Below are 461373 nucleotides of genomic sequence, written 5' to 3' on the forward strand. Positions count from 1 at the left end.
AGGAGGATGTCAAGGTACCCACCGTCTCACCGTCGCTCGCCGGTCGAAACGACGTCATCCGCGAACGGTGATGCCACCCGTTCGAATCGAAATCGCCGATAGGTCTCCGTTCGTCGGGACAGTGACGGTCGTCGGTTCGACCGTGATGACGACGTGACCGCCACCGAAATTCGGGACGCTCGCCACGCCCGTCCCCGCAACCGTCACCGTCGTGTCTCCCTCTACGACCGTCACGTCGCCGGTGACTCCAGTGCCCGCCGGAACGACGGGTGTAACCGGCGCGTTCGCTGGTTGGTCGGCGACGAGCGAGCCGAGCCAAATCCCTCCCAAAAGGACGGCCAGTATCACCAGTATCGCCATCAAGGCGACCGCGATGGTCCCGAGAACGATGCCCAAGGCTCCTCGCCGATTCGACCGTCGGGTTCGATGCTGTGCCCGTTCGTACCCCTCGTCGTAGCCGCGGTCGTATTCGGACTGTACTTCTTGTTTCTTGTTCGTCATCTCCGCCACCCCCTCTATCGAGTAGGAATGCGTGGAATCCGCCGCAGAACTGCGAGACGGAATACGAAAGTCGATGGGAAACCTCGGACGTCGGATGTCCGGCGGGTCGTTCACCGATTTTCGGCTCTCACCGACGGTCCCCGACTGTACTACTGCTGTACTCCGATAGAAGTCCCCCCTCGTCCTTCTCCGACTACATATAGGATATACAACAACATAAGGATTTGTACCAATACGGTAGCGTTCGAACGGGATAGAACGACCCGTCGACTCGGGAACCGGTGTGCACGCGGCCGTTCTACCCGTGGATTGACGGGGCTTCGTTCCGTTTACCGGACGATGGAAAACCCCGAATTCGAGGAACTGCAAGAACGAGCGGCCGATGCCGTTGCCGGAGAGGGACTCGAATCCGTGTACGTCGGACTCGTTCACCACGGCGGCGAACAGGAGTACTACTTCGGAAACGACGTCGAGGAAAACGAAGAGCTACAGGAGATGACCGTCTCCCAATTGGCAATGTTGCTTCGCGTCCTCGCGGATCGATCCGACGCCACCGCCGACGAAATCGCCGACCTCGCGGCCGAACACGCGGATCAAATGCAACTTCAGTGACCGCCGCTTGAACCCCTACCGGTCGGACAGCGACCCCGGGTTCCACGACCCGTCGAAGTCCTCGTGGGTGAACGGCTTCGCGTCCGCCCCGGCGTAGGTTCCGACGACCTGTCCGTCGCCTTCGAGGTAGTACTGGTAGGTCGTCAGACCTTCGAGGCCGACCGGTCCCCTCGCGTGTATCTTTCCCGTGCTGATTCCGACCTCGGCCCCCAAGCCGAACCGATAGCCGTCGCTGAACCGGGTCGAGGCGTTGTGGAACACGCTCGCCGAATCGAGGCCGCGCATGAAGCGACGCGCGCGCTCGGCGTCCTCGGTCACGATGGACTCCGTGTGCTTCGAACTGTACGCGCTGATGTGGTCGATGGCATCGACGAGCGAGTCCACGACTTTGACGGCGATAATCAAATCGCCGTACTCGGTCGACCAGTCGTCTTCCCCTGCCGCTTCCATCGCGACTATTTCGCGGGACGCTTCGTCCCCTCGCATCTCGACGTTCGCGTCCTCGTAGCGCTCGGCTATCTCCGGGAGGAACTCCTCGGCCACGCTCTCGTGGACGAGCAGCGTTTCCACCGCGTTACAGACGGCGGGATACTGCACTTTCGCGTCGTACGCGATGTCCGTCGCCATCGAGAGGTCCGCCGCGTCGTCGACGTAGACGTGACAGATCCCCTCGGTGTGTCCGAGGACGGCGATGCTCGTGTTGTCCTGTATGTAGCTGACGAACTCCGAACTGCCCCGCGGCATGAGGAGGTCGATTGCGTCGTCCATTCCGAGCAGCGCATCCACGTCCGCCCGCGCCTCGATGAGTTGCGACCACCCGTCGGGCATCTCGGACGTCGCTTCCCGAATGATTTCGAAGAGTACCCTGTTCGAATTGCTCGCCTCGCTCCCGCCCTTCAGTATCACCGCGTTCCCCGACTTGAGTCCCAGGGCGGCGATTTGGACGAGCGCGTCGGGCCGCGATTCGAAGATGGTTCCGATAACGCCGATGGGAACGGTACACTTGTACAGTTCGAGATTCTCGTCGAGTTCGCGCGCCGTTTGGGTCTTCCCCAACGGGTCGTCCTGGTCGGCGACGCTCCGAACCATCTCTGCGATGCCGTCGAGTTTCGACGGCGAGAGTTCGAGTCGGTCCACGAGGGCCTGACTGTACTCCCCCGCCGCGAGGAGTTCTTCCGCGTCGCCAACGTCCCGCTCGTTGGCGTCGAGTATCTCGTCGCTTCGCTCGATGATCGCGTCCGCAATCGCGTTCAACGCCGCCGACCGCTCGTCGTCGGATCGCTTGGCGAGTTCCAGCGCGGCGCTCTCTGCCTCTTCGACTTTCGTTTCCGTGGGTTTCTCAGTCATCGGTGGTGTCCTCCGGGACGAATATCGTTCCGACCGCCTCCTCGTCGACGATTCGCTCGACGACGTCCTCCTTCGTGGATCGCGCGATGATGGCCGGGATTCCCCGCTCGCTCACCGAATGGGCACCGGCCACCTTCGTCTGGATGCCGCCGAACTTCGCGGTAGCGCTCTCGTCGACGATCTCCTGTACGTCCCCGTAGTTGTACCCTACCGCTTCGATACGTTCCGCGTCGGGATTTTCCTTCGGGTTGCTGGTGTAGACGCCGCCGACGTCCGTGAGCGTGACGAGCAGTCCTGCGTCCACGCCGACCGCCACCGACGACGAGAGCATGTCGTTGTCGCCGATCTGAATCTCCTCGGTCGCCACCGCGTCGTTCTCGTTGATTATCGGGACGATTCCCCACTCCAGCAGCGTTTCGATGGTGTTCTTGAAGTTGGTGAATCGTTCGGCGCTGTCGAGGTCGTTTTGCGTGACCAGTATCTGTGCGATCTTCTGGTCGTAGCGCTCGAAGCTCTCCGTGTACCGTCGCATGAGGTGGGACTGACCGACCGTCGAGAGGGCCTGTGCTTCCTCGATGGTCCCGTTCGGGTACCCGATCCGGCCCTTCCCGGCACCGATGGCCCCGGACGAGACGAAGAGGACGTCCCGCCCGCGCTCTCGCAGTTTCATCACGTCGTCCACGAGTTTGTCGAGTTTTTCGTCGTCGAGCTTCGACGTCTCGTCCGTCAGCGAGTTCGTTCCCGCCTTGATGACGACTCTGTCGGCCGTCGCCGCCTTCTTCCGCGCCCGTTTCAGCGCCCGCGTTTCGCTCGCCTCATTCATCGTCATAGTCGGGTGCCAACTCCTTGGAGCGATCCTCCGCCGCTTTCACTGCTCCCCCGATGGTCTCCTCCACGGAACTGTCGCGAAGGACTTCCATTCCCGCTATCGTCGTCCCCTTCGGGGAACACACCGCCTCTATCAGGTCGTCGATGCTCTCGTCGGACCGGAGTACCGTCTCGGCGGCACCTTTGAACGTCTGTGCGGCGAGCATCCTCGCATCCTCCGGACTCAAACCGCCCCTTACACCGGCCTGCTGTACCGCGTTGAGTAGGTAGAAGACGAACGCGGGTCCGCTGCCGTTGACGGCGGTTGCGACGTCCATCTGCGCTTCGTCTATTTCGACGAAGATGCCCACGTCTTCGAGGAGCGACTCGACGTCGTCCGTGACTTCCGCCCCGGCGACCGCCGCCGCCATCGTCCCCGATTCCGCCGCGAGGTTCGGCATCACCCGAACGACCGCCGCGTCGGTCCTCGCTTCGAGCATCGCCGTCGGGACGCCCGCGGCGATGGTGATCAGCGTCTGCTCCGGGCCGAGTTCGAGTTCCGCGACGACGTCCCCGACCAAGTCGGGCTTGACCGCGACGAACACGATTTCCGGTTCGGTCGCGGCGTCGACGTCCATCGTCGTCTCCGAGCAATACTCCGAAACCGCATCGAGGGCCTCCGGGTCCACGTCGTATGCAACTACGGTGTGGTTTCCCGTTCTGGAGAGCCCCTTTACGAGGGCACCTCCCATGTTTCCACACCCGATAACGCTAGCCTGTACCATCGTATACTGGTCCGTCGTAGGGACGGAGACTAAATAACGTTGGTAACGGCAGGGACTGCCATTCGATCGAAAAAAGTCGCGCCCCTCTCAGGCGTCGGTCGTTACGCTTCGGTCGATGTTGGATACCCCGCCGAGTTCGTTTACGACGGACTCGGCGTTTGGACGTGTGAGATATATCCCGTGAGGTCCGTCGTCGTGATCATCCCGATGACGCCTTCGGTCTCGTCGACGACCGGCATGTGGTGAAATCCGCGTTCGACCATGTGGTCGGAGACGTCCCGAATCGAATCTTGTGCCGTCGCGGTGGCCACATCGGTACTCATGTATGTGGAGACGGGCGTTTCGTCCTTGGGTTGGCGTTCGGCGACTATCCTGACGAAGTCCGTCGTCGTCAGGATCCCTTCGAGGTGGTTTTGGTCGTCGATGACGATTACCGACCCCACCTCGTTGGCAAGCATCTTCTGTGCCGCCTCCTCGACGAGCGTGTCGGGCGTGACCGTCTGAAGCGTGGTAGACATGAGCCGTCCCACCAGAACGTCTTCCATATTCTCTACTCTTCACGAATATGGATAAAGGTTCCCGCTGTTACAATTTCGAAGCCTACTCCTCACATCCGACCGGCGTAGCATCGATCCGTCTCGTTTATCGAACGGTTCCGGTTCGAGGTCCGAAACCACGGAGACGGGAGCGAACGGGGAATATCCACGATAGCTTTCATAGCTACCTATCGTACCTATTTTACAATCGGTGACTATTCTAATCGTTCTCCCTCCCGGTTTCGACGTTCGATACGCACCATCGTACGGACGATAGCCGCCGGTACCGTCGCATTCGATCCACGAGGTGGGCTGTCGGCCTTATTATTGTTGCGTTCAAACAACAATATCTGCCAGACTCACTCACCTTATATGGTTGTGGGTACCACACACGACTGGATATCATGACCAGGGATCGATTTATTCGGGGACCTCCCCGAACAAACTCCACCTTCAGATTCTGACGTACAGTTCCTCGATACCACGCTCCGCGATGGCGAACAAGCGCCCGGCATCTCGCTCACGCCGACCGACAAGGCCGACATCGCACGAAAACTCGATGCGACCGGCGTTAGTTTCATCGAAGCGGGCAGCGCTTGCACGGGAGCGGGCGAGAGAGAGACGATTTCGCGCGTCGCCGACCTCGGCCTCGACGCGACGGTGACGAGTTTCGCCCGCGGCATCAAGGGCGACATCGACTTGGCGCTCGACTGCGGGGTCAACGGCGTCAACCTCGTGGTCCCGGCGAGCGACCGCCACATCGAGGGAAAGGTCGGGACGACGCATGACGAGGTGGTCGAGACGACCGTTCGGCTCACCGAATACGCCAAGGACCACGGCCTGTGGGTCGAAGTCCTCGGTGAGGACGGGTCGCGCGCGGACCTCGACTTCCTCGAACGACTGATGCGTGCGGGCCTCGACGCCGGTGCCGACCGCATCTGCTACTGCGATACGGTCGGCCACGCGACGCCGGACCACACGGCGGACGTCATCTCCCGATTGGCACCGCTCGGTCCCACGGGTACTCACACCCACGACGACCTCGGGTTGGCGTTGACGAACGCGCTGGTGAGCATCGCGGCCGGGGCCGACCTCGTTCACGCCACCGTGAACGGCATCGGCGAACGCGCTGGCAACGTCGCGCTGGAAGAGGTCGCGGTCGCGCTCGACCACGGCTACGACGTCGAGACGGTCTCGTCCGAAAAGTTGTACGACCTCGCACAGACGGTCGCGACGGCGACGGACGTTCCGCTCGCGCCGAACAAAGCCGTCATCGGCGAGAACGCGTTCACACACGAGTCGGGAATCCACACCGACGGGACGCTCAAGGACGATGCGATGTACGAGCCGTACTCCCCGAGCACCGTCGGCCGCGAGAGACGACTCGTCCTCGGAAAGCACGCCGGACGTGCGGGCGTCCGTGCGGCACTCGACGAACACGACGTCGACGTAACCGGGGAGGAACTGAACGCGATAGTCGAGCAGGTGAAGGAGATCGGCGAACGCGGAAAACGCATCACCGACACCGACCTGCTCGCCATCGCGGACGAAGTACAGGGCCGCCAACGCGACCAGCGCGTGGAACTACTGGACCTCACCGCGACGAGCGGCGGTGCGACACCGACCGCGAGCGTTCGGCTATCCGTCGACGGCGAAGAGCAGGTGGCGAGCGGCGTCGGGAGCGGTCCCGTCGATGCCGCCATCACCGCGACCCGACGGGCGCTCGATATCGACGCGACGCTCGAATCGTATCACGTGGATGCGATTACCGGCGGGACGGACGCGCTCGTCACCGTCGAAGTCGAGGTGTCGCTCGGCGACCATTCGGTGACGGTGAACGCGAGCGATTCGGACATCACTCGCGCCAGCGTTACGGTCATGCTCGACGCGTTCAACCGACTCCTCGAACGGAGTCCGAAGCCCGCTGTGGCCGATGATTGACGACCCGTAAGTCGGCCACACGAAGCGGATTTTTATGGAAATCACGCACCGACAGTGGCGTATCGTTCCACGCGCTATCGGCTCGGGGAATGTACCACAACACTCACTGTTCACCGTACCGATAGAGGGTTCATGGCTGGGGGGTCAGGAGAGAAATCGATCACTCGGAGGGGCTTTCTCCTCGGGGCCGGTGGCGTGGTAGCGACCGCTGCGTCCGAACCGACGGCGGCGCAGGAAGGCGGGTCGGGAGGGAACGATAGCTCCGGAAACGGGAGTTCGGGCGGCGGTGGTGGCACGACACAGACGGTACAAGTCGGTCCCGGTGGCGACCTCATATTCGACCCGGACTCGGTGACGATAACGCCCGGAACGACGTTGGAGTTTGTTTGGGACTCGGACGGTCACAACATCTTCGTCGAAAATCAGCCCGACGGCGGGAACTGGGACGGAACGCCGGGCGGCCAGAGCAAGTTGTACGACACCGGCTACACTTACTCGCACACGTTCAACACCAACGGTGAGTACGAGTACTACTGTGTCCCTCACCGAAGCGCCGGTATGACTGGAACCGTCACCGTCGGCGCTTCGAGTGGCTCGTCCCAACCGGCGATTCCGAGCAAGGCAAAGACGTTGGGATTGGCCGCTACCGGTGCGCTCGCGTTCGTCTTGGGGATCGGGTACTTCCTCCTGCGATACGGTGGAGACTACGGGGAGTCCTGACCGGTGAACTGGGGAAATTCTTTCCTACCGGATGGTTCGCGACGGAGGTGAACGGGACGATTCGACCGCTCGGACGTTCGATCCGAGGACCGAGCCGTCGCTATCCTCCCATGTCCTCCGTTTCAGTCCCACTGTATCCGCTCGTGGATGAGGATGGTACCGTTACTACGAACGGTGACGAGATGGTCGTCGATCGTGAACCGCACTTCGATGCCGCTCTCTTTCTCCTCGCTCGCCTCGATGAGGTCCTCCAGTGCCTCCGGATTGACGTACTCGTACAAGCTGAGTGAGGCTTGTCTTTCCGGCGGTTCCAGCGTATCGACGAGTGCTTCGACGAGACTCACTGTCAGGGATTCATCGGCGTCAACGGAACGTGTCCGTTGCAAGACGTACTGGGGTGGGACGCTCGGACCCGGACGATTGTCTTCGAACCAAGTCGCCTCAGTGGCACTTGCCTTGCTCGGCATACCTTCTATTTTTCCGCTATCCACTTCAGTAATCGCCCCTTACTCGGGAATTTGATAAAACTTCGGTGAAATAATCGGGTATGAACTCGACGATTACGCTTATTCGGGATGCGCTCTTCCATCGAGTCTCGTTCAGTACCCGTCCGATCCCGGCGAATCACCGATCACTAGTCACCGATATAGTTCCAATAATGGATACTACAATCAAATTTTGTGCTTCAGGTAGTTACTTTTCCTCCTCGGTCCATGATTCGATCGCACTCACACGGCATAACAGAGACACGGTCCAGCGCCATCACTCGGACACAGCCACTTTCGCCGACTGCCTGTGAGCGCACGGTTCGCACTCCGTCTTTTTCCATCGACTGCGTACCTGACGAGAGCGGGGAAGGTGTCCACGTGGCGACCCAACGGACCCGCGTTCGCTTGGTACGCTCCGCACCTGTCTAATAGCAACAGTTATGTGTGATACTCTCTAACATGATATTGTCGTCGTACAGCTCTACAACCAAGGTAGTTCAGGAATGATTGCCTGTCGTCCACGCCACAGGGTAGGCGTCACACGACGTCTGCTTTCGATGCGTCACTCTCCTCATAGCGATGCGACGCGGTATCGAGATGGAAGAACGATGACCGTTCCATCCTAGTTATTTGGTAGCTCATACCGTACCTCCGTAGTATGGCACAGCAAGAAGTCCAACAGGAACTCACGGTCGACCGATTTACCCTCGGTCTGGTCGGTCCGGAACAGGAGTGGGCCGGTACCGTCGCCGATGGCGGCACCATCGAGACGCACACACCGCCGGCGTGCTGGGGACCGATGATAACGCCCGAATTCCGGGGTGGACACGAAGTGACCCGTCCGATTCGGGTCGAGAACGCCGAGGTGGGCGATGCGATCGCGCTCACAATCAATTCCATCGACGTGACGAGCATCGCGACGAGCACCGGAAGCATGCGGGAGCGCGACGGCGCGTTCGGTGACGACCCGTTCGTCGACCACAAGTGCCCGAACTGTGGGACGAAGTGGCCGGAGAGCCTCGTCGAGGGGACCGGTGAGGAGGCGATCAAATGCGCGGAGTGCGGTGCGAACGCCTCTTCGTTCGGCTTCGAATACGGATACACGGTCGCGTTCGACGACGAGCGCACGGTCGGATTGACCGTCAACGAAGCGGGTGCCGACGAGTTGGCGAACCGGGCGGACGAGGCGATGGCGCTCCCCGAGAATTCGCGTCAGCATCCGATTCTCCTCTACAAACCGTCGGAGATGCCGGGCACGCTGGGTCATCTCAGGCCGTTTATCGGAAACGTCGGGACGACCCCGCCAATCGAAATCCCCGACTCCCACAACGCCGGGGACTTCGGCCAGTTCCTGATCGGCGCGGACCACGACTGGGGGCTTCCGGACGAGGACGCGCTCGCACGACGAACCGACGGCCACATGGATATCAACGCCGTCCGCGAAGGGGCGGTCCTCGTCTGTCCCGTCAAAATCGACGGCGGCGGCGTTTACGTCGGCGACATGCACGCCAACCAAGGCGACGGAGAACTCTCGCTCCACACCACCGACGTGAGCGGCCGTGCGACGTTCGACGTTACGGTGATCAAGGGGCTCGACATCGACGGTCCGCTGCTCCTCCCGAACGAGGAGGACCTCCCGTACATCGGCAAACCCTACTCGGCGCAGGAACGCGAGCGCGGCCGACAGCTCGCGGCCGAGTACGACGTCGACGACGTCGCCGAGATGGGACCGCTACAGGTCGTCGGGAGCGGCGCGACGATAAACGACGCGACGGACAACGCCTTCGAACGCGCGGGAACCCTCCTCGATATGTCCGAAGGGGAGGTGCGCGCCCGGTGTACGTTCACCGGCGGCGTCGAAATCGGACGCCTCCCCGGCGTCGTGCAACTCACGATGCTCGCGCCGATGGAGCGCCTCGAAGAACGCGGAATCGCAGACCTCGTTCGCGAACAGTACGACCTGTAGGTCGGCCGCTCGTTCGATTTCGGTTATCGTCCGTCTTCGCAACCGCCCCGAACCGGCGGAAACACCGTCAGTTCCGCATCGCTCGGGCACGCATCGTTCTCGCCGACCCGTTCGCCGTTCACGGAGATGCGCGCACTGCCCTGTAGGCGACCGTCGTCGCCGTACAACTGGGTCTTCGCTCTTGGATATTGTTCGACGAAGGCGGCAAGCGCCTCCTTCACGGACCCGCCATCGAATCGCACCGATACCGTTTTCTCGCCTGTCGCACTTCGAAGCGGACCGTACACCGTAACTCGCATGTGGTCTGCTATGCGATATGGACGGAAATGCGCTCGGCGTATTTTCGCACCGAACACCGCCCTCTCATCTCACGGTGAGGTCATATCGAACGGCGGTTCGGTTTCCGGCGGGAGCGGAGTCTCGTAGCCCCGTTCTCCGGTTTCGTCCTCGAACTCCTCGTTCGCTTCCGCGACGACGGCGGGATTTTCGATGAGCGCGTACGCGGTTCCGCCGAGAACTTTCGCGGCGTAGACGGCCCCTTTCTTCCCGAAGTCGCCGTTCGCCGCGGTTGCCTGCCACGTGTGGCCGGGCGTCCCGACCGCCCACGTCGCCGCGCGGAACTGACCGGTCGGCGTTATCCAACTCACGTCCCCCACGTCGGTCGAACCTCCGCCGACTTTTCCTTCCGCGTGCGGTGGAACCGGTTCGTCGTAGAGGGCCGCGTCGCGTATCTCCTCGGCGTACTCCTCGGGGACGTCTTCGAGACTCGCCTCGATTCGGTCGTCGGGGATGGTCCCCTTGAGTTCGCCTGCGAACGCCCGGTCCTCGTCGGAATATCCGACCTTCCCGAGCTCCCGCATGGTCTCCCAGATGACGTCGGAGACGGTTCGGTTGGGAAGGTAGTCCCAGCAGCCGGTGACGAATCGGCGTTCCACGTCCGTTTGCGTCATCGTGGCCGCACCGTCGGCGATGTCCGTCAACCAGTCGCTGATCCGTTCGACTTCGGACCGCGTCGGTGCGCGGACGTAGTACCACACAGTCGCCGTCGCGGGAACCACGTTCGGCGCGTCCCCACCGTCCGTGATGACGTAGTGGACGCGGGCCTTCTCGGGGATGTGTTCCCGCATGTATTCGACGCCGGTGTTGAGAAGTTCGACGGCGTCGAGCGCGCTGCGACCTGATTCCGGTGACGCGGCGGCGTGGGCGGAGACGCCTTCGAACGTGAACTGAATCGAGTCCATCGCTAGCGAGCGGCCCAGCGTGGGCGTACTGAGGGTCGAGGGATGCCACGTGATGGCCGCATCGAGGTCGTCGAAGGCACCGTCGCGGGCCATGAACACCTTCCCGACGAGCGTCTCCTCCGCCGGACAGCCGTAGAATTCGACCGTTCCGTCGATGTCGCCGCGTTCGATGGCGCGCTTGACCCCGATGGCTCCGCCGACCCCGGCGACGCCGAAGAGGTTGTGCCCGCAGCCGTGTCCCGGCGCGCCCGGTTCGACCGGGTCGTGATCCGCCGTCACCGTCTGTGAGAGGTCCGGAAGCGCGTCGTACTCCCCGAGAATACCGACCGTCGGGTCGCCGCTTCCGTACGAGGCCGTGAACGCCGTCGGCATTCCGCCGATTCCGACCTCGACGTCGAACCCTTCCTCGTCCAACCGGTCGATAAGGACCTGTGCGGATTCCTCCTCGTGGAGACCGAGTTCCGGCGTCTCCCAGATGCGTTGGGCCATCGTCACCAATCGTTCCCGCTCGCTTTCGATTTCCTCGAACACGTTCGCTCTCGTCATGACTCTCGGCTCGTATGCCGCGACCATCAACGTTCGGCTCCCTGTCCGCCTTCACCGGTATTCTTCGGCGCTGTCGAGTTCACGTCGCATCTGTCCGACCGTGTGTCATCGAAATCCCCCTACTGTACCATCCTGAGACGACGTAAATCGTTGGAATAGGTGGGATAGGTGACTGAGTTACGGTAGTTGAAATAGGATTGGGGCACATATCGACGATCGGTTTAATAAAGCGTTCCGCCGAGGGGAACCGATTCCTCGGGGGTGACGAGGACCGGATTTCCGTCGTCGCCCGGGACGCCAACGGTCAGCGCCTCCGATTCGAATCCGGCGATTCGAACCGACCCCAAATTCGTCGCACAGAGCACTTGCATTCCGACGAGGTCGTCGGCGTCATGATGGTATCCCACCTGCGCCGCCGACCGGAGCGACTCGTCACCGAGGTCCAATCGGAGTTTGACCATTTCGGGCTTCTCGGCTTCGGGAAACGGTTCCGCGTCTCGCACCTCGGCGACGCGAATGCTCGCGTCGAACGGGCTGTCGGTCATACGGATTCCACTACTTCACAACGGTAAGTGGTACCGCCCGGTTTCGTCGTTGGTCGACGACGTGGCGCGGCGGAGACGACGACTACTTCGACCGCAGTCGCTCGATGATGCCGGCGGTCTTGTCGAGCGATTCGATATCGGTAATCGAATCGCCGACACCGATCCGTCCGGATTCGACCACGTCCGCACAGATTCCGCCGCGGCCGTTTTTGAGCGCTCGCGCGACGCCGTCCTGCTCGTTGAGTTGTTCGACGTGCGCACAGGGAGGCCGCGGTCTCGTCCCCTCCAACAGCGCGTCGCCGACCCTGAATCGATGGTCCAGTAGGTCGTGCACGTCGATACCTTCGGTGACGATGTTGCGCCGATGCTCGCCGGCCGTCAGGTCGAGTCCGAACTCCCGATTTATCTCCTCGATGGCTTCCCGGGCCAGCAGCGTGACCTGACAGACGTCGAACGGCGAGTAGTAGCCCGTTCCGTTGAAGTATCGGTCGCCTCGCAGTCCCCCGTCGGCGACTGCGTGCACTTCCGTGACCGACTGCATCGGTTCGGACCCGCCCTCCGCGATGAAGAGATCCGTGACGTGGGCCATGCTACCCATTTCGCTCCGAACGTAGATAACGACTCACATCGCTCACCTCGATTCGATGAATTGGCGGACGAAACGATTCGTTTCACGGGTAGTCCGTGTTGTCTGGCGGGGTGTAACGAGTTCGGTCGTAGGGGAGAGGAGCGGCCGAAAACTGGTCGCCCAAATTACCGCTTGAATATGCAACCACACCGAGTATAATGCTCAACTACCACATCCGGTTAGAAGGTACTACTATGAGACGCCACTGCTCGCAGGACGATGTCGATTTCGGTGAAACGCCCGTATCGTTGCGACTCCTCTCTCTCGATTGTACGATCGAATCGAATTCCGATAACGAGTGCCCATCTGCTTCGGCCGACTCCGGCACGGGTAGCGTCATCTCCCCATAGAAATGGTCGAGCACACCCGGACACTCGGATTCAAGGTCGCGTTCGCGCTCGGCCTCGGGACGATGATCGCCGCCGGTATCTTCTCGCTCTCCGGAACGGCGGTGGCGGCGGTGGGAAGCAGCGCGATCATCTCGTTCGTTATCGCAGCGGTTATCGCGAGCATCACGGCTTACACGTACTCGGAGTTCGCCTCCATCTACAGCGAAAACGGCGGCGGGTACCTCTTTTCCTCGCGCACGTTCGAGGAGGACCGATTGCTGTTCGCCATCGGGTCGTCGCTGTTCCTCGGCTACTGTGCGACCACGGCGTTCTACCTCGCAACCATGGGCGAATGGTTCCACCAGTTCATCATTCCCCACGGCATTCCGATTCCACACGGCGCTATCGCCGTTCTCACCACAGTTCTCCTCGGCTACCTCAATTCGAAGGGAACCGAGGAGAGCGGCACCTTTCAGGTACTCGTAACGAGCGCGAAGGTGGCCGTTCTGGTAGTGTTCATCGGCGGTGCCTTCGCATTCGCCGGGCCGACGCACGCGGTCGGGAAGTTCGCGACCAATTTCCAGACCGACGCTGGCGGCATCGTCTCCGTCGCCGCAGTGGCGTTCATCACGTTCTTCGGGTTCTCCGCCATCGCCGCCAGTGCGGGCGAGATAATCGAGCCACGGAAGACGGTTCCCAAGGCCATCGCCGCGAGCATCCTCACGGTAACGGTGCTCTACATCTTCGTCATCGTCGCCATGGTCAACTCGCCGATTCCGGCGGAGGTCGTCGCGAAGCAGGGCGAAACCGCAATGGGGAAGGTCGCCGCGGCGTTCTTGGGTTCGTTTGGAAAGTGGCTCATCGTCGCCGGTGCCATCTTCAGCATGGTGTCGGCGTCGAACGCCTCCATTCTGGCGGCGTCGGGTATCGGTTCCCTGATGGGAAAACAGGGGCAAGCGCCACGACGGTTCAGCCGGATTCATCCGACGTACGCCACCCCGTTCTGGAGCGTCATCGCGACGACGGGGGTCATTTCAGCCCTCATCGTCGGCTTCATCGCGCTGTTCCCCGCCGAAGGTGGGATCGTCCCGCTTCACCTCGGTCTCAACGCGTTGACCGGTTTCGCGAACCTGAACCTGCTCGCGCCGTTGGCGGTCGTCAACGTCGCGCTCATCGCCTCCCGTCGTCGGTTCCCCGACCTCGAACGCCCCATCAGGGTTCCGTTCTCGCCGTGGTTGCCCGTGTTGGGAATCGTCGCCAACCTCGCGCTCATCGCCAAGTTGCCGCCAACGGGAATCGTCGTCGGCGTCGCCGTCGAACTACTGTTCGTCAGCGGGTACCTCGTATGGGGCGGCGCGCCCAACGTGGACGAACTGGTCAGACACGCCGTCGAACAGCAGACGCAACCGCTCGGAACGACCGGGGATGGGCAAGCCGGAGCGGAGACGCTATCGGAACCGGATACCGACGTGGGGGCGGAAGAAGGGGGGACCGAAGACCGCTACCGCGTACTGGTGCCGATGGCGCGCATCAACCGCGCACCCGAGTACGTGAAACTGGCCGCGGCGCTGGCGAACGCCCGCGCCGAAAACCCCATCATTCACGTCCTCAACGTCACTCACATTCCCGACCAGACGCCGTACGAGATGGTACAGGACACCGCCGAAAAACGCGCCGACCGACTCATGGAGCGTCTCGACACCGTGGACGTCGGCGCCGAGTATACCGTCGGCGGGCACATCTCGCGGGACGTCGGGTTCGACATCAACGAAACCGCCCGCGATACGGGAGTGGACCTCATCCTGATGGGGTACCCCGAAGAACACTACGAAATCGCGGAGTCGGTCGAATACAACGCCCCCTGCGACGTGCTGTTCGCGCAGAACTTCGAAACGGGGGATTCGGAGGAACTCGACGCCATCAACGTCGGCGTGGGCGGCGGTCCGCACCACGAATCCATGCTCTCGCTCGCCGGTACCCTCGGTAAAACGGGCGCGACGGTCCACGTCATCAACGTCACCCCGACCAGCGACAACGGGACGACGGAGGATATGCAGGACACCCTCGACGAACTGCCGTCGGATATCGCCATCGAGCGCCACGAGGTCACGGCCGAAAGCGTCGCCGACGGATTGGTCGACGTCGCCGCCGAGAACGGGGGACCGTTGTTCATCGGCGCATCCCGAACGCGATTGCTCAAACGATGGATCCTCGGGTCGACGCCCGATCAAGTCATCCGAAAGGCCGACGCCGTCGGCGTTCCGGTCGTCGTCTACGCGACACCGACCGGCATCGCCGGCCGTCTCGGTGAGGCGTTGACCCCTCTCGGTCGGCTCACTCGACGGGTGTTCGGACGAGACCAGCGACCGGATTCGGCCAGCCCCGTTCGTTCGGACTGATCGACACTAACGCCGCACGGGACGGTCCGACTGGGACTCGTCGGTGTCGCGGTCTTCACCGGACCGTTTTCCCTACTCTTCGACTTTCCACTCACCGGCCTCTTCGCCGTGGAACGCCCCTTTCGCTTCGCGCCGGGTCGGCCAAAAAGTCACGATCGCCATCGACAGGTAGAACAGCAGTACGCCACCGATGACGACGGCACCGGGTATTCCCGGAACTTCGGCGGTTGCAAGCGGACTCTCGTTCGGAACGAAGACGGAGATGCGGAAGAGCCACGCCACGAGGAGAACCGTGAGCAGGGGAAAATATATCCGTTTCAGTCGGCGAGAGAGGGCCTCTCGAAGCGACACTTTCACCGTCGGTTTGCGCAGATCCGAACCGATCTTTTCACGCCAGTCGCGATGAATCGCGCCCTCCGGGTTGAACACGTTCGCGAAGACGTTCTCCTCTATCATCCGCACCCGCGAACGTGTCGCATCGTAGGTGCGATACCGCCGAACATCGAACAGCAGGAACATGACCATCGCGAACATCCCGATAAGCAGGAAGTACGGCGGACTGTCCACGCTTTCGAACGACAGCGCGAGCATCGCCACGATGACGGCTATCGCCCAGTCTATCGTGAGGTCCAACCGGTCCAACCGCGTGGCCATCTGTGAGACTTCGCCGCGATAGTAATGCGGCATCAGCGAGAGGAATTCGGAATCCTCCTCCGCAGCCTTCGTTGCCACGTCGCGGGCGCTCCGCTGCTCCGGATCGAACTCCTCGTCTTCCCGTTCCCCCATACGAGTGAATTGAACGTGCGGGGATAACTACCGCTCGGTGGAACTGTCGTCGTCGGCCCTCTCTTTTCGCCGTCACTGATAGAACTCGTCGAAGTCGGCATCGAATCGCCGTAGACCGAAGGGTCGTTCGACGAGAGTTCGGTCCGTGTCACCCAGCGATGGAGTCCGGGACGTCCTCCGGATACCGGTCACGATTCTCCCGATAGTATGTGGCCACGTAACCGACGAACAGGAACTTCATCGCCATCGCCGCCGCAGTAAAGAAAACGGTTTTGAGGGGCCGTTTCCGGTACGCCGAATGGACGGCGTATGCCGTTACGAGTCCGTTCGCGTAGTTGAGAAGCTCGATGGGTCGTCGCTTTCCGCGATGTCGATAGTACATCCGTTCGCCGAGGACGACCCGCGTCATCCACGCGTCGTCGTTCGTTGGCGGGGAGAAGAGAACGGGATTGATGACGCTGAAACCGATTGCCCCCGCGACGACGCGCGGTCGCCGAAAGTAAATTCCGCACATGAGAAGGGGGAGGACGAGCACGCGTGACCAGCCACTACGTGGATTCGCGTGCCGCATCCAGAGCGTATCCTTGACGCGACGCCAGTACCCCGACAGAGAATCGAGCGAGTGTTCGTTCGATTTGGGTTCTTCCATCCGTACGTATGGTATCTCCCGAGTGGCTAAAGAATTCCAACTCCGTCGAACGTGGACGTACAACGAATCGCGAGACCGTCTAGATGGCAGGAAAACGCGTCCGCGAAACCAGTGATTCGTCCGTTGAAAAGGTCCTACGCACCGAGTTCGGACACTGTGACGGATCGGTCAGAATGAATCGTAACGGAGTATCCTACGTACTCGAAGCGGATTTCCGGCGACCCACGCCGATAGAGGTCCTCGAGTGCATCCGGGTTGATAGCTTCGTAAAGGGGGGTTGCAGGCTTCCTATCTTTCGCTTCGGTCACCGCCCTCACCACGGTAGCAGTGAGCGATTCGGTAGTCTCGGATTCGACACGTATCGATGGCTCTGCTTTCGATGGCGGCGAGTCGTGCATGCCCTGCGCTGAGGCATGTCGTGCTATTAGGTTTACTGGGCGACGAGGTAACATGTACCAAAATATTCGGCCAGTCCGGTGACTCGACAGCCGATTTATACACAAGTTTCGTATTCTACGTACACAAAAAACTTAAACAGCTATTCCCCGACTGTGTAGATGTGTATCGCTACCATGCCACGAGCAATCTTCGACGATAGCGAGTACGAGCGGCGTTTAGAGCGGACGAAAGAGCGACTGCGCGAGGAGGAACTCGACGCGCTCGTCGTCGCCGACCCCGCGAACATGAACTACCTCTCGGGGTACGACGGCTGGTCGTTTTACGTCCATCAGGCTGTCGTAGTCACGCAGGAACGCGACGAACCGGTGTGGGTGGGTCGCGGTATGGACGCCAACGGCGCACGCGCCACCACGTGGCTCGGCGAGGAGAGCATCCGCGCGTACAGCGACGACTACGTCCACTCGCCGTACGACCTCCATCCGATGGACTACCTGAGCGAAGTGTTGGAGGACCTCGACGTGGAGGACGGCGACATCGGCTTGGAGATGGACGCTTACTACTTCAGCGCGAAATCCTACACGCGCCTCCAGAAGAACCTTCCGGAAGCCGGTTTCGAGGACGCCACGCTCCTCGTCAACTGGCTCAGAATCAAGAAGAGCGAGCGGGAACTCGATTATATGCGCGAGGCGGCCCGTATCTCGGAGGAAGCGATGCTGGCCGGACTCGACGCCATCGAGGAAGGCGTTCCCGAGTACGAGGCGGCGGCGGCAATCTACGACGGCCTCATCCGCGGTACCGACGACTTCGGCGGCGACTACCCGTCCATCGTTCCACTGATGCCCTCGGGGGACCACACGGGGACGCCGCACCTCACGTGGACCGACCGGGAGTTCGAGGACGGCGACCCGGTCATCATCGAACTCTCCGGCTGTCGGCACCGCTATCACTCGCCGCTCGCCCGCACGACGTTCGTCGGCGACCCGCCGGACGCGATTCAGCGGACGGCCGACGTGGTCGTGGAGGGACTGGAGGCCGCGATCGACGCCGTCGGACCCGGCGTCACCTGCGAATCGGTCGAGAAGGTCTGGCGGGACACCATTGCCCAGTACGACCTCGAAAAGGAGGACCGCATCGCCTACGCGATGGGACTGGGCTATCCCCCGGACTGGGGCGAACACACCGCCAGCATGCGGCCCGGTGACGAAACGAGATTGGAAGAGGACATGACGTTCCACATGATTCCGGGCCTCTGGTTCGACGATTTCGGCGTCGAGTTGAGCGAGACGTTCCGCGTCACGTCGAACGGTGCCGAAGTGCTGGCGGACTTCCCGCGTCGCCTCTTCACGGCGTAGGGGAGGAATCACGGAGGCCAATGAAACCCATCGAAGAATCGGGTGAGAGGGCCGTTAGCGGGGGAAAAGAACCCTCAGTTAGTCTCCGGCGCGCGAACCTGATTGTCCAGCGTCTCGCCCGATTCGAGGCGTTCCAGGTTCTCCGCCACGATGTCGGCGAGTCTGTCCCAGTGCAGCGGCGTGTGGCCGCCGGTGTGCGGTGTGATGAGGCAGTTCTCCAAATCCCAGAGCGGGTGGTCGGCCGGGAGGGGTTCGGGGTCGGTCACGTCCAGTGCCGCCCCCCGAATCTTGTTCGATTGGAGCGCGGCGACGAGCGCGTCGGTATCGACGATCGGACCGCGAGCGGTGTTGACGAGGACGGCGTCCGTCGGCATCGTCGCGAACTCCGACGTTCCGATGAGGCCGCGCGTCGCCTCAGTGAGCGGGCAGGCGACGACGACGTAGCGACTGCGCGAAAGCGCATCGTGGATGGCGTCCTCGTCGAAGCCGACCACCTCGTCCGTCGGTCCGCCCTTTTCCGGGGTGTATCGGACGCCGACGGTTTCGACGTCGAACCCCTGAAGGCGCTGTGTGACGGCCTGTCCGATGGACCCGAGACCGATGACCGTCACGGTGCTGCCGGTGAGTTCGCCGGACTGGAAGTGCCGCCACTCGGAGCGCTGCTTGCGTCGCCATCCCTCGTGGAGGCGGCGGGCGAAGACGAGCATGTTTCCGACAGCCTGCTCGGCGATGCCGGGTGCGTGGATGCCGCCCGCGTTCGTCACCGCGACGCCGCGCTCCGCGAGGGCGTCCATGGGGACGTGATCGGTGCCCGCGAAGGTACACGCGAACAGTTCGAGTTTGTCGGCGCGGGCGAGCAGGGATTCGTCCACGGTGATGCCGGTGACGACCCGCGCGTCGGCGACGAGTTCGCGTTCCTCTTTCGGCGTTCGGGCGTGGACGACGGTTCGGTCGGGGAGGCGGTCGCACAACGCCTCTGCGTACGATTCCATCGACAGTCCTTCGGTCCCCTCGCGGAGGACGACGATATCCGGGTTTTCACTCATGATGCACCGCCGCGTCGATTGACGCGAATCGATGGCCGAACGATTGTGGGGGTCCAACTTAGTCCTTTTGTGTAGTCGCTGTCAACGGATTGCGTTTACAATTAAGTGATTGGGGCGTGTCAGTACCACACATGGCAGAGTCAATACGTGACCGACTCGTCGACGTGCGACGCGAGTTCCATCGGTACCCGGAACCGGCGTGGCGCGAGTTCTACACGACACACCGACTCGTCGAGGAGATTCGGGGGATCGGCGTCGACGAACTCGCCGTCGGCACCGAGGTGTACGACAGCGACGACAGGATGGCCGTCCCCGACGCCGAGGACATCGAGGAGTGGTCCGAACGCGCCCGCGAACGCGGTGCCGACCCGGACCTCCTCGACAGCATGGAAGGGGGAAACACCGGGATCGTCGCGGTCCTGAACCGAGGTTCGGGACCCACGGTCGGCCTTCGGGTGGACATCGACGGCCTCTTCATCGAGGAATCGACGGACGACGACCACGTGCCCGTCGCCGAGGGATTCAGGTCCGAAGGGGACGGGACGATGCACGCCTGCGGTCACGATTCACACATGACGTGGGGGTTGGCGACGCTCGAAGCCATCGCGGAGAGCGACTTCGACGGAACGCTCGTCGTCTTCTTCCAACCCGCAGAGGAGGTGTCCGGCGGCGGCCACCCGATGGCGGAAAGCCGATTCGCCGACGACCTCGATTACCTCTTCGCCGTCCACGTCGGTCTGGACCACCCGACCGGCGAGGTGGTCGCCGGAATCGAGCGACCGCTCGCCATGTGCCACGTCGACGTGACGTTCGAGGGAACCTCCGCACACGCCGGGAAAGCGCCGCAGGACGGCGACAACGCGATGCAGGCGCTCGGTACTGCCATCCAGAACGCCTACGGGATTCCGCGGCACGAGGACGGGATGACCCGCGTCAACCTCGGGTGGGCGGAGGCGGGGACGTCGAGCAACGTCATCGCCGACTTCGCACACGTCGAAGCGGAGGCGCGCGGCGAGACGACCGAACTCATGGAGTACATGCAATCGCGATTGGACAGGACGCTCGAAACCGCCGCCGAGATGCACGGCTGTGACGTGGACATCGACGTGCGGAGCAAATCCCCTCGCGCCGACAGCGACCCCGAACTCGCCGACGTCGTGGCGGGCGTCGCCCGCGAGACGGCGGGCGTCGAATCGGTCCTCCCGGCCGCGGACTTCGGCGCGAGCGAGGACGCGACGTTTTTGATGCGGCGGGTACAGGAAAACGGTGGCCTCGCGACGTACCTCATCGTCGGCACCGACCACCCGACCAGCCATCACACGCCGACGTTCGACGTGGACGAGCGAAGCCTCGAAATCGGCGTGGACGTGCTGGTCGAATCCATCCGTTCCGTCTCGGGGACCGAAGCGTGAACTCCGAACGGACGGACGGCGGGAAACGCACCGCCGACGATATCGTCACTGTCACCGACGTGAACGCAGCGCGGGATCGCCTCGACGGCGTGGTTCACCGGACGCCGCTGGACCGGTCCACGACGTTCGCGGAGCGAAGCGGGGCGGCCTCCGTCGGCCTTAAACTGGAGAACATGCAGCGGACGGGGTCGTTCAAGAGTCGCGGCGCGTACAACACGATGGCGGGGTTGTCCCCGGCGGAACGCGAACGCGGCGTCGTCGCGTCGAGCGCGGGGAATCACGCACAGGGCGTCGCGTTCGCGGGTGGACTGCTCGACATCGACACGACCATCGTCGTTCCCGAAGTGACCCCCTCGGCGAAGATAGAAGCGACGCGCGGGTACGGTGCGGACGTCGTCGTCGAAGGCGACATCTACGAACGCTCCTACGAGCACGCCCTCGAACTCGCGGACGAGGAGGGGTTGCAGTTCGTCCACCCGTTCAACGACGAGGAGATAATCGCGGGACAGGGAACCGTCGGCCTCGAACTCCTCGACCAGTATCCCGAGATAGATACCGTCCTCGTCTCCATCGGCGGCGGCGGGTTGATTTCGGGCATCGGGACGGTTCTCAAAGCGCACGACCCGGATATTCGCGTCGTCGGCGTCCAACCCGAGGGGGCGTTCCACGCCAAACCGTCGCTCGAACGCGGCGAAATTCACGAACTGCCGGACGTAGACACCGTGGCGGAAGGCATCGCCGACACCCGGCTGCTCGGCAAGACGTTCGCCGTCATTCGCGAACGGGTGGACGACGTGGTGAGCGTCAGCGACCGCGAGATGCGTGTCGCCGTCACGCTCCTTGCGGAGCGTGCCAAAACCGTGGCCGAAACGGCGGGGGCAGCGCCGCTCGCGGCGCTGCTCTCCGGCGCGGTGGACGTGGAGGACGAACACGTCGCGGTCGTCGTCTCCGGCGGCAACGTGAACCTCTCGGAACACGCCGATTGCACCCGAACCGGTCTGATGCGACTCGGCCGATACGCGGAGGCCCGTCTCTCCGTCGCCGACTGGCCGACCGGACTCGGCGCACTGACCGAAACCCTCGACCGCCACGGCGCGGAACTTGAGGAAGTAGAGCGGGCACGACGAATCGACGCGGACGACCCGAACCGAACGCCGGTGACGGTCGGCGTGGCAGGAGGCGGACGGGAGCACCTCTCATCGGTGTTGGACGCGTTGAACGACCGGGACGGAATCGAGGTAGAAAACAGCACGCTGGACGGGTGACGCGAACCGAAACCGTCGTCACCGGGTTTCGTTCACGCGTTTCTCAGGCCGGTTTCGCCGACGGCGTCCCCGCCGCCTCGATGGCCTCGTTCAGGATGCCGACGCCCATCTCGATTTCGCGTTCCGTCGAATCGAGCGGCGGAAGGAGGCGGATGGTCTTCTTCCCGCATCCGAGGGTGAGGAGGCCGCGTTTCAGCGCCTCGTGAACGACTTCGTCCCGGCGGTCCGCGGTGTCGAACTCCACGGCGAGCATGAGTCCTTTGCCACGCACGTCGACGACGTGTCCCGGCGCGGCGTCGCGGAGCAGTTCCTTTGCTTGCCGTCCGCGTTCCGTCGCGTTTCCGAGCAGGTCGTACTCCTCGATGGCGTCGAGCGTGAGCGCGCCCTGCATCGACGCGAGGAGGTCGCCGCCGCCGAACGTCGACCCCAACCGGTTCTTCTCGGACGGGAAGAGGTCGGACCGTGAGATGGTCGCACCGGTCCGAAGCGCCTTCGCGCTGGCGATGACGTCGGGTTCGATGGGGTAGTGGTCCGACGCCCACATCTCTCCCGTGCGACCCACGCCGGACTGGATTTCGTCGACGACGAGCGGGATGTCGTAGGTTTCACAGACATCGCCGACTTCGGCCATGAACTCGGGGTTCGGAAACCGATAGCCGCCGACGCCCTGAACCGGTTCGATGGTGACGAACGCGACTTCGTCGGGGTTGACGTGACCGCCTTCCGGTTGGAGCGCGTTCCGTAACTGTGAGCCGTTTCCGGTGAAAAAGCCGCAGTCACAAGCGCCGTCGCTGTCGTCAGTGTCGCCCGTCGCATCGCAGAACGGGACCGTACGGATTCCCGCGATTTCCGGGTAGTGACGCGTGTACACCTCGTTCGAACGGGTCAACGAGAGGGTCCCGAGCGTTCGTCCGTGAAAGCTCCCGTCGAACGTGAAGGCGTACTTGGCGGCGGGTTTGTGGTCGTGGGTTATCTTCATGGCGTTCTCCATTGCCTCGGCCCCGGAGTTCGAGAGGAAGACGGTGTCCATGCCGTACTGGCTGGAGACGTCGACGAGTTTTTCGACGAGGTGGCTCGACGCGGGGAACTCCGCCGTCTCCGGGTCCGGACCCGCGCCGAAGTACATGTCCTGTCCGGCGATTTTCATCGGTTCGACCAGCGAGAACTCGCGCAGTTTGCCGAGTATCTTCTCGTTGTTGTACCCGAGCGGTGCCGCGCCGATGTGGCAGGTAAAATCGAGCAACACGTTGCCGTCGACGTCGGTGACGAACGGGCCGTCCGCCTCGCCCGTCACGTCCCAGACGAACTCGTGTGAGAACTCGCTCGGCGCGGAGTGTTCGTGATGAAAATCGATCCACTTCTGTGCGTTCGGACCGGGCAGCGTGACCACGTCGGGATTCGCCGTGTCCCTATCCATACACAATGTTCGTATATCCCGTTATTAAAACTTGTTGTCGTTACGGAACGGACGACCGTCGCTGGTAGGTGGCCGGTCAGTCGTCGTCTTGCCCGGCCACCTTCGCCCCGTCCGTCGATTCCTCCCGTACTGTCGGCGCACCGATGAGTCTCGTGCGGTCCTGGAGGAGGATGCCACCGGATTCCTCCTGAAACGTTTTCACGAGTCCGAGCATGGCGAGGAGACAGACCACGGCGAAGGGTGCCCCCGTGATGATGGAGGCGGATTGGAGCGCATCCACGCCGCCGACCACCATGAGGATGGACGCGACGGTTCCCTGAAGCACCGCCCAGAAGATGCGGTTGATGGACGAGGGGTGTTCCTTCCCGCCGGTCGTTATCATCGACACCGCCAGCGTCGAGGAGTCGGCGGACGTGACGAAGAACGTCGTCACGAGGATGAGGAACGCGGCGAGGAGAAGCGGCCCGATGATTGGAACTGCGTTGAACAGGACGAACCCAGCGACCGACTCGTCGTACTGGGCGATGGGGCCGAGGATTTGTGCGACACCCGTGTTCTGCATCGTGACGGCCGTTCCACCGACGATGACGAACCACGGGACGGTGGCCATCGACGTCGCCCCGATTCCGGCGAACGCGACTTCGCGGACGCTCCGGCCGCGCGAGATACGGGCGATGAACAACCCTGCGAATGGCGACCACGCGAGGGGCCACAACCAGTAGAAGACGGTCCAGTTGTTCACCCACTTGTCCGCGGCGTGGTTTGTCGATTGGGTGTACAGACTCATCTTGAAGAAATCGGTGATGAACCGGCCGAATGCCTGTGTCCCGAGTTCAAGGATGCGAACCGTCGGGCCGAAGACGAGGGTGGCGACCATCACGAGGAAGAACAGGACCATGTTGAAGTTCGAGAGCCACCTGATGCCCTTGTTGACTCCGAGGACGAGCGAGGCGGTGAAGATGACCGTCATGCTGGTGATGACGAGGACGGTCCCGATGTCGCCGAGTTCGATGCCCCACTGGAAGCTAAGGCCCGTGATGAACTGGCTTCCGACGAACCCCAACGACGTGGCGACGCCACCCAACGTCGCGAACACCGCGAGGATGTCGATTGCTTTCCCTATCGGTCCGTCGACGCTGTCGGCACCGAGTATCGGCGTCAACACTGCCGACACCCTGAGCGGGGCATCGTAATTGTAGACGAAGTAACCGATGCCGAGTCCCATCACGGTGAAACACGACCACTGGGTGAGACTCCAGTGGAAGATCGCGTACTGCACCGCAACGGGCATCGCGGCCGCCGACTGGTCGGGAGCGTTGTAAAGCGGCGGAACGCTCCCGAAGTGAGTGAGCGCCTCGGCCGGTCCCCAGAAGACGATTCCCGCCGCGAGTCCGGCCGAATACATCATGGCGAAGTACGAGAGATAGCTGTACTCCGGGTCTTCGTCGCCCAACCGGAGTTTTCCCCACGGCCCGAAGATGAGAAACGCGAGAAAGAGGACGAAGGCCAACATCACGATGAGGAAGAACCAGTTGAAGCGTTCCAAAATCCAGTACTGTATGCCTTCGACGTACTTGTACGAGCCGTTCGGATTCAGCACGAAAGCGGCGACGAAGACGAGCGTTACCGCCGCCCCCGCCCCGAAAATCGTCGGTTCGATTTCCTCGCGGAACTCGGCGATTGCACCCTGGTCGTCGGAGTTGCTCATACGGACCCACCCCCCATCCCTCGGGTGGGAGACTGCGCCCCCGACCATCTATCCCCCGTCAATGAAAATCGAATGGCTCGGTAGTCTGTTGTCGATTCCTCCTGTCCGTAACGGGCGTGTGATTTCTGTCTCATGACTGATAAGTGATGGCATTAGCCATGGTGTATGGTGGCATACATAGCATGCATCGTGAATGATGCTGATAAATATTACGGATATTGTTGTTATAGGCTACAGTATGTGTTTATAAGTTCGTCGGGAGAACGTAATCTGTGTACGACTACAACGGTCGCTAACAACGACATAGTATAACACACCACATGATATATGGTTGTCGACCGTTCTGCGTGATGGAATTCCACAATGGTTTCATTCCCTATGGCAGTATCTCGCGGTGAAGGCTCTATGCCGGTTACTTTCGTACTAATCGACGGGTAGAGCTCCCCTACTCCCTAATTAGAATCGAAGACTCGAAAATCCGTCCGTTCGTAACCCTTAATCATTGTCGTACACAATTTCCGTTTATGAGTGACGAATCAGGCGAGCGCGAACCGAGATACGACCTCGCCTACTCCGCAGATCGGGAACGGGGCATCCTCACGCCGAGCGACAGGGAGTTCCTCATCGGGCGAAAGTCCGACTACACCGAACACTCGAAAAAGCAGAAGCGAAACCGGATTCGCCGCCGCCTTCGAAACGCCATTCTCGATTTCACCCTCATCTTCGAACACCTCGAAGACCGTGACCGCGAGACGGTGTTCAACCCCGACGACGACGCGAGGGACGCCTACACGCAGGGAATCACCGACATGCTCGCGTTCCTCCACCTCGGGACGATGGGCTACTACACCCCGTTCAAGGACATGCTCGCACAGGGCGTCAACGAGGCCGAACAGGAACTGGCAGGGTCGGATTACCGCATGGTAACGGTCGATTTCAACGTCGAACCGGTCGGACAAATCGACGTGGACGAGGTCATCGACAAACTCGAATTCGGCGACTTCGAGGAGATTACCGACGAGGAACTGCGCGCGTTCATCCGCCTCCTCACCGAATCCGAGGAGTTCTCCGCCACGTCGATGCGCTCCGAGATGAAAGAGCAGATGCACACGTACATCGAGAAGGTGAACGCCGCGGCGGAACAGCGCGACCAGCGCGTCAGGGAACTGAACGACTGACGGGAATTACCCCAGATACGCGATGGCGTCCATCTCGACCCGCACGTCCCCCGGAAGCCGCGCCACTTCGACGCAGACCCGCGCCGGTGGCGTGTCGCCGACCGTCGCGCCGTAGGTGTCGTTGACCGCGTCGTACTCGTCGAGGTCGGTCAAATAGACGGTCACTTTCACGACGTCGTCGAGGCCGTCGCCGCCCGCTTCGTCCACGACGGCGGCGATGTTGTCCAACACGCGCTCGGTTTGTGTCCGGATGTCGCCCTCGACGTCGTCGCCCGTTTCCGGGTCGACGGGGCCGTAGCCCGACACGTACAGCGTGTCGCCGGCGTGAACCCCCTGCGAGTACGGGTTGTCGTTGCGCGGTGCGTCGTCCGTGATGATTCGGTCGGTATCACTCATGCTGTTTCGAAATCGCTTGAAAATTTGAAAGTTCGTTCTACGCGGTCGCCTGCCGCTCCGAGGTCACTTCCCGAATGGCTTCGCCGATGACGTCCATCGCGACTTCGGCCAGTTCCTCCGTGAGAACTAACGGCGGGAGGAGACGGAGGACGTTTCCGTGGCGTCCCGCCTTCCAAACGAGAACGCCGTGTTCGTAGCAGTACTGTTGAATCGCGTCGACGGTGTCACCGTCCGGGTTCCCGTTTTCGTCTACGAACTCGGCCCCGACGAACAGCCCTTTTCCGCGGACTTCGCCGATACTGCCGGTTTCAGTCGCCGCCTCGCGGAGCCGACTTCGGATGTACTCGCCGAGTTCGCGCCCGTGAGCCAGCAGGTCGTGATCCTGGATGTACTCGATGGCCCGCGTTCCGGCGCGCATCGCGACGACGTGCCCGCGGTAGGTTCCCGCGTGGTCGCCCGACCCCCACGTATCGAGGTCCTCGTGGTACATCGTCCCGGAGAGCGGGAATCCGACGCCGCCGAGCGCCTTGGCCGTCGTCATTACGTCCGGCGTGACGTCGTACCACTCGCTCGCCCACCACTGACCGGTGCGGCCGAGGCCGCTCTGAATCTCGTCGAAGACGAGGACGACGTCGTTGTCGTCGGCGATCTCCCGAAGGCCGGTGAGGAACCCTTCCGGTGGCGTGATGATGCCGCCTTCGCCCTGAATCGGTTCCACGAAGATACCCGCCGGGTTCGCCAGTCCGCCGTACGGGTCTTCGAGGATAGCTCGGACCTCTTCGAGCGCATGGTCGACCGCTTCCTCCGACGTCTTGTCCTGCCCGAACGGGTGTGGATACGGCGCGTGGACGACGTCCGAGAGGAGCGGCGTGTAGTGATCCTTGAACCCCTTGTTTCCGGTGAGACTCATCGCGCCGCTGGTCGCGCCGTGATACGCCCCCCGAAACGCGATGAGGCCGTCGCCGCCCGTGTTGTACTTGGCGAGCTTTATCGCGGCCTCGATGGCGTCGCTCCCGGTCGGGCCGCCGAAGACGAACTTGTTGTTGCCCTGCAAGTCTCCGGGAGCGATTTCGTCGAGTTTCTCGATGAGTTCCAGACGCGCTTCGGTCGGGAAATCGACCGTGTGGACGAGTTTGTCCGCCTGTTCGTGTACCGCGTCGAGAACGTACGGGTTGGCGTGCCCGACGTTCAACACGCCGATTCCGGCGAACATGTCGATGTACGTGTTCCCGTCCGCGTCGCGCACCGTCGCCCCCTTCCCCGACTCGAAGGCTATCGGAATGTCCTCCGGATACGAAACCGCGCTGCTGTCGATGTCGCGCTGTTTGTCCAGCAGTTCCCGCGTGTTCGGTCCCGGAACGGTGCCGACGTCCGGTGCGTCCTCGAAGTGGAGTTCGTCTATCGGTGGACTCGCCGTCATATGGGATACCATGTGAAAGAATTATAAATAAGTTGTCCACGATTTCTATATGCGGCATAAACGAAATTCGAACCCGGATAGTCGTACACGATTTCCGCATGGCGAGCCGATAGTAACGAGGCATTGTCAATTACGAACGGAAACATCCACCGTAGAAGGTGCACGAGCCGAAGAAACGGCTCCCTTCGTCCGTTCATCCCGAAAGCGGAAACGACCGTTCGAGCGACGATTCGTCGGGAAAGAAGGACCGCCTATTCGACCCAGATGGTCTTCCGGTTGACGAACTCCTGAATGCCGATTTCGGAGAGTTCGCGCCCGTAGCCGGACTCCTCGACGCCGCCGAACGGAACCCGCGGGTCGGATTTCACGAGTTGGTTGACGTACACGCAGCCCGCATCGATCTCGTGGGTGAGCCGCTCGCCGCGTTCCCGGTCTTCGGTCCAGATGCTCGCGCCGAGACCGAACTCGGTGTCGTTCGCCTTCGCGATCGCGTCCTCCTCGTCGGCGGCGCGGTACACCGATGCCACGGGTCCGAACAGTTCTTCCGTGTCGGCGGGACAGCCCTCGGGAACGTCCGTGAGCATCGTCGGCGGATAGAACGCGCCTTCGCGGTCGAGGGGTTCGCCGCCGATTTCGACGGTCGCACCCGCGTCGACGCTTTCGGAGACCTGCTCGTGGAGCTCTTCCATGAGGTCCTCGCGGGCCTGCGGGCCGATGTCGGTGTCCTCGTCCATCGGGTCGCCGACGGTCAGCGAGTCGAACTCGTCGACGAGGCGGTCCACGAACTCGTCGTATATCTCGTCGTGGACGATGAACCGCTTGGCCGCGATGCACGACTGGCCGCTGTTCTGGTTTCGCGCCCACGCGCCGGTTTCGGCCGCCGCGTCCAGATCCGCGTCGTCGAGGACGACGAAGGGGTCGCTGCCCCCGAGTTCGAGGACGGTCTTCTTGAGGCGTTCCCCGGCCGTCGACGCGATGGCTCGGCCCGCGGGGCCGCTCCCGGTGAGGGTCGCCGCCTTAACCCGGTCGTCGGCGAGCAGGTCCTCGACGGACGACGACGGGAGGAGCAGGGACTGGAAGACTCCTTCGGGATACCCGGCGTCGCGGAATATCTCCTCGATGGCCAGCGCGCATCCCGGCACGTTCGAGGCGTGCTTGAGAATCCCGACGTTTCCCGCGGTGAGGTACGGGGCCGCGAAGCGGAACACCTGCCAGAACGGGAAATTCCACGGCATCACCGCGAGAACCGTTCCCAACGGCTCGTACGACGTTTTCACGGCGGAACCGGCGGGACTCGGGTGGAACTCGTCCGCGAGGTACGCGTCCGCGTGTTCCGCGTAGTGATTACAGAGCCACTCGCACTTTTCGATCTCCCCTTTCGCCTGCGAGACGGGTTTCCCCATCTCCCGCGTCATCAGCTCCGCGTACTTCTGTTTTCGCTCGCCGAGGATGTCCGCGACGTCCGAGAGGAGTTCCTCGCGTTCCCGAAGCGGACGGGCGCGCCACGAATCGAACGCGTCCGTCGCGGTGTCGAGCGCTTCCTTAGCCTCGGTGATGTCCTCGTCTTCGTACGTGTCTATCTGGTCTCCGGTTGCGGGATTTATGACGTTCATAGTCATTATTTCGTTGATGCCGTCCACAGATACTGTGTCTGTAACTGGCATAAAGCTACCGCCGAAAACGACGAGGATTGGTACACTGGTGTCCGTTTCCGCTATAAACGTCGGTCGCAGGTAGTCAGAGATTGGCCACGATGATGAACCCTTGTACTCCGAGGAGGAACGTCAGCAGTCCGAACGCGGCGAGTGCGTACTGAATACTCGATTCACGGTCGGACTGGGTCGCCGTCCCTCAAAACGACACCGTCATCGAAACGGTACCGAGTCGGTTTCGTACTCCCGTTCGGTGAGTTCTTCCAGCACGCTCGAACCGGAACCAGGTTTCGAGTCCCACTCCCACTCTTCGTGAAGGCGCAAACGATCGTCGTCCAACTGCTCGATTCGGTCCACGGAGCGGCCGGTTGCAGTCTCGCCATCGACGGTCACGTGGGTGTAGCGAAAGTCGAGGGTGTCTCCGAGATGGAGGCCGACGAGATAGCCCAATCTCACCGCCCCACCCTCGTACCGGGCGTGAATCAGATCGTCGGTCTGTTCGAACCGAAAGTACGTGTCACCGCCGACGTCTCCGTCGGCATCGTTCGCCGTCGATTTGAACATACGACCGTCGACCGAACACTCATCTATCGTTTCACTCATCACGGTACGTTCTGCTTTCCAAGTATATATTATCCGGTGGTAAAACGTCGAAACACCGACCTTCGCTTTCGAACCGGCCCTCCCTTTCGCGCCGCAAGCTAAGCCTCGATAAGGACATCGAACCGAGCTAGTACGTGAGCTGAGACCTCCGCGTGAAAGTGTCTCGACTACCGTTCTACAGCCTGAAATCGCGAGCCTTGAGGCACGATGAGATCACTTTCACTCCGGGTAAGGCTCTCGATTATGCCGCGTGAAGTCGATTCGAAGTATATGGCTCAGTCCCCCCCGACGGTCGCCGTCGAATCGCTTTCGAACACGGGTACCATCGATGACAGTTCGCGAAACGTATTGGTCCATCTCACCGGAACCGACGCCGACCAGCGACTCGTCCGCGAAGCGGGGCGATACGCGACGGGATCGGGCGGCAAACTCGTTCTAGTGAGTGTTCTGTCTTCGAGCGAGTTCGTGGATCGACAGCGATCGTACGCTTCCCTCTCCGCTCTTCCGACCTACACGTTGAACCAAGCCAAGGAATCGCGTCGTCAGCGGGCACACCGAACCGGTCGCCGCGCGCTCGAATCGCTCGGAATCGACTACACCGCAGTCGGAATGGTCGGCGACGAAACGGATAGTTTGCTCACCGCCGCGCGGAGACACGACTGCGGACATCTTTTTCTGGTCGAACGACGACGCTCACTGCTTCGTCGAGTCCTCGTTCGAAACCTCGGTCCCACGATCGCTCGCAAGTTCGACGGACTCGTCACGGTGTTGCAGGCGGACTGCGCAGAGACGACCGACGGCAAACGACGCCTGATGGCGGGTGTGTGAGAAACGGTAACGGACTTCCCTCTCGTAGAAATCACCGAACCGTGAGCCGAAAAGATGATATGAACGGTTCGCTCTACCTGTTGTATGGACCGTTCACTCGTCCGGAGAGTCCTCTTTGGGTTTCTTCTGACCCTTCCCGTGTTCGGGCTCCTGTTCTGGTTCGTCGATATCGGACCGGTTCTCGCCGCGCTCCAGCAGGCACAGCGAACGATTCTCGCGCTCGTCCTCCTGACGACGATTTGCTGGTTGTTCGCGTGGAGTCAATCGCTTCGGACCGTCCTTCGAACGCTCGACGTCTCGGTGTCCGTTCCGCGGTCGTTTTTCCTGTTTTCAGGTGCCACCTTCTCGAACAACGTCACGCCGTTCGGGCAGGCGGGCGGCGAACCCATCACCGCGTATCTGATTTCCCGAACGTCGAACACGAAATACGAGACCGGCTTGGCGGCGATCGCGAGCGTCGATACGCTCAACTTCGTCCCGTCGTTCCTGTTCGCCGTCATCGGAATCGGGTACTACGCCGTCGTGCTGACGTTCACCTCGCGCATGAAGTATGCGGCCGTGGTTCTCGGCGGACTCGGCGTGATCATCTTCGGCGGCGGGTACTACCTCTGGCGGTCCCGCACGGCCGCACAGCGACGCCTCTCGTCCGGGGTCGCTGCCGTTCTGAGCCGGATGGCCAGCGTCATCCCTCGCTTCTCCGCGCCGAGTCAGGCGGCGATTCGTGATCGCATCGCGCACTTCGTTCGGACGATAGAGCGCATCGCCACGAACCCGGCGCGACTCGCCGTCGCGCTCGGGTTTTCGGGTGCCGGGTGGTTGTTCCAAGCGGGCGCACTGTGGCTCGCCTTCTACGCGATAGGGACGACGGTACCCTTCTCGGTCGTGTTGTTCGCGATTCCGATCAGCGCGATCGCCGGCGTCACTCCGCTGCCCGGCGGTGCGGGGGGAATCGAAACCGTCCTCGTCGCGCTCCTCACGTCCACGACGAGCGTCGAGTCCGCCCTCATCGTGGCCGCGGTCATCATCTTCCGCGGCCTCATCTACTGGGTCCCGACCGTTATCGGCGGCAGCGTTCTCGCGGTGCTGACCGCGAAGCGAGTCGCCTGATTAGGAGCCGTTCGAGCCGGAAAGACGCGCGACGAACGGTACCAACACCTCGGTGATGCGGTCGGCGTGCTGGATCAACACCGTCCCGATGATGCTCATCAACAGCACGTAGCCGACGGTGAACGCGGGTATCACGGACTGGAACGCGACGCCGCTCACACCCCCGGCGAGCGCCGCGATGACGAGCGAGAACTCGCCCCTCGGAACCATTCCCAACCCGACTCGAAGGGACCGTTTCGGGCCGAGACCGTAGATACGACCGGAAACCGCGCCGCTGAACAGTTTGCCGACGACGGACAGCACGATGGCGACGACGAGCAGCCCGACGACGTCCGCGAGGACGGTGACGTCCGTCGTCAATCCGATGGAGAGGAAGAAGACCGCCGCGAAGAGGTCGCGCGCGGGCGAGACGACCCGCTCGACGCGCTCCAAGTGGTCCGTCTGGCTGAACGCCGTTCCGACGAAGAACGCGGCGACGGCCTCGCTCACGCCGCTCGCCAGCGCGGCACCGGCGATGAGAACCGTCACGCCGAGCACGCGGAGGAGGAACTGTTCATCCGACTCCGTCCTGAACAACCGCTCCACGACTCCGGTACCGTACCACGCAAGGGCGGTCAGTGCGCCGAGGAAGACGAAGGCGGTTCCGACCGAAACCGCGGCACTAGAGAGGTCTCCTCCGCCGAGGGTCACCGCCGAGAGTATCGCGAGATAGATGGCGATCAGGATGTCCTCGAAGACGAGCGTTCCCAGGATAGGGCTGCTCTCCGGGTTCGCGATCCACCCGTTTTCGAGCAACGATTTCGTGATGACTGCACTCGACGAGATGTAGATGATTCCGGCGAGGAACAGGGTTTCGAGCAGCGACCACCCGAACAGCGTTCCGAGAACGACTCCAAGTCCGAAGTTGACGGCGAAGTCCACGAGTCCGACCTTCCCAATTTGGGTTCGTGCGTCCAGAAGCTGGTCGATACTGAACTCCAGTCCCAGGAAGAACAGCAGAAAGACGATACCAAGTTCCGCGAGCAGGTCGATGACCTCTCCGTTGTCGACGAGTTGCAACGAAACGCCGGCTATCGACGTGGGTTCGTGCGGCCCGATGAGGATTCCGACGATGATGTACGCCGGAATCACGGACAAGCTGATTCGGTTCGCGAGCGCACCCGCCACGGCGATGGCAGTGAGGGCGATTCCGATTTCGACGAGGAGTACGTCGGCCATTAGGTGCCGTCCCGGTCGCTCTCCTCGCCGTCGAACCGTTCGGCTCCGATGAGGTCGGAGAGGGACGACTGTTCGTCCCGCGTTCCGATGGTCACCAGAATATCGTCCGCCCGAATCGTCTCCTCCGGGTCCGGGTTCGGAACGGTCTCCTCCCCCCGCTGAATGGCGATGATGGAGACACCCGTCCGATTTCGGAGTTCGAGCGACCGTAGCGTTCGACCGACGATTTCCGACGTTGCCGGAACGTCAAGCCATTCTATCAACGCGTCGCCGAGCGGAACGGTCACGTCGTCCAAATCGACGGGTTGGAAGTACGCCCCCTCCAGAATCGACCCGACCTGACGTGCCTGTTTTCCGGTGAGCGAAAACAGTTTTTCGCTGTCCGCATCGTCGCTCGGACGGCGATACACTTCCCGACGTCCGTCGTGGTGGAGTAGAATCACTAATCGGATTCCATCGCCGGTATCGACCTCGTACTTCTTTCCGACGCCCGGAACGTCGGTTTCGTAGACCGTCATTGGTTGGAAGTATCGGCTCGAAGAAGATAAATTTCGGCGTAGACGAGGTTCGCCGTGAGGCGTTGTCGAAAAGCCACCAGTCCTTCCCGGTCGAACCGGGTGGCTGTATCGGAGGGACGAAAGGATACGGTCAAGGCGGGTGCCTCCCAAGGGTGGGATTACCATGACGACTCGCTACGAATACAAGGTCATCAAAGCACCGACCAAGTGGCTCGGAATGGCGACGGATAGACGGGAGATGGAACGCCGTCTCAACTATCTCGCACAAGACGGCTGGGAACTCGACCAAGCGGAGATCAACTGGGGCGGCAGTACCGACCTGATTTTGCGCCGCCCTCGGTGACGGTTCCCGATAGCTCACGCCGTGTTTACCAACCCGCCGTCAACGATGACCGATTCCGCGGTCACGTAACTCGCGAGGTCGCTCGCCAGATACAGCGCCGTCTTGGCGACGTCCTCGGGCGTTCCGAACCGCCCGAGCGGTATCGATTGACGCATCTGCTCTCCCGACTCCGTGCCGACTATCGGAACGTCGCCGGTGGTCATCGCCGTCTCGATGACGCCCGGATGGATGGCGTTGACTCGAATTCCGTCTCCGCCGAGTTCCGCTGCGAGCGAGTACGTGAGCAGTCGGATCCCTCCCTTCGAGACGCAGTACGGCGCGAGGTCGCTGTATCCTCTGATACCCGCGATACTGGAGACGTTCACGATGCTTCCCCCGTCGTTCTCCTGCATGCGTCGCGCCGCCGTTTGCGACCCGAAGAAAACGCCGTTGAGGTTGATATCGAGGAGTCGTTGATACTCCGCCGGGTCGATGTCCGTCACCGGACCGTTCGGGCCGACGATACCCGCGTTGTTCACCATCACGTCGATGCTCCCGAACTCGTCCGCGGCCGTCTCGACGATCGCTTCCACCGCCGCCGGATCGGAAACGTCACACGGCGCGAACACCGCGCGTGCGTCGGTTTCCTCGTTGATTCGTTCGTGCGTCGTCGCCCCGTCCTCGCGAGGGTCTTCGCGAACGTCCGCGATGACGACGTTCGCCCCCTGTTCGGCGAATCGGTGTGCTATCGCCCGACCGATTCCGCTTGCGGCCCCCGTCACGACTGCCGTTTTATCCTCCAGTAACCCATCCATACACTCATATATGGTGTCAGGAGACGTTATTGTTTCCACGGATCGAGTGTCGTGGTCGGTGATTTGTTTACTTGGAGAACGCATAAACGGGACTCGGTAATCGTTGAGAGTGATACTAGAAATACTTTTTATCCTTGATTCATAATATGTTTGTATGACGGTGAATATTAATTAATGCTCGATACCGGTCGATTCGACATCGACGGCGACGTCACCTCGCCGACGTTCTCGAAATCTACAAACTCTCGAAAGGCGAGTAACACTCCCCCTATCGCGGGGGCTACCGTCCTTCGTTATCCATACCCACACGGCAGTAGAAACGTATTTGTGGGCCGTTTTCGAGGGTTTCGCTATGCAACGCGCACTCGTCGTCGTGGAGCCGACGGATGGCTCGAAAACGCTCGTCGAAGAGGCCGGAAAACTCGCTTCGGGCGTCGGGGCCGAACTCGTCCTTCTCCACGTCACGACCGTGGAGGAGTGGGAGTCCAATCGGGAACAGCTCTCGAACATCACCGATTTCGAGAACCAGTACGGAATCGAGCAGACCCGCCAAGGAGCACGTCAGTTCGCCGAGAACGTCGGACACGACGTACTCGACGGGATGAACGTCGACGTTTCTACCGTCGGTGCCATCGGCGACCGGAAGGATCAGATTTTGAAGACGGCGGAACAGGAAGCGTGCGACCACGTGTTCATGTCGGGCAAGAAGCGCTCGCCGACCGGAAAAGCCGTCTTCGGCGACGTGACACAGTCGGTAATCCTGAACTTCTCGGGAATCGTCTCGGTAATCACCACGGAAGACCGGTAAGGCGCGCGGGAAGCCCCGATATCCCCGTTACCGGTCCCAGTTGGCTTCGAACACCCGGAGGAAGTTTTCGCCGAGGATTTTCCGAATCTCCGGTTCCGAATAGCCGCGGGCAACGAGGCCGCCGGTCAAGTTCGGAAGTTCGGTGTGTCGGTGAAGGCCCCGCGGAAACGGTTCGTACTCCTCGATGGGACCGCGACCGTAGACGTCGGAGAACTCCGGGCGGAAGTTCCGATATGCCGCGTACGGTGGGGTGACACCGTCGTCGAGCGCCTTATCGTTCATGTCGCTGCCGAACCCGACGTGGTCGATACCCGCGACGTCGACGACGTGGTCGATGTGGTCGAGAACGTCGTGGATGGTCGCCGCCTGCACCCCGTGCGTTTCCGGGTCCGTTTTCACCGTGGGCGGAAAGACGCTCACGCCGACGACGCCGCCGTTGTCGGCGATCGCCCGCAACTGTTCGTCCGTCTTGTTCCGCGTGACGTTGCTGAGCGCTCTCGCACCGGCGTGCGAGATGGCGACCGGTTTCTCCGAGCGTTCGATGGCCTCCATCGTCGTCCGGTCGCCGCAGTGGGACAGGTCGATACAGACGCCGAGTCGGTTCATCTCCGCCACGACCGCTCGTCCGAAGTTCGACAGGCCCGGATCGGTTCGTTCACAACACCCCGCACCGACGTAGTTCATCGAGTTGTAGGTGAGTTGGACGACGCGAACCCCCATGTCGTGAAACGCGTGGAGGAACTCGAACCCGCCGTCGACCTGCATTCGCTCGCTCGGTTCGATGGGCATCGTGTCCTGAAACCCGAGGATCACGCCGATTTTTCCGGAATCGTTCGCATCGCGAATATCGTCGGCGGTTTCGACCACCGTGAACGCGTCTTCGTTGGCCGCGACGAGGCTTCGACATCGCTGGACCCGTTCGGTCGCGTCCGCGAAGCGCGACCGACTGGCGACGGTGACGTTCCCGGCGGTGACGCCACCTCGTTCGAGGTGGGTTCGGTACTCCGGGTCGGCGATGTACGCGGTAGTCGGGACGAGTCCGTCGATAACGGTTGCATCCGCGTGCAGTCGCCCGGCGGCACGGGCCTCTTCTTCTGACAAGTCTAAAGAAGTATCTCTAGTCATGTTGTTCATTCAACGTCATTCGATATAAGGCTACGTCTCGATGAAAGAGTTGCCGGGGTGTTCACGGCGGGGAAACACCGACACGAGCGTGAAACCGCGCGACCTATCGATTTATTACGGATGGTTGTCTGACTCCTCCTATGCAGCCGCGTTCATCGTTAGCAAACCGCCTCTTAGAGGAGGAGTTAGCCGTCGGAACCGTCCTGAGTAGCGTGTCCCCGAACGTCGCCGAAGCGCTGGGGTACACGCCGCTCGATTTCCTGTTCGTGGACCGCCAACACGGATCGCCAACCACGGAGGGATTGGAGACCCTCGTTCGAAGCGCCGACTTGAGCGACACGCCGATCATCGTTCGCGTCCCACGGAACGGGACGGACATGATAACGTATCTGTTCGATTTCGGCGTCCGTGGAGTGATGCTCCCGCAGGTCGAGAACGCGGCGACCGTCCGGGAGGCGAGTACGCACGTTCGCTACGAGGACGGACGAAGCCTCGGGTCGACCACTCGGGCGGCGAAGTTCGGCAACGTTCCCAAAGGGGAGTACGCGGAGTACGTGAACGACGAACTCGCGTTGCTCCCCATGATAGAGACGGTGGCGGGGTTGGAGTCGGTGGACGAAATCGCGCGACTGGACGCGGTCACCGCCATCGCCATCGGGCCGGGCGACCTCGCGTGGTCGCTCGACGTACCCTTCGGGAGCGAGGCACACCAGGACGCCATCGACCACGTGTTCGACGTCGCGGCGGAGAACGACTGTGCCGTCGGCATCTTCGTCGGGTCGGCGGAGGACATCGAACGGTATCGGGACCGCGCCGCGTTCGTCGTGTACGGTTCCGACGTGGGAATCGTGACGAGTCACTTCGAGAGCGTCCTCGGCGAGGAGTAATTACCGCCGACCGATTTTCGCCTCGTTCGCCTCCTTTTCACGCCAGTCATATTTTTCGCGTCGCTCGCATCTCACATAATCGTCACTCCCGCGGGAAGGAGCGACAGCGTTCGACGGCCGCGAGTTGCTCGTCTGACCGGCCGAGTTCGCGGTACAGGTCGTACAGTGCGTCCGGGTCGTAGTAGAGGAACGGGTCGGCAGTTGCGACCATCTCGGCGAGGGGGTCGGTTCCGCCGCCGTCCGCCGCGTCGGTGTCGACCATCCGCGCCTGCCACGCCGCCATCTTCGCGCGGAGGTCGCTGACGACGTCCGGACGCTCTTCCGCGAGGTTGGTCTCGGTCGGAGCCTCCCGGTTCCGGTCGTGAAGCAGTTCGAGTCCCCCTTCGGGCATCTCGGGGTCGTTGTAGAGTCCGGGGTGGGAGAACGCGCCGGGGTGAAGGAGGCGGATGTAGACCCAGTCGTCGGTGTACAGCGCCCGACCGAACGTGTAGATTCCGTGTCCGCAGACGACGTACTCGCGACCCTCGAACGCCTCGCCGAGGAGCGCCGGGGTGAACGCCTCCGCGTCCCAGCGTTCCGGAACGGGCACGTCACGGAGTTCGCATATCGTCGGCACGAGGTCGAACTGGTGGACGAACTCGTCCACGACACCTGCGTTCCCGTCCGTCACGCCCGGCCACGAAACGACGAGCGGAACGCGCTGACACGCCGTGTGCGCCATCGCGTGTTCGACGTAGATTCCGTGTTCGCCGAACGCCTCGCCGTGGTCGCCCGTGACGATGATCGCCGTCTCCTCGCGGATTCCCTCCCGTTCGAGGACGGCGAGCAGTTTCGCGACTTCGGCGTCGACCTTCCGGATACCCGCATCGTAGCCGTCGAGGAGGTGTTGGACCGTCTCCCGGTCCGGGATGTCGTCGGGAAACCACCAGTCCTCGTAGAGCGGGTCGAACGTCGGGTTGTCGTACGCCTCGGGTGTCGGCCACAGGTCGGCGGTTCGAGGACCGGTGACTCCCCGCTGTGCGTCGATGGCGTCTTGGTCGGGCCACGATGCCGGTGGACCGGACTCCCGTACCGCGTCGACGAACGGTCCGATTCCCGAATACGGGTGGTGGGCGTCCCAGTAGTTGACGTGCAACAGCCAATCGTCCTCGTCCGCGTGCCGTTCGAGCCAATCGACCGCGACGGGAGTCACGTCGTCGGCGTCCTCGTCCGCGACGAGGCCGCTCATCGCGGACGGTTGGACGTGTTCCTGAAACGACCCGGTGAAGTGATACGCGAGGTGGCGCTGAGCGAAACTCGTGATGGTGGCCGTGTGAATTCCGTGTTCCAACAACTGCCGGAAGGCGAGATTTCGCTCCGGGTCCGGGTCGTGACCGTCGCCGGGGTCGTCGTAGTGCTGCCCGTCCCCGAAGTGCGTGACGACGCCCGTTTTCGCCCCGAACCGGCACGTCGCGAGTGCCGTCCGACTGGGGAGGCAGGGCGTATCGGAGGCATAACACTCCTCGAAGCGAACGCCCGCGTCCGCGACGGCGTCGATGGTCGGGGAAGTGTCGCGCTCGTAGCCGTAACAGCCGAGGTGGTCGGGGCGGAGGGAGTCGATATCTACGATAAGGATTCGCATGGGCGTAGTCGAATGGAACGGGTAATAGCTGTATCGACGCGTCAGGCGGACTCGTCGTGAATCTGGCGCAGTATCGCTTCGAGTTCATCGCCCAACAGGCCGTAGATTTCCTCGCCCTTCTCGGCGCTTGCGAGGGTCGGGTCCCCGATGGCTCCCGAATCAGAATACTCGTCGAACGAGCGGTACACCGAAAGCGGACCCCCTTGGAACATGTCGTCCAAACTCCGGTCGTATGGTTCCTCGTGGGGAGTCCCCGCGAACCGCTCCTCGTGAACGAGGTCCGGGCGGAGGTGGAGCATGAGTGACGTCTCGAACTCGCCGCCGTGGGACATGCCGCCCACGTCGCTCTCCCGAACGTCGTCGATGAACGGCGCGGCGAGTTGGAAGTAGGTGACGCCGAGGAGGGACCGGTCGGGATGGTCCACGCCGATGGTACTCACGGCGCTGCTGATGAGCGAGGCGTTGCCGCCGTGGCCGTTGACGAGCAGGAGGGCGTCGAAGCCGTTTTCGAGCGCCGAATCGGCGATGTCCTCCAGCGTGTGGAGGAGGTCGTCGTACTCCAGCGTGATGGTGCCGCCGAACGGGAGGTGGTGTGGCGAGTAGCCCGACCAGACGGGCGGCGTGACCAGGAGCGGAACATCGTCGTGGACGCGCTCCGCCCCGAGTTGCGTGACCGCGTCCACGAGAACCGTGTCGGTCGAAACCGGGAGATGGTCGCCGTGCTGTTCGATGCTACCGACGGGGACGACGAGGATGGAGCCATCTCGGTCAGCGATGTCCCGAATCTCGGGTGCCGTCCGTCCCGCCCACGACCACGGTGATGAGCCGATGGTTTCGTATACCATAGCACACAAACCGAAGGGCGCGGGTTTAGTTGTTTCCGTGGCGATGGGTGCGGTCGCGGCCGTGCCGGGAAACCTATTTACTACCGGTCTCCCTCGCTCGGAGTATGCCCGCACTCTGGACGTATCCGTGGAACCTCGCCGCGGAGGGACCCGACGAGACGTGCGAAGCCATCGTCGCGCGCGGTATCGACGCGATAAACCTCGCGAGCCACTACCACTCGGTTCGGTCGATGAACCCCCGCACTCCCGAAAACCTGTTCGAACGGCATTCCGGCGGTTGTTACTTCGACCCCGACGAATCGGCGTTCGACGACACTCCGATCGACCCCCGACCGATTGCAGTGGACGGAATGGACGACCCGCTTGCGGAACTGGTCGGAACGGCGGCCGAACACGGCCTCGACGTGAACGCGTGGACGGTGTGTCTCCACAACACCGCGCTCGGCGCGGCACACCCCGAGTACCGCATCGAGAGCGCGTTCGGCGACGCCCACGATCACGCGTTCTGTCCGTCGAATCCCGAGGTACGGAACTACTTCGCCGACGTCGTTGCCGCGATATCGAACCGCGGCGTCGCCGAAATCCAACTGGAGTCGGTCGGGTTCCAGAGCGCGTTCCACGAACACGGGGCGGAGTTCGGCCACGACAAACGCCAGACCATCACGACCACGACGGAGGAAGTGTTGCTCTCCCAGTGTTTCTGCGACGGCTGTCGAAATGCCGCACGCGACCATCCGGTCGACATGGAAGCGGCACGCGAGCGCGTCCAGGGAATGGTGCAGCACTCGTTCGACCGTCCCGACGAGGAACCGCCCTCGCTCGATTCGCTCGTGGACGAAACCGAAACGCTCCGCGAACTGTTCGACTTCCGCGCCGAGGTCGTCACCGAGTTCGTCGGAGGACTAGCCGCGGCGTCCGAAGTGCCGCTCAACTACTACGCGATGGAGGCCCACACCGGCGTCGAACCGGGGAGCGGATGGCCCGCGGGGGTCGAACTCTCCCGTCTCGAACCCTCGCTCGACCGTATCACCGCCATCTGTTACGTCGCCGATCCGTCCGTCGCGCGGGAGCGGATCCGAGCCTTCCAGCGAACCGTGGGCCTTCCCGTCGATGTGGGCGTCACGCTCGACCCGTCGCTCATCGAGAGCCAAGCGCAACTGCACGACCTCGTGAGCGCGATTCGGGACGAACCCGACGGCGAGGTGTTCGTCTACCACCACGGTCTCATGACCGAGGCGCAACTGGAGTGGGTCGAAGCCGCGTTCTCCCGCTGACCTCGACAAATCCTCGGTGCAGTTATTACGGATGGCTGTGAGGGGGGACCATGATACGCAGAGACATCGTGCGTCCCAGCGACGACCAACTCTCGACGCTGTCGAACATCTCGCCGAACGACCTCGGTCACTACGTCGATTTCGGCCACGCCTTCGGTTTGGATTACATGGGAATGTCGGACGAGGTGACGCTCGTCGGGTCCGCGCTGACCGTTCGCATCCCGCCGGAGGACGCCACGATGGTTCACAAGGCGACGGAAATCGCGAAACCGGGCGACGTACTGGTCATCGACATGCAGGGGCACGGAACGAACGCGTGCTGGGGCGAACTGACGACCCACGCCGCCATCGCGAGCGGCGTCGCGGGCGTGGTCATCGACGGGAGCGTGACGGACACGCGCGACATCGCGGCGCTCGACTTTCCGGTGTACGCACGGGAGCGAAGTACGCGAACGTGTCGAATCCTCGGGCTGGGCGGCGAGATAAACGGCCGCGTTCAGATCGGGAGCGCCGTCGTGAATCCGGGCGACGCCCTCGTCGGTAACGAGGACGGCGTCCTCGTGTTACCGCAGGACCGAATCGACGAGGCAATCGACCTCTGTGGGGACAAAAAGGACCGGGAGGCGGAGCGTATCGAACGGATGAAATCCGGCGAGTCGTTGGCCGACCAGTCCGGCGCGAACGACCTCATCGAGGAACGCGATTTGGCGTAGTCGTCGGAAACAATCCCGCTTTTTTTGACATCATTCACAGTCACGCGGTGGAAGGAGTGGACTGCCGTCGACGGCCTCGTACGCCCGCGTTCGAATGCGGTCTTCGAGGGAGAACATGGGTTCGAGGCCGAACTCGCGTTCGAGGTCGGCCACCGTCACCGAATCGTCGATACATTCGACCACGATGGTAGCGACGTCGGGGAGTTCGTGAAACACCACCGACCCGCCGTGGTGCGCCCGGATTTCGTCCATCCGCGTTCGATTCTGGAAACTCCCGTACGACCCGCAGTCGGTGTTCACCGAAGCGAACGAGACGCGAGCGGTGGCTCCGTCGCCGAGGTCCATGGACGGGTTCCCAGCGTTCGGAGACGTCGCCGCCACTTTTCCACTGGACGGCGTGATGGTCGTCGCACGGTGTTTGTCACAGACGACGACGTGGTAGCCGTAGTAGGCCGCCCACGTCTCGAACCGACGGGTTGCCCGCGACGTCGTGGGATGAAACAGCAGATCGACGCCCCGTCGTGCGAACTGAACGCCGAGTTCCGGATAGCGCTCGTCCCAGCAGACGAGCGCCCCGACGCGTCCGAACGACGTGTCCCAGACGTCGATCGCGGTTCCCGGTCGGACGCCGTCATCCAACTCGCCGAGCGTGGGAACGAACTTTCGGGTCTTCCCTCGTATCTCACCGTCCGGGCCGATGAGAACGACCGAGTTGGCGCACGTCTCGCCGTCGCGTTCCAGCATCGGCAACCAGACGTGGCTATCGAGGGCGGCCGCCTTCTCGGTGACGGCGTCGGTCTCCGGTGACGGAACCGGTCGCGCGACCGAGTCCCGCGATTCGCCGTCGCCCGCGTACCGCAACTGGAGGGCGAACTCGGGAAAGCAGACGAAGTCCGGGTCGTACGCCTCCGCTTCGTCGAGCAGTTCGAGGAGGTATCGAAGATTGGTTTCCACCCGGTCGGTCGCCTCCATCGGCGGGTCGAACGCGAACGAAAGCACTCGTGTTTCACGCATCGTTCACCCTCTTGGCCGAGCCACGATAAACCTCTCCGAAGGCGAGCGGTGCGGTTGCCCCGAGAGAAACGGCTATACAGTTGCAGTGATGACGCTCGACATGGCCGAAATCGGCATTCAGCTGTTCACGCTCAGGGACCTCCACGAACGACCGAGCGAACTCGTTCGGCGCGTCGGGGACACCGCATTCCGGGGGGTCGAACTGTACGACCCGCAGTTCGATACCCTCGTGGACGACGCGGAACAGTGTCGGAACGCCCTCGACGAGACGGGAATCGAGGCGGTCGGCGGACACGTTCGTATCGAACGCCTCGAAACCGAGTTGGGGGAGACGCTATCGACGTGTCGAACGCTCGATGTCGGCCGTCTCGTGATTCCGACATACGCGCAAACCGCGTTCGCCTCGAAAGAAGGCATCGAGGAGGCCGCGACACGGCTGGCGACGCTCTCGGACGAACTGGCGACGGAGAACGTCGAACTGCTGTACCACAACCACACCTTCGAGTTCGACGCGGTGGACGGGCGACCGGCGATCGAGTCGTTCGCGGAAGAGGCGGGCGATTCGTTCCGGTTCGAACCGGATACCGGCCTCGCGCGACACGCGGGCTACGACCCGCTCACCCTGCTCGAACGGGTGGGGGAGCGTGCGCCGCTCGTCCATCTCACCGATACGAGGTTGGACGGGGACGAGACGCTTCACGTGGACCCGGGTAGGGGTATCGTCGACCTCGAAGCGTGCGTGGACCTCGCAAAGCAGAACGGTGCCGAGTGGCTCATCTACGAAAACGGGAGGACCGAGACGCCCGTCGAATCGCTCGACTACAGCACGAAGCGGTTCGCCGCGTTCGTCGAGTGATTCGGGTTGGGTATCTCGGTGGGGGATGTCGGTGATCTGGAGAGGGTTTGTCAGCGGGGCAGTATCGTTCAGCGATGGCGACGACGTCGCTGACGATTACGGCGGTTGCTATGACGGCGATGGCGTTCAGTCGGCCGCGGACAGGCACCGTGCGTTCGGAGGTGTCGGGTCTCCACGTCGCTGTTTTCGGCGACGAGGGGGTCGCCGGTGACGTTCACCGTCGTGTTGCGGACCCAACCGCTCGCGTCCTCGAACGTGATCCCGTCCCGGTCCTCGCCGGTCTGGTGAATACAGCAGTTTCTGAAGGTGGCTTCGCGGTCGGCCACCTTCACCGTCGTGTTACCGGGGGCGCTCCCCGTAATGGAGACGTTTTTGAACTCCAGCGGTTCGCCCTCGGCGCGCGCCCAGATACCCCAGAGGAAGACGGGTTCGCCGGTGTACTCGTCGCTGCTCGGCGCGTCCGCGTCGATCTTGATTCGGGTGTTCTTCACCGTCGCCGACTCGCCCGCGTTGTCCTTTTCGTACCAGAGGATGCCGCTCCCCTTCGGATGGTCGATGACGATGTCGCAGTTCTCGATGCTCCCGTCGAAGTCGTACCAGAGCCAGACAGCGCGGGCGTTGACGATGCCACCCGGGGCGAGGTCCGGATAGAGCGCCGGCGGCCCGCCGTCCGCGTCGTCGATGACGACCGTACAGTTCTTCGCGTAACTTCCCGGCGACCCGAGGCGTATCGAGGAGATGTTGTTGTTGTGGAAGTAGCAGTGTTCGACCTTGACCGCGCCGTGTTGGCCGCCGTGGTCGTCGTTGGAGACGCCCGACGCGTAGATGGCGTTGTCCGAGAACCGCTCGAACGAGCAGTGTCGGAACAGGAGTTCGCCCGCGTGTGCGTTCGGAACCCACGTTCCGCCCTGTCGAACCAGGTTCTTCACGCCGTCGGGACAGTGGACGTTTTCGACGAGGCCGCTGCCGTCCGGATCGGTTACCGTGGTGTAGAAACAGTGATTCATTCCCGCGCGAACGTCCCTGACTCCGCGGAACAGCACGTCCCTGAGGAGCAATCCGTCGTCGCAGGTGAGGAGGAGGCTCGCTTTGGTCTCCGGCTTGCGATAGTCGAACACGAACCCGCGAACGGTGACGTCCGTCCCGGTGAGGATGAACGTGTGGCCGACGTATCCCTCGGTCGGGACGATGCTTACGTCCCCGTGGCCCACCAGCGATACCGAATCGAGGTCGCCGTAGGCGAGCGTCCCGTCGACCCAGTACGTTCCTGACGGGAAAATCACCCTGACGTTCGACGCACCGTCACCGAGCGCCGCGTCCATCGCGTCGTTTATCGGCTCCTCGCCGGTGGGGTCGGCACCGTAATCGGTGACGATGTTCACCACGTCGACGTCGTGTTCGCTCGCGCTCGCCCCTCCGCTTGCCAGCGCGAGGCCCGTCGTCGTCACACCTGCCGCCTGTAGGAACCTGCGACGTTCCATCGGTGTCCCGTCCCGCGTGGTCGTTCTCGACGACTCGTCCGAGCCGTCGGCTGTTTCTGTACTGTTGCTTGCTAACGTATACCTCATTGACGTACGTATTTTCGAACTAACGCACAGTATTTAACTCTTTCTTGCGATCGTTTTACGATATCGTTACAACATTTTTTAATTTGAGATTCGAAACCATCCTCAGTCGTAATCGGTCGTGTCGAAGGGAGTGGGGCGTCTCCCGACAGCAGTTACAGTGGCCATCTCGAAGGATGTCGGGAGAACGAGGGCCGTGAAAGCGAGCACAGGTTCCGAATCCGGCGATTCCACTCCTCGATCGATACGGGTGGCAAAACTCGAAACGGTAGGCTATCGACTCCCGTTTTCGGGAGGATATCCGTCGTCTACGGTCGGGAAATTACTCGCGCACGCCTTTGATGAGTCCGCGGCGGAGCATCTTGTAGTAGCCGCCGAACTTCTGGTAGTACGCGGACTCGCTCTTCTCGGGCATCTTGAAGTCCTTCGTGTCGGCCCAGAACGACAGCGTGTACGGGTACGTGTCGATGAGCGGGAGGTCGTAGTTGAAGTACCACGACAGCGTCTTCACGATCTCCTCCGTCCGGTCCTCCGACTGGGCCGTTTTCAACTCGTTGATGATCTCGTAGAGGTTGACCTCCTTCCCGCTCCCGCTGACCGTCGTCGCCCCCACCGAGTTGGGGACCGTGGCGATGATGGGCCGACCGTTGAGCTGCGAGTTCGTCTCCCCGTCGTCCAACCAGCCTTTTATCTGCCCACTGGTACCGATGCGCATCTTGTAGTGGTTGTCGTAGTTGAAGAAGTTGAGCGGTTCGTTCGACTCCCATCCGTGACCGAACGTGGTCACGTCCCACTTGTCCACGTTGAGGAAGTCCTTGTACCAGGTGACGTTGTCCATGGTCTGCATCTCCATGTCGAAGCCGAACCCGTTCAACTGTTGCTGGATTTCCTTTCCGAACGCCGCGAACGCCGAGGCGGTTTGCGTGGTGTACGTGAACTTCACCGTGTCGCCGTCCTCGTCCTTCCACTTTCCGCCTTCTTTCTTGTAGCCTTCTTCCCGCATGAACTCCGCCGCTTGGTCCGTGTCGGCTTTCATCGAGTACGGGATGAGTGAATCGACGTAATCGTTGCCGAGCCACTTGTTCTCCAGACCTTGGGGGAGACCGGACTGGTGTTTCTTGACGAACTTCGCGTCGAGGTGACGCTTGCCCATCGCGGGGAAGTCGAGCGCCGCGGTGATGGCGCGGCGAACGCCCCGACGACCGACGTGCTTGTTCTTGTAGTTGAAGACCATGGTTCGCGACTGAATCGCCCGCGAGTTGATGACGGTCTTCAGGTAGTCCGGGGCGACGCCCTTCAGATCCGGCGGGAAGATGCCCGCGCCGAAATCGATTTTGTCGTTCTTCAACAACTGATTGGTCGAACCGCCCTTCGAGACGATGAAGTTGAGTTCGTCGAACTCGACGTCTTTGGCATGCGGGTGTTTGTCGAACTTCTCGAAGACGTACTCCTGTTCGTTCCAGTCCTTTAGCTTCCACACGGAGTTCGAGAGCCCCTTATCGGCGAACTCTTTGATACCGATTTTGGATTCGATGAGTTCGCTGGTGACGCTCTTTCGTTTGTCGTCGCTGGATGCGTCCTGAAACTTTTCGAGCCACTCCCGGTTCTGGTCGCGTCGCGTCCAGAGTCGCCCCTCCTCGACGTTGACGAGGACCGGATTGAGCGCCTTCTTCCGCTTCGACACCATCGTGAAGTCGTCTTCGAGTACGTGCTTCTCGATGTCGCTCGCCCCGGGATCCATGAGGCGGGCGATCTCCTGCTGGTTGTAGTAGTCCTCCGCCGTGACCTGCGTGCCGTCCTGCCAGTAGAAGTCCTCCTTGAACTTGTACGTCATCTCCAAGGAGTTCGGGTCGTAACTGAAATCCTCGAGCAACCAGTTGTAGGTCTCGTTGGTGTAGTAGTTCGACTGCAGGTAGTCCCACTGCCAGTTCGAGAACTCGATGTTCTGTGCGTAGCGGTTGAAGTTGATTTCGTCGGGGAGTTTAGTGACAGTGTGCGTCGGCGACGCGTCCACCAGCGCACCCGAACCCGACGTCGTACCGTTCGTCGTCTCCCCGTTCGTTTCGCTCGTACTGGTGGCGTCGTTCGTCGACGTACCCTTCGAGTCGTTGCCCGAGCATCCGGCGAGGCCGACCGCGATACCGGAGCTAGCTGCTAAGATTTGTCGTCGGGAGAGAGACAGACTCTTCCCCGAACCATCGGGTTTGTTTGACATCCTCAGTCATGGATAATGTTCCTCATTAATAAGGTTTTCCCAATCCATCCACCATGTCTCACCGAGATCCCGATCGAGAAATGTAATTTCCGGAAAATATGTATCAACGGTTCGATCACTGAAAATCGAGTGTGGAGCGATCCTCGTACAGTTGGGCGAGCCAAAACCCGGCGAAGACGAGGATGCTCGCCGCGATAGCCGTGGCACCCCAAATCCCGAACATACCCGCGAGGATACCGTTGTGGAATAGTTGCTCTACTGCCACGCCGATGAGCAGCAAGAAGACGCCGAACGCCGATACGATGACCAAGTTGTTCATGCTACACCGAATCAACCGAGTTAGTACTTATAAACGTTTCTCACCCCGTGGAAACACTTCCACCGAGCGTGCACCTCCCGTGAGGACCGCAAGACTGTGTGTGATCCGGTCGATCGCGGTTCGATCGGCATCCAGCGGAACACAAAGTTAATGTGCTATCATACCACGATACCCGTATGAATCGACGGAGGTTACTCGCTGCGACAGCGCTCGCGTTCCCGCTCTCCGGTTGCGTCGGCCGAAGCCTCGACGAAGTCGGGACGACGACGGAGACGGTAGACGAGGACGTGCCACAGCAGAGGGGCGGCGAGGAGACGGTCGAAATTCAAGCCGAAGCGTTCTCCCCCGGAAGAATCGAGGTGAACGTCGAGGGGACGGTTCACTGGAAGAACACGAGCGATTCCGCACACCAAATCGAGAGCACCACGTACACCGAAGACGCGAAGGACTGGTCGTTCAGCGAGGAGGTGCCGAGCGGCGAAACCGTCTCGAAGACGTTCGACAAGCGGGGCGTGTACCAGTATTACGACCTCAATGCGGGGCAGTACGCCATGTGCGGCGTGGTCCTGGTCGGCGGCGCGGAATCCGACTGGGAAGCGCCGTGCATCAGTCAGTCGTAGCCGGTTCGATTTCACCCGTTTTCGATTTTCGTTCCGACCGCGCCGCGAAAGACTGTGAGCCCCACTGCTACATTCGCTTACAGAGGAGAGCCATCCCGCCGAACAGCGCCGAGAATACGAGCAGCGCCGCGATGTTCAACAAGGTGACGGCGTACGTCGCGGTTCCCGGCCGGACGACCAGCAGAGAGACGGCGGACAGGGCGAGGAAGACGAGACAGATTCCCAACAGCATGACGAACTGCGGTCGATACTCACAGAGATGGAAGAGAAAGCTGTCGTCCTCCTCGCCATCGAAGAACTCGTCGGCGCTATCGTCCGTCGTCACGTTCGTCGCCTCCCGCTGGTCACGCGGCGTGACGAAGGGCCGGAGATGGCGGCGGGTCGGAAGGTGACTGCGGCGAACATACCAACGGATACCCGGTCACGTACCGAAAATCCGTCGGTTTGGTGAGGAGAACGGGTCGGTTCGAAGGGGGAACCGCTAGGGCGCGATGCTACGCGGTTCGTCCCCCTCATCCTCCGCCGACGATTTGGACGAGTGACGTGCCCGGAGACGCGGGTTGAACACCCGATCCATCCCCTGCGAGAACAGGATGAGCCCTATCGAGAGCACCAGGAGCGTGAGCATCGGGAACCACAACCAGTGGCCGCGGAGGTGCCAGTTGGTCACCGCGTAGTTCTCGTACGCCATGTTCATCATGACGCCCCAGTTTATCGTCGTGAACGGGAGGACGCCGAGGTAGTACAACCCGACTGACTCGAAGATGACGGCGCGGGACGCGTTCGCGCTGTTGATGGTGATGTACGGCATCAGTTGGGGGACGATGTCGCCCCGGAGGATGTCCTTCGAGGAGAACCCCATCGTCCGTGACGCCTCGACATAGGACTCCTCGCGGATGGTCAGCACTTGGGAGCGGAGTTTCCGTGCGAGTCCCGGCCAGTTGTCGATGGCGAGGATGAACCCGACCGTGAACGGGTTTTTCGGCTGGTAGATGGCCGCGATGATGATTATCAGCGGAAGACCCGGCATCGTCAACACGATGTCGGTGAACGTCATCAGGACGGTATCGACCTTCCCACCCTTGTAGCCCGCCGTGGTACCGATGAGGACGCCGATTCCGGTGGCGATCACCGCTCCACTCAACGCCATCTTCAACATCGCGGGCGTCGCGTAAACGATTTGAGCGCCGATAGGTTGACCGAGACCGTCCGTCCCGAGTATGAATTTCGTACTTTGGAACGGCCCGATATCTCGGGGATACATGCCGATCGCGGGCTTGGTCACCAACAGCGGGCCGATGGTCCCCATCAGGATGATGGCGAGGATGAGCGTCAGTCCGATGACCGTTCGGACGTCGCTGAGGACGATCTTCCCGGTGACGACGACGTAGTCGTAGAACATGCGAGAGGCGCGTTCCTTGACCGTCGGCGGTTCCGTTTTCTTCTCGGCCATCAGTTCGAATATCGCGTTGTCGCTCGCCTCGCCGCCGTCGCATCGAATCTCCGGTTTCTCGGTCATCGTTCAGTAACTCTCCTTTCCTTTTTCGGTCGCACGGGGGTCCACGTACCCGTAGGTGAAGTCGGCCATGAGAATCCCGATGATGGTGATGGTGGTGAAGAAGATAAACGCCCCCATCAACAGCGGGTAATCCCGGTTCATCAGCGCATCGAACGTGTACCACCCGACGCCGGGGTATCGGAAGATGGTCTCCATGATGATGGAGCTCCCGAAGATGCTCGCGATACTCATCATGAACCCGGTGTACATGGGCAAGAGCGCGTTCCGACCGACGTAGCGCGTCGCGATTCGGCTGTTACTGATGCCGCGGAGCTGTGCGACGCGGACGAAGTCCTCGCCGATGATGCGGATGCTGTTGCCGCGCATGCCGAGCGCACCGCCCCCGAACCCGAGGATGAACCCCGTGAGTATCGGGAGCGCGCCGTGATGGACGACGCCGAGCATGAACGGGACGTTCATCCCGGGCGTCGTCGCCGGGTTCATCCGCCCGCCGGTCGGGAACCACCCGAGGTCGTACGCCAAAAACGACAGCATGAGGATGGCACCGACGTAGTACGGAATCGAGTGCATGACGATGATGACCGTGGTCATCGTCTTGTCGAAGCGCCCGCCCTCCTTGTACGCCATCAGCGCGCCGATGATGATGGTCATCGTGATACCCGACAGCAACCCGTACACGCTGACGAACACGGACCACGGCATCGCCCGAAAGAGGACGTCGAAGACGGGTTCGTTGAGGAAGATGGAACGCCCGAAGTCCAAGTGGAAGAGTATCGATTCCAGGTATTGCACGTATGCCACGTAAATCGGGACGTCCGGTTCGACGTTCGTGTAAATCTGGACGAGTCGATTCACTTCTTCGATACTGCGGGAAGATTTCTCCAAACCGAGACCCCCACCGGACATGAGTTTTGCCTGCATCACGTCCACCGGCCCTCCGGGGAGGATCCGGTACATCACGAACGTGACGGTTATCACGGTGATGAGGGTGAGAAGCGCTTGTCCGATACGACGAGCGTAATAGTTCATGAATCCGGTGAGAGATACTCACAAACGCATTAATATGTTTTTTGTGCGCTTATCCGACATAAATCGTCAAACGAACCCACCGATGTGTAACCCTCGGTGGTCAGAGGGTCGAACCGACTCAGTCCTCTTCGCCGGTTCGTTGGCGGAGCGTCGCCCCCACCGGCGACCCGTTTAGGCGCGACGCCACGTCGTTCGCATCGATGGCGTCGGCCAGCGTCGTCAACGCCGCCTCGTACACCGACAGCGTCTCCTCGATGTCCTCATCGGCGTGGCTGTAGCAGGGAAGGTGGCTGCCCGCGAAGAGAACGCCGCGTTCGTGACACTCCTGCATGAAGAGGCTCTTTCCCATCGTGTCCGGGTCGCCGTTCTCGTCGGCGAACGCGATAGTCGAGTGGGGCGCGAATCCGGGGACCGAAACGCGCGAGTCGAGGCCGAGCGACGCCACCATTTCGTCGATTCCGTTCCGTATCTTCTCGCCCTGCTTCCAGAGGTGTTCGTGGACGGGTTCCGACCGTTGAACCGTGATAGCCGCCTTCGCCGCGGCGAGAGAGAGGGCTTCCCCGGCGTACGTCGTCGAGAACATGAAGTCGTCGTCGCCCAGCGTCGTCATCACGTCCTCCCGCCCCGCGAGCGCGGCGACGGGATAGCCGTTCGCCATTCCCTTGGCGAAGCAGGCGAGGTCCGGGGTGACGCCGAAGTACTCCTGTGCGCCGCCGAGCGAGAACCGGAACCCCGTCAGAACCTCGTCGTAGACGAGTATCGTATCGTGTTCGTCACACAGTTCCCGAACCCGTTTCAGAAAGTCATCGCGCGGCGCTTCGAGGTGCGCCGCGACCATCACGACGGCCGCCACGTCGCCGGGGTGCGCGTCGAAAATCCGCTCTAAACTGGCGATATCGTTGTACTCGAACCGCTCCGTGTACTCGCCGACGGCGTCGGGAATTCCCCTGTCGAGGTTCGAATGGCTCGACATCCAGACGTCCGGCCAACCGTGGTAGCCGAACGTCGCGACGACGTTCCGCCCCGTGTGCGCCCGAGCAAGTTTCGCAGCGAGGGTGGTCACGTCGTTCCCGTTCTTCGCGAACTGAACCATCTCGGCACACGGGACGACTTCGGTGAACAACTCCGCGACTTCCACGTGGAGGGGATGTTCGAGCGTGAACATCGTCCCGTCGGTCAACTGACGCTCGACGGCGCGCGTCACTTCGGGGTAATCGTGGCCGAGCGTCACCGGCCCGAGCGACATCGTGTGGTCGATGTACTCGTTTCCGTCCACGTCCCAGACGCGACAGCCCTTCCCGCGTTCGAGATGGGTCGGCGAGACGCCGTGGACGAACTGTGTCGGACTCTTACTCCCGGTTTGTGAACCACCGGGAACGACCCGATTGGCCCGCTCCTGCAGTTCCCGCGACCGTTCTATCGACCGAGTACCCGGCGCTACCGAGGGATCTCCGGACATTAGTAGGTGGGTTGCCGGTTCCGTGATGATAAGTGCTTCGTTCACATTGAACACAGAACCTGCTCGCTAGAAACGCTGAATCCGCACGCCGAATTCTATTCCCGACGTGCGCCGACGCGTTGGGCCAGCGCGCAGGCGTGTTCCACGACGCGCTCCTCGACGGACGGGTCGAAATCGCCCGGGTTGCCCCACGCTCGATTTGCCTCGTACCCGCCTTCGTGCAGGACGCGGACCGTCGGCACGTACCCGAAGCCGTCGTTCGCGTACGCCGAGACCCAGACGTCCCCCGACAGTTCGTCCGCGACGAGGTGGGAGTAGCCGACGACCGCCTCCCCGGCGAGCGCCACCAACGTCAGATCCGACCCGAATCCGACGGCCTGAACCGGATAGGGTTTCGTCGCCACCGTTTCATCCCCGCCGTTCCCCCCTCCCGACGGAGAGATGAACGACAGCGTGGTCTCCTCCAAACAGCGTTCGAGCGGTCCGCCGACCGGTTTCCGCGGCGCGTCGAGGACCGCGCTTACGGCGTTCGCCATCGTTCGGCCGTGCTGTTTCGTGAGGGTGAGCGACCCCTGCGGGTACGCCTTTTGGTCGCCAGCACACCCGATGAGGAAGACGGCCGTCGCGTCGGGATGGTCCGATTCGAGGAACTCCATCGCGTACCCCGGCCAGTCGCCGGTGACGCGGTTGTGGACGTTCACGGACGTCGGATGGCAGGCGTAGCCAAAGACGATGGCCTTCAAGCCGTCGTCCGTTTCGGCGGCGAGAACGGGGACTTCGTGGTTCGTCGGGCCGTCGGGATAGGGCGAGAAGGCGATGCCGTCCTCCGTCGGCCGACGGCGACTCATGGCGATGGAACACCGACCGCGGGTGTGGGAGAGTTCGGCCGGTTCGAGATCCGAGAGCGCTCGTTCCACCGCGGAAAAGAGCGCCGTTTCGAGTTCGGCACGATACGCGGCGATTCGTCGCGACTCCTCGTCAACGTCTTCGAGCGATTCGTTGCCCGCGTCCTCGACCAACTCGTCCTCCCGAACGCCGTACGCGGGTGCGTAGTGCGTGTGGGTCACGGTCAGGAGCAGCGATTCCGGCGGGAGGTCGAACTCCTCGGCACATCGCTCGGCCAACCAACGACGGAGCGACGGCCGCACCGAGAGTATCTCCACGCTCACCATCAGTTGTCGCGTTCCCGCCGCATCCTCGATGGCGACGGCCTTCGCGTGGACGTCCTGGTCGATTCCCTCCATCGGGCCGTCGCGGGCGGCGAACCCCGCAAGCGGCAACGATTCGTCGTCGGGCGTGATGGTCGCCGTCGCGGTTCCGACCCGCCACGGGTGACTGTTCGTCTCGCTCGCCGCACCGCTGTCTGCATGAGTCATGCTCGTCAGCGTACCGTGACGGGCATGGATAATAAACGTGCGTCCCGGAACTCGGCGCGTCCGGAAACTCAGTCCAGCAACGAGCGGAGGTTGCCACTCCGAACGGCGTCGGCGGCATCGTCGTCCACGGGCAAATACGGGACGACGTAACCGGATTCGAAGACGGTCAACGGAACACCCGGTCCGCTGACGAGGTGGTCGGTCCCGATTTCGTTCACGACCTTCTCCAACTGGCCGGGATGGTCGATGAACAGGTCGCCGAGAACGAACAGCAGGTCGCCGGACTTGCCGTCCGCGACCATCGCGCGCCGCTCGTGGAGCGTCTCGGTCTTGATTCGATAGGCATCCTGCCACGCGTCCGTGACGACGACGTCGGTTCGGGGACACGCGAGGAGGAACGACACGACGGCGTCCACCTGTTCGTCGCGCCACCGTGCGGGTTTGCCGCGGAAGTCCTCGAATCCCCGGAGTTCGAATCGAGGATGGCGACCCCGCTGGTCTTCGAGCGTCGCCACGAGCATCACCGGCACGCCGAGGTCCGCACAGCGACGGCCGAGTTCGACGGCCGCCGGGTCGTCGAGGTCGTAGTCGTGGTAGTTCGGCAGCAGTTTCACCCCCTGCATTCCCAGTTCCTCCACACACTCCTCCAAATCCTCCTCCCACGCAGCGTACCGCGGGTTGACCGTCGCGAATGGGACGAATCTGTCCTCGTGGCCGTCTATCGCCGCCGCCAACGTCCGGTTTCCGGGGTGAACGTCGCGGTAACAGACGCTCTCCAACGACGAAACGACCGCCGTGTCGATTCCCGTCTCGTCCATCGTTTCGAGCACGCCGTCGGCCGAAGCGTCGAGTTCGCGGAACGGCCAGTGGCCGAGATACGCGTTCGCGTCCACGACGTCGCCACTCGCCCGTTTGCGGTCCGACTCGCGGAACCGTTCGACCGCCTTCTCCCGCAGGTCGGCCAGTTCCTCGTCGGAATAGCCGTACGGGTCGTCGCCGCGGAGGAGCGACGCCATGTTGTACGCGATTGTCCCTCTTTCTTCGGGGGTCAGGTCGCTGCCGTGGAGTTTCCCCACGCAACTGTAGAGCGAGTTGTCCGTGCCGAATACGAGGCGGTCGGTTCCGAGGTACTCGGCGGCCATCTCGACCATTCCGGCGTCACAGACGCTCCCGCTGATGTCGAGGAAGACGTTCTCCTGATGCTGGATGTTCTTTATTCGGTACTCCCAGTCGCCGCCCCCGCCGATGTGGCTGGCGAGTATCTTCAGGTCCGGGTACTCCTCTGCCAGCGCCAACACCTCGTCGCTGAACGATTCGTTCGGCAGTTCCTCGCGCCGTTCGACGCGCTGCATCGTGTGAATCTTGACGGGGACGTCCATATCGATGGCCGCCTCGGCCAGCGGGAACACCCGCGGGTCGTCGCATTTCACCTCGTAGGTGAGTTTCAGTCCGAGGAGGCCGTCCTCCTCGATAGCGCGGCGAAACTCCCTCGTGGCGTCTTCCCATTCCGGATTCACCCGCGCCCACCCGTGTAGCAAATCCGGGTTTTCGCGGACGAGCGCCGCCATCGTCCGGTTCGATTTCCGGCAGGTTTCGACGTCGGTTCCCATGGTCTGCATGATGGCGCAGAACCGGTCGATTCCGAGCGTCGGCGCGAGTTCCCGAAGCCAGTCGGCGAACCGGTCGCGGTCCTCCCGCGGACTGGTCGGCGTCAGCGTAACGGGGCTCAACCCCGTGTGTATGTGACAGTCAAACATCGTCAGTACGGGGTACTCAGCCGGGGCTAAAAGAAGCTCTCGGTCGCGGCGACCACGGGTTTTAAGACCTTCATCACTCATTCGGAACCATGGAAATCACCGGTGTGGAGGCGTTCGCCGTGAACGTTCCGCTCGTGGACCTCGAAGACGGTGGCATCGCCCCATACGTGACGAACCACAACGAACTGACCGACATGGACCGCATCCTCGTCCGCGTCGATACGGACGAGGGAATCTCGGGGTGGGGCGAGATGCGCGTGTTCCTCTCCCCGGAGGCGACCATCTCCGTCCTCGAAGACGGCATCGCGCCCATGGTCGAAGGTCACTCGCCGTTCGAAACCGAATCGCTCCGCCGTCTCCTGTTCATCGAGTACACGAACGTCGACCTGTTTTTCACTCCCATCGAACTCGCTTGCTGGGACATCGTCGGAAAATCGCTCGGAAAGCCGGTCTACGAACTGCTCGGCGGATGGACGGCCCCCGACTCGGCCTCGCGGAAGCATCGAAACCACGTGAGTGAGTACGAGAGCGCCGGAAAAGTCGAGTTCGCCTACTGTCTCGGCATCCTCTCTCCGGAGGAGTCGAGGGTGAAAGCGGCCCAAGTGCTGGACGAGGGATACAGCGTCCTGAAGACGAAGGCCGGACGGGACTGGAATCAGGACGTGGCGCGAATCGAGGCGATGCACGACGAGGTGGACGGCGAACTGGAGTTCCGACTCGACCCCAATCAGGGGTGGACGCTCGACCAAGCGGTGCGCGTCGGCGCGGCGCTGTCGGACGCCGGAATCTACCTCCAGTACATGGAACAGCCGATTCGCGTCGATTCGCACACCTCACTCGCGCGACTGCGCGAACGCATCGACCAGCCAATCGGCCCGAACGAGGACACATACATCCCGCACAACCTCCGCGGGTTGATAGAGGCCGGTGCGGTGGACGTGGCCGTCCTCGACATGACGCCGTTGGGCGGAATCGCGGGACTGCGACAGGCCGCGAGTATCGCGGAGGACGCCGGACTGCCGTACACCCACCACTGCGCGTTCGACCTCGGGGTCCGCACCGCGGCGATTCTCCACGCGGTGTACGGCATTCCCGGGTTTTCGCTCCCGCCGGACACGGTTTACTACGGGTGGGAGGACGACGTCATCGAGGACCCGTTCGTCATCGAGGATGGTTCGATGACAGTCCCCGACGCGCCGGGACTCGGCGTCGAAATCGACCCCGACAAACTCGACGCGTACCGTATCTGAGGCACGGTTCGTTTTTCGTCCGGGGGTGCGAAACGGTTATTACGCCGCTCCTGTCTGTATCAGATGGTAATCATGAGCGACAACGAGCTTGCGGGTGAAACCGCAGTGATCACGGGGGCGTCGAAAGGTATCGGACGGGAGATAGCGGAACACTTCGCCGTGGCGGGCGCGGACGTCGTCATCTGCTCGCGCGAACAGGGGGACATCGACGAGGTGGCGGCGGAAATCTCCGACGGAGGCGGCGGCGACGCCCTCGGCATCGAATGCGACGTGACGGATTCGGCGGCGGTCGAGGCGATGGTCGACGCCGCTCTGGACGAGTTCGGCACCGTCGACGTTCTCGTGAACAACGCGGGGGGCATGATCCGGGACGACAACCTCCACCGAATCGACGAGGACGTTTTCGACCGAAACATCGAGGTGAACCTGAAGGGACAGTACCTCGTCGCGAGCGAACTCCTTCCGGTGATGGTCGAGAACGGCGGCGGGTCGATGGTCCACATGGGGTCGGTGAATGGTATCTTCGGCATCGGCCTCACAGCGTACTCCGCGGCCAAGAGCGGGATTCTGTCGCTGTCGCGGAACATCGCGACGCAATACGGGCGGTACGGGATTCGGTCGAACATCGTTTCGCCGGGCACCATCGAGACACAAAACCGGGAGGACGAGATGACCGAGACGGAGGAGAGACAGGGAGGGGGAAAGACGGCGCGCGAGGAGTGGATAGACCAGTACCCGCTCGGGCGGTTCGGGCGACCGAGGGAGATTGCGGAAGCCACGCTGTTTCTGGCGTCGGACCGTGGGGGGTTCGTCTCCGGGACGAACCTCGTGGTCGACGGCGGACTGACCGCCGGATTGGATTCGACGTTCCAGACGGCCATCTACGACGCTGACGACCGTCCGGTCAGAGACTGATTCTTTCTTTCGGCCGTGGTATTCGAACCCATCACAAGGTACATTAGCGATGGGTTCCTCGGGGGAGTCGAACGGCATGCACATCTGTAGCTTCCGGCACACAGCTGCGTCGGCTACGCAGTTGGGTGTGGTAGACGACGGAATCGTCAGCACGATAGAAACCGAATCGACGTCGCTCGACGCGGCCCTCGCAGACGGCGACAATTGGGATTCGCTCCTCGAACGGGCGACCGGAGCGGAGTTCTCGGTGGACGAAATCACGCTCGAATCGCCCGTCGAACGGCCGACGAACCTCGTGGGCATCGGCTTGAACTACGTCGGCCACGCCGAGGAGGGCGGGTTCGACGTGCCGGAGGAACCGGTCTTCTTCGCCAAGTCGCCCACCAGCATCACCGCCCCCGAATCGACCGTGGTCAAACACCCGGCGGTCGAAAACCTCCACTACGAGGGCGAGTTCGGCGTCGTCGTCGGCGACGCCCTCTCCCGCGCGAGTCCCGAGGAAGCCCGAGACGGAATCTTCGGATTCACGGCCGGAAATGACGTGACGGCGCGGGACGTTCAGTACGACGACCTCGACGCCGCGAACCCGTGGTATCGGTCGAAGAGCATGGCGACGTTCACGCCGCTCGGTCCGCGGGTGACGCCGGTCGGCGAGGGTGTGGACCCCGACAACGCGAGCATCGAGACGCGGCTGAACGGAAGCGTCGTCCAGTCGTCGAACACCGACGACCTCGTGTTCGACGTGGGCGAGGCCCTGTCGTACGTCTCGCACTTCGTGACGCTCGCGCCAGGAGACGTGGTTCTCACCGGCACGCCCGCCGGGGTCGGCGAGATGGTTCCGGGCGACACGGTGGAAGTCGAAGTCGAGGGCGTCGGTACCCTCACGAATACGGTGGAGTCGCCATGAAGTTCGGCGTCTTCCTCAACCAGTACTACACGCCGGATAGCGATTTCGAGGCGGCAGACCTCTACGAACAGGCCGAACTGATGGAGGACGTCGGGTTCGACGGCGCGTCGCTCGGGGAGCGACACATCCACCAGGAGGGGTTCGTGGAACCCATCACGGCGCTGTCGGCGCTCGCGGCGCGCACCGAGTCGCTCGAACTGTCCACGATGGCGATGTTGCCCGCGCTCTACAACCCGATTCACCTCGCGGAGTACGTCGCCATGATCGACGAACTGTCCGGCGGTCGGATGCGCTTCGGTGCCGCCATCGGCTACCGCGAGCGCGAACTCGAACCGTTCGGCGTTCCGACGAAGGGGCGGAGCAAGGTCTTCATCGAGGCGCTCCATCTGCTGAAACGCCTCTGGTCGGAGGGGAGCGTCACTCACGACGGGACACACTGGTCGTTCGACGACGTGTTCATCAGCCCCCGACCCGAGAACGGCATCCCGCTCTGGATCGGCGGGCACGCCGACATCGCCATCAAACGCGCCGCCTACCGCGGCGACGGGTGGATCGCAAGCGCCTCCTCTACGACCGAGGATCTGAAACACCAGATCGGCGTGTACGAGGACGCGTTGGACGAGTTCGGGATGGACCGCTCGGAGAACGACGTGATACTCATGCGGGACTGCTTCATTGGCGACTCCGTCGGGGAAGCGCGCGACACCATCGAACCGTACCTGCTGACGCTCTACCGGATGTACGCCCGCTGGGGCCAGACGTACATGGACGAACACGAAGTCGAGGTCGATTACGACGAACTGGAGGAGAAGTTCGTCATCGGAACGCCCGACGACTGCGTCGAGAAGCTCCGAACGTACGAGGACCTCGGCGTGGACCAGGTGTACATCCGATGTCAGTTCCCCGGCCAGCCACAGGACCTCACCCTCGACTGCCTCGAACGGTTCGGCGAGGAGGTCATCCCGCCGTTCGCATGAGCGTCGAAACCGTCGGTTACATCGGGTTGAACCACCACCACTGCGAACCCTACCTCGCGACGCTCGAAACCCTTCCCGTCGACGTGACGTGCGCGTGCGAATCGGACTCGACGTTCGACCCGGCGAGCGTGGTCGGACTGGAGAATGTCCCCGTCTACGACGACCCCGAGACGCTGCTCGCCGAGGAGGACGTTGACGCCGTCGTCATTAGCCTCTCGAACCGGAAGACACCGAGGGTCATCGAATTGGCCGTCGAGGCAGGGGTGCACGTCTATACCGAGAAACCGGTCGCGCGCACCGCCGCCGAACTCGAACCGCTCGTCGGGTACGTCGCGGACGCGGACGTGACGGTCGGCGTCTCCTACACGTGGCAGGGACACCCCATCACGGAGCAATTGAACGAACTCCTCGAAACCGGGTTCTACGGGGACCTCAGGGCGTTCGAGGCGCGTTTCATGGCGTCGAAACTGGACTACCGCGACACGTCGCACTTCATCTTCGACGTTGACGCGAGTCGCGGCGGAATCCTCCAGTGGCTCGGAATCCACTGGATACAGCTTCTCACGTGGCTCCTCGAAGAGCCGATCGTCCGGGTGGACGCGCGAACGTCACACGGGACGCCCAACGTCTCGGTGGAGGACGGCGCGGTCGTCCAACTCGAATCCGCGTCCGGCGCGCTCGGCACGCTCCAGTGTGGCTACTACCTCGGCGAGGAACTGTACGACACGCAACTGAACCTCTACGGAACCCGCGGGCGGAGCATCTGGGACCCGATGGGCCGCGAGTTCGGCTTCGACGGCGAGACGACGGTCGAACTCGACTCGTTCGGCGACGAGTGGGGAAGCACGCCCCACCGAACCATCGTCCACGATTACGACCCGGCACCCGGATACGGCGGCCGCCCCGGACGGGAGTTCATGGAGGCGTTCTTCGACGCCTGCGAGTCGGGCGACGAACCGCCCGTCGGCCTCGACGCCGCACTGGACGTCCTGAAAATCCTCGACGCCGCCTACGAGTCCGCCGAGACGAACGAATGGGTCGCCGTCGAGTGACGAGATATTCGCGATACAGCGACGGAACGTATTTTTAAGGTGTCTTCGAACGCGACGGTATGAAACGACGGACCCTACTCGCATCGGCCGCCGGAACATCCGTTGCTATCACGGGCTGTGTCTCGAATCTGGGTCGGAAATCGAAGAACCGCGGCGTCGTGCTGACGAAGTTGTCCATCGAGAACGATAGCAGGGTTTCACGTACAGTGGCTGTAAAAGTGATTCACGACGATACGACAATTCTATCGAGTGAATACGAGGCCGGTCCGCGACGCGGTGACGTTCTCGGGGGTCAAGTTATCGAGGCCGACTTCCCGACCGAACCCGGCGACGTCGCGATTCGTGCGGAAATGGGTACCGAACGGGCAGCGGTAGACCTTGCCGACGAAACGGGAAACGGATGCTCGAACGTCCAAATCTGGATAGAATCGAACGGGACTCTCGCCATCTTCACGAGCAACGAGGGAACCGCGTGCTTCGAGACGTGACCGACCGAGACGAGCCAACTCGTGGCGTCGATGAGGATACCCGTCCTAGAGCAGTTTTCACACCGTAACTGACCGCTTAGAGCCCGAACGGAAACAGCACCGGTTTGTTTTCGTCCGTCAACTGGCCGCCGTACTCGCAGTGTTCGAACGCCTCCGCGTACTGAACCTCCCGTCCTCGCTCCTCTCCGTACTGTTCGACGAGCAGGTCGCGGTAGCGGTCCGCGACTGCGGCGAACTCGGGCAGGTAGCGGTTCCGCAACCACTCGCGGCGTCTGTCCTCGTCGTTCGGCACCTCGTCCGCCTTTCCGATGTTGTACGGGAGCCACTCGTACATCTGTGACTCGTGGCAGTGGAGCATTTCCATTTTCTCGTCGATGACGTCGTCGATGGGGACGACGACGTCCGGGTCGAACGGCGTCGGTTTCTGGAAATCGTCGGGAAGGTGAGCGATGACGGGGTTGTACGTGAGGTGCGGCGTCCCGGTGCAGATGTTCGGGACGGTGACCATGTAGGCCGCGTCCTGCACCAAATCCGCGGTGTAGCGATGGTCCGGGTGGTAGTCGTTTGGGCGGTGGGTGACGACCAAATCGGGTTCGTACTCCCGAATCAGTCGAATCACCTTGTTTCGGTTCTCGATGGACGGCGTTAGTTCGCCCTCGTGGATGTCGTAGGTGACGTACTCGACGCCGATGACGTCGGCTGACTGCTGCGCCTCGGCCCGTCGGCGTCGGGTGAGTTCGATGCCGCCGATTTCGTGGTGGCCCGCCTCGCCGTTGGTGAGCGAGACGAACAACACGTCGTGGCCGAGTGCGCTGTACTTCGCCGCCGTGCCGCCGGCGCGCAGGTCGGGGTCGTCCATGTGCGCGCCGATAATCAGAATACGGAGTCGGTCCTCGGGGACCGAAACGTCGAACGTCGGAACTGATACGTCGAATTCGGGCATCGAATCTACCTCTCGCGGAGGGGTACAAAACCGTTTCCGAGGAAATCTTTATCGTCTTGCCCTTTGAGGTCCATCTGTCCGATGTCAGAGCTAGCGCGTAACGGTGGGCCGAGAGCGGCCGAACCGTTGCAGATTCCGGAGTGGCCACAGATAACCGACGCGTGCAGGGAGTACGTCAACGACGCGCTCGAAAGCGGGAACTGGTGCCGAAACGGCGGCGGGACGTACTGCGACCGGTTGGAAGCCGAGTTCGCGGACTATCACGACGCCGAACACGCCATCGCGGTGAGCAACGGAACCATCGCCATCGAATTGGCCCTCCGCGCGTGCGGCGTCCAACCCGGCGACGAAGTCATCGTCCCGTCCTACTCGTTCATCGCCAGCGCGAGCGCGGTGCCCTACGTCGGTGCCGTCCCGCGGTTCGTCGATACCGATCCGGAGACGTACAACATCGACCCCGAGTCGCTGGCGGACGTCATTACCGAGGAAACGGTGGGCGTCGTCGGCGTCCACTTCGCCGGCTATCCCATGGATTTCGACGAAATCCTCCCGATAATCGAGGACAACGACCTCTTCCTGATCGAGGACGCTGCACACGCACAGGGGAGCGAGTGGAAGGGGCGGAAAGTCGGTGCCATCGGCGATGTAGGCACCTTCTCCTTCCAGGAGAGCAAATCCTTGCCGAGCGGCGAGGGCGGTATCGTCGTCACCGACGACGACGTCATCGCCGACCGCATTCGCCTGATGCACAACATCGGCCGCTTGCAGGGCGAGACGCGATATCACCACCGAACGCTCTCCTCGAACGGTCGTCTCTCGGAGTTGGCGGCGGCGCTCGCGCTCGCCCAACTCGAAACGCTCCCCGAGGAGAACGAGATTCGGGAGCGAAACGAATCCGTACTGCGTGAGGAACTCGACGGCATCGGCGGCATCACTACCAAGCCGCGGGACGAGCGAATCACGGCCCGAGGATACTGTCTGTTCAACTTCCGATACGACGAGGACGCCTTCGGCGGGCTGAGCCGCGACGCGTTCATCGAGGCGATGAACGCGGAAGGCGTCCCCGTTGGCGACGGCTACGAGATGCCGATTTATCGACAACCGGCGTTCTACCGCGAACAGGTTCGGGCGCTGTTGCCCTCAGATACCACGCTTCCGAACTACCGAACGCTTCACCTTCCCGGCGCGGAGCGACTCTGCCGGGAGAACGTCGCCTTCTCGCACAAAGTCCTCCTCGCCGACGAGACGGGTATTCGCTCCATCGCGGACGCGATTCGCAAGATCCAGGCGAACGCCGACGAACTGCGGTCGCGGAACTGATCTTTCGATGACGTTTCGTGCCGGAAGCGCGACGCGCGATACCACGCCGGATTCACCGGTCCCGATGAGCGGCTACGGGGCCAGAGACGGTCTCTCGACGGGAGTTCACGACCCGCTGTCGGCGAAAGCGTTGGTCCTGTCCGACGGCGCGACGACGGTCTGTATCGTCGCCGCCGACCTCCTCAACGTCTCCCGCGAACTCTCGGTTCGCGTTCGGCGACGACTGTCCGTCGCCGGAATCCACCTCGACGAACTCGTTTTGACCGCGACCCACACCCACGCCGGACCGTACGTTCCAGCGCCGGTCATCGACCGTGACCCGCTGCTCGCGGTCGAAGCGGACGTTTCGGAAACCGTCCGGGAAATCGAGAACGGCATCGTCGGGAGCGTGACGGACGCCCACGGTGCGCTGGAACCCGCCACCATGTCCGTCGGGCGAGCAGAAAACGCGGACGTGCCGATAAACCGCCGCGCCACCGGTGGCGTCAGTGGGAACGTTCGGATGCCGCACGGACCCGTCGACCCGACGGTCACGGCGCTCGCGGTGACGACCGAATCGGGAATCGAAACGGTACTGTTCAACTTCGCCTGCCATCCCGTCTGCACGACGCCGGGAGAGACGCTGCTCTCGGCGGATTGGCCGGGCTACGCCTGCGCCCACGTCGCCGCGGAGACGGGGGCTCGGGTGCTGTTCGTCAACGGCGCAGCGGGCGACATCAACCCGCGAGACTCGTCCGAACCGCGAGAGGGGGAGGAGGTGTACTCCTACATGGAGGAGGTCGGTACCTCGGTCGGGGAAACCCTCTTGCGCGCACGCGCGCAAGCAAGGAAGTCGGATGCCATCGCCACCCCGCAACTCCTCGCCGACCGTCGGGAACTCCGCCTCCCACTGAAGTCGGTCCCGCCGCGCGAGGAAATCGTTGCCCGACTCGCCGACCTCGAATCGGAAATCGAGCGGCTCGAAGCAGACGGGAACGACGACGCCATCGCGAGTCGACGGTGGAACCTCCGATACGTACAGTCCCTGCTCGGCATCGCGGACTGGGACGCGAAACGGCTTCCGGCCAGTGTGGGATACGTCGAAATTGGTCCGGTCGGAATCTTGGGAATGCCGGGGGAGATTCTCCTCGAACACGGCCGTCGCTTCGCTTCGCGTGCGACCGCCGAAACGCTCGTGTTGGCCGGATACGCGGACGGCTACGTCGGCTACGTGCCGACGCTCGCCGAGTTGGAAAACATCGGGTACGAGGTTCGGATGGCGAAAATCGCCCCGGAAGCGATACTCGAATTCCGCGACGCGGGATTCGATTTAGTCTCCTGATCAGTTTATCCACTCGTCTTCCATCGTCTCCGGTGCGACGGTCTGCAGTTCGTCGTTTTTCACGAACCCTTCGGGACGCCCCCGAAGCTGTTCGACCATCCGTTCACGCCACTCCTCGACCAGCGACTCGTCGTCCGGGTCAGCGCTCAAATCGACCGTCTCGCCGGGGTCCGTCGTGAGGTCGAAGAGCAGTTCGTCGCCCGTCACGGGATAGTAAATGTACTTCATCCCCTCGTCCACGATGAACTGGTTCGCGTTCTCCACGTCGTAGGTTCCGGGCGTGTGTTCGCCGTGGTACCACTCCCGCCAGTCGGTTCGGTCCGGATTTTCCACGAGTTCGAGCAGGTTGCGGCCCTCGATCGAATCGGGGACGTCCGCGCCCGCCACTGACAACAGCGTGGGCATGATGTCCTCCAATCCGGTCGGCCGGTCGATGACCTGCTCGCGGTCGGCCTCCATCGACTCGTGGAACTTCATCAGCATCGGCACGCGGGCCGACCCCTCGTAGCCGTACGATTTCCGCCAGAGGTAGTGGTCGCCCAGCATCTCACCGTGGTCTGCGCACATGAGGATGAACGTGTTATCGAGTTCATCCCGAATCCGCAGTTTGTCGAGGACACGTTTTATCTGCTGGTCGATGTGGGTGATGAGGCCGTAGTACCCCGCTCGCGCCCGGTGTTCGATGGTGGGGGAGAGGTCGGCGACCCACGCTTGGGCCATCGGATACGTCGGGATTTTCTCGCCGTAGAACTCGTCGGCCCAGTCGCCCCGGTACGGACCGGGAATGTCGCGATCGACGTACATGTCCCAGTACGGTTGCGGCGGGTCGAACGGCGTGTGCGGACGGACGTAGGAGAGGTTGAGGAAGAACGGACGGGTCGGGTCGCGCTCGTCTAAGAAATCGAGGGCGCGGTTCGTCGTCCAGTTCGTCGGGTGATAGTGTTCGGGAAGGTGCCACGGGCGGGGGTCCCATGAGTTTCGCCCCAATCCGTGGGACGTCTCGTCGAACTTCCCGTCGCTCTCGCGTTCCATCCACTTCGTGTAATCGTCGTCGGGGAAGTCAAACAACCCCTCGTGTTGCTCGATGTCCTGAAAGCCACAGTGGTTGCGGTTCGGGATGGAGTGGAGTTTGCCGGTGAGTTTCGTCTGATACCCCGCCTTCGACAGTTCGCCGGGCAGCGTTGTCTCGAACGTCCATGGGGTCGTCTTCCACCCGGGACAGCCGTTTCCGTACGCCGTTTGCCCGGTCAGAAGGCTTCGACGCGCCGGGATGGACGACGGCGACGGGGAGTAGTTGCGCGTGAACATCGCGCCGTCGCCGACGAAACTGTCGAGGTTCGGGGTGTGAATGAGCGGTCTGCCATCGCCGTCGACCGGACTCGCGGGGTCGGCACCGATGGAGTCGCCTCGGTGCTGGTCGGTCATGATGAACAGGATGTTCGGTCGGTTGGCCATGTGGACACTGTGCACGGCGCGGATAAATAGATGTAGGCGAGGGGGTCGAACGGCGTCACGAGGAAGGATCAGAACTTATCCAGCGTCGACCAGAACCAGTCCGGGCGGGCGATCCGACCCGCCAGTTCATCCGTCGAATCGACTCGCCCACCGTCGAGCGAACACCCGTTGTGGAGGCGGACCATGGGGGCCTCGCCGGTGGCATCGAGCATCGTTTCCTCGGAGAGCGACACATCGGCGTCGGCAAGCGAGTCCGCGAGCGTGCCGAGCGGGGGTTCCAAAACGATGCGTTCCCGATCGCGCTCCGAAAGCGCGTTCCAGCAGTCGATACGGAACCGCTCTTCTTCCCCGCCGAGATATCCGGTTTCGTGACAGACGGCGGTCTCTTCGGTCACGGAGTAGGCGAGGTAGCCGCGGACCTCGCCACCTTCCTCGTACAGGAGAACGTCGTCTCGATCCACCAGTTCGCGGAGTATCCATCCGCTCCAGAGCGCGGACGGACGGGCGAACGTCCCGTCCCGTCGGCCGAACGACCGTCGGTACAGGTCGACGAGCTCGTCGAGGTGCCGGTCGGCGTCGAACGGAATCCATTTCGAGCCATTGCCGGAGCGAGACGGAAGGGTCGGCGGGTCGGCGACGACGCGCTTCGTGGACGGAAGCCGTCGCCACCCGAGGCGCGAGTAGAATCCCGGGTCGCCGATGAGGAACGAGACTGAGACACCGCGTTCGACGAGGAAGGAGACGGCCGACCGCAGAAGCGTGCTGGCGTGTCCTTCCCCGCGATGCTCCGGGAGCGTCATCACGTTGCCGATGGCCCCCACGTGTTCGAGCCGTCCGCCGAGGAAACACTGGCGCTGGTAGATTTGGAGCGAACTGGCTATTTCGCCGTCGATCAGCAACAGCAGGGTGTTTTCGAGGGGTAACGACGGCGCGTCCATCGTGCGCCGTCGGAAGAGTTCGAACGTTTCGTCGGGGAACGCGCGTCCGGCACGGGCGGCGGTTTCCCCCACCTCGTCCCAGTCACTCGCCGAGCGAATTTCCGGTGATTCTGTCATTGGAGTACGTGGGAAACCGCATCATTTAGCACTTCGTACTCTTCTGATGACACGAACGGGAAACCAATCTTTAGGACCGGTCCGTGCGTGGAAATGCCATGGGTACCTGCACCCGAATTCACGACCGTTTGGAATCGAACGACGCCGCCCTCGGCGCGCGCGCGACTGCAATCTCGCCGACGTTGGCCGAAGTGTATGGACGGTTGGGGTTCGACTTCGTGTGGGTCGACCTCGAACACACCGGCCCGAGCGCGGACGACGCGACGGCGCTCGAACACCTCGTGCGCGCCGCCGACCTCGCCGGAACCGAGTTGCTCGTCCGGATTCCGGGACGGGAGCCACACACCGTCCGCAAGGTCCTCGACGCGGGCGTTCGAACCGTCCTCGTCCCGCGGGTCGAAACGGCAGCGGAGGTCCGCACCGTCGTCCGAGCGGGACGGTTCGCGTACGACGGCGGATCGGGGGACCGCGGCGCGGCAGCCGGGTATTCGTCCCGGTGGGGGAACCCGCCGGACGGATATCCGGCGCGGGAGGACGAAACCGTCCGTATCGGCGTCATGCTGGAGAACGAGACGGCCGTCGGGAACGTGGACGACATCCTCGCGGTGCCGGACCTCGGCTTCGTCTTCGTCGGGCCGAGCGACCTGTCCATCTCGCTCGGCCACCCGTTCGAGACGACCCACCCGACCGTACTCGACGCGATAGAGACGGTTCGGGCGGCCGCTGTCGCCGAAAACGTCCCACTGGGCGGCATCAGAAACGGGATCGAAGAGGCGCGGAATGCCATCGAAGACGGCTATCGTATACTTCGGATCGGCGACGAGGTTTCCGCGGTGCGGTCGGTGTTAGGGCCGCGATTGGACGAGATCAGGACGGACGGCTGAGCGTCGTTCGAATATTGGCTGGACGACAGACCGTCATTCGAGCAGCGACCGGACGTTTTCGCTCCGAACCAAGTCGGTTTCCGCCTCGCTCAAGGGCAGGTGTTCGACGTAGTTGTAGTAGGAGTCGAAAATCCGGAGCGGGAGTTTCGGCCCCACGACGAGGTGGTCCGGGCCGACCGTCTCCGCGATTTCGGCCACCTGATGGGTGAAGTAGAGGAAGAGGTCGTCGATGGTAAACAGCGTCCGACCGGTTCGAACCGAGTTCTTCAGTCGAACGCCCTCCTTTTGCTTCGTGCAGGTCTCGCGGTGAACCCGTTCGACGTTCGCCCAGAGGTCTGCCACGATGACGTCCGTCTCGGGACACGACATGAGCAAGTCGATGAGGGAATCGATGTGGTCGTCCGTGAAGTACCTCGATCCGCCGTCCTCGTACCCGCGCAACAGGACTCGCGGATGGCGGCCGCGCTGGTCTTCGAGGACGGCGGTGATGATGACGGGGACGTCCAGTTCGGCACAGCGGTCCAACAGTGCCTTCGCCTCCGGGTCGTCGAGGTCGTAGTCGTGGTAGTTCGGCAGCAGTTTCACGGCGCGCATCCCGAAGTCGTTGACGCACTCGGCCAAGTCCTGTCGCCAAGCGGTGTAGTCGGGGTTGATGGTCGCGACGGGAATCAGTCGGTCCTCGTAGCCACGAAGCGACTCCGCGAGTTCGCGGTTCCCCTCGTGGCAGTTGCGGTAGAGGACGCTTTCGAACGAGGAAACGAGCGACTGATCCACCCCTTTTCGGTCCATCAGCGAGACGAGGTCGTCGGGCGAGGAATCGAGGGAGCGGAACGGCCAGTGGCCGACGCCGGAGTTCACCGTGACGATGGTCTCCTCGCGTGGTTGGGCGCGCTCCTCGAACCGGATTCGTGCCTGTTCACGTCGCTCTTCCAGTTCGGCCTCGTCGTATTTGTTCGGAACCGTGTCGGGAAGCAGGTCCTCCATGTTGTACGCGATGGTCGTCTTCTCCTCGGGGGTCAGGTCGATACCGTCGAGTTTCCCGACGCCGGGGAGGAGCCACGTGTCGGTCCCGTGGACGAGGCGGTCGACGCCGACGTACTCGGCGGCCATCTCTATCATGTCCGTCTCGCAGTTGCTGCCCGAGATATCGAGGATGACGTTGTCCTGATGTTCGACGTTCTTGATCCGGTACTCCGCGTCGCCGCCGGCGACGATGTGGGCGGAGATGAGTTTCAGGTCGGGATACCGCCGTGCGAGCGCCATCACGTCCTCGGTGTGCGCCTCGCTCTCGTCCCAGTTCTCCTTGTCCACGTCGAGGCGTTGCATCACGTGGGCGATGATGGGGACGTCCATGTCCACCGCGGCCTCGGCGAGCGGGAAGAACGCCGGGTCGGAAATCGAGGTGGTCGTCGGCATGAAGTGATGTTTCAGGCCGAGGAGGCCGTCCTCCTCGACTGCCCGACGAAACTCCCGTACCGCCTCCTCGCCGAGTTCCGGGTCCACCCGCGCCCATCCGTAGAACAGGTCCGGGTACTCCTCGACGTACTTCGCGACGATTCGGTTGGACTCGTAACACTCCTCGATGGTCGTTCCGACGTTCCCTATCAAACAGATCTTGTCCACGCCGAGGGCGTCCATCTCGCCGCGTATCTGTTCCGCCCGTTCCGCCCGTTTCTCGGGCGTAGACTCGTCCTGCGTCCACAGGTGAAAGTGGCTGTCTATCATCGACGAACGAATACCCACACCCGATCGGATTAAACCTTCTGTCGGCCGCAAGGGAGGTAGGAGAAGGCTTATTCGCCGGTCGTGTCATTGCACCCCATGGAATCGGACGCAGTCGTTCGACGAGTGGAACAGCAACGCGGCTTTCTGACCGACCTTTCGATGGACCTGTGGAACCGACCTGAACTCGGGTTGGCGGAACACGAATCGTCCGACCGACTCCGCGAGGCGCTTCGGGCCGAAGGATTCGAAGTCACCACCGACATCGGCGGGATGCCGACGGCCTTCGTCGCTCGCTACGGTGACGGTGGACCGACGGTGGGAATCCTCGGGGAGTTCGACGCCCTCCCCGGACTGTCACAGGAGGTGGCCGCGGAGCAGAAACCGATAGAAGAAGGGAAACCGGGACACGGATGCGGTCACAACCTGCTAGGCGTCGCGGGCGTCGGCGCGGCGATCGCGCTTAAAGACGCCATCGACGACGGCGAACTCGACGGGTCCGTCGCGTACTACGGCTGTCCGGCGGAGGAGACGCTCGTCGGAAAGGTGTTCATGGCCCGCGAGGGCGTCTTCGATGACCTCGATGCGGCCCTGACGTGGCATCCGGGTCGATACAACTCCCCCTTCATGTCGAGCACGCTCTCGCTCAACTCGGTCCGATACGAGTTCAGCGGCGAATCGGCACACGCCGCGGCGTCCCCCGAATCGGGTCGGAGCGCCCTCGACGCGGTCCAGTTGTGTAACACCGGCGTGGAGTACATGCGCGAACACGTCCCGGACGACGCGCGGATACACTATTCGATAGTCGATGGCGGGGACGCGCCGAACGTCGTTCCCGCGAACGCGACGGTCTGGTACTTCGTCCGCGCTCCGGAGCGGGAGACGGTCGAGGACATCCAGACGTGGCTGGACGACATCGCGGAGTCCGCGGCGACGATGACGCGAACCGACGTGGAGCGCGAGTTCCTCACCGGATGTCACGGCGTCCTCCCGAACGAGACCATCGGCGAGGTCATGTCCGAGCGGATGGAGGGACTCGACGCGATTCCGTACACGGACGACGACCGCGCGTTCGCCGCCGACCTCAAGGAGTCGCTCTCGCGGGAGACGATAGACGGCCAACTCGCTGACCTCCCCTCGGACGTGTTCGAGGAGGTGGATTCACACGCGTTATACACCGAACCCCTCCCCGCGTACGACGCCGGGACGACGCGCTCGGGATCCACGGACGTCGGCGACGTCAGCCGAATCGTTCCGCTGGGGCAGTTCTGGGGGGCGACGTGGCCCGTCGGAACGAACGCTCACTCGTGGCAGGCGGTCGCCGCCAACGGGAGTTTCGCGTCCAAAGGGATGGTCTACGCCGCGAAGGTCCTCGCGGGAACGGCCGCGGAACTCCTCTCGGACCCCGAAACGCTCCGCGCGGTGCGCGAGGAGTTCGAGGAGAACGGCGGGGGCGGGTACGAGACGCCGCTCCCGGAATCGGTAGCGTCGCCACCGGAGCCCTCCGACTGAACGGCGTCCCGTCGGAAGCTATAACTCGTTTTCGCGGGATCGGAAACCATGCGAACCGCACGCATCCTTTCGGTCGCGCTCGAAGTGCCGACCGACGATGAACTCGGGGAACCGCCGGAAGACAGGGTCGAATACAATTTGAACAACGTTTTGGAAAGTCTCGATAAGGCCGCACGCTGGGACCCGGACTTCGTCAGCTTCCCGGAACAGATGCTCCACCGACGAACCGTCGGCGAGGGGCGAATCGAGGCGGCACAGACGATTCCGGGTCCCGCCACAGACGCCGTCGCGGCGAAAGCCGCGGATCTCGGGAGCTACGTCCTGCTGCCGATGACGGAGCGGGACGGCGACGACTACTACAACTCAGTGGCGCTCATCACCCCGGACGGGAAGGTCGGTGGCCGCTACCGAAAACTCCGACCGACCGTCGGCGAGATGGGATACGGACTGCGCCCCGGACGGGAGGCGGCGGTCTGGGAGACGGAGTTCGGGCGCGTCGGCGCGGCGGTCTGTTTCGACCTCATGTACCCGGAAGTGGGTATCGAATACGCCCGAAACCGCACGGACCTCCTCTTTTTCTGTAGCCACCTCCGCGGCGAGGAGCGCCTCCGCCACTGGGGACGCGATTACGGCTACCACATCGTGAAGGCGTTTCCGAGCGCGGCGGAAGTCGTTCGTCCGACCGGAGCGGTCGCCGCCCGAAACGTCGGGCTTTGGGAGGGACAGGAACCGCTCGCGGAGTTGGAGAACGGCGGAACGGCCCGCTTCGCGTTCGCCGAACTCAACACCGACTGGAAGACGTTCACGCGGATTCCCACGAATCGCCGGGCGGTCGAGGAGATTCAGGCGCGCTATCCCGACGTGATCTACCACGACTCGCGGGGAAACGAGACGTTCGCCCTCGAATCCCGCTCGGAGGACGTGACGGTCGCCAACCTTGAATCGGAGTTCGGGATGGTCACGTACCGGGACTACCTCGACTGGACCGGCCGCGCGTGTATGGACGAAGCGCCCGAAGCGCGACTCGGGATGGAGGAGTTCCCCGAGGTCGAGTGGGAGCCGTAACCGAACGGAACCGAACCGGGAAAGAGAAGTGGGATAATCGGGGGGACGAGTTCAGTCGTCCGCCGTTTTCGCGTCGCTCGACGGCTCTACGTCGTCGAGCGACGGGCTGTTCCAGTATTCGTGGGTCGTCTCCTCGCGGAAGCAGGCGGCCCGGTGTTCGCCGTTGACGACCTTCGACTCGGGCGACGACTGCTTGCAGGCCTCGCGGGCCTCGGGACAACGCGTATGGAACCGACAGCCGGACGGGGGATTCACCGGGTCCGGGATGTCGATGTTACGGAGCGGAACCTCGCCGTCGTCGCCGGGCAACAGGTCGGGCGTCGCCCACCGCAGCGCCTTCGTGTAGGGGTGGCGTGGGTCCTTGAGTATCTGTTCAGCGGGACCGATTTCCACGAGTTCGCCGAGGTACATGACGCCGATGAGTCCGTCCGACTTCTCGGTCAGGTAGCGGGCGTTCGAGAGGTCGTGGGAGATGAAGACGAACGAGGTGTCGAACACGTCCTGCAGTTCGAGCAGCAGTTCCATCATCTCGATGCGCAGCGACACGTCCAGCGCGCTGATGGCCTCGTCGGCGAGGATGAGGTCCGGGTTCATCAGGAGTGCGCGAATCAACACGACGCGTTGTTTCTCGCCGCCGGACAGTTGGTGCGGGTAGCGGTTCGCGTAGTCCTCCGGCGGCGACATGCCGACCCTGTTGAGCATGCCGTAGATGCGCGCCTGCCGATCCTCGCGGGTGAGTCCCGGTTGCCACTTCTTCAGCGGCGCGGCGAGCGATTTGACGATTTTTTGGTTCGGGTTGAGCGAACTGCCGGGGTCCTGATGGATTATCTGGAGCGACCGCCGGATGTCCCGGTACGGAACCTCGACGTCGCTCCCACCGTCGCGTGCTTCCCAGATGTCCTGCCCGCGAAACTTGACGCTCCCGCTCGTCGGGCGCTGGAGGCCGATCGCCGTCTTGCCGAGCGTCGTCTTCCCGCACCCGGACTCGCCGACGAGGGCGACGACTTTCTTTTCGGGAATTTCGAGCGAGACGCCGTTGACGGCGTTGACCACGTCGGGTTTCGAGAAGGCCCCAAGCAGGCCGTTGTCGCTCTCGAAATCGACCTGCACGTTTTCGAGCGAAATCACGGGGTCGGGGCTCATCGTCCGCCCTCCACGTCCTCGAGCGAAAAGGGAATCTCGTCGGCCGCTTCCTGCCAGTGGAAACATGCCGCGTGGTGGTCGTCATCGACGTGATGGAAGTCGGGAGACGCCTCTTCGCACAACCCATCCGCGAGGGGACAGCGCGGGTTGTACGAACAGCCGACGGGGGTATCGACCGGGTCGGGAGCCGACCCCGAAATCGGGTTCATGTTGTCGAGCGGCGTCGCCAGGTTCGGCGTCGCGTTCAGCAGTGACCGCGTGTACGGATGGGCGGCGTCCCGGAGTATCGCGTCGGTCGGGCCGAACTCGATGAACTCGAAGGCGTACATGACGGCGAGTCGGTCGGCGAGTTCGGCGACCAGCGGCAGGTCGTGGGTGATGAACACCATCGCGATCTCGTACTTTTGCTGTACCTCCTTCAGGAGCCGAAGAATCGACCGCTGCATGAGGAGGTCGAGCGCGGCGGTCGGTTCGTCCATCACGAGCACCTTCGGTTCCAACACCATGCTCAGCGCGATGAGTGTCCGCTGTTGCATCCCGCCGGAGAGTTCGTGCGGGTACGAATCGAGGACGCGTTCGGAATCGAGATAGAGGTCCGACAGCAGTTCGCGGGCGCGGTCCAACCCCACGTCGACGTCCGTGCTGTGTGCTTTCAGCGTCTCGACGAAGTGCGTCCGAATGTCCATCGTCGGGTTGAACGAACTCATCGCACCTTGGAACACCATCGAAATCTCCTCCCACCGAACCTTCCGGAGTTCGCGTTTGCTGAGGTTCAGCAGGTCTATCGGATTGTCGGGCGTGGGATAGTACGTTATCTCGCCGCTAAGTTCTCCGGGAGAGACGACGGCGTCGAGGAGCGCCGAGGCGAACATCGATTTGCCCGACCCGCTTTCGCCGACGACGCCCAGTATCTCCTCGCGCTCGATGTCGAAGCTCACGTCGTCGAGGACGCGGGATTCGCCCCGCTCCATGTCGAACCTGACGGTCGCGTCGCGCACTTCCAGAATCGGGTCCGAACTCCTGTACACCCTGCTTTCGGTTTCGCTCACTGTCATCGATTGGTCTCCATCGTCGAACCGCGTGGTCATGGCCGACCACCCACCCCCGCCGAGCGGACGGGACACGAATCGGTCGCGGTCGAGGCCGCCGCCGGGTCGTGGTCACTGCATCGCGCGTCGAACGGGGGAAATAGGTGGTTGGACTGGGGGTCGAGAACCATGATATAGGTAGAAGGGTAGTGGCACCGTGTTATATCTTTTGGTGTGTGGGGACATACCACTATTTTCTCCCGACGACCTCGGTACGAAACGAGACGTTCCAAGCGGGGGCCGATTCGGTGTCTCGGTTTCTCGTCCGTCTCCGTCCCCGTTCTCACGCGTAGGGTGCGTAGTCCGCGAGGAACTCGTCGCTTTCCACGTGCATCTCCGCGAGTTGCGCGTGGGACGGGGTGATCACCTGATTCGTTCGGAGCGCGGTCTGGACCGCGAGGAGGAGGGAGGCGGAGTTCAGGATTCTGGTGTTGGCGTGGCGCTCGCCGCGAACCGAGTCGAGGAACGCCGCGAGGAAGTCGCCGTACATCTGTTGATACTCGTCAGCCCCCGAACCGATACGGGCGGTTCGCGTCCGATCGTGAACGTCTAGAATCCCGAACGCGGGGTTTTCGTTCGGTCCTTCCAGTTGCAGCGTCACGTGCGAGTCGTTCTCGAACTCGATATCGACGACCGACCCGGGGCGGTTCTTCGGCGTCACTCGCGTCCACGTATCCCGCACGAGCATGCCGACCGTGTCCGTCAGGTGAACGCCGTAGTAGAAGGGATCGTTGTACCCCGTGCAGTACACCGTCCGGTTCGGCTGTGCCGTTGGAAACGCCGTGAGACGCGGATGGAAGGGAATGGCGGACCCGCCGAAGAGGGGAGTGTCACCGGCCGCGGCGGCGATGGCGTCGATGTCCTCGTGTCGGCCCGCGATGGGTTTGTCGATGAACGTCGGCACGTCCGCTTCGAGAAAGGGAACGGCGAGCGGACGGTGCGTGTTCCAGTTCACCGTGAGAATCATCACGGCATCGACCGTTCCGAGCATACCCGTGGGGTTTCGGTAGCGTGTCGCGTCGTACTGTGCGCAGAACTGCTTCACATACTCGTCGTCCCGAACCGCGCCGCCGTCCCAGACGGCGGCGACCGTCGCGTCGTCGCGTTGATCGATCAACCGTGCGAACGCCTCGGGATGACTCGTGTCTAAGCCTACGAGTCCGATATCTAACATCGATACACAGCATGTACAGCGGTAGGTCTTAATTGTTACTCCGATACTGTCCGCGAACGGTGAGGAAACAACGTTTATACTGGATGCCGCGAGTTACGAACCATGACACGGATAGGCATCCTCGGGAGCGGCTTCATGGCACAGGTGCACGCGATTCGGTACGACGACATCAACGGCGCGAACGTCGTCGGCGTCTGCTCACCCAGTTATCCGGAAGCGTTCGCGGCCGAGTTCGCACCCGACGCCGCCGTCCACGACGACCCGGAAGACCTGTTCGACGAGGAACTCGACGCCGTCGACATCTGTACCCCGACGGCGACGCACCGACCGCTCGTGGAAGCGGCCGCCGAGCGCGGACTCGACGTCCTCTGCGAGAAACCCGTCGAGCGAACGATGGAGGACGCGGTCGCCATCGAGGAGGCGGTATCGGACGCGGGAATCACGTTCCTGCCCGGTCACGTCCTCCGATTCTTCCCGGAGTACGTCGCGGCGAAAGAGCAGGTGGACGCCGGTGCCATCGGCACGCCGGGGACGGTCAGCGCGCTCCGTCAATCGCCCGTTGCCGCGACCCATCCGTGGTTTCACGACTTCGACGCGAGCGGCGGCGTGTTGCTCGATCTCGCGATTCACGACTTCGATTTCCTGCGCTGGACGATCGGAGCGGTCGAAAGCGTGTTCACCCGCCGACGAACGTGGGACGAAAACGAGTACACCACGACGATGCTTCGCTTCGAGGACGGAACGATAGGAACGGTGGACGCCCGCTGGCCGACGACCGACGAGGTTCCGTTCGTCACCGAGTTGGAAATCGCGGGCGACGACGGACTGATCGAGTTCGACAGCGAGACGGTGGATCCGCTTCGAGTGCACGCGGAAACGAACGAACCCCCGGCGAGCGACCCCGTCGACGTCCCCCTGACGAAGGACCCGTACCGGCTCGAACTGGAACATTTCCTCGCGTGCGTCCGAGGCGAGGAGACGCCATGCGTCTCGGTCGAGGACGGCATCGAGGCGATGTGCATCTCGCTTTCGGCTATCGAATCCGCGGAGCGAGGAATTCCCGTGTCCGTGAACCGAAACTAGTCCGCTACCGGTCGGACCTCTATGTCGCCGTCGCTCGAAATGCGTATCACGTGGCTTTCCATTCGGAACTCGACGCGTCCTCCTCGTCGACACCGACCGTTTTCACTGGGTTTGAACAGGTCGTTGAGGGCGTCGGGATCGATGTAGTCGTAGAGAGGGGTGATCTCCGCCGTATCGGTTCCCATCGTTTCGACCACCGCGTCGATGACCTGAACACACATCGAATCGGGATGGGTCCAACCGTGGCCTCGATCGTCGGCCGCCGTCGCCGTCTCGCCCCCTTCATACCGTTCGTGATCGCTCATCCCTCTGCCTCCTCCGGTCGCCGAACCACGTACACCATTCGATGGATACGTCGTGTGTTCTCGGGCATCATGGTACGATATGTCGAAGCTTTCGGACTTAACAGTTCGTGAATGTATTCTATCAAAATCGTGCTACTCGATAATCAGAACGGGAAGACGGTTCCCGTGCAACGATTTAATACAACCGGGTACTTCGGCGGTAGCAGAACCATGTTAGACATCGGGTTCGTCGGCGGCGGAAACATCGCCCGTTTCCACGCCAAGCGACTGGTGGAACTGGGAGAGAACGTCAGAGCGGTCGCCGACATCGACGCCGTCGCTGGGGAAGCGTTCGCCGACGCGTTCGGGGCGACGGAAACGTACGAAAGCTACCACCGAATGATGGACGAATCCGACCTCGACGTCGTGGTCGTCGCCGTTCCGAACGCGTTGCACGCGGACTGTGCGATTGCCGCACTCGAAGCGGACCTCGACGTGTTCGTCGAAAAACCGCTCGCTGACACGTACGCCGCCGCGGAGGAGGTCGCCACAGCGGCAAACCGGAGCAACGGACGGGTCATGGTCGGGTTCGTCAAGGCGTTCAGCGCGGAGTTCGAGGACGCAAAGGAGCGGGTCGCCGACGGCGAACTCGGAACGGTGTACGACGTGGAGGCGAAATACGTCCGCCGGCGGGGAATCCCGCAGTTGGGCGGGTGGTTCACCCGGAAGGAAATCGCGGGCGGCGGCGTCCTCATCGACACCGGCGTCCACGTCCTTCACCTCGCACTTTCCATCCTCGGCTTTCCGGAAATCGAGACGGTGAGCGCATCGACCGATTCGAAATTCGGCACGAAGGACGAGTACACGTATCTGAGCATGTGGGGAGGGAGCCTCCGCGACGACGGGGTGTTTGACGTCGAAGACCACGCCCGAGCGTTCATCCGAACGGCGGACGGGACGACCATCGACCTGCACGCAGCGTGGGCCTGCAACGACGAATCCGAGCAGCGACTCGCGTTCCGGGGTGACGACGCCGGCCTCGTAACCACCATCGACGGCGGGGAAACCGACGTACGACTGTACTCGACGGACAGGGACGCGCTCTCCGACGTCGACCTCGGTTTTCCCGATGACGACGGGTTCGTGAAGGAGTGGGCGTACTTCACCGACGTGGTACGCGGCGCTCGGGAGCACACGCGCAACACGCTCGAAGAAGGACTCGCCGTGCAGCGACTCGTCGAATCGATTTACGAGAGCGCAGAAACGGGACGGGAAGTCAGCGTCGAGGCGATTACGCCGACGCGATAACCTCTATTTCGACGCCGATGTCTATCGGCAGGTCGGCTACTTCGACGGCGCTTCGCGCCGGAAACGGTTCGGTCATGTAGTCGCCGTACACCTCGTTGATGTCCGCGTAGTCGTCCATCTCCCGAACGAAGACGGTCGCCTTGACCACGTCGTCGAGCGACGATCCCGCCGCTTCGAGGACGGCGGCGACGTTCTCCAGCGTCCGTTCAGTTTGGGTTCGGATGTCGTTGCCAACGATGTCGCCGGATTCGGGGTCGACCGGACCTTGGCCCGAGACGTAGATCCGGTCGCCGTCCTTGATTCCCTGTGAATACGGGCCGATACTCGCCGGTGCGTCGTCAGTACTGATTTCCTCCATACCAACGGCGGGGACTCGATGGGGCATAAAAGTACTGTCCCGAACGCGACCGTCAGGTCGTTAGCCGGACGTCGGATACGATACCGAAACGGGGTCGCCCGACTCGGCGGATTCGTAGGCCGCTTCGACGACGGCGACCGCGTCCACCGCGTCGTCGGGCGATATCTCGGGCCGGCGGTCGGTTCCCACGGCGTCGACGAAATCGCGGATGAGGCCCACGTTCGGGTCGGATCCCCAGTAGACGGACGCGATACCCGGTTTAGGGCCGCCATCGCGGGTGAGTTTGAACGTCTGGTCGAAACAGTCCACGTCGATACTTCCTTTCGTGCCGACCAGTTCGAGCGTGGCGTCCCCCCAGAAGTCCCACTCGTCCGGACGGCTCCACGAACCGTCGAGGGTGAACGCCGACCCGTCGGTGAGTTCCATCGAAAGGACGTTCACGTCCTCCACGCCGAGGGGTTCGAAGCGGGTGTCGTGCTGGGCGTACACTTCGGCGACGCGTTCGCCGGTCAGCCAACGGACGAGGTCGACGATGTGGACGGTATGATCCATCGCCGCGCCGCCGCCGCTCTTCGCCGGGTCGGCGAACCAGCTGCCGGGGCGCTGCCCGCGATTCGTGCCCGCGAGCAACCGAAGGGACCCGATTCGTCCGTTTTCGAGCTGTTTTTTGGCCCGTCTCGCCGGTTCCGAGAATCGGAGCGGCATCGCCACGCCGATGTGGACGCTCGCATCGAGACACACGTCCCGAATCCCGACGGCGTCGTCGACGGTCGTCGCGAGCGGCTTTTCACAGAGCACGTCGACGTCCGCCGCCGCGGCCCGTTCGACCCACTCGGAGTGAGCTGTGTTCTCCGAGCAAACGATGGCCCCGTCGGTGGAGGCGAGCAGTTCGTCAGTTTTGCGGAACTCGGCGTCGTGTTCTTCGGCGAACGTCCGTCCGCGGTCGGCATCGTCGTCGGCGACGCCGACGAATTCGACGTCGTCCGCCTCGCTCGCGATAGCAGCGTACGCGGCGGTGTGGACGTGCGCCGTGGAGAGAATTCCGATTCGTACCGCGCTCATTTCGTGACCACCGCTGGAGTTCGACAGTTCATAGCTCTCACTTCGTCTTACACCATATGAACGTTTGGCAGGTCGTTCCGAAATCTCGGTGAGCATATCGTCGACTTCGAATGCTGTCTATCTGTGCCGAACGGCGAGAGGGGAAAACCCCGAACGGTGACACTGAAAGTAGACGCGTTAGCCGATGAAACGAATGGGAAAACGGGCGAAATCACGAGAGTGACTCACTGAAAGAGCGGAACACGGTGTCATAACACGTGGTAACACGAGGAACACCTCTGTTAAGCAGGGCTGAACAGTTAAGTAGATAGTGTTCGTACACATCCTATGGAAAACAACACGCCAAAAAACACCGTGAATGCGGTGCAGACGTCGCTGACGATACTCGAAGCGCTCGGGGAGTTGGATGGAGCGGGCGTCACCGAACTCGCGGAGCACATCGGTGCCACGAAGGCGACGGTTTACAATCACCTCTCGACGCTCAAGGGAAGCCGATACGTCGTCAAGGAGGACGACGACACCTACCGTCTCGGACTTCGGTTCCTCGACATCGCACACCACGCCCGAAACCGCGTTCGGATTTTCGACCTCGTCCGACAGGAGGTCGATGCGCTGGCCGAGGAAACCGGGGAAATGGTGCTTTTCACCGTCGAGGAACACGGCGTCGGAATCTGCCTCTACCGAGCCTACGGGGAGCAGGCGATTCGAACACCGCTGTACGTCGGACATCAGTCGGGTCTTCATCACACGGCGGTCGGTAAGGCGATACTCGCCCATTTGCCCGAAGAGCGACGGCGGGAAATCCTCGACCAGCAGGCCTTGGACGAAGTCACGAGCAACACGATAACGGATCGGGAGGAGCTCCTCGAGGAACTGGACGGCATCCGCGAAACGGGTATCGCTACGAGTAGCGAGGAGACGATACAGGGATTGATCGGGGTCGGCGCACCGATCATCGACCAGAACCGTGCCGTCGTGGGAGCCATCAGCATCATCGGACCGCGGAGTAGAATGAAGGGGGACCGATTACAAGAAGAGTTACCCGACCAGATACAACGAAGCGTCAATATCATTGAAATCAATATGACATCGATCTGATCGCGTCGGTTCCACACGATTTTACCCTTTCTCCCGTCAACCGTTGCTTTGAACGGTTTCCTTGTGTTAGTCGTGTGGAGCGTTCAGCTGGATAAAACGGGGTCGTGTCGGACAGCGTTACTTCGAGAAAGGCGTTTAGCACGCATAAGAGGTAGGAGATGGAGTCCTGAGTGGGATGGTGCACGCGACGGTGGAGAAACGAAGTCAGAACCCATGACAGCAGTAGTACTGTAATGCATATCCTTCGAGCAGTGCAGCATCGTTATTCCATTCATGACGAGTTTCAACGGTAATGCGTCGATACGGGGCGAATGAAAACGACGGTTCGCCGGATGGGATGCGGACGTCGTGGTCGCAAAATCGAGCGCTTCGGATTGATGTTACAATTTTAGTTCTGTAATGGAAGCCGTGGAGCGCGTTCAAAACGCAAACTTCGATGTTCGTGCACCGTCGGGATCGCGGCGTTCCAGCGGCGAACCGACTCGGAAGTTTGTCCGTAGAACCACCGCGCGAGGTGGAGCGCTTTCCATTCGCGCCGTACTCGGTAGCGTCGTACTTCGTGCGGCAAAATCGGTTTCAGTACCGTTCGCGCATGGATGAAGCGGGGGGTATCGGGGACAGATCACTTCCGATTATGGATTTATTGTCAAGTAGCTTAGTAGAGTTTGTTCGAAAAATAGCGAGTTTGTCTCAAAATACGTTACTCGATCTGAGCAAGTAATCTTTAGGTACTCGCGCGCGAATACGTGACATCGAACTCCTCGTTCAACAGGCGTTGCACAAGTGGAATGTTCCATTCTGCAGCATCGTAGCCAGCATTTGCAGGTGACTCACACAGAAGTTGGGAGAGTTCCCTCTGTTCTTCGCGATCCAGTTTCGGTGGGCGTCCCGGTCGAGCCTTATTCCGAGCTGCTTCACGAGCCGGTTCTTCCTCGAATCGTTGAAGCCAGTTATAAATCGTCTTCCGTGAGAGCCCATACCACTCGGCTAAGTCCGTCTGCGAAACGCCCTGTTTGTAGGCGATCGCAACCATGAGACGTTTCGTCGCGTAGACGTCGTCCACATCCTCGAGTGCTTTCTGAAGTTCAGAAGTCGAGACGTTCACTAGGTGTGGCATTACAGATGAAGACGAGCGAACAGTGTAAATAATTTTGGGACAGTAAATGACTCACAAACTCTCTTTTCAAATATCTATCTAAGAGAACGAGTCGCAGGAGAGAATTTAATCGTCCGTCCGACGTATTGATACAAAATAGAGTCTCGAGAGGAATTTCAAATTCACCAAGCAACATATCGAGTTCCGAAACGACATCCTCCGGTTCTTTGCTTGGTTGTGTACCAAATAGTACCGGTTCACTCAATTCGTGATCTTCAAGGATACAAAGTAAATAGCGAATCCGATGAGTTTCATAGTCGGGCACTGTCTAGTTTAGTTCCTCTTCGACAGGTGTTCGATTGTCGAGCAATTGGTGCGGTCCTTGATTGTTATAGTAATGCACAAACTGTTCAAGACACTGCTGGACGCTCGGCCGACTGCCCACCTACGACTTATGAAAGCGGTCGATGCGCTGATTGAGCGTGTGAAACCACTTTCGATCAGGTTTCGCTCGGTGTAGTTGAGCTGACCGCTCAACCCAATTCGAAAGAGGGCAGTCCGATACCCGTAGCCATCAACGAGAAACACAGCGTTGACGAGACGTGGAGCGTCTCGTCCGCCAACCAGAAATCTTTGATTTCTGGTGACGTCCGAGAGATCGTGTTTCTCGACCAATCCAGACAGAAATGAAGCCGCTTGATCGGTCCCATGCTAATCAAACACTTCGATACCGAGTAGCAGTTTTGTTTCGGTGTCTATTGCAGCGTACACCCACAACCACTCGCCGTTAATTTTGACAGCGGTTTCGTCCACCGCGACCCGCGTCGGCTGCGCCGACAGCGGGTCGGAAAAGCTGTCATCGAGACAATGTACGCACTGAAAATTGCCTGTTGTGAGCGCTTTACGCCGAATCGTCGAAGAATTGCTTTTGTTTTCTGAATGAACAACCGGTCGCATGGAGGCGGACGGCGAACGCCCTGACGGGCGTCACCAGAACGCGTCGCGTTCTGGTTGGCGAACGAGACGCTCCGCGTCTCGTCAACGTCGCCATCCGCTCATTCTCCCAATATTCAAGATTTGCCGTCTCTAACGTTTCACTGAGCAGTTCTTGGGTGAGCATAGACACTAAAACCACGGAACTGCTCGCTTCTTAAACTGGCCTAACTAGACAGTACCCCCAAGACTATAATGTAATTTGATAGCATCCTGAGGAGAGTAGTGGGAGATCGATTGCCCACACCTCGACTAAATGGCCATGAGGCCACATTGACAAACGTATCTGTCCTTTGCAGGACGCTAATTCATACATGTTCGCCTAACATGAATCAATTGATGTGACAGTGGTCACTGTTTAATTCATCTTCTACATAGTCGATCTGTGCACTGTGTAACAGTGAGTACAACGAACTACTCTTTCTCGACCGATTGGTAGTACTACAGGTGCCAAGCGCACGCTACGGCAAGCGCTTACAATGGGAGCATGCTTTCAGACCAGTCGACTCAAACGAGACTTGGAATGATAAACACCGGGTGAGAGTTATCTATGAGTGGATTGCGCTTGAGTTTCCCGTCACATTCATGACAAACGATGTATGTCGTTGCCGCGGAGGCTATTTTACCACAGCGGACGCATTCATACAGCAGATCTCCTACCTCCGACGTGCGATATCGTTTGGTGAGTGTGTCGAGTAGGGATATTTTTTGTTCCTCAGGCAAGGGGGTTCGGGACGAAGTCCATGATAATTATTGACTACTTACTGATGGAAGTAATTATCCGATCACTGTCTTGTATCGATCCGAATCGAATCTACTGGTTAGTATAATATACTATCTTTTTGCGATACACCGTACACGAACGCTTACCGGAGGTACCCACTCTGTGAGGCTACGTTTCGTTTCACTTCCGCACCGGTTGGCTGACTTCTTTATCAATCACCTTCGAAGAGGAATCTGCAGTCAGCGTAACCCAGTCAACGGCGTGGCTCCTGTGCCCCTACCCATCCTTCCACGCCGTGTACTTCCCTTGTATTCAATCACCAACGAGGCGAGTGTCATTTTGTCCCAAGGCTTTACGTCGGTAGTTCCTGTCTTTGATTATATCGATGATTTCGAATCGGCGATCACCACTCACACCACTTGCGCAAGAATCGCTCGAGACACTCGCAAACGCACTGCCGAGTGAGGGAGAACTCACGTACGAGCAAGCGTATGCAACCCTTAAAGATCGTGAGGAGCTCGAGCAGCCTGCTGCCGAAGATATCATCGAACGACTCTACATGCGAGGCCACATCTACGAAGTCGAAGGAAAGATTCGGCTGACGGATTATCGACCTGAATAGCAAGACGGCCTCGGTGATACAGCCACAGTCGGCCCTCGGATTTGACGGCTCCAACCTCACTCACATCTCTATTCAATTACCTCGATAATTGTCGCCGCCGTCCTACGGATTCGTCCAAGCCGATCTTGAATCGCGTCCGAATCATCGTTCTGCCATGCTGCGAGGTAGAATGCTGAGCCACTCGTGTCCAATCCAACGTATCGACCAACGATGTACGCGACGGCTTCTGCTTCGACTTCACGCTTCGATCGCTCACACGCATCATCAACATCGAAGTGCAGCAGTGCGTGAGCGTATTCGTGGATCAGCGTCACAGCGAGATCCGCCTGATTTGCCCGTGCTTTCACCTCCACGATTGGCTGGAGATCGTACAGACTCCGCTGTTTGCAGACGCCCTTCGCCTTGCCGTGTTCCCAGTCGTTAGCATCGACGATACGAACCGTCACACCGAGCTCATCGGCTGCATCTTGAAGAGTAGGAACGAGATTTTCAGCATTGCCCGTTGCTTCGGTCTCCAATTCGGGAAGTGGTTCACCCTCGGTCTGAGACACATCGAACACAGCCGTGGGTTTGAATCCGACCAGTCCTTTCGACCACGCTTCTGGTGGTGTCTCGTCGTATTCACACTCACTTTGCTCGTGGTAGCTGGGTGAGTTCTCGCACTCCGGACATTGCTTCGTGATGATCGGCGCCCAGATCCAGATTCCGTTCTCACCTTCCTGGACGTGACGATCGAACTCGCTTCGCCAGGTGTTGTATCCTGCAACCTTCGTCGCATTTGGACATTGAAGCGTGATCAAGAGCGTGTTCCGATGGGAGTAATCGTGGAATTTCGACTGGACATCTAGCCACTCTTGGAACTGCTGACTCACTCTCGCCTCGTCAGTCAAGGCAGTGAGGTCGTCGATCCAGTGTTCGATCGTGTTGTGCATTTCGTCACGTCGGGTGTCATACTCGTCGAACGACACCGCAGGGGTAGTACTCTGACCCATTGATTTTGGACACGGACGCTTCTATCGAGCGCCCCGCACCCCCTGGGGGCTGAAAAAATCTTTTTTCGTTGCTTGAGTTCAGGCTTGGTATGGTGCCCAGCTTAACCAACACGGCTTGCACTACAGGCACTATGTTGGTTAATTACTGAACAAGGGAAATTCACCAGTAGATGTTTTCTTAATAGTGGACATCCGCCGGAATGATCCACAGCTGCTCGTCGGTCTCGAGTACATGATCGAGATGTTCACGATTACGAATCGCGTCGCCGAACTCGGTGTATAAGTAGAGCGACGGGCCACGATACGCGCCCAGATTGTAACAAGCGTGGCGGGCAAGGTCTTTGTCGTGCATGAGTTCGTCATCACTGAACTCGGTGACCGCAGTTCTTACCCGCTCGAGATTTCGTTCGAACTCCTGTCTGGTTGCTTCCCAGCCACGCTCGAGGAGTTTTTCGCCGTCGTCGGAGTCGACTGGTGCGATGACTGGGAGTTCGCCCCATCGGGCCTTCCCTGCGACGGACGACCGCTCGTCATCGAACATCACATAGTAATCAAAGATGGCAGCATTGTCGGGGCCAGCTCCGACCAGCCGATCGAACGCTGCTTTTGCGCATGCAAGTGCCGTCTCTTCAGTCGATGCTTCCACGAGTGCGTAAATTACCTGGTGCATTTTAGTCACCTCGCCGACGCATTGGTTCGACACGACTCTATCACACAACACCTCGTTTGTGCACCGGCACCCATCGCCGGCGCCAATAAAATCCTCCTGCGAAAAGCGCCGATTCACACGAGATTTGCACTACTCTTCCGGGAGATCGCGACGCCCGGATCGCACACAGGGTCAACACGGAAAGCCACCCAATCCATCACAGTCACAGTCCGCTGGCTGATCCGTGTCACTGTCGTTTACATGGGTTTCAGATTCAGTCTCAATTTGTGTCCCGCCGTCTGCGACGAGAGAATGATCAGTCGCCGCTTGCAGGAGTGGCGTTCGAATTGCGACGCCAACCCGATGTTTGCATGCACCGTCGTACCGTGCATCCGCTGGACACTCACAGACGATGGGGATCCCATTGCGAACTGTGACGAGATATTCATGGTCGGCCGGATTCGCGTGACTCGTATTGCGAACGAGGACACCCTTCGTTGTGAGTGAAAATTCGAGGGCTTCGTACTGGGCGCGCTTTGCAACTCGCTTCGTGAACGTCAGTTGAGATAGGACGTTTGTACTGGACATACTCGCTCCACGAGGCACGCAGTGTGCCCCGCACCCCTCGGGGGCAACAAAAACACGTTTTCGACGTGTGCAGAACCGAATCTCTCGTAGTAATGGTTGAAAGGAAATTAGGTCGGTCAATCGAATCGGTAAATCGCGATCCCGTCATGGCCACAGTCTGGACACTCGCTCGTTTCGACCTTGACCGTGGTTCCACACTGTCGGCACTCAGCGATGACAGTGCTGCGCGACCGACTAGTGAGCTGCATCAGGAGGTCTTTCATGCCAACTCTGTCCCGTGGTTGGTCCGTTGGTCGCAGATGTTGAAGCCACAGTCCTCACAGACCGTTTCAATCACGTTGGTGGTGACCAAGCCGCCGCATTCAGGACATTGGGTAGTTGATTCGTTCGGTACGTCTTCATCGAAGCCCGTTGCGTAGCTGCCGCTGAGTCTCATCGAAATCACTCTTTGTGGAGACGCTCGTAGTGGAACGCCCCGCACCCCTCCGGGGGCGAAAAAACGCCTGCGGTCAGGTCACACTGTCAATTAACAAGCACGCTTGACACGATTCACTGCCGATATCTTGTTTCTGTGGTTAGTATATTATACTAACTCAGTCCCGTTCGATGCCTTGCCCGTCGAGAACCGGACTTTCGGAAATCCAAATCGGAAACGGATGGAGCGGTGTCGGATTCCACCGCCCTTGCCGAACGTTCTGATCCTGATCGACCACGGTAGAGTCGCGTCCAACTGCGACAGCCGAAGCGGAATCGAGCTATCGACACCTTGGTTCCAGCAGTCCGTCGGACCGGTGTGGAACTCATCACAAATGTATCGGCCAATTCGTTCGACATCAGCGCGTCCTCATCGAGATTTGGTGCACAAAATGTGGGACTCTGCGTGGCCGAATGGTCAGAGACAGCGTGAGTTTCCGGTTGGGTTTCTATGGGTGATATGACTCCGTCTCCACCACCAATGGAGAGCGAGTGTTCCACCCTTTGCTGCGCTGCCCAGCACGGTAGTCACTCGGACTGGTCGATGTTGATACGTTCTGTATTGGAATATTCGGAAGCGACCCTGGCTTGCCTAAGGGGATCTTGGTAGTCGTGTTTACCTGCAATGAGCCAAACCAGCCATATTGAAGCAGGATGGGACGCGTATCGACGAGCGCTTCGACCGACTGATCAAGCAGTCTTTGATCGACTCTTCGAGTATGCCCAGCTACATACCGATCCCAGCACGGTTCACAAACCCCTGTTCGTCGAGACGCCGATCCTCATCTCGATTCTGATCGAACAGCAGCAACAACTCGACGACTTGGCGGATCGACTCGATCACGTCGAGGACGATTTGAACGATTAGGGATGAGACGATGGTGTACAAAATCGACTACGTCGACGGCGACGTGCACACCTGGTCGGTGACCGAGACGGGGGTGAATTGCGAAGTCGATGAATCGTATACGCCGACGATCTACGTGTCGGTGCATGGTGACGGCGATTTTTCGACGGCACGTGCGGCACTCCGTGACCATCCTGCCGTTGTGCAGGTTACTGTCGTCGATGAACGCGTAAGCTTTCGGCACGACCCCGAGCAAGTACTCCAAGTGGATGTGATCGACCTCAAGGCAGTGAATTCAGTGGCACGAATGGTAAGTAAGTGGGGCTCCCCTGGTGAGTATCGGTGTTACAACATCGATTTCTCGCGGGAGTTCCGCTACTGTCTCGAAGAAGGGATTGACCCACTGCCGAACCATGAACTCTCGCAGATGCAGATTGCCGTCTCGGAGACGGAACTCGTGAGTGAGCGGGTTACAGAACTCACGATTGACGATGAGACGGTGACTGGGAGTGGGGAGGACGTGCTAACCACACTGTCGGCTCGTGTTGAGCGTGTTGACCCCGACGTTCTGTTCTTAAATACCAGTGACCTCATTCCCGTTCTGTTCCAGCAGGCCGATCGGCTCGATGTGGAGTTTCACCTCGGACGACAGCCCGGATGGCAGCAGTTGGCGAGCGAATCGACCTACGAAAGCTACGGACAAGTCGGGCACTCCCCGGCACGGTATAATTTGCCCGGTCGGGTGATTATCGACGGTTCGAATACGTTCATGTGGAATCAGACGAATCTCGATGGCTGTCTGTATCTCGTGGAGAAATCAGGAAAACCACTGCAGGAGTTGGCGTGGTCATCAATCGGGACCATTCTGACCGGGATTCAGATACAGGAGGCACGGGAGCGAGACGTGCTTGTGCCGTGGCGTTCGTGGCGACATGAGAAGTTCAAAACAATGCGCCAGCTGCACGATGCCGACCGGGGTGGGTTCACCTTTGCGCCGGACGTCGGCCTGCACGAAGACGTTCACGAACTCGATTTCTCCTCGTTGTATCCGAATATCATTGTCACGCGGAACGTGAGTCCGGAAAAGATCCGCTGTGAGTGCCATGCTGGGCGGGAGGACGTACCGGGCATTGGCTACTCGATTTGTGATGAGCGAGGCTATCTCCCGGACGTGCTTGAGCCGTTGCTCGAGGATCGGGATGCGATCAAAGCCGAGATTCGTGAGACTGAGGACGAAGAGCGTCGCGAGGAGTTGGAAGGGCAATCGAGCGCGATCAAGTGGATTCTAGTCTCGTGTTTCGGCTATCAGGGCTTTTCGAACGCAAAATTCGGACGCATTGAGTGCCACGAAGCGATCAACGCGTATGCACGGGAGATTCTGTTGGAAACGAAAACGGTGCTCGAGGAGCATGGGTGGCGCATTGTGCATGGCATCGTTGATAGTGTATGGGTGACACCGATCGACGGGGAGGAACAGACGTCGTTATCTGCGCTTGCATCGGAGATTTCCGAGCAGGTGGAGATTCGGCTTGAACACGAAGCCCATTACGACTGGATATCGTTTGTGCCGTTGCGTGATTCGGACGCTGGTGCCTTGACGAAGTACTTCGGGAAGGTCGCTGGCAAAGATGAGTACAAGTACCGGGGCATCGAGTGTCGGCAACGAAGTACGCCGTCGTATATCGACGATGCGCAGAAGGAGTTGATTCGAGCGGTCGATGAGTACCGCGATCCAGAAATGGTTTGTGAGGAATTGCGGTCATGGGTTGATCGGCTCGAACGTGGGGCGGTCGATCCGAGTGCGTTAGTGATTACGAATCGGATTTCGAAACAACGGGAGGACTACACGCAATCGACGCGGAGTGTGGCGGCATTAGAGCGGGCGGCTGAGTTGGGGTTGACGCGTGCACCTGGTCAGAGTGTGTCGTATGTGGTGGTTGATGATGCGAAGGACTCGCGAGAGCGGGTGATGTTGGCGAGTGAAGAGTTAAACGGATATGATATTGGATTTTATCGGGAATTGTTGGTTCGTGCGGCAGCGAGCGTGTTATCGCCGCTTGGGTGGCGAGAATCAGAGATTGAGCAGGAATTGGGGCAGTATACCGAGTCGAGTTTGGCATCGTTTAGGTAACATTTGTATACTGCCATCAATCCTGATCCAAGAGGTCGATAGCGAAGATCAAATAACTTGCTCAAAGAGTCTCACTGCCACTATTGCAAGCGTGATGCCGGTTGCACTTGCTGCCATTCGAATCGCTCCTCGTTTAATCCGGGCATTCAGATCCTGTCCATCAGGCACATAGCCGAATCGTTTAACAAAAAAGTTCGCTGCGATTCCGGATACCATCAGAAATGCTCCACCATATAGTGATGGATCAATTGGTACCAACACTGGAAATACAAGCGGAATCCCGATCACAACGATAGCTGTCCATCCGACCATGAAGTGACGAATCCATCGAGTGCGACGATGAGAGGCGTCATACAATGCAGTGACTGCTGGGAGAGACAAACCATATTGTGTGAGTTCCGAGCGGACCCGCTCATAGTCCTCATATGGTATAACAAAGCTATCTGGGTCGGTATAATTCGTGTTGTGGTATACCACGTCCACGACTACATGGCCGGGGATCGGATACGGACGAAGTCGCTCCACTTCTCCGAGTTCAATTCCCGGATTGTCGCCGACAATCGCGGCGGCTACTGCATTCTGCTCGTAGTCGACATTTGGGAGGGTGATTGCAATGCGCTCCTGGTCGTGGTTCAGTGAATAGTGCGTCGCGCTTTCCCCACCTGCTCGAAACCAGACCATGAGGAAGTAAATAAATGCGAGGAAAAGGAAGGCATACAGGGCTGGTTTACCGACGAACGGGTATGCTGCGAGAGCGAGACCAGACGGGGCACCGATCAACAGTACCCAGTGCCACGACTTCATACTGACAATCGTGCACCAGCATCGGAGTGGAAGGTATCTGAGCTGCTCGAGAGTGAGCTGCCACTGCAGGTGATTGCCGCGGGTGTCCTCCCATGCAGACATATGTACTAAATCCAGTCGAATTGATATAATGGTTCGGTGTGGCAGTTCGCACTTTACTACAGTAGTTAGGCGATGTTGATTGAACCGATTGAGATTAGGATGCCCTGCTGCTTTCTATCTCGAGAATAGTCTGAACCGCAGAGAGGAGTGTCGTACCGAACGAATTTCTATATTGTGCCAAGAGAAACACTGATTTGGCGTACTTTCTTTGTGTACATCTATGCCGCTATCTTCAGTTGACAGCGCACGGTGCCCCGAGTGTGATCAGACGATAACAACTGATGACGATGTGGGGTTTCTTCAGACGAGTGAAAGTAAGCGAGGATCTTCGGGACTGGTTGTTTGTCCTCATTGCGAACGGGTACTGGGTGGCGTTGCGACGGCTTCATACGATAGCATACTCTTCTAAAACGAGTTCTCGAACCACGGTGATAGCGCTACTCTCCACAGCAAATTGGCCGCTTGAGATTTAAGAGGCTGAACAACAACAGATATCCTTAGTAACCGAGTGCAGCATTTACTAGTGACTGTTCTCCTTTTCGAAGCAAGGTCGAAGCACTACTTTCCGAGCAATCGAGAGCTGCAGCGACATCTGCAAGGGAAGTCTTGCGTGGCACCGTATAATAGCCGAGATTTTGCGCAACTGCTATGGCTTCGAATTGACGGTGGGTAAGCCGACCCGCGAGTGATCCAGTCAAGTGTTGATGTTCACCAACCCGTGTAACGTCGATATCAACTTCGTTGGGGAAGCTACTGACTGCCCGGCTGAGGGCATCTTCTTCTCCTAAAATCGTTATCTGAATCGTCCCCGTGTCAGTATATACGATCGGCGGAACAGGAACAATTCCATGATGATCCAACGCAGCCCACAGTGCATAATCAGATGGACGAAGATCTATCTCAGCATAGAGGTAGAACGTATTCTCATCTACCATCGTAAAATCTACCTGCTGAACGACTTTGAGACTGGCGACTGTTGTGCGAATCGTCTCAATCTCTCCAACCACTAATGAGAGAAAACAAACAACGTTCGTTTCCTCACGAACCTGCCATGAGAGTAATTCTTCCCGAACGAAAGCGTCCGTCGAAAGTGACTCCGGAATTGGCAGCTGCATCGATTCAGGAATGTCGACAGTGAGATCGATCGACTGCATAGTACGAAAACACCAACCCTGTATTAAAAAGGTTCAGTGCTTCGCGGCAATCGCAACATCTGACTATCAGCAATAAACACATGATGTCAGACCTGAACGCTAATGAAGCCCATGCGGATGAAGAGTCGACGCGGATTTCGAACGGTGTCGAAGGAGAATTAGGCAAATCTCAACAGAGTGGTGAAATCCCACCCGGCCCTTGTGGGCTTCCATTGGTAGGAAGCACACTTACGCTTGCTCGCCATGGGTTGACGTTTTCGGAACAACTTCACGAATATGGTGACGTGGTCGCATACACTGCCTTTGGTGAGGATTTTGTTGCCATCTATGATCCCGAGTTAATCGAATCAATACTCGTCTCCCGCAATGATGAGTTTTGGAAGGGTGATTTTGAGATGGCATTTGGTGATTTATTTGCGCCCAATGGTCTTGCGTTCACGGAGGGGGAACAATGGCGTCGTCAACGATCTGCTCTCCAACCTGCATTTACACCGCAACAAATCCAAACACACGCTGATTCAATCGTAGAGAAGACCTCGATCAGTGCTACTCACTGGAGTACACATCGTGAGATTGATCTTCGTAATGCTTGTTCAAAGCTCACGCTTTCGATTCTGGTAGACTCTCTGTTTGATATCGATCTAGATAGCAATCGTGGTGCAGTCATTCGCAATGCGGCTTCTGCTGTTGGAGACCTCGTTGATGCGAGTGGTCCGGCAATGCTTCTTCCTGAATGGGCTCCTCGCACTCCAACTGAACGGCGATACGATCGTGTAATGGCACAGTTTGATGACCTCATTAGCGATCTCATAGCCGAGAGACGCGAAGCAGTTAGTGAGTATGACGATCTCCTCACAATGTTATTAGACGTTGAATTTGCTGATGGTTCACGGATGGATGAATCCACAGTACGCGATCAGCTTATTACATTTTTCTTTGCTGGTCATGAAACAACTTCCGTTGCACTCACCTATGCGATTTGGTTGCTTTCGGGAAATCCGAGCGTTCATTCCCGTCTCAATGCAGAATTAGAGGCCGTTAGTGACGGATCCGGTCTCACATTTGCTGACCTTCCTGCGCTCGAAACGACTGAATGCATCATCAAAGAAGCGCTCCGGCTCTATCCTCCTATCTCCTCGTTCTACCGCCAACCACGGCAGGATCTCATGCTTGGAAACTATCAAATTTCTAGCGACACAACGCTTCAGCTTGCCACGTATAACATTCACCGCGATCCACGGTGGTGGGATAATCCCGACGCTTTTGCTCCCGAACGGTGGGAAAAAGAGAATGCGTCTCGTCCTGAATATGCCTATCTCCCATTTGGTGGTGGTCCACGGCACTGTATCGGCATGCGATTTGCGATGATCGAGTTGAAACTGGCGCTTGCAACACTTGCTCAGCAGATGGAATTTGACCGCATCACTGACACCATCAGCCCAGCAGCAAAGGGAGTGCTCGACCCAGGATGTGTGAAAATGAGAGCTCACCCCATCAGCGATCTTTAGACGATTCAACGGCCATCCAGAGCCATCGAAATGGGCACAGATATCACCGGTCCTTTTGGACTAGAGTGAATACCGACCACCCTCGTCCCGTTCACGCCAAACCCTACCCGCGCGTTCGTCTGGATCACGATTGATTACGGACACGAAAGTTTTGTCGTCATGGCGAACAAATCGAGATTCCATCGAGAGCTGACTCTGGTTGCGCACTCTCATTTCTGGAAACATTGTTGGTTAGTATTGAATACTAACGTCTACGCGTTTTCAAGTGGAGATTCGGCTTGAGCATGAAGCCCACTACGACTAAATTGCATTCGTGCCATTGCGTGGTTCGGATGCTGGTGCATTGACGAAGTACTTCGACAGAAGTTGTGACTGGCGCGCTCAATGCATATGAGCATGAGCGGGTAGAATAAGCTGCCGCATCGTTTGCTGGTGTTGTAAGATAGAAAGCGTGCGTCTAACAGGGACGGACAGTCACTTAAGACGTTACGGCTTCGTACGCGAGTGCCAAAACAGCCATCAGAACAAGCGTAGCAAGTACGTTTCCAACAAGACCGGCCCCAAGATATTCTGACACGGCAATTCCGATAACAACAGATACGGTTGCCACCGTCCATGCTACGCTTGAGGGAAGACGCCCTGTTGTGGTGGCTGTGTTCATGTTGTCAATAACTCAATCACCGTACAATAACTTTCCGTGCTGGCTCTTCGAACTCGTCAATTACAACGTTGTAATAGAGGGGGATCGCGAGAGCGACCCCCTCCGTTTCGCAGAAATAGACGCAGAAAAAGACGCACTCCACCGTAACCAACCGACTAGTACCACCATGTGTCACCGGCAACGCGGTGTGAATCTCTTGTGGTGGTGCCGCCACAGAGGGGGTTCACAGAACCCCCGTGATTACAACGCTATAATCAGCGCCCTCCGTTTCGTTCCGTGTTAGCTTCGTGGGCGCGCATCCACCCGGCGAGGTCGGGGTGAGCGAACGTGATTTCGATGTGATGGCCACCGACACCCATGGCGTCGTCTACGCACAGCGTTCGAGATTCCTTGTAGGTCACACCAGGAACGCGCTCGGCCATCTCTTCCATCACCCGATAGCCATCGTTCTTGTACGCACAGCCGTAGTGGGTCGCAACTTCCCGATAACCCAGTCGAGCAACCATCACGTCGTTCGTCTTGGCAACGTTCTTCGCGTGCTCGAGGACGTCGAGGTACTTGTCTTCGACCTGCTGACTCTCGGCACGTTTCTTGCGGAAGGTGACTAACTCGGTATTCTGTTCCGAGCGCTGCACGGTCTCGAAGAGCTGACGGCTTGCATTGGTTGCTTCCGCGGCGAGGTGCGGCGAGTCATCGTCAACGCTCTCCTCGGTCCCGTAATTCCAATCGTAAGCAGGTATCCTCAAGCCGCTTATCAGTTGAGAAGACTCTCGATGAAGCGGAAGGCATTCACGAAGGTTACTGCATCACCATAGCCATACGATGCAAGTACAGTTTCGGCACCTTCCCCTGCAGCGATGTCGGTCGTGTAAATGTATGCCTGTGAAGCCGCTCCTGTACTGAGATGCTGTGCTGCGAGTGCGGCAAGCGCAGCATCTGCTCGTTCAACTTCATCAGCGGGTCGATCATCAGCATTTGCAATGTACCGCTGGACGCCATCCATTGCTTGCGATACGACTGAAATCGTATAATCGAGTGGATCGGCAATCTGTGCCCATCCCTCTTCGATTGCCGTCTCAATTAGTGGTCTCTTGGTTTCGCCGGTCGTTCCTGCAATCTCCTCATAGACTCGTTCCGGGAGAAGAAACACGATATCATTCTTGCGGACAAATGCTCTCACATGCTGATAGCGACTGTTTGTCGGTTGACCGAGAGCAATGAACATCCCCGAATCGGCGATATGGATGTTGCTCACGTCTCGTCGGATGTCTCCGCAGTTTGCTCGTCGTCCAGCCCAAGATCAGGTCCTACTGCACCGGATTCTTCGATGTCGATGTAATCGTGAACGACTGGTCGGAGTGCCTGGAGAATGATCTCTGCAGCGAGGGGCGAGATATCTAAGTCGCGGGCCATCAGCCGGTGGGTTACCTCACCGCGCTCACGTGCAACCGTATATGTGAGTGCTGTTGCAAGACCCGCAATGCCGTGGCGAGCGATGTATGTCTCGATATCGTCGTTAGTCGATTGGCGGCTCACCGCGTCAACCAGCATTGGGGTGATCGTATACTCACGTGTTCCATCTCCAGCCGAGACCGTGAGGTCGATCGGGTGAGCAACATATGTTCGCGGTTGCTCGTCGCCCGTTGCTTCGATAACGCCCGCATCAGCCAGCCGCTTCACGTACGTATAGGCCGTTCCTTGCGGGAGATCAAGGGCATCCATGAGTTCTTGAACGGTTGCTGGACCTTGGCGAGAGAAATATGCGTAAAGTTGAGCTAATCGTGGCTCTTCGAGGAGGTCTGCAATTGAGAGGAAATCTCGGATGACATCGCCATTAGCGTGGGATGCAGTGTGTGACATTGGTATTGGTGCTATTTACAGCTTACAGATAATCAGTAAAGAGTGTTTGGATTGTCGCGATCGTCAGTCAAGAACATTCTCTGGGATCAGCTACTGAACGCATATCGGCGGGACGGGGTCACCTCGTAGCATGCGTTTCGGCACGAGAAGTTCGAACCCATGCATTGATTTGATCACGCATCCCGACCACAGACACGGTGGCCGGTACAACCTCTCCCCCTCCTGCTGGCTTCGAGCCGATAGACGCCGATACAACTACCGTACTTACGAGTAGCCGTACGGCGTCTGTCCCGAACTGTGTCAATTCGGGACGTCCACAACCGCGTTTGTGTGGGTGTTTGCGTTAGATTTGTGTCCCTCTCGGGCGTGTTTTCGTCCCAGCCACGCTACTCTCCGGCAACCCCGTCTATGGTCGGACTATCGTTTGTGTTCGGGCTCGAAACTTCACCAGGTAGCTCCACATCGGCTTTCAGGACGAGACGTGTTTCTTTGTAGCTCAATCCGTCTTTGGATTGCTGGCGTTTGATTTTCCCGAGACGTCCGTTCGAGAGCTCATGCATCGCGTCCATTGTCCGGCGAGCGAGTTCTTGACTGTACTTCTTGCTCACGCCGGACTCCTTGAGTCGAATCCACTAGAAATTCAACGACTGTTCCCAGGTCATGTCAACCCATCGTGAGATGAAATCCCTTGAGTTCGCCACCCTGTTCATTGACAACTTCTTTGAATGAGTCGAGTCGTGCCGGACTCTCCTCGATGTTCTGGATTCCTTGCTCAGTATATTCGAACAGGCAGATGGATATTGGCATCGTTCCACCCCCTCCTCTCAGTTGACTAAGACACACTAACTACGATCGGCAGGAGGTTAATTATTGCCTCGACGATACCGCCATCCCTTCCTGTGTCACCACTAGTTGGTGAATTTTTCACTCGAATACACATCCGAAGTCAGAACGTTGCAGGAGCAGTATGTTACTCTGAGCGAGTTGGCACATCAGGTCCGTTGGGCGTCTCGAATTATTTTCTCCTATCCGTCTCGTAGTGAAGTATCACGATCCCGGTCCCAGTTGTCTTCGTGTCCACGAGTTGTAGATTGGTTTTCTTGCTCCCATCTCTGAAGAACCGCTTGCCCCCGCCGAGAACGAGCGGGTGAATCATGAGCTGATATTCGTCGACGAGATCGTGCTCCACGAGTGTCTGAACGAACTCGCCACTGCCGATGACCCGAATGTCCTGGCCGGACTGTTGTTTCAGTTCGGCGACCGCCTCGGCAACGTCTCCCTCGAGCAGCGTCGAATTCTGCCATTCCACCGCGTCCAAAGTTCTCGAGGCGACCTATTTGTCGATGCTGTTCATCACGTCGGCGAAGTCGGTGCTGACCTCTTCATCCGTCGCTGTCGGCCAGTACGCGGCGAAAATCTCGTAGGTCTTCCGTCCAAGTAAGAGGGCGTCCGATGTGGAGATCCCGTCGGAGACTGTGTCTACAGAGACCCCATCGAAGTATTGCATCTGCCAACCGCCATGCTCGAACCCACCGTTGCGGTCCTCGTCAGGACCACCTGGTGCCTGCATCACACCATCAACCGACAGAAACTCGCTTACGATTACCTTTCTCTGCCTATCAACAGTCCGGTTGATGTCGTCAGTTATCGTCTCGTTCTCACTCATCCGTGTCACCTCGATTTCCGCAGTATAGATAGATTGTCACTGTCTTAACCAGAGTGGCCTGGATCCACGCCACTAGTGACATTGTTTTCGCTGTGACAGGTTACGCAGCGGAGGTCACGAATACTGAATTCGGTATGTGTATTGGCGGCGAGCAGATCGAGGATATCGCTCTTTACTGCATGCCGGAAGAGTCCGCCGCTTGCACCCGGAAACGACAGCTCCATCGTCCTCCCTGCGGAGTGGTCGCTCTGGGCGACCGAACGGATCGTGATTTCCTTTTGAACCGATTGCAACCACTTCCCCCAGGCCTGCCTTGATTTCGTGGCTTCAGAGAAAGAGGCAAGAAGAGAGAATGCTATCGAAGACGAATAGTCACGTCACTCCAGTACTTGTGCGTCGGCCCAATCGGCGTGGTCATAGTTGATGTTGTCGCCGCCGTCGGTCACGACGAGCGTAAGCTTGTCGACGCTCGATACGTCAACGGACAGTGAGACAGGGTCATCACCGTTGGTTAGAACATCCGTCTCGGTGAGCGTCTCCCCATCGCCGACGATGCTGAAGCGGACTGTCCCTTTTCCGGTGACCTCGTCATCCACACCGACGTCTGCTACGAACTGGGACATGGTTCCGTCGAGCCAGTAGGTGATCTCGGATTCGGCGTGGGTGCCAATCCCCTTCTCGTAGGTAGCCTCACCGATCGTCAGCACATTGCCATTGACACTTTCGTCGAGGCCTATCGATCCCCAGCCGATCGTCGCATCGACCCACTCGTGGTCGCTAAGATACGTCTCGCCCGTCGGTGGTGCCGGTAGCGTTTCGAGTTCCCACACTGTCGACGTTGACGCAGTCTTTGCGCCGTCGTCCCACGTGTAGGAGGCATGGAGAGTGAACTCGTACTCCCCCTGATCGATCTGTTCCGGAGCAGTCACCTCCCAGCTCGTCTCGATGGATTTCCCCGGTGCAGCGTTGTCAAACGTCACGGCTGACTGTGGTGACACGTTCCAGCCGTCCGGTGCGTCGAGGTTCAATTCGATATCCTCGACCGCCGTCCGTCCATCGTTCGTCAACGAGACGGTCACCGACCGCGTTTCGCCACGCTCAATACTGTCGCTTCCACCGTCGACATCGAAGGTAACTGCAGACGGTGCATCGTCAGGCGTTCCCTGGCGAACGCGGAAGAGGGTGACGCCGTGGGAGGGTACCGAATCCTTGATCGGGCCGCGTGTAAATCGCGTCTCCTTCGTCCAGAGGTCGTCAACGACGAACCCGGAGCTATTGCCCGCGCTATCTTCGAGGTCCAGCGCTTCGGCGGTGGTGCCAAAGGTCTTAGTTGAGTCGCCGCGGTTGAACAGGGCGACTGCGACGTCGCCGTTTGCAAGGGGTTTCTTCCAGACTTCCTGCTTGCCATCGACCGTAAGTCGGTACCCTTGGACGCCTGCAGGATCCTGATTGAGTGCGATGACGTCCTCGTTCGTCAGGATTTTCTGCGTTGTCTCGTCCATGTCCCGTATGTCGTTGCCTGCCAGTAGCGGCGCCGCCATGAACGCCCACATGCTAAAGTGGGCTCTGGCCTCTCGGTCGGACAACCCTGGATACCCCTCTACCTCGACACCGACCTCGAGCATGTCGGGGTCGTTCCAGTGTCCTGGCCCCGCATACTGTGCAAGCGGTTCATTTAGGTCGATGATGTCGACGATCCCTTCGTACCATGCGCTGTCGTTCGCATTCCAGACGGGTTTGATATCGCCAGTGGTGCGCCAGAGATTACCGCCAACGTCAGCGCCCCATTTGTAGATGTCGTACTTTCCCCAGCAACAGATGCTGTAGACGATATCGCGATCGGTCTTGCGGAGTGCCTTGCCCATTGCCGCGTAGCGATCTCTTGGATCGACACCCTGATTGTAACAGTTGTCGTACTTGAGGTAGTCGACGCCCCACTCAGCGTAGCTTCGAGCGTCCTGCTCCTCGTAGCCCAGACTCGCTGGGAGTCCCTGACACGTTCGAGTGCCAGCTGACGAGTAGATGCCGAGCTTGAGTCCTTTGTCGTGAACGTACTCAGCGACCCCTTCGATACCATTCGGGAACCGTTCTGGATGTGGCTGGAGGTTTCCATCGTCGTCACGCTCGGACGCCATCCAGCAGTCGTCAATATTGATATACTCGTATCCAGCTTCCCGCATCCCCGACTCGACCATCGCATCGGCAGTCTCCTTGATCAGTTCGGCACTGATGTCACAGGCGAACTGATTCCAACTGTTCCAGCCCATCGGCGGCGTCTGGGCGAGATGGTCGTTAGTTTCGTATGCGCTAACCTGGTCGAACTCGTTTGTTATGACGCTAACGGCGCCGAATGCACCAATGCCTTTCAGTATCGTCCGGCGCGTCTCAGACAGCATTGTCGACGATTCTGCCTCTTCCGTAGGATCGTGGTCTGTCATGGGTTTTCTTAGGGGGATAGTGGTTTACAGTCAGTACCGACAGCATCGGCAACTGTTCTACCTCTCCTCCATGAATTAATATTATAACGTAGAATAAAAAGCTAGTCTATATTTTGGATTATTTTACTATACCATATATGAGTCTAAGTAGGTTGTCGTCGGATTCCTCCCACAGCTCTAGCCGTGGGCTTCCTCTTTACACCGCTGTGATATCGGTGACCGAGTGACCGTCGTCACGAGTACAAGCGACCCCTGACGGCGTGCAGTCACCGAAGAACCGAGGTGGAGGTCCCGTCCTCGAACGTGAGCGTCAGCGGACGGTAAGGAACGGTAGTTGACATCTCCGAAGGAATACGCCAAGAGAATTTTTCTTTCTCGTCATGTCCTCGATGCCGAACATACGAAGAAGATACGTCTGAATGGCAAGTGACATCCTCCCTGCCGTAAACGGCGGGATTCTTTCGTTGTTTAACTGCCGCAATTGAGGGTGGTCCATTACAATGTTGTAATAGAGGGGGATCGCGAGAGCGACCCCCTCCATTTCGCAGAAAAAGACGCAGAAAAAGACGCACTCCACCGTAACCAACCGACTAGTACCACCATGTGTCACCGGCAACGCGGTGTGAATCTCGGGTGGTGGTGCCGCCCGAGTGGGGGTTCGTTGAACCCCGTGATTACAACGCTCTAATCAGCGTCTTCTGTTCGTCGCGTTAGCTTCGTGTGCTCGCATCCACCCGGCGAGGTCGGGGTGGGCGAACGTGATTTCGATATGATGGCCACCAACGCCCATTGCGTCGTCCACACACAGCGTTCGTGATTCTTTGTAGGTCACGCCGGGCACACGCTCGGCCATTTCTTCCATCACCCGATAGCCATCGTTCTTGTATACACACAGCCGTAATGCGTCGCCACCTCCCGATAGCCCAACCGTGCGACCATCACGTCGTTCGTCTTTGCGACGTTCTTTGCATGCTCGAGGACGTCGAGGTACTTATCTTCGACCTGCTGACTCTCAGTGCGCTTTTCGCGGAAGTTCACGAGTTCAGTGTTCTGTTCCGAACGCTGAATCGTCTCGGAGAGCTGGCGACCAGCATCCAAGGCCTATGATTGAGTCACTTTCTCAGTATCAGTACTGGTGTCATGGTTCGGGAACCATACATTAAGGTGACCTATTATAAAGAAAAAATACCCCGGACTACTGCTATTTTGGTGCTGATGTCGAACAATAGTGATCAAAAGAAAAGTAGCATTAATCGACGAATAGCCATAAAATCACTCGGAGCGGCTGCCATTGGTGGCGTCTCATTTGCGACGCTCAATCCCGAAATCGTAACAGGAATTACACCGCAATCAACTGATGGCAAAGCTGTCGACTGGGAAGGCGGCAAGAAGAGTAAAACGATGTTCCCGCTCTCCGTGATGAGTGGCGGTCCCACGTCATCAGGAGTTATTCTCTGGACGCAACTCTCTGCGGATAGCTGCCAGTCTTCGTCACCGGTTCATGTACAAGTAGCAACCGATGACTCGTTCTCGGATCCTGTATACGAAGGGAAGGTCACAGCAGAGAAAGTTTCTCCCGACCATAATAACATCGTCAAGATAGATCTTGATGGAAAACTTCCCGCTAATAGTCATCTCTTCTATCGATTCCACCATGCTGGTGTGACGAGCCAGATTGGACGGGCTCGCACACTCCCGAAAGAAGATGCGAGCCCCGAAGCAGTTCGCCTTGCGGTCGTCACGTGTCAATCGTATCAACAAGGGTATTATCCCGCCTACAGTCACATCGCTCAGGAAGATCTCGACTATATTGTTCATCTTGGCGATCAAATCTACGAATACGCAGGTAAGTCTGATCTCGAGGGGCGTTCAGTATCGCTGCCGAGTGGCCATGATGTCGCTTGGACGGTTGAGGATTTCCGACATCTCTGGGAGACTTACCGCGGTGACCGGTTCTTCCAAGATGCACTGGAACAACATACATTCATTCCGACGTGGGACGACCACGAGATCGTCAATAATCGGTATTGGGACTATGAAAACGATCGTCCATGGTCGAAGGATCATCCACTCAACGACGACCCTGAGGCGATTACCAAGCTGTTCGCAGACGGTATCCAAGCGTGGTGGGAGTACAACCCTGCACGAGTGACGTACAATCCTGATGCGGAGTCACTGCTTGAGCAGTTCCAGATGTGGCGCAGCATTCGGTTCGGTGATTTGCTGGAAATGCCGGTCACCGACGAACGGCTGTTCAGTTCGCTTCCACCAGGTGGCGACGCAGCTGGACAACGACAGTGGGGGATTCCACCGAACGCACCCGAAGCTGATGATGCTGATCGGACACGCCTCGGTTTCGAACAGCGTGAATGGCTGCTTGATACACTCAAGGAGACCAACGCAACCTGGAAGGCGTGGACGAATGAACTCGCCATCTCACCACTGTGGCTCTCATTTAGTGACAATATGCAGATTTCGAAGAACTATGATGCGTGGGACGGCTACCAGCATGAACGAAACGAAATCATGGGCCAACTCACTCACTACGACGTCGATAATTTCGTCGCGTTCACGGGTGATATGCACACATACATGGTGTCGTATCTGATGAACGATTGGGAACGAACCGAGAGCCGGACACCGGTTCCACCGAAAGAGGAACTAGTTGGTGTTGAACTTCTCACGCCAGGAATTTCAAGCAATTCGGGAACCTCAGACTTCTGGAATCCAGGCGAAGAAGTGACAGAGGAGTCAGCTTCGAAGTCGCTTACTAACGAAGAAATGGTCGAGACGGTACTTGAGGAGAACCCATGGGTTGAGTTCTTCAACGCGAAGTACAACGGCTATTCAGTTGCCGAATTTACGCCTGATGCGTGTATGTGGACGACGTATGCAGTTGATGATACGGTTAATAAAACGGATGCAGCTCGTGAAGTCCTCCGGAAGTACGAAATTCCGGAAGGCGCTGTCGAACTCAACGAACTCGAATCGAATGATTTGAAAAACGGATTTGCCGCACAAGATTCGTAGACGTCTTTCTAAAGATTCTACTCTATTCTAATATTAGGTTTCTTGAATAGTACGCCCGTCAAGGGAACAGTCCACTACTGGATAGACTTGACATCTGCCCCCCTTCAGGGCGAGGTTTTGCACCTGTCACTTCCGTACTCATGGATCGGGTTTCGAAGCAACACGAGGACTACACGCAATCGACGTGGAGTGTGGCAGCACTGGAACGGGCGGCGAATCTAGGGTTGGCGCGTGCGCTGACCGTCTCGAAGAGCGGTCGCCCTGCATTGGCTGTTTCCGCGGCGAGATTCGGCGACTCGTCGTCTACACTCTCTTCGGTCTCGTAATCCCGCACGAAATTGATCAGTTGGGACACTGATGCTCGCATACGACTGTTATTCTCTTCTGCGTCGACGAGTAGAAATCGTGGTTTATAGTGAATCTCACCTTCGGCTTCACTATATTCTATTCATAAGTTATACAATGGTGTTACAATGGCTTCAAAATAGCTACCCAGATTATCTAGTTAGCCTCTAGAAAAAATTCTTAAATAATAGAAAGACCACATAGAGACGCAATGATCACAGAACCAGCATACAATATAGAGGAGAAAATCCAATGATTAGTGCTTTACTTGGTATTGGACTGCTCGTTTCTGCGTTTGCGGGAATCAACACGGGTGGATCATCTATCGGTGAATCCTTTGGCCCGTCGGTTGGGAGCGGTGTCCTCTCTCCGCGAAAGGCAGCGACACTCATGTCGATCTTCGTCGTTCTCGGTGGATTCCTCGTCGGACGGCACGTCGTCGATACACTCGGACACGGGTTCGTCCCAAGTCAGTACTTCACACTTCCTGCAGCGATTGGTGTTCTCTTGTTCACAGGCTTCGGTATCTTGCTTGGAAATCTGAGAGAAGTATCCGTGAGTACGAGCGAGACAGCCGTTGGTGCAGTTGCTGGTATGGGTGCAGCATTTGGGGTTCTCAATTGGCATACCGTTTCGAGCGTCGTGACGTGGTGGCTCATCTCCCCAGTCGTCGCCTTCTGGGTTGCTGCCGTGATCGGACGATACTTTTACCGCCAGATAGAGGAACAGCTCAACCTTGAGGGCGAAGGCGGTCGGTCTGTTATCGGAAAGGTACTCGTCATCGGGATTGCCTGTTATATGGGATTCTCGGCAGGTGCCTCAAACGTTGCAAATGCGATTGCGCCACTCGTCGGTGCAGGCGTTCTTGAGATGACTCCCGGTATCATCTTGGGTGCGGGGACGATGGCTGTCGGGGCGTTTCTCATCGGCCCTCGAACGATGGAGACCATCGGAAACGAACTGACTGTTCTCTCGTTGGAGGGTGCACTAATCGTCGAGATCATCGCTGCCACGATCATTACACTCCTCAGTTGGGTTGGTATTCCAGCTAGTCTGGCGATTACGGCGATTACATGTGTGATTGGACTTGGTTGGGGTCGCGCCTCTCGACACGTTGAGATTTCTCGGCACCTTCGAGTCACGAATCAGACCCAATCGGACGGTGGCGGTAGCTCGAAATATGAACATCCCGGTGATCTCTTCAGCGAAGAGATGACCCGACACGTCGTGGCGACGTGGTTTCTCTCACCGCTTGTTGCATCGGTTCTTTCCTTTGTTTGCTTTAAGGTCGCAGTGATGACTGGATTGATCTCTTTCTGAGTCGGTGGAGAGCGTTTCCTTTGCTGTGAATACGAGATTTTGAAACCTGTTATCGGACGACTGTTACCGGGACTGGCGACCGGCGGAAGACCTTCTGGGCAACATTTCCAACAAACAGATGATCGGCAAGTGTCCCACTATGGCTTCCAATGACTACTGTATCAAAGTCTTCAGCTTGGTTGAGAATTTGTCGTACAGGGTGACCAGTTTTGACGATGGTGTCGAGTTCGACACCGTATTCTGCGGCGATTTCATGAGCACGATCGATGACCGGCTGTGCATGCTCCTCTGCAGTCTTTTCGGGATCATCTGCCATTGCAATCGTTGTCGCTCGTCCCATGAAGACCGATGGTTCACCGACTACAGCCAATATAGTAATCTCCGCGTCTGCATGGACGTCGAGCGTATATCGAAGCGCTTTCTCTGCCATCTCGGAGTCATCCATCGCAACCAGGACACGTGAGACCATCCCCTATCTACGGCGGGATGGTGAATAACCTCCGTGGTGGAGAGCGAAGTCTGGTGTTTTCGGTCGACGATGCAAAGCGCTCGGGGGGAGCGAGTGCGGTTGGCAAGTGAGCAGGTAAATGGGTATGACGTCTGGTATTATCGAGTGTTGTTGATTGGTGTGGCAGCGAGTGTGTTGTCGCCGTTTGGGTGGCGTGAGAAACGTATTGAGCAATTCTAGCGGATCACGATGCGATGCGCCTGCATTCGTTTTTCTGATGACTACAAGTTCCGAAGATCGTTTTGTCGCACACAAGAATATTATTGACGCAAAAATTTTTGTCTTGTTAAGATTCACTCGGTGATGGATCTCAACGGTTGTGTTGAGTATCGGTCGTGGAGTTAGCACGCTCTGAAACTCATTCTCAAGGAAGCGTACTCGGCATGGGAATACTGCGACTGTATGGGTTACCGTCAGTGCAGATGATTCTGATAGTTTTTAGAAGGGATTGCGGTAGGACTCGTGGGAGGTGGTGATACCATCACCTGGGCCACGTGGTGACAGATGATCGAATTCCTTTGTCGGAATAGTGCCGTCAGTCCAGGCCATCCGGCCTTCAGTTTTGATATCGAGCCCTTCGTACGCACCGAATCGATCGGATTCTGATTCGATGTACTCTGACAGTTCGCCGCTCTCAGCCGTCTCGGTGTCTGGGTAAGTGTTTGCCCATGTAAGGTGGGTTGTCTTGGTTCCGAATTGCCACGATTTGAGCTGTCCCGTGATGATGTCTTTTCGGAAGCCACGCGACGTCGACCCGTCCATCGCCTCCGGGTAGCACCAGAGTGCATGGGGGTCGTCAACGACTCCGAGCATCGCCGCCACGTACTCGTTACCGTCAACGTACTGGCTCGTCTCTGTCGCTCGCGTGTCGATGATAGCTTTCGTGTTCTCGACTGCGTCCCCCTCGTGCATCGGAGATACCGCCATCAGGGCATTCTCCGAAACAGCGTAGACAAGGTCCGTGCCGTAGAGGTCGAACCCCTTGTAGCGTTCTGGCTCTGACCAGGTTGTCCGCGTTGCTGTTGTAGGTGTCTGCGTCGACGCTGTTGTGGACGACTGCCTGTCATTGATGAGTTGCTCGCCGACTGCCCCTGGATCGAACGATCCGAGGGCCAACTGTATGGCAAAATCAATCTCTACTGTGGCATCGATGGCTGTTACGTCGATGTACTCGCTGGGAACAGGAAGCCGTATCTGATTTTCGAGTCGGGAGTAGGCGTTTTCGTGGATGGCGTCTTGGTGAGCACGGATGTCTGCGATGTTGAAATACTGGAACCCGTAGCCATCTCGCAGCGGGGTTGTCGTTGGATCCGGGAGCCACTGTGTGAAATCCGGCGGTGAAGCTTCGTCTGACTGGTTCGATGTGGTTGGTTCAGTTGGACTACTATTGCCACTGGCCGATGAGTCGCTGAGGCACCCAGCAATCGACGCGAGCATCCCGCTGCTGAGTGTGAGACTTGTCGTCTTGAGAAACGTTCGTCGTGAGGGCGACATTCACGTGTATTTATAGGACTGATGGCATAAGTTTTCTCCCTTCTTTATTATAATAAATATCTGAGTGTGAGGCCGGGTGAAATCTCAACCCCATTTAGACCGAGTGAGGCACATCACTTCAAGAGGTTCTCATTTCTGTCGTCTTGGGTTGTCACTGGTGAAGATAGTCCATTATACCGTTGTAATAGAAAGGGATCGCGACAGCGATCTCCACCTTTCGCAGAAATAGACGCACCCCACCGTAACCAACCTATTACTACCACCATGTGCCACTGGCAGTGCGGTGTGAATCTCCTGTGGCGACTTGTCCGAGCGGGGGTTCTTCGAGCTCCCGTGATTACAATGCTATAATCAGTGCCCTCCCTTGGCTATCTCCACGTGGGCTATATGTACTCGCATCCATCCCACAAATTGAAATGGACCTACTTTTGCTTAGGTGAGAGGGATTTACCAACGTCATTTTATTGCGGATTGTACTTCCTGTTGGACCATGAGCCAAAAAACGTACGAGATTATACTGGCAATCAGGAACCTAGTAGGCGAGGGAAGTGATCAAGATGGCTGGACGAATCAAACGCATTGCACGGGGAATCGACAGCATTACCAACGCGGTCTGGGATGAGTCGGGGGTATTCATGAAACTCATTGTATTAGTGATTCTGATAGTGACGGCTGCTGCAATCCCTATTATTCCGATTGCAATCATTGCCCGCTACATCGCGAACCGGTAACCAATTCTGACTGTGATGATTTATCGCGGAGGGGGAGGGACCTGATAGAATCCTGACGAATTGACACGAGATGCCGAAAGTACGGTTTCGTAGACTTGCTGGAGACGGTCGCCCATCTGTGAGCGACTCACGGCGCGGGCAGCGTGGCGCCCGTTTGATTCTTGAGAGGTAGCCAACACATTGACGAGCCCATTTACGAGCTCAGTGTCTGTTTGACCGACGTATGAGGGTGATACGCCAGTTATACGGTCACGTATGTCACCAACATCTGCCGCGACGATCGGCAGATTGCAGGCAAGGGCTTCTTTCACTGAATTTGGAGACCCTTCCCACCGTGAGGTGACGAGGAGGACATCCGCTGCATTCATGTACAACGGCATCCGGGCGTGAGGTTCTCCAGAAACCGTATGAAGAGTAATCGGTTGGTTGAGACGGTTACGTGCAGCGTCCACGACTTGCTTGGCACGCGGATAATTTTTCACTGTGTGCGAGGGTGAATAGGGAAAAAAGACGTGCAAATGGGTTGGATCCCAGCCGACAGCCGCTTGAGCATCGGGTTGTGGTATCGGTCGAAACTGCTCGGTATCAACACCATGGGGAACAACATAGCAATCCTGGTCGAGTTCGTCTGCCATTGCGGTGGACATGACGATAACTGCGTCGCACCGGCGTGCACAGAGCTTACTCAGCCAGCCATAGGGACCGAATAGATCCGACCCCCACAGGGAAAGAACGACTGGAAGGTGTGATTGGGCGAGGGCGAACGGGGCTGTCAATCCATAGTTGGCATGGAGGAGGTCGTATGATCCAGACGATTCCCTGAGGACTTGGGGCAAATACCGGAGATAATTTGCTACTGAGCGGCTCCCTCCTGTGTTTTCATGTGTATGATTGCCAGGTGGCGTGAGCGTTGTACATTGGATCCCGTTGGCCTCAAGGGCACGAATCTGATGGCTGTAAAAACTATCGTTTGCACCAGTCACTAATTGCAAGACCTTCATTTGCAGTCGGAATCCTTTATTTTGTGGACGTGATCTACAAGTGACTCAGCCATAGTCTCCATACTTCGTCTAGGTGTTTTGTTCCGTCTTCCTTAGCACTGTTAACGTGAGTATACTCTCTCCATGTCCCGTCGTGCCTCTTCTCACCCTTTTCAAATATGCCTGCCAAACCGGAGCTGCCTGCCACTCTCTTATTGTCTCTCGAACTCTCTGCATAACTAGAGCAAGAGTCGGCGCAGCTGAGTACTGCGTGTTTACTAGCTCCGTTCAAGACTCTTTACCGCCCCCGGCCGAGACACAGTCGGTTGCCTTCGTAAATCATCTGATGATCGGTTATGACGAGGATACCGTCGCCGTTAGGCTGTCGTAAATCGAAAATCGAGCGGAATCGAGATAGTATCTTAAATTCGGGTTACAGCCATTCTGTTGAGTAGGATTCTCTGAGTATGATTGCTTAGACGACTCAAAATCTACACTCGGTCCATTTATACAAGATACATTAATCGCCGGCTTCAGATTCGCCACTCTCGCCGAAATGCTCCAAGACTTGTGCCAGATTGTCAAGCACACGGTCAAGTTGGTGCAGTAGATCCGCAATGGTATCAAGCCACCCTTGCAAACTCATCGGCTGTTCTGTCTGAAGGGATGCCTGACTACTGGGCGTACCAACAGCAGGTGTGACTGCCGTACTGATGACGCAGAGCATGAAGAGTGCCGTAAGGATTGTTCGGAACATGAATACTCGACAAGTAGATCACTCTGGGAGGAGCTTGTTAATCTTCAGGCCAATAGTTAGAAGAATATCATAGGAGATGTGAACCAAATATCCAATTAGATTTGTACTTTGGCGAAGTGAGTTCTTGTGAGTCTTTCTTGCTCACACCAGACTCTTTCAGGCGAATCCAATCAGCTAGCTCTGACGCATCGAGGTAGGCGCGGATCTCCCCACTGCCCCTCGACCAGAGTGAATAACGACTGGCCTCATCGCGCTCGCGCCACGCCTTGCTTGCGAGTTCGTCGGGCTTCCGGTTGGTCGTGGATGCAAGCATCTCATCGTCATAAATGGCGAATCGCTGGATTGGGAGGAGATCCGCCGTCGAATGGGCGACGGCGCTACCGCGGCCGAGCGTGTCTTCTTCACCGGGGAGTCGGAGTAGGTGTTACCGTCGTCTTTCGTGATGCGCTCGAGTTTGTTACTCTAATTGTTTGGGGAGTTGGGTGACATACGGACTATTCTCCCAGCTTCGATGCGAGCTAATTGCACAGATGAGGTCTTGTGCTTCATCTTGTGTCATGTGGCCTCCACGAGCGTAATCACAGATGAGACGTGGTGTCGGAACGATGCGAGGTCCCCTCAATGCCGCATGAACGAGTGCGAAATTCGTGCCACTGAACTCGTCAGTGAGAAAGCCGTCGACGGAGAGTGCATTCGCGAGCAGTATACCATCTGTTTCGCCATCATCAAGCCCAAACGTCGGTCGTGAATCCGATGTTTCATCTCGTTGGCATGGATCTGTGACGGTGTAATGACCTTGTGCCGCCAGGACGTTGTGAGCTGCCGCACCATGGATATCGTGTTATTGTGCGATATCATTGAGTTCCGAGACGACTTCAGGAGGAACAGCGACGTCACATGAGGTGAGCAGATATTGAAGTGGATCGGGTGCCGAACCTGTATCGTAATCGCTGGCAGCACGCGGGACCCTGAGGCTCACCAGTGCGCTTGTGTCCGCAATGACCCTCCGCAATCGTGGCTGGCCGCTCATCGTTCGTCGGTGTCATTTAGTGTGCGTTCCGAATCGATAGTCTCCGCATCTCCATCGTAGATGTCGGTATCGTCAGGTGCAGCGAGGTCGAATGGCTCTCTTTCTAAATCTGCTTTGAGCAGTCGGAGTCGCTGGGCGGTTTCGGCACCGACCAGTTGCTTTGCCGTCTCGAATTCCAGTTGGTCATCATAGTACTTCGTCGCAACCAATTCTTGGAACGTTTCACTTTCTGCAGTCTTTTCGATATACTCGCGAATTGCATCCACGAGGAGGTCAGTTCGTTCCTTATCGAAGAGGTTGGCGATTGCATCCAGTCGATCGACCAGATACTCTGGGGATTGAAAGTGGACACGTCGGGGGTCATCCCTCGCGCTCATTATATGTGCATGTTCTGCACATAGACAGATAACGATTTCGTTCTGTGTGCAAGCTATGCACACGAAGATGTTATCCCGTTCTTTACCACCTCCATCCTGATACCATCGTATATCGACGATGCGCAGAAAGCGTTGATTCAAGCGGTCGATGAGTACCGTGATCCAGAGGCGGTGTGTGAGGAACTGCGGTCGTAGGTTGATCGGCTTGAGCGAGGGGCGGTCGATCCGGGTGAGCTAGTGATCACAAATCGAGTATCGAAGAAGCGGGAGGACTACACGCAGTCGACACGGAGTGTGGCGGCACTAAAGCGGGCGGCGGATTTGGGATTGGCGCGTGCGCCTGGACAGAGTGTGTCGTATGTTGTGGTCGACGATGAGAAGGACTCACGGGAGCGGGTGGTGTTGGCAAGTGAGGAGGTGGACGAGTACGATGTCGGGTTTTATCGGGAGTTGTTGGTTCGTGCTGCGGCGAGTGTATTGTCACCGCTGGGGTGGCGTGAGAAACGCGTTGAGCAATTTCTCTCGAGTCATGACGAAATCAGCCTCAAATCGTTTCTCTAACGCTTACTCTATGGGGGGATGAATTTGTTGCACATCCGTTCCTCCATAGAACCAAAAATCGGGACTATATTGAACTTCTCAATCAGTGACGGACTCTTATTGCCGTGCTAAATACAGGGCATATAGCTAATCTCAAATGTGGTTAACACCATCTCACTCAAATCGCTCATACAGGGGAATACTCACCAGTAGCTGGTATAACGGTTCATATCGGGCATCATGTGTCAATAGAAGTCGATTATCTTTTTCCGTGGCGAAACCTCCCCTCTCACAATGAAATACCGTACCGTGCGCTTCCCAGAAGAGGAGAGCTTCCTCCCGTTCCTTCTCCTATTACTCGCCGGTTCGGTTGCGCACTTTTTTATCAGTCCTGATTCGGTCCTCGCCGATATCCCCGAAGTCATCATTCCTCTAGGGATTTCAACTATCCTCCTTGGGTTCATGTATCGAGCCTCACGCAATGGGTACGACGAGAGCCAGCTCAAGCAGATTATCCGATTCGGCTGGATTGGGGCACTCGGAGCGGCGAGTACAGGGACTGTGTGGGTGATTCTCAACCTCTCTCGGCAGCTGCCCATTATCAGCCTGAATGATGAGATGATGACCGGCATCAGCATTGGAACCGCAGGGGGAATTCTCGTCGGCTGGTACTCTCTCCAGACTATTCAACGGGCTGGGTCTGTAGAAGTCTTCGAACCAAGACACGAACAGATGGTGACCGAATCGACATGGACACACCAGCCTCACCCGAATCCTATCCTCGCTGAGATTGTCACACAGATCGCGGACCTCAACGATGCTGACCCTCTGTCAATAACTCCTATCTCGGAATATATCGATCCGGACGTGCTTGCGAAATTGACCGAGGAAACCGAAACGGAGTGGCAGATAGCATTCCAGATCGAAAACTACGAGGTTCATGTAAGCAGTCACGGGACCGTCACAGTGTACGAGACTGATTACAGAGGAGGTAGGGCTGGAGAGGTTTCCCCCCCCTCGCGATACGCTATGACCAGCATAGACCATCCTATCCGTCAACGGATCCTCTCCATCCTCTCTGAGAACAGTGAACACACTCGGTCGGAGCTCGCTGAACGGCTCGCAACTGATTCAGACATACCGACATGTGATACCCATCATCTTGAGATCGTTCTTCACCACAATCATCTTCCCCGACTTGACGATAAACAGTATATCGAGTATGACCCACGGTCGGGCGATCTCAGGCGCTGGAAGGATCCCGAAGTAATTCGGGCTCACCTTGACGAGTGAACAATCATATCCAGGGGTTCGATCGGTCATCAACAGACCTGTTCCCTATCCTTCTGATTAACTATGGAGAGAACACGATCGAGTTGGGAGGTTTGCCTATCTACTCAACGGAAAGTTCACTGCAAAGAAATTGGATGAAACGATAGCAGATTGCTGCATCATCCTCTCTATCTGGCACACCATCCCGAACAGATCATTGGTGGGTAATGTTCAACCGCTGGCTCGTCAGTTCGAAACACTTTGCCACGTTCTCAACCAAGCCGTCCTCGACTGTCGCTAGCGGGAGTCGTCGATTACACCGTTGTAATAAGGGGGGTTGGCCGAGTCAACCTCCCTCGTTTCGCAGAAATAGACGCACTCCACCGTAGCCAACACACTACTACCACCATGTTTTCACCGGCAATGCGGTGTGAATCTCGTGTGGTGGCGTGGTTCGAGCGGGGGTTCGCAGAACCCCCGTGATTACAACGCTCTAATCAGCGTCCTCCGTTCCCTCCCGCGTTCGCTTCGTGTGCTCGCATCCACCCGGCGAGGTTGGGATGGGCGAACGTGACCTCAATGTGATGACCACCGACACCCATGGCGTCGTCGATCGACAGCGTTCGTGACTCTTTGTAGGTCACACCGGGCACACGTTCGGCCATCTCCTCCATGACGCGATAGCCATCGTTCTTGTACGCACAACCGTAGTGAGTCGCGACTTCTCGATAACCCAATCGTGCAACCATCACATCGTTTGTCTTGGCGACGTTCTTCGCGTGCTCAAGCACATCGAGGTACTTGTCTTCAACCTGCTGGCTCTCGGCACGTTTCTCGCGGAAGTTCACGAGCTCAGTATTCTGTTCCGAACGCTGCACACTCTCGAAGAGCTGACGACCTGCATTGGATGTACCCGTGACGAGATTGAGTGACTCATCATCAACGTTCCCGTCTCCCGGTTGAATGATCTATACCCACCTCCCTGTCGCCGCCCTGGATGGGTCCATCATTTACACTCGTCTCTGTTGGTTTATATCGCTCCGTCGTTCCAAACAGGAATATGCCTGCGCATTGGGCCCGAAGCAGACTATGATGATTCTCGATCTAAAAATTTATTGACCAAATATCTAGTAATGTTCGATTCAAATCACCAGACAAATCCGACTCTATTGGGTTGTACAATTGAGTTGCCAATTTTGGCATATGTAATTAAACGGCCGTAGATAATTCGAAATTATTATGTTTAGTAATATAGGATAAACACAAAATTTATTTATTTTATCTTATTCTAGCTCGATATTTGCTGTCGTTGGTGATTTTACGCCATTATTCGACGTTTAACGCTGCACTGTGATCGGCCGATACATTCATATCTTCATCGTGTTTGAACTCATCGAACTCATGAGCACATCCCCCAAGCTGGCTGACTCCGCTGGTGACGCTACCTCGTCCCCCCAAGACACGGCGCCGTCCCAACCACTGTCGAAGGATACGATTTTTCATATCTTGCAGGTACAACGCCGTCGTTTGACCTTGCAGTACCTCCACGGGCGAACAGGCTCCGTTTCGTTACGCGATCTTGCCGAGCAGGTAGCAGCCTGGGAGAACGAGATGTCGGTCGTGGAGCTAACGTCGAAAGAACGCCAACGCGCCTATATTTCACTGTACCAAACTCACCTTCCGACACTCGATACGGAGGGTATCATCGAGTACAACAAGGATCGCGGAACAATCAAACGAACGCCTCGTGCTGACCAATTTGATCCATACCTGTTCGACGCGGTTCCACAGGACTCATCCGAATCTTCGACGGACAATGCGTTGAATCACCGATGGGAACGATATTATCTCGGCGGGACGCTTTTCAGCACGAGTCTGTTGGGTGCTAAATTGCTTCAGCTTCCACTTGTGTCACAAGTGGCGTCTCAACTAATCATCCCAATCATTTTGTTCGTTTTCTCCATCCTTACGGCGGGCCACTACTATACTCGGGCTGTACTCTCAGAGTCCATTTCGAGTGAGAAGGTTACCCAGTTATTCTCTCTCCGGGACTGAAGTAACTAGTCCAATAGAGGTGTTTGTCTCGTACAACGGAGTTATCGTGTGTGAAGAGCTGACGGTGATCTTTCAACGACTGTTCGAAACGGATGGGTTTGCGCTTGTCGCGGTGGTACCTGGATTGGTTCAGGTGGTGACTCACACGGAGTGGACGTTTCGGAGACGATCAGAATCGGAATGAGGCGAAAATCGTCCGTTTAGTGCTGGCACGCGACTGAACGGGATTTGTCGAAGGTGTAGATAGGGAAATGCCAGTAGTGTGCATCCACCTTCAACGATAGAACCTATGTAAGATGGTTAGCTAAGACGATTGCATGAATTTGCAAGGGAGTATACTTCTCGGATCACATGTTGACGATCGTTTGCTATGTGAGATTCACGATTTATGGCAGTCGAACTGTTACAAAACACTATCCGGAGAGAGAGGCTTCCGCGGCGAGGTTCGGCGAGTCATCATCAACGCTCTCTTCGGTCTCGTAATCCCGAACGAGATTGATCAACCGCGACACCGATGCTCGCACCCGACTGTTCTTCTCTTCTGCGTCAGTGAGATCGTCGATGTCCGCTTGCATGCTCTCGGCCGTCTCTTCGAGACTACCGAGCTTTTGTCGGTCCTGAGCACGCTCTTTCGTCGCCTCCTCGCGATAGTCTTCGAGCTCATTGACCCACTCGTCGCAGGTCTGTGTTTCGCGAGCGATTGCCGTTCGCCTCGCTCTCGTGTTTGGCCACATCTCTGACACTCACAAACACATCGTTATCAGCGTTTCACCCCTATCCTCTAACATTGATAGTTTGTGATTTTTGTGGGTTTTTGTCTTCTGTGACAAGCTACTCTGTTACCCGTATCTCTCTGCACCTCGCACCTACCCTTTACTTTGGACGATTTTGGAGGTGCAGGTGGCAAAATGACGGCGTTAGATTTGCATATAATAACGTAGGGCTATTCTCTGGAGGCTATTTGTTATATGCAAATGCTTTCGGACTCTCCGAGAGATATATGCACCGAGTTAACCCCTCTTGCTGCCGAATATCGCATTTACTGCTAATCGACTGAATCTTGTTACTCATGCTATATGAAAATGGTTGGATGTGCTATATGAAAATAGACGGCGAAAATCGGCTTAGACGTCTGAATTCGTTGCACAGAATAACTCTCTCGTATTTGCAAACCGGCTAATACAGCTAGGCCGAAACACAGGCGATAAAGTAAGTGCTCAATGTGATAGGATGAGATAGGCCGGTTTTCCAATTCAAGCTACTATAATAGATATGACTGTTCACATGGGTCCAACAACCGAATTCGATAACGTCGAATAACGTAGCTTGAACTAACGTAGCTTGAACTAACGTAGCTTGAACTAACGTAGTCCTATCTACACAATCGTGCCCTTTATGTTGCCATCGAATCTACAGGCGAACAATGCCACCATTTGTTAACAGAACAAACGAGCTCGATCGACTCACGAAGCTCTACACTAGCAACTCTCCAAATTTGAGTGTGATATACGGTCGTCGGCGAATGGGAAAAACAGCGCTTGTCGTAAAGTCTATCGAAAACCGCGAGGACGCCGTCTATCACCAAGCAGCACATGGGACTCCCGAGCAACAGCTCGATTCGTTCATTGCCGATGCGACGACAGCCTTTCCTGGGATCAATCGGATTCGAAAGGATTGGGAAAATGTTCTCACATACCTTGCTGAACAAGACGCAATCGTCATTCTCGATGAATTTCCCTATCTTGTCGACGAAAACGAAGCTCTTCCATCAATTATTCAGCGTCTCTGGGATCACGAAGTTGAAGAGACAGCAGCAACCTTTGTCTTGACTGGCTCTGCTATTGGGATGATCCACAACATCGCCCTTGATGGTAGTTCACCATTGTACGGCCGCATCTCGAAGCGACCGAATGGGAAGCTCAACATCGGCCCGCTCCCATTTGGAGCGGCGATGACCTTCTTTCCCGACTACGATCCTGCAGAACAGGTCGTGGCGTACGGCGTTTTTGGAGGGACACCGGACTATCTTCGCGCTGTTGATGACAGTCAATCACTCAAGGAGAACATCACAGAAACGTTGCTCCTTCGAGATGGTGGTCTCCATGAAGAACCTGAAAATGTTCTGTACCGGGAATTGGACGAGGTGGATCGATACTTTGCCGTGCTGAAGGCGATGGCCGAAGGGAACCGCCAGCGAAACGAGATTGTGCAGGCCGCAAGCATCAACGCCAACAGTGCTGGCTATTACCTCTCCCGTTTGCGAGAGCTCCAGATAATCGAGCAAGAGTATCCGGTCACGGTTGACCCATCACGAAGTCGAAACAGTCGCTACCGAATTTTGGATCAGCTCTTCGCGTTCTGGTTCCGGTTCGTCCATGGACGATCATCTCGGTACGAAGTCTTTGGGCCAGATGCGTACGATGAACTCGTCGAACCGTACCTTTCGGACTTTGTCAGTGGCACATTCGAGCAGCTGTGTCAACGGGCAATTCTCTTCGAATACGGTGATGAGTATACGTTCACAGAAGAACCAGACACATGGTGGGACACCAATGGGCGTGAAATCGACATCGTTGCACCAACGAATAGTGACACGTTGGTTGTGGGCGAAGTGAAATTCACTCAACAGCGACTGGGATACGATGTCTTTGCCCAACTCCGGCAAGAGGCACCGCATATTGATTGGGTACCAAACGGTGGTGAAGAGCCAGACTATGAGTATGCGCTCTTCAGCCGGAGTGGATTTGCATCGTCCCTGGAGGAGACCCGTGATGAACGTGATGATCTTCGTCTTTATACTGTTGGAGACGTGGTTGAGACGATCACGGAGTAGAGGTTTTGGGATCGCTTTTCAGAGTACATGATTGTGGAGGTGTTGCCAATATTTTGAAGGGCTGTATACCGGCTTGAACACGAAGCCCACTACGACTGGATAGCGTTTGTGCCGTTGCGTGATTCGGACGCTGGTGCCTTGACGAAGTACTTCGGGAAGGTCGCTGGCAAAGATGAGTACAAGTACGGGGGCATCGAGTGTCGGCAGCGAAGCACGCCCCCGTATATCGATGAGGCGCAGAAAGCATTGATTCGAGCGGTCGATGCGTATCGCGATCCGGAAATGGTTTGTGAGGAACTGCGATCGTGGGTTGATCGACTAGAGCGAAGAGCGGTCGATTCGAATGAGTTGGTGATCACGAATCGGGTTTCGAAGAAGAAGGAGGACTACACGCAATCGACGCGGAGTGTCGCGGCACTGGAGCGGGCGGCTGAGTTGGGACTGGCGCGTGCACCTGGACAGAGTGTATCGTATGTGGTGGTCGACGATGCAAAGCAGTCGCGAGAGCGGGTGCTGCTGGCAAGTGAGGACTTGAACGAGTATGATGTTGGGTTCTATCGAGAGTTGTTGGTTCGAGCGGCAGCAAGTGTGTTGTCACCGCTTGGGTGGCGTGAATCGGATATTGAGCAAGAGCTAGGGCAGTATATCGAGTCGAGTTTGCAGTCGTTCGGTTGATTGCAAGATCGTCCCCTAACGTGTCTGTTCAGTCAAGTGTTGAAACCGTCTGTGGCGAATAGCTGCATTCGCAATTATATCTATATATGAGGCATAAGAATAAAAATCGGCGACTGTTTTTATTTTATCGAGGCTTATCGGATGCCAGTATTCCCCGACCAAACAGTCCCATAAATAACACTGGAGATACTGCGATCCCATTCCCCTCCCCTTAGGTGAATTCGATGCCAACCGATGCTACACACTCACCGACGTCGGAACCATCATTCGACGCATTGTTTACGATCCTCGCGGATCAACACTCCTGGATTGACCTCCCGATCTTCGAGGGCGACGATCCGATGGAGCCGAACCACTATCGGGGCGTCGTGGCAGACGAACCGGGATTGTATTTTGTCGGGCTGTTGTTCCTATACGCTGCATCGTCCGAAATCCTCTGTGGAGTTGGTCGGGACGCGAAACACGTAGTTGAACACCTATCTTCCAGAGCAGACGGCAGTTCGGCTATTGCTCACTCTAAAACAGGAACGACTGTTTCATCATAGACGGGTTGCAGCATACGAGAGTAGTCTGTTGAATATGTTCTCTCTTCAACTCACCATTCATAACAAACGACTGAAAAACGCTCTCTGGGTGCGTCTACACTGTGCCATGGGATCAAACAATGAGTATCAGTGGACGTTACTCACTTCGTCATCCGGTCTATACCACTCTAGGCATCGAAGTTCACACGTATGGGGTTCCCTTATAAACAACTCGCCATCAGTCATTCAATTGTGACTCCGTCCCAGTCACTTCGCTGCCAAAGAAATCTTTATAGAAATCTAGGATGTTACTCGTTGCCATGGAGACGAGCGTAGTGGTCAACGATTTGCCTGAGACTGAGGCCGTCGATCGGTGCAGGGTCGTCTCGTATTTTCTCGACAGAGCGGTCGTGACTTGGCCATGCCGGCGCTAAGATGGTGTGGTTGCGGTCGGTGAGGTATTCTTCAAAACGTTCCCAACAGAGGGGAGTCAGCCATGCACCATGGATGAGAACAAAGGTTGTCATCCTTCACCCCTCTCGGGTTGGCGGCTCTCTTCGACGATGGCAAAACTGCTCTTCGTTTGCATTTCACCGATACGACACGCCATACTCGAATTTACGATTTCGGTGTTACTACGCAGTCACCAATCCACTGTTTTCTCACACAGAGATATAAATGTAAACAACTTATCCGCAACTCGTGCTGCTGCCGAGACAGCACAGAACAGCGCACAAGCCGAATACTCGGGCTTAGACAGTTGTTTTCGATACGAGGGGGCAAGCTAGTTGCTTACTCAAGCATCGGCGTCCAGCGTACCGTTCTGGACCATGCGATAAGAGTTAGTCTCTATGACTCGATACTCATCATATGACGCCGGCAGGTACAGAGCTCATATATTTGTCTGTTGATATATGGCACCCAGACTGCTGGACCCTTCATGCCACGAAGGGGGTCGATGCAGGTTTACTGGGATATGAGATGACACTACAGAACGGTGAATTTGCCGACCGATTTAGGCTGTATCGTGCGTATGGCGACTCACGGGACGCCGTGGAGCAACTCATTGAAGCGATCGACAAAACGGACCTGACCAAGGACGTGATTGTTTTATCGCCGTCGACTTCCCCTGATTCTAGGGCCTTCGGCCCTATCACGCAGGATATTTTAGTTGAATTTGATCCAGTTCCTGGTATGCGGGATGCCTTCACCGACCGAGGATTCATGCACTATGGTCCATCACAGCATGAAGATGGTCGAGAGCGTCGATCTCTTCTCACGATCTCCGACCGAAACACGGTATATCAAGCACTTGAAGATATAGAGGAATCTTACGACGCTGATCTCAATATTGAACGATTCACCACTACTCACACTCCAAGTGGGCTACAAGACCTCCCAAGCGACGGACTGTCACCTCGGCAGCGAGAAGCCTTTCAACTAGCACGGGCGCGTGGTTACTACGAATATCCACGAGGCATTACCGCACAAGAGCTTGCGGATGAGTTTGGAGTTTCACGAACTACGTTTCTCGAACACCTTCGCAAGGCGGAACGTGAACTCCTTACCGGAATCGAGTTCCAGTGATCTCAGGAGAAATCACCGTCGGTTTCAACTTACGTCAGCTGGTGTTGGTCTCAGAATAGGCCCGTCATAGTGAGGTAACTACCTCATGATTCTACATCATCTACTAACAGATAACGATGGAATCTACCGACCAACAGTCGAGTCCGTCTCATCCCACGGATTCAACTGTTCTGAACCATCAACCGAGTGAAGCTCGCTCACAGACAAGCACTGCTCTCGACTACGAATGCGTCTCTACTCCGGTGCTGATTATCGGAGCTGGGGCGGCAGGTGCTAGGACTGCCATCGAATTGGCCAAGCACAACGTGGTACCGTTAGTAGTTGGAAAGCGGGACCATGGCGATGCTCACACGACGTTGGCTGCCGGTGGAATCAACGCTGCCCTCGGGAACCGTGACCCCGAAGACGATTGGCAGATACATGCCGCGGATACGCTGAAAGAAGGTCATTTCATCAACGACCCAGACGGCGTCGAAACAATCACGAGCGCAATGCCCGATCGGATTCGAGAACTCGACGAGTGGGGAATGTCGTTCAACCGAACTGAGGACGGGGAGATCGAACAACGATATTTCGGTGCCCAGTCGTTCCGTCGGACGTGTTTCGTCGGTGACCGGACTGGCGAGGCCATGCTTGAGACACTGGTCTCGAAAGCCCAGGAACTGGAAATCCCCTACCGGGAGAACGTGATGATCACGAAGCTCCTCTCGGATGGTGAGCGCGTCTATGGTGCCGTCGGCTACGACATGGACGATGGTCACTTTCTCCGATTCGAGGCGCACGCGGTTGTCCTTGCAGCAGGTGGCTATTCGGGGCTCTACAACCGCCACTCTTCGCGTGCCGACGAGAACAACGGCGACGGCGCAGCGCTCGCGTACGATGCCGGTGCGCGCTTGATGGATATCGAATTCGTCCAGTTCCATCCAACCGGTATGATCGGAGATCGTTACGGCGAAGATTGGGACGGTCGGCTCGTCACCGAAGCAGTTCGTGGCGAAGGCGGACGGCTATTCAACGGCGAGGGCGAACGGTTCATGGAAAAATACTCGCCAGACCAGATGGAACTCGACGCTCGTGACGTGGTGGCTCGAGCGATCGCTCAAGAGATCCGCGAAGGCAGAGGCACCGAAAATGGTGGCGTCTACCTCGATATTTCCCACAAAGACCGGGAATTTCTCCAGGAACGACTGCCCCGGATGTACGAGCGCTTTGCAGAGCTAGACGTCGACATGGCAGACACACCGGTAGAAGTCGCGCCAACAGCTCACTACTCGATGGGTGGGGTCGAAGTCGACTTCGAGACTGGCGCGACCTCCGTCGAGAATTTGTATGCCGTCGGCGAGACCATTGCGGGGATCCACGGAGCGAACCGCCTTGGGGGCAACTCGCTCGCGGAAACCGTTGTACTGGGAACGGTCGTTGGAGATCATCTTGCGAGTGAATCGTACATTGGTACCCCAACACTGCCGGAGTCACAGCAACGCGTAGCCGACAAACACTTCCGAGCTCTCGAATCACTCAGCGGCAAAGGGAGCGAGGACCCCCGAGAGGTTCTTCAGGCGCTCGGTGATGTCGTGGAAGAGACTGCGGGCATCATCCGAACCGAAGAAGATACGGCCGAGGGTCTCGAGTATCTCGAAGCGCTGAGCGAGATGGTGAACGACCTCATCGTCGGCGGGCGGACCAGCCGTTCGTTTGAGTACGCGATCGACCTTGGGTTCTCGCTGACTGTTGCCGAGATGGTTATCAGGGGTGCCCGTGAGCGCACCGAATCGCGCGGTGCTCACTTCCGAGCGGACTATCCGGAGAAAAAAGAGGCTTGGTGCAAGAACATCACTTACAGACGGACTGAGAACGGTATGATGATCGACACGGTGACTCCGGGAAAGCCTTCAGAAGCGGTCCGTCGAGCGCTCGATGCAGGTTACGAATTGGACTATCATCAACTCGAGTAGCAGCTGACTACGTTTGTTGTGGTGGAAATCAACAGCCGTTGCCGTACGGGGTTGATGGCGGTAACCGCTTGGAAGAGAATACGGTCGGATTCAGATACTGCAGAACATCGGGTGGAAGAGTATCTACGACGAAATCGGAAATTCCCTTCAGTATAACCTGATAGGGACCGTCTCAGTACTATGACCCGAGAAAGCGTGACGGTCGAACGAGCCGAGGATTGGAAAACACTCCAACGACTTCTGTACCGAGATTCGTGGGACGAAGATATCAATCGTCATCGCTCGTCAAACGTGTTCCGCGGTCACTCGAGCCGGGAGTACACACTCACGACGTCGCTCCAGCGGTTCGTGGGCGACTCTGGTCAGTGGGATCTCGAGCTTCGGCTTCTGCGCAACTTCAACAAATATGCCCAACAGTACATCGATGAGCCAGAATCCTTCTACCATCTTTGGTCACTCGCGCAGCACCACGGGCTGCCGACACAGTTGCTCGACTGGACGTATTCACCGATGGTGGCAACGTTCTTCGCGACCGGCGGTGCTCGCGATGTTGACGGTGAAATACTCGTCGTCGATTACGCAGCAGCTCACCAACTAATTCCGAATGTCTACCGAACAGTGCTCGAGCAGGCAGGCACCGAGATATTCGATGTTGACCTCGCTGAATCGGGGACTAACCAACTTCTTCAGGAATCTCACGAGAGTGAACACAACGGTCGCATCCGGGCGGGATCGCTGGATCTCTTCGAACTTTTCGAGCTGTATATGGAGATGACTGATCACCACTCCGAGCCATACGTTTGGTTTTTCGAGCCGCCACCAATCGACCAACGAATAGCGAACCAGTCCGGAGTTCTCGCGGGATGGTTTCCAACTGATCCGCGACAACCCATGGATGAATGGCTCGAAACTCATCCAGAATTCTTCAGGAGAATCGTGATCCCTGCCGAACGAAAACAGGAGTTCCGTGACAAACTTGACCGCGCAAACATTAATGACCGGACGCTCTTTCCTGGTCTGGATGGCTTAGCCATGTGGCTAACTGAATATTATAGACCCACTGGGAAGAGCACCTTGTAGTCGGTGCTCTGAAGCTCATCGTTTGCACGGTACTTCTCGTGTTTTGTACCTGTCTAGTTTAGCGCCTCCTCGACCGGTGTTCGTCTGTCTCGATATTCGGTGAAGTCACTCGTTCGTGGCATTGATGGTGTCGTATTTGGCAAAGGAAACGGGCACAACATGTGCCCGCCGTTCCCTCTAATTAGCGAAGTGGTCTGAATGCTGCTTGGACCTCGGACACGAATACCTCTGGCACTTCCCAGGCCGCAAAATGCCCGCCTTCGTCGAGTCTATTGTAATGGATGAGGTCGTGATACGCCTGCTCCGTCCAGCTCCGCGGGGCTGGATGAATTTCGTCAGGGAAGATGCTCACGGCAGCCGGGATGGAGACGTCGACAGCATCAAAGAAGCGTCCCTCTCCTTCGTACAGAGTATCCCAATAGAGACGAGCCGAAGAAACTCCCGTGTTCGTCAGCCAGTAGAGCGTGATGTTGTCGAGGATGTCGTCTCGAGTGATGGCGCCGAACGGTTGGCCGTTGAAGAGGCCTGCGATTCGCTCGTAACTGCGAATGTCGTGGTCGAGCATCCACGCTGCCAGGTCGACGGGCGAATCCGACAGTCCGTAGAGCGTCTGTGGACGCGTCCCCATCTCGATTGCATAGCCTATGTCCTTCGTAAAGAACTCGTTCAGCCGCTCGTACGCCCGGCGTTCGTCATCTGAGAGGTCGGAGGGTGCCGGATCGCCGCGCACAAGCGCCTTCGACACGTCGGGTGGAACAGTAGACGGCATATTGGAGTGAATGCCGAGTAATTCCGGCGGTTCCTGCATCGCCATCACATCGCAGATAGCCGCCCCCCAATCGCCGCCTTGCGCCACGAACTGCTCGTATCCCAGTCGTTTCATCAGCTCAACCCAGGCACGCGCGATGCGACCAGGATCCCAGCCGGTTTCGGTCGGCTTGTCTGAAAACCCGTACCCCGGCAACGATGGAATCACGACGTCGAACGCGTCCGATGCACTAGCGCCGTGTTCCGTGGGATTGGTAAGTGGATCGATGATCTTTAGCTGCTCAATAATTGAGCCTGGCCATCCATGCGTGACGACGAGCGGCAGCGCATCCTCGTGTTCTGAACGAACGTGAATGAAATGAATATCGAGCCCGTCGATCTCGGTCTTGAATTGCGGGAGGTCGTTCAGTTTATCCTCGCATTTGCGCCAATCGTACTCTGTCTCCCAATAGCGTGCGAGTTCCTGCATCGTCTCAAGCTGAACGCCTTGAGATTGGTCCCTGACCACTTCCACGTCGGGCCATCGCGTAGCAGCGATACGTTGGCGGAGGTCGTCAAGTGACTCTTCGGGAACGTCGATGCTGAACGGTTCGATTTCTGTTACAGTTGACATGGGTCTTACTCCTCGGGTCGGGAGATGCGACGGGAAAAGGAGTGGACCATGTCGGCTTCGGCCGAACGTCGGTTTTCCTAATCACCGCCGAATCTCCGTCACGTTCTTTGCTTGGGGTGAGGCGACGTTTGGCCAGGTCGATGCCACTGCGAATTGGAGGGGTGGCCCTTGGGAATCGTAATATGGTTGATGTGGTATGACAGTACCCGTTTTTCAGCTATCTGACTTCACCTCTCCCACGAAAGTACTACGTCGGACAGGGCAATAGATGTGGGTGAAAATTAAATTTCAACTGTATTATGACACAGCCGGTGATTCGAATCGGGACACGATTTGCAAATCATGTTCTCTGCCGGCAACGGGATAGTATACACGGGTATGGGAACAGTCAGGTGGCCTAGCAAGCCACTCAATCCGCCTTGTTCTTCGGTCTCACCTATCTCGTCAGCGGCATACGAGACACGTTATTCCGAGGATCGGCTGAGCGTTCGCATGGAGACCCGCGAGTAATTCGTGAGGAGGAAAGACGGATTCGTTACACCCCATAGTAACCGAGTGATAATTTCGAATCAGAACGGACGCAATTTGCTCCGTTCCTCATCTCAGCGGGCAGTGTGAAGCGATGGTGTCACACCCGTCCGTGGGAGGACGTTACGACAGCGTGACGCCTTCAGTGTCTGTGATGTCTTTCGGCACCTCGACCGTGGTGTCCAGTGTTCGCGCCATTGGAGCGGCGTCCTCGGCTGTGACCGATTTCAACCGATAGTCTTGTCAAGGGCGCTTCTTATCCTCGAGATGCTCGCTGACGTGACATATATACGGTTTCCACTCGTCTTGATTCGCGACGAGCATGAGTTTCGCCACGAATTTCATCGTCCGGCGCACAATGTTGCGATTGGTCACTGATGCGAATATTTCGTCGTCATGGCCGACCAGCCGGTGGATCGGTAAGAGGTCTCCTGTCGAATGCGCGAATGCGCTACCACGAGCGAGCATATCCTCTCACCGAGAAGTCGGAAATATGTCTTGCCGTCGCCTCTGGTGAGTTGTCCACGAAGAGGCGAGCTGTCCTTTAATTCAGGTTTGTACTGTTCCAAACGGGATTAATATTGTCGCCATTTATTCACTATTATATACTACAAACCGGATAACCTATTATTGATGTGTGTGTTTCACTACCATGGACTCTTCGCTCGATGACATCGAATTTCTCGCTCGTTCGGGACACCGCATAGCGGTACTTGATGCGCTAGCCGAGTGTCCCTGTGACCGGAACGAGCTCCGTTCGACGACAGGTGCCTCCTCACCAACTATGGGCCGGATACTATCCGATTTCGAAGACCGTCAGTGGATCGTCCGGAATAGCCAAGAGTACGAACTGACTTTGCTTGGTGAGTTTGTGGCTATACGGTTCTCGGACCTTTGTGATGCGATGACAACGGAGCGTAAACTCCGTGACGTCTGGCGGTGGCTTCCGCGTGAGATGGAGGAGTTCTCCGTCGAACTGTTTGCTGATGCAGTCGTCTCGTATCCCGGTTCCGGTTACCCATACGAGCCGGTAGAACGTGTTAGTCAACTCATCGAAGAGACCACTGCGATGCGTGGATTTGGGACGACCGTCTTCAAGTCGATCAACAACGAAACTGTCTGTCATTCTGTCGTGAATGGGATGGACTATGAGTACATCTACTCAACCGAGGTTCTTGAAGCGACGATTCGGTGGAATCCAGAAGCGGTCGCCGAAGCTGCTGCGTGTGAAAATTGCAGTATTCTCCTACACGACGATCTCCCGGATGAAAACCGGTGTGGGCTCGGTATTTTCGACGATAGAATCGGTATCTGTTGTCACGACGCTGAGACAGGTATGCTCGAAGCCGTTGTCGACACTGATAGCCCCGAAGCCCGCAAGTGGGCCATCTCCGTTTTTGAACGACACCGCGTTGATGCTCGATCGATCGGTGCTGAAGAGGAAGCCACACTCTTTCCGCCGGAACTTACCGTTTGAGGGATCTTTCCACGCATACTGTCGTCCCCTTGATTTAAACGTTCAGTCGGCGACTGTAACGGGCGTCCTTCGACGTGGCTGCTTTCACGAGATGAAATATTTCACTAGGTATTTACATTTGTTTCACCTGAGTAGATCAATGAGAAGGTGAATCAGCGTGACAACTCCCCCATCCGGTAACACAGTATCAGAAGAAGAAAGGACCGAACTTGGCCAGCAAATCCGTGGTACCGTACTTCTCCCTGGAGAAGACGGATACGATGAAGCACGCGAGATTTGGAATACGATGATCGACCGTCACCCTGCTATAATTGTTCGACCATTAGGCACCGCGGATGTGATGGCTGCGGTCAACTTTGCCCGAAAACACGAACTCGAACTCGCGATCAAAGGCGGTGGACATAACGTTGCAGGCAACGCCGTCTGTGATCAAGGACTGATGCTCGATCTCTCGCAGATGAAATCAGTACACGTCGATCCGGACGAGAAGACTGCACGGGTCGAACCCGGTGCCATCCTCCACGATTTCGATGTTGAAGCTCAAGCACACGGCCTTGCAACACCAGCCGGGTTCGTATCGACTACCGGCGTAGCTGGCTTGACGCTTGGAGGAGGTATCGGCTACCTCTCGCGGAAACATGGATTGACGGTCGACAACCTTCGATCGATCGACATCGTGACTGCGAACGGGGAGTTCGTCCAGGCAAGTGAGAACGAGCATCCGGAATTATTTTGGGCACTCCGCGGTGGTGGCGGTAACTTCGGTGTCGTTACTTCGTTCGAATTCGAGTTGCATGAACTGGGTCCGACCGTACTGGCAGGCCCAGTCGTGTGGTCATTTGACGATGCACCAACTGTCTTGCGTAAAGTGGCATCATTCATTCGAAACGCACCTGACGAAGTGGCGTGTCTCCCGGTGCTCAGACACGCACCGCCTGCACCGTTTCTTCCGGAGGATGTTCATGGTGAGATGGTGCTAGTAGTCGCGATGATCTATGCAGGTAGTCTCGACGAGGGGGAAGCTGCACTTGCCCCTTTGCGTAGCATCAACAGCCCCATCGCAGACGCGGTCGATCCGAAGCCGTACGTCGCGTTCCAGTCCATGTTCGATGCGACATCCGGACCGGGAGCGCGCAACTATTGGAAGTCGCATTACTTGGCCGATTTAGATGGTGACGCTATCGATACCCTCTGTGAGTACGCATCGCGAATGACCTCGCCCGAATCAGCTATCGGAATGCTCTCACTCGGTGGTGCCGTTGCACGGACCCCTCCCGACGCGACGGCGTATCCGCATCGAGATGCGATGTGGGTACTCAATATTCAATCCCGGTGGCACGATACCGAGAACGAAGATCGCCACGTTCAGTGGACACGGGACCTGTTCGATGCCATGACCCCATACTCAACCGGTGGCGTATATGTCAATTTCATCAGCAGGGACGAAAACCATGATCGCGTTCGTGCGGCCTACGGTGCTGATTTCTACGATCGGTTAGCCACAGTCAAATCTGAATGGGACCCTGAGAACGTATTCCATTTGAATCAAAACATCAAGCCATCAACTGCTCCGAAGGGCTCCTAGTACTGTCGACAGCGATGTCATACCGTGAGTACATAGTTCGGTTTCGGTGTGCTCGTACTCATCGTAGTAGCTTATACAAGCGGTACAGTTCATTTGAAGGCGTCGCGACGTATAGGACGTGTTGCCCGATTCGGGATCGCGACAGGAGAGTTGAGCTTACGTCATTAGGCGTGCTATGTCAAATCATGACAAGTGATGGAGACCGCGAAGATGACACTACCCTAACTCCAGACGATGCGTTTACACTTTTGGGAAACGCAACTCGAATCGGTATTCTACAGGCATTGTGGGAGAACTACACCCCATACGCAGCAGATAATGCGGTTCCATTCTCCGATCTCTATGACCAAGTCGGGATTAACGATACTGGAAATTTCAATTACCATCTGGGAAAATTGACAGGAAATTTCATTCAACAAACTGACAGCGGTTACAAGCTTGCTGCACCTGGATTCGATATCGTACAGTCAGTCATTGCCGGAGTAACCATTCGGAATCCGATATTAGAACCGACTGTCATAGATGCAACCTGTGGGCGTTGTAATAGCTCAATCGAGATAGTCTACGAAGATGGAACGATCTGGGCACAATGCACAGAATGCACTGGGTATTGGCCCCAGAAAGAAGGAGGAATCCTCGGATTCAGCATTCCCCCCGAAGGACTCCGAAACCGCACCCCCGGTCAGATATTTGGTGCCACTATCGCATATTCGATCCACCGATTCGGAGCGATGAGTGACGGTGTCTGTCCCGAATGTAGCGGTGGGGTCGATGCATCACTCACGGTCTGTGAGGGTCACGACGCGAGCGATGGATTCTGCGGTGGGTGTGGGTTCTACTATCAAGGAATTCTCGAGTTTATCTGCAATTCCTGTAAATTTGCTTGGCGGAGTCCGAGTTGGGCACCGGTACATCACTGTCCTGCCCTCGTCTCGTTCTATTACGATCACGGTGTCGAACATGATCCGAGTTCTTGGGAAGCGATCAAGCGGAGTCTCGAATGGCGTGAGGAACTTCTCTCTACTGATCCAGTACGACTCCAAATCATCGTACCATCTGGGAACGATGAACTACTCGTTGTGCTCGATGAGACTGGTACGGTCATTGATAGTACAAATAGCCGTGCTTATCGGTGACTCACGAAATCTCACAGGTCACCCGGTCCGCGGGACTTTCCCTATATGTCCATAGACCATCATGGGTGCCGTGCTCGGTCCCCGTCAGTTGTTAGAATACCTACAGCATATACGTACAGACAATGAAGTTACAGTAATTTCATACTGATTACAATTATTCCCTTCAACGAGGTAGACGCAAACGGATCACGATGACAATCCGAAATCGAACCAAATCGACTGCAAGGAGAATTCGTCGGTACCTGCAGGGAGTACTATTTCCATGACGTTAGCAACCGTCTCACAGTACGACAGCGCCGCCGTTTCGACGCGGACCGATCGGGCAATCGTGCTCGGAGCGAGCATGGCCGGTCTCTGTGCTGCTCGTGTTCTTATGGATGGATTCGGAGAGGTCACAGTTATCGAACGAGATTCCCTGCCCGACGAACCAGTCGTGCGCCAGAGTGTACCACAGGGATCTCAACCACATATCCTCTGGGAGGCTGGGCGCTCCACATTGGAGGACTTATTCCCTGGCTACAGCGATGAGTTACTGGCGGCGGGTGGGGTGTTGATCGATGGCCGTAGTGATTTTCGAAACTATAGTCGGGGAGCGTTTCTCGCCCCTGGCATGGACGATTTTTCGCTATACTCGGCCACTCGGCCACTGTACGAACACCTCGTTCGACGGAGGGTTTCCAACCTGAACGATATCGAAATACGGGACAACTGCCAGTTCATAGATTATCTCGTTGATGACACATCTAATACAATAGAAGGCGTATCGATTCGAACCCGTGGCGGTAAGCGGGAAGAACTCACTGCGGAGTTGGTTGTGGATGCCACCGGCCGGACGAGTCGAACACCAGTTTGGTTAGAGAAGCACGGGTACCGGTCTCCTGCTCTCGACGAGCTGTGTATCAACGTGGCATACAGCACTACTTTCGTTGAACGACCAGCCGGCGATCACCGGACGATCGGTATACTGGCAGAGGCACCTCGTACCCGTGGTGGTCTCGCAGCCCCCGTCGAGGGTGGTCGCTGGTTGATGAATTTGCATGGTGTTCACGGAGATCATCCTCCGACGGATACGGGGGGCTTTGTAGACTTCGCGGCGAGTCTCCCAACTCCCGAAATAAAACAGCTTCTAGAAGAATATCAACTGGTTGATGGAGATATCAGCCATTATCCTTTTTCCGCCAATCGTCGATATCGATATGAGGATCTCGATCGGTTTCCGAATGGCCTTCTCGTCGTTGGCGATGCGATTGCGAGCTTTAATCCGATCTACGGACAGGGGATGTCGGTAGCTGCGCTTGAGTCCCTCGAACTTCACCATACGCTTGTGAAGGGTGCCCGCGAGGGAATCGCGCCACGATTTTTCAACCGTGCCGGAACGATAGTCGATACGGCATGGATGATGGCGACCGGTGCCGATTTTAGCTATCCTGAAACGGACGGTACCAAGCCACGCGGTACTACCTTTTTCAACTGGTATCTGGCACGTCTGTTTCGCAACGCACACACTGATGGCAGGCTGACGGATGCATTCAATCGCGTCCTCTCCATGCAACAGCCACCCACCTCACTACTGCACCCGACTGTACTGTGGCGCGTGTTCAAACCGATCAGAGGATGAACGGGCGCGTTTAGCCGCTTCTGTTGGCCTCACCGATCGAACTGCCCGTATTTATCCGCCATTTTTTCCGTGTCATCGTTAGGGCTTGGCTTCAAGTATCAAGTTGAACGGCGTCTCCGTGGCTCGCCGGAAGTGATCGAAGCCCCCCGCGGTGATAACTTCGCGCAGACGCGCCTCGCCAGCCTGTGCCCCCAACGCCGGATCCGCTCCTTGGTCAATCGAGTTGGGTGTACAGAACATCGTCGAGAAACCGTAAAACACCCGACCCACTGGGTTCAGGTTGTCCTCGACCCGATCGTTGGCGAACGGTTCGACCAGCATCCACGTGCCGTTGTCGGCGAGCGTCTCGTTGACGTGCGCGGCGACGCCGACTGGATCCCCCATGTCGTGGAAGCAGTCGAACGTCGTCACCAGGTCGTATCCGCCTCCGTCGTACTTCTTGGCCGTCGTCGCTTCAAACCTGACCCGATCGGCGACGCCCGCCTCGGTGGCTCGCTCGTGCGCCACTTCGATCGAGTCTTCGTGGTAGTCGATTCCAACGAACGTCGAATCGGGATACGCCTCAGCCATGATGATCGTCGATGCCCCGTGGCCACACCCGACGTCGGCGACGCGCGCACCGTCTTGGAGCGTCGCGTCCACACCGTCGAGAGCGGGGATCCACTCGCTCACCAGACTGGTCGCGTAGCTGGGTTTGTAGAAGCGTTCCGTGGCAGTGAACAACTCCGGATGATGCTCGTGCCACCCGACCCCGTCGCCGGTGCGGAAGGCTGCCTCGATTTCGTCTTTGACGTCCGCGATGATGGTGTTGGTTCCCTGGAAACCTCCGAGCATGAACGCTGGACTGTTTTCGTCGGCTAGTACGAGTGTCTGCTCGGGTGAGAGACTGTAGCGGTCCGTCTCGGGATCGTACGTCACGTACCCACCGGCGGCTTGTGTGCGTAGCCACTCGTGGATGTAGCGTTCGTGCGTATCGGTGTGATCGGCCAGGTCCGCTGCGTTCAGCGGCCCTTCGTCGGCCAGCGTTGCATAGAGCCCGAATTTGTCGCCGATGTCGGCCAGCGCGGTGTGGAACGTCGCTCCAAGGTCGTTCACGGCTGTCCCGATTAGTTCGTTCAACTGTTCCTCATCGATGGTCGGTTCGTCGTTGATAGACATCTCTATTTTCCGTTGGATTGATTTTCACTCTTGGTGTTGATCCGATCTGTTCCGTATTGCCGCAGAAATCGCTACGAGGGGAACAAGAATGTAAATTCCTAGTGAAAATATTTCACGGCGTGAAATCGGCCATCGGTTCTGACGTCGGCTTCTCGTAGTAGGTCAGGCGACGAGGAGATCGGTTTCATCGAGTAGTCGCGCTTCGTTCCGATATTGCTCGTAGACCGATTCAGCCCATTTGAGTGCCTCGGACGAATCGGTGTCGACGACAGCTTGGAGCATCCCCGTTTCGGCGTCGTGACAACAGATGCCCACGCGGTCGTCGTAAATGCCGAGCCCGCACCACTCGCTATCCGGGAGAGATCCGTGCACGAGCGAGGTGCAGTTATCGCAGGCCGCCGCCTCGGTTACTCTCGCGGGATTCCAAGCTACGATCGTCTCCAGGACGCCCGGCGTGTAGATGAACTCGAACTCCATCCCTTCGATGATAGCCTGACACGCTGCTTCCAGATTGCTCGATTTCACGATGGTCGTCCCGAACCCGCGCATCTCGTCGGTTCCCTCGATGAGTTGGGTGACCCGTTCGACGGGTTCGTATGGATACCCCGGTCCGGGATAGGAAACCACTGGATCGGTAAACAGACCGACGGAGAACCCTTCCATCTCGCGTGGAAGCCACGGGAGAACGTCGCGCAGTTTCCGCTCCGTTGCCATCGCGTCGCGGAGGTTCGAGAATCGATCGGCGACGAACTCACCGAGTCGCGTCAGCTCGTACGTCCTGCCGGTTCGGACGACCCATCGTCGGTCTTCGAAGTCGGAGAGGATCCGCCCCATCGTCGGCGAGGACGCACTCGTCGCGGAGCGCAGGTCGGTTCGGTCGCAGGGGCATTCGGCCAGCGCGTCCAGCACCCCGACGCGATGGTCCGAACGTGCGAGAAACTCGATGTCGTCGATCGGCGCGTTCATACTCGTGCTACGACCTACCACACAAAACGCTTGTCGTGCAGTTCGCCATCGCCACGAAATCAGTCTCAAATCATTTCTCTAATGATCAAATTTAAGATAATATTTTCATTCTCGTGATAAATAAAATAAAACCCGATTTGGGAACACTCCTCAATTGATTTCGAACTCGGTGGTCGTGCTAGTTACAGGGCGCAAATCGGTCACCGATGATGTATCTCCGCGAGCCGATAGTATCCGGTGTCTACTTACCTGTAAGAGGCCTCTAGCAGGTCATGCCGGTCGTCCAGTGCAATGGAGCTGATCTGTACTACGAGGAGCGGGGTGAGGGACCGACGATCCTGTTTCTCCATGGGGCGTTTGCTGGCCTCCGGTATTTCGAACCTCAGTTGGCCGGTCTCAGCGAGGATTTTCATACGGTGGCGCTCGATTTCCGAGGACACGGGAGATCGGAGAAGACAGAGATTGGCCACACGCTATCGCAGCATGCCCGCGATCTTCGGGTTTTTCTCAAACAGCTTGATCTGACGGATGTCGTGATCGTCGGGTGGTCAATGGGCGTCCTCGTCTCATGGGAGTATGTCGATCAGTTCGGCACTGAATGGGTACGTGCACTGGTCGATATCGATATGGAACCTTCGACATACCAGCAGGAGGATTACGAATTCGGGACGTACACTCTAGACGGAATGCGAGAGACCCTTGGGAGGATGCAAACGAACCCACTGGAACTGACCGAAGAATCGATAGAGGCATTGCTCAAAGAGCCCCCTTCGAAGGAACTTCGGAATATGATGTTCGACGAGGGAACCCGAACTCCACCGTCGGTTCAGGGCGCAATGCTTCTCGACCTGATGTGCGATTACCGAGACGTGCTTTCCGAGATCGATGTCCCGACCCTCGTTTGTGCCGGGGCGGACGAGAAATGGCGGGGCGTCGCCAATGTTGAATACACAACTGAACTCATTCCGGATGCTCGATTCGAACTTTTCGAACAGAGTGGGCACTGTATAACCGTTGAGGAACCCGAACGTTTCAATCGAGTCCTGAGTGAGTTTCTCGGCTCGATCTGAAAACTGCTTTGGTGAGATCTTCGATGCCTGATTCTATAGATTCGGTCATGTCTTCGAGACTACCGAGCTGCTGGCGGTCTTGAGCACGCTCTTTCGTCGCCTCCTCGCGATAGTCCTCGAGTTGATTGACTCGCAAAATTTGCTGATACAGCGATCAACTGTCACATTAGTCGTTTGCTGTCGTTGGTCTATATGAACGACTAATTCGCTTCCAGTGACCCCCATCGAAGCGATAATACGTTACAATCGCTGGAATGACGGTTTGCACGATTAACGTGAGTGACAGGGCAATAAGCCCGACGGAGGTCGTTGCCCCCAGGTACGCGACAGGAAGGGCGAAGAGATACAGCCCCACTGTCTGTCCATAGAATGGCCACCGGGTGTCGCCGCCGGCACGGAGTGGGCCAGTCGCACTTCCGATCACTCCATAGAAAACGACGCTCACACAGGTCGCATAGATCAAGTTCTTCACAATTGGGAGAACGGCTGGATCACTGACAAACACTCGGCTGATAGGATGGGAGAACAAAGCAACAACGATTGCAATGAGAACGTACACAGCCACTGTGAATCGGAATACGTCTCTCGCATAGCCCTCAGCTTTTTGTTCGGCACCTGTTCCAAGTGCTTGTCCAACGAGACTGCTTGAGGCAAGACTCAACCCCCAGCTAGGTGTATCCATAAGCGCTCGAATCCGAAGCGCGATGACGAATGCAGCAACAACGTTCGGGCCGAAGAGCCCAACAATGGCGATCAAGGGAAGCCGCCCTCCAGTTCGAGCAAGGTTCGTCAGAACGAGTGGTGTTCCAATCTCCGTAATTTGGTGCATGAGCGGCTGATCGACATGCGGACCGTTGAGAGTAATCGTCACAGGGAACGCTCCGACCAGGGGAAGGCTTCCAGCTATGAATCCACAAGCAAAGAGAATCGTCACGAGGACCGTGCTAACCACCGTTCCAATCGCTGCACCAAGAACTCCGAAGCCAAGACCAAAGATGAGAACTGCATTAATACTAATATTTACCACTGCACCTCCAGCCCGGAGGAGCATTGGTATTCGTGCGTTATCAGCTCCAACGAGCGTTCGGCTTCCAATCAAATTCACTGCTGCGAAGGGAATCCCAATAGCGACGACTTGGAGATAGTTAGCCCCGTATCTGATTGCGAGGCTATCGGAGCCAACAAGTGAAATCAGGGTATGCGGGAGGAACCAAAGCAGGAGTGCCAGCGGTATCGTTACGGCAACCGCTAAAACCGTGCTCGTTTTGACGATACGGTTGAGTTCGTCATATCGGTCCGTACTAAACCGCTGTGAGATCAGTCCGATCGTGCCGTCTGCGATCCCACCACCAAATGAAAATGCGAGCCCCCAGAACGGGGATGCAAAGCCGATACCTGCAATTGCCGCAGGACCCACAGCTAGCCCAACCATGGCAATATCTGCTGCTGATTTCGACATCCGGGCGACCCCGGTGATAATTCGCGGCCATGCAAGTCGCGTGGTATGGTAGACCCGGTGCTTATCGATCAGGTTCAGTGCGACCAGCAGATGGCCAACCTGTAGGAGAGCAATTCTCACGGGGTTGTATGATTTGAGTTCCACTGAAGTACTGCGACGTATGACTGTTGCATATAAATTACTTGCGCGACATTGAGAAACAATCTAACAAACGTTCGTGATTGAGAAGAGATCTCAATACACATCCGTCTTCTGAGAGTAGCCTACAAGAGAGTTGTACTTGCGCAAATCAACGAGCGTCGGAGAATCACTCGATTGCGGATACGAAGAACTGAAGAGGTGGGCGACATGTGAAGCACTACGAGACGTCGATCTCTGCCCAGACGATATCGGCGGTTCGCGGTCGGCTCGCTGGACGTTTTCGAGCTGTGACTAATATATTTACGTTGGTCCACCACTGTTATCTGAACACGTGGGTGCCGTTGCAGTCGTTGTCACATATCGGTGACGGGGTCTAAGGGCAGTTAGTCGCCCTCGTACTACCTCACGAATAGAATCCACAAATATCGTCGTTTGTTTCCATTCTGTTCCACTGAGGATAGCTATCTTGGACGATTCAGATGCAGTTCTGACCACAGACGCGGTGGCCGGTACCACCTCTCCCCCTCCCGCTGGCTTGTAGCCGATAGATGCCGATACAACTACCGTACTTACGAGTAGCCGTCCGGCGTCTGTCCCGAACTGTGTCAATTCGGGACGTCCATGACCGCGTTCGTGATGGTGTTCGTGTTAGATTCGTGTCCCTCTCGGGCGTGATGTGGTCCCGGCCACGCTACTCTCCGGTAACCGCGTCTGTGGTCGGGTTTTCGTTCGTGTTCTGGCTTGTAACTTCTCCAGGTAGCTCGACGTCGGCTTTCAGGACGAGACGTGTCTCCTGATAGCTCAATCCGTCCTTGGATTGCAGGTGCTTGATCTTCCTAAGAGTCTGTTCGAGAGTTCATGCATCGCGTTAATGATCTCTCGGGCGAGTTCTTGTGAGTATTTCTTGCTCAAGCTCGACTGTCTCGAAGAGTTGGCGACCTGCATTCGATGCTTCCGCGGTGAGGTTTGGCGAATCGTCTACACCCTCTTTAGTCTCGTAATTAATACCCTGTCAATAACGAATTCCAGGGCGCCGGCGACAGATACTGTTTCGATTGGAGCTTTCTTTTAGCACGGAGACAGCAATGCCCATCGTGACCCGGCCAAAGAAGCCAGTATAGCGGACAACTTAGTATTGATACCGGCCTCCTCTAATGACACGCTACGGCTATGCAGCAATGAACATCACACTTCGGGAAAAAGGTGTGCGGACGAACCGTGGAATGCGAAAAGCGACGTTTGAAGAACGTGGTCTCGCGTATGCCGGCAAACTCGCCGAGCAAAATTGCCGAGATCTTAAACGCATCATTGAATGGAATATTGATCACGACATCTACTTCTATCGAATCTCATCCGATCTTCTCCCCTGGTTCAGCCAATACGATCTTGAAGACTTACCCAACGCCATAACAGTCCGTTCGCTCCTTGCAGAGATCGGCAACCGTGCTCTTGAACAAGATATCCGTCTTACGTTCCACCCAGATCATTTTGTGAAGTTAGCAAGCGATGACGATGCTGTCGTCAACCGATCGATAACAGATTTAGAAAATCACGGTACTATTCTTGATACGATGGGACTGCCACAAACCCCCTACAATGCTATTAACATCCATATTGGCGCTCACTATGGTGACAAAGAACGAACCAGCAAACGATTCTGTGAACACTTCAGGCGACTCTCCCCGGCAGTTCGAAAGCGACTAACTGTTGAAAACGACGATACCGAATCCCTGTGGAGTGTTCCCGAGCTGGTTGACGCAGTTTATGACTGTATAGAAATTCCGATTACGTACGACGATCTCCATCATCAGTTCACGAGCCGTGGATTGACGCGCCGTGAAGCGTTCACTTGTGCCACTGACACGTGGGAGACGACGCCAATCATCCACTATAGTGAATCTCGTCAACTCCATGAGGCAGATCCATCGATTCGATCACAGAATCACAGCGATTACGTTGAAGGACCAATTCGCACGTACGGTACAGGTGCTGACGTTATGATCGAAGCAAAGCAAAAAGAATTGGCGGTGCTCCGATATCAAGAAGCCACACGGACGGCGTAGTTAAACTCTATTCTCAAAATTTAGTCCTACGATGAGGACCAACAGATTTGGACTATGATGTGGACTGTCTGATTGCTCACGTCATCTTGTTTTCGTTGATGACAATATCACGCTTTTGCAGCTCGTCGATGAACTGTTCGGGATTTAGCAGTTGTTCAGGTGGTTTTGCTCCTGTCTGGAGTGCTTCGCCACGGCCGACTAGCTCTGCTGCGATACCCATCGGTACACCGGTCCACACTGCGGTGGCTTTCAGCCCCCAATCGTCGAGACGTGACTCTACGACCACGGAATACTGATATTGAGCATCTTCGCCGTTTTCTTTGCCAGTGACATCTACCCGGAACGATTTCCACTCTTCGACTGCGCCGGGTTTCGGTTGTTGGTCAAGATGCCAGTCGAGAAATTCCCGAGGTGTGAACGTCGTATTCTTGAATTCGATTTCCTTCTCACTCGTGAGATTTAACCCGATAAGCACATCACAAATGTTCACCAAATCAGGAGAAAACGCGACACGGAAATCGACGGTTTCGACCCCGTCAAAAGTGTAGGGCATCGTCGCTAACTCCGAGTGTATACTGTGAAATCCTTCGACTTCGCCGACAGGGTCTGGCATGGTGTACGTCTCTCGCCCTGAGAGCGGTTCGAGTTCCACGAAGTCGCCATCTTCGAAGACGATTGGATTCATTGTGAGCTCGTCCAAGATCGTCTTCGCGGAATATGCGAATCCTTCACCACCACCCTTCGCACCAGTTCGGATATGAACTTCATCGACTTGATCGAGATGACTTGCACCCATTGCAGCAGCAACGTTCGTTAATCCTGGGCTGGCGCCAATACCGAGAACTGCAGTGAGCTCCGCTTCATCGAATGCCTCGTCGAGTTCGAGTTGCTCTTGAGTTTTGTGATAGAGTCCACCGAGGTCAAGATAATGTGCGTCCGCTTCTAAACATGCTTCCATCACATCAATATTGAATGCATACGGAAGCGCATTCGCGACGACATTTGCCTCGGACAGGACATCAACGAGGTGGTTGTGATCAGTCACATCGACTTTCTCGGTTTCGACTTCTCCAGGAAGATCTGCAGCGAGTTCCCTTGCAGTGTCGATATCCGCGTCTGCGATCGTCAGTTCGGTGTCTGTTCTCCCTGCGAGCTCGTAGGATGTCGCCCTTCCCATCGCACCGCAGCCGCCGAGTGTTATGATATTCATGTTAATAATCCTTGTAGTTCATCATGACTGCTTTCGTTTGCGTCATCGATTCGAGGTGCCACTTGCTCCCATATCGACCACCGGAGCCGCTATTTCCGTACCCGCCGAACGGAAGCAACCGCTCCCAATAATTATTGGTTTCATTGATGAACACGCCCCCGGCTTTCAGCCGATTCGCGGCATCGTGGGCGCGTTCAAGCGAATCGGTGAAGATCGCGGCTTGGAGACCGTACGGTGAACGATTGGCGACCGCGATAGCTTCCTCGTAGTCATCGACGCGAATAACGGGTGAAACAGGACCGAACGTTTCCTCTGTGGCGATATCCATCTCCTCGGTAACGTCGTCCAACACTGTCGGAGTGTAGAACAGCCCGTCGGTGTCGCCACCAGCTAGAAGTTGGGCACCTTGGTTCACCGCACCATCGACGTGGTCTTTGACCTTCTGTTGAATTCGCTCGCTCACCATCGGTCCCACGTCTGTCCCCTCCTCGAAGGGGTCGCCTAACGAGAGTGCCTCCGTTTTCTCTACGACGGCTTCGACCAACGCATCGTGAATGCCTTCGGTCGTGATGACACGCTCGGTTCCACAGCACACCTGCCCTGCATTCCAGTTGCTCCCCATGACGATACTTTCGGCAGCGTGATCCACATCGGCGTCGTCGAGGACAAGGATTGGATCCTTTCCACCCATCTCCAGCAGACACTGGGCGTTGCGTTCTGCAGCCGTCTTTGCGATTTGTTGTCCGACTTCAGTACTACCAGTAAATGCAATGAGTCGAATGTCTTGGTGACTGACCAGCTCTGCACCGGTTTCGCCTGCTCCCGTGATGAGATTGAACGCACCATCGGGAAGGCTCGACTGGTCGAACGCCTCTGCGATGTGGTAGGCGGTCAGCGGTGTTTCCTCGGCGGGCTTAAACACGACCGGATTCGCGGTGGCGATGGCCGAATAGATGCTTCCACCGGGGACTTCGAGGGGGAAGTTCCACGGGCTGATGACCGCACACGGACCGTACGGTTCACGTTGCGTGTATGCAAATCGCCCCCTGAATTCTGACGGGACGACGTCGCCGAACAACCGGATCGCATCATGTCCGTAATCGTCACTCGATTCAATGACGTACTCAGTTTCCTCGTAGGATTCGTGGAGCGGTTTACCTTCCTCGCGCGTAATGAGTTCGGCGATTTCGTCTTCGTGCTCCTCGAAGTAATCGGTTACCTCGTCGAGCACTGCCGCGCGTTCAAACGCCGTCATCTCTTCGAGTTCGCGTTGTGCACGGCGGGCGGCATCGACTGCCGTTCGCACATCTCGTGCGGACGCATCGGGGACGGTATCGATGACCTCCCCCGTTACTGGCGAATCGACGTCAATGCCATCGCTGGAATTGGCGTCGACCCACTCTCCATCAATGTATAACTGTTTCATGTGTGGGTCACTCTATCAAATGACTACGTGCCCCAAAAATCTTTCCGACTATTCGTCCTCGAGACAGAAAGATTTCGGAATGATGGACACACTTTCGAATTCATTTCTTTGTAGAAGGACCATCCCGTTCCTTGGGAGATCACGAAGACGCGGGAAAAATCGCTAAAAGGATTACAGTATCGGGTCTTCGAGAGCAAAATGAACGGATTTACTTTGTGAGTACTCTGTGAGCGCCTCTTTTCCGCACTCCCGACCGATACCGGATTGTTTGAAGCCGCCGAATGGCGTTCCGGGGACGGTACCGAAGTATTGATTCACCCAGATGCTCCCCGCCGCGATGTCTGCAGCTGCTCGATGTGCACGCGAGGCGTTCTGCGTAAACACTCCCGCGGTGAGACCATAGGTCACATCGTTTGCGACTTCGATGGCTTCCTCATATGTCGAGAACTCCATCACGAATTGAACCGGTCCAAATACCTCTTCTTGTGCGATTCGCATCTCCGGGTCGACGTCCCCAAAGACGGTCGGTTCGAAGTAATAGCCGTCATTGAGTTCATCGTTTTCCGGGCGGTTCCCTCCGGTGAGGATCGTCGCTCCCTCCTCTCGACCAAGTTCAACGTATTTTTCTACCTTCTCTCGATGGTCCGCATAGCAGAGTGGTCCTTGATTCGCACCTTGGAGGGGATCGCCGATGGTCCGAGCCTCAACCGCATCGAGATAGTGTTCGAGGAACTCCTCTTTTAAGTCTTGATGGACGAGGAGACGGGTCCCTGAGTCACACGATTGGCCGTTGTTATAGAGCCCCGCAACGGCTGCAGTTCGTGCAGCCGCTTCCACATCGGCGTCGGGGAACACGACGAATGGATTTTTCCCGCCCAATTCGAGCGTGACGGGTGTGATGTCGGCCGAGGCTGCCCGCATGATTTCTTGCCCGACAGGCACCGAACCTGTGAACGACACTTTTTGAATGCCATCGTGGCTGGCGACCGAAGCTCCGGCTTCGTCCCCGAATCCTGGGACCACGTTTAATACACCATCCGGAAGAATACCCTGTGCAAGCTGAGCTGCTCGGATCACTGCGAGCGGTGCTTGCTCTGCGGGTTTCGTCACCGACGTGTTCCCTGCTGCGAGGGCGGCACCAACCTTCCAACCCATCAATAGTATGGGATAGTTCCAGGGGAGGATTTGTCCCGTTACGCCGTAGGGCTCACGATTGACGTACGCGAATGAGTCGTCGTCAACAGGCGGCACCGATCCTTCCTCTCCGACGGCTGCAGCAGCATAGTACTCAAAGAAGTCGAGTCCGGTCTCGATGTCCGCACGGGCGGCTGAAAGCGGTTTCCCAACCTCGAGCGTTTCAAGGAGTGCGAGGTCATCAAGATGGTCGCGAAGGACTGCTGTCCATTCTCGGATGATGTCGCCACGCTCCATCGGTGTTGTCTCACCCCATTCACCCTCGTATGCCGCAGTGGCAGCCTCCACCGCCGCATCGACATCAGCCTCTCGACCACGTGCCACGTCCGTAATTGGCATCGCTATTGCGGGATCGGTTGGCTGAAAGGCATCTTTGGCCGCTGCTTGGTCCGTCTCGCCGTCGATAACGATGCCGAACGTAACGTCTTCAGTTGCATTTTCGATAGCCGATTCATGATTTGCTTTCAGTGAGTCGGTGTATTCTGTCATTGGATATTGGCCTCCTCTCTCCGATGATTATTCGACGATTGGTGTGTTACTTCGTCAGCACGACGGCATTGTCCCTCGACCACCCGATCGTCACGGTCTGATCGGTCGAGAGATACCTACTTCGGTCGGTTATTTGCATGTCCACGGTGAACTCTTGACCGTTCGAAAGTTCTACGACGAATTTGCCGAGGTTACCTTTGTAGATCTCTTCATTCACTTCTCCTTCGAAGGAATTGTCCAGCCCCTGAGCATCTTTCCCGAGACGGATCTTTTCCGGCCGAATCGCGAATGAAACAGTCTCCTCGGCGTCGGGATTACGGGGCACTTTGAATGAAAGTCCGTTCCGCTCGATTACTGCGCCGTCCGGTGTCTCTTCATAGGTTCCCCTAATGAGGTTCGTCTCGCCGATGAAGTCCGCGACGAACTCCGTTTTCGGTTCCTCGTAGATCTCTGTTGCAGACCCCAACTGTTCGAGACGCCCATCGTTCATGACTGCGATTTCATCGCTCATCGTTAGTGCTTCTTCTTGATCGTGTGTCACATAAACGAACGTCGTGTCCAGCTCTTCCTGGAGGTTCTTTAACTCGACTTGCATGTTCTTTCGGAGCTTCAGATCGAGCGCACCGAGCGGTTCGTCGAGAAGCAAGACCGTTGGTCGGGTAATTAATGCACGAGCGAGGGCTACACGCTGTTGTTGCCCACCGGACAGTTCACTTATTTTCCGATCCTGAAATTCCGGGAGTTCGACCAGTTCGAGTGCTTCGGCAACCCGTGCGTCGATCTCCTCGCTTCCGGTTCGTTTTAGAAGCCGTTTGAAAGACGCGCTGAGACCGCTATTTGATGTGGTTCCGCCGTCCGTTGCTCGAGTATCGTTCGATGGTAGTCCCTGCATCTCGAGCCCGAACGCGACGTTCTCCCCGACCGTCATATGTGGGAATAAGGCGTATGATTGGAACACCATACTCGTATCGCGTTCAAACGGTGGAATGTCGTTGACTCGTTGCCCGCGAATATACACGTCACCCTCCGTGGGAGTCTCGAATCCATCGATACATCGTAACAACGTCGTCTTTCCACATCCCGATGGTCCAAGGAGGGTAAGAAACTTCCCTGATTCGATGTCGAGACTTACGTCGTCGACGGCGACGACCTCATCGAAACGCTTGGTGATCCCATCGAGACGAACATCGTAGTCCGTCATGTTATGCGTTCTTGATTTCGGTCCAGGCCTCGTTGTATATCGTTGTTGCCTGACCGATATTTCGAATATATTCGAGTTTATCCATCGTTTTTGTGTCGGGATAGATGCTTTTGTTATTCAAAATGTCTTTGTTGATGTACTCTACAGCCGCTTTGTTCGGGCTCCCATAGTAGGTGTAGTTCGTGATTCGTGCGCCGACCTTCGCGTTGAGGTAGTAATTCATGAACGCATACGCCGCGTTCGGATGTTTCGCCTCTTTGGTGACCGCTCCATTGTCGACCCAGATGACTCCTCCCTCGTCCGGTACCGTGTACCCGATGGGCGACGATCCATTCTTGTAGGTCTCCCAATATGCCTGGAATACCCCACCGGACCAACCGTGTACTGGACTCGCCTGCTTATTGATCAGATTGGTCGTGAAGTTCGACGAATCGTATGTTTTGAGCAAGCTCTTCTGCTTGATCAAGGTCTCTTTTGCTTCGTTGATTTTCTGCTCGTCTTTTGTGTTCAACGAGTAGCCGAGACGTTTCAGGGCAGCGCCGATAGTCTCGCGCATATCGTTGAGCATCGTCATTTGTCCCTTCCATTTCTGGTTCCACATTGCATCCCACGATGTGATTTTCACGTCACCACCGAGCATCTGTTTGTTGTATCCAATTCCTGAAGTTCCCCACTGATAGGGGGCAGAATAAGTTCCGGGATTCGGATCGTACGGTGTGTCTGTGAACTTCTTATCGAGGTTGCTGTAATTGGGAATCTTCTGTTTGTTCAATTTCTGTATCATCCCCTGCTTTACCAGGACATTGATCATGTAGTCACTCGGGAAAATGAGATCGTACTGACTGGTTCCACCAGCCTTGAGTTTATTGAACATCTCCTCGTTGGAGGCGTAATTTGAGACGTTGACGCTGACACCGTACGCCTTCTCGAAATCCTGTACAGTGCCATCAGGCCAATAGTCTCCCCACTGGAAGATATTAAGTTGATCTTCGACTTTGTAATCGAGTTCCTTCAACCCGTATTTCTGTCGAGGATTGGCGCTTCCAGCGTTTGTTCCCGTCGACGATGTGGTGGTCGTATTGTTGGACTGGTTGTTATTCTGGCTGTTCCCACCTGAACATCCGGCGAGCCCGGTGACACCAATTGTTGCTAGTGATCCCGTCGTTTTTAGAAATCGCCGTCTGCCATTTCGCGGTTTACTATGCTTGTCCATGTGTATCACACCGATTCTTTTTGGTAAAATGGGTCTCTATGACATAAAGATTGGGGAATTAAGAGCGTTCTACCGAATCTTTTTCTACCAAATCGGCCCCTCGAACCATTGGGCAACCGCCACCACTGCCATCGTGACGATAATGATGAGCGCTGCCACGACGTTAACCCCTGGCGTTATCCCCTGTCGAACCATCGAGAAGAAGAAAATCGGGAGGGTGTTCTGATTACCAATAATGAAGAAGGTGACCACGAAGTCGTCGAAACTCATGGCGAACGCGAGTAGCGAACCAGCCAAGATACCAGGTTTCAGGAGTGGTAGGGTGATATACCGCAGCGTCTCTAACTCGTTCGCTCCGAGATCCTTGGCCGCCTCTTCCAACGTGTGGTCGAAACTCTGCAGTCGAGCAAGCACAACGATAGCAACGAAGCTGATATCGAACGCTACGTGTCCGATAATTGCCGTGTGAAGCCCAAGTGTAATCCCGATGATATTGAAGAATAGGAGCAGTGAGATACCCATCACAATGCTGGGAATGATGATTGGCATATAGACGAGACCCGTAAATAGCCTCTTTCCAGGGAACTGGTGTCGATCGAGAGCGAACGCTAGCATCGTCCCAAATATGGTGCTAACGACGACTGTGACGAGTGCGATCTCGACCGAATGGACGAGGGCTGTGAACGCAGCATTTGGATCAACGCGAGCGACGGTCTGCCCTGCAAGCAGAGCCTTATACCATTTTGTCGTGAATCCCTGCCACACCAACGCATATCGCGAGTTGTTGAACGACAGGGAGATGAGCACAGCGATCGGGACGTAGAGAAAGAGGTAGAACAGCAACGTTTCTACGGCGAGTATCGTCCCACCGTTTCGAAAGAGCCGCGTCCGAATTCGGGAGAACCACGAACGCTGTGGTGTTTCTGTACTCATACGAGATCAGCGCTCCCGTATCGCTGGTAGATAGCTATCGCAACCAGCATGATCCCCATTAGCGTGAACGACCCGGCAGCTCCGAGCGGCCAGTTACCTGCTGCGCCGAATTGTTCCGCGATGAAGTTTCCGATCATTTGGCTATCTGTCCCACCGAGCAGGTCAGGGATGACGTACGCGCCCGTACTTGGAATGAACACTAACAAGCTCCCGGCGATTACACCTGGCATCGATAGTGGGAAGACGACCCGCCGAAATGCTTGGAATCGATTTGCCCCGAGATCCATAGCAGCCTCTCGAAGGGTAAAATCAATTTCTTCGAGACTCGCATACACTGGCAGGATCATGAATGGGATCCAAATGTACACCAATCCTACCATAACCGCAAATCGTGAGTTCATTAGCGACTGTCCAGGGGCGACGAAGGGAAGGAGCCCCAATGCATTCGTCAGAACACTATTCCCCGATAAGAGTATTTGAATCGCGTAGATTCGAACGAGGAATGACGCCCAAAACGGGAGGATAATCAACACTAACAACAGGTCTTGATACCTTTCAGGTGCCAAACGGCCGACGTAGTAGGCGACAGGGTATCCAATGATGAACGATATTACCGTTGCGATTACTCCAAAACCGATACTCTTCAACGTCAATTGAACGTACGGTGTCGGTTCCCCTGAAGCGAGATGGATACTGAATGGGATAATCGCGTTAATTACCCACGCAATGGTATACCAGACTGCGTCAACGATGGAAGCCCCATCAGGAATGAAGAATAGGGTGTATTGTTGAAGGCCGAGATAGTTCGGTCCGATGAGCACTTCACCAAATGCCCCCCGTTGGCCAAAGCTATAGTAGAACATCACAGCCAAAGGAATGAGGAAGAATGTGATTAGCCAGAACGTGCTTGGGAGAATGTTCACAACCAACCCAGTCCATCGATTCTTCCGCAACTGACGGAGGAGCCCTGACTGTGTCTTGACTTCTTGATCCCGTGTTGGTGTTTCACTTGCCATGCGCTTACGTGTCACACCATCACGGTCAAACAAAATAAGTTTTGTTCTATTGTGGTATTCACCGATCATTTCTCGTGTCGATCGACGAATTCCGGATAAAGTTTTTGTCTCTCTGTTCCATAGCTCAGTAAGCAAATGGAGATCAGCGAGACGTTTGACATCGCATTATGTCAGTACGAACTTTGCGGTGTGAAGTCGTTACGCGTACTTTTTGAGGACATCGAGTCATACTTCGATCGAGCGGGGCCTGCCGATCTGTACGTGCTTCCGGAATTGTTTATGAGTGACTATCTCGAAGCGACGGAATCGGGCGATTCGGTCGCATATCTTGATTCCGAAGACGAAGATCGCTTTCACGAATTTTTGGCGACTGCTGCAAATCGTTATCAGGGAGTGATCGTGGGCGGATCGTACAACGTCCTCGACGATGGGTTCGTCTACAACCGATGTCCGATTGTGACACCCGATTCGACCATTCACACCTATGAGAAGACCCATCTCATTCCAGAGGAACGCCAGCGTGGGAAACAAGCTGGTGAGAAACATCCTCCGGTCATCGAACACGACGGTGTCGGTATTGGTATCGTGGTCTGTTACGACGTTGAGTTTCCGAGCCTTGTACGAAATCTCGCAAATAGAGGCGCAGAAATCATCGCTGTCCCGTCGTGGACGGCTAACGAAGCGGGCTATCAACGCGTTCGTCGCTGTGCAGCCGCCCGTGCGGTGGAGAATCAATCGTACCTCGCACACGTCAGCACTGTCGGCACACGATCAGACGGTGAGCTAACCGGTACTGGACGTTCGACGGTGTACGCCCCGTGTGACGACGTCGTTGGATCACACGGAACACGGCTCTCACTGCCACGTGACGTGGGTGCATCGGCAACGTGCTCGGTCGATATCACCGACCTCCGTGAATCACGTACGGATGCTGAAGTCAGACCATATACAGATTCGGATCGGTGGAAGAGTAACACTACGAATGACGAAACAGAACGAATAGGAGATAGCAATCAAAAATGACTGGCATGAACCTCGACGATGTTGACATAAAAATCCTCAAGATCCTCCAAGCGGATGGGCGAACGGCACTTTCCGAAATCGCACGTCGACTCGATATGGGAACGGCGACTATACACGAACGAGTGAATTCGCTCGAAGAGGACGGATATATTCGAGACTATCGAGCGGTACTCGACCCGGAGCTGCTCAAATTGGATCACGTTGCATTCATCCGCGTCAATACCGAAGCTGGACACTTTTCTGAGGTTGCGGAACGTCTCGCCGAAGAGACCGCTATCCAGGAGATCCACGAACTCACTGGCGATGCCGATTTACTCTTGAAAGTGCGAGTCGGTGATCGGTCAGAGTTGACTGATCTGTTGAGTCGTATCGGGAAATACGACGCAGTGCGCTCGACAGCGACCGATGTGGCACTTCGAAACGTGAAAGAAGAACAGCGGCTCAACATCTCGAACGATGGCTAACTGGGATCTCTCACCGTCTGTTCGAACTGAAGTTGGCTCCCTTGAGAGCGTGCTCGTTCACGAACCTGGGCCGGAATTCAACACCGTGGTCGACCCTGACGAGTGGGAATGGAATGGGTTGCCCCGACAAGAGGGTGCAGCGAGTGAACACAAAGCCTTGATAGAGGAACTGAAAAATCGGAATGTAACTATACACCATCTCGGTGATCCTGGTGATGGTCTCGCTGAGTCGCTGTTCGTTCGTGACGTGGGATTCACTATCGAAGGTGGCTTTATCCTCGGCAAAATGGTCGAAGAGACTCGGCATGGCGAAGAACGCCGTATGACCGAGCGTGCTGTCGAACTTGGCATACCAATCTATCACTCGGTCCATGGAACAGGGGGATTCGAAGCTGGGAACATGGTGTGGATCGATTCAGAAACGGTTGCTATCGGCCGTTCGAGAACGACCAACGACGAGGGAATTCGGCAAGTCCAAAATGTATTCGAATCGTACGATATCACCGTTGTAGAGGTTCCCATCTTCGGAAGTACCGAAAGCACTGGACAAACACATCTTGCACTTGTGTTCGGTATGGTCGCGTCCGATCTTGCCCTCGTTTACCCACAAGCTGTCCCCAATGACTTCCTTGAGTTACTAGATAACCGCGGTATCGAGATTATCGAGGTGCCGATGCGTGAACAACGAAACCGGGTGACCAGTACCATCGTAGTCGAACCCGGCGAAGTATTCTTGCCGTCCGGAAATCCATTCGTTCGTGACACGCTTCACAACCGCGGTATCGACGTCGTCGAACTGGACGTTCGGGAGATCCGCAAAACAGGTGGCGGTTTGAAAGGGCTGATTCTCCCTCTTTCCCGACGCCTGTAACCGTACCATTTCTATTCTCGAGGGGCACACCCCAGACCATTTTCGGTTTATCGAACGTCTAGCCAAAGATTTATTGGCCATTCGTCCGTCGTCTGGTACGATGAGTCTTGGTGACAAAGAACAAGAGGACGACCACACAGAACGGTACCGCAAGATAACGACTTCTAGCGAACGATTTCACGAACGAGCATCGGATATCACGCCCCTCGGGGTCGAGTCGAACGTTCGCTCGTTCGACCCGTATCCATTTTACGTTGAGGAATCCGAAGGATCGTATTTATACGACACTGACGGGAACGAGTACCTCGATTTCCTCCTCGCACTTGGCCCGATTATCCTCGGTCATGGCCATCCGGAAGTGCGCGATGCGGTCAAAGAGCAGGTCGATACGAGCGACCTGACCGCTACGCCGCAACCGGTCGCAATCGAGTTCATGGAAAAAGTCGAGGAGATGACACCCAGCATCGAAAAAGTCCGACTGGCGAACAGCGGGAGCGAAGCGACCATGCATGCGATGCGAGTCGCTCGTTCGTATACGGGGAAAGATAAAATCGCCAAGCCCGAAGGCGGGTACGCCGGCGCACACGACTATGCACTCCAGAGTGTCTATGCCAGCGAAGAAGCACTCGGACCGGCTGATGCTCCCAACACCGTTTCGTATGGAACAGGTATTCCTGATGCCATCAGTGATACCGTCGTCGCATTCCCTTACAATGACAAGGAAGCGACCGAGCGTATCCTCCGTGAACAGGCCGACGATCTTGCAGCGGTCATCATCGAACCAGTCATGTTCTCTTGTGGCTGTCTCCTGCCGCGTGACGGCTTCCACGAATTCCTTCGAGATCTCACTGACGAACTGGGAATCGTGCTAATCTGGGATGAAGTCATGACGGGCTTCCGACTCGGCCCACAGAGTGCACAGGGACGGTTCGACATTATGCCCGACATGACGACATTTGCCAAAGCTGCCGGTGGCGGCTACCAGATTGCTGGGTTCGGTGGCAAATCCGAAATCATGGACGAAATCATCCCTCCTCGAAAGAAGGAAGCATCGAAGTGGAACACCTCGACGTTCCACGGTGGGACCTACAACGGACATCCGGTTTCAGCCGCAGCCGGACTCAAGACGCTTGAAATCCTCGACGAACGAGATGTGTATGAGCACATTGATCGCCTCGGCAATCGTCTGTTCTCCGGTCTCCAAGAAGTAGCCGACGACGTCGGTGTTGATGCTAACGTTCAACACATCGGCTCAATGGGACAGGTGTATATGACTGACCATGACATCCATCGGTATCGTGATACATGGCATGCCAATGAGGACCAGTTCGCCGATTGGTGGCTCGAAGCCGCCGCCAGCGGCGTCTTATTTGGTAATCCAATGCAAGGTGAGCGTTTCTTCACCACTTACTCTCACACGGAGGAGCAAATTGACCACGCACTCGAAGTCGCAGAAGAAGCGTTTCGTGCCGTAGACCACAAATACGAATAGACCATGTATTTACGGGATTACTGGTCGGGTTGGAAATCAGCGATCCATCCGCTGTCCGTCATGGTGAGGAGCGATCGGTGATACGATGACGGGTGAGTCTGATGATGTCATCGTTATCGGTGGTGGCGTCATCGGGTGTGCTATCGCTCGTACCTTAGCGAGTGAGTTTGATGTGGTCGTCCTGGAGCGGGGGCAAATCGCAGGGGAGGCATCGGCGCTCGCTGCAGGTGAAATCACGATGGCACCATCATATTCCGATATCCCCGCGATCGCCGACCACGCTATCGAATTTTTCCGACGATATGATGGAACTGGACAATTTAGCTTTACCGAGTGTCCAAGTCTCGAACTCGTCACCCCAGGTCGTGAAGGTGAGTCTCGAAGACGCGTGAAACGCCTTGCCTCCCAGGGAATTGACGTCTCGTTTGTCGAAGCAGACCAGGTTGAAGCGGCCTCTCCTCGGTTCGACCTTTCCGAGTACGTCGGTGCAATCAAGTACGGCGACACTGGTTTTGTCGACCCCTATACGTTCGCGATGACACTCAAAGAGGACGCAGAGTCGAGAGGAGCGACATTTGAGACTGAAACGACGGTGACGGATATTCGAACTACTGGCGAACAGGTACGGGGCGTCGAAACAACCTTAGGTGCCTACTCTGCTCCAAACGTTGTTGTCGCTGCAGGTTGGCGGAGTGAGCGTTTTCTTCGCGACCATCTCCAACTTCCTCTCCAACCGTATCGAACGCAGTGTGTCGTCCTTACGCCCGAAAATGATCTGGGGACAGATGTTCCAATGGGGTGGGTTCCAGGTGAACACGTCTACTTCCGTCCGGAGCAGAACGGAGATTTACTCGTCGGTGGCTGGTCGTTTGCCGAAAGCGCTCCCGAAGATGCAAGTACCAAAGATGACGAGGCGTTTCGAAATCACGTTGCCGGTCTTCTCCCGAAATTCATGCACGGGTTCGAACATGCCCGGTTCGTCAACGGGTGGGCTGGGATTGATGGAGCAACGCCCGATACGAGGCCGATAATCGATGTACCCGATGACGGCCCCGCGGGGCTGGTGGTAGCGACTGGATTCCACGGTCGGGGTGTGATGAGCGCGCCTGTTGCGGCAACGGTAGTTCAAACGCTCGTTACGGGCATTCACTGCCCGTTTTCACATGATGAATTCGCTCTCGATCGATTCGAATCCCTGTCACCAGATTTCGAATTCCAGAGTATCAGTGCGGGAGATTGATCCTCTCTCGTTTAGTCGATAATCGAGTCCATAACGTCAGCGGACATGTTCCCGACGATCTGTCGTCCGTTTTCGATTTCCTGCATGACAAACTTGGACGATGTTTCATCGATCTCCTCGATCGCCACCATCCTATCGATCAGATCGTTCATTTGATCCCGATCTTGGACCCGGCTAATGACGACGAAATCCGTGTCACCCATTGTATAGTAGACTTGTTCGACACCGTCGATCATCGCGAGTTGCTCGCCAATCGTTTCGGAGTATCCTTGCTTGTGAGTAACCGACACATCGGTGATAGCCACCATCTCGAGATCGAAAGCGAGCGGGTTCAATTGTGCGGTCACTCCTTCGATGACACCGCTGTCTTTCAGTTTATTCAGCCGGTAGTGAACCGCTGATTTCGAAAGACTGAGTTCTCCGGCAAGCTCCTCTAAACTGACGTCGAAATCGGTTTCGACTCGTTCCAAGAGGGCGAGGTCTATCTCATCTAATTTGACTGACTGTTCAGTCCTCTCACTCATGAGTACCGCTTGACGAGGGATACTAAAAAATATTCTTCATCTTCGCAGTAATTTGGAAAATTTCCTATACACTGCACTCCCGACAGGACAGTATTGGAAACGATCTTTTGACCGACCATCGGCACGCGATGGATACTCACTTTGAGTTGATTAATCTTTGGCCAATTAGATAGATCCTGAGACAAAATACCGATTCCTGACTCAATTCAAGATATTGTTCTTGTATCTTTCATCCTCATTGAAACTGGTGAGGAAGGATTATGCGGGGTGAGATATATGAACACACGTAGCATGACACTCGGAACTTCAATCGAGGACAATGATGTACAAAACTTCATCGGTGGGTCTTGGTGTTCTCCATCTGGTAGTGATGGCCAAGAGATCGTCAATCCGGCAACTGGCGATGCGTTTTCCCAGGTGACGTTTAGTTCACGGTCCGACATCGACGACGCAGTACAGCAGGGTCAGCAAGCGTTCGAGGAATGGCGCGAGACTCCTGTAGAAGAACGTATACAGCCACTGTTTCGCTTGAAGCAGCTTCTCGATGAGCATCAAGACGAGATAGCGAAACTCCTCGTTAAAGAGCATGGAAAGACGTTCAAAGAAGCCAAAGGTGAACTTCGACGTGGCATCGAAAACGTCGAAGTCGCATGTGGTATCCCATCCATGATGCAAGCCGGGCATCTTCCCAATGCTGCCCCGGACATCGACGAAACTGCTGTCCGAAAACCACTGGGTGTCTTTGCAGCGATTACTCCATTCAATTTCCCGGGAATGATTCCCCTGTGGTTTCTCCCCTATGCTGTCGCGACTGGCAACGCATTTATCCTCAAACCGAGCGAACGAGATCCACTAACCGCTCAGTACATATTCGATCTCATCGAAGAGGCGGGATTTCCGGATGGAATCGTTCAATTAGTGAACGGTGGTCCGGATACGGTCAATACGCTCCTTGAACACGAGGGAATCGCCGGCATTTCGTTCGTTGGGAGTACACCAGTTGCCAAGCACGTCTATGAGACGGCTGCAGCGAACGGGAAGCGTGTCCAAGCACAGGGAGGCGCGAAGAATCACATCGTCGTTGCCGAATCCGCCGATCTCGATTTCGCGGCTAAGCAAACCGTTAGCTCGGCATTCGCGAATTCCGGCCAGCGATGTCTCGCCAATCCAGTCGCCGTCGTCGTCGATGAGATTTATGATGAATTTGCCGAGCGAGTCACTGACATCGCCTCTAATCTTACTGTAACGAATGGCTTAGATGAGGACGCAGAAATGGGACCACTGATCACCGCCGAGCACCAAACCCGTGTTGAACAATATATCCAAGAGGGTATCGATGACGGTGCGACGCCGCTCTTAGATGGTCGTACACTTGAGACTCCTGAAGCTGGAAACTTCCTCCGGCCAACGATATTCGGGGATGTCGATCCGAGTATGAGTATTGCTCAGGAAGAAATATTTGGTCCAGTGTTGGCGCTGGTCCGCGCTGAAGAATTCGAGGACGCACTTACTATCGTCAACGAAAGCCGCTTCGGCAATGCTGCGAGCTTGTTCACGGATCGAGGGAGCGATGCTCGCAAATTCCGTCATACGGTGGAGGCTGGTAACCTTGGCGTGAATACCGGCACTGCGGCGCCAATGGCGTTTTTCCATTTCGGTGGCTGGAAAGACTCATTCTTCGGCGATCTCCACGCACAGGGAGAGGATATGATTCACTTCTACACCGACAAGGCAGTCTATATCGAACGCTGGCCAGACGTGTGAATCGCCTCGGGGTATTCGTCTCGACCGCTGATAAGTTCCCCGTTCTGCAGGCTACTGGTATCGTCACTACTCAAAGATGGTGGTGATCGATTCGTCGAGAACGTCCAGAGCTTGTTCTAACTCATTCTGATCAGCAATAAGCGGTGGCGCGATGATTATCTGAAATCCCGGCCGGCCACTGCCAAACAAGACCCCTCGCTCACTCGTTGCTTGAAGGAGGTTTGCGACTGGATTCTCCTCATCACTGACGCGTGGGTCATTGAATGGCTCGCCTGTTTCGGGGTCTGCAAATTCGACTGCCCAGAGGAATCCACGGCCGCGAATATCGTTGACAACCGGATGATTCGCTTCTATTGCTTGCAATTTGGATTGAATCGTCGCTTCTAACTCGGCCACGTTTTCAATGACACCATCTGCATATTCATCAATTGCAGCACTCCCAGCAGCACAGCCGACTGGATGACCACCGAAGGTTTGTCCGATATCGAATCCGTTCGTTTGGACGAATGACGCTATCTCTGGAGTCGTCATGACACCAGCAAGCGGTGTATAGGCGCTTGTGATTCCTTTCGCGAAGGTAATCATGTCTGGAGAAACGTTCTCCGTTTGTATTCCAAACCAATCCCCACAGCGCCCAAAGCCTGTGATGACCTCATCAGCGATCAGAAGGATATCGTACTCATCACAGAGATCTCGAACGTGCTGGAAATAGCCTGGTGGGGCGGGGAAGGCCCCACTCGTACCAGCAACCGGTTCCATTAGTATCGCAGCGATCGAATCGGGGTCTTCGTTTCGAATCACGAATTCGAGGTGCTCACCGGCTCGATGAGCGAGCTCAGCCGGATCGTTTGTATCGAACGCTTTGGGAATCGGTGGGAGAAACTTTGTCGCACCGGAAGTCGCCGCATGCCGCTCGATCGTTGTTCTCGTGTCAGGATCACCCGTCAAGGCACCAGCACCATACGTCCCCCCGTGATAAGAGCGCCATCGAGTGAGCACTGTCGGTGCATCTTGGTACTCGCGAGCGAATTGGACTGCAATCTCATTTGCTTCGCTCCCGGAGATCGAAAAGAACGTATTTGAGAGCCCTTCTGGTGCGACTTGGGCAAGTTTTGTTGCAAGCTCCTCACGAACTGGTGTGCGTTTTGCGGACGAAACATACGGAATCGTGCGTGCCTGCTCATCCATTGCATCGAGTACTGCTTCGTTGCTATGACCGAGATTCGTGCAGTACAATTGTGAGCAGAAATCGAGGTACTCGTTGCCGTCCTCATCCCAAACCGTGACGCCGTCACTCCCTGTAATACTCATTGGAGTACTGTGTGGATCATACCAGTGATGAATCGATGCTGCAGTGTCTACGCTTGTCTCCTGCTGAGCCATACTTCATGATTTTTCTCCGGCATAATGAAATCTTCCCTGGAAAATATTCGAATCACATAAATACAGGTATACTCAGTTCACCAAAGCATGTGGCTCACCCACGACTGTCCAACTGCTTGCGATTGTTGTCTCTGACTTCCACGTGCAAACAATTACACACCTCTCGGAAGTAAACCACATTGCGGTGCCATTCGGTGTGATACACGGGGGTGGTGAACCAGTCCACCCACCTGCCGTGTGCAACTTAGCAGATGAACGAGTTCGCCTTCTTCCCGGGAAATCGGAACGGTTGCTCGTCGCACCAAATCGGGAAAGAATCCGTTGAGGGATTCAAACCTTCGTACTGATTGTCACTGGGTAGAGGTTGAATCCTCAGTCGTCGTTCCAGACGTTGAGGTCAATGCAGAGACACGTCCTGTGGCGTTCTCGTAGTTGTTTTCGAATAATAACGCCTACCGGAGGCTGTTACTCACACTTGTTGGCGTTCGATAAATTCGACTTCAACAGTTATCTTGTGATCTGTTCTTTCTGATATGCGTTTCTTGAGGTGATTCCCCACGGTGGGAAAGTTTTGATCGGGTGGCCGACTAACAACCACAGTCACTTTCTGTGGCTGCTCAGATAACATTTTGTTGTCGAATTCCGTTTGAACATCCATAAGCGCTAAACTCTGGTATTGTTGTTGATCAAGTGTCTCACCAACAGCCTGATTAACTGATTGTTCAAACGTCACATGTGTCGCCACAGCTCCACCAGCGGTAGCAAATAGAACTGCCAGAGCAATTGCAACTACGGCTGATGGGCCTATCCGACTGAGCGAGAGATTCGGCCGTATAGCACCAGATTCCCACCCATCTGGTCTATATCCAAGATACCAGAGTACAAGCACGCCGGTGACGTGAATCGATGCCGCGTTCACGATAAGTAGGATGAGTGATCCAAGTGCAATTGCTGGAATATTCCACGCAATACCGATTCCGACTGCGGCGGCAGCAGGAATGAGTGCTGCAGCGATCATCACACCAACGAGTGCCGCCGAAATCCCAGTTGCAAGACCCGCTGCACCTGCAGCACCAGCACAAACACCGATGATAAGCGATAGCAATCCTGGTGAGATACGTTGTGCGATTTGATTGATCGCTCCCGGATGGAGTGATGGAGAAAGAAAATGCCCGTTTTTGAGGGCGAGACTAAAGACGATTGCACCGATAATCGCAATCCCGAGCCCATATATCTGTGTAGTAAACCCGTCGACGATCATCTTCCGGTTACTTAGTACCGTTCCGACACTCGCAGTTAGCGCAGAGCCCACAAGCGGCGCGATGACCATCGATCCTACGACGAGTGCTGGAGAATCCAAGAGAAGTCCAGCGGTTGCAACCACAGCACTCAGAAAGGTTAAGAGGACATACGTGAATGCATTCGGCAGTAGTTCGAGCGCTTGTGATCGGAGTTCTTCGCTTGCAATACTATCATCTTCTTCCTCCCCAACAATAAATCGCTCTTCCATCTCGCCTATATTTGATGAGAGAGCAGATTTCACATCGGCGACGACCGTGTAGCGATGGTCGTTGTGACCAGCACCCTGGAATTTATCAAGTACGACCTCAAGGGCCTGCTCAGGAACTGGAAACTCCACGATGACCATCTCTCCACGGTCACTCACCTCGTTTGAGACAATGTAGTCGATATCTTCGTCATTGAGGACCTGAAGAACGGCTTCCTTGTCTTCGTCCTTGATGAGTGTTCGGACGAGTCGCATGTGCCTCTCACTTTATTAGGTGAGTTTATAAATGGTGGTGTATAGTGTATAAATACTACAATTATATAATTACAATCCTTCATATGATAGAATTACTAACTATCTTAACCTTAGCCGGTGTTTTTGTGATCGATTTTACTCGTCGGTAGTGTGGAGTTCTAATGGCTTCTCTGGAATCGTCTTCTGTGTATACCAATACTGGGCAGCTGCCACCATTCCGAATGCAGTCATGATACCAAGCATCGCTACAAACCAGGGTAGAACAGCCACCGGATAGACGTGAATCCAAATCCCCACGAAGAGGAGTAGACTCCCTAGTGTGAGTCCACAGTAATAGCGGTCCCATGGGAGCACTGGTCTGGTGAACGCGTTTAGATAGTTGTCAAATGCTCGTATGTGGCTTGTCGGCTGGATTTCCCCGGTCTCTGGGTCATAGTCGATGATCCCAGCATCGGCAAGTGCCGGAATGTGGGTCTGATACAGCGAAACATAGACGCGTTTTCGCTGTTCGCTGAGAAGATCTGCTGGAGTGGTATTGCATTCCCACGCAGCGACGTGGTCAGTCACATCGGAAAAGTCGACAGTACAATTTTCGCGTCGCAGATAATGAACTGCATATCGCCGCCGCATGTTTTTCAACACTTCGAACACCTGATCCTGTGATAGTTTTGTTTGATTCATTGAATCGTTCAGCTGTTCAGTGAATGCCTTCATGTCACTATTCCTGATGGGTAACAATCGAGTTCAACAATACGGAGAACACCATTTGATGTCCTAATCGCTCTTCTTCGGCATTGTTATCTTGCTGCTGTTTCCGGTTAGCAACCCTGTATCGTCACTGTCATCGGAGAATAATTACCACTCCTTGCTGAGTAAGTATTGAACGATGGTTTTAGCACTGCTGTTCACCTTCCTCGATTCATTGATCAGGGCCTTCGCCCACTGAAGGTACTCGGTACCGTTTCGAAGGAACCTCCTGTTCGAGATAATGTTGCGTCTACCTCTAATCGGGTTCACGAATCAGTGACGCTTTGACTTTCGGCCGACTCGCTCTCCTGATTTTCACCGTGGTGATAGAGGGGGCTCGCGAACGCAACCCCTTCACTTTCGCAGAAAATGACGCACCCCACCGTACATCACGCTAGTACCACCATCTCTTCCATCACTCGATACCCATCGTTCTTGTAAGAGTGGGATCAGTGGGCCAGAACTAGCCTAAATCAAACTAGAGCGGCCAAAGGTGAGAACTAACACTCGCATGTGAAGGGCGGTGTTGGAACCTGAACTGGTCCTAGGCTCTGTACACAGTGATTCTATTCCCTGTGTATGCTTTCTGGCTTGTATTTCTGAGTACCCATTTGTTATAGAATTGCAGGCGAGAAAACCCACGAGCTTTAGTCGTGGGATGAATCGCCGTTTTCATCTGTTCAAGTGCTGTTAACGAAAGTCTTAGGCGCTCTCCATGTGTATCTCTCGGTGTTGATTCGATGGTGCCCCATCGGACTTTGACAGTCCGACAACTAGCAGTTGACTCGGTGTTTGCCGCATCAAAAAGTAAGCCCACGGACGGCGAACCGACGCAAAACAACCACGTAACTCCGAGTCTCGTCCGGGAAACAGACGAAATCGGAGTACCGGCTCCGTGGCAGAGCCAGCACCTCGTCAGGGTACGAACCCGAAGAGAACACAGAACCGCCCATTGGTGGGCGTGGGAAGCCCACAACGTTAGTCGTTGGATGTCACGCACACAAGAACGCTATCCTGTTCTCTCCACCACAATCTAGATATCGTCGTCCATCTGTATAGAGCAGAAAGGGACGTTGAATCGGCAGGATTGCAGACGCTTCGAAATCTTCGATTTGGTAGCTTTTTGCTCGGTAGTCACCCTTGTGATTGTGCTTCCCACTGCTCAGTGACTCGCTGTTCAATGGCAGCAAGAACCGTCGAGAGCACATCTAACGGATGCACTGATTCGAGTGAAATGTCCTCAACGTTGTTCCCGTCTGGTGGCTGGTGAAAGTGGAGACGGTTATTATGCGAATTGGGGTGACGGTCCCACCGGCATTCCCAGTGGTGGTCATTCTCTCGTGATTCGATGTAGTGGATCGCGAAGTCACCAGTCGTAAACCACCGAATATCTAGCCGAGCAGCGTTGACCGTCGATGGATAGCGACCAGCATCAAGTAGTGCTCGAAGTGATCGCGGTTCGTAGGTATCTGGCGCGAACTCTGTTGCTGCGACGGTCGGTTCGTCAGTCAGAATCCGTTCGAGGAGCCGGAGTGTCTGTCGATCTGGCGGCCCTGTTGTCTCACCGCCGTCATCAGTCGGTGGTGGACTCATGCTGGGACGAGATGGCCGTCATTCTGTGCTAGCTGCCGGGCAAGCTCGTAGAGACGAATATCGCGCTCGACAGCATGCCACTCGCTTACCGCCTCCATCTGTTCGTGAATCGATTCGTGATCGTTCTGTGCAAAGACCTCAACCGAGGATGGATCTGTTGTTTCGAATCTGTCTTCGAACTCCTCACGGTGGGCTTCCAGTCGCTGGACTCGCTCGATGATAGCATCGACTGTGAGATCGGCTGCGATGCGGCTCGCTTCCTGCCACTCGAGATAGCCCTCGTTGCGCTCGTACCGAGCCGGGCGACTTTCACGGTTAGTACGGGCGATACCCATCTCGACGAGTCGGTCGAGATGCTTTTTGGCAGCGTTCGGTGAACACTCTGCGGTCTCTGCGATGTCAGCATAGGGTGTCGGCGTCGTGATCCCAAGGATCGTATCGTACACACGCCCGAATGTGTCGGTATTTTCCTGCCACCGCTGTCGGACGGTATCAATAGCATCTGGGTCGGGAGTGGGATCGAACTCGGTCATTGATAGTGTTACGTGCTATATCGCAATATATGTTTGGCACTCACAAATATCTGTGATAGCGAGGAGAAATGGATAGAATACGATCACCGAGCGTTCACTGTGACGTTTGTAGTCGTCGGCTGTACGTTCCCAATTCAGGTGATATCACAATCAGCCGATTTCTCGTCGTTCGAGTTTCTCCTCCACTCGTCTCGGGGTAGGAACGAAATCGACGAAAAGAGACGGCACTTGTTCAACAACACGGGAGAAACACCACGAAAACTAGCAACTAAACAAAATTAAATCGCTTACAATTAGGGATAATTTTAAGTACCTATGTACTCTAAAAGTCCGTAGGAGAGCTTTTGTGGTGACGGACGACTCGTGGTCGTCCGGAACGGCGTGATTCGTCGGTGGGTTGTGTTTCTTCGCGATTCGGTGTTTTCGTGTTGCTGTCCACCGTGAGAACGTCTTTGGTTTCATCGACCGGTCGGATTTGGTGGAATCGTGTGAACGAAAAGAAGACCGACGATTGTGATATCACTCTGTTCAAGGCGAGCTAGCGGTCTCGAAACCGATGATTTCCGAAGAATTGGTGGTTACGTCTGAACGACGGTTCAGCGAGTGATATCACTCGTGTAACGCTGTCGGTATCTCAGTTGGGCGTAGAAGCGGATGCGTTACTCTCCTTTCTGTTCGACGACCTCAGCGAAGGCGACAGTGGGTCTGACGCTGTCGATCTCGATGGTGACACGGTCGTGTTTTTCTGTGTCTGGCACAATGATTACATAGCCCCGTTCGACACGGGCAATCCCATCGCCTTGTTCACCGATATCCTCGATTTCGACCGTTCGGTGCTCCCCCTCTTCGACAGGCGGTGTTGGATTGCTTGTGTTGTGTTGTGAGTTCTGTTCGTCGTGTGTCGTCTGTGATGCTGGTTCTTGTTTAGTGCTGGCCGCTGGCGACGGCTGGTTCAGTATTGCCACACGATAGGCGGTATCTGGCTGGATATCGCCGTCTCTGATCTCTCGATGTGGAATTGTGAACGTATATGAGCCATCCTCTGCTTCGAGTTTACCACTGAAAAGACAGCGCAGTTGGTCGGGGATATCCATCTGTCTGTTTTTTCTCACGAAAATACAAGAATCTGTGCTTGTATCTTTCACAAGAAGCGGCAGTACGGGTGTGAATCGGCTCGGGGCTTGGCCTGATCCAGCTGTAGAAGGTGACTCGACATTGATCTCCTCCCGCGCCTCAAGTCGTCCCTAGAACGCTTCGCGTTCTGGTGTGCGAACGAGACACAACGCGTCTCGTCAACGCGGGAATCCCACCAGGGGATTTCAGGCCGTCCGAGACGACCCGGGGTCTGATTCACCATCGAGAGTGGGTTTTATCGGGAATGACGTGTCTTGATCAGCGGGTTTCTCGCGAAGTGACATCGCTTCTAGTGCGTTCCTGACCTGCTCTCTCTCATAGAAAGGGACAGTACTCGTCTATTCGACAATCCCGAAAAATTGGACTACAACGCCAGTTCTCCCTTTTATGGTTGGTCGTCCATTTCCATTGCGGCAACGAGCTCATCCGGAAGCGCGCCGATCTGCATGAGCATGCCGAGGATGTTGACTTCCTGCCACGTTTCGGCGAGTTTCCCATCCTCAAATCTGTTAATGTCGATTCCCGTGACGGTCACTTCTTCATGTGTTGGTTCGATCCCCATCATCTCCCCAACGAATTCACCCGTCTGTGACCAGCGTCCGATCACGTAATCGTCGGTAGAGATGAGTTGTTCGGTGACAAGCGGTCCATCTATGATACCAGCACCCATTTCGGCCATTTCTCGGTAGACCTCACGCCCACGCATCGGTTCTGGCATGGATTGGTCGTGTAAAACGTAGTCTTCGGCCACTAACTCATCGATCACATCGAAGTTGTGTCGCTCCCAGACCTCCTCGTTGAGGCGTTGTGTAAGATGCTCGTTTTCTTCGGTTGTAGTGCTCATAATAGTCTTCTCCTCGTGTCCGCACAACTCCGACGCTATCTTTTTGCTTAGTTATGAACTGGAGTAGCGAGAACCGTATCGACATACCGGTCTCTACTCGGACGTTACTCCATCAGATCCGTACTGTCGTGCTCCTGCAGTGTCGTTGTGACGTCTCAGAGAGACATCTACACTCACTCTGTCTATGATGAGAACGTGTCGTTCCGAGTAGTGTGTCGCTTCTAATTACTCGTCTGAGATGAGTCTATGGCAATTCTCCATTGACTCTCATACTCACCACCTCGTGTATTTCCACCGATCCTTCGACTACGTTTGGATCACTACCGCCTAGCTGCCATCTGAATTCGAGCGCTGTCGCTACTTCCTCTGCGGCGTTTCAGGCTCGTGTGTGGTTAGTCGCTAATAACGGCGAGCAGTCTATCGTCGAGGCTCTCGTTAATATCGACCCTTACCTCTGCCGGGAGAGTATCGAACGCCTCGAGTGCATCGTGAATATTCGCATGCAAACTGTCGAAAGCTGTTTCAGTCCCGCCATCCGCATTGTTGTCGGTGTCGCGGCGGAGTTCTGTGACATAGGTGCGTCCAGCGTGTTTTGCCCGAGCGATGTCCTCAAGCCACGTTATGAGGTCTGAATACCACTGATCGTGAAGGATCTCATCGTTGGTGGTGCCATCCTGTGTCTGTTGCCACACCTCGAAGTCAGTGACCGTCTCGGCGCGGTCCGTAACATCTTCGGCCGTTTCGATCTCTGCCTGCAGTCTAGCCTGGAGATGGGGTTTTGTCGCGTAGTAGGAGTTCGCAACTGGTGATGGGTTCTCGTACAACTGATCGGTGATGAGACCCGTATACGTCTCGTAAATGTACCCCTCTCCACGTTCTTGTTCGGTATCTGTAAGTCGATTCGTGAGATGCAGACAGTAGTTCTCAACAAGATCCTCGATCATGGCGTGGGGCACGACTCCATTCTTGTAGGCTTGTGAGCGAGCAACGCCGGTGAGGATGCGGGCGGCTGGTCGGTGACTGGCTTTCAGCGTCTCCTCGCCAACTCGGCTTTCGTGGATTTCGAGCTCGTCGTTCCAGTAGCCGCCGTCTTCTGGATTTTTCGTGGCATCACGGAGCGTCTCCCAATCGAGTACAGGGCCAGGTTCAGCGAGGTCATCCGGAGTGACTGTGAGATAGTACGAGTCTGATTCGTATTCTGTGACGGTCTCGGCTGTGTCGGTCGTTAGGTCCAGGTCATCGACGGTGAGTTCGTCGTTCGCGAGTGCCTGGAGATCCTCGATGGACACTCGACCTTGTTCGATATGGTGGGGATCGAGGTCGCTGAACTGCTCGGTGAATGCTTCGTCGATGAGTGACCGAAGGAGTGCACCCTGCGAACAGTCGTTGAGTGCAGCAAGTGCATCGAGTTGGGCGTTACCAGGACTGTCCGTCCAGAAAGTCTTCTGGACGTTTTTCGGGGTGGGCTGGGACTGTTGTGGCTGCGTAACTGATCTAGTGGATGCTGCCATCTATCGGTCACCTCCTGAAATCGAATCGCCTGTTTCTGGTGGTTTGAGGGCGGTTTCCTCGGTGAATTCAGTGGAAATAGTGGGGTCTTCAGTGGCGTGGCGCTTCATTGGAACTGCGGTGTCCTCCGGTGGCATGGAGAGACGCGGGAGGTGGGCGACGGTAGTGAGCGTGCCGATACAACGAGACGTCGTCTGGTTCGGTGTGTGGAGATACTCGAGAACAGTCATGGCAGAACCAGCGTCGGACTGACTGAAGCAGTGGAATGTGGCTTGCTGTAGGCCGTTTTGTGCGTTCGTTGTGATTGGTGGGGTCGTCAGGACGAGCTGTGGACCCTCGTGTGACGGCGGGCTCGTTGCTTTGACCGTACAGATCGTTCGCGGGAGCTCAGTTGTCGTAATCCGAACGCAGTCACTCGGTGTGAGGTGTGTGACGAGCGCGTCAGAATCACGGGGATTCAACGGCTTGGGCACGTCGGTCACGCCTGCTCACCTCCCGTCGGATCGACGATTTCCTCAACCATCGCATACGTGCGTAACCAGGCGTACTTGCCTGCGGGTGTACGGCCGTACCGATCGAGGTCGGCCTCGGTATGCTCGATTTCGTCGTAGTAGCGGTACTGTACTCGGTAGAGGTCGTTGGTCGGCGTAGCGACGTACAGAACGTGCTCACCGGGCTCTGGCCCGCGACAGGAGAGTTCTGGCTCGGAGTGTTCACACTGATAGACGATACCCGTGAGTGTGCGTTGTTGGGTGTGGATTTGGATTGGATCCGTGCACCCGAGGGCAAGGATCGTCTCCTGGTCGGTCATTGCTCGGCCTCCTGTTTTTCGCGAATGCGTTCACAGCGCTGGCAGGGGGCGAGGAATTGCTCGTGGGCGTGCGTGCGAGTACGCGTGAGAAACGACTGGTCGGCACCGAGCGAACAGAGCGGTGTGTCGTCGCTATCGGGTTCGTGGTAGGCGTACGTGTCGTACCGTTTGTGTTCGCGGATGAGCACCGGATCGTCGTCGGGGAAAGGGCTTGCTTCAATGCGACGGCGGATTTCCGGCTCGTCTGCATGGGGCTGGTAGTCGGCTGGGATACAGGAGTGTGACCCATTGCACTGAACGATATACGTGCCACAATGGGGGCACCGCTCGAACGTGGCTTCGATCTCGTCGGTGGTAATCTCGTCGTCTGGCGACCACGATCCATTTTTGGTGGACGTGGCGGGGGGCGTGTTGCAGTTGTGGTCGCCCATCAGCACCACCTCCGATCGTGCCGGCAGGTGTGCTGGATTGTAGTCCGGGCGGTGTTGTGTTCGGTGGCGCGGTCGCAGCAGCTGTAGTAACGTCTTGGGGTAGGGTTCCGGGTTGTGTGTTTCATAGGATGGAACCAGGTGGTTTGGGGTGGGTGCTTGCATGCGGTACTGGAGGATACCAGGTCAGGGCCTCGTCTTTGGATCGACGAGGAGGCCCGGTGGGTTACGTGGAGGTCATGCCATACAGGCACACCCAGAGAGGGGGAGATAATTAATTTAACGCACACAACATCGTTAATTTGAAACAACATATTCTGCCGCCTGAATGTGCATCCGTCGTGATCTACTAGCCTGCCGACAGCTAGCGCTCTTCGGGAAGGGCGTTCGGTGTGGGACATCTACGCGTGCACCTCGGTTGTAGTGGTGTGGGTAGTGGCGTCGAGGTCGTAGCACCGTTTGAGGATGCGCTGGTAGTGTGTGCGGGTTTCCTGTGGGGTTTCTTCTGGTGGTGTCGAGGGGAGGTTCGGATTGCCCGTTTTGGTGGTGGCAACCGAGCGGTAGGTGTCGGTATCCTCGGGAATCTGGAAGCCCTCTACGCCATAGTCGATCGGGATGCGACGTTCGAAGAAGTGCTGGCAGTCCGGCGTGGCGTAGATGCAGTACAGGTAGGGCGCTTGGTCGGTGGTCTTAGTTCGGGTTTGAAAGCCCACGCGGAGTTCGACGAGGTACGCGCGAGTGATTGGCTCGTCGGTAGTGGGTGTGGGTTGGTCTGGATCCTGAGCGGCGGTGTCGGGGGTGGGTTCGAGGCGTTTGACGGGGTGGAAGGTTTTTGTGCCGAATTGGGCCTCGAGGGAGAGCAGCCCGCCGTTGGGTTTCTCGTCGAAGGACGCCATTAGTCCTGTCCTCCGATACAAAGTGGTTGATAGTCGATGCGTTTTTCAATAATAGGCGTGTTTTCAGTCATGCTTCTGTGACCTCAGAAGCGCGGTCGGTGTCTCAGCACCGGCCTTTCTGCAAGGCATTCCGCGCTTCCACTTGGTAGTCTATTCTGTTCTCACTTAATTATTGCTATTAGCAAAACTATTAGCTTGGATTATAGCGGAGCATTTAGTAACAAGAAGGCGATAGCTATTAGCAACGCCATGAGCAAAAGAAAATCACACACTATGCCGCTATCGACTGATGAGATTGATGACCTGGATATTGCCATTCTCGATTATTTTCTAGAAGGCCGTGAGACTGGCGATCCTTGGGGAAAAGCAACTCCTTCGGAGATTTATCGTGCTCTCGATGAACGTGGCACTCTTGATCAACTGGATAATCCGGTCCGGCAAACCGTTCAGCACCGGATCCAACGTCTAGCACTGGCCTCTCATCTGAAAAATAAGTACGACTCTGGAAGCTATGAGTTCGTTAGTGATCCTCGAACTAGCCAATCTCGTGAATAGTCGGATAGATCTACGAGGAATCTCGACGTCCTGAAGTACAATTCGCTACAGAAATGGGTGGGGGTTGTAGAACGTGAAAAACGAATCCCCGAAATTGCACACATCTATTGCGAGTTCCGTGTGCAAATCGAGTCAATCGTGAGTGAATGGACACTGCTTCGATGAGACTGGTCGAACGATTCTCGAAGTTCTTTATATATGATCGCTGTTTCAGTTACCCGATAAAACTAGGTTTCCAGGGGACGTGTGCAAAAATATGCGCCTGCGAATGACCGATTCACGGGAACTGCGAATGGAATTCCTCCTCGAGGCGACCGGCGAGAAGACAAAAAGTAAGGCACTCGACTGTGCCGCCGAATTCTATCTCCAAATGCGAGGTGACACTGCGGCTGTTCCCAATGGTGCGTTCGTCGAGTTGATGGAGAAAGCTGAACAGCAGGGGAGTGTGACGGCTATAGAAATCGCAAATCTCCTGGATACAGAGGAGTTGCCTGTCGAAGCGCAAACGAGCTGGTCCGTGGGCAGATCTGGTTAACAGTACGAACCCCACAGAAAGACGTGGAGTCAGAAGTTGGCTATGTTTTCGTTGTGGTACTCGAGGAACTCGTCCTTGACTTGATGGTCGTCGTGAATCCAGAGTTTCCCACCGGATATGCCCTCGTCGTATGCATGAGTCATTTCGAGCGTTTCTGGATCCACTTTGATCATTCCATAGTCGAAGTCTGCGTGATGGTTTGGACACAGGACCAAGAGGTTTTGCTCGTGATCTGGACCAGCAGGCGAGTTACCCAATGGATGAAGATGATGACCCTCGGCATACTTTGCATCCAGTTTTCGTCTTCGCTGCTCACTGCAGACTTGGCATCGATAGTCGTACTTCTTTTTCAGACGCTTGACGATGGTCGTGTTACGGACAATGCGACTAACTGCTGATTCGACTCGCCGTGGTGGACGTAGATCGCTAACCCCTTCCTCTTGATCAACTCGAGCGCGGCGTGAGCGAGCGTCCGATTCGTCTGTCTCCTCACTATGTGGCTCTGATTGCGAACTCCAGTATTTTTCTTCCAAATATTCTCGGACGTTCTCGTAATCCGCGGTGAGTTGTTCGACGTCTTTCGGCTTTGCTCGCCGGAAGTCCATTAGGAAATCGTCTTTGTATCCAAGGTCGTCATGCAACTCTCGACTACGAATGTGGACGCGCTCTACATCGGCAAGGTAGAGAATATATGGCCATGGACGTGACGAATTGTCACGTCTCAGTGTCCCGCTATAGGCTGTCCAGATTGCCTCTGATAATTCTGGATTCGTTTCAGTCATGGTGATCGTCGCCATGTAACTATACTCTCTAATACCGGTATCCGAATTTTCGCCAGAGTAGAAGAGGATTACATCGCCCGAGCGGAATTTGTCACCGTACTTCTTCCAGTTGCCGCTGGATATCCCCCATAATGGAGTGGGATTGCCGAAGTCCCCGTTTGTGTATTGTTCGTAGAGATCTTGCGGAACTCCCTCGAGTACCGTCTTCTGAAGATGGTCCTGCGCATGCTCGTTTGCAACGGCTGCAAGGAATATTTGAGTATCTTGGCCCATTCTGTTGCTCTAATTAACCATCTCTAGAAGATCAAGGTGTCGGGGAGTTCGCTTAATTCCATTATGAACTTGGGTCCTGGCCGATTTGGGCAACTAAATCATCGATTCACGCTCGTGAACACGACTCGTCTTTCCTAAGATTCTCTGGTTACTGTAACGTAGATTGTCTTTAACAGGGGTGTGGTGAGTGGTGTGATCGGCGCGGTCGAGAGAAAGATCGTGAAGATGGATGTAAAGTTATGAACACGAGTTGGGACCGGTTCGTGTTCATATATAGTATGAGCTGGACTTGCTACGCAAAATCCCTGGGGAAAGTACAACTGCTAAATTTACTAATGGCGACAGACTGGAATGGAATCACAAATGAATAGAGAACGGTTACTCAAGTAGCTCTTCGATCTCTCCTGAAGACGGCTTGTCTTCTTTCCCGAAGGGAGAGTCAACTTCTTCGAACTTTACATCCTGTTCACCGGTCAAACGCTCGAGAAGCTGATTCTTCTCCTCGTCAGAGAGCCGCTTTTTCGTACGTTCTGATCCGATTTTTGGCTCATCTTTTGAGAGCCGATTGGAATCCTTATTATTGAGTATCATTCTCTAGTCTCCATTCTATCGTCTCTTCCTTTAGTATGCTCTGCTTAACCTCTTCCTGCTCATACGCAATATCTTTTTGCCTCTCCATAAGATTATCGATTGTTTCATCTCCAACATCGTTAGTAATATGTCTATTTACAACAGAAATATCCACATTACCGCCTACACCACTAGCTTGTTTAGCCCGATGGTTGGCTGCAGCGACAGTGGCGAGAGCGGAATCAAACGTTTCGTTTTTACCATATCCACTCTTAATAAACTCCGACTGAGCAGGTTGTGTCCCGCTCCCGATTGTTGCGTATCCCATGTCATTATGGCCATTTACGTCGTTATTCCCAATCTGGTATATGTGACCTCCCATATCGTCTACTCCTCCTAGCAACATTACCAAATTTTGTGTAATCTGATTCTCGATTGATTCTATTTCTGCTAATACATTGTTGAAAAAACTATCTTTAAACTGATGTTGCTTACTAAGATCATCCATCTCTAACCCATAAGTAGATAGAACGACGTTCTCAATTTTCTCTTGGACAAAATATCTATATTGGCTCGCAGAAATTTTAGCAAAATCTCGGACGGTGAGCTGCTGATTGTTCTGGTTTTTGATATTGAAAATGGCACTTTCAATATTCTTTTTCAGTTCTTCTGCAAGAGATACAGAGCCAGCAAACACAGTAAGGAGTTCAGCATCAGAAATCTGTGGAGTGAGAGGACTGATTTTCGTTCCGGGATGCTCATGCTCAATCCTAGACTGCTGTTGAGTAGTGAGCATTCGGTCGGCGGCCACGATAACTTTTGGGTCATTCGTACCAGCATCGGCTATTACTGCTATCCCGACAGTCATATCTGTCTGAATTAACTGTAAATTTATAAAATTTGTTATGCTGTGTTTATATGTTGTGTATTCTATATTCGATTTGTTTTATACGGTACCACTGGTTCATTCGCTTAGGACAGGGATTTAGTCGCGCTAGTCCCACCAGTCGTCACGCCGATCGTCATAGTCCGCATCCTGGAACGGCGGCGCTAAATCCTCGGGAACTCCTTCGAATGCGTAGCCGAGCCAATAACCAACGTGCCAGCCAATCGCGTCCTCGTCGATTCCAGCGACGTTGATGTACCCTTGAGTGTAGAACTCCAATTCATCATCTGCATCAGGACTGATTCCCCAGAAGGAACCACACGAACCTTCGGAGGAATCACCGCACTGCACTGAATCCGGAAAGTCGATGACGATGTCCGCCGCCGATCTGTTCTCCGTTGTCTGGAAGGACACAGCTTTCGGGACGGTACCGTCCGCCCCTTCATCGTAGTAATTGAGTGTGTGCTGGATCTGCTCTTTGTAGTCGTCGCGGTAGAAATTTGAGACGTTGCTATAGTCGACGAACACTGACAGCTGCTCGGATTGCCATGGGAGATCGCGCTCGTCTACGTTCGGCATCGGGAGATCATCGACCTCCCCGCTTGCGTTCATGAGCGGCATCGGTTCGTCACCATGCTCGAGCCCGTGTGTGTGACCGAACTCGTGTTTCAGCGTTTGAAGGGTCGAATGATTGGTGTATCCGACTTCGATCTGAACAGTCTCCATGGAGTAAACGCGATTAGTCCCATTGATCAGCGGTGCACAGCCGAGGACACCAAAACTATCCCCACAAATCGGAATATCTTGGACAAATTCCACTGTAATATCTGGGTCACGACTATCGGTCGTAACTGTGTAGTTGATCTCGTAGTCACCGTAGCGGCTATCGTTTTCCTCCCAGTAGTCTAGTGCTTTCCTGACGAGCGGTTTGAAATTCCGGTTGTTCTGTTGGTTTTTGACCTGGACAACTATCTCCTCTTTCTCCCAGGGGTTGTCCGGAACTGAAGCGGCAGTCGTGGTTGCTAAAGTCGTGGTTATCTCGGAGGTTGTGGTTCGGTCTATCGTCGAGGATGTTGTCGTGGGCGATGGTGATGGCGTCGACAGTGTCGATTCTATGATCTCCGTCGAACTCGTTTGTGTAGTCGGTTTCTCTTCGAGTTTTCCTGCGCACCCAGCGGTGAGGATGAGGAAAATAAGGACGAATGATAGCTTTGATTGAGGCACATATTATTATCTAATATTTTATCTAATAAATATGTCTATTTTTGGTGGATTACCATCTATGTGATTCTGTGTTCTGTCTCCTGTACTGCACATATCTGAATGTGACGTGGACATGCCGCTCATAGAGTGGTAGCGACTTGACGCGTGCTTGGTCGCTGCTCGTAGTGTGACGGATGGGTGGCTGTTGGGAATTATCTCTACAAACGGCTACAGAAGACTTAATAGAATTCTGCTGCCGACAAAGAAATTGATTGGAAAATGTCTGGGAATAGCTTACTTTGAGGTTTAGAATACGAATACAGAAGGGTTGATATTGGTTGGATAGATATAACATAATCACCAATGTCAGTATACACCCATTCAGTCATTTGGGACGTTCTTGGTGGTGGGCGATATACCATCAAACTCCCTAGTGGGAATTTTATCGAAGCCGATATCGCTGACGATCTCAATATTGGCGATTCGATAAAATTGGACACTGATGATTTGACCTATGAAGGGACTGCACGCTCATCATTTACGCGACAGAATGATCTAGGTACCGCTAAAAGGGTAATTGAAGATTACGTTATTGTCGAGATTGGCAGTATAACCCAGAAAGTATGGAATCCAAATGATCTCTCAATTAAGCCAGGTGATGCAGTAGAAATAGGCCAAGCTGATAATATCATCGCTGTCCATCCCGATGTGGATCTTTCCCTATCTCTATTTGGTCCCGACAATGACTCGATAATATCGTCGTTTAAAGAAGATACTGAAGACGACGATGATAGTGATACTATCTCTTTCGAAAACTTTGGAGGTATCACAACACAACAGAATCAATTTAGAGAACGTGTTGAGTTATTTCTAAGAGAATCAGAGAAACTCACCAATATTGGCACTGAACCACGAATGGGTGCCCTCTTTCACGGGCCACCGGGCACCGGTAAGACACATTTTGCTCGTATACTGTCCAAGTCACTTGAAGCTCAATTCTACCGAATTAGAGGTCCAGAAATCATAAGTAAAGGCGTAGGTGACACTGAAAGGCTAATACGGGAGATTTTTGATGATGCGCAAGAAGAAAGTCCGTCAATAATATTCTTTGATGAAATAGATAGTATCGCTGTGGATCGAGGTGGGGGAGAAACACGAGATTTTAGTCAACGAATTGTTGCTCAATTACTCTCAGTCATTGATGGATTCGATGGTGCCCAAGAGAACGTATTCATTATTGCTGCAACTAATCAGATAGACGAGATAGATAAAGCACTACTTCGACCAGGACGGTTCGACTGGCTTGTTCACTTCCCTGAGCCTGAGAAAGAAAATCGAATGAATATTTTTGAAACTCTCCGAGAAGATTATCAAATCCCCAATAGTGTCTCCGAGAAGAATGTTGACCAAGTCATGAACCGAACAACAGGATGGACTGGCGCAGATCTACGAGCGTTGTTGAATGAGGCAGGAATACTAGCTGTAGGTGCTGACCGTGATGAAATACGGATTGCTGATTTATTGAAAGCTCATGAGCGTTTAACTGAGCAAGAAAACAATGATAGGGGTGCGTAATATGGGGGTTATTCAAATAATATACCGACTCTTGATCTATCTTATCCGGATTCCGTTTCGCGTCATTGATTGGGTTAAAGTCAAATTAGGATATGTTTCTGTGCCTCCTCTTCGAGAATTTGTCTATCTCGATGAAACTTCGGTGGTTAGTTTAATTGCCTCTACTACTGGTGGGGTCACAGAGCAAAAGAGCACTGTGAAACGCCGACAAATATCAGGAAGTATTAAAGGTGGATTAGGAGGTAAGAACCCATTATTAAACGGGAATATTGGAGGTACTCGAGAGCGGAGTTCTGAAGCGGTTCGTCGATATGTAATTCAATCTAATTTTAAGGAACTTTATGAGATGAGAGCGGAAGATATGGTAATCGCGGATGAATATGATCCAAAACTATCTATTCCAAAAAGAATTTGGAATAGAATCCTCGGGAAAAGTAACGAAAGAACATTCGATAGTGAGGTTGATTTTGTGAGAGGAAGCCTTGCTGAAGTAAACATAAATCTCGGTTCTCATGAGGTCTATGACTTCTATACTGCAATGGCATCAATCGCAGAGATGTTTGATACTTTTCCAAAAATAGAAGAATTGGAGGGAAACATAGAAGACCAAGAGTTATCCTTGGAAAAACTGGAAGCTTTTTCAGATCTTATCGAACATTTGATGGCAGGATTGGTACCAATTGTTGGGGAAGTGGTGGATTACGGTGTGCTTGTAAGGGATGAATCAGCTGAGATTGTTTCAAAGGAATACGCAGAAGAAAATAATATCGAATTAGATCGATTAAATATTGTTGGCTTCGTTGACTCAGATAAGTTCTGGCAGGAAGAAACGAGATTCTTGTTTGATGATGATGAATATACTGTATACTGTCGATTGGACAGTGAAGAGGTCTCTGACGACTGGATGCCAATAAAGCTAATAGCTGTTGTTGATTCAATCCTCTCCGGAACGGGGGAATCATTAGAAGATATTCCAGATATGTTTGAAAAAGATGAAAATGACACAGTAATAAGTAATAAAACTGATCTGGATCTCCGATCCCGGCTCGAAGATTATCTTGAAGTATTAGAAACAGAAGCCAATCTCGAGATAGAATCTGGCACAGCAGAGGAAGTATTAGAAATAACTCTCCAAGATGTAGGGGGTACTACCCAGAGATTAGAAGGTGTTGAAGAGTCTATTGAAAGACTCGAAAAAGAACTTGAGAGCAAAAACATTGACTATAACCTGAGTGATGATACTCGTGCAGACACGATTGATAATCTTCTGAGCAGGGATTTTGATACCATCACCAAACATGAGAAAAGGGACTGGTATCTTGAAGTGAGCTTCACAGCAATTTACTGGTGAGGTTAAGTTCGCTAAATAGGAGCGATGCATTCTATCCATCGTGAACCGAATTGTCTATTCCAAGAATGTGGAGTCACCCTACGTCTTCGAAGGCTTGATCGCGATCCCTTGACGTGGCCGCATTTACTCCCCATCTCTGTTGGTGAATATATTAATGTCATCAAGTGTGGGGTACTCCTCCCGAAGATCCTCCAACTCTTGGAAACTCTGTTCATTTTCATCGCGTGCTGTCTTTATCCGTTCAATAGCATGGTTACCAGCGTTTTGGTAGTGCTGCACGCCACGCTCAATCAAATCTATGTAGTTTTCGTCAACATCCCCGAACCAGTGATTAAACCCATGTCTGTAATCAAAATCTCGGAGGTCATTGAGATCAATGAGAATATCAACAACACGATCTGCGGTTCCGGTATTTTGTCGGATACGAAGTGGAGCGACCATCCGATGTTGTGTATAGTGTCGAAGACCTAACAGTGCTTTGTTATCTTCATTATACTGTTTTTGGAGACGGTCACTCTCGGCATCTGATGCAATGATTGAAGCAATCGTATTCTCTACAAATTGGTGGTGACTGTAGACGCTAGAGAGGTAATTATGAACATCTGTATGGAGGTCAATCCATCTACTGTCTCGTCCTAAATTCACTACGAGATCATTTTCAAAATGATTGTCGAGATCGGCGAGCGAGGTTCTAGAAACTTGTTCGAAAAATTCTGGAAAGGACTCTCCCCATATAAAGAGTCGGTTAAGATTTTGATAGACGATGTCCAGAGATGTTTCGAGAAAATGGATCTGGTTGAATTGTTGCTCACTTGACTGTCCATGCGCAGCAAGTTGTGCAAGTGGCTTTCGGTTGTTGCTAATTAGTTCACCGTCTGTGCTTTGAACTGTGACAAGTGCGGTTGAAGACTGGATAGAGATTGTGTACTGAGTTGTAGTGTCGCAGTGTGGACAAGTGTAGGTTGTACTGTATCTATCGCCACTACTCCGGGAGAGACGAGCATAGGACTGGTCGAGTTTGTATCGGCAGCTGGGGCATTGTTCATTAAGCAAAGCGCGATAGGCAGTCCGCCGAGTGTCCATGTATGAGATAACGTGTACATTTATAAAAATCTGATTCTGGCATTTATATAAGAATTTTATCTATTCACAGTAATTCAAGAATTAGATTCTCCGCGCGAGCAACTCAGTCTACTTGCGGGCACATAGCTACTCTTCGAGTTCGTCTGCATCGAGGTCGCCCGCGAGAAACTGCCTCCCTTTCTCCGACAACTCGTATACTCCATTACTCTTTTGAGATAAAATCCCCTTTTCAGTAAGCGTTCGACATCGTTTACTGGTGTACTGTCTGTTGTAGTCGATATTAAGTGCCAAAACCTTCGGTGAGACGAGAATGTCGTGTTCTTCGAAGAACAGTAAAATCTCGTAGTCGATTGGCGACATCCATCTCACTCGCTCGACCATCTCTTTTTTAGAGTGAGTAACCATACACGAAAAATCAGACTGGTTTAGTATCATTCTATCGATGCATGTAGTCATTGTATATCTACGTACGTCGTTAAAGTTATTATATATGAGTCTAAACCGACTTGTTACGGACGCTCATCGCGAACCCGTCGCTCCATGATGGGTTCAGCTTGAAAACGATGCGAACCCCGATGCTGGTGACATCAGGTTCGCGTGAGCCTTCGTAGAGAAGTACGAAAGCCATGTACGAAGATGACTCACGGGGTCTTGAAAGCCCCGACTGTACGAACGAATCGATTGCCAACTGCCCCTACTGTGACAAACCGATCCTCGCGGTCATTACGCGCGGCCCCTCGACGCACATTCTCTCGCCGTGCGGCTGTCCGGTAGACCTGCTCACCGCACGCGACCTCGCAACCAGTTCTGAGGGTAAAACGCCTGAAACCCCCGACTCAGCTGAGGACGACGACGATTTCACTTTCACTGGACGTAAGGCGGGGCTTGATAACGTAGATACTCAAAGAAACATATCGGAGTGCGCTCATGACAAAACCTCGGTGGTGAAGCACCGAGACCGCACTTCCCTTGCGAGAGAAGCATGCAGACAGATACACGACACATACCTAAGAGTTGCTACCGAATCGAAAGTGAATCTCAGTTCTCGGGTGGGTGGTGATTCCCGATGAGCCGATTCGACACGCCCCAAGACGCCCGGCGCTGGCTAAAGGAGAATCAGGATACGCTGGTGAGTATCCTTCGTCACTGTGACGACGAGTTCGCACGGGCCTGTGCCCTTACGGCACTCATGCACTGCGGGAGTGATCCCGACATCGAGCAGGTTAAACACGAACTAGAACTCGCTCAGGAGGTGATGGGCTGATGTCTACCGAGAAACTGCTCGCCTCGCATGCGCGGTCAGTTGAACGCGAGAACGAGTTCCGCTGTTCGATCTGCCGAGCTCGCTGTACCCGCACCCCCGAGGGCCTCGAAGTGGGTCACCGATACGGTTGTCCCGAGCGTCCGGATCACCTTCCGAACGGTGGCGCATCTGGTGGGGCGTACTACTCGGAGGACGACCGATGACGGATCGAGGCCGAAATCGGGTGCTGACTTATACTATTAAAGTGGGATTCGGAACCTCGTGTTCCGTGCCCTCCCCGGGTGCTTATTCGAGCAATTCAGACCTTCGGTCTCAAGCTGGTACTGAAGTTGGTATAGTATACTATATTCGAACGTACTCATGTATATCAGGAAAACGATCAAAGAACAGTATATGATTCTTGTGAAAGAAGTGAAATCGCCATTTTGGACGATGAAGTGGCCGTAATCTCGGAGAAAGAAAATGAGTTACTACAAGATGATCGGAAGCTATACAGTAACTGTAAAGACTCGTTATTCAGAATCTTACTTATATAGGTTCGTTTGATTACAGTATAAAAATAGATATTGCTAAAGAGTAAATTAGCAAACCAAACAAAAGAAATGTCGCAAGCGCTGCGGAAGTATATATCCTTGACAGATATTCTCTGTTTGTATTGATTATGGCTTCATTTCCTTTTACGCATCCAATATGATAATCAATTATTTCACCTTCTATATCTTCTACTGATTTCAGCTTCTTAGCTTTGTCTGAATCTAATCCAGTTCTTAGGGTAACTCTATCTTCAAAAATCCCATTGTATTCTTCATCAATCCGATTTCTAACATACGTACCACTGCTTCCGATAAAAGGTATTTCCATTAGAGTTCTGAGGATTGTAGTATCGGCTGTATCCGGAGATAGAACAGCTAAGGCAGGTATGAATAATCGTATTATTAAAAATAAAAACATAAAAAATGACACTTCTCCGATCACTATATATCCGATCGGAACTTCTTTTCGCAGGCCAAAAATGTCTATAACACTCACAGTCATTAAGTTACTAATATTTGAAAGATTAATGATATCTGATGAGACGGCAATTGATACGAGAGTAAGAGCCAGGCCAGCAGTAGTTAAACCAACCCGTATTACCTTTGTCGCCTGAGCCTGCTGTTCCTGAATTATTTGCATCTGCTCCCCAAGAACACGATCTAATTCAGTCCTCAACGGATTTGGTTCTACAATTTCTTTGGTTTGAGCAGACACGTTTATCAGTGTATTCAGAATATCAAATCAAATTATCGGTTTTTCATTCACCTGTCTCAAAACCGACGGTGTGTGATCGGCAAGAAAATAGACATCAACGGCAAGTGGGCCTTGACCCTTCTCCGATCAACTATTCCACCGGAATCCACCAGATCACAACCCGCGGACTCAATTTCCCGCGTTCTAACTCACCTCGCTCATGCAATTCCTCGAGCCGTTAATGTACTGGCCGTCGTTTCATCCCAACCGTATCTGTAATCCAGCGAGCGACCCCTACCAACCGGGCGACGACGTACAGGTCTACCTGTCCAAGACTGATCCCGACAGTGAACATCACGGGAAAGAAGGCACCATCACAGATGTCTTGCAGGACACTCTCGGCGACGAGACTGGGCGCGAATTAGACTCCTATAGCTACCGCATCGAAAGCGATACTGAGGAAATCGATGTCTGGTTCCGACATCGAGACTTGGTCCCGGTATCACAGTAACCAATTACCGATACTCCACTGCAATGGCCAATAACGAACGCAAACCAACGTGGCCACAGATCCGAGATGCATTCGAAGTCAACGAGGATCGCCCTTGCAGTACATGGCTCACGGAACGTTTTGTGAACCCGACCGAGGAAATCACCAACGAGAGAGCGATGTCGATGTTGTCCTCGCATTCGAGAGCTTCGATGCTATAGATGAATTCGACTATGATGGACGCTTTCCGGAGACAATCGAGATCGGTGGCATTACCCGAGAGTTCGATCTCATCATCGATGGTCCTGCGAGCGAGTACGATGATGGTGAGAGCGAAGTGCTCTATGCGCGTCCCAACGACGATTTCGAATAACATCGCTAAATCGAGAGCGTACGCAGATCACGTTCTGAATGGCTTCTTTGTTTGTGAGTGCTACCTCGCATCAGATCGTGACCCTCCATACTAACGTACGATTGCTATTCTGTTTGAATCCAGATCACACGACGCGATTCGGGCTTCTTCTTGTGAATCTCACCATCGTCGGTACGACCGTTCAACATCTCATACGCCGACCGTCGTGACCATCCAAGTTCGTCCGCAATCTCACTCGTCATGTAGGGTTCGAGCGGTTCCATAACCTCGAGGCTATTCGCTGGCTTCTGTTCCCGAACAAAGCACGTGAGAATCATCTTGTCGATCACTCCCCAAGAGATTGTAAAATTGTAAAAGTATAAATGGGCAGGAGCACTAGACTATAGCAAGTGGCGCGGGAGGCGATGATCCCTCACTGAAGGGGCACGAGGCTCCCGTGGCTGCGTTCTATCGCGCAACCCGAAGATTGTGGAGTAGCGACACTGCGCCTGCACAATCACCTTTTCGCAAATTGCGCCCCCACGAGTACGACGCCAGATCGGCAAATTGGATCCCTGGAACCGCCTGACTATTTGCAGTGGCAAATTCAAATCGCGGGTCGTCGATGAACTGGTCGATGTGATTTCCGACGGTCGTCCATGTTGTCGCATCGAAAAAGACCCTGATGCGATCAATTCCGTCTAATTCCATGATTCCATCCTGGAAGACCGGGTTCAACACTGAAGAAACTGCAGAGATCTGCATGAGTTCGAGTTCCGAAAAGCGACCATTGTAATCACTGAATGCCGATCTGAACAACCCACTCTCCATCGTATGTACTGTAAATCCGGCGGGATAGCTCATTGACCACGGCAATCGATTTTGAACGATAGAGTTGTCCTCATAGATGTGTCCTTGGAACTCGCCGAGTAGTGCCTCTATCTGCTCGGGGTGCATTGAGGCCTCCTTGAGTTCTTTTTTCTGTTTTTGAGCATCAGTCATTTCGCGTAGGCTGTTCAGGAGCTTGTCTTTGGTTGCTGCGAGAACATTCTGGGGCTCGGTTCGATCAGAGACATACCAACATCCGGCCACCACATAGCAATCATCCTGGGAATGATTCCCGCTTTCGTCGATACCTACATAGAGCGACCGCATTGCTTTAGAAAGGGAACGGTTGCTACTTGAAATGCTGGTATTATGTGACGAGTGTACTAACTACACATTATTTAATAGAGAATATAATTCGTATTGATATACACCCACTGCTCTCATGGCAATCCCGTCCTTGTACATTCACTTTCTTCGCTCCTGTACCCCCTATTACTTTGGACGAATTTGGAGGTACAGATCGGCATTTGACGGCTTTAAAATTGCATAGGATCACTTAGGGCTGGTTTCCGGCCATAGAATCCAGCCTTAGGATTCTAAGGCTGGACCGAAATCATACATGCAGCCTTTCACGGCTTCAAACGACTGAAAACTGGATTTCACCATGTCATTCCCATTCCTGTTACTAATCCAACCTTAGAAGCTCTTATTCCTGTTACTATTCCAACCTTAGGTTTGCGGGTCGATATGGGCTCACACAGGTAGTATCGCGGAATAGAACGTCTATATCTAGCCTTAGTTCCAAGCTATTAATATTCTACAAATAATACCGCATATAATTGTGGCTTTGGAGACATACCCGCCAACCCGGTCGTCGATTCAGGACATCGCTTGCGTTCCCAAAGTAGTTGGTACAGGAACCCGTTGAGGAATAAAATGAGTCCTGGCTTCACTCAATGTCCTGACTGTGGATGGACCGGGAAGACAAGTGATCGCGTGATCGATGAACTCGAACGAAAGTGCCCTGTCTGCGACTATGTCTTTTGACGTAATTCGTGAACTGAGAAGTCTATTCACTCTTTCTCCGGAATCCACCAGATGGCATCTTGTTGACTCAATTTTCTTCGCTTTACCACTCCATCTTCATGTAACTCCTGACCCGTCTATGGGCAGACGGTCGCTCCATTGCAACCGTATCTGCAACCCACCGAGCGGTCACCGCCGGAAACTCGACACCTAGGGGAACTGACTCCCCGTTATCCGAGTTCCGCAAATCGCCCTACGGCATAATACGGAAGAGACAAACACAATTTACTTGCTTGTCTTGCAGGTGAACGGGAAGGACAGCGGTGTAGAGTCCGGACGGTGATTTGCTGTCAAACACATCTAAAGCAGTCCCTAGGCCCGTCCAACTCACATACTTATTTGGTGCCAGTGTCACTCTATCTGGTGACTGATTGTTCTCTTCATTTTCATCAAACCGCTCCCAGTCGCTGCCACTCTCCGTCCAGACTTGCCACCGAGTCGCATCAAGAGCCAACTTCGCTTGGCTCTTGTTTTTGATTTCAATCCTGAAGTCGTCGATTGCTGATTGATCACTAATCGTACTCGGAGAGACACGCACTGCAACACCATGCGCCGGGGTGTCCGAGTGAGAACACGAAACAGGCGACTGAACGAATTTACCGGGTGGGCAAGATTGATTCTCGATCTTTGGAGGAGTGGAGGTAAGGCGGGCACATCCAGTCAGTCCACTAGTAGAGACGCTCGCGAATGCAACGAGTATCTGTCGTCTAGAGGGCATTAATTGGTATTTCATCCATATTTATAAGTATCTTCCTTCACACAAGTTAGTGAAATCAGGTAATCCAAGCAGAGGCACCCCTCTTCACTGGTTCTACTAGATTCTGGGTTGGCACGAAGTTAGTACTCTATACTAACTTCTCCGACCATCTATTCCTCGGGAATCCACCAGATAACTACCAGGGGACTCAATTTTCCGCGTTCTAACTCACCTCGCTCATGCAACTCCTCGAGCCGCTGATGCACTGGCCGCCGTTTCATTCCAATCGTATCCGCAACCCACCGAGCAGTCACTGCTGGAAACTCCGACTCACGTATCGCCGTCAGAATATCATCATCCGTTCCATCTTCGACATAAATCTTATACTCTGAGTTGTGTTAGCGTATACCGAGTCTGTGATGAACAATGACTAACGTAAGTACAGAGGTTGCAAAATCGATCCTCGCAGCTGCCGAAGAGAAAGCGACAGAGATTGAGGTACCAATGTGTATCGCCGTCTTCGATGAAGGCGCTAACATGGTTGCCTTTCGTAGAATGGATGATGCTCTCTTAGCGAGCATCGATATTGCCCAGAATAAAGCGTACTCGGCGGTGAGTCTAAAAATGCCGACCCATGAACTAGCGGATGCTGGTCAACCAAATGAGTCTCTCTTTGGGATTCATTCGACGAATGATGACCGCATTGTTATCTTTGGAGGTGGATATCCCCTTCGTGCTAACGGCAATGTCGTTGGTGCTGTCGGAGTGAGTGGCGGGGCGGTTGAAGAAGATCGAACCGTTGCTGAAGCCGGTGTTGAAGCATTTGATTCGTAGGCTCTCTATTCGAGAATCCGCTTCAACGGAGTTCGTTTTGCTAATCGAGCGCTGTTTGCTCCAAGAAGTCGAGCTTGCGCAAGTGTTGGTGACGGCAAATCGAATAACGGTTGCTTTGCGGGAAGCCGTTCATGTTGGAGAATAATTCGACTGGGATTTCCGTCTCCAATTGCAACCCCTATTCCGAGTCGTGAATCATCCGCAGCCACATGTGCAACCATGAGAAGGTCGTCTCGCTGCATGCTCTCGACGTACCAGGGAACTCCTTCCTCCTCAATACCATATTCCACGAAATCGAGTATATCGGATCGCTCACCATGGTAGTAGACTTGAATCTGTGGTCGCGTAGATGGTGCAGAATTACTCATCTGTCGCCACCTTCTCGGTAATCGATGTCGAAAGCTCGTCTGGAAGTTCGAAATCAAGGAAAGAATCGCCATCGATATGCGACAGTACAAGCCCAGTGGCAACGGCATTTCTCGGACCCTGTTCTTCTCGAATATTGCCACTGCCACAAACGATGCCATATTCAGCTAAGGTATCCGATATCATCTCGGGGATCTCGAAATCGAGTGCCGACCGACCAACCATCACAACAAACGGTAAATGGCGAATATTTAGCGACGGGGTGATTTGGCGAAGCGCCCGTTCACTATTCGTCACGAACACTTTTTCTTTTGCCTCTCGACGTGTCGTCCGGATCTCTTCCAGCGAATGATCTGTATTGATCGGTTCCATCTCGCCATCGTCCTTTAATAGTACGACTTTTCCAAAGAGCTCAGGGTCAACAGCCGTTTCCAGAAAATCAACAGTCCCGTCTTCATGCCTGATGCTGAAGAGGGTCTCTACTTTCGCAGCTGGATGCTTCTTTATCTCTTCAGCAGTTTTCCGATCCTCTAACCCGAGTTCCGAATCAATGAGCATAGTGACGAGATCACCTGCCCCGGCGAGGTGGATTGATTCAATCTCTTTGTGCTCGTTCATGTATGCCGCATCGGTGGAACCACCTCCGATATCGAGGATTGCAATAGGGAAATCCGTTCCCGGTGTCGTCAATGATCCAAGCACTGCCATTGATGCCTCTATCCCTTGGATGTGAACGTCAACTGCAAGCTCTTGTTCCAGTTCTTCTGCGATCTGTTCCATCGGTAGCCGGTTCGTCTTGACCATTGAGGCAAGCGCAACAGCGTTTTCCATCCGATATTCGCCAGCGACTGCCCCCTTGACTGCCTGAGGAACGATTGTATCCACCGCAAGGATATCGCGAATCTGAATCGAGTTTGGGTCTTGATTCGTGATTTCACTCATTTCAGTACGGGCTCGGTTCAGCATCCCTCCGATGTTGGTGCCGGATTCTCCAACGACATCCTTGAGTGGTCGTAGGTTACTGACCGCTTCTCGAATCACGTGTGCTCCATCCTCAGTATCGACGGTACTCTTCGACCCGTCCTCACCAATTACTGTAAGTGACCCTGCTGGGATGCTCCGTTCTTCGACATCTCCTTCCGGTGTTTTGATCACGACGCCTGATTTGTTCCCAACCAATGCCCGTGCAACCGGGATGATTTTCTGTGTTTCTTCTGCTGTTAACTCGAATAAAGTCGCAATGCCGTAGGGATTCGAGAGGGTGTCGATCGTCTGTCCTGATGAAGCGACTTCGATGGCAGCGGGTTGACCGAGCGGTACTTCATCGATTTCAGTCACCTCGTCTACAATCGGGATATCGATCTCACAGCGGTTGGAAACGAGTACGGCGTCATCCTTCTGGAGTATTGCCCCTTGGATGTCGAATCCTTGCTCGACCCAATCGTTGATAATGGCCGCCGCATCAGCGAAATCAACCTCATTCGGGATACGGAAAATGATATCCTCGCCTTTCGAATGAGTTTGTTGTGACTCCATGATATCGACGATGGTTCCAGTTCCGATTCCAACGCCACCGGGTGTCGATGGATCGTGGCCAATCATCGTCGATTCGGTGATGATCGTTTCAGTAATCGTCTCCATAGCAACATCACCGATTACCGGTGCTGCTTCATTCAACAAAAGCAGATCAAGTTCGTCCACCGCTATTCCGGCGTTTTCTACTCCACGTTCTAGTGCTCGGATAATCCCTGGAATGTTTTCAGTCGTCCCTTTGAGACCGGTCGTCTGAAAGAGACTGCTGGCGACGAATTGCCACGACTCCTGATCATGTCGAATAATTCCAACCTCAGTGCTGGAATTCCCGATATCGATTCCTGCGATGTATTTCATCTGTAGTATCGTGTTCTGTAGCGAAAGGCGGACAAACGTCTGTAACCAATTACCGTACGGATCCTTCAGTAAAGTCCACGTGTTTCGTAGACTTCTGCAGCTTCACGGACGAGTTCTGCGTTGATCTGTGCATCATATTCGTCCTCAAGTTCATCAGCAATATCCAACAGTTTCTCTTTCTCTGCTCCACTTGGCCGAAGTGCATTATAGATCTCTAAGATGCGCTCATCCGGTATCTCAGTCAATTCTGCCGCTCGTTGGAAATTTTGTTTCATCTGCGAACGACCCGCAGATTCTGCGACCGTCGCCTGTTTTTCGAGTGTTTCTGCAGAAATGCGGATGTCAGCTGCATCGACATCGCCGTCTGCTAAGCTCTCGAGCGTTACATCGGACATTGTTTTCCCGGTCGGAGTTTCGACCTGGTCTGGATTCTTGCCGAGCGGATACTCGCTTGGATCGTCTGCGTTGTTATTGTTGGACATGGATCGGTATGGTAATTATTCGAAGTGGGCTTCGAGTTCGACTGGTTCTTGAGTCTCGTCAATTGATTTCGACTCTTTGATGTGGAGCACTGCAGCGAGTGCTTGATATTTCGGCCTGGCCATCGGATCGTTCTCGACCGTGACTGGTGACGGATTCTCCCCTTTTGCGTACTTTGCTGCATTTTTCCCGATGGCTCTAAATTTCTCGCGATCTAAAAGCGGTGCCTGCGGGAATAATTCGAGATTACTAAGTGGAAGCAAATCTGCCTGATGAATCAATGCGGTTCCCTTCGACTGGATACCGACACTGATCCCTGACCCGCTCAACTTTGCGCCTCGATTCCCGAGATTCCCCAGATCGGCAGTATCGACAAACCGAACGAGTCGTGATTTGAGACCTTCCTCTTCGATTCCGGCCATCGTCTCACGAAGCACATCTGCAAGCGGAATATCCACGATCGTTGAGGTTTGTGTTTCGCCGAATGCTGGACTGATCGCGATTACGACTTCGTCACTTTCACTTCCCTTTTCGGCAATTCCTTTCTCTTCAAGTCGAAGCTTTCGTCGACTGGTTTTGGTTTCAGTACTCATTGTTACAATAATCAGATTTCTTCCGGATCGAACGCATGTCGAATGTCTTTAATTTCCTCCCAGCGGTCCTCACTCATGCGATAGCCGGTTCCAGGGCCCTGATAATCATTTCTGTCGTTTACACCGCTAGTTACGTTGAACTCCCCATCGATGACCGCAGAAGTATGGAGATAATCCCCAGAGATCCGCTGCTTAAGCATATTTAACATATTTTCCGCCAACTCGTCAAAACCATGATCGGCAAGGATTTCTACGATATCTAAGCCTGTGATATCTCCTTCCATCAATTCTTCTGCAGCTTTCAGATCCGCAGCTTGGTCTCTGTCCGGCATATCATCACTCCCGTCTCCATACGTCGCAGCCTCAACTTCTTTGTCGGTGATTTGTGGGAAGCCCAGTTCTCGGAATACCACTTGAATAGCTCGTGCGGCAGTATTCCGTACTGCAATCGCATCCTCTTCTGCGATCGGCTTCAGTCCCCCATCAACCTTGAGGTCCCGTTGCACAACGTTGTAGTCATCATAGTCGTATGAGTCGAAGTTCGATCCGGCGAACATATCGTCATAGTTCGGCATGGTGCTATATCCAGAAAAGATGAGGTCCGTTCCAGCGACTAATTGTGGGAATGTCCGTGCCATCTGGCGTTTATGCGAATGAGAGAACGTCTGGTCATTCCCTGATGCGACCTCTAAGTCTACCATCGTCGTAATCAAGTTCTCTGCAAGGACGCCCCGGATTCCCGATGGCACAGCCGATGGGATTGCGATACAGCTAATTCCACCGTTTTGCAATCCTTGGACGCCACATCCTTTGGTCACGAGAACGCAGCGTGACTCCAGATACACCATCGATTTTCCCTCCGCTTGCCCCATATTCACTTCCGAACCGGAACCGGAGGTAAACCGCATCTTCAATCCACGAGAAGCATATCCCGAGGCGAGAAACGCTTTCGACCATGGAGTGTCATCACCGTCCTTGAAGACCGATTCCGTCCCATAGACAGAGACTGTTTCAGCGTACGTCGTCAGGCCTTTCATCCCTAATTCCAGTTCGGTCGCCTCCTCAACAGCACACTGAGTGAGTACTCCCCCGCGCCCAGCTTGGCTTCCGAGCTGCTGAGCGAGTGCGTTAAACGGTGCATATCGAGCAACTCCTACCGTGGTTTCAATTTCGTCAAATCCTCGGAGAGCTGCCTCGGCAGCGTCAGCTGCGATTTGCACGGGATGATCTTTTACACTCGTACAGTGGCCTTGATTGCCTGGCGTTTTTCGAGCACGCATTTTCTGCAATGCCATCATCATCTCCAGTGTGTTCATCTGGTTCACTACTTCAGCCAGTTTTGCTGGAGTCATTGCAGTCGTAAGTTCAATGATGTCTTCACGTGGGATGTTAATATCCACGAGTCGCTGAGCAAACTCAACTGAATCAATAGCGAGTGCTTCCTCGGCTTTCTCCACGTTGATGGAATAGTCGGCAATGAAGAAATCGATAAAATCGAAGTCTTCTCGCTGCTTTCCATCCATCTCGACGATCTCTCCCTCTTCAACAGTCACACTAGGGTCTGGATCATTGGGACTATCCATTGCGATTAGTCCCTCTTCTGGCCACTCTTTTGCGAACCCGTCTTGATTCACCGGCTTTTCGTCAAGTGATTTGAACCGATTCGATCTTTTGTGCTGATTTGTGTCTGCAATTTCGACTTCACCTTCCTCTCTCTCATTCATGCTTTGAAACAGCATACCATGTGACTGGCTCCCACATAGATTTTTCCTATTTTATCATTAAATAAACCAAGTTTGTTTTCAAAACAACAAATTTAGTTGGATTATAACAATAAATATTATAGGTTCTATTGTATATTCGTTTACATTTATATCTCCCGCCATCCTTTTCGAAGTACGAGATGTGATGCTCCGATGTTAGCCAAACCAGTTGAAAGTGCGAAGATAATGTGTTAAATCATTAGACAGAGTACTGAAAGAATTGTTTGAGGCTAGGAGGATTCAATAGTTTCCCTACCCCGTTGGAATCCACCAGATAACAACCCGCGGACTCAATTTCCCACGCTCTACCTTCCCACCCTCATGCAACGCTTCAAGCCGTCAATGAGCGGACGGTCGTTCAATCTCAAGCGTATCCGCCACACCGAGCGGTTACAGCTGGTAGCTCTGATCTCTTGGTTGCTGCGAGTATATCGTCATCACTCACCTTCGCAACATCTCGCTCCTCCTTGCTTAAAGAGACGGAGTTAATATCGATTAATTCGAATCAAGACGTAAGCTATGCCTGGTTCTCTTGTGTATCAACATCATCCTGCGAATAAGCATTACTCACTTGAGGATGTCAAAACAGACCCTCGAAAGTTCGATGTCGACCAGAATGATGATACGAAGATTATCGGCTATCCACTGTCTGGCGGTTTAGTCTATGTTCTATATACGCCTGGTGTTGCAGGAACTGCCGATGATCTCGATCAAGAGGTCGATCCGGAATCTCTTACCGAAATTCTTGAGCCAATGGACCCGGATGACCGCGTCGTCACAATTTGGTTGCTCCGATTCTTCACAGAGATGCACGAGGAAGAATTAGATGGTGGTGACGGGTTACCCATTTACAAGGAAATCGAAATAGACCGTGTTCCTGATGCACTTGAGCAGGTGACTTGGGAGGGAACTGTTACGGAGGTCGCTGGACAACTTATGTCCAATCTCATCCTCAAACATTCTTTACCCAATGCGAATCATCGAACAGGGATTACGATAGCAGAGACGTATCTAGAAGCAGCAGGTGCAGAAATAGAGCTACCTAATACACACACGCCAGATTATGAATGGCAGCAGTGGGTTAACCCATACATCGAGCAGTCGAAGATCATTTTGACGGTGCGTCGGCACAATCTCTATTTTCGCACACTTGAAGAGCATGGCTGTGAAATTGTTCGCCGAAAAGGTGGGATCGACATTCCCCTTGCAGAATATGAGTTAGATATGCCGTATTACGAGGCTTGGGAGATTTATGCTGAACATCACGAAGAAGTCTGCATCAACTTTGTTGAAGAGTTGATTGCGCAGAGTGGAGACTCAACACTACAAGAACAACCAGCACTGGCGAAGGACGAATTCATTGAATTCCTCAATACAGAAAACCAATCAAGTTAGTCTAAAGGATAACGGAAAACGATTAATCTCGAAGCTGGGCGTTCGCTCGCGCAAGCTCCCGGAGATGCTCGTTGTCCGGGACGTTGTATTGCTCACCGGCAGCACGAACGGCTTCTTGGAGCGTCATATAACACAATATGTGATATGGGCTATTAAACTCTTTTACTTTTTTACTCTCTTTTTCGCCTCATTAGAGCACAGGGAACTACCCCTAAAAATGTAGTCAGACGAATTGTTCCTCCGAGCGTGCCGCCCACTCAGTGTCCAGTTCATCTATCTTCATGAGGGGTACATTGTCTTCAAGAACACTGACAGTCAATCATCCGATCTCTCCGGTTGGACAATCACCGACAAGGCTATCACGACTACCTCGTCCTGTTTGAGGCAGCAGTACTACCAGGTAAGACGGCGGCACTCTATACCGGAAATGGGTAAAATTCACTCTCCAAGCTATACTAGAGTTCAGGAAGTGCTGTCTGGAACAACGGTGGTGATACGATCATCACCACGAACGCAGATGGGACAGTGGTACTTGAAAAGGAATATACCAGCCAGAGCGAACCCGCTTACTGTTCCGTTGGAATCCACCAGATCACCACCCGCGGACTCAATTTCCCACGTTCTAATTCACCGCGTTCATGCAACTTCTCGAGCCGCTGATGTACTGGCCGCCGTTCCATTGCAACTGTATCTGCAACCCATCGAGCGATCACCGCTGGAAACTCGGACTCACGAATCACTCGAAGAATATCGTCATCGTGGTCATGAATTACTGGTCCTATCTCGACTATTTTACCGCTGTCTTTTTGTAGTATTCTACCGTCTGGACGCTTGTATGGCTGATTTGATTGTCAAATCTGCAGTGAAAGAACAGCTCGAAGGACAGAATGTGGCTAGCGACTTCTACGATGCACTCGATGAGGAAGTTGCTTCAGTCCTCGACAACGCTGCTCGTCGAGCCGAAGAGAACGACCGCAAAACCGTCCAAGCGCGCGATTTGTAGCTGCTCACTGACTCCTATTTTTGGTGACCGGATGATCAATATCTTCTCTCCGAGCGTTGGCTATGCGAAACGCTTAGGCATATACGAATATTTCGTATATTCGTGAATCCCGTATGAGCGTCACAGACGATACACCCATATCACGAAAACGCCTCCAAACCGTGTTTGAACAACTGGCAAACGACCGAAAACTCGACATCCTCAGCTACGCGGCCGACCACGAGCAGTTCACCGTAACGGCCCTCAAAGACGACCTCGGAATTCCACATACGACAGCACACGACTATTGCCGTGAATTGCACCAGGCAGGCCTTCTGCATCGCGAGCAAATGAAGCCTGCAACCTACAGCGCAGTTGATTTCGACATTCAACTGTCACTCGATGCCATTGCGACAGCTGTCGAGACCGAGTCTGAAACAATCGACTACATGCTTGCGACGTATGGTGACAGTATCATCGACGAACTCCTCGATATCTGGGGGCGTGTCGAAGCAGGTGAACTCACGTACCGCGAGGCGAGTGGTACGCTTGACATGCAGCATGCTGACTTCCTTCGGCTGGCGGCTGAACTCGAGTTGTTCAACCGATGAGTGTCGTTGTACTGGATGCAAACGCAGTTATCATGCATGGTCGAGCGTTTCCGGATCGCGTTCGTACCGCCGTTGAAAAAGGGTCTACTCTCATCCTCCCGCGGTCGGTCAAGCAAGAACTCGTTGACGATGTCCTTGCGAATGACGATGCACCAGTCAATCATCGTGCCTCAGCACGGGCAATCCAAGACCTCGTCGACGAAGGGTTCCTCGTGCTTCGGACACCGGATTTCGAAACGTACAGCGGTATCATTGATGAAGCGCGTCGACGCATTGCAGACGATACGCTCCCGGAACATACCGTCAAGGCCGATCAATACATTCCAGCCCTCGTCTGTGGTCTCGCTACTGACAATACCGTCCACCTGGTAACCGCCGATACAAAACTTCGTACTATCGTCCAAGACATTGCTGCTCGGAACGGGGTAACAGAGAACGTTATTTTGCGTGATCCGTTGACGGTGCTGTAGTAATCAAGATCTGTTTTCCATCCTCTTGGTCATTCTTTGGGAATCCACCAAATAACTACCCGTGGACTCAATTTCCCACGTTCTAACGCACCTCGATCATGCAGCTCCTCAAGCCGCTGATGCACTGGCCGCCGTTCCATCTCCACCGTATCTGCAACCCACCGAGCGGTCACTGCCGGAAACTCGGACTCACGAATCACTCGAAGAATATCGTCATCACTCGCTTTCTCCGCAAATTATCCTGTTCGTCGCATTCACTCTTGTCCTCGGTCAGAGCGCGTACTGAGACTATCACGGAATCCCGATATGCCGATGCCGAAAGTACAGATAGAGGCATGCAATTGGGACATTGAGTAGCGGAATGACCATGAGATAATAGAGAATGGTTGGCTTTTACTCGGAGTGCTTCTGGACATATTGGCGGTCAGAATACACGGCAGGCAGGGAGAGAAGCGCCGCTGCATAACTAGCGAGGATGATCCCCCCAGCAAGATACGTCGTCAAATACCCAGAGACATTGAGCGGAACAAATCTGGCGATACCCATTGTAAAGATCGTCACAACGAACCAGAGAGCGAATAGAACAGGAATTGCGAGGATTACCAGCCACCATCCTCTGGAGTGAAGATATCGCCTGAACAAAGCTCTTGAAAACAGTTCTGTAGTAACCATAGATGGTGTATCGCTTCCTGCCGATAAATCCATTTCTGGAGAGAGATGAATTACTTGAATCTGTTAACCGATCCAAAAAACATTGAAAGAGCGATTGCATGGGAAACACGATTCCAAGCACTCCAAAGAGCTGCATGAGTCGTCGATACGGAGCCAACCGTTCTACGGAATCACCAGACGTTAACTAATTGCCGGGCAATTGGACGCCACTCCAACGGCCTACATCACATTGATCGTGTTCATTATCACCCGCAGCAACCACCGTCCCGTCCGATTTGAGACCAAGAGTATGAGCACACCCTGCTGCAACCGCCACAATATCGTTCCAACCGCTTACATCGCATTGGCCATGCTCATTCCACCCCACGGCTGCCACAGTACTGTCCGATTTGAGGCCGATGGTATGCTCGCTACCCACCGCTATTGCCACAATATCGCTCCAACCACTCACATTGCATTGGCCTTCCATATTCTGACCTACAGCAACCACTGTGCCATCCGATTTCGACCCGACGGTATGAAGATAACCCGCCGCCACCGAAACCATATTACTCCAGTCGCTCACATCGCATTGACCATATCGACTATTTCCTACAGCCGTCACCCTGCCGTTTGATTTCAGCCCGACGGTATGCCAGTCACCCGCTGCTACCGCCACAATATTACTCCAGTCACTCACATTGCATTGGCCTTCTTTATTCCGACCCACAGCAACCGCCGTCCCGTCCAATTGAACCCCGATGGTACGACGCCAACCCGCCGCAACCGTCACAATATCGCGCCAGTCGCTTACATTACATTGATCATGCTTATTCCAACCCACAGCGGTCACCGTGCCGTCCGATCGAAGCCCGACGGTATGGGCGTTCCCCGTATTCGTCGCCATATGGACATTACCAGCCGCGACTGCCACAATATCGCGCCAGCTGCTTACGTCACATTGGCCAAATTTGTTATCACCCACAGCGACCACGGCGCCATCGGATTTCACCCCAACAGTATGACGATGACCTGCCGCAATGGTATCTTTAGGTCTTGAAGCGTCCTTCGACATACTGCAATAGAAAGCTCACCACACAATACATATGTGTCTATTCTGCCTCTACATCCCACGTTCCAACTCACCACGCTCATACAGCTCTTCAAGCCGCTGAGGCACTGGCCGCTGTTCTATCCCAACCGTATTTGCACTCCAGTGAGCAGTCACTGCCGGAAATTCGGACTCACGAATCATCCGAAGAATATCGTTATCAATGACAGAACATACTGGTCCTTCCTTGACTATTCTGCCACTGCTCTTTTGTAGTATTCTACCGTCTGGGCGCTTGTATGGCTGATTTGATTGTCAAATCCGCAGTAAAAGAACAGCTCGAAGGACAGAATGTGGCGAGTGACTTCTACGACGCGCTCGATGAGGAAGTCGCAGAAGTCCTCGACAACGCTGCTCGACGAGCCGAAGAAAACGATCGCAAAACCGTCCAAGCGCGCGATTTGTAGCTGCTCATCGCCTCACTGTAACATCAACCTATTTTTAGGTCGGCGCTACACAAGACTCATTTCCCTAACGACGGACCGCTATTCCGGTCGAGTCCAGATCACCCGACGAGCTTCGGGCTTCTTCTTTCGGATCTCGTCACTCTCATGAAGTCGAGTGAGAACATTATAGGCCGATCGTCGCGACCATCCAAGCTCGTCCGCAATCTCACTCGTCATGTAGGGTTCGAGTGGCTGCATGACCTCTAAGACGGCCACTTCAGTGTGTTCTTGGACATATTCCCCGTTCTCATTACGCGCCCTCTCATCGTTCTTTGTCATACCTACTCTTTCATTTCCGCATGATATAATCTTATTCCTTATAGGGAATACGGTGGTTTTATTACCTATGCCTTACAAGGAATAAGTAGGAAGAACGGTGCCCTCGGGCGTGTAGAAACGCGCCGGGCGTACCAGCACCCGGCACCGGTCTTCCGAATTGGACTGAAAGACCATGTCAACGAAATCGCCTAGTGAACTTGAAGCTGACGAGACGGCACAGAAACGCGCGCAGTGGGAACAGTTCTCCTACGACGTTGAAGCTCTCGAACAGGTCGAAGTGACCAACGAGAGTCATGAGAACCTCGATGACCACCAATACGTCGTGGCGCTGGACGACGTGACGGGCGACGCAATGGCGTGTACCTGCCCGCATCACGCCCACCGGAGCGCGTTCTGCAAGCACATGACTGCCGTCGAGAATGCGACTGATAACGGGACGCTCACGGCGTTCCCATCGGACGAGGAGACGGACGAAGACGACACTGAATCGGCAGAGTGCGACTGCGACGGTCTCGGTGACTTCCCGTGCTGGCCGTGCGTTCGTACGGGTCGCAAAGAACTGCCGAACTAACCACCGCTTCAGCATTTTTTATTCATGTCTCACTAAATGATGGTCTCAGAGATCACCGACCAGCGAACGCTCACAGAAAGTGCGGATGCACGGCTAACAGATACGACGTAATTCAGACGACGAAGACAGTACTACTTGAGATAGTCAAGTACAGTTAGTGCGTGACTAAGGTCATCCACTACGCGTTACAAATCTTGGGAGACCAATGCCAACAACAAGCAGTACGAAAAACGAGATCATGAAGGCCGTATCTTGAGCGATGCCGTTTGATTTCAGTAAGAATTCGACTGCGTATGCTGCGGGGAGGGCTACGACGATAAAGGCAATCGTTATCCAATTTTCACGGCTTACCATCAGTATTTTCGGATAAACATTCTCTCCTGAAATAATTTGTGTGTAGTAACGATCACGCCGCAGAACTGTTTCTTGCCGATTCTACTCAGAGCAACTGTGGAGTAATAAGGTTGCACCAAAAATTCCTGGTAGTACTACGAATTCGGCGACGCAAATCACAGCACAATGTTAACCTATGGACGGATATGTTCGACACTTCACAGTACTGCAAACGGTTCACTTCGCCGAACTGGTGGATGATTTGCGAGGAGAGCAGTGGATAGTCTCCGCGATAGAGAATTAGACACGAGCAAGATTATTGCGAACTATCGTTTTTGTTCGAGTCATTTCTATCGTGTTTGCATCGGAATTTAGATGGAGTTTGGTTAGTAGTCAATACTAACTTCAGACACCCACGATGAAACTTCTCACCTACTATAGCCAACCAAAACTCGTTGAAAAGCCTCGGGAGAGATTTGAACTCTCGACCGACTCCTTACAAAGGAGTTGCTCTGCCAGCCTGAGCTACCAAGGCGCCTCAATATCACAAATCTCTCAATAAAGGCTTTCCCTTTTCTTTGCCCCTTGCCATTGTAATTGATCCCATGTCCTCCTTCTAACTGGTGGATCATGTAACTAGTTGACGCACAAGAACTTTGATCAAATACAAATGACTATCAAAAAATGTTCCAGCGTGCGGTAGAGCGGACTCTCTTTGATCTTGCGTGTGGAATTTATACTAGCATTCTTGCAACAGTGGTCGTTACACTCCTTACGAGCACTCACTACTTCTCACGCATTTCACTCATTACAGTATGCTTCGGCTTCTTGTGTGGTGTTTTTCTTGCAGTTGTTCGAGACGATCTCGCTGAATTGCTTGTTCGCACTCGTCTCTATCTCATACTCTTGATCGGACCATTCTTTGTGTATCTGATCAGTGATGTTGTTACCGTAGTTAGCACGAACCCAGATTTAACTGTGCTACAGAATTGGATCGCTGGAGCTCTCCTTCTCACAATTGCCGGATTTTTCCTCTCTATCACAACGATGAACTACTATACTGTGATCCTCCGCCGTCATGAAGAAGTTCTCACAGAGTGGTTTGGACGACCTGATTCCTCGTATCTCCGTTTCGTTCGACTACTATCGATCGTGGGTGGTCTCATCTTCCTTGTGGGCGGATTCATACTCCACATCTCGATAGAATCACTCCAAGGTTTGTTCCCCTCGATTGGAGGTGTTCTCCTTGGCAATGCAATTGTCATAGGAAAAACAAAGCACTACACGTTGGTTGAGAGCGGCCTCCTCGTAAAACGGAGTGGAACATTTAACAACCGGTTTATTCCACGCCACCAGCTACGCTCGGTCGAATGCAATGGGGATGTTCTCACGATTCATCGAGGATTCCCATGGCCACTGCCATTTCGATGTCGACTCGCACTGATTCCAGATTCTGAATCAGTAGTCCACTCACTTCAGAAGTATGTAGACGAAAATTAGAACAAAGATTCCTACCGAAAGAGGACACGGCGAATCGGGGTCTGAATGAGATACAATGCGATTGTGGCGCCAAGGAATGGCGTGAGAGCATCACTGACTGTGTGAATATTGTTGATGAGGAGATTGACGAGTACAGCAATGATTCCAATGAGAACAGAAAACGCCAGACGCTGCCTGTCAAATAAGAGTTCTCGAGAGGAGGGAGATAAGCGATCGGAGTTTGCGGTCATACAAATACATTGGATAGTGTTCTGAATAAACATTACGAGTGGATCGAAATTAGCGTATCTCTATCTTTTCAAGAATCACTCAACACCCACTCGGTTATCGCACCGAGGAATGGCTCTCGCTTCTTTCCCTAGTTGCCCTTCGATATGGCTCTCATTTAGTAGCGAACAGCACCTGATCACGAGGCTGCCATCTCGATAATCACTGAAACAGTCGAACTCGTTATAATAACTATTTGACGTTGTGCACTCTCATAGAGACTACAGTATGGTTACAGAGCAAACTCGAGCCCGTATGGAGTTTATCGGAAGTATCGCTAGCCTACTGGCAATCTTGCTGTTTCGGAGACGCTCTGATGAGTCTGAACCCCTCTCTCGTCGCTGGATGATTGCTGGCATTGTTAGTATGATCCCGTATCAGTGGGCGTACGATCGTGATTGGTATTCACTCAAGAGTTCTACTCGACGACGGGGAATCGCGACGATGGGGTGGTCAGCTATTCAGCAATTCATCCTGCCAGAAAATGAGTCCGTCAAGTATAGTTTCTCAATCGGAATGCTCGCTGGTGGCATTGTATACCGCCTTTGGTATGGTATGCTTCAGCCTCTCCCCACCATCGATAACGAGTAGACCAGAACTGCCAGAGATCACCGGTTCAACATCTGGATGATCAACCAATAGTGATTCGTCTCTCTCACTCTCAAGGATCAGCCGTAATTCTCACTCACCATCACTGATTTCGATACCAAGAATGTGGATGTTGTCGGCTTGCTCAGTGTCAATTTTAGGCGCTGAACTGGGTGACAGAGACATGACTGGATCACTTGAATATCCCTGCTCGGGCACACTATGGCACGCGTTCGAGCAGGAAGGAGGGGGTGGCGAGGGAGAGGACGTGTGGATCGGGAGTGATGGCGCCAGACCCACGCGAGACCCATTCAGGGTGTCAGAGGCAACCGCGCCACACCTGGTCCTTTGGGGGGTTCGGTAAATGCTTTGTGCTATTCTTAAAAAAGAAGACAATCAGACAAGCAAACGTTATCTTAAGTAGATCCGTTAGCCACCGGGTTGTTACCGCGAGAAACTGCGACTCACGTATCGGCGCCAAAATATCGTCGTCAGCTGTGTCTACTTACTTCGACAGCTGTGCATTTCCGTCAGTGTTAGTGACTACCCGAGTAACGTCGTACAATTAGAAACCAAGAGCGATCTTACTTCACCGGAAACCGAAGTAGTGCCCCAACGCCACTAAAGGCAGTCACGAATTGCGATCCACGTTCGGTATCACTGTTTATCACATATCCGTTGCCACCCTGCTGTTCGACAGCTGTTTCCAACTCTTCTCGTTGGTCTCGCGGTACTGTCGATGCGATGAGTACGGACTCAACCGCCCCAAACTCGGTCGCTCGCTCTACCTCTTCGGCACCATATGCAACCAGAACACCATCTCGAAGCCGCGAGTAAAATTCATCGAGCATCTTACGTCCTTCTCGCTGTTCGGCATCAAGCAGTTGCTCGCCTGCTTTTTCAACAAGCTGGTCCAACCCTTGCACGGTCGCATACTCAACCGAGTACGTTCCGAGCAGTCGATTGCGCAACCGATGGTCAAGATAGCCGTCCGAGACGAACTGCTTTGCAGTCGCGAGCGTTCCTCCAACGACGAGCCCGGTAACCGTTCCTTCGTCACCAGTGAATGCACCGGTGGCGATATTACCGACCTGCTGAAAGAACTCGTGGACTTGCCGTTCGCGGTCGCGCTCGAACCGCTGGGCAGATTGCCCACCGGCTCTGGATTTCCCCATCACTTGGCTTTCGAACGTCCGAATCGGGATGATGCGCTCTCCAACGAGTCGTCCAACAGCAGCGCCACCGCGTTCGATGACGATGAGTCCAAAGGTTTCGTTCGGCGTAACCGCTTCAACCAAGGGAGTAAGATCGAAGTGATCGTCGCATCGGTACGTTGACTCCGTAACTGGAGCGGGTAAGTCGTCGAAAGCAGTCGAGATCAACTCACCCTCAACGATACCAGCATAGACCACGAGTCCCGTCTCTGGTGTCTTTTCGTATCGACGGAGGATCCGCTGGACACGCTTGAGTGCTTGTTGAACGTGGTCCCGTGTCTGATCGGATTTGATATTCTCGGCACTGGCGTATTCCTGGGCAATTCGTTCTCGAATCGATCCCAACGACTTACTGTTGGGAACAGTAACGGTGACGAGTTCAGTACCGTCTCCTGTGAGTGATTCGAGGTGCTCGATCTGGTCGCGAAGGTCGTATGTTTGTGACATTGTATACTGGTAGCTTGTGAGTAGTCGATTGGCGATGCCGTGAGGCCGACCTAACGACCCCTGCCACCAGCTATGAAAACAGAGAGATACCGCTCATCGACTGCACGACCGTATTGATGCACGAATGTGAGCGGTGCATATCATAACACAGGAACCGCTCAGCTAAAAGAATTCTGGAGAATTATGCTTCTGTATTGACTGGAACCTGCTCGAATCCCATCGTCGAAAAGTCACTGTCGAAGGCGAATAGATGCTCTATCTCGTGCTCTCGAGCAAGCACTGCACTCGTCTGATCCACGAATGAAATCTGCTGGTCGTCGAAACGCTCGAACTCTTCACACGCTTCGTCGAACGTCTGCTTACCCACTGGTAGGATATTGAACGTCTGGGACTGTCGAACCGTCGAAAGCGCCTCAACAGCTGCTGTGTGTCCAATCTGGTACAGCATGAGTGTCGTAAACTCTGAAAGCACATACCGACTGGTGAACACCGGTCCATACTCGCCTGCTTCCATCCCATCGAAGACCACATTTGCTGCGTCGTGATTCACATCCTCCTCGTCGAAGGCAGCGTACAATCCACCAGTATCGACGAACAGCGGCAGTGGACGACTCATTTCGACCGATTCCCATAGAGGATATCATCTACGTGCTCGGAGGCATCAGTGGACTCTCCAGAGCTGTAGGTCGTCCGTGAAAAGATCGGATCACTCGGATCGACCTCATGCACTGAATCCTCATCGACAAGCCACCAGACGACTCGTCCAGCAGTCTGACGACTCTTCACGTGGCCCTGGTCCTTGAGTTGCCCAAGTTTTCGCCGAGCAGTCTCTCGTGAACACTCAAGCGCATCAGCGACATCACCAGAGGTCACTACTGGTCCCTCTACTTCCTCGAAGATAGCGAGTACGTCGGCGAGCGTTACTGTCTCGACGTACTGCCCAGAATCACCGCGGTCTTTGGACATACTCCACAGTACACACTACCGAAGTATATCCCTGTTGGTGTATGCCATGTGGTGAATGCCAATCTTTATGGCCATGTGGCGAATACAATATGGTAGGAAGAAGGGTGCTCTCGGGCGTGTGTAGAAACGTGCCGGGTGGTGGAACACCCGGCACCGGTCTTCCGAAATCCAAGCCAGAAGACCATGTCAACGAAATCGCCTAGTGAACTTGAAGCTGACGAGACGGCACAGAACCGCGCACAGGCCGAACACTTCTCCTTCGACGTCGATGCCCTCGGAATGGTCGAAGTCACCAACGAGAGCCACGACAAGCCCGCAGACCACCAGTATACCGTCTCCATCGACGACGTGACGCACGAACTGATGGCCTGCACCTGCCCGCATCACGGCCACCGCAATGCCTTCTGTAAACACATGGCCGCCGTCGAAAACGCGACCGACGACCGTACGCTCGACACATTCCCGGCCGAGGACGACCGTATTAGTGGCCCGTACACGGGCTACGACAAGTACGGCAACGTTGATCACACCTACTGGCAGTGTGAGGACTGTGTGCGGAAGTCACGCGGAAAGGCGCTCTCACTGACTGCTGCTAACCTATCCATTTTTCCATTTATGTCACGCCAAACAACGCTTTCCGATGGTGCCCGGCGAATGCTCGCGAAAGAGCGGATGCAACAACTGACAATATTTTCGAGATACAGTTAATTCCACTTGACCCAGTGCTGACTTACGTGCGAAGAATTCGATCCCTGGCTTCAGGTACAACGTGAGAGACGACGGTTTTTGCTAGTTGTGCAGACCCTCACGTTGACGAGGTTGCAGCTCCCCTCGACACATGCAAATGCGGATAGCAAGTTAGTAACGACATTGTTTGAGTATGCAACTCAATGATAACAATTGTAAAACCATCACTCGTCTACTAACCGAGTTGTTTAGCAGATGTCCTTTTCACTGCCCGCAACCTATTAGCGGCCATGAATGGGGAAGAAGAGGATGAGTCTATGGTGGGACGAATGGACGAGTCCCGAGTCAGATTCTGGTTTCTACTCGATGGAGATCGATGGCTGATTACGAGCATGCTGACTATTGGTCTGTTCATTATTCTCGTCGTTTTTGGGACGATCGGTCCCTCATCGTTCCGTTCGGTCATGAGCAGCACAAATCAAGTTGGGATCGCCTTTCAGGCGTTTATCGCTTCGCTCGTTACTGGTGTGACGCTCGTCGTCACAATCGGCCAATTAGTTCTTTCACAAGAACTCGGATCGCTAAAAACAAAGCGTAAACGAATGGAGGATGCTGTTGAGTTCCGCCGTGATGTTGACAGTATTTTCGGTACAATTGGACCACCGGATCCCGAAACCTTTCTCCGCAATCTTGTTCAGAAGAGCAAAGAACGTGCCGAAACCCTCGAAGAAACTCTTACAGACAACAGTAATAACGAGCTTTGTGAACAGGTCAATGAATTTGTTACCGCCCTCGTCGAGAACGCTAACGAGGTCGAAGATCAATTAGCGGATGCTGAATTTGGCGAGTTCAATCTGCTCCGTACCGCCATGAACTATAACCATTCCTGGAAGCTGTATGGTGCCCTGTGGCTGAAATCTGAGTACGAAGATAGTCTTAATGATGAGGAGCAACATGCATTCGATGAGTTAATTGACGTGCTCATGATTTTCGGCCCGCTGCGAGAGCATTTCAAATCGCTCTACTTCCAATGGGAACTCGTGCGTCTTATTCGGTCGATCTTGCTTACTGCATTTCCTGCATTAGCCGTTGCTATTGCGACACTCCTTTTTCTGGCTCCGACCTCGTTTCCTGGTGTGACCTTCGGCGTCGCGAATATCATCTGGGTCGTTAGCGCGTCTTCGGCGATCACTATCGTCCCATTTTTTGTACTTACCTCTATTGTCTTGCGAATTGCAACGATTGCGAAGCGAACGAGTGCAATCGGTCCGTTTATTCTCCATGAATCGGACCGTGGTGACGACCTCGATTTAGAGGTAGAGAATTAACTCTCGTATTCGAAGATATTCCAAAACGCGTAGATGACACGGTATCACGTCTCCTTAATATAAATTTCGGTCGTAATGATCCTCGGTGGCGTCAATTAATGTATACCGTAAGTGAGGACACAGCAAGTTGACCCTTATCTCCTCTTTCAGTGGCCCACAGAATGGAGAGGGATGTATTCGAACCGAATGATTAGCGAATCCACCGAACTACCCGGAGAAACACCGAAACAGGGGTTCCAATACCAGGTATTTTTGAAGAGAGAGCTGCTGCACCGAGAAGTAACAAGCCACTCTTTCGGCGTCCACGATCGAATGCGATTGCTGCATCGATTACTGTCGAGACAATATTCATCCGATTCACCGATTTTGAGTCAAATTTGGACATTGTTGCGGTCTACTATTAGAGAAGCATCAGAGTACAATAAAGACACTTGGTGATACAGATCCGCTCTATCTACTATTGTTACCTCGTTGAAGTCACTTCTTTTTGCAATATTGTTCATGTTATTTAACCGGATTGTTATTGTTCAGTTGTTGAAGCTCTTCAGGGGTGAGCCCAGTTGATTTTGTCTCTTCACTCGCAACACCGCTCGTCACGATCGTTCGAAACGCTTCTTCCAAGCTCATATCAATATCGTGTACTCGGTCTGGTGCGACATAGATAACAAACCCACCCATCACTGGATTTGGAGCCATTGGTAAAAAGAGAGTATTCATTTCCTGTTGCTGAGCCGATTCTAATACGGAATCAGGTGCTTGTGCAGTTTTGAACGCGATCGTGTATGAGCCACTAGTTGGATATTCAACTAATTTAACATCCCTGAAATTGTCTGCCTCATCGTCAACCATTACGTCACTCATTCGCCGAAAGCTTACATAGATCGTTCCGAGCCCTGGGATTCGACCAATCATTCCATCGAAATAGTCAATCATCCGCTCACCATTCTGAGAACGGGCAATAGATCCAATAAGAATGATAAGCGCAAAAACGATGGCTGCTACAAACAATCCGAGAAGTAGAAGTGAATTATACGGGAAAACGCCAAGAAGTGGATTAAGTATACGGGCCACGAACTGGAGAAGAACAACAAGGATGTAGAGAGTAACAAGTAACGGAATGATAACTGCAACACCAGTTAAAATCGTTTCACGGAATGTTATATAGAGTGGTGAATTTTCGCTTTCTATGAGGGGACTTTTCTTTGAGTTCTGCGTAGGCATTTCACAAATTTAGTTTCGCATTCTTATGAGAATACTGGCTGAAAACGCACGGCAGTTATATTATATTCAAATGAATTGAAACAATTTGATGGACTTTTCACATTGAAATCTCACATTAATTCGCATCTTGCTGATTAAGACTCAGCTGGGAGCTGACGACTCGCACGACTGGGAGCAATTCAGTTCAACGGTACGCCAGGAGCTTGATAATAAGCGCTAGTCATGCTTCTACTGGCTGCAAGTGAACCTCAAGGACATGGTTGTTAGATCGAGCGTGAGTCACTTCATAGAGTTGCCATGGAAAGAAATCTACCAGCCCTACACCAATTTCCATTTCCTCTACGTCGGTCTCCCCCAATTGCAACTTTATAGTATCCAACAGATATGCAATATACAGACCAATATCTCATTTTGCCTTTGGGCGCAAGCCAAATACTCTTCATCGTTGGACGGATAACTTAGGCATGGCTGATCCCGGACAATTACTACTTCTCATTGTTGCAAGTGGTGCAAGCTTTGTTATGGCGTGGACGATCGGCGCAGGCTCCTCGGGATCAACTCCATTTGCTCCTGCAGTCGGAGCTCGTGCTATTTCGGTGATGCGAGCTGGATTTATTGTCGGTATCTTAGGAATCGCTGGTGCCGTGCTTCAAGGCGCAAATGTCGCAGATGCGGTTGGGACTGGCCTCGTCGGTGGTGTTTCGCTCACTGCACCCGCGGCAACAGTTCTTCTCTTACTCGCAGCAGGCCTCGTGGTGATTGGTATTTTTACAGGCTATCCGATTGCAACAGCATTCACGGTCACTGGTGCTGTTATTGGCGTTGGATTAGCTCTTGGTGGAACCCCTGTCTGGTCTGCGTATATCGAGATTGCAACGTTATGGGTTCTTATTCCGTTTGTCGGTGGAGGCATCGCATACCTCACAGCTCGACTATTGCGACATGAGAATATCCCGGAGCGCTCTAGCATTCCCGTCCTCGGTGGCATTGTCGGTCTAGTTCTAGCAAATATTCCTTTCACCCTTCTCGGATCGGCTCCCGGTGGCACGTCGATTGCCGCTACTATTGCAATGCGAATTCCAGTGACACCGGCTATCGGAACTGTTGTTGTATCCGTTCTATTTGTTCTCTTTCTCGCAGGTCTTCTTCGGTGGGATCTCAATTCTGACGTCGAAGAAGCCCAGCAACATTTTCTCTTAGCACTCGGCGGGCTTGTTGCGTTCTCGGCGGGAGGAAGCCAAGTTGGACTGGCTGTTGGTCCCTTACTTGCAGCATTCAACGGTGCATCGCTCTCAATCACGATGCCACTACTAGCACTTCTGATATTCGGCGGTATTGGATTGTTAGCAGGCTCGTGGATGGGTGCTCCTCGAATGATTAAAGCAATCGCACAGGATTACTCCTCACTGGGTCCACGTCGGTCGATTGCTGCGTTGATTCCCTCGTTTGCAATTGCTCAGACAGCAGTCTTATTCGGAATACCAGTGTCGTTTAACGAGGTCATTGTCAGCGCCGTTGTGGGCAGTGGATTTGTGGTTGGGGGTGCAGGTATGAGCACGCAGAAAATGCTCTATACTGTGCTGGCGTGGCTCGGTTCACTAGTGCTTGCAATTGGTCTTGGGTATGGAACTATGTGGGTGGTTCAAGTAGTCCTTTGAATGGAAATATAAATTTCATCAGTCTGCTTCTTTCCACGCGTCTGATGCTTGCCCATGGAACTCCCCTTTCGCTTTCCGCTCACGCGGCCAAAATGTCATCACGAATAATATTAAATAAAACACTCCGACGATACTGACGACGATTTCACCGGGAATACCAGGGATTGCTGCTGTTTCGTTCCATGTCTCATCAGGGACAAAGATAGTGATACGGAAGAGCCAGGCGAGACCAAGTAATACCAACAATGGAAGATAAATCCGTTTGAGGCGACGAGCTAGTGTCTCAATATATGATACTTTATACGTGGGATGTTTAAGATCGTTAGCGATTTCTTCGCGTCAATTAGAGAGTGGTACCCCCTCCGGGTCGAATGCGTTCGCAAGGACGTTTTCTTCGATAAGACGAACTCGTGCCCGATAGGCATCGTACATCCGATATCGGCGGCAACGACAGGCGTCACGAAGAATCGCCAAAATGGACATCGATGCCGACACAAACAGGTGGAGACCCTATAATTGAGATAATCAACTAATCAGATTTCGGCCGTGGTAGTGATACACTTTCTCAGGGGTTCAAATCTAATGAACAATCATCTGCTTTCATCAACCGCCAGAACAAGTTTATAACTACCATCCTTAGCAATGTTGGAGTGCTCATGGGGGTTGTACTTGCGGAGGGATATTCCTCCAGTGAGTGCCCAGATGTGAGAGACAATGGGAGAGAGCACTGACAACACACCTAACGATAATCAGCGTACAGCAACAGAACCATCGATCGCATTCCTCATTCTCGAGGCAATTACGGCACGAGAAGAGATCAATCCAGATGACTGCCCACCATTATATGATGTCATCGATCCAGATGCCCTTGACAACTTGTTCATACCAACGCAAGCAGGGAGTAAACGCTACGGAAAAGTAACTTTTCAGTACTGTGGCTACCGCGTTACTGTCACCGGTGATAGAACAATTTCTCTTGATCCTCTTCCTGTAGATGAGTCCTGATTTCGACGGCGTCTCCGTCAGTCCGTCCGTGTTTTTTGGTTTGGTTCCGTGAGTGTTGTTTCGGGAGGTTCTGTTGTTTTACTTGTACTCAGCAGATGATCGACGAGAGTACCATGACCACGCCGTAGTCGCTCGGAGAGCGCTTGGTGGCTTACGCCAAGGGCTTCCGCGAGTTCCTCGGCCGTGCTCTCCCGTGGAACTGAGTAGTACCCCTGATCAGCAGCAAGGTGGAGTGCATTTTGCTGAGTCTCGGTGAGCCCAAATCGAGCGCTCCGTTGGTCGTTGAATTCCTGGATATTCTCAATGTCAAATTCGATACCGTGTTCCTGACAGTAGTCATGAGTCCGTGTGACTGAATCGCGATTAACAAACAATAGTCGCAAGTGCCACGTTTTTTCTTGTCCTCTCGCAGCAAGGACTGTCGCTTTTTCAGTCACGAGAATTCGAATGAGATGCTCAATATGGTCGACCCATTCGAGTTGATACAAATATTCTGTCTCGAAGTCAGCAATCAACTGAAACTCGGCCACACTTTCATCGGCAGTAAAGGCTTCTTCGAGTGTGGTTTGATCTGACGTGGTGATCCAGATGAATGGCATCAAGCTGTCTGAATTAGTTGCAACTATTTGCTCGACTTCGAAGGTCACTGTCTCAAGCGTGTTGAGTGTGTGTTCGAGTGCAAATTGCTCAGCGGGGAATGTCACCTCGACAATCGTTCCAGCCATTAATATGGGTATATCCTGTCAGTCAATATCTATTTTTTCTAAGCTCGCACGATCTATCTTGTTTGTACTTTGTCGGCTAACTGCCGTCTTTAGCCTGGTCGCGAACCAGAACGAAAACACGTCTCTTGTCCCAGAGATACCGTTTTTAGGATATCGACCGAAGGCTAATATGATAAAAACTCGAAGAGTAGACTGATGTGTGCCCAAAACGCTACTCAATGGGAGTACTACAGTCTCAGACCACCACGTGAAGAAACACAGAAAGAAGCGAGTGATCCAACGGACAAACTCAACGAACTTGGAGCCGATGGGTGGGAGTTCGTCAGTACCATCGAGTACGAAGGTGGAGGCACGAAATACCTCGTTTTGAAACGACCCGTAGAAGACGAACTGGAGGACTGAATGAGTCACAACGAAAGCGACATCGGAACTGCGAATACGATGCGAGGACGGTCCGAGGAGAGTCGACTCAAAATCTGGGTTCTCTTTCGGATGAATCGGTTCCTTCTGACTGGATTGCTTGCTCTTCTTGTCTTTCTCTCATTTCTCGTCTTCAGTCTCACTCTGGATCCGTCCTTTCCAAGCGAAATCAAGTCAACCGACACAATTGAAACGATCTTCTCTGCGATGATCGGTGTCATCGTCACCGGAACAACACTCGTCGTCACTATCAGCCAGCTTGTTCTCTCACAAGAAAACGGGCCATTAGGTGACCAACGGAAGCGGATGAGTGATGCAATGGACTTTCGCACCTATACGAAAGACTTGTTCAACTCTGTCGTCCCAGCCGATCCTTCAGCATTTCTTGGAGAACTCGTGAATGAAACTGAACGGCGAGCAGAGGTTCTTGATCGCCTAGTCGGAGAGAGTGATAATGAGGAACTAACCCGCCAAGTATCCGAGTTCGCCGATAGTCTTCACGGAAACGCGAAAGAAGTCCAAGACGAGCTCGAAGGGTCCCAGTTTGGAACGTTTGATGTTCTATTTTCGGCATTGAACTTCAACTATGGGTGGAAGATCTACCAAGTTGAACGGATGACCGACGAATTTTCTGATTCGCTGACTGATGACCAACGAATGGCCTTTGATGATTTAGAGACAGCGTTGGCCATGTTTGGACCTGCTCGTGAGCATATTAAGACGCTGTACTTTCAGTGGGCACTCGTGGATCTCTCTCAATTTATCCTCTATGCAGCTGTTCCAGCACTCATCGTTTCCGGTGGTATGTTGACCTTCGTTGGAGCGGAAACATTCAGCGGTACACTTCTTGCCATTCCTACGGTGACATGGGTTGTAAGTGGAGCGTTTACAGTGACACTCATTCCCTTCCTCCTGTTTACCTCCTACATCCTTCGCATCGCACCCGTTGCCAAGCGAACGCTTGCTATCGGTCCACTCATTCTTCGTGAGTCTCAACGATAAGGATCATTCCATAACGGTACCTCAAATCAACAGTATTCTTGGTAGCTGGTGATCTAAAGTCTCCAATAAGCGCCACGACAAGCCCACTGACCACCAATATTCCGTCTCCATTGACGACGTGACTGACAAACTGATGGCCTGCACGTGCCCGCATCACGTCCACCGGAACGCCTTCTGTAAACACATGGCTGCCGTCGAAAGCGCAATCGACGACGGGACGCTTGAGGCCTTCCCGTCAGAGGGCGACGATACCGAACCAGCGGAGTGCGACTGCGACGGTCTCAGTGGCTTCCCGTGCTGGCCGTGCGTAAGGATGGGACGAAAAGAACTGCCAAACTAACCCGCACTCCGCTTTTTCAATCTCTGGCACAGCGATTGATGTTCCTGTTACCTCCGTTTCTTCTCGTGTGGAATCTGTATCTCGTGTTCGTATTCACAGTAGCAGAAAAAGAAGCAGCCTCGAGTACTATGCTCAAAACCATTCCCATACCGATGGTATGATCTCTAGGGTTGCTAATCCCAGATAGAGGCCGAAAACAATGGCAGCAATCCCTGCCACGAGTCCAGCAAGTGAGGTTCTAGACAAGGCAATGATTATGCCAGTCCATACCAGAACTACAGCAACTCCAACTAAGAGGAGCGTCCCAACCATCCCTAAAATGGCGTCTTCAACTGCTCTGTAAACCAGTTCATATAGCTCCTGTTCTTCAAGTTCATTTACGGTGACAGTCTCTGATGAGTCCATGCTTTCAATGCTGTAGTACGTTCGAAAAAATTTGCGACTCAGAAAATTAAAACCTCGGGAGTACGGGACTACCGAACTAAAGCAAACTACCGTCTAAGGACTCAACGACATATGGTGGTTGGGAACAACGGGTCACTTGGGGACAAACCGGACAATAAAACCTCTCATGACGTTACTGTGGATCACAAAAGGGATGTAGAGTATCCCCCGAGACAAACGAATCCCGTTTTGGACTGGACGGATTGCCACCGTCCGATTGTATCCTATTACTCATTGATGATAAATCTACCGAGAATTTTCAAAATTCGATAGAATTGTTGAGGAGGACCGAAACGAAGGGGGGTGGGTGGTAACCCTTCTTGACGAGGTTTTCTCTCGTCTCGCGCGGTCACGAACGAAACCGCACCTAATATTAATTCTGTATGACTTTATTCTTACTCTGTCTCTATCTAGATAAGGAAAACCAAGCGACAGCGGTACAATTGACGGAGTTTTACGCACTGCTCGAAAGTAACTGATTCTTGGGATTGAGATCGGCTGCACCGTAAGAAGACTGAATTTGATTACTTCACCGAAAAAATAGTCATGGTAACACGAGGTGGTTCGTCAGCCACTCACGTTAGAGATCTTGAAACGACACTCTATAATAGAATCGCTAAACTAGACCGTGCCTCTATTGACGACGTACCAAGAAATCGATGCTCGAAACACAACAAGTGAAGGAGGGAAAGTGATGACCTACTCGATTCCCACGTAGTCAGTCTGTTTCAACTACCCTTGGAGCGACGTACTGAGCAGGTTGAGTTCGCTGCTGAAGATGGACGCATTACCGCTGAAGCGCCGCGTGTCGCCCTGGCTCAGAGACTGGCCACCTCGGCTGAACATGAAGGTGGTGATCTGACCCTGCCCACCACCGCCGCCACCAAGGAGGTAGCGGATGATGTAGCCGTTGTAGTCGTCCGGCTGGCTAATCTCCGGCACGTTGCCCCCACCGGGTCGTTCGAGAAGTCGAACCGTCGTCGCTGCTTCCAACGAGTTCACGACCCGGAACTCGACGTCTGGGTGGTAGTCGTAGGTGTACACCAGGACGTTCTGGTTCTGCGCCGCAGCGGTGCCGGCACTCCCCAATCCCAATGCGAGCGCACCCGTCGCGAGCGCGCCTTTCTTCATGAACGAGCGTCGATCATTCGATTCGATGTTGGGCTCGTCTCTTGGTGTCTCTTCTGACATTCTCTGATTCCCCAGTCATGACTATGCTCATCACCAGTATAAAGCAGCCATAATGTTCAGTGTACCAACACACCCCTACTGTAAGCCCACTGTTGGTAGTGGGGATTTCTAGTGTGGTATCGAGGGTTACTAGCCTCCATTTCTCCTCCCAAACAGCGGGAATCATCAGGGGTGAGTAACGGACGGTGTAGACGAGTCCGATATTCCTAGGGACGTGACGTTTACCAATGAAGGGTTCGCAGAGATCGCGAGCGAGCTCGAGACACTTTTACTCTCGATATTCGCGGAGGCAGGGTTCATTGCCTGGGATCAAGGGTCGGGGGAGATCCGCCATGGGCCGAATTTTGAGGTGCTACGCCCGTTACTTGGGTTAATCGTGGCCCATCAGGACGACCTGCCCGATGGGCGGTTATAACGAACAAATAGGTAGTTTAGTGCATGCTACTCGTAAGCAATGAGAATTCACTGAACTCTGACAGTGGTGACGAAACACCCGAAGGAATCCAGAACCAGTACAAATAGTTCTCGATAGAAGCAAGCACTGCTGTCGTCAAAAACGCGACCGACGACGGGACGCTCAACGCATTTCCGTCGAGGAGAGTGAAGACAATGCCGACCCCGAAGACAGTGACTGCGACGGTCTCAACAGTTTCCCGTGTTAGCCATGCGTGCAAACGGGACGAAAGAACCTGCCGAACTAACCCCTTCAGCTGTTTTTCTCCATGGCACGCCAAGTGACGGTCTTGGATATCACCGACTAGCAAGCGCTGATGGAAAGCACGTATGAAATAACCGATAATATTCTCGAGACACAGACACTCCTACTCGACCCAGTGCTGACTCAGGCGCGGAGAATTCGATCCCTGGTTTCAGATACAATGTGAGAGACGACGGTTTTTGCTAGTGTTGCAGACCCTCACGTTGTCGAGGTTGCGGTTCCCCCCGACACGTGTAACTGCGGATAGCAGGTCAGTATCGACCTGTTTGAGTATGCAACGATCTAGCGATTAACCCTGATCGTACCACTCAATCATTCAGTACCCCGTCTAAAGAATGCTCACGTGTTATTAGTAACAATAAGATTATATAAAGTACCTCCGATAGCATTCTGACTTCATGCTATCTCTAGTAGACGGCTCTTACACACGACTAAGTGGGAAAGATAAAATCGAGGGAGGGTCGTTTTCATGGTTGGGTTGATCGGTATTCTTGGTGACTATTCTGGTTCTACTTCGAAAATTACGAATTCATTACACGGATCGAAAGAATCGACCACCTCTACCTACAGAACCACGTCCGCTACTGTTCATATGGCGTTTCACTCACAGGCAAACGATAGTCAACCAGTTTGGTGCCGCGATGGCGAAGTCCAAATGTGGCTCCTGGGTGAAGCGTACGGTTTCCAGGACAAATCCGGATATACTTCCCGTCCATCCTCAATGGCAAGCGTTGAGTTTTGCGCATCGCTCTACGAACGACTCGGCTGGGAATTCCTTACTGGTCTCAACGGTAATTTCGTCGGTATCGTCTACGATCACGTTAGTGAGACCGTCTCAATTTTTCTCGACCGATTCGGGACTCATCCCGTTTTTTACGCCCGAGTTGATGGAACGCTTGTGTTTTCGACACAAATCCAACTACTTCCTTCCTTCTCACAGATCAGCCGTCGATTTGATCACGAATATCTCTTCGAATATCTTACGCTTCGCAGAGTTTTCGGGACTAAGACACCACTTCGTGATATCGAAAAACTTCCTCCGGCATCTGTCACGGCATACGACCTCTCCACTCACGAAGTTACGTCGGAGATCTACTGGACCCCTCACTATCAACCGGAGGACAAACCGTTCGAGCACTTCGTCGAAACGTTCATCGACGTTTTCCAGGACGTCATCGACGAGCGTTTGGACTCGGATCGTGAGCCCGGTCTCATGTTGAGTGGTGGAAGCGACTCACGGTTGATTTTAGCTGCCGCAAATCGTCAACTTACTGCCTTTCATCTCGCTGAGTGGAACAATCGGGAGGCACGAATCGCCGAACAGGTCGCCGAAATCGGCAACGCAGACCTTCGAATCCTTCACCGAACGGATACCACGTATCTGGAAACGTTACCGAAGAACGCGTCGCTTTCCAATTTCGATGGCTACTACTTCCAAGGCTATCTCACCCCCTTCGCGGACGAAATCACCGAGTCGGTTGATTCGCTCTTCACCGGCCTCTATGCTGATACGCTGTTCAAACGTTATCCTATTCCAACCCGTTCACAATCGCTCGGATCATTGGGAACGCTCACGTTACCGGTCGGCGTCAAGATGAGCTCACTGACGGATATTCTCGAGTACTGGATTTCTTCGGCCGGGACGGCGCTCGCTTCGCCGCCGGAATACCTCACCACGTCTCACGACCTCCATGAAATCCTGTCCGCGAACGTCGGTTGGGATGATGGGAAAATCGACCACCACGGCATACGCTACGATTCATTGGACGACTTGCTCGTCTGTAGCACGTACTATCCCCTCTCGAACGATTCCGAGTTAATCAATCTACATAGCCTCCGACAGCTGTGTCCGTCTCACATTCCCTTCTTGGATAACCGGCTCGTAGATTTACACCTTCGAATACCCAAAAGATACCGCCTCCGACGCGATCTCATCAATCGGGCCGTCCAACGGCTTGCTCCCGAACTCGCGGCTATCCCACATCCATCATCGGATGTCCCGATCGCGCGGTCTTATCCAGTGCAGTATCTCGGGCGACAAGTGGCCAGCTTCCGACGCAAACACTTACCGAGACACCAACCACCGAAATATCACCTCAATCAAGATTCGTGGCGGGATCACGCGAGGTTTGCTCGCCACGAAGACTTCGTAATCGATGCCATCCGCAAGCACAAGCCTACGATCCAGACACTTCCATTCTTGGATTGGAAGGGGGTAAAAACGGTCTATCGAAAGCATCAGAACGGAGAAAACAGGACTGCGGAACTGTACACGCTTCTTACCCTGTTGGAGATGCCGATGATAAAGCAGGCGACGATGATGAATCAAATGCACTCCTTTTCGCCCGGTGCAGCGGAAGAAAGTGCATAGCCCGATACTACGTCATTCGCCGTCGGATCCCCTGGGAAATTTCGGATCGTGCTATACGGACCGTTGGGAGTGGATCGTCTACGTGGCAGTAATCGAAGTTCGGCATCTCATAACACGAAAGCAGAACCTCCTTTATAGCTGCAGAAAGCGGTGGACGACCGACGATTGATGAATCGTCGCGGACGATGCTCGTGAGATATTCCAACTCACCGGTCATGTAATGCGTTCCGACACCGACCTCGTAGCCCGGTTCGATCGAGTCGGTGTTGCCGATCACCTGAAGCCAGTACCAGTACGGGAAATCCGCACCTGCAGCCGTCGCACATGTAAGTGATTGCCACATTCGAGGATTGATTTCGACGAGTTTGAATTCACCAGTTGTCGCATCTTTAATGTATTCGATACACGCGAGTCCATGCCATTCGAGTTCATCGAGGATCGCTCGACCCGCTGTTTCTAAGCTCGGAATCTCGACGGATTCACGGTATACACCACCACCACCGGTATACGAATCCCCGCGAATCTGTCGATGCTGAAACGTCGCGAGCGGTTTACCGTGGTCGTAGAGCGCACCGAATACGTACTCGTCCGTTCCATCGATGTACTCTTGAACGATCGGGACATGGTCCATTGCTTCGCACGTTGTCGCGATATCGAGTGACTCGTTCGACGGGACGTGCTGTACCGACTTGACGATCGACGACTCGGATGGCTCATACGAGTCGATGTACTCGTCGACGAGCAGGTTGTATCGCGATTTGACGACCCGATCGACCTCCCATTCGGTGGCTTCGTCCAGTAGACGTGTCTCCGGCACTGGTACCCCTGTGCGCTCTGCAATATCCATCAACTGCTTTCGATCATGGACTCTCTTCAATGTCTCAAGTGGCGGGACGACGAGGCTAACGTACCGATCGAATTCGTCGTGATACTTCGAGAGGACGTATGTATCCTGTGGACGATGTGGAATAATCGTGTGCACATCCGGACGGGCAGCGATTCCTAGAAGTGCGTCCTTGTACGCCAGTATTTCGTACGAGGGCGGAACTCGTACGACTTCTTCGCAAAATCGGGATGCGGCAACCGGAAGGTGTTCATCTGCTACTGCGACGATTGTTCGTATGTTTGCCCGGGTAAGTGACCGTACCGATGCATACCCATGTGGATACCGTGAAGCGGGTATCACAACCCCATTTGGTTCGTCTCTATTCACCCCTTCGTTAGTCGTTCTCATGCTATTCCTCCGGTATAGGAGAAGATAGGCTCTCCAATTTGTCTTTTGTCCCCTGGACGAATTCTTGAGGGCATCGTCAAATGGCTGGTAGATGTATCCCTCTACTCAAAGACGACGAAAACCATGGGCAGATAATTGAGATTGCACCCTCGCTCAACACGAATCGACTATCCACGAACTCACAGCGATCGAAAAATCTTACCTCCAAAGCGTTACTCCAGGGATGCGAACTAACTACGATCTGATTGAACTGGCTTCCAACAGGATGACGGAGTAACCCCAACTGAGTGAGGTGCTTATCAATTATCTCGGAGTTAAGTACTCAAGCTATTCAACCAGCTCCAGTCATGACCTCCCTACCACTGCAGGCCGAAAACGCCCGTGACCATTTCGATAAGTGTGACAATGACTGATAGCGCATACTCTCCTCGCTAGTTGGAAGGTGAATGTTGAAGACAGGGTACGTGCTTACTCGCTCAAAATGTGTGGACCTTGAAGTATAGACGAAGGAGGAGAGAGGCGGAAGACAGTGGATGTCTGCAGATTGGTCAAAATCATGTCCACTGCAAGCACGGGACTGGCGTCGAAATCGTAACGAAAGACGGCCCCTTGATGTGTTCCCGTCGAAAGAGAACACCGATGAGACGGACGACGACGAGTGTGAGACAACAGAGTGCTCTTGTGATTGCCTGAATGGCGTTCCACGCTGGCCGTGCATACGTGCAGGTCGCAAGGAACTACCGAACTAACCACCGCTTCAGCTGTTTTTATCCATGGCACGCCAAGTGACGGTCTCCGATATCACTGACCAGCGAACGCTCACCGAAAGCGCGAATGCTGCGACCGACGATACTCTCGAGTCACCGACGGCCCTCCTCGACCGAGCACAGCAACACGCAACGAACGTCGCCGCCGAGCACTTCCCGGATCTGCCGGTCAAAACGATCAACTGGGAGGTTTCACACCAAGCCCAACGACAGGCGAGGGTCACGAGGTACGACCCTGCAACAGAGGCAATCACGATTGCACTGACCTGGACGGTCGACGAACACCACGGCTGGGAGCAATTCAGTGGAACCGTCCGGCACGAACTCATCCACGCCTGGCAGTACCACGAGTTCGGTGAGGCAGATCACGGCGCAACATTCACTCGCTGGACGGACCGCCTCGATACTTCGCAACACTGCGAACGCTTCACCACGCCCAAGTGGTGGCTCGTCTGCAAGGACTGCGGTGGTCGGATTCCACGGTATCGACGCTCGAAAACCGTCCCCAACCCGGAGCAGTACAGCTGTAGCAAGTGCTGTGGTTCACTCCGTTGTAAGTCGAGCAACTGCACGGTCGATATCGATGTCCATGAGCGAAACGACAGCCCACGGAGAGACAAACGACTCTCGATTCAGTGTGCCCGCCTCGAATTCGTTCGCTAGTGAGAGCCCTTCGGGATACTCCTTCGTCGTAATCCCAAGCGCGATGTACTGTTGCCCGGCAAACGGATGGTCCTGCCCGCTGATAATCAAATACGGCCGTCGAGGTGTATTTCCAAACGGATCAGAAGCAACGACTACGGCACCACGGTCATACATCACTCCTCCCCCGTCGAAGAGCTCTCTTGTTCCTGCTCGTCAAGATCCGGAAGATCATCGTCCCAGTCTGGATTCTCGTCGTAGTAGTCGCCCTCGAACTGCATCGCAACCGTCTCTAATCCGATGAGGCTTGCCGTGTGAGCATCGTACGCTTCAGGGTTGATTGCCCAGTACTCACCCTTATGCCGGACGAGTCCCCGCGTCTCGAGTCGACTCAGTGTCGTTCCAACACTCCCACGGGGGATATCGAGTTCCTTGGCTAATTCACCAGCACGGTATCCCAGCTCTGGATCCTCGGCAAGGAACTCGAGGATGTACCGTCCATTCGTGTTTTCATTCGGTAGCTCTGTTGGGTGGTAGCTCTCGAAGTCGACGGGCATGTGTAATAGTATGTAATCAGACGTAATAAGACTGCTGTAGTGGACACCACAGGCACGAAACGATACACCAATCACAGTCACCATTGACGACATGACCGGGGAGCTAATGGCCTGTACCTGTCCACATCACGTCCACCACAACGGCTTCTGCAAACACATGGCCGCCGTCGCAATACCGATGAGACACTCAAGACATAATAGTAGCTCTGGTGCTCTCGATCACTTATAAAAGTACCTTACTGCCATGGAACCCAGAACATAGAAGATGATTCCATTAGAGACTGCTAGTTAGGTTCTTTATCGTCCTAAGATGTACCCCCAATCGTTACCCTCTCACCTCAAAAGAAATATTTCGAGAGAATGGTTCATTGAGTATCTATGGATAGCTCCCGCCCTGTTCGTTGCAACCCTGACGTATTGTAGTTATTTAGCTACGCACCAATATCCGGCATTCGGTGGTGGTTTATTCCTTTCAATGGCAGAGCAGATTGCAAAGCACGGATACCAATTCCCTCGAATAGTGCCTCAGTACACAGCAAACGGAGTCCCGTTTGCTTATCCACCGTTGATGTTCTATTGTCTTGCCGTTCTTCATGGCATCTTCCATGTAGATCTCTTCACACTGACGCGCTATCTTCCAGGAGTAATTACTATCGCGAGTTTATTCCCGTTTTACCTGTTTAGCAAAGAGTTGCTTCAATCTCCTCAACGGGCAGGAATTGCGAGTTTTATCCTTGCGACTACACCTGTGTTCATTCGATGGCACTTTTCGGCTGGCGGTGTTGTTCGAGCGCCCGCTTTCCTGTTCTCACTCGCTGGATTATATACAGCATTGCGTCTGTGTAAAACGACATCGTGGCGATGGATCTCACCAACTGTCGTATGGTTCACATTAACTGCACTTACTCATCCAGAGTACACCCTCTTTCTGAGCGTGAGCATTATTGTCTTTACTAGCGTATATGCTCGGACAATTCGTGGATTCACATACAGTCTTCTCGTTGCAATTTGTGGGTTCTTTCTAACCATTCCTTGGTGGGGGAGGATTATTTCGATCTATAGTATCGATAATATCGTCTCGGCATCGAGTACCCATGGTGGCCTTGGTGGTGGGATTACTGTCCTGACTGATTTCGTTCTCACTTCGTCTCATTCTTCCGCAGCTGTCACAACACAGCCGCACTCCTACGGCATCATACTGACCACCTTGTGGTACGCTATTCCGATCATAGGTATTGTTTATCTCATCAGCTCTCGTCGCCTTTTTCTCCCGGGATGGCTCCTTTTTGTCGGTATAATCACTGGAGAACTTCGATTTATTTTCACAGTCGGATCATTAGTGACAGCTGTATTCGTACTTGATGGAGCCATTCCATGGATCACACGGCAATTACAACCGTCACTGTCACGTCAACATGCTCTTACCGCGGTATTATTGATTCTCGCTATTCTCGGAGGGAATATCATGACACTGTATGCTTCCGGCGCCGTTACGGAGTATGGGGGTAGTAATTCGATGCCATCGTTCGTCGACGAACAGGACTACGCGGCGATGCAATGGACACAGCGGAACATCGACCAGTCCTCGGAATTTATTGTCATCGGCGATGCTGCGGAGTGGTTTCCATATTTGGCAAATCGGACGAACGTCGTCGGACCATGGGGGGTAGAGTGGGAACGGAGTCCAGTAGCGTATCAATGGCAATATACGGCCTATCAACGGCTTTCAACGACAACATCTGTGACAGATTTAAACCAGAAAATCGCCCTGACCTCCACGACTCCGGACTATATCTACGTACCAAGGGGGACATACACCGTATACGGACGGAAATATCATCAACAGCGGTCCTTCATGACGGAATTGTATCGTTCGGACGAGTATCGCCGTGTATACCGAAATCGAGGAGTCGTAATTTTCGAACGGACGACGAATTCGTCCACGTAGACGGTGATTCCGATTTTTCCTATTCGATATACGCCATAGTCGACGAGAAAATGCAGAGACACCTCATTGCTCGATCGGTCAGTGGTGTTAGTCGAATATTCGCATAAGATACTGGGTCGTTTGATCGATATCCCATGTGGAGGTAAACCTTTTAATCGCATTCGTTAGTTTTGCCCACGCTTCTGGAGCGATCGCTAGCCCATGACTCATTGATGGAATGTTCGTTTCAGTACCGCGAAACCGAGCGACTTGCTGACGGAACAATGGATCGAACGCTTCTTTTGACACGTCTTTTCTCGCTGGGATGGCGCCCCGAGCCTGTGTGAATTTCTTTTGGGCGTCATGGGATCCAATATATCGTAAAAATTTGGACGTACCCCTATGCGATTGACTGACTTTCGGATACGGAAACAAGATCACACTTAGTAGGAAGTGATCCTGGGTACCAGGGAATACCATATGGCCCCAATCTGTCCCGAAGTGGAACTCATCGTCGGTGATGAATCTCTTGGCGGTCCAGTCTCCCTGATAGAAAAACGCAATGTCTCCATTTCGAAACCGTTTCGCTGCTTGGTGCCAGCTGAGGGGCATAACTGTATCGGAGGATTGTTTGCAATACTGCTTGACTGATTCGAGTGAACTCCTTACCGCATCCTCGTTAGATCGCACATTCCCCCCCACAATGGATCGATGAGTTTGGACTCCGAACTCGCCTAATAGCATCGATTCCCATAGTTCCAAGGTTGACCAGAGAGTTTTCGTCGCGTGCACGATACCGTCTGCCTCGCTATCCTCTTCGATAGTTTCTACAGCGTCCAGCAGCGTTTGTGGATCGTCTACTAATTTTGGATCGATCCCATTGGTTTCCAAAACTTCAATGTTGTAAAATAGGTTGTTGAGCCGGTGAATACTGAATGGGATAGCAACGTACGATCGATCTACTTTCGACAGTTGCCTTACGATCGGTGAAAACGACTCCCATCCCGTTTTGCCAGACCAAAAATCTTCACGAATCTGTGTAAGTGTCCCTGCATCGACATACGTCTGGAGGTTTTTACCACCCCATGTCTGCCACGAGCTGGGAAAGTCGTCGTCGATGATTTGCTTTTTAACTGTCGTTTGCAAATCGCCACCTACTCGTCCACTAATAGTCTGGTCATCCACCTTCAGATCCGAGTGACGTTGCTGAAAGTCATCGAAAAGAACCTGAGCAGCATCCTTTTCAATAGAGGTTGACCATGAGTGTAAAATGTCAAGTGACGTCGGTTGAGTTTGTTGTTCTTCTGTAAAAGTTGGTGTCCGATTTTGTTCTCGAACACTAGAGCAACCCGCAAGACTACTCACTCCTACACCAGTAAAAATCGATTTAAGATAGAAACGACGTGATTGCATAGTTGCTATGTTGTCGTAACTTTTCCTCCATCATATATCGTCTCATCTCTGGATCGGTACTCTGTTGCACTTGGTTGTTGTCGGAAACGACCGCGCTATAAGACCCTCGAACGTACTCAGTAGTGCTTTCTCACTCACTGGCTTAGGTAGCTCTTTGAGTCATTAATGTGTAATCTAAATAAAATTACTGAATCACAATGACACCAATCAGACATCATCAACTGTAATTGTGACTCTTTCGGATTCTTAGGCAAAAATTCTGACTTAGGATGCCTAGTCTGCAAGCATGGCAGCTAGTCTATGCACACGCAGAGGGGTTGGAAGTAGTGGCGATGAGATAGCTATATGGTGTTCTCGTAGCCGATGGTGAACCGATTTCGCAGTTCACCATCCGTCGAAGGATGGTGTGCCTCTGACTTTATTTCGACAGGTCTAGTGATCGGGTTCCCTCGAGCCACGTCAACCAATGAACATTCCAAAAAGACATTTGACCAGCCTCTTATGATCATCTACTCGACTTTGTGCTCCTCTCCACCACCCCTAAGTAACCAACAAACAGAGACCCTCGTCAGATTCTGAACCGACTCAACGTTGGTCATTCGTCAACTAAGGCTTGTGAGACTAAACGAACGAATCACCACATCACGTCTACGAGACGGAACAGAAACACGCCCAGACCGAACAATTTTCCTTCGACATCGATACCCCCGGAATGGTCGAAGTCACCAACGAGAGCCACGAGAACCCCGCAGAGCACCAATACGTCGTCACACTGGACGACGTGACTGAGGAACTGATGGCCTGCACGTGCCCGCATCACGTCCACCGGAACGCCTTTTGCAAGCACATGGCCGCCGTCGAAACCGCAACCAAGGACAGAACACTCGACGCCTTCCCGTCCGAGGACGACGAGTCCGAACTCGAAGACTGCGACTGTGAGGGCCTCGGTGACTTCCCGTGCTGGCCATGCGTGCGAACGGGTCACAAAGAACTGCCGAACTAACCCCGTCTCCTTTTTTCAGTTCTGTCACGCCAAACAACGCTGTCCGATGGCACCCAGCGAACGCTGACCGAGTGTGCGGATACGACTGAACGCGACGACGCACCAACGACTGAGTAGGACCTGCTCGACCGAGTGCACACGCACGCGGCGAACATCGCCGCTGCGCATTTCCCCTCCCTACCTGTTGAAGCGATTGAATGGGAGGTGTTCCACCGGGTGAAACGGCAAGCAGGTGTATAACGGATTAGTCGTCCGAGGGTGTCGCCACCTGCTCCGATTGATGGTTCGTAACATCGATGCCACCAACGAGTTCTCGATATGGATACGGTAGCTCGATTGCCTCGGCATCACAACGTTCTTTCACGGCCTGGACGAATTCCGAGCGAACCTTCGTGAAGTTAGCACGGCTCGGGTTCGCAATCCAAAAGCGTGTTTGGAGCCCCACGTAGAAATCGGCGAGTTCGGTTACCCGAATACTCGTTTCGGGATCGTCCATAATCTCTGGATTCTTATCAGCCTCATCGAGAATCACTTCTTTGGCATGATCAATATCATCGTCATACCCAATACCGAAGACGAATTGCTGGCGGAGTTTATTGTAGGCGACTGGATTTTTTAATGCGTTATTCGCGAGTTCGCTATTTGGAACAGTGATCCGTTCGTTATCGAACGTTCGGATCCGAGAAACGCGCAGGTCGATGTCTTCAACAATACCGACAATGCCGTTGACCTCAATCCAATCACCGACGTCGAACGGTTCATCCTTGAGAATGAAAATTCCCGCCACAAAGTTACTCAAAAGGTCTTGTGAGGCAAACCCGACTGCAAGAGCGATTGCACCAGCGAACACACCGAATGCAGCAATAACGTTGCCAAAGCCAGCAATGGTGAATGCAATCGCAAACGCTAGAATGAGATTGACGACACCCGTGAGACTTTCAGCCAGACTCTTTACGCTTGGATCATGACCTTGCCTGTCTAGTAGTCGTTTAATAAATGGAATGAGAATCGTTTTGCCGAGTAGCCAAGCAACAATGAAGGTGCCAATAAAGAGTACTGTGGGGATGGCGTATTCGGAGACGAGTTGCTGTGTTTCTGGAAGTACCTGATCTGCTTGTCCCTGTAAGAGGATGGTAGTCAGTGCTAGTATCTTCAACCACATGTGTATCTAATTATTAGGATAATCCCATTTCAGCTCAATGGCCGCCGTCGAGAACACGATAAACGACGGGACGCTCGAGGCCTTCTCCTCCAAGGACGACAACAATGCGGAACTGGAAGACTACGACTGTGAGGGCCTCAACGGGTTCCCGTGCTGGCCGTGCGTACGAACGGGATGGACAGAACTGCCGAACTAACCCCTGCCCCACCTTGATACTATTTCTGCGACCGCGATTTGTGGTCGCCTCATAATCGGGACCAGATTCGTTGAGACTACTCTTTTCCCTTTGTAGCTTGTTTCTACCTCGTATGAGCAAAGTCTGTACGTACTGTGGGAGTGACGTGCATGCACATGAGCCCGTCTATGTCGACGAAGAACGAGAGGGAGAACGAACCGCTGTCGGACAGTTCTGTAATTATACGTGTCTCGCCCGGTGCATCGAGGAGAACGAACTCGAGACTGGCGCATGCTGCCAACTCGATCTCGCCTAACCACTGATGCTGTATCTCTTCTCAGAAACCGATAACACTCCTCGGCACCGATGAGCCTGCTCGACCAGGTATGAATACATACTCCAGGAAAGCAGATTCGTTCATTTTATTTCACAATTTTATATTGTGGCCAAAAGCTATCTAACGCCACCGCTGGTAGCCTCCGTCTCGCCCATGACTGACCAACCTCGCTCCAGCCGACGAACCGCACTCAAACTCACCGGTAGTGCCCTCACAGCAACGACTCTCGCTGGTTGTACTAGCAGTCTACCAGGCAGTGGTGAGAGCAAGCAAGAAGGCGAGTCGAAGGAGAAGAGCAACAGTAGAAACAAGCAAAAAGGCAAAGAGATCCGTCTCGGTGCAAAACAAAGCGGGTGGCAAGGACGCGCTCCTAAGTCCATCAAGGGCAAGAAAAACCCGACACTCACACTCCAACCTGGCCAGAAGTACACCCTCACCTGGGAGAATCTCGACGGCAAAGAACACGAACTCTACATCGTCAATAACAAGGACAACCCGGTTATTAAAAGCGAAGACGCTGAAGAAAAAGGCAAGACCGTGAGCACAACCTTTACCGCTTCGAAAAAGATGGTTCAGTACTACTGTGAGTATCACCCGCAATCAATGCGAGGCAATATCAAACTTCAGCAAAAACAGTAGCCGTAGTTGCTCCCATCAAGTCCACCGCAATCCTTTTTGTATTCACCCATGAGTTGTCTCATATGTTCGAATTCATACGAGACAACACGTCGGAACTGCGGCGGATCACTTCGTTTGGCACTGTCTAGATAAGGACGAGCAGGTTGAAGAGTTAGTGATTCATGCTACTCTCAAACCTGCTCAAAAAGAGTTTAGAGACGGCTACGCTTGAATGTTGGGAGCGTGAGCGGACGGCGACGCCCGTTAGGGCGTTCGCCGTCCGGCTTCACGCGACCGGTTGTTCGCTCAGGGAAACAAAATCGATTCTTGCGCTCCTCGGCGTAAAACGTTCGCATCAAGCGATTTTTCAATGGGTTCATCGGGTATCTGACAGCGTTTCCGACCCGCCGTCGGCGCTGCCGACGGCGGGTCGCGGTCGACGAAACCGCTGTCAAAATCAGTGGCGAATGGTCTTGGGTGTACGCTGCAATAGACACTGAAACAAAACTGCTGCTCGGTATCGATGTATTTGATCAGCATGGCACTGATCAAGCGGCTGCGTTTCTGTCTGGATTGGCCGAGAAACACGATCTCTCGGACGCCGTGTTTCTCGTTGATGGCTATGGATATCGGACTGCCCTCTTTCGGATCGGGTTGAGCGGTCGGCTCGACGACACCGAGCGAAACCTGATCGAAAAGTGGTTTCACACGCTCAAGCAGCGGATCGACCGCTTCCATACGTCGTGGGTGGGCAGTCGGCCGAGCGTCCAGCGGTGGCTTGAACAGTTTGTGCATTACTATAACCATCAGCGACCGCATCAATCGCTCAACAACCGAACGCCTGTCGAAGAGGAGCTAAACTAGACAGTGCCCTTCGTTTCTTTTCATCACGCTCGCATTCGGTTTGCTTGCCTACGACTACTGGGCGGCACACGGCTTAGGCGATGCGATGCTTGTCTTTGTAGCAGGTTGTGGGTTTCTAGCCCTGCTCGTTTCCCTCCCTGTCATAGTTCGGTCTTTTTCTTCGCTCTCTGCCAACAAGCAGTAACTTAAACCTCACTTAGAAGCGATACACGACAGACGACCCCGATGATGACGAGTTGAGCGGTGATTCCTCGGATGACACTGAATTGGACGAGAGCGAAAGCTCGGGAAGCGATGACTCTGGATATTCTGATTCCATCAACTCATCCACCGAAGAGGATTCCCAAGAGGACTGCTGACACAGCCAGTCGATACCCCTCTTTTCATGACCGACAGATCACGGCGACGGTTTCTTACATCGGCCATCACGAGTTTCGGTCTGCTTGCTGAATAATCCTATTATACGAGAAACCAGAACCGACATGACAACTCCCACCTCCACTGAATCTATGTCAAAAACCGTCAACGAACTCCGCAACGAAATTCGACAGGCTGTCGGGAGACACGAACGGATTGAATCGACGTCTTTCACCAAAGAAGCCCTTGCAGCAATTTGTGCGGCTGTCAACTACGATATCGACACAAACAATCTCCCATCCAAACCCCAGATGCGGGCTGGAATCCTCTGGAAAATCGGCGAACTGGACGACGATAACCCAGACCAAACGTCAAACGCGTTCCGAAAGGCAGAGCTCGAAGCGATTGCAGCTGCGCTACAAGACAACGAGTGACTTCGAACTTCCTCACGCCAATAACAGTAGTATAGACAGTTCAATCCACCAGATCTGCTAACCAGAATTCGTATTCACCGTCGGTAGTGCCATTTGCATTCTCTCGGATGGGAATCCCGGCCCGTAAGATGGACCTCAAAGGCATGACAGCGGGATCATGCCCCCGTGTGGGCCGGAATTCGTGATGTTGCGGATTGGATGATAGTTGGGTAGCCGCTGTGAACTGCGTTTACAGCTACCCTGTCGAGAGATCGTGTCTCTAACTTCACTTCGTCAGGTGTAGTGGCCGAGTTTCCTCGAGCCAACCCAATCGATGAACTCACCGGAAAAAGACATTCTGACCAGTCTCTCAAAACCAAACTCCAACAGTAATTTCTACGGTACTAATCGATCAAGGTCTCATCGGCTAACCGACGTTCTCATTCAAGCTCTTTCGCACTCTCACTCGACACAAGAATTTCATTGACTACCCTCTGCACATCGCCATTGCTTAGCGCTCTCCCACAAGTAGTAACTCATTTATTCAAACCGAAATAATCACTTGACGAGCGAGGGTTGCCAAGCTAGGCCAACGGCGGTGGGCTTAAGACCCGCTCGTGTAGACGTCCATGGGTTCGAATCCCATCCCTCGCATCCATCTTCACACTTAACCCGAGATATCCCTGGGAGCCCAGGTCACCTTGACAGACGCCTCTGCCATATCAACGGTGTCTTGAGTTACTAGTCACTTGTGACGCCCAATGCAACAGGGTGCACAAATGCCAGACGACACAGATGATCCAGAAACAACCCCACCGACTGACGCGCTAACCGAGCTTCCACCAAGTGCGAAATTGGTTGTCAAGGTGCTCGAATATAATGACGATGGACTTACACAGGGTGAGCTCACCGATAAAACCTTACTCTCACCCCGGACAGTTCGCTATGCGCTCACGCGACTCGAAGATCACGATCTTGTCGACTCACGTTTCTTTTTTGCTGATGCGCGAAAACGCTGTTATTCTCTTTCCTTCGAGTAAGGACGGATATCCGACGTGAAAGTAACAGTTCTACGCAATCAACTAGGCTAGACCCCATTTCTCATTGTCGAACTCCAAATTATCCCGATTAACACAATTGACTCTTTTGAAATTGATCGCCTCGAAGGAAGTGGAGTGGAGCGAGGGGGTGGATCAGGGTGATGGCGCCAAATCCGGTGATGTCAAAGCACCCTCGCTACATGTTATCATTCAACATGGATTGTTAAATGCTTTGTGGCGCGGTTAAAATGAGCTAAAATTCCCACAAACTGAACTAGGGCTACCCCTCCAGCAACGATGAACTCACCACGAAGCGCTACAAGAGGCCTGTCGGCAGTCAATTACGGTGCCAAGCCAGAAAACTGCGACTATCTTGATTGTTCATCTTGCTTGAAGTGCGCGTTTGGAGGGAGTCGGATTAGCCCACACTGCATTCACAAGAGCGCTAATTCAAACGCTACACGGTGGAGTTTTCGCATAATTAACTATCTTGGTGAACAAAGGTCTCGTATGGATGACGAAGCCCACATTGAGGCGTGTACAGTCTGTGGCAATGAAACTATGCACACGGTCTCTATTGAAATAATTGAGGAAGGTGAAGATGATGGGAATGGGTCTTCACGACAACCATATCATATCGCAGAATGTGTCGAATGTGGAACTAAAACACAGCAACGGGTGAACAAGGCCTAACAAAGTGAGTATATCGTAGCTACTGCTGTCATTTGCCCAAGCCGACCGCTCCACTACACTTAGATCAAGAAACCAAGATCGGCTTTATTTATATCAATTCTGACGTTAGTTCATCTCAGGCGCCAAACCCTATCAAACAACACCGCAAGGAATCGCTCGTCTATTATAGAACGTGGAAGGAAGGCATCTCGTGATTGCTCGTGCCATCTCCCTCCACGGTCGGGTATGAGATGATGCAGGTCCCCGACAAAGGCAGATAGATCGAGATGTGAATAGCCGTTGTGGCTATTATTCGCAAGTATCCATCAGCCAGTACTAGACTCTCTCGGTGATGTATCGCTCCCCCGGGGTTAGAGAGTAGTATAGAAACCGCTCAGACAGCGCATATTTGGTTAAAGTATACCCGTGGGGGGTAGTCTTCCAAACTTCCACACAAGATGACAAGTATAAAAAGAAGATTCTCATCGATACATTGTCTGATGCTTGTGATAACGAGAACTAGTTGAAACCGAACCAATTGCACATATCTTGATAGAAGTGCTGGAATTCGTTATGATGAAATCCATCGATGAAATCGATGGGATATTTTCTCCATTGAATCAGAAGAGACTGAATCCATTCATTCGCTGTCGTCGCAATCGGCATCACCATCTGCGTCAACCATCTTGAACCCACCCATGCCGATACGGATACCCTCTGGGTCCCCGCCGGTAATCGCGGCGATTTCTTCTGGGGTCCAGGGTGTGTGCTCTTGGGCGGGCATCTTATACGTATAATTAGACGCCGGACAAATAAAACTACTCTGTGGAGAACTAATCCACGCCTGGCAGGATCACGAGTTCGGCGACGCGGATCATGGAGCCACGTCACCCGCTGGACGGATCGCCTCGACATAACCCAGCATACGAGCGCTTTACTGCACCCAAGTGGTGGCCGGTGTGCGAGGACTGCGGCGGTCGAACTCCCCGCTACTGACGCTCGAAAACGGTTCGTAACTCAAAGCAGTACTGCTGTAGCAAGTGCGGTGGGTCACTCCACGTCGAAGAGAGCGATACTCACTGATCAAATTCTGTTTAAGTAGTTCTCGCGACAAGCAGTAGATACGAGGAAGATTTTCGCGGGATGCTGCTTTCCATGAGAGCCATTTCATCACCATTGCTTCATAGAATACGCTCTAGTTAGTATTTTGTACTAACGACAATTAACTCCTTGAACTTCTCTTTTACTCATCCGTGCAAAGAACGTAATAGGACAGGAAGCAAGGTAGTGCGCTAGATTCTGTCTTCTCAGTGCTCAAGTCGAACTACAGGTTAGCATACTATCTTAATCCCGAACTGAGAACACTCTTCTCGGTCACTACTGTATCGGATAGAACGAGGTTACTACCAGTTTTTGTGATTGTCTGACGCCAGTAGCGCTCTACGAATCCAGGTCCACAACTGAAACGGTGCGATCAGAATGAATCGTAACCTGATATCCAATATACTCAAAGCTCACTTCGGGTGAGCCATGCTGATAGAGCGCTTCGAGGGCATCAGGATCAATCGCTGCATAGAGAGGTGTCGCAGGTTCCGCCTCATTCGCTTCAGTTACTGCCGTCACCACAGCAGCAGTGATTGACTCAGTATTTGGATGTGCCGTTCGTATTGATGGCGTTTGCTGCGACGATGAGGCGCTTTCCATACACTCTGCTCAGGGAGGGTGTGCTAATAGGTTTTAGGGAGCCATTTGATAACATATCGCGCAATTATTACACACTCTCAACGTACTGAATACCCTCCTTCCCCGAAAACCGCCCTCGTTCCCATCTACCACCAGCCCACTAGCCAATCCACCTCACAACTTCTCGCACCTTCTGGACAGTCGGTCGACAGAAACAGCGCTCATCCTGACGTTACACACCCCGTTTTTCAAGTGAAATTCACCATCACAGACAGTGACTTTTGCCAGCTTGATAGTCCACGATTACCACACCACATTTCCGGAGTAAATCCACCAAATACTACTGGGAGACGCCTTCTCCTTCCATAATCACTCTTGCTCTTACAGACAATCCTATTGGCTCACTTCCAGTAACAGTGGTGCTACTGGTTCTCGGAAAACACTCTGTTGGTCTAATTTGCCCACTTCACAAGAATACGTCCCGTTAGCGCCATCAGGGCGATGGCGCTAGATCCACTGTCCGCATTGTCTGCGGGGGGACGATGATGGTGGCTGGATCGCGAGTTAGTCTGAACCCGTGCTGGCAGCGTCTCACTGCTCCAGATGCAAAATGCTTGCAATGGACGATTTGTATCCACCGCGCCTTGATATGGGGGGATAGACTTCCTCGTTGACTCTCACTGACTTCCGCAAACGTGTTCGGCCCTCTCTCATTCGTTTTCTGGCGCTACAGGCGCTAGTATGGGTCTGTATAATATACTAACCCAGGCGTTTCCATTTCCGGTTTGGCTGGCGATTGGTACAATACATTCTAGCGAACTGTCTGTCTATGTCTCGTGAGATTGAACAATCGTTGATTTGATCCATCACCAATAATATCATAACAACTAAGTATTATGCTACCGCTTTCTCTGTGAACAAATAGCATAGATCTCCTCCGGATTATTTGTTGATTTCGTCTACGCCCTCCCGGAGTGTCATGTTGCAGCAACCACGCGCGCTCCACAAACGGACCCCCTACCCATGTGTGTACCACCGAATTCCGACGACCCATTGACGCCAGAGCTCTCGCTCAGTACCGCCAGCAAATTGCTCACAAAACCCACCCGACGGGCTGTCATCCAGCATTTCAGTGCCAGAAAGACGCCAACAGCCGAGCTCTCCGAATTGGTTGACTACGTCCACGAAACAGTCGAGACGGTCACGAACCCTAAACAAGCACGGATCACGCTTGTCCACCAGCACTTGCCGAAACTCGCCGAGCATGAGGTCATTGACTATGATGAGCGCAGTGAGACCATTCGCTATCGGGATGAAAAACACCTCGAACACCTCCTCGAAATTATTGACTCGTGCGAGTCTGGAAACTAAGTAATCGCTTGTCTGAGTATCGACAATGGAAGTGAGCGCAGTCACTTTTGCTTTCACGCCCGATTAGTCGTCAATTTCTGAGTCAGATTGATACACCGTGATCTGCCCAGTGCTGTCGACTCTTACCGAATATGCATCGTACTCAAATCGGAGAGCTGCATTAGTATGACGCTGGAGTCCACTAGCTTTTGGTCCGAAGAGTGCATTGAGCGCTTCGGGATCAACAACCTCCGAGAGGAGTGGGAGGTCAGTGGGTTCGGCGTTGTTGAGTGTCGTAACCACTCTGATTACTATTTCACTGACGCTATTCATTGTCGGATCGAACTCTGTCTGGTAGACAATTGTATCGCCCTGCTCGTCCTTATCGTCGGACGGTGGTGTGCGCTCGGTCATGACATAGGGCGAGAAGATTTGACTGTAGAATGTACCCTATTCACGGCATGTGAACCAGTCAATCGGCGTCTGGTCGGGTTGGTTCTGTTGCTTAGAAACAGATACACAGTGTGTCTTTTCCGCTATGTCATCTGTTAGCATGCTGTTTATATAAAATTGTGGCTGGAAACTAGATGTCTAATTGTGATTTGTTGTCAACTCTCTCCATTTCCGCGATCATTACATGCTTCTGAAATCTATTGGGAGTGAAGGACGTAATGTGGAGCTCTGCCTCCGTGTAAGTTCGATTAGACGGATCGTCATAGAACACTCTGTAGGCTAGAGACGCTTACAGTGGCCAAACAGATCGGTACTATCCACGCTGTATCATTGATAGTGGTAGTCGATAGCCTGTCTCGATTACGCAATTATCGACTATCATCGGAACAATCGTAACTCGGCAAACGCCCAATAACTCTTGAATGCGTAGAGACAATCGTGACTAATCATGCCAGATCAACCAGCCAGCAAGGAGTATGAGGTTGTTGTCGTAGGCGGTGGACCAACTGGAATGACTGCTGCTCTCTACCTTACTCGGCTTGGCCATCTCACGGCACTCGTCAATCGAGGTGGTGGACGTGCTGCGATGATGCAAGATGTCCACAATGTGCTCGGTGTTACGGAAGAGACCAGCGGTCACGAATATCTCGGAATCGGAGAAGAGCAATTGGATGAATACGGCTGTGACTTGTTTCGGGACACAATCTCATCCTGTAGCAGTGATGAAAACGGTTTGATCCAGCTCTGCGGTAGTGAGACTGATTATTTAGCTGAATACGTTGTACTCGCGACCGGATTCAATGATATCCGCCCAGAGCCACCACTGCCACGAACCGGCCGCGGCCTCCACTACTGTCTGCACTGCGATGCACATATGTTTATAGACCAGTCGGTGTATGTGATAGGGTATTCAGAGAGTGCTGCACACGTCGCAGCAATCATGCTCAACTTTACCGACGAAGTCGATCTACTCACCCGTGGCGACGTTCCCGAGTGGAGCGAGGAAACCGCTGAGATGCTAGCAAACCATCCTATCGACGTAATCCACGGGGATATCACAGGCATTCAAAATGGTGAGAATGGTTGGCTCAAAGCCTTAGAGTTCGAAGATGGAACTATCCGCGAGTACAAAGGCGGCTTCGCAATGTACGGCGCTGACTACAATAATGGGCTAGCACGTGAACTCGGCTGTGACATCACTGACGATGGTACTGTCGCTGTCGATGAGCATGGTCAGACATCAGTCGAAGAAGTGTACGCTGTTGGTGATCTGACTCCTGGACATAATCAAGTCCCAATCGCCCTCGGTGAGGGTGCACAAGCTGGAATCTCGCTTCACTTCAAACTCCGCGACTTTCCGAGAGATCCGGAAGCCATCCAAGAAGCGGGCCCTGTACAGTCTGAAGAAGTACCAGGTATCCCGGACGAACTTCTCAAACAGGCAGTTGATTTTCACACGTATGACTGATCCCGCACCCAGACCTTTGGGTCGCTAACCCGGCAACGTAATTTCGTGTATACGCTACTGTTTCTATCCTCGACACGACTGAGTTGTCTTCTAACAATTAGGATAATCACGAGTACGATGCATCCACGAAACGCGATGCGAGCCATGCTTCGGCCCGTTGCAATCGGTACTGTAGTGTTGAACGCGGGACACCAACACCGTCAGCAATTTCGGCGACCGACGTCTCTCTCGGTGTTTCGTAGTAGCCGTGCTCGACGGCAGCCGTAAGTGCCTCTCGTTGTTCGTGTGGCAGATCTGCAATGGTGACCGCCTCTTCACTCCAGTAACCGGGCGTTCCGAGCTGGTTGAGTTCGATTCGAACGCCGTCATGGAGATTCTGTTGGATTGTATCATAAAGTTCGCCGACTGCGGCCTCATCACGCATGAGGACGCGCCACTCGTACTGGGATCCGTAACGTATCGTCTGGAAGAGCAGTCCATCACCGAGCTGTTGTGCTGCGCGATAGGGAATTGAATGACAGTTTTCGATTTCAGGGCGGTATGTATAGATCGTCCGCTGTCTAGCCTCTCGGTCTAACACCGAATATTCACTAGGCGTATGGCAGTTCTCCGTCCCGAGACACTCATTGCAGTGTTGCGGATCGAGATACACTGTATCTAATTCATCTAATGCGTTTTCCGAGCCCGTGATCCGGTCAACTCGCCACATGCTCCGGGTGGTCACACAGCAGGCCATGGAGGCTGCCATAGTCGATGGATAGTCGATGAACACATCCGTAATCGGGTCGACCCCCGAATCGTACTCAATCGTGAATATGAACTCGCGCATAGCCTGTATTGGCTCATACCAAAGTAATAAACTTCGGATTCGAGAGATGGAATTCTGGTAGAAATACACGACGTAGCCCATTCATACGGGTGTAATTCATAGTGTCTAATCTGATGGGATAGAAATTTTGGCTCATACCAACTAAAGGCTGATATTCGTGGCACTCGTAGTACTGAGTACAGGAAAGTGACTCGGGCCATCCTCCCGGTCACCCAACACCCTGTCCAACGGATACCAGCACGACTACGCAATTCACCACCAAACCGACCGTATCGACCGAGAACGAACGGGAACGTGAGGAAGCAACAACATCGACCGAGAAGCAACGCGTCTGTCCGGAGTGTGGCGGATCGCTTACTCATGATACCGCTCACGGTGAGACCGTTTGTGGGGAATGTGGTCTTGTTGTTGACGAGGCTGAAATCGACCACGGTCCAGACTGGCGGGCATTCAATAGCGAAGAACGCGATCAGAAGGCACGCGTTGGGGCACCAACAACGAAGCTAATGCACGATAAGGGACTGTCAACCAAGATTGGGTGGCAGAACCGTGATACCCACGGCAAATCGCTCTCATCGTGCCAGCGTCAGAAGATGCAGCGTTTGCGGACATGGGACGAACGCTTCCGGACGCGCAACTCCAAAGAACGCAATCTGAAGCAAGCGCTCGGCGAAATCGAACGGATGGGATCTGCCCTTGGCGTGCCGAAGACTACTCGTGAAACGGCGAGCGTGATCTATCGTCGCGCACTAAAGGAGGATCTCCTCCCTGGACGTTCTATCGAGGGTGTCGCGACTGCCGCGATCTATGCAGCCGTGCGCCAGGCAGCCCTTCCCCGGTCGATCGATGAGGTTGCCACTGTGAGTCGGGTCGACAAAATGGAGTTCAAGCGTGCCTACCGGTATCTTGGTCAGCAACTTGGTCTCGAAATCCAACCGCCAGACCCGGAAGATTACATTGCGAAATATGCCTCCACACTCGACGTCAGCGACGAACTCGAGGCACGCGCTCACGAACTTCTCCAGACGGCGAAATTGGCGAACGTCCATAGTGGAAAAAGTCCGATCGGTCTCGCTGGAGCTGCACTTTACGCTGCTGGAGTGCTCACCAATGAAAAGATAACGCAGAGCGAGATCTCCGAGGTAACGGATGTGAGCGAAGTCACGATTCGAAATCGCTACCAAGAGCTGTTGGAGACCGCAGACCAGAAGTCCAGAGGTGTCACACCGAACTGATGACGACAAAACCACTCGCGTGCCGAGACTGTCACATCGTCTTTGACGCGGCGATCCAACAGTGCCGAGTGTGCGGTTCGTCCAGACTTACAGAAGACTGGGAGGGATATGTGACAATTGCACACCCGGAACAGAGTGAACTCGCCCACTCATCGAACATCTTCGATTCTGGTCGATACGCGCTCAAGGTTCGGTAACCTACCGCTGCTGACCAGCTATAATATATCGAACGTACACTCACTAGCAATACATGAATTCAATCAAGTACTCCTGTATACGCTGTCACAGATATGTTGTACCGAGCGAGAACGGTGTCCGCTGCCAGTATTGCGGTCATCGAGCGCTTCGAAAGGAGCGATCACGCGCCGTCCATAGCCTCAGTCACGCTAACCCAAGTAGTTCAGAATAACTATAGCCATTCATCCGACCAAGCTTCGATTTCATCGAAGACAGGGCAAAGCGATTGTCCCTTTTCGGTAAGTGTGTAGTACGTGGCGATCGGTGCGTCTTCTTCAACCCGGCGTGTGACGAACTCGGTTTCCTGGAGATAGTCGAGGACACGAGAGAGGGTTCGTGAACTTGCCTCAGTCGAGCGTTTAAGCTCGTTAAAGCGTTTCTCACCATCTTGGAGGTCATGGAGGACAATGAGCCGCCATTGAGAGCCGATTTGGTCCAGTGAATCGATCACTGAGCATGCTCCCTTGTCGTACTGTTCTTCAGCTTCTGACAGTCTGTTTGCTTGGTCCATTGATCTGCGCTTGGTCATGCATATGTGGTCGATACCCTAATAGGTTCGCTTCCGAACCTAGTATCGTTATGAAACCTGAAGTGACACCGCCGTTACCGGCTAACACCGACTCCACCTAATATCACTAGTGTCAGATAAGCCATAAGTGAGTTCTAGAACGTACTAACTAACGTCGTGATACCAGCTACAATAACACAACTGCTTGCACCACACACTAACCATATACAGACGCAGGGGGTGAGCCGATAATGGCTATCGATGTTGGTCCCGGCGCGATCGGGTTTCTCGTCGCGCGGGTTCTCTTCGGCGGCCTGCTTGCGTTCCAGGGACTCAACCACTTCCAGAACGCTGACGCGATGAGCGGGTATGCCCAATCGAAGGGCGTTCCCGCAGCTCGAGCGAGCGTTCTGCTTTCCGGCGGCATGCTCATCCTCGGTGGACTCGGTATCGTACTCGGAGTGTTCCCTGCGATTGCCGCCGGGGCGGTCGCTGTCTTCCTCCTCATCACGACGCCGATGATGCACAACTTCTGGGCCGTGCCTGAAGACCAGCAGCAGGCCGAGATGACCAACTTCATCAAGAACGTCGAGCTCCTCGGCGCGGCGCTGGTCTTCCTCGCCCTCAGCAGTGACTCCTGGGCGTACGCGGTGGGTGTCGGTCTCGGGCTCTAATTGTTCTTGGAACACTCACCCTTCGAGAATAGATTTTCGAACACAAACACTCAACCAATACATGACTATCAAAACATCCGGACTGCACCACGTAACGTCCATCTCGAGTAATCCACAGCGGAACGTGGACTTCTACACCGAAGTCCTCGGACTGCGCCTCATCAAGCGAACCGTCAACTTCGATGACAAATACACGTATCACCTCTACTACGGTGATGAAGTCGGTACCCCAGGCACCGTGCTGACGTTCTTCCCGTTCGAAGGTACTCGGCAGGGCCGCGTTGGCCGTGGGCAAACGAGCGCGACCGCGTTCGTTATTCCTGAAGGCTCTGTCGACTATTGGATCGACCGGCTCGAATCGAAGGAAATCGACGTCAATGCGCCACATACTCGGTTCGACGAAACTGTCATTCCGTTCCTCGATCACGACGGGCAGCCGTTGGAACTCGTGACTGGCACGAGTAACATCGAACCGTGGGCCGATGGGCCGATTCCTACAGACAAGGCTATCCGTGGGCTCCACAGTGTAACACTGGATTCTCTCAACCCTGAGCAGACGAGCACAGTGCTTGAAACGTTAGGATACGAATCCACAACACAAGATGGAGACCGGACGCGATACGAGACAGCCGGTTCTCGCGCATCGGTCATCGACGTTCTCGATCGGCCGGATGCTCCACAAGGCCAACCTGGCGTCGGCACCGTTCACCACGTCGCGTTTTGGACGCCCGATACGCAGACCCAAGAGGAATGGCGCGAGCCACTCTCGGAAATCGGGCTCCGGGTGACGCCCCAGAAGGATCGCCAGTATTTCAAGTCGATCTACTTCCGAGAACCGGGTGGCATTCTGTTCGAGATCGCGACCGAGGGACCGGGCTTCACTCGCGACGAGTCCGTCTCGGAGCTGGGGACGGAGCTAAAGTTGCCGCCGTGGTTAGAGAGTGATAGGACGATGCTCAAAGAACGGCTTCCCGAGATTGAAACCGCCATTACGACGGGAGCGGACTAAGATGAATGGACCACACCAAGACCAACCCCTCGTGACGGCCGGGGCACCTCTCGATGTCGCTGAAGCCGCGCTCGTTCTTGTTCACGGACGCGGTGCGACCGCACAGAGCATCGTTCAGATGGCCGATGAGTTCCACCAGCATGGGGTCGCGTATTTCGCGCCACAGGCCGCTCGAAACACATGGTATCCGAACGCGTTCACCGCCCCCGTCGAGTCGAACGAACCCGGTCGGAGTTCTGGCTTACAGGCCATCGACGATGCCGTGAGCAAAGCCAACGAGGCGGGTATCCAGACGAACCGCGTCATGGTGCTCGGATTCTCTCAGGGTGCGTGTCTCGCCAGCGAGTTCGTCGCTCGTAACCCAACACGCTACGGTGGACTTGCCGTGTTGAGCGGTGGGCTCATCGGCGAAACTGTTGGTCCTGATGACTACGACGGTGACCTCGAAGAAACGCCAGTATTCCTCGGCTGCAGCGACGTCGATCCGCACATTCCCCGAGAACGGGTTCACGAATCGGCGAGCATCTTCGAACAGCTACATGGTGACGTGACCAAGCGCCTCCATGAGGGGATGAGCCATGGCATCAACCAAGACGAAGTCGACCACGTCTCTACGATGGTTGCGGAACTCGTCGAGTAGGACGACCGCTTTCTTCAGAACGAGTTGTCATGTCTCCGGGTTTCTGTCCCCCGTCCAGTAGTTTCCTTGGACCCAACGCACTAGACGAATGGCTACGCTTTGTCTGCACTCCTGACTCACATCAGTACGCGGCCTCCAACACACCCTCGATCTCCTCCGTCGTCGGATCTAGTCCACGTGGCACGTTCGCTATGATGGGATCGGTACGAATCGCTTCTGCCACCTCGGGGAATTCAGCCGGGTCAGAACCGTCGATATCCCTAAGTTGCGCAGGGAGCCCGAGTGCATCACGAACCTGCTCTACGGACTCGACGATCGCAGCTGCTGTATCAGGACGGTCATCGACAGCGAACGCCTCAGCAAGTAACTCTCGCCGGCCATCGACGTTTTCGAAGAGATATTCGAGTATATGTGGGGCGACGATACCGTGTGCGGTCCCCTGCTGGACATCGTAGGTGCGAGTCAGCCCGTGTCCGAACGCGTGGATGATCGAGAGTGTTGATTCTTCAGGTCTCGAAATGCCGTACTGAACCAAGAGAGTCCCTTCCACGACCGGTTCGAGGACTTCTTCGGTCACGGTCTGGTTACCGAGTTGGCGGAGGCCCTTATCGAGCAGTCGGAGTCCTCGGATGGCTGTTGCGTCCGTTATCGGCGTCGCGTTCCGAGCGTACACTGTCTCAAGTCCCTTATCGAATCCGTTCATCGCGGACGCCGCGAGAATCCGTTTGGGCGTCGTAGCGAACATCTCCGGGTCGTAGAAGACGGATTTCGGCATCAGTTGGGGATCAAAAATCCCTCCCCTCGTCGACGAGTCTACGAGCCCGGACGTCGATGCGGCAGTCACACCGGCCCCGATAGACAAATCTGCACCCGCTAGAGTTGTCGGGATTGCGATGATTGGTGGTAACGGATCTGACGGGATAGAAATCGTCCCGGTCTCGGCGAGTTCTCGGCCGACATCTTGGGGTTCGCGGTCATCAGCAGCGAGGACGCTGATAACCTTCGCGATGTCGAGACTGCTCCCACCGCCGAGGCTAACGAGAACATCAGCGTCGTGGGCCTCCATAGCTTCGAGACCATCGTATGCGGTTTCGAGTCGCTTTTCCGGTGTTGTCTCGGCGAACACGCCCGCCAGCTTCTCTCCCAGACCGTCCCTCACTGGATTGATTACTTTGGGTGTGGATCCGACCGTGGATCCACACACGACGAGTGCCCGGTTGGACCCCTGGGTATCGAGTTCTGCTGCGAGATTGTCGACACAGCCGGTCCCATATCTGAGCACACTCGGAGTGTACTCGAAGCGGAACCGCTTTTGACCCTTCATTAGAGGTTCTCCTGTTCGAGAGTCGCAGCGTTGTACTGTTGTATACCTAATATCATAGTCGGCCAACTCTCATTAGTGTGTGTTAATGCCATAGTATGCGATACTACGATTCTAACAACGTATGGGTTCTACGGGCACAAATGCTACGACGTGGCGTCCGTGATATCACATATCACCGATGCCAGCAAACTGTTTTGTGTTCTCGTGAGGACGCTCTCACATGAGCTGTCCGTATTTGGAATATCGCCAAGCCTCAAATGATCAGTAGTTCGATGAACGACAAGCGTACTATACGGTTGCCGAACGGTTCGTCCAACCAAACGCCCACGCAGGCGAGAGACATCCTTGGCCGTTAAACGCAGCCTCCCAGACACTGGCGCTCAGCCAGTATTTTCCAACTCACTCCGTATTCGTTGCTCGGGTTGGCCCCTGACACTTACTACTTCCAGGAGAGGCCCTGAGCATTCGTGGGTGTCGCTAGCGGACTCGACGGGAGATTACCACTTGGGTCTAGGTCGTTGTACGCTTTCGGAGCGACGTCGTTCGGTGCATCTGGGTAGAACAGCGATGCAACCGCATGAATGTGCTCTCGGCCGATATCGAGTTCGAACTGCCCCCCTCCAAACATCTGGATCTCGTGATCTTGACAGTAGTCGATCGTATCGAACAGCGACTGCACTGATCCAAACCGAGACGGTTTGATGTTGAGCCATTCAGGATCCCACGGCAGTTCCTCAACTGTCTCCACGCTGCGGATCGGATAGTCCCACGTCACGCGTCCTTCCTGTCCCTCGAACAGCGGCCGTGTTTCATCGTTCAGTTCTGGATCTTCGATGAGCGCGTCCGGGAAGCCCTTGACGACCCGTTCATAGAGGGCGGGGTCAGCCGGTTGATCAACAGTCGTCCCGTGGTACTGGCCTTTCAGATCGAGCGTCAGAACGGCATCAGTTGCGGCCAACCGATCGACGACGTCGTCGGTCCAGTCAGATGTGGGATCAAGTTTGAACTCTAGCTCGGGGTTCCGGTCGAGCCAATCGATGATACGGTCACCAGTTGGTGGGTCGTCGAGTCGCGTACTCACGACGAATCGAACTGGATTATATTCGTGGTCGAGTTGGGTAGCGAGATTAGTGTCGGCCTGTTTCAGTGCGAGGTCCAGCGCTGCACTTTCAAATGCCCACTGACGATAATTTTGGAAAATCGATTGGTTTGGATCGTTTCCGAGGAAGAAATCGATTTCGGAAAGTTGTGTCGAGAACTCATCGAGCGTGTATTCCCCCGCGAGAGGGAATTCCTCGGAAGACTCGTGCAGTGTGTCATGGGCATCGTTGTCGTACGTAACGTCTTCACCCCGCCCGGTCTCACCATCGCCGTGCAACGAGACGACAGTTGTCGCCCAAACGAACCCGCTAGACGTGTCTCGCTCGTGTTGTTCGAGGTCATACTCATCGATCTGGAGATCGAGATCGGCGACATTGTCGTATAGCATCGTCGAGCACACTATGACTTCGGCTCATTAAAATGTAAGACGGACAGTTGCCGAACCTGATAACATGCATGCCATCTACTTGTTTTCAGGTCTCCAGTACGCCAAAGAGTTTCGGCACTCAACCACTATTCCATGTCCACATGCTCTCTCGTGGATGGTCTGCTCACATCCACTGATCATAATTCGATATTCACGGGGTGACCCATGCTGTACTTTGCGAGAAGGCATAGGCACTCGTGGATCATAGTATCGCTATTGTAGAGAGAACACTTGATTAGAAAGGGGCTTACCAGAACTCGGTCAATGAGGTCGATGTAATGTTTGTTGTCACAAACATCGTAATCCAGTGGTGTCCACGCATGGCGTGCGACCGTTGTTCGAGCAGAAGATGAATATAACAGCTGTACGCTCGAGAAGTGGTTCCGAGGGGGATTCTAATTTTCGGAGTCAATACCGATGGATGGGTTGTCGAACGACGGAAGTCGAGATTCGATCTCGTTTCGTTCATCCTCCAACCACTCCGGAAGCGCAAGCTTCCACGACGCAGAGGTGGCCTATGTTATCGGCGGAGCTGGAATTTACCATCTCTTCCAACCGTATCTCGACCGAATGATTCTGAGTCGAATCCCTGGCGAATACGAGGGGGATGCATTCTATCCAGAGTGGAACCCGGACAAATGGTCACTTGATGCCGAAACTGAATACGACGAGTTCGTACTAGAGTGGGTTCGGAATCCGGGAGCGTGATACGCCCTGAAGGCATCACTGACCCATTCCGAACCGTGGGAAAATCGCGTTCGAAGATTACGGGACCTTGATGTATCGATACTTCTCCTCTTGTAACCTAGTAAGTACTCCAACTGAGGTGGGGGCGGTGTCGACAGCATCAAGAATATCGTCGGGCGTCAGCCCAGCTGCCTCCATCGATTTCTCACATGCAATGAATTGAACGTCCTCTTCCGAGAGTGTACTAATCTCATCGGCATAAGTCGAATTCGTCTGGACGAGTTCGATTCCCGATGCGTTCGCAACCACCGCAACAGCGTCGATATCGACGGAATGGTCCTCAAAGATCCCGCCTGCATATCGGATCGCTGCGTCCTGGATTGCGTCTGCTCCGTCGCTAACGTGGAAAACGGTTTTCACAATCTATCGATGAGAAACTACTAAGTAAAAATTTTCTATCAGAAAACTGCCTACGGAGACTGATCATCGCTCGAAAACCCAATCTTGCTGTGAGTTCCATCACAGAATGGTTTATTGGCCGATTCTCCACACCGACAGAGAGCAGTAGATGAATCTCGAACCGTGGCCGTATCGTCTGCATACCGCATCTCGAATTGACCCTGTACTTGGACAGGCCCATCCGGGATCGGAATGATTGTTAGCTTTCCGTTAGCGTCTTCGGCTTGGGTAACCGACTCGACGTCCACCCTGGTTCCATCTGCCTCGAAATTCACATCGACGTGACTGTTATCACAGAGTGGTTTGTTTTCCGACGCACCACACCGGCACAGCGCAACACGTGTGTCCTCGAGCAACGTCGTGTTGTCTGGAGTCTCAATCTCGATATCACCGCGGAGATAGAGCGGCCCGTTAGGAACGACGGCGACGATGTTCTTATCTGGTACCGGTTCGTCGGGCCCGTCATCTGTTCGCTCGAAGTGTAACGCGCCAGTTGGACACTCCATAATGACATCTGAGAGGTCGTCAACCTCAGCATTCCCGGGGTCAATCCACGGTCGTTTATCAGGGTCGAACACATCTGGAAGCCCACGAACACACTCTCTGGCGTGAATGCACCGATTCACGTCGTAGCTCACCTCGACCGTTTCCCCGGAATAGTAGTGGATATCTTCCTCCATGTTGAGCCTCCCGTCGATTCTGTCTATCTGTAGTATTGGAGTCGATGTCAATCTTGGTGTCGATCACACCGAATTAGATGTCTGAGGAGATCACTCGCCGAGGCACAGTCTAGGACCGTCGGACTCAACTAAGCCTTCTATTACCTCGGAACTAATTCGTTTTACGACGGCACACGAACTACTCATCATCCATGCTCACAGATACGCCCGGAATTCATCATATCACAGGCATCGTTCGTAACGCACGAGACAATCTCACCTTCTACAGAGACGTGCTTGGTCTTCGCTTTATCAAGCAAACGGTGAATTTCAATGAGAAGTTCACGCGCCATCTGTTCTATGGTGACGAAACCGGATCACCCGGCACTGCATTAACGTTCTTTCCCTATCCGGCTGAAGACGACGGGCGGATTGGAAAGCCACAAATTAGCACCGCTGCGCTGGTGGTCCCACCGGATTCGATATCCTACTGGCACGACAGACTCACGGCTCACGATATCCCCGTCGAGGAACCCGCCGAGCGATTCAACGAAACAGTCCTTCGATTTTCAGACCCGGACGGGACACACTTGGAACTAGTCACCGGCGAGTCGTCCGTTGAGCCATGGGGGGATGGCCCAGTCCCATCACACCACGCCATTCGAGGCATTTACGGTGTAACACTGCTCTCGGCGAACGTCTTTGTCACCGCAAGCGTTCTTGATACACTCGGGTTCGAGCTTGTCGACCAAGAGGGAGACCGAGTCCGATATCGTGCATCGGGTGACCGTGCAACGGTCGTTGACCTTCTTGATCGGGACGCTGCGTTCGGCCGTGAGGGCGCAGGGTCCATACATCACGTCGCTATGCGTGTCCCTAACGAGGATCAACTCTACAAGTGGCACGACCTCTTTCGGGAGCGTGGATACGACGTGTCACGGGTAAAGGACCGTCACTTCTTCCACTCGCTGTATGTCCGCGAACCTGGTGGGATCCTATTCGAGCTCGCAACGGACCAGCCAGGGCTTACCGCTGATGTCGATCTCGACACCCTCGGCCAGTCGCTGTTTCTCCCACCATGGCTTGAGGAGGACCGTGAAATGATCGAGAGTCAATTCCAGCCACTCGATTTGTCCCCTGTTTCCGAGACGAACTGAGGGCACGCCGAGCTTCTGTGGTGTCGCAATGAGGAATCAAATGTTGCTGCTGATCGGATTCGTGAACCGGTGTGCGTGTTTGAATAGCCCGATGATATCCTCACCAGTCGGCGTGATGAGGATTTGAGACACGCGATCAACGACAACGACGACGAAATTCAAACATTACCATACACAGGGACAGCAGCACCGCTGGTGACACTCGCAGCATCACTGCAAAGAAACAAGATCATGTTAGCAATTTCGCTCGGTGTTGGCCAGTCGTCGTGGTTTGCATCCAGCAGCATTTCCCGATTTTCGGGTGTATTAATGATACTGGGCATGATTGCGTTGGCACGCACGCTTCCACGATTTTCCTCCGCTATTGTTTCGGTCAGAAGGCGGACGCCGGCCTTCGCTGCTCGATACGGCCCATCTCCCTCACCGCCTTCTAACGAGGAACGGGCACTCACGCTTACGAGATTCCCGTTGGAATCGCGCAAATGGGGGACAGCGTGCTTCGAGGCCAGAAAGACGGTATCGGGTTTTGTCTCGGTCTTGGTGGTGTCGTGATTCTCTCACAACCAACAGTTGGCACCGCATCTCTTTCGTCGACAGCACTCGGCGTTGGACTGGTCTTTCTCGGAACGACGTTGTTCGCAGTTGGCTCTGTAACATTCCAGTTATTCGATGACAGTGCAGAACTGCCGGCTGAAGTCCTTCAAGGATGGGCGATGCTCGTTGGAGCAGCACTCCTATTCTGCGGCGGTATTCTTCGCGGTGAATCGATTCCAAACGTTCAGTCTCTCTCCCCAATCGCGCTCGCCTCGTTGCTGTATATTACACTAATCGCTGGTGCGGGTGGCTATCTCCTCTACTTTCGGTTGGTACGTCAAGTTGGAGCGACAGAAACAACACTTGTGGCGTATCTGGAACCGGTTGCAGCAACAGTCGTATCGGTGCTACTTTTGAACCAGACAATTGATACGACGACTATTGTTGGATTCCTCGGTGTCGCTGCAGGGTTTACACTCGTTAGTCGGGATACAATGCGCCGAGTGGTAACCCGATTCCGCACGACAGATTCAACCACAAGTTCGATGAGCAAATAACATCTCTCTGAAGCGGTCCCTATTCACAGCTACTAAACGTATTTATGAGCGAATGGTGGTTCCATTTTTCCGTTCTCCTTGAATCGATGTCTCTAGCGCTCAGCGAGTTCCGATGGCGTTCCTGGCTCCTCGTTGATCGTCACGAGAAGGTTGCGAGCCATCGCAGACGAGAGTGTCTCAAAGACTGCATCTGTATCTTGCTCATCAATACCAAGTATTTGGATATTGCCAGCTTGCTCAATGTCGATCTCGGGTGTTGAACTGGGTGACAGAGACATGACTGAATCTTTCGTATATCCCTGCTCGGAGGCACGCTATGGCACGTGTGCGAGCAGGAAGGAGGGGTGGCGGGCGCAGGGGGAAGTATGGATCGGGAGTGATGGCGCTAGACCCACGCGAGACCTATTCAGGGTGTCAGAGGCAACCGCGCCACACCTGGTCCTTTGGGGGTTCGGTAAATGCTTTGTGCTACTCTTAAAATTAATGCAGTTAGTTGCATGACAATTCTCTTAACTGTATCTACTGCTCACCGAGCAATCACAGCCAGAACTTTGACTCGCTCATCGCTGCAAAAGTTGTGTCGCTAGTCGTGTCTTCTGTTCATTAGCTATGTGTGATGTGTGGGATGCTACCCGAGGAAATACATGAGTAGAAAAAAGATGACGAGAATGCCGAGAAGCACTACCATTGCTTTGACTGAATCGGACTTGAGGACTGGAGTCCCAGAGCCTGTCGGGTCTCCATCCATCCTGTCCATTCCATCTCCACCAGTTGCGTCCATACATTTACGACTCATTTTCTACTAATAAGCTTTCTCCAACAAGTATCTATAATTTTTCACGCTGTCAGTTGTATCTCTTCCACCGGGTGGACTCTATCACACTGATTCGATCTGCGAACAAATCTGCTGAACGATTCTCCTGCTGCCAAGATGGCACAGAAACGCGCACAGGCCGACCAATTCGTCTTCGACTCGACGCCCCGGACTCATCGAAGTCACCAACGAGAGCCACGAGAACCCCAAAGCCCACCAATACGTGGTCTCCATTGACGACGTGACCGAGGAGCTGATGGCCTGCACCTGCCCGCATCACGTCCACCGCAACGCATACTGCAAACACATGACCGCCGTCGAAAACGCAACTGACGACGGAACGCTCAACGCCTTCCCGTCCGAGGACGACAACGATACCGAACCAGACAACTGCGACTGTGAGGGCCTCGGTGACTTCCCGTGCTGGCCATGCGTGAGAACGGGACGAAAAGAACTGCCGAACTAACCACCGTTTCTGTCTTTGTTATCCATGGCACAACAAGTGACGATCTCGGCTATCACCGACCAATGAATGCTTATCGAGAGTACCATTGCAGTGATTTCCGGATATCTGCGAAAGTCGAAAGATGACGATTTGCTACCCTCTGAAACGGGAACTGATCTCTTGAGTCTCGAGTAGGTTCGGTGTCTCGGAATTGAGTGCCACGTGGAGTGCACTCCGAGCAACTTGTTCGACACCGAGCGGTCGTCCGTCACCGAAACGACGAGCAAGCCACTCGTGGTCGTCGACAGTTTCCAAGAAGCGATTAACCGGTCGTGGGAAATGACCTTGATTCGTCCCTTTGCCATAGATCGCTCCAGGTCGGAGGACACTCGTGCGAAGGTCCAGGTCATTGAGTGCTCGTTCAGCACGTCGTTTCGCGGCTTCATACCGCTCGCTGACAAATGGGGGTGTTCCGATTGCCGACAGAAAGACGAACGCATTAACATTCGCCCGCTCGGCTTCAAGTCCCGCAATGATCGCCGCATCACCGTTCAATCGTTCGAGCGTCACTCCCTGTTTTGGTGAATCACGAATGGCAGCAATCGTATGGATAACGGCGTCACAGCCATCAATTCGGTCTCGCCAGCGTTGAGGTTCGAATACATCGGCTGCATACCAGTCACCCGCATCAACCCACGGATCCGCAATCTCCGGCCGCCCACTTCGGGCGATACTCCGTACCCTATGACCATCGTCGACAGCAAGTCGAGCAATTTCACGACCAACGAACCCGTTCCCACCGGTGATGAGTATACAGCTCATACGAAAGATCCCGTGCCGTAAGTGTGACTGAAATTTGAAGTGATACTGATCCAGTCTCGACTGGGAATCGGAGGCACTGGTGCCAGAACCAACGATCTGAGATAGACAACTCCTGAACTATCATCGGACCCCTTGGCCCTTTGTTTTCTCAATGTAGATAGCATACCGTGGACGGTCTCAGGACGATCTCGCCGACCGACACCTCGGGGTGTCTGCGTATCTGATTTCACACGCTACTCAAAGATAGAAGCGTGAATCAGCTATCCCCCACATATTTTGGGGTTTAATAAGTATCTGCGTAGTAAAAGTGTTCGATGAGATGCGCCTGTGCTCGATGGAGCCGTTCAGCAAGCGAAGAGCGGGAGATGTCGAGAATCTCCGCGATATCATCCAGCGATGTTTGTTGTGGGACAGCGAAATACCCTTTCTCGTACGCTGTAAGCAACGCCTCACGCTGTTTATTAGATAGACCAATTAGCTCGGAGTCGGGGGTTTGTGCGTTGTAGAGCCGATCAAGATGAAACGAAAAGCCGATCGAACACCAGAACTCCCGATATGCGGTAAATTCGTCTCGATTAGTGAATTGTTGTTTGACCCGCCACCCGTCAGGGGAGATCACTACGCTCTCGGGAAACGTTTTCTGGAACCATAGCGTATCGAGGAACGCAGGCCGAGGACTATCCGAGATGATCTGATACATCCGGATTGAGCTGATCTCACTGATTAGAACAGACTCTCTGACGGATGCGGATTCGTCGAGTGCAGTCTCAACTCCGTTGAATGACGATCCCGTGACCCGAATGAAGAATACGACCGGTCCAGATCGAGGTTGTTCAGCACTTTCGAGTTGAAATCTGAGATCAGGCGCAGTGGCAGCCACGTCGGTCAGTGGTAGTTGTGGTGATTGAAGCTTGAATTCAGCAGTGAGACTCATGTGCCTCTCTGACGATGAGCACAAATAAGATTCTCTTGATTGTGTCTGTTCAGAGATCGCTGCATGTGAGACTGGAATGTGTGCACTGGTCACAAAGACATACCAGCTTAATCCCGTCTCCCGCTTCTCAGTGATGTCTCGCCAATCGACGCTCTCCGATATGGCCGCCCAGGAAACGCTCACCGAGTGCCGGATGTACCGATCGAGAGTGACGAGATACCGACGACAGCGGCCGGCAGGAGCGACAAAATACGACCCGGCGAACGGCGAGATAACGATCTCGCTCGCATGGGATTCGTTCGAGCAACACGGCTGGGAGCAATTCAGTTCGATAGTGCGCCATGAACTGATTTACGCCTGGCGGTACCACGAGTTCGGCGACGCTGATTCGGGGTGACGTTTACCCACTGAACGGACAACCTCCAGTCCATGTGGTCCGAGCGATTTACTGCGCCACAGGGTAACTTGCTTGCGAGGAAGTGGATACTGCTCATCGGCATATTCTTATTGCTGGTAGTATTGTCATCTCCTGGCTCAGTTCATTTCAGACATTTAAACTTTCCAAGGTTATTATTTAGACAATACTTATCCTCTTATCCGCTGTCGAGAGTGGGTATGGAAACATTGACGGGATTTGACATTGTCGGGGTCGCTGGACCCCAATGGACTGAATCAGAGCTTCAATCGCTCTCAGAGGAGCTAAAATCCCACGTCGATGGGGATTTCACCTCCGCTGTTATCGGGGCCGAGATGCTCATGCGGGTGTTCGGTGCGGATGACCCACGTCAACTGCTTGAACTTGGCCTTACAAACCTCAATGAATCCGATATTGAACTCCCAAGTTCGCCAGAGTCGACATCGATTCCATTAGACCCAGGATTTGTCCCCCCTGACCTAATTCCATGGATCACGGGGTGGGGAGCGGCACTATTGCTCCAACCGACGGAATCCACATCGCCTTTCACTGAAACCATCGTCCAAGCACTCAACGATCTGTACGCCACGAGGGAACGATGGGGGTCAGAACCAGTAGTCATTACCGTTCACTACCCTAGCGAGGCCGATAATCCCTCATTTTACCGCTCAGATGGGTCCAAGACGAATTAATCAAGTAGGTAATGTACTGCGTGTCGCCATCAGTTACCGCAAACGCTCAGCTGTCGGTAGAATCACTGGAACTCCGGTCGACGCACTGAAATCGGTACCCGGTGAGGGATACTTCTGATTAGAATCAAATCGCTCATCGCTAGCTGAAGGTGCTTAATTGACCATCGAACGCTTGTAGAGCGTATGCAGGTCGTATGAAACCCCCGATTGGATCAGTCAATAATTTTTCAATTGTGAGCAATTGTTCGTTTCTCGTTTCCTAAATTGGGTTGTGACCTACGGAACAGTCGAGCTTTCTCGCATGCTCCACCCTCGGTCTAACTATTCACTCCTAATCACTATCTTAATTTATTTACTTTCTATTTTATAACAATCGAATGACACACAACTAGGCTCATTCTCCGTTACTCATTTGCCGTCGCGATTTAGGCAGCCAAGAACAAATTGTCTGCACTCTCTTTTTTCTGCTGAGCCACGTGACAGTGTGGAGGAGATTAATACGATGACACAACATGACATCTTCACGAGTACCGTCCTACAAATCAGCGGCGTTCCCGGATGGCTGCAAGATCCTATTTCAGGATTCATCGCACTGCTTCCACGACTTATTGGTGCACTTGCTATTCTGATCATTGGCTGGGTGATCGGACGCGCCGTGGCAGCCGTAGTCCGGCGAATTTCCGACCGAATCAAACTCGATCGAATGGTACTTAATACGCCGCTCGGGCGAATGCTGGGCGGCACCGAAAGTGCAGTGTCGGGTGCATTCGGCAAACTCGCTGCGTGGTTCGTCTATGCACTCGCGATCCTGGCAGCAGCAAACGTTCTCGCAATTTCAACACTTTCGCAGTGGGTGGCGACAGCCGTCTCGTACCTCCCAGCACTAATCGCTGGTTTGTTGGTCATCATTCTCGGATTCGTGGTGGCGGATTTCATCGGCGATGCCATCATGCGGACACGAGCAGCAACGCACACTGCCTACACCAATTGGTTCGCGACGGGGACTCGCCTCTTCTTGTACTTCACTGCCATTGTCATCGGTCTCGATACGATGGGCATCGATGTGGGTATTCTGTACGTCTTCGGTCGTGCTCTTGCATGGGGATTCGCAGCCGCCATCGCCATTGGCGTGGGTGTCGCGTTTGGATGGGGTGGACGTGACTATGTCGCTGAACACATTGACGGCTGGATGAGCAGTGCGAGTCAGGGAACCCCGAGTCCGCAACCGAGCGATGATGATTAAGAGGTACTTTGTGGACGACTTTCCACAAAACTCCTAGCGTTTTTTGCAGGGGATCTGATTTGAGAGAGCTGGAGTAGCTCACAGAAATTAGTTCGTCAAAACCTGCGACAGTTCGACTAAGGGCGACAGAGCAGATTATTTCCAAGACGAAACTTTGACCTAAGAAAGATAGACAATATTTAAATCATTCCCATTCCATTGAACCCTTGTGTCGAATTACAGGTATATGGAATCTATGGTGAGAAGAGGGAGTTGGTATTGATTGACCATGTTGGACGAGCAACACAATATTATCACTGGGATGCCTGTAGACAGAGAATACGATTTCGCGGAATACTATCAGACGGACGTTCCAAAATATATCCAAAATGATGATGAACTCGATCGCATTCAAGCGGACATACGCATGCGGAAAATAACCGGGAAACTTCCCCGGTTCTTGCTTGGCGGACCGACGGGATGCGGTAAGACGCACTGTGCACGTTACTTGGCCTCTCACTTGGACGCCCCGCTCATTACTATTCAGGGGAAGTACAGCCTTCACGAGGGCGATTTGCTTGGTTCACCGGCTCTCGTCGACGATCAAACGGTGTGGAACGACGGACCACTCACCAAAGCGTTGCTTGCGAGTCGAGAGGACCTGGTCGTTCTACTGATCGACGAAGTGAATCGGATCCGACCCGAATCCAAAGGTGTTCTCTTCAGTGCCCTCGATGACCGGGGATGCGTGGAACTCGATAGTAGAGGCGGAGAAATCGTTCAAGGAGATCCACAGAACCTCATTGTGATTGCGACGGTCAACGAAGGACCAGAATACGTCACAGAGCGTCTCGACAGGGCTGAGCGACGGCGGTTCGGTAATAAATTTTCGATCACTTATCTTGGATTGATCGATGTTGAGAAAGAGGCGCGTCTGGTCTCTGATCAGACCCCTATATCGTTGCCGTTAGCTGTCGAGATCGTCAAGACAGCGAATGATATCCGCATGCAAGCCTGTAACGAAGATCGGTCAGCGATAACCGCTGGCGTTCCCACCGCGATGGTTCTCTCTTGGGCGCGCTCCGCCTTTGCGTATCACGATGCGGGTCTTGACGATCCAGCGGTCGAAGCAGCACGTGATGCCGTTCTCCGGCCGTTTTACGACGAGAATCGCGCTGCACAGGAACAGGCCATGCAAATAGTGAAGGATCGACTCTCCGGGATTCCCGTCGGAAAAGAGGCAGTCCAATCCTGGCTTGGCGACGAGCGAAGAATAGTGAAGGGGAACGAGTACGCGTAACTCCCGTTCAAACACGAACTCGAGACAACCACAATGGTGTTACAGGAAAACGACGTACTCCGAAATCTCCTCCAAACGCTCTCAAGCGTCCACACCGATGGCAAACGCCTTGACGTCGTGTTCGCCAACCGCTCATTTGTCGTCGATGAGGACACAGTTGCTGTTTCGACTGAAATCGACACTGACGTGGAACTGTGCGAGGCTGACGAATTACGGTTTGTCGTCGACGCGCTCAGTCATCAGGCCTGGCAGATACGTCTCGGCGTACACTCCGAGTTCGAGGAATTCGTGCGCGACTATCCGACCGTTCCCCACGTAGCCAGCTTCGTGCGGAATCTAGTCGAAGACATGTACGTTGGCGAACAGCGGACAAATGAGTTCAAGGGACTGCGACAAACTGTTGCGTTTAAAGCCGACATCATCATGTCCGACGACGACCGACATCCGCCGCTAGATACGCTTCCCCGAGAAGCAGCGCTGGTTGAGGGAGTCTATCAACTCGCATTGGCTGGGCACGTAAAAGGCATCGCGACAATAAACGACGACGATCGTTCGTTCCTCGGTCAAACCCGCCGCCACTTCATAGAAGCTAGATGCGAACACGACGCGACGCGACGACGGGAGCGAGCGCGTCGCGTGACCGACGCACTTCTATCACGGGTCGCCGTCCCGAAGTTCGCCGATGAGTACGCGGAGGACACAACGTTTCCCGCCGACCTCACTCCCGACGTTCGTAGTGCCCCTCATGGCGCAGTCAAACCGATAACTGCGCGTGCAGTTCTGGGTGACGCGCTGAAAGACGTTTCTTCAACTCTTGTCGCTGTCAGCATCCTGTTTGCCAGCGGCCTTCTTGGCGCGATACATCGGCTACTTGAGAAGATCCGAATAGTCGCTCTCCTGAGATGGGCAGGCAAAAAGTCCGGAATACTCGGAGCGTGGCGCTGGCTACTCCGCACGTTCACTCCTGGACTCATTAGCCGTCCCAGCGAGGAGGAACAATACAAGGCGACTGCAGCTGCGCTGTACCGTCGACTCACCGCGGCGGGACACTCTGCGGAGGGTTTCTTGACTGCTAATGGGACCCTTCCGCAGGACATTGACCCCGAGACAGTTCAACCGGAACATATTGACGTCGACGCACTCCGCACAGTTTCGCCAGAGGCCCTCGGGACGCTGAACCACTCCGACCTCTCTAAAGTAGACTTCTCTTCTCCGGATGGAAACAAACTCGAGGCGGATGACGGCGCAGAGCAGGAGACCGCGGCAATGGTAAATGCGATGGCGAGCATGGCGGACAAAGGCACGGCTGCTGAATGGTACCGGTGTAGTCACCATTCAGACGGCCAGCTGGACGTGAATAACACGCATCGAGGGAAGGACCTGCTGCGGACGGAACGACTCGCAGAGAACGACATCACAGCGCGGAGAGCCGCTCGTGACGCGCGGGCATCGACGCAGAGCAACGCATCAGACGTCAGGACTGAACTTGACAGACGGGGACTCACCCAACAGATTGAGGAGGCGTTCTCCGCGTTCGACACACGCGCCGTCGAGCGGAGAGGGTGGCGTGGCGGGCGTCTCGACGTTCGAGCAGCCGTACGCCAGCGTGCTGGCGCACTGCACCAACAGAATGTGTTTCGTCATCGACGGCAAACCGACGCCAGTGATCGAACAGTCGGCGTCGCGATCGACCTGAGCAGAAGCATGGATGTTTTTGAGGCGAAAGTCGCCCTGGGTGCGCTCTTCAGAGCCACCTCCGTTATCGGCGATGATATTGTTGCCAGTGGATTCGGAACCAATAGAAAGAATGGGAACCAGATTAAAATACCGCTCGTAACAGCCCCAAATGAGGAGTTTCAGTGGCATCATCTGAATGCTATTAGCGAGATGGATGATACGCCGACTGCTTCGGGAATTGCGGACGTCCGTGATCTCCTCAAATACAAGAACAGCCGGGAGCAGATACTCATTGTAATCACGGACGGGAAACCGAACATTCCGCTTGATGGAACGATGCCTAATCGTGAAGAGGCGGTGACGGACGCGAAAGAACAGGTTCGGCAGGCGCGTCGCCATCATGACATCGCTGTTATCGGCATTGGAATTGGCGACGAAATAGACGGGGGAACCCTTCGGGAAATGTTCGGAGAGAGGGGATACGCGCTGGTCGACCGATCGAACCTCACCGAGCGACTCGTCGATGTGTATCGTAGCCAAGTCGAGACCGCTCGCCACAGTGATGAGATCTGATGTCTCTTGGACCCTTATTTTGTTTACTATCTCCAGAAATTAAAATGATGATAGAAATTTCTAGAATTTTTGGAGATCACGTGTTTCTACAAATTTTTTCTAAAGATTCGTCTCGGTTCAAGCTGCTCGAAGCTTCTGCCGTGAGTTTTTGCTTTGAACCGCTGAGTCGCGTTACGTCTGTACGAAATTTCTACTGTGATATCGGCACACAGGACTAAGGAAGTCACAGCATGAGTAACAACGTGCAGACAGACGTGTAAAACGTGCAGCACTGAAGCCTTGAATTACTCGCCGAGCCTGAAGCTGACGAGACGGCACCAAAACGCGTACAGACCGAACAGTTTTCCTTCGACGTCGGTGCTCCCGGAATGGTCGAAGTCACCAACGAGAGCCACGAGAACCCCGCTGAGCACCAATACGTCGTCACACTGGACGACGTGACCGAAGGTCTGATGGCCTGCACGTGCCCGCATCACGTCCACCGGAACGCCTTTTGCAAGCACATGGCCGCCGTCGAAAACGTGACGCTCGATGCGTTCCCGTCCGAGGATGAAGACAATATCGAACCCGAAGACTGCGACTGTGACGGCCTCGGTGGCTTCCCGTGCTGACCGTGCGTGAGAACAGGACGGAAGGAACTGCCGAACTAACTCGCACATTCACTACCCATATCTAGCCTAGTACTCCTCAATGAACCCCATTCCAGACGATTAATGAAAAACTGGGAGTGTGGACAGGACATAGCCAGCTTTGGAATTTACTCTAACAGGGTAACAATTCCGTTTGTTCCATCGACCCGAACTCGTTGACCAGTTTCGATACGACGAGTTGCTTCAGGAACTGAAACGACTGCTGGAAGACCATATTCACGTGCAACAAGTGCGCCATGGCTCATCTGACCACCCACTTCCACAACCATCCCAGATGCATTCAGAAATAGGGGTGTCCAGCCGGGATCAGAGGATGGTGCGATGAGAATTTCGCCCTTTTCAATCGTCTCTTCTGTGGGATACCGGACGACCCGAGCTACTCCTTCGACAATACCCCCCGAAACACCGGTTCCAACGAGTGCACCATCGGGCACATCCGTGTGCTCGATATGTCCGCTAGGTGCTTCGCCTTCGCTCGTCAACACCGGTGGTGCATCCATCGATGCATAGCGCTCAAACTCAGCACGTCGGTTCTCAATATCAACGTCTATTGAATCACCCTCAAGCGCAGCGAACAGTTCTTCTTTTCGAAGAAACCAGATATCGTCCGAATCAGCTAGTTTGCCTTCTGAGGCGAATTGGTCGCCAACATCACACAGAGTGTTGCGCCACGAAGTAAACATATACGCGGAACCCTGTTTTGGATACTCACGAGTCTGAATGTAGCCACGATAGGTTCGAATAAGTTGGCGAATCAGTCGTTTCCGAACCGGACCAAGAAGTCCATGATTCGCTTGTTGTTCAAGCCGTTTTGCTGCCGTCGCAGCTTCATATTCCAATTCTTGGATGTGCTCACGATGTTCTCCTCTCTCCCCGTGTTCGAGATTTGCTCGAATCGTCGCCAGCAATCCAGACGGATCTTCACGCCAGCGTGGACGACTGATATCGATTTCACCGGTCGCACGATGACCGAAATTGTCAAGATACTCATCAAATGCGGCTATGAAATCCTCTCCCCCTTCTACAGATTTGATTTCTTCTAGAGATGCATCTTGTCGCAATGCATCGGCAACAGGTGGATTCTCGCGAGCTACGTCTGCGAGATCACCGAGTCCAAGATTGATCCGCGTCACCACTTCGTGGGGAAAGCCTCTCCCGATAGCATTGACATCCTCAGCGTCCTTCGGGAACCTGTTTTCCAACCAAACTCCTGCTGTTATTGCAGCTAACAGCGGCCCAGTCGATGGGAATTTGATTGCCTCATCAAGAAGATTGAAGATAGAATGAGAGCGCTCTGCAAGGCTGTTGGGAGCACGCACCTGTGTGGCGATATTCATTCCCCATGCCTTCCATTTGGCTTCCTCACTCTCTGGTGGAGCTGGTGCACCAATGAAGGCCCCAAGGAAGCCACTTGCCATCGCTACGAGGAGCGGTCGACTCGCTTTCGTTCCCGTCCACGCTGCAGTAGCGAGTTCGGGAATCGCAGCTAATTTCTCGGTAGTCGACCGCTTGGTGAGAAACTCGTCGCCACGTCGATGGACAATATCTTCGAGCGCTGCCCCCATTGGTTCACTAGTTGCAGCCAATTGCTTCGGGAAGAGATCTTGAAGCGCTCTAATCTGTAGTAATTTCGTGATATCCATGTAAACCCGGCCACCTGCCTCTGCTGCCCACTGCGTGTCGCCTCCAAATCCAAACTCCTCGAACGTCGTTTGCGTATATGCCATCCAGACATCCCGAACGAGAGGGGGCATCGCTTCGGCGAATGCCTGTGCATGCCCTAAACTGATATAGACATGGAGCTGATCGTCCTCCGATTTGGGCAACGGAACAGGAAATAACGAGGTGATCGGTCGGGATTGGACGATGTATACCTTGCCGTCTTCGAGGCACCATTCGATGTCTTGTGGCGACTCGAACAGATCATTGATCTCGTTTCCTAGTGCTGCTAGCGTTCGAATCTGTTCATCAGTGAGTAAGCGGGTAGTTCGTTTAGATGGTGGCAGTTCTATTGTCTCTGTTCCGCCCTCTGACTGTGGATATATAGCGATTTGCTGATCACCTGTTTCGTAATCAAGGATCTCTTCAGTTAGTGTATCTACACGAATCGAATCGGTGGTTGCCTCACCCGAGACAAATGCTTCACCAAGACCGAGTCCAGCCTCGATAGCAGTAGTATAACGATTTCCGGTCATTGGGTCAGCGGTGAAGAGGATGCCGGATACTTCGGGATTGATCATCCGCTGAACGACGACTGCGAGGGCAACATCATCATGTGGAATCTGATTTTTGGCTCGGTACGCAATTGCACGATCAGTAAATAGGCTCGCCATACAAGATCGGATACTGTTGACGATATCCTCGGCTCCTTGAACGTTTAGAAAGGTTTCTTGCTGACCAGCGAAAGACGCGTCTGGAAGATCTTCGGCTGTCGCACTCGAACGGACAGCGTAGGGAATTCCAGATCCGTCTCCGATTTTACTGAGGGCACTCTCTATTTCTTTCCGAATTTCTGTGGAGATGTCGAGTTCTTCGATTCGATGACGAAGGGTGGCCCCTATGTCAGAAATCGCCGCGCTATCTTCCAAATCGAGTTTCGAAACCTCATCGATCAGCTCTCTCGTTTGCTCATCGTCGGTAAGCTCTTGAAAGACTTGAGTCGACACAAAGAATCCCTCTGGGACCGGAACCCCCGCTGCAACGAGTTGCGCAAGATTCGCTCCTTTGCCCCCGACAAGGTCACGCATAGTCGCTTCTGGATCAGTGAATGAAATAATATACAGAGCATTGGAGTGAATTTCCCCAAGGTTACTCATTGGAATCTTCCGTCATGTCACTGTCGCGTGTTAGTCCCGCAGCGACGGCAGCGATAAGGGTGTCTCGAACCTGGGGATATCGTTCCTCTCCAATTTGCTCTTTTTGATGAACAATGCGAGCAACCGCTCGGATTGAATGCACAATACTTTCAGGGTCTGTCCCCACAACTTTCCCTTCGTCGTACCAGTGTTCAATGTATGGGAGGAAGACTTCTATTGTACTATTTCTCTTCTCTGAGATTTCCTCATCCGAAATCTGGTTACGTATGTAACTCACTTCGTCCTCGATAATGATTCGCTTGAGAAGTGGATTCGATTCAAACTCGTCTAGAGTCTCTTCGAGTAATGCTGTTATGGCCATCTCTGGGTCATCATAGGCCTCAACGGAATTTTGGAGTAACCGTGGAATTAGTTCCTTGTTGTACTCTTCGAGGATGTCTACGTATAGTTCTTCTTTGGAGTCATAGTATTGGTAGAAAGTCCCAGTGCCAATTCCTGCGGCTTCTGTAAGCTCCGAAATCGTTGTCTTCCGTACACCATACTGAGCAAACAACTCATGTCCTGTGTTACGAAGCGATTCACGGACTTGTTTTTTCTTTTCTTCGGTAAATGTGGGCATGGATGGGTGTTGTTCGCGCCTGTACCTCACTTGCCCAGCCGTCTGGAGTGTGCCATTTAGCGCCTTTTCGCTGACCAACTCACTACGGAGCGAATTGTAGGTACAATCACGTTCTCGTATGAAGCCATTCGCTATATGAATATTTGAATATTTCGTTCAAACGTTCTATCCTCCGGTGAATCGCTCCAGCTAGCAATGTCCACTGCGAGTCTCGATTAATTCTTTTTGGGAACACCCTCGACGACTCACACGATACTCTTTCCAGTTTTCCAGTGTTTGAGGCTCACTGCTGGCCGGCATAGCTAACCAAACGAATCCCTATCCTCTCTTGTCGGGAGAGTCAAAAGCGATAACACACGCCGATAGCACTGACGTACCCGACGGACGTGGGAGACGAAATCGACGGCGGGTCAGGTCACGAGATATTATTCTCCCACGTTTCACAGACGGACGTAGCGATCATGGTTTGGAGATCCTTTCCCCTTTAGCAAGTGGATCAAATATCCTTATTGACTGTTGAAAACGTATGAGCGATAAAGAATATCCATCGACAACTGATGCTTATCCAGACGTGAAGATTATGTGCTTAGCTGGCGTATATCCATCTTATGGCAATCTTAGAACTCGCAATTGGATTTTTTGTTCTCGCGATCATCGCCGGAGTACTTGGAGCCAGAGGTGTCGCAGGGCTCTCTATGGAAGTCGCAAAATGGCTGATCATCGTTTTTGTCATCCTTGCCATCGTCTCGTTACTATTCTAACGGATTGCTAATCAAATTCTATAGTCGGAATCCGAAGAATGCCCCATCAGTGATCTCGTTATTTGAGAGACTGGCCAAAAGAATGGGGGACGTTCTTACTAGTGACTATACGAGGAATCCAATATGAGTGACGACCCTCTACGAATGATGCAGCTACAGACTGATGATCGTCCACTCAGTGATGCGATTCTCGCCGCAATTACGGAACAGACAGGAATGGAGCTTCTCGCCGAACACCTGCTTTTCAAGAATTTTAATCCGAATGCACTTGATGACCTGTTTCGTTCATCAGCTACACAACCAAGTATCATTCTCAGTACTCCTGAACTATCGATTATTATTTCTGGAAATAGACGAGTCTACATACAGGTTGACGATAGCAAACTTCCATCAGCGTAGCCTGAAACAGCTGATAACTACCTCTTAGTCGAGTGTATCACCAGAGACTAAAACTGTGATTGCAACGGTCTCGGTAGCTTCCCGTGCTGGCTGTGCGTGAGAACGGGACGGAAAGACCTGCCGAATTAACCACTGCTTCAGCCCTTTTTATCCATATCACATCAAATAACCGTATCGACTGGCATCGAGTAACGAACGCCCGTGAAGATGCACAGAAATTTCTATTCGGACCGCTCTTTTCCAGCACCGTCCCCGATGATGAGTGTATTTTTGATTAGGTTGGAATACCCACGTCGCAATCGTTCCGAAACTGCTTGGTGCGAAATGCCGAGATCCGCAGCTAGTTTTTCTGCATTTGCCTCCCGTGGAATATCGAAATAGCCTGCCTCGAACGCAAATATGAGTGTGTCTTGTTGCTCTTCTGTCAGTCCCAACCGACCCTCACGCCCTTCTTCAAACTGGTAAATATTCAAGACGTCCAGTGTTAAGCCGTGGGTTTCACAGTAATCAAACGTACGGGAGAGCGCGTCTCGGTCTGCGAACAAAATCCGAAGATTCCACCCTGCTTGCGTACCGGCTGCAGAGAGGATTGTTCCCTTCTCCTCAACAAGAATGTGGATGAGGGTCTGTATTTCAGCGATCCATTCCATCCGATAGAGCCACTCTTCGTCTAAATCGGCAATCAGCTCAAACTGTTCGAGGCTTGGATCGTCACCAAGAGCTGATTCAAACGCCTCACGGGTGATTTCATCGCTCTGTGCCCAGATGAATGGCATCACCCGATCAGCATCGTGAGCGACAGCTCGCTCGATCTCAAAGTCAATGGATGGGATCTCAGAGATCGTTTGTCGGAGCGCAAACTCATCAATAGGGATCTCTACTTCGACAACTGTGCCCGCCATAGCCACCTCTTCGTTAGCCAACGGGATAAACTCGGTGAGCATCTACTGGTACGCAATATCGGCATTCGAAATCTGTGCCAGAGTACGATTGCGCTCACGAGTTTGGTAAAGGGAATCACGGTGCAACGTTTAGTCACTGGACGAACACTCTTGACACTTCGTACCACTGTGAGAACTGCTACGGTCGGAGTGCTTTGTTTCAATGCTTGAAACCCGTTTTGCAACCCACCTATGTTTCGGGTGTCTTCTGCTCCCAATTGCACGTTGAATGTAGAGAATAGCCGAAAGAGAGTTGCTACTTCCACTCCTGAGATGACCAATTATAGGGGAGAGTATACATACAGCTACGCGCGAAACGCTTGCCCGGTTACCATCGGGCACGAAAATCGAAACCCTGGTTCACACGTACACAGGCCCCGAGGACGGCCCATCGGTCTATCTCCAAGCGGCACAACATGGCCGCGAAGTCAAACTATCTCAGCGGCATGTTCGCTTCCATCAACTGGGAAGAGAATTCTCTCGTACATGGTTGCTACTGGCAGCTACGACGAACGGTCACTAAGCAGTTCCCACGGACCGTTGGGGATGTGTCCTGAAAGAGACGTAGCCGAGACGCATCTGGAGATCGAGACGACAGCAGCCGCCCCTTACAAGAGCCCCACACGCCTATGAGCATGTAATGGTTGATTTGATCTCCGTAGGTGGGTTGCTTCTCGCTATCTTCCTCGTCATCATGAACGGGGTGTTTGTGGCCGCCGAATTCGCGTTCGTAAAAATCCGCCCGACCCGGGTGAACGCGCTCGTCGACCGCGGGAAGCCTGGCGCAGGCCTGGTACAGGACGCCATCGAGAATTTGGACAGCTATCTCGCAGTCAGTCAGCTCGGGATTACGCTCTCCTCACTCGGCCTCGGGTGGATCGGCGAACCGGCTGTGGCAGCACTCATTGAACCGGTTCTCGGTGAACTCCTGCCTGCGGGAACGATTCATCTTGTCGCGTTCGCGCTGGGATTCGGCTTCATCACGTTCCTCCACGTCGTATTCGGTGAACTCGCGCCAAAGACGTTCGCCATCCAGGAGGCCGAGCGAGTAGCGTTGCTCGTTGCTCCACTCATGAAGTTCTTTTATTACGTGTTCGTCCCGGGTATTATCGTCTTCAACGGCACTGCCAACTACTTCACGAGCTTGTTTGGGGTCTCGCCAGCGGCAGAAGGCGAAGAGACACACTCCGAGGAAGAAATTCTGATGATTCTCAGTCGCTCCGAAGAAACCGGAGAGATCGATCTCGACGAGGTCGAGATGATTGAGAGTGTTTTCGAGCTTGGCGATACGATCGCCCGCGAAATCATGGTTCCACGTCCCGATGTAGAAACCGTATCCGCCTCGATGGCACTTTCAGAACTTCGTGCGGTTGCTGCCAGTGGAACCTACACGCGATATATCGTGCTTGACGAGGACGGGGAGCAGCCGATTGGATTCGTCCACGCAAAGGACATTCTGAAGGCGAGTGAAACCGACGATCACGACGGCCCGATCACTGCACGTGACCTCGCACGCGACGTACTCGTCGTTCCGGAAACGCGCCGGATCGACGCAATTCTCGCCGAGTTTCAGACACACGGTGGTGGACAGATCGCAGTTGTCATCGACGAATGGGGCGCTTTCGAGGGGATCGTCACTATCGAGGACATCCTCGAGGAGATCGTCGGTGACATTCGAGACGAATTCGACACGGCACCCCAGGGCCCCGCTATCGAGCAGCGAGACGACAGAACGTACATCGTCGACGGCGGCGTCCCAGTCCGAGACGTGAACGAACGGCTTGGCGCCACGTTCGAAACCGACGAGGTCGAGACAATCGGTGGGTTGGTCTTTAGTCAACTCGGGCGAGAACCTGAAGTCGGTGACCAAATCGAACGGGAGGGATACATCCTTCGCGTCGATGCTATCGACAACGCACGAATCGAACGTCTCGTGATCCAACCGACAGAGCACTCCCAGAAAGAGGCCCCTGAGGAATAACGAGTCCTCTGGTAGTGGTGTCTGTATTGGGGTCCAAGAGGTTGACCCGACTCAACAACACGCAACGAACGTCGCCGCCGAGCACTCCCCTGACCTGCCGGTCGAAACGATTGAGTGGGAGGTGTCCCACCGAGCCCAACGACAGGCAGGCGTCACGAAGTACGACCCGGCAACAGAAGCAATCACGATTGTGCTGACCTGGAGGGCCTACGAACAACACGGGTGGGAACAATTCAGTGCGACCGTCCGCCACGAACTCATTCACGCATGGCAGTATCACGAGTTCGGGGAAGCGGACCACGGGCAAACGTTCGAGCGGTGGACGGATGCGCTCGACACAACCCAGCATTGCAAGCGGTTCAAAGCTCCGAACTGGTGGGTGACCTGCGAGGAGTGCGGTGGACAACTCCCGCGCTTCCAGCGCTCGAAGGTCGTCAAACACCCCGAGCAGTACAGCTGTGGCGACTGCGGCGGGTCGCTGCGCGTCGAGGAGGCCACCGAATGACGTGCAAGTACCGCTGTCCGCGCTGTCTGCGGCTTGTTGGGACCATGACGGTGGCGGGTCCGTCGCGGGTTCATGTGAGTCCGTGTGGCCATCATCTCGCGGCACCGGATGCGGTGCTTGCAATGGGCGATCTACACCCACCGTGCCCTGATGTATGGGTGACGAATTTCCTCGCTGACTCTCACTAATTCCCGCGAACGCTTTCGGCCCTCCCTTATTCACTTATTCGTTCGTTTTTCGGCGATACAGGTGATAACAGAGGTTAGTATATTATGCTAACTTTGGCGTATTCGCTTGCGGTCTGGTTGGCGATAAACCCGCTAAACAAGTTGATTTAGATCGGCGACAGCGAGTGTGGAAATTGGTGGCAGTAATCGCTACCAAGTTAGAAGTGCCATTCGATAGTCCACTCAATACGATTGACAATGTCCCCACCGACGAGGCCAAACAAATAGACTGAACCTGATTTTTTGCCGGTTAAATCCATAAGCGGAAGTGGAATCACCCCGGGGCCCCTGAATCGATCTGTGCGAAAACGCTATCACCAAATTCGGGAAAAAACAAAGCGACTTTGTTAGCAGTCCTGTTCGTCTGCGCTCGATTCCTCAACGTCCGAACTCCCGGAGTCAGAGCCCAACTTCCGACGGCATCTGACGACGTATTCGAATCCTTCGACCCAGAGGTCATTTCGTCCGACGATCCACCAGAATCGGAGTCAGAACCTGCTCCCGAATCCTCCTTCTGGCATCCCTTCGGTTCTGTTGGGTACGAGACAGTTCCAGTCTCGATACGATCCTCACACTCATTGGGACGATCTTTCTCCTCGCCGTTTTCGAGGGTCTTATCGGAGTCGAGTTGGACGAGAAGAACACCGGTTCCGTCATCAAGCATCCGTATGTGATCCAGTGCTCTCCGTCTCACTGCCGGGTCGTCGGCAAACACTTATACGATGGGATAAAATGCAGGCTCTGTTGGCGTGAGAAGTTTTGTCACAAATCTCATGTTGAAGAGACTGATTTATAGCAGCAAATGGTTTTATGAGGCCAATGCGCCTCGATTGTGTCTCCGATCCCGTGGTATTTGATGTTCTGGTAAATGTCCGTATCCAACCAAGCTCGGAAATCAGTTCTCTCCATTATCGTTTGCTAATCGTTTTGTGTGGGAACAACTATGCTACATCAATTGGCATTACATAACTGTGACACTTTCAACAAAAGATATAATATATCAGTCGGTGTCCCTATCAGGATCTGGGTTCAGAGCCGGCTCACCGCGTGACGTTAAGTGGCGGGCTGAGGTTTGTCGGTCCAGGATCGCTGTGACGAGTCGGACAACAATGTAAGGGACAACAACTGGTGCAGAGACGATCCCAGCTATCGCGGCGATAACCCCAGCGAGACCTGGGGTGACGTACAGCATGATGCCGAGCAGCGCGAGCAAGGGAAGGTCAAGGACAATCGTTGCGATGAACCATGCGTGTCTATGGATCTGCCCTGTACCGCTGGTGGAGTGAGATGTTTGTTTAAGTGACAATTGTCTTTTGTGCGATGATTGTCGCATTATGGATGTTCGTGTATAGGTGAGGAATGTAGTGTGCGGACGATGCAGTGTCGTCTATCGTTGCAAATTGTGCCATACCCATACTGACTCGGGAGATGTCTCGGCTTTGCGCGTGAACCAGTACAGCAGTTTAAATAGTATCCATCTTTCTAGCACAATATCGCAGCCTGTCGAAGAATGAACATAGCACCATGTTAGAGGACATTGTGGTGCACGCTACCAGAGGATTCTACCCATTTTAGATCGTTGTTTGCTTCGCTTCAGGGAGTGCGTCCTCGATAATGCGTCCTTCAGCTCGCCGGGACGTTCCACATGCCGCTGATTTATTCACCATTTGATATCTCTGCTAACACGGCACTATCTAGTTTAGCTCCTCCTCGACAGGCGTTCGATTGTTGAGCGATTGAAGCGGTCGTTGATGATAGTAATGCATAAACTGTTCAAGCCACTGCTGGACGCTTGGCCGACTGCCCACCCATGATGTATGTAAGCGCGCGACAAATGATAGATAGCTAACTGATCAATATCCTGTCCATTCGTTGAGAGAGATTCGGACCACAGCGAGGTCTTGGTTCGCCTGTACAAGTCCATCAGACGGGGGTTCGGGAGTGCTACCCAACCCGAGCGCCCGCCCCACTATCCCGTAGGTATCGAAGTACTCGACGAGCATCGCGTTACGCTCTTTGCCAGTGATCACCTCCCCGGCTGCGGAACGCTCCGTTCCATGGAGCCAGATAGTGCATCGCTGGCGATCCTGAAAGTTCCTCCACCAATTGCTATCTTCCATCGGGGTGACGACAACAATCTCTTCCGCTAACCGCTTGTACGCCACCGGAAATATAAACCGCTGACTGGATCGGTGTCCTGTATATGAGAGAAGCATCAGCCAGTTACTTACTAGCCAGTAGAGAGGGGATTGCAGGAGCGAACGGAAAAGTGGATTGGCAACCCGTTCTTCGATAACGCGCTGAAGAGACGAGACCCGTGATTGGGAAGCATTAGTCTCTCCCGTCATGCTGCTGTACCTCCTTTCACACAATATAATATCCTGATCATGGATTCATTCCGTCGTTTGCCTTGGCGACGTTCTTTGCGTGCTCGGGGAAAACGAGGCATTTATTCTCGATCTATTAATCCGCCGAGACGATCTTTTTAACGAATGATGCGATATCCAAGACGACCTGTTCAGCAACGTGATTTTGCTTTCTATATTCTTCGGGACCGGATTTGCCAGTACCTGGCATGAACAAATGGTTGAGCTTCGGATATTGCTCGAAACTCACATTCGACTTCCCACCAAGTATCGCATGCCAATGCCTAAAGTCGTCTTCAATAGTAACTTGGTAGTCACGCTCTCCTTGGAGAAGTAACTGTGGAATAGGAAGACACTTTGCAGTCTCGAGAGCCTCATATCTCTGCAAACTACTCCAGTACTCATCGCCGCCAAGGTAGACTACCTTATCATCGGGGAAGTTGAGTGAACGAATCTGTTTCGTGATTTGATCAACTAGTTTGAGTTGCTGTTCTTCGGCTTCGGTTACTACCCCATCTCGAGTCGCTAAATATTGGGTCTGATCATCGATTGCATCAGCTGCCGAACGAGCTAACGGTGCTAGCATGCCTGTTCCAGCAAGATTGCCGTCTCGGGTTGCAATACGAGGTGCTAACGTTGCCCCAATGCTATGTCCGACCACAAATATACTATTATCTGCCACGTTTGGTGATTTGCGAAGTGTCTCAATCGCTGCCAGCGCATCGTCGGTCACTGCTTCATTGATAGTGATCTCTGCAAGATTTGGGTTGCAGACTTGTGTCCGCTTATCGTACCGCAATACCGCGATTCCACGAGAGGCAAGCCCCCACGCGAGATCCTTATATGGTTTGTTTGGTCCAACCGTCCCATCACGATCACTTGGTCCCTGACCATGGACGAGGACAATTCCTGGAGCTTGGGTAGTGTTGTACGGAACCGTCACTGTCCCATCAAGGGAACACGTGTCGGTTGCCTGTATAGTAATATTCTGTTCAGTAAAGGTGGATTCATTCACATATGATGGCCCTGACCATTTCGGACCCAATTGGTGGACTTGAAAGCCAATAATGGTCTTGTCCCTAAACGCTGTAATAATCTCCGCCCTCCCGTGTTCGAGCGTAATCTGTCCCGTAACTATGTCGGTTCCCTTTTGAGTACGAACTTTCAGTTTTGATATTGATTGGAATTCTCCGTTCTGATCTTCTACACCGTTCCATACCTGTTCTAGTTGCGCTGGGCTGACCTGCTGCTTTAACTCGGATCCAAATTGCGCGTGAGCTTTTTCATATGATCCTTCGTCGATAAGATTGATGAGGATTCGAACCCGTCGCTTTAGAACACCTGACTTTCTGGCTATCTTGGTCGATATTGTCATCTCAGTATTAGCTGATGCTAGATTCCTCGATTCGGGTTGACTGGATACACATCCTGTCAATAGACCAGTTAGGCCGGATCCTGTAAGAGTGAGGAGTGTCCGTCGATCAAGGTCTCTCATTTGTTGATCGCCATCCCGGATGCAAATTGTGCCATACATAGATTGGCTCGGGAGATATCTCGGCTTTACGCGTGAACCAGTACGGGAATTTAAATAGTACTCTTCTTCTACGGCTCGATCGAACACTATCGACAACAGATCCTACCTCTCCGCGAGCAAACTTCAAACCGTAGTTTATACGTTCCTCAGTGCACGTGCTTGATAGTACTAATACCTACCAGACTGGATTATTCTCGACGGGATACATGGACTTGGACTTGCTGAAACTACACCAATACTATATATTCATTATGGTAGTTGCGTTAATTATATATACCCAACACCTCGAATTATCACCCCTACTTGGGTAACCACTCTACAATAGATGATACATTTTCCTGGTACTTTTCATAGCAACGACTAGGAACGGCCACTGAAAGGTCTGATTACCAGATACGGTCTGCCGGAATTATCGTATTGCTTCGCAAACGAGGGACCGGTAAATCAGTGGCGTCTCATCTGGAGAGTACCCACCGCGGCTCCGATCAAAATGCCGTAGACAATCCCAAGTCCTACATCACCCATCACCGCGCCGATTGCGACGCCAATTGCCACCCCGGTTCCCATCCATACTCCCATCGACTTCATGTCTGTCTCGTCGTCTCTGTCTGCGGGCCCGTCTCCGTCATTCTCCGAGTAGGGCGTCATGATACGCCGTCGATTGCTGATGATAAAAGATTATTGTACCTATCAACTATAACTAGATATACCACACTGATTCCTTCTATGAATCCGATATTTCTCACTCAATCACAAAGATAAAAAATTGTGTATACGATAGAGTACCTCTTCAAAACTGAGTTGGACCTCCATGATGTTGTATCGAGGTCGACAACGGCTCTGTAACAATAGGTGTTACCATGCTAAATAGTGTCCTCACAAGAGTAGCGGCACGAGTAATATTTCGACGTTGAATCGTCTGCTGTACTCGTTGACATCCTCTCGCCTGAAAAATGCAGATACGTACGTAGATATTCGCTCGGAATGTACGTTCCAATACGATGGCTCGTATACAGCTCAAGATCAATGCTGCGGCGTCACAGGACCAGCTGGCCGCTATCTCTACGAAGTTCCCGAACGAGGAATTCAAAATATTGGTGAGTCACAAAATTAACGATCGACTGATTGGTGTCATAGATGTTCGAACGATGAACGGAGACACCATCGCTCGATATTTCGAAGAAGCTGTGGATGTACACTCGTCCGAGGTGATTTTTGCCGATGAGCGATCTCTTCTACTCCAATATGAGATTCCGGTTCCTGAACCATTTCGCGTCGCTCGTGAATCAGGTAATCTCACGCTTTTTCCGATTACTATGCACGACGGATGGTTGTTTGTGGAACGAAGTGCTTCTGTCGAACAATTGTCAGAATATAGGAACCACCTAGATCATGCTGGACTTCAGTATCAGATTCTCTCAATACAGCAATCACATGACCCGGTTGATCTACTCACAGACCGACAACGACAGTTCATTAGCGAAGCGGTTGCACGCGGGTATTACGAAACGCCTCGCCAATGTACGCTTACGGAGTTAGCGAAAACATTTGAAGTGAATAAATCAGCGGCGAGTGGAACGCTCCGACGGGCTGAAGGCCGAATTGTCAAGAACTTATTTCCTGAAACGAACAAATGATAATCTGTAATGGGATCGCCCGGGGAACTACAGCCTAAAGCTTTCTCGCGGAGGGTATGGGATCACTTGTTGATCATGCCCGGTAGAGCGGTAGAAGATGTGCGCTATTTAAAGAGATGAACTGGTTCACGCGCAAAGCCGAGGTAGTTCCCGACCCAATATGGGTATGGCACAATTAGTATCGACAGGCAACATAAATTCCCGTACACAACCTGACATTCACCGGTTCGCGAAATATGGTTTATTGGCTGTTCTCATCAGTATAATCGTCAATGCAATCATCCGTGTAATCGCATACCAATTCATTGCTATTCCTGCCGATTTTTGGCCGTTAGGATGGGGGGCAGTGATCACAAGTACGGCTGTCACGACTATTGGAGCAACTGTTGTCTACTGGGCAAGTACTCGCTTTTCACAGCGACCAAACCGAACATTTGTGATCATTTCAGTCCTTGTATTACTGCTCTCGTTCGTGTCGTTCATAATGCCGCCACCGGTCTTGGAAGAGGCGGCAACGTCAGTACACCTGGTCTTAGCAGGAATGCACATGAGTGTCGCAGTCATCTGTGTTAGCGTCTTGACTCGGATCACGGATACCACAGTAGTGCCCGACATCCATGATACCGATACTTCGTCAGAGTAGAATGAACCACTTGAATAGACAAGCGCGCCTCGTCCCGGCTGTCGCCCTTTTCTTTGTAGCTCCTCTCATCGGAGAATTCCTTCTCGGTAATCTACCGATCACATGGCTGTGGGCTTTGCTGGCGCTTGCTCCGCTCTATGGCGGAGGTGCACTATTAATTCGTGAAACAGTCCGTCGCTTTCAGCTTGGATGGCCGAGCATGGTGCTTCTTGGTCTCACATATGCTATCGTAGAAGAGGCATTCGTAACTCAATCATTGTTCAATCCCAACTTCCTCGGACTACGGCTCCTTGACTACGGGTATATCGACAGTCTCGGAATCAGCATCTGGTGGACTGTTTTTGTTCTGGGAATCCATACTATCTGGAGTACTGCCGTACCGATTGCGTTGGTTGAGACCCTCGTCCCCGAGATTCGCCACACTCCTTGGTTGCGGCCAGTCGGACTGCTTGGGACGGCGATTATCTTTCTGCTGGGTTGTGCGGTAACGTTTATAATTCAGCAACAGGATCCGTTCATGGCGTCACACGCCCAGTTATTCGGTAGTGGAGTAATTGCCGAATCTCTGATAATTATTGCTTTGAGTCTTGGTCGATTCAAACTGAATATCCATCCCAGTGCACAATCAGTACCTCAGGCTCGCATAGTCGGTGTGATTGCTTTTCTGCTTGGCTCTGCGTTTATGATGCTTGCAGTAATTCACAATGCAATCCCTGTAACTCTGAATGTAGTAGGAATGGTCTTGATAGTGGTGTTTGGAGGAGCACTTTTTCTCCGATGGTCGAAACACTCCGGATGGTCAGTATACCATAGTTTGGCAGTTTCCAGTGGCTTGGTGCTTACCTATGCGTGGTATGGATTTGTTCAGATCCCATCAACAGGTTACACGAATCCGTTAATCGATACCAGTGGGAACGCGATCTTCGTCGGCTGTGCAGTGGTTCTACTCATCACCGCTAAAAACCGGCTAGATGAGAACTCCCGAAACAATATAGAAACATTATCAAGCGATTCAACATGGTACAACTAAGAGACATTGGTTTGTTTCTCCTAATCCAAATTCTATTTGGAAGCACATTCCCCGCTGTCAAAGCCGGCCTCGAGTTTCTGCCGCCTTTGTTCTTCGCAGCGGTACGGTTCGTCACCGCCGGATGTTTACTGGTCGGATACATGCGTGTGACTGGCCAAGAATGGCGTCCTCGAGTTCGTGATGACTGGACTGCAGTGCTTACCAGTGGAATACTTTTCTTTGGGGTATCTGGCCTTCTCTATATCGGACAACAGTTCACGACCAGTGGTGTCGCTGGGATCATCTATAGTATGATACCGATAATGACGGTGGTTGTCGCATGGTTGATTTTACCCAATGAGCGACTCTCTGTACGTGGGATGGTAGGGGTTCTCGTTAGTTTTGTCGGCGTCGCTATCGTCGTTCTTCCCAATCCGTCGAATTTCGGGACGACACTGGTAGGAGAAGGCTTAGTGCTTCTTGCTGCAATAAGCGCCACCCTCGGTACCGTCTTCCTCCGTAAGATCGCAGCGTCGATGTCAAATGTTACGCTTACAGGATGGTCAATGCTGATCGGGGGTGGTATCCAATATGGATTCAGCGTTCTCCAAGGTGAGTCGCTCGCAATAGCCGCCTTCACTCCCACTGCCTTCGTCCTCCTCTGCTATCTTGTGGTATTGCCTAGTGCCGTCGGGTACGTGATTTACTTCGACCTCATTGCACGGTTTGGACCCGTTGAAATCAATCTTAGTAGCTATCTTGTGCCGGTAGTCGCAGTGGTTCTCGGATGGGTTTTTCTCGATGAACAGGTTACGAGCCTCACTTTCGTTGGGTTTCTAGTTATCGTTACTGGGTTCATTTTGATCAAATATCGAGAACTCACTGCCGAACTTGCTCACTTCCGAGTGTTCGGTAGTTGAGAGACCGAGGCTCTAACCAGACGGCATCAAACTGTACACGGGCCGAATACTTTTTCTTCGCCATTGGTGCCCCTAGACCCGTCCAAGTTACTGACAACGGCACTCTGACGCTGTTTCCATCGGACGACGATGAGTTGATTGAGACGGCAGAGTTCGTTGTAGTAGTCTCGACGGCTTCCTATGCTGACCGTATACGAGATCTCTTCTATGCATAGGACTGTCAAACTACCTCCTACTTTGTTATATCAACAGATGCTGACAGAAGTGATTGAACGATGTATACTCACCACCCGCCATCTCATTTTGACATTTTCTCCGCGATAGCACAGACGCCTATCTCTCGTTCCTCAACTCGAATATCATCAAACCCGACCATTTCAAGAAGTGGCCGTAGTTCATCCTGAGATTGACCGGCAATCGGTGTGAATGCGATAGCAATTCGGCCGCCGAGTTTCAACACACGACGCATCTCTCTGAGACCGGCAGCAGCATCGGGCCACACTTGCATCGAGTTGATAGAGAAAATCTTATCAAATACTGCATCTTCGGAGGGAATCTCGTCAGCGGAACCATATCGAAGATCGACGTGACCAGCGTCAACGGCTACAGCATTCCGTTTCCGTGCCATCTCAACCATTTCATGTGAGTAATCAATACCAGCGACGAATCCGTCCGGCGTCGCAGCCGACGCAACCTCTATACCAAGACCTGGACCGAAGCCAACTTCCAAGACACGGTCAGTCGACTCAACAGCCATTTCCGAGAGAGCCCACTCAGCCATCGCACGCTTATCTTTTCCCATCATTAACCGTCCGCCGATGCGCCCAGCTATTCCACGTGGCTGTCCGAACATGCGACGCAAGAGCATGCGTATCGGATTCATTCAGATGAGCCTAATTTTGTCTGTGATTGATTCGCTTGTCCTTCGTAGGCTGTCTCTTGATGACTTTTTCTATGAACACCGAACTGGACCCTGATATACCACACTACGGTCCCGAAAATAAGGAATAGAATGGCGTTGATCGTCGTCGCATATATTGGTGCCGGACTCGCAATGTAAACTCCGACGTATGTACCGTAGACAATGGTGAGTGCAAGGACCGTCTTTTCCACAGTGAACTGCATATCCGCCCGGATGGAGCGTAGTTCAATAGAATCGCTGCCAGAGATATTCGGCGGGTTCTTAATGCCGGGTAGCTTGGACATTCGAACAATCTATCTCGATACTTTCCCAATATCGAGCCTTGATGGTTCGATATCACTTGTAACCTTCATTGAACAATTTGCGAGAACACGTTCGCCTCGATCTTTTGAAGATGTTCACCAACAGTCGCTCGGCTAAGATCTATCGCTGCTGCGATATCTTCGATCGTGGCTTGTCTCGGAACCTGATAGTATCCCTGTCGAACCGCGATTGTTAGTATCTCGTGTTGTCGATTCGTCAGTGTACCTCTGAGATCCGGTATGTCCGGTCGATATTCTCCAGTCTTTTCGAGGTATATATCAACGATTTCGGAGATAGCTTGCAGTGCGTCCCCCACCGCGGATTCCTCACCAACTAACGTTGTCCTGATTGTTTGCTCGTTCGTGAACTCTAAGGGCATCTTGAGGACGACCTCGAATTGATGCAGCGTGGAAATAATCGACTTGACCGGATCAGTGAGTTCACAGTGTATATACGCAAACCCTCCACAGTCTCTATGATCAACGAGATCATAGTTGAGCACGTTTGGTGCTGCAGTGAGTGCTGTGCTAACCCGTTCGAGGTTTCCTCGGAAGTGATAGAGCATAACAATCGTCCCGTCGTCGATCAAATTGAAGTGATGTAGCTGTTTCCGTATTTCAACTGGTCTGTCTAAGGTGACCGTATCAGAAGGAGCATCCTCGTTATCCAACTTTAACAGGACAGTCGCATATCTTGTCTTCTGAGATTGGTGATCATTTTCGGAGTCATCTCTATGTTGATTTCGTCGTTTGTTCGTATGGTTTACCATTGTCTGATTTTCTTATCAAATTGAGATCCATGGGGGAAGAGGGCAGTTATTTACTATCCATTCGAACCGAATATCTGCGATGGCATCAAGATACACTAACGTTAGTTCTATTGTCTTTATTCATTTGGTAGTGCAAATGGTAGCTCGTCTGAATTCGTTGGGGAGATGATTATTGAGGTCAGTTCTTACTACAATACGTTTCGATCCGTTCTATGAACTGCTCGATAAATGTCGGCACTTCACTACACTCTTTAATCTCCCTGCTAGAAAACCAGTGAACTGCCGCAACTTCATCGGAAGCGCGAGGATACGCTTCCCCAGCCACCAGTTCACACAATGTGACGACATTGATACAAGGCGTCCCATTATCAGTCTCAAACGTTGTACTGAAAACGTATTCAACATCTCCGATTTCGATACCAACTTCCTCGTACAGTTCGCGAGTGGCTGTCGTTTCAATCGTGTCTTCGCCACCGGGCTGTTGTTCTACTTTACCACCTGGAAAGGTTAACAGACCGCTTGCATGCGCTTCGTTTGATCCGCGTTCAATGAGTAGATATTTGTCGTTTTGAATGACGACGCCATCTACATTCACAACATAGCTATATTCTTCCATCATAATACTTAGTATAACATCAGGTCACATCTCTACCGACGGAGGAATGTGAATTCAATGGGTCATTTGTAGACATGCTTCGGTTGAACTTGGGGAAATAATGAGCTTTCGGTGAACGAGTGCAGACACTTAAGTAGTAATGTGCGCGGAAACGATGATATCATGTGATTTCTCGTATAAGAAAACTGAGCCTAGTCGAATTCGAACTACAGCTGGTCATGCTCTATTCCGATATGATTCGATAACTATAGTAGGTGAGAGGTTTTGGTCACAGCATAAATCTATTTTCTGATGTTTGAATCTGTAAGTGGAAGTAGCCTGTCTGGGACCACATCGAGATCCAGGCGTCCGCTCTACTGAATTTGATATACTGAGGTCGCCCATACGGAACGGCTCTCCGGTCGCTCACTACTCCCTACTCAGATACCTCTGCGTAAATGGCGATTTCACCATCATTGGCAACCTCAATACGATAGTCGCTGAAGCGAAATGCAATGATCCCAATGCCACCTCGATTTGGTAAATCAGCCGACTCGTGAACTCGCCACACGGCGCAACAAGACAACGGCGATTCCACCGAGCATGAGGTCAAGCACACCGAGCACCACCACCGCTGGCACGATGGTGTTCCAGATGCCGGAGAATGCCGTCACGTCTATCACCGTGAGGACGTCCTGGCCGAGCATCAGTGCCCGGGCGGCATCGACGCCGTACGTGATCGGATTAACCGTCGCCACGACCTGCATCCACTCCGGCAGGACGCTGAGCGGCAAGAAGGCACTCGACATGAACACTAGGGGATACGGCAGCAGATTCACCAAGACGGTGGTCGATTCTGAGTCCTGTGTCACGAGCGCGACGATGTTCGAAAACGCCGTAAACATTAGTGAAAACACGAGGATGATGGCGATGATCCCGATCACGCCGACAAAGCCCGTCTGGATGTACGTCCCGACCGACCCACCGGAATCGATCCATAACACCACGTATCCGAGCCCGAGCGTCATCACCGTCTGGACGATCATCAGTACCATATCCGAGAGAGCTTTCCCGAGGAAGATCGCTCCACGATGGGTCGGTGAGGCCAGTATTTTCTCGAACATGCCGCTTTCCATGTCATCGACCAGACCTATTCCAGAGTTGCCCGCTGCCTCCATGGCCATCAGGATGATGACAGCTGGCGTGAGGTAGGTGACATAGGAGACATCCGTGCCGATCGCTCTCCCGAGAGCGTCTCCGGTAATCTGCCCGAACAGCTGAGAGAACAACACGAGCAAGATAATGGGTGTCATCAACGCACCGAATATCACAAACGGATTCCGACGGGTTTTCCGCAGCCAGCGCTTGAGCGTGGCCCACACATCGACAGGGAAGCTGTTGTTAGTCGCCCTCTGCTCGACCGCCCTCTCAGTTTCAGTTGTATTCATCGTTTCACCTCCGATTGGACGGGATCGTCTGGCTGTTCTTCGTTCGGTGTCTCATCGCTCGTTGTCTCGCCGGTGATGGCGAGAAAGACGTCGTCAAGTGTTGGCGAGTGAACGTCGAACCCCGTCACAGTGAAGCCCGCTTCCCGTAGCGCAACCAGGAGGTCAGTACCTGCCCGACGCGCGTGTTCGGACGCGATAGCGATGCCTTTGTCGGTGGATTCGATCGTATTTCCCTCGAACAGTCCCGACTTGCGGGCAACTTCTCGGGCCTGCGTTCGCTGCTCATCAGCCGGATCCTCAAGCGTGATTTCGAGGATGTCGCCGCCGACCTGTGATTTGAGCGCGTCTGGCGAATCAGTAGCGACGAGTTTGCCATCCTGAATAACCGACAGGCGGTCGCAAAGTTCGTCGGCCTCCTCTAGATACTGGGTCGTCAGAAACACTGTCGTTCCCTGTTGATTGATCTCCCGGAAGTACTCCCAAAGGCGATTGCGCGCCCTGGGATCAAGCCCCGTCGTCGGTTCATCGAGAAAGACGAGCGGTGGCTCGTGAACCAGGGCGGTCGCCACGTCAAGGCGCTTTTTCATCCCACCGGAGAACTCTTGGGCCTGCTTGTCGGCCACATCCGCAAGGTCGACAAGGGTTAATAGCTCATCAATCCGCTTGGCACGCTCGCTCCGGGGGACGCCATATGTCTCGCAGGCAAAGCGAATGTTCTCGCGGGCGGTAAGTTCTCCGTCTACGCTCGTCTCTTGGGCCATGTAGCCGATGGATGAGCGGACTGCACGTGCTTCGTCAACGACGTCGAATCCGTTTACCATTACCGACCCGGAAGTAGGCTGTAGCAGCGTCACGAACGTCTTGATCGCGGTGGTCTTCCCGGCGCCGTTCGGCCCGAGGAACCCGAAAAACTCACCCTGAGGGATGTCAAGGTCAATACCGCGTACCGCTCGGGTACCGTCCGAGTACGTAAGTTCGACGTTTCTCACTGTGATCGCATTTGAAGAAGCCTTCTGTGTCTCGGTTAGTCGGGTGGACATGGTCACATTCCCTCTATTGCTTCTTCCGGAACCGAGTCTTGGATCTCGTTCAAACGGACAGTGAGGAAGTTTGCCCGAGTCGTTTTCCACGACAATAGATTGGTTATCCGGTACTCTTCGCCCTCGCGCAATTCGGCCGAACCGCTGCCGATCACAGCCGAATCGTCGTTTGGTCGCAGAGTGACTCCATTCGGAGCGTCAGTGCATTCTGTGTTAATTTCTTGCTTTTGCAGCCTTTGCATCACGTAGATAGAGACGCCGTTTGTCCTCGGGCGTTACCCCGATTATAAATGGAGTCTTTATAGCCTCCGTGCTCTCAGCCTCTTGTATGAGATGGTCAATTCCTCATCTAGAGCACGATTCGGGAGAGAACGAATAGTACGACAGAGTACGTAAAAATCGACTATAATGAGATACATAACCGTTGTCTTCGGCCCAACCGATGAATACCTTCGATCGAGAGGCCACCAGCAGATGCTGGATGATGGTACTGATCCAAGAGAGATCTGGATTGATGATACGCTCATCGCGACCCAAGAAGCGACACACTACGTCAATCTGCTCGATGATGGGACCGCCGTTGCGATCGTGCAATTTCGAGGTGATGCTGATCGGCTCGCCACGATCGAAGACGAAGATTCAGAGATTATCTCGTGCACCGTGACGGGTGGTGAGACGTGGCTAGCGTATATGCACTACGAGCCTGACGAGGTTGAAAGAACCCTTTACGAACTGATCGATACCGAAGTGATCAGTATCGACTGGCCGGTGAGAGATACTGCCGACGGGGTGCAAGTCACCCTTTTCGGTGAGGATGCAGCCCTTCAGCAGATGATTGCTAGCGTCCCTGACAAAATGGAGGTGCGTCTTGAACGGGCAGGAGAGTATTTGCCAGATATGGCTGACCCGGCGGCGCAGCTCACCGACCGTCAAAAAGAGATCGTGCGGGCAGCGATCGTGGCGGGATATTACGACATCCCGCGGCGTGCAACGCAACAGGACTTGGCGGCCGAGCTCGAGCTGTCGCAAGGGACAATCGGAGAACACCTCCGGCGAGCAGAAGCGAAGATTATCCAGTCCGTGGTTGTCTGAATGTAGATAAGTGCTTTTATCATGGGGAACGTGACGAAATCACCCATGGCTGTCAAATACTGATGAATGTACGTCTTCTCTTGCAGGAAAAGAGTGCTTCTGAATATAGTCTCCCTACCCTATATCCTCGTGTGTTATGCTTTCTAAGACACTCGGTATCAGAACAGTTTATCTCCCTCGAAAAGCGATACCCAGCATGACTAGGACGACTGAGCAAGATGATGCGCCGAGTGTTTCACCGGAGCATGCATTCGCACTGCTCGGCAATGAGACCCGAATAGACATTATCCAAGCACTCGGTGAAATATCTGATAAGTCACTGTCGTTCTCCGAACTTCGAAACCAAGTTGACGTCGCTGATAGTGGCCAGTTCAACTACCATCTTAAGAAGCTAACCGGCAGTTTCATTCACCAAACTGATCAGAGAAAGTATAAGCTGACCTACGCTGGCGATCAGGTGATTGGAGCAATTTTTTCTGGGACATTCGATCAGCGAAATAACTCTCGCGTTATCGATCTTGACTCGACTTGCACCACCTGTGGATCGGGGTTGATAGCCGAATATAAATCTGAACTCGTTTCGATCCGATGTACGACCTGTGATGACCAGAAATCAACATTTGGCTTTCCGCCAGGGGCGTTCGAGAACCGCACCAATGCTGAGCTCGAGGGGGCATTTGATACGTGGATTCGATTATATCTTTCAGCGTTGCAAGGAGAATACTGTCTCAATTGTTCTGGTCGGATACGTGGTTCGATAATCGATAATTCCGAGTATTTAGATGAGCACGAGGTCGGTATCGAACACGCTTGTGAGCGGTGTACGAACAGGTCTGTAAATTCAGTCGGCGCATATCTCCTCTATCAACCCATCGTCGTTGCGTTTCACTACGATCATGACATCAACCTTGATGAAATACCATTGTGGCAACTAGAGTGGCTTCATGAAGAAGAGACGACAATCCTTTCGCTCGATCCATGGCGGATTCAGTTCAGCAGCTCAATCAATGGTAATCGTCTCGAAGTTGAGCTTGACGAGAATTTGTTCGTCTCGGTTATCTAATAGTAGAAGCAGAAGCTCGCTTCAGCTGGTTCAATGGCAGAAATATCATCCTACTAACATTTTTGGCGAGATAACCTGCTATTTTCGGTCTGGATCCACGTATCCAGAAACATGCCGAGGTACTTGTTGATCATTCAGTAAATATCGAAACTGGCGATAATGTTCTAATTCAGGCACCACTAATCGCTGAAGACCTCATTGTTGCCCTTCACGAACAAATCGGTAAACGGGGTGCGAACCCGATGATTAGCATGCACAGCACTCGCGCTCGACAGGCCTTTATCAACTCATGTAATCTCGTGGATTTCGAGGTTCCTGATCACAAAATAGCTTGCTTTGAGGAGGCCGATGGCATCATTGTCGTCAGCGGTGAATTGAATACTTATAATCCAGTAATATGGACATTGAAAAGAATGCTGCCTATAGAATAACCCTGAACCCTCTTCAGGAAATAATGACGGAGAAGCAATGGGTTGGCACATAATTCCCTGCGCCGGGCAACGCCCAAGCCGCGGAGATGAGTACCGAGGCCTACGAGGTTTTCGTGGATCAGGCGATCAACAAGGAATGGAAAACTCAACGTAAATACCAACAACAGCTTGTCGAACGCCTTGATCCTGCAAGCGAAATTCGAATTCGAAGTGGCGAGACAAATGATCTGCGGATGAGTATCGATGGGATGATCTCGGTGAACCGGACGGGAAAGCACAAACTGATCTTACTCGACATGTAGAAAATGTGGCCTCCTCGACCGGAGCACATCGATCACCGACTAATATTAACGGAGGGATGATGGTCTGATCCAAGGCATCGTCGGTGAAGATCAGATGCTAAGAGATGCCATAGACGTCCTTGATTCCGCCGTACTGATCGCTGAATGGGAATGAATCGGTTGTCATCAGCAATTTCCCATCACGCTATACTTCCGCTCAAAGCTTATTTGCCTCCTCATTCGTGAGACGCTGAAGATGGATGATTTGTCTTGATGGTCGTCGGTGGACTTACTTCCTATTCGCTCGCCGTGTCAGTTTTTGACTCGAAATCGAAGGTGCGTCATATCGGGTGATTCCACCACCCTCGTTCGTTCCAGTTCGATCGGCCCGTCGTCGAGGTGCTCGAACAGCCGAATGCCGTCGCCGAGTAGCACGGGCACGAGCTGAAGCTGTATCTCGTCAATCAGTCCTGCCTCTATGTATTGGCAGACGACATCTGCACCGCCCGCGATCCGAACGTCTCGGTCGCCAGCCGCCGCCTCGGCCTGCTCCAAGGTCGGTTCGATCCCGTCCGTGACGAAGTGGAACGTCGTCCCGCCATCCATCTCGAGCGGTTCGCGAGGGTGGTGCGTGAGGACGAACACTGGGCCGTGAAAGGGTGGGGTCTCGCCCCAGTAACCCTCGAAAGGTTCGTCTCCCCACGGCCCATCATCGTTGTCGAACATCCGTCGGCCCATCACGTGGGCACCGATGCGCTCGATGGACTCGGCCACGATTTCGTCGTCCGGGGTGGTCTTCCCACCGTCGAGTCCCTGCTGCTCGCGCCAGCTTGCCAGATCGAACACCCACTCGTGGAGTCGCTCGCCCCCCTCGCCCAGAGGATTCTCCCGATTGTCGTTTGGCCCAGCGGTGAACCCATCAAGCGACATTGACATGTCTACGAAAACGGCGCTCATGCTACTTCGAACCCCCGATTCCGTCGTTCGCCAGGAACCCTGCGAGACAGTCCAGGGTCTGTTTCGCCGCTTCGACGCCGTCGAATTTTTCCAATGTCTTACGATCTGAAGCGGAATCGAAATCCATCCGGAACGTCAGATCCGTCCCGCCGTCGACTCTCTCGTCGAAAGTCACTGTCACCTGAAACCGCAGAAAGTTATTCGCTTCGTTAGGGGGGTGAGTGTAGACCAGACGCTCGGTTTCTACGATCTTGTCGTAGACGAACTCGTTATGAATATCTGCACCGTCGGGGCTGTGCATGACGAACCGCCAGACGCCGCCCGGCCGCACGTTCATCTCGTGGACCGTGTTGGTGAACCCGTTCGGGCCCCACCACTTCGCCACTTGCTCTGGATCAGTCCACGCATTCCAGATGCGCGCTCGCGGAGCGTCGATCGTCCGCGTGATTCTCAGTTCGGTAGTCTCTTCTTCGATCGGTTGGTCGTCGAGTTCGTTATCAGTCATTGTCCCTCTCGATTATTCGCTAGGTGGTTGGCAAGCCGGTCTAGGGTCTGTCTAGCGCCTTCGTCCGCCCCATGCTCAAGGGCTTCGTCAAGATCTACCGCTGATGAGAAGCGCATCTCCATGGCGAGCTCGGTCTCGGTGTCCCCGACATCGTTGAGGGTGATCGTCACTCGGAACTGCTCAGGATCGTCGGGCGAGCCGTGAGTGTAAGCCAGGCGCTCCGGTTCCGCGATCTCGTTGTAGACAATCTGGTTCGGGTACTCCTGGCCGTCGGCGCCGGTCATCAGAAATCGCCAGACTCCGCCAGGTTGTACATCCATTTCGTCCGTCGTGGTAGTGAACTCGTTCGGACCCCACCACTGGTCAACCTCTTCCGGGTTGGTCAGTGCTGTCCAGACACGCTCGCGTGCGGCGTCGAACGTTCGCCGAATCGTCAGACTCGTCTCGTTGGTTTCGATCATCTTACGCCCCCTCGACCAGTTCCGCAAGGTTCCCAAGCGAATCGTTCCATCCTTCGTTGGCGTCCTTGGGCGGGATGTTTTTGGGGATTCCTGCTTGGTGAGCAGTGACTTCGGTCCCGTCGGAGACCTTCTCGAAGGTGACCGTGGTCGTCATCTCGCCGCCCATTCCCGGGTCGTCGGACTCGAATTCTTCGGTGTAGACGAGCCGCTCGCCAGGGGACAACTCCTCGTACGTTCCGTGGAATGTGTGGGCGTATGGCTCCAATTCCTCGATGTCGGCAGTGAACGACATGCGGAAGGTGCCGCCCTCCGTGGCGTCGAACTCGTGAACCTCGGCGGAGAAGCCCTCTGGCGGGAGCCACGTGGCGAGTTCGTCCGGATCGACAAAGGCTTCATAGACCCTCTCTGGTGAAGCTTCGATCACTCGATTAACGGTGATACTTCGGTCTTCATTCGTAGTGGTTTCGTCCATCGATTTGTTCCTGTTATCAATATTGTCTGTCATCGGTCTTCTTGCTCCAGATGGTCGGACAGTGCGTCGAAACGATCCTCCCAAAGTACGCGATACCGGGTCAGCCATCCGAAGGCTTCACTCAGCGGCGCGGCATCAAGGTGACATCGTCGAACCCGGCCGTCCTTCTCGATATCAAGCAAACCCGCACCTTCCAACACATGCAAGTGCTTGGAGACTGCCGCCAGTGAGACATCGTGTGGTTCGGCCAATTCACCGACGCTTTCGGGGCTATCGGCGAGTTGTTCGAGGATCTCTCGGCGGATCGGATGGGCTAGTGCCTTGAAGATCGCATCGAGATCTAGGTCGTTCGACTGTTGTTCAACCATCCGGTTGAATATACAGTGTTCTCTATATTAAACCTATAGGTTAAACAAAATGCCTTCGACGATTCAGGCGGAGAGAGCAGCTCTCCACAAAAATAAACGGAATTACGATCTTTTTATACAGTATGGAGCGTATCTTCTGACGCCTAAAATCGTAAACAATAGTAGTCCCTCAGGGACCCTCGAGTCGATCACTGTGTATTTCGTGGTACATATTTAGCCTGCCAACTGGCGGTGATTCCAGCGATCGGATTCGGCAGCTCCGAACAATCGGGGAAAAGTAGTCTGTTTACTGGTATTTTGGCGCGTTTGGCACTGTCTAGTTAAGCCAGCTTGAGGAATGAGCAGGTTGTTGAGTAACTTGCCTAGAGATGCTCGCAAACCTGCTCGAAGAAGGCTTAGACGCGGATTTAGAAGAAACTTGGGAGAACGAACGGACGGCGACGCCCGTCAGGGCGTTCGCCGTCCGTCTCCATGCGACTGGTTGTTCACTCAGGGAGACAAAAGCAATTTTAGCACTGTTCGACGTTAAACGGTCACATCAAGCGATTTTTCAGTGGGTACATCGGCTGGCTGACAGCGTCTCCGACCCGCCGTCGGCGACGCCGACGCGGGTCGCGGTGGACGAAACCGCTGTCAAAATTAACGGTGAATGGTCTTGGGTGTACGCTGCAATAGACACCGAAACAAAGCTGCTGCTTGGTATCGAAGTGTTTGATCGGCATGGCACTGATTCGGCGGCTGCGTTTCTGTCTGGATTGGCCGAGAAACACGATCTCTCGGGCACCGTGTTTCTCGTTGATGGCTACGGGTATCGGACTGCCCTCTTTCGAATTGGGTTGAGCGGTCGGCTCGACTACACGGAGCGAAACCTGATCGAAAAGTGGTTTCACACGCTCAAACAGCGCGTCGACCGCTTCCATACGTCGTGGGTGGGCAGTCGGCCAAGCGTCCAGCAGTGGCTTGAACAGTTTGTGCATTACTATAACCATCAGCGACCGCATCAATCGCTCAACAACCGAACGCCTGTCGAGGAGGAGCTAAACTAGACAGTGCCTTCTCAGCCATACTGCCAAAGAAAAGGTCATCTAATTCGCTTTCACCAGGTAATCCACCGCTTTGAAGCGACCGATACAGATAGAAGATATACAATACCATGAGTAGAACACCGATCCCAAGTGTCGTTGTGCGATCGTCGGTCAGCGCAGCAAGGAATGCTAGCGTAAATCCAACAAGAAAGCATGACAAGTCTCGACGAGTTGATTCTGGACTGAAATGCATCTCTCGGCCAGATGTACGACGCTTACTAAAGTAAAGGACACTTGAGCCCACGAGGAACATCGCGATGGTCGCCAACATAAATGGGGCACCAAGAATCGCGCCAATCCCGATGCCTTCTGTAGCCTCAGTACTGCCGCTGGTACTGCCGAAAATAGCGATGAGTGGGATCACGGTTTCTGGCAGTGCAGTGCCGACTGCAGCAAGTATACTCCCTGTGGCACTCTCGCTTACACCAAGGCGATAGCCAAGCCACTCGACCGAATTAGTGAATACCTCAGCACCTGCTAAGAGGAACAAGAATGATACAGCAAGGAGCAACACGTGTTCCAATGAAGATGAGGGGATCACGAGCAGGACTGTTGCTCCGTTGCTCATTTGAAGCTTCCCGGTTTGAGTTGCAACGTAAACCATCTTGACTAACTTTCGGAGATACTTAGATGGTCCGCTGGGGGTCTCTGTGAGAGATATAATCCCTCTCGTTGGTATCCACTGCACACTCGTGAAAATTCATCCATGAAGGCAGTTACCGTATTTCGGCTTCTTCGTCACACTGAGACATCGATTGAAGTCGTACGCGGATGACTTCGTATCCGGTGAGGGTGATGTCCCGTTCGATACTGATACCGACGGATGGAAACGAAGCAACCAAGCCAGCAATCGAACACGGGCTTCGGATCGCTGCAAATCGCGACGCGACAGTTCACGCACTCTACGTTGTCGATATTCCACCAGTTGGAGGAGAACGTGCAGAAGAGAGTCTCGAGCCGTTGGTAAGCAAACTAGAGGCAGAGGGCAAAGAAGCAACTGGGAATATTGCTGTTCAAGCCCACGATAAGGGATTGGACGTGAAGAAAACGGTCAAAAGAGGAATCCCGTTCCAAGCGATATTGGACTATACGGACGCTCATGATATCGAATGTATCGCTATGGGGACCGGCGAACGAGATAATCCCAAATCGTACTTCCTTGGGAGTACTGCCCGGAAAATAACACGTCTCTCTCGAGTCCCTGTTCTGACGGTTCGAGCATCGAAAGACCAAGTTTCTGTAGACTATCGATCGATTCTCTTACCAGTCGATGGGACACAAGGGTCACAACGTGCTATCGAGACATGTACGCGACTAGCGTCTGATTTCGATGCGATCGTTCACATCTTGTACGTCATTGATTCACGTATTGCCCGTGCGGGGTCGTTAGTAGATCTCATGGAGATGCAAGGGGAGCAAGCATGTTACGATGCTGCCTCCCGGATGAAAATTGTCGGCGTCGATTCTACCGATGAACTCCTCCATGGCCGACCAGCAGAACAAATCCTCTCGTATGCGGACAATCACGATATCGGCTGTATCGTGATTGGGACGCATGGTCGAACCGGAATCGACCGATTTGTAATGGGTAGTGTCGCTGAAAAAGTGGTTCGGCGCGCACCGATGCCTGTGCTGACTGTTCGTGACCTCGGTCGCGAATGAGCTACCCATTGATGCAGAGGACTCTCTAAGTAAGTGGATAGCGTATATCTCCTCCCATGCCTCGTGACCGCGCTATCGAATTCTCAATTGATTACGTTCAGGTATTGGACTCGGACGGATCGGTAGACACCGACCTCGAACCGAATCTCGATGAAGATCACTTGCTCGCGATGTATCGAACGATGAAACTCTCGCGTCGCCTTGACGAACGCGCAATCGCCTTACAGCGGCGCGGGCAACTCGGCACCTATGCCCCGGCAATCGGGCAAGAAGCCGCACAGGTCGGAAGTGCGATGGCACTTACGGATATCGATTGGATGGTGACGTCGTTCCGGGAACAACCCGCATATCTGGCCCGGGATATACCGCCGCACATGTTGCTCTGGTACGCGATGGGAATGGAAGAGGGTGCAGCGGTTTCCCGAAGCAACCGTACAATGGCACCGTCCGTCCCAGTCGGCTCACAGGCACTGCACGCAGCAGGACTCGGGTGGGCCCAAGAGATCGCTGAGGAAGATGCCGCGACGCTCTGTTACTTCGGTGATGGTGCAACCTCCGAAGGTGATGTCTACGAAGCGTGCAACCTTGGGGGCGTGTTTGACTCACACACTGTCTTTCTCTGCCAAAACAATCAGTACGCGATTTCGGTTCCACGAGCGCACCAGACCCGTGCAGAAACGCTGGCACAGAAGGCGATTGCGGCAGGTATCGAGGGAATACAGGTCGATGGAAATGATGTTCTAGGTACATACGCTGTTGTCAATGATGCACTAGAGAGTGCCCGTAATGGCGACCCGGTTTTCGTCGAGGCGATAACCTACCGTCGCTCGGTTCACACGACCGCGGATGACCCAACCGTCTACCGAAAAGAGACCGAGGAAGAAGAGTGGGCGACGCGTGATCCGATCACTCGCTTCGAGACGTACCTGCGTGAGCGAGACGTACTAGACGACGAACGCGTCGAGAACATCGAGGAGACCATCGAAGCTGACCTCGCTGAAGCGATTGAAAGGGCGCAGAAAGGCGCGGAGACAGTAGATTCGGAGGACATGTTTGAGTACACGTTCTCGTCGTTGACGCCCGAACTCGAACGTCAACGTGCGGATTTCCGGGGTGATTCTGATGGCCACTAAACAGAGATTGGTCGAAGCCATCCGTACCACACTCTTCGAGGAGATGGCACGCGACGACTCCATCGTGGTGTACGGAGAAGATGTCGGTGTCGACGGTGGAGTGTTCCGTGCGACGGAGGGGCTAATCGACGAGTATCCAAACCGGGTGTACGACACACCAGTGACTGAGGCAGGTATCATTGGTCTTGGTGTCGGACTTGGAGCATACGGATTCACACCGGTGCCAGAAATCGAATTCTCAGGGTTCATGGTTCAGGGATTTCATCAAATTCAACAGCACGTCTCCCGCCTTCGTAGTCGAACTCGGGGTGGGCTCAACTGTCCGATGACAATTCGTGCTCCCTATGGGGGAGGAATCCGCGCCCTTGAACACCACTCCGAGAGCTTCGAGGCAGGGTATGCACAGATTCCAGGACTGAAAATCGTCGTTCCCTCGACGCCCGCCGATGCAAAGGGGTTACTCACGACGTCGCTCCGTGATCCCGACCCGGTGATTTTCTTCGAGCCGACGCGTCTCTACCGTTCGTTCCGTGAAGACGTGCCTGACGGTGAGTATCATATCCCATTTGGTGAAGCGGAGATGGTTCGGGAGGGTACGGACGCAACTGTCGTGGCGTGGGGTGCGATGCGCCAGCAGGCTGTCGAAGCTGCTGATGCAGTCGATGGGAGCATCGAGGTAATCGACCCACGGAGTATCGTTCCGTTCGACACGGAGACGGTTCTCGATTCGGTGCAAAAGACCGGGCGCTGTGTTGTGGTTCACGAGGCACCACAAACCGCGGGAATGGCAGCAGAAATCATCGCTCGGATCAATGAGCGAGCCCTCTATTACCTCGAAGCGCCCGTTCAGCGGATCACTGGATATGACGTCCCGTATCCGCTATTCGCCCGCGAGGACGACTATCTCCCGGACAGACACCGTATTCAAGATGGTATCGAACAGGTCTTAGCAGAATAACTGTTGTCAACGACGTGGTAGTATATTACTCTGCATCACTATTTTGTTCCATATACTCGAACGCTACTGAGAGTACTTGATCGAGATTGGTGGGAGTGTGTGTCAATTGTACTTGCGTGGGTGCTCCGAGTTCACTACGGGGTTGTGAGTAGGCTATCCATTCGTCGTTACCTTCGCGGGTACAGACAAGTCGCTCTGCAGGACCAACCCACGAATGAATTTCATCGCTTCTCGTTTCGGTTACCCATCCCGACGGTGCTTCCTCATCGTGGTGGTTGGAAGACGGGGCCATCGTAACAGTATCAGACGGGATAGACTGGCATAGATGTTTGTCATTGTGGGATTCCTTCGTTTGTCATGTGTACGGTTGGGACGCAGAAACAACCCCGCGAACGAAATGAATTAGAGAATCGGTGAGCTAGCGAGTTCAGGCATAGCCCAAATCCCTGAGCTGCTTTTTCACAGCATCCGTAATCTCTGGGGTACTTCCCTCAGACTCACGGATATCAAGCGTTCGTTTGAGTTCTTGGAGGGATTTTCGTGGTTCCGTGACGCCGGGGCTACCATCTTCTTTCCATCCGTCTCGTGTTTCATAGCCATAATACGAATCCGGTAGCGCGATTCCCATGAGCGGTTCATCGAACGACTCGATAAGTGCATCAGCGTACCCTGTCTCGTGCATGGCCCTGATCCGTGTGGACCGAAGACCCTCGTATTCCACTAATCGAGGTTGCGCCGTGATCTCCCCCAGTAGGTGCTGTCCTCGGGACGGGCCATCCACGTTCGCCAATTCGAGGACCGTTCGATGAACGTCAAGAATGCTCGTCGTCTTCGTACAGGTCCCACTACAGGTTGGACCTGAAATAACGAGAGGTATGTGGGTTAGTTCCGGGTAGACTCCGTGTAAGTGACGCCAACTACCATGTTCACCGAATAGTTCTCCGTGGTCACCGAGCGTGATAATGTAGTCGAACTCCGATTCCAGCTCGGCGAATATTCGTCGATACTGAGTTGCGAGGTAATGAACCGCTTCGTCATATGCTTCGCGGACGAGTGCTCCGTTCGGTTCATCGTCGGTGAGTGTGGCGGCGACTTCATTGTACGACGAATCGTCTATCGTTCCAGTCGGCGGCGTGTACGGCGCGTGAGCTTCCATGAGATTTACGAACAGAAACTCATCGTCCCCGAACTCGTGTTCGCGAACGTATCGCAGTAATTCCATCGCGCCATCGTCGAGGGGTTGTGAACGCGCCCCGACAGTTCGCTTTCGCAGCCCTCGTTTGATGGAGGCCCGTAGCCGGTACTGACCGTCGATTGTTCGCCGTAACACGTCGGAATATCGTCGCCACCCAGTGACATTCTGATTGCTTTCGAGAACCTCTTTCCACCCTCTGAGACTTTTCCCGTTGACGTTTATTCGCCACGTCCCTTCGAACGTCTCGAAGCCACGATCGAATCCAAAGACGGGCGACACTATGAGGTTGGCACTGAACGCATGCGTCGTATACCCCGCTTGATGCAACCGTTCCGCCAACGATGGCTCTGGGCAATCGAATCCCTCGGATTTCGCATGGACGCCGACCTCACTCGCATATTTTCCTGTGAACAGGGATGCATGGGCGGGCATCGTCCATTTGGCAGTCGACCACGCGTTGTCGAATCGCTTTCCCGGAAGCCACTGAAATTCCGCGTCGAAGGCATCCTTGCGGAGCGTATCCAACACGACGAGGGCGATGTTCGTCATCTCTGCTCTAGTGGCTACCGGTAGTGCTAACGCTTCCACTTGCAAGTTCAAGGAGCAGGAATATCATCAGTGCGAGATTTCAAGTACGGCAATGGCATTTGGCTCATAGGGTGGGTAAAGTAAATGGTAAGTGTCCTTCTGGGACTTGGATTACTAGTCGCAGTATTTGTCGGCTACAACATCGGGGGCTCCTCGACCGGTGTCGCCTTCGGCCCTGCCGTTGGGAGTCGGATTACCGGAAAAGCGGTTGCTGCCGGATTGTTCACTGCCTTTGCGCTGTGGGGCGGGTGGACGGTCGGTCGGCACGTCATCGAGACGATGAGTGAAGGAATTGTCCCTCAAAGCCAGTTCACGCTGACTGCGAGTTTTATCGTCCTCTTTTTCGCTGGCTTCTCACTGTTGATCTCGAATTTCTTCGGCGTCCCATCATCCACGTCGATGACCGCCGTCGGCGCGATCGTCGGGCTCGGACTTGCAACGAATACGTTAAACGAACAGATCATGTTCGGTATCGTCTCGGCGTGGATCGTTGCACCCCTGACTGCATTCTGGCTTGGCGTTCTGATCGGTCGATACCTCTATCCCCATCTCGACGCTCGTATCTCGTTTACTCGATTTGAAGGCGGACTCGTACACCTCGATTACTCGGGCACACTCCCGTTTCCAAAATTAAATGAAAACGCGACGGTTCGAGATGTGCTCGGTGCACTCATCGTCATCGCAATCTCATGCTATAACGCCTTTTCTGCCGGGGCATCGAACGCTGCGAATGCGATTGCACCACTCGTCGGAAACGGTGCGATTACCGCCAGCCAGGGCATCTTACTGGCAATTGCTGCGATCGGACTTGGTGGATTCACGATTGCTCGCCGGACACTCGATACGATTGGTGAAGGGCTCACTGACTTGCCGATTCTCGCGGCGATGATTGTTTCTCTCGTCGGTGCAACCATCATCACGATCCTCTCGAATCTCGGTGTTCCTGCCAGTTTGGCGGTGAGTATGACCTCCTGCATCATTGGGCTTGGATGGGGTCGCGCCAGCCGTACCGTCACCGTTGCGGAAGCGACGGAAATGGCTATCGAACGGGAGGAACTTCCCGATCTTTCGGCGGGTGCACTAATCGCTGATGATACCGTCTCGGAAACTAATGCGGTGACACCGGATCCCGGACCCACTGTCGGAGAGCTTGCAGCCGGTGAATACACCGAAGATGATGCAGCGATGGACTCCGATGAGGCAGTCGAAGTTCCACACATCGGAGAAGAAGATCCCGAAACAATAGCAGAGGCTCCATTGTTATTCGATCGTGCAGCGACGAGTCGTGTTGTGTTCCTCTGGGTCCTTACGCCGACGATCTCTACCGTTGGCTCGTATCTGGTCTTTATACTCATAAAAATAGTATCAAGTTAAATAGAGTTATTGCTATTTCATAATAACCATGACAATCAACTATATAGCTATTGAAAGATGAGTATGGTTGGGTTGGGGACGCTTATCTTGGCTACCGTTGCGGGAGTGGCGAGCTTGTTCATGGCGTGGACGATTGGAGCGGGTTCGAGTGGTTCAACTCCATTTGCACCTGCGGTCAGCGCACAGGCGCTTTCGACGATGCGAGCTGCCTTTCTTGTCGGTCTGTTTGCATTCCTGGGAGCAGTCGTTCAAGGGACAAGCGTCGCTGAAGCGATGGCTGCAGGGTTGATCCATGATGTGAGTCTGACGCCGGTTGCTGTCGTTATTGCCCTTTTTGTGGCAGCAGCGCTTGTCGCGATCGGCGTATTCACTGGCTATCCGATCGCAACATCGTTTACTGCAACAGGGGCAGTGATCGGCGTTGGGTTAGCACTTGGTGGTGGTCCGGCATGGTCGAAATATCAACAAATCGGCCTCCTGTGGCTGTTGACTCCTTTCCTTGGAGGTGGGGCTGCATATCTGACGACACGATTATTGCGAAAAGAGACGGTTCCCAACGAGTACAGTATTCCTATTCTGGGAGGCATCATCACGGGGATTATCGTAAATATCCCGTTCACCTTCTTGGGTTCTTCCGCTGAGGGTGCGTCAGTAGTGGGTTGGCTCACAAGGAACGTCTCGCTAGCTCCACTGTTCGGGATAAGTCTGTTCTCAGCCGTTTTCATCGTTCTTTCAGCGGGATGGTTGTATCTCGCACTTCGTGAGGACTCGGCCAATGCCCAGCGGAAATTCTTGTTCATCCTTGGTGCGATTGTCGCATTCTCCGCTGGTGGAAGTCAAGTAGGACTCGCCATCGGTCCGGTTCTGCCGTTGTATACCTCACTCACAATCCCCGCGGTGGCAGTGCTTATTGGCGGTGGTCTCGGGCTTCTGTTGGGATCATGGATGGGTGCACCACGAATGATAAAGGCCATCCCACGGGACTACGCCGCGCTTGGGCCACGTCGGGCGATGGCTGCTCTCATTCCGTCGTTCGCAATCGCACAAGTGGCGATTCTTTATGGTATTCCCATGTCGTTCAATGAAATCGTCGTGAGTGCTGTGATCGGAAGCGGATTCGCCGCCGGGGAGGCACGAGTCAATCGAGGGAAATTGATCTATACTGCCCTCGCATGGGTTGGGTCTCTTGTTCTCTCCCTGGTAGTGTCGTACGCCGTTTTCTCCGTTCTTGGGTGATCTGACGACTATACAATGTCGTCTTCTCTGTCGAATACCGCAGTAGATGACTCGAGGATAACCACAAAATCAAACAGACATCCTGATCGAGACTACCAGATCCGTAGCAAATGCGACGAGAAGACCGATCGTGATTGCACCGAACATTGTCGTATCCGAGAGATCGGGTCGACGAATCTGGAAGAGTTCATAGATCACGTACACGAGTGCGCCACCGGCGAGAGAGACAAAAAACGGACGCTACCGCCGAGGTCCATAGCTGACCGAGGAGCGCACCGATGACCGTCGGACCACCGGCAATGCGGTGTGAATCTCGTGTGGTGGCGTGGTTCGAAAGGGGGTTCGTAGAACCCCCGTGAGTACAACGCTCTAATCAGCGTCCTCCGTTCGCCGCGTTTGCTTCGTGGGCTCGCAGACCTCCGCGAGGAGATGGGTAACGAGTACGCCGTCATGTTTGAGTGGTTCAACGAACACGGCTACGAGACCGACATCGAGGAACTCCGCGCGAATCACGACGTAGCGTTCACGGAGCTAGAAGAGTATCTCCACGAGCACGGTTGGGTCTAACGGCGATAACGACGGAGTGTGACGGGTTCGACGGAGTCGCTCAAAAGTGAGGGTGCCGCAATAGAACTCGAAGTAGGATCGAACAACTGCGCAGCATAGCTATATTGTCACTGGGTATGCTGCTACTCATCGTTCATTTCATTAGCTCAAACTCGATGCTAACTATCCCTTTCGCTAGTTCTTTTGTCTTCTTCATTCGCATCATCTGATATCGCTTGCCTGCTTCAATCATATCCCCTTTCCGTGGGAAGCAGAGTACCCGTTCGTTTGTATTCTCATATCGTATTATTCTCGTTTCGTACTTGCTCCAGTACATCTCTGACAGAAATGACTCACCTTCTTGCACCCGGACTGTCGGTTTATACGCAAGCGGTTTTGAGGCCACTTGGAAGGTTGCATCTGGATAATAATCGAAAACATAGATCCGTGCACGGAGAACTGGTGATTCATTAGTGGGTGGCATGATCCAGTAGCGGTGATTGAAGTTCGTTTTAGGGATTCGGTTATTGTCCAGGCGGGACCAGCTTGAGCACTACGCCGGTGTTCCCCTTTGGTGCTCCACGTTTGTTGGCAAGAACGTACAGCTCTCCGTTGGAATCTCGCCCAAACATCCGGACGAAGTAGTTAAACTGCCCATTGACTTGCAGTTCTTCCATCTTCCAGAGCGATTGTCGTGGGATTGTGTCCTTTGACGGGCTGAGATTCTTCGTTTGATTCTCTCCGATATCTTGTGGGGGGGTAGCTGTGAGAAGCCGACCTGCCGGTTTCGCACGCGCTGGATCCTCTGTCCAGACTCCGTATACATATTTGCCTTGTAGTCCAGAGATGGTGTTATTTTCATATCGATGACCACCAACAATGGTGATCCCGACAGAGGTGTTCTGGTACGTGTGAGGGAATTCAAGAATGGGATTGTGAAATGACTCTCCGCCGCGCACGTTCTTTGGTGTTCCACTCGGACACTGCGTTGGGGGACTCGTTGCACTCTTCGTGCTGAAACAGTGTGTTCCCTCCTTCACGTTCCATCCATAATTTCCACCCTTTTCTACGATACTCGCCTCTTCGTAGAGGTCTTGCCCAGCGTCTGCGACAAAGAGGTTGTTTTGTGAGTCAAAGGAGATTCCAAATGGATTGCGAAAGCCCCATGCGTAGATCTCGTCTCGACCTTCTTTTCCAACAAGTGGGTTGTCATTCGGAATCGCATATGGTTTTCCATCTTGCCGACTATCAACATCGATTCGGAGAATATTCCCTAAGAGATTTTGTGAGACATCTTGCCCATTTCCTCCCTTATTTTGCTTATACCAATCAGAAACGTGGCCATACATATCGTCATTCGCACCGCCGCCATCACCCATCGGAACATATAGATATCCATCCGAACCGAACGCCATTGGTCCAGCATCGTGATTATACTGCGGCTTTTCAATTTGCAGCAATTTGCGCTCGGAGTTTGGGTCCCCGCTGCTGAGATCTTTTGTTGCTTTGAATTCTGAGACGACTTCGATATGATCCCAGTTTTTCGGCATATCATTGGTACGCGGAGCACTATAGTGGACGTAGAATTTCCGATTGTTCTGGAAGTTAGGATGGAATTCTAACCCGAGTAGTCCCCGTTCGTCGTAACTTTGGTTTGGATCTGCATATGTATCTGCAAACTTCCCAAGTGTCACCATCCGATCGCTCACATCTAAGAACGGCTTTTGCTGCCGCCCATTCGGTCCGATCACCCAAATCTCGCCGGTCTGGTCTGTAACGAACCGGCGATTTTTCTGTTCGTCTGCGACGGCAAAATCCGTTGGTGCAGTCATTCCACCTGCTACTTTCTGAATCCCTACCTTCGTACCCTGCTTGAAAAATGATGCTTGCTGTTGGTTTTGTTGGTTTTGATTGCCCGTTTGTTTTCCAACCTGCATCTGTCCCACCATCGTTGTTGGGTGTACTGTGCAAATGTACTGGGCCATCTTCTTTGTCGCAGTAAACGTCAGTGACCGAGTCGCTCCTTGTTGTGAGACAATGGGTGTTTTCTTGATTGTGTTTCCGTTGGAATCTTGGATGGTGAAATCGTGTGGTTGACCATCGAGGTTTTCCCAAACTACTTTGTATTTCTTCCCAGGTTGGAGGTTCAACGTCGGGTTTTTCTTTCCCTTGATCCGTTGTGGTGCCCTCCCTTGCCATCCTTGTACTCGCCCTCCGAACCGGAGCGTTGTCTGTTGGGCCTGTACAGTCGTCGAGAAGCCACTCAATCCGATGGCTCCGACGGCAGCGGTTCTCCGGAGGAAGCTCCTGCGTGGCGATCTTTTTCTTGATTCTGGTTCTCGTGTCATAGAGTACCAAAGAGGTGGCAGTGCCTACATCAATAAATATATCGGCAGATAAATAAATTCAATATGTGGTTATTAGGTTAATCCTATAATATTCGTAATATTAGGCTGCATAGATAAGCAAAGATGTTTTCCCCGTTCATTTCTGATAGGAAATCGGCATTAGATACCATCTCAGGCCGTAGTGTCTTCGCAGGTGTCTCCGGCAAAGCGGTATGAATCTCGGGTGGTGCCACCCGAGTGAGGGTTCTGCGAACTCCCGTGAGTATAACCTCTAATCAGCGCCCTCCGTTCGCCGCGTTGGCTTCGTGGGCTCGCATCCACCCGGTGAGGTCGGGATGGGCGAACGTGATCTCGATATGATGCCTCCCAACGCCCATTGTGTTGTCCACCGACAACGTCCGTGACTCTTTGTAGGTCTCTCCGGGAACCCGTTCGGCCATCTCCTCCATGACGCGATAGCCGTCGTTCTTGTACGCACACCCGTAGTGCGTTGCGACTTCTCGATAGCCTAGTCGAGCAACCATCACGTCGTTCGTCTTGGCGACGTTCTTTGCGTGCTCGAGGACATTCAGGTATTTGTCCTCGACTTGCTGACTCTCGGCACGCTTCTCACGGAAGTTCACGAGTTCGGTGTTCTGTTCCGAACGCTGAATCGTCTCGAAGAGCTAACGACCTGCATTGGCTGCTTTTGTGGCGAAAATGCTGACTAAAGAGGAAGACGCTATTTTGTTAGTTCAAGCGCAAACACACACATCCCCCCAAGTACGGTAGAAAACCAATAGGTGCCGAATCGATAGATGAGTGCTGCTCCGAGAGCGACCTCTTCTGAGATTCCCATCGGAAGCAGGAGAAGCGTGATAGCTATTTCGACGCCCCCTGTTCCTCCGGGGAGTGGTGTAACACTAGCAATTGTTGCTAGCGGAACAATGATGAGTACGATGAAAAGTGGTACTTCCGGGCTTTTCATTAGCGTTTGTACTGACACATACATAATCAGGCTCATCAGGACCCATCCAGCCGTTGCAAAGACAAGTGCAGTGATTAGATCTCGTGGATTAGTGCCAATCCGTTTAATAGCGCGAAAATAGCCATCAACTCGTTTGCTAATCACCTTTCGACTAGGGGGATGATACGAAGGAATTACTTTAGAACCGTATTGCAAAATGAGCATAAAAAAATCAGTGAGTTGGTTACTGATTTTTGCAGAGTAGTGCCACGATGTATAACCGATGATTGGAAGACCCATTATGGCACCTCCAGTGACAGCCAGAATTAGTATTATATGCCGTCCGACAGTATACCGAACAGCATAATAACTCAGTCCGATCGCGGCCAGCGTAATTGATGGAATGAGGTTGAGCGCGTCAAAACTGGTTATTGAAGCAAGACCAGTCTCGTAGGCTGTTTCTGTCCTCTTTGAAATCAACAGTGCAGTAAAGGGTCCACCACCGGCTTGACCAAACGGGGTGATATTATCTGCGAATGCTGAACTTGCAAATAGCAGGAATGCAGACCAAAGAGATGTTTCAGTACCCACAGCGTTCAATATTCGATGAAGAGCGAGCGACCATGAAAGCATCCACGCTAATGCCAATCCACATATCAGAATCAGTGATTGTAGTGTAAGTCGAGCGAAGGTAGTCTTGATTTTCTCGATGCCTACGAACCAGAGTAAGAGACTGAGAACGATTCCAGCACCAATGAATCCAATCCAAATATTACGAGAATTAGTCCTCATCTATTCTATCTGACGATACTATACTCCTGTAGGTCTTTCCGTTTGGATGTAATCTTGAAAACAACAGATGGTTTCTGAGAGGCTGATACAGCACTTGATCAGTTTCAACGCTATACACTGCTACTCGAATAGAGTGTGTCTATTCCCAGCTATTCATATTCCAAGATCCAGAAGCGTTGTCTCCAGACGATAGCACAACCGAGAATGCAAAGTCCAATCCCAAGGAGTGACACCATCGGGTATGCAACTAGATGGTCAATTCCAGAAGTCACGATACGAAGTGTCGCATCAAATACTACCGAGTAGAGCGATTGCTCTTTCCCATAGTAGACAACCAGCCCAACTCCGACATTGAAGAGAAAGGCCCCGATGAATGAATATGCCGTGAATCGACTTCGATTCATCTCCGTGAATCCTGCTGGGATCGATATAATCGAACGAAGTACGGGGAGGAGTCGTCCCCACAAAACTGAGCTCTCGCCCCATCGACGGAACCATCGTCGACTGCGGTCGATCTCATCCTGAGAGACATGGACGTATTCACCGTATCGCTCAGCTACTGTTGCACCCGCTGTGCCAAACACATGGTATGCAAAGAGGCTCCCGATCGTTGCGCCGGTGGCGGCAACTAATGCAAATGCAACGAGCGTCGGACCGCTTGTAACTAACAGTCCGGCAGCGAATGGGACAACGAGTTCACTCGGGAGAAATGGGAACACCATCGATGTTTCGAGGAACATGAAAATGAATAGTCCGAGATAGCCATACTGCGTTAGCAAATCGAGGACAGTTTGAGTGAGTGTCATATATTTGGTCGTTTACCAAGCAACGCAATCGATGTGGTTTACTATCTTGTCTGGGGCGTTACTCGCGATTCGAACGGTATCTTTCTTAGGTCTCCTCAACTACCCGTTGTCGCTCACGTCTCGCACGAACTTCATCGATCGAGTCATTCGAGACGAGGCGATCGACTTTCTGCTCGAACTCTCGCTCTGTGATGTCGCCATTCACGTATTGTTGTTTCAGGTTCGCAAGAGCTCGTTCAGTCTGTTCTTCTGCTGATGGTTCGGGTGGTGTGAGTGTGTCCGATAGTCCCGTTGGCCCGAGTGGTGAGTATTTGCGCTCGAGATGCTCAACGAGTTTACCGAGTCGAGTGCTGCGTGGGAGGGATGCATTCTGAGCGATCGTCCAGAGAGCACCAACACTGGAGAGTGTGAATATTACAACAAGGACTGCGACGGTAATGATTGTCGGAACTGCGATATTGAGGAGGCTATCGACGATCGGGGTTCCGCTCACCATTCCCATATAGACGACGAGCGCGAGGTACCCGACAACGACGAGCAACAGACCTCCTGAGAGGAGCAAACCCAACATGGACACCCACAACCACTTGTTTTTGTGAAGGGCCATTGTGTAGTCAGTAGTGGGCATACAGCGTTGTATATCTGCTGTTCTCATTTCTTTATGCCGACTGTTCCTGAACGACTCATTCTTTTGGTAGACTATCTGATGGAGTTTTCTCGTCGCGATTCGCGTAAAAGTGATGTTACTCCTCTTCAGGTCGGGGAAGTGCCACGAACGACTTTTTGACAATTTGGAATGGATCATAAATCGACTGATGGCACGGACAATAGATTAAATTTGACGCTCCGAACTTCTTCGCCCCTGCGATTCCCTTGAATGAAGGTATACAGCAAAAATGAGTACATTTGTTGAGATTAGCGATGAACCCATTTTGTGTACTCTCCTGTAACCAGTTGTTGTTGTGAGCCTGTTCTTCAACGTGTGTACTGCGGATGATCTGTGCGGTCATCGTCTCGCTTGACGGGACATCTTGTGAACGCCAAGTAACCAGAGCAGGCTTGCCGACACCGGCTTTCCCGATATCGTTCCCCCATGTTTTGTAGTCACTAAAATCGTCGATATGAACCTTATTGCCTGCACTTACCTCCTGGCTTTGCCATTCGTATTTGGCTCCTTCCTTATATCGAAAGTAGTCATCTTGGTCCGCTTTCGGATCAACCCCTGCATATGTCTGAACGCCACAGTACTGGAACCATTCGCTCGAATAAGTGATTCCCCCGATTTGTTTCTCGGCGACGGTGATCGTACGTCCTTGAACTTTCTTCTCCTCTGGTTCCGGAAAAACACCTTTTACAAATCCTTCATCGTCTATTTCGATGGGAATCTGTGGCATCCCCCGAGGAGCGGGACCATCGATATTTTTCATCGCCATGTACTCTGTACTTCCCCCTCCTTCACCTGACGGCGACGTTGATGATTTGAGCATAGCAGCACCAGCTGTTCCGACTGATGTCAGTGCCGCACTCCCAACGACACCCTTTACAAATCGCCTTCTTCTACTGCTTTCTGGATACTTATCACTCATTGTTTCAGCTCATCGGTTGTCAGAAACTCATTCAGAAGATCACTCTTGTGATTCGGATAAATCATCCTCCCTCGAGTATAGGGTCTCTCTCGAGATTAATCGGTAATCACAGTTTCACCGACTGTAGTTGAGCCAAAGCTTTATTGGGTTATATTATCTCCTAAAAACGACCTTTCCACGCGACTAGTCGATTTCGCCATACCTATACGTCTGTCTTTCAGTAATTCTCTTGTTATTGGGAGTATTTGTTATAAATGTGCATTAATCCCAGGGACTATTCACGCCAAATGATTGCGAGCAAGTCAACGATATCTGCTCCGAGCATTCCAACGATCCAAATGAGAGAAACCCGCGACACAGAAACTCCAGTTGAACCGAGTGAGATTATCGATCTCGTCTCACCAGAGGTTGCTCGTCGTATTCTTGCAACTGCAACTGAACGAGAATGCACCGCTGAAGAACTCGCTGAAGAGTGTGATGTTTCAGTACCGACAATCTATCGTCATGTAAATGAATTACAAGAACACGGATTCTTAGACGAATCACTTCGAATTGAACAATCCGGTAATCACCGAAAAGCGTACGAAACTACTCTTGAGCGTGTCTGCCTTACGTTCGCGGATGGACTCGTCAGCGCAGATATCCACATCCAAAAAGATTTCATCGACAAATTCAGCGAATTTTGGAATGACCTGAACTTCTCGAGGGTGGAATTGAGATCATGAATTGTTTCGTTCCTCTCTCCAGTACGTCCGAGATTTGGACCTTGACAGTTGTTCGTATCTTGCTGGTTGGATTCGCGGGAGGGTTCACTGTCATTAGTTATCTCGCCTATCGGCGTGAGGGGACGTCCTCTCTGTTCGGAGCTATCTTTGGCTTCCTTCTGATCACATTCGGATTAATTGTCGAACTCTTCTATGAAGTCGGCATCAAAGGGAGCTTCTTTTTGACCGAAGTGGAAGTCATTCGTCTCCAGCTCGTCGAAGGTCTCATTCTCATTGCTGGCTTCGTCATTTTACTTTACTCAATCAGCAAGAACTGATCTTTTCTCGTTGTAGTATTCTCCCTTTATGCGCAGAAATACATCATATGATGATACTGTTTGGCTTGTTCTCTAATGTGCCACTGATTTGTTACGTTCGCTTTTTGCTATAGTTACTCTCCTACGCTTGATTGGAATGGAGTTCTGAATCTTCTTTCATCTATTAAATGTTTGGGTCAGCTACAGCGGATAAGGCTCTGCTTGCATACTATTCCTGATCCGGGTACTCTAGTGAGAGAAGATGAACCGACGAACAATCATACGAAAGACCGGTGTCGTTACAGCAGGTCTCTCGCTATCCGGTTGCCTTGGTAATTCATCAAGTGGTTCAAATGAGGAAAACGCCGGAGTAGAGTCTACCAATACAAAAACAACCGAGAGCAAATCTTCGACAACGAACAAAGTCCGTACGCTTCAGATGGGTGCGACAGCAAAACTTCGAAATGGTGTTCAGTTCGCGGTAACCGGTGTCGAACTCAAAAACCAAATCGTCCGACAAGGAACCTCGGTAGAACCAGCACCAAAGAAACAGTTTGCTATCGTCTCAATTGAGAGTCGAAACAAGGGTGATGAGAAACAGCAGTTACCAAGGGCGATAACGATGACCCTCAAGGCGAACGGGAAGAGGTACTCAGCGACTAGTTATACTGGAAGTGAATACACACAGTATCGGTACAGAGGAGGCGAAAGCGATCCTGGCGCGATTCGTGACGGTGAACTCCGTTTCGAGATTCCAGAGTCCGTTTCAAAATCGGGTCTCACTGTTCTGTGGACGTACGAAGGGTTGAAACACCCAATCACTATTCGGTGGCAAACGTAGTGAACCTTTTCCTTTTGAAAGGTTAGATAGCCAATTGTAACGCCGCTACGTTACGATTCTGTCTCTTAGTTGCTCGTCAAATCAGAGCATAAATACCGGCCGTTTCACCCTGGATACGGAACATACGAGATCACGTTCGAGATGCAGCCATCCTATATTTGCACACTGGGCTTCCGCCGTTGTTCGACGCTATTGTTCGATGGGTGACTACCAAGTGTGAGTTTTTTCGTCTTCTTCTCCCCGTCCTCCAAGAAAGAAACTGTAATCGTCTCTCCGGGACTTTTCTTGAGTATTAGATACTGTAGCACATCTTGTGGTGAGGACATCTTCTTCCCGTCGATACGAAGAATGATATCTCCACCTGTCGGGACAGAAATACCGTTTACAGTGGTTTGTCCGGTATTTCCGTCAAGGGCGCTAGCTGCGGGACCATTGGTTTGAACACTAGTGACCAATACACCACGTGGCGAGGAAAGATCATATGCGGTCGCCACTGCACCGGTTACGTCAACGAGCTGTGCGCCTAGGTATGGATGGTGATATTCACCGTTCTTGATAAGCCCAGGAACGACCCGATTAACCAAATTGGCTGGAATCGCGAACGCTACATTATCACCACCACCTGAATTGATAACACCGACCACTTTTTTATCGAGGGTCATCAATGGGCCACCACTATTCCCAGGATTAACAGCCGCATCTGTCTGGATTGCGTTGGGTATCGTAAGTGGACTCCCTGGGCTAGGAATAAATCGGTTGACTCCACTGACGATTCCTTCGGAGAGCGATCCTTCAAGGCCGTAGGGACTCCCGATGGCAGCTACTTTTCGCCCAACTGCAGGTTCATGGTTCAAGAAGGGGAGTTTTTCGGCATACTTCGGTCGGTTGGGAACAGATACGACCGCGAGATCACTGTACGGGTCCTTCCCAACGACGGTTCCAACCCGCGATCCTCCTTGTGTGAATTGCACGTCTACCGTTTCTACATCCTTGACGACGTGATAGTTCGTGATGATGTGCGTATCGTCAAAGACGAATCCGGAGCCTAATCCCTTCTTTTGTCCAGCTGAGACCCGAAGCAAAACGACTGATCCTATTGTTTCCCGATAAACCTGCGTATAAATGCTTGAATTTCCATTTCTTCCGGTTTGCGATCGATTTGTTGCTTTCTTCGTTCCCTTTCCTGCCGTTTCAGTGGTTGATTCGGGAGTAGTGGAAGTATTTTGGGAACCGAAGGATGCACAGCCTGCAGCTCCTGCTGTAAGGGCTGTTCCGAATAACTGGAGGTACTGTCGTCGGTTTAGCTGTTTCCGTCCCATGTATCTCAATTGTTCTTTTCCAGCCAATTATATTGCAGAGAGCAGGTAAATCGGATGCAGTTGAAGAAAACATTTAAACAAGCTGAATACGCGAGATGTATGCTGTCATTCTATTTCTGAAGATCTCTTTGCCGTATGCGGGAGGTTGATATTCCACCACATCGGTCTATTTGGTCCCTGAAGTGGAGATGATGCCAAGACTTCTACCGAATAGATGTCTATTGTTTAACTCAGTGTTCAACCATAGAGTTAACCCAAGTGTCCAAATAAATCGTAACTCATGCGTGAACAGTAATATTAGCGATTTATGTCAAACTTAAGCCTATCTTAGTCGGAACTTTCCGGGTTCTTTGGTCCTGTACCCATTGCGTTACGGATGTTCAAAGTAGTGCGGTCGATAAGCTCTCGCACGCTGTCGTGACGTTTGATGAACAACCCGACTCCTGCCACGATGTAGATCACAGTATAGACGTATAGAATGAGAATACTAAGGTTTGCAGTTGCGGGCTCCGTGGTGGTTTGAATCACGTAGAATTCCGCAACGACCTGCGAAACGAACAGCAAGAGCAATGCTACTGCCTCACGAGTACTAATCTCGAAGTTCGCCAGGATAGCGAGTGCGAAAAGACTTTGTGCGGCAGTGATCCAAATCTCGGCGGCCTGTTTCTGATCGAAGACAAGCGTGCCAATGTGGCCAGCAGCAATGGAATACACGACTGCAAGCGTGCCGATAAGGAGCGTCCATTGATTGAGCTTCGAGGAGATCAACGCATTGAATCCAGCAGTTGATCGGGCTTTGTTCACGAGATAGGCGACAACGATGAGTTCGGGGCTCTCGCTTGCGAGCGGAGCGAGCCATTGTATCATGAAGAAAGGTGGAACCCCGAGAGACGTTCCGAGTTCCTCAAGACCCGATGCAAATGGATGCACCGCTTCGAAGATAATTAGTCCGGAGTACGCGAACAAAAAGAGGACGACAGCAATACGTCGACCCTTAGGATACTTTTGGAAGTATGCTGGAACACCAACGTGCGCTTCGTTTTCTTCGACATCACCACGAATGACGATGCCGATGTAGAGGATATAGAGACCCACGAGGAATAGAGTATCAACAATACCAATACCACCACCAAACGGGACGAAAAATGCGTACGCTGTCGCCGCGAGTAGGAACGTGATTTCGAGGGAGATGTCACGATCGATTTTGACTGCGTCTTTAAGCAACCCAGCACGTTGATCGACCGCTGAGTCGCCAGATCGCTTTGCCCGATAGATCGTAAACAAAGCAATACCTGACCACCCAATACCAATGAGGATTCGGTTCGCTCCGGTCATGTTTGCGATTGCAAGGTTAGCTGCTTCGCTCGGGCCGGGGTTGGCCCCCGCTTGCCAGGCATACAGGGCGTCGACAGCGTATTCAGGTGCGACGGCAAGCACTGCTAACACGGCAATCGCGAACGCGGTTGGAACGTCTTTTTCAGCGGTTTCAGCGGCCCAGGCAAGCAGAAATGCAGCACCGAGAATGGCAAGACCACCAACGAGAACTGCTAATGCGGGAGTAATATTTGTATGTGGATTCTCCGGGGTGGATGCTGGATCGAGGTGAAAGCCGTTCAGTACGAATAACCCGACGAAGGGCATTGTCAGGAGCAACGCGGCAGCGACGGCAGCAAGCGGATGACTCAGGTAGTTACGCATTAGTCTGATAATTAAAGCGAACTCATCTACCTTTTGTGGCATCATTTAGGTTCGTGTACAACGTGCGATACAGAACCTCGTTTTACCTATGTACGTCTCGACGACGTTCTTCGGGGAGGTCGCTAGCAAAAACAGGTACAAATTGATCCTGCTATTCCGCTTCCTGAGAGACATCACCCTGTATCGAAATCGTTCGTTTTAGTCGAGTGTTCTGTTTCTTCGTCTCAGTTATACCCATCTCCATCTGACAAGGCTGTCGTTCGCTGGTTTGTCTTTTTGTACAATCCTCGGTACCGGTTGAGCTTCCGATAGAGCAAATAGCCGAAAAAACCATCGTACACGATTACGAACCCAATGTACGCCATCATGTGTGGGACAGCAGGAACGACAGTGGAAATTAGTCCTGGCACGAAGCCGACGAGTGTATTGTATGTAGCATGGATGAACGCCGCAATGAGTAGTCCCTTCACGATGATTGGCCCTGCATTTTCACGGTTGAACTTCGCCAGTCCGAGATAGTACCCTGCGAACGCAGAATAAATGACATGGCCTGGTCCAGCGAACAGCCGAACAACTGCAGTTTCCCCAGCTTGTAACAAGATATCGGGACTTGAAGACTTGAGAACTTCTTGGCTAATGTAGATGGCGTTCTCGATAGTCGCAAACCCAAGCCCAGCCATCGCACCGTATACTGCTCCGTCGATTACGGCGTCGAATTTGTCGCTTCTGTAGGCAAATAGTCGAACAGCCAACCACTTTACCGTCTCTTCAACGGGAGCAACGATGAGATAGAAGAAAATTACCATTCCGATGACTGGGATCTGGCTGAAGATTGGTTCCGAATAGGAGTTGAATATCGCTGCAAATCCAGCGAACAGCAAGCCGAGGAGGAATGTACCAACAAGAATCGGAAGTGGCTCTGCCATTGTTACGTCTGCGTACCAGAGATAGACCGCAAAAGCGAATGCGGGGACGATTGAGAGGATAGCGAACAGTCCAATCCATGGATTCGTTAACGCAGCTAACCCACCTAACGCAACCTGTACAAGGAGAATAGCCAAAGCGAGTAGGATTACAACTGCTCGCCCAGTTGTGACAATTGCTCCATACAGCTTCGTAGCAACCCAGTCTAAGCGCGATCGTTGCTCCCACGTCGAGATACCGTAGAGATCGACTGAGTCATCTGTCTTTCGACTTACTGGATCACTCTTCTTCTTCATACTATCTATTCTCTCATAGATAGGGGATAAAATAGTTCGGGTAGAGAATATAACATTTAGAACAACGATCTTTTTGGCGTATAAAATACATAAATGCCACACATTTCGTCAGTATCGAGATCAAACAAGTGGCTGTGGGACTTTCTAGTACTCTCCTCGCGATCGATGTGGAGCTCACGGTATAATTACCGCCATATTGTCCCTTTCTTGATCTTGATTCCGAAGAAATTAGTCGCTATTTCGAGTGTTTTACTGGTGTCTCGCTAACCGTCTTCGTCTCCGATCTGTGAAGTTCTATCCGTCCTCACCGTTCTCACCTCCTTCGCCGTTTTCTTCTCCGCCTCCATCTCCACTATTTTCCTCTCCTTGTCCTCCTTCACCATTTTCGCCTCCTTCTCCATCTTCACTGCCTCCGCCAAATCGCGCACAGCCAGAGAGGCTGCCAATGAGCAGTCCGGTTGCACTAAGCAGTTGACGTCGAGTGGTCATATCTAGCGCTATGCGTGTGATCGTAGTAAGTCAGACGGCATGACCGCAAAAATACCAACCCAACACAGTCTTTTGAGTGAAATGGGAACTCCCATTCTTGGCTACTATCTAGCTATTCTCTGTTTGGCGGACACGTGGAATGCCCGGTGCCCCATCGACTATCCAGAGCAGGAATGCCAGAAGGTAGGGAATCGAGTAAATCGCAAGAAAAATAAAATGTTCTGGAGTGAGCATCTCATCGAAGAACTCAGTAAAGACCCGATTAACTCGCCCGAACAGTGATGTTTCATACCCGTATGGTGGAAGAGTGACGATCGGCCAGAGTAGTCGATCGCTTGGTGTGACGCCAGACTTTGGAACGGCCAAGATCGCATCCCCGAGAAGATGTGACCAGTAGCCAACAGTGAACGCAACGCCTAGCTTGAATCGGCTTTTAATAGCCGCTACTCCGAGAACAAGAAGTCCAATCGGTATTGCAACCAAGATTGAATGGGCGACTGAATATCCCTGCGGAAAAAGGTGCAGTCCCCACGACAATGTTTTATCCACAAGATCCGGTAATTGAGTGCCAAACAATACTGCGAGGACTATTCCAAGCCCTGCTGGTGGCTTGCGTGTCACAAGTCGGTGCCCAAGCGAATACAAGACGTATCCAAACGCGGCATGCCCCCACGGCATCATGGGTTGGTCACCATCTGAAGCCCACAGGAATCCTGTAATCGATCGGTGCTGAAAGCGACTACGGAATTGGTATTATTTGGAGGGCTCATCACGAGCGAGTAGCAATTCAAGCCCTAAAAGCCCATGCTATTCATCCGACCTGCCTTATCTGGCTGAATATCCTTCCAACCTCTAAGACCTTTTTCATTCTATGGGTGAGCAGAATGAGTACTTCGGGGATGGTCCATATTAATGACGACCATGCCTGTCATAAGGAATCATCAATGAATAATATAGTGACCGTCATAAACATCAGCTGCAGGTTCACTGACCATCAATCATAGAGACCGTATAGGAGCCAATCATTCTATCGTCTTCGAAAGCTGGTCACGAACCCCGATCCGGCAACCTTGAACTCGTTAAGTCTTGTGCATGACTACAACAGATAAAACCACACTTGATGGTTAATCCCGATTCGGATCTTGTGCTTTGGTGCAGCATGAACCGACGAAAACTCCTACAAACGACAGGCGCAGTCGCAGCAGGTATCTCACTTGCTGGATGCACTGGCGGAATAACTGGCAACTCGAATGAACAGGACAAGGGCGATGAACCAGTTAATACCGAAAATCCCGGATGGTTCGATATCGACTCGAATATTCTGGAAGAGAAGATGGGCCAAGAGGTGATGATCACTCAGTCTTCGCTTCTTAGAACCTCTGACAATTTCGGTGTCTTTTTCACTGTAAAAAACAAGTACGGGGCACCACTGAGTAATGTGACTGCTCACGCCCGACTAAAAGATCAGAATGACGAGATCATTGATGACTTCGAGACGACTCTTGCCGAGATTGAATCCATTGACGACCTCGCCCCGAACGAAACCTGGCGTGGTGAAATTATCTTCGAAGACACTAATCCAGACATCTTTTTCAATGAGGTCGTTGCGTATGACATCTGGGCAACTGCACAAGCCGAGCAAACAGTAGCCAATTCTTCTGGCAACCAATCTGCTGGCAACACAACGGAGGGTAATAACAAAACCGACGGCGGAAATAGCTCCTCATCATAACTTACCCTGTGGGAAAGTCATCAAAATTCCTTTTATTCAGCCAAATTGCTGTGACACTGTCCAGATAACGTTAACTTATTAGCTACTATTGAAGAGATAGGTTCTTCAATAACGCCCAGAGGAGAATGGATGAGAGAGTATCTCCTCCAGGGAAACAAAGTCGTAAAAGTGCCGTAATCGGTGTATAACAAACTACTGAACTACTGACTGTTCTGTAGCGATCTTAATGGCACCAAGCTATATCTCAAATCAACGCACAGAAAAAGTAGCACTCCTTATTGGATTTCTATCGCTTACAATATCGGCGCTTATAGCACATAGGAACCCGGCGAAGTCATACGAACTCTCGATCTATCAGGCTACTCCAGTAGCGTTTTGGATTGGTGTTAGTATTGCGATTTTCATTGCTGTTATCCTAGCGTTCCGGACGATTGGATCTCTACGGCCCCTTGCACTAGTCCTCTCTGGAACCTGTATTCTGACGGTTGTAAGCCTTCCAATTATTCGAGGATATTACTTTTTTGGCCATGGAGATGCATTGACCCATCTCGGATGGGCACGTGAAATCAGCGCTGGGTCTATGGACCCTACCGAGTTACTCTATCCAGGGATTCATACAATCTCTGTCATCATCAGTACTGCTACCGGTGTTCCTCTCAATAGAGCCTTGTTGTTAACCGTTGTCTCATTTGTTCTTCTTTATCTTCTATTTCTTCCACTCTGTACACGAGCGCTCGACTCTCATAAATACTCAATAGTGTTCGGAGCGCTAGCTGCGTGCCTATTGTTACCAATCAATGGAATCAGCCTTTTTGTGCAGCCACACCCCGCATCACAAGCAGTACTCTTCTTTCCTCTTGTTCTCTTCCTTGTCGTCCGGTATCTCACCGGTAACGAGAAAAGCAAAATTCCCTTCGTTAAAACTCCATTTGGAGTATTACTTGCGCTCTCCTCTATTGCAATTCTACTCGTGCACCCCCAACAGACGGCTAACGTATTAATCGTGTATGGCTCTATTGTCGGCATTCAGTGGCTCTATTCTTTTTTCCGTTCCAATCACGCTATCGCTGGACGGCATCGGTCATTGTTCGGCCAGACTGTGTTTCTTGGTGTTTTGTTCCTGATATGGATGCCAACGCATCAGCGTGCCAGTGGCTCAGCGAGATATCTTGTCCGTCAGCTTCTCTTTCGATCGAATACTGCTGCAAAAGATATCACCCAACATGCTGGTGGTCTTACACAGATCGGTGGAAGTCTTGAGTCAATGTTTCTCAAATTGTTCTTAATCAGTTTTATTTTCTGCGTGATAACCGCCCTAACGTTGCTTGCCGGTGTGAGCAACCGTCTTTCCACATCGCGAGTTAATCGGTTTAGCAACTATTTCTTCGTCGCCTATATCCCCTTGTTTACACTTTTTGGAGCCTATCTCATCACAAGCACCGGAAAATTCCATTTTCGCCAACTTGGGTTTATTATGGTGATTACTACAATCTTCGGTGCGATTGGATTGACACACTTTACTGACTATCTTAATCACCGTGTAAAACGGACGGAGTTGGTGAAATCCCCTCTCACAGTATTTTTCATCGCACTACTGGTTCTTTCTGGAGCGACTCTGTTTCATTCACCGTATGTTTTCCAGCCATCGGAGCATGTAACCGAGGGAGAAGTAACTGGCTATGAAACCGCATTTGCTAACAGGGGAAACTCGTCATTCATCGGGTTACGTGCGCCCGGAACGCGGTACGCTGATGCATTATATGGAGTTCGGGAAAGAAATCCTCGAGAGTTCCTCGGTGACAGCCTCTATGCTGATACGCCTGCAACTGGGAAGAACTTTACTGGGTCATACTTAGTGAACTATTATAACTCAAGTCACTACTTGCCAATTACCGCTACTGGTCGACAGCGTGAAATTCGTGTATATAATGGACTTCGGTTCCCTCAACGAGGGTTCCGGTCATTAGAGAGCCGTCCGGGGATCGCTCGGGTGCAGTCTAGTGATGGATTCCAATTATATTATCTTCGCACATCAGAATAGCATTTGTGCCACAAAGCTGTTTTTGTTCCTTGATTGGCTATCGATATGCTATTTATTCTCTCACAGATGGGGACTAAGATAGTTCGGAGGGCAGGTTGGAAAAACTTACCCTGAATGTCCTTTTTGACTTATAATAAACATCAAGAACGCACATTTAGTTGGAATTGTGCCGATGGTCCGCGCTGTGAATCAAAGTGCATCTATGAGATGTCATAGTTGTAGATGTTTTGGCTTGCTCACTGCGCTCTGGTTGAGAATCAAATTCCATAATCTTGAGTACTGTCTTCCTCAATAATCTTCATAACTTATGGGATGGATTTACAAAGGTATTAAGATGGTTGAGTGTATCTAACCCGTATGGTATTTACTATGGCTTTAGCGCAAGCGGGAGGGATTCCACCAATTACAATTAGCATGGTAGTTGTATTCGGAATCGTCTTCCTCGCGCTTGTTCTCTTTGTGACAGAGTTACTGCCAATTGATGTCACTGCAATTCTGATAATGGTCCTTCTTATGTTTCTTGAACCATGGACCAAAGTCTCTGTTTCAGAAGGGCTTTCAGGATTTTCGAATACAGCGACCGTTGCTGTCCTCGCGATGCTCATCCTCTCTACAGGGATCAGTAGAACGGGACTAGTTCAAATCATTGGTCGAAAGATGGCTGCGTTTGCGGGTAACAACCCGACAAAGCAACTTATCGCGACGATCAGTGTTACTGGCCCCGTCTCTGGGTTCATCAATAACACCCCAGTAGTTGCCATTCTCGTGCCAGTTATTTCTGATCTTGCTCATGAGGGAAACACGTCTCCCTCGAAACTTCTCATCCCACTTTCGTATGCCTCGATGTTTGGTGGGATGCTCACACTTATTGGAACCTCGACGAACTTACTCGCCTCGAGCGTTTCTGACCGACTGATCGGCCAACCGTTTTCGATGTTTACGTTCACCGGACTCGGCGTCATTGTGCTTGTTACTGGCACTATATACTTGCTGACTATCGGTCACAGACTCATTCCTGAACGTGTTCCAGCACGGGAGGATTACATTGAGGAGTATGATCTGCAGGGCTACGTGTTCGAGGTCATTGTTCGCGAAGAATCATCGATTGTTGGGAAAACCGTCCAATCTGCGATCGATGAGTCACAATTTGATGCAGACATCGTCCAACTGATTCGCGACGGCGAACAGTTTTTCGAGGGTATCGCGAGCAAGCGCATTCGTCCTGATGACATCCTCACTGTACGTACAGATCGGAAGACGCTTGAAAATCTCCGCGAACAGGAAGGCCTCGACCTCGTTGGGACACAACCAACTGACTCAGAACTCGAACCGGAGGAGAACGGAACACAAACGCTCGTTGAGATCGTTATCCAATCTGGATCGTCACTGCTCGGTGAGACGATTTCTACCTCGTCGTTTCGTGAGCGATATGACGCAAGTGTCCTTGCCTTTCGATCCGGTGGAAAGACGATACGTAGTCGGCTCAATAATATCGAACTACAAGTCGGTGACACACTTCTTGTCCAAGCGCCGAGTGATAGTATTGACCGACTCAGTCGCAACCCGGAATTCATTGTCGCTCACGAATCTGACTCGCCTGATTACCGGACAGAGAAAATCCCATGGGCAGTGGGTATTCTCATTGGTGTTGTCGGTCTCGTTGGAATGCCGTGGGGGCTATTGGCTTCAGTGACTGGTATCGAGGCGCTTGCTGGTCTCGAATTCAATATCGTTCAGACAGCACTTGCAGGTGTTGTGTTGATGATCGTCGCTGATGTAATCAAACCTGGTGAGATATACGAAGGCGTCGACTGGAGTGTTATTTTTCTCCTTGCAGGTGTCATTCCTCTTGGCGTTGCCTTGGAACAGACGGGTGCGGCAAACCTCCTTGGATCGCTTGTCGCTGCAACCGCGAATTTCCTGCCGCTGATCGGTGTCCTTTGGGTGTTCTACATCGCAACGGGGATTATCACGAGTATTATCAGCAACAATGCGAGTGTGGTCTTGATGATTCCCGTTGCTGTTGAAGCAGCTCGAGATATTGGTGGCTATCCGTTCGCATTTATTCTTGCAGTCACCTTTGCTGCGTCAACGGCATTCATTACGCCTGTTGGATACCAAACGAACCTGTTTGTCTATGGCCCGGGTGGATACAAATTCACAGACTATACGAGAGTTGGAGCTCCGCTTCAGCTTCTACTCTCTGTTGTGACAATCCTTGGAATTGCGTTCTTTTGGGGAGTTAGTGCACCTGTCTAACGAAGTTAGACGAGTATGACGCTGGATTCGATCAGGAATTATTGATTTGTGCGGCAGTGAGTGGCTATCGTCGCTTGGGTGGTGTGAGCCAGATACCACAGCATTTGGGCAAAGGCAAGTCGATCAGTCCTCTTCGAACATGCGCTTGAGTCCCACCCCGGTGATGCCTGCGAGACCGGCGAGAACGCCGAATCCGGGTTGACCGGCGGTATTTTCGCTGCTATCATTCGTATCACTGGATCCTCCCGACCCGGGATTCTCCTCGTCCGTTCCGGCCACGGTCGCACCCATCGGCTGCCCGTTTGCGGCGTACGTCGGTATCGACTGTGCTTCGAGGCCGACGTAGTTACCGGAACAGGTCTTGGTGTTGTTGATGATGAACGGCTGTCCGATTTCGATCTGCTCTTTGTTTCCGTTCATGTAGAGGTCCGTTCGTACCGACTGCTGTGACGTGCTCTCTTTACCGAGGTTGTCGATGAAAACGCCGTTGTAGACCCACGTCTCGTTCGCATTCCAGTTCGGGAACTCGCACGTCGAAATAACGTCGGGATTCGCCTGTTTTCGCTTCACGTCGGCGACGATGACGAACTGTCCGGCGTAGTTGTTCTCGAACAGTTTCGACTGTCGAGCGACCATCTGTCGCGTCGTTCTGTTCTGTGCTGTGTCGGTCGTGGTTCCGTCCTGTGCTGCTACTGTCGTCGATGCGAGGGTCGCACCGACAACACTACTCGCTCCCGCGAGGAACGTCCGCCGTGTGTGTGCTGTCTTATCAGTCATGGTTTACTGGCTCACGCTTGGTTAGAAACTTATTCGAGAGTGCATCCAGAAGACCGCTCTTCTGGTTCGGATAAATCATTCTCTCCTGAGTATACTGACTCGTTCAACGTTAATCGGCAGCCACAGTATTAGCGATTGCAGTTGAACCAAAGATTTATTGGGTCCTATTCCTCACCCAGCGATGATCTTTTCATGTGACTACTCGATTTCGCCGCAGCGATACAGCTCTCTTTCGAAATTTTTATTTTCTACCACATTGTGAAATAATTAGGTTCAGTCTGGGTGATTTATCGTAGGGGAGAAGTCTGATAGACATCCGACGAGCTGACACGAGATGCCGAAAGTACGGTCTCATAGACCTGTTGGAGACGGTCTCCCATCTGCGAACGACTCACGGTGCGGGCAGCGTGGCGCCCGTTTGATTCTTGAGGGGTGGCCAACACATTGACGAGCCCATTTACAAGCTTCTGAGGCATCCAGATAGGCACTGATCTCATCACTTTCATTCGACCAGAGTGAGTAGCGACCGGCATCATCGCGTTCGCGCCATACCTTCCCTGCAAGTTGGTCAGGTTTGCGATTGATGACGGAAGCAAGCATCTCATCGTCATAGCGGGCAGCCGAGACTACACCGTGAGATTGCCCTGGTCGCAGAATCATATTCCTCAAAATGCCGTTGGTTAGTATTAAATACTAACGACGATGCAAAGCAGTCGCGAGAGCGACTGCTGTTTGCGAGTGAGTATGATGTCAGGTTTTATCAGGAGTGTCGGTTTGTGCGGCAACGAGTATGCTGTCACCGCTTGGATGGCGAGGAACGGATATTGAGCAGGAATTAGGACGGTATACCGAATCGAGTTTGGCGTCGTTCGGTTAAGGAGCGGCAGAAATGTCGAATGGGGATAGCTTACGATTGGTCGTTAATTTTCTTCTTGGAGTTGATCAACAAGCTCATCCATTCGCTCGACGAACGCTTCTGTTCGAGCACGAAGTGCACTCAAATCGAGATCAAGTGGTTCGTAGCCGTAGTCGGCTTGCTCACGGTAGTCCCATAGTTCAGACAGAAATCGCCCGTCGTCTCGTGGAACATTCCCTTCGAGGACGACCTCTTTGCCAAAGAGCGTTGAAACACCACGGTGAGAGGTGGGGTCGAAGCCTTTTGCGTAGAGGACTGCTTGCGCCGCATGAAAACACGCATAGTACAGCCGATTTACGACGGCTGTATCCGATCCGCGTCCTTCCTGGAGAATTTTTGCGTCGGCAAGAGCTGTTTGGGCTTGTTCGAGTTCTTCGCCGACGTACTCATCCTCAGGCATACGAACGTCCTTCGGAGAGTACACGCTTGATGAATGGATGATTCTTCCGTTCGGCAAATCGTACTGTCGTTTGGACGTGGACGGATACAACTACGGAGTAGTCGAGTTGCACGTCGTACGCGAGATCCCGGAGGTCGTCGACAATTGACTCGTCAGTAACAATCACGAAGATATCGACATCGGAGTCAATTCCACGGGTTTCTCCGCGGACAGTGCTGCCGAAGACGATGAGATCCTCAATCCGATCGCCGAACTCGTCGTGAGCAGCTGCTGCAAACGCCTCTGCAGCTTGCTCATGCGGTGACGGATCTACATCGGTCATATATCTAGCTACGTGGGCGAGACATGCTAAATGTTCGCCTCTTTGCGGCCGGGAACCATGATTTGTGAGGAACAAATCGCCGATAGCGTGTCGGTGCGACCGATAGAAGCGGATGAACAGATGTCACTCTCTGCGCTTGCGACTCGGGTTTTCGAATGGGTAGAGGTTCAACTCAGAACACGTCGATATATACTCACCCCGTGCGCGACTGACGCCTAATGTGAGTCGCGGATTACACCGTTGTAATAGAGGGGGATCGCGAGAGCGACCCCCTCCATTTCGCAGAAATAACGCAGAAATAGACGCACTCCACCGTAACCAACCGACTACTACCACCATGTTTCACCGGCAATGCGGTGTGAATCTCGTGTGGTGGCTTAGTTCGAGAGGGGGTTCTGCGAACCCCCGTGATTACAACGCTATAATTAGCGTCCTCCGTTCTCTCCCGCGTTGGCTTCGTGGGCTCGCATCCATCCGGCTACGTCGGGATGCGCGAACGTGATCTCGATGTGATGTCCACCGACGCCCATCGCGTCGTCTACATACAGCGTCCGTGACTCTTTGTAGGTTACGCCGGGCACACGTTCGGCCATCTCTTCCATGACGCGATAGACGTCGTTCTTGTACGCACAGCCATAGTGGGTCGCGACCTCCCGATAGCCTAACCGTGCAACCATTGCATCATTCGTCTTGGCGACGTTCTTCGCGTGCTCAAGCACATCGAGGTACTTGTCTTCAACCTGCTGACTCTCGGCGCGCTTTTCACGGAAGTTGAGCAGTTCTGTGTTCTGTTCCGATCGTTGGACTGTCTCGAAGAGCTGGCGACCTGCATTCGATGTTTCCAGTAGTTCGTGATGTCAGTAGTCCCCTGAATCGAAGCGACGTGGTGAGCGCTACCTCCATATGCAACGAGAGCAGCAGTTTCAACTTCTGCATACTCTGCAAAGACGGTATGTACGTGCCGTGATGCTACTACTAGTTTAGGATGTTCGCTGTCGTATAGAGGGTCAAAATGACTACTAGTACCACCGAACGATCGGCTCAGACCGACACGCGAATGACAGCTGTCGTGGCCACGAAATACGGATCCCCAGATGTTCTCCACGTTACAGAGCTTTCAAAACCGACACCCAAGAATAACGAAGTACTGATCCGGATCATTGCAACGACGATTGGACCGTCGGATTCTGCCTTTCGCCAAGGCAAGCCGTTTGTCGTGCGATTTTTTAGCGGCCTCAGGAAGCCGAATTCCATTCTGGGAGATGTGTTAGCCGGAGAAATTGAGGCAGTGGGTAGCGACGTCACACGATTTGCCGAAGGCGATCGGGTGTTTGGAACCGCTGCTCCCGATGGTGGCGCGCATGCTGAGTACATTTGTCTCCCCGAAGACGGCGCACTAGCAGTAACACCGTCGAATATGAGCGATGGCGAAGCTGCCGCTATTTGTGATGGAGCACTCACGGCGATGGGATTCCTTCGAGATACAGCAGATATTCAGCGTGGTCAGTCAATCCTCATCAACGGCGCGTCCGGATCGATCGGAACCTTTGCTGTTCAGCTTGCCAAGTACTTCGGGACAGAGGTCACTGGTGTCTGCAGTACAACAAACATTGACCTAGTAAAATCGCTCGGTGCCGATACGATCATCGACTATACCCAAGCGGATTTCACCACACTCGGCAAGAAATATGATCTCATATTCGATGCCGTGGGCAAGAGTTCGTATTCGCGGTGCAAAGACTCGCTTACCCGAGACGGGGTGTACATGACGACAATTCCGTCACCGGTAATCCTATTGCAGATAGGATGGACAAAACTATTCGGCAGTAAGAAGGCTGTCTTCAGTGCCACCGGGTTGAAATCATCTGAAGAAAAGGCCGCTCACCTCCGGTTCCTGAGGAAACTCATCGAGGCAGGAGAACTCCACTCGGTGATTGACAGACAGTATCCACTGAACGAGATTGCCGAGGCTCACAGGTATGTCGATACAGGGCACAAAAAAGGAAACGTTGTCATCACGGTCGAGAAGGAGGAAGCGTTGTAACCCGGCTTTCGGTGCCTCGGCATTCCAATCTACGCTTTGCACTGTCCTTAATTTGCTACCGATTGCTGCTCTTGCTGGTTAGTTTGTAGTCGATTTCCTCGATACTTGCTCGCCAGTAGGCTACGTCTCTATTCGGTAAGTTCCATTCCACCTCGGCGTCAACCGGGATACGTAGCCCGTTTCGAACCTGATAATTGTCAAAGTATCCAGTCGAAGAAGGAGGACTACACGCAGTCGACACGGAGTGTGGCGGCATTGGAGCGTGCGGCGGATTTGGGGTTGGGGCGTGCGCCTGGTCAGTTGGTTCGTGCTGCGGCAAGTGTGTTATCACCGTTTGGGTGGCGTGAATCGGATATCGAAGAGGAACTGGAGCAGTATAGCGAATCTAGCTTGGCGTCATCCGGGTAATGTTCAATCTAAGTGTTGTGCGTTCTTTGCGTGCGCGTGGCAATCAGGGCCAACGTGTTTGCATATTGTAAAGAACGGTTGTTCTGTTGTTAGGATACTGCCTATGATGTTACGTTGTATCTCTTTATTATTATATCTCTAAAGGGATCACCTGTTCCGAGATGGTGTGATTTAGTTGGACACAAAACAATAATATTGATTCCCTTCTAACTGAGTTCTATGGACGATAAGGATCTTCGAATTCTCAAAGCGATCGGGATACTCGAATCGGGGAGCCCTGACAAAATAGCCGACGAGACTAGAATTCCGAAATCAACCGTTCACTATCGTCTCGAGAAGTTACAAGAGGAGGGGATCATCAAGAACGAAATCTTCGATATCGACTTTGAACAGGCAGGATTAAATCTCACCCTCATCACGGAAGTCTGGGCCGAATACGACTCTGGGTACCACAGACAAGTCGGTGACAAACTCGGTAACGTAAATGGCGTTAACCAAGTGTATTTCACCCTCGGTGACACTGACTTCATTCTGGTTTCGCACCTTGCATCTCGTGGAATGGTCGAAGATCTCATCTCGGAATTCGAAGAAGTAGACGAAATCTCGAGGACGAGTTCGAAGTTCGTTATCACGACAATCAAGGACGAGTCAAACCCACTCAACGACTACGACATAGAGAGCCTAAAAGACGCGCTTCTTCCGGACCTCTCATAACGAGGACGTACCTCAAAGGCCACTGAAGAAAGCTGAATTCGACGGGACGCTACTCGTCTAAGTCGGGAACGCTCATGTGGGCATCTGCTTCCCTTTGCGTAGGAAGCCCCCCAGCGATCGTGAGTAGAACAGCGCCGAGTAGACACCATATGGCTACAATAGCCCATTCATAGGGCCACGTGAGTGCCGAGGGTGACCCAGGAAGGTAGAGACCGATAAAGAAGACGGTCAACACCAAACCCAGTCCACCGGCAACGTATCCACCTGGGAGCTTGAAGGGTCTGTCGAGTTCGGGGTCGCGATATCGAAGGATCAGGAAGGAGACGACGACGAGGAACCACGCCGTTACCATCCCGAGCCCACCCGCGTTCACGATCCACACCAGCATCTGCTCGCCGAACAGCGGTGCGAGTGCAGCGAGCACTCCGACGAGAACGATTGCCGTCGATGGGGTGCTGTGTTCGGAGTGGATCGTCCCAAGAGATTCAGGCAACATGTTCGACTCGGCGAGCGCATAAATCGCTCTGCTAGCACCGAGCACGAAGCCGTTCCAACTCGTGAGGATACCAGCAAGACCGGCGAGTGCCATGATCCGTCCGATGATTTTGCTGTTGAAGGCGATTTCCATCGCGGTTGCAGCAGGGAGTGAGCTCTCGACGAGCGTCGTCCCTGAAGCAACCTGTCCTGCTGCCCAAATCACTGCAATGTAGAACGTGGCTGCACAGGCTACAGAGAGGACGATAAGTCCCCCGAGCGTTTTCGGGGAAACGTCGGCTTCGCCCGCCGCCTGCGGGATCACGTCGAATCCAACGAACATGAATGGCGTCATTATTGCCACGGTAAACACGCCCTCAAGTCCGGCATTTGCGAAGGGTGGTGACGATGGTGAGCCCCCGTTGAACAGCGCTCCGAGTAAGAGCGTTACACCGGAAAGCGTAATTATGAGCGCGAGAATCGCTTGGAACTGCGCCGCTGGGCGGACGCCCCGATAGTTGAGGTAAGTAACGACTATCGAGCCAACAACCCCCGTGAGAACCCATGTTGCGTAGACGGGTTGACCAGCGACCGTCCACAGTTGGAAGACATTGAACCCGGGGACGATGTACGCAAGTGCGCTCGGGAGTGCAACTGCTTCGAATGCGACGACGCTAACGTAGCCGAAAATAATCGCCCACGTGCAGGCAAACGAGCCTGCTGGTCCTAAGGCACGCATGCTATAGGCGTGTTCTCCGCCGACAACAGGCATCGCCGATGCGAGTTCTCCATAGATGAGTGAAACGACACCCACCATGAACCCGCCAAGAACGAATGCCGATATCGCTCCATTGACACCGCTTTTGTCGATGAAATAGCCTGTCTGAACGATCCAACCCCATCCGATCATTGCGCCAAGTGCGAGTACGAACACATCGCGTTTCGAGAGGACGCGTGAAAGTTCATTTGTCATGGTTATGTGCGACACTCTCATAGTCAAACTTTCCCACTATATATCTTTCTGTGTTCAATTTTCGTTCAAATTCATAAACACAGTCCAATATTATTTCCTTCTAGGGAACCTTAGTCAACTGAACCTCTCGATGTCTGTGGATTTTCTCTCGATGCAGTGGACTAAAACAGGCGATTGGAAGAACGGATTTCAATACCTAGACGCTGTCTGACGCCTTGTCGACCCAGATCGTTTTTTTCGTGACGAATTCCTGGATTCCATGGTGGGAGAGTTCTGTTCCGTAGCCCGAAGCTTTCGTACCACTGAATGGAACTCGTGGATCCGATGCGACGACTTGGTTGACAAAGACGTTGCCAGCGGTGATCTTCTGGGTGAGTGCTTCGCCGCGCTCGGTATCTCTCGTCCAGATACTTGCACCGAGTCCGTATGGGGTATCGTTCGCCACACGAATTGCCTCCTGTTCGGTTTCGACTTTGAGGACGGTGGCAACCGGGCCGAACAGTTCCTCGGTCACTGCTGGTGAATCATCCGGAACATCGGTGAGGATCGTTGGTGGATAATAGTAACCGGGCTGATCGAGCGGTTTACCTCCGAGGTGAAGTGTTGCACCAGACTCGACGGACTGTGTAACTTGTTCATGGAGCGACTCTAACAGATCCGCTCGTGCTTGAGGCCCGATATCAGTTTGCGCTTTCGATGGATCTCCAACCGTAAGTGTTCTCATCTCCTCGGTAAACCGTTCGAGGAACTCATCGTAGACTGCTTCGTGTACCAGAAACCGTTTGGCAGCAATACAGGACTGTCCATTGTTCTGTGTTCGAGCTTTGGTCCCTTGTTTGGCAGCACGTTCAATCGGCGCGTCATCGAGCACGATGAATGGGTCGCTCCCCCCGAGTTCGAGTACGGTCGGTTTGAGTTCGTGGCCGCTCGTCTCCGCAACCGCCCGCCCCGCCCGCGTACTGCCTGTCAGGCTCACCCCCTTGATTCGGTCGTCTTCGATGAGAGTCGACACTCGTTCGGCAGGAATTTGAAGAGAAGTGAAAACACCGCTGGGGTATCCAGCACGTTCGAAGACTGATTCGATGGCTTGTGCACAGCCAAAGACGTTCGGTGCATGTTTGAGTACTGCAACATTTCCTGCAGTGATGTGGGGCGCAGCGAACCTTAACACCTGCCAAAATGGATAGTTCCACGGCATTACTGCGAGGACTGGCCCGATCGGCTCATACGAAACGTACGTTTTTGAGCCTGGGACGGTACCGATCTGATCGTTCTGCAGGAACTCTGCAGCGTGTTCAGCGTAATACTCACAGACCCACGCACACTTTTTGACCTCGGCAACTGCCTGTTCGATGGGTTTCCCCATTTCGGTGGTCATCCGAGTCGCGTACTCGTCGGCGTTCTCGCGCAGCACGTCAGCCACATCCGCCAGCAGCGCTTCGCGACGTTCTATCGGCTTGGTCTGCCACGATTCGAATTCCTTCCACGCCTTGTCCAATCGGGCGCTGACCGTTGGCCCGTCGTGTTCGTCGTACGTTTCGATGATATCTTCGGTTGCTGGGTTGATCGATCTCATTTTCGTCTGATTGGGGTGGACGGGCTGTGACTCCCGTATAGCCCAACGGTCTCGCCACCTACTGATAAGTGTTCCACTTTTCGGAGAATAGTGAAACTGAATTCCATCTTTGATCAAATTTTGGGACTTGGTCTGGTTTAGAATCGCAGTGAGAATTGTCGAGGATACCAATTGATTCGTTCTGCTTTATTCCAGATTCGAAGATTCGCAGCACTATTTGCCTATTGTTTATGGACCAGTAATAGCTGTGATTTCTGGACTGTATCTCATTAGGAATAATTTATTAGGATTCAGTCTCGATTATCATATAATGCAGAAACAGAAGACAAATCGGTCGATCGAATCGTCTTACGACGACCACGTCATGCCCATCTGGAAGTCGCTGAACGTCCCGGTCAAGCGAGCATCTGGCTGTACCCTCGAAGACTTCGATGGGAACGAGTATCTCGACGTGTTTTCGGGTATCTCGGTGACAAACGTCGGCCATGGAAACGAAGTTGTCGTCGAGGCTGCGAAAACCCAGCTTGAAGAGTTTATCCACGGTTGTTCGTACGTACACCCGAATGAACCGGTCGCTGACCTCGCCGAAACGATCGCTGACATCACACCGGGGGACTTGGAGAAGAGCTTCTTCTGTAACTCCGGGACGGAAGCAGTCGAAGGAGCGATCAAACTCGCGCGAAAGTACACCGGTTCCAAGGAGATCATCGCACTCGAGATGGGGTTCCATGGGCGCACGCTTGGAAGCCTTGCACTCACGGGAAACAAGGCGTACAAACAGGATATGGCCCCAACGATCAACGATGTCTCTCATACTGCGCCACCGTACGCGTACCGATGTCCCCGTTGTAACGGCGCCCAGTGTGACGCTAGCTGTGCCGACCAGCTCGAACGAGTAATTGGTTCACACACGAGCGGCGACCTTGCGGCAGTTGTCGTCGAACCTGTTATGGGTGAAGCCGGTATTATCGTTCCCTCGGATGCATGGCTCAAACGTGTCCAAGAGATCGCTCACGACCACGGTGCACTTCTCATTGCAGATGAGGTCCAGACCGGCTACGGGCGTACCGGAAAATTATTTGCAAGCAATCATTTCGATATCGAGCCGGATATCTTGACACAGGCGAAAGGAATCGCAAACGGACTCCCACTTGGTGCGTTTACCGCATCGAAAGAGGTTGCAGACGCATTCGAGGCTGGTGACCATCTTTCGACATTCGGCGGTAACCCTGTCGCATGCGCAGCCGCGCTGGCTACTATCGATGAACTGCAGGACGGCATCATTACGAAAGCACACCAAAACGGCGAGTGGCTCGCATCGAAGCTTGAAACGCTCGAAGCTGACTACGATGTGGTTGGTGAAACGCGTGGTCTCGGGTTGATGCAGGGCATCGAACTCGTCGAACCCGGGACGATGGGGCCGCAGAATATCGCCCCTCGGCCGGACAGTGAACTTGCTTCCGCTACTAGTGAATTCCTTCGGGAAGAGTCGAATGTCGTTATGGGTGTCGGTGGATATTACAAAAACGTCATGCGTTTTCAGCCACCGCTGACAATTTCGCGCGATCAACTTGGAGACGCAGTCGAAGCGCTTCGAAAGGCACTTGAAAACGTTGCCTGAAATCAACGGTGATACATTCAACAACCCAATAGTTGTTGGCCACTTATCGAGTGAGGGCAGCGGCAGATGGGCAATCGCGTCTGGATGACTCCGATCGAAGACGAAGAACAGACATCGCAGTCCGAGCTTGTGTCGGAGATTTCCGAGCAGGTAGAGATTCGGCTCGAACACGAAGCCCACTCCGACTGGATTGCGTTTGTTCCCCTACGTGACTCGGATGCTGGTGCCTTGACGAAGTACTTTGCAGAAGTTGAGACTGGCACGCTCAATGCATGAGCACGAGCGGGCAGAATCAGCTGCCGCATCGTTTGCTGGTTTTGTGATTGATAGAACGCGCGTCAACAGGGACGGACAGTCACTTAAGACGCTACGACTTCGTACGCGAGTGCCAAAACAGCCATCAAAACAAGTGTAGCAAGTACGTTTCCAGCAAGACCGGCCCCAAGATATTCTGACACGGCAATTCCGATAACGACAGACACGGTTGCCACCGTCCATGCTACCCTTGACGGAAGACGCCCTGTTGTGGTGTCTGCGTTCATGTTGTCAATAACTCAACCACCGTACAATAACTTTCCATGCTGGCCCTTCGAACTTGTCAATTACACCGTTGTAATAGAGGGGGATCGCGAATGCGACCCCCTCCGTTCCGCAGAAACAGACGCACTCCACCGTAACCAACACACTAGTACCACCATGTTTCACCGGCAATGCGGTGTGAATCTCGTGTGGTGGCTTAGTTCGAGAGGGGGTTCTGCGAACCCCCGTGATTACAACGCTCTAATCAGCGCCCTCCGTTCTCCGCATTCGCTTCGTGGGCACGCATCCACCCGGCAAGGTCGGGATGGGCGAACGTGATCTCGATGTGGTGACCACCGACACCCATCGCATCGTCCACCGACAGCGTTCGCGATTCTTTGTAGGTTACGCCGGGCACACGTTCGGCCATCTCCTCCATCACCCGATAGCCATCGTTCTTGTACGCACAGCCGTAGTGGGTCGCGACTTCGCGATATCCGAGTTGTGCGACCATCACCTCGTTCGTCTTGGCGACGTTCTTCACATGCGCAAGGACGTCGAGGTACTTATCTTCGACTTGCTGATTCTCGGCGCGCTTCTCGCGGAAGTTCACGAGTTCGGTGTTCGAAGATAGAGGGATTGAAAAATAACCTGCTATTTGCTACCTGATCTCTTTATTCGATTGAACGAACAACTAATGGGCCAACCTGGGAATTGCGTGGCTGTATCACTGGTTGGGTCTTCGTCTCGTGGCCAACACTCTATGAGACACTGATTCTCGGAGTGATCGACTCGAACGAGTCCATACCCTTCACGTTTCAAATCTCGATCCCTGATTGCTTGTCCACGCTCATGTCGGTTGTCACGATACGTATTGAAGTCGATTTTAGGGTTAGCGACGGCTAAGACGCGTACTTTGTTACCAAAAATATCTGTAAAGTCGCCAGTATTTGGCTGGTTTCTTCCGTTTCGGAGCGACCATTTCGGATTGAACCACCGCTGGTAAATTGCTGCACAGGCAGGAGCACTGAACTCCAGCATCCCATCTATATGGCGATCGACTCCATGGCGAACGAGTGAAGCAAGGTGACGATCACCAGAGAGAACCAATGCACCTGCCTTTTGTAAAATATTTACGGCATCATCTCGCTGGCGTGGCGGATATCCATTTGAATCCAAATCTATCGCCGGAAGACCGTCGGGGGTGGTCTCAACGCATCCATAGAGACTTTGGCTTAGACAGATTGGCACTGCGTTGTCGTCGAGTTTTGCTATCCATTCGTGTAAAAATTGCTTTTGACGCTCACCGAGAAGAACACCATCGAAATCTAACTGCTTGAGAACATTTCCCTTCGGTGGATTGGTCTTGAACTTTCGATCTTCGACGAGAGCAAAATCCACCCCGCCATATAGGAATGAGGTGTAGTAGACATCGATTCCTCGTTTGACTGGAGTTGGATCGAATGGATCAGGATTATGGTTGCACTGTGTTCGCTGAACAAGGTTGATGAAGTCTCCTTTCCCAACGTACCCTCCTTTACGAGCGTTATTTTGAGGAGCTTGTTTTCCTCTTTCCCCCCACAGATTTTGTTGATAAACGTCGTGATCATCAACTAACACTACGGATGGAATATCCCGAACGAGATCTCGAAATGCCCATATCCAGAGATACCACTTGTATAAGTAATCTAACGTTGGATTCTCTTTACCGGTTACTTCTGTGGGGTTGTCTTGGTAAATTTGGTCACCGGAAAACACTAAAAAGTCCGCGTTCTGTGACTGAGCGTTTTGAACTAGCTGATTGTACGGGAAATAGATATATTCGTTCGTGTATCGTCCCACTTGGTCGGCAAAGAAATCCCTATTCTTCCGGTGAACTTCCAACCCTTGAGCGGTAGGTGCAGCACAGCTGAACAACCCGATTCTGAAGTCGTCTGCGTTCGGACCGGGATCCTTTTGGATCCGACCAGAGAATGTCGATGCTGTATCTTTGTCTGGTTCATAGACTATTCGATATTCCCATTCATGTGACGAATCCCAGTTGTCTATACGGAACAGCGCCGTGTATCCTGATTGTAATTCCGTGTTCGCGCTCCGCATCCACTTTTGATCCGTGCTAATAGGCCGGTATTCCAGGAAAAGATCAAAATCATGGCCACTCCCGATGGGTAAAAATTGTGCTGAAAGTCGTAGTACCTTCTGTTCACTATCGACGGAATACTGAGTTCCAGCGATCGGACCGAATGATCGATCTGGGTAGGCAGCAACCTTTTCACCACCGGTCTGCAGATCTTGGAACCACCAGCGGGTACCTGATTGATTCGGTTCTGGCGAGGAAACGAGGGAGATACCCCCGAGAAGGCGAGAATCAGGTACATGGTGCATAATCGCCTTTCCGAGGAACGCTTCGGTGAACGCATCGTGGGCGATGAGTTGGACTGTAAAAAAGCCGGACTCTTCGGGTATTATATCGAGGGACAATTGGATCTCATCGTGGGATCCGACCACTATAGGCGACGACTCTGAATATTCTTTTGTTGTTTGTAATTCGGCGAATTCAAGGGGTTTCGATTCGTTTGTATGCTCTCGGAAACTAAGCTTACCAGATCGATCTAGCGTACAAAGAATGCCACCACCAACTCCGGATCCGTGCTGGGCCAACGCTGCAGCTCGGTAGTCCAACTGCCCATTTCCGATACCCAGTAAGAATCCACAAAACCCCTTTTGATTCTCATTCCCGGCGATACCAATTGTAGCCTGAATATGACCAGGGAGGTGTCCTGCGACGATCTCCCGAGTGAGTACGTTTACAGTTCGGATTTCGTACCCCTTTTTTCCGCACAAACATTCGACACGACCATCATGAAGTCTCCAATCTTGAAGGCGATTAGCCCAAAACGAAGGTCCAATCCATTGTCTGGTCGCGTCTCGAGGAAGAGACCCAACAGGATATAATCGTGACTTGCGAAGCGTATCCCACGAAACGGGACTTTCTATTTTTGAAGACCTGCCAGAAAGGCTCGTCATCCCTGCCCCAATGGCCATCGATGATTTCAAAATACTCCGTCGGTTCAGCAGCTTTCCGTCACTGTTTTCCGGTGATTCTCTATTCTTACTCATGAGCGAACCCCATACTCCATCACCCTCAGATATGCATATCTGATCTCCCAAGGGCTATTCGCCAAAGATGAATCAATGGTGTTTTACAAAAGTGTTATTGCCCATTCTGTTCTCGATCTTATGTGAAAGTAGAACAGGTCGCTTTCCAAGAGTGAAAATCCCTTGAGCGAGGATTTTCCATAAAAGAAACGGCACATTAAGGGGAGGACAAGACCGTTACTACCGATAGTACCAAGTACATAGCAATATTGAACAGTAGCACACTCGGGTGGGGAAGGTGAAACTATGGAGTCATACAACCTCGGCTAAATCAGGAGTTTTACTCATAATAGTCGGAACAGTAATACTTGGAATAACGCTTGGTGTGAGCTGGGCGACCGCTCCGGACACGACTAAAATTTCACAAACTACCAATACAAGTGTTCTTGTCGGTGTCCAGGGACCTGGTTGGGGTGGAAGCGTTACAGCGCTTGAGAATAACGGAAATAGGCGATGGAGTGTCGGAAACGCCATTAGTTATCAAGGTGTTTCATATCTGAAAAACGGATCTGTATTAGCGACTTTTGCCGATGGACCTTACCAGCAGTGTGGTCAATTTGACTCCCCGTGTAAACGGACGGGTGTTCGATTCATTGATCCAAAGTCAGGAAAGAAAATCGATGACCAGTGGAGCTACCCGGTGCGGACTCGAAAAGACAGTGAAGTACACGATGCTGAAATGCTTCCGTCCGGCGAATTGCTGGTAGCCGATATGGAGTACGAGAGTATTTATAGCTATAATCTATCCACAGGAAAACAAACCTGGGTCTGGAATGCGAGTCAGTATTATACTGCACCACCAGATCCAACGACAACTGACTGGCTTCATATCAACGATGTTGATCGTATTGGACCTGGCCGATACCTCGTCTCGGTGCGAAACACGAATCAGCTGATTATCATAGAACGAGGGAAGGGGGTTGTCGAAGTAATCAACAAGAATCGAGATCCGACAGTACTCAATAAGCAACACAATCCCCATTGGCTTGGGGACGGAGCTGTTCTCGTTGCTGACTCGGAAAACAACCGAGTTGTTGAACTTCATCGTAATGAATCAACGGGCCAATGGGAGGAAGTGTGGGAAGTCTACGAGGCGAGTGGAATCAGCCTCGATTGGCCACGAGACGCTGACCGGTTGCCGAACGGGAACACGTTGATTACTGACAGCCGAAACAATCGTGTAGTCGAAATTGCCCGAAATGGAAGTGTCGTCAGTAGCTATCAGGTCCCTGCATTACCATATGAAGCTGATCGTGTTCCATACGATGAATCATTCGGTCAGCCGTATCAGTTCGGAGACACGGGTAGCGTGTTCGGCGATCATAGCACCAATATCCCAATTCTCTCTCCTTTACTTACTGGTGTTCAACATGTGATTCCAACTCCGTTTTGGGTCACAGAAGTGCACATATTCTCCGCACTTCTAGCGATCACCTTCTGGGTACTGGGTGGAATATTGATAGTTAAATCGTGGTGGTCGTCACTGTCACATCTAACCCGCCATAATTAATGGAGCTTTCTGCAAAGGATATCTCATCGTCGGAGTTTGCAGGACTGAAACGCCGCAAGCGTCGGCTGTCCCGGTTCAACAATCGATATCAGCGAATTGCTTTGATACTGCTAGTAACGTCCCACCAAAACATGAGTTGCTCGTATTACCTCTCTGTAATGTGAGTGGGTGACTTGAACGATCCTCACGGCTGAATACGATTGCAGTCGATTGGACATGTGAATAAGCAATGAATCCTGATCGAAGACAGTTCTTACAAGGAGTTGTCGGTAGTGGAGTAGGTGTTTTGACTTCTTTCCGACTGATCGGTTCTACTTCTGGTCAGAATTCATACGATTCTCAGATCTCTCCATCGTCAGAAGGTCAAACTACGGAGTCATTTCCCACATCACTTGGCCTCCACACAGTAGTCACCGGTATGCAAACGCCACTAGATATAGCATTTGCACCTGATGCCAATCGCCGCTATATCGCTGATCAGGTCGGTGTTGTCTATACTCACGAGGTGAATGGTCTCCGTGAAGAACCGTTTCTGGATCTGCAAGATGAGATCGTCTATGGAACGGAAAGAGGAGTATTGGGTATCACTCTACACCCAAACTTTGCCACTGATCGTCGAGTATTTATTCGATATAGTGCTCCTCGACGACCCGGGACTCCCGCAGATTATAGCCATACATTCGTTCTTGCAGAATTCAGGGCCTCTAAGGATGGGACACATGTGCTCCGTGGTTCTGAACGAACGATCCTAGAAATCCCGGAACCAAATCATCACCACAATGGCGGGGGGATCAAGTTTGGACCTGACGGATATCTTTATGTCTCCGTTGGCGATGGTGGGGGAAACGGTGGTGGTTCAGGCAGCAAGAGCAACGGACAGGACGTGAACCATAACCTCCTTGGAAGCATTCTTCGTCTCGATATCGATCGACAGGAAGACGGACGGAACTACGCGATCCCCGATGACAACCCTCTCGTTGGCGAGAGTGGACTTGATGAACACTATGCTTGGGGGTTTCGAAATCCGTGGCGAATGTCCTTTGACGGGACTGATCTCTTCGTCGGAGACGTTGGAGATACACGCTATGAAGAAGTGGACTTGGTCAAGAAGGGTGGAAACTACGGATGGAAAATCAAGGAGGGAAATCATTGCATCGGTGCTGCCAGTTGTCCAGATGCGGTAACGACGGGAAATGGCACGGCCGAACCCCTCATTGATCCTATTATTGAATACCCGCACTCTACTGCACCTATCAGTGGTGTTTCGGTGATTGGAGGATATGTATATCGTGGTTCAGCACTGCCGAAATTGAATGGGGTCTATGTCTTTGGTGATTTGGTGCCAAATGGTCGCCTATTTGTCGCGACGCCATCCGAAAATGGCCGACAATGGACTCCACAAGTACTCGAAATTGCCAACACTGACAGGTCAAAACTGGACCAACTATTTTCATTCTCTATGGATGATCGCGGAGAGATGTATGCTCTTGGGTTCGGAAACGATGATGGTGGTCTCTATCGCCTTATTCCTGCTGATTAGTCAGACACCTCTTTACTACTTTTACTAGTGATCCTCTCGCGTTGAGGGAATAACCTCGGTGATGGAGAGGCGACAGTCGCTATTTTCTGTTGACGGTGTAGAGAGGGAATTCATTCGAGCAGTGAATGAGTATCGTTATCTGCGCGCAATGATGCCTGTGCTGACTGTTCGTGATATTGGTAGCGAATGAGTTGCTCACTGACGCGGAGGACTCTAAGTAGGTGGCTAGTCTATCTTCCATGCCTCGTGACCACGCCATCGAATTCACAATTGATTTCGTTCAGGTATTAGCATCGACGAGTCGGTAGATAGCGACCTCAAACCGGATCTCGATGATGTCTATTCCGTACTGTCGCCAGCCACCGGTGGAATGATAAAGTCTCTATCGATCGAAGAGTGGGTATGCTCCTAATTGGTACGAACGATGGAGTTTATTGAGCTCCAATAGACGAACTCGACAACAGCACACATGTCCTCGAGAGTGAGCACGTCCTTCGAATTCACCAATTTGATGAAGCGGTCTATGCAGCCACACGCTCGGGGCTGTTCCGATCAATAGACGCAGGAGAGACATGGACCAACCTCAGTGTCCCTCGGCGTGAGGTCTACTCTGTCCTCCGAAGTCCATCTGGTGACCGACAGAATATCCAATCTCCTTGCATCGAAGAGTGGAATCTATACCACTTTGTCTCCATCGACCACGTAACTACGGAACTGATGGTCTGCATGTGTCCAAATCACGTCTGCCCAAGTTCACGCATTGAATATTTGTATCTATATCCAGTATTAGCTATACGTATCCACTCATGTGACGTCGTGAGGAACAGGAACTCCGGGCCAATCTCAACGATCTCAAATGAGCATACTTGACGATAAAAACGTACGAACTGCTCTCATCATCGGAGTAGCACTCATTATCACACCAACAATAACTATCGTTGCTGCTCTGTGTCTTGCGATTTTATTTGACAACCCTCCACTAACTGGTTCCGAGCTCTTATTCTTTGAAATAGAAGTCTGGTTAGTGCTAATTGGTGTTGTTGCGGTTAGTCTCTTCATCTACTACCGAATACAATGACGATGGGCTCCATCGATCTCGTAATATGATCGAAATCACACCAAGTTCTCGATGAATACTCTTCATAGCTACTCACTATCTATGCATCCCCTCGATTTGAGAGCATTTTCATGACCGGTGTGGCAGTGATTCCATGAACGATAATAGAAACTAGAACAACAAATCCGATAAGGGCCCAGAGGAGGCGTGACGCCGGAAACTGCGCTTCATTCAAATCATACGAAAGATAGTAGAATGATCCGACACCGCGAATACCAAAGAACGCGATCGTAGCACGCTGGTCACTCTCGATTGAAGCTCCAATAAGGCCGATGAATCCTGCAACTGGTCGCAGGATAAAAATGATTACCAACCCTACGATGACCGTTTCCCACGCGAGTGGATTAAGGAGCCCAGTGACAAGTGTTCCGCCGAAAAGAACGAGCAGGAGAGCCATTGCCAACCGTTCTGTCATTTCCGAAAAATCATGAAGGGCTTGATTGTACTCGTGGGACCGCTCTTGATGTCTGATTACTAACGCAGCGACGAAGACCGCGATGAAACCATATCCTTGGAGAAGTTCTGTCAAACCATATACCAACAAAGTCCCGCCAAGTGCTTCAGCTCCTTCTACTGCTTGGGCAAGTCGTGTCGTGGGTGAAAAGCGAAACAGTAGTTCTGCGAGCAAGTATCCAAGGAAGAGCCCGGCGAGCGTACCTATTATTATTTTATATCCAACATACGTGAGAATCCATTTTCCAAACCAATCAGTACCAGCGATTCCGGATCCAGCGATGAGGATAGCGGCGTACGTGAATGGAAACGCTAATCCATCATTGAGACCGGCTTCCGATGTGAGAGCGAATCGGACTTCATGTTCGTGTTCTCGCCCGCTGTATTGATCGTCTACAACATTCTCACCTTCGCCTGGTGGCCCAACTTGAACATCCGAAGCTAACACGGGATCTGTCGGTGCGACGACGGCCCCAAGAAGAACGGCAGTCGCTGGAACGATTCCAAGTGCCCACCATCCAAGAAAAACTGCACCACCAATCGTGAGCGGCATCGTCACGGCTAACAAGCGCCACGTTGTTGACCAGGTTTGAAATGAAAACGGTCGGTCCAGTTTGAGCCCTGCTCCCATCAAGGAAACAATTACGATGAATTCAGTGACCTTCTCAGCGATGGCTCCATTTGCTATTGGATCCGGATTTGGAAGTCCAAGTGGAAGCGAGAACGCCACTGCTCCGATTACGAGATACAAGAGAGGAATCGAAACGGCACGATCGGCGAGCAACTCTGGCAAAATCGAAGCAGCAAGAATAACGAAGCCAGCCAATACTACACCTACAACGTAGATTTCCACCATTACTTTTTGACAGCTACGACCCGTCAAAATCAATGTGGCAGTCCATCCCTTCGACCGACACTAAAGGGGGAGTCGTTCAGCGATCCGTCTAAAAGCGCCAGCACGCTGTGACTGGTATGGATAGACGCTCACTACAGTGCAACCAATGTCACTATACGAATGATGCGTGTGGCGCTGCAGTAACTGTTTACTCCCGCCTTGGCGAATTACAAGGTCAACCTCGACAGGCTTGCTACCACCATCAGTTCGGAATAGGTGCGTACGAACTGGTCTCGAGAGGAGATTCCCGATCTCCGTTTGGTACTCTTGAACCGTATCTCGACGCTGGTCCGACCGATTTTCAGCTATCGGAAAGTGAAGGGTAACAGTGCCCCCCGTTTCGCCAGCGATTGTATTAGCGACACCAACCGAAATGGGGTTATATGGAGTTCCATCGCTTGCGAGGAGAATCGACCGGGGTCGGTCATATCCTCTATTTTCGACCAACAGAACATCGCATGGAGCATGCCGAACAACCCAGTCGATGGGATCACCAAGAAACCGAGAGCGGAGCCGAAGACGCTCATGTTCGGTGATGATGGTGTTCACATCGTGATGGGTGGCATAATTGACGATCGCATGTTTCGTGTCATGGCTGACAATTTCACCGTATTCAACATCTACGTCGAACCCAGCAGCAAGTTCGGTGGATTGTTCCTCAAATCGGATATCGGCAGCAGATTGAACCTCGGCCGCATAGTCAAGCGGCGCTTGATCTGGAACTTCGTCAAACCGAATGATGAGTATTCGCCCATCGTGTGGTCGAACGAGATCGGCAGCTAACCATAACAGGGCGTGTTCTCGATCACTACTCGTCTCTCGTGTAAGTGCAACTAACACTTGATCTGAACTCTTATCTCCGGAACCTGTTTGCTCGGGGCCATCGCCCTCTACGAGGCTCTCAGTTTCCTCAAGGATTTCATCACCAATTCGACGGCGAATTACGTCCATGGCGGCACCCTCACGCTGGACACGTGGTCGGGCGTATCCGATGTACCAGATAGCACTGCAAAGAGTGATGCTGATTGCTCCAAGAAGGGGTACGAACCCCATCTGTGTGAGCAACACGATTCCGCTAAGAACACCGAATCCCTGTATCCATGGATATAGTGGCGACCGAAACACTGGCGAATATTCGATTTCACTCTCTCGAAATGCGATAACGGCGAGATTCACTAGAATGAACACCAGAATCTGGAATGCACTCGCAAGTTTGGCTATCTCGAGGATCGGAACGAAGGCGATAAGGACGAGAATCACAACTCCTGTTAGTGTAATCGCTCGAACTGGGGTGCCGAATCGGTCGCTAACGGTCGTAAACGATGAGGGAATTAGCTGGTCACGGCTCATCGCAAACGGATATCTGGACGACGAGAGGACACCGGCGTTGGCTGTTGACACGAGTGCTAGTACTGCCGCGACGACAACTACAAGCACTCCAACAGTTCCAATGGTTGCCTCGGCAGCAACAGCCACTGGGGTTAGTGACCCGGCCACGGCTCCTGCTTCCGTTACCCCGACGATCACCGCAACGATAGCGACATACAACAAGGTCGTAAAGGTGAGAGAGCCCAGAATTCCAAGTGGAATATTTTTACCGGGGTTCTTGACTTCCTCGGCAACACTCGCAATCTTTGTAACGCCCGCATAGGAAACGAAGACAAGGCCAGTCGCTGCAAGCAACCCTTCCCACCCACCAATAAAGAATGGAGTATAGTGGCTTTGTTGAACACTCCCTACACTGCCCGCCACAAACCACCCCAATGCGGCGAGCATTATCACCACGATTGCAACTTGGAGCCTTCCTGTCTGTTTCGCTCCAATCAGGTTCACGAGGACGAGAAATGCCGCAAGACCGAGCGCGACCGGTTTCACGGGGAGATCGAACAACAACACCAAGTATGGAACTCCACCAACGAGAGCGAGTGCACTTTTGAATGCGAGAGAAAACCATGTTCCCATTCCAGCGACTGTTCCAAGCAGTGGTCCCATTCCCCGTTCAATGTAGATGTACGTCCCACCTGCCTCTGGCATCGCGGTTGCCATTTCGGATTTAGAGAGTGCAGCGGGAACGACCAACAATCCCGCAAGCAAATATGCCGCAATTACAGCGGGTCCAGCGATTTTTAGTGCTAACGCCGGGAGGATAAAGATGCCACTCCCGATCATCGCTCCCACACTGATGGCGAACACTGCACCGAGGCCGAGATCTCGTTCGAGCTTCTTCATGATCGGATTGGGATGGGTCGATCTGATACACTTGGTCTCGTTCGAATGATGGTGAACGCAGATGTAGCGCGCATCTTACCACCGATCAATGATTGTCTGGCTAATGGTTGCCGGACCATCGACAACTTCGATACCAAGATCGGTAAACGCAATTGTCCGACGCGGATCATTTACGCGGGCAATGATACGATCGACGTCAAACCGAGTTCGAACTAATTGTGCGAGGAAAAGGTTCATGCTGTCCTCCGGGCCAACCGCTAGAACGGTTGTTTCTTCATTGATATTTGCGTCAATTAGTGCGTTTGCGTCGAGTGATGCCACTTCGTGAACTTGCAGGCCGGGAGGCGGATCGACCGGTGGTGAGGGATCAACGAGTGTTACTGGCACACCAATTGCGGATAGCCTAGTTGCGACAGAATGTCCAACGTGACCTTCACTGACGATGCATGCCTTTCGACCTCTTATCGGGGGTCCAGTAGTTGCCCCAGTGTAGTTTTGTGTACTCATGATATCATCTCTCCCGTAGTACTACCCTTGCTCCCCCACGGGTGGTACCTATCCGCCAGTAGTAGTCGTGACAGCATAAAACAACCGGTTATTTTGACAGAGCGCCAAAATTGACGCCCTAATTTTCCCAGATCGTTTTAACCTAGTATCTCAAAGAAGATGTCTTTGGTCACAAAATTCATACTGGGGTAGGTAATGTTATGACACACTGATTTTATATTATTTTAATAAGATAATTGGATGAAAGTCCCGCCTATATCTTGACTGGCTTATTGCGAAAGTAGCTACTCTCACCGAACAATCGTTCGAAATCAGTTTTATAGCTCGGCCGCTCTGCTAGCAATACCGATCAAGTGGCCCATTGGAATTTCAAGGAAGAAAAGCTCAGTTACAAGTCATAAGAGCACTCTATGATTCTTGCTCCTATATCAAAATACTGTAGTTCGGCATCGGATCTTATTGAGATTCAATCTCAGAAGCCTCATCTTGTGTGGACTCTCCTTTCGAATTGAACTTGTGGAATGAATGTGAATACTCAGAGTGAATGAGTTCCTCGTCAACAACAATTAGACCAAGCTCCGCCAGATCCCGACCAATCCCGCTCAGATCGTCTTTGTCCACTCCGATAGCCCCGATATATACGTTCTGTTCACCAGTCATTACCTCCCGAACTTTGACAACACCCGGTATCTTTCTGGCTTTACGAGCTAGTTCCTCACGCTCGGGAATCGGAGCTGTACAAACAAACTGTGAATATAGATTATATCCTGCTTTCTCATAGTCAATGTTGATTTCATACCCACGAATAATACCAGCTTTCTCAAGTAGATTGATCCGGTTACGGACAGTGCTTGACGCGACATCCATTGCCTCGGCAATATCCCCTGATGAGGTATGACGAGAATCCTCCTGTAATGCAAATAAAATGTATTTGTCGAGCGTATCCAGTTCGCCCTTTTTCATGTTGTATATTTTCTTGGGGAGTAGAAAGAAGCTTTTGATGAGATTCCACTTTCTCCTGAGCTCGCAATATCTCACTTATAGACATTTCTGCAGATGAATCACATGCAATCATATGCAGTAATTTAGGGAATTTCCCCTAAAAAGGAACAAGAACTACCCATCGACTCAGATCCTACTAAGGCGGCACAGAAACGCGCACAGGCCGAACAATTCGCCTTCGACGTCGATGCTCCCGAACTCGTCGACATCACCACCGAGAGCCACGAGAACTCCGCAGTCCACCAGTACACCGTCTCAATCGATGACGCGACTGAGGAACTGATGGCCTGCACGTGCCCGCATCACGTCCACCGCTATGCCTCCTGAGATTTAAAACTGGTTGAGTCACTCGAATTCCAGAGAACGATTCAACCGCGTTAATATCGAAAATATTGGCTACCGCTACATTAGAGGATGGAGCGAGGATCTTCATCTTCACTTACGTACACCTCTTCATTGAGAATTGCATGGCAACTTGAATACGGGACAAACCCGATGAACTCGTCATTCTGGGTATAGAGTTCAACACCATTCTCGGTGGTTTCATACCGATTGCAGGTGATCTCACCTTCGGCAAGGATAACTCGGTACATGGCTCTAGTATGTGGATCATTTTTTATCAAGATTGTTGCCGACCCAAATCGTGTCTATCCCCTTGAACATACCAGCTCATAAAGCAGCACAATGCCATGAACTCGCGTTTCCGAGTCCTCTGAGGGGACTGCGACTGTGATGGACTCAGTGGTTTCCCATGCTGGCCATGCGTGCAAACGGGACGAAAAGAGCTGCCGAACTAACCACTGCTTCAGCTGTTTTCTAAAATACCACCGAGTTTTGTAGTGATACTGACCAACAACACGTCCAATACGTTGACTCCACTATCTCTACTGTATGGCACAAAATGACACAGAGATAGCGAAACGACTCGGCATTTACGTGTTCGATGGCGTCGAAGTCGTCGACTTCACCGCTCCCGTCGGCGTTTTTGCCGTTGCCCAGCGAATGGATCCTGAGCTGGACGTCTTTCTGATAGGGGACAGTGCAAGCCTGATTAAGACGACGGCGAACATGCGTGTCACACCACGCTATTCTCTCGATCAGAACCCGACGATGGATGCATTCCTCATTCCGGGTGGGATCGGTACTCGACGGGAGATCCACAACAAGCGCCTCCATGAGTTCATCCAATCTCTTTCGGACGAGACGCTTCTCGTGAGCGTCTGCACCGGCTCATGGATCTATGGCCAAATCGGGCTGCTCGATGACCGGAAAGCTACCAATCGAAAACACGGCGATCCGAGCGAAGAAACAGTCCCTATCGAACGACTCGCCGAAATCGCTCCAGATACCGATATCGATGAGCACCGAGTCGTCGACACTGGTCGAATTATGACTGCAGGGGGCATCTCGTCCGGGATTGAGATGGGCTTTCATCTCCTATCTCGATTCGGATACGACGAGGAGTTCATCACGGAGGTTGCCTACATCATGGAGTACGATCAGCAGTGGGAACTCATGAAAGACGACCTACTCGTGGTTGATGATTCGTAGTCATCGCTTACAAACAGCTGTTCACAGATTCGATTCACCTCTGAACCCGCGTTTCATACTTGTAGAGGTGATGCCGGAAGCTCGAAATTCAAATGCACAAGACAACGCCTACTGCCCTTGTCACCAATCGGTCTACGACCCATTCTGCATCAAAACAAGTCACTCTTCTTTGGGTTGAACTCGAACTTCGAGAACCCCGTTATTGAACCAAGCGTGCCTTACATCAGGCGACTCCCATGGAATCTCGACTCTCCCAACAACGGCATTGTGTCTGGCAATAACGAGTTTATTCGTACTTTGGTCGATACCAACTGAAATATCGTCCTCGGTCGCACTTGGGATGTCAGCGACGATGACTAATATATCATCATCGACGCGGGCGTCAATCCGACATTGTTTCGGTGCAGATATCCGGTCCTGATCGTTCTGTTTACGGTGTTGATCAGCTTCGGTAGGGTATCGTCCTTTCTTACCCTCTTCATTCGTTATCCGGTCAGATGTGTCCTCCGGGGGCGGCAATTCGCTCACATTTACCTCTATTAAACTGCCAAGCAAATCTGATAGCGGTTGTAGCCCCAGATCCAGACGGAATCCATGTGACCGATCCCCCTTTAGCACCTTTACGTCTACCTCGTCGCCTTTATTGTTGTCTTCGCCACTCATGGATTTTCACTGTTATTGAAAAGTCGTCTATTACGCTATGCGATAGCATCCAGCATTAAATAAAGCCATTGGCTAGGACCTCTACTTTACGTTCTCAGGTTTTCAGCTGTACCTCTGAGTCAGTGACAGCACTAACTCGGTGGGACTCGATGGCTTGGGTACCCTCCGAGTCGCCAAACCCTAATTTCTGTTTCATTTCGTCCGTGAAACTTGGATCAAAGTCGACGTACAAGGTGTCGCCTTTCACGTCAGCAACGATGCCGACTTGGTTGCCGTCTGCATCTGTCACGTCCTTTCCTTTCTCCTCGTCGGTGAATTTCACCATTATGAATACCTCACTTGAAAAGGCACCGAACAAGTCAATAATGATTGTGGCCTTGAGCGAAGAGAGTGGAATCGCTTATAGAGTAGCACTATCTACTCTGTTAGATACTCAACTGTTGAGTTCCACGAAACCTTGGAATCTCCTAACGGAATTTTTGTATCCAGTGGCCCCATAGGAGCTCTCATTCTCTTATGTCCCGTCTACAATGTTTGCGTCATCGTAGCCCGCGTACTCAAAGAACCGTCGTTCGATGAGATCTTCGGTGGTATTGAGAAGCTCTTGTTCGCTCCCACCGTTGCAGGCGTCAGCATAGAGTCCCATCGGAATCTTCGCCGCCGCCATGTCCTCGTATCCATCTGCTTCACCGAGGTCATCGAGCACGTCTTCCAGAAACATGGCCGCCGTCGAAAACGCAACCGACGACGGGACACTTGAGGCCTTCCCCTCGGAGGACGACAATGAGTCCGAACCCGAAGGTTGTGACTGCGACGATCTCGGTGACTTCCCATGTTGGCCGTGCGTGAGGACGGGGCGCAAGGAACTGCCGAACTATCCACCGCTTCAGTCTTTTTGATTTATGTCACGCTAATTGACGTACTCGGATATCACCAACCAGCGAACGCTGACGGAAAGCGCGGATGCTGCGACCGACGATACACCGGAGACACCGACGGCCCTCCTCGACCGAGCACAGCAACACGCAACGAACGTCGCCGCCGAACACTTCCCAGATCTGCCAGTTGAAGAGCTCGATTGGGAGATTTCACACCGAGCACAGCGACAGGCAGGCGTCACGAAGTATGACCCTGCAACGGGCGAAATCACGATTGCGCTGACCTGGACGGCCTACGAACAACACGGCTGGGAGCAATTCAGTGAAACCGTCCGGCACGAACTCATCCACGCCTGGCAGTACCACGAGTTCGGTGACGCGGACCACGGCGCAACCTTCACCCGTTGGAAGGATCGCCTCGATACTTCGCAACACTGCGAGCGGTTCACATCGCCGAAGTGGTGGCTCGTATGCGAGGACTGCGGCGGTCGGATTGCTCGGTATTGACGCTCGAAAACAGTACGCAACCCGGAGCAGTACAGCTGTAGCAAGTGCAGCGGGTCGTTCCGCGTCGAGGAGGGCGACGGCCCCTAACTAATTCTCGTTTAAGTAGTTCTCGCGACAAGGAGCAGATACGAGGAAGATTTTCGCGGAGTACTGGTTCTTGATTGAGGTACTACTGTCTCTTTTCTACAGAACTATTGAGACGCCCTGGACTATCTGTTATCGGCTGTTCTCCTGTGACAGTCGGTTCCGATCGGGAAGAGTTAGCTAATCACTTCCTGCCTTTGCTATGGCGATTGGTTGATGAAGTCGCGGTAGTCGTCATAGCAATTTTCGCAAACCAGATGTTCGTCATCGAGGAGCTCATATCCCAAATTTACTCCCTGAATTGTTAACCAGACATGCGGATCATCGTCCGCAATCCGAGTCCCACACCGAGCACACGTTTCTTCTGTAGAGGGCATATTGAATCGGTGAATACACACAGCATGTGAATTACCCTCAATCTTCGGGTGATACCAACGATTATTCGGATGACTCGAACTGCTCGATCTTTTCCTGCAGATGCTGGTAATTCAGCTGCTGGGAATGCAGGTATTCGCCTTGGATGTACAGTGCCGCTTCAAGCAGTTCACGAGACCACACCGACAGCTGGTCGTGCTCGGGATGCTCGTCTACCCAGCGATTAATGCATTGAACGGTGTCCAGCAGCTGTGTCGTCGCGGTCTCCATGTCCGAGATCTCCGATGCCGTCATAATTTGTCGCTCGACATCATCTGCATTCCAGTCAATGTCGTTCATGATTTTTGCTATGGAATAGTCTTCAATAGAGCTATGGATTCCTCGAAATACTGTCCTCTGTTTTTATCGAGAGTCAGTCGGTCTCAAGGAAAACGAATACAGATTCGAGACTGCTGAACGAGCGGTGCAAACACCGATCTCACTACACCAATTGTAGGTTCCAACGAGCATGGGAAAGCCAAGATACCTTCGCCAACCACTGATTTTCCTCGGTCGGTAAATCGTTGAGCCAGTGAGCGTAAGCTACCTAGTACCAAACCTCTGCATGTCGAGCGTAAACAAGTTACTCACAAAAATCGGTGTCAGCTCGACAAACGTGGGGGAAAATAGATTTCCTGCGGGCTGCTGTCACTCCACGTTTTAGAACTGGGTCGCCAACACGCTCATTAGAAAGAAGACACAGAACTAGTATGCCGAGTGCTAGCCAATGGGTTAGTGTTTAGCGAAGCGGAGGAAGGATCCGGAACTACGTAACAAGCCATATACTGACTTCCCTCTTCCTGCGTTTCAGCACACAGCACGACAGCTAGTCGCTTTTCACCAAGCGGTCGCTGTCCTATTCTGACCTCGGCTGGTGAACCGTGATCTGTCCACTGTTATCGACCTGAACGAGGTAGGCATCGTACTCAAACGAAACCTTCCCAGAATCGGCCAGCGACTGGAATCCGCCGGCGGCCGTGTCGACATCGACTTGCTTGGCGACATCGTCCGACACCGCCCCGTCCTCGAGACACTCTTGCTTGAGGGACCACTCGACCGTCGGGAGATCGAAGAGCGCTTGGACGTTTCGCAAGCGACCAGCCATCGGTTCACACGCTGGCTCGATGAGCAGGGCTTCGCCGAGAAAACCGATGGTCGATTCCAACTGACCGGCAGCGGTGAAGCAACAACCGTGTACCTCCTTCGGTTCGAAGCGAACGTCCAGACATCGGATCGACTAACGCCGCTGCTTGACGTCATTTGTGAGGACCATCAGGAGTTCGTCGTCGAACCGTTCCTCGACGCGACAGTCGTTGTTGCGGAACCCGACGATCCGTACCGGCCGGTCGAGCGATTCATTTCGCTACTCCGTGAGTCGGACTCGTTTCGCGGGTTCAACACGACCCATATGGCTCCGTTGGTTTTAGGGAAGTTCCACAAGCAAGTGTTCGAGGAAACTGATACCGAGATAATCTACCTCCCGTCCATCGTCGAGAAGCTTTTCGAGACGTACCCAGAACAGGCGACCGAGGCAATCGAACGCGGGCATCTGACCCTTCGGACGCGCGGGAATTTGCCGTACGGACTTGCCATTTTCGACGACCACGTCGGGATCGGCGGATACGACGAGGATACAGGATTGATGCAGGTGTTCGTCGACACTGATGCACCCATCGCACGTGAGTGGACCGAACGTGTCTATGCGTCTGTCAGAGCGGATTCTGAACCACTCGATGAGCATGCTGGTCCGGTAGGCTGAGCGTTCTCTGTCTGTTCAGTGAATCGTTTGGTTCACCTCCTAAAGTATGCCCAAACTGTGGAGAAGAGCAATGATCACTACCGTGCAGAAACGAACCATATTCCCAGTGTATCCTCACTGCATAGCGGCAGCGACGATACAGGTCTCGCTCTGAAAGACGATTCTTATATCGAATTTCCACTCTCAAATCTCCTTACCATTGTCTGGAATCAGAACGTCATAATTCAGACATTGGTTCTCTGTACTCACCAGTGACTGTCAGAAACGTCGTGTGAAATTCAGGGCACAAATCCGTCACAAACGCCCTGTTTTGTTAGTGAATTGTGAATGGTTAACGTGGTCCATACCTTACAACGACCCATCAGAGTTCGCTCCGGTACTCCTTTCCGAGGAAGATATCGAACACTGAGCGCTCTGACTGGAGGGACCAATGGCATCAACAGACACAATGGACACAGTCACGTCAGCAGATGGAACCCCCATCGCTTTCGCACGGACGGGCAGCGGGCCACCGCTTGTGCTCGTCCCCGGGGGCGGTGCGAACGATCACACACGGTGGGACGCAGGCGGGGTGCGTCCCGCCTTTGCTGAACACTGTACCGTCTATGCGATCGACGGGCGTGGGCTGGGCGAAAGTGGCGACACCGACGAGTATGAACTGGAATGCGAGTTTGAAGACGTGGCAGCCGTCGTCGAGTCAATCGACGAACCAGCTGTCTTGCTCGGGCATTCGAGTGGTGCGCTAGTAGCGTTGGAAGCAGCGCTCCGAACCGATAACCTCCGTAAACTCATTCTGTACGAACCGCCACTTCAGGTCGGTGATCACAATATCGATGTTGAAGAGGAGGTCACTGAAATGGAGGCGCTACTGGACGAGGGACAGCACGAGCAAGTGCTCGTTCTATTCCTGCGAGAGGTCGCTGACATCCCACCGGATGAAATTGACGCGCTTCGTGAAGCACCGAACTGGCAGCATCGAGTGGAGGGGGCCTATACAATTCCCCGTGCGATTGAAGGAGTAAGCGAGTACGAGTTCGAGCCTACTAGGTTTGCAGGCTTGACTACGCCGACGTTGCTGTTAGAAGGTAGTGAGAGCCCAACATTCCTCCACGCTGCCATGGAGGTGCTCAATGAAGCGCTTCCGAACAGCCGGATCGTTACGTTTGCAGGGCACGGACACGTCGCGATGCTCACCGCGACAGAACAGTTCATCGACGAGGTGTTCACATTCATCCGTGAATCAAACTAACTAGACGCCAATTTTTCCAATAGTTATATCATATGTTCGATGTGGGAATTCGTAAACAGTTGATTCAATAGAGGTGTCCTGAACGGATGAAACCCTCGTGCTAAGTTGTGCTTCTGTAGTCAGCACAGGACACCAGATAACAGCTCGGTAGTTCGTTAAGCTATTACTGCATACACAGTGCATATAGGTCACCGGTGATGTATTGTCCGCAAGTCGACAGTATCCGGAGCCGACTTACCTGTAAGAGATCTCTAGCAGGGTATGCCAATCGTCCAGTGCAATGGAGCCGATCTATACTACGAAGAGCAGGGTGAGGGACCGACGATTCTATTTCTCCACGGCGCGTTTGCTGGCCTCCGATATTTCGAACCTCAGTTGGCCGGTCTCAGTGAGGATTTTCACACGGTGGCACTCGATTTTCGAGGACACGGGAGATCGGAGAAGACAGAGACGGGTCACACGCTTTCTCAGCATGCCCGTGACCTTCGGGTTTTTCTCGAACAGCTTGATCTGACGGATGTCGTGATCGTCGGTTGGTCAATGGGTGTCCTGGTCTCATGGGAGTATGTTGATCAGTTCGGCACGGGATGGGTACGTGCATTAGTTGATATCGATATGGAACCCTCGACATACCAGCAGGAGGATTACGAATTCGGGACGTACACTTTAGACGGAATGCGAGAGACCCTCGGGAGGATGCAAACGAACCCACTGGAACTGACTGAGGAATCGATAGAGGCATTGCTCAAAGAGCCCCCTTCGAAGGAACTTCGGAATATGATGTTCGACGAGGGAACTCGGACTCCACCTTCGGTTCAGAGCGCAATGCTTCTCGACCTGATGTGCGATTACCGAAACGTGCTTTCCAAGATCGATGTCCCGTCCCTCGTTTGTGCCGGGGCGGACGAGAAATGGCGGGGCGTCGCCAATGTTAAATACACAACCGAACTCATTCCGGATGCTCGATTCGAACTCTTCGAACAGAGTGGGCACTGTATAACCGTCGAGGAACCCGAGCGTTTCAATCGAGTCCTGCGCGAGTTTCTCGGCTCGATCTGATAATCGGCTTTGATAGAATCAGAGTACTGAATTTAGACAGTCGCCGGTGATGCGCGATTTCATAGCAGAGAAAATCGCTCATCCATGCTTTTTTACCTACATTCGAATGAAATAATCAGGATTAAGTCACCGGTCGAGGCACACCAGTAAGGGCCCAGGAATGCGCACAGGCCGAACAGTTCTCTTTCGACGTCGATGCCCCCGGACTCGTTGACGTCACCAACGAGAGCCACGAGAAACCCGCAGCCCACCAATACGTGGTCTCCATCGACGACGTGACCGAGGAACCGATGGCCTGCACGTGTCCGCATCACGTCCACCGCAACGCTTACTGCAAACACATGGCCGCCGTCGAGAACGCAACCGACGACGGGACGCTCGACGCCTTCCCGTCCGAGGACGACGAGACCGAACCCGAAGACTGCGACTGCGCTGGTCTTGGTGACTTCCCGTGCTGGCCGTGCGTGAGAACGGGACGAAAAGAACTACCGAACTAACCCTCGTTTTAGCTCAAGTGAGGAACTAGGAGTTGACGAGGTGCAGTTGTATGTTCAGAATACGTGACACTCGACTTCGGTAATATCTTCGAAGTCAGAATCACCGGTACAGAGCAGATCGCAACCTGCTACTTCTTCAGCGGTTGCAAGATGAATCATATCTGCATAGGATGGGGTTCTCTCATCGGCTTGGGAATAATATTTCCGTCGAAGCTGTGCACCACGAATGGCAATTGAGGGTGTAACTGGGAGAATGTCAAGATGGTCGAAGCCACTGATCATTTCCATTGTCTTCTCAGCGGTGGCTGTTCCCTTTTCACGGTCGAGAATGTAGTATACCTCGGCCAGGACTGTTGTTGCGACAATCATCCCTTCTTCTTCTCCACGCTTGATCACCTCGCGTGCTTGCGCTTCGTTTTCACCCTCGAGTAAGCTCCAACCAGGCCCATGAATCGACAAAAAGCATCTAGTCGTATTTGCTCCAGGCACGTTTGGATTCCGAAAGAAGTTCTGAAACGCTCTTATCGGTCTTCCGTGGCGTCTGTTGGATTTCTTTGAGTAACTCCCAAGAGTCTTTCTCTGGCGAGACGGTTACTGTGCCATCGCTGTGAATTTCAAAGGTGACCGTTGTTCCTTCGTCGATACCGAGCCGTTCTCGAATTGGCTTTGGGATTGTAACTTGCCCTTTGCTTGTTACCCGAGCTGATTTTTCAACTGACATGCTCTCTCAACCTCTGACTACGTGATTCTTACTAATATCTCTTTCTTACATCTCTTCCTAAGTAAGGAGAGTACTGATAACGGTACAATATCGACTGGCAGGATCGAGATGAGTGAGCAGTCTACACGGAGAGGGCACACCTGGCCTAGTCGAAGTCACCAACGAGAGCCACGAGAACCCCGCAGCCCACCAGTACACCGTCTCCATCGACGACGTAACCGAGAAGCTGATGGCCTGCACGTGCCCGCATCACGTCCATCGCAACGTCTTCTGCAAGCACATGGCCGCCGTCGAAACCGCAACCAACGACGGGACGCTCGATGCCTTCCCGTCCGAGGACGACGAGACCGAACCCGAAGACTGCGACTGCGCCGGTCTCGGTGGTTTCCCGTGTTGGCCGTGCGTGCAAACGGGACGGAAGGAACTGCCGAGCTAGCTCACAATCCGATTTTTAATCTGTAGCACAGCGATTGATGTTCCTAATGTCTGCTTCTCTTCTCGTGTAGAAGCTGTATCCCGTGTTCGTACGAACCGCTGTAGAAAAAGGAGGGGCTTTGAGTACTTTGCTCAAAACCATTCCCTTACCGATGGTATAATCTCTAACGTTGCGAATCCCAGATAGAGGCCGAAAACAATGGCAGCAACCCCTGCCACGAGCCCAACAAGTGAGGTTCCAGACAAGGCACTGATTATGCCAGTCCATACCAGAACCACAGCAACTCCAACTAAGAGGAGCGTCCCGACCATCCCTAAAATGGCGTCTTCAACTGCTCTGTGAACCAGTTCATATAGCTCCTGTTCTTCAAGTTCATTCACTGCAGCAGTCTCTGATGAGTCCATGGTTTCAATGCTGCAGTAGGTTCGAAAAAACCTGCGACTCAGCAATTTCAAATCATAGGACTGCGGGAACTGCCGACCTAAAGCAAACCACCGTCTAAGGACTCAACGACATATGTGAGATTACCATATTTTTCGATGCGAATGATGGTGAGTTTTCCGTGCGAACCGGAAAATGGATTCACAGAAAACTGTATTGGGTCACTGTTTTCGTATTGTGCTCGAATTCTGTAGGTCCCGCTTGTAGTGAACAACTTCTCGTATGTTTTCTCACTCTCTGGTTCAATCGAAACAACCCCATCAAGCCCAGATTGGGCTTCGACCGCGTTTTGAGGCCCATCGAGAAGATCGATTTCAACGAGATGAGGAAATGAATTACGGTTTTGAATACTCAGCGATCCTGCTGGTGGGTCTGTTTTGAGGAGCGTACAGCCTGATATGAGTCCGATTCCAGCAGTGATTCCAGAAGACAACACAGCCCGGCGCGAATATTTTCCCATCAGTTATAGCTTGACCCACGTCCGAAGTGCTATTAACATAGATGATTCGAACGAAATGATCTACTCGATTGCCGTCGATAACGTAACCGAAGAGAAAACGCTCGACATCTTCCTCTCTGAAGACGAAGCCGATACCGAACCAGACAACTGCAACTGCGACGGCCTCGGTGGCTTCCCTTGCTGGCCATGCGTGCGAACGGGACGAAAGGAACTGCCGAATTAACCACCACTTCAGTCGAATTCATTGATTATTCGATAGTGCTGATTTTGACTATCAGCAGCTACTGAACGCTTGTAACCGAGTCTGGAGGCAGCGATAGACAGTATTTCTCTGCTCTTAGTCCACTATTTCCTAGTCGCAGCCCGAAAGAAACGACGGTAGCTTTAATCTGATATCCATAGATGGTACTTCGGGGATCGGGGAATGTCAACAGACACGAATGAAGAGACCGTCCGCAACTTTGTCACAGACTGCTTCTTCAACGGCGATCCAGACGCTGTTGATGAATATGTCACTGATAACTTTGTCCGGCATGGTCCGACTACCGGTGAAGTTCACGGAGCAGACGAGTATAAACAGTTTGTCACGGAAATCGACACCGCATTTCCGGAATTTGATGGAACAATTGATGCGATGCTGGGCAAAGGAGATGAAGTAATGTATCGGTGGCGAGCGGATGCGACTCAAAAGGGTGAATTCATGGGGATTGATCCAACCGATAAAACGGTCACTATGACTGGGATGGATCAGGTCCGACTCGAAGATGACCACATAGCCGAGATCTGGGGCGTTTTTGACGTTCACAGCCTGCTCGAACAACTAGAAGAGTAATCTCCTAGTAAGCGTACGTAGAACAGGGTCACAAAGGACACCGAATTGGCCTACCTATTCACTTTTTATCCATCTCACGCCAAGTGACGGTCTCGGATAGCACCGACCAGCGAACGCTCACCGAAAGCACGAACACAGAGACCAACGATACTCCCAAGACACCAACAGCACTACTCGACCGAGCACGACAGCACGCAACGAACGTCGCCGCTGAACACTTCCTGGAGCTGCCGGTCGAAACCATCGACTGGGAGGTTTCACATCAAGCCCAACGACAGGCGGGCGTTACGAAGTACGACCCTGCAACGGGCGAACTCACGATTGCGCTGACCTGGAAGGCTTACGAGAAGCACGGATGGGAGCAATTCAGTTCGACGGTCCGCCACGAACTCATTCACGCCTGGCAGTACCACGAGTTCGGTGATGCGGACCACGGGCGAACGTTCACCCGCTGGACGGACCGCCTTGACACCTCGCAGCATTGCGAACGCTTCACCACCCCGAAGTGGTGGCTTATCTGCGAGGACTGCGGCGGTCGGATTGCTCGGTATCGACGCTCGAAGACGGTACATAACTCCGAACAGTACAGTTGTGGTGAGTGCGGTGGGTCACTACACGTCGAGAGGGGAGACGGTCACTGACCGAATTCTCGTTTAAGTAGTTTTCGCGATAAGAAGTATATACGAGGAAGATTTTCGCGGCTCACTGCTTTCTGCCTGAGTTCTTGCTATCGCTCCTAGTTCACGTAAGAGCCTGCGCTGGTTAGTAGCTCATACTAGCTCTTGGCTCTAACCTGCAGAGGGGCTGCTCAAGTGAAATTCATTGAATGACTTCAGCTGTGGTATTGATACGCTCTCCTCGCACAGCTATATAATGATCATTCGCATGTTTTCATCAACCGCCAGAGAATGTTTATAACTACCGTCCGTAGCACAGATGAAGTTCTCACGAGGGGGTTCGAATGTGGGGGCTTCAGAACGAGCGTGAGACACAATGGGAGAGAGCAATGCCAATACACCAGGCGGCGACCAAAATAGAGCAACAGGGTCATCCATCACTGTTCGTATTCAGGAAGCGATTGCGGCACGAAAACAGTCTGAATGGAGTGGTTGCCCGCCGCTGTACGGCGTTATTGACCCAGATGCACTCGAGAGATTGTTTGCACCCACACAAACAGGAACCAGACGCCATGGAACTGTGACCTTCCAGTACTGTGGTTATCAGGTAACGGTCAACAGCGACAGAACAGTGGATCTCGATCCAATCAGCGCAGATGAGAGCTGATCTGCTATCGCCATTCCTTAGCCGACAGATAGTTTTTGCTCCTGTTGAATTGTCCGGATTTTAGCGCACTAGTGCCACTACAGATCAACGGTCCTATGTGAAGAACGCGATCTTCCATCGAGGGAATTGTGAGCTCCGTGCCCAAGTTACTAAGATGGTATGGAGAGATTGTCTTTGAGTATATGGCGGTCATTGTTGAGCTGTCTCTTCCCTCGGAGAACTTCCCGTTAGGGACGGTGCTAACCGCTGGAACAGACCTCCATATCGAGTTCGAACGCATCGTCCCGGTTGGTGCTGACGTCGTCCCCATTTTCTGGGCATGGGATGGCGAGTGGCGGGATTCACCCGAAGCGGACCTTGGCACCCAAGCGAATGCATTCCGACTTGGCGAAGCGAGCGAATTTCGGATGTTCCCGCCGTGTGATGGTTCAATACCTGCATCCCCTGGTTCTTCCCGCGCCAATCGAGCGTGAACCCGCCAAAGACGAATTTACCTTGATGCGGATCGTCAGGAATCCCGATCTTGAAGTGTTGGGCAGGACCGTGGAACTCGCCTGCCGAGACGTCGAAGCCTTTGATCGCGTCGACGCGGCCGTGAGCGAGCGTCGCATTCTGGCCGATAATCCCGATGTTTCGAAGCCCGACGCGGCGAACCTGACTATTCATCTTGTAGCGTCCCGGCGGGAAGTAGAGCAGTGTATCACTCCCGATTTCGCGCTGGATTATGGGCGAGACGTCTTCCTCACCGGTTGGATCCGCCCCGTCCTTCGCCATATTCACGATGCTCTGGAACTCTCCACGCCACTGCTTGGGGTCGATTGATCTGAAATTACCGTTTGTGGCGTTCGTACTGTTGTTTGTCGGCCCAGCGGACGGAACACTTCCCCCTCCTGAACCTGCCGGGAGGAGACAGCCCGACAAAGCTGTCACTCCAGCACTTGCGCCTGTCGCGAGAAAATCCCGTCTACTGTGCGATTCACAGTTATCTGTATCAGCGGATGGAGATGGTGTCATAGAGGAGGATCACTCGTGGTTCAGTGCGGGCGTTGTTTCTAGAATACGGTATTACACCCATCTAGATAAGTTTTCTGCGGTCGCTAGTAGTCTTTTTATAGGTTTGAATACCTGAAAATCAATGTCAACCCATTATAATTCCTCATAGAAACGTATTCAGAAGCCAGTGCAGGCAGAGGGATGACAGCAACCTACTCTCCCCCGCTCTTGCGAGCAAGGGTTTTCAGGCAGACGTTTGTAGCCTGTTCCACACCTCCGCGTCATCGGGGACCAACTCATCTCCGCTACCCCCGTGAGCGTTACATGGGTAGGAGGGGAGCGTTTCGAGTCTGGCGAGGGCGTAGTGGCCCGCAAAGTGCCGCTTATTCCGGTTGTCCCAGTCATCGGCGCGGGCAAGCTCTGTGCGACCGTGGTTCTCGACGGAGAAACGCCGTCGATCTGGTCAATGTCAGACCAGTGGTCGGGAGAGCAAGCCGGTGGCCGTCTTGCTTGCCACAGTAACGTACCAGTTGTGAGTTGTTATAGGTCTTTTTCTCATCCCCATCGTATTGAAAATTGACAGTGAATCACCACTTACGATCGTAGAGCGTAAGATCACGAGTCGTGCTTCGCATCCTTTGCTCCACGAACCGTCTCTTCGACTGCCCCGACACCAACGTCATGGAGTACATCCCCGACAATGACCGTATCAGCGACACTTTCCATCTCGTAGGGCGAATCATAGTCGTGAATGCTGCCCCCATAGAAGAGCTGTGCTGACGAGAGTGAATCGCGTGCGGCAGCCACAATAGCTGGATCGCCAAGCATGCCAGAATACTCGAGATAGACGATCTGCTGACCGAGGATCTGTTCGGCGAGTTCAGCATAGGCAACGACGTCATCGATATCAAGGTCACAGTCCGCTTGTGTGAGCGTAGCAACTGATGACGTTGGATTCAGGACAATATAGGCTTCTGGGTGGACGTAATCCCACTCAAGATCCGAAGAGCGAACCCATTCGTGGTGCGCTCCTGTGATCCACAGTGGGTCATTGGCATTCAGAACGATCGGAAGCAAATAGCCAGAGAGTCCCTCGGTATGAGATGACGACGGGCGGTAAGTCGGCTCGATGAAGATGGGAATCTCGGTAGAAGCGAGTGCATCGAGAATTGACTGAACGCCGGATTCAGTGACGTTCGTAGTTCCTCCAACAATGATTGCATCTGTTCCTGTGTCCGCGATGCCAGCGTAGGTATCCCCGTCGTGGAGTGCTTTGTCTGGGTCGATTTTGGTCACGTGTTCCCAGTTCGCCCACGAAGTCACCATAGCTCACCGTAATGCAATCATAGTCAAACCGCTTTCTTTCGGTGAATCCCAATTTGTGGAGCAGTTGGCCCACCGGAAGTCGCTATCAACGGATAAATCAGAACATACAGGCCGTATCATCCCCAAGTAGTCAGCCGAAGTTCGCGGTGGATTCACATTCAGGGAACGTACCACCATATGACCGGAATGAATCGTATAAAGCTCCATTTCTATGGATTCGTTGAAATGAGTGTTTAATTCTCGAGGTCGATATCATCGCCACGGTCCGATTCGTGCAGAATGAACGGCCCAATCGCACTCGTCCGCTTCGCAATCGTCGCGATTCGCAGGACGATCGAGGTCAGCACAAAAAATGGGACGATAGTGATCGCCGAGGACGCACTAACGACCCAGATGATGTTTGCTACGCCGAAGGTCACGCCTGGAAACGAGGTTGGTGCTAGATAGAGTAGTGTCGCAATCGCGACGGCAAGTGCAAGAAGGGCAGTAATCAGAATCGACCGGATGAGGCGGACGAGTTCCCACTGAAAGTAGAGTGCTTTGAAATGCTCGCGCGTCGGGCCGAAAAACATGAGCACGTCGATCAATTCATCGAACGCATTTCGTTCTTCATCGTTGAGGCCGTCTTCATACTCCGATCGGAGCCATAGGGCACCGTACAGCTTCCACGAATGGTTATAGTTCATGGCTGTGCGTAATAAGTTGAATTCACCGAACTCGGCGTCGTCTAGCTGCTCTTCGACCTCGTTAGCGTTTTCGATGAGAGCGATAACGAATTGATCGACTTGGTCGCGTAATTCATCATCGTTGTTCTCTGCAAGAACGTCTTCGAGTACCTCGGCACGATCTTTGCTTGTCAGAATAAGTTGGCGGAGAAATGCCGCGGGATCGGGCAGCCCGATGGTCCCGATCAAACTATCGACATCTTGGCGAAACTCTACGGTGGCCTTCATTCGTTCCCGTTGATTTTTTAGCGACCCGAGTTCCTGTGAAAGGACTAGCTGACCGATGGTGACGACGAGCGTCACACCGGTGATGAGCGACGCAATGAATGCCTGGAATGCGATACCAACTTGATTTGTGTTGCTCATGACCGAGCGAAACGATGAGGGGCCGACTGTCCCAGCAACGACGAGAATAACGAACAAACCGAGCGTGAGCATGCCAGTAATCACCCACCGATCCCCATCGAGGAGAAACCAAAATCGAATTCGGGACTCATCCATCCGCCCGACCATTGACTCGTCCTCATCTGCGTCGCCCATGATGGCACATATGTCACCGACAGTGAAAAAGACGGCTGCTGAAACACTTACCCTCTTGAGAGGTCTGGTTTCGTGCTTTCTTGAGGGCGGCAACCCGGCTGAATCGACTGCGGATTAGAGATTCAGAGGAAAGTAAATTTGGTCCACTTGCACATAAAGAGTGACTTGGTTGGGATCCATTTGTCTCACTGCCTCATGTTGCACTAAGCAGACGTGGGCACCCCTGACCTCATCAGGTATTGGAGAACTAACGCCGCTCTAAAATGAAGAGTACGCCTACATCAAACCGTAGAGCAACCAATTAGCCGAAAAGTGCCGGAATCGTGTTTCGGAAGATATTGAGCGAGATGATGAATAGAAATACGACGACAAACCAATTGAACTTCTGTTCGTCTACCTCTAACTCTACCCGAAAGAATGCAAACCGACACTACCAGTGGTGAGGACGAGTTTGAGTTGGTTGATTTAATTGATGAAGTGCCTACACCATTGTTGTGTGCGCTACTGTTACGGTGGGATCATCCAGCAAGCACACCGAGAATTGTTGTGATTATTACTGATGTGAAAAACCGTCGCCGTGATCTGCCAGCCAGAAATAAGGATGTGAACTAACAGCCATTTTGCAAATCGTCCGAGTCGTCTTCGGTGGTCGGCTCGTCCTCGGTGGGATAGGTTAATCAGAAGACCAATAAGTGTCAAAAAGCAGGTAACGCCTCGTGGCACTCGTCGTCGTACATACTATGGCAAGTAAGGTCTTCGTTGATAGGACGGTGACCCAGTCACAACATAGTAAAAGATTCCCCAATCGAAAAACATCGAGTTAATCGGCTCTTTTCCTATTTTTAGGATATACTTTCAAGTAGCAATGAGAGTAGAACAATGGGGGGCGTCGCGTCGAAGAGGGTATATTCGCAAGTACACCTGCCTTAGACCAGGAGTTCGCTGAAACGATCGACTCGTTATCCCGAGACGCGGACTCGATACTCATCGTCAATCCCGAACCTGACGTATTCAAAATAACGATGCTGACGGCAGTATCGTTTGATGGTAAACTACCCGACATCCAAGTGCTTGCTTCCGTAGATGTGCTGAAAGCATCACTGGAGGATTTCATCCTTGCGAGTCAGGTGGCGGTTTTCTTTGCTGAGTGGACTGCCGTTGTACTGAGGGAGTGCCTGATATGCGAACATTTTTATTCCTTATTGTCTTCTTTGAAAAGGAATACCAGCGCTTTCCGAAGAGTGGCAGGCTACGAGAGATAACTATAAGAGCACGATGACAAATATTGCAATAGTCGTTCTTGATACGCTCAGAAAGGACGCATTCGATAGGCACTTTGATTGGCTTCCTGGCAAACGCTTCGAAGACGCTTGGAGTACGAGCCATTGGACTGTTCCTGCCCATGGTTCGTTGTTCACAGGTAGATATGCGAGTGAGGTCGGTGTTTATAGACATGCAGAAATGCTCAACTGTGATGACCGTGTTCTCGCAGAAATCCTGCGCGATGCAGGATACACAACACGAGCATTTAGTGGCAACCCAAACATTTCACGACAATTTGATTTTCACCGTGGATTCGACCAGTTCAAAGGAAGTTGGCGGCTTCGCACTATTGATCGAGATCTATTCGACTGGGACCAGTTTATTGCAAAAACCGAAGATATGGGCCCTCAGCGGTATCCTCTTGCTCTTTGGAAATGTATTAGCGGTGATTGCCAGACACTAGCATCATTCCGGCGTGGACTATGGTTGAAGCTTCGAGATTTAGGATATGAAAATCGAGCTAACGACGACGGTGCACGTTCTGCATTGTCCTTTATCCAGGAGAGCAACTTTGGTGATCAAGAATTCTTATTCCTGAATTTGATGGAGGCGCACTCTCCATATATTGCTCCAGACGAATATCAAAGCGTGACGCCGCCGACCATTAGTGGATTGCATGCGACGATGAGTGCCCCAGAAGATGATCCAGAGCAGATACGACGAGCGTATGATGACGAAGTGAGGTATCTGTCAGACATGTATAGGAGAATGTTTGATGAGCTAAAGGACGAATTCTCCCTCATCATTACTCTTAGTGATCACGGAGAACTACTGGGAGAGCACAATGCCTGGGAGCATATGTATGGAATTTATCCAGAGTTAACGCACGTCCCCCTTAATGTCTATTCCGGCGATGAGACAACAACCAAATGCACTGAAACAAGGAGTATTCTCGATGTGTATCAAACAGTTTTAAACGCGGCTGATATTGAATCAGAGGGTCGAGGTCACGATCTTCGGTCATCGGGGGGAGCAAGGGATGTTCTTACTGAATATCATGGTATTTCTAACCGTCATTATCATGCTCTGAAAAACAGTGACGTTGAAAATATTGATCATCTGCAAACGGAGTTGCGTGGTTTTGCATTTGACGGCTATTATGGTCATGAAACCTTCGACGGATTTAAAAAGTACGGAGAGAGAGTGTACGACGATCCAGAAAGACAACTAGAGACTCTGCTGGCAGGGATTGATATAGTGGAGACAGAGGATGATATCGATCTATCTGACTCAGTGAAAAAACAGTTAGAGGATCTCGGTTACGCCTGATGTATGTGAGGATTTAAGCATGCCAACAGAGGCTTCCGAGATCAATTTTGGCGGTGAAACAGTAAAAGCGACAGTAGCTAAGATTGCAATGGCGATAAGTGGGTTCGTGGGAACTGTCCTCTTTGCGCGGCTATTGGATCCGGCGCTGCTCGGAGGATTCTATTTGCTTTTCGGATTAGTGAAGATAGCAGACAGACCAATTTATGGATGGGCGATTGCAACGAAAAAGCGCTTCTCCGAGCCTTCGATTCGTGATAGTTCGATACTGGGAGCGCAAATCATCTTCATCCTTATTTGGCTCACCTTGGTTGCAGTCGTCTCGTATTTCTTGTCTGGTTGGCTACGTGCATACACAAAATTATCGGCTGCACCGATGTTGTTCATCGTTCTTTTGATTTCTGAGCCGGTGTACGAACCATTGGAAAAACTTCTTCAAGGCCGTGGGCAGATCAGTATAGCAACGTGGTCTGATACCTTTCGTTCGTATCTCACACTTCCACTCCAGCTCATGTTTGTTCTTGCTGGATTTGGTGCAGCGGGACTAGTATATGGATTAGCATCGGCTACTGTCTTGTCGGTGCCGCTAGTACTGTATTTCTTGCGGACACCGCCGGCTCTTCCCTCAGTGTCTCTCCTTCAGAGTCTCTGGCAGTACGCTCAATACAGCATCCCATCTGGATTCTTCGGCACAATATATGATCGATTTGACGTGCTGCTCCTTGGAGTGTTGGCGACACCGGCCGCTGCAGGCTACTACGAAATTGCGGCTAAGCTGACGCTTCCGGCAGTGTTCATCAGTAGCGCTGCTGCTAGCGGATTGATGGCTCGCGTCAGTAATCTTCAAAGTAAACAACAGGATGTGGCTAGCGATATAACAAATACGCTCGCATTTTCCAGTATTCTTGCTATTCCGATATTCTTTGGTGCACTTGCGCTCCCAAAGGCTCTTATTATTACGTTTTACGGTGCAGAGTACGCGCCGGCAGCAACGTTGCTAGTAGCTATTGCCGCATATCGCGTTACAAAATCACAAAATGCTCCTCTCACACAGACGGTAAACGGGCTTGATAGGCCAGATATGACGATGCGTATTTCTGCGGTAACGCTTGCGATTAATGTTGTTCTAGGAGTGCTATTGGTGCGTCAGATCGGGCCAGTCGGTGTTGCTATCGCAACACTACTCGCCGAAGTCATCCGATATCTTCTCCTCTCTATCATTGTCAATAAATACACTACTGGAGTGAAACTACTGCCGGAAGCGCTTCTCAAGCAGTTTGGTGCTGGAATACTGATGTTTGCTGTCGTCTCTCTATTCCGCCATACCCTTTCAGTAAAATCCTATCTCGGTCTACTACTTCTTCTTACAATCGGAGCAATCACTTACGGGACAACCTTTCTCATCAGTAGCAATCAATCACGCCAGCTCATTAGAGACAGCCTTGAGGACTCTATGATTGAAGAGTTGTTCCCGAACCAGATTTCAAATCGGTAAAGAGCCTGTCTAACGCACGCCGGGCAACCAGCTGCCGCCCTTACCGAACGCGTAAAAGGTAAAGATACTACCGACGACTGCATCGCCAACCAAAGCAACCCCAAACACAATACTAATTCAGTATTGGCCTCCTCGCATGGCTCCAACTGTGGGCTTTCGATTCGAACTTCTGTAATGACGACCCCGGTAGCAAACGTGATCACCACCTCTCTCCGGAGGAGTGCAAACCCCATCGTTTTCCGGAAATAGGGAACTAAAGACGGCAAGACAGCCAGATTCCCGCCGAAAATCGCCGGCAAGCACTCTAGCTGGTTAGCGAAGATGGAGCTGATGCCCAAGGGATGGTTCGATCTGTCGGCAGTAGTGATAAAATTCATACCCTGTTTCAGTCTGGCGAACGAAGTACTCACAAAGTTTCGTTAGATGATAATTGAACCGACCAGTATCACGGATATCAACCCGCTCACGAAGTTCTGTAAACGAAATCGGACTCTCAGCATCGGCAAGTTCTCGCAGAATCGAGATCCTAACATCGTTTCCTAATACTTCGAGTGCGTCAGTTGGGTCCCCCGTGTGGAAGGTCATATGGGCCAATTTGCTATCTCTATGCATTAATTTCCCCCACATGACAATTTTGGTATAGAACTGTGGTTCACCGAACCATGATTACCATACGGAAAGGACAACTGATTATGACAAATGATGATAAAACGGTCCCATCAACCACACGGCGTAACGAAAGTGGAAATTGGAAAATGGGTCCCAAGGACAAAACAAATACCAGCGACACCACTGAGACAGATCCCTCCGAAGAAATACCCATCCCAGACCGGTTGGTTGATCACGTCATCGGCCAGGACGTGGCTCGGGACATAATCCTGAAGGCAGCGAAACAGCGTCGCCACGTCATGATGATCGGGTCACCGGGGACCGGGAAATCGATGCTGGCGAAGGCGATGAGTAAGCTCCTCCCCAAAGAGGATCTACAAGACGTCCTCGTCTATCACAACCCCGACGACGGGAACGAACCGAAGGTTCGGACGGTCCCCGCTGGAAAGGGTGAACAAATCATCGACGCGCACAAAGAGGAAGCCCGAAAGCGCAATCAGATGCGCTCGTTTTTGATGTGGGTCATCATCGCCGTCGTGGTGGGCTACGCACTCCTCCTCGCGTCAAAACCACTTCTCGGGATCCTTGCAGCCGGTGTCATCTACCTCGCGTTCCGTGACAGTTCTCGTGGCTCTGACGCCATGATTCCGAACCTGCTGGTCAACAATAGCGATGTCACCACCGCCCCCTTCGAGGATACGACGGGTGCCCACGCGGGTGCCCTGCTCGGTGACGTGCGTCACGACCCGTTCCAGTCCGGAGGAATGGAGACGCCGAGCCACGATCGCGTCGAACCCGGTGCCATCCACAGGGCGAACAAAGGTGTGTTGTTCGTGGACGAGATCAACACGCTCGACATCCGCAGTCAACAGAAGCTGATGACAGCGATTCAGGAAGGCGAGTTCTCCATCACCGGCCAGTCAGAACGTTAGAGAACTAATCAGCCATCTCAAAACGAGTCGAAATGGCACAAATCAGACTTCTTTTTCATACGGAGGTCTCACATCTCCCGGATAAAATAGGTGGGCAAACCAAGCGTCGCCGACAGAATAGGGTTCATCAGATGATATTAACGAATTCCGAGATACGTAGCAAGGAGTTCTTCCTCCTCCGCGAGGTCGGACGGGACCCCTTCGAACTGTGTCCGACCTTGTGCGAGGATATGGACATAATCAGCGATTCGAAGAGCGGAGCGGATGTTCTGCTCGATAAGTGTGTATCGCTGTTATAATGTCGACTTCTCGCTGGAGTTTCGATACTGTCTCGAAGAAGGGGTTGACCCACTGCCGACCCACGAACTCTCGCAGATGCAGATAGCCATTTCGGAGACAGAGCTTACAAGTGAGAGGGTTACCGAACTCACGATTGACGATGCGCATAAGGAGTTGATTCGAGCAGTCGATAGGTATCGCGACTCGGGGGCGGTTTGTGGGGGGAATTGCGGTCGTGGATCGATCGGCTTGCGCGTGGAGCGGTCGATCCGAATGGGTTGGCGACTACGGTTGGCAGCTCACAATGTTGTCAACGATCTCGGCAAGCTTTCCCTTAATACGTTCACATAATATTCCAGATTTCATTTAGGAATGCATGAGCGACGATCCTACTGGTAGTTCATTCGCTACTGACTCACTGCACGCCGGTCAAGACCCTGATCCTGTGACTGGGGCACGAGCGCCACCACTCTACCAAACCATTTCCTACGTTTTCGAAGACGCCGAAGATGCAGCAGCCCAGTTTGCGCTCGAAAAGCCCGGCTATATTTATTCTCGATTGATGAATCCGACTCTTGAGACGCTACAAGATCGACTTGCCGCTCTTGAAGGCGGTGTCGGGGGTGTCGTCACTGCATCTGGGATGGCTGCGCTGAACCTCGCAACGTTCCTACTGGCGGAGGCTGGCGACAATATCGTCACAGCCTCCTCATTATACGGAGGCACATACACGTACTTCACCCATTCAATCGAACGCCGAGGTGTCACAGCCAAATTCGTGGACACACTCGACTATCAGGCATACGATGAAGCCATCGACGACGATACTGCCTATGTCCATCTTGAGACGATCGGGAACCCAGCCCTCGACACACCTGATATCCAGCAGATCGCCGATATCGCTCACGACCACGGCGTTCCCTTACTCGTCGATAATACCTTCGCGACACCCTACCTCTGTCGTCCACTCGAACATGGCGCGGACCTCGTCTGGAACTCGACCACAAAATGGCTTCACGGCTCCGGTACTACCATTGGTGGCGTGATTGTTGATGGTGGCTCATTCCCTTGGGGCGATTACCCAGAGAAATATAGTGAGATTGCTCAAGATAACCCTGCATATCATGGTGTCAACTTCGCGGAAACATTTGGGGATGAGGCGTTCACATACGCTGCGATTGCCCGCGGACTCCGCGATCTTGGAAACCAGCAAGCGCCTTTCGACGCTTGGCAAACTCTACAGGGACTCGAAACGCTTTCCCTTCGGATGGACCGTCACTGCGAGAATGCAATGGCAGTAGCCGAATATCTCCGAGATCATGAGGATGTTGCGTGGGTGAACTACCCGGGTCTCTCTTCCCACAAAACTCACGATACGGCTACCGAATATCTCGAAGGCGGCTACGGTGGCATGATCACTTTCGGTCTTGCGGATGGATACGACGCTGCGCGAAAAACCGTTGAATCGACAGAGTTGGCGAGTTTGCTTGCTAATGTTGGTGATGCAAAGACACTCATTATTCACCCAGCTAGTACGACCCATCAACAGCTTACAGACGCTGAACAGGCTGCTTCCGGCGTCACTGATGATCTCGTTCGCCTTTCTGTAGGTATTGAAGATCCCGGACAGATCATTGCTGATCTTGAGAACGCTATTGACGCCGCCACATAGACGGCTCTTGTCGTTTCGATACCGAGCCGATAATCAGAAGGGATCGACAAAATGGTTTGATATCGATGATACACAGAAAGCGTTGATTCGAACGGTGGATGCGTATCGTGATCCAGAGGCGGTTTGTGAGGAACTGCGGTCGTAGGTTGATCGACTTGAGCGAGGGGCAGTCAATTCAGATGAGTTGGTGATCACGAATTGGGTTTCGAAAAAGAAGGAAGACTACACGCAGTCAACGTGGAGTGTGGCGGCGTTGGAGCGAGGCTGAGTTGGGGTTAATACGTGCCCCTGGTCAAAGCGTGTCGTATGCGCCGTCGCCGCACTCTCTCCACGTAGTACGACTATTGGATTGAACAACGCGTCGCGAATTTCGTATCACGACACGACATGTTTTCCTCTTTCTCCGAAAGCTGATCATGTGACTATCAGGATGAAGATCTGCAACCAACCGAGCGGTCATCGCCGGAAACTCGGACTCATGAATCACTTGAAGAAACATGTTTTCCTCTTTCTCCGAAAGCTGATCATGTGACTATCAGGATGAAGATCTGCAACCAACCGAGCGGTCATCGCCGGAAACTCGGACTCATGAATCACTTGAAGAATATCCTCATCATTCGCTTTCTTCGCAAATCGTCCCTGATTGTCGCGTTCACTCTCGTTCTCAGTCATAGCGCGTACTAGAGCTATCACGGGATTCCGGTGTGCCGATGCCGAAAGAACAGATAGAGGCATGCAATCGGGACATTGAGTAGCGGAATGACCATGAGATAATAGAGAAGGGTTGGCTTCCACGCAGGGTGATTCCGAACATATTGCTGATCAAAATACACAGCCACCAGTGACAGAAGTGCACCTGCGTAACTCACGAGGATGATCCCGCCAGCCGATTAGAACATCACTGAGAGGGCGATCGCACCGAGAAACACGATTCCAAGCGCTCCAAAGAGCTGCATGAGCCGCCGATACGGAGTCGGTCGTTCCAACGAATCACCAGTCGTTGCCCCAATTGCCCACACGAGACACCCGAGACAGACTGCGGTGAATGCTCCAACTGTCGCGATAGCGCCACCACTCTGCCAATCGATCCCGCTCGTTCAAATCACAAAAAGCGACCAAATGGCCCATGCTCCAACGAGTAGGCCAAGCGGGGTTCGCCGTGATCGGTATTCGAAGTTCGTCATTGACCACAAACAGATGCTCTATGATAATAATAGTTCTTACTACTATTGGTAGGTAATTACCCCTCAGTTCGTCTATCCCTATTCAATGGGGCTCACTCTGGGGGACGAAGTCACAAATGCTGCCCACATCGGATACGACCATCTACCACTTCGTCGGCTTCATCACAGACGATCTCCCGGAGTTCTTCGAGTTTGTCGGGTCAATGCTCGGCAAGCACAGCAATGTCTTCCGGGAATCGCTCAGAAAATAGTTACGTCGTTTCTACGTAACAGAGACGGTTATAGGGAATATATCCAACGAGATCTTTCTCCTCGTCACGAAGTTGTAAACCGTTGTCTCCTTCTCTTATATCGTGACATTCTATTTCCTTGTTATCCGTCGTTATTGCTACTAACTTTCCCATGGCCTAAGAGGTGGGTTCAGAACTAATGAAGGTTTCCAGCATGCAGTATTTGGCTACGCGATGGTTCATGTCCAGTTTCAATACCAGCTAGTGACGAACGTATCTCACAACGGAGACGATAAACCCGAATACACCCAGTAACAAGAATGGAACACCGATGGTAGATGATTCAGCACCCATCTCTGGAGAGAGTATGTAATAGACTCCCAGAAGAGTAAATGTGGCTGCAAGCACCACGTTCCACCGTTGGTTTGGGAATATTGTCGTTTCCTCGGACGTGGAATCTGGCGAAGACATACTCTTCTACCGTTTTGAATACGGAAAGCTATTTCTGTAATATAGACTCTCACCTCCATTGTTGAAAGTCACTATCGAAGACAAACAGATGCTCTATCTCGTGCTCTCGAGAAGCACCGCACTCGTGTGATCGACAAATGAAATCTGATGGCCGTCAAAACGCTCGAATCAGAAATATTGGCCTGTTCGATGAACGATCCCGGTGGTGTGAACGATTCTGTTTCTTCAAGTCGCGTATCCAATTCCACATTATTCCGGGTATTATCATCACCAATCATGTTCTATTTGATTTCCTCCCCCGATAGTAAAGGTCCCTATACCGTGAACATTTTCTTTTGAATAGCAATAAAAAATTCAGTAATGTCGTCGATAGGTCACCTACCGAACCCTGTTACGATATGGCTTCGTCGATCACATCTCCCGAAATGGTGAGTGCTTAGAGCGTCTTCCAGGACCTGAGGGCGCGACTCCAAGTCGTGACACTAGCGATCCAGCGTGCAGCGACCATCTTTTTCAATATTTGTGCCGGATAGGAGCCAAACGTCTCAATAGGGGAAACTGGTACACTATGTGCAACAGCGGATTCACCGATCGAAATTACAGTTCCTTTATCCGAATAATTCCACGCTTCAAGTGGTTTCTCGTCGATTGACCGCTCAATATTTTTGGCTACGGTATTAGCAGCTTGCCAAGCAGCTTGTGCAGTTGGCGGAATAACGCCATCTCCATCGTTGATGAGCCCTGCGTCGCCAATTACGAATACGGAGTCGTCACTCGTCTTGAAGGTTGTGTCTGCCTGCACTCGATTGTGTTCTTTCGCGACCGAGACGGATTCCATGGTATCCCGCCCTGTAATCCCTCCTGTCCAAATAAAGAGATCAAAGTTAACGGAATTGCCACTCGCAAACTCGATCTCAGTTGCTTTTGCTTCGGTAATTGGGTCATCAGTAAGGATATCAATGTTCGCCTGTTCTAATTCCCTCCGAACGGATCGCTGGAGGTCAGATGAATGACCCGGCATAATTGACTCCATTGCTTCAACGAGAGTGACCGAAATTGGGAGCCCTTCTTCATCAGCTAACGCGGCAATTTCACCTGCAGTTTGGATACCGGAGAGACCTGCACCACCAACAACGACGTGTGCTGGATTCTCTTCTGAAGCGGTATTCGCTTGATCTCTCAACTGATCGTGGATGGTTAGTGCATCATCAAGTGACTTTACTGTATGTGCATTATCCGACAGTCCGGAGATTCCATAATAGGCGGTCTGGCTCCCAAGAGCAATGAGAACGTAATCATATGATATCTCAGTGCCATCATCAAGACTGATAACTTGTTGATCAGTCTCGATAGTTTCGACCCGACCCCGGATGAAGTTCGTTGATGATTCCTTAATCTCATTGATCGGAATTGTAATTTCGTGTTTTGCATCTGGATTTCGAATTACTCTGTGTACCTCATGCAGCACTAAGTGATAATCATGGAGGTCAACCCATGTTATATTACAATCTCTATGCTGAAAACGCTGTTCTAAGCTTTGCACTGCACTTGTTCCCGCGTACCCTGCGCCTAGTACGACAATATCATGGCTCATACGGGTTAATGGATTACAAATAATACTAAATATTCGATTAGTGCAAATATTACACTGCCAAATGGACCTATATCATGTAAACTTTGTATGGCTTCGCCGTTGCAGAGGTTGATTAATATAGAGGATACATCGAGAAGTAAATCCTGCAGCAGCTAGCAGTTGAGAAGAGGAAACTGATTACCGGAAATTTTTACTCAAACCCGACATTAATGCTCTTGGTTTGGGTATACTCTTCTAAGGTTTCAAACGCAGTCTCGCGACCGGTTCCAGATTGTTTGTACCCACCAAATGGCTGGCCGGCTTGAAATTCATTGTAGGTGTTGATCCAGATATTACCCGCTTCGATATCGCGTGCTGTCCTATAGGCAGAATCCAAATCGTCCGTGATGATTCCTGCTGCCAAACCGAACTGAGTGTCATTCGCCAGTTCGATCATCGTATCATAAGAGGACCACCGAAACACTGCTTCGACGGGACCGAAGATTTCCTCTTGTGCAACCCTGCTTTCGTGGTCGAGGTCTGAAATCACGGTTGGTGCGACAAAATTTCCATCAGTAAGCGCTTCATCATCAGGAGGCCCTCCACCAGTTAGAATTTCCGCATCCGCCTCCTGTGCCCATCCAATATATCGCATCGTTCTATCCAACTCGGCCTGTGATACTTTCGGACCTAGTTCTGTTTCGTCTAGGAGTGGATCTCCAACTGTCAGACTCCCAACTTCCTCCATATATGCCGGGAGGAACTGGTCGTAAATATCCTCATGGATTAGCAACCGAGTCCCAGCACAGCAGCACTCTCCTGCGTTGAAAAATAACGCTTTAGTTGTGACTGTTACTGCTTTCTCTATATCAGCATCCGGGAATACGATTACAGGACTTTTTCCACCGAGCTCTAACGTAAGATCAGTGATCGTGTTCGCAGTGTTCTTCATCACTCCATGGCCGACTTCAGTTGATCCTGTAAAAGCGATTTTTCGCACATCGTCATGGCTTACAAGGGGTGCACCTGCTTCGGCACCATATCCGGTGATAAGGTTGACAACACCGGGCGGTAAAACATCTTCAGTTTCGCGGATGAATTCAATTATCGATAGAGGAGTCTGCTCAGCTGGCTTCAACACAGTTGTATTACCGGCGGCAAGAGCCGGTGCCAATTTCCATGAAGCCATCAGCAACGGGAAATTCCAGGGAGTGATTTGTCCAACCACTCCATAGGGCTCTTTAATTGTCTGGATATGGTTATTACTATCTGTAGGAATGGTTTTTCCTTCCAAGAAACGGGCAGCACCAGCGAAGTATCGAAAGTGATCGATTACTAGATCAATATCGTCACGGGATTCAGTAATCGGTTTGCCGTTATCAAGCGATTCAAGTTTTGCAAACTTTTCTCTTCGAGTCTCGATACGATCTGCGATTTTGGTTAATATTCGTTGGCGGTCTGCTGTCGAATATGCGGCCCAACAATCATCATATGCTTCCCAGGCAGCATCAACCGCACGATCGATGTCAGCTTCGTTCCCGGCTTGCACTTCAGCGAGGACTTCTCCCGTTGTTGGGTCGCGTGTTTGGAGTGTCTGTCCGGAGGCACTGTCGACCCAATTGCCTCCTATGTAGAGTTGAGCAGTATAGTACGGGAGGAGGTCATTCGCGACTTCTCTGTGTCGTTGTTTGATGATCTGCTTTCGATTCGAAGATGTATTAGAATGTGTTGACATTGCTCGAAGTGCTAGTCAATATATCTTTAGTGGTTCTACATAACTATTTGGTGCGGTTGTGGGAGACGTTACGATTGGAAACTACTATCTCGTGCATCGTGCCCGCCCTTCTCTGATCCGCCCAGACCGATCTCGATAGAGGCCGACACGGAAAACAAAGCACAACCCTATATGTACGAATTCGAGCCAAATTCAGTCATTTGCCCCACCATCTGTGGCGACTACCCGCTCTGTCTCATCGTCGAGATCTTCTTCACGGTCCTCTTTTTCCCCGTCGTTGTTTTTTACGAACTTCTCCCCTTCTTCTGTTTCGTGGAGGATTTGCTCAAGTACTTCCGTATCGTTGCGGAATTTGTGTATCTCTGGTAGGGAACTCGAATCAAACTGCGCGATTAAATCGCCATGTTTCTTGAAAAATTCGTGTTTCCAAGTTTCGCTTTTCTCGTGCTTTCGGAAGCGGGCGATAAACTGCCAGTGATGATAATCGTCTGCATTGAAGAACATTAAGACGTGGGGATCATTCATCAAATCGTCATAGCATTCTTCCCACCGATCCTCGAAGTTAGGATAATGAAATGCGATTTGGAAAAGGTGGTACTCAAAAAAGCTCTCATTTAATAGGGAAACTTGTCGAAACACGTCCTTGTCGCTCAACTCACGAAGAATATCGTTTACACGATTGTGCGACAGAGAAATCCCATACTCATCCTCTAATCGTTCCTTTAGCACTCGCACCGAAGCAGTTGGATGCTCGATACGGGCCTTCAGAATAGCGATATCCCGAGCAGAAATATCGTCGATCTCATCGATGGCAGAAGGCATGGTCTTATTGTGTCTATGGGGTTTCCAGATTAAAGGTCTTTTCACTTTTTACGTTCGTTTGGCCTTCTCTGACGGGGTCTCTACGTTATACCGGGTTGTATTCTAGAAACAACGTGTGGATATTACCCGGGCCAAAGTGATCAATGGCTATCCGATGGCGAGGACTGACATGGGGAGGCCAGGAGCCAACGATCTCTATTCGAGAGCGATATTGAGCGTCTTTGTCTGTGTGTAGTGTTCTATGGCTTCAAATGCAGTCTCGCGACCGATACCGGATTGTTTGTACCCGCCAAACGGTTGTCCAGCAGGGAATTCGTTATAGGTATTCACCCAGATATTCCCAGCTTCGATGTCTTCTGCAGCCCTATAGGCCTGGTTCAAATCGTTGGTGATCACACCTGCCGCAAGTCCATAGTCAACGTCATTAGCCAGTTCAATCATCTCGTCATACGATGACCACTCGAAGACTGTTTCGACGGGGCCGAAAATTTCCTCTTGGACGGGACGGCTCTCGTGATCGATGTTCGTGAGTACAGTTGGCGAAACGAAACACCCATCACTGAGTGCCTCATCATCGGGAGCATCCCCGCCCGTTGCGATATCTGCTCCAGTCTTGCGTGCCTCTTTGATGTAATCTAGTGTCCGATTGACCTGATCCCGGGTGACCTTGGGGCCAAGAGTCGTTTCCTCGAGGAGGGGATCTCCCATGGTCAAATTCTCTACCTCCTGGACGAACGCATCGAGGAATTCACTTCTGACATCCTCATGGACGAGAAGCCGTGTTCCCGCACAACAACACTCGCCCGTATTGTGGAACATCCCGATTCGGGCGACCTGGGCCGCCTTTTCGATGTCTGCATCCGGAAACACGACTACAGGGCTCTTGCCACCCAGTTCTAGGGTGACGTCCGTGATATTCTCTGCAGCGTTTTTCATCACACCTCGACCGACCTCTGTCGACCCAGTGAATGCGAGTTTGTAAATGCCGTCGTGACGCGACAGCGGTTCACCCGCTTCGGAACCGAAGCCAGTAACCACGTTAACGACACCATCGGGAAGAACGTCGTCAATTTCACGCATGAGTTCTAAGATCGAGAGTGGAGTCTGCTCAGCGGGCTTTAGGACAACAGCGTTCCCAGCCGCGAGGGCGGGTGCCAACTTCCATGCGGCCATCAGTAGCGGGAAGTTCCAGGGAATGATCTGCCCAACCACTCCGTACGGTTCCCGAAGCGTCTGGATCTGATGATCACCGTCACTGGGAATGGTTTTTCCACTGTTTATCCGTGCGGCACCTCCGAAATATCGGAAGTGATCGATAACGAGATCGAGATCGATTCGAGCCTCCGAAATCGGTTTTCCGTTGTCAAGTGATTCGATCGTCGCGAAGTCTTCTTTCCGGGCTTCGATTCTATCTGCAATTTTACTGAGGACTTGCTGACGATCTGCTGCCGAGTATGCAGACCAGCAAGTATCGTAGGCTTCCCAAGCGGCATTGACTGCATTGTCGATGTCAGCCGCGTTGCCAGCTTGCACTTCTGCGAGAACCGCGCCCGTTGTTGGATCGTGAGTTTGGAGCGTTTGACCGGATTCACTATCGAGCCATTCGCCTCCGATGTAGAGTTGGCCTGGTTGAGTTGGGATTTGTTTTTCTGCTGTCTCGTTATGACGCTGTTTAATCGCTGTTTTCGTGTCGGTTGATCGTTGGGAGTCGGTCGACATTACGACAGTGATTCTGTAGCCATCATTAATAACAATTTCTGTTCGACAGTTACATATAAATCTGATATCGGTTATTGCCATTACAATCCACACTAATTATGCCCCAATCCAGTAAATATTTATAACATAGTGATAGACAATGACGTGCAATGCGAGCTGTAGTACTCGAGGAATTCCAAGAACCGCTGCAAGTACAGGACGTCGAACGACCGGAGCCAGAGTCACATGGTATCGTCGCAGAAGTCAACGGCTGTGGTGTGTGCCGAAGTGACTGGCATTGCTGGCAAGGAGATTGGGATTGGTTCGGCTACCGACCAGACCCGCCACACATCCTCGGCCACGAGCCTTGTGGCACAGTCGTAGCCGTGGGCGAAGATGTTGAGAGCGTCTCGGAAGGGGACCACATCGCAATCCCTTTCAATTTCGCCTGTGGAAAATGTGACCTTTGTCGAAATGGGCACGAGAACATCTGTGAGAACCACGTCGGCCTCGGCTTCATGAACGAAGCTCCGGGTGCGTTCGCCGAAGAGGTTCATGTTCCACACGCGGATATCAACGCGGTCCCACTGCCCGATAGCATCCATCCCGATACGGCCGCCGGAATCGGCTGTCGGTTCATGACGTCCTATCACGCGATGGCGCATCGTGGTGATGTCGGCAATGGCGAGGACGTCGTTGTTCATGGTCTCGGTGGTATCGGCCTTTCTGCCGTTCACATCGCGAACGCGCTCGGTGCGAACGTTATCGGAGTCGACCTCTTCGATGAAAAACTCGACAAAGCAGAAAGCCTCGGCGCAGTTGAAACCGTGAATGCGAGCGAAGTTGACGATGCTGCAAAGGAAGTCCAGGACATCACGAACGGTGGTGCCGACTGCTCGGTTGATGCACTGGGTATCAAAACCACCTGTCTAAACGCTGTGAACTCACTCAAAAACGGCGGACGACACGTTCAGGTTGGACTGACAACTTCCGAGGAAGCGGGGCAAGTGCCGCTGCCGACCGACGAATTCGTAGCCAAAGAGATCGATTTCCGTGGCTCGCTTGGTCTCCAACCATCTCGGTACTCCGAGATGTTGGATATGATCAAGACGGGTAAGCTCGACCCGACCGAACTCGTGTCGGAAACCATCTCGATCGATGAAGTTCCGGATACGCTTGCGGCAATGAGCGACTACGATACGATGGGTATCCCCGTCTGCAGTGATTTCAGCTAGATATCCATCTAGCTAATGATTTTTATGGCGAAGAAGAACGGTGGCGATATCTGTGCTGTGATGATATCTATTTAGGCAGCTCCATAGAACTGTTCTCTCCCAACCGGAGTAGAGATCCGCAAAATCATGGTATTCTTGGTCGCTTGAAAAATCGACAGTTTCCATTCCTTTGTATGATTCCATCGACTGTGGCATGTCGAAGCGTTGTCCTCGACGGTTTATCGCGAACGACACGGACCGACCTGAGGATACAATCGAAAAGACGGATACTGCGCTTATCGGACTCGCAGCCCAGCTTTTCGATACCTGTAGAACAAGCTCCGTTGTTCCGGTGACCATGGACAAACCAGCGGGACGGGCTGCAGAATCACCGCTTCCAAGCCATGGGTTCACAAACGACGTTGCATATCGGTATGCCAGTGTCGAATCCCTCGAGACGATAACTGCCGCCGAGTTCAACGACTAAGGAACACCTTCTCCTCGATACAGAACGATTCGAGACGGCACAGCAACGCGCACAGGTCGAACAACTTGCAATACAACCGACGACGGGATGCTCAACGCGTTCCCGCCCGGGGATGAAGACGATGCCTAATTAGACGACCGTGATTGTGAGAGGCTTGGTGGTTCCCGTGCTGACCGGGCGTACGAACGGGACGGAAAGACCTGCCGAACGAGATATTCGAAACGATTACAGTCCCACCGAGTAGATCCATTACATGGATTTGCGCCATTCTGGAGCGGTACCGTGAGGGCTTCAGTCTCAGCACCTGAACGACCGCTCACCCATGTCTACGACGCGGCATATACAGGCGTCCCGAATTGGGATATCGGTCGACCGCAGCGTGCATTCGTTCGTCTCGCCGAAACTGGACGCTTCGAAGGGCCGATATTAGAAGTGGGCTGTGGAACCGGTGAATTATCGCTGTTTCTCGCCCGTCAGGGGTACGACGTACTCGGCATCGATCTCTCGTCGGTGGCGATCTCGCAAGCTAATGAAAAAGCTCGTTGGCGTCGAGTTTCTGCACAGTTTCTCGTCTGGGATGCACTGGATCTCCAAGGACTAAAGAATGCAGAATTTTCGTTTCGTACGGTCGTCGATTCAGCGATGTTCCATATTCTCGGCGATCGGGAGCGCGATCGATTCATCGCTGAACTCGGGAAAATCGTGCGAAAACGTGGACTCTACTGTGTATTGGGAGATGCACGACACGATAACGCGAACATCTACGGACTCGCTCCTCAAGAACTCCAGTCCCGTTTTGACGCTGCTGGGGGATGGGAGGTCGAATTTTCCCTTAAAACCACGTTCGAGCGGCGATGGAGTGAAAACCCAGCGTGGCTCGTCGGCGTTCGCCGTCTCTGAACGGATGAGTCGTGCTCACGTGGATGGCCTACGAACAACACGGGTGAGAGCAATTCAGTTCCACAGTCCGGCACGAACTCATCCATGCGTGGCAGTACCACGAGCTCGGTGACAGATCACGGGCAAACGTTCACCCAGTGGACGGTCACCTTCGATACTTCGCAACACTGTGAACGCTTAACTGAACCCAAGTGGTGGCTCGTCTGCGAGGACTGCGGCGGTCGGATTACCCGCTGTTGACGCTCAAAGACGGTACGAACCCCGAACAGTACAGTTGTAGCAAGCGCGGCGGTGCAATTCGTGTCGAAGAGGGCGACGGCCACTGACCGACTTTCGTTTAAATGGTTCTCGCGACAAGGAGGATATACGAAGACACTGTCTAGTTTAGCTCCTCCTCGACAGGTGTTCGGTCGTTGAGCGACTGGTACGGTCTCTGATGGTTATAGTAATGTACAAAATATTCAAGACACCACTGGACGCTTGGCTGACTGCCCCCCACGACGTCTGGAAGCGGTCGATCCGCTGTTCGAGCGTGTGAAACCACTTTTCGATCAGGTTTCGCTCCGTATAGTCGAGCCGACCGCTCAATCCAATTCGAAAGATGGCAGTCCGATAGCCGTAACCATCGACGAGAAACACAGTGCCTGAAAGATCGTGTTTCTCGGCCAACTCGGCCGGAAACGCTGCCGCCGCATCAGTCCCCTGCTGAGCAAATACGTCGATACCGAACAGCAACTTTGTTTCGGTTTTATTGTGGAGTGAACCCAAGACCACTCATCATTGATTTTGACAGCGGTTCCGTCCACCGCGACCCGCGTCGGCGCAACCGATGGCGGCCGGAAATGTTATCAGAAGAATGACTATTGCATTGAAAGATCGCTTGATGTGACCGTTTCACCCCGTGGATCGAAAGAATTGCCTTTGTTTCTCCAAGCGAATACCCGGTCGCGTGGAGGCGGATGGCGAACGCTCCCAACAGTCAAGCGTAGCCGTGTCTAAACTCTCTTTGAGTAGGTTTGAGAGTGCATGAATCGATAGCTCTTCGACCTTCTCGTTCCTTATCTAGATAGCGCCATCTGACGCTATCTGTCTATTCAACACAGCAACTTCGTCCGCTTCTCAACGATGGTCGATGTCGCTGAGACGAGGAACAGTGGTCGAGTTGTGACGTACCCAGGTCGGTCAGACGTTGTCGCCTGGCCAGTCGTCGTAGGCCTCCGTCGGGTTTTCGATGATCTCCTCAGGTTTGTAGATCGAAAGCCCGGCGTCGACGATCCTTCCGTCTGGAAGGTGGTACAGGTTCCCGTCGGTTGTCTCGGGAATGTCGAGCTTCATGACGTTACGGCGGAACTCCTGAACGTCCTCGTCCCCGTTGCCTGAAACAAGGACGTGGTGCTCCTGGGCCGATCTCTCGTCCACGCGACGTTTCTCGGCGGCCGCCTCGAAGTCCAACGTCTCGTCGACGTAGGTCCGGAGTCGTTCGAGTACCTCCGCCTCGTCGACACTCGGATCCAGCGACAGGTTCTCCGTCTCAAGCGGATCGGTCTCAATGTCGAACAACAGTTCCTGATAGTCGCCCCGGAATCCGACGTACTTGTAGCGACCGTCCCGGACCATCCGGAACTCGGTCCCCTCGCCCCACCGATCGGTGAGGATGTCGCAAACTACCGGGCCGCGCTCTGGTTCCGCGCCGTCACGGACGGCCCGCGACAGGTCGACACCGTCTATCTCTCCTATCGTGTCGACGTCACAGAGCCCACACAGCGTCGGATAGAGGTCGACCAGCCCGACTGGAGTATCGAGTCGGGCCGCGTCCCGGTCCCCAGCGCGGTGTTCGGGGGTCTGGATCATGAGTGGCACTCGCGTGGAGGCTTCATGCCAGGTATGTTTCCACCAGAGGCCGTGTTCCCCGGCCAGCTCGCCATGATCAGACGCGTACACGACGATCGTGTCCTCCAGATGCCCGGATCGATCCATGAGCGTGAGGAAGTCGCCGATCAGCTCGTCAATGAAATCTATGCAGGCCAGGTAAGCGGCGCGCGCTTTTAGCGCCTCCTCCTCGCCGATTTCGTCGACCTCGAACCCCTGAGCGACCAGTTCCGTCACCGAATGGTCTGCGGTATCGCCCTCACGTCCGATCTTCGGCTTCGTCACGCCCTCGGGCCAGTATCGATCCAAATACCGCTCCGGCACGGTCAACGGGAAGTGGGGTCGCGAGAAGGACGCACAGAGGAACCACGGACGGTCGGGGTTCGTATGTTCGTGCTCACGGACCCACGCGAGGCTCTCGGTGAGAACGTTACGTTCCTGGAGCTGACTCTCGGGAATCTCGGTGACACCGGCGTCGGCAGTTCGCGTTTTGAACGGTGGCCCCAGGCCTAGATTGTCCTCTAGCGGTTTGATCGGGTCCGGTTGGTGGCCCACTTCCCCCGTCAGATCCCCGTAGGGACGATCCTCGAAGCCGCAGAACTGGCGATTCCCGCCGAAGTGCATCTTGCCGACGAGTGACGTCGCGTACCCGGCCTCGCTGAACGCCTCGGGCATCGTCCGCCTGTTGGGCAACAGCGTGCTCCAGTTGTCCCAGGCGCCCGCACCGGGCACTTCCCGTCCGGTGAGCATGGACAACCGGGACGGAGTACACAACGGCATTTGGCAGTACGCTTGGTCGAATACGGCGCTCGAAGTGGCCATCTCGTCGAGTGTCGGCGTGGTCACTGGCTCCCCGCGGCCGTCGTCGTCGAGGTGCCCGAGCCCACGGAACGTGTGCTCGTCGGTAAGTAAGAACAGGACGTTTGGTCTATCGGTCATAGTAGGTTTTGAGTCATGTCACTCGGAGCCACGATGCGTCGTCCGGTGGCCCTTAGGACATCAGTGTCGATGTCAACAACGATATTAAAATTATGGTTCTCCTCGTCGGTTTCGGTGGGCTGAGTCGCCATCCTGCTCGCCGTTGCGCCGGATTCTGTCGGCGGGTTTGCTTACGGATGTGGCGATTACGGTCCTTGTACGATTACACTTCAGTCAGGGATGTTTCGTCTCCTCCTCGGTGATGTCCGAGCTCTCCCAGTAAGGGTGATCCTCGTAATCCCGGAAACAGGCCGCCTGATACCTGTCCTTTTCCGTGTCGATGGAGAGGTCGGGGTGCTCCCGAGTACACACCTCACGAGCCTCGGGGCACCGAGTGTGGAACCGACAGCCGCTTGGGGGGTTGACCGCGTCCGGGATGTCGATACTCTGGATCGGTATTTCTTCACTGCTTTCGTTGAACGTACTGAGTTCGGGTGTCGCCCATTTGAGCGCCTTCGTGTACGGGTGGTTGGGGTTTTCGATAACTTCAGAGGCGGGGCCGAACTCGACGATTTCCCCCAAATACATGATTCCGATGAAGCCGCCGGTTTTCTCGGCCATATACCGGGCGTTCGAGAGGTCGTGGGAGATCATGAGATACGACGTGCCGATGAGGTCCTGCAGTTCGATCATCAGGTCCATCATCTCGATCCGAAGCGACACGTCGAGGGCGCTGATCGCCTCGTCGGCCAGGATGAGGTCGGGATTCATGATCAGCGCGCGAACGAGTGCGACGCGCTGTTTTTCCCCGCCGCTCAGCTGGTGGGGATACCGGTCCGCGTAGTCCTGTGCGGGCGACATTCCCACCCGTTCGATCATCGAGAGGACGCGGGCGCGTTTGTCTTCGGGCTCCAAGTCAGGGTACCACCGTCGGAGCGGCTCCAGGAGGCTCGCCATGATCGTCCGATTCGGATTGAGAGAGCTCCCCGGATCCTGATGGATGATCTGCAGGGAGCGCCGGATCTCTTGGTATGGCATCTCACCCTTTCCCTTCTTTGCGGCCCAGATATCGTGACCTCGGTATTTGACGGTTCCGGCGGTCGGTTCCTGCAGGCCGATCGTCGTCTTCCCGAGCGTGGTTTTTCCGCACCCGCTCTCGCCGACTAGCACCACAACCTGGTTCTCCGGGATCTCGAGCGACACGCCGTCGACGGCCTTCACGACTTTCTTTTCGGAGAATAGATTGAACGCCCCTGAGTTCTTCGCGAACTCGACGCTCACGTTGTCGAGGGTCACGACCGAACGGTTGGATGTGTCACTCATCGTCACTCCCTCCCTGACTAGCCATCGGAATCTCCCCCACCGCTCGCTCCCAGTAGAAGCAGGCGGCGTCGTGGTTCTCCGACACCGATTGGAACGGGGGAGCTTCGGCCTCACATCTCCCGTCGGCGAGCGGACAACGTGGGTGGTACGAACAGCCGGACGGGGGGGTGACCGGATCGGGGGCCGACCCTTCCACCGGGTTCATCTGATTAATCGGCGCGCTGATGTCGGGTGTCGCGTTCAGAAGTTCCCGCGTGTAGGGATGTGACGGCTCGGTGAGGATCTCCTCCGTCGTCCCGGTTTCTACGAACTCGAAGGCGTACATGACTGCGAGACGATCCGCGAGCCGGGCCACGAGCGGCAGGTCGTGGGTGATGAACACCATCGTCAGGTTGTACTTGTCCCTGATCTCTCGGAGCAGTCTGATGATCGACCGCTGCATCAACAGGTCGAGCGCGGCGGTGGGTTCATCCATGACCAGCACATCGGGTTCGAGCAGGAGACTCAGGGCGATCAGCGCCCGCTGTTTCATCCCACCGCTCAATTCGTGGGGGTGGGAATCGAGCACACGATCCGGATCGAGATACAGGTCACTGAGGAGCTGTCGCGCCCGCTCCATCCCCTTGGTCTTGTCGACGTTGTGTGCGCTCAACGTCTCCTTAAAGTGGGATCCGATTCGGATTGTTGGGTTGAAAGCGCTCAGCGCGCCCTGGAACACCATCGATATGTCGTTCCACCGGAATTCTCGGAGCGCCTCCCCTTCGAGACCGAGCAGGTCGACTGACTCCCCGTTCTCCCGCGTATAATGGATCTCACCGCTCGCGACGCCGGGGTCGACGACTGCGTTCAACAGCGCGTCCGCGAACATCGACTTCCCGCTCCCGCTCTCGCCGACGATGCCGACGATCTCCCCGTCGTAGATGTCCATGTCGACGCCGTTCAGCACGCGGGACGTCCCCCGATCCATTTCGAACGTCACGGTGACGTCACGCGCACTGATGATTTTCCGTCGCTCTTCCTTCGTCGGGTCGTGGTTAGTTTGGAGACTCATTGTTCGATTGGTTAGTTACGGGTTGTTGGCTGCGCGTGGCTCTCTTTGCGGGATTGATTCCCTTGTATCTGCTGTTGCTTCTTGTGCTTGGCCCTGATACGTGGGTTTAGGAGTCGGTCGGTCCCCTGTGCAAACAGGATGAACCCGTAGTTCAGGAAAACGATCGCGAACATGGGGATGAACAGCCAATAGGCCAGATCGGGCGTGAGGAGTGCGCCACCCTCGTACGCGATCTGCATGATCACGCCCCAGTGCAGGAGCGTGTAGGGGAGCACCCCAAGGAAGTACAGCCCCACCGACGCGAAGACGACGCGTCGGGCGCTTCCGACGAACTTGATCATGATGAACGAGAGGATGTTCGGCAGAACCTCCTTGTAGAGGATTCGAGTCGAAGAGACTCCCATCACCTGGGAGGCTTCGACGTAGTGGTGTTTCCGAATGGCGATCGTCTCCGAGCGGATCTGCCGGGCGATGCCACCCCAAGCGTTGACGGTTAGGAGCAGCCCGATGACGGCCGGTTCCGTGGGTTGGAAGAGGACCGCGAGCACGATGGCGAGCGGGATTCCTGGGATCGAGAGCGTCACGTCCGAGAGTGTCATCAGGATCCGATCAATCATCCCTCCCGCGTAGCCGGCGGTGATTCCGATAAGCGATGCGACCGTCGTCGCGAAGAAGGCACCGACGAGAATCATCTCGAGCATCGGTCTCGTGGCGTAAACGATGAGCGAGAGGAGGTCTCGTCCCGCCTGATCCGTTCCGAAGGGATGAGCCATCGACTGAAACGCTTGGAGCGCCCTCGGAGCCTGCCCAGACTCGGGGGCGGAGAGTATGAGCGGGCCAAAGATTCCCACGACCACGTAGAGGAGGATGATTCCGAGTCCGACCCTGGTGCGCCAGTCCTCCCAAATGATCCGGAGCGGAACGACGAAGTACTGGTAGAGGCCGTTTTGGCTGGACTCGGTGGCCGTGGTCGTCGAGCCGGCGACCGTACCGAATTGCGTCTCCGCCAACTTCGCACGTTTGTCGGAGAATGCGGAGCGTTCCTCCCCGCTCGAGTCCTCCCCGGTGGCACGCCGACGCTGGTTGATGAACCAGGATTTGAGCCGATCCCAGAGGCTGCCCACCGTGACGTTCGGGGTTTCGCTCCGCGTATCGGCCCTCGGATCGATCAGCCGATAGGTGAGATCAGCGATGTACACGCCGAGCACGACCGTGACGGTAATCACGATAAAACAGCCCATCATAAGGGGGTAGTCCCGGGCGTTTATCGCCTGTAACATGTAGTAGCCGATCCCGCGGTATCTGAAGATCTTTTCGACGATCACGGTCGCCCCCAGCAGCCGTCCAATCGAGATCAGGAGACCGGTGTACAGCGGAAGGATTGCGTTCCGACCGACGTACTGGAGCGCGATGTGCCTCCCGGGGAGCCCCCGCAACTGCGCGACGCGAACGAACTCCTCCCCTAGGACGCTGATGCTGTTCCCGCGCATCGTGAGCGCTCGGAACCCGAACGCGGTGAGGACGAACGCCGTCACGGGTAACGTGAGATGTTCCAGTACCCCGGCGATGAACGGCCAGTTGAGCCCAACGTGGGTGGCGTCGTTCATCCGCCCGCCGATGGGAAAGAGTCGCCAGCGATATCCGAGGAAATACAGGAAGATCACGCCCGCCACATAAGACGGGATCGAGTTCAGAAGGATCGCGACCGTCGACATCACGCTGTCGAACCGACTCCCTTCACTGTAGGCCATGAACGCGCCACTGGTGATCCCGATGAGGTAAATAAGGGAGAGCGAGACCGCCACGAGAAGCAAACTCCATGGCAGTGCCTGAAGGATGATCGAGCTCACCGACTGATCGTACCAGATCGAACGCCCGAAGTCACCTTGGAGAACGGATGTGACGTACTGGACGTACTGGACCGGGATGGATTCGTTCGGCGTGATGTTCGTGTACGCTTCGACCTGGCTCTGTAGGGTCGAACTATCGATATTTTGCTGTACGAGCTGTGCCTTGAGGTAATCCATCGGGCCACCCGGAAGCAACCGGACGAGGCCGAACGTGAACGTGAGGACGAACCAGATGCTGAACAGCGCCTGAACGATCCGTCCCACGTGCTTCTTCAATGAACTGTTAATCATTATTTTGATGTATGAATTTCGTCTGTACACTTAAATTACACAATGAGCGATCCGGTCGGTAGCAGGCGACATCCGGTTACTGCTTGGCTTGGATCTGGCCCTTGTGCATCATGAACGCGACTGGATAGGACACGTCGCCGGTTTGCGCGTCACTCGGAGCGCTCCAGTTGCTCGAGTTGAGGAAACTGAACCCCCGACTCGAGAACACGACGTAGGTCGGCATGGTCTGATTGTAGACCCAGGAGAGCTGTTTGATCAGCTTCTGGCTCTCCTCGCCCGACGTCGATGTAATCTGGGCGATCAGATCCTTCACGTTTACCGTCTCCGTGGATCCGGACGGGTTGGCGACCGGCATCGGGACCGAGAACTTCTCGGGAGTGCCGATGTCCGGTTGGAAACTGGAGTATCCGTAGAACGCAGTTTGAAGGTCAGGAAGCGGATGCAGGATCTTTTCCCCGACGAAGGATGCACCGATGTCGAAATCGCCATTCGGAAGGGTCTTGGCGAGGTACGTACTGACCTCGATTGGAGCGAACTCGGCCTTGATCCCGAACTCTTTCAACTGACGCGTCGCCTCGTTTGTGCCGACTCGCCACGCGCTGAACCCGGACGCGGCTTTGAGCGTCAGCTTGAACGGGTCGCCGCCGGGTTTGATCCATTGGCCCCCCTCCTTGGAGAACCCCGCATCCTTCAGTAGCGAGGTAGCTTTCTGCGTGTCGTTGTACATGGTGAACTGATCCAAGTCGTCGCCGATGTACCGCCGCTGCTTTTCCTCCTTACCGTGGAACCCTGTATCATATTTCAGCGGTTCGGGTCCGACAACGCTCGTATTCTTGACCATGGGGTTCCGGTCGAGCACGTGAGAGAGGGCCTTTCGAACCCGTACGTCCTGGAATTCCTCCCGGTTCTGGTTGAAGTGCAGGGCGAACCCGAGCCCACGCAGGAAATCCCACTCCTGGAACTGGTCAGGGAGCTGGTCGTACACCGACTTCGTTGGGATCATCCCTCCACCGCTCATCCGTTCGGCGAGGTACGCCTGCATCTTCTGTTGTTTGTTCTCGACGTACCTGTACGCAAGGGTCCCGAAATTGACCTTGTCCGCATTGGGGTGGTCCTCGAACTTCGTCAGTTCGATCTGCTGGCCGCTTCGTTGACTGTACTTGAACGGTCCCCAGCCGACCGGTTCGTCCCAACTGAACTGCACGATCTCTTCTTGCACGCTCGAATAATCCCCGTCGTCGTATTTGACGTCAGCCACGTACTCCCCGAACACGCTCTTCGGGGTGTCCATCATCAACGTCAGCAAGTTGTGGTACAGGAGATTTTGGTTCGTCTCGCTCTTGAGTTCGATGGTGACCGTCGTCTCGTCCGGTACTTTTACCTCCTCGACAAAGTTGGACGTCGTACCCTCCATGGCATGTTCGACGCGGAGTTTCGTCTCCACGTCCTTGGCGGTGACCGGGTCGCCATTATGCCAGACAAATCTATCGTCAAGGTTCAAGGTAATCGATGTCCCGGAGAAACTCCAATCCTTCATTAGGTGAGGGATCCACTCGCCGCTCGACTGTGCGTAGCGAGCGAACCACCCGAAGAGCGCGTAGGCGGGGAAATTCGCGTACGACGTAGGATTGTAACTATTGAACTGCGCTTTGTCTGGCAGAGCCCAGGTCGCGTTGTAAAACGTCCTGTCAACTATGTTCTCCCCAGAATCTTGGTTCCCGGGTTCGGGTGTCTCACCGGAGCAGCCGGCCAGCAGTGTTGCCGACCCCGCTCCTAAAACCCGAAGCCAATCTCGTCGGGACGATCGGCTGTTGTCTTTGTCAACCATTGGCGTCTATAATCGCTATAGTAGAGGGTATATTTATAATTATCCTTTAGATCAATATTCGTGATACCCCTTCAGCCGCCTACCGATATGATTCTCCCGTTCGATACGGTAGCGGACAGCGGTCCGGATCAGTGGTCCGGATTTCGTTCGACAGCCTCGAAATCAAACTCTGCGATCAACGGGTGGGCGTTGATACTCTGCGTCGTCACGAAACCTTTCGTAGTATGTCGACAGGGACGGTGGAAAATTGGTGAAGTTGCACGGCACACCACAACGCTCGTACTCGAATCCGTGCGAGAGTAATACCAGTCTTACCGGTATATCCGGACAGGTCGTTCACAACGGACCTGTTCGGGTCATCTTATCCGTCTCCCGCTGGTCGTTTCAACGACATGTCTTCGTTAGCTCCGCGATTACTGACGGTGAGGGGCGAGAAGGAGAAAGAACTAATGTAGCGCGTAAATACGACTGGAATATGGATACGGACACTCCACCGAACATCCTCTGGATTTCTCTCGAAGATACGAGCCCGCGATTCGGTTGCTACGGAGACGAACTCGTCGAGACACCGAATATCGACAGAATTGCGGACGAAGGGCGCGTCTACACGGACGCATGTGCAACCGCCGGTGTCTGTGCGCCGTCCCGAGCTTCGATAATTACGGGATGCTATCAAACGTCGATCGGGGCGCACCATATGCGTACGAAACATGTGAACGACTCGACTCCCGAACTTCCAACGCCGTATTCCTCCGTCCCACCCCATTACGTCACGGCGTTTCCGGAGTACTTGCGAGCGGCCGGATATTTCTGTACAAACAATCAAAAGACGGACTACCAGTTCGACAATCTCGGTGAGGGTAAATTCGATTTTGTCCCACCAGTGTCGATCTGGAATGAAAATCACGATACCGCACACTGGCGAAATCGCCCCGACGACGAGCAGCCGTTTTTCTCGGTGTTCAATCCGATACGCACACACGAGAGCGGAATGTGGGAAAACGGGATGACCGGCGTACAGGGAGAACCAGAAACCGACCCCGCCGCTGTGGATATCCCACCGTATTTACCGGACACTGAAGGCGTGAGAAAGGCAATCGCACGCCAGTACGACAATATCGAGCGTTCAGACGACGAGATCGGTCGACTACTGCATCAGTTACGGGAGGACGGGCTTTCGGAGAATACTGTCGTGTTTATCTGGAGCGACCACGGGGAAGGTCTCCCTCGTGCCAAACGGACGTTGTACGAATCCGGGCTAAACGTTCCCCTGATCGTTCGATGGCCGGGGAAAATAGACGGCGGTGAACGGAGCCGCCGTTTAGTCAGCCTTCTCGATCTTGGACCGACAGTGCTGTCGCTTGCCGGTGTCGATGTCCCGACGTGGATGCACGGACGGCCATTCCTCGGGTCCAAAGCCGACGAACCCCGGGAATATTTGATGGCGGCTCGGGATCGGATCGACGAAAGCTACGACATGGTCCGCTCGATACGAGGTGAGCGGTTCAAGTACATACGAAATTACGATCCGTCCAACCCGCCGTTGGTGTGGGTGCCATTTCGAGCTCGTGGCGCGGCGATGCAGGACCTCCTTCGACTGCACGCAGAAGGAACGCTCGAAAATCCCGCAGCACGGTTATTATCCGGTGGACGACCGACCGAGGAGCTCTACGACCTCGAGACGGACCCGCACGAGATAGAGAACCTCGCGGACGATCCGGCTCATTCGGAAATCCTCGCGGAGTTACGAACGGCGATGGACGACTGGTTGGCGGAGATTGACGACCGAGGCCACGTGGACGAGACACAAATGGTCAACCGGATGTGGCCGGATGGGGACCAACCAACGACGGCGACGCCGACGTTCGTCCCGAATGCTCCTGAGAACAGGATGACCGAAGCGACACCAGACGGCGGCGACTTCACAGTCCCGGCGACCGTCACGATCCACTGCGATACTCAAGGAGCGTCTATCGTGTACACCACGGAACAGACCGAAGATCCGCACTGGCAGCTATATACTGGACCCCTCAAATTGGAAGAGGGGGGAACTACGATCAGAACGAAAGCGATCAGATACGGATACGAGGAAAGCGGCATTCAAGAGGCGGAGTTCGTGATCGGAGGATGATCCTCGGCGGACGTCCCGCATGAAAACGTCACACGTTCAAGTGGAATAGTCGAAGGAATCATTCCTCCGGATGACGGTTCCTCGGGTACAGCTATCGGCTCTTCAGACTGGATTCTGCGGTACCGATGGTTCAGTCGTTGCTCCCTTTCGCTCCCTCCGCTGTGGAAAAACCAACTTCGGGCTCCGTCTCCCACTCTACCGTGTCTCCGCCTATACTGGTCCACCACACCTCCAATTCGGCGTCGAGATCCGCGACGATATCGGCGCAGTCGGATTCAGAGTAGAGATTCGTCATCTCATAGGGGTCCGTCGTGAGATTGTACAGTTCGGCTGTGTCGTCCTTCGGGTATTCGACGTATTTCCACTCCTCAGTACGGATGCCTCGATACGGGTGATGCCCCCAGTACGCGAAGTTGTGTTCGAAGAACACGCGCTGGTTCGATGATGGTTCTGAACGTCGCATCGCGGGAATCAGACTTCCCCCTTCGAACTTCTCGGAGCCTAATCCATTCGCCACGTCGACGATCGTTCCCGGAACAGCAGCATTCGAGACGAGATCCGGTATCGTATTCCGGACCACCTCCAGCTCGGGGTGCCTGACGATGAGCGGAACGCGCAGGATTTCTTCGTAGGCAACTACGCCTTTCTTGTTGAGACGGTGTGCACCCTGCATGTCGCCGTGATCGGCGGTGAAGATGACCACTGTATCTTCGTATAAGCCTTCGTCACGGAGTGTATCGAGGATATCACCAATATACGAATCAACCCGTGACGTCATCGTTCGGTAGCGATAGCGAATCTCACGTACCTCGTCCTCTGTGAGTTGACACTCTGAATGGTTTGCCCGTTCCCTATGGAACGGTGGCTTCCCGGAAAGATCATCGTCAAAACTCGTGGGAATCGAGATGTTGTTGCGGTCGTAGTACTCGCTGAATTCTTCATCCTCGAAATAAACCGGGTGTGGTAGATTGAACGATGCAGTAACGAAGAACGGGTTCGTGCTGTCGTCTCCCTTTAGATACCGTTGTACTTCAGTAGCAGTAGTCCGATCGCGTTTGAGGGCCTCGTCACCTTGTGATCCCGTCAAATCGACATTTCGAGTGAATTCCCACCCGAGTTCGGTTATATTCTCGGCGCCAAGATCCCATCGGCCCGCCCACATAGTTTCGTATCCCACATCTTGGAGCGTCCTGCCGACGCTGTTGGATTCCGGGTCCAATTCATAGGGACCCCAGTTCGAAAGCGTCCTCACACCCGTTTGGTGAGGATATCGACCCGTCACCAGCGATGATCTCGAAGGTGAACACTGAGGGTGCGTACAGTAGGCGTTCGAAAATAGCGCTCCATCCGCTGCGAGGGAATCGAGTGCTGGGGTGTGAAATTCTTCGTTTACAGCGCCGAGGGCTCGCGCTTGATGCTGATCGGTAAGTAGTAACAACACGTTCGGCTGATTCTCGGACATCGTTTGCGTATACGCTCAACCACTTATAACTGTTTTCGATAGCCTCCCCGTAGTCATCGTCGGGACACCTCGGAACGAACGATCGGGGACGGACCGATCGTTGTATCAATTTACCTTTCGAAACCCGTTTCCGTGGTTCACTCGGTTCGATGAGAACCTCCTCTCATCGACGACGATCGATTTCAGCGCTGCTAAAGAACGGAAATACAGGTCACAACTGGAACCGCATATAAATCGAAGGCGGCCATCGGTGACTATCAGACCGAAACGAACCGCTCAGGGGAGGTATTCGCTGTAGTTTTGGTTCACGATTCCATCGCGTTCCTCGATCTTTTCGGCGCACTCCTCACGTCCGGTTTCGCGAAGCCGCGCGGTGTAGGTGTCCATGTTCCCCCGAAGATAGAACGAACCACCGTCACGTATCACCTCGAATATCGGATCGGTCAGCGATCGAGGTGCCTCGGAATTTCCGCCGTTGTCACCGATCGCAGCGTCGATACCGCGTTGACCGCGCCAGAGGTTCAACAGCGCCATCCCATGCTCTGCGATCGCCGGATGGTCTTTGGCGACGTTTTCGGTCTCATGGGGATCGGAGGAGAGATTATACAGTTCGACGGGAGCGAAGTCCCGCCAGCCATCGTGGTAGGTTCGAAGGAGGAGCCAATCGTCCCATCGAACACCGCGTTGACATGCCCATGCGCCCTGTCCGGTGACCAAGAATTCACGTCCTTCAGATTTTCCGTCGGTGAGGGATCCCAAGAACGACTGCCCATCCCACCCTTCTGGGATGTCTCCGGCGACGAGATCAACGAGCGTGGCGGAGAAATCGAGGTGGTAGTGCAAATCATCGTCCACTCCTGATTTGATGCCGGGGCCCTTGATGATCAGCGGGACGCGACAGGTTGTATCATCAGCTGTCTGGTGGTCGCCGTAGACGTTGAGTTCGCCCAAATTCTCCCCGTGATCGGCCGAAACGACGATCACGGTTTCGTCGTAGACCCCCTGATCTTTCAGCAGCTCCACCATCCGACCGATATATTCATCCATATAGCGGATTCCGACATCGTAGCCGTCGACCCAACGGTCGAAATCCCTTCGGTCTCGAATCTCGTCCGGTGTCCGCTCCAACTCATCTGGGCCATCGCCGCTCAAATAGCCATGGTGAAGGTCATGAGCGCTGTGTGGTCCATAACTTTCGTACTGCTCTCGAATGTGTTCGTCCGTCAGCCACTTTGGGGCAGGATCGTCGGCGAAGGGATTCCCAAACTCCGACGGTGTGTCATAGGGAGTGTGTGGATCCCAGAAATTGACGTGGAGGTACCAATCTTCATTGCAGGCGTTCTCCCGAAGCCACTCCTCGGCGTGTGGATAGACCACATCAGCGCGCTCTACACCAAATCCGCCCGTATCGATCCACTCCTCGAAGCCATCGATGGCGTGCCAGGCTCCGTGACGCTGCGGAAACGGACTGATGAACGTAGTTTGATGTCCTTCCATCCGAAGCGCGGACGGTAACGTTCGGTATTTACCGCGATTCGTATGCCCGCGCATGTCTCCGCGGTGTCGAATATCTGCATTGATTCCGGCGTGACCGATTACGCCAGTGTGGATGCCGAAACGTCCCGAAAAATACGCCGTCCGCGATGGTAGGCAGGGCGCATCCGAGACGTAGTAGTTCGTGAACAGACGCGCTTCGTCCGCGATTCTGTCGATGTTCGGCGAGGTATCGCGTTCGTATCCGTAACAACCCAAGTGGTCGGGACGGAGCGAGTCAGCGTCTATGTATAAGACTCTCATTCCATCCCCAGCTATTTCACAGAGGTAAAAAAGCGTATCTACTCCCGATAGACAGGATTGGAAAACCGGGTAGAGGGAATGATCTGCTACGACCATCCCAACTGTGGATTGCTATCCGCAGGAACGAATTCTTCGCTGTTCAGTTACAACGTTACCTCCAGTCTGGTATCCGTTGCTGAACGGGCGATTTCGATCGTGAAGGGCCCTTCGAGAGCGGTCCAACCATCCGTCTCGTCATACCGAGTAAAGGCCAAATCGTCGAGATCGACATCGACGGTTACCGTCTCGCCGGCGGGAATAGTCACCGGTTCGAAACCGGCGAGTTCCCGAACTGGCCGGTCTTCCTCGACGACCGACGGCTGAGCGTACGCTTGTACAACCTCACGGCCGTCACGCTCGGATGTGTTTTCTACAGTGACTCGCAGTTGCCGGTCGTCCACGACCTCTCCCGAGTGATACACGAACTCGGCATAGGATAGCCCGTGACCGAATGGATAAATCGGGTCAATATCAGACGCATCGAAATGACGGTATCCGACGAACAGCCCTTCGGAATACTGTACCTCACCATCTTCTCCGGGGAACGTCTTCTTTGGAGATATCGGATACTCTTCTTCATTCGCGAATGTGACTGGAAGGCGGCCGCTCGCATCGATGTCTCCGAATAGCACCGCTGCGAGCGCGTCTCCATCGGATTGTCCCGGATACCACGACTCCAGCACTGCCCCGACGTCGGTTCGCCACGGCAGTTCGATGGGCCCGCTCGACTGCACTACCACGACCGTGGTATCGTTGACCGCTGCAACTTCCTCGATGAGTTCCTCCTGCCGTCCCGGAAGTCGCAGGTCTTCGCGGTCTACCGCTTCGGCTGCAGAATCTTGAACGACGACGATAGCGACGTCCGCGTCCGCTGCAGCCTCGATTGCGTCGTCGAAATTCGGTTCTGGACCTCGATCGTCGTCGTCCTCACTACCGCCAAAGAACGAGATTTGTTCGACCTCGGGAAGACCACGTTCGACGGTAACAGTACCGTCTGCTCGGTTCTGGATTCCCTCGGCAGTCGGAACTTCATGGAGGGCGTCCATCTCGGACGAACCACCGCCGGTCGTTATCTCTCGGACACCTGGCCCCACCACTGCGATATCCGTATCATCCGCCAGTGGGAGGACATCGTCGTTCTTCAGAAGTACAGTACCACGCGCTGCGATCGATTCTGAAACCGATCGATGTCCACGCTTCTCGGTCTCCCCCTCGCTCTCGTCGTCGTCGAAGGATCCGATTCGTTCCATCTGACGCAGGATTCTCGTCACCATGTCGTTTATTCGTTCCTCGGGGACCTCGCCAGTTTGAACCGCTTCAACGAGCGGATCAGCGAACAGATTCGTATTCGACATATCCGGCATTCCATCCGATACGTCGTCCGTTTCGCCAAATACCGACTCACTGTCACCGTCGTTAGGTTCGAGTCCGAACGCCTTCCACATCTCCTCACGAGTGATTCCGGGCATTTCGAGATCGAGTCCTCCATTGGCCGAACTAACGGTATTTACAGTTCCGAACCAATCCGAGACGACGTACCCCTCGAACCCCCATTCGTCCTTCAATACGTCGGTAACCAGCTGTCGGTTTTCGCTCATAGACGCCCCATTGACGCTGTTGTAGGCTGTCATCACAGACCCAGCACCGGCCTCGACTGCCGCTTTGAAACCGGGAAGATAACATTCCCTGAGCGCACGGTCGCTGACGTCGACGTCGACCGATGCTCGGTTGGTCTCTTGGTTGTTGGCGACGTAGTGCTTCGGGGTCGCAACGACATCCTCGGATTGAATACCCTCGACGCTAGCACGTGCGAACGCTGCTGTCAGGACTGGATCCTCGGAATAGTACTCGAAATTTCGTCCACAGTGTGGAACACGAATCAGATTGACTCCCGGACCGAGCAACGCATCTTGGTTGCGTGCCTTTGCTTCACGACCCATGATGACGCCCTGTCTCCGTGCAAGAGTCGGATCGAACGTCGCAGCGAGGGCGATCGATGCCGGGAATAGGGTTGCGGGTTGCCCATTGGTTCGGACTCCCAATGGTCCATCGGCGAGTCGGAACTCCGGAATTCCGAGTCGTTCTACACCCGGGAGATATCCCGTGGCCAACCCGGCCGGGTCTGCTGCTCCATGGACGAGTTGTACCTTCTCTTCGAGGGTTAGCTCTTCTACAAGCTTCGTAACGCTAGCGTCTGCTATCGCCATCTGTACTCCTCCATCCCACCTAGTCTTGATAAACATAGTGGGTGCTATGACCGGTATTACGGGTAATTCCGGAGAACTGCGAAGCATATCTCCGCATCAATCCACTCCAATATCGATCGGGATGGTGAACCTGCAATACTCCTCTTTGGAATCTAATTCTCCACGTTCGACCCCTGGAATCGATGGTAGTATTCCTAGTAATACTAGTTTTACTCCTGTGCTCATTCGTAATCCACCAGCGCTGACTATGCATTCCATTACAATACTACCACTGTCACAACCCGTTACGGTACTAAAACTGTAACACCATTGACTACGGTTTCAGTACCAACGCCATTCTGTGATATTCGGTAACAATACCGCTCGATGAACAGCCCATCGAGAGATAGTAATACTCGTATTACTCAATGGTCAGTACCTTACTCAGGTTGTCGACGTAGAGTTCGAACTGGCCCGATTCTATCGAACGGGTACCGTCCGGTCCGATGACAGCGAGATCGGTAGCGGAGAGGGTGAACTGAACCGTCTTCGTCTCACCGCTGGATAGGTTTGCCTGTGCAAACCCTTTCAACTCACGAACAGGTGTCACGACGGAACTGCGAAGATGCTGTCCGAACAACTGAACCGTTTCGATTCCATCCCGATCGCCGCTATTCGTCACAGTTACTTCCACCGTGACTTCCTCGCCGTCAGAAATTCGCTCCTCCGAAAGTTCGATCGATTCGTATGTAAATTCGGTATAACTCAGCCCGAATCCGAACTCGAACAGCGGATCGTAAGAGGGGAGATGTGCCCCGCTTCCTATCGGGCTCGGGTGAGGGAGCCAGTCGTGTCTAACCGGGAGGTCGCCAATGGATCGCGGAACCGAAATGGGAAGACGACCAGATGGATTACAGTCGCCCAGAAGGACGTCTGCAATAGCCCTGCCACCCTCTATGCCGGGGAAGAACGCCATAATAACCCCGTCAGCGTGATCGATCGCCTCGGTCAGTATCAGCGGACGACCCGTAACGACGACGAGAATCGTCGTTGTATCTGGCGTGTCGACCGCCTCTAAGAGATTCCGTTGGCTGTTGGGCAGTCCGAGCTGATTTCTTCGCGGAAAACCGTCCGTTGCGTCGTTCATCCAGCTCAGTCCGAACTCGTGAAGGTACCAGGGCTCGCCGAGAACGACGACGGTTACGTCGGCGTTTCTTGCTTTGGCGGAAACTTTCGCTGGATCCGACAACTCTCCGGATCGAATTCCCGGCTCGTACGCCACATTCGTTTCCGAATCGACAGCCTCTTCCAGTCCTTTCCTGACGGTCGGCCCGTACGATTCGTCGAATCCAAGTACCGTCCATCCGCCAAGGAGATTGTCAAGGGAATCCGCGTTCGGTCCCGTGATGAACAACTCGTTGGCGCTGGTCATTGGAAGTGCTTCATCGCGATTTTGAAGCAGGATAATCGAGCGTTGTGCGGCTTCACGCGCGACCTGTCGGTGAGCATCGGATCCGACGCTCTTGATGGCGAACTCGGGCGAGACGTAGGGGTCCTCGAACAACCCTAATTCGAATTTCAAGCGAAGGATTCGTCGAACGCTCCGGTCGATGAGAGATTCGTGAATGATTCCAGACTTGACTAGATCGAACAACATTTCGGCGTGTTGAGGACCGCCAACGGATGCGATGTCGAGTCCGGCGGTCGTGACCTGCTCAATCGCATCTGTGAGCGAATCGGCCGTACGGTGTCGTTCCGTTAGCATCCATACACCGAGCCAGTCGGAGCACACTACACCATCGAACCCGAGTTGGGATCTGAGCATCTCGGTTAGGTAAAACTCCGAAGCGTGTGCAGGCTCGTTCCCGATCGCATTGTACATCGGCATTAGCGCCGCCACGTCTTCATCGATCGCTCGTTCGAAGGGGGGGAGAAAGACACGTCGGAGGGTACCCATCGAGATGTCGACAGGGGCTGTATCTTCTCCCCGAGTGGGATCGCTGCTTGCCGGGTAGTGTTTCACCGTTGCGGCCACCGCTGTATGCTCGGTCAGGTCCTCACCTTGTAGTCCACGTATCTCCGCTGCTACTAACTCGCCAACCAGATGCGGAGATTCCCCGTACGTTTCATACGTTCGCCCCCATCGCGGTTCCCGGGCGATATCAGCAGTTGGCGAATAGTTCTGGTTCGCCCCAGTCGCAGACATTTCTATTGCGGTAACACGTGCTGCACGATTGATGAGATCAGCATTCCACGTCGAAGCCATGCCGAGATTGTGTGGGAATACAGTGCTTCCTTCGATGTTCGCGTGGCCGTGGATCGCATCGACCGGAATCAGTAGTGGAATACCGAGTCGCGTTTCGTTTACCGCTACTCGCTGCAGCCGATTCGCGACCTGCCCCGCTACAGCGACCGTGTTGTACGGTGCGAATCCCGTCCCAAACGGCGTCGTCGATCCGATAGTATGGTTTCGAATGGCTTCTTCGACGTCCTCCAATGTGGTTTCCCGAGGGTCCTTCCGCTGCGTGTCGCTGAATGACCCAACATGCATTCCGACCATTTGCCCGACTTTCTCTCGGAGCGTCATCCGATCAAGTAGATCCGTTACCCGATCCTCGGTCGATGTGCTCGAATCAAAGTAAACGGGATCATTGTTCATACTGAATATCGACGAGAGAAGCATATTAAAGTACCCATTCAAACAATAGCAAACTATTTGAGACAGGAGTTGTACCAGTAATACAGGTAATACAAAATGGCAATCGAATCAACCGTTGGCTATCGATCCAAGCACGACATCATATACTCGCCCCACTACCTATGAGTGAAGATTCGTCGGATAGCTCGGACTTGAGCGCATTAGAACACGAAGAATCGGATACCAATATCGCGAAACAGTGGACGAACAAGTCCAAAGAGAACACGCCACTTCCGATCGATGACGTGGACGTGAAGTCCGAGTGGGTCGGGATAACGATCTATCTCCCTGAACAACTACGTGAAGAGTTGGAACTGGTCTTCCGTGAACACAGTTTAGAGTCGAAACGCTCTACAGATTTGGATCTGAAAAAACTCCGTCACTATTACCCGCTCGTGGTCGCACTCGGATTGAAACTGCTCGAGGACACCGACACCAAGGAAATTGGACCGCTCTTTTCTTATATCACGAGTGAGTACGAGTGATATCATACACCATATATCATATTAGATATCAATAGTGTATTTGGTGGTGCATGATCACACCAGCTCTGATTCAGCAGACGACTGGAAATCACAAGATGAGTGAGATTTATTGAAACGGACTGATTTTACGCAGAGACAGGCAGGAGTATTCGGATGGTGTCATATACAGTAACAGGAGTGTGAGTTTCGGCGAGCGAGCGATGGATCTGACAGTTACATGCTTTGTTCCTGCACAACATTTTTGTGACCGAGTGCGTATTCCGAATCATGACTGATCCAGATTCCGCATGCTGTTCCGGGTCAAGAAAGATGATAGGAGCAGTTACGGATGACCCCGAGCCAGCATCTACAGTGTCAGTCTCGTCTGGCGATGCAGAAAAGCGGACGAAGCGGATGGTTCAGATAGGCGGTGATATGTTCACGATGGGGACAAATTCGGAGGTTGGTTTTCCCCAGGATGGTGAAGGACCTCCTCGGGAAGTAACAGTGGACCCGTTCTACATCGACAAATTCGCTGTCACGAACGCGGAGTTCCTCAAATTTGTGAGGGACACCGAGTACGTTACGGACGCGGAACGCTTCGGCTGGTCCTTTGTTTTCGAGGATTTTGTCGCTCCTGCGGACCGAGATGAGATCATACAAAACGTTCCCGCTGCTCCGTGGTGGGTCGCCGTCCGTGGGGCGTACTGGGTTCGACCGGAAGGACCGAGTTCGAACGCACTGAAGTCGCGACTCGCCCATCCTGTGACCCAGGTATCCTGGCGTGATGCTGCGGCGTATGCAAAGTGGGCAGGGAAACGACTGCCGACCGAAGCGGAGTGGGAATACGCCGCACGCGGCGGCCTCGAAGGAAAACGATTCCCCTGGGGGGATGAGTTACGACCGGATGGCGAGCATCGGTGCAACATCTGGCAAGGGGAGTTCCCGGACAACAACACCGGCGACGATGGCTACACCAAGACGGCACCCGTGAACGAATTTTCCCCGAACGGCTATGGCTTGTACAACGTCTCAGGCAACGTCTGGGAATGGTGTCAGGACTGGTTTAACACGGACTACCACACGACCGATGCGTTCGACGATACGAATCCGAGCGGACCCTCAAACGGAGATCAGCGAGTCATGCGCGGCGGATCGTATCTCTGCCACCGATCATGGTGTAACCGGTATCGAGTCGCGGCACGATCCAAGAACACGCCGGACAGTTCGACAGGGAACATCGGTTTCCGCTGCGTCGTTGACGCGGAGTGAGCCATCAATCCGTGACGCTAGCACAGAAGGGATCCGATGTATTCAGTATCAGTACTTGCTTGGTTCGGATGCAACCAGGAGCATGGGTAGCGGATCTGTGTTCCAGGAGGATCCACATGCCGGTAAGTACGCTTCAGAGTCCCGGACCTAGATCAACTGTCGTTACGTTCAAATGCCGATATTATGTTTGATGGTCTCGAAAAGTCGAGCAGCGATTTCTGGGTGTGAATCCGAGACATCTTCGCGTTCGTTTCGTTCGAGGTCGAAGAGGACATGCTGGCAGGTCGAGAGATCCGTCGGTGTCGACGTGAAACGTCGAGCGTAGGATTTAATCGCCTCTTCGGGACTTTCGGGATCGTATCCGGTGACTAGCTTGTATCGACCGTCGAACGCCATTCGCCACGACTGGAAGCCGGCGTAGACCGCATCACGGTGGCTGTCCGTCTCGGCATCGAGTAGGGGGCGGAGGGATCGGCTGTCGACGTCGCCCGGATCGACACCGGCATAGTCAAGGAACGTGGCGTGTAGATCGAGCAGGCTCGTGGGTTCGTCCGTTACATAGTTCTCCCGAATGCCAGGACCGGCAACGATGAGCGGAATACCGACCGAGCCCTGATACGGGTGCTGTTTCTGCCAGAGCCCATGGTCACCCAGCATCTCCCCGTGGTCGCTCGTGAAAACGACGATGGTGTTTGTCAGTTCACCACGGGACGTGAGTTCCTCCATATAGCGCCCGACCCATCGGTCGATGTTCTCTATCATCGCTGCGTAGTTCCGACGGATCTCTTGATGGGTCTCCTCGTCCAAGTCACCAGCGGGATTCGTCGGGTGGGGGAATTTGACGTCGGGATCTCGATACCAGCCGTACATCTCCTCGCTGACGTCCATCGGTTCATGTGGTCCGGCGAAGTTGACTACCGCGTGCCATGGACGATCCTGAGGGACTTTATCGAGGAGGTGCATTCCGTTACGCCCGATGTAGTTGTCGATGTAAGCCTCGTGCGGGAGCGGCGTCGGCGACGTGTTCTCGTATGCCTTATCCGCATATATTCGATGCCGCTCATATAGTAGATCCTGGACGTGTGCTTGAGCGAGTCCCATACTGTCAAGGTACGTCATGTAAGGATCTTCCAGTCCGTCGTCCCAGCTGATGACGGCATCACCTTTTCCGGCACTATCTATCCCAGCCGAGAAGCCCCACTCTTCGAGGAGAAAATCTCCTTCGTCTCCCCAGACGTACTCCGGCTTATGCAAGTCGAACTTTCCGCACCCAGAAACGTGATATTCGGCATCGTCGCGGAGCCGTTCGTAATACGTCGATCGTCCAGGCGAAAAGCTCGTCTGGTTACTCGGGACGCCGCAGCGGTCGTACTCGTAACCGGACGCCAGACAGGCCCGTGAAGGGCCACAGGTGGGGACCGGACAGACCGTATTTGTGAACCGGACCCCGCGCTCGGCAAGTTCGTCGAGATGTGGTGTTCGCACCGGAACGTTCGAGTTCGTTCCAAGCCAATCGAATCGATGCTGATCGCTTATCAGTAGCAGGATATTGGGCTGTCTTGTACCAGGCACGACTGTGAACCCAACTACAATTCATATATTTCTTTCTATGTTACGGAGTGGATTGCAGTGTACTATCCGACGAGAAAGACCCAGACTCAGAGATGGGTTCAATGCACCAGTGGTAACCGCACCGGTGTACCCGGGAGAAATTCCGAAAGGCACATCTACGATGGATAACACGTTTGCGCGTGGATGTGATGGGTGCAAGAGATCGACCCATGGCCACCGAGAACAGGGAGTATCGATATCGTTCGACTTCTAGTAACTACACTTGATTGGCGTAGTAGGGTTTTATGGTATCCCTTTCAGTAGTAATCGAATAGATATGACGGACCAGAATCGTCCGAACGTGTTGTTCATCCTCTGCGATCAGATGCGGCGACAAGCGATGAGCTGTGCCGGGGATCCGAACGTCTCAACGCCAAATCTCGACCGACTCGCCGAGAATGGCGTTCGGTTTACGAACGCAAATTCAACTGCCCCGATTTGTGTTCCAGCACGGTTGTCTCTCGTAACCGGACAACACCCACACACCCGGAACGCCCACCACCACTGGCGGATGTCTCCTGCAGAGCGGACGTACGGCCACGAATTTACAGAGAGCGGCTATCAAACCGGATACATCGGTAAGTGGCATCTCGCTGACGTAGGGCGAAGTCGACCGGTTCCGAAACAGTATCGGGGTGGATTCGAGTACTGGCGCGGGTTCGAGCTCAAAAACGACCCGTTCGATACGGCCTACTACAAAGATAACGAGCCAAAACCACACCCGATCGAAGGGTATCAAACCGACGGCCTATTCGATCTCGGCGTTGAATTCCTCGACGACGGTGGAATCGAAGACGAGCCGTTTTGTCTCACGATCTCAGTTGAGCCACCGCATCCCCCGTTCATCGCACCGAAATCGTATCTTGAGGACTGGGAAGACCGGTCGCTGGAACTCCGGCCGAACGTACCGTTTCCCCACTCTGAACCACCGCTGAACATCCTTGGCAAGCCGTATTCTCAATGGGGAGATATAGAAAGTACCACCGAGGAACTGTACAAACAGTATCCGTACCACGGTGAGATATTCTTCGAGGAGATGCGGAAGTACTACGCGATGATCGAGAATCTCGATGACAACGTGGGGAAATTAATCGAAGAACTCGAACGGCGCGGGATCCGCGATGAGACGGCGATCGTGTTCACCTCGGATCACGGGGAGTTACTGGGTTCACACGGATACATGGCGAAGCAGCATCCGTACGAAGAGTCCGTCGGCGTCCCGTTGATTGTTTCGTATCCGAACGGCGGTATCGACACAGGCTCAACTATCGATACCCCGACGTGTACAGAAGATATAGTTCCAACGTTCCTCGGGTTGGCGAGTATCGAAAGCGAGCGAGAATTCCCGGGTGTTGACCTCACTCCGCTGATGCAGGGCGAGGAAGGAACACTCGATCGGGACGGGGTTCTGTTAGAGTTCGTTCGTGAGGTCAGACCCCAACTGCCGTATCACGAAGAGACGTGGCGTGGATTCCGGACGGTACGGTACAAATACACCGTCAAAGGGTACGATAACATGAGCCCCGGTTCGTTCACGGAATGGGGCGAACCTTGGCAGCTATTCGATCTCGAGGAAGACCCCTACGAACAAAAAAATCTCATTGACGATCCCAATCATCGGGATGTCGCCCAGCAGATGCACGGCCGACTTCGTGATGCCCTTATCGAATACGATGATCAGTACGCGCTTGGCCCTGCCTTCGGCTACGATAGCCTGAACACGCCGGATATATGAAGTCGGACACGCTGTTTTGGACAGGATAAGTCGAATGGGAAAGATTGACCGTGACCTTGATCTCCGCACAAGCGAGATTTGTGTGTAGAATGTGGTTGCAATATTTCCCTACTAGAATAAATCTCATCACTCCGTCAAGTGGAAGTAGACAAGACACCACTACTTCCAGTGTAGATCAAGGCTTCAAGCCCTCTATCGTACGGTAGTAGTCGTTTAGACATCTATAAATCGTATATCGCTACATAGAATACTCGCTGGGGAAGTTGCAGAGAGTTTCGGAGGATAGTTCTGGAAGCTGGCGTTTTGAGTCAGAACTGAGCAGGGAGATTGCTACACACAGATGTGGCTGATATCGCTGTAGGGCCGTCAGAGGACAATCGGTAGGTGAAACGCACGCCTATTACCCGCGTATCATGGCAGACGAAGAAGCGACAGACCGAACGTCGGCCGGAATTCGATCTTTGACCGGCTCAACCGGTTCGTTGGGGAATGGGAACTGGAGGTGCCGCTGGACGGGCAATCGATCAGAGGTGGACGCGTTACGTTCGATTGGTTCGAGGACAGAGCCTTCCTCGTTCAACGAGCAGAGGTAGGGGATCTTTCGGATGCGCCTACTGAATGGGTCAAGAACGCGCCGCACTCTTCAGTCTCAATCATCGGGTTGGACGATGCGAGCGAACAGTTCACGATGCTCTATGCCGACTCGCGCGATGTCTTCCGCGTGTACCAGATGAGTCTGAACGATGACGTCTGGAAACTGTGGAGGGACGCACCGGGGTTCTCACAACGCTTCACGGGCACTTTCCGCGACGACGACACGATCGAGGGGACATGGGAACGCTCAGACGACGGGACTGAGTGGGAGGTAGATTTAGACCAGGTTTACACGAAGGTCGAGGAGTAGAGCGAACGATGAGATTGGTGGCACGTTAGAGTGAACGTTACATAAGCGGTTTGTAATATCGTCTGATTCAGCCACCACCGAGCGGTAACTACAGGTGGAGTAGGTATCGCTGCAAGTCCATAAGGGGATCAGTGTTAAATGAAACGCTCGCCAACATCTGCTGAGCCATGCACGGGAGGCACATCATGACCACTGCCACAGACAACGTAGCGGTTGTAGAATCCGCCCGAAAAAGCATAGGCATCCCCGTGTCAAATCGTCGAGGGAAAAATGGGGGAGGGAAAGTGACGTGGGAGAGATTCTCGTTGACGAGTTCCTGTCGCTCGATGGCGTCATGCAAGCTCGGGCCGACCCGGACGAGAACGGTGATGGAGGGTTTCCGTATGATGGCTGGCACCGTCCGGACTTCGACGACGTGTATGCGGACGTGCTCTCGGAGAGCCTTTCCTCCTCAGACGCCCTCTGATCGGTCAGAAGACCTACGAGATCTTCGCCGCATACTGGCCGACGGCGGAGAAGGAGAGACCGCCGACTTGATGAACAGCATCGACAAGTTCGTCGCCTCGAGGACCTTGGACGAAGTGAAATAGCAGAATTCTACATTGCTCAAAGGGGATGCGGCAGAGGCCGTCCCCGAGCTGAAACGACAGATCAGCGGTGACCTCCGGGTCATGGGCAGCGGCGAACTCGTCCAGACGCTCATGCAACACGATCTCGTCGACCAGTACCAGCTCAAGATCCATCCAAAAATCCTCGGGAGTGGGAAGAGACTCTTCAGGGAGGGAAGCAAGCGAACCGATTTAGAACTTCTCGACAGGAAAATGACCGGGACAGGCGTAGTAATTCTCAAGTACCGGATTGAAAAATAGGAATAGACGGAAGAGGCAGGATCGGGGTTCGAGTTCTGAGCTCGCGTAAATCAGGTGACCCGGACGCTCTCTAAGCAGACCCACCGATCAGCCGGTTCACACCCTTATTACACTGCAAATAAATCACGCATCAAATCCATCCTCCGAGGTTGTGAAGATGAGACTACACGGGCAATAGCGTGCCCAGGATGCATGATTCGGGACAGCAGTCGAAACTTTTGACGCCAGTTGACAGTTCGACCCAGAGCTGTGGCTCATCGACTGGCATTCATTGTATTGTACCGCAGTTCTAGCCACTTCTTGTCTGCTTCAGCAGCGTGAGAACCATGGTTTCCGTTATAAGTTTCTTTAACCTTCGTTGACCATTAAATAGTGTCGGACAATAATGCTGTGTATGGAGTACCGCACACGGTCGCGTATCCGTATCCTTATCGGTCTTGTTGTAGCTCTCCCTATTTTTACCAATTATTGGTTTGGTTGGCCAGAGATCAAACCATATCTCGAAATGGCAGTAGTAACGATAGCTGCTTTACTTTTAGTTTTAGGATGGGCGTACTACGATTTCTTCACCCAGAGAAACTCGCAAAACACGTAGTTTGCGTCCCCCACATCGTGAATGAATGCGTTGAAAACACCAATTCCAACTATTGTTCAAGGTGCATTTTTGTTCCCAATAATCTCGGCTTCATGGTCAGTACGGTCGCCGGTGAACGAATTGTCCTCCGTCAAATCAATCGCGACGATCCCAGCGTTCCGGTCATACGAGGACCCCGGAGTTAATATATGTCTGAATATTGGTTGTTATAGTATGGTTGAAGAACGGACACGGCGACTAAGTGGCTTCGTCACCCGATATGGAATCTTCTACCCGGGTATTGCGACTGGGTGTTCCTACCTCGCAAGCACGATTCTCGCGGCAAGTTTCGAAATCATCCTATTCACTGTATTCGCGATAGCCGCCGTTCTGACCGGATTCAGTGCGATGAGTGGCCCCTCGTCGAACGATCCAGTTCATGCTCAAGGCGGGTTCTTCGGCACGGTTGACGCTGGGGAAAATTGGGGAATTACTGCTATTGTCAAACTGATCCTATTTGACATAGGAATGGCGATGGTGCTCACCATCTACACTTTTGCATGAGCTAAGCCTCGGGTGAGTACTGTCGTGAGATCCTCCTCTCAACGTATTCTATGCATTGAGAGCTATTGACGCAACTCTTGCAATTCATCTACTAATTGCTCCAGGTTACATATATTCCGTAGATGAGGCCAACAACTGCGCCTTCCGTCACACTACTGGGAAGGATTATAAAAGGCGTGTTACCACTAGTTGCTGGCAACGAGTCATGGTGAACGAGTATATCCGCGGTGAGGATAGCTGTACCGACGAGCGTGAGACAAATGGCTCCGGCAACACTCCAAACGGTGATGGCAACAGCCTGTTCGCCCCGATAGTCGCCTGTCGCTAACCAGTATCCGGCGTAGAATAGCACTACTGAAAGACAAAGCGGGAATACGACACCGGAGACAACCGGCATCGTGTGTAAATTTTCGAGAAGATGGTCAATGTGCATCAATCCAGTTATCATTCCGATACTGCTGATAACGCCCCCACTAAGCCTGCGCTGAGACACTGGGGTTCCGATTAGTGGCCTACCCATCCTTCTAGATTTTCTCGAAGACGCTGGTTTTGATCATCGAACAAACGATACAGTCACTATTTCATACGTGTACGGATATATCTTGATACACGAGAGCAAATTATTTATCACTGAGCGTTTAAACTTGATATAATGAGTACAAACGTCTCTTCCATCCTCGTTGGCCGCAACCAGCACCGCTCTCGACAGTTTTCGGTTCTGGGGGGCGCTTTTGGTCTGGGGAGTGCTTTAGCATACACCGCGATAGTGCTCGGTGGGCTTCCGGATACCTTCCCGTTCATGATCGGGCCTGTGGCAGTAGTGCTTGGTGTCGCGACGATTAGCGCATTTCTCAACGACGGGCTTCTCGTAAGTGGGTTGATTACAGGTATGTTCGCACTTGGAGGAGTCGTTGCGATGCATATCGATGCCAGTCTTGGTCCGGTTAGCTATCCGGTTTCTCTAGCAACGGACATCCGTATCATTGCGATTTTCGTCGGGCTCGGAATCGGAGGGTTCGTCATCGGTGCTGTCACACGACGCGCGATAACGCATATTAGATGAGAATCGAGAGGAGAAGTGGATACTGCGTGATGACCTTGGTAATGCTCCCCAGTAGTGAACTCAAATTGTAGAGAATAGATAATAAACGTCGATGTTTGCAGGCGATAATAAAAATCTAACCCAGATATGCATTTAAAAATCAAGTCTCGACTTTTGACATCGAATTCTCACAACATTGGAGGATCAAAAGTTGGGAAGTTGGTTGGATCAAAGGCTGGGGAGTTAGCTCAAGAAAAGGTACTGCGTATCGATCACAATTAACTCTATTTTAGAGCTTATAATATAGCTATACAATACAGAAACAATGATTTCACAACGAAGAAGAGCCCGAATTAGATTTATTAGTGCCCTCTACCGGACGATTCAAAAGGGTACTCAGATACTGGGCAATCAAGAGAACGAATCAAGCCACTTGGATATTCGGTACTTTGTGTTCGGGTTTACGTACCAAATCGTGCACGGCTGGACGCGTGACCGCGATTACTGGAAAATCCGCACAAGCTACTGGCGTCGTTTTGCGACCTTTGTCGCACTTGTTGCTGTGTTCCTGAGACTGATAGGTCGATCACAAACTCTGAACGTGAGAGTCTTGCGCTGGGGAGCGCGATTGGAACAGTACTTTACAGGTGCTGGTACGGAGTTCTCTACCCGCTTCCCAGCATAAACGAGTAGACGAACACGCTCCTCCTATGTGAAGAAGGGACTATAACGGCTAGAGAGAGTCTCAAGGTAGTCCGGCGTAATTCACGAGTCTCAGCTACGTCGAGAGGCTGGCTACGGTACATCAAAGAACTCGTCTACCTGATTATACAGGCGACGGAGAGAACGACAAAAGACACATTCAGAGCGGAAAATTATTGTTTACTTGTACTTCAGTTTTGGTATGGTCTCCCGCAAAGCACGCCTCCGATACGTTCCATACGGATTGATAATCATTGGTTTCATAGCCATGTGGTACGGTTACTTTGAGCGTCTTCCATTCCTTCTCATCGGAGTCGCCGCCATCCTTGGAGCAGGGTCTGTCCTCGTTCGTGGATATACCGCGGCAAATATTGCAATCATGTTTGGAGTAATGGCACTAAGCGGCTTGCTTGGAGTTATCTATGCAATTAGCGTCAATGGGGCCACAATATGGGCTGTCGCCTATCTTGCAGTCGGAATTGTGGCAGGCATACGAGCAAGACAATACTGGCAGGCCCGTCCGTGGAAACCAGAAGATAATGCCTGGTAGACCAGTGAGATTAGTGCTCCAATAGAGTACCTGAATCAGCTACGGTTCCCCTCAACGTAACATAGGGTAGCTCACCGTCTGCATTGAGAACAGCAGTCTCAACTACCAGTGGAGCGGAAGATACGACTACAACGGGGCCCCACCGTAGGGAGGCCACTCGTGGTATGAGGTCGCAGCGATCTGCGGAAGGCCTGGCGTCGGGATGGTCTGTTGGTAGCATTCTCTCTTCACTGTCTACAGACACGAGTCACCCTGATTGATAGTCATCCCTTCGTTTACACACGAGTCACTCATATCCTGCCAGCCCTCCAGCCCGCTCAGAGGCCGTAAGAATGCGCCGACTGCTCACTTCTGTCGCATTGAAGCAGCTCGCCACGTGTCAACCAGTACGATTGCGAGTCCTATACCTAACAAAACTAGAAAGGAGACATGGGTTATCTGCCAGAGAGCTATTAAACCGACCGCTGTTGCACCAATTGTTAGAGGCAGCGAACGATTTTCAGGCCATTCAAACGAATTCATACCCGAACTTCTTGCCGCTCGACCTTCATTTTTACCCTGTCAGTAGACGCTTGGTTGCTCACAGGCCCCCTCGATAGCCAAGAATTACCGTCATGCGCTAGCGAAACGTACAGGGAGCGCTTCTGCGTCGGCGTGAATCAGCTCCACGTTTCCGAGGTCTGTCTCACTCATTGTCTTCTGGAGGTAGCGAAGGGCGTCGTGATTTCTCTCGATGGCGTACACGACACCCAACGGTCCGACTCGTCGGGCCACGCGGAGCGCTGTGCGACCGGGACCACTCCCGGCCTCGACAACCGCGTCACCGGTTTCGACTGAGACTTCGTCGAGCCACCTGGAAACGTACTCGTCGCGTGTAACCGACCGATCGTACACTTCGTCCCAGGTGAGGTGGCTCAGATCTCTGTGGTAGTCGTCGGTTATGCTCGTCCGTATCGACCATTGAATCTACACGCAATCATCCTGTCTTTTCGCTCCCACAAGAACCGGGTGGACTACCTCTCCGGTGGTACCAAGTTATCCGCCAGCCATCCAGCGAGTCTCTCTGTGTCGTGGGTACGGGGTCGACTCGACGCGCGTCAGATCGTGTAGAAATGAAATCCGCAGGCGTCAATTTGAATCGGTGTCGATGGGAAGGTGACTCTAAGTGCGTTACGAACGTAACTCGGAGACGTCAAAGACTGGTTTGCAAGTCTGTCCGCCAACGAATGATTCGAAAGCTTCGTCAGCGTTCAATAGCGAAAAGCGGTCGTCGATGAATGTCTCAGCATCAACGTCGCCGCTATCAATCAGCCGAAGCGCGTTCTCAAAGTCCCCATACATCGAAGCGTAAGAGCATTGGAGATCGATCTCGGCGCGAACGAGCGGCGAGTATTCCATGGTAGTCTCACCAGTCTGCCCAATGAGGACTATCTGGCCGCCCTTCCGTACTTCCTCAACTGCGGAAGAAAGACCGGAGGGGTGACCGGTTGTGTCGAAAACGACGTCGTATCCGATATTATCGGTAAACTCCTCGCGACACAGATTGAGGTCATCCGTTGCGATGTTAATCGTCTCGAATCCAAGCTCTTCGGCAAGCGGGAGACGGTAGTCAGCGTCCTGTCCAACTCCGGAGACGACCACGTCACCGCCCTGAGCGCGTGCTATCTGGGCCGTCAATAGGCCGATTGGTCCTGGACCTTCGATCAAGATCCGATCACCGGCACTGACCCGTGAGTTCTGGATGACGGCACGGGCGCCGATGCTCGTTGGTTCGACCATAGCGGCGTGTTGTTGTTCGACGCCGTCGGGGACCTGGTGAAGCGCTTTCTCGGGGACAGCGATGAATGGCTCGTAGGCGCCATCATGGTCGACGCCCGTGATGACGGAGTTCTGGCAGACGTTCGATTCGCCGATCTCGCACTGGTAGCAGTCACCACAACCTCGAATCGGTCGCTCGACCACTCGGTCACCCACGTCGAACTTCGTGACCGCGTCGCCGATCTCCACGATATGGCCAGAATACTCGTGACCGATGACAGTCGGAAGTTTCATCCGCTCGAAGGCAGACTCAAACTCGTAAATGCCGGCATCGCTACCGCAGAGACCGGCGTAGTCGACTTCGACGAGAGCCTCGTGAGGACTCGGTTTCGGTCGCTTACGGGAGATAATGTCCATCGCACCTGGGGTACGGTCGATTTTCGCTAGTCCTCGCATAAGGGAGAAATCTCGCGTCGGGGTAAATAAAGTGTGAGGTCGATACAAAAGCTTGCCTCTCTCCGAAACAGTAATGGAGTCATCTGACACGATACAGCTATGGATTCCTACGAGCACACTCCGGTGTCTGTCAACGAGAAGCGTGCGGTCGTCGTCGGCGGTACGAGCGGTATCGGACAGGTGATTGCCCTCGGATTCGCGAGCGAGGGCGCGGACGTTATCGCGACAAGTCGTGGCCAAGAGAAGGTCACTGAGACTGCCGACGCCATCGAAAACTACGGCGCCAACACTGCCCGGATTACATGCGATGTCACTGATCAGGATTCGCTAGATGCAGTGTGTGAGACTGCGATTGAGGAGTTTGGCGGCCTTGACGTCGTGGTCGCCTCACAGGGAGCCATCTCCCGCGAGACGGTGCTGAGCATTGGTGATGACGACTGGGACTTTGTAACCGATGTGGCACTGAACGGCGTTCGAAAGGTAACCCAGGCAATGGCGCCAGCGATGGACGAGGGGGGGTCGATAATCAATATTTCTTCAATGGCTGCCCGTCTCGCGATGGCGAACCTGCCGGCGTACTCCGCGGCCAAAGGCGGCGTCGAGGCCTTCACTAGGTCATCGGCAAAGGAACTCGCCCCTGAAATCAGGGTCAATGCTATCGCGCCAGGCTTCGTCATCACGCCGCAGAACGCCGAGACGTACGCCGAGGGGACCGACAAGCGCACCGAAATTAACGAGCGGACCCCCCTCGGCCGGGTAGCCGACCGCGAGGAAATCGTCGGCGCGGCAGTGTACCTCGCTAGCGATGCCGCCTCCTACGTGACTGGCGAGGTACTCACTGTTGACGGCGGCTTCGGCGACAGCGCATTCTGAGGGGAATATTCGAGCCCGAAATCCGTTTCTCATAGCCAAGATAAACCGGGAAGCAAAACCGTTGAACGGTATCTCAATGCCGTTGCTGCCGAGAATACTGCTGGATACACTAGTTGTGTGAATCTCACCGAAGTTCGGTATACGCTCGCCCGAAAATACGACCGAGCGACTGCTGACGAATATCTAGAGTGGCTCGACTATCTTGGCATCAAGCCTGTCGATGTCGAGCAGGTGTGGATGGACGCTTCCGACTATATTCTCGAATATAATCCTGCTCTGGGCGATTCGTTCGCACGTGCGACCGCAACCCATCTCGACGCAACGCTCCTTGTTGGTGGGGATGACGATTATGATGAGATCTCCTCGGAACCCATTGAGCGCTTTCGCGACGGGTCTGCGTAGCTATCCTTTCGAGCGGCGGTCGGAACTTCGTATCTGTGGAATAGGCTGTTCAGACTTGCTCACGCCGAATCGTTACGATATCTGCAGCCACTCGTTCAGATCCTTCGGCTGCAATCACGAGCAGATTCGGCGCTGGTGTACAGGGCGCTCGATCACCAACGTGAAATCCTGCATCTGCAGCACCGGGGAGTTGGACCTAATAGCCATTCCCTGCGATTTGCAGTGAAGCGTTTGCAACTCGGTGGATCGAGACGGTGTCGAGCGCGGCTGACGTTGCGAGTTCGACCATATTCTCGTCATTGATGCGGCCGAGGTCGACGACGAGCAGGAGACCATCGAATGCAAACACGCGGATGTTGGCAAGACGGGTGGGGTCGTCGGTCTCTTCGACGAGTCCAGCGGCTCGGGCGGGCTTTGTGACCTGGAGAGCGAGGCCATCGCCGGAGCGTTTGATTGTGTTGGGCATTATCGGTAGTATGCTATACTAACCGATGAGTGTTTGCCTTGTCGTCCCGTTCTCGGCGCAGTAGTGATGCTGAGAATGGTAGAACCATGTTTGCAGCGGGTACATTCAGTTTCACTTTCGCTGTGGTTGGCTGAAGACTTTATCCGTCGGGTACCAAGTATAGATTGCAGTTAGCAACCCAGCAGCCGATGTGGGTTCTCGTACTCATCCCAACCCATTCCTACATCGGCTGCTTATTCCCCTTACTACGCCCACTCAGTAGTGGCACGAACAAACTCCGTCCGAGGGTTTACCTGTGTGGTAGATGAATTGGAGGGTACGAATGGGTCCAAACGAGACGTCGCCACTCTCCCTACTCGCCCAAGACGCGCTTGATGCGCTCGCGAGAGCGGGTGCTGTTGGCGAGTGAGGAGTTGAACGAGTATGATATCGGGTTTTATCGGGAGTTGTTGATTCGTGCGGCAGCGAGTGTGTTGTCGCCTTTGGGATGGCGTGAGAAACGCGTTGGTCAATTTCTCTCGAGTCATGACGAAATCAGCCTCAAATCGTATCTCTAACGATACTCATTTCGAGGATAAGTTGGAGATACTAGTATGAACATTTCGACTAGCGGGCTAGTGAAATTTCTCCTGATTTTCAGTCTCGTCGGGAGCATTGTCAACGAGCAGAGGATAGGCGCGTTGATCAGCCTCACCCTCCTCGTCCTCTGGTACGAGTGGCGAGAACACAGGCAAAAGAATGGTCAAAACGGATCCCAGAACAATCTCGAAGACGAGGGAGAACCGACTACGGACTCAGTTTGACCGCGATTAGATTGGACAACGAGAAATTGTAGTCCATCGATCTTTTATGTTCAATTCCCCCGCGTAATTTACAGGTGAAGGTGATCCGTTCCGTTGATCTGACTGGGGGGTCTATCCCGCTGCCTGGTTAGGGAGTCGGTTTGGTCATCGGAGGCTGTAGTCGACGAGGACGGAGTCGTCCCCGAAACGCCGTGTCGTGTTGAGAGCGAGGTCGACTCGCGCTGCGTCGGGGAGGGCTCGGGTTCCCCCACCGACAATCGTCGGGATCAAGCGCAGTACATACCGGTCGACCAGACCTGCGCGGATGGCCTCGGACGCGAGACCGGGGCCACCGATGGACAGGTCGCGGTCGGCTTGGTCTTTCCTGGCCTGTACCACTTCGGGGTCGAACGCCTGCTCCAGGCGGGTCCGCGGTTCCGGCACGGTGTCCAGGGTGGTTGAATAGACGACCTTGTCGGTATCCCGCCACGCTTCGGCGAACTCGCGTTGTACCTCGGGTAGGTCGTCGAGGAGAAAGGTGTCCCACACCCGCATCGTCTCGTACATGCGACGGCCGATAAGGGAGGTGCCGACCGATCGTTGGTGGTCGTTGAAGAAGGCATGCGCGTCCTCGGATGGCTCTGCCCAGTCGAAGTTGCCATTCTCGTCGGCGATGTAGCCGTCGAGTGATGCGTTAATGACGTAGATTAGGTTGCCCATGGTATCCTCTTGATCGTCGCGCCTATTCAATATAGACGACAGAAGGACCGAAACCTGATCAGACGGTATGTATCTACGTCGCGCACCTGCTCGAAGCCAGCCACGAGGCCGGATGGGACCGCCGCTATGTGAACCCGGTCTATTTCACCTGTCGATAACACTCTCCTGCATGCATCCTCTGTATTCAGCACGGCGTTTGTGACAGCAACTCGGCAACTCGTTGAACCGCTGCTGCAGACACAGCGTGTTTGCATCACTCAAGAGAGACTTCCAATGGAGTTAACAGTAGAGTGTGTGATGGATCGGTATGACATTCTCTTCGTTCGGTATTTTGAGTGACGAGGGAATTGCATGGGAAAAGGTTGCTGCCAGGACAGAACCTCCCAAACCCTTCTCCGTGGAGACGAGTTTTGGGACGACCCGTACATCTCCGAGCAGTTGCTCGAGGCCCACCTCGACCGGGATCGAGACGCAGCGAGTCGACCGCACGACCGCATCGACGCGGAAGTCGAGTGGCTCATCTCCGCACTCTCCCTCGAAGCAGGGGACGCGATTCTCGACTTGGGGTGCCGGCCGGGACTATACTGTGAACGACTATACGACCACGGGATGAACGTGACAGGCGTGGACGTTTCGCAGACGGCACTAGACCACGCGAGAACGCGAGCTGAGAACACGGGACGGGACATCACGTATCGTCGCAAGGACTACCGAACGCTCGACGACGATGCGGCGTTCGACGCCGTCCTCGTCAACTTCGACTTTGGAACGTTCGCCGACGGGGACCGAAACGAAATTCTCCGAGGCGTCCACGACGCCCTCATTCCGGATGGACGGTTTGCGATTCGTGACAGAGGCAAGCATCTCATCGTCATAGCAGGCCAATCGTTGTAGTGGAAGCAGGTCTGCTATTGAGTGGGCAACGCTGCCACTGAGATCGAGTATATCTTCCTCGCCCCGGGTCGCTGCGGTACTTTCATCTAATCAGCGCCATGTATTCCATCAAGTGCCAACCGTTCGTACCAACGACATCGAAACCTACTACGAGAGGCGTGGTGACGGACCCCCGGTCGTCTTCATTCACGGCATGATCATGACCGCCACCATGTGGGAGTCCCAGCTGGGTGCGCTTGATGATGCGTTCACGACCATCGCCTACGACGTCCGTGGTCACGGACGTACCGGTGGCGCAGACAGAAATCCGTATTCCATCGACCTCTTCGCATCAGATCTTGCTGTGCTCTTGGACGAACTTGATATTGACCGGACGGTCGTCTGTGGCCTCTCGATGGGTGGGGCCATCGCACAGGCATTCGCTGCTGCTCATCCCGAGAGGGTAGCGGGACTCGTCCTTGCTGATACGTTTCCTCCCGGTCCGTTGCCCCTGACCGGGCGACTCGCGTTGGCGAACATTCGATTCCTCGCACGGCTCGACCGGCTGATCAACTACAAAACCCTCAATCGGTGGCAACTTCGGGTCGGAAACTTGCTCCTTCCCGGAGTCTCAGGTGACGAGGTGACCATTCAACGGATCGTCGACGAGTCACCGACGATTCCCCATGCCGAGTTCGTCAAAATTGCTGATGCGACTGCACGGTTTCCGAAGGACAGTATCGATCTCTCGCGGGTCACTGCGCCGACGCTTATTCTCCATGGCGAGCATCTCCCGATGGCCAACGAGGAAATCACCGGACAACTGGTCAGGCAACTCACGAGCACCGACCCCACGGTTCACGTCGTCCCGGGAAGTGGGCATGCATCGAACCTCGACAACCCCGAATTCTTCACCGCGAGACTGCAGGAATTCCTCACTGGGTGTGTCTACAGTGCCAGACCCGAGGATAACGATGATCCAAGTGACGCCGGAGAATCGCCTTGATGACTCTACGAGATCAGCGACGACGTAGTCGGCGACCTCTTGCTGAAATAGAGGCTCGATTACACCGTTATACTTTTGATCCAAGTGGGGGTTCTGCGAACCCCCGTGATTACAATGCTGTAATCAGCGCCCTCCGTTCTCCCGCGTTTGTTTCGTATGCTCGAGGACGTTCAGATATTTGTCCTCTATCCGACGGTTGCTGATCGATCTCCCCAGTAGTGGTGTCCAAGCGACCGTTCCCGGTGCGCCCTGTTCGAGGGGTGAAAACGGAGCGGCTATACGAGGCTTTAGCTGTCCCGATTTGGTATCTCTCCAGCAGGCACGATTTCGCATTCCGGGAGATCGGCCAAGACGTCTTCTGGACCGGGTGGTGAGTACACCGCCAGTAATTGGAGCGGTTTCCAACCGGTGTTTATCGTTCCGTGCTCGGTTCCAGCAGGGACGAATATCATTTCGCCGGGTCCGACCTCGCGCGTTTCGTCCTCGACAGTCTGTTCTCCTTCCCCGCTGATGACGTACAGTATCTCATCGCTACCCGGATGTGTATGTAATTCGTGGCCTCTTCCGGGCGCGAGTTGAACGACACCGGCGCTGAATCGCTCGGAGCCGTTAACGTCGGGTGTGGCCATCCATTTGAGCGTTCCCCAATCAAACAGCTGAGTCGATACGTCTTCGCTGCTAACGAAATTCTCGTCTGCCATTGTCCCACGAATCCCTCGACGTATACGATCATAGTTGTATCGCGGATCTCGGTCGGAAAGCAGGTCGACGGACCCATCGGTGCGACGAATCGGGGGGATTGCGACTGAGAGTGACTCGTGTCGAGCTAGTTACACTCCGTTGTGAATATTGATTATGGTTCTCGCTGTAGATGGATGCGGTACATGAAATATACACGTGAGGAGTCGCTCGCGCGACTCGAAGAAACGATAGCCAGCGGCGAACCTATCATCGGAGCCGGTGCGGGAACCGGTATCTCGGCGAAGTTCGCGGAGCGAGGCGGCGTCGATATGCTCATCATCTACAACTCGGGGCGGTACCGGATGAACGGCCGAGGCTCCCTCGCTGGATTGCTCCCGTACGGCGACGCCAATGAAATCGTCGTCGAGATGGGACACGAAGTCTTGCCGGTCGTCGAAGACACGCCAGTCCTTGCAGGGGTCAACGGAACCGACCCATTCCGCCAAATGGACGTCTTCATCGACGATCTGAAACGCCGTGGGTTCTCTGGCGTCCAAAACTTCCCGACGGTTGGGCTTATCGACGAAGGAAGTCAATTCCGGCAGAACATAGAGGAAACGGGGATGGGCTACGACAAGGAGGTAGACATGATCCAAGAGGCGGCCGAACAGGAGATGCTGACATGCCCGTACGTGTTCACCGAAGAGCACGCTCGCGAGATGACCGAGGTAGGTGCCGACGTCATCGTGTCGCACATGGGGCTCACTACTTCCGGCGACATCGGTGCGGAGACGGCACTGGATTTGGACGATGCGGCGGAGCGTGTGCAGGCCCATCACGATGCTGCAAAAGCGGTCAACGATGATGTCATGGTCATCTGTCACGGCGGTCCGATAGCGTGGCCGGACGACGCCGAGTACGTGCTCAACAATACAGACGGCGTCGTCGGCTTCTTCGGTGCCTCGAGCCTCGAGCGCTTGCCGACGGAAGAAGCGATTCAGAACCAAGCTCGGGACTTCAAAGAGATCCAGTTCTAGTATGGCAGTCGTACTCATCGGGACGCTAGACACCAAAGGGGAAGAACTGGATTTCGCCCGAGAAATCATCGAAGCACACGATATCGATGTCCACCTGATCGACGTTGGGGTAATAAACGACCCCGACATCGAACCGGATACGTCGGCACACGATGTTGCCGAGGCGGGTGGTACCAGCCTCGAACGACTTCGTGAGGAAGCCGACCGTGGGAGCGCCATGGAGACGATGGGCGACGGCAGCGCCGTCGTTGCGTCTCGACTTCACGACGAGGGCGTTCTTGATGGTATCGTGGGACTCGGCGGGTCAGGCAACACTTCTATCGTGACCACAGCGATGCGCGCACTGCCCGTCGGGGTTCCGAAACTGATGGTCTCGACGATGGCCTCCGGTGACACGGAACCATATGTCGGCGCGAAAGACGTGATGATGCTGTACTCGGTCGCCGACATCGAAGGACTCAATCAGCTCTCCCGCCGCGTCATCTCCAACGCGGCGCTCGCGATGGTCGGTATGGTAGCCAACGAACCCGATATCTCGATCACGGAAAAGCCGACGATCGCCATCACGATGTTCGGGGTGACGACTCCCTGCGTGCATGCGGCACGCGAGTATCTGGAATCAAACGGATACGAGACGATAGTCTTCCACGCGACCGGAACCGGTGGCCGCGCGATGGAACAGCTCGTCAGGCAGGGCGTCGTCGACGGTGTGCTCGACGTTACGACAACCGAATGGGCCGACGAACTCGTCGGCGGTGTGCTGAGTGCTGGGGAAACACGGCTCGATGCGGCCGCGGAGATGGGAATTCCACAAGTCGTCTCGCCGGGTGCGCTCGATATGGTCAACTTCGGTCCGCGGGAGTCCGTGCCGGAGAGGTTCGAGGGGCGGACGTTCCACATTCACAATCCACAGGTGACGTTGATGCGAACGACACCCGAGGAGAACGCCGAGCTCGGCGAAATCATCGCGAAGAAACTGAACGCGTCCACGGGGCCGACCGCGCTGTTTCTCCCGCTCGGTGGAGTCTCGCTCATCGACGTCGAGGGTGAAGATTTCCACGACCCGGAGGCGGATTCGAAGTTGTTCGACGCCCTGCGAGAACACCTCGGGGAGGACGTGGAGTTGGTCGAAGTCGATGCCGCCATCAACGACGAGGAGTTCGCGACGGCGATCGCGGAAAGGCTCGACGAGTATCTGCGCGCGACCGATAGCAGTCAGTAAGGAATAGTGAGTGTGTAGGTTGGTAACATCTATTACTATACGCGGCATTAGTATTGTCGAAATGTCCACAGACACAGACAGCTCACGGAAGGGTTACGCGCTCTTTCTGGAGGAAATTACCGACTGGGAGAGCTACCTGAACGACTATCTTCCGGTCGCAGCCGAAACGATCGAGGACCACGACGGAGAGGTGATCGTCGGTCATCCTGACCCTGCGGTCATCGAGGGAGAATGGGACCACGGCATGAGCGTCGTCATAGAGTTCCCATCGCTCGAAGACGCTCTAGCGTGGTACGACGATCCCGCGTATCAGGAGGTCAAACCGATTCGGGTTGAGGCATGCGAGTCCGCGCACGCGATAATCTGCCCGTCGTTTTCCCCGGAGGATCTGCCGAGCTGAGCGACCGTATCGTGTCGAATTCGTCCACGCTTGATAAGATATGTCGTTTGATTGGAGTCATATGAACGTTCGCTGCCTTCGACCAAAAGCGGTCGACCTCCAAACCACCTGATTTCAGCGCGAACAATACACGTTCGCTGATCGGAGAACATCCGTTGAATACACCCTCTATATCCGGCACACCAGTCCTGACAGACATTTTTCAGGAGACATCTGACTGCTGGCTCGAACTCTTGAATCACTTCGGCACGATGCCTCGTTCGGACCATCACTGGTACCATGCGATTAGGCGTCGGCGAAGGAACGATTCGAGGCGCTATTGCACTGGTGTTCTTCGGTCGGTCCGACGAAGCAGTGGCAGTCGAGCGAGCCTACGAAGTTACAAACGACTTTCGCAGCGTTAGTGAAACGGCACGGATAGCGGGACGTGTCGGACTCGATAACCTCGAAATCCGGGTTATTTGCTTAAACCTGATAGCACGTCTCGCTGGTGCCCGCTGGGGAGACGAGGAAATGGTTTCACCACCGGGGCTTTCGTACGCATCGAGGCATCGTCCGTACTCACAACGTACAAAAAACGGTGGAATGGCTTGTCGTATATCGAACAAGGTACTACAGATAGTCTACAAGCTTAATTCGCTCGAGTTTCCCTCCACACTCCGGACAGACGATATACGAATTTTCCGCTGAAGTTATTTCACCACAGAGAACACATTTATAGAGAAGTTCACCTGTCGCCGACGTCTGGTACTGCTTGATCGGCGATTCAAACGTGACCATTTTCGTTCCTCCAGAGTAGAGGGTTCGAGACACAATTCATAATAATTATTGGCTAGTGATTGGCTGGCTGTAATTACTTAATTGCTGTCTTGATGGCGGGTTAATGGGGACAGAGTGGGTGTGCGAGGATTTGAACCCCGGGCTGCCCGGTTCTACGATACGTCGCTTGGGTACTACCATGGTTTCACGTTTTCCCACTACTGAGCACACACCGTGCGTTCTGCCAGACTGAACTACACACCCAATTCGATACCTGTAGGCATCCTACAAACGTGTTGTTTTTATCAGTACCGATAGCGACCCCATATTGGCTATCTGGATGCAAATGAATCTCGTAAGTCCGATGCAATCGCTGCAAGTGCGTCTGATGCGGCGTCAATGTCGTCGATTAAATTGATGAAGCCATGAATTTGACGCTCGTATTCACGATGCATAACGGAAACTCCAGCGGTTTCTAATCGGTCAGCGTATGCTACGCCTTCGTCGTGGAGTGGATCAAATCCACATGTAAGGACCGTTGCAGATGGCAACTCGGTAAAGTCGTCGGCAAGCAGTGGTGCTGCATACTCGTTGCGAGCGTCGGTGAAATGGGACAGGTACTGGTCGTAGTACCACTGCATACTCTCGTGTTCGAGAAAGTAACCGTGACCGTTTTCCTCGTAACTGTCGAAGGTGTGTACGAGTGGAGACGCGACAGCAGGATAAATGAGCACTTGGTGGTCGAGTTCGAGCCCTGTATCTGGATTTCCAGAACCACCTATAAAACCAGCGCCTTCGTCTCGTGCAAGTAATGTCACGGATGCAGTGAGTTGCCCTCCGGCGCTATCACCTCCGACTGCGATATGATCGGTATCGACGCCGATTTCTGCGCCGTGGTGCATGACCCATTTTGCGGCTGCGTAGGCATCCTCGACCGCAGCTGGGAACGGTGATTCGGGAGCGCGCCGGTAATCGACCGAAACGACGATGCAATCGGCACTATTGCAAAGTGTTCGACAGACGTTATCATGTGTGTCGAGCGACCCACGCACCCATCCCCCACCGTGATAATACAGCAGTGCAGGATGAGGACCGTCGCTATCGGGGACGTAGACTCGTAGTGGAATATCAGACGCAGGACCGGGAACACTGAACTCGCTGATCGTTCCGACCGGTTCGATTTCCTCCGTAGTAAAGAACTCTTCGAGGGATGTGCGCCCGCTTTCGACAGAGAGTCCCGGTGTAGACGGAAGGACGCTCTCATCGACGCGTTCGAGGACAGCTTTTGCTTGTGGATCAAGTTCTGCCATATTGTACGTATCAGTGCCCGTGCTACAAATTATCTCTTACGCTCGTGTTCGTCAGCATTTTACTCGTTACGTAGTGTGCAAGCGGGATAGCGTTCTTCTATTGCGTGATTCGGACGCTGGTGTGTTGACGAATCCCTTCCGAAAAGTCGCTATTTACTCGGTAGTCTCCCTTGTGACTGTGCTTCCCGCTGCTTCGCTCGAAGCGACTTCGCCGGCCTCGATCAGGGCCTCGACCGCCTCACGAGTCGCTTCGAGCGAGGTGTATCGCGGTTCGTATCCGAGTTTCTCGCGTGCCTTCTCGATGCTCACGTTCGGGCTATAGCGGATGTGTTCCTCGGTCATCTCGACGTCTTCTCCGCTGTATTCAGATCGGTCGGCCCATTCGTCGAACGGCAGGTACGTGAGGTCGGCATTTCGTCCGAACCACCCGGCGACGGCCTCGGCGTAGCCCCTGAGGGTGAGCGCCCTCGGCGAGACGACGTGGAAGCTTTCGCCAACGGCCGCTGACCAGTTCTCTAGGGCACGCTGGAAGCCCTGTGCGACGTCATCGGCGTGGACGTGATGGACGGTTTCGAGCCCGAAGTTAGGGAGCGCGACTTCTTCACCTCGCGCGAGTCGCGAGAACACGTCAGTGTCGAAGTTGCCCGCCGGATTGACGGGCTCCCAGCCGGGACCCACGATGTGTCCGGGGTGGAGGACGGTCGCCGGGAAATCGTTCCGGCGCGCCTCATCAAGCAGGTACGCCTCGATCTCGGCTTTCTTTCGTCCGTACTCACCGAGCGGCCGGCGCGTGCGCGGGGCGTCCTCGATCGTGGGAACGACGTCGCTGGGACCGTGGACCCAGACCGTCCCACAGTGCAGCAGGTGTTGGACTTCCCCACGTAACGACGCGACGAGCGCTTCGGCGCTCTCCGGTTCAAAACAGATCAGGTCGACAACGGCATCCGGGTCGGTGGCCGCGATCGCCTCGCCGAACTCGCCGCGTTCCTCGGCGTTTTCGCGGTCAAGCTCGACTGATTCGACGTCGGCCCACGCGCTATCGTCTTGGTAAGGATCACGCTCTCCCCGGCTGACTGCGACGACTTCGTGGCCGGCCCGCACCAGTCGCGGCACCAGGTAGGTGCCGATATGTCCGGTGGCTCCGATGATAGTGACTCGCATGGTTAGCGCAATCGCTAGTCCTCACGAAAAGAATTTGGATACCGGACTGATTCGGCTCTTGTCTGCGCGATCCGCATGTCACATCCAAGGTGCTAGATGTACAGTCGGTGCGCTCGTCATTGATAATTAGCACGTGGACACCGTGGATATCATCGGCCGGATTCTCGATGCGGTGGCCGAGCACGAGCAGGGATTCCGATAGCTCTTCCTTCAAAGGTTTTTCATACTACCCAAATCAGCACAGAATACTAAAACCCCAGATAGATGGGAGACAACTGCATCCATCCTCATTCAAATATCAACGTAGTTGTGAAAAACCAGAATCATTCGAAAAGGAATAGCAGTTATGTTGATATATTGTTGTATATCTGATCAGCGGATCGAGTATCATCTGTATCCCGAAATCGCTGGCAAGAAGAACGGAAAACAGATCGACACGACAATCGAGAGGATATCGGAACAACTAGAGTTGGACAACGCAAAAACACTAGATTTGGGTCGTCATCCTGGTCTCTATACCGAAAATCTCGCTCTCTTCAGTGATAATGGCTTTGGGATTGATTTCCCAGTATTTTTATAATTCGGGCGAGAAAGATAGCGACAGGAAAAGGCGTTTATATCGATTGCTTCCCCAATAACTATCTAGACACTGATTATGAAAATGAGTATGATCTTATATTAGTGATCTACTGTGATTTTGGTGCCCTATCTCCCGATGAGCAGGAGGCACTGTCGAGCAATAATCGAGTCCTGAAGTATCGGGCCGTCGCTCATCCCATGATTGCAACGAACTAACGACTTGTAAAGTGACAAATCACGAATCACAGGCACCAAGGCCGATTCCTGTCGGCAGTATTTTTCCACTGGTCTCACGATTCGGTTGCGAATATCGTGTCGTTGGCCGAGACGAACCGGGTCAGAACTTTCTTGAAATAGCTGCCCGTACTCGTTTTCATGAACGAAGACACGCGGCGGGTGATTATCGATACCGATACGGCGGGCGACGACACGCAAGCACTTCTCCTCGCGGCAACCAGCAACGACATCGAAATCGAAGGCGTGACCATCTGTACCGGAAACGTCGAATTCGAATACATGGTGGAAAATGCCAAGTACACGCTGGACATGGTAGACATCGCCGAAGACGTTACCGTCTATGAAGGTGCACGATCGCCGCTTGTGAAGACGCACGAGTACGCCGATTACGTTCACGGGGAAGGTGGACTCGGCGGCGACCTATTCCCGGATACCGGAATCCCCTCCGGCGACCGCCACGGTGCGGACTACATCGTCGAGATGGCACGGGAGAATCCGGGAGAAATCACGCTCGCCTGTATTGCGCCGCTGACGAACGTCGCCCTCGCACTCCAAAAAGAACCGAACCTGAACGAATTACTCGACGAAGTGTGGGTGATGGGTGGAAACGTCAACTGCCTCGGGAACGTCACTCCCGCCGCGGAGTTCAACTTCTGGGTCGACCCTGACGCCGCTAAGCGAGTCATCCGCGATCTGGATGTCGTGCTCTTCGATTGGGGTGTCACCGTCCGAGACACCGTATTCGATGCCGACCTGCTGACCGAAATAGACGATGGTCCCGACACCGAACTTGCATCGTTCTTTACAGAGATAACCACACCCGTCCGCGAGTTTAACGAGGAGTCACAGGGGCGGGACATGACGACGCAACCGGACGCGGGCCTGATGGCAACGCTCATCGAACCGGATCTCATCGAATCGGCCGCTACCTACCACGTCGACGTCGACGAGCGAGAAGGGCTGACTCGCGGATACACGTTAGTGGACGAGGACGACGTCACGGATGGCGCGGCCAGGACAACTGTGATCGAATCGATCGATACCGCCACGTTTCACCGGATGTTCGAGGACATGCTGTTCGAATCGTCGCCAAAAGCATCCCTGTAACCGGATCAACTCGGCCTTCAGCGTGGGGGAACGATATGAGAATCCACTCCGTTCGTAGCGAACGATCCAGACGTGATGGTTTCGGTATTGGAACGACGCTGCGTATCACCCTTCGAGAAGCGAATCCCGTCGATAGACATCGAACCGTAGACGACTGGTGCATGCTACGCCAGATGGCTGTTCTCGGTAGGAAGAATATAGTCACAACCGTCACCCTTAGAGGTCCGTTCTACTGGAATGACGGACGTCCAATCGAGTCTCGGATACACTCCCGTCAAATCAGGGGGAGCGACGTTCCAACGACGGATGAAAGCTGGATGGAGCTACGACTTGCGTTCGAAGGCCGCAACCTGCTCGTTGATTTCGCGAAGTCGCTCGGGGTCGAACTTCGGTTCCCGGTCGTAGGTGTATAGCCCGTTCGTCTCCTGCTCCACGTCGTAGAGCTGCGTGTAACAGAACGCCCACATGGCCTCGTTTTCGAGTAGCGTCTCGGTCATCCCCCGATAGCGGGCGAAGAACTCCGCCTCGTCCTCGGGACGATCGCCGTATCCCCACCCGTCCTCGGCCTCGGGGTTCCACCAGATACCGCCGTATTCGCTCACGTAACTCAATTCCTCGCTCCACTCGGTGTGACTATGGCCGGTTGGCTCGACCGCCCCCTCGATTTTCCCGTAGGTTTCATGGAAGGTTTCTAGATCCTGTTCGTAGTCGTGAGCGTCCACGAGGTCGGTTTCGACGTGATACCAACCACTCGTGTCGATGACCGGTCGCGTGGGGTCCAATCGCTTCGTCGTCCGGTACACAGTCCGAATGAGGTCGTCATCCTGATGCGATTGGGTTTCGTTGAACGGCGTCCACCCGACGAGCGCCGGGTGGTTGTAATCGCGTTGGATCACCTCCAGCCATTCCTGGAGAAACGGTCCCAGCGTCTCGGTGCGGCCGTGGTCCATTCCCCAGTTCGCGTGTTCGTCCCAGACCAGATATCCCAATCGGTCGGCGTGGTAGAGGTAGCGTGGTTCGAACACCTTCTCGTGAAGTCGAGCACCGTTGAATCCGAGTTCCAGTGAGCGCTCGATATCCTCCCGGAGTGCGGCGTCCGAAGGCGCGGTGTAAACCCCGTCGGGATAGTATCCTTGGTCGAGTACCAATCGTTGGAACACCGGTTTCCCGTTGAGGTAGACGCAGTTATCGCCGAGCGTCACCGACCGGAGGCCGAAGTAACTCTCGACAGTATCGATGGGTTCTCCACCCACCGCGAGTTCGACAGCCAGGTCGTAGAGGTTCGGGTTTTCGGGAGTCCAGAGGTGTGTCTCGTCGATCGGGAGCGTGAATGCAGCGTAGGTGCCATCCGTCATCACCGTCGTCTCGCCGATTGGTTCGTCATCGAACGTCGCAGTGGCGGTGAGGGTTCCCCTTTGAACCGCGCCGCTCAATTCGACTTCCGCGTGGAGCGTATCGTTCTCCGGATCGGGTTGAAATCGTAGGTTCTCTACGTACGTCTCGGGAACTGGTTCTAGCCACACCGTCTGCCAAATTCCCGTTACACGCGTGTACTTCGGCCCGTGTGAATCGTACTCTTGGCTTTGTTTGCCTGCCGGTTGGAGCGTCGATCGAACGTCGTCCTCGGCACAGATCGTCACGACGTTCGTCCCCGGTTCGACGGCATCGGTGACGTCGAATGCGAAGGGAGTGTAGCCGCCACGGTGTGTCCCGACGGACGTTCCGTTGACCCAAACCTCCGACTCGTAATCGACTGCACCGAACCGCAGGTGCAATTGTCCGTCGAGGAATCGTTGGGGGACGTCGAATTCCCGTCGGTACCACACAGCGTCCATGAAGTCGGTGTGTTCGACGCCCGAGAGTTCGCTTTCGGGTGGGAACGGGACTGTGATCGTCTCGCCCAGCGATTCGGCATCCGGAAGGTCTCGGGCACGGCCGCTCGCTCCGTGGTCGATTTCGAATTCCCATTCACCGTTCAGATTGTGCCACGAATCGCGTCGCAGTTGTGGGCGCGGATACTCCGGGCGTGGTGTTGAATCAGTCATCGATTTCTATACACGCAGTATCGCGATTTAATCGTTGTTCCCGGCGACGAACGTTACGTCGACTGGACGGCTGTCATCACGAACGGACGGCGTAAGGTCGTCGGTGACTTCCAAATGCAAACTGAACACCACGGCCGGGACGATGATGACGAGTCCGACAATGGAGACGACGCCCACGAGAACGATACCGGCCATCGTCAACGCACTCGATACCGAGAGCATCGGATTGCGTACGACCCACCCGTAGCCTGCACTGACCGACTCGACGAACCCGTCGCCGTCGGAGAGGCGGCCGACGGTCGTCAACGATACGAGCAGGAGGAATGTAGCCAGATACACACCCGCAATCGACAGGAGGAGGTACTGAATCCCCCCTGTTTCGACGTACTGCACGGCATACAGCACCGTCATCACGGCGAGGAGCATCGGAACAAAACTCATCACCGTCACGTTGAATCCGTGACGGCGGAGCGATTCGCTGACGGTATCCCACCGCGGTCGGTCGTCGTTTCGTAGTGACCGGATCGCCGAGAATGCACCGAGCGTAGCGATCCCGGATGTGACGACTGGGAGTGAGGCGAGGACCCAACAAACGCTGATCACGACGAGCCACGTGCTGTGTCGGTAGACAAACCCGGCGGTTCGCCGGAGCGAGCGTCGATATCTACCGGCGCTTTTTCGCGGTGCTGTCATCCGGTCATCCCCTGGAACTGTACCGCCTCGATGATTCGGTCCTGTAGCAACAGGAAGAGGATGAAAAGCGGGAGCGCGGCGATGACTCCTGAAGCCATGGTGAGGCCCGGTTGGAACGTGAAGGTATCGCGGAGCACGACCAGACCGAGCGGGAGGGTAAACGAACTCTGGCTCTGAAGCACGACCACCGGCCACACGAACTGGTTCCAGTTGAACACGAAGACGAAAATGGCCAGTGCGGACAGTATCGGCTTCGAAATCGGGAGGATGATACGGGTGTAAATCTGGAAGTTCGAGAACCCGTCCAACCGGGCGGCTTCGTCGTACTCGTCGGGGATATCACGGAAGAACTGATAGAGGAGAAAAACCCCGAGCGGATTCGCCACCGCGGGAAGTATCACGCCGAGCAAACTGCTGACGAGCCCCAAATCCGCCACGATGGTGAACAAGGGAACCAGATTCACGTAGAACGGGACGAGGAAACTGGCGACGATAACGCTCAGCAGCAGCGATTGACCGGGCCAGTCCAACCGTGTGAGCGAGAACGCGATCATCGAATCGACGATGAGGACGAGTACCGTCGCGACGGTGGCGACGATGAAGGTGTTGATGACCCACGGGATTATCAGCGAGCTATCGAGCAGTTCGGTGTAGTTGGCGAACGTGATCTCCGGCGGGATGAGGTGGGGCGTCGAACTGATAGCAAATCGTTCCGGTTGGATCGATAGCGATATCATGTAGATGTACGGCAGCAGGAACAGGAACGCGACGCCGTACAATCCGGCGTGAACCGCGACGGTACGTAGTGTTATGCTGGAATCTATACGGCTCGTCAGACCGACGTTCGAGTTGCTCATGCTGAATCACTTCCGATGTACCGATAGTTGACGTACGAGACGCCGACGAGGATGGCGAACAGGAGGTAACCTATCGCCGCGGCGTATCCGAACCGCTGTTGGCTGAAGGCCGCGTTGTAGAGGTAGAAGACCAACGTCGTCGTCACGTTATTGGGTCCACCGTTGGTCATCACGTAGGGTTGACCGAACACTTGGAACTGCTGTATGAACTGAATGATGACGACGAACGCGATGGCGTTTCGCATCTGTGGGAGCGTGATGTCCCGAAAGGCGCGCCACGTTCCCGCACCGTCGAGTTTGGCCGCCTCGTACAGTCGCTCGGGAACGTTCTGCCGCGCGGCCAGCAGGATGACGAAGTTGAACCCGAGGAGCCACCAATCGGTGACGAGGGCGAGTATCGGCATCGCCAACGTCGGGGAGCCGAGCCAATCGGGCGGGCTGTCCATGACGAACCCGAGGTAGTAGTTGACAGGGCCGAACCCGGTGGCGAGGAACAGCGACCATACGATTCCGACGATGGAGACGGTGAGGATGTACGGACTGAAGTAGATCGTCCGCAGGTATCGCCGACCGAACACCTTCCTGTTCACACCGAGCGCCAGCGCCAGACTCAGGACGACCATGGTCGGAACGGTGAGGACGACGAAGTACACCGTGTTCCACAGCGCGTTCCAGAACGCCGGGTCCTGAAACATCGCAGCGTAGTTCCCGAGGCCGACGAACCGCGACCGCGACGGAAAGAGCGGATCCCACTCGAAGAGGCTCATGTACAACCCTTCCAACAGGGGGTACAAAAGGAATAGACAAAAGAAGGCGAGATACGGGAGGGAAAACAGGATGCCGTCGACCGTCTCTCGCCGTTTGAGGTTTTCTCGCAACCGGTTCCGCCGTCCGCGTCCGAATTTGTCTTTAATTGACATCGTTGATCAGTCGTTGGATGGAGTTCACGCCGCGTTTCATGCCCTGGTTGGGCGAGGTGTTGTGCGCGTAAATATCCGGGAAGAAGTTCCACGTCGACGAGTTGTTGACGTTGAACGGCGTCCGGGGTAGGTAGGCGAACTGGTCGTCGCTGGCCATCTCGAAGAATGTGGACAGCGATTTCGGCCACAGCGGCGAGTTTCGAAGTGCATCCGAGTTCAAAGCATCTGTCGCGGCCGGTAAGTGCCCGGCCCGCGTTCCCCATATCGGGTTCTTCTGCGTTATCCACTCGGCGACCTTGACTGCGACGCGCGTCTTCTTTTCGTCTCGACGGGGGTTTCGAGGGAGGATGACCGTGTGGCTTCCCGATTCCGTGAAGCCCCGTTTCTTTCCAGGGGCGACGAACGGTTTGAACATGCTCCAGTCGAATCCGTCGATGGATTCCAATACGGACGCGTACCACGTCCCGTTCATCGTCATCGCTAGCTTATCGTCCTGAAACGCGATGTCGGCTCTGTTTTCCGAGGCGTTCGGGATGTCCCACCCGTACTTTCCGGTTATATCGTGGAGCAGTTGAGCGGTTCCCATTCCGGCCTCGTCGTCGAAGGTCACTTTGGTCATGTCGTCGTTGAACAGTTCACCGCCGCGCTGTTTGTCGAACGCGACGAACGTTCGGAGCATACCGATGGGGTCGAGATACGGGGTCGGTGCGAACGCGTGTGCGTCGGTCTTCTTCGTGATCGTGTCGCACGCCCGTTTGAACTCTTGGAAGTTCTTCGGCGGTGAGTCGGGGTCGAGGCCAGCCTTCTCGAACAACGAGCGGTTGTAGTAGATTCCGACCGGATGTGCGTCAAGCGGAAGGGACAACTGGTCACCGTCAAACTGCATGCGTTCCCACAGCGTCGGCACGTATTTGTCCGCGGCGCTTTCGCTCAGGTATCGATTGTACGGCACGAGCATCCGTTGAAATCGACCCATCAACGCCTGATGCATTATCGCGATGTCCGGCCCTTTATCGGCGACGAGCGCGGTGTACAATTTCGTGTAGTAATCATCCCACGGAATCCGCTGGCGGTCTATTCGGACGTCTCCCAACGGTTGTTCATCGTTGAACCGGTCCACGATGGATTTCATCGTCGCCCCGTCGCCGCCTCCGAACAGCGTCCAGAACTGAACCGTCGTTCTGGCGGTGCTGGCCGAGTTCCCCAGAATCAGGTTTCGGGAACTACAACCGGCCAGCCCCAGGGTGCTCGTGGCGCCGACACCGCCGAGGAGTTGCCGCCTCGTTAGTGCACTGTTCGGTCCCTCCGTTGATGCCATGATAATAAGTAGCGAGGGGAACTGTTTTAAAAATTTTGTTTGATTATATATTATATTGAGGCCCTAAAGCAACCCCCGGGTCTGATGCGATGGATTCCACTGGCCGGTTCGGGACCGGACTCCAGAAACGGACCCGTCCTGTATTCACCGTCGAACTTACGCGTCCTGCCTTGTATCGCTGGTGGGGGCGGTGCTGACGACGTCCTGATAGACGAAAACGTTCTCACCCGTCGCTCTGTCGAAGACGTGTATATCCGATTCGTCGAAAGAAACCTGTAACGTATCGCCTTCCTCGTGCTCCACTTGCCCCAGAACGCGCATCGTGAACTCGGTGTCCCCGCTTCGTAGGTAGAGGTAGTTGTCATCGCCGACGGGTTCGCGTACTTCCAGAACTGCGTCGATTCCGTTGTCGTGAGTCGTCTCGGCGAACGTCATGTGTTCGGGGCGGATGCCGAGTATGAGGTCGTCGCTCGTGCTTCGTTCGAGAATTCGTTCGGCGAGAGGACGGGAGACGGAATAGGTGACGTCGCGGCCGACGAGGGTCGAATCCTCCAAGCGGACGTCGAAGAAGTTCATGGAGGGGCTGCCGATGAACTCGGCGACGAACGTATTTTTCGGTTCGGTGAACACCTCTCTTGGCGTTCCGACCTGTTGTACCTCACCGTGGTTCAGGATGACGACCCGATCGCTCATCGTCATCGCCTCTTCCTGATCGTGTGTGACGTAAACGGTAGTCGTCTCGAGTTCCTCCTGAATCCGTTGCAGTTCGGTCCGCATGTGCGACCGAAGCTTCGCGTCGAGGTTCGACAGCGGTTCGTCCATCAGGAATGCTGCCGGGTCGCGGACGATGGCACGACCGGTCGCCACGCGCTGTTGTTGCCCGCCGGAAAGTTCGCTGGGTTTCTTGTCCAACTGGTCCTCTATTCCCATCATCTCCGCCGCTTCCCGCACGCGATTTTCTATCGCTTCGTCTGCCTTGTCGGAGTTGAGTTTCAATCCATAGGACATGTTCTTCTCGACACTCATGTGGGGGTAGAGCGCGTAGTTCTGGAACACCATCGCGATGTCGCGGTCTTGCGGTTTCACGTCGTTAATCTGCCGGCCACCGATGGAGATCGAACCGTCCGTGATGCTCTCCAATCCGGCGATCATTCGGAGGACGGTCGATTTTCCGGACCCCGACGGACCGACGATGGTGATGAACTCCCCGTCTTGGATATCGAGGTCGAAGCCGTCCACCGCGACGATGCCGCCATCGTACTGTTTCTTCACGCCATCGAGACGTATCCCGCTCATAGATAGCAACTTCATCGTCTATAATGTATATACCTTTCCTAAACAATCAAATCAATTAGTTGTTTGCACGATGTTTCTTTTCTATGAAATATACTTCGAAAGCTGTGAAACGGCGGCCTACGAGCGATGAGCGGGATGTCGAGCGTTCCCGCGGAGAGCGGATTATCGAACGGAGAACCCGGCAACCGTAGACGCCGCCAGTTCCGCCGTCAGGACGCCGTCTTCGACCGAAACGTCGAGGTCCGTCGCCTCGAACTCGTCGGCGTTGTCCACGGTGACCTCCGCCTTTGGGTTGTGTTCTGCGAACAGGACTTCGGCGTCAACCCAGTTCGGGTCTTGGATCCCTTCGAGGGCGATTTCGACGGAGCGCGCCTCCCGACAGTCGAGGTTCGTGACGGTGATGAAGACCCCATCGTCGTCCGTCGACGCGGACGCTTTGACAAGCGGGAGGTTGGTTTCAGCGAGGTCTCGCGACGGCGCATCGACAGACGTCCGGACAGCTTCGTTCCCTTTGTGGTTGGCATAGAGATCGAAGACACGGTACGTCGGCCGCGCCCACGCATCGTCGCCGTCCGTTTCGACGAGACACTGGAGGACGTTGACCGTCTGGGCGATGTTCGCCATCGTCATGACGTCGCTGTTCTCGTTGAACACGTCGAGAACCGCGGCGGCCGACAACGCGTCGAGGACGGTTCCGGGCTGTTCGAGTCCGCTTTCGGGGACCGATTCGGGATGCCACGAGCCCCATTCGTCGATGATGACGCCGATGTCGCGGGTGGTCGCAACCGCGTTGATGGCCGCTGCAATGCGCTCGATGTGGTCCTCGATTTCGAGGGCTTCGGCGAGAAACCGGTCGTACTGGTCCTCGTCGGCCTCGGAGACGGAAAAGGAGCGTCCGTAGTAGTGGTGGAGCGTGAGATGGTCGAGGGGAAACTCGACACCCCAACTGCTGCTACCGATTTCCTCCATGAATCGGCGGTTCCAATCGTGGTTCTCGAACCCACACGCGATGAGATCGAGGTCGTGGTCGAGCATCAGTTTGTCCATACTGCCGACGTAAGTAGCGTATCGACGGTACTCCCGAGCGTACTGTTCGGGCGTCATCTGTCCACCACAGCCCCAGTTCTCGTTCCCGAGTCCCCAGTACCGCACGCCGTACGATTCTTCGTGCCCGTTTTCGCGTCTCCGGTCGGCGAGTTCGGTATCACCGTCGTAGTTACAGTATTCGACCCAATCTACCGCCTCCTGAGGATCTCCTGAGCCCACGTTCGCGGCGAGATACGGTTCCGTGTCGATGTGTTCACAGAGTTCGAGGAACTCGTCAGTTCCGAACGCGTTGGACTCCTCGGGGCGCTCGCCCGTGTCCTGCGCCCAGAAGAGATTTCGACGGCGAGGACGGTCCTCTCGCGGACCGATGCCGTCCTCCCAGTGGTAGTCGTCGGCGAAACAACCGCCCGGCCACCGAAGCACGGGTATTTCGAGATCGGAAAGCAAGGAGACGACATCCTCCCGGAAGCCGATCTCCTCATCGGCTTCGCCGTGCCAGATTCCGTCGTAGATACACCGTCCGAGGTGTTCGGAGAAGTGGCCGTGGAGCTCGGGCGCGATACGGTCGATAACCGCCGCAGTGTGAACTGTGACGCGAGCGTCTGTCATACACTTCGATGATATTTCTTGGACCGAGCATAAATTAACCGGTTATTGACCGATATGATACCTGTCACCGTATGCGGGACTGGCGATTCGTTTCACTCGAGAGCACCAACTGAACTCGATACCAGCCATCTCTGTTACAGCAATCGACCGGGTACTGACTACCCGCGGATCGAGAAAAGAGAATACGTCGTTCCGACGTAGTCGGAGTGAATTCGCCGAATCTTCCAAATACGTTGACGAATAACGAGGGTATACGGACACGCGATGAAAAAAGGGATCTCCACGTTTAATACACCCTCGTAGTAACCATCGACAGTTGGAATTCGACAATATCGGATCCGTACATTCTTGAAGATAATGGATAAAAGGGGGAGAAGGCGGGCACTCGCTAGCGATTTGGTTACAGTCCTAACCTTGTAATGATCAGGCGACTTTGGGGAGTATTTGATCCGACGATATCGGATACACCGTCCGACACACATCTCGACCGAAAGGGGCGAAACCATCAGCCGGTTTATTTTTCACGACGATACTCTTTTAACACTATCCGGCAATCGTTCAGTATGCGCTATTACCGACTCCCCGGTGGAGAGCGTTCAGCGATGAGTTCGCTCGTTGCATTGGATGCCGACGGAACCGCATACGACTTGCGTTCAGCGTCACCCGATCTCGGGTCGTTTACGGCCCTCGCTCGGGCGGCAAACGCGAGTAACGAAACCATCGACGCCGTCGCCCGAAAACGCCTCAACGACGCCGATCATATCGACCCCCACACCCTCGGTGAGGATGTCCTCCAACCCGTCATCGCCGACGAAGTATGGGCGGCCGGCGTCACGTATCAAATCAGCGAGGAGGCGCGCAAAGCGGAGAGCGGGAAACCCGAGGTGTATATCGACGTGTACGACAGCGAACGCCCAGAACTGTTCCTGAAATCGACCCCGTCGCGAACGGTCGGTCCCTCGGAGGACATCGGCGTACGGGGCGATTCGGAGTGGAACGTCCCTGAACCGGAACTCGGAGTCGTTCTTCACCACGGTAACATCGTCGGATATACCATCGGCAACGACGTTTCCAGCCGCGACATCGAGGGGGAAAATCCGCTGTTCCTCCCGCAAGCGAAGGTGTACGACCGCTGTTGTTCCATCGGACCATGTGTTGCGAGCGAGGAAACGGTCGGAAACCCACACGACCTCGAAATGTCGTTGACCATCGAACGCAACGGCGAGACAATGTATGAGGACTCGACATCCACGAGCGAGATGGCGACCACATGCGAGGAACTCGTCTCGTATCTCGAACGTCACAACAGTCTCCCCGAGACGGTAGTTCTGCTCACGGGGACTGCCCTCGTTCCACCCGAGTCATTCACCCTGAGCGAGGGCGATGATGTCATTATCGACATCGACGACATCGGCCAACTCGTCAACGGTACGGTCACCGTCTGAACGGGTGAAAGGTTTGTCGCAGTCCCATTCCGTCCGCGAGAAGCCGCCCGGATCACAGTATCTTTGTACTCGACGGGCGTAGTTCGTGTCTTCGAGAAGTACGTTCGACCGTTCGCTGGCGCGTCTTTCGTCGCGGTTACCTCGAACTCCGCCGAATCAACGATGCCGTTCGCCGAACGACCGACGCGGAGTTCGTACGGTCCCGACCCGACCGCGAGGTTCATATCGCGGTCGTAAAATGCAAGCTGGGATGTGTCAACGTCGAAACCTTGCTCTTCGCCACGCGTCCGGATGGCGTCGAGCGGCGTCGTCCCCTCGAGTTCGACCGCCGCCTCTGGATAGTGGGCAGCGTACGCGTAATCACCCATCAGTTCCTGCGTGTCGTCGGCCTTCGGTCCGATGCCCGCGCAGGCGACAAGGTCCACTTCTGCTTGCTCGTACGCGCTGGCGTGGCGGTACGTCATCGCGAGTCCTTGGTCGTTTTACGTCTCGGGGTCCGAACCAGTTCCGGTAAAGGCGCTAGTGATCGCTTTCATTGGTCACGAATCACATCTGAGTTATCCGAATTAGACGATAAAGTCTGTGACCGGTCAGCACAGAAGATTGCGGACTAGAGATATAGAGTGGCAGTCAGCGATTCGCCGATAACGGATCGATATCGGTTATGTGCATCCGAAACGACTGCACTGGGAAGGCGTTCTATCGTTGTAGCGGATGAATATGGCTGAAATCGGGCGTTTTAACGTATGATCGGAGTATTCATGGCAAAATCTCCCAACCATTATAATTCTCTATTATAGAAAATGATAGAGAAGTACTATAATATTGTCGACGATACTCGAATACGACTTCAAGTGAACTCTGCAAGATCGGGTCGAATAACGAATGTACATTACATCGTTAGCAATGTAATTCTTATCTGAATCAGAACTACATGACACGTAGGATCTATTCACTGACTTATGAGATCCCAAATATCCCGTTCTCCATCTCAGGAATGATTGACTTTGAATAAATCGACCCTCGATATGGGACATAGTCCGGTAGTGTTCAATAATATCACAAACAATAAAGATAATTAGTCGATAAGCCGATTTCTCGTCTGGTTTTTCAGTGCAGAAGAGAATTGAAAAATGCACATCCTGACGACTGCCAGCGATACGGAGGTAATCAGCGCAAACGAATCACAGTACGGACGTGAATACTGAGTTCAACCCCACCACCTCACGTGAAATGCTGCTGAAAAGCACAACGGAAATGTAAGACAGAGAATCATTCGTCCAGCCGTTGGTTGATTGTGTAAACAGAGGTATATTCGACAGTAGTATTCAGATACATAACCTGACATTCCTATAGTCGGTAATTCCTCAGTAGGGTACCGATTCTATATCCCAGAAAGCCTTGAAGGAATCGATGAATGGACATGGGAGTAGCCGATAAGGAGACAAAGAACACATCCAACTCGACATCGCCACCGATCCTAATGACAATTATAGCAGCAGTATTGTCGGAATCGGTGGCATCGCAGGACGAACTTGATACAAAATTAGTAATGCGGACTCCCACCGACAGTGAATCTCGTTTGTGAGAGCCAGGACCTGTGGAAACAATATAGCGCCATATAGTATATAGATGGCTGTACTCGCTCGGCCGTACAGCCAATCGCTGAATTCTTGACCGTGATCAGAGTAGATCGGGAAGCAACTGCAACCATTTTACGAACAGAAGTCAGTCACTCGGTATCCTGGGTCGTTTCCAATGGTGGCGTCAAATATCTCCACGTCGCTCAACCACTCGCAGAATCCACGGAGTGGTACAGCAGGAACAGGACATGTGGACGGACACCGTTGTGGCACAACTATCGCTACTTGCGGATTAGTATCTATTTGGACGATGCCTCTGCGTTACCGCTACATTTCCAGGATGAGTTTTGGTACAACGTCGTTTGCGATGTTAGAAGTTCGTGCGATGTTTGCGATTCCTGTGATTCGTGTAGTTCGCACACGACAGCTAGAGAAGTCGGAGAATTAATTGGAGTATTGGCGTATTCGAGGTTTGCGAACTTCAAGATTCTCAGGATGTTCACGATTCGCGGGGAATCGTAGAGTACGTTATTTCCGATTTGTTTTTTAGCCCTTTGACCGACGAAAGCGCGTCACGTACGGTAAACTTCGCACACTGTTTGAGGTTCGATCGAGCTTCACGATTCTTGCGATTCGTAAGATTCGAATGATTCGTACGATTCGTACGATTCGTACAGTTCGCTCGTAACGTTTATACAATCATCGTGAGACAATTGGAGCAGAGGCGCTCGCGAGGTTTACGAACTTCGAGATTCGGAGGATGTCTGCGATTCGTACGAATCCCATAATTCGTGAAGTTCGCAGAGTGCAGGATCAATCATGGAAGAGGAACACAACAACGGAGAACCGCGCGCCGTTTCTGTCGGCGTACTCAAAGGCGGGTTCGGGAAAACAACGACGGCGATTAACCTCGCTCGTGAGTTAGCTCATCGAAACAGCTCAGCTCTCGTTGTCGACCTCGACGACAACGGCCACATGAGCCAAAACCTCGGATTCACAGAGCAGTACAGTGCCGAAGAGAATCACGCCGAGGCCGTTCTCATCGACGGTGAGGAACCAACCCGATACATTCAAACAGTTACGCATGGACTCGATATTTTCCCTGCCCACGTACAACTCGAAGACGTCCAGGGTGGCCTAAAGGAGGCAACAATGGGAACGACACGACTAAAGGAGAATCTCATCACTCCACTGCTCGGTCACGAGTACGACTACATCGTGGTCGACTGTCCAGCAAATCGCGGGAAGTTGAACGACAACGCCATGTACGCAACAGGGAACATTATCATCCCCCTTCGTGCAGAGAGCGGATACGAAAGCGGACTTTCGAGCACCGTTCAACGACTCGTGCAAGAAGCACGGCAGTACTTCGAGTTGAACATCCTCGCAATCACACCTACAGACTTACAAGATCGTATCGACCAAGACACGCGCGACCGTTCACTCCTCAAGGAAATTAACAATCGGGATGGTGTATCGAAGCTCGTACCGAACTATGCACGAATAACCGATGATGATTGGGAAGCGATCGACCAAGGGAAACAAAACGGGAATCTGCCGGGGATTCGACACCGAGCGGCGATCGATCGTGCGCACGATGAAGGTGTTCCACTCCGAGAGTATGATGAGACCTGCGACCAGCTCGAAGCCTACGACGAACTCGCTCAAATCGTCGAGCATGGGGAGGTAGTGCACGAATGACGGCGTTTGACGATCTCGAAAATGCGATCAACGAGGAAACAGAGAAGACACCAACTGCGAGCAGCTCGTCCGATTCGAACGAATCCCACGAATCTGACGAGTCTCAAACATCGAACGAATCGCAAACATCGAAGGAGGTGAAAGATCCACGAAAAACGCCTGCATTCGAATTTTCACCGGATCTACGACGGAGTATCTACACACGAGAAGATTCCTGGCAGGCGTTTGAGGATGCACGTGATCTAGAGATGACGCGACAATTGCGGGATGCAGGCGTTCGAAACCACACGAGCCGTGAGGTGCACGATGCGATGGTTCGATTAGCGGCGGATAATCCCGAAGAGATGGCGCAGTTAATCCTTGACGCACGCGGTATCGACGAAGAGTAGACGCAAGCCGAAGTTGCCACTATACACTTCCACAGTCCACATTGCAAGCGGACAATATCGTATTCCTCGGCAATGCTCATTTGAAGAGCGTAAATTTCTCAAGTTAGTATTGAATACTAACGACAGCTAGCATGGATCATATGAGTCGTTGATAGAGATAATCAACGAGATCATCGAACGTTCAACTTCCGATCAGCTGTTTTGAAGATCCGAGACGATATTCTGTTTGGTTTTTGGCTGTTCGAATACAGTATCGAGCACCATATCCGAGTCGCGCAAGAGAGAGTGTTCCCGGTAGCTTCCTTCACTCTTTCCACCGCCAGTATGCCGATTTTCAGTGACATCACTAAAGGCCCATTCCTTCAATAATTCCAGTACCCGCTGATGACTGAGGGGATCAGTTCCTTCACTCGTACAGACATCTTCGTACACACGGTAAATCTCGCCTGTGCTAAAGGCTTGCTTCAGAGAGGATTTCTGGAGATAGGCGAGTGCAAACAGGACATATTTCGAATGGGGAGTTGATCCCCGAATTAGCTCTTGGAATCGAGACATTTCCGCATAGTCCTGTGCTGCATCGACATGCTCTTCCGTCACACCGGAGTCCCCATTTCGAGCCGCCAGCTTTCCTGCGCTCGAAAGGATCTCAATCGCTTTCCGTGCGTCACCATGCTCACGCGCGGCGAGCGCTGCTACGCGTGGGATAACACCCTCTTCGAGAACATCCGGTTGGAATGCATCTCGCCGTTTACTCAGAATTTCACGAATTTGACCGGCGTCATATGGATGAAAAACGAGTTCGTCGTCTTGAAAACTGGACTTCACACGCTCGTCGAGATTTTCGTAATACTCGATCTTGTTGCTAATCGCAACGACGCCGATATAGCAACCCGTTTTACCACTCTCTTCGGCTCTAGAGAGTTTGAATAAGATTTCATCGTCACCCAGTTTGTCGATCTCGTCGATGATGGCAATGAGGACATCAGCGTCGTCGAGGAGCGTATAGAGGTAATCCATGTACTCGCTCGATCCGATCCCCTTATCTGGAATACCGAGTGAGCGAGTAGATTGATATTCAGCCTGTTGGGAAAGAGATCGAGCGACGCGAGTAATGGTGTTTGCTTGATCACAATCGATATAGGCAGAAATGAGAGAGACGTCGTTAGTTTGGGCGATCGCTCGAACACGTCCCGTAACGTGTCGGGAGACGAGCGATTTACCGGACCCTGTCTTTCCGTATACGATCGCATTTCCCGGTGGATCACCAAAAACACCGGGTTGGAGCAACTCTTCTATATCTTTGATTTCAGCATCACGACCGACGATACGGTCGCTGTCAGGAACATGGCCAATTCGGAGAAGTTCACGGCGCGCGAAAATAGAGTCATTACGCTTGGTAAGAGGATCGTCAGTGAGATCTTCTGGATCCGGCGTGGGGATAGGATCATTTGGCATGTTATTACAGCGTTTCAAGAAGGAACATCTTAGTTCTACCGCTCCCCCTGTTTTCAGTGAAAAGAGTAGAACGGGTATCGAGAGCGTATGAGTATAGACAACCAGTGGTCTAAAAGTGACGAGAGACACCCCTCGCTTTCAGTGAAATTAGCAGAGCGAGTGGCTACTCGATTCGATGAGAATACGCTAACTTAAAAGGGCGATAGTAACCGCATCGTCAGACACCACGTTTTCAGTGAAAAATACGGTGAATGCAGTCGATTTTCGAGCTCCAATATTTCCCGTATAAATCTCCTCTACCCATAGATACTTACTATACTTACTAGTTAAACTAGTAGAGTAGTTGAGGTTCGGTGGTAGAGTAGTTGAAGTTCAACTAGCAGTTCTATTTTCACTGAAAATGAGGGGTCTCTCTAGTGGGAGATATTCAACTTCCATACTGTGAGGAATCGACACTCGTTTCACTGAAAACGAGGGGTGTATGGATCCGTCGAACGTACTCTCAACCCCTGTAGAAATGACCTTCCACTGCCTCATGTATTTCTCTTACCGTGGTGATGAGCTGACCTCCGACTTCGAGTTTTTTCCTTCCGCTGTGAGTAGGCTTATGAACCATCGCGACTACTCGGGTGGCCCGTCCCACTCCTCACCGTTATCTTGGGGAGCATACCCGATGGTCTCGTGGGCATATTCGAGATCATCGAGCCATCTACGTTGATTGTTGCTCACTCCGTAGAAATGATCCCACTCCACCGAGTCGTCCTGAAGACAACACTCGACCAGTCGTGCCAAATCCCTCCTCGATTGCCACAGTCCTTTCATCCGGGCAACCTGTTCTTCGTATTCATCGCTCCCACGCTCGAAGTCCCCGTTTTCAACGCCCCGTTCGGCGTCACCGTACGGATGATCGTACTCCGGACCCCGACAAGCACCGATACGTAACCCGTAAAACTGAATGTCGTGAGCCTCCGCGGCCAACCGGCCAAGATCCTCGCCGTAGCTCTTAGTTACCCCATACCGGGAGTCCGGTCGGTGGGGCTCGTCGTGACCGGCAGTGATACCTTGTCTATGATATACTTCCGGAGCGTTTCGAACTTCTACCATCCCGACCGCGTGGTTCGAGGACGCAAAGATGAGAGTGTCGAGGCCGGCGTCGACAGCCGCTTCATAGACGTTGTTGATCCCCTCTAGATTATCTGCCAGTGACTGTGACCAACCCAACTCACGGGAACTAGCCCCACCTGTCCCCGGAATCAGCGCCAGATGGACAACGGCATCCTGCCCATCGAAATGTGGTCGGAGTTCCTCGTAATCCCGTACGTCGGCGCGGACGGCCTCACCCGGGCCATCAACGGATTCGATATCAAGTAACGTGAACTCATAGCGGTCGTCGTCTCCGAGATGGTCTGTGATAGCCGTCCCGACGATACCCCCTGCGCCGGTGATTAATACGTTCATATTGACTACTGTACGGATTTCTACTTAGCTTTTCCTTTAATCAAGAGTAGATCCAACTAAATTAAATATTGGGTTCATTTACATATATTCTGGCAATTGAGGCAGTATTCTCCATTATCGAATGGACAATATCCAGACGGACTAATAGCTAGCATTCGTGTGTTATCTCTCGAGCAGTGGTGGCAAAAATCCCGACCCAGGGAGGTCTACTTCGCAAGCATGAAACCGGGTCATGCCCACGTATAGGCCGGAATTCGTGATGCTGCGGTAGTGGTGTGGTGGTCACCAAACCGATGGTGAAGGTGGTTTGCAGCGAACTACCGAATCGAAGGACGTCAACCGTTCTGACTCTGGTTCGATCGGTAGCGGTCGAGTGAACCTCGACCATTTCGGGCTAGGACTGATTTCAAAAAATGAGTTTTGACCAGTCTCTCAAAAACGTCTGTACCAGTTCCCCGATGCAACTGATGCGCAACTTCCCAAGCGGTAGTTTCACTTTCACTACGTGGCCACGGGATATGGTTGAACCATCCGTATCATACAATCAACGAACTATGACACGATTAGAGCATCTACACCCGGATACGTCGATGGATCGATCGACGACCCGAATGTTCATCATCGTTGCGGGAATCGTACTCGCACAAATGACGCTTCAAATATCGCTTGCAACCGGTCTGTCTCGCTGGCCAGCGATGGGGGCAGGGGCCGTGGTTGCGTTCATCGCTGGGGTGAGTCTGGCCGGGTATGAGACGAGTTCGACAGTACGAAAGCAGACTCCTACCCGTAGTTCGCTGAAGTAGACTCCAAACAGCCGGTTCATACCGATTCGGAACTTGCTACTTGTGCTGACACTGGTTGGTTTCGCCGTCGATATCGACCAAGTGACAGAGATGCACACTCAGGCCGACCAGTTTGGTTTTCGATCAAATTCACCAGACTAGTCGAGATGACTAACGAGATCCACGAGAACCCCGCTGAGCATCACTACGTCGTCACACTACACAACGTGACGAACAATATGGTTGCTTCGACAGCGGACCGTGCTTTCCAATCATGTACCCGGAACTGACAATCCGGCGGCTAATGAACTATCGAATGATCGTATCTCTCACTCGCTAATCTCGATTTCGACCAACTCCTCTCCCGCATCGACTTCCGATTCGTTGTCCACGAAATACTGGGTGATCGTTCCCGACTGTTCAGCCGTGATGTCGTGGAAGTTCTTCATCACACCGACGAGACCAATAACATCCCCTGCTTCGACGGAATCTCCCTCCGTGGCGAACAGTTCTTCGTCCGGGTCCGGCCGGCGGTAAAACACGCCGGGCATCGGGGATTGCATCGTGATTTTTTCAGTCATGATCCACGCTCCATTGTATCATCAGTATCGATACTCCGGATATGTTTGTATATGCTTCGTCCGATAGAGCGTCGTGACCGGGTTATATTTGATGATTGTATCATTCGCTGAGTGTGGATTGAATTGCTTCGAGTCGTTCGGTGTGCTCGGTTCGTGCAGTAAGTGCCTCGTCGATGGTCACAGCTTCGAAGGAAAACGACTGATGCGTTCGATGTTGCGCGAGGCGGTTTCGGTCGGGGCTGATAACCGTTCCAATCGTCGCATAGCCTCCACCAGTCACAGCGTCCCGCATCAGAACGATGGGCTGTTCTGGAACTTGAATCGACCCGACTGGATAGCCCAAATCCACGACGTTCGAAGGGTCCGGTCCCGCACCGAAGGGTTGTTCCCGTTCGATAAACTCGAGATCGATTCCCTCCACCCGATACCCGACACGATCTGCCTCGGGCGTCACAGTCCACTTGGCGTCCAAAAACTCCACCTTACTCTCGTCGGTGAGTCGATAGTCACACAAGCCCATGACGACGCGAATTGGGGCCATATCACCGTATCCCGGTCGGAGTTCATTGGGCACACGCCTCTTGTCATGTACCGAATCGCCATCCACATTCCCGATTGGGAGTGTGTCTCCACTTTCGAGCGATTTCCCTTCGTGGCCACCGATTCCGATAAGTGTGTACGTCGACCGGCTTTCCATCATGAGCGGTACATCGATTCCACCCTGAACGGCGAGGTAACTTCGGGCACCCTCGGTCGAAAAGTTGAACGACAGGACGTCTCCAGCATCGATCTGGTATGATTCCCAAGTATCGACTGATTCGTCATTTATCGTTGCGTCCATATCGGCACCGGCTATGGCGATGACGGTGTCCACGTCGAATTTGAGATCTGGACCTTGATACGTGACTTCCAGCGTCGCTTCGCATTCATCGTTACCGACGAGATAATTTGCGACCTTGTGGGAGAACAGGTCCATTGCTCCGGATGGTGGCATTCCGATGTGATAATGACCGAACCGGCCGAGATCTTGGACCGTAGTCGAAATTCCGGGTTCCAACACTTCGATCATTCGTACAGCACCTCCACGAGTTCCTCGTTGTACGTTTCAGGGTCCTGGAAAAACTCCTCGGGTGAGAATTTAACCGATTCGTACCGGTATTCGAACGTCCCATCGTCGATTTCCGTCCGAATGCGGTCGTACTCGTCACGGTCGATTTTTCTGAATTTCATTATATCTCCGGGCTGTGGGAACACCATCGACTCCGTGAAGTCGGGGAGGTTCTGCTCGACATCCAATACCTCGACAGGGGTTCGACCGAACAACTGATAACCGCCGGCTCCCTGAACCGGATAAATCGCCGTGAACGCCCCCCCATAGCCGATCGCCCGACTCGGGGTATCGGTCCTCGGTTGAACGTATTTCGGAACTTCGATCTGCTCATCGCGCGGAACCATTTGGAACGTCCACGGGAGGCCCGGCACGAATCCGATCATCGTCACCATATGCGGGGCCCCCGCGTGTGCATCGATGAATGCCTCCGGAGTTTCGAATCCGTTGATACGTGCCGAATACTCCAAATCCGTCGCGTTCGGATCTTGATGGTTGTCACGGAAACGCATCAGCGTTTCATGTGTCCATGGATCGTCATAGAGTACGGGAAAGTCGATGATGCGAGTCTCCCACTCGTATTCCGAAAGGTGTATCTCGCGGTTAAGGTCTTTCAGTTTGGCAACGAGCGTGTCCGGCTCGATCAGGTCCGGATCGAAGTGAAGCAGGTAGGACGCGTTCGCAGGACACACTTCGATAAGTCCGGCCAGATCCATCTCCCGAATCTGTTGCGTAATTGCCATCGCCTTGAAGTTGGCGTCGAAACTCATCTCCTGGTCTAACTCGACGAAGATGTGGTCGTCACCGCCGTATTCGTACCGTGGTGACGGTAACTCCGTTCGTTGGATTTGTGATCCGGCCATGGTATAAACAAACACACCCCATGCGGAACCGTATAGTTATCGACGGATAGCAACTCTATCGATTCTGTTTCGAGGAGAATGTAGTCTGTGAGACATGGATGGCTACTTCGGTATTATATGCCGCGGGACCGATACTCATATACAATGTTTGATCGTGTAATGGTCGCGAATCGTGGTGAGATTGCCGTCCGCGTCATCCAAGCTTGCAACGAACTCGATATCGAGTCGATAGCCGTCTATAGCGATGCGGACGAAAACGCACGCCACGTTCGCCTCGCGGATGAAGCGTACCACATTGGCCCTTCTGTCGCCCGCGAGAGTTATCTCAACCAGGACTCGCTCCTCGACGCTGCTCGAAAAGCAAAGGTCGATGCCATCCACCCGGGGTATGGATTCCTCGCCGAGAGCAAATCGTTCGCTGCAGCAGTCGAAGAGAGCGATTTCGTCTGGGTCGGTCCACCGAGTCAGGTTATGGAGCAGTTCGGTGAAAAAACGAAAGCTCGGAAAATAATGCAACGAGCTGATGTCCCGATCGTTCCTGGCACGACGGAACCGGTCACAGACATCGAAACAATACGCCAATTCGGTCACGAACATGGCTATCCGATCGCAATCAAAGCCGATGGCGGGGGCGGTGGGAGAGGTCTCAAAGTCGTCCACGAGGAGGGCGAAATCGAAGAGCAGTTTACGAACGCGAAACGAGAGGGGGAGGCGTACTTCGACAACTCGAACGTGTACGTCGAACGCTACCTCGAAAACCCACGACATATCGAAGTTCAAATCCTGTGTGATGAACACGGTAACGTCCGGGACCTTGGCGAGCGCGACTGCAGTATCCAGCGACGACAGCAGAAGCTCATCGAAGAGACGCCAAGTCCGGCATTGACCGCGACAGAGCGAGAGAACATACGGAGTGCAGCGCGAAAGGGAGCAGCTGAAGCGGACTATGTTAATGCTGGAACGGTGGAGTTCCTATACGAGGATGGCGAGTTCTATTTCCTCGAGGTGAATGCGAGAATTCAGGTCGAACATCCGATCTCGGAGATTGTCACGGGACTCGACCTCGTCCAGTGGCAACTCAAAGTGGCCGCGGGGGAACCACTCACGTTCGAGCAAACAGATATCCAATCCCGTGGGACTGCGATGGAGTTCCGTATCAACGCGGAAAACCCGTCTAACGAATTTGCACCGATGCCAGGGACGGTTGACCGATATCGACAACCACGTGGCATTGGAACCCGTGTCGACGACGGAGTCGACGAAGGTGACAAAATCAGTCCCTACTATGACTCCCTTGTTGCCAAGTTCATCGTCTCCGCGGAAGATCGACCACACCTTCTCCGCAGAGCAAAACGAGTGCTTCAGGAGGCTGAAATCGAAGGCGTTCCGTCCACCATTCCATTCCATTTAGCGATGCTTGATGACGATGCTTTCCGCAACGGAGAGTATTCTACGAAGTATATCGACGAGGAGTTCAGCATGCCATCCGAAGAGGCGGAGTGAGAAGACGAGAATCTTTCAAACACGGGACAAAACCACTGAACGAGCTTGATACCCAGGTGGATGTACACATTTCACGCGATTTCCTCAAGTGACGTGAGTTGGATATCGTGTTCGTCCACCTGTTGGTGAATGGTTTCGAGGAGTTCAACCGCGTTCGGTCCATCGCCGTGAATACAGATACTCTTTGCAGGAACGTCGATTTCCGTCCCGTCTTCGGCGGTCACTTTCCCATCGATTGCGATATCGAAAAATCGCTCGGCGACCAGATTCAGATCTTTTGGCTCCATCTGTTGTTCGACGATGAGACTTCGGTCCGGACGGTACGTGAGATCGACGTATCCCTCAAACACGGAGCGAAGTTCGTCGTACTCCTGTGCGACCTCGTAGATGTTCATATCCGTTGCGAGGTAAATGAGGTCCTCGTTCACATTGAGGATTCCGTCCATTACCGCCCGAGCGTGCTCACTACTTTCCGAGAGCATCGAATACATCGCACCGTGCGGTTTGACGTGTTGGACGGTCGTTCCGTGCCGCTCGGCAAACGCTTGCAACGCACCCAACTGATAGGTGACGTAGTCGCGAACTTCCTCGGGACTCGCGGCCATCGTTCGACGCCCGAACCCCATCTTGTCGGGGAGGCCGGGGTGTATTCCGATTCCAACGTCGTGTTCCGCAGCGAGAGCAACAGTGTCGTCCATCACGTGTGGGTCGCCTGCATGATATCCCCCTGCAATATTGGCGGATGTGATGTATGGCATCACTTCTTCGTCCCGTCCCATCGTCCAGTTCCCGAAGCTTTCCCCCATGTCGCAGTTGATGTCGATAGTTACCATACCGAATACGTGGTCAGAGAGAAGGAAATAACTTCGGCCACATACCGAGCGTGCTCGGCATGCTACGAATCAGTTAGATTCCATCGGTACACAACCCTTCCAATGCGGCACTTCACCGCGATGAACGTCTGTTGCCATCTTCTTTCTAATATGGATATACTATCATTCCACCAATCGACGAGCTTCATTTAGTGAAGCTACTGACGTCGATGTGTTCCCGGTCATCGGTCTCGGGAACGCTATGCGATGGGTGATGTCGACTTCATGGTTCTCACCCGTCTACAGGATCGAAATCGGATGGACGAAGTCATCGATCAGATGGTTGCTATCGATGGTGTTAACGAAACCTCCTCTCGATTCGTGATCGGTACTAACGGTTCGCAGCACTGTCTTCCCTATCCATCACGATTTCCTCCGTTTCGAGAATCACACCACAACATCCTTTCACTACTATTCTAAACAGCACTCCGACAGTGATAAGCCAGGCAATACCGATTCAACTTCACACTCACAGTAGTAGCACGGAGGCACAAAAATCATGAATCCCCGACATCTCATCAACCAGAGTTCGCTGGTCCTTGCTGGGTTGACAATGGCGATCACGCCGGTTGCTGCCCATTCGGGGACAACACACGCAGGAACGCCACATGGAATCCTCTTTGTCCTCTTTTTCGGCGGTCTCTGTGCAATGGTCGGTGCCGGTATGGCCGCGCGTCGCAATGTTCTATCGCTTCCTCTCATTGGGGTGCTTCTCACTGCTGGAGCTTTTTCTGCTGTTTTTGGGGGGGTCGGACTCGTCGAAATCCAAGTGGTTGGTCAAACACCACCAACCCTCATCACGATTTATCCTGTTTTAAGCATTCTACTCGCTGGGGCCCTCTCCATTGGTGGGTTCCTTTTCGTTCGATTCAAATATCCGACGAAGCCCCAGTATGCGGTGCTCTGTCTGTTGCTGGCAGGGTGGATTGGATATCCCACAGTGATGCCGAATCAAGGGTACTACAGTCCGCTTGGATACGGTCTCGTGTTGGGTCTCCCATTCCTCATTGCGTATATTATTTGGACCGATGCACGAGGCGTGCTTCAAAGTCTGCGCTTACAAACGATTCCGAAAGTTGTCGGAGTCGGGGCCGGGTTGCTCATGAGCATCTTCTTTGCGTTCTCTGCTGGGACGATGAGCTTCAGTCCCGATACAGGGATTAACGCACCGACGAAGGCGTTTCTGATTCCCTACCAAGTGGCGAGTCCGCTCGTCGTTTGGCCCGCGGTTGAATGGTACTTCCCGTCAATTCCCTTTACTGGCTATCTCTCGGTTGGAACCCTGGTTCTGATGAGTATTTTGGGAGGGTTAATTGGGTTGAACGCCGCTGTGGTGGTTCAGCAGTGGAGTACAGCAGGTTCTGTGGCTGGCAAACAACTCTTTTCAGGGTCACTTGCAGCATCTGGTGCGACTGCGTGTTGTTGCTGTGCGCCAGCCTTCTATGGCGCCCTCAGTGTCCTGTTTGGTACGGCTGTCACGCCGGTCTACTGGTCGTTCATGATTCCGTCGTCACCCGTTGGCAGTACGTTCTTCGCGGCGAGTGTCCTCCTTCTTCTCGGGAGCGTTCTCCAATCGACGGGAGCGCCACAAAGTAAGGTGAGTCGTCGATAACTCTCGCAAATTGAGTGAGCTGCCCCTCAATTAGACTCACAACGGTGGTAAAACCGTAGTTACGTTTTGGTGTGACCTCATCACACAATTCTAACGTCGTATAATTACGTTCCAATCATAATTAATCTCTAAATATAGGTAGCCGAAAATTATCTTACAATCCCTCCGCCATTGGCATATCCAGCAATGTCCAACACAAACCAGCGGTCCCGACGAACCGTCCTGCTCTCCAGCGGTGCTATCGCAATTACTGCCCTCGCTGGCTGTATTGGTGGATCGAAAGAGAACAAGAACGAGGATTCGGGAAAGAATGGTGGCGGTGGGAGTCAAAAAGAAATTCGACTGGGTGCGAAGAAAGAGGGCTGGATGGGTCGTGCACCTGATTCGATCAAGGACAAGAAGAACCCGACTCTCTCCCTGAAACCAGGTCAAAAGTACAAACTCACCTGGAAGAACCTTGATGGCAAAGAACACGAACTTATGCTCTTGGACAAGAATGGAGAAGAATTGAAAAAGAGCGATGATGCCGAAGAGAAAGGCGAGACGGTTACGATGACATTTACTGCGTCTGAAAAGATGGCGAAATACAAGTGTGAATATCATCCGCAAACGATGCGCGGCCAAATCAAACTCACAAACAGCAAGTAGCTGCCTGGAAATCTTTTGCATTCAGTAGGAGTCTCTTTTCTACGCGATCCAAACAGAAGCATTCGTTCCCTCCCACCGTCCGAGTCAGATTTCTTCGAGTAGGTTGATGCTCATGAATCTCGTTTTCCAAACCGAGAGAACTACATACAGTCGGCCCGGTGTGTGGCGGCGCTAGAGCGAGCGGCTGATTTAGGGTTGGCGCGTGCGCCTGGACAGTGTGTGTGTGTGTGTGTGTGTGTGTGTGTGTGTGTGTGTGTGTGTGTGTGTCGTATGTGATTGTGGTGGATTCGAAGGGTCGTGATGCCCTTCGTGAATCAGCCAAAAGAGAAGCGTCTTCTCGATCGGTGTGAACGCTGCTTCAGTGGTCAGTGTGTAGTATCCATCCGATAGAAGTCGGTCTGCACCTGAGATCGATCGGCACGCTTTGCGGAGCTGGATGAGACCTGCATCAGAAATATCGAGCCCTTCTTCTGGTTGCTGTCCACCCCATCGGAATGCTTCTTCGGCCTCGGTGAGCAAGGGCTCGATGTCGTCGAGTTCAATGGACATCGATCAAACCTCCTCCGATTCATCAACATACACTGCCGTTCGAACTCGTTGAAAACCCTCTCTTTGATGCAATATGAGGCCCTCATCGAAGATCTCTCGGAGTTTTGCACCATACTGTGTTGCGCTTTCCGGCGTTTCGACAAGCACCTCGAACTCATATCGATCACCATTAAAGGACTGTTCTTCGAGGCTCCGTGCTATCTGGTTTGCAATCCGTCGTCCGTAAGTGTGTTTCCCGTCGATAATGACGAGGAGGTCGATGTCACTACTTCGATCGGCAGTCCCGCGAGCAACACTGCCGAAAAGGATGACACTCACGAGCGTTTCAACGTCGTCTGATTCTGCAACTTGCTGCTGTAACTCGGTGAGAAATGCTTCGATCGGTTTCCGGAACTCACTCTGGGAAACCGAAAGGAGTGGATCCGGTTTGTGAAGATGGTCATGATCAATCTGTATCTGAGCAGGGCGGCCGGTATCTTGTGTAACGACACCCAGTTGTTCGAGCAGATCGACTGACCGAGAAATCGTTGAAATATCTGTTTCTATTATTTCTGCGAGTTCGTCGGGTTTCCGGTTAGTCGTGGACGCAAGCATCTCGTCGTCATAGCGGGAAAGTCACTGAATCGGGAGGAGATCCGCCGTTGAATGAGCGACGGCACCACCGCGACCGAGCGTGTCTTCCTCACCGGGCAATCGGAAATAGGTACTGCCGTCGTCTTTCGTGATGCGTTCGAGTTTGTTGCCATCGACAGTGATCCGCTCTTTGTGGACGTTGTCGACGAGCAGGTGGGCACCTTTCTCGAACTCGCGAGCTTGGAGTTCGTCACAGGCCTGTGTCTTGCAGGTGATTGCCTCTCGATGGGCTTGTGCCCCATTGTGACTGAAAACTCCCGAATTCTGTAGGCTGATCCTTTAGTGAGACCTCAGCCCGATCGACCAACTGACGGTAAGAAGTGACCGTCGTTGAGCTCGGCGACAATCTTCGTCTCTGTACCGTTGAGTTGGACCTTCAAACTGGGAGCGAGCGTTCCGCGAAAGAGTTCCTTTTGCTCTTCTGGTGGGAGGTTCCCGACTTCTTTGAGATTGATTGCACCGTGCGAGGTATCGTCCAGTCCGATGAAGTTCTCGAAACTCTCGACCAAGATGTTGTCTCCCTGTGGCATCGCAAGCCACGAATACGCCTGGAACGGTTGTTCTTCGGGGTTGGCGATAACCAGCCCGCTTTCGTTAAGCGGTTCGTAGTCATCATACAGTGAATCGCCCACGAACCCGTACAGAGCGTCAGGACCACTCAGACCAGGTGCGAAAGTGAATTTATGGCTGATGGTGAACAGATACCACTTGCCGTCGTTGAATACAAAGTGAGGGCGCTCGAGCTGTTGGTTGGTTCCGATCGCTTCCATCACTGGCGGCAATAGTTCCCACTCGGTCAACTCATCATTCGTCGCGCGCATGACACCGATGTTTCCGTTGAAGCTTTTCGGGTCGCTTGGATCCTTACTTCCAGTTGGCGTGTTCGCCTCGAATACGACAAGGTCTTCACCCGTTTCGGGATGCTTGAAATACCACGGGTCACGGAACGCATAGACGATACCTTGCTCGCGAGACTGTTCGAGAGTCTGGTACATCTCGCCGTCGGGCGTACCCATGATGGCGTGTTCTTGGTCGCCAGTCAGTTCGACTCCCTTTGGACCCGTTTCGATCGAAGCACCGATGCCCACTGCGGGCCGCTGTCGGAACTCCGGCTCGGGACTGACAGCCGTGTAGAAGTGATAAATCTGCTCTTTGGTCTGATCATACATCGCAGAGCCAGCCCATTGATGATGGCCGAGTGGGGCGTCGAATGCTTTACCACCCTCCTGCCAATTCTTACCGTTCCGCGAGTAGAAGTACCGGATGGTCGCTGCATTGTGGCGGGCACCTGGGACGAGGTCATTAGGTGCCGTGAGTGAGAAGACGATTTGCCACCCGTTAATCTTCACAATGGCCCCATCACGGGTCCGAAGCGGCCACGTGTCCCAGATCCAATACTGATCGGAAATCGAGCTGGGGCTGTCGCTGATTACCGGTGCGGTGGTATCATCAGTCAGTTTGATCTGCTCTGCTTCTGCGCGTGTCCATTGGTCGGTATTCCCTATTTCAACAGCAGTTGCAGAGCCACTCATCGATGAGAGACTCAAACTGGCGACACCAAGACCAGCGGCTGTTTTCATGAAACTTCGGCGATTCGCTTTCGTCGAGTCGTTCTCGTTTACCATCGCAACAAAATCTTTAAACTACTCCTTGAATAAGTTTCTGGCGAGAATTTTGATTATAGAGATAACGATGCTTACGAATGTTGCCTAACAAATTTACTAAGATTGTGACTCACTAATACAATTCACAAATTTCTGATATTATTTCCCAGTTTAACGTGGCTAGTGAATGAAAAATCCCAGTAAAGTGCGATACGTCCGTAGCGCACCGGGAATTTGAAGCAAGTTGGAGAGGACTTTGTCCCGTGGACAAGTCAACCGATTAATTGGGCCTAAGAGTGACCGACGTCGCTTCGTAATCTTCTAAAATCGTATTTTGTCCTCCAACACTAACCTCGCCTGCATCGGTCTCAATGTAGAGTCCTGTTTCCAATGTATGTTCGTTAGTCGGTGGTTCGACGAGTGCCTGACGGATTTGGCTCACTGTCCCAGAGATCGTCTGGCCATCGGTTGTTTCGATGTTCGCCCAGAGATCCACCCCTGACTTTTGATGCAGCCGTGCGTGAAGGACGGCCTGCCAAAACCACTCGAACGTTTTCGGGAGCGGATCTGGTTCAGTGACGAAGACTTCCTCCCCTGCCAGCCAATAGGCGCTAAAGAACATTCCACGAACAGAGCCTGCTAAGTGTTGTTCCGAGACTGCGACTCCGTCGCCGCGATCGTGAGTTCCAGACAATAATTGAGCATCACCTATCAAAACTGACTGTGTTGTCTGATGGTTTTTTGACTGGGTATCTGTTGCAAACAGGAATAGGACGTTCTCGCTCCAACACCGAACAACATCTGCGGCACCTGTATATCGATTTCGTGCTTCCTCAAGGTCATCTACATCTTGGACGAGAAGGAAAACAAGGAGATCTCGTTTGACTGCAGCCTGTAGCTCTGATTCAATTTCTGGATAGATATATTCTGGAATCGCAACGATGACTTCTCTTTGTGCTTTCGAGATGGCGTCTCGCAATCGTTTGATTGCGGTCTTTTGAGACTTCACCATCTTCAGCTCCGGAGTCCGAGGTTCTGTGTCGTTAAACCGATCTTTGAGAACCGGTGTTATCGAATCTATTCGACTTGCGAGGGTTGCCATCGATTCCTCCGGCGGTATGGCACGAATCGTCTTCGGCGACGCGTGATCGTTAACTCGCACTAAGCCACGGTCTTCCAGCCGGTCGGTGATGGTGTATACCGCTTGCTGTGTGACGTCAGCGTCTTCTGAAATGGCACCCGTGGTTGCTTCGCCTCGTTCTAGGAGAGTGAGATAGACATCGATCTCTTTATCCGAAAATCCGAACTCACCCAGCTCTTCTCTAAGCATTGCGTCGTTTGGCGCACCGTTCCGAGACATTATACTGGTAGTTGAGACTCAAAGATGATTTGGCTGTTCATTCATATGGCCGTGGATTGCGATGGTTTTCGACGGTCGTTGGCGCCAATTAGTGGTTAGTATTAGGTACGTATAGGCCGTTCCTTGCGGGAAGTCCAAGGCATCCATGAGTTCTTGGACGGTTGCTGGACCCTGGCGAGAGAGGTAGGCGTATAGTTGGGCTAGCCGTGGCTCTTCGAGGAGGTCTGCGATCGAGAGGAAATCCCGAATGACATCGCCATTGGCGTGGGATGTAGTGTGTGACATTGGTGTTGATGCTTTGATTTGCCAAGCCTGACCCTTACCGCGGCTCGAAGACGTGGATCGGCCAGTCGGTCTCGTAGTCGAGTGCGACCTCCTGCTCTGCGGCCGTTGGCTCGCGCACTGTGAGTTCAACCGAGTCACCGATGGCGACGTCGGTGTAGTCGGCGGCCACGCGCCCGAGGAGACGGCCACCGCCCGCGAGTTCAACGACGGCGACCGTATAGGGCGCGTCCGCCACGAACGCCGGCGGCGGCGTGTGGACCTCCGTGTACGAGAAGACTCGGCCCTCACGCGACTGCGGTTCGACGTTGATGGCGAGACTGCCACAGGCGTAGCAGGCTGGCCGTGGCGGCAACAGCACCTGTCCACAGTCCGCACAGACTCCGCCCATGAGTTCGCCGTCCGCGAGGGCGTCGAAGAAGCCCGGAAGTGTCCGCGGGTCGGTCGCATCGAGGTCACCGTCTGTCATGGTGCCACCGCCGTCGTGAGTACGTGGCCGACGGTGACGGCGTCCGCGACGCCCCCTTCGTTGAGCAACAAGGCCGTCTCGGCCCCCTCGACCGCGCGGTCGCCTGCGGTCCCTGTGAGCTGTTCGTAGGCTTCGAGCGCCTGCAAGAGCCCGGTCGCACCGATGGGGTGGCCGCGGGCCTTCAGTCCGCCACTCGGACTCAACTGCACGTCTGTCCAGCCGTCAGCCCGCTCCCCTGGCGCTTGGTAACTCTGATAGCCCGTTCCCGCGGGGGCGAAGCCGACGGCCTCCGCGAGCAGGGCCTCGCAGACGGTGAAGGCGTCGTGGACCTCCGCGATATCGACGGCCGCGGCGTCGATGCCCGCTTCCTCATAGGCCGTCTCGGCAGCGATGCGAGCGCCGGCGATGTCGGTCATGTCTCGCTCGGCAACCGCGATGTTGTTCGCGGAGGCCCCGCTGCCCGCGACGCGCACCTGCGGGCGGTCGAGTTCAGCCGCCAACTCGGCGGTCGTCACGAGGACGGCCGCAGCGCCGTCCCCGACCGGCGCACAGTCGTAGAGCTTCAGCGGTGGCGCGATGGGGGCAGACTCCAGGACCGTCTCCACGTCGATCTCCTTCGGAAACTGCGCCCGTGGGTTTCGAGCGGCGTTGGCGTGGTTCTTCACTGCGATTTCAGCTAGGTCGCGTTCCGTAGCGTCCGTCTCGTGGAGGTAGCGCTTGGCGAGCAGTGCGTACTGGCTGGGCGCGGTGATGCCGGAACGCTGCTCGATGGCACGGTCGAACGCCGCCGACAGCGCGTCAGTCGCGCCGCTGGTGCCCGCGGACGTCATCTTCTCGACGCCGCACGCGAGCACGGCCTCATGTTCTCCGTTGCGGACGTCCTTGACTGCGTGGCGCAACGCGAGCGCGCCCGCGGCGGCACACCCCTCGACTCGCTCGGCGGGAACGTGACGGAGTCCGGCCCACTCGGCCAAAAGCGTCCCGTACATGATCTGGTGTTCGTAGCTCTCCGACTGGTTACCGACGTACACCGCCTCGACGAGGTCGGCAGGGTCGGGTAGTTTGTCGAACGCCTCCGCGAGGGCAACCGAGAACAGGTCGCGGCCCGGGAGGTCCGTGCGGCCGAGCGGCGAGGCGCCGACCGACGCGATGACTGGCTCTGGCATGCGTACCTACCCGGTCCCACTGGGAAGAGTTAACAATTCGCATTCTCACACTGGCTGAGTCATCGAGTTGTAGAACTACTTAAATATCATTGCACTTCAATTTCAGAGATGACCTTCTGACTGGATTGCGCGTTCAAATCTTTCCAACACGCTTGGTTCTTGGTGTACACCTTCAGTACGCCCGCATCAGGGATTTTACCGGTTGCTTCCCATACGCGGACTGCTGCCCATCGTGCGACGTTCCAAATTTTTGAGGCAGAATCTTCGACCGAATCAAGGCCCTCACAGACATGCCAATGGTTCTGGATGGAACCAATGTAAGTCCGAGTGATGTCAATTCCTCACATCGGATATATTGGAACACTCACTTATTGGTTTGAACTCACGTGGAATATCCGGCCTACTATCGACGGTGGTTGGTGTCGGAGTTGTCGGATTCACTCCCGCCGTAAACAGCGGGATCCTCTCTTCAAAGATAGATAGCTCGAATATGTGATGGTCAGCGGCAACCTGACTCCGTCAGTTCGCAGAATTTCCCTCTACGGGAACCTCTGTGAACGGATATTCATCATCATTAGAGAGTATCCACACCTCGATTTCATCGTGAGGGTTTAGATCGGTGAGCGATACAGAGTCACCGGATTCAACCAATTCTTTCTGGTAGGTGTCACCATCGTCAGGAATGACCTTGACGTACACCTGGTCGGCACTACCCTTTCGATCCAAATCGATCGTGGCCGAACATCGCTCCTCCTGTTGACCAGTGCAAGTGTACTCCTGCCCCACCGAAATCTGGCCCTTGTCGACTGATTTGTTATTAGGGATGACTAAGCCCGAATTGACTCCCGCGATGAGTGCTGCGAGCACTACGACCACTATGAATATCCCAACTCTTTTCGAGGCGATGCGACTCATACTCAAATATTATCTTGTAGCTGAATGTGCCTTGTGATTATAAAAATTTATTGATAGATAAAACCATCGACTTCAGTTACGTGACTATCCGAACCGTAAGGTATGGGTTCCCGAGTGGCTCGCATCGTCGAGGAACGTGGAGTAGTTCCATTCGGCATGCTCCTTACAGATAATCTCGAGGTAATCTGGATCCCTGCCCATAAGTGCGGAACTTGCCACCTCGTATGTTTGAGTCGAAGAATTACCGTTGTTGATCGTCCAGTCCCAATCTACATCTGTGACTCCACCACCAGGGGACATATACACATCCGACGGATCGTACGAAACGCCAACGCTACCTACTTGACTTCGACTTGCTGACTCTCGGCTCGTTTCTCGCGGAAGTTAACGAGCTCTGTGTTCTGTTCCGAACACTGGACCGTTTCGAAGAATTGACGAACAGCGTTCGACCAAACGAATCGGGGACGTCACTAGCTATTCTCACTAGCTCTTCAAGACAACTCTCGCACGTTGTACATAGGTGTTCTTCGACCAACTTCGTGCCGTACTCATCTCATCGAGTAATGACTCCGCGTCAGCTGGTGAGACGATCTCGTTTCGCACGAGCGCAACAAGCAGCATCGGCGTGGTCACAAGCCGAGTATCAACCAGTGATGCATGAATGAGGGCAAGCCGATTGAACTCGTCACACAGAAACTGCGTCGCGTTGAGTTCGTTCGTGAGTGTCACGGCGGCGTTCTCGCCATCGTCGAGTGGGAATGACTCATCGAGGTCGACAGCCCGTTCGTCGAAGTCCTCCCGCCGATCGAGAACCTGTTTTGCGCCCTGTCCCGACGCATTATCGTATGCCGCTGTCTCTTCCAACTCGTCGAAAACCAACGTTGGAACGATAATCGTGTGGGTAGCAAGGAGATGGTCAAGTGGGTTCCATGTGTGGTCGGCGACCGTACCGTGGCTCACGAGAGCAGATGTGTCTGCGACGACCTGCATTTATGAATCTGCTAGCTCCTCAGCGGTCTCGTCAATGAATTCGTCCTCGAGTTGCTCTTTGAGAATTCGGAAGTTGGCAGCTTCTTCGTGACCAACAAGGTCCTTCAACTGTGTAAACGTAATATCGTCGCTGTAGAATGCTTCTGCGATCTCTTGTTTGAGTTCGTCGTTGTGCGCGGCATCACGAAGATAGTCCCGGAGTGCCGAGAGAATGACTGTCGTCCGATCAGTCTCTAAGACGGTGGCGAGCGTATCCGCTTGCTGGACGAGCCGCTCGGGGGCACGAAATTGGACTCGCTTTTTCTCGCCTGTATCCGAACTCATGTGTGTACATTGTGAGCCGAACGGGAAAACTCTGTTGTCGCATTCTCTGACGAGAGTCTCACGCACCGACCATCCCGACCACAGACGCGGTGGCCAGTACCCGCTTCCCCCTCCCGCTGGCTTTGAGCCGATAGACGCCGATACAACTGCCGTACTCACGAGTAGCCGTCCGGCGTCTGTCTCAAACTGTGTCAATTCAGGACGTCCACATCCGCGTTCGTGGTTGTGTTCATGTTAGATTCGTGTCTCTCTCGGGCGCATTTTCGTCCCGACCACGCTACTCTCCGGCAACCCCGTCTGTGGTCGGACTGTCGTCCGTGTCGTTGTTCGTGACCTCACCGGGAAGTTCCACATCGGCCTTGAGGACGAGACGCGTCTCTTGGTAGCTTAGTCCGTCTTTGGACCGTTGGCGTTTGATCTTCCCGAGCCGCCCATTCGAGAGCTCGTGCATCGCGCCCATCGTCCGGCGAGCAAGTTCTTGGCTGTATTTCTTGCTCACCCCGGACTCTTTCAGGCGAATCCAATCAGCCAGCTCTGACGCATCGAGGTAGGCTCGGATCTCCCCACTGCCCTTCGACCAGAGTGAGTAGCGACCGGCCTCATCGCGTTCACGCCACGCCTTGCTTGCGAGTTCGTCGGGTTTGCGATTCGTGATGGACGCAAGCATTTCGTCGTCATAGCGGGCGAATCGCTGGATCGGCAAGAGATCCGCTGTCGAATGGGCGACGGCACCACCGCGACCGAGCGTGTCTTCCTCACCGGGGAGTCGGAAATAGGTGTTACCGTCGTCTTTCGTGATGCGTTCGAGTTTGTTGCCATCGACAGTGATCCGCTCTTTGTGGACGTTGTCGACGAGCAGGTGGGCACCTTTCTCGAACTCGCGGGCTTGCAACTCGTCGATGCGTTCACCAGCGGACTGCGTTTTGCGGGCAAGTGCTTTTCTGTGGGCTTTCGCTTGACCCCCTCTCCTTCGATGAATGCCCGCAGATACTCGATGTCGCCAACGGTCCGCGTTCGGATGACCTCTGCAGGGGCGTCGTTGAGTATCACCCGTTGACCGGGGGAGGGTTCCACGCTACTCATCCGTTCTCGGTCCTCCGGAAGTGACTTTCATCATAACGGAGTCAATCATCCTTGCGTGATACTGATGAAGTCCAGTACGAACTCTTGCGGAAGCAGGCCGCCGTGATAGAAGCGGTCATCACCAACTCCTCTCTTGCTGAACCGCTTGAGCGGGCTTGCAAGCACGCTGACGTTGGCATCGAGATATCCCAATCGCGTACTCGAATCGAGGAGAACGCCCGATTCGCCCTCACCGACCTCCTTGCCGGCGATCCAGCGGCGACTGGAGTCCGTTGCCACATCCGGACGGGGAATTTTCTCCGGTTTGAATTCCTCCGGGAGGAGAACAAAGCCGTGGTCCGTCAGAATGTACGCCTGGTCCCACTCACACTGCTCGAGTTTATCCGCGATAAACTCTGCGAGGGATTCGACGCGCCGGGACAACAACGCTTCGAGGTCGGTGTGCTCTTTCTCACCCATATTGTCGATGTCGTTTTTGAAGTACGCCACCCGCGTCGACTGCCACCCGTCCTCTTCATCACGGGTGACAGTCCAGCCGTCACCGTCTAGCAGCGATTCCCGACGGTTGGTAGTGACGCGCCGATCGTTGCGAAGCGGTTGGAGGTCACCGTCGACGAGCGAGATGTCGAACATCTGGATTTCACCCGGTGTGATCGCCGCCTTCCCGAACTCGGTCTCCGAGGGAAGCGTTCCGAGCCAAACGCTCTCCTCAACGGCGAAATCAGGTTTGTCGACGGAGAAATCGCCGACGTGAGTACGAAGTTCGTCCGCGAGCTGCCGAGCGAGATCCAATCGGAGTGCGTCGATGATGAACAGTGCGACCGTTTGTCCGCTTTCCAGTCCAGTGGATTCCTTCGTGAAGAACTGATAGGCGTGATCCTCCTCCACGAACGGAGCGCCAGCTTCGACAGTCTCAGTAACGAGGTCACCGAGATCCTCGAGGTAGCTGACGTACTCCGACTGGAGTTCGGTTCGCACGTCGTCGAGTGAATCGGTCGCCGGGTGATCGTTCGGGAGGCCGGTCTCCGGTTTTCCGGAGACGACGAGGTTGAGGACCGCGTTGTCGATCTGCCACGTGCCGTCCTCCTCATCGGCATATACCGAGACGACATCTTCGCTGGTGCTCTCGTCCCACGTGTCGAGTCTATGGGCGAGCCGGGCAATTTGTACCGCTTGCTCCCACGTCTCCGTCCACGGACTATCCGGGCCATAGGCACCCCTGTACTCGTCACGGAATCCCTTGCGCCCGCGAAGCGATTCGCACCGCTTTTGGGCGCGATCGAGACAGATCTCGTAGTCACCGTCGTCGAAGGTCGACATCCACGTCTCCCAGAGACGCTGTTCGAGCGCGCCGTCGACGATACACTCCGATAACTCCCACGGGTCGTCGATTCCGTCGACGACCTCGGGCCACACGGTTTCCCCGAGGTATCGCTCGGCGATGCGGCCGGCCGAGGTGGTGTTGTTCAGCACCGACTTGAGTTCGGGGAGGTCGTGAGCGCCGGCGGTCTCCGCGCGGAACAGTTCGGGAAAGCGGTCCGCGTCGGCGCCGGCGTGAATCAGCCACTCCGCGACGGCCCAGCGCCGTGTCGCTGTGACGATGCCCGCCGGCTCGTCCTCGTTGGCGACGGCATCGACGCCGTCGGTCGTCAGTAAGTCCGTCATCTGCTCGATGGTACCCCGGTCGTCTTTGATGTCTCCCCAGCCGTTCTCCAGCACGAACGCCACCGGGTCGGTGTAGCCGCCGGTGACGATCCGCGTGCGAAGCTGTTCGAGCGTCGGAAGCTGCCCCCCGGTGAGTTGGTCGTGGAGAATCCGTGCGATCTTACGGCGCTTTTTCGGGTCGTCAGAACGCGTCGCGTTTTTCAACTCCCACGCATCGAGTTGTCCGCGGCCGAACGCGTGGACGGTGAGGTCTTCGATGCCCATCTCCACCTCGCCGCCCGTGTGTTCGACATCCCGAAACCAGTCGTAGTCACCGTCGACGTCTGCGGGGTCTTTGACGTGTGGGACGTACCAGACCTGTTCGCCGTCGACCAGATCGGCACGAAGTTCGAGTGGCGTTTCGTCGGGGATTTTCAGGTGAACGCCGAGGCCGGCACAGGCCTCCTTTACGATGTCCTCTAGGTAGTTTCCGTCGTCCCACCAGAGGACCACCGGGGTCGACGATTCGGCGCGGTTGAACTTCTGCTGGATAGTGTCCTTCGCGGCGTCGGGAAGCGATTTGCTCGCCTGCATGGTTCAGAGCACCTTCCCTTCGACGATTTCGGGGACGATACTCTTCTCCGCGAGCGGTGTGATAGTGATCGCCACGCCGTGCTTCGGGTTAGGTTGGTAGCCGGCGGTCGTGATCTCCGATAGTGCCCGGTCCGACCAGTCCGAGGGAATGTCCGCGGCGATCTCGTCACAGTTTTCAGAGATATCTGCGGCCAGTTGCTTGTACTCCTCAACATCGGTGGCGAGTTGCGAGAGTAGCCGTCGGCGTTCGGAGACACCACCATCTCCGATCTGGGTTTGGCCCGCGTCTTCGAGTTGGTAGCGAACATGCGCCTTGACGCGGTCGCGCATCTCGGTGACGACGTCCTCGAGATGCTCGCGCTCTTCCTTGTCGAGCTGGGCCTTTCGGGGATGGATGGATTTTCCCTCCATACGAAACTCGGTGATATTTCAAGCAGAACCGTCGAGATGTCTTGAAGATTGTCCATCCCGGACGATGTCAATTCGCTGGACGGCCTGTAGTCTGGGTACTCGAAGTCTCGGAGTCGCATCACCGGTTACGATCTCACTATAGAACGACGGGTCGGGTATGAGTGCCTTCGTAGTCCCGTAACGAACGCCCGTTACTCGGGCGATTCGACGAGGACGGTGGAACCGTCTTCGAGGTCGTCCATCGCCTCCTGAATCCGTCGCCACTGCTCGTCGACGCCTTCGAGCAACCGTTCGGCGTCTTCGATCAAGTCGGCGACGCGTTCGTCGCTCGGCAGGGAGTCGGATTCGACGGCCGATACCACGGCGGTTGTCGTCTCGTGGTCGGGATACTCCGTCCGTAGTTCGTCGGCGAGTTCGACCAATCGCTCGTCGATTTTGAAGGGGTTTTCGGCCTCTGCAAGCAGGCGCGTCACCTCATCGACGCTCGGGGGAAGTGATCGGTTGAGGGTCGACTGCACTTCACTTGTCACGGGATGGCTCGGACGCTCCCGTTCGAGGCGGCGCGATGCGTCGTGGAGCTGCGACCAGAGACTCGACTCGCTTCCTGACGCTTCGAGAAGACGCCGAGAACTCGCATACCGCTCGGCTTGCTGGACGACGGATGGATCGACGAGATCGCCCTCCGAGAACGAATCGCCGTCCCACGCGATCTCGAAGAGGTCGTACAGGTCGTCGATCGTCACACCGCTGAACTCGACGACGACTCGATCAGCAGTCTCCATGCTACGGCCATCGTGAGCGTAGAGCCACGTCACGAGACTCGATACGATTTTGTCGGGCCGCTCGTCTTTCGGAGCCTCACCGACGATACGCTCGTACTGTTCGTGGACGACCTGCCGTCTGTGCGATTCCGCTTCGTCCAGTATCGACCGCAATCGCTCGGCTCGGGGGATATCGTCGCCGCCGGCGATGTCTTGCATCTCGCCCGTGACGTTCGCACCGGGGTGCAAGCGCTGCATCTCCGCGGTCCGATCGGTAAACCGCTCCCAGAGGGTCTCGTCATCGGCCGTCCGGAACAGAGTTCTGGCGCGAGCGAATCGCTCCGCTTGAGTGGCAATCGTCTCTGACGCCACGTCTTCGGACCGAAGTTCCTCGCCGCCGAGAGCCGGCTCCAAGGCCTCCGAAAGATCATCCAGAGGTGCTCCCGTGCCAAACTCGCGACGGGTGCCGCGAAGGACGCGTTTCACGGGAACGCTGTTCTCGTTGACCCAGCGAGCCAACTCCGATACCCACGCATCCGGATCGCTACCCGATGGCGATGCGCCGATTATCGTCTCGACCGTCGTCCGGATCCGATCGGGATCGATACCGTCGAGCGACTCGAAGCGAATCTGTACGTCGGCGAGGTTCGTCTTGTTACGGACCGCTCGACCGATCGCTTCGGGGTCGGTGATGTATTCGTCGTTGCGACGGAGCGCGATCTCGTTGGCCGTCGCGAGCGTGATGAGCAGCGCGGAGATCGACTCCCGCGGGGTTCCCCGGTACTTTCCACCGCGCTGAACGGTCTGCACGAGTAGATCCTCGGCGCGTAGCGACTGCCTGTTTTCGTACTCGTCGAGGAACTCCCGGCTCCACCCGTCCGCGAGTTCTCTCCGGTCAGTGGCCACGCCGAGCGTGACCGCGTCTTCCCTCGAAAGGGGCCACTCACCGACGCCGCGGAAGAACCGTGCCATCTGCTTGGCGTCAGATACTTCGGTAATCCCGTTCGTGAGGACGTAACGCGTTCTACCGAACACGGAGAGGGCTTGGTCGATAACGACTCGCTCGAACACATCCTCGTATGTTCCGAGTGCGTCCCCCGACTGTACGTAGATGTCGCCCTTCTCGAGACGTTCGCGTACTGCCGATTCGAGCGCCCGCTGTTCGTTCCGGTGGTCGGACTCCAAATCGGGATAGGTCTCCGTTTCCTCCGAGAGGACTTCCTGCATTCCCATCATATCTCGAAGTCGGTCGAGTATCGACTTCGGGATAGTAATTGCGGCGAGTATGTGTTCGCCACCGTCCCTCCCCTCGTTGGTCGACTGCCACGTTTCTCGCTGGTCACGTACGTCTTCGGGGTGATCAGCGACTACTCTCACTTGGAGTGCATCGAATTCCGGCGTGGGGGCGCGTTCGATCGGATCGAGAATCGAATACTTGAATCGAAGGGGAACTCGCCGCTCACCGTCGAAGTCGACTTCGTGGCGACTACCCTCTGAAAGGAGATCGTCACTTCCGTCTTGCAGATACGATTCGAGTTTGGCCGAGAGACGATGAGATGAAATCTGCTGGGCGCGCGTTTTCGCCCGCGTCAAGATATCTTCTTGATCTTCGGAGACGAGGAGATACTCCTTATCACCGTGCTCGTTGGTTTCGGTCAGCACGTACCGATTCTCGACAAGCCCGTTTTCGTGGTCGGTAAGGGCGGACCTCACCTCCTCGGTGACGGAGTCGAGCGACGTATTCGTCGAGTCGACCATGAGTTTGGCGAGGTTTTCCGGCGTCGACGGGATCGTCGATCGCACCTGATTTAGCAGGTAGAGCCCCTTCGCGACTCGAACACGGGATATCCCGTCGTCGCCATCGTCGGATTTCCGGATACGGTCGAGCATCTCCTGCACCCACAACGGGACGTACGTCGTCTCTTCGACCAGTAGATCGAACAGGTCGTCCCACGTGACGAGCGCGCCGACCGATTTGTCCCCCCAGTCGAAACGAGTGAATAGCGACCGAACGAGAATGAGCAGGGCTCGTCCCTGTACGTACTCTTCCTCGGTGACTCGTCCGCGCGGCATCAACTGTTGGATGACGTTCCGAAGCAGTCCGAGATCGTACTCCCGGAAGGGGTAGGACTCGATCGGATCGGGATCGACGCCGGTAACATCTCCGTACGCGTCGAGCGATAGGTCGGGCATTCGGTCGATCGCCTCCTTGACAGCCTGCTCGTCTCGGCTGTTCTTTTGCAACCATCGTTTGCGAACGATGATCTCTGTACCTGCTCCCTCAAGCAGTTCCTGTGCTCCGTACCACGGTTGGGAAGTAACGTCGGTATCTTCGAACTCGCCGTGAATTTTTCCGAACGGATACTGACCAGTTCCGATGATAGGCGGGTTGGGGCCGGTTGCCAGGTCAGTGAGGGCTTTCATCGTGTCTTCGAACTCCCGGTACCGGTGGCGGCCGTCCCCGATGAACAGGGCCACTTCGTCGAGTCCGATCAGGAGTTCGGTGTTGCCGTCCTTCGTGCTCAACGCTGATTGTGCCTCTTCGACCCGTTCTACGAGATCGTCGGCGTCGAATTCGTCCGGAGAAACCTCGTTGACGGCCTCGTTTATCGACCGTTTGACCTCGGCGGGGGTTTCAAACGGCGAGTCCGTGAGCGTCGGTACAGCCTGGTAGAGCCAACTTCGAAGCAACGCACGTTCGGCGAGAACCTCGTCGAAGGTCTTCCCGTCGTGTCTGAGATTCTGTAACTGTTCCCAGCAATCGCCGTGATTCATATCGAGTTGCCACGCCCATTCCAGGAGCCAATTCGGGTCGGTCGGGTATCCGAATTCCCGCCCGATGGCCTCGTAGATGAGGTATGGAAGCGGTGGTTCCTGTGACGCGTCTCGGTTGAGGAGGTTGAGGAAGACCGGCTTTAGCCGATCCACGTGGGAGTTGGCGATGCTCCCGCGGAACGACTGGAATCCGGGCCATCGATCGGCCAACTCCTCACCGAGGTCGTCGAATTCGGCTTCCGTGTCGGCCGCGAAGCCGATGAGCTTCAGCAGGTGGGTCTTCCCCGACCCGAACGTCGCCGAGATATAGAGGAAGCGCGGATCCTCGTGCGGATACTTGTCGATGAGCTCACCGAGCGTCGTGAGGACGTTGCGTGCGCTCTCGGTCTCGTAGAACTCGCGAACGTCGTTCTCTGCACGTTCCCGTGCGTTGACCTTCTGTACTTCCTCGAGTTCGCGCGTCGGCGACTGTTGGAAGATGTCGTGGATTCGTGTGTCGTCAGTCATTGCAAATGCTCCTCCTTGACTCGCCCCTCGATCTGATGGGCCGGGTAGTAGCTCCGCGATTCTCCGCCGAAGAAGCTCAACTTCCCGCCGCCGATGTTACCGGGGAACGGAATGCCGATCGTGGAGCGGACGTTTCGTCTGTCGAGTTCGTCCAACAACTCCGAGGCGCGCGTGAACGGGTAGAGGCTGCCGAGATGGGTCAAGACCACGATGTGGCTTTGTCGTCCGGGGTCCGCGATTTCCTCGATCGTCTCGTTCACGAGTTCTTCGGTCAACCGCTCCTGCATCGTTTCTTTGACTGCTTCCGGTTCCGCTCGCTCGCCGATATCGATCGCGATGTCGAACACCTTCGTCTCGACGAGTAATCGGTCCAGCCTGAGGACTTCGACGGACCCCTCGTTCGGAAACCCGTCCGTCTTCCGCGGATTTTTCGCCCATTCGGTGAGATGGTCAGCGACGCGGTGTTCGTATTTGGGCTGAACGGGAACGATGACGAACGGGTTCCGAATCCCGCGACTTCCGTCCGCGAAACGCGCCAATCGTTCCTTGAAGTCGTGAAGCGGACGATCGCCTGTCATCGAAGCACCACCCCCGAATCGGTCCGCTCGATGGTTAGATCGCGCCGCTCCGTGAGACGTTCCAGTCTCGCATCGAGCGTTTCGCGATCCGACGGGAGCAGCCCGACGATGGCGACTTCGGATGGGTCCCTGTCACCGACGACACCCTGTAATCCTTCGAAAACCTCCCGCAACTCGGGTATTTCCGCGTCAGCGTACACGGAAAGCGGCGGCGTGTCCACGAGCGTATCCGTCGCTCGAACGAAGTCGTCGGTTTCCGCCGTCGTCGTGCTGCCAGTGACGACATCGACGGCCTCATCGACGTCCTCGTACCACGTGGTCGCACGCCGAAGCGGTGTGATGTACTCGCTCTCAAAGGCCGGGCGGACGTTCGACTCGAAGCGACCCGCCGGCTGCACCCACGAGTGCGCTCGCAGGTCGGCGACGAGCGACTCGATGTCGGTCGATTGTTGGAACGTCGTCCACGCGTTCTCTATCGCGGTGCCCAGTGATGGCGAGACGTTTCTCACATCGGTGAATCCGTCCCACCCATCGTGGCTCCACCATTCTCCGGAGTAGTCGTCGATATTCCCGCGGAGTTCCTCGCCGGCTTCCGAACAGTCGTCGGAAAGCCACGTGTATGGCCGTCGAGCGAGGGCGAGTTGGGCATCGAGTCGAACGAGCGAGGGGAGCCGACGGTTCCACACCTCCGTTGCGTCCTCGTTCCACTCTTGGGCAGCACTCGTGGCTTCGACGGTGTCGTGCCAATCCGTCTCCCCGGACTTCACGGCTTCTCGCCGGGTATCCGCGGCGGTTTTCTGCGTATCGAGCGCGTCGATGAAGCTCCCGAGAAGATCGCGAACGTGTTCCGTTCTGATGTCGTTCTCGGCGACCAACTCCACGTCTTCGGTTATGCTTCTCAGTCGCCCCGCGAGCGCGTCGTTTGCTTTCTGTAGGTTGACGATGCCGTCGGGAACGGTTTCGGTCGTCTCGATGAAGCCGCCCTTTTCGAGCGCCCCACGGACGTCGTTTCCGCCGGCGATCTTCAGACGCGTCGTCGTCAACGCGTCGAGACCGAGGACGGCATCCAGTTCGATGGAATCGCCCGTTTCGTCGACCGGCAGAAAGTCACCCTTTCGGCAGAGGCCCCAAATGATTGCGCAGAGTGCGGGACGAGCACCCTCGTAGATCGGTTTTTGGTTGACGATTACGTCGAGAATCGTCGCCATCGCGAGATTCCCACCGCGCTGCTTCAGTTGTTGGCCAGTGAATGCGCGGACGTTGTTCTGGATGGAGCCACCGTGGGTTTCCGGGTCTTCGGTGGCAACTTCAATCTGCTTGGCCCACGTCGGGAGCGGGTCTTTCGCCGTCAGGCTCCGAAGTTCCTGCAGATGTTCCTCCCCGACGCGAATCATCATCGGATGGAAGTCGCTGGGATAGCGAACGTCGATGGCCTCCTCGACTGCGGCCGTCAGTCCGCGTATTTCCGTCCGATCCTTGACCGCGAACGTGCCGTTCTTGAGCGTCTCCACGAGTTTGCTCCGAACGCGAAACTCCCGGTCGGACAGGTCACGTTTCACGGATCGTGGAAGAGCATGGTCCCCGACCGCGGCCCTGAGCGCCCACCACTCGATGAGGCTATCTCGGAGATCACCGACCCCGTCGTCTCCGATCGTCCATTCGAGGGGGTCGCCGTCGTAGTTCACATCCGTGTCCGTGGGGCCAACCCCCTCGACGGCGATGTCGATGTCGAGTGCATCATCGGCATCGATCGACGTATCGAGGTCGATACCGTCGACGCTGAACCCGTAGCGAACCGGATACTGTTCGCCCGTGTCACCGTACTCGGCGGCGGTGGGTAACGATAGTTCTCGAACGATATCTTCCCAGAGATAGGCGTCGACGGAAGCAACGATATCGTCCCAATCGGGGGTTTCGAGGTTGTCTTCGGACTCCTCGTAGATCTCTCGCTCTTCCTGATTGGCGAACGTGTATCTCGCCCCGGTCTCGTCGTGCGTCGGGCGAATGAACTTACGGAGCCGCTGTAGTGATTCTTCGACGCGGTTTTCCATCTGGAACTGGGTCGGTCCGTCGAGGTCGTTCAATATCGCGACGGCGAGATTCCGTTCCAACATCGGAATCGTCTCGGAAACGTGCTGCAACAGGAGTACCGCTTTCGCGACCGAGACGTCGATGTCGTCGAGTTCCTTCTCCTCACGCCTTGCTTCGATCTCCTCGATGACCTCCACGTCCTGCGGCGTGATGTCCTCGAGTTCGGGTTCGATCAGGTCGTAGAAGTCGACCAGCGAGATGACGGTTGCCTCGTCGTATTCGTCCTCCTCAACCCAGTCCTGAAGGAGGCCGTGAACGAGGGCCAGGATCGCACGAGCGGTTCCGGAGAAAATGGACTTTGCCGGATCGGGGGCCGCTTCCCGAAGATTCGAGAGGATCGTGAGGAATAGTGCAGGCTGGTAGGGGAGAAGCGGGTAACAGTCGCGGAAACGATCACGCTCGATACTGTCGAGCGGGGGCTCCGTGTTCTGTTCGATCCCCGAATACACCAGCAGCGTCTCCGGGTCGTTGCTGGTACGTTCGAGGATCCGTTCCGTCTCTTTCTCTCCTTCCTTCGTCTTCTTTAGCAATCGCTGTGTCGAAATTTCACCCACGTGGCGGCTCGGGAGTCCGAAACGATGGGGGAAGCGGTCCTTGACGATGCTGAAATCGGCCCCGTGCGCTGCGAACTGCGGCTGAACGTCCTCGATTTTGGCCTGCGCCGTCGCCACCAGTTGTACGTCACCATCCCCGATTTCGTCGACGCTTTCCGCGAGCGTCTGTAACTCGGTGAGACGGTCGAAATCGGTCCCGATGAACAGACTCACTTCGTCGAGCAGGAGGACGAGTTTGACCGGGCGACCGAGTCGTTCTTCCCGCTCGCTTCGGAGGTGTTCGAGCCGTCTGACCATCGCGGCGGGGTCGAAATCGGATGGGGTCAGGTCATCAAGTCCGTCCGTCGTTCCGGTTTGTTCCTCGAAGAGCGCCGGCAGTACTTCGTTAGCGAGAAGATTGTACTGCTGGATGTCCCGCCAACCGTATCGACCGGCGTCGTCGACGGTCGATCGGAGTGCCGACCGAGCGCGTTCCGTTCGGTTATCCCACGCATCGGTCGTTCGATACCAGTCCTCGAAGTACGCAACGTCGAGTTGCGAGGAGAGTCCGCCCTCGACACCGGTGAGTCGTTCCGATCGATGTGCGGCGCGGAGCACGATTTCACTGAAGCTTCGCTGCTTTTGCCCCTGATACTTGAGGAGGTTCACCGAGACGGGGATGATTTCGTACTCCTCGTGAATCGACGCCCACGTCGTCTCCAGCGTCGATAACTCGCTGTCTCCGGCTAGCTGCTGCCAAATGCCGTCTTGCTCCCGGAGCCATTCGCTGTCCATCAGCCCTCGAAGCACGCCGAGCAGGTGGCTCTTCCCGCTCCCGTAATATCCGTAGAGCCAATAGTTCGCGCCGGAGCGCATATCCTCGGAACGGCCGCGTAATCTGGCGAAAAAATCCCGCATGAATTCCTCGGACTCCGCGGTCACGTGGTACGTATCGACGGACTCCAGTCGGTGATCCCGACCGTCGTCCTCGCGGTCGATACGGACGGACTCCTCGAAATCGTCACCCACGGTAGCGACGAACCAATCGTCCGATGTCATTCGTTCTCCTCCGCCCGTTCTGCCCACGCGAAGGTTTCTCCGACCGGTTGGAGTCGTAGTTCCCCGTGAATGCCGCCGGCCTCCCAGTCCGGATGTTCGTTCACGCGTTCGGCCAGCGAATCCCAGTACTGCTCCGGTTGGAAGAGATAGTGCCAGCCGACTGGCCGGGATAGCCACTCCTTGCCGTCGTTCTCGTAGGAATACCCCGATGCGATGAGTAACGGAATCGTACCCACGTTCGGTGCTCGCCCCCGTAACGACTGTTGGGTTTCGAGAACGTCGATCTCGCGTAGCACCGAGCGCAGTCCTTTCCCCCAGCGGTGCGTCGTAGACTCTGCATAGTCGAATTCGCTCCCGTCGTCGTAGCGGAATTCGTTCAGGAATCGATCGACGGTCCCCTGTGAGAAATCGAGTCCCTCGTCGCCGTCGTTCTGGAAGCGTTGGACGTACCGATGGACGACGTACTTCACCAGCGGGTCGTCCTCGACGAGATAGAAGTAGAGTACTTGTGCTTTGTCTCGCCTCGTTTCGCACTGGTCAAAGACGGACGGAAGTTGGGTGACTGCGGGGAGGTTTGGGCTGGCAGTTTTAAACCGGGAGCTGAGAACGCGATAGATTCCCTGTGAGCTCCCTCGGGTACTTCGCTCGTCGTGTCTCCCTTCGATCCACCTCTCTTCGACAACCGTCCAGTCACGGTGACGAGCGTAGAGTCGCGCCACCGTCTCTGCGTTCTCGACGAGAAGCCCGCATCTCGTGAGGTCCACCGACACCTCGTTACGACTGTACCTCGCATCGAGTGAGGGCAGAGAAGTTCCTTGACCGTCTGTGCGAAGACTCATAGTACGAGTCGATTCATCGATGCTACTTATGTCGTAGGGAAAGCCAGCGACAGTGGACGAACGCGTGGCGAACCGATCGAGGGAGACGAACACCTGTTCGACGGTGGAGATGAACAGTCGCGACCGATACGGAGACGATGGACGACCGGGAGGAACCGTCTGGTCTGCGCGAGATCGGTCAAACGACGATCGGATGAGGATTACAGCTCGAACTCACTTCGAAGTAACGATGATCTCTACTCGGTCGACGACTCTCTACCCGCTCTCGTTCACGTTCCGTTCCGATAGTATCATTTGATCCGACTTCGGCATCCACCAGGCGGATGCCGCTCCCAGCAGACAGAGTACTAACAGTACGGTCAGGGTCGCACCGATCCCTACTACCTGAGCGAAGACCCCGAACCCGATGAACACGAACATCAGTGCGCCGGCGATCGTGTTGGCTGCCGCGGTATAGAGCGGGCGCTCGTCGTCGGGCGCGGCGTTCACGATGTAGCTCTTCCGTCCAACCCGGACGCCCGCTCTGGCGAATCCGACCACCAGGAATACGACTGCGAAAAGGGCGGGGCTGGTGACGCTGTTCGGTAAGAACCCGAAAGAGAGCGCCAGCGCCGCTGCTACGGCACCGACGACCCCTCCCAGAGCCATGACGATCCTGTTCGAGACACGGTCGGAGACACGGCCCCAGATCGGACTCCCCGCCAGCGCCGCAATCCCCAGTGCGACGACGAACAGTCCGAACCCCTCCCCGGCGCTGGTAAGCTGGTGAGCACGAAGGGCGTAGTAGGGGATTGAGAGTTCCGCGGCGAGGAGTAACCCCCTGCTCGCGATGAATCGCCTGAACCCCGACACCTGCCGGAGCAGTTTCGTGCCGGAACGGGCCCGCTCAGCGTGTTCTGTTCATCTTCCGTCTCTCCCGGTTGTTCGTCGATGAGCCAGAACAGTACGGCCGCTAGCGCCCAGAGTGCAGCCGCAATCCCGAGTAGAACGACGAACAGTCCGCTATTCGATCTCCCCGATATCCCACCGTAGAGGACGAGCCCCGCCGCGATGGTGAGTCCACCCCCGGTGGCGGACCGCAGTCCCAATAGCTGCCCGCGTTTGTTCTCGGGTATCGTCTTGCCCAGCACGTCTTTGAACGCCACCGAGCCGACGCCACTCGCGACGCTGAACCCCAGGAGGGCCAGTACGATCATCACGCCCGCCCAGACGCCGGTGAGTAACAGGGCAGTCGCGAGCATGATCAGGAGCGCGATCGACTGAAAGATACCCGCGCCGACCCAGAACCACTTGCGTTTCGCGTACCCACGCATGCGCCCGGAGGCGACGAGTTGGGGGAACGACGCGGCTCCTCGACGTATCGGTTCCAGCATTCCCGAGAAGAACACCGGCGCCCCGAGCGCGCTGAGCAGCCAGACCAACACCAGATCCGGACTGGCGAGTTGCTCGGCTAGCTTCGTCGAAGTCCCGTTCAACAGGTTGAGAACGAAATTCCGCGGCGTCTCCTGATAGGCCTCTTCGGAGATACTTTCGGGGACTTGTCGTTCCGAGTAGTCGGTGATCCATCGATAGACCCGTCTGTATACAGTCACTGGTGCTGGACCTCCGTCCCACTAGGTACCAGTGCCAGTCATTTGGGTCCTTTGCAGATCTACCGATTTTCCCCCGAGATCACCGATGAGACTGCCTGAAACCGGTCGTTTCGGAGGAAGCGGATTGCATTGCCGACTATTTGACATCGAGACGGTCCCGAAAACGACGGGGTGAGGTCCTCGTGGAGTACGAGGACCTCCTAGTCGAGTACCCTGATCGAGCCGGAGGACCTCCCGATTGAGGACACCCTAGAGTGTACTAGGGAAGAATTTACAAACACCGCTCCCGTTCTTGGGATGATACTGTTGACTACCTGTGCGTTACTGACTGGAAGTCACTGGATCTAGTTGGGTCTCCCTGAATCTCTCCTCCACGATGAGCGTTCGAAGACACTGCTACAAAGAGATAGAACAACACATGCACGACAAAAATCGGAGCCACGACCATCGTTCTCGGCAAGGAGTCGACCGTACCACGGAAAAAACGGACTCCGCGATCGTCATTGCAGTTAACGAAACCGACGAGTCCTCCATCGACAAGCTCGCCGACACTGCTGTGGATATTGCAGGTCCTGCGCACGCAACTGTTCATCTCGTTCGCGTCTTTTCGGGTGCCGAATTCGAACGGACGGTTGACCGGCTCAATTACGATGTTGCATCACCACCCGACCCGGACGAAGTCGCGGCACGGACCGCTTCCATCCGGGAGGCCACTACGCAGCTGAAAGATCCGATTCATAACGTCGGTGTACCCGTCGCTATTCACGGACGCATAGCCGACAGCGTCGGCGCATCTATCGTCGAGGTTGCAAACGATACCGACGCTTCGCAAGTTATTATCGGTCATACACAGCGGTCTTCGGGCGGGAGGATGTTGTTCCGAAGTACCGCTCAGTACGTCCTTCTCAACGCACCATGTCCCGTAACGTTCGTTCGTGGCGGTTGACCTCCCGGATAGTCCCCGTTGAGACTTCGTAGCAATAGGTCGCCGTTGTGCGTTCCCTTCACCCGCTCGATCCGGCCAATGAGGGGTCCGACGAAAACACGGTAGCCGGGTAATTCACGGCATCTTATCGACTCTCGGCATCGAGCGGTTCGAGTTCGATCGTCCGATCAGCGTGGACGCTGACCCGATAGCCGCAGTACTCGAACATCACTTTCCCGTGTCGGTCGGTCTCTCGATGGAGTGGAGCGAACAGCGCGTCGAGTGCATCCGGGTCGATAGCTTCGTACAATGGCGGACAGTCGTTCATATCGGGACCGTCACGGGCAGCGATTGCGGCATGGATCAACACCGTGATCGAGGGCTTTGCTACGGTCGTTTGCTCGTCGCTTGGTGTATTGGTTGAAGTCTTTCCCATGATTGTAGGCTCTCCCCGGAGCGCTCGTACTGTTGGAGATTTCCCACCGAGCACTCCATCCAAAACGTGGGCCCGTAGTTATAAACATCCTCTGGCAAGAGATGAAGCGACTACTCTCGTAGAAACACGCACATACGTCGATGAAACAGCCTATCCGTATCTAGTCGGTCGATGGTCGATCACTTCTCCCTCGTATCGATCACAGCCAGGCACTTTTCTACTAGCGGGTGAGCCCGGTATCGGATCGTTTCGCTTCGGGTATCAAACTCGACCATTCCGGCATCTTCCAGCTTTGGGAGGTGGTTGTGATGCAACGCGATACTCACGGCGTCACCCCGAGTCCGTCGTGTGCTCGTCTCGTCCCCCGATTCATGCTCCGAAATATACGTGACGAGATCGGCTACTGTCGCGAGATCGTCTTCGGTCCGTGAAAGGAAGAAGAGGATTTGGCGGCGGTACGAATGGGACAGGATATCGAAGATCGTATCGAGGGAGGGATCCGCGGATGCAGAGCCGTCCTTGCGCTGAGAAGGGTTTGAGGGGTCGCGGTTGAGCTGTGAGCTACTTGTCGTAGTATCGGGCCTACTAGACCGAGCGTTGTCGTTTGGATTCATGGGTATGTGTTTTTCCGAGGACGCGACGGGGGGTGTGTCCCGCGTACCGGCGACGCGCACGAACCTCCGAGCGCACTGCAAGGATCATCGGTCCCTTCATCATCGGAGCGCGGCTCGAACACACTTTCTATTCAACGATTCGATTATGCAAAGTATATGTTTCTGTAATAAACTTAGGGCTGCATTTGCAGGCTTCTCGGTCCCACGTCTTCCACACGAGAGGGCCATATTTTCATATTCTCAGAATTCGATTTTATTGACGGCTCTTGAAGCCACGAGTGAACAGCAGAAAGGATGCGATGGGTAGTCGGACGGTCGTTTCCAAGCATCGTATTCCGGACCCGCACGGCAGTATCCGCCGGGTTTAGTATGACTTGCATTCAAAACCAGAACGTAATGGTCCTCTCACGTTGTCTCTTCTTCTGTACCGAGTCGCAACCGGTTGCAAGCAGGCCGCTCGATCCACTAACTATCATGGTCACCACAGCAACTGCTGACAATCAACATAGCGAACGGTGTGAGAACTGTGATGCGATGACGCCGCACGAGGTGACGGTTAAACTAGTCACCGAGAGCGAAGCCGATTCGAATGCAATGTTCTCCCGCGAACCGTATCGGGTCACGAAGTGCCAGCAGTGTGGCGCGACGACCAAACAACGCGCAAACGACATGTAGCGGAAGTAAATCACGTCCGAGACGACCACCTCGAGTCGAACGGAGTCGCGTATCGCCGACAGTCGGTGTCGAAATTGCGGCGGCTTTGTCATCCGCGGTTTTGCGTGGCTTTGGCGATGATGGAAATAGCGTCCGTGGCCGTTTAGATCGGACGGATGGCACTGCCGTTTAGAATGGCCACGCAGTCGATCGATAACGAATTGCTCCATAGCATAGCCAGCGATCCTCTTCGGCACTGATCGC

General features: G+C 54.0%; 427 protein-coding genes, 3 tRNA genes and 15 pseudogenes. 189 read left to right on the top strand and 256 right to left on the bottom strand.

Annotated features, from left to right (window positions below; translation table 11 throughout):
• Positions 1 to 54 precede the first annotated feature (54 nt).
• Positions 55 to 501, bottom strand: a complete 447-nt coding sequence (locus ACGYLY_RS18095) for a hypothetical protein (RefSeq protein ID WP_395284402.1) — start codon at positions 499 to 501, stop codon at positions 55 to 57.
• 339 nt (positions 502 to 840) lie between these two features.
• Between ACGYLY_RS18095 and ACGYLY_RS18100 the strand changes: the two genes are divergently transcribed.
• Positions 841 to 1113 carry a hypothetical protein gene (locus ACGYLY_RS18100; protein ID WP_395284401.1) on the top strand — a complete coding sequence of 91 codons (273 nt, stop codon included), beginning with the start codon at positions 841 to 843 and terminating at the stop codon, positions 1111 to 1113.
• A 15-nt stretch (positions 1114 to 1128) separates the two neighbouring features.
• On the opposite strand, the gene ACGYLY_RS18105 is transcribed toward ACGYLY_RS18100, so the two are convergent.
• The 4 genes from ACGYLY_RS18105 to ACGYLY_RS18120 all read right to left on the bottom strand — a co-directional run bounded on the left by ACGYLY_RS18105 (position 1129) and on the right by ACGYLY_RS18120 (position 4597).
• The gene (locus ACGYLY_RS18105; RefSeq protein WP_395284400.1) at positions 1129 to 2460 is read right to left on the bottom strand and encodes a glutamate-5-semialdehyde dehydrogenase; all 1332 of its coding nucleotides are present in this window, start codon (positions 2458 to 2460) and stop codon (positions 1129 to 1131) included.
• The gene (gene proB, locus ACGYLY_RS18110) at positions 2453 to 3283 is read right to left on the bottom strand and encodes a glutamate 5-kinase (protein ID WP_395284923.1); all 831 of its coding nucleotides are present in this window, start codon (positions 3281 to 3283) and stop codon (positions 2453 to 2455) included. Before proB ends, ACGYLY_RS18105 begins: the two co-directional genes overlap by 8 nt.
• Complete coding sequence (proC, locus tag ACGYLY_RS18115) at positions 3276 to 4052, bottom strand: pyrroline-5-carboxylate reductase (protein WP_395284399.1); 777 nt, start codon at positions 4050 to 4052, stop codon at positions 3276 to 3278. Before proC ends, proB begins: the two co-directional genes overlap by 8 nt.
• 140 nt (positions 4053 to 4192) lie before the next feature.
• Complete coding sequence (locus ACGYLY_RS18120; RefSeq protein WP_395284398.1) at positions 4193 to 4597, bottom strand: CBS domain-containing protein; 405 nt, start codon at positions 4595 to 4597, stop codon at positions 4193 to 4195.
• Positions 4598 to 5002: 405 nt separating this feature from the next.
• Here ACGYLY_RS18120 and ACGYLY_RS18125 point away from each other — a divergent pair, with 405 nt between their 5' ends.
• Positions 5003 to 6529 (top strand): (R)-citramalate synthase, encoded by a 1527-nt coding sequence (locus tag ACGYLY_RS18125; protein ID WP_395284922.1) that lies wholly within the window; start codon positions 5003 to 5005, stop codon positions 6527 to 6529.
• Between the two features lie 132 nt (positions 6530 to 6661).
• On the top strand, positions 6662 to 7249 hold the full coding sequence (locus ACGYLY_RS18130) for a plastocyanin/azurin family copper-binding protein (protein WP_395284397.1): 588 nt from the start codon (positions 6662 to 6664) through the stop codon (positions 7247 to 7249).
• 122 nt (positions 7250 to 7371) lie between these two features.
• Here ACGYLY_RS18130 and ACGYLY_RS18135 read toward each other — a convergent pair whose 3' ends face one another.
• Positions 7372 to 7716, bottom strand: coding sequence for a HalOD1 output domain-containing protein (locus tag ACGYLY_RS18135; protein WP_395284396.1), 345 nt, complete (start codon positions 7714 to 7716; stop codon positions 7372 to 7374).
• 679 nt (positions 7717 to 8395) lie between these two features.
• Here ACGYLY_RS18135 and ACGYLY_RS18140 point away from each other — a divergent pair.
• Entirely contained in the window at positions 8396 to 9703 is a 1308-nt protein-coding gene (locus ACGYLY_RS18140; protein WP_395284395.1) for an acetamidase/formamidase family protein, read from the top strand.
• Between the two features lie 23 nt (positions 9704 to 9726).
• Here the strand turns inward: ACGYLY_RS18140 and ACGYLY_RS18145 are convergent, their stop codons facing one another.
• The 4 genes from ACGYLY_RS18145 to ACGYLY_RS18160 form a co-directional block, all read right to left on the bottom strand.
• A complete protein-coding gene (locus tag ACGYLY_RS18145) occupies positions 9727 to 10002 on the bottom strand; it encodes a ubiquitin-like small modifier protein 1 (protein ID WP_395284394.1) in 276 nt (91 codons plus the stop codon).
• A 69-nt stretch (positions 10003 to 10071) separates the two neighbouring features.
• Entirely contained in the window at positions 10072 to 11490 is a 1419-nt protein-coding gene (locus ACGYLY_RS18150; RefSeq protein ID WP_395284393.1) for an amidohydrolase, read from the bottom strand.
• 221 nt (positions 11491 to 11711) lie between these two features.
• Positions 11712 to 12035 (bottom strand): tRNA-binding protein, encoded by a 324-nt coding sequence (locus ACGYLY_RS18155; protein ID WP_395284392.1) that lies wholly within the window; start codon positions 12033 to 12035, stop codon positions 11712 to 11714.
• An 82-nt stretch (positions 12036 to 12117) separates the two neighbouring features.
• The gene (locus ACGYLY_RS18160; RefSeq protein WP_395284391.1) at positions 12118 to 12624 is read right to left on the bottom strand and encodes an MOSC domain-containing protein; all 507 of its coding nucleotides are present in this window, start codon (positions 12622 to 12624) and stop codon (positions 12118 to 12120) included.
• Between the two features lie 391 nt (positions 12625 to 13015).
• Here ACGYLY_RS18160 and ACGYLY_RS18165 point away from each other — a divergent pair, with 391 nt between their 5' ends.
• A complete protein-coding gene (locus tag ACGYLY_RS18165) occupies positions 13016 to 15391 on the top strand; it encodes an amino acid permease (protein WP_395284390.1) in 2376 nt (791 codons plus the stop codon).
• A gap of 72 nt (positions 15392 to 15463) precedes the next feature.
• On the opposite strand, the gene ACGYLY_RS18170 is transcribed toward ACGYLY_RS18165, so the two are convergent.
• The 3 genes from ACGYLY_RS18170 to ACGYLY_RS18180 all read right to left on the bottom strand — a co-directional run bounded on the left by ACGYLY_RS18170 (position 15464) and on the right by ACGYLY_RS18180 (position 17224).
• The gene (locus ACGYLY_RS18170) at positions 15464 to 16177 is read right to left on the bottom strand and encodes a DUF2270 domain-containing protein (RefSeq protein WP_395284389.1); all 714 of its coding nucleotides are present in this window, start codon (positions 16175 to 16177) and stop codon (positions 15464 to 15466) included.
• A 148-nt stretch (positions 16178 to 16325) separates the two neighbouring features.
• Positions 16326 to 16826: a DUF6653 family protein gene (locus ACGYLY_RS18175; protein WP_395284388.1), complete on the bottom strand. Its 501-nt coding sequence runs from the start codon at positions 16824 to 16826 to the stop codon at positions 16326 to 16328.
• A 134-nt stretch (positions 16827 to 16960) separates the two neighbouring features.
• Positions 16961 to 17224, bottom strand: coding sequence for a HalOD1 output domain-containing protein (locus ACGYLY_RS18180; protein WP_395284387.1), 264 nt, complete (start codon positions 17222 to 17224; stop codon positions 16961 to 16963).
• Positions 17225 to 17398: 174 nt separating this feature from the next.
• Between ACGYLY_RS18180 and ACGYLY_RS18185 the strand changes: the two genes are divergently transcribed.
• Complete coding sequence (locus tag ACGYLY_RS18185) at positions 17399 to 18577, top strand: M24 family metallopeptidase (protein ID WP_395284386.1); 1179 nt, start codon at positions 17399 to 17401, stop codon at positions 18575 to 18577.
• A 74-nt stretch (positions 18578 to 18651) separates the two neighbouring features.
• Here the strand turns inward: ACGYLY_RS18185 and ACGYLY_RS18190 are convergent, their stop codons facing one another.
• Positions 18652 to 19623, bottom strand: coding sequence for a D-2-hydroxyacid dehydrogenase (locus tag ACGYLY_RS18190; protein ID WP_395284385.1), 972 nt, complete (start codon positions 19621 to 19623; stop codon positions 18652 to 18654).
• A 131-nt stretch (positions 19624 to 19754) separates the two neighbouring features.
• Between ACGYLY_RS18190 and ACGYLY_RS18195 the strand changes: the two genes are divergently transcribed.
• Positions 19755 to 21035 (top strand): amidohydrolase, encoded by a 1281-nt coding sequence (locus tag ACGYLY_RS18195; RefSeq protein WP_395284384.1) that lies wholly within the window; start codon positions 19755 to 19757, stop codon positions 21033 to 21035.
• On the top strand, positions 21032 to 22300 hold the full coding sequence (ilvA, locus tag ACGYLY_RS18200) for a threonine ammonia-lyase (protein WP_395284383.1): 1269 nt from the start codon (positions 21032 to 21034) through the stop codon (positions 22298 to 22300). Before ACGYLY_RS18195 ends, ilvA begins: the two co-directional genes overlap by 4 nt.
• A 43-nt stretch (positions 22301 to 22343) precedes the next feature.
• Here ilvA and ACGYLY_RS18205 read toward each other — a convergent pair whose 3' ends face one another.
• Both ACGYLY_RS18205 and ACGYLY_RS18210 read right to left on the bottom strand, forming a co-directional pair.
• Positions 22344 to 23717 (bottom strand): aminotransferase class III-fold pyridoxal phosphate-dependent enzyme, encoded by a 1374-nt coding sequence (locus tag ACGYLY_RS18205; RefSeq protein ID WP_395284382.1) that lies wholly within the window; start codon positions 23715 to 23717, stop codon positions 22344 to 22346.
• A gap of 76 nt (positions 23718 to 23793) precedes the next feature.
• On the bottom strand, positions 23794 to 25425 hold the full coding sequence (locus tag ACGYLY_RS18210) for a BCCT family transporter (protein WP_395284381.1): 1632 nt from the start codon (positions 25423 to 25425) through the stop codon (positions 23794 to 23796).
• Positions 25426 to 25949: 524 nt separating this feature from the next.
• On the opposite strand from ACGYLY_RS18210, the gene ACGYLY_RS18215 reads away from it, so the two are divergent.
• A complete protein-coding gene (locus ACGYLY_RS18215) occupies positions 25950 to 26603 on the top strand; it encodes a hypothetical protein (protein WP_395284380.1) in 654 nt (217 codons plus the stop codon).
• Between the two features lie 6 nt (positions 26604 to 26609).
• Here ACGYLY_RS18215 and ACGYLY_RS18220 read toward each other — a convergent pair whose 3' ends face one another.
• From ACGYLY_RS18220 to ACGYLY_RS18235, 4 genes are all read right to left on the bottom strand, one after another.
• Positions 26610 to 26999 (bottom strand): Rid family detoxifying hydrolase, encoded by a 390-nt coding sequence (locus tag ACGYLY_RS18220; RefSeq protein ID WP_395284379.1) that lies wholly within the window; start codon positions 26997 to 26999, stop codon positions 26610 to 26612.
• A gap of 37 nt (positions 27000 to 27036) precedes the next feature.
• Positions 27037 to 28419 (bottom strand): aspartate aminotransferase family protein, encoded by a 1383-nt coding sequence (locus ACGYLY_RS18225; RefSeq protein ID WP_395284378.1) that lies wholly within the window; start codon positions 28417 to 28419, stop codon positions 27037 to 27039.
• Positions 28420 to 28670: 251 nt separating this feature from the next.
• Positions 28671 to 30032, bottom strand: coding sequence for an NAD-dependent succinate-semialdehyde dehydrogenase (locus ACGYLY_RS18230; RefSeq protein ID WP_395284377.1), 1362 nt, complete (start codon positions 30030 to 30032; stop codon positions 28671 to 28673).
• Positions 30033 to 30284: 252 nt separating this feature from the next.
• Positions 30285 to 30674: a hypothetical protein gene (locus ACGYLY_RS18235; RefSeq protein ID WP_395284376.1), complete on the bottom strand. Its 390-nt coding sequence runs from the start codon at positions 30672 to 30674 to the stop codon at positions 30285 to 30287.
• Positions 30675 to 30944: 270 nt separating this feature from the next.
• On the opposite strand from ACGYLY_RS18235, the gene ACGYLY_RS18240 reads away from it, so the two are divergent.
• Complete coding sequence (locus tag ACGYLY_RS18240; RefSeq protein WP_395284375.1) at positions 30945 to 31502, top strand: universal stress protein; 558 nt, start codon at positions 30945 to 30947, stop codon at positions 31500 to 31502.
• Between the two features lie 84 nt (positions 31503 to 31586).
• Positions 31587 to 32609, top strand: a complete 1023-nt coding sequence (locus ACGYLY_RS18245; protein ID WP_395284374.1) for a YbhN family protein — start codon at positions 31587 to 31589, stop codon at positions 32607 to 32609.
• Here the strand turns inward: ACGYLY_RS18245 and ACGYLY_RS18250 are convergent, their stop codons facing one another.
• Positions 32610 to 33827 (bottom strand): cation:proton antiporter, encoded by a 1218-nt coding sequence (locus ACGYLY_RS18250; protein WP_395284373.1) that lies wholly within the window; start codon positions 33825 to 33827, stop codon positions 32610 to 32612.
• A complete protein-coding gene (locus ACGYLY_RS18255) occupies positions 33827 to 34345 on the bottom strand; it encodes a cation:proton antiporter regulatory subunit (RefSeq protein ID WP_395284372.1) in 519 nt (172 codons plus the stop codon). The genes ACGYLY_RS18250 and ACGYLY_RS18255 overlap by 1 nt, the downstream gene beginning before the upstream one ends.
• A gap of 163 nt (positions 34346 to 34508) precedes the next feature.
• Between ACGYLY_RS18255 and ACGYLY_RS18260 the strand changes: the two genes are divergently transcribed.
• Entirely contained in the window at positions 34509 to 34688 is a 180-nt protein-coding gene (locus ACGYLY_RS18260; protein WP_395284371.1) for a DUF4177 domain-containing protein, read from the top strand.
• A gap of 14 nt (positions 34689 to 34702) precedes the next feature.
• Here the strand turns inward: ACGYLY_RS18260 and ACGYLY_RS18265 are convergent, their stop codons facing one another.
• On the bottom strand, positions 34703 to 35482 hold the full coding sequence (locus ACGYLY_RS18265) for an SDR family oxidoreductase (protein WP_395284370.1): 780 nt from the start codon (positions 35480 to 35482) through the stop codon (positions 34703 to 34705).
• A gap of 352 nt (positions 35483 to 35834) precedes the next feature.
• On the opposite strand from ACGYLY_RS18265, the gene ACGYLY_RS18270 reads away from it, so the two are divergent.
• A complete protein-coding gene (locus tag ACGYLY_RS18270) occupies positions 35835 to 36290 on the top strand; it encodes a universal stress protein (protein ID WP_395284369.1) in 456 nt (151 codons plus the stop codon).
• Between the two features lie 27 nt (positions 36291 to 36317).
• Here ACGYLY_RS18270 and ACGYLY_RS18275 read toward each other — a convergent pair whose 3' ends face one another.
• Complete coding sequence (locus ACGYLY_RS18275) at positions 36318 to 37391, bottom strand: dipeptidase (RefSeq protein ID WP_395284368.1); 1074 nt, start codon at positions 37389 to 37391, stop codon at positions 36318 to 36320.
• Positions 37392 to 37555: 164 nt separating this feature from the next.
• Between ACGYLY_RS18275 and ACGYLY_RS18280 the strand changes: the two genes are divergently transcribed.
• On the top strand, positions 37556 to 38302 hold the full coding sequence (locus ACGYLY_RS18280) for an HpcH/HpaI aldolase/citrate lyase family protein (protein WP_395284367.1): 747 nt from the start codon (positions 37556 to 37558) through the stop codon (positions 38300 to 38302).
• An 82-nt stretch (positions 38303 to 38384) separates the two neighbouring features.
• Here the strand turns inward: ACGYLY_RS18280 and ACGYLY_RS18285 are convergent, their stop codons facing one another.
• Both ACGYLY_RS18285 and ACGYLY_RS18290 read right to left on the bottom strand, forming a co-directional pair.
• The gene (locus ACGYLY_RS18285; protein ID WP_395284366.1) at positions 38385 to 39923 is read right to left on the bottom strand and encodes a sulfatase-like hydrolase/transferase; all 1539 of its coding nucleotides are present in this window, start codon (positions 39921 to 39923) and stop codon (positions 38385 to 38387) included.
• Positions 39924 to 39964: 41 nt separating this feature from the next.
• The gene (locus ACGYLY_RS18290) at positions 39965 to 40768 is read right to left on the bottom strand and encodes a creatininase family protein (protein ID WP_395284365.1); all 804 of its coding nucleotides are present in this window, start codon (positions 40766 to 40768) and stop codon (positions 39965 to 39967) included.
• A 104-nt stretch (positions 40769 to 40872) separates the two neighbouring features.
• On the opposite strand from ACGYLY_RS18290, the gene ACGYLY_RS18295 reads away from it, so the two are divergent.
• Positions 40873 to 42042, top strand: coding sequence for a hypothetical protein (locus tag ACGYLY_RS18295; protein WP_395284364.1), 1170 nt, complete (start codon positions 40873 to 40875; stop codon positions 42040 to 42042).
• Positions 42043 to 42092: 50 nt separating this feature from the next.
• The gene (locus ACGYLY_RS18300; protein ID WP_395284363.1) at positions 42093 to 42755 is read left to right on the top strand and encodes an RraA family protein; all 663 of its coding nucleotides are present in this window, start codon (positions 42093 to 42095) and stop codon (positions 42753 to 42755) included.
• A gap of 30 nt (positions 42756 to 42785) precedes the next feature.
• Here ACGYLY_RS18300 and ACGYLY_RS18305 read toward each other — a convergent pair whose 3' ends face one another.
• Positions 42786 to 43769 carry a carbon-nitrogen hydrolase family protein gene (locus ACGYLY_RS18305; protein ID WP_395284362.1) on the bottom strand — a complete coding sequence of 328 codons (984 nt, stop codon included), beginning with the start codon at positions 43767 to 43769 and terminating at the stop codon, positions 42786 to 42788.
• 88 nt (positions 43770 to 43857) lie between these two features.
• On the opposite strand from ACGYLY_RS18305, the gene ACGYLY_RS18310 reads away from it, so the two are divergent.
• Positions 43858 to 44625, top strand: coding sequence for a sugar phosphate isomerase/epimerase family protein (locus ACGYLY_RS18310; protein WP_395284361.1), 768 nt, complete (start codon positions 43858 to 43860; stop codon positions 44623 to 44625).
• Between the two features lie 68 nt (positions 44626 to 44693).
• Here ACGYLY_RS18310 and ACGYLY_RS18315 read toward each other — a convergent pair whose 3' ends face one another.
• The 3 genes from ACGYLY_RS18315 to ACGYLY_RS18325 form a co-directional block, all read right to left on the bottom strand.
• On the bottom strand, positions 44694 to 46106 hold the full coding sequence (locus ACGYLY_RS18315) for a hypothetical protein (RefSeq protein WP_395284360.1): 1413 nt from the start codon (positions 46104 to 46106) through the stop codon (positions 44694 to 44696).
• Positions 46107 to 46512: 406 nt separating this feature from the next.
• Complete coding sequence (locus tag ACGYLY_RS18320; protein WP_395284359.1) at positions 46513 to 48405, bottom strand: ABC transporter substrate-binding protein; 1893 nt, start codon at positions 48403 to 48405, stop codon at positions 46513 to 46515.
• A 115-nt stretch (positions 48406 to 48520) separates the two neighbouring features.
• Positions 48521 to 48724 (bottom strand): hypothetical protein, encoded by a 204-nt coding sequence (locus ACGYLY_RS18325; RefSeq protein ID WP_395284358.1) that lies wholly within the window; start codon positions 48722 to 48724, stop codon positions 48521 to 48523.
• Positions 48725 to 48900: 176 nt separating this feature from the next.
• On the opposite strand from ACGYLY_RS18325, the gene ACGYLY_RS18330 reads away from it, so the two are divergent.
• The gene (locus ACGYLY_RS18330) at positions 48901 to 49344 is read left to right on the top strand and encodes a plastocyanin/azurin family copper-binding protein (protein WP_395284357.1); all 444 of its coding nucleotides are present in this window, start codon (positions 48901 to 48903) and stop codon (positions 49342 to 49344) included.
• A 67-nt stretch (positions 49345 to 49411) separates the two neighbouring features.
• Here the strand turns inward: ACGYLY_RS18330 and ACGYLY_RS18335 are convergent, their stop codons facing one another.
• The 6 genes from ACGYLY_RS18335 to ACGYLY_RS18360 all read right to left on the bottom strand — a co-directional run bounded on the left by ACGYLY_RS18335 (position 49412) and on the right by ACGYLY_RS18360 (position 56484).
• The gene (locus ACGYLY_RS18335) at positions 49412 to 49669 is read right to left on the bottom strand and encodes a hypothetical protein (RefSeq protein ID WP_395284356.1); all 258 of its coding nucleotides are present in this window, start codon (positions 49667 to 49669) and stop codon (positions 49412 to 49414) included.
• Positions 49670 to 49825: 156 nt separating this feature from the next.
• Entirely contained in the window at positions 49826 to 50863 is a 1038-nt protein-coding gene (locus ACGYLY_RS18340) for an ABC transporter permease (protein WP_395284355.1), read from the bottom strand.
• A gap of 3 nt (positions 50864 to 50866) precedes the next feature.
• A complete protein-coding gene (locus tag ACGYLY_RS18345; protein ID WP_395284354.1) occupies positions 50867 to 51892 on the bottom strand; it encodes an ABC transporter permease in 1026 nt (341 codons plus the stop codon).
• 118 nt (positions 51893 to 52010) lie between these two features.
• Complete coding sequence (locus ACGYLY_RS18350) at positions 52011 to 53351, bottom strand: aminotransferase class III-fold pyridoxal phosphate-dependent enzyme (RefSeq protein ID WP_395284353.1); 1341 nt, start codon at positions 53349 to 53351, stop codon at positions 52011 to 52013.
• 95 nt (positions 53352 to 53446) lie between these two features.
• Entirely contained in the window at positions 53447 to 54727 is a 1281-nt protein-coding gene (locus ACGYLY_RS18355; RefSeq protein ID WP_395284352.1) for a neutral/alkaline non-lysosomal ceramidase N-terminal domain-containing protein, read from the bottom strand.
• 68 nt (positions 54728 to 54795) lie between these two features.
• Positions 54796 to 56484: an amidohydrolase family protein gene (locus ACGYLY_RS18360; protein WP_395284351.1), complete on the bottom strand. Its 1689-nt coding sequence runs from the start codon at positions 56482 to 56484 to the stop codon at positions 54796 to 54798.
• 89 nt (positions 56485 to 56573) lie between these two features.
• On the opposite strand from ACGYLY_RS18360, the gene ACGYLY_RS18365 reads away from it, so the two are divergent.
• The 6 genes from ACGYLY_RS18365 (at position 56574) to ACGYLY_RS18390 (ending at position 62073) form a co-directional block, all read left to right on the top strand.
• On the top strand, positions 56574 to 57734 hold the full coding sequence (locus ACGYLY_RS18365) for a mandelate racemase/muconate lactonizing enzyme family protein (RefSeq protein ID WP_395284350.1): 1161 nt from the start codon (positions 56574 to 56576) through the stop codon (positions 57732 to 57734).
• 72 nt (positions 57735 to 57806) lie between these two features.
• Positions 57807 to 58649 carry an SDR family NAD(P)-dependent oxidoreductase gene (locus ACGYLY_RS18370; RefSeq protein WP_395284349.1) on the top strand — a complete coding sequence of 281 codons (843 nt, stop codon included), beginning with the start codon at positions 57807 to 57809 and terminating at the stop codon, positions 58647 to 58649.
• A gap of 49 nt (positions 58650 to 58698) precedes the next feature.
• A complete protein-coding gene (locus ACGYLY_RS18375) occupies positions 58699 to 59556 on the top strand; it encodes a fumarylacetoacetate hydrolase family protein (protein WP_395284348.1) in 858 nt (285 codons plus the stop codon).
• Positions 59553 to 60533, top strand: coding sequence for an LLM class flavin-dependent oxidoreductase (locus tag ACGYLY_RS18380; protein WP_395284347.1), 981 nt, complete (start codon positions 59553 to 59555; stop codon positions 60531 to 60533). The genes ACGYLY_RS18375 and ACGYLY_RS18380 overlap by 4 nt, the downstream gene beginning before the upstream one ends.
• On the top strand, positions 60530 to 61585 hold the full coding sequence (locus ACGYLY_RS18385; protein WP_395284346.1) for a Gfo/Idh/MocA family protein: 1056 nt from the start codon (positions 60530 to 60532) through the stop codon (positions 61583 to 61585). Before ACGYLY_RS18380 ends, ACGYLY_RS18385 begins: the two co-directional genes overlap by 4 nt.
• Positions 61586 to 61644: 59 nt before the next feature.
• Positions 61645 to 62073 carry a hypothetical protein gene (locus ACGYLY_RS18390; RefSeq protein ID WP_395284345.1) on the top strand — a complete coding sequence of 143 codons (429 nt, stop codon included), beginning with the start codon at positions 61645 to 61647 and terminating at the stop codon, positions 62071 to 62073.
• 76 nt (positions 62074 to 62149) lie between these two features.
• Here ACGYLY_RS18390 and ACGYLY_RS18395 read toward each other — a convergent pair whose 3' ends face one another.
• On the bottom strand, positions 62150 to 63016 hold the full coding sequence (locus ACGYLY_RS18395) for a PIG-L deacetylase family protein (RefSeq protein ID WP_395284344.1): 867 nt from the start codon (positions 63014 to 63016) through the stop codon (positions 62150 to 62152).
• 81 nt (positions 63017 to 63097) lie between these two features.
• Here ACGYLY_RS18395 and ACGYLY_RS18400 point away from each other — a divergent pair, with 81 nt between their 5' ends.
• Positions 63098 to 64336 carry a DegT/DnrJ/EryC1/StrS family aminotransferase gene (locus tag ACGYLY_RS18400; protein WP_395284343.1) on the top strand — a complete coding sequence of 413 codons (1239 nt, stop codon included), beginning with the start codon at positions 63098 to 63100 and terminating at the stop codon, positions 64334 to 64336.
• 7 nt (positions 64337 to 64343) lie between these two features.
• Complete coding sequence (locus ACGYLY_RS18405) at positions 64344 to 65657, top strand: neutral/alkaline non-lysosomal ceramidase N-terminal domain-containing protein (RefSeq protein WP_395284342.1); 1314 nt, start codon at positions 64344 to 64346, stop codon at positions 65655 to 65657.
• Here ACGYLY_RS18405 and ACGYLY_RS18410 read toward each other — a convergent pair whose 3' ends face one another.
• Both ACGYLY_RS18410 and ACGYLY_RS18415 read right to left on the bottom strand, forming a co-directional pair.
• Positions 65658 to 67112, bottom strand: coding sequence for an arylsulfatase (locus ACGYLY_RS18410; protein WP_395284341.1), 1455 nt, complete (start codon positions 67110 to 67112; stop codon positions 65658 to 65660).
• Between the two features lie 68 nt (positions 67113 to 67180).
• Entirely contained in the window at positions 67181 to 68167 is a 987-nt protein-coding gene (locus ACGYLY_RS18415) for a GNAT family N-acetyltransferase (RefSeq protein ID WP_395284340.1), read from the bottom strand.
• A 98-nt stretch (positions 68168 to 68265) separates the two neighbouring features.
• Between ACGYLY_RS18415 and ACGYLY_RS18420 the strand changes: the two genes are divergently transcribed.
• A complete protein-coding gene (locus tag ACGYLY_RS18420) occupies positions 68266 to 69051 on the top strand; it encodes an HpcH/HpaI aldolase/citrate lyase family protein (RefSeq protein WP_395284339.1) in 786 nt (261 codons plus the stop codon).
• 33 nt (positions 69052 to 69084) lie between these two features.
• On the opposite strand, the gene ACGYLY_RS18425 is transcribed toward ACGYLY_RS18420, so the two are convergent.
• Positions 69085 to 70776, bottom strand: coding sequence for an amidohydrolase family protein (locus ACGYLY_RS18425; RefSeq protein WP_395284338.1), 1692 nt, complete (start codon positions 70774 to 70776; stop codon positions 69085 to 69087).
• A 96-nt stretch (positions 70777 to 70872) separates the two neighbouring features.
• Between ACGYLY_RS18425 and ACGYLY_RS18430 the strand changes: the two genes are divergently transcribed.
• The gene (locus ACGYLY_RS18430; protein WP_395284337.1) at positions 70873 to 72285 is read left to right on the top strand and encodes an amidohydrolase; all 1413 of its coding nucleotides are present in this window, start codon (positions 70873 to 70875) and stop codon (positions 72283 to 72285) included.
• A 48-nt stretch (positions 72286 to 72333) separates the two neighbouring features.
• Positions 72334 to 73350, top strand: a complete 1017-nt coding sequence (locus ACGYLY_RS18435) for a carbon-nitrogen hydrolase family protein (RefSeq protein WP_395284336.1) — start codon at positions 72334 to 72336, stop codon at positions 73348 to 73350.
• 51 nt (positions 73351 to 73401) lie between these two features.
• On the opposite strand, the gene ACGYLY_RS18440 is transcribed toward ACGYLY_RS18435, so the two are convergent.
• The 4 genes from ACGYLY_RS18440 to ACGYLY_RS18455 all read right to left on the bottom strand — a co-directional run bounded on the left by ACGYLY_RS18440 (position 73402) and on the right by ACGYLY_RS18455 (position 76755).
• Positions 73402 to 74493, bottom strand: a complete 1092-nt coding sequence (locus tag ACGYLY_RS18440) for an ABC transporter ATP-binding protein (RefSeq protein ID WP_395284335.1) — start codon at positions 74491 to 74493, stop codon at positions 73402 to 73404.
• The gene (locus tag ACGYLY_RS18445; RefSeq protein WP_395284334.1) at positions 74490 to 75581 is read right to left on the bottom strand and encodes an ABC transporter ATP-binding protein; all 1092 of its coding nucleotides are present in this window, start codon (positions 75579 to 75581) and stop codon (positions 74490 to 74492) included. Before ACGYLY_RS18445 ends, ACGYLY_RS18440 begins: the two co-directional genes overlap by 4 nt.
• Positions 75578 to 75712: a hypothetical protein gene (locus tag ACGYLY_RS18450; RefSeq protein WP_395284333.1), complete on the bottom strand. Its 135-nt coding sequence runs from the start codon at positions 75710 to 75712 to the stop codon at positions 75578 to 75580. Before ACGYLY_RS18450 ends, ACGYLY_RS18445 begins: the two co-directional genes overlap by 4 nt.
• Positions 75713 to 75864: 152 nt before the next feature.
• On the bottom strand, positions 75865 to 76755 hold the full coding sequence (locus ACGYLY_RS18455; protein WP_395284332.1) for a Gfo/Idh/MocA family oxidoreductase: 891 nt from the start codon (positions 76753 to 76755) through the stop codon (positions 75865 to 75867).
• A 102-nt stretch (positions 76756 to 76857) separates the two neighbouring features.
• Between ACGYLY_RS18455 and ACGYLY_RS18460 the strand changes: the two genes are divergently transcribed.
• On the top strand, positions 76858 to 77838 hold the full coding sequence (locus tag ACGYLY_RS18460) for a Gfo/Idh/MocA family protein (protein WP_395284331.1): 981 nt from the start codon (positions 76858 to 76860) through the stop codon (positions 77836 to 77838).
• Here ACGYLY_RS18460 and ACGYLY_RS18465 read toward each other — a convergent pair.
• The gene (locus ACGYLY_RS18465; protein ID WP_395284330.1) at positions 77835 to 78143 is read right to left on the bottom strand and encodes a HalOD1 output domain-containing protein; all 309 of its coding nucleotides are present in this window, start codon (positions 78141 to 78143) and stop codon (positions 77835 to 77837) included. The two genes, ACGYLY_RS18460 and ACGYLY_RS18465, sit on opposite strands and share 4 nt — an antisense overlap.
• A 210-nt stretch (positions 78144 to 78353) precedes the next feature.
• Between ACGYLY_RS18465 and ACGYLY_RS18470 the strand changes: the two genes are divergently transcribed.
• Positions 78354 to 79430, top strand: coding sequence for a Gfo/Idh/MocA family protein (locus ACGYLY_RS18470; protein ID WP_395284329.1), 1077 nt, complete (start codon positions 78354 to 78356; stop codon positions 79428 to 79430).
• On the opposite strand, the gene ACGYLY_RS18475 is transcribed toward ACGYLY_RS18470, so the two are convergent.
• The gene (locus tag ACGYLY_RS18475) at positions 79414 to 79788 is read right to left on the bottom strand and encodes a RidA family protein (RefSeq protein WP_395284328.1); all 375 of its coding nucleotides are present in this window, start codon (positions 79786 to 79788) and stop codon (positions 79414 to 79416) included. The two genes, ACGYLY_RS18470 and ACGYLY_RS18475, sit on opposite strands and share 17 nt — an antisense overlap.
• Positions 79789 to 79848: 60 nt before the next feature.
• Complete coding sequence (locus tag ACGYLY_RS18480; protein WP_395284327.1) at positions 79849 to 80850, bottom strand: Gfo/Idh/MocA family protein; 1002 nt, start codon at positions 80848 to 80850, stop codon at positions 79849 to 79851.
• A gap of 327 nt (positions 80851 to 81177) precedes the next feature.
• Here ACGYLY_RS18480 and ACGYLY_RS18485 point away from each other — a divergent pair, with 327 nt between their 5' ends.
• Entirely contained in the window at positions 81178 to 81948 is a 771-nt protein-coding gene (locus ACGYLY_RS18485; protein ID WP_395284326.1) for an IclR family transcriptional regulator, read from the top strand.
• Positions 81949 to 82672: 724 nt separating this feature from the next.
• Here ACGYLY_RS18485 and ACGYLY_RS18490 read toward each other — a convergent pair.
• From ACGYLY_RS18490 to ACGYLY_RS18515, 6 genes and pseudogenes are all read right to left on the bottom strand, one after another.
• Positions 82673 to 83065 carry a helix-turn-helix domain-containing protein gene (locus ACGYLY_RS18490; RefSeq protein ID WP_395284325.1) on the bottom strand — a complete coding sequence of 131 codons (393 nt, stop codon included), beginning with the start codon at positions 83063 to 83065 and terminating at the stop codon, positions 82673 to 82675.
• 307 nt (positions 83066 to 83372) lie between these two features.
• Positions 83373 to 84164 (bottom strand): annotated as a pseudogene (locus ACGYLY_RS18495) (IS6 family transposase).
• 1287 nt (positions 84165 to 85451) lie between these two features.
• Positions 85452 to 86375 (bottom strand): DUF955 domain-containing protein, encoded by a 924-nt coding sequence (locus ACGYLY_RS18500; protein WP_395284324.1) that lies wholly within the window; start codon positions 86373 to 86375, stop codon positions 85452 to 85454.
• A 178-nt stretch (positions 86376 to 86553) separates the two neighbouring features.
• On the bottom strand, positions 86554 to 87045 hold the full coding sequence (locus tag ACGYLY_RS18505; RefSeq protein WP_395284323.1) for a hypothetical protein: 492 nt from the start codon (positions 87043 to 87045) through the stop codon (positions 86554 to 86556).
• A gap of 171 nt (positions 87046 to 87216) precedes the next feature.
• The gene (locus tag ACGYLY_RS18510) at positions 87217 to 87612 is read right to left on the bottom strand and encodes an SWIM zinc finger family protein (RefSeq protein WP_395284322.1); all 396 of its coding nucleotides are present in this window, start codon (positions 87610 to 87612) and stop codon (positions 87217 to 87219) included.
• 268 nt (positions 87613 to 87880) lie between these two features.
• Positions 87881 to 88048, bottom strand: a pseudogene (locus ACGYLY_RS18515) (transcription initiation factor IIB family protein); the annotation flags it as partial.
• Between the two features lie 663 nt (positions 88049 to 88711).
• Here ACGYLY_RS18515 and ACGYLY_RS18520 point away from each other — a divergent pair.
• Complete coding sequence (locus ACGYLY_RS18520) at positions 88712 to 88954, top strand: hypothetical protein (RefSeq protein ID WP_395284321.1); 243 nt, start codon at positions 88712 to 88714, stop codon at positions 88952 to 88954.
• Between the two features lie 10 nt (positions 88955 to 88964).
• Positions 88965 to 91064, top strand: a complete 2100-nt coding sequence (locus ACGYLY_RS18525) for a type B DNA-directed DNA polymerase (protein ID WP_395284320.1) — start codon at positions 88965 to 88967, stop codon at positions 91062 to 91064.
• Between the two features lie 48 nt (positions 91065 to 91112).
• Here ACGYLY_RS18525 and ACGYLY_RS18530 read toward each other — a convergent pair whose 3' ends face one another.
• Positions 91113 to 91970, bottom strand: a complete 858-nt coding sequence (locus ACGYLY_RS18530) for a hypothetical protein (RefSeq protein ID WP_395284319.1) — start codon at positions 91968 to 91970, stop codon at positions 91113 to 91115.
• Between the two features lie 497 nt (positions 91971 to 92467).
• Positions 92468 to 93124 carry a helix-turn-helix domain-containing protein gene (locus tag ACGYLY_RS18535; protein WP_395284318.1) on the bottom strand — a complete coding sequence of 219 codons (657 nt, stop codon included), beginning with the start codon at positions 93122 to 93124 and terminating at the stop codon, positions 92468 to 92470.
• A gap of 83 nt (positions 93125 to 93207) precedes the next feature.
• Between ACGYLY_RS18535 and ACGYLY_RS18540 the strand changes: the two genes are divergently transcribed.
• Positions 93208 to 94632 (top strand): cytochrome P450, encoded by a 1425-nt coding sequence (locus ACGYLY_RS18540; protein WP_395284317.1) that lies wholly within the window; start codon positions 93208 to 93210, stop codon positions 94630 to 94632.
• A 915-nt stretch (positions 94633 to 95547) separates the two neighbouring features.
• Here ACGYLY_RS18540 and ACGYLY_RS18545 read toward each other — a convergent pair.
• The 9 genes from ACGYLY_RS18545 to ACGYLY_RS18585 all read right to left on the bottom strand — a co-directional run bounded on the left by ACGYLY_RS18545 (position 95548) and on the right by ACGYLY_RS18585 (position 102355).
• Entirely contained in the window at positions 95548 to 96039 is a 492-nt protein-coding gene (locus tag ACGYLY_RS18545; protein ID WP_395284316.1) for a hypothetical protein, read from the bottom strand.
• Between the two features lie 8 nt (positions 96040 to 96047).
• Positions 96048 to 96548 (bottom strand): hypothetical protein, encoded by a 501-nt coding sequence (locus tag ACGYLY_RS18550; protein WP_395284315.1) that lies wholly within the window; start codon positions 96546 to 96548, stop codon positions 96048 to 96050.
• On the bottom strand, positions 96545 to 97153 hold the full coding sequence (locus ACGYLY_RS18555) for a helix-turn-helix domain-containing protein (protein ID WP_395284314.1): 609 nt from the start codon (positions 97151 to 97153) through the stop codon (positions 96545 to 96547). The genes ACGYLY_RS18550 and ACGYLY_RS18555 overlap by 4 nt, the downstream gene beginning before the upstream one ends.
• 663 nt (positions 97154 to 97816) lie before the next feature.
• Positions 97817 to 97960: a GYD domain-containing protein gene (locus ACGYLY_RS18560; protein WP_395284312.1), complete on the bottom strand. Its 144-nt coding sequence runs from the start codon at positions 97958 to 97960 to the stop codon at positions 97817 to 97819.
• A 208-nt stretch (positions 97961 to 98168) separates the two neighbouring features.
• Positions 98169 to 98462, bottom strand: coding sequence for a dihydrofolate reductase family protein (locus ACGYLY_RS18565; RefSeq protein WP_395284921.1), 294 nt, complete (start codon positions 98460 to 98462; stop codon positions 98169 to 98171).
• A 24-nt stretch (positions 98463 to 98486) separates the two neighbouring features.
• Complete coding sequence (locus tag ACGYLY_RS18570) at positions 98487 to 98819, bottom strand: hypothetical protein (RefSeq protein ID WP_395284311.1); 333 nt, start codon at positions 98817 to 98819, stop codon at positions 98487 to 98489.
• A 377-nt stretch (positions 98820 to 99196) separates the two neighbouring features.
• Positions 99197 to 101257: an NPCBM/NEW2 domain-containing protein gene (locus ACGYLY_RS18575; protein WP_395291261.1), complete on the bottom strand. Its 2061-nt coding sequence runs from the start codon at positions 101255 to 101257 to the stop codon at positions 99197 to 99199.
• 688 nt (positions 101258 to 101945) lie between these two features.
• Positions 101946 to 102110, bottom strand: coding sequence for a hypothetical protein (locus ACGYLY_RS18580; RefSeq protein WP_395284309.1), 165 nt, complete (start codon positions 102108 to 102110; stop codon positions 101946 to 101948).
• A gap of 8 nt (positions 102111 to 102118) precedes the next feature.
• A complete protein-coding gene (locus tag ACGYLY_RS18585) occupies positions 102119 to 102355 on the bottom strand; it encodes a hypothetical protein (RefSeq protein WP_395284308.1) in 237 nt (78 codons plus the stop codon).
• Positions 102356 to 102397: 42 nt separating this feature from the next.
• Between ACGYLY_RS18585 and ACGYLY_RS18590 the strand changes: the two genes are divergently transcribed.
• Positions 102398 to 104287 (top strand): alkaline phosphatase D family protein, encoded by a 1890-nt coding sequence (locus ACGYLY_RS18590; RefSeq protein WP_395284307.1) that lies wholly within the window; start codon positions 102398 to 102400, stop codon positions 104285 to 104287.
• Positions 104288 to 104456: 169 nt separating this feature from the next.
• Here ACGYLY_RS18590 and ACGYLY_RS18595 read toward each other — a convergent pair whose 3' ends face one another.
• A complete protein-coding gene (locus ACGYLY_RS18595) occupies positions 104457 to 104642 on the bottom strand; it encodes a hypothetical protein (RefSeq protein WP_395284306.1) in 186 nt (61 codons plus the stop codon).
• Positions 104643 to 104884: 242 nt separating this feature from the next.
• On the opposite strand from ACGYLY_RS18595, the gene ACGYLY_RS18600 reads away from it, so the two are divergent.
• On the top strand, positions 104885 to 105952 hold the full coding sequence (locus ACGYLY_RS18600; RefSeq protein ID WP_395284305.1) for an anion permease: 1068 nt from the start codon (positions 104885 to 104887) through the stop codon (positions 105950 to 105952).
• A 49-nt stretch (positions 105953 to 106001) separates the two neighbouring features.
• Here the strand turns inward: ACGYLY_RS18600 and ACGYLY_RS18605 are convergent, their stop codons facing one another.
• Together ACGYLY_RS18605 and ACGYLY_RS18610 are read right to left on the bottom strand one after the other, a co-directional pair.
• Positions 106002 to 106421, bottom strand: a complete 420-nt coding sequence (locus ACGYLY_RS18605; protein WP_395284304.1) for a universal stress protein — start codon at positions 106419 to 106421, stop codon at positions 106002 to 106004.
• 477 nt (positions 106422 to 106898) lie between these two features.
• Complete coding sequence (locus ACGYLY_RS18610; protein ID WP_395284303.1) at positions 106899 to 107954, bottom strand: hypothetical protein; 1056 nt, start codon at positions 107952 to 107954, stop codon at positions 106899 to 106901.
• 557 nt (positions 107955 to 108511) lie between these two features.
• Here ACGYLY_RS18610 and ACGYLY_RS18615 point away from each other — a divergent pair.
• Positions 108512 to 108685: a hypothetical protein gene (locus tag ACGYLY_RS18615; protein WP_395284302.1), complete on the top strand. Its 174-nt coding sequence runs from the start codon at positions 108512 to 108514 to the stop codon at positions 108683 to 108685.
• A gap of 20 nt (positions 108686 to 108705) precedes the next feature.
• Here ACGYLY_RS18615 and ACGYLY_RS18620 read toward each other — a convergent pair whose 3' ends face one another.
• From ACGYLY_RS18620 to ACGYLY_RS18635, 4 genes and pseudogenes are all read right to left on the bottom strand, one after another.
• Positions 108706 to 109686, bottom strand: a complete 981-nt coding sequence (locus tag ACGYLY_RS18620; protein ID WP_395284301.1) for a glycosyltransferase — start codon at positions 109684 to 109686, stop codon at positions 108706 to 108708.
• A 499-nt stretch (positions 109687 to 110185) separates the two neighbouring features.
• Positions 110186 to 110422, bottom strand: a complete 237-nt coding sequence (locus tag ACGYLY_RS18625; RefSeq protein WP_395284300.1) for a hypothetical protein — start codon at positions 110420 to 110422, stop codon at positions 110186 to 110188.
• A 457-nt stretch (positions 110423 to 110879) separates the two neighbouring features.
• Positions 110880 to 111452: pseudogene (locus tag ACGYLY_RS18630) on the bottom strand (hypothetical protein).
• Positions 111449 to 111829: a hypothetical protein gene (locus ACGYLY_RS18635; RefSeq protein ID WP_395284299.1), complete on the bottom strand. Its 381-nt coding sequence runs from the start codon at positions 111827 to 111829 to the stop codon at positions 111449 to 111451. Before ACGYLY_RS18635 ends, ACGYLY_RS18630 begins: the two are co-directional and overlap by 4 nt.
• 237 nt (positions 111830 to 112066) lie before the next feature.
• Here ACGYLY_RS18635 and ACGYLY_RS18640 point away from each other — a divergent pair, with 237 nt between their 5' ends.
• Both ACGYLY_RS18640 and ACGYLY_RS18645 read left to right on the top strand, forming a co-directional pair.
• Positions 112067 to 112390 carry a hypothetical protein gene (locus tag ACGYLY_RS18640; RefSeq protein WP_395284298.1) on the top strand — a complete coding sequence of 108 codons (324 nt, stop codon included), beginning with the start codon at positions 112067 to 112069 and terminating at the stop codon, positions 112388 to 112390.
• A gap of 273 nt (positions 112391 to 112663) precedes the next feature.
• Entirely contained in the window at positions 112664 to 113662 is a 999-nt protein-coding gene (locus ACGYLY_RS18645) for a HalOD1 output domain-containing protein (RefSeq protein WP_395284297.1), read from the top strand.
• Positions 113663 to 114138: 476 nt separating this feature from the next.
• On the opposite strand, the gene ACGYLY_RS18650 is transcribed toward ACGYLY_RS18645, so the two are convergent.
• Entirely contained in the window at positions 114139 to 114519 is a 381-nt protein-coding gene (locus tag ACGYLY_RS18650; protein WP_395284296.1) for a hypothetical protein, read from the bottom strand.
• A 502-nt stretch (positions 114520 to 115021) separates the two neighbouring features.
• On the opposite strand from ACGYLY_RS18650, the gene ACGYLY_RS18655 reads away from it, so the two are divergent.
• Positions 115022 to 115696, top strand: a complete 675-nt coding sequence (locus tag ACGYLY_RS18655; RefSeq protein ID WP_395284295.1) for a hypothetical protein — start codon at positions 115022 to 115024, stop codon at positions 115694 to 115696.
• A 413-nt stretch (positions 115697 to 116109) separates the two neighbouring features.
• Here the strand turns inward: ACGYLY_RS18655 and ACGYLY_RS18660 are convergent, their stop codons facing one another.
• Entirely contained in the window at positions 116110 to 116430 is a 321-nt protein-coding gene (locus ACGYLY_RS18660) for a hypothetical protein (protein ID WP_395284294.1), read from the bottom strand.
• Positions 116431 to 117119: 689 nt separating this feature from the next.
• On the opposite strand from ACGYLY_RS18660, the gene ACGYLY_RS18665 reads away from it, so the two are divergent.
• The gene (locus ACGYLY_RS18665; RefSeq protein WP_395284293.1) at positions 117120 to 118529 is read left to right on the top strand and encodes an ATP-binding protein; all 1410 of its coding nucleotides are present in this window, start codon (positions 117120 to 117122) and stop codon (positions 118527 to 118529) included.
• A gap of 108 nt (positions 118530 to 118637) precedes the next feature.
• On the top strand, positions 118638 to 119204 hold the full coding sequence (locus ACGYLY_RS18670) for a hypothetical protein (RefSeq protein ID WP_395291262.1): 567 nt from the start codon (positions 118638 to 118640) through the stop codon (positions 119202 to 119204).
• Positions 119205 to 120036: 832 nt separating this feature from the next.
• Here the strand turns inward: ACGYLY_RS18670 and ACGYLY_RS18675 are convergent.
• Positions 120037 to 120255, bottom strand: coding sequence for an alpha/beta fold hydrolase (locus ACGYLY_RS18675; RefSeq protein ID WP_395284291.1), 219 nt, complete (start codon positions 120253 to 120255; stop codon positions 120037 to 120039).
• A gap of 454 nt (positions 120256 to 120709) precedes the next feature.
• On the opposite strand from ACGYLY_RS18675, the gene ACGYLY_RS18680 reads away from it, so the two are divergent.
• The 3 genes from ACGYLY_RS18680 to ACGYLY_RS18690 all read left to right on the top strand — a co-directional run bounded on the left by ACGYLY_RS18680 (position 120710) and on the right by ACGYLY_RS18690 (position 124350).
• Positions 120710 to 121315 carry a helix-turn-helix domain-containing protein gene (locus ACGYLY_RS18680; protein WP_395284290.1) on the top strand — a complete coding sequence of 202 codons (606 nt, stop codon included), beginning with the start codon at positions 120710 to 120712 and terminating at the stop codon, positions 121313 to 121315.
• A 116-nt stretch (positions 121316 to 121431) separates the two neighbouring features.
• Complete coding sequence (locus ACGYLY_RS18685) at positions 121432 to 123270, top strand: L-aspartate oxidase (protein ID WP_395284289.1); 1839 nt, start codon at positions 121432 to 121434, stop codon at positions 123268 to 123270.
• A gap of 195 nt (positions 123271 to 123465) precedes the next feature.
• The gene (locus ACGYLY_RS18690; RefSeq protein ID WP_395284288.1) at positions 123466 to 124350 is read left to right on the top strand and encodes an FRG domain-containing protein; all 885 of its coding nucleotides are present in this window, start codon (positions 123466 to 123468) and stop codon (positions 124348 to 124350) included.
• Between the two features lie 181 nt (positions 124351 to 124531).
• Here the strand turns inward: ACGYLY_RS18690 and ACGYLY_RS18695 are convergent, their stop codons facing one another.
• On the bottom strand, positions 124532 to 125731 hold the full coding sequence (locus ACGYLY_RS18695) for an epoxide hydrolase family protein (RefSeq protein ID WP_395284287.1): 1200 nt from the start codon (positions 125729 to 125731) through the stop codon (positions 124532 to 124534).
• 1180 nt (positions 125732 to 126911) lie between these two features.
• On the opposite strand from ACGYLY_RS18695, the gene ACGYLY_RS18700 reads away from it, so the two are divergent.
• The 4 genes from ACGYLY_RS18700 (at position 126912) to ACGYLY_RS18715 (ending at position 132075) form a co-directional block, all read left to right on the top strand.
• The gene (locus ACGYLY_RS18700) at positions 126912 to 127736 is read left to right on the top strand and encodes a helix-turn-helix transcriptional regulator (protein WP_395284286.1); all 825 of its coding nucleotides are present in this window, start codon (positions 126912 to 126914) and stop codon (positions 127734 to 127736) included.
• Positions 127737 to 127887: 151 nt separating this feature from the next.
• Positions 127888 to 129321 (top strand): FAD-binding oxidoreductase, encoded by a 1434-nt coding sequence (locus ACGYLY_RS18705; protein ID WP_395284920.1) that lies wholly within the window; start codon positions 127888 to 127890, stop codon positions 129319 to 129321.
• Between the two features lie 185 nt (positions 129322 to 129506).
• The gene (locus ACGYLY_RS18710) at positions 129507 to 130457 is read left to right on the top strand and encodes an ArsR family transcriptional regulator (protein WP_395284285.1); all 951 of its coding nucleotides are present in this window, start codon (positions 129507 to 129509) and stop codon (positions 130455 to 130457) included.
• Between the two features lie 262 nt (positions 130458 to 130719).
• On the top strand, positions 130720 to 132075 hold the full coding sequence (locus ACGYLY_RS18715; protein ID WP_395284284.1) for an FAD-dependent oxidoreductase: 1356 nt from the start codon (positions 130720 to 130722) through the stop codon (positions 132073 to 132075).
• A 78-nt stretch (positions 132076 to 132153) separates the two neighbouring features.
• Here the strand turns inward: ACGYLY_RS18715 and ACGYLY_RS18720 are convergent, their stop codons facing one another.
• Positions 132154 to 133233, bottom strand: coding sequence for a methyltransferase domain-containing protein (locus ACGYLY_RS18720; RefSeq protein ID WP_395284283.1), 1080 nt, complete (start codon positions 133231 to 133233; stop codon positions 132154 to 132156).
• 162 nt (positions 133234 to 133395) lie between these two features.
• Positions 133396 to 134199 (bottom strand): helix-turn-helix transcriptional regulator, encoded by an 804-nt coding sequence (locus ACGYLY_RS18725; protein ID WP_395284282.1) that lies wholly within the window; start codon positions 134197 to 134199, stop codon positions 133396 to 133398.
• Positions 134200 to 134471: 272 nt separating this feature from the next.
• Between ACGYLY_RS18725 and ACGYLY_RS18730 the strand changes: the two genes are divergently transcribed.
• Positions 134472 to 135269, top strand: a complete 798-nt coding sequence (locus ACGYLY_RS18730) for an alpha/beta fold hydrolase (protein WP_395284281.1) — start codon at positions 134472 to 134474, stop codon at positions 135267 to 135269.
• A 166-nt stretch (positions 135270 to 135435) separates the two neighbouring features.
• Here ACGYLY_RS18730 and ACGYLY_RS18735 read toward each other — a convergent pair whose 3' ends face one another.
• Positions 135436 to 136872, bottom strand: a complete 1437-nt coding sequence (locus tag ACGYLY_RS18735) for an MATE family efflux transporter (RefSeq protein ID WP_395284280.1) — start codon at positions 136870 to 136872, stop codon at positions 135436 to 135438.
• Positions 136873 to 138023: 1151 nt separating this feature from the next.
• Here ACGYLY_RS18735 and uvsE point away from each other — a divergent pair.
• Complete coding sequence (gene uvsE / locus ACGYLY_RS18740) at positions 138024 to 138932, top strand: UV DNA damage repair endonuclease UvsE (protein ID WP_395284279.1); 909 nt, start codon at positions 138024 to 138026, stop codon at positions 138930 to 138932.
• A 76-nt stretch (positions 138933 to 139008) separates the two neighbouring features.
• On the opposite strand, the gene ACGYLY_RS18745 is transcribed toward uvsE, so the two are convergent.
• From ACGYLY_RS18745 to ACGYLY_RS18775, 7 genes are all read right to left on the bottom strand, one after another.
• Entirely contained in the window at positions 139009 to 140142 is a 1134-nt protein-coding gene (locus ACGYLY_RS18745) for a saccharopine dehydrogenase family protein (protein WP_395284278.1), read from the bottom strand.
• A 1-nt stretch (position 140143) separates the two neighbouring features.
• Positions 140144 to 141568: an aldehyde dehydrogenase family protein gene (locus ACGYLY_RS18750; protein ID WP_395284277.1), complete on the bottom strand. Its 1425-nt coding sequence runs from the start codon at positions 141566 to 141568 to the stop codon at positions 140144 to 140146.
• A gap of 171 nt (positions 141569 to 141739) precedes the next feature.
• Positions 141740 to 143251: an aldehyde dehydrogenase family protein gene (locus ACGYLY_RS18755; RefSeq protein ID WP_395284276.1), complete on the bottom strand. Its 1512-nt coding sequence runs from the start codon at positions 143249 to 143251 to the stop codon at positions 141740 to 141742.
• Positions 143252 to 143297: 46 nt separating this feature from the next.
• Complete coding sequence (locus ACGYLY_RS18760) at positions 143298 to 144452, bottom strand: ABC transporter ATP-binding protein (protein WP_395284275.1); 1155 nt, start codon at positions 144450 to 144452, stop codon at positions 143298 to 143300.
• Between the two features lies 1 nt (position 144453).
• Entirely contained in the window at positions 144454 to 145665 is a 1212-nt protein-coding gene (locus tag ACGYLY_RS18765; protein WP_395284274.1) for a spermidine/putrescine ABC transporter substrate-binding protein, read from the bottom strand.
• Positions 145666 to 145749: 84 nt separating this feature from the next.
• Positions 145750 to 146598 carry an ABC transporter permease gene (locus ACGYLY_RS18770; protein WP_395284273.1) on the bottom strand — a complete coding sequence of 283 codons (849 nt, stop codon included), beginning with the start codon at positions 146596 to 146598 and terminating at the stop codon, positions 145750 to 145752.
• Positions 146595 to 147683, bottom strand: coding sequence for an ABC transporter permease (locus ACGYLY_RS18775; protein ID WP_395284272.1), 1089 nt, complete (start codon positions 147681 to 147683; stop codon positions 146595 to 146597). The genes ACGYLY_RS18770 and ACGYLY_RS18775 overlap by 4 nt, the downstream gene beginning before the upstream one ends.
• Positions 147684 to 147749: 66 nt before the next feature.
• On the opposite strand from ACGYLY_RS18775, the gene ACGYLY_RS18780 reads away from it, so the two are divergent.
• From ACGYLY_RS18780 to ACGYLY_RS18800, 5 genes are all read left to right on the top strand, one after another.
• The gene (locus ACGYLY_RS18780; RefSeq protein WP_395284271.1) at positions 147750 to 148637 is read left to right on the top strand and encodes a nitrilase-related carbon-nitrogen hydrolase; all 888 of its coding nucleotides are present in this window, start codon (positions 147750 to 147752) and stop codon (positions 148635 to 148637) included.
• A gap of 5 nt (positions 148638 to 148642) precedes the next feature.
• The gene (locus ACGYLY_RS18785) at positions 148643 to 149101 is read left to right on the top strand and encodes an Lrp/AsnC family transcriptional regulator (protein WP_395284270.1); all 459 of its coding nucleotides are present in this window, start codon (positions 148643 to 148645) and stop codon (positions 149099 to 149101) included.
• Entirely contained in the window at positions 149094 to 149972 is an 879-nt protein-coding gene (locus ACGYLY_RS18790) for a dimethylarginine dimethylaminohydrolase family protein (protein WP_395284269.1), read from the top strand. Before ACGYLY_RS18785 ends, ACGYLY_RS18790 begins: the two co-directional genes overlap by 8 nt.
• A gap of 100 nt (positions 149973 to 150072) precedes the next feature.
• Entirely contained in the window at positions 150073 to 151464 is a 1392-nt protein-coding gene (locus ACGYLY_RS18795) for an aspartate aminotransferase family protein (protein WP_395284268.1), read from the top strand.
• Between the two features lie 85 nt (positions 151465 to 151549).
• Entirely contained in the window at positions 151550 to 152704 is a 1155-nt protein-coding gene (locus tag ACGYLY_RS18800) for an NAD(P)/FAD-dependent oxidoreductase (protein WP_395284267.1), read from the top strand.
• 11 nt (positions 152705 to 152715) lie between these two features.
• Here ACGYLY_RS18800 and ACGYLY_RS18805 read toward each other — a convergent pair whose 3' ends face one another.
• Positions 152716 to 153228, bottom strand: a complete 513-nt coding sequence (locus ACGYLY_RS18805) for an Lrp/AsnC family transcriptional regulator (protein WP_395284266.1) — start codon at positions 153226 to 153228, stop codon at positions 152716 to 152718.
• 291 nt (positions 153229 to 153519) lie between these two features.
• Between ACGYLY_RS18805 and ACGYLY_RS18810 the strand changes: the two genes are divergently transcribed.
• Positions 153520 to 154992, top strand: a complete 1473-nt coding sequence (locus ACGYLY_RS18810) for a CoA-acylating methylmalonate-semialdehyde dehydrogenase (RefSeq protein WP_395284265.1) — start codon at positions 153520 to 153522, stop codon at positions 154990 to 154992.
• 66 nt (positions 154993 to 155058) lie between these two features.
• Here ACGYLY_RS18810 and ACGYLY_RS18815 read toward each other — a convergent pair whose 3' ends face one another.
• From ACGYLY_RS18815 to ACGYLY_RS18870, 12 genes are all read right to left on the bottom strand, one after another.
• The gene (locus tag ACGYLY_RS18815) at positions 155059 to 156375 is read right to left on the bottom strand and encodes an aspartate aminotransferase family protein (RefSeq protein ID WP_395284264.1); all 1317 of its coding nucleotides are present in this window, start codon (positions 156373 to 156375) and stop codon (positions 155059 to 155061) included.
• Between the two features lie 469 nt (positions 156376 to 156844).
• Complete coding sequence (locus ACGYLY_RS18820) at positions 156845 to 158137, bottom strand: TIGR00341 family protein (protein ID WP_395284263.1); 1293 nt, start codon at positions 158135 to 158137, stop codon at positions 156845 to 156847.
• A gap of 135 nt (positions 158138 to 158272) precedes the next feature.
• Positions 158273 to 158851: a hypothetical protein gene (locus tag ACGYLY_RS18825; protein ID WP_395284262.1), complete on the bottom strand. Its 579-nt coding sequence runs from the start codon at positions 158849 to 158851 to the stop codon at positions 158273 to 158275.
• 1167 nt (positions 158852 to 160018) lie between these two features.
• Positions 160019 to 160477, bottom strand: a complete 459-nt coding sequence (locus ACGYLY_RS18830; protein WP_395284261.1) for a hypothetical protein — start codon at positions 160475 to 160477, stop codon at positions 160019 to 160021.
• The gene (locus ACGYLY_RS18835) at positions 160474 to 161010 is read right to left on the bottom strand and encodes a sugar-specific transcriptional regulator TrmB (RefSeq protein ID WP_395284260.1); all 537 of its coding nucleotides are present in this window, start codon (positions 161008 to 161010) and stop codon (positions 160474 to 160476) included. Before ACGYLY_RS18835 ends, ACGYLY_RS18830 begins: the two co-directional genes overlap by 4 nt.
• A 659-nt stretch (positions 161011 to 161669) precedes the next feature.
• Positions 161670 to 162104 (bottom strand): TRAM domain-containing protein, encoded by a 435-nt coding sequence (locus ACGYLY_RS18840; RefSeq protein WP_395284259.1) that lies wholly within the window; start codon positions 162102 to 162104, stop codon positions 161670 to 161672.
• A 425-nt stretch (positions 162105 to 162529) separates the two neighbouring features.
• A complete protein-coding gene (locus ACGYLY_RS18845) occupies positions 162530 to 162988 on the bottom strand; it encodes an ester cyclase (protein WP_395284258.1) in 459 nt (152 codons plus the stop codon).
• Between the two features lie 392 nt (positions 162989 to 163380).
• Entirely contained in the window at positions 163381 to 164499 is a 1119-nt protein-coding gene (locus tag ACGYLY_RS18850; RefSeq protein ID WP_395284257.1) for a hypothetical protein, read from the bottom strand.
• Entirely contained in the window at positions 164500 to 164727 is a 228-nt protein-coding gene (locus ACGYLY_RS18855; RefSeq protein WP_395284256.1) for a hypothetical protein, read from the bottom strand.
• 248 nt (positions 164728 to 164975) lie between these two features.
• Positions 164976 to 165308, bottom strand: a complete 333-nt coding sequence (locus ACGYLY_RS18860; RefSeq protein WP_395284255.1) for a hypothetical protein — start codon at positions 165306 to 165308, stop codon at positions 164976 to 164978.
• A complete protein-coding gene (locus tag ACGYLY_RS18865) occupies positions 165305 to 165739 on the bottom strand; it encodes a hypothetical protein (RefSeq protein ID WP_395284254.1) in 435 nt (144 codons plus the stop codon). The genes ACGYLY_RS18860 and ACGYLY_RS18865 overlap by 4 nt, the downstream gene beginning before the upstream one ends.
• Before the next feature lie 398 nt (positions 165740 to 166137).
• Positions 166138 to 166632 (bottom strand): hypothetical protein, encoded by a 495-nt coding sequence (locus ACGYLY_RS18870; protein WP_395284253.1) that lies wholly within the window; start codon positions 166630 to 166632, stop codon positions 166138 to 166140.
• Between the two features lie 249 nt (positions 166633 to 166881).
• On the opposite strand from ACGYLY_RS18870, the gene ACGYLY_RS18875 reads away from it, so the two are divergent.
• Positions 166882 to 167187: a hypothetical protein gene (locus ACGYLY_RS18875; RefSeq protein WP_395284252.1), complete on the top strand. Its 306-nt coding sequence runs from the start codon at positions 166882 to 166884 to the stop codon at positions 167185 to 167187.
• 292 nt (positions 167188 to 167479) lie between these two features.
• The gene (locus tag ACGYLY_RS18880; RefSeq protein ID WP_395284251.1) at positions 167480 to 167722 is read left to right on the top strand and encodes a hypothetical protein; all 243 of its coding nucleotides are present in this window, start codon (positions 167480 to 167482) and stop codon (positions 167720 to 167722) included.
• A 29-nt stretch (positions 167723 to 167751) separates the two neighbouring features.
• Here the strand turns inward: ACGYLY_RS18880 and ACGYLY_RS18885 are convergent, their stop codons facing one another.
• From ACGYLY_RS18885 to ACGYLY_RS18900, 4 genes are all read right to left on the bottom strand, one after another.
• The gene (locus ACGYLY_RS18885; RefSeq protein WP_395284250.1) at positions 167752 to 168777 is read right to left on the bottom strand and encodes an HNH endonuclease; all 1026 of its coding nucleotides are present in this window, start codon (positions 168775 to 168777) and stop codon (positions 167752 to 167754) included.
• A gap of 378 nt (positions 168778 to 169155) precedes the next feature.
• Positions 169156 to 169368 carry a hypothetical protein gene (locus ACGYLY_RS18890; protein ID WP_395284249.1) on the bottom strand — a complete coding sequence of 71 codons (213 nt, stop codon included), beginning with the start codon at positions 169366 to 169368 and terminating at the stop codon, positions 169156 to 169158.
• Positions 169355 to 170215, bottom strand: a complete 861-nt coding sequence (locus tag ACGYLY_RS18895; RefSeq protein WP_395284248.1) for a hypothetical protein — start codon at positions 170213 to 170215, stop codon at positions 169355 to 169357. Before ACGYLY_RS18895 ends, ACGYLY_RS18890 begins: the two co-directional genes overlap by 14 nt.
• Positions 170216 to 170341: 126 nt before the next feature.
• Positions 170342 to 171457 (bottom strand): matrixin family metalloprotease, encoded by a 1116-nt coding sequence (locus tag ACGYLY_RS18900; protein WP_395284247.1) that lies wholly within the window; start codon positions 171455 to 171457, stop codon positions 170342 to 170344.
• Positions 171458 to 171799: 342 nt separating this feature from the next.
• Between ACGYLY_RS18900 and ACGYLY_RS18905 the strand changes: the two genes are divergently transcribed.
• Entirely contained in the window at positions 171800 to 173011 is a 1212-nt protein-coding gene (locus tag ACGYLY_RS18905; protein ID WP_395284246.1) for an ATP-binding protein, read from the top strand.
• Position 173012: 1 nt separating this feature from the next.
• Positions 173013 to 174362 carry a hypothetical protein gene (locus ACGYLY_RS18910; RefSeq protein WP_395284245.1) on the top strand — a complete coding sequence of 450 codons (1350 nt, stop codon included), beginning with the start codon at positions 173013 to 173015 and terminating at the stop codon, positions 174360 to 174362.
• A 123-nt stretch (positions 174363 to 174485) separates the two neighbouring features.
• Here the strand turns inward: ACGYLY_RS18910 and ACGYLY_RS18915 are convergent, their stop codons facing one another.
• Complete coding sequence (locus ACGYLY_RS18915; protein WP_395284244.1) at positions 174486 to 175445, bottom strand: hypothetical protein; 960 nt, start codon at positions 175443 to 175445, stop codon at positions 174486 to 174488.
• A gap of 126 nt (positions 175446 to 175571) precedes the next feature.
• Positions 175572 to 175826, bottom strand: coding sequence for a MarR family transcriptional regulator (locus ACGYLY_RS18920; RefSeq protein WP_395284919.1), 255 nt, complete (start codon positions 175824 to 175826; stop codon positions 175572 to 175574).
• Between the two features lie 245 nt (positions 175827 to 176071).
• Between ACGYLY_RS18920 and ACGYLY_RS18925 the strand changes: the two genes are divergently transcribed.
• From ACGYLY_RS18925 to ACGYLY_RS18935, 3 genes are read left to right on the top strand one after another with little or no spacing between them, the layout of a single operon-like run.
• Positions 176072 to 176515: a hypothetical protein gene (locus ACGYLY_RS18925; protein WP_395284243.1), complete on the top strand. Its 444-nt coding sequence runs from the start codon at positions 176072 to 176074 to the stop codon at positions 176513 to 176515.
• Complete coding sequence (locus ACGYLY_RS18930) at positions 176512 to 176709, top strand: hypothetical protein (protein ID WP_395284242.1); 198 nt, start codon at positions 176512 to 176514, stop codon at positions 176707 to 176709. Before ACGYLY_RS18925 ends, ACGYLY_RS18930 begins: the two co-directional genes overlap by 4 nt.
• A complete protein-coding gene (locus ACGYLY_RS18935) occupies positions 176709 to 176912 on the top strand; it encodes a hypothetical protein (protein ID WP_395284241.1) in 204 nt (67 codons plus the stop codon). Before ACGYLY_RS18930 ends, ACGYLY_RS18935 begins: the two co-directional genes overlap by 1 nt.
• A gap of 343 nt (positions 176913 to 177255) precedes the next feature.
• Here ACGYLY_RS18935 and ACGYLY_RS18940 read toward each other — a convergent pair whose 3' ends face one another.
• Positions 177256 to 177957 carry a hypothetical protein gene (locus tag ACGYLY_RS18940; protein WP_395284240.1) on the bottom strand — a complete coding sequence of 234 codons (702 nt, stop codon included), beginning with the start codon at positions 177955 to 177957 and terminating at the stop codon, positions 177256 to 177258.
• Between the two features lie 199 nt (positions 177958 to 178156).
• Here ACGYLY_RS18940 and ACGYLY_RS18945 point away from each other — a divergent pair, with 199 nt between their 5' ends.
• Entirely contained in the window at positions 178157 to 178447 is a 291-nt protein-coding gene (locus ACGYLY_RS18945; protein WP_395284239.1) for a hypothetical protein, read from the top strand.
• Between the two features lie 799 nt (positions 178448 to 179246).
• Here the strand turns inward: ACGYLY_RS18945 and ACGYLY_RS18950 are convergent.
• Positions 179247 to 179933 carry a DUF3800 domain-containing protein gene (locus tag ACGYLY_RS18950; RefSeq protein WP_395284237.1) on the bottom strand — a complete coding sequence of 229 codons (687 nt, stop codon included), beginning with the start codon at positions 179931 to 179933 and terminating at the stop codon, positions 179247 to 179249.
• 1882 nt (positions 179934 to 181815) lie between these two features.
• Here ACGYLY_RS18950 and ACGYLY_RS18955 point away from each other — a divergent pair.
• The gene (locus tag ACGYLY_RS18955) at positions 181816 to 182223 is read left to right on the top strand and encodes a heme-binding protein (RefSeq protein ID WP_395284236.1); all 408 of its coding nucleotides are present in this window, start codon (positions 181816 to 181818) and stop codon (positions 182221 to 182223) included.
• Positions 182224 to 182228: 5 nt separating this feature from the next.
• On the opposite strand, the gene ACGYLY_RS18960 is transcribed toward ACGYLY_RS18955, so the two are convergent.
• The 5 genes from ACGYLY_RS18960 to ACGYLY_RS18980 all read right to left on the bottom strand — a co-directional run bounded on the left by ACGYLY_RS18960 (position 182229) and on the right by ACGYLY_RS18980 (position 187291).
• Positions 182229 to 182699 carry a glycerol dehydratase reactivase beta/small subunit family protein gene (locus tag ACGYLY_RS18960; protein ID WP_395291263.1) on the bottom strand — a complete coding sequence of 157 codons (471 nt, stop codon included), beginning with the start codon at positions 182697 to 182699 and terminating at the stop codon, positions 182229 to 182231.
• The gene (locus tag ACGYLY_RS18965; RefSeq protein ID WP_395284234.1) at positions 182584 to 184479 is read right to left on the bottom strand and encodes a diol dehydratase reactivase subunit alpha; all 1896 of its coding nucleotides are present in this window, start codon (positions 184477 to 184479) and stop codon (positions 182584 to 182586) included. The genes ACGYLY_RS18960 and ACGYLY_RS18965 overlap by 116 nt, the downstream gene beginning before the upstream one ends.
• Before the next feature lie 65 nt (positions 184480 to 184544).
• Positions 184545 to 184961 carry a diol dehydratase small subunit gene (locus tag ACGYLY_RS18970; RefSeq protein WP_395284233.1) on the bottom strand — a complete coding sequence of 139 codons (417 nt, stop codon included), beginning with the start codon at positions 184959 to 184961 and terminating at the stop codon, positions 184545 to 184547.
• A 15-nt stretch (positions 184962 to 184976) separates the two neighbouring features.
• On the bottom strand, positions 184977 to 185552 hold the full coding sequence (locus tag ACGYLY_RS18975; protein WP_395284232.1) for a propanediol/glycerol family dehydratase medium subunit: 576 nt from the start codon (positions 185550 to 185552) through the stop codon (positions 184977 to 184979).
• Positions 185553 to 185563: 11 nt separating this feature from the next.
• Positions 185564 to 187291 (bottom strand): propanediol/glycerol family dehydratase large subunit, encoded by a 1728-nt coding sequence (locus ACGYLY_RS18980; protein WP_395284231.1) that lies wholly within the window; start codon positions 187289 to 187291, stop codon positions 185564 to 185566.
• A 543-nt stretch (positions 187292 to 187834) separates the two neighbouring features.
• Here ACGYLY_RS18980 and ACGYLY_RS18985 point away from each other — a divergent pair.
• The 4 genes from ACGYLY_RS18985 to ACGYLY_RS19000 all read left to right on the top strand — a co-directional run bounded on the left by ACGYLY_RS18985 (position 187835) and on the right by ACGYLY_RS19000 (position 190773).
• On the top strand, positions 187835 to 188710 hold the full coding sequence (locus tag ACGYLY_RS18985; RefSeq protein ID WP_395284230.1) for a hypothetical protein: 876 nt from the start codon (positions 187835 to 187837) through the stop codon (positions 188708 to 188710).
• A gap of 835 nt (positions 188711 to 189545) precedes the next feature.
• Complete coding sequence (locus ACGYLY_RS18990; RefSeq protein ID WP_395284229.1) at positions 189546 to 189713, top strand: DUF1931 domain-containing protein; 168 nt, start codon at positions 189546 to 189548, stop codon at positions 189711 to 189713.
• A 113-nt stretch (positions 189714 to 189826) separates the two neighbouring features.
• Positions 189827 to 190303: a helix-turn-helix domain-containing protein gene (locus tag ACGYLY_RS18995; RefSeq protein ID WP_395284228.1), complete on the top strand. Its 477-nt coding sequence runs from the start codon at positions 189827 to 189829 to the stop codon at positions 190301 to 190303.
• Positions 190300 to 190773 (top strand): hypothetical protein, encoded by a 474-nt coding sequence (locus ACGYLY_RS19000; protein ID WP_395284227.1) that lies wholly within the window; start codon positions 190300 to 190302, stop codon positions 190771 to 190773. Before ACGYLY_RS18995 ends, ACGYLY_RS19000 begins: the two co-directional genes overlap by 4 nt.
• Before the next feature lie 393 nt (positions 190774 to 191166).
• Here ACGYLY_RS19000 and ACGYLY_RS19005 read toward each other — a convergent pair whose 3' ends face one another.
• The gene (locus tag ACGYLY_RS19005) at positions 191167 to 191445 is read right to left on the bottom strand and encodes a hypothetical protein (protein ID WP_395284226.1); all 279 of its coding nucleotides are present in this window, start codon (positions 191443 to 191445) and stop codon (positions 191167 to 191169) included.
• 184 nt (positions 191446 to 191629) lie between these two features.
• Complete coding sequence (locus tag ACGYLY_RS19010; RefSeq protein WP_395284225.1) at positions 191630 to 192499, bottom strand: RCC1 domain-containing protein; 870 nt, start codon at positions 192497 to 192499, stop codon at positions 191630 to 191632.
• 275 nt (positions 192500 to 192774) lie between these two features.
• Here ACGYLY_RS19010 and ACGYLY_RS19015 point away from each other — a divergent pair, with 275 nt between their 5' ends.
• The gene (locus tag ACGYLY_RS19015; protein WP_069452276.1) at positions 192775 to 192942 is read left to right on the top strand and encodes a DUF1931 domain-containing protein; all 168 of its coding nucleotides are present in this window, start codon (positions 192775 to 192777) and stop codon (positions 192940 to 192942) included.
• 78 nt (positions 192943 to 193020) lie between these two features.
• Here ACGYLY_RS19015 and ACGYLY_RS19020 read toward each other — a convergent pair whose 3' ends face one another.
• Positions 193021 to 193260: a hypothetical protein gene (locus ACGYLY_RS19020; protein WP_395284224.1), complete on the bottom strand. Its 240-nt coding sequence runs from the start codon at positions 193258 to 193260 to the stop codon at positions 193021 to 193023.
• A gap of 172 nt (positions 193261 to 193432) precedes the next feature.
• Between ACGYLY_RS19020 and ACGYLY_RS19025 the strand changes: the two genes are divergently transcribed.
• Positions 193433 to 193831, top strand: a complete 399-nt coding sequence (locus ACGYLY_RS19025) for an SWIM zinc finger family protein (RefSeq protein WP_395284223.1) — start codon at positions 193433 to 193435, stop codon at positions 193829 to 193831.
• 794 nt (positions 193832 to 194625) lie between these two features.
• Here the strand turns inward: ACGYLY_RS19025 and ACGYLY_RS19030 are convergent.
• Positions 194626 to 194699 (bottom strand) — tRNA-Thr (locus tag ACGYLY_RS19030).
• 149 nt (positions 194700 to 194848) lie between these two features.
• On the opposite strand from ACGYLY_RS19030, the gene ACGYLY_RS19035 reads away from it, so the two are divergent.
• Entirely contained in the window at positions 194849 to 195664 is an 816-nt protein-coding gene (locus tag ACGYLY_RS19035) for a hypothetical protein (RefSeq protein ID WP_395284222.1), read from the top strand.
• Between the two features lie 1439 nt (positions 195665 to 197103).
• On the opposite strand, the gene prf1 is transcribed toward ACGYLY_RS19035, so the two are convergent.
• From prf1 to ACGYLY_RS19050, 3 genes are all read right to left on the bottom strand, one after another.
• Positions 197104 to 198180, bottom strand: a complete 1077-nt coding sequence (gene prf1, locus ACGYLY_RS19040; RefSeq protein WP_395284221.1) for a peptide chain release factor aRF-1 — start codon at positions 198178 to 198180, stop codon at positions 197104 to 197106.
• Between the two features lie 181 nt (positions 198181 to 198361).
• The gene (locus ACGYLY_RS19045) at positions 198362 to 198796 is read right to left on the bottom strand and encodes a type II toxin-antitoxin system VapC family toxin (protein ID WP_395284220.1); all 435 of its coding nucleotides are present in this window, start codon (positions 198794 to 198796) and stop codon (positions 198362 to 198364) included.
• Positions 198793 to 199146 carry a hypothetical protein gene (locus tag ACGYLY_RS19050; protein WP_395284219.1) on the bottom strand — a complete coding sequence of 118 codons (354 nt, stop codon included), beginning with the start codon at positions 199144 to 199146 and terminating at the stop codon, positions 198793 to 198795. The genes ACGYLY_RS19045 and ACGYLY_RS19050 overlap by 4 nt, the downstream gene beginning before the upstream one ends.
• A 183-nt stretch (positions 199147 to 199329) precedes the next feature.
• Here ACGYLY_RS19050 and ACGYLY_RS19055 point away from each other — a divergent pair, with 183 nt between their 5' ends.
• Positions 199330 to 199854, top strand: coding sequence for an SWIM zinc finger family protein (locus ACGYLY_RS19055; RefSeq protein ID WP_395284218.1), 525 nt, complete (start codon positions 199330 to 199332; stop codon positions 199852 to 199854).
• Positions 199855 to 200123: 269 nt separating this feature from the next.
• Entirely contained in the window at positions 200124 to 201161 is a 1038-nt protein-coding gene (locus ACGYLY_RS19060) for a hypothetical protein (RefSeq protein WP_395284217.1), read from the top strand.
• Between the two features lie 504 nt (positions 201162 to 201665).
• Here the strand turns inward: ACGYLY_RS19060 and ACGYLY_RS19065 are convergent.
• Positions 201666 to 202382: a DUF502 domain-containing protein gene (locus tag ACGYLY_RS19065; RefSeq protein ID WP_395284216.1), complete on the bottom strand. Its 717-nt coding sequence runs from the start codon at positions 202380 to 202382 to the stop codon at positions 201666 to 201668.
• Between the two features lie 464 nt (positions 202383 to 202846).
• Between ACGYLY_RS19065 and ACGYLY_RS19070 the strand changes: the two genes are divergently transcribed.
• Positions 202847 to 204040: an anion permease gene (locus ACGYLY_RS19070; RefSeq protein WP_395284215.1), complete on the top strand. Its 1194-nt coding sequence runs from the start codon at positions 202847 to 202849 to the stop codon at positions 204038 to 204040.
• Between the two features lie 18 nt (positions 204041 to 204058).
• Here ACGYLY_RS19070 and ACGYLY_RS19075 read toward each other — a convergent pair.
• Positions 204059 to 204523, bottom strand: a pseudogene (locus ACGYLY_RS19075) (DUF2270 domain-containing protein).
• Between the two features lie 231 nt (positions 204524 to 204754).
• On the opposite strand from ACGYLY_RS19075, the gene ACGYLY_RS19080 reads away from it, so the two are divergent.
• Complete coding sequence (locus tag ACGYLY_RS19080) at positions 204755 to 205045, top strand: HalOD1 output domain-containing protein (protein ID WP_395284214.1); 291 nt, start codon at positions 204755 to 204757, stop codon at positions 205043 to 205045.
• Positions 205046 to 205062: 17 nt separating this feature from the next.
• Here the strand turns inward: ACGYLY_RS19080 and ACGYLY_RS19085 are convergent, their stop codons facing one another.
• Complete coding sequence (locus ACGYLY_RS19085; RefSeq protein ID WP_395284213.1) at positions 205063 to 205770, bottom strand: helix-turn-helix domain-containing protein; 708 nt, start codon at positions 205768 to 205770, stop codon at positions 205063 to 205065.
• Positions 205771 to 205965: 195 nt separating this feature from the next.
• On the opposite strand from ACGYLY_RS19085, the gene ACGYLY_RS19090 reads away from it, so the two are divergent.
• The 3 genes from ACGYLY_RS19090 (at position 205966) to ACGYLY_RS19100 (ending at position 207532) form a co-directional block, all read left to right on the top strand.
• A complete protein-coding gene (locus ACGYLY_RS19090; RefSeq protein WP_395284212.1) occupies positions 205966 to 206172 on the top strand; it encodes a hypothetical protein in 207 nt (68 codons plus the stop codon).
• Entirely contained in the window at positions 206173 to 207192 is a 1020-nt protein-coding gene (locus ACGYLY_RS19095; RefSeq protein ID WP_395284211.1) for a hypothetical protein, read from the top strand.
• 118 nt (positions 207193 to 207310) lie between these two features.
• On the top strand, positions 207311 to 207532 hold the full coding sequence (locus ACGYLY_RS19100; RefSeq protein ID WP_395284210.1) for an SWIM zinc finger family protein: 222 nt from the start codon (positions 207311 to 207313) through the stop codon (positions 207530 to 207532).
• Positions 207533 to 207664: 132 nt separating this feature from the next.
• Here ACGYLY_RS19100 and ACGYLY_RS19105 read toward each other — a convergent pair whose 3' ends face one another.
• Positions 207665 to 207937 (bottom strand): hypothetical protein, encoded by a 273-nt coding sequence (locus ACGYLY_RS19105; protein ID WP_395284209.1) that lies wholly within the window; start codon positions 207935 to 207937, stop codon positions 207665 to 207667.
• Positions 207938 to 208708: 771 nt separating this feature from the next.
• Positions 208709 to 209167: a twin-arginine translocation signal domain-containing protein gene (locus ACGYLY_RS19110; RefSeq protein ID WP_395291264.1), complete on the bottom strand. Its 459-nt coding sequence runs from the start codon at positions 209165 to 209167 to the stop codon at positions 208709 to 208711.
• Between the two features lie 1187 nt (positions 209168 to 210354).
• Between ACGYLY_RS19110 and ACGYLY_RS19115 the strand changes: the two genes are divergently transcribed.
• Positions 210355 to 212256, top strand: a complete 1902-nt coding sequence (locus tag ACGYLY_RS19115) for an asparagine synthase-related protein (protein WP_395284207.1) — start codon at positions 210355 to 210357, stop codon at positions 212254 to 212256.
• A gap of 7 nt (positions 212257 to 212263) precedes the next feature.
• On the opposite strand, the gene ACGYLY_RS19120 is transcribed toward ACGYLY_RS19115, so the two are convergent.
• Entirely contained in the window at positions 212264 to 213073 is an 810-nt protein-coding gene (locus tag ACGYLY_RS19120) for a hypothetical protein (protein WP_395284206.1), read from the bottom strand.
• A gap of 1190 nt (positions 213074 to 214263) precedes the next feature.
• Here ACGYLY_RS19120 and ACGYLY_RS19125 point away from each other — a divergent pair.
• A complete protein-coding gene (locus ACGYLY_RS19125; protein WP_395284205.1) occupies positions 214264 to 214920 on the top strand; it encodes a SprT-like domain-containing protein in 657 nt (218 codons plus the stop codon).
• A gap of 155 nt (positions 214921 to 215075) precedes the next feature.
• Here the strand turns inward: ACGYLY_RS19125 and ACGYLY_RS19130 are convergent, their stop codons facing one another.
• A complete protein-coding gene (locus tag ACGYLY_RS19130; RefSeq protein ID WP_395284204.1) occupies positions 215076 to 215456 on the bottom strand; it encodes a MarR family transcriptional regulator in 381 nt (126 codons plus the stop codon).
• Positions 215457 to 215931: 475 nt separating this feature from the next.
• On the opposite strand from ACGYLY_RS19130, the gene ACGYLY_RS19135 reads away from it, so the two are divergent.
• Positions 215932 to 217404 carry an ArnT family glycosyltransferase gene (locus ACGYLY_RS19135; RefSeq protein ID WP_395284203.1) on the top strand — a complete coding sequence of 491 codons (1473 nt, stop codon included), beginning with the start codon at positions 215932 to 215934 and terminating at the stop codon, positions 217402 to 217404.
• Between the two features lie 87 nt (positions 217405 to 217491).
• Here the strand turns inward: ACGYLY_RS19135 and ACGYLY_RS19140 are convergent, their stop codons facing one another.
• Positions 217492 to 218796: an ABC transporter substrate-binding protein gene (locus tag ACGYLY_RS19140; protein ID WP_395284202.1), complete on the bottom strand. Its 1305-nt coding sequence runs from the start codon at positions 218794 to 218796 to the stop codon at positions 217492 to 217494.
• Positions 218797 to 219508: 712 nt separating this feature from the next.
• On the opposite strand from ACGYLY_RS19140, the gene ACGYLY_RS19145 reads away from it, so the two are divergent.
• Positions 219509 to 219799: an SWIM zinc finger family protein gene (locus ACGYLY_RS19145; RefSeq protein WP_395284201.1), complete on the top strand. Its 291-nt coding sequence runs from the start codon at positions 219509 to 219511 to the stop codon at positions 219797 to 219799.
• A 244-nt stretch (positions 219800 to 220043) separates the two neighbouring features.
• On the opposite strand, the gene ACGYLY_RS19150 is transcribed toward ACGYLY_RS19145, so the two are convergent.
• Positions 220044 to 220961 carry a mechanosensitive ion channel family protein gene (locus tag ACGYLY_RS19150; protein WP_395284200.1) on the bottom strand — a complete coding sequence of 306 codons (918 nt, stop codon included), beginning with the start codon at positions 220959 to 220961 and terminating at the stop codon, positions 220044 to 220046.
• A 37-nt stretch (positions 220962 to 220998) separates the two neighbouring features.
• On the opposite strand from ACGYLY_RS19150, the gene ACGYLY_RS19155 reads away from it, so the two are divergent.
• The 7 genes and pseudogenes from ACGYLY_RS19155 (at position 220999) to ACGYLY_RS19185 (ending at position 225458) form a co-directional block, all read left to right on the top strand.
• On the top strand, positions 220999 to 221157 hold the full coding sequence (locus ACGYLY_RS19155) for a hypothetical protein (RefSeq protein ID WP_395284199.1): 159 nt from the start codon (positions 220999 to 221001) through the stop codon (positions 221155 to 221157).
• A gap of 469 nt (positions 221158 to 221626) precedes the next feature.
• Positions 221627 to 222112 carry a plastocyanin/azurin family copper-binding protein gene (locus tag ACGYLY_RS19160; RefSeq protein ID WP_395284198.1) on the top strand — a complete coding sequence of 162 codons (486 nt, stop codon included), beginning with the start codon at positions 221627 to 221629 and terminating at the stop codon, positions 222110 to 222112.
• 161 nt (positions 222113 to 222273) lie between these two features.
• A pseudogene (locus ACGYLY_RS19165) lies at positions 222274 to 222955 on the top strand (IS6 family transposase).
• Positions 222956 to 223464: 509 nt separating this feature from the next.
• Positions 223465 to 223746 carry a hypothetical protein gene (locus tag ACGYLY_RS19170; protein WP_395284918.1) on the top strand — a complete coding sequence of 94 codons (282 nt, stop codon included), beginning with the start codon at positions 223465 to 223467 and terminating at the stop codon, positions 223744 to 223746.
• Between the two features lie 548 nt (positions 223747 to 224294).
• A tRNA-Leu gene (locus ACGYLY_RS19175) sits at positions 224295 to 224379 on the top strand.
• Between the two features lie 125 nt (positions 224380 to 224504).
• Complete coding sequence (locus ACGYLY_RS19180; protein ID WP_395284917.1) at positions 224505 to 224765, top strand: helix-turn-helix transcriptional regulator; 261 nt, start codon at positions 224505 to 224507, stop codon at positions 224763 to 224765.
• A gap of 510 nt (positions 224766 to 225275) precedes the next feature.
• The gene (locus tag ACGYLY_RS19185) at positions 225276 to 225458 is read left to right on the top strand and encodes a hypothetical protein (RefSeq protein WP_395284916.1); all 183 of its coding nucleotides are present in this window, start codon (positions 225276 to 225278) and stop codon (positions 225456 to 225458) included.
• Positions 225459 to 226077: 619 nt separating this feature from the next.
• Here the strand turns inward: ACGYLY_RS19185 and ACGYLY_RS19190 are convergent.
• Both ACGYLY_RS19190 and ACGYLY_RS19195 read right to left on the bottom strand, forming a co-directional pair.
• Positions 226078 to 226221, bottom strand: a complete 144-nt coding sequence (locus ACGYLY_RS19190) for a hypothetical protein (RefSeq protein WP_395291265.1) — start codon at positions 226219 to 226221, stop codon at positions 226078 to 226080.
• Between the two features lie 656 nt (positions 226222 to 226877).
• On the bottom strand, positions 226878 to 227141 hold the full coding sequence (locus tag ACGYLY_RS19195; protein WP_395284915.1) for a HalOD1 output domain-containing protein: 264 nt from the start codon (positions 227139 to 227141) through the stop codon (positions 226878 to 226880).
• Between the two features lie 1032 nt (positions 227142 to 228173).
• On the opposite strand from ACGYLY_RS19195, the gene ACGYLY_RS19200 reads away from it, so the two are divergent.
• On the top strand, positions 228174 to 228491 hold the full coding sequence (locus ACGYLY_RS19200; RefSeq protein WP_395284914.1) for a hypothetical protein: 318 nt from the start codon (positions 228174 to 228176) through the stop codon (positions 228489 to 228491).
• Between the two features lie 63 nt (positions 228492 to 228554).
• Here the strand turns inward: ACGYLY_RS19200 and ACGYLY_RS19205 are convergent, their stop codons facing one another.
• Positions 228555 to 228884, bottom strand: a complete 330-nt coding sequence (locus ACGYLY_RS19205; RefSeq protein ID WP_395284913.1) for a HalOD1 output domain-containing protein — start codon at positions 228882 to 228884, stop codon at positions 228555 to 228557.
• A 487-nt stretch (positions 228885 to 229371) separates the two neighbouring features.
• On the opposite strand from ACGYLY_RS19205, the gene ACGYLY_RS19210 reads away from it, so the two are divergent.
• Positions 229372 to 230391 carry an NAD(P)/FAD-dependent oxidoreductase gene (locus ACGYLY_RS19210; RefSeq protein WP_395284912.1) on the top strand — a complete coding sequence of 340 codons (1020 nt, stop codon included), beginning with the start codon at positions 229372 to 229374 and terminating at the stop codon, positions 230389 to 230391.
• A 106-nt stretch (positions 230392 to 230497) separates the two neighbouring features.
• Here ACGYLY_RS19210 and ACGYLY_RS19215 read toward each other — a convergent pair whose 3' ends face one another.
• Positions 230498 to 231220, bottom strand: a complete 723-nt coding sequence (locus ACGYLY_RS19215) for a helix-turn-helix domain-containing protein (RefSeq protein ID WP_395284911.1) — start codon at positions 231218 to 231220, stop codon at positions 230498 to 230500.
• Between the two features lie 254 nt (positions 231221 to 231474).
• Here ACGYLY_RS19215 and ACGYLY_RS19220 point away from each other — a divergent pair.
• Positions 231475 to 232455: pseudogene (locus tag ACGYLY_RS19220) on the top strand (transcription initiation factor IIB family protein); the annotation flags it as partial.
• The gene (gene spt4, locus ACGYLY_RS19225) at positions 232455 to 232652 is read left to right on the top strand and encodes a transcription elongation factor subunit Spt4 (protein WP_395284910.1); all 198 of its coding nucleotides are present in this window, start codon (positions 232455 to 232457) and stop codon (positions 232650 to 232652) included. The pseudogene ACGYLY_RS19220 and the gene spt4, both read left to right, overlap by 1 nt.
• A gap of 212 nt (positions 232653 to 232864) precedes the next feature.
• On the opposite strand, the gene ACGYLY_RS19230 is transcribed toward spt4, so the two are convergent.
• A complete protein-coding gene (locus ACGYLY_RS19230) occupies positions 232865 to 233203 on the bottom strand; it encodes a winged helix-turn-helix transcriptional regulator (protein ID WP_395284909.1) in 339 nt (112 codons plus the stop codon).
• Between the two features lie 248 nt (positions 233204 to 233451).
• Here ACGYLY_RS19230 and ACGYLY_RS19235 point away from each other — a divergent pair, with 248 nt between their 5' ends.
• The 3 genes from ACGYLY_RS19235 (at position 233452) to ACGYLY_RS19245 (ending at position 235523) form a co-directional block, all read left to right on the top strand.
• Positions 233452 to 233874 carry a DoxX family protein gene (locus ACGYLY_RS19235; protein WP_395284908.1) on the top strand — a complete coding sequence of 141 codons (423 nt, stop codon included), beginning with the start codon at positions 233452 to 233454 and terminating at the stop codon, positions 233872 to 233874.
• Between the two features lie 61 nt (positions 233875 to 233935).
• Positions 233936 to 234883 carry a ring-cleaving dioxygenase gene (locus ACGYLY_RS19240; protein WP_395284907.1) on the top strand — a complete coding sequence of 316 codons (948 nt, stop codon included), beginning with the start codon at positions 233936 to 233938 and terminating at the stop codon, positions 234881 to 234883.
• A 1-nt stretch (position 234884) separates the two neighbouring features.
• The gene (locus ACGYLY_RS19245) at positions 234885 to 235523 is read left to right on the top strand and encodes an alpha/beta hydrolase (protein ID WP_395284906.1); all 639 of its coding nucleotides are present in this window, start codon (positions 234885 to 234887) and stop codon (positions 235521 to 235523) included.
• 121 nt (positions 235524 to 235644) lie between these two features.
• Here ACGYLY_RS19245 and ACGYLY_RS19250 read toward each other — a convergent pair whose 3' ends face one another.
• Positions 235645 to 236847: an iron-containing alcohol dehydrogenase family protein gene (locus ACGYLY_RS19250; RefSeq protein WP_395284905.1), complete on the bottom strand. Its 1203-nt coding sequence runs from the start codon at positions 236845 to 236847 to the stop codon at positions 235645 to 235647.
• Positions 236848 to 237286: 439 nt separating this feature from the next.
• Positions 237287 to 238336 (bottom strand): hypothetical protein, encoded by a 1050-nt coding sequence (locus ACGYLY_RS19255; protein ID WP_395284904.1) that lies wholly within the window; start codon positions 238334 to 238336, stop codon positions 237287 to 237289.
• Between the two features lie 543 nt (positions 238337 to 238879).
• On the opposite strand from ACGYLY_RS19255, the pseudogene ACGYLY_RS19260 reads away from it, so the two are divergent.
• Positions 238880 to 239083 (top strand): annotated as a pseudogene (locus tag ACGYLY_RS19260) (dihydrofolate reductase); the annotation flags it as partial.
• Between the two features lie 57 nt (positions 239084 to 239140).
• Here the strand turns inward: ACGYLY_RS19260 and ACGYLY_RS19265 are convergent.
• Both ACGYLY_RS19265 and ACGYLY_RS19270 read right to left on the bottom strand, forming a co-directional pair.
• A complete protein-coding gene (locus ACGYLY_RS19265; protein WP_395284903.1) occupies positions 239141 to 239482 on the bottom strand; it encodes a DsrE family protein in 342 nt (113 codons plus the stop codon).
• A 50-nt stretch (positions 239483 to 239532) separates the two neighbouring features.
• Complete coding sequence (locus ACGYLY_RS19270) at positions 239533 to 240201, bottom strand: CDGSH iron-sulfur domain-containing protein (RefSeq protein ID WP_395284902.1); 669 nt, start codon at positions 240199 to 240201, stop codon at positions 239533 to 239535.
• A 191-nt stretch (positions 240202 to 240392) separates the two neighbouring features.
• On the opposite strand from ACGYLY_RS19270, the gene ACGYLY_RS19275 reads away from it, so the two are divergent.
• A complete protein-coding gene (locus ACGYLY_RS19275) occupies positions 240393 to 241337 on the top strand; it encodes a ring-cleaving dioxygenase (RefSeq protein ID WP_395284901.1) in 945 nt (314 codons plus the stop codon).
• A gap of 158 nt (positions 241338 to 241495) precedes the next feature.
• Here ACGYLY_RS19275 and ACGYLY_RS19280 read toward each other — a convergent pair.
• A pseudogene (locus tag ACGYLY_RS19280) lies at positions 241496 to 241855 on the bottom strand (SDR family oxidoreductase); the annotation flags it as partial.
• On the opposite strand from ACGYLY_RS19280, the gene ACGYLY_RS19285 reads away from it, so the two are divergent.
• Positions 241820 to 242428 (top strand): DMT family transporter, encoded by a 609-nt coding sequence (locus ACGYLY_RS19285; RefSeq protein WP_395284900.1) that lies wholly within the window; start codon positions 241820 to 241822, stop codon positions 242426 to 242428. The pseudogene ACGYLY_RS19280 and the gene ACGYLY_RS19285 sit on opposite strands and share 36 nt — an antisense overlap.
• 628 nt (positions 242429 to 243056) lie before the next feature.
• On the opposite strand, the gene ACGYLY_RS19290 is transcribed toward ACGYLY_RS19285, so the two are convergent.
• A complete protein-coding gene (locus ACGYLY_RS19290; protein WP_395284899.1) occupies positions 243057 to 243209 on the bottom strand; it encodes a hypothetical protein in 153 nt (50 codons plus the stop codon).
• Between the two features lie 256 nt (positions 243210 to 243465).
• Here ACGYLY_RS19290 and ACGYLY_RS19295 point away from each other — a divergent pair, with 256 nt between their 5' ends.
• Complete coding sequence (locus ACGYLY_RS19295) at positions 243466 to 243708, top strand: SWIM zinc finger family protein (RefSeq protein WP_395284898.1); 243 nt, start codon at positions 243466 to 243468, stop codon at positions 243706 to 243708.
• A 132-nt stretch (positions 243709 to 243840) separates the two neighbouring features.
• Here the strand turns inward: ACGYLY_RS19295 and ACGYLY_RS19300 are convergent, their stop codons facing one another.
• Together ACGYLY_RS19300 and ACGYLY_RS19305 are read right to left on the bottom strand one after the other, a co-directional pair.
• Positions 243841 to 244509, bottom strand: a complete 669-nt coding sequence (locus ACGYLY_RS19300; protein ID WP_395284897.1) for an NAD-dependent epimerase/dehydratase family protein — start codon at positions 244507 to 244509, stop codon at positions 243841 to 243843.
• Between the two features lie 283 nt (positions 244510 to 244792).
• Positions 244793 to 245443: a helix-turn-helix domain-containing protein gene (locus tag ACGYLY_RS19305; RefSeq protein ID WP_395284896.1), complete on the bottom strand. Its 651-nt coding sequence runs from the start codon at positions 245441 to 245443 to the stop codon at positions 244793 to 244795.
• A gap of 133 nt (positions 245444 to 245576) precedes the next feature.
• Here ACGYLY_RS19305 and ACGYLY_RS19310 point away from each other — a divergent pair, with 133 nt between their 5' ends.
• From ACGYLY_RS19310 to ACGYLY_RS19335, 6 genes are all read left to right on the top strand, one after another.
• Entirely contained in the window at positions 245577 to 245840 is a 264-nt protein-coding gene (locus ACGYLY_RS19310; protein WP_395284895.1) for a hypothetical protein, read from the top strand.
• Between the two features lie 218 nt (positions 245841 to 246058).
• Positions 246059 to 246550: a hypothetical protein gene (locus ACGYLY_RS19315; protein ID WP_395284894.1), complete on the top strand. Its 492-nt coding sequence runs from the start codon at positions 246059 to 246061 to the stop codon at positions 246548 to 246550.
• 502 nt (positions 246551 to 247052) lie between these two features.
• Positions 247053 to 247793, top strand: a complete 741-nt coding sequence (locus tag ACGYLY_RS19320) for a hypothetical protein (RefSeq protein ID WP_395284893.1) — start codon at positions 247053 to 247055, stop codon at positions 247791 to 247793.
• Between the two features lie 268 nt (positions 247794 to 248061).
• Positions 248062 to 249072 (top strand): AAA family ATPase, encoded by a 1011-nt coding sequence (locus ACGYLY_RS19325; RefSeq protein ID WP_395284892.1) that lies wholly within the window; start codon positions 248062 to 248064, stop codon positions 249070 to 249072.
• A gap of 33 nt (positions 249073 to 249105) precedes the next feature.
• Positions 249106 to 251322, top strand: a complete 2217-nt coding sequence (locus ACGYLY_RS19330) for a VWA domain-containing protein (protein WP_395284891.1) — start codon at positions 249106 to 249108, stop codon at positions 251320 to 251322.
• 368 nt (positions 251323 to 251690) lie between these two features.
• The gene (locus ACGYLY_RS19335) at positions 251691 to 251933 is read left to right on the top strand and encodes an SWIM zinc finger family protein (protein WP_395284890.1); all 243 of its coding nucleotides are present in this window, start codon (positions 251691 to 251693) and stop codon (positions 251931 to 251933) included.
• Between the two features lie 146 nt (positions 251934 to 252079).
• On the opposite strand, the gene ACGYLY_RS19340 is transcribed toward ACGYLY_RS19335, so the two are convergent.
• Complete coding sequence (locus ACGYLY_RS19340) at positions 252080 to 254788, bottom strand: phosphoenolpyruvate synthase (protein WP_395284889.1); 2709 nt, start codon at positions 254786 to 254788, stop codon at positions 252080 to 252082.
• Complete coding sequence (locus ACGYLY_RS19345; protein WP_395284888.1) at positions 254781 to 255485, bottom strand: TetR/AcrR family transcriptional regulator; 705 nt, start codon at positions 255483 to 255485, stop codon at positions 254781 to 254783. Before ACGYLY_RS19345 ends, ACGYLY_RS19340 begins: the two co-directional genes overlap by 8 nt.
• A 536-nt stretch (positions 255486 to 256021) precedes the next feature.
• Between ACGYLY_RS19345 and ACGYLY_RS19350 the strand changes: the two genes are divergently transcribed.
• Together ACGYLY_RS19350 and ACGYLY_RS19355 are read left to right on the top strand one after the other, a co-directional pair.
• On the top strand, positions 256022 to 256168 hold the full coding sequence (locus tag ACGYLY_RS19350) for a DUF1328 domain-containing protein (RefSeq protein WP_395284940.1): 147 nt from the start codon (positions 256022 to 256024) through the stop codon (positions 256166 to 256168).
• 123 nt (positions 256169 to 256291) lie between these two features.
• Positions 256292 to 256567, top strand: coding sequence for a HalOD1 output domain-containing protein (locus ACGYLY_RS19355; RefSeq protein ID WP_395284887.1), 276 nt, complete (start codon positions 256292 to 256294; stop codon positions 256565 to 256567).
• Positions 256568 to 256788: 221 nt separating this feature from the next.
• On the opposite strand, the gene ACGYLY_RS19360 is transcribed toward ACGYLY_RS19355, so the two are convergent.
• Positions 256789 to 257511 carry a helix-turn-helix domain-containing protein gene (locus ACGYLY_RS19360; protein WP_395284886.1) on the bottom strand — a complete coding sequence of 241 codons (723 nt, stop codon included), beginning with the start codon at positions 257509 to 257511 and terminating at the stop codon, positions 256789 to 256791.
• Between the two features lie 637 nt (positions 257512 to 258148).
• Here ACGYLY_RS19360 and ACGYLY_RS19365 point away from each other — a divergent pair.
• Positions 258149 to 259489 (top strand): hemolysin family protein, encoded by a 1341-nt coding sequence (locus tag ACGYLY_RS19365; RefSeq protein ID WP_395284885.1) that lies wholly within the window; start codon positions 258149 to 258151, stop codon positions 259487 to 259489.
• A 94-nt stretch (positions 259490 to 259583) separates the two neighbouring features.
• Positions 259584 to 259994: a SprT-like domain-containing protein gene (locus tag ACGYLY_RS19370; RefSeq protein WP_395291276.1), complete on the top strand. Its 411-nt coding sequence runs from the start codon at positions 259584 to 259586 to the stop codon at positions 259992 to 259994.
• Between the two features lie 1921 nt (positions 259995 to 261915).
• On the opposite strand, the pseudogene ACGYLY_RS19375 reads toward ACGYLY_RS19370, so the two are convergent.
• From ACGYLY_RS19375 to ACGYLY_RS19390, 4 genes and pseudogenes are all read right to left on the bottom strand, one after another.
• Positions 261916 to 262053 (bottom strand): annotated as a pseudogene (locus ACGYLY_RS19375) (IS6 family transposase); the annotation flags it as partial.
• 21 nt (positions 262054 to 262074) lie between these two features.
• The gene (locus ACGYLY_RS19380; protein WP_395284883.1) at positions 262075 to 262569 is read right to left on the bottom strand and encodes a hypothetical protein; all 495 of its coding nucleotides are present in this window, start codon (positions 262567 to 262569) and stop codon (positions 262075 to 262077) included.
• A gap of 115 nt (positions 262570 to 262684) precedes the next feature.
• A complete protein-coding gene (locus tag ACGYLY_RS19385) occupies positions 262685 to 263962 on the bottom strand; it encodes an alpha/beta fold hydrolase (RefSeq protein ID WP_395284882.1) in 1278 nt (425 codons plus the stop codon).
• Positions 263963 to 264565: 603 nt separating this feature from the next.
• The gene (locus ACGYLY_RS19390) at positions 264566 to 264769 is read right to left on the bottom strand and encodes a hypothetical protein (protein ID WP_395284881.1); all 204 of its coding nucleotides are present in this window, start codon (positions 264767 to 264769) and stop codon (positions 264566 to 264568) included.
• A 353-nt stretch (positions 264770 to 265122) separates the two neighbouring features.
• On the opposite strand from ACGYLY_RS19390, the gene ACGYLY_RS19395 reads away from it, so the two are divergent.
• The 4 genes from ACGYLY_RS19395 to ACGYLY_RS19410 all read left to right on the top strand — a co-directional run bounded on the left by ACGYLY_RS19395 (position 265123) and on the right by ACGYLY_RS19410 (position 268330).
• Positions 265123 to 265758, top strand: coding sequence for a helix-turn-helix domain-containing protein (locus tag ACGYLY_RS19395; protein ID WP_395284880.1), 636 nt, complete (start codon positions 265123 to 265125; stop codon positions 265756 to 265758).
• 166 nt (positions 265759 to 265924) lie between these two features.
• The gene (locus tag ACGYLY_RS19400; protein ID WP_395291266.1) at positions 265925 to 266401 is read left to right on the top strand and encodes a DUF6069 family protein; all 477 of its coding nucleotides are present in this window, start codon (positions 265925 to 265927) and stop codon (positions 266399 to 266401) included.
• Between the two features lies 1 nt (position 266402).
• Positions 266403 to 267431, top strand: a complete 1029-nt coding sequence (locus tag ACGYLY_RS19405) for a hypothetical protein (RefSeq protein WP_395284878.1) — start codon at positions 266403 to 266405, stop codon at positions 267429 to 267431.
• On the top strand, positions 267419 to 268330 hold the full coding sequence (locus ACGYLY_RS19410; protein ID WP_395284877.1) for a DMT family transporter: 912 nt from the start codon (positions 267419 to 267421) through the stop codon (positions 268328 to 268330). The genes ACGYLY_RS19405 and ACGYLY_RS19410 overlap by 13 nt, the downstream gene beginning before the upstream one ends.
• Positions 268331 to 268628: 298 nt before the next feature.
• Here the strand turns inward: ACGYLY_RS19410 and ACGYLY_RS19415 are convergent, their stop codons facing one another.
• From ACGYLY_RS19415 to ACGYLY_RS19440, 6 genes are all read right to left on the bottom strand, one after another.
• A complete protein-coding gene (locus tag ACGYLY_RS19415; protein ID WP_395284876.1) occupies positions 268629 to 269135 on the bottom strand; it encodes a class I SAM-dependent methyltransferase in 507 nt (168 codons plus the stop codon).
• A 74-nt stretch (positions 269136 to 269209) separates the two neighbouring features.
• Positions 269210 to 269536, bottom strand: coding sequence for a hypothetical protein (locus ACGYLY_RS19420; protein ID WP_395284875.1), 327 nt, complete (start codon positions 269534 to 269536; stop codon positions 269210 to 269212).
• 65 nt (positions 269537 to 269601) lie between these two features.
• Entirely contained in the window at positions 269602 to 270225 is a 624-nt protein-coding gene (locus ACGYLY_RS19425) for a helix-turn-helix domain-containing protein (RefSeq protein ID WP_395284874.1), read from the bottom strand.
• 277 nt (positions 270226 to 270502) lie between these two features.
• On the bottom strand, positions 270503 to 270940 hold the full coding sequence (locus tag ACGYLY_RS19430; protein ID WP_395284873.1) for an NUDIX hydrolase: 438 nt from the start codon (positions 270938 to 270940) through the stop codon (positions 270503 to 270505).
• 524 nt (positions 270941 to 271464) lie between these two features.
• Positions 271465 to 272367, bottom strand: a complete 903-nt coding sequence (locus ACGYLY_RS19435; protein WP_395284872.1) for an ABC transporter permease — start codon at positions 272365 to 272367, stop codon at positions 271465 to 271467.
• On the bottom strand, positions 272364 to 273407 hold the full coding sequence (locus ACGYLY_RS19440; RefSeq protein ID WP_395284871.1) for an ATP-binding cassette domain-containing protein: 1044 nt from the start codon (positions 273405 to 273407) through the stop codon (positions 272364 to 272366). Before ACGYLY_RS19440 ends, ACGYLY_RS19435 begins: the two co-directional genes overlap by 4 nt.
• A 408-nt stretch (positions 273408 to 273815) precedes the next feature.
• Here ACGYLY_RS19440 and ACGYLY_RS19445 point away from each other — a divergent pair, with 408 nt between their 5' ends.
• The 4 genes from ACGYLY_RS19445 (at position 273816) to ACGYLY_RS19460 (ending at position 276295) form a co-directional block, all read left to right on the top strand.
• Positions 273816 to 274499: a helix-turn-helix domain-containing protein gene (locus tag ACGYLY_RS19445; RefSeq protein WP_395284870.1), complete on the top strand. Its 684-nt coding sequence runs from the start codon at positions 273816 to 273818 to the stop codon at positions 274497 to 274499.
• Between the two features lie 196 nt (positions 274500 to 274695).
• A complete protein-coding gene (locus tag ACGYLY_RS19450; protein WP_395284869.1) occupies positions 274696 to 275562 on the top strand; it encodes a winged helix-turn-helix domain-containing protein in 867 nt (288 codons plus the stop codon).
• Positions 275563 to 275663: 101 nt separating this feature from the next.
• The gene (locus ACGYLY_RS19455; protein ID WP_395291277.1) at positions 275664 to 275993 is read left to right on the top strand and encodes an aminopeptidase; all 330 of its coding nucleotides are present in this window, start codon (positions 275664 to 275666) and stop codon (positions 275991 to 275993) included.
• Between the two features lie 86 nt (positions 275994 to 276079).
• Complete coding sequence (locus ACGYLY_RS19460) at positions 276080 to 276295, top strand: hypothetical protein (RefSeq protein WP_395284868.1); 216 nt, start codon at positions 276080 to 276082, stop codon at positions 276293 to 276295.
• Between the two features lie 291 nt (positions 276296 to 276586).
• On the opposite strand, the gene ACGYLY_RS19465 is transcribed toward ACGYLY_RS19460, so the two are convergent.
• Genes ACGYLY_RS19465 through ACGYLY_RS19485 form a run of 5 tightly spaced genes read right to left on the bottom strand, consistent with a single transcriptional unit; the run spans position 276587 to position 279037 of the window.
• Positions 276587 to 277231, bottom strand: coding sequence for a dihydrofolate reductase family protein (locus ACGYLY_RS19465; RefSeq protein WP_395284867.1), 645 nt, complete (start codon positions 277229 to 277231; stop codon positions 276587 to 276589).
• Between the two features lies 1 nt (position 277232).
• On the bottom strand, positions 277233 to 277736 hold the full coding sequence (locus ACGYLY_RS19470) for an SRPBCC family protein (protein ID WP_395284866.1): 504 nt from the start codon (positions 277734 to 277736) through the stop codon (positions 277233 to 277235).
• The gene (locus tag ACGYLY_RS19475) at positions 277733 to 278197 is read right to left on the bottom strand and encodes an SRPBCC domain-containing protein (RefSeq protein WP_395284865.1); all 465 of its coding nucleotides are present in this window, start codon (positions 278195 to 278197) and stop codon (positions 277733 to 277735) included. The genes ACGYLY_RS19470 and ACGYLY_RS19475 overlap by 4 nt, the downstream gene beginning before the upstream one ends.
• A gap of 1 nt (position 278198) precedes the next feature.
• Positions 278199 to 278702, bottom strand: coding sequence for an SRPBCC family protein (locus ACGYLY_RS19480; protein ID WP_395284864.1), 504 nt, complete (start codon positions 278700 to 278702; stop codon positions 278199 to 278201).
• The gene (locus ACGYLY_RS19485) at positions 278699 to 279037 is read right to left on the bottom strand and encodes an ArsR/SmtB family transcription factor (protein WP_395284863.1); all 339 of its coding nucleotides are present in this window, start codon (positions 279035 to 279037) and stop codon (positions 278699 to 278701) included. The genes ACGYLY_RS19480 and ACGYLY_RS19485 overlap by 4 nt, the downstream gene beginning before the upstream one ends.
• 368 nt (positions 279038 to 279405) lie before the next feature.
• Here ACGYLY_RS19485 and ACGYLY_RS19490 point away from each other — a divergent pair, with 368 nt between their 5' ends.
• Entirely contained in the window at positions 279406 to 280083 is a 678-nt protein-coding gene (locus ACGYLY_RS19490; protein WP_395284633.1) for an IS6 family transposase, read from the top strand.
• Here the strand turns inward: ACGYLY_RS19490 and ACGYLY_RS19495 are convergent.
• Positions 280046 to 280690 carry a sodium:calcium antiporter gene (locus tag ACGYLY_RS19495; protein WP_395284862.1) on the bottom strand — a complete coding sequence of 215 codons (645 nt, stop codon included), beginning with the start codon at positions 280688 to 280690 and terminating at the stop codon, positions 280046 to 280048. The genes ACGYLY_RS19490 and ACGYLY_RS19495 overlap by 38 nt on opposite strands.
• 227 nt (positions 280691 to 280917) lie before the next feature.
• Here ACGYLY_RS19495 and ACGYLY_RS19500 point away from each other — a divergent pair, with 227 nt between their 5' ends.
• Genes ACGYLY_RS19500 through ACGYLY_RS19510 form a run of 3 tightly spaced genes read left to right on the top strand, consistent with a single transcriptional unit; the run spans position 280918 to position 283875 of the window.
• Positions 280918 to 281784 (top strand): universal stress protein, encoded by an 867-nt coding sequence (locus ACGYLY_RS19500; protein ID WP_395284861.1) that lies wholly within the window; start codon positions 280918 to 280920, stop codon positions 281782 to 281784.
• A gap of 56 nt (positions 281785 to 281840) precedes the next feature.
• A complete protein-coding gene (pdhA, locus tag ACGYLY_RS19505) occupies positions 281841 to 282917 on the top strand; it encodes a pyruvate dehydrogenase (acetyl-transferring) E1 component subunit alpha (RefSeq protein WP_395284860.1) in 1077 nt (358 codons plus the stop codon).
• Entirely contained in the window at positions 282907 to 283875 is a 969-nt protein-coding gene (locus ACGYLY_RS19510; protein ID WP_395284859.1) for an alpha-ketoacid dehydrogenase subunit beta, read from the top strand. Before pdhA ends, ACGYLY_RS19510 begins: the two co-directional genes overlap by 11 nt.
• Positions 283876 to 284302: 427 nt before the next feature.
• Here ACGYLY_RS19510 and ACGYLY_RS19515 read toward each other — a convergent pair whose 3' ends face one another.
• Positions 284303 to 285619 carry a sulfatase gene (locus tag ACGYLY_RS19515; RefSeq protein ID WP_395284858.1) on the bottom strand — a complete coding sequence of 439 codons (1317 nt, stop codon included), beginning with the start codon at positions 285617 to 285619 and terminating at the stop codon, positions 284303 to 284305.
• 123 nt (positions 285620 to 285742) lie between these two features.
• On the opposite strand from ACGYLY_RS19515, the gene ACGYLY_RS19520 reads away from it, so the two are divergent.
• From ACGYLY_RS19520 to ACGYLY_RS19530, 3 genes are all read left to right on the top strand, one after another.
• Positions 285743 to 287032 (top strand): anion permease, encoded by a 1290-nt coding sequence (locus tag ACGYLY_RS19520; RefSeq protein ID WP_395284857.1) that lies wholly within the window; start codon positions 285743 to 285745, stop codon positions 287030 to 287032.
• A 63-nt stretch (positions 287033 to 287095) separates the two neighbouring features.
• Entirely contained in the window at positions 287096 to 288268 is a 1173-nt protein-coding gene (locus tag ACGYLY_RS19525) for an anion permease (RefSeq protein WP_395284937.1), read from the top strand.
• Between the two features lie 396 nt (positions 288269 to 288664).
• The gene (locus tag ACGYLY_RS19530) at positions 288665 to 288835 is read left to right on the top strand and encodes a hypothetical protein (protein WP_395284856.1); all 171 of its coding nucleotides are present in this window, start codon (positions 288665 to 288667) and stop codon (positions 288833 to 288835) included.
• Between the two features lie 133 nt (positions 288836 to 288968).
• Here ACGYLY_RS19530 and ACGYLY_RS19535 read toward each other — a convergent pair whose 3' ends face one another.
• The 7 genes from ACGYLY_RS19535 to ACGYLY_RS19565 form a co-directional block, all read right to left on the bottom strand.
• Positions 288969 to 289298 (bottom strand): hypothetical protein, encoded by a 330-nt coding sequence (locus ACGYLY_RS19535; RefSeq protein WP_395284855.1) that lies wholly within the window; start codon positions 289296 to 289298, stop codon positions 288969 to 288971.
• A gap of 40 nt (positions 289299 to 289338) precedes the next feature.
• Complete coding sequence (locus tag ACGYLY_RS19540; protein WP_395284854.1) at positions 289339 to 291162, bottom strand: PQQ-dependent sugar dehydrogenase; 1824 nt, start codon at positions 291160 to 291162, stop codon at positions 289339 to 289341.
• 275 nt (positions 291163 to 291437) lie between these two features.
• Entirely contained in the window at positions 291438 to 291785 is a 348-nt protein-coding gene (locus ACGYLY_RS19545) for a hypothetical protein (RefSeq protein ID WP_395284853.1), read from the bottom strand.
• 98 nt (positions 291786 to 291883) lie between these two features.
• Positions 291884 to 292900: a YbhN family protein gene (locus tag ACGYLY_RS19550; protein WP_395284852.1), complete on the bottom strand. Its 1017-nt coding sequence runs from the start codon at positions 292898 to 292900 to the stop codon at positions 291884 to 291886.
• Between the two features lie 149 nt (positions 292901 to 293049).
• On the bottom strand, positions 293050 to 293640 hold the full coding sequence (locus ACGYLY_RS19555) for a DedA family protein (RefSeq protein ID WP_395284851.1): 591 nt from the start codon (positions 293638 to 293640) through the stop codon (positions 293050 to 293052).
• A 151-nt stretch (positions 293641 to 293791) separates the two neighbouring features.
• Positions 293792 to 294334: an SHOCT domain-containing protein gene (locus ACGYLY_RS19560; RefSeq protein ID WP_395284850.1), complete on the bottom strand. Its 543-nt coding sequence runs from the start codon at positions 294332 to 294334 to the stop codon at positions 293792 to 293794.
• Between the two features lie 115 nt (positions 294335 to 294449).
• Positions 294450 to 295292 (bottom strand): ubiquinol-cytochrome c reductase iron-sulfur subunit, encoded by an 843-nt coding sequence (locus ACGYLY_RS19565; protein WP_395284849.1) that lies wholly within the window; start codon positions 295290 to 295292, stop codon positions 294450 to 294452.
• A 287-nt stretch (positions 295293 to 295579) separates the two neighbouring features.
• On the opposite strand from ACGYLY_RS19565, the gene ACGYLY_RS19570 reads away from it, so the two are divergent.
• From ACGYLY_RS19570 to ACGYLY_RS19580, 3 genes are all read left to right on the top strand, one after another.
• Positions 295580 to 296017, top strand: a complete 438-nt coding sequence (locus tag ACGYLY_RS19570; RefSeq protein ID WP_395291267.1) for an ArsR/SmtB family transcription factor — start codon at positions 295580 to 295582, stop codon at positions 296015 to 296017.
• Positions 296014 to 296334 carry a hypothetical protein gene (locus tag ACGYLY_RS19575; protein WP_395284847.1) on the top strand — a complete coding sequence of 107 codons (321 nt, stop codon included), beginning with the start codon at positions 296014 to 296016 and terminating at the stop codon, positions 296332 to 296334. Before ACGYLY_RS19570 ends, ACGYLY_RS19575 begins: the two co-directional genes overlap by 4 nt.
• Before the next feature lie 241 nt (positions 296335 to 296575).
• On the top strand, positions 296576 to 297154 hold the full coding sequence (locus ACGYLY_RS19580; RefSeq protein ID WP_395284846.1) for a DUF4352 domain-containing protein: 579 nt from the start codon (positions 296576 to 296578) through the stop codon (positions 297152 to 297154).
• A 152-nt stretch (positions 297155 to 297306) separates the two neighbouring features.
• Here the strand turns inward: ACGYLY_RS19580 and ACGYLY_RS19585 are convergent, their stop codons facing one another.
• The 5 genes from ACGYLY_RS19585 to ACGYLY_RS19605 all read right to left on the bottom strand — a co-directional run bounded on the left by ACGYLY_RS19585 (position 297307) and on the right by ACGYLY_RS19605 (position 302561).
• Positions 297307 to 298473 carry a S1C family serine protease gene (locus ACGYLY_RS19585; protein ID WP_395284845.1) on the bottom strand — a complete coding sequence of 389 codons (1167 nt, stop codon included), beginning with the start codon at positions 298471 to 298473 and terminating at the stop codon, positions 297307 to 297309.
• Positions 298474 to 298800: 327 nt separating this feature from the next.
• A complete protein-coding gene (locus tag ACGYLY_RS19590) occupies positions 298801 to 300171 on the bottom strand; it encodes a sodium:calcium antiporter (RefSeq protein WP_395284844.1) in 1371 nt (456 codons plus the stop codon).
• A gap of 224 nt (positions 300172 to 300395) precedes the next feature.
• Positions 300396 to 301391, bottom strand: a complete 996-nt coding sequence (locus ACGYLY_RS19595; RefSeq protein WP_395284843.1) for a PrsW family intramembrane metalloprotease — start codon at positions 301389 to 301391, stop codon at positions 300396 to 300398.
• Between the two features lie 263 nt (positions 301392 to 301654).
• Positions 301655 to 301792 carry a hypothetical protein gene (locus ACGYLY_RS19600; protein ID WP_395284842.1) on the bottom strand — a complete coding sequence of 46 codons (138 nt, stop codon included), beginning with the start codon at positions 301790 to 301792 and terminating at the stop codon, positions 301655 to 301657.
• Between the two features lie 196 nt (positions 301793 to 301988).
• Complete coding sequence (locus ACGYLY_RS19605; protein WP_395291268.1) at positions 301989 to 302561, bottom strand: metal-dependent hydrolase; 573 nt, start codon at positions 302559 to 302561, stop codon at positions 301989 to 301991.
• A gap of 478 nt (positions 302562 to 303039) precedes the next feature.
• On the opposite strand from ACGYLY_RS19605, the gene ACGYLY_RS19610 reads away from it, so the two are divergent.
• The 3 genes from ACGYLY_RS19610 to ACGYLY_RS19620 all read left to right on the top strand — a co-directional run bounded on the left by ACGYLY_RS19610 (position 303040) and on the right by ACGYLY_RS19620 (position 307912).
• Positions 303040 to 303612, top strand: coding sequence for a hypothetical protein (locus ACGYLY_RS19610; RefSeq protein WP_395284841.1), 573 nt, complete (start codon positions 303040 to 303042; stop codon positions 303610 to 303612).
• 226 nt (positions 303613 to 303838) lie between these two features.
• On the top strand, positions 303839 to 305653 hold the full coding sequence (locus ACGYLY_RS19615) for a hypothetical protein (RefSeq protein ID WP_395284840.1): 1815 nt from the start codon (positions 303839 to 303841) through the stop codon (positions 305651 to 305653).
• A 357-nt stretch (positions 305654 to 306010) separates the two neighbouring features.
• On the top strand, positions 306011 to 307912 hold the full coding sequence (locus tag ACGYLY_RS19620; protein ID WP_395284839.1) for an SLC13 family permease: 1902 nt from the start codon (positions 306011 to 306013) through the stop codon (positions 307910 to 307912).
• A 123-nt stretch (positions 307913 to 308035) separates the two neighbouring features.
• Here ACGYLY_RS19620 and ACGYLY_RS19625 read toward each other — a convergent pair whose 3' ends face one another.
• The 4 genes from ACGYLY_RS19625 to ACGYLY_RS19640 all read right to left on the bottom strand — a co-directional run bounded on the left by ACGYLY_RS19625 (position 308036) and on the right by ACGYLY_RS19640 (position 311004).
• Positions 308036 to 308689 carry a hypothetical protein gene (locus ACGYLY_RS19625; protein ID WP_395284838.1) on the bottom strand — a complete coding sequence of 218 codons (654 nt, stop codon included), beginning with the start codon at positions 308687 to 308689 and terminating at the stop codon, positions 308036 to 308038.
• Between the two features lie 920 nt (positions 308690 to 309609).
• Positions 309610 to 310005: a HEPN domain-containing protein gene (locus ACGYLY_RS19630; RefSeq protein ID WP_395284837.1), complete on the bottom strand. Its 396-nt coding sequence runs from the start codon at positions 310003 to 310005 to the stop codon at positions 309610 to 309612.
• Complete coding sequence (locus tag ACGYLY_RS19635; RefSeq protein WP_395284836.1) at positions 309998 to 310327, bottom strand: nucleotidyltransferase domain-containing protein; 330 nt, start codon at positions 310325 to 310327, stop codon at positions 309998 to 310000. Before ACGYLY_RS19635 ends, ACGYLY_RS19630 begins: the two co-directional genes overlap by 8 nt.
• Before the next feature lie 425 nt (positions 310328 to 310752).
• Entirely contained in the window at positions 310753 to 311004 is a 252-nt protein-coding gene (locus tag ACGYLY_RS19640; protein ID WP_395284835.1) for a hypothetical protein, read from the bottom strand.
• 380 nt (positions 311005 to 311384) lie between these two features.
• Between ACGYLY_RS19640 and ACGYLY_RS19645 the strand changes: the two genes are divergently transcribed.
• Positions 311385 to 312371 (top strand): NAD(P)-dependent alcohol dehydrogenase, encoded by a 987-nt coding sequence (locus ACGYLY_RS19645; protein WP_395284834.1) that lies wholly within the window; start codon positions 311385 to 311387, stop codon positions 312369 to 312371.
• 55 nt (positions 312372 to 312426) lie between these two features.
• On the opposite strand, the gene ACGYLY_RS19650 is transcribed toward ACGYLY_RS19645, so the two are convergent.
• The gene (locus ACGYLY_RS19650; RefSeq protein ID WP_395284833.1) at positions 312427 to 312627 is read right to left on the bottom strand and encodes a DUF6920 family protein; all 201 of its coding nucleotides are present in this window, start codon (positions 312625 to 312627) and stop codon (positions 312427 to 312429) included.
• Positions 312628 to 312998: 371 nt separating this feature from the next.
• On the opposite strand from ACGYLY_RS19650, the gene ACGYLY_RS19655 reads away from it, so the two are divergent.
• Complete coding sequence (locus ACGYLY_RS19655) at positions 312999 to 313493, top strand: Lrp/AsnC family transcriptional regulator (protein ID WP_395284832.1); 495 nt, start codon at positions 312999 to 313001, stop codon at positions 313491 to 313493.
• Between the two features lie 49 nt (positions 313494 to 313542).
• On the opposite strand, the gene ACGYLY_RS19660 is transcribed toward ACGYLY_RS19655, so the two are convergent.
• Positions 313543 to 314955: an APC family permease gene (locus ACGYLY_RS19660; RefSeq protein WP_395284936.1), complete on the bottom strand. Its 1413-nt coding sequence runs from the start codon at positions 314953 to 314955 to the stop codon at positions 313543 to 313545.
• Between the two features lie 181 nt (positions 314956 to 315136).
• Positions 315137 to 316555, bottom strand: coding sequence for an NAD-dependent succinate-semialdehyde dehydrogenase (locus ACGYLY_RS19665; protein WP_395284935.1), 1419 nt, complete (start codon positions 316553 to 316555; stop codon positions 315137 to 315139).
• 271 nt (positions 316556 to 316826) lie between these two features.
• Between ACGYLY_RS19665 and ACGYLY_RS19670 the strand changes: the two genes are divergently transcribed.
• Entirely contained in the window at positions 316827 to 318137 is a 1311-nt protein-coding gene (locus ACGYLY_RS19670) for an aspartate aminotransferase family protein (RefSeq protein ID WP_395284831.1), read from the top strand.
• An 84-nt stretch (positions 318138 to 318221) separates the two neighbouring features.
• Entirely contained in the window at positions 318222 to 318413 is a 192-nt protein-coding gene (locus ACGYLY_RS19675) for a hypothetical protein (protein WP_395284943.1), read from the top strand.
• An 83-nt stretch (positions 318414 to 318496) separates the two neighbouring features.
• On the opposite strand, the gene ACGYLY_RS19680 is transcribed toward ACGYLY_RS19675, so the two are convergent.
• From ACGYLY_RS19680 to ACGYLY_RS19690, 3 genes are all read right to left on the bottom strand, one after another.
• Positions 318497 to 318679 (bottom strand): hypothetical protein, encoded by a 183-nt coding sequence (locus tag ACGYLY_RS19680; RefSeq protein ID WP_395291269.1) that lies wholly within the window; start codon positions 318677 to 318679, stop codon positions 318497 to 318499.
• A 242-nt stretch (positions 318680 to 318921) separates the two neighbouring features.
• Positions 318922 to 319269, bottom strand: coding sequence for a hypothetical protein (locus ACGYLY_RS19685; protein WP_395284830.1), 348 nt, complete (start codon positions 319267 to 319269; stop codon positions 318922 to 318924).
• Positions 319270 to 319310: 41 nt separating this feature from the next.
• Positions 319311 to 321776: an alkaline phosphatase D family protein gene (locus ACGYLY_RS19690; RefSeq protein ID WP_395284829.1), complete on the bottom strand. Its 2466-nt coding sequence runs from the start codon at positions 321774 to 321776 to the stop codon at positions 319311 to 319313.
• 364 nt (positions 321777 to 322140) lie between these two features.
• Between ACGYLY_RS19690 and ACGYLY_RS19695 the strand changes: the two genes are divergently transcribed.
• Complete coding sequence (locus ACGYLY_RS19695; RefSeq protein WP_395284828.1) at positions 322141 to 323325, top strand: hypothetical protein; 1185 nt, start codon at positions 322141 to 322143, stop codon at positions 323323 to 323325.
• Between the two features lie 229 nt (positions 323326 to 323554).
• Positions 323555 to 324865: a PQQ-dependent sugar dehydrogenase gene (locus tag ACGYLY_RS19700; RefSeq protein ID WP_395284827.1), complete on the top strand. Its 1311-nt coding sequence runs from the start codon at positions 323555 to 323557 to the stop codon at positions 324863 to 324865.
• Between the two features lie 1157 nt (positions 324866 to 326022).
• On the opposite strand, the gene ACGYLY_RS19705 is transcribed toward ACGYLY_RS19700, so the two are convergent.
• From ACGYLY_RS19705 to ACGYLY_RS19725, 5 genes are all read right to left on the bottom strand, one after another.
• On the bottom strand, positions 326023 to 327291 hold the full coding sequence (locus ACGYLY_RS19705) for a cation:proton antiporter (protein WP_395284825.1): 1269 nt from the start codon (positions 327289 to 327291) through the stop codon (positions 326023 to 326025).
• A gap of 60 nt (positions 327292 to 327351) precedes the next feature.
• A complete protein-coding gene (locus ACGYLY_RS19710; RefSeq protein ID WP_395284824.1) occupies positions 327352 to 329559 on the bottom strand; it encodes an amino acid permease in 2208 nt (735 codons plus the stop codon).
• A gap of 75 nt (positions 329560 to 329634) precedes the next feature.
• Complete coding sequence (locus ACGYLY_RS19715) at positions 329635 to 330066, bottom strand: NAD-binding protein (protein ID WP_395284823.1); 432 nt, start codon at positions 330064 to 330066, stop codon at positions 329635 to 329637.
• Between the two features lie 456 nt (positions 330067 to 330522).
• Positions 330523 to 331029 (bottom strand): Lrp/AsnC family transcriptional regulator, encoded by a 507-nt coding sequence (locus tag ACGYLY_RS19720; RefSeq protein WP_395284822.1) that lies wholly within the window; start codon positions 331027 to 331029, stop codon positions 330523 to 330525.
• Positions 331030 to 331475: 446 nt separating this feature from the next.
• Positions 331476 to 331661 carry a hypothetical protein gene (locus tag ACGYLY_RS19725; protein ID WP_395284821.1) on the bottom strand — a complete coding sequence of 62 codons (186 nt, stop codon included), beginning with the start codon at positions 331659 to 331661 and terminating at the stop codon, positions 331476 to 331478.
• Between the two features lie 298 nt (positions 331662 to 331959).
• Between ACGYLY_RS19725 and ACGYLY_RS19730 the strand changes: the two genes are divergently transcribed.
• Positions 331960 to 332619: a DJ-1/PfpI family protein gene (locus ACGYLY_RS19730; protein WP_395284820.1), complete on the top strand. Its 660-nt coding sequence runs from the start codon at positions 331960 to 331962 to the stop codon at positions 332617 to 332619.
• Between the two features lie 159 nt (positions 332620 to 332778).
• Here the strand turns inward: ACGYLY_RS19730 and gvpH are convergent, their stop codons facing one another.
• The 3 genes from gvpH to ACGYLY_RS19745 all read right to left on the bottom strand — a co-directional run bounded on the left by gvpH (position 332779) and on the right by ACGYLY_RS19745 (position 334003).
• Entirely contained in the window at positions 332779 to 333282 is a 504-nt protein-coding gene (gvpH, locus tag ACGYLY_RS19735; protein WP_395284819.1) for a gas vesicle protein GvpH, read from the bottom strand.
• Between the two features lie 94 nt (positions 333283 to 333376).
• Positions 333377 to 333607: a PRC-barrel domain containing protein gene (locus ACGYLY_RS19740; protein WP_395284818.1), complete on the bottom strand. Its 231-nt coding sequence runs from the start codon at positions 333605 to 333607 to the stop codon at positions 333377 to 333379.
• A gap of 189 nt (positions 333608 to 333796) precedes the next feature.
• Positions 333797 to 334003, bottom strand: coding sequence for a hypothetical protein (locus ACGYLY_RS19745; RefSeq protein ID WP_395284817.1), 207 nt, complete (start codon positions 334001 to 334003; stop codon positions 333797 to 333799).
• Between the two features lie 193 nt (positions 334004 to 334196).
• Here ACGYLY_RS19745 and ACGYLY_RS19750 point away from each other — a divergent pair, with 193 nt between their 5' ends.
• A complete protein-coding gene (locus ACGYLY_RS19750; RefSeq protein ID WP_395284816.1) occupies positions 334197 to 334667 on the top strand; it encodes a SprT-like domain-containing protein in 471 nt (156 codons plus the stop codon).
• Between the two features lie 522 nt (positions 334668 to 335189).
• Here the strand turns inward: ACGYLY_RS19750 and ACGYLY_RS19755 are convergent.
• Positions 335190 to 335465 (bottom strand): hypothetical protein, encoded by a 276-nt coding sequence (locus tag ACGYLY_RS19755; RefSeq protein WP_395284815.1) that lies wholly within the window; start codon positions 335463 to 335465, stop codon positions 335190 to 335192.
• A gap of 598 nt (positions 335466 to 336063) precedes the next feature.
• On the opposite strand from ACGYLY_RS19755, the gene ACGYLY_RS19760 reads away from it, so the two are divergent.
• The 4 genes from ACGYLY_RS19760 (at position 336064) to ACGYLY_RS19775 (ending at position 339729) form a co-directional block, all read left to right on the top strand.
• Positions 336064 to 336924: a helix-turn-helix transcriptional regulator gene (locus tag ACGYLY_RS19760; RefSeq protein ID WP_395284934.1), complete on the top strand. Its 861-nt coding sequence runs from the start codon at positions 336064 to 336066 to the stop codon at positions 336922 to 336924.
• A gap of 430 nt (positions 336925 to 337354) precedes the next feature.
• On the top strand, positions 337355 to 338173 hold the full coding sequence (locus ACGYLY_RS19765) for an alpha/beta fold hydrolase (protein ID WP_395284814.1): 819 nt from the start codon (positions 337355 to 337357) through the stop codon (positions 338171 to 338173).
• Positions 338174 to 338434: 261 nt separating this feature from the next.
• A complete protein-coding gene (locus tag ACGYLY_RS19770; RefSeq protein ID WP_395284813.1) occupies positions 338435 to 339232 on the top strand; it encodes an alpha/beta fold hydrolase in 798 nt (265 codons plus the stop codon).
• 257 nt (positions 339233 to 339489) lie between these two features.
• The gene (locus tag ACGYLY_RS19775; RefSeq protein WP_395284812.1) at positions 339490 to 339729 is read left to right on the top strand and encodes an SWIM zinc finger family protein; all 240 of its coding nucleotides are present in this window, start codon (positions 339490 to 339492) and stop codon (positions 339727 to 339729) included.
• 54 nt (positions 339730 to 339783) lie between these two features.
• Here ACGYLY_RS19775 and ACGYLY_RS19780 read toward each other — a convergent pair whose 3' ends face one another.
• Positions 339784 to 340218 (bottom strand): type II toxin-antitoxin system VapC family toxin, encoded by a 435-nt coding sequence (locus ACGYLY_RS19780; RefSeq protein ID WP_395284811.1) that lies wholly within the window; start codon positions 340216 to 340218, stop codon positions 339784 to 339786.
• Positions 340196 to 340450, bottom strand: coding sequence for an AbrB/MazE/SpoVT family DNA-binding domain-containing protein (locus tag ACGYLY_RS19785; RefSeq protein ID WP_231187808.1), 255 nt, complete (start codon positions 340448 to 340450; stop codon positions 340196 to 340198). Before ACGYLY_RS19785 ends, ACGYLY_RS19780 begins: the two co-directional genes overlap by 23 nt.
• A gap of 112 nt (positions 340451 to 340562) precedes the next feature.
• Between ACGYLY_RS19785 and ACGYLY_RS19790 the strand changes: the two genes are divergently transcribed.
• Positions 340563 to 340886, top strand: a complete 324-nt coding sequence (locus ACGYLY_RS19790; protein ID WP_395284810.1) for an SWIM zinc finger family protein — start codon at positions 340563 to 340565, stop codon at positions 340884 to 340886.
• 131 nt (positions 340887 to 341017) lie between these two features.
• On the opposite strand, the gene ACGYLY_RS19795 is transcribed toward ACGYLY_RS19790, so the two are convergent.
• Both ACGYLY_RS19795 and ACGYLY_RS19800 read right to left on the bottom strand, forming a co-directional pair.
• Positions 341018 to 341290: a hypothetical protein gene (locus ACGYLY_RS19795; protein WP_395284809.1), complete on the bottom strand. Its 273-nt coding sequence runs from the start codon at positions 341288 to 341290 to the stop codon at positions 341018 to 341020.
• Between the two features lie 77 nt (positions 341291 to 341367).
• A complete protein-coding gene (locus tag ACGYLY_RS19800) occupies positions 341368 to 341787 on the bottom strand; it encodes a hypothetical protein (RefSeq protein WP_395284808.1) in 420 nt (139 codons plus the stop codon).
• A gap of 55 nt (positions 341788 to 341842) precedes the next feature.
• Between ACGYLY_RS19800 and ACGYLY_RS19805 the strand changes: the two genes are divergently transcribed.
• The 5 genes from ACGYLY_RS19805 to ACGYLY_RS19825 all read left to right on the top strand — a co-directional run bounded on the left by ACGYLY_RS19805 (position 341843) and on the right by ACGYLY_RS19825 (position 344725).
• Positions 341843 to 342010 carry a hypothetical protein gene (locus tag ACGYLY_RS19805; RefSeq protein WP_395284807.1) on the top strand — a complete coding sequence of 56 codons (168 nt, stop codon included), beginning with the start codon at positions 341843 to 341845 and terminating at the stop codon, positions 342008 to 342010.
• Between the two features lie 201 nt (positions 342011 to 342211).
• Complete coding sequence (locus tag ACGYLY_RS19810) at positions 342212 to 342619, top strand: ester cyclase (RefSeq protein WP_395284806.1); 408 nt, start codon at positions 342212 to 342214, stop codon at positions 342617 to 342619.
• A gap of 83 nt (positions 342620 to 342702) precedes the next feature.
• Positions 342703 to 343260, top strand: a complete 558-nt coding sequence (locus ACGYLY_RS19815) for a SprT-like domain-containing protein (protein WP_395284805.1) — start codon at positions 342703 to 342705, stop codon at positions 343258 to 343260.
• A 352-nt stretch (positions 343261 to 343612) separates the two neighbouring features.
• On the top strand, positions 343613 to 343903 hold the full coding sequence (locus ACGYLY_RS19820; RefSeq protein WP_395284804.1) for a HalOD1 output domain-containing protein: 291 nt from the start codon (positions 343613 to 343615) through the stop codon (positions 343901 to 343903).
• Positions 343904 to 344326: 423 nt separating this feature from the next.
• Positions 344327 to 344725, top strand: a complete 399-nt coding sequence (locus tag ACGYLY_RS19825) for a hypothetical protein (RefSeq protein WP_395284803.1) — start codon at positions 344327 to 344329, stop codon at positions 344723 to 344725.
• A gap of 786 nt (positions 344726 to 345511) precedes the next feature.
• On the opposite strand, the gene ACGYLY_RS19830 is transcribed toward ACGYLY_RS19825, so the two are convergent.
• The 3 genes and pseudogenes from ACGYLY_RS19830 to ACGYLY_RS19840 all read right to left on the bottom strand — a co-directional run.
• The gene (locus ACGYLY_RS19830) at positions 345512 to 346222 is read right to left on the bottom strand and encodes a phosphoglycerol geranylgeranyltransferase (protein WP_395284802.1); all 711 of its coding nucleotides are present in this window, start codon (positions 346220 to 346222) and stop codon (positions 345512 to 345514) included.
• A gap of 233 nt (positions 346223 to 346455) precedes the next feature.
• Positions 346456 to 347487 carry a hypothetical protein gene (locus ACGYLY_RS19835; RefSeq protein ID WP_395284801.1) on the bottom strand — a complete coding sequence of 344 codons (1032 nt, stop codon included), beginning with the start codon at positions 347485 to 347487 and terminating at the stop codon, positions 346456 to 346458.
• A gap of 301 nt (positions 347488 to 347788) precedes the next feature.
• Positions 347789 to 347890: pseudogene (locus ACGYLY_RS19840) on the bottom strand (sulfite exporter TauE/SafE family protein); the annotation flags it as partial.
• Positions 347891 to 347904: 14 nt separating this feature from the next.
• On the opposite strand from ACGYLY_RS19840, the gene ACGYLY_RS19845 reads away from it, so the two are divergent.
• The 6 genes and pseudogenes from ACGYLY_RS19845 to ACGYLY_RS19870 all read left to right on the top strand — a co-directional run bounded on the left by ACGYLY_RS19845 (position 347905) and on the right by ACGYLY_RS19870 (position 356498).
• On the top strand, positions 347905 to 348099 hold the full coding sequence (locus ACGYLY_RS19845; protein WP_395284800.1) for a hypothetical protein: 195 nt from the start codon (positions 347905 to 347907) through the stop codon (positions 348097 to 348099).
• 663 nt (positions 348100 to 348762) lie between these two features.
• On the top strand, positions 348763 to 350079 hold the full coding sequence (locus tag ACGYLY_RS19850; RefSeq protein ID WP_395284799.1) for a sulfatase-like hydrolase/transferase: 1317 nt from the start codon (positions 348763 to 348765) through the stop codon (positions 350077 to 350079).
• A gap of 19 nt (positions 350080 to 350098) precedes the next feature.
• On the top strand, positions 350099 to 351571 hold the full coding sequence (locus tag ACGYLY_RS19855; protein ID WP_395284798.1) for a polysaccharide biosynthesis C-terminal domain-containing protein: 1473 nt from the start codon (positions 350099 to 350101) through the stop codon (positions 351569 to 351571).
• An 815-nt stretch (positions 351572 to 352386) separates the two neighbouring features.
• Positions 352387 to 353109: pseudogene (locus ACGYLY_RS19860) on the top strand (ATP-binding protein); the annotation flags it as partial.
• A 658-nt stretch (positions 353110 to 353767) separates the two neighbouring features.
• A complete protein-coding gene (locus ACGYLY_RS19865) occupies positions 353768 to 355063 on the top strand; it encodes an O-acetylhomoserine aminocarboxypropyltransferase/cysteine synthase family protein (protein WP_395284797.1) in 1296 nt (431 codons plus the stop codon).
• 1300 nt (positions 355064 to 356363) lie between these two features.
• The gene (locus ACGYLY_RS19870; protein WP_395284796.1) at positions 356364 to 356498 is read left to right on the top strand and encodes a hypothetical protein; all 135 of its coding nucleotides are present in this window, start codon (positions 356364 to 356366) and stop codon (positions 356496 to 356498) included.
• A gap of 886 nt (positions 356499 to 357384) precedes the next feature.
• Here ACGYLY_RS19870 and ACGYLY_RS19875 read toward each other — a convergent pair.
• From ACGYLY_RS19875 to ACGYLY_RS19890, 4 genes are all read right to left on the bottom strand, one after another.
• On the bottom strand, positions 357385 to 358542 hold the full coding sequence (locus ACGYLY_RS19875; RefSeq protein WP_395284795.1) for an NAD(P)/FAD-dependent oxidoreductase: 1158 nt from the start codon (positions 358540 to 358542) through the stop codon (positions 357385 to 357387).
• A 190-nt stretch (positions 358543 to 358732) separates the two neighbouring features.
• On the bottom strand, positions 358733 to 360256 hold the full coding sequence (locus ACGYLY_RS19880; protein ID WP_395284794.1) for an aldehyde dehydrogenase family protein: 1524 nt from the start codon (positions 360254 to 360256) through the stop codon (positions 358733 to 358735).
• A gap of 192 nt (positions 360257 to 360448) precedes the next feature.
• Positions 360449 to 361078, bottom strand: coding sequence for a helix-turn-helix domain-containing protein (locus tag ACGYLY_RS19885; protein WP_395284793.1), 630 nt, complete (start codon positions 361076 to 361078; stop codon positions 360449 to 360451).
• A gap of 195 nt (positions 361079 to 361273) precedes the next feature.
• Positions 361274 to 362797 (bottom strand): aldehyde dehydrogenase family protein, encoded by a 1524-nt coding sequence (locus tag ACGYLY_RS19890; RefSeq protein ID WP_395284792.1) that lies wholly within the window; start codon positions 362795 to 362797, stop codon positions 361274 to 361276.
• A gap of 149 nt (positions 362798 to 362946) precedes the next feature.
• On the opposite strand from ACGYLY_RS19890, the gene ACGYLY_RS19895 reads away from it, so the two are divergent.
• The 3 genes from ACGYLY_RS19895 (at position 362947) to ACGYLY_RS19905 (ending at position 365703) form a co-directional block, all read left to right on the top strand.
• A complete protein-coding gene (locus ACGYLY_RS19895; protein ID WP_395284791.1) occupies positions 362947 to 364011 on the top strand; it encodes a zinc-dependent alcohol dehydrogenase family protein in 1065 nt (354 codons plus the stop codon).
• Positions 364012 to 364759: 748 nt separating this feature from the next.
• Positions 364760 to 365377, top strand: a complete 618-nt coding sequence (locus ACGYLY_RS19900; protein WP_395284790.1) for a class I SAM-dependent methyltransferase — start codon at positions 364760 to 364762, stop codon at positions 365375 to 365377.
• 194 nt (positions 365378 to 365571) lie between these two features.
• Complete coding sequence (locus tag ACGYLY_RS19905; protein ID WP_395284789.1) at positions 365572 to 365703, top strand: hypothetical protein; 132 nt, start codon at positions 365572 to 365574, stop codon at positions 365701 to 365703.
• A 53-nt stretch (positions 365704 to 365756) separates the two neighbouring features.
• Here the strand turns inward: ACGYLY_RS19905 and ACGYLY_RS19910 are convergent.
• The 6 genes and pseudogenes from ACGYLY_RS19910 to ACGYLY_RS19935 all read right to left on the bottom strand — a co-directional run bounded on the left by ACGYLY_RS19910 (position 365757) and on the right by ACGYLY_RS19935 (position 374507).
• Positions 365757 to 366409: pseudogene (locus ACGYLY_RS19910) on the bottom strand (IS6 family transposase).
• A 150-nt stretch (positions 366410 to 366559) separates the two neighbouring features.
• A complete protein-coding gene (locus ACGYLY_RS19915) occupies positions 366560 to 368185 on the bottom strand; it encodes a sulfatase (RefSeq protein WP_395284788.1) in 1626 nt (541 codons plus the stop codon).
• A gap of 213 nt (positions 368186 to 368398) precedes the next feature.
• On the bottom strand, positions 368399 to 369487 hold the full coding sequence (locus ACGYLY_RS19920) for an ABC transporter ATP-binding protein (RefSeq protein ID WP_395284787.1): 1089 nt from the start codon (positions 369485 to 369487) through the stop codon (positions 368399 to 368401).
• A complete protein-coding gene (locus tag ACGYLY_RS19925) occupies positions 369480 to 370538 on the bottom strand; it encodes an ABC transporter ATP-binding protein (RefSeq protein ID WP_395284786.1) in 1059 nt (352 codons plus the stop codon). Before ACGYLY_RS19925 ends, ACGYLY_RS19920 begins: the two co-directional genes overlap by 8 nt.
• Positions 370539 to 370549: 11 nt before the next feature.
• Positions 370550 to 372652 carry an ABC transporter permease subunit gene (locus ACGYLY_RS19930; protein WP_395284785.1) on the bottom strand — a complete coding sequence of 701 codons (2103 nt, stop codon included), beginning with the start codon at positions 372650 to 372652 and terminating at the stop codon, positions 370550 to 370552.
• Positions 372653 to 372755: 103 nt separating this feature from the next.
• Positions 372756 to 374507: an ABC transporter substrate-binding protein gene (locus ACGYLY_RS19935; RefSeq protein ID WP_395284784.1), complete on the bottom strand. Its 1752-nt coding sequence runs from the start codon at positions 374505 to 374507 to the stop codon at positions 372756 to 372758.
• 475 nt (positions 374508 to 374982) lie between these two features.
• Between ACGYLY_RS19935 and ACGYLY_RS19940 the strand changes: the two genes are divergently transcribed.
• On the top strand, positions 374983 to 376638 hold the full coding sequence (locus ACGYLY_RS19940; RefSeq protein ID WP_395284783.1) for a sulfatase-like hydrolase/transferase: 1656 nt from the start codon (positions 374983 to 374985) through the stop codon (positions 376636 to 376638).
• A gap of 130 nt (positions 376639 to 376768) precedes the next feature.
• Here ACGYLY_RS19940 and ACGYLY_RS19945 read toward each other — a convergent pair whose 3' ends face one another.
• The 5 genes from ACGYLY_RS19945 to ACGYLY_RS19965 form a co-directional block, all read right to left on the bottom strand.
• Positions 376769 to 378100, bottom strand: a complete 1332-nt coding sequence (locus ACGYLY_RS19945; RefSeq protein ID WP_395284782.1) for a sulfatase — start codon at positions 378098 to 378100, stop codon at positions 376769 to 376771.
• Between the two features lie 276 nt (positions 378101 to 378376).
• Entirely contained in the window at positions 378377 to 379897 is a 1521-nt protein-coding gene (locus ACGYLY_RS19950; protein ID WP_395284781.1) for a sulfatase, read from the bottom strand.
• Positions 379898 to 380040: 143 nt separating this feature from the next.
• The gene (locus tag ACGYLY_RS19955) at positions 380041 to 382143 is read right to left on the bottom strand and encodes a beta-glucosidase (protein WP_395284780.1); all 2103 of its coding nucleotides are present in this window, start codon (positions 382141 to 382143) and stop codon (positions 380041 to 380043) included.
• 96 nt (positions 382144 to 382239) lie between these two features.
• Entirely contained in the window at positions 382240 to 382368 is a 129-nt protein-coding gene (locus ACGYLY_RS19960) for a hypothetical protein (RefSeq protein ID WP_395284779.1), read from the bottom strand.
• Positions 382369 to 382543: 175 nt separating this feature from the next.
• Positions 382544 to 384781, bottom strand: coding sequence for a glycoside hydrolase family 3 N-terminal domain-containing protein (locus ACGYLY_RS19965; RefSeq protein ID WP_395284778.1), 2238 nt, complete (start codon positions 384779 to 384781; stop codon positions 382544 to 382546).
• A 161-nt stretch (positions 384782 to 384942) separates the two neighbouring features.
• Here ACGYLY_RS19965 and ACGYLY_RS19970 point away from each other — a divergent pair, with 161 nt between their 5' ends.
• A complete protein-coding gene (locus ACGYLY_RS19970; RefSeq protein ID WP_395284777.1) occupies positions 384943 to 385305 on the top strand; it encodes a hypothetical protein in 363 nt (120 codons plus the stop codon).
• Positions 385306 to 385572: 267 nt separating this feature from the next.
• The gene (locus tag ACGYLY_RS19975; RefSeq protein ID WP_395284776.1) at positions 385573 to 386556 is read left to right on the top strand and encodes a formylglycine-generating enzyme family protein; all 984 of its coding nucleotides are present in this window, start codon (positions 385573 to 385575) and stop codon (positions 386554 to 386556) included.
• Between the two features lie 168 nt (positions 386557 to 386724).
• On the opposite strand, the gene ACGYLY_RS19980 is transcribed toward ACGYLY_RS19975, so the two are convergent.
• Positions 386725 to 388128 (bottom strand): sulfatase, encoded by a 1404-nt coding sequence (locus tag ACGYLY_RS19980; protein WP_395284775.1) that lies wholly within the window; start codon positions 388126 to 388128, stop codon positions 386725 to 386727.
• Between the two features lie 316 nt (positions 388129 to 388444).
• On the opposite strand from ACGYLY_RS19980, the gene ACGYLY_RS19985 reads away from it, so the two are divergent.
• The 5 genes from ACGYLY_RS19985 to ACGYLY_RS20005 all read left to right on the top strand — a co-directional run bounded on the left by ACGYLY_RS19985 (position 388445) and on the right by ACGYLY_RS20005 (position 392813).
• The gene (locus ACGYLY_RS19985) at positions 388445 to 389902 is read left to right on the top strand and encodes a sulfatase (RefSeq protein ID WP_395284774.1); all 1458 of its coding nucleotides are present in this window, start codon (positions 388445 to 388447) and stop codon (positions 389900 to 389902) included.
• A 502-nt stretch (positions 389903 to 390404) separates the two neighbouring features.
• Positions 390405 to 390806 (top strand): hypothetical protein, encoded by a 402-nt coding sequence (locus ACGYLY_RS19990; protein WP_395284773.1) that lies wholly within the window; start codon positions 390405 to 390407, stop codon positions 390804 to 390806.
• Between the two features lie 289 nt (positions 390807 to 391095).
• Positions 391096 to 391272, top strand: a complete 177-nt coding sequence (locus ACGYLY_RS19995) for a hypothetical protein (RefSeq protein ID WP_395284772.1) — start codon at positions 391096 to 391098, stop codon at positions 391270 to 391272.
• 136 nt (positions 391273 to 391408) lie between these two features.
• Positions 391409 to 391675, top strand: coding sequence for a dihydrofolate reductase family protein (locus ACGYLY_RS20000; RefSeq protein ID WP_395284771.1), 267 nt, complete (start codon positions 391409 to 391411; stop codon positions 391673 to 391675).
• Positions 391676 to 392483: 808 nt separating this feature from the next.
• Complete coding sequence (locus ACGYLY_RS20005; RefSeq protein ID WP_395284770.1) at positions 392484 to 392813, top strand: hypothetical protein; 330 nt, start codon at positions 392484 to 392486, stop codon at positions 392811 to 392813.
• 91 nt (positions 392814 to 392904) lie between these two features.
• On the opposite strand, the gene ACGYLY_RS20010 is transcribed toward ACGYLY_RS20005, so the two are convergent.
• Positions 392905 to 393333, bottom strand: a complete 429-nt coding sequence (locus ACGYLY_RS20010; protein ID WP_395291270.1) for a hypothetical protein — start codon at positions 393331 to 393333, stop codon at positions 392905 to 392907.
• Between the two features lie 132 nt (positions 393334 to 393465).
• Between ACGYLY_RS20010 and ACGYLY_RS20015 the strand changes: the two genes are divergently transcribed.
• Both ACGYLY_RS20015 and ACGYLY_RS20020 read left to right on the top strand, forming a co-directional pair.
• Complete coding sequence (locus ACGYLY_RS20015; protein ID WP_395284768.1) at positions 393466 to 393876, top strand: hypothetical protein; 411 nt, start codon at positions 393466 to 393468, stop codon at positions 393874 to 393876.
• 883 nt (positions 393877 to 394759) lie between these two features.
• A complete protein-coding gene (locus ACGYLY_RS20020; protein WP_395284767.1) occupies positions 394760 to 395107 on the top strand; it encodes a hypothetical protein in 348 nt (115 codons plus the stop codon).
• Between the two features lie 612 nt (positions 395108 to 395719).
• Here the strand turns inward: ACGYLY_RS20020 and ACGYLY_RS20025 are convergent.
• Complete coding sequence (locus tag ACGYLY_RS20025; RefSeq protein WP_395284766.1) at positions 395720 to 396001, bottom strand: class I SAM-dependent methyltransferase; 282 nt, start codon at positions 395999 to 396001, stop codon at positions 395720 to 395722.
• A gap of 276 nt (positions 396002 to 396277) precedes the next feature.
• Positions 396278 to 397321, bottom strand: a complete 1044-nt coding sequence (locus ACGYLY_RS20030) for a zinc-binding dehydrogenase (RefSeq protein WP_395284765.1) — start codon at positions 397319 to 397321, stop codon at positions 396278 to 396280.
• 99 nt (positions 397322 to 397420) lie between these two features.
• Between ACGYLY_RS20030 and ACGYLY_RS20035 the strand changes: the two genes are divergently transcribed.
• Both ACGYLY_RS20035 and ACGYLY_RS20040 read left to right on the top strand, forming a co-directional pair.
• Complete coding sequence (locus ACGYLY_RS20035; protein ID WP_395284764.1) at positions 397421 to 398194, top strand: SDR family NAD(P)-dependent oxidoreductase; 774 nt, start codon at positions 397421 to 397423, stop codon at positions 398192 to 398194.
• Between the two features lie 54 nt (positions 398195 to 398248).
• Positions 398249 to 398596, top strand: a pseudogene (locus ACGYLY_RS20040) (PIN domain-containing protein); the annotation flags it as partial.
• 196 nt (positions 398597 to 398792) lie between these two features.
• Here ACGYLY_RS20040 and ACGYLY_RS20045 read toward each other — a convergent pair.
• Positions 398793 to 399062 (bottom strand): hypothetical protein, encoded by a 270-nt coding sequence (locus ACGYLY_RS20045; RefSeq protein ID WP_395284763.1) that lies wholly within the window; start codon positions 399060 to 399062, stop codon positions 398793 to 398795.
• Positions 399063 to 399655: 593 nt separating this feature from the next.
• Here ACGYLY_RS20045 and ACGYLY_RS20050 point away from each other — a divergent pair.
• Complete coding sequence (locus ACGYLY_RS20050; RefSeq protein WP_395284762.1) at positions 399656 to 399865, top strand: hypothetical protein; 210 nt, start codon at positions 399656 to 399658, stop codon at positions 399863 to 399865.
• Between the two features lie 144 nt (positions 399866 to 400009).
• Here the strand turns inward: ACGYLY_RS20050 and ACGYLY_RS20055 are convergent, their stop codons facing one another.
• The gene (locus ACGYLY_RS20055; protein WP_395284761.1) at positions 400010 to 400564 is read right to left on the bottom strand and encodes a dihydrofolate reductase family protein; all 555 of its coding nucleotides are present in this window, start codon (positions 400562 to 400564) and stop codon (positions 400010 to 400012) included.
• A gap of 351 nt (positions 400565 to 400915) precedes the next feature.
• On the opposite strand from ACGYLY_RS20055, the gene ACGYLY_RS20060 reads away from it, so the two are divergent.
• Entirely contained in the window at positions 400916 to 401458 is a 543-nt protein-coding gene (locus tag ACGYLY_RS20060) for an SAM-dependent methyltransferase (protein ID WP_395284760.1), read from the top strand.
• A 112-nt stretch (positions 401459 to 401570) separates the two neighbouring features.
• Complete coding sequence (locus tag ACGYLY_RS20065) at positions 401571 to 402443, top strand: alpha/beta fold hydrolase (RefSeq protein WP_395284759.1); 873 nt, start codon at positions 401571 to 401573, stop codon at positions 402441 to 402443.
• A gap of 287 nt (positions 402444 to 402730) precedes the next feature.
• Here ACGYLY_RS20065 and ACGYLY_RS20070 read toward each other — a convergent pair whose 3' ends face one another.
• Entirely contained in the window at positions 402731 to 403144 is a 414-nt protein-coding gene (locus tag ACGYLY_RS20070; protein ID WP_395284758.1) for a cupin domain-containing protein, read from the bottom strand.
• Positions 403145 to 403327: 183 nt separating this feature from the next.
• On the opposite strand from ACGYLY_RS20070, the gene ACGYLY_RS20075 reads away from it, so the two are divergent.
• The 3 genes from ACGYLY_RS20075 to ACGYLY_RS20085 all read left to right on the top strand — a co-directional run bounded on the left by ACGYLY_RS20075 (position 403328) and on the right by ACGYLY_RS20085 (position 405783).
• On the top strand, positions 403328 to 404161 hold the full coding sequence (locus ACGYLY_RS20075; protein WP_395284757.1) for a phosphoenolpyruvate hydrolase family protein: 834 nt from the start codon (positions 403328 to 403330) through the stop codon (positions 404159 to 404161).
• Between the two features lies 1 nt (position 404162).
• Positions 404163 to 405383, top strand: a complete 1221-nt coding sequence (locus ACGYLY_RS20080; protein ID WP_395284756.1) for a Tm-1-like ATP-binding domain-containing protein — start codon at positions 404163 to 404165, stop codon at positions 405381 to 405383.
• 61 nt (positions 405384 to 405444) lie between these two features.
• Positions 405445 to 405783 carry a DUF1330 domain-containing protein gene (locus ACGYLY_RS20085; RefSeq protein ID WP_395284755.1) on the top strand — a complete coding sequence of 113 codons (339 nt, stop codon included), beginning with the start codon at positions 405445 to 405447 and terminating at the stop codon, positions 405781 to 405783.
• Between the two features lie 895 nt (positions 405784 to 406678).
• On the opposite strand, the gene ACGYLY_RS20090 is transcribed toward ACGYLY_RS20085, so the two are convergent.
• From ACGYLY_RS20090 to ACGYLY_RS20100, 3 genes are all read right to left on the bottom strand, one after another.
• Positions 406679 to 406806 (bottom strand) — tRNA-Thr (locus ACGYLY_RS20090).
• A 68-nt stretch (positions 406807 to 406874) separates the two neighbouring features.
• On the bottom strand, positions 406875 to 407852 hold the full coding sequence (locus ACGYLY_RS20095) for an alpha/beta hydrolase (RefSeq protein WP_395284754.1): 978 nt from the start codon (positions 407850 to 407852) through the stop codon (positions 406875 to 406877).
• Positions 407853 to 408005: 153 nt separating this feature from the next.
• A complete protein-coding gene (locus ACGYLY_RS20100; protein WP_395284753.1) occupies positions 408006 to 409013 on the bottom strand; it encodes an NAD-dependent epimerase/dehydratase family protein in 1008 nt (335 codons plus the stop codon).
• 954 nt (positions 409014 to 409967) lie between these two features.
• On the opposite strand from ACGYLY_RS20100, the gene ACGYLY_RS20105 reads away from it, so the two are divergent.
• A complete protein-coding gene (locus tag ACGYLY_RS20105; RefSeq protein ID WP_395284752.1) occupies positions 409968 to 410936 on the top strand; it encodes a nucleoside hydrolase in 969 nt (322 codons plus the stop codon).
• Between the two features lie 323 nt (positions 410937 to 411259).
• Here ACGYLY_RS20105 and ACGYLY_RS20110 read toward each other — a convergent pair whose 3' ends face one another.
• The 7 genes from ACGYLY_RS20110 to ACGYLY_RS20140 form a co-directional block, all read right to left on the bottom strand.
• Entirely contained in the window at positions 411260 to 412981 is a 1722-nt protein-coding gene (locus ACGYLY_RS20110) for a glycoside hydrolase family 2 protein (RefSeq protein ID WP_395284751.1), read from the bottom strand.
• 27 nt (positions 412982 to 413008) lie between these two features.
• Positions 413009 to 413674 carry a hypothetical protein gene (locus tag ACGYLY_RS20115; RefSeq protein ID WP_395284750.1) on the bottom strand — a complete coding sequence of 222 codons (666 nt, stop codon included), beginning with the start codon at positions 413672 to 413674 and terminating at the stop codon, positions 413009 to 413011.
• Positions 413671 to 414531, bottom strand: a complete 861-nt coding sequence (locus ACGYLY_RS20120; RefSeq protein ID WP_231187388.1) for a carbohydrate ABC transporter permease — start codon at positions 414529 to 414531, stop codon at positions 413671 to 413673. The genes ACGYLY_RS20115 and ACGYLY_RS20120 overlap by 4 nt, the downstream gene beginning before the upstream one ends.
• The gene (locus ACGYLY_RS20125) at positions 414528 to 415451 is read right to left on the bottom strand and encodes a carbohydrate ABC transporter permease (protein WP_395284749.1); all 924 of its coding nucleotides are present in this window, start codon (positions 415449 to 415451) and stop codon (positions 414528 to 414530) included. The genes ACGYLY_RS20120 and ACGYLY_RS20125 overlap by 4 nt, the downstream gene beginning before the upstream one ends.
• The gene (locus ACGYLY_RS20130) at positions 415441 to 416769 is read right to left on the bottom strand and encodes an extracellular solute-binding protein (RefSeq protein ID WP_395284748.1); all 1329 of its coding nucleotides are present in this window, start codon (positions 416767 to 416769) and stop codon (positions 415441 to 415443) included. Before ACGYLY_RS20130 ends, ACGYLY_RS20125 begins: the two co-directional genes overlap by 11 nt.
• Before the next feature lie 156 nt (positions 416770 to 416925).
• Positions 416926 to 418065, bottom strand: a complete 1140-nt coding sequence (locus ACGYLY_RS20135) for an ABC transporter ATP-binding protein (protein ID WP_395284747.1) — start codon at positions 418063 to 418065, stop codon at positions 416926 to 416928.
• Positions 418066 to 418227: 162 nt separating this feature from the next.
• Entirely contained in the window at positions 418228 to 419721 is a 1494-nt protein-coding gene (locus ACGYLY_RS20140; protein WP_395284746.1) for an alpha-N-arabinofuranosidase, read from the bottom strand.
• Positions 419722 to 420284: 563 nt separating this feature from the next.
• Between ACGYLY_RS20140 and ACGYLY_RS20145 the strand changes: the two genes are divergently transcribed.
• From ACGYLY_RS20145 to ACGYLY_RS20155, 3 genes are all read left to right on the top strand, one after another.
• Entirely contained in the window at positions 420285 to 421166 is an 882-nt protein-coding gene (locus ACGYLY_RS20145; protein WP_395284745.1) for a fumarylacetoacetate hydrolase family protein, read from the top strand.
• Positions 421167 to 423568: 2402 nt separating this feature from the next.
• Positions 423569 to 424450: a ParA family protein gene (locus ACGYLY_RS20150; RefSeq protein WP_395284744.1), complete on the top strand. Its 882-nt coding sequence runs from the start codon at positions 423569 to 423571 to the stop codon at positions 424448 to 424450.
• Complete coding sequence (locus tag ACGYLY_RS20155) at positions 424447 to 424839, top strand: hypothetical protein (protein WP_395284743.1); 393 nt, start codon at positions 424447 to 424449, stop codon at positions 424837 to 424839. Before ACGYLY_RS20150 ends, ACGYLY_RS20155 begins: the two co-directional genes overlap by 4 nt.
• Before the next feature lie 192 nt (positions 424840 to 425031).
• On the opposite strand, the gene ACGYLY_RS20160 is transcribed toward ACGYLY_RS20155, so the two are convergent.
• The 5 genes from ACGYLY_RS20160 to ACGYLY_RS20180 all read right to left on the bottom strand — a co-directional run bounded on the left by ACGYLY_RS20160 (position 425032) and on the right by ACGYLY_RS20180 (position 431086).
• Complete coding sequence (locus tag ACGYLY_RS20160; RefSeq protein ID WP_395284742.1) at positions 425032 to 426294, bottom strand: Cdc6/Cdc18 family protein; 1263 nt, start codon at positions 426292 to 426294, stop codon at positions 425032 to 425034.
• Between the two features lie 621 nt (positions 426295 to 426915).
• Positions 426916 to 427752 carry an NAD-dependent epimerase/dehydratase family protein gene (locus ACGYLY_RS20165; protein ID WP_395284741.1) on the bottom strand — a complete coding sequence of 279 codons (837 nt, stop codon included), beginning with the start codon at positions 427750 to 427752 and terminating at the stop codon, positions 426916 to 426918.
• Positions 427753 to 428863: 1111 nt separating this feature from the next.
• Positions 428864 to 429115 (bottom strand): acetyl-CoA carboxylase, encoded by a 252-nt coding sequence (locus ACGYLY_RS20170; RefSeq protein ID WP_395284740.1) that lies wholly within the window; start codon positions 429113 to 429115, stop codon positions 428864 to 428866.
• 100 nt (positions 429116 to 429215) lie between these two features.
• Complete coding sequence (locus ACGYLY_RS20175; RefSeq protein WP_395284739.1) at positions 429216 to 430184, bottom strand: biotin-dependent carboxyltransferase family protein; 969 nt, start codon at positions 430182 to 430184, stop codon at positions 429216 to 429218.
• Positions 430181 to 431086, bottom strand: coding sequence for an allophanate hydrolase subunit 1 (locus ACGYLY_RS20180; protein WP_395284738.1), 906 nt, complete (start codon positions 431084 to 431086; stop codon positions 430181 to 430183). Before ACGYLY_RS20180 ends, ACGYLY_RS20175 begins: the two co-directional genes overlap by 4 nt.
• Positions 431087 to 431230: 144 nt before the next feature.
• Between ACGYLY_RS20180 and ACGYLY_RS20185 the strand changes: the two genes are divergently transcribed.
• Positions 431231 to 432589 (top strand): acetyl/propionyl/methylcrotonyl-CoA carboxylase subunit alpha, encoded by a 1359-nt coding sequence (locus ACGYLY_RS20185; RefSeq protein WP_395284737.1) that lies wholly within the window; start codon positions 431231 to 431233, stop codon positions 432587 to 432589.
• A 71-nt stretch (positions 432590 to 432660) separates the two neighbouring features.
• On the opposite strand, the gene ACGYLY_RS20190 is transcribed toward ACGYLY_RS20185, so the two are convergent.
• Positions 432661 to 433422, bottom strand: a complete 762-nt coding sequence (locus tag ACGYLY_RS20190; RefSeq protein ID WP_395284736.1) for a LamB/YcsF family protein — start codon at positions 433420 to 433422, stop codon at positions 432661 to 432663.
• A 538-nt stretch (positions 433423 to 433960) separates the two neighbouring features.
• Between ACGYLY_RS20190 and ACGYLY_RS20195 the strand changes: the two genes are divergently transcribed.
• Positions 433961 to 435073 carry a hypothetical protein gene (locus tag ACGYLY_RS20195; RefSeq protein ID WP_395284735.1) on the top strand — a complete coding sequence of 371 codons (1113 nt, stop codon included), beginning with the start codon at positions 433961 to 433963 and terminating at the stop codon, positions 435071 to 435073.
• Between the two features lie 186 nt (positions 435074 to 435259).
• Complete coding sequence (locus ACGYLY_RS20200) at positions 435260 to 435721, top strand: plastocyanin/azurin family copper-binding protein (protein WP_395284734.1); 462 nt, start codon at positions 435260 to 435262, stop codon at positions 435719 to 435721.
• Between the two features lie 552 nt (positions 435722 to 436273).
• Here the strand turns inward: ACGYLY_RS20200 and ACGYLY_RS20205 are convergent.
• Positions 436274 to 436864: a nucleotidyltransferase domain-containing protein gene (locus ACGYLY_RS20205; RefSeq protein WP_395284733.1), complete on the bottom strand. Its 591-nt coding sequence runs from the start codon at positions 436862 to 436864 to the stop codon at positions 436274 to 436276.
• A gap of 51 nt (positions 436865 to 436915) precedes the next feature.
• Between ACGYLY_RS20205 and ACGYLY_RS20210 the strand changes: the two genes are divergently transcribed.
• A complete protein-coding gene (locus tag ACGYLY_RS20210; RefSeq protein ID WP_395284732.1) occupies positions 436916 to 437173 on the top strand; it encodes a hypothetical protein in 258 nt (85 codons plus the stop codon).
• Positions 437174 to 437193: 20 nt separating this feature from the next.
• Here the strand turns inward: ACGYLY_RS20210 and ACGYLY_RS20215 are convergent, their stop codons facing one another.
• The 17 genes and pseudogenes from ACGYLY_RS20215 to ACGYLY_RS20295 form a co-directional block, all read right to left on the bottom strand.
• The gene (locus ACGYLY_RS20215; RefSeq protein WP_395284731.1) at positions 437194 to 438528 is read right to left on the bottom strand and encodes a glycoside hydrolase family 68 protein; all 1335 of its coding nucleotides are present in this window, start codon (positions 438526 to 438528) and stop codon (positions 437194 to 437196) included.
• Between the two features lie 259 nt (positions 438529 to 438787).
• Positions 438788 to 439867 carry a TrmB family transcriptional regulator gene (locus ACGYLY_RS20220; protein ID WP_395284730.1) on the bottom strand — a complete coding sequence of 360 codons (1080 nt, stop codon included), beginning with the start codon at positions 439865 to 439867 and terminating at the stop codon, positions 438788 to 438790.
• Positions 439868 to 439969: 102 nt separating this feature from the next.
• Positions 439970 to 440152, bottom strand: a pseudogene (locus tag ACGYLY_RS20225) (ArsR family transcriptional regulator); the annotation flags it as partial.
• 34 nt (positions 440153 to 440186) lie between these two features.
• Positions 440187 to 440618, bottom strand: coding sequence for a Zn-ribbon domain-containing OB-fold protein (locus ACGYLY_RS20230; protein WP_395284729.1), 432 nt, complete (start codon positions 440616 to 440618; stop codon positions 440187 to 440189).
• On the bottom strand, positions 440615 to 441784 hold the full coding sequence (locus tag ACGYLY_RS20235; RefSeq protein WP_395284728.1) for a thiolase C-terminal domain-containing protein: 1170 nt from the start codon (positions 441782 to 441784) through the stop codon (positions 440615 to 440617). Before ACGYLY_RS20235 ends, ACGYLY_RS20230 begins: the two co-directional genes overlap by 4 nt.
• A gap of 98 nt (positions 441785 to 441882) precedes the next feature.
• A pseudogene (locus tag ACGYLY_RS20240) lies at positions 441883 to 442122 on the bottom strand (RNA-guided endonuclease TnpB family protein); the annotation flags it as partial.
• Between the two features lie 181 nt (positions 442123 to 442303).
• Positions 442304 to 442699, bottom strand: a complete 396-nt coding sequence (locus tag ACGYLY_RS20245) for a hypothetical protein (RefSeq protein ID WP_395284727.1) — start codon at positions 442697 to 442699, stop codon at positions 442304 to 442306.
• 483 nt (positions 442700 to 443182) lie between these two features.
• Positions 443183 to 443689 carry a hypothetical protein gene (locus ACGYLY_RS20250; protein ID WP_395284726.1) on the bottom strand — a complete coding sequence of 169 codons (507 nt, stop codon included), beginning with the start codon at positions 443687 to 443689 and terminating at the stop codon, positions 443183 to 443185.
• Positions 443690 to 444013, bottom strand: a complete 324-nt coding sequence (locus ACGYLY_RS20255; protein WP_395284725.1) for a hypothetical protein — start codon at positions 444011 to 444013, stop codon at positions 443690 to 443692.
• Positions 444014 to 444290: 277 nt separating this feature from the next.
• Positions 444291 to 444905: a hypothetical protein gene (locus ACGYLY_RS20260; RefSeq protein WP_395284724.1), complete on the bottom strand. Its 615-nt coding sequence runs from the start codon at positions 444903 to 444905 to the stop codon at positions 444291 to 444293.
• A gap of 236 nt (positions 444906 to 445141) precedes the next feature.
• The gene (gene pglZ, locus ACGYLY_RS20265; protein WP_395284723.1) at positions 445142 to 447334 is read right to left on the bottom strand and encodes a BREX-5 system phosphatase PglZ; all 2193 of its coding nucleotides are present in this window, start codon (positions 447332 to 447334) and stop codon (positions 445142 to 445144) included.
• Positions 447335 to 447337: 3 nt separating this feature from the next.
• Positions 447338 to 447745, bottom strand: a complete 408-nt coding sequence (locus ACGYLY_RS20270; protein ID WP_395284722.1) for a hypothetical protein — start codon at positions 447743 to 447745, stop codon at positions 447338 to 447340.
• 191 nt (positions 447746 to 447936) lie between these two features.
• The gene (locus tag ACGYLY_RS20275) at positions 447937 to 451788 is read right to left on the bottom strand and encodes a hypothetical protein (RefSeq protein ID WP_395284721.1); all 3852 of its coding nucleotides are present in this window, start codon (positions 451786 to 451788) and stop codon (positions 447937 to 447939) included.
• Positions 451785 to 452366: a BREX protein BrxB domain-containing protein gene (locus ACGYLY_RS20280; RefSeq protein WP_395284720.1), complete on the bottom strand. Its 582-nt coding sequence runs from the start codon at positions 452364 to 452366 to the stop codon at positions 451785 to 451787. The genes ACGYLY_RS20275 and ACGYLY_RS20280 overlap by 4 nt, the downstream gene beginning before the upstream one ends.
• Entirely contained in the window at positions 452363 to 456049 is a 3687-nt protein-coding gene (locus ACGYLY_RS20285; RefSeq protein ID WP_395284719.1) for a hypothetical protein, read from the bottom strand. Before ACGYLY_RS20285 ends, ACGYLY_RS20280 begins: the two co-directional genes overlap by 4 nt.
• On the bottom strand, positions 456046 to 456888 hold the full coding sequence (locus ACGYLY_RS20290; protein WP_395284718.1) for a BrxA family protein: 843 nt from the start codon (positions 456886 to 456888) through the stop codon (positions 456046 to 456048). The genes ACGYLY_RS20285 and ACGYLY_RS20290 overlap by 4 nt, the downstream gene beginning before the upstream one ends.
• A gap of 255 nt (positions 456889 to 457143) precedes the next feature.
• Complete coding sequence (locus tag ACGYLY_RS20295; protein ID WP_395284717.1) at positions 457144 to 457740, bottom strand: MFS transporter; 597 nt, start codon at positions 457738 to 457740, stop codon at positions 457144 to 457146.
• A 1158-nt stretch (positions 457741 to 458898) separates the two neighbouring features.
• Between ACGYLY_RS20295 and ACGYLY_RS20300 the strand changes: the two genes are divergently transcribed.
• Positions 458899 to 459426 (top strand): universal stress protein, encoded by a 528-nt coding sequence (locus ACGYLY_RS20300; RefSeq protein WP_395291278.1) that lies wholly within the window; start codon positions 458899 to 458901, stop codon positions 459424 to 459426.
• A 124-nt stretch (positions 459427 to 459550) separates the two neighbouring features.
• Here ACGYLY_RS20300 and ACGYLY_RS20305 read toward each other — a convergent pair whose 3' ends face one another.
• Together ACGYLY_RS20305 and ACGYLY_RS20310 are read right to left on the bottom strand one after the other, a co-directional pair.
• Positions 459551 to 459841, bottom strand: coding sequence for a HalOD1 output domain-containing protein (locus tag ACGYLY_RS20305; RefSeq protein WP_395284715.1), 291 nt, complete (start codon positions 459839 to 459841; stop codon positions 459551 to 459553).
• Positions 459842 to 460020: 179 nt separating this feature from the next.
• The gene (locus ACGYLY_RS20310; protein ID WP_395291271.1) at positions 460021 to 460455 is read right to left on the bottom strand and encodes a hypothetical protein; all 435 of its coding nucleotides are present in this window, start codon (positions 460453 to 460455) and stop codon (positions 460021 to 460023) included.
• Between the two features lie 396 nt (positions 460456 to 460851).
• Here ACGYLY_RS20310 and ACGYLY_RS20315 point away from each other — a divergent pair, with 396 nt between their 5' ends.
• Positions 460852 to 461130 carry a hypothetical protein gene (locus ACGYLY_RS20315; protein WP_395284713.1) on the top strand — a complete coding sequence of 93 codons (279 nt, stop codon included), beginning with the start codon at positions 460852 to 460854 and terminating at the stop codon, positions 461128 to 461130.
• Positions 461131 to 461373 lie beyond the last annotated feature (243 nt).

Source organism: Haladaptatus sp. CMAA 1909 (assembly GCF_043952005.1).
GTDB lineage: Archaea > Halobacteriota > Halobacteria > Halobacteriales > Haladaptataceae > Haladaptatus.

What these genes read in the sequence shown, in the direction of transcription:
- ACGYLY_RS18095 (WP_395284402.1), bottom strand. Translation starts at nt 501, where the DNA reads ATGACGAACAAGAAACAAGAAGTACAGTCCGAATACGACCGCGGCTAC.
- ACGYLY_RS18100 (WP_395284401.1), top strand. Translation starts at nt 841, where the DNA reads ATGGAAAACCCCGAATTCGAGGAACTGCAAGAACGAGCGGCCGATGCC.
- ACGYLY_RS18105 (WP_395284400.1), bottom strand. Translation starts at nt 2,460, where the DNA reads ATGACTGAGAAACCCACGGAAACGAAAGTCGAAGAGGCAGAGAGCGCC.
- proB (WP_395284923.1), bottom strand. Translation starts at nt 3,283, where the DNA reads ATGAATGAGGCGAGCGAAACGCGGGCGCTGAAACGGGCGCGGAAGAAG.
- proC (WP_395284399.1), bottom strand. Translation starts at nt 4,052, where the DNA reads ATGGTACAGGCTAGCGTTATCGGGTGTGGAAACATGGGAGGTGCCCTC.
- ACGYLY_RS18120 (WP_395284398.1), bottom strand. Translation starts at nt 4,597, where the DNA reads ATGGAAGACGTTCTGGTGGGACGGCTCATGTCTACCACGCTTCAGACG.
- ACGYLY_RS18130 (WP_395284397.1), top strand. Translation starts at nt 6,662, where the DNA reads ATGGCTGGGGGGTCAGGAGAGAAATCGATCACTCGGAGGGGCTTTCTC.
- ACGYLY_RS18135 (WP_395284396.1), bottom strand. Translation starts at nt 7,716, where the DNA reads ATGCCGAGCAAGGCAAGTGCCACTGAGGCGACTTGGTTCGAAGACAAT.
- ACGYLY_RS18140 (WP_395284395.1), top strand. Translation starts at nt 8,396, where the DNA reads ATGGCACAGCAAGAAGTCCAACAGGAACTCACGGTCGACCGATTTACC.
- ACGYLY_RS18145 (WP_395284394.1), bottom strand. Translation starts at nt 10,002, where the DNA reads ATGCGAGTTACGGTGTACGGTCCGCTTCGAAGTGCGACAGGCGAGAAA.
- ACGYLY_RS18150 (WP_395284393.1), bottom strand. Translation starts at nt 11,490, where the DNA reads ATGACGAGAGCGAACGTGTTCGAGGAAATCGAAAGCGAGCGGGAACGA.
- ACGYLY_RS18155 (WP_395284392.1), bottom strand. Translation starts at nt 12,035, where the DNA reads ATGACCGACAGCCCGTTCGACGCGAGCATTCGCGTCGCCGAGGTGCGA.
- ACGYLY_RS18160 (WP_395284391.1), bottom strand. Translation starts at nt 12,624, where the DNA reads ATGGCCCACGTCACGGATCTCTTCATCGCGGAGGGCGGGTCCGAACCG.
- ACGYLY_RS18165 (WP_395284390.1), top strand. Translation starts at nt 13,016, where the DNA reads ATGGTCGAGCACACCCGGACACTCGGATTCAAGGTCGCGTTCGCGCTC.
- ACGYLY_RS18170 (WP_395284389.1), bottom strand. Translation starts at nt 16,177, where the DNA reads ATGGGGGAACGGGAAGACGAGGAGTTCGATCCGGAGCAGCGGAGCGCC.
- ACGYLY_RS18175 (WP_395284388.1), bottom strand. Translation starts at nt 16,826, where the DNA reads ATGGAAGAACCCAAATCGAACGAACACTCGCTCGATTCTCTGTCGGGG.
- ACGYLY_RS18180 (WP_395284387.1), bottom strand. Translation starts at nt 17,224, where the DNA reads ATGCACGACTCGCCGCCATCGAAAGCAGAGCCATCGATACGTGTCGAA.
- ACGYLY_RS18185 (WP_395284386.1), top strand. Translation starts at nt 17,399, where the DNA reads ATGCCACGAGCAATCTTCGACGATAGCGAGTACGAGCGGCGTTTAGAG.
- ACGYLY_RS18190 (WP_395284385.1), bottom strand. Translation starts at nt 19,623, where the DNA reads ATGAGTGAAAACCCGGATATCGTCGTCCTCCGCGAGGGGACCGAAGGA.
- ACGYLY_RS18195 (WP_395284384.1), top strand. Translation starts at nt 19,755, where the DNA reads ATGGCAGAGTCAATACGTGACCGACTCGTCGACGTGCGACGCGAGTTC.
- ACGYLY_RS18205 (WP_395284382.1), bottom strand. Translation starts at nt 23,717, where the DNA reads ATGGATAGGGACACGGCGAATCCCGACGTGGTCACGCTGCCCGGTCCG.
- ACGYLY_RS18210 (WP_395284381.1), bottom strand. Translation starts at nt 25,425, where the DNA reads ATGAGCAACTCCGACGACCAGGGTGCAATCGCCGAGTTCCGCGAGGAA.
- ACGYLY_RS18215 (WP_395284380.1), top strand. Translation starts at nt 25,950, where the DNA reads ATGAGTGACGAATCAGGCGAGCGCGAACCGAGATACGACCTCGCCTAC.
- ACGYLY_RS18220 (WP_395284379.1), bottom strand. Translation starts at nt 26,999, where the DNA reads ATGAGTGATACCGACCGAATCATCACGGACGACGCACCGCGCAACGAC.
- ACGYLY_RS18225 (WP_395284378.1), bottom strand. Translation starts at nt 28,419, where the DNA reads ATGACGGCGAGTCCACCGATAGACGAACTCCACTTCGAGGACGCACCG.
- ACGYLY_RS18230 (WP_395284377.1), bottom strand. Translation starts at nt 30,032, where the DNA reads ATGAACGTCATAAATCCCGCAACCGGAGACCAGATAGACACGTACGAA.
- ACGYLY_RS18235 (WP_395284376.1), bottom strand. Translation starts at nt 30,674, where the DNA reads ATGAGTGAAACGATAGATGAGTGTTCGGTCGACGGTCGTATGTTCAAA.
- ACGYLY_RS18240 (WP_395284375.1), top strand. Translation starts at nt 30,945, where the DNA reads ATGGCTCAGTCCCCCCCGACGGTCGCCGTCGAATCGCTTTCGAACACG.
- ACGYLY_RS18245 (WP_395284374.1), top strand. Translation starts at nt 31,587, where the DNA reads ATGGACCGTTCACTCGTCCGGAGAGTCCTCTTTGGGTTTCTTCTGACC.
- ACGYLY_RS18250 (WP_395284373.1), bottom strand. Translation starts at nt 33,827, where the DNA reads ATGGCCGACGTACTCCTCGTCGAAATCGGAATCGCCCTCACTGCCATC.
- ACGYLY_RS18255 (WP_395284372.1), bottom strand. Translation starts at nt 34,345, where the DNA reads ATGACGGTCTACGAAACCGACGTTCCGGGCGTCGGAAAGAAGTACGAG.
- ACGYLY_RS18260 (WP_395284371.1), top strand. Translation starts at nt 34,509, where the DNA reads ATGACGACTCGCTACGAATACAAGGTCATCAAAGCACCGACCAAGTGG.
- ACGYLY_RS18265 (WP_395284370.1), bottom strand. Translation starts at nt 35,482, where the DNA reads ATGGATGGGTTACTGGAGGATAAAACGGCAGTCGTGACGGGGGCCGCA.
- ACGYLY_RS18270 (WP_395284369.1), top strand. Translation starts at nt 35,835, where the DNA reads ATGCAACGCGCACTCGTCGTCGTGGAGCCGACGGATGGCTCGAAAACG.
- ACGYLY_RS18280 (WP_395284367.1), top strand. Translation starts at nt 37,556, where the DNA reads ATGCAGCCGCGTTCATCGTTAGCAAACCGCCTCTTAGAGGAGGAGTTA.
- ACGYLY_RS18285 (WP_395284366.1), bottom strand. Translation starts at nt 39,923, where the DNA reads ATGCGAATCCTTATCGTAGATATCGACTCCCTCCGCCCCGACCACCTC.
- ACGYLY_RS18290 (WP_395284365.1), bottom strand. Translation starts at nt 40,768, where the DNA reads ATGGTATACGAAACCATCGGCTCATCACCGTGGTCGTGGGCGGGACGG.
- ACGYLY_RS18295 (WP_395284364.1), top strand. Translation starts at nt 40,873, where the DNA reads ATGCCCGCACTCTGGACGTATCCGTGGAACCTCGCCGCGGAGGGACCC.
- ACGYLY_RS18300 (WP_395284363.1), top strand. Translation starts at nt 42,093, where the DNA reads ATGATACGCAGAGACATCGTGCGTCCCAGCGACGACCAACTCTCGACG.
- ACGYLY_RS18305 (WP_395284362.1), bottom strand. Translation starts at nt 43,769, where the DNA reads ATGCGTGAAACACGAGTGCTTTCGTTCGCGTTCGACCCGCCGATGGAG.
- ACGYLY_RS18310 (WP_395284361.1), top strand. Translation starts at nt 43,858, where the DNA reads ATGACGCTCGACATGGCCGAAATCGGCATTCAGCTGTTCACGCTCAGG.
- ACGYLY_RS18315 (WP_395284360.1), bottom strand. Translation starts at nt 46,106, where the DNA reads ATGGAACGTCGCAGGTTCCTACAGGCGGCAGGTGTGACGACGACGGGC.
- ACGYLY_RS18320 (WP_395284359.1), bottom strand. Translation starts at nt 48,405, where the DNA reads ATGTCAAACAAACCCGATGGTTCGGGGAAGAGTCTGTCTCTCTCCCGA.
- ACGYLY_RS18325 (WP_395284358.1), bottom strand. Translation starts at nt 48,724, where the DNA reads ATGAACAACTTGGTCATCGTATCGGCGTTCGGCGTCTTCTTGCTGCTC.
- ACGYLY_RS18330 (WP_395284357.1), top strand. Translation starts at nt 48,901, where the DNA reads ATGAATCGACGGAGGTTACTCGCTGCGACAGCGCTCGCGTTCCCGCTC.
- ACGYLY_RS18340 (WP_395284355.1), bottom strand. Translation starts at nt 50,863, where the DNA reads ATGACCGAGAAACCGGAGATTCGATGCGACGGCGGCGAGGCGAGCGAC.
- ACGYLY_RS18345 (WP_395284354.1), bottom strand. Translation starts at nt 51,892, where the DNA reads ATGAACTATTACGCTCGTCGTATCGGACAAGCGCTTCTCACCCTCATC.
- ACGYLY_RS18350 (WP_395284353.1), bottom strand. Translation starts at nt 53,351, where the DNA reads ATGTCCGGAGATCCCTCGGTAGCGCCGGGTACTCGGTCGATAGAACGG.
- ACGYLY_RS18355 (WP_395284352.1), bottom strand. Translation starts at nt 54,727, where the DNA reads ATGACTCATGCAGACAGCGGTGCGGCGAGCGAGACGAACAGTCACCCG.
- ACGYLY_RS18360 (WP_395284351.1), bottom strand. Translation starts at nt 56,484, where the DNA reads ATGTTTGACTGTCACATACACACGGGGTTGAGCCCCGTTACGCTGACG.
- ACGYLY_RS18365 (WP_395284350.1), top strand. Translation starts at nt 56,574, where the DNA reads ATGGAAATCACCGGTGTGGAGGCGTTCGCCGTGAACGTTCCGCTCGTG.
- ACGYLY_RS18370 (WP_395284349.1), top strand. Translation starts at nt 57,807, where the DNA reads ATGAGCGACAACGAGCTTGCGGGTGAAACCGCAGTGATCACGGGGGCG.
- ACGYLY_RS18375 (WP_395284348.1), top strand. Translation starts at nt 58,699, where the DNA reads ATGGGTTCCTCGGGGGAGTCGAACGGCATGCACATCTGTAGCTTCCGG.
- ACGYLY_RS18380 (WP_395284347.1), top strand. Translation starts at nt 59,553, where the DNA reads ATGAAGTTCGGCGTCTTCCTCAACCAGTACTACACGCCGGATAGCGAT.
- ACGYLY_RS18385 (WP_395284346.1), top strand. Translation starts at nt 60,530, where the DNA reads ATGAGCGTCGAAACCGTCGGTTACATCGGGTTGAACCACCACCACTGC.
- ACGYLY_RS18390 (WP_395284345.1), top strand. Translation starts at nt 61,645, where the DNA reads ATGAAACGACGGACCCTACTCGCATCGGCCGCCGGAACATCCGTTGCT.
- ACGYLY_RS18395 (WP_395284344.1), bottom strand. Translation starts at nt 63,016, where the DNA reads ATGCCCGAATTCGACGTATCAGTTCCGACGTTCGACGTTTCGGTCCCC.
- ACGYLY_RS18400 (WP_395284343.1), top strand. Translation starts at nt 63,098, where the DNA reads ATGTCAGAGCTAGCGCGTAACGGTGGGCCGAGAGCGGCCGAACCGTTG.
- ACGYLY_RS18405 (WP_395284342.1), top strand. Translation starts at nt 64,344, where the DNA reads ATGACGTTTCGTGCCGGAAGCGCGACGCGCGATACCACGCCGGATTCA.
- ACGYLY_RS18410 (WP_395284341.1), bottom strand. Translation starts at nt 67,112, where the DNA reads ATGGCCAACCGACCGAACATCCTGTTCATCATGACCGACCAGCACCGA.
- ACGYLY_RS18415 (WP_395284340.1), bottom strand. Translation starts at nt 68,167, where the DNA reads ATGACAGAATCACCGGAAATTCGCTCGGCGAGTGACTGGGACGAGGTG.
- ACGYLY_RS18420 (WP_395284339.1), top strand. Translation starts at nt 68,266, where the DNA reads ATGGGTACCTGCACCCGAATTCACGACCGTTTGGAATCGAACGACGCC.
- ACGYLY_RS18425 (WP_395284338.1), bottom strand. Translation starts at nt 70,776, where the DNA reads ATGATAGACAGCCACTTTCACCTGTGGACGCAGGACGAGTCTACGCCC.
- ACGYLY_RS18430 (WP_395284337.1), top strand. Translation starts at nt 70,873, where the DNA reads ATGGAATCGGACGCAGTCGTTCGACGAGTGGAACAGCAACGCGGCTTT.
- ACGYLY_RS18435 (WP_395284336.1), top strand. Translation starts at nt 72,334, where the DNA reads ATGCGAACCGCACGCATCCTTTCGGTCGCGCTCGAAGTGCCGACCGAC.
- ACGYLY_RS18440 (WP_395284335.1), bottom strand. Translation starts at nt 74,493, where the DNA reads ATGAGCCCCGACCCCGTGATTTCGCTCGAAAACGTGCAGGTCGATTTC.
- ACGYLY_RS18445 (WP_395284334.1), bottom strand. Translation starts at nt 75,581, where the DNA reads ATGACCACGCGGTTCGACGATGGAGACCAATCGATGACAGTGAGCGAA.
- ACGYLY_RS18450 (WP_395284333.1), bottom strand. Translation starts at nt 75,712, where the DNA reads ATGGTTCTCGACCCCCAGTCCAACCACCTATTTCCCCCGTTCGACGCG.
- ACGYLY_RS18455 (WP_395284332.1), bottom strand. Translation starts at nt 76,755, where the DNA reads ATGTTAGATATCGGACTCGTAGGCTTAGACACGAGTCATCCCGAGGCG.
- ACGYLY_RS18460 (WP_395284331.1), top strand. Translation starts at nt 76,858, where the DNA reads ATGACACGGATAGGCATCCTCGGGAGCGGCTTCATGGCACAGGTGCAC.
- ACGYLY_RS18465 (WP_395284330.1), bottom strand. Translation starts at nt 78,143, where the DNA reads ATGAGCGATCACGAACGGTATGAAGGGGGCGAGACGGCGACGGCGGCC.
- ACGYLY_RS18470 (WP_395284329.1), top strand. Translation starts at nt 78,354, where the DNA reads ATGTTAGACATCGGGTTCGTCGGCGGCGGAAACATCGCCCGTTTCCAC.
- ACGYLY_RS18475 (WP_395284328.1), bottom strand. Translation starts at nt 79,788, where the DNA reads ATGGAGGAAATCAGTACTGACGACGCACCGGCGAGTATCGGCCCGTAT.
- ACGYLY_RS18480 (WP_395284327.1), bottom strand. Translation starts at nt 80,850, where the DNA reads ATGAGCGCGGTACGAATCGGAATTCTCTCCACGGCGCACGTCCACACC.
- ACGYLY_RS18485 (WP_395284326.1), top strand. Translation starts at nt 81,178, where the DNA reads ATGGAAAACAACACGCCAAAAAACACCGTGAATGCGGTGCAGACGTCG.
- ACGYLY_RS18490 (WP_395284325.1), bottom strand. Translation starts at nt 83,065, where the DNA reads ATGCCACACCTAGTGAACGTCTCGACTTCTGAACTTCAGAAAGCACTC.
- ACGYLY_RS18500 (WP_395284324.1), bottom strand. Translation starts at nt 86,375, where the DNA reads ATGGGTCAGAGTACTACCCCTGCGGTGTCGTTCGACGAGTATGACACC.
- ACGYLY_RS18505 (WP_395284323.1), bottom strand. Translation starts at nt 87,045, where the DNA reads ATGCACCAGGTAATTTACGCACTCGTGGAAGCATCGACTGAAGAGACG.
- ACGYLY_RS18510 (WP_395284322.1), bottom strand. Translation starts at nt 87,612, where the DNA reads ATGTCCAGTACAAACGTCCTATCTCAACTGACGTTCACGAAGCGAGTT.
- ACGYLY_RS18520 (WP_395284321.1), top strand. Translation starts at nt 88,712, where the DNA reads ATGAGCCAAACCAGCCATATTGAAGCAGGATGGGACGCGTATCGACGA.
- ACGYLY_RS18525 (WP_395284320.1), top strand. Translation starts at nt 88,965, where the DNA reads ATGGTGTACAAAATCGACTACGTCGACGGCGACGTGCACACCTGGTCG.
- ACGYLY_RS18530 (WP_395284319.1), bottom strand. Translation starts at nt 91,970, where the DNA reads ATGTCTGCATGGGAGGACACCCGCGGCAATCACCTGCAGTGGCAGCTC.
- ACGYLY_RS18535 (WP_395284318.1), bottom strand. Translation starts at nt 93,124, where the DNA reads ATGCAGTCGATCGATCTCACTGTCGACATTCCTGAATCGATGCAGCTG.
- ACGYLY_RS18540 (WP_395284317.1), top strand. Translation starts at nt 93,208, where the DNA reads ATGTCAGACCTGAACGCTAATGAAGCCCATGCGGATGAAGAGTCGACG.
- ACGYLY_RS18555 (WP_395284314.1), bottom strand. Translation starts at nt 97,153, where the DNA reads ATGTCACACACTGCATCCCACGCTAATGGCGATGTCATCCGAGATTTC.
- ACGYLY_RS18560 (WP_395284312.1), bottom strand. Translation starts at nt 97,960, where the DNA reads ATGCCAATATCCATCTGCCTGTTCGAATATACTGAGCAAGGAATCCAG.
- ACGYLY_RS18570 (WP_395284311.1), bottom strand. Translation starts at nt 98,819, where the DNA reads ATGAGTGAGAACGAGACGATAACTGACGACATCAACCGGACTGTTGAT.
- ACGYLY_RS18575 (WP_395291261.1), bottom strand. Translation starts at nt 101,257, where the DNA reads ATGACAGACCACGATCCTACGGAAGAGGCAGAATCGTCGACAATGCTG.
- ACGYLY_RS18580 (WP_395284309.1), bottom strand. Translation starts at nt 102,110, where the DNA reads ATGGCCGAGCGTGTGCCCGGCGTGACCTACAAAGAATCACGAACGCTG.
- ACGYLY_RS18590 (WP_395284307.1), top strand. Translation starts at nt 102,398, where the DNA reads ATGGTTCGGGAACCATACATTAAGGTGACCTATTATAAAGAAAAAATA.
- ACGYLY_RS18600 (WP_395284305.1), top strand. Translation starts at nt 104,885, where the DNA reads ATGATTAGTGCTTTACTTGGTATTGGACTGCTCGTTTCTGCGTTTGCG.
- ACGYLY_RS18605 (WP_395284304.1), bottom strand. Translation starts at nt 106,421, where the DNA reads ATGGTCTCACGTGTCCTGGTTGCGATGGATGACTCCGAGATGGCAGAG.
- ACGYLY_RS18610 (WP_395284303.1), bottom strand. Translation starts at nt 107,954, where the DNA reads ATGTCGCCCTCACGACGAACGTTTCTCAAGACGACAAGTCTCACACTC.
- ACGYLY_RS18615 (WP_395284302.1), top strand. Translation starts at nt 108,512, where the DNA reads ATGGCTGGACGAATCAAACGCATTGCACGGGGAATCGACAGCATTACC.
- ACGYLY_RS18620 (WP_395284301.1), bottom strand. Translation starts at nt 109,686, where the DNA reads ATGAAGGTCTTGCAATTAGTGACTGGTGCAAACGATAGTTTTTACAGC.
- ACGYLY_RS18625 (WP_395284300.1), bottom strand. Translation starts at nt 110,422, where the DNA reads ATGTTCCGAACAATCCTTACGGCACTCTTCATGCTCTGCGTCATCAGT.
- ACGYLY_RS18635 (WP_395284299.1), bottom strand. Translation starts at nt 111,829, where the DNA reads ATGAGCGCGAGGGATGACCCCCGACGTGTCCACTTTCAATCCCCAGAG.
- ACGYLY_RS18645 (WP_395284297.1), top strand. Translation starts at nt 112,664, where the DNA reads ATGAAATACCGTACCGTGCGCTTCCCAGAAGAGGAGAGCTTCCTCCCG.
- ACGYLY_RS18660 (WP_395284294.1), bottom strand. Translation starts at nt 116,430, where the DNA reads ATGTGGCCAAACACGAGAGCGAGGCGAACGGCAATCGCTCGCGAAACA.
- ACGYLY_RS18665 (WP_395284293.1), top strand. Translation starts at nt 117,120, where the DNA reads ATGCCACCATTTGTTAACAGAACAAACGAGCTCGATCGACTCACGAAG.
- ACGYLY_RS18675 (WP_395284291.1), bottom strand. Translation starts at nt 120,255, where the DNA reads ATGACAACCTTTGTTCTCATCCATGGTGCATGGCTGACTCCCCTCTGT.
- ACGYLY_RS18680 (WP_395284290.1), top strand. Translation starts at nt 120,710, where the DNA reads ATGACACTACAGAACGGTGAATTTGCCGACCGATTTAGGCTGTATCGT.
- ACGYLY_RS18685 (WP_395284289.1), top strand. Translation starts at nt 121,432, where the DNA reads ATGGAATCTACCGACCAACAGTCGAGTCCGTCTCATCCCACGGATTCA.
- ACGYLY_RS18695 (WP_395284287.1), bottom strand. Translation starts at nt 125,731, where the DNA reads ATGTCAACTGTAACAGAAATCGAACCGTTCAGCATCGACGTTCCCGAA.
- ACGYLY_RS18700 (WP_395284286.1), top strand. Translation starts at nt 126,912, where the DNA reads ATGGACTCTTCGCTCGATGACATCGAATTTCTCGCTCGTTCGGGACAC.
- ACGYLY_RS18710 (WP_395284285.1), top strand. Translation starts at nt 129,507, where the DNA reads ATGACAAGTGATGGAGACCGCGAAGATGACACTACCCTAACTCCAGAC.
- ACGYLY_RS18715 (WP_395284284.1), top strand. Translation starts at nt 130,720, where the DNA reads ATGACGTTAGCAACCGTCTCACAGTACGACAGCGCCGCCGTTTCGACG.
- ACGYLY_RS18720 (WP_395284283.1), bottom strand. Translation starts at nt 133,233, where the DNA reads ATGTCTATCAACGACGAACCGACCATCGATGAGGAACAGTTGAACGAA.
- ACGYLY_RS18725 (WP_395284282.1), bottom strand. Translation starts at nt 134,199, where the DNA reads ATGAACGCGCCGATCGACGACATCGAGTTTCTCGCACGTTCGGACCAT.
- ACGYLY_RS18730 (WP_395284281.1), top strand. Translation starts at nt 134,472, where the DNA reads ATGCCGGTCGTCCAGTGCAATGGAGCTGATCTGTACTACGAGGAGCGG.
- uvsE (WP_395284279.1), top strand. Translation starts at nt 138,024, where the DNA reads ATGACACGCTACGGCTATGCAGCAATGAACATCACACTTCGGGAAAAA.
- ACGYLY_RS18745 (WP_395284278.1), bottom strand. Translation starts at nt 140,142, where the DNA reads ATGAATATCATAACACTCGGCGGCTGCGGTGCGATGGGAAGGGCGACA.
- ACGYLY_RS18750 (WP_395284277.1), bottom strand. Translation starts at nt 141,568, where the DNA reads ATGAAACAGTTATACATTGATGGAGAGTGGGTCGACGCCAATTCCAGC.
- ACGYLY_RS18755 (WP_395284276.1), bottom strand. Translation starts at nt 143,251, where the DNA reads ATGACAGAATACACCGACTCACTGAAAGCAAATCATGAATCGGCTATC.
- ACGYLY_RS18760 (WP_395284275.1), bottom strand. Translation starts at nt 144,452, where the DNA reads ATGACGGACTACGATGTTCGTCTCGATGGGATCACCAAGCGTTTCGAT.
- ACGYLY_RS18765 (WP_395284274.1), bottom strand. Translation starts at nt 145,665, where the DNA reads ATGGACAAGCATAGTAAACCGCGAAATGGCAGACGGCGATTTCTAAAA.
- ACGYLY_RS18770 (WP_395284273.1), bottom strand. Translation starts at nt 146,598, where the DNA reads ATGAGTACAGAAACACCACAGCGTTCGTGGTTCTCCCGAATTCGGACG.
- ACGYLY_RS18775 (WP_395284272.1), bottom strand. Translation starts at nt 147,683, where the DNA reads ATGATCGGTGAATACCACAATAGAACAAAACTTATTTTGTTTGACCGT.
- ACGYLY_RS18780 (WP_395284271.1), top strand. Translation starts at nt 147,750, where the DNA reads ATGGAGATCAGCGAGACGTTTGACATCGCATTATGTCAGTACGAACTT.
- ACGYLY_RS18785 (WP_395284270.1), top strand. Translation starts at nt 148,643, where the DNA reads ATGAACCTCGACGATGTTGACATAAAAATCCTCAAGATCCTCCAAGCG.
- ACGYLY_RS18790 (WP_395284269.1), top strand. Translation starts at nt 149,094, where the DNA reads ATGGCTAACTGGGATCTCTCACCGTCTGTTCGAACTGAAGTTGGCTCC.
- ACGYLY_RS18795 (WP_395284268.1), top strand. Translation starts at nt 150,073, where the DNA reads ATGAGTCTTGGTGACAAAGAACAAGAGGACGACCACACAGAACGGTAC.
- ACGYLY_RS18800 (WP_395284267.1), top strand. Translation starts at nt 151,550, where the DNA reads ATGACGGGTGAGTCTGATGATGTCATCGTTATCGGTGGTGGCGTCATC.
- ACGYLY_RS18805 (WP_395284266.1), bottom strand. Translation starts at nt 153,228, where the DNA reads ATGAGTGAGAGGACTGAACAGTCAGTCAAATTAGATGAGATAGACCTC.
- ACGYLY_RS18810 (WP_395284265.1), top strand. Translation starts at nt 153,520, where the DNA reads ATGACACTCGGAACTTCAATCGAGGACAATGATGTACAAAACTTCATC.
- ACGYLY_RS18815 (WP_395284264.1), bottom strand. Translation starts at nt 156,375, where the DNA reads ATGGCTCAGCAGGAGACAAGCGTAGACACTGCAGCATCGATTCATCAC.
- ACGYLY_RS18820 (WP_395284263.1), bottom strand. Translation starts at nt 158,137, where the DNA reads ATGCGACTCGTCCGAACACTCATCAAGGACGAAGACAAGGAAGCCGTT.
- ACGYLY_RS18825 (WP_395284262.1), bottom strand. Translation starts at nt 158,851, where the DNA reads ATGAAGGCATTCACTGAACAGCTGAACGATTCAATGAATCAAACAAAA.
- ACGYLY_RS18830 (WP_395284261.1), bottom strand. Translation starts at nt 160,477, where the DNA reads ATGAGTCCACCACCGACTGATGACGGCGGTGAGACAACAGGGCCGCCA.
- ACGYLY_RS18835 (WP_395284260.1), bottom strand. Translation starts at nt 161,010, where the DNA reads ATGACCGAGTTCGATCCCACTCCCGACCCAGATGCTATTGATACCGTC.
- ACGYLY_RS18840 (WP_395284259.1), bottom strand. Translation starts at nt 162,104, where the DNA reads ATGGATATCCCCGACCAACTGCGCTGTCTTTTCAGTGGTAAACTCGAA.
- ACGYLY_RS18845 (WP_395284258.1), bottom strand. Translation starts at nt 162,988, where the DNA reads ATGAGCACTACAACCGAAGAAAACGAGCATCTTACACAACGCCTCAAC.
- ACGYLY_RS18850 (WP_395284257.1), bottom strand. Translation starts at nt 164,499, where the DNA reads ATGGCAGCATCCACTAGATCAGTTACGCAGCCACAACAGTCCCAGCCC.
- ACGYLY_RS18855 (WP_395284256.1), bottom strand. Translation starts at nt 164,727, where the DNA reads ATGACTGTTCTCGAGTATCTCCACACACCGAACCAGACGACGTCTCGT.
- ACGYLY_RS18860 (WP_395284255.1), bottom strand. Translation starts at nt 165,308, where the DNA reads ATGACCGACCAGGAGACGATCCTTGCCCTCGGGTGCACGGATCCAATC.
- ACGYLY_RS18865 (WP_395284254.1), bottom strand. Translation starts at nt 165,739, where the DNA reads ATGGGCGACCACAACTGCAACACGCCCCCCGCCACGTCCACCAAAAAT.
- ACGYLY_RS18870 (WP_395284253.1), bottom strand. Translation starts at nt 166,632, where the DNA reads ATGGCGTCCTTCGACGAGAAACCCAACGGCGGGCTGCTCTCCCTCGAG.
- ACGYLY_RS18875 (WP_395284252.1), top strand. Translation starts at nt 166,882, where the DNA reads ATGAGCAAAAGAAAATCACACACTATGCCGCTATCGACTGATGAGATT.
- ACGYLY_RS18880 (WP_395284251.1), top strand. Translation starts at nt 167,480, where the DNA reads ATGGAATTCCTCCTCGAGGCGACCGGCGAGAAGACAAAAAGTAAGGCA.
- ACGYLY_RS18885 (WP_395284250.1), bottom strand. Translation starts at nt 168,777, where the DNA reads ATGGGCCAAGATACTCAAATATTCCTTGCAGCCGTTGCAAACGAGCAT.
- ACGYLY_RS18890 (WP_395284249.1), bottom strand. Translation starts at nt 169,368, where the DNA reads ATGATACTCAATAATAAGGATTCCAATCGGCTCTCAAAAGATGAGCCA.
- ACGYLY_RS18895 (WP_395284248.1), bottom strand. Translation starts at nt 170,215, where the DNA reads ATGACTGTCGGGATAGCAGTAATAGCCGATGCTGGTACGAATGACCCA.
- ACGYLY_RS18905 (WP_395284246.1), top strand. Translation starts at nt 171,800, where the DNA reads ATGTCAGTATACACCCATTCAGTCATTTGGGACGTTCTTGGTGGTGGG.
- ACGYLY_RS18910 (WP_395284245.1), top strand. Translation starts at nt 173,013, where the DNA reads ATGGGGGTTATTCAAATAATATACCGACTCTTGATCTATCTTATCCGG.
- ACGYLY_RS18915 (WP_395284244.1), bottom strand. Translation starts at nt 175,445, where the DNA reads ATGGACACTCGGCGGACTGCCTATCGCGCTTTGCTTAATGAACAATGC.
- ACGYLY_RS18920 (WP_395284919.1), bottom strand. Translation starts at nt 175,826, where the DNA reads ATGGTCGAGCGAGTGAGATGGATGTCGCCAATCGACTACGAGATTTTA.
- ACGYLY_RS18925 (WP_395284243.1), top strand. Translation starts at nt 176,072, where the DNA reads ATGTACGAAGATGACTCACGGGGTCTTGAAAGCCCCGACTGTACGAAC.
- ACGYLY_RS18930 (WP_395284242.1), top strand. Translation starts at nt 176,512, where the DNA reads ATGAGCCGATTCGACACGCCCCAAGACGCCCGGCGCTGGCTAAAGGAG.
- ACGYLY_RS18935 (WP_395284241.1), top strand. Translation starts at nt 176,709, where the DNA reads ATGTCTACCGAGAAACTGCTCGCCTCGCATGCGCGGTCAGTTGAACGC.
- ACGYLY_RS18945 (WP_395284239.1), top strand. Translation starts at nt 178,157, where the DNA reads ATGCAATTCCTCGAGCCGTTAATGTACTGGCCGTCGTTTCATCCCAAC.
- ACGYLY_RS18950 (WP_395284237.1), bottom strand. Translation starts at nt 179,933, where the DNA reads ATGCGGTCGCTCTATGTAGGTATCGACGAAAGCGGGAATCATTCCCAG.
- ACGYLY_RS18955 (WP_395284236.1), top strand. Translation starts at nt 181,816, where the DNA reads ATGACTAACGTAAGTACAGAGGTTGCAAAATCGATCCTCGCAGCTGCC.
- ACGYLY_RS18960 (WP_395291263.1), bottom strand. Translation starts at nt 182,699, where the DNA reads ATGCCGTTGCCACTGGGCTTGTACTGTCGCATATCGATGGCGATTCTT.
- ACGYLY_RS18965 (WP_395284234.1), bottom strand. Translation starts at nt 184,479, where the DNA reads ATGAAATACATCGCAGGAATCGATATCGGGAATTCCAGCACTGAGGTT.
- ACGYLY_RS18970 (WP_395284233.1), bottom strand. Translation starts at nt 184,961, where the DNA reads ATGTCCAACAATAACAACGCAGACGATCCAAGCGAGTATCCGCTCGGC.
- ACGYLY_RS18975 (WP_395284232.1), bottom strand. Translation starts at nt 185,552, where the DNA reads ATGAGTACTGAAACCAAAACCAGTCGACGAAAGCTTCGACTTGAAGAG.
- ACGYLY_RS18980 (WP_395284231.1), bottom strand. Translation starts at nt 187,291, where the DNA reads ATGCTGTTTCAAAGCATGAATGAGAGAGAGGAAGGTGAAGTCGAAATT.
- ACGYLY_RS18985 (WP_395284230.1), top strand. Translation starts at nt 187,835, where the DNA reads ATGCCTGGTTCTCTTGTGTATCAACATCATCCTGCGAATAAGCATTAC.
- ACGYLY_RS18990 (WP_395284229.1), top strand. Translation starts at nt 189,546, where the DNA reads ATGGCTGATTTGATTGTCAAATCTGCAGTGAAAGAACAGCTCGAAGGA.
- ACGYLY_RS18995 (WP_395284228.1), top strand. Translation starts at nt 189,827, where the DNA reads ATGAGCGTCACAGACGATACACCCATATCACGAAAACGCCTCCAAACC.
- ACGYLY_RS19000 (WP_395284227.1), top strand. Translation starts at nt 190,300, where the DNA reads ATGAGTGTCGTTGTACTGGATGCAAACGCAGTTATCATGCATGGTCGA.
- ACGYLY_RS19005 (WP_395284226.1), bottom strand. Translation starts at nt 191,445, where the DNA reads ATGGTTACTACAGAACTGTTTTCAAGAGCTTTGTTCAGGCGATATCTT.
- ACGYLY_RS19010 (WP_395284225.1), bottom strand. Translation starts at nt 192,499, where the DNA reads ATGTCGAAGGACGCTTCAAGACCTAAAGATACCATTGCGGCAGGTCAT.
- ACGYLY_RS19015 (WP_069452276.1), top strand. Translation starts at nt 192,775, where the DNA reads ATGGCTGATTTGATTGTCAAATCCGCAGTAAAAGAACAGCTCGAAGGA.
- ACGYLY_RS19020 (WP_395284224.1), bottom strand. Translation starts at nt 193,260, where the DNA reads ATGACAAAGAACGATGAGAGGGCGCGTAATGAGAACGGGGAATATGTC.
- ACGYLY_RS19025 (WP_395284223.1), top strand. Translation starts at nt 193,433, where the DNA reads ATGTCAACGAAATCGCCTAGTGAACTTGAAGCTGACGAGACGGCACAG.
- ACGYLY_RS19035 (WP_395284222.1), top strand. Translation starts at nt 194,849, where the DNA reads ATGTTCCAGCGTGCGGTAGAGCGGACTCTCTTTGATCTTGCGTGTGGA.
- prf1 (WP_395284221.1), bottom strand. Translation starts at nt 198,180, where the DNA reads ATGTCACAAACATACGACCTTCGCGACCAGATCGAGCACCTCGAATCA.
- ACGYLY_RS19045 (WP_395284220.1), bottom strand. Translation starts at nt 198,796, where the DNA reads ATGAGTCGTCCACTGCCGCTGTTCGTCGATACTGGTGGATTGTACGCT.
- ACGYLY_RS19050 (WP_395284219.1), bottom strand. Translation starts at nt 199,146, where the DNA reads ATGTCCAAAGACCGCGGTGATTCTGGGCAGTACGTCGAGACAGTAACG.
- ACGYLY_RS19055 (WP_395284218.1), top strand. Translation starts at nt 199,330, where the DNA reads ATGTCAACGAAATCGCCTAGTGAACTTGAAGCTGACGAGACGGCACAG.
- ACGYLY_RS19060 (WP_395284217.1), top strand. Translation starts at nt 200,124, where the DNA reads ATGAATGGGGAAGAAGAGGATGAGTCTATGGTGGGACGAATGGACGAG.
- ACGYLY_RS19065 (WP_395284216.1), bottom strand. Translation starts at nt 202,382, where the DNA reads ATGCCTACGCAGAACTCAAAGAAAAGTCCCCTCATAGAAAGCGAAAAT.
- ACGYLY_RS19070 (WP_395284215.1), top strand. Translation starts at nt 202,847, where the DNA reads ATGGCTGATCCCGGACAATTACTACTTCTCATTGTTGCAAGTGGTGCA.
- ACGYLY_RS19080 (WP_395284214.1), top strand. Translation starts at nt 204,755, where the DNA reads ATGGGAGAGAGCACTGACAACACACCTAACGATAATCAGCGTACAGCA.
- ACGYLY_RS19085 (WP_395284213.1), bottom strand. Translation starts at nt 205,770, where the DNA reads ATGGCTGGAACGATTGTCGAGGTGACATTCCCCGCTGAGCAATTTGCA.
- ACGYLY_RS19090 (WP_395284212.1), top strand. Translation starts at nt 205,966, where the DNA reads ATGTGTGCCCAAAACGCTACTCAATGGGAGTACTACAGTCTCAGACCA.
- ACGYLY_RS19095 (WP_395284211.1), top strand. Translation starts at nt 206,173, where the DNA reads ATGAGTCACAACGAAAGCGACATCGGAACTGCGAATACGATGCGAGGA.
- ACGYLY_RS19105 (WP_395284209.1), bottom strand. Translation starts at nt 207,937, where the DNA reads ATGGACTCATCAGAGACTGTCACCGTAAATGAACTTGAAGAACAGGAG.
- ACGYLY_RS19110 (WP_395291264.1), bottom strand. Translation starts at nt 209,167, where the DNA reads ATGTCAGAAGAGACACCAAGAGACGAGCCCAACATCGAATCGAATGAT.
- ACGYLY_RS19115 (WP_395284207.1), top strand. Translation starts at nt 210,355, where the DNA reads ATGGTTGGGTTGATCGGTATTCTTGGTGACTATTCTGGTTCTACTTCG.
- ACGYLY_RS19125 (WP_395284205.1), top strand. Translation starts at nt 214,264, where the DNA reads ATGGCACGCCAAGTGACGGTCTCCGATATCACTGACCAGCGAACGCTC.
- ACGYLY_RS19130 (WP_395284204.1), bottom strand. Translation starts at nt 215,456, where the DNA reads ATGCCCGTCGACTTCGAGAGCTACCACCCAACAGAGCTACCGAATGAA.
- ACGYLY_RS19135 (WP_395284203.1), top strand. Translation starts at nt 215,932, where the DNA reads ATGGCAGAGCAGATTGCAAAGCACGGATACCAATTCCCTCGAATAGTG.
- ACGYLY_RS19140 (WP_395284202.1), bottom strand. Translation starts at nt 218,796, where the DNA reads ATGCAATCACGTCGTTTCTATCTTAAATCGATTTTTACTGGTGTAGGA.
- ACGYLY_RS19145 (WP_395284201.1), top strand. Translation starts at nt 219,509, where the DNA reads ATGGTCGAAGTCACCAACGAGAGCCACGAGAACCCCGCAGAGCACCAA.
- ACGYLY_RS19150 (WP_395284200.1), bottom strand. Translation starts at nt 220,961, where the DNA reads ATGTGGTTGAAGATACTAGCACTGACTACCATCCTCTTACAGGGACAA.
- ACGYLY_RS19155 (WP_395284199.1), top strand. Translation starts at nt 220,999, where the DNA reads ATGGCCGCCGTCGAGAACACGATAAACGACGGGACGCTCGAGGCCTTC.
- ACGYLY_RS19160 (WP_395284198.1), top strand. Translation starts at nt 221,627, where the DNA reads ATGACTGACCAACCTCGCTCCAGCCGACGAACCGCACTCAAACTCACC.
- ACGYLY_RS19170 (WP_395284918.1), top strand. Translation starts at nt 223,465, where the DNA reads ATGTCAAAAACCGTCAACGAACTCCGCAACGAAATTCGACAGGCTGTC.
- ACGYLY_RS19180 (WP_395284917.1), top strand. Translation starts at nt 224,505, where the DNA reads ATGCCAGACGACACAGATGATCCAGAAACAACCCCACCGACTGACGCG.
- ACGYLY_RS19185 (WP_395284916.1), top strand. Translation starts at nt 225,276, where the DNA reads ATGGATGACGAAGCCCACATTGAGGCGTGTACAGTCTGTGGCAATGAA.
- ACGYLY_RS19190 (WP_395291265.1), bottom strand. Translation starts at nt 226,221, where the DNA reads ATGCCCGCCCAAGAGCACACACCCTGGACCCCAGAAGAAATCGCCGCG.
- ACGYLY_RS19195 (WP_395284915.1), bottom strand. Translation starts at nt 227,141, where the DNA reads ATGGAAAGCGCCTCATCGTCGCAGCAAACGCCATCAATACGAACGGCA.
- ACGYLY_RS19205 (WP_395284913.1), bottom strand. Translation starts at nt 228,884, where the DNA reads ATGACCGAGCGCACACCACCGTCCGACGATAAGGACGAGCAGGGCGAT.
- ACGYLY_RS19210 (WP_395284912.1), top strand. Translation starts at nt 229,372, where the DNA reads ATGCCAGATCAACCAGCCAGCAAGGAGTATGAGGTTGTTGTCGTAGGC.
- ACGYLY_RS19215 (WP_395284911.1), bottom strand. Translation starts at nt 231,220, where the DNA reads ATGCGCGAGTTCATATTCACGATTGAGTACGATTCGGGGGTCGACCCG.
- spt4 (WP_395284910.1), top strand. Translation starts at nt 232,455, where the DNA reads ATGACGACAAAACCACTCGCGTGCCGAGACTGTCACATCGTCTTTGAC.
- ACGYLY_RS19230 (WP_395284909.1), bottom strand. Translation starts at nt 233,203, where the DNA reads ATGGACCAAGCAAACAGACTGTCAGAAGCTGAAGAACAGTACGACAAG.
- ACGYLY_RS19235 (WP_395284908.1), top strand. Translation starts at nt 233,452, where the DNA reads ATGGCTATCGATGTTGGTCCCGGCGCGATCGGGTTTCTCGTCGCGCGG.
- ACGYLY_RS19240 (WP_395284907.1), top strand. Translation starts at nt 233,936, where the DNA reads ATGACTATCAAAACATCCGGACTGCACCACGTAACGTCCATCTCGAGT.
- ACGYLY_RS19245 (WP_395284906.1), top strand. Translation starts at nt 234,885, where the DNA reads ATGAATGGACCACACCAAGACCAACCCCTCGTGACGGCCGGGGCACCT.
- ACGYLY_RS19250 (WP_395284905.1), bottom strand. Translation starts at nt 236,847, where the DNA reads ATGAAGGGTCAAAAGCGGTTCCGCTTCGAGTACACTCCGAGTGTGCTC.
- ACGYLY_RS19255 (WP_395284904.1), bottom strand. Translation starts at nt 238,336, where the DNA reads ATGCTATACGACAATGTCGCCGATCTCGATCTCCAGATCGATGAGTAT.
- ACGYLY_RS19270 (WP_395284902.1), bottom strand. Translation starts at nt 240,201, where the DNA reads ATGGAGGAAGATATCCACTACTATTCCGGGGAAACGGTCGAGGTGAGC.
- ACGYLY_RS19275 (WP_395284901.1), top strand. Translation starts at nt 240,393, where the DNA reads ATGCTCACAGATACGCCCGGAATTCATCATATCACAGGCATCGTTCGT.
- ACGYLY_RS19285 (WP_395284900.1), top strand. Translation starts at nt 241,820, where the DNA reads ATGGGGGACAGCGTGCTTCGAGGCCAGAAAGACGGTATCGGGTTTTGT.
- ACGYLY_RS19290 (WP_395284899.1), bottom strand. Translation starts at nt 243,209, where the DNA reads ATGGACGCAACTGGTGGAGATGGAATGGACAGGATGGATGGAGACCCG.
- ACGYLY_RS19300 (WP_395284897.1), bottom strand. Translation starts at nt 244,509, where the DNA reads ATGAGCTGTATACTCATCACCGGTGGGAACGGGTTCGTTGGTCGTGAA.
- ACGYLY_RS19305 (WP_395284896.1), bottom strand. Translation starts at nt 245,443, where the DNA reads ATGAGTCTCACTGCTGAATTCAAGCTTCAATCACCACAACTACCACTG.
- ACGYLY_RS19310 (WP_395284895.1), top strand. Translation starts at nt 245,577, where the DNA reads ATGTCTCGCCAATCGACGCTCTCCGATATGGCCGCCCAGGAAACGCTC.
- ACGYLY_RS19315 (WP_395284894.1), top strand. Translation starts at nt 246,059, where the DNA reads ATGGAAACATTGACGGGATTTGACATTGTCGGGGTCGCTGGACCCCAA.
- ACGYLY_RS19320 (WP_395284893.1), top strand. Translation starts at nt 247,053, where the DNA reads ATGACACAACATGACATCTTCACGAGTACCGTCCTACAAATCAGCGGC.
- ACGYLY_RS19325 (WP_395284892.1), top strand. Translation starts at nt 248,062, where the DNA reads ATGTTGGACGAGCAACACAATATTATCACTGGGATGCCTGTAGACAGA.
- ACGYLY_RS19330 (WP_395284891.1), top strand. Translation starts at nt 249,106, where the DNA reads ATGGTGTTACAGGAAAACGACGTACTCCGAAATCTCCTCCAAACGCTC.
- ACGYLY_RS19335 (WP_395284890.1), top strand. Translation starts at nt 251,691, where the DNA reads ATGGTCGAAGTCACCAACGAGAGCCACGAGAACCCCGCTGAGCACCAA.
- ACGYLY_RS19340 (WP_395284889.1), bottom strand. Translation starts at nt 254,788, where the DNA reads ATGAGTAACCTTGGGGAAATTCACTCCAATGCTCTGTATATTATTTCA.
- ACGYLY_RS19355 (WP_395284887.1), top strand. Translation starts at nt 256,292, where the DNA reads ATGAGTGACGACCCTCTACGAATGATGCAGCTACAGACTGATGATCGT.
- ACGYLY_RS19360 (WP_395284886.1), bottom strand. Translation starts at nt 257,511, where the DNA reads ATGCTCACCGAGTTTATCCCGTTGGCTAACGAAGAGGTGGCTATGGCG.
- ACGYLY_RS19365 (WP_395284885.1), top strand. Translation starts at nt 258,149, where the DNA reads ATGGTTGATTTGATCTCCGTAGGTGGGTTGCTTCTCGCTATCTTCCTC.
- ACGYLY_RS19380 (WP_395284883.1), bottom strand. Translation starts at nt 262,569, where the DNA reads ATGACGGGAGAGACTAATGCTTCCCAATCACGGGTCTCGTCTCTTCAG.
- ACGYLY_RS19385 (WP_395284882.1), bottom strand. Translation starts at nt 263,962, where the DNA reads ATGACAATATCGACCAAGATAGCCAGAAAGTCAGGTGTTCTAAAGCGA.
- ACGYLY_RS19390 (WP_395284881.1), bottom strand. Translation starts at nt 264,769, where the DNA reads ATGACGCCCTACTCGGAGAATGACGGAGACGGGCCCGCAGACAGAGAC.
- ACGYLY_RS19395 (WP_395284880.1), top strand. Translation starts at nt 265,123, where the DNA reads ATGGCTCGTATACAGCTCAAGATCAATGCTGCGGCGTCACAGGACCAG.
- ACGYLY_RS19400 (WP_395291266.1), top strand. Translation starts at nt 265,925, where the DNA reads ATGGCACAATTAGTATCGACAGGCAACATAAATTCCCGTACACAACCT.
- ACGYLY_RS19405 (WP_395284878.1), top strand. Translation starts at nt 266,403, where the DNA reads ATGAACCACTTGAATAGACAAGCGCGCCTCGTCCCGGCTGTCGCCCTT.
- ACGYLY_RS19410 (WP_395284877.1), top strand. Translation starts at nt 267,419, where the DNA reads ATGGTACAACTAAGAGACATTGGTTTGTTTCTCCTAATCCAAATTCTA.
- ACGYLY_RS19415 (WP_395284876.1), bottom strand. Translation starts at nt 269,135, where the DNA reads ATGATGGGAAAAGATAAGCGTGCGATGGCTGAGTGGGCTCTCTCGGAA.
- ACGYLY_RS19420 (WP_395284875.1), bottom strand. Translation starts at nt 269,536, where the DNA reads ATGTCCAAGCTACCCGGCATTAAGAACCCGCCGAATATCTCTGGCAGC.
- ACGYLY_RS19430 (WP_395284873.1), bottom strand. Translation starts at nt 270,940, where the DNA reads ATGGAAGAATATAGCTATGTTGTGAATGTAGATGGCGTCGTCATTCAA.
- ACGYLY_RS19435 (WP_395284872.1), bottom strand. Translation starts at nt 272,367, where the DNA reads ATGAATACAACTGAAACTGAGAGGGCGGTCGAGCAGAGGGCGACTAAC.
- ACGYLY_RS19440 (WP_395284871.1), bottom strand. Translation starts at nt 273,407, where the DNA reads ATGTCCACCCGACTAACCGAGACACAGAAGGCTTCTTCAAATGCGATC.
- ACGYLY_RS19445 (WP_395284870.1), top strand. Translation starts at nt 273,816, where the DNA reads ATGAGATACATAACCGTTGTCTTCGGCCCAACCGATGAATACCTTCGA.
- ACGYLY_RS19450 (WP_395284869.1), top strand. Translation starts at nt 274,696, where the DNA reads ATGACTAGGACGACTGAGCAAGATGATGCGCCGAGTGTTTCACCGGAG.
- ACGYLY_RS19460 (WP_395284868.1), top strand. Translation starts at nt 276,080, where the DNA reads ATGAGTACCGAGGCCTACGAGGTTTTCGTGGATCAGGCGATCAACAAG.
- ACGYLY_RS19465 (WP_395284867.1), bottom strand. Translation starts at nt 277,231, where the DNA reads ATGAGCGCCGTTTTCGTAGACATGTCAATGTCGCTTGATGGGTTCACC.
- ACGYLY_RS19470 (WP_395284866.1), bottom strand. Translation starts at nt 277,736, where the DNA reads ATGACTGATAACGAACTCGACGACCAACCGATCGAAGAAGAGACTACC.
- ACGYLY_RS19475 (WP_395284865.1), bottom strand. Translation starts at nt 278,197, where the DNA reads ATGATCGAAACCAACGAGACGAGTCTGACGATTCGGCGAACGTTCGAC.
- ACGYLY_RS19480 (WP_395284864.1), bottom strand. Translation starts at nt 278,702, where the DNA reads ATGACAGACAATATTGATAACAGGAACAAATCGATGGACGAAACCACT.
- ACGYLY_RS19485 (WP_395284863.1), bottom strand. Translation starts at nt 279,037, where the DNA reads ATGGTTGAACAACAGTCGAACGACCTAGATCTCGATGCGATCTTCAAG.
- ACGYLY_RS19490 (WP_395284633.1), top strand. Translation starts at nt 279,406, where the DNA reads ATGCTCGCAAACCTGCTCGAAGAAGGCTTAGACGCGGATTTAGAAGAA.
- ACGYLY_RS19495 (WP_395284862.1), bottom strand. Translation starts at nt 280,690, where the DNA reads ATGAGCAACGGAGCAACAGTCCTGCTCGTGATCCCCTCATCTTCATTG.
- ACGYLY_RS19500 (WP_395284861.1), top strand. Translation starts at nt 280,918, where the DNA reads ATGTCCCGTTCGATACTGATACCGACGGATGGAAACGAAGCAACCAAG.
- pdhA (WP_395284860.1), top strand. Translation starts at nt 281,841, where the DNA reads ATGCCTCGTGACCGCGCTATCGAATTCTCAATTGATTACGTTCAGGTA.
- ACGYLY_RS19510 (WP_395284859.1), top strand. Translation starts at nt 282,907, where the DNA reads ATGGCCACTAAACAGAGATTGGTCGAAGCCATCCGTACCACACTCTTC.
- ACGYLY_RS19515 (WP_395284858.1), bottom strand. Translation starts at nt 285,619, where the DNA reads ATGACGAACATCGCCCTCGTCGTGTTGGATACGCTCCGCAAGGATGCC.
- ACGYLY_RS19520 (WP_395284857.1), top strand. Translation starts at nt 285,743, where the DNA reads ATGGTAAGTGTCCTTCTGGGACTTGGATTACTAGTCGCAGTATTTGTC.
- ACGYLY_RS19525 (WP_395284937.1), top strand. Translation starts at nt 287,096, where the DNA reads ATGGTTGGGTTGGGGACGCTTATCTTGGCTACCGTTGCGGGAGTGGCG.
- ACGYLY_RS19535 (WP_395284855.1), bottom strand. Translation starts at nt 289,298, where the DNA reads ATGCCACCCACTAATGAATCACCAGTTCTCCGTGCACGGATCTATGTT.
- ACGYLY_RS19540 (WP_395284854.1), bottom strand. Translation starts at nt 291,162, where the DNA reads ATGACACGAGAACCAGAATCAAGAAAAAGATCGCCACGCAGGAGCTTC.
- ACGYLY_RS19550 (WP_395284852.1), bottom strand. Translation starts at nt 292,900, where the DNA reads ATGAGGACTAATTCTCGTAATATTTGGATTGGATTCATTGGTGCTGGA.
- ACGYLY_RS19555 (WP_395284851.1), bottom strand. Translation starts at nt 293,640, where the DNA reads ATGTTCCTCGAAACATCGATGGTGTTCCCATTTCTCCCGAGTGAACTC.
- ACGYLY_RS19560 (WP_395284850.1), bottom strand. Translation starts at nt 294,334, where the DNA reads ATGCCCACTACTGACTACACAATGGCCCTTCACAAAAACAAGTGGTTG.
- ACGYLY_RS19565 (WP_395284849.1), bottom strand. Translation starts at nt 295,292, where the DNA reads ATGAGTGATAAGTATCCAGAAAGCAGTAGAAGAAGGCGATTTGTAAAG.
- ACGYLY_RS19570 (WP_395291267.1), top strand. Translation starts at nt 295,580, where the DNA reads ATGATTGCGAGCAAGTCAACGATATCTGCTCCGAGCATTCCAACGATC.
- ACGYLY_RS19575 (WP_395284847.1), top strand. Translation starts at nt 296,014, where the DNA reads ATGAATTGTTTCGTTCCTCTCTCCAGTACGTCCGAGATTTGGACCTTG.
- ACGYLY_RS19580 (WP_395284846.1), top strand. Translation starts at nt 296,576, where the DNA reads ATGAACCGACGAACAATCATACGAAAGACCGGTGTCGTTACAGCAGGT.
- ACGYLY_RS19585 (WP_395284845.1), bottom strand. Translation starts at nt 298,473, where the DNA reads ATGGGACGGAAACAGCTAAACCGACGACAGTACCTCCAGTTATTCGGA.
- ACGYLY_RS19590 (WP_395284844.1), bottom strand. Translation starts at nt 300,171, where the DNA reads ATGCGTAACTACCTGAGTCATCCGCTTGCTGCCGTCGCTGCCGCGTTG.
- ACGYLY_RS19595 (WP_395284843.1), bottom strand. Translation starts at nt 301,391, where the DNA reads ATGAAGAAGAAGAGTGATCCAGTAAGTCGAAAGACAGATGACTCAGTC.
- ACGYLY_RS19600 (WP_395284842.1), bottom strand. Translation starts at nt 301,792, where the DNA reads ATGGAGAAGGAGGCGAAAATGGTGAAGGAGGACAAGGAGAGGAAAATA.
- ACGYLY_RS19605 (WP_395291268.1), bottom strand. Translation starts at nt 302,561, where the DNA reads ATGATGCCGTGGGGGCATGCCGCGTTTGGATACGTCTTGTATTCGCTT.
- ACGYLY_RS19610 (WP_395284841.1), top strand. Translation starts at nt 303,040, where the DNA reads ATGAACCGACGAAAACTCCTACAAACGACAGGCGCAGTCGCAGCAGGT.
- ACGYLY_RS19615 (WP_395284840.1), top strand. Translation starts at nt 303,839, where the DNA reads ATGGCACCAAGCTATATCTCAAATCAACGCACAGAAAAAGTAGCACTC.
- ACGYLY_RS19620 (WP_395284839.1), top strand. Translation starts at nt 306,011, where the DNA reads ATGGTATTTACTATGGCTTTAGCGCAAGCGGGAGGGATTCCACCAATT.
- ACGYLY_RS19625 (WP_395284838.1), bottom strand. Translation starts at nt 308,689, where the DNA reads ATGACTGATAAGACAGCACACACACGGCGGACGTTCCTCGCGGGAGCG.
- ACGYLY_RS19630 (WP_395284837.1), bottom strand. Translation starts at nt 310,005, where the DNA reads ATGCCTGAGGATGAGTACGTCGGCGAAGAACTCGAACAAGCCCAAACA.
- ACGYLY_RS19635 (WP_395284836.1), bottom strand. Translation starts at nt 310,327, where the DNA reads ATGACCGATGTAGATCCGTCACCGCATGAGCAAGCTGCAGAGGCGTTT.
- ACGYLY_RS19640 (WP_395284835.1), bottom strand. Translation starts at nt 311,004, where the DNA reads ATGGTTGCACGGTTAGGCTATCGGGAGGTCGCGACCCACTATGGCTGT.
- ACGYLY_RS19645 (WP_395284834.1), top strand. Translation starts at nt 311,385, where the DNA reads ATGACAGCTGTCGTGGCCACGAAATACGGATCCCCAGATGTTCTCCAC.
- ACGYLY_RS19650 (WP_395284833.1), bottom strand. Translation starts at nt 312,627, where the DNA reads ATGCCGCCACACTCCGTGTCGACTGCGTGTAGTCCTCCTTCTTCGACT.
- ACGYLY_RS19655 (WP_395284832.1), top strand. Translation starts at nt 312,999, where the DNA reads ATGGACGATAAGGATCTTCGAATTCTCAAAGCGATCGGGATACTCGAA.
- ACGYLY_RS19670 (WP_395284831.1), top strand. Translation starts at nt 316,827, where the DNA reads ATGCAGAAACAGAAGACAAATCGGTCGATCGAATCGTCTTACGACGAC.
- ACGYLY_RS19675 (WP_395284943.1), top strand. Translation starts at nt 318,222, where the DNA reads ATGACTCCGATCGAAGACGAAGAACAGACATCGCAGTCCGAGCTTGTG.
- ACGYLY_RS19680 (WP_395291269.1), bottom strand. Translation starts at nt 318,679, where the DNA reads ATGAACGCAGACACCACAACAGGGCGTCTTCCGTCAAGGGTAGCATGG.
- ACGYLY_RS19690 (WP_395284829.1), bottom strand. Translation starts at nt 321,776, where the DNA reads ATGAGTAAGAATAGAGAATCACCGGAAAACAGTGACGGAAAGCTGCTG.
- ACGYLY_RS19700 (WP_395284827.1), top strand. Translation starts at nt 323,555, where the DNA reads ATGAATCCTGATCGAAGACAGTTCTTACAAGGAGTTGTCGGTAGTGGA.
- ACGYLY_RS19705 (WP_395284825.1), bottom strand. Translation starts at nt 327,291, where the DNA reads ATGGTGGAAATCTACGTTGTAGGTGTAGTATTGGCTGGCTTCGTTATT.
- ACGYLY_RS19710 (WP_395284824.1), bottom strand. Translation starts at nt 329,559, where the DNA reads ATGAAGAAGCTCGAACGAGATCTCGGCCTCGGTGCAGTGTTCGCCATC.
- ACGYLY_RS19715 (WP_395284823.1), bottom strand. Translation starts at nt 330,066, where the DNA reads ATGAGTACACAAAACTACACTGGGGCAACTACTGGACCCCCGATAAGA.
- ACGYLY_RS19720 (WP_395284822.1), bottom strand. Translation starts at nt 331,029, where the DNA reads ATGAAAAAGGGCGAACTGGATACGCTCGACAAATACATTTTATTTGCA.
- ACGYLY_RS19725 (WP_395284821.1), bottom strand. Translation starts at nt 331,661, where the DNA reads ATGTACCGAGTTATCCTTGCCGAAGGTGAGATCACCTGCAATCGGTAT.
- ACGYLY_RS19730 (WP_395284820.1), top strand. Translation starts at nt 331,960, where the DNA reads ATGGCACAAAATGACACAGAGATAGCGAAACGACTCGGCATTTACGTG.
- gvpH (WP_395284819.1), bottom strand. Translation starts at nt 333,282, where the DNA reads ATGAGTGGCGAAGACAACAATAAAGGCGACGAGGTAGACGTAAAGGTG.
- ACGYLY_RS19740 (WP_395284818.1), bottom strand. Translation starts at nt 333,607, where the DNA reads ATGGTGAAATTCACCGACGAGGAGAAAGGAAAGGACGTGACAGATGCA.
- ACGYLY_RS19745 (WP_395284817.1), bottom strand. Translation starts at nt 334,003, where the DNA reads ATGTTTCTGGAAGACGTGCTCGATGACCTCGGTGAAGCAGATGGATAC.
- ACGYLY_RS19755 (WP_395284815.1), bottom strand. Translation starts at nt 335,465, where the DNA reads ATGAACGACATTGACTGGAATGCAGATGATGTCGAGCGACAAATTATG.
- ACGYLY_RS19765 (WP_395284814.1), top strand. Translation starts at nt 337,355, where the DNA reads ATGGCATCAACAGACACAATGGACACAGTCACGTCAGCAGATGGAACC.
- ACGYLY_RS19770 (WP_395284813.1), top strand. Translation starts at nt 338,435, where the DNA reads ATGCCAATCGTCCAGTGCAATGGAGCCGATCTATACTACGAAGAGCAG.
- ACGYLY_RS19785 (WP_231187808.1), bottom strand. Translation starts at nt 340,450, where the DNA reads ATGTCAGTTGAAAAATCAGCTCGGGTAACAAGCAAAGGGCAAGTTACA.
- ACGYLY_RS19795 (WP_395284809.1), bottom strand. Translation starts at nt 341,290, where the DNA reads ATGGACTCATCAGAGACTGCTGCAGTGAATGAACTTGAAGAACAGGAG.
- ACGYLY_RS19800 (WP_395284808.1), bottom strand. Translation starts at nt 341,787, where the DNA reads ATGGGAAAATATTCGCGCCGGGCTGTGTTGTCTTCTGGAATCACTGCT.
- ACGYLY_RS19805 (WP_395284807.1), top strand. Translation starts at nt 341,843, where the DNA reads ATGATCTACTCGATTGCCGTCGATAACGTAACCGAAGAGAAAACGCTC.
- ACGYLY_RS19810 (WP_395284806.1), top strand. Translation starts at nt 342,212, where the DNA reads ATGTCAACAGACACGAATGAAGAGACCGTCCGCAACTTTGTCACAGAC.
- ACGYLY_RS19820 (WP_395284804.1), top strand. Translation starts at nt 343,613, where the DNA reads ATGGGAGAGAGCAATGCCAATACACCAGGCGGCGACCAAAATAGAGCA.
- ACGYLY_RS19825 (WP_395284803.1), top strand. Translation starts at nt 344,327, where the DNA reads ATGGTTCAATACCTGCATCCCCTGGTTCTTCCCGCGCCAATCGAGCGT.
- ACGYLY_RS19830 (WP_395284802.1), bottom strand. Translation starts at nt 346,222, where the DNA reads ATGGTGACTTCGTGGGCGAACTGGGAACACGTGACCAAAATCGACCCA.
- ACGYLY_RS19835 (WP_395284801.1), bottom strand. Translation starts at nt 347,487, where the DNA reads ATGGGCGACGCAGATGAGGACGAGTCAATGGTCGGGCGGATGGATGAG.
- ACGYLY_RS19845 (WP_395284800.1), top strand. Translation starts at nt 347,905, where the DNA reads ATGCAAACCGACACTACCAGTGGTGAGGACGAGTTTGAGTTGGTTGAT.
- ACGYLY_RS19850 (WP_395284799.1), top strand. Translation starts at nt 348,763, where the DNA reads ATGACAAATATTGCAATAGTCGTTCTTGATACGCTCAGAAAGGACGCA.
- ACGYLY_RS19855 (WP_395284798.1), top strand. Translation starts at nt 350,099, where the DNA reads ATGCCAACAGAGGCTTCCGAGATCAATTTTGGCGGTGAAACAGTAAAA.
- ACGYLY_RS19865 (WP_395284797.1), top strand. Translation starts at nt 353,768, where the DNA reads ATGAGCGACGATCCTACTGGTAGTTCATTCGCTACTGACTCACTGCAC.
- ACGYLY_RS19870 (WP_395284796.1), top strand. Translation starts at nt 356,364, where the DNA reads ATGCTGCCCACATCGGATACGACCATCTACCACTTCGTCGGCTTCATC.
- ACGYLY_RS19875 (WP_395284795.1), bottom strand. Translation starts at nt 358,542, where the DNA reads ATGAGCCATGATATTGTCGTACTAGGCGCAGGGTACGCGGGAACAAGT.
- ACGYLY_RS19880 (WP_395284794.1), bottom strand. Translation starts at nt 360,256, where the DNA reads ATGTCAACACATTCTAATACATCTTCGAATCGAAAGCAGATCATCAAA.
- ACGYLY_RS19885 (WP_395284793.1), bottom strand. Translation starts at nt 361,078, where the DNA reads ATGCCTTCTGCCATCGATGAGATCGACGATATTTCTGCTCGGGATATC.
- ACGYLY_RS19890 (WP_395284792.1), bottom strand. Translation starts at nt 362,797, where the DNA reads ATGTCGACCGACTCCCAACGATCAACCGACACGAAAACAGCGATTAAA.
- ACGYLY_RS19895 (WP_395284791.1), top strand. Translation starts at nt 362,947, where the DNA reads ATGCGAGCTGTAGTACTCGAGGAATTCCAAGAACCGCTGCAAGTACAG.
- ACGYLY_RS19915 (WP_395284788.1), bottom strand. Translation starts at nt 368,185, where the DNA reads ATGACCGATAGACCAAACGTCCTGTTCTTACTTACCGACGAGCACACG.
- ACGYLY_RS19920 (WP_395284787.1), bottom strand. Translation starts at nt 369,487, where the DNA reads ATGAGTGACACATCCAACCGTTCGGTCGTGACCCTCGACAACGTGAGC.
- ACGYLY_RS19925 (WP_395284786.1), bottom strand. Translation starts at nt 370,538, where the DNA reads ATGAGTCTCCAAACTAACCACGACCCGACGAAGGAAGAGCGACGGAAA.
- ACGYLY_RS19935 (WP_395284784.1), bottom strand. Translation starts at nt 374,507, where the DNA reads ATGGTTGACAAAGACAACAGCCGATCGTCCCGACGAGATTGGCTTCGG.
- ACGYLY_RS19940 (WP_395284783.1), top strand. Translation starts at nt 374,983, where the DNA reads ATGGATACGGACACTCCACCGAACATCCTCTGGATTTCTCTCGAAGAT.
- ACGYLY_RS19945 (WP_395284782.1), bottom strand. Translation starts at nt 378,100, where the DNA reads ATGTCCGAGAATCAGCCGAACGTGTTGTTACTACTTACCGATCAGCAT.
- ACGYLY_RS19950 (WP_395284781.1), bottom strand. Translation starts at nt 379,897, where the DNA reads ATGAGAGTCTTATACATAGACGCTGACTCGCTCCGTCCCGACCACTTG.
- ACGYLY_RS19955 (WP_395284780.1), bottom strand. Translation starts at nt 382,143, where the DNA reads ATGGCGATAGCAGACGCTAGCGTTACGAAGCTTGTAGAAGAGCTAACC.
- ACGYLY_RS19960 (WP_395284779.1), bottom strand. Translation starts at nt 382,368, where the DNA reads ATGAGCACAGGAGTAAAACTAGTATTACTAGGAATACTACCATCGATT.
- ACGYLY_RS19965 (WP_395284778.1), bottom strand. Translation starts at nt 384,781, where the DNA reads ATGAACAATGATCCCGTTTACTTTGATTCGAGCACATCGACCGAGGAT.
- ACGYLY_RS19970 (WP_395284777.1), top strand. Translation starts at nt 384,943, where the DNA reads ATGAGTGAAGATTCGTCGGATAGCTCGGACTTGAGCGCATTAGAACAC.
- ACGYLY_RS19975 (WP_395284776.1), top strand. Translation starts at nt 385,573, where the DNA reads ATGACTGATCCAGATTCCGCATGCTGTTCCGGGTCAAGAAAGATGATA.
- ACGYLY_RS19985 (WP_395284774.1), top strand. Translation starts at nt 388,445, where the DNA reads ATGACGGACCAGAATCGTCCGAACGTGTTGTTCATCCTCTGCGATCAG.
- ACGYLY_RS20005 (WP_395284770.1), top strand. Translation starts at nt 392,484, where the DNA reads ATGGTTGAAGAACGGACACGGCGACTAAGTGGCTTCGTCACCCGATAT.
- ACGYLY_RS20010 (WP_395291270.1), bottom strand. Translation starts at nt 393,333, where the DNA reads ATGGGTAGGCCACTAATCGGAACCCCAGTGTCTCAGCGCAGGCTTAGT.
- ACGYLY_RS20015 (WP_395284768.1), top strand. Translation starts at nt 393,466, where the DNA reads ATGAGTACAAACGTCTCTTCCATCCTCGTTGGCCGCAACCAGCACCGC.
- ACGYLY_RS20020 (WP_395284767.1), top strand. Translation starts at nt 394,760, where the DNA reads ATGGTCTCCCGCAAAGCACGCCTCCGATACGTTCCATACGGATTGATA.
- ACGYLY_RS20030 (WP_395284765.1), bottom strand. Translation starts at nt 397,321, where the DNA reads ATGCGAGGACTAGCGAAAATCGACCGTACCCCAGGTGCGATGGACATT.
- ACGYLY_RS20035 (WP_395284764.1), top strand. Translation starts at nt 397,421, where the DNA reads ATGGATTCCTACGAGCACACTCCGGTGTCTGTCAACGAGAAGCGTGCG.
- ACGYLY_RS20045 (WP_395284763.1), bottom strand. Translation starts at nt 399,062, where the DNA reads ATGCCCAACACAATCAAACGCTCCGGCGATGGCCTCGCTCTCCAGGTC.
- ACGYLY_RS20050 (WP_395284762.1), top strand. Translation starts at nt 399,656, where the DNA reads ATGAACATTTCGACTAGCGGGCTAGTGAAATTTCTCCTGATTTTCAGT.
- ACGYLY_RS20055 (WP_395284761.1), bottom strand. Translation starts at nt 400,564, where the DNA reads ATGGGCAACCTAATCTACGTCATTAACGCATCACTCGACGGCTACATC.
- ACGYLY_RS20060 (WP_395284760.1), top strand. Translation starts at nt 400,916, where the DNA reads ATGGGAAAAGGTTGCTGCCAGGACAGAACCTCCCAAACCCTTCTCCGT.
- ACGYLY_RS20070 (WP_395284758.1), bottom strand. Translation starts at nt 403,144, where the DNA reads ATGGCAGACGAGAATTTCGTTAGCAGCGAAGACGTATCGACTCAGCTG.
- ACGYLY_RS20075 (WP_395284757.1), top strand. Translation starts at nt 403,328, where the DNA reads ATGAAATATACACGTGAGGAGTCGCTCGCGCGACTCGAAGAAACGATA.
- ACGYLY_RS20080 (WP_395284756.1), top strand. Translation starts at nt 404,163, where the DNA reads ATGGCAGTCGTACTCATCGGGACGCTAGACACCAAAGGGGAAGAACTG.
- ACGYLY_RS20085 (WP_395284755.1), top strand. Translation starts at nt 405,445, where the DNA reads ATGTCCACAGACACAGACAGCTCACGGAAGGGTTACGCGCTCTTTCTG.
- ACGYLY_RS20095 (WP_395284754.1), bottom strand. Translation starts at nt 407,852, where the DNA reads ATGGCAGAACTTGATCCACAAGCAAAAGCTGTCCTCGAACGCGTCGAT.
- ACGYLY_RS20100 (WP_395284753.1), bottom strand. Translation starts at nt 409,013, where the DNA reads ATGCGAGTCACTATCATCGGAGCCACCGGACATATCGGCACCTACCTG.
- ACGYLY_RS20105 (WP_395284752.1), top strand. Translation starts at nt 409,968, where the DNA reads ATGAACGAAGACACGCGGCGGGTGATTATCGATACCGATACGGCGGGC.
- ACGYLY_RS20110 (WP_395284751.1), bottom strand. Translation starts at nt 412,981, where the DNA reads ATGACTGATTCAACACCACGCCCGGAGTATCCGCGCCCACAACTGCGA.
- ACGYLY_RS20115 (WP_395284750.1), bottom strand. Translation starts at nt 413,674, where the DNA reads ATGACAGCACCGCGAAAAAGCGCCGGTAGATATCGACGCTCGCTCCGG.
- ACGYLY_RS20120 (WP_231187388.1), bottom strand. Translation starts at nt 414,531, where the DNA reads ATGAGCAACTCGAACGTCGGTCTGACGAGCCGTATAGATTCCAGCATA.
- ACGYLY_RS20125 (WP_395284749.1), bottom strand. Translation starts at nt 415,451, where the DNA reads ATGTCAATTAAAGACAAATTCGGACGCGGACGGCGGAACCGGTTGCGA.
- ACGYLY_RS20130 (WP_395284748.1), bottom strand. Translation starts at nt 416,769, where the DNA reads ATGGCATCAACGGAGGGACCGAACAGTGCACTAACGAGGCGGCAACTC.
- ACGYLY_RS20135 (WP_395284747.1), bottom strand. Translation starts at nt 418,065, where the DNA reads ATGAGCGGGATACGTCTCGATGGCGTGAAGAAACAGTACGATGGCGGC.
- ACGYLY_RS20140 (WP_395284746.1), bottom strand. Translation starts at nt 419,721, where the DNA reads ATGACAGACGCTCGCGTCACAGTTCACACTGCGGCGGTTATCGACCGT.
- ACGYLY_RS20145 (WP_395284745.1), top strand. Translation starts at nt 420,285, where the DNA reads ATGCGCTATTACCGACTCCCCGGTGGAGAGCGTTCAGCGATGAGTTCG.
- ACGYLY_RS20150 (WP_395284744.1), top strand. Translation starts at nt 423,569, where the DNA reads ATGGAAGAGGAACACAACAACGGAGAACCGCGCGCCGTTTCTGTCGGC.
- ACGYLY_RS20155 (WP_395284743.1), top strand. Translation starts at nt 424,447, where the DNA reads ATGACGGCGTTTGACGATCTCGAAAATGCGATCAACGAGGAAACAGAG.
- ACGYLY_RS20160 (WP_395284742.1), bottom strand. Translation starts at nt 426,294, where the DNA reads ATGCCAAATGATCCTATCCCCACGCCGGATCCAGAAGATCTCACTGAC.
- ACGYLY_RS20165 (WP_395284741.1), bottom strand. Translation starts at nt 427,752, where the DNA reads ATGAACGTATTAATCACCGGCGCAGGGGGTATCGTCGGGACGGCTATC.
- ACGYLY_RS20170 (WP_395284740.1), bottom strand. Translation starts at nt 429,115, where the DNA reads ATGACTGAAAAAATCACGATGCAATCCCCGATGCCCGGCGTGTTTTAC.
- ACGYLY_RS20175 (WP_395284739.1), bottom strand. Translation starts at nt 430,184, where the DNA reads ATGATCGAAGTGTTGGAACCCGGAATTTCGACTACGGTCCAAGATCTC.
- ACGYLY_RS20180 (WP_395284738.1), bottom strand. Translation starts at nt 431,086, where the DNA reads ATGGCCGGATCACAAATCCAACGAACGGAGTTACCGTCACCACGGTAC.
- ACGYLY_RS20185 (WP_395284737.1), top strand. Translation starts at nt 431,231, where the DNA reads ATGTTTGATCGTGTAATGGTCGCGAATCGTGGTGAGATTGCCGTCCGC.
- ACGYLY_RS20190 (WP_395284736.1), bottom strand. Translation starts at nt 433,422, where the DNA reads ATGGTAACTATCGACATCAACTGCGACATGGGGGAAAGCTTCGGGAAC.
- ACGYLY_RS20195 (WP_395284735.1), top strand. Translation starts at nt 433,961, where the DNA reads ATGAATCCCCGACATCTCATCAACCAGAGTTCGCTGGTCCTTGCTGGG.
- ACGYLY_RS20200 (WP_395284734.1), top strand. Translation starts at nt 435,260, where the DNA reads ATGTCCAACACAAACCAGCGGTCCCGACGAACCGTCCTGCTCTCCAGC.
- ACGYLY_RS20205 (WP_395284733.1), bottom strand. Translation starts at nt 436,864, where the DNA reads ATGCTTGCGTCCACGACTAACCGGAAACCCGACGAACTCGCAGAAATA.
- ACGYLY_RS20210 (WP_395284732.1), top strand. Translation starts at nt 436,916, where the DNA reads ATGAGCGACGGCACCACCGCGACCGAGCGTGTCTTCCTCACCGGGCAA.
- ACGYLY_RS20215 (WP_395284731.1), bottom strand. Translation starts at nt 438,528, where the DNA reads ATGGTAAACGAGAACGACTCGACGAAAGCGAATCGCCGAAGTTTCATG.
- ACGYLY_RS20220 (WP_395284730.1), bottom strand. Translation starts at nt 439,867, where the DNA reads ATGTCTCGGAACGGTGCGCCAAACGACGCAATGCTTAGAGAAGAGCTG.
- ACGYLY_RS20230 (WP_395284729.1), bottom strand. Translation starts at nt 440,618, where the DNA reads ATGACAGACGGTGACCTCGATGCGACCGACCCGCGGACACTTCCGGGC.
- ACGYLY_RS20235 (WP_395284728.1), bottom strand. Translation starts at nt 441,784, where the DNA reads ATGCCAGAGCCAGTCATCGCGTCGGTCGGCGCCTCGCCGCTCGGCCGC.
- ACGYLY_RS20245 (WP_395284727.1), bottom strand. Translation starts at nt 442,699, where the DNA reads ATGAGTCGCATCGCCTCGAAAAGAGTTGGGATATTCATAGTGGTCGTA.
- ACGYLY_RS20250 (WP_395284726.1), bottom strand. Translation starts at nt 443,689, where the DNA reads ATGCAGGTCGTCGCAGACACATCTGCTCTCGTGAGCCACGGTACGGTC.
- ACGYLY_RS20255 (WP_395284725.1), bottom strand. Translation starts at nt 444,013, where the DNA reads ATGAGTTCGGATACAGGCGAGAAAAAGCGAGTCCAATTTCGTGCCCCC.
- pglZ (WP_395284723.1), bottom strand. Translation starts at nt 447,334, where the DNA reads ATGCAGGCGAGCAAATCGCTTCCCGACGCCGCGAAGGACACTATCCAG.
- ACGYLY_RS20270 (WP_395284722.1), bottom strand. Translation starts at nt 447,745, where the DNA reads ATGGAGGGAAAATCCATCCATCCCCGAAAGGCCCAGCTCGACAAGGAA.
- ACGYLY_RS20275 (WP_395284721.1), bottom strand. Translation starts at nt 451,788, where the DNA reads ATGACTGACGACACACGAATCCACGACATCTTCCAACAGTCGCCGACG.
- ACGYLY_RS20280 (WP_395284720.1), bottom strand. Translation starts at nt 452,366, where the DNA reads ATGACAGGCGATCGTCCGCTTCACGACTTCAAGGAACGATTGGCGCGT.
- ACGYLY_RS20285 (WP_395284719.1), bottom strand. Translation starts at nt 456,049, where the DNA reads ATGACATCGGACGATTGGTTCGTCGCTACCGTGGGTGACGATTTCGAG.
- ACGYLY_RS20290 (WP_395284718.1), bottom strand. Translation starts at nt 456,888, where the DNA reads ATGAGTCTTCGCACAGACGGTCAAGGAACTTCTCTGCCCTCACTCGAT.
- ACGYLY_RS20300 (WP_395291278.1), top strand. Translation starts at nt 458,899, where the DNA reads ATGCACGACAAAAATCGGAGCCACGACCATCGTTCTCGGCAAGGAGTC.
- ACGYLY_RS20305 (WP_395284715.1), bottom strand. Translation starts at nt 459,841, where the DNA reads ATGGGAAAGACTTCAACCAATACACCAAGCGACGAGCAAACGACCGTA.
- ACGYLY_RS20310 (WP_395291271.1), bottom strand. Translation starts at nt 460,455, where the DNA reads ATGAATCCAAACGACAACGCTCGGTCTAGTAGGCCCGATACTACGACA.
- ACGYLY_RS20315 (WP_395284713.1), top strand. Translation starts at nt 460,852, where the DNA reads ATGGTCCTCTCACGTTGTCTCTTCTTCTGTACCGAGTCGCAACCGGTT.